We start from the raw sequence: 341,500 nt of genomic DNA, 5'->3' as shown, positions 1-341,500 counted from the left end.
TGGGAATCCCAAAACAACCAGGAGGTTGGCTTAGAAGCAGCCATCCTTTAAAGAAAGCGTAACAGCTCACTGGTCTAAATAAGGGTTCCTGCGGCGAAAATGTAACGGGGCTCAAGACGTGCACCGAAGCTTAGGGTGTGTAGCAATACACGCGGTAGCGGAGCGTTCCGTAGGCTGATGAAGCGATCTGGTAATGGGTCGTGGAGGTATCGGAAGTGCGAATGCTGACATGAGTAGCGATAAAGAGGGTGAGATGCCCTCTCGCCGAAATCCCAAGGGTTCCTGCTTAAAGCTAATCTGAGCAGGGTAAGCCGGCCCCTAAGACGAGCCCGAAGGGGGTAGTCGATGGGAACCACGTTAATATTCGTGGGCCTGGAGGTGTGTGACGGATCTCGTAAATTGTCTGACCTTATTGGATTGGTCAGGCTTTGAAGAGGTTCCAGGAAATAGCCCCTCCATTATAGACCGTACCCTAAACCGACACAGGTGGGATGGTAGAGTATACCAAGGCGCTTGAGAGAAGTCTCCTGAAGGAACTCGGCAAATTGCCTCCGTACCTTCGGAAGAAGGAGGCCCCACTTCTGGGCAACCAGTTGTGGGGGGCACAGGCCAGGGGGTAGCGACTGTTTAGCAAAAACACAGGGCTCTGCTAAGTCGGCTTCAAGACGACGTATAGGGCCTGACGCCTGCCCGGTGCCTGAAGGTTAAGTGGAGGGGTGCAAGCTCCGAAATGAAGCCCAGGTAAACGGCGGCCGTAACTATAACGGTCCTAAGGTAGCGAAATTCCTTGTCGGGTAAGTTCCGACCTGCACGAATGGCGTAACGACTTCCCCACTGTCTCCAGGAGATGCTCAGCGAAATTGAATTCTCCGTGAAGATGCGGAGTACCCGCGGTTAGACGGAAAGACCCCGTGCACCTTTACTGCAGCTTCAGAGTGGCATTAGGAAAGAACTGTGTAGCATAGGTGGGAGGCTTTGAAGCACTGGCGCCAGCCGGTGTGGAGCCATAGGTGAAATACCACCCTGTTGTTTTCTGATGTCTAACCTCGATCCATGAAACTGGATCAGGGACCCTCTGTGGCGGGTAGTTTGACTGGGGCGGTCGCCTCCTAAAGAGTAACGGAGGCGCGCGATGGTAGGCTCAGGACGGTTGGAAACCGTCTGTTAGAGTGCAATGGCATAAGCCTGCCTGACTGCGAGACTGACGAGTCGAGCAGAGACGAAAGTCGGTCATAGTGATCCGGTGGTCCCGAGTGGAAGGGCCATCGCTCAACGGATAAAAGGTACGCCGGGGATAACAGGCTGATGATTCCCAAGAGCTCATATCGACGGAATCGTTTGGCACCTCGATGTCGGCTCATCACATCCTGGGGCTGGAGCAGGTCCCAAGGGTTTGGCTGTTCGCCAATTAAAGTGGTACGTGAGCTGGGTTCAGAACGTCGTGAGACAGTTTGGTCCCTATCTGCCGTGGGCGTCGAAATTTGAGAGGAGTTGACCCTAGTACGAGAGGACCGGGTTGAACATACCTCTGGTGTACCTGTCGTGGCGCCAGCCGCGCAGCAGGGTAGCTATGTATGGACGGGATAACCGCTGAAAGCATCTAAGCGGGAAGCCTCCCTCAAGATAAGATTTCATAGAGCCGTGGAAGACCACCACGTTGATAGATCGGATGTAGAAGCGCGGTAACGCGTGGAGCTAACCGATACTAATTGCTCTATTCGCACTTAAGAGTCCCGCCATCAACGACAAGCCTGACCGGTTTGTCCGCGAAATGTGGATGATTGATCAGACAGTATTGCACGGACATCGATTGAAACCCTTTTGACCCTACGCCGGCTTCATTGCTTGGTGACCATGGCGTCAGTGACCCACCCGATCCCATCTCGAACTCGGCCGTGAAACCTGACAGCGCCGATGGTACTACCGCTTAAGCGTTGGAAGAGTAGGACGTCGCCAGGCATTGCAGCCGACGTAAGGTCGAAAAGAAACCCATTCACAAAGTTAGAGGCCGGCAGAAATGCCGGCCTTTTGCTGTTTTTGCGGTCCGGAAACGGCGCCGCGGACTGGTTGACGCGGGATGGAGCAGCCCGGTAGCTCGTCAGGCTCATAACCTGAAGGTCGTAGGTTCAAATCCTACTCCCGCAACCAACACCAAACCCGCCTTCCGAAAGGGATGGCGGGTTTTTTCGTGTCCGGCTGACGGGGGATATGGGCGCTGTCAGGCCGCTTCTGCGCGGCGCAGCTTGACGGGAACCGACTTGTACGACGGCGTTCCGCTCTTCCGGTCGTAATCGTCAAGCGCGATCAGGCCGTTCGCCTCGGGATAATAGGCCGCGACCGATCCGCGCGAGATTGCGTGCGCGAGGACGGTCTGTCCGGCAAGCACGCGTCCCGATCCCGCGACGACGTCGACGTGGTCGCCGTGCGCGAGCCCCATCGCGGCCAGATCCTCGGCATTGGCAAAGATCACGTCGCGGCGCCCGGTCACGCCGCGATAGCGGTCGTTCAGCCCATAGATCGTGGTGTTATACTGGTCGTGGCTGCGCACCGTGGTCAGCGTTAGCGGCGTATCGTCGCGGCCATCGTCTTCGTCGACTCCCGGGTGAACAAGGAAATGCGCCTTGCCGTCGGGTGTGTCCCATTCGCGGTTCGACGCGCCGACGCGCAGGCGGAACCCGCCCGGCGTGCGGATGCGCGCGTTGAAGTCATGGAAATCGGGGAACACTTCCTCGATCTTGTCGCGGATGCGGTCATAGTCGGCAATCAGCGCGTCCCAGTCGATCGCCGCCTCCGGTACCGCGGCCTTCGCGATCTCCGCGACGATCGCGGGTTCCGACAGCAAGGCGGCCGATGCCGGCGTCAGCTTGCCGTGCGAGGCGTGGACCATCGACATCGAATCCTCGACGGTCACCGACTGCGGCCCGCTCGCCTGCACGTCGCGCTCGGTCCGGCCGAGGCAGGGCAGGATGATCGTCTCGCGCGCGGTGAGCAGGCAGGTGCGGTTGAGCTTGGTGCAGATCTGGACGTTGAGGTCGAGCTTGCGGAACGCCTCGAAGCACGCCTCGGGGTCGGACATCGCGACCGCCAGATTGCCGCCGAGCCCGATGAAGCCCTTGGCATGCCCATCGCGCATCGCCGCGATCGCCTCGACCGCATTATGGCCATGCTTGCGCGGGCTTGCGATCCCGAACGCGGCATCGAGCCGCGAAAGGAATTTCTCGGTCGGAAGCTCGGTGATGCCGACGGTCCGGTCGCCCTGCACATTGCTGTGCCCGCGCAAGGGGCAGATGCCCGCACCGGGCTTGCCGATGTTGCCGCGCAGCAGCAGCAGGTTCGCAAGCTGCTGGACATTCTCGGTGCCGTGGCGGTGCTGGGTCAGCCCCATACCATAACAGACGATTACGCGTTCGGCCTGCCAATAGGTACGCGCGATCCCCTCGACCGCGGCGCGCGTCAGCCCCGACTTGCGCTCGATCGCGCGCCAGTCGGTGCCCGCTATGTCGGCCTTAAGCTCTTCATATCCAAGCGTATGTTCGGTGATGAACGCACGGTCGAGATAGCCCGCGCCGCCCGCCGCGATATCGGTTGCGTCGGCCTCGATCAGCGCCTTCATCATCCCCTTGAACAGCGCGGCGTCGCCGCCGATCCGTACCTGATGATAGGCCGAGGCGATCGGTGTCGAACTCAGCGTCGCCATCTCGACGGGTGCCTGCGGGTCCTGAAAGCGTTCGAGCCCGCGCTCGCGCATCGGATTGACGACGATGATCGGGGCGCCGCGCCGCGATACCTCGCGCAGCGTCCCGAGCATCCGCGGATGGTTCGTGCCCGGATTGTGCCCGATGCAGAAAACCGCGTCGGCGAGCTCGAAATCCTCGAGCGTTACCGTGCCCTTGCCGACCCCGATCGAGTGCGGCAGCCCGGTGCTCGTCGCCTCGTGACACATGTTCGAGCAGTCGGGAAAATTGTTCGTGCCATAGATGCGCGCGAGCAGCTGATAGAGAAAGGCCGCCTCGTTCGACGCGCGGCCCGAGGTATAGAATTCCATCGCATCGGGATCGTCGATCGCGCGCATCGCGGCGCCGATCCGCGCGAAAGCCTCGTCCCAAGCGATCGGCACGAACCGGTCGCTTTCCGCATCATAGGCAAGCGGATCGGTCAGCCGCCCGGCATCTTCCAGATCATAATCCGACCATTGCCACAGCTCGTCGACGCTGTGTTTCGCGAAGAATTGGGGATCGACGCGCTTCGGCGTCGCCTCCCACGTGACCGCCTTCGCGCCATTTTCGCAGAATTCGAACGACGAGGTATGTTTGGGATCGGGCCAGGCGCAGCCGGGACAGTCGAAGCCGTCGGGCTGGTTCATCTGGAGCAGCGCGCGCGTGTCGGGGCTCGCGCCCATCTGCTCGCGCACCGCGCGGGCGACCGCGCGCAGCGCCCCCCAGCCACCGGCGGGGCCGGGATAGGGTTTCACGCCTTGCGGTTCGTCGCTTGCCATGTCGTTTCCTCGAAATCCGGTGCCCGAGCATAGCGCAGTCGGCGCCCCCGCGTCGATCAGACTATTGGATGATTCCGAACGGATTGCTCAGGATCAGCGCCGAATCCGGGCGTGCGAGCGCGACGAGCGTCAGCCCCGCCGCGGCAGCGCGGTCGACCGCGAGACTGGTGGGCGCCGAAATGGTAACGAGCATCGGACATCCCGCACGCACGGCCTTTTCGACGAGCTCGTAGGAACAGCGCGCCGAGAGCAGGATAAATCCCTCCGCCGGATCGATCCTTTCGATCGCGAGTGCGCCGACCAATTTGTCGAGCGCATTGTGGCGGCCGACGTCTTCCTTCGCGAGGCGGATACTTCCGTCAGGGTCGCAGAAGGCGGCGGCATGAGCCGCGCCGGTTGCACGGCCGAGCGGCTGATGATCGGGTAACGCCGCCAGTGCGCGGGCGATTGCGACGCGGCTGGTCGGCCGAGGACGCGGTGCGGCGTGCAGCGGACGCAGCACCTCCTCGATCGTCTCGATCCCGCAGAGCCCGCAGCTGCTTTCGGACGCGCGGGTCCGTGCGCGCTCGATCACGCGGTCCATCCGATCCGCGGGTAAGCGGATGCGCACGACCCAGCCGCCAGCGACTGCATTGACCTGTATCCCGCCGATATCGCCCGCGGCCGTAACCAGCCCCTCGCAGATCGTGAAGCCGATGGCATAGGCCTCGAGATCGTCGGGCGTCGCCATCATCACCGCATAGCCGATACCATTATATTCGATCGCGACCGGCGCCTCGACCGGGACGGCGCGTTCGATCGCGGCATCGTCCTGACCCAGAAAGCCAATGCGCGTCGCCGGAAAGTCGCGTTCGCTCTGCATGCGACCAGCCCTAGGAGCGCGCCGCCGCGATGACAACGTGCCTCGCCACGCTTGGCTTCGCCGCCGCTTTCTGCGACGGGAGGCGATGGATTTCGACGACCAGCTTCGCCGCTATTTCGGCACCGCCGACCTCGATGCGCTCCACCCCGAGGCTTTCGCTGCGGGCACCGAGCGGATGCGCGTCGATTTCGGGCTCGAGACGAACGGTGGTCGCCGCTTCGCGCTGTGGACGCTGATGTATATCCTCGGCGTCGCGCCCGATCTCGATGTCGCGTTCAAGGATGCGGCCGAGCGCGACGCTGCGCGCGATTTCATGGATCTGTTTGACCGCGCGAACGAAAACCCGGACTAGGCCGCTTCGGGCGGGCACCACGCGCGGCAGAAATTCTCGACCGCCAGATCGACTTCCTCGCCGAGCCGACCGAGATCGGCCGTTTGGTGCATGCCGAGCAGCGCGAACTGATACACGCCCGACTGACAGAGCCCCGAGAAATGCTGCACCGCGCGCATCGGGTCGCCCATCCGGATCTCGCCGCGCACCATCTTTTCGGCGACCCATTCGGCCGCGCGCGCCTTGCCGCGCCGCGGGCCGCGATCGTAAAAAGTTTCGGCAAGGTGCGGAAAGCGATCGGCCTCGCCGACGACGAGCCGGTAGAGCGAGAGCAGCTGCGGCGACGTCAGCTTGGTCATCAGCACATTGCCGAAGTTGCGCAGCACCTCCGGCACCGGGCGATCGACGGGAAGGTCGATCGAAAGCACCTGTCCGTAATGGTGGACGATATCGTCGACGATCGCGGCGAACAGATCCTCCTTCGAGGGGAAATAGCTCCACAGCGTCGTTTTCGAGCCGCCGACCTTGCTCGCGATCGAGGACATCGTCGTGCCGGCATAGCCGTTGGCAAAAAAGGCTTCGCGCGCGGCATCGATAAAGGCTTTGCGGCGCAGTGCGGCAGCATCGTCGGCGGGCGCCGTACCAGCTGGTATCATTTCGATTGACAACTCAGTCTCCGGGGTTCATTGGCGCATGATACCAGCTAGTATCGTTGGACACCATGAAAAATAAAATTCTCCCCTCCGCCCTTGTTTTGAGCCTGCTTTCGGGCTGCGCGAGCGTGCCCGATCTCGGGCCGAAGCCCGTACCGGTCGCGGCCGAGTCGCTCGAATCGTCGGCGACCTTTGCCGACGCGAACGGCGCCTGGCCCGTCGAGGGCTGGTGGCAGAGCTTTGGCGACGCCCAGCTCGACACGCTGATTGCGGAGGGCCTCAAGGGCTCGCCCGACATCGCGACCGCCGCTGCGCGCGTGCGCGCCGCCGAGGGCATCGCGCAACAGGCAGGCGCGGCATTGCTCCCGCGTGTCGGTGCCGAGGGCAGCGTCGGCGGCACGCAGCAGAGCAAGAATCTGGGCATCCCGCCGCAGTTCGTGCCCGACGGCATTCAGGATACCGGCCATGTCGCCGCGACCTTCAGCTTCGACCTCGACCTGTGGGGCAAGAATCGTGCGGCGCTCGCTGCCGCGACCTCCGAAGCCGAGGCAGCGCGCGTCGACGAAGCGCAGGCGCGGCTGATGCTGACGACCGGCATCGCATCGGCCTATGCCGATCTTGCGGCCTATTATCAGGCGCTCGACGTCGCGAAGGACGCGGTGCGCGTCCGCAGCGCGAGCGCCGACGTGTCGGGCAAGCGTGCTGCCGCGGGAATCGAGAACCAGTCGGCGGAACGACAGGCCGAAAGCCGCGCTGCGGCAGCGCGCGGTGACGTGACCGCACTCGAGGAAGCGATCGCCACGACGCGCAACCGGCTCGCGGCGCTGGTCGGCGCGGGTCCCGACCGCGGCTTGTCGATTACGCGCCCGACGCTCGTCTCGCCCGGAATCAGCCTCCCGCCGCAGGCCGGCATCGACCTGATCGGTCGCCGTCCCGATATCGTCGCGGCGCGCCTCCGCGCCGAGGCGGCGGCGAAGCGCATCGACGTCGCGCGCGCCGATTTCTATCCGAACATCAACCTTTCGGCGCTCGTCGGCCTCCAGTCGCTCGGGCTGTCGAACCTCTTCAAGTCGGGCTCCGAGTACGGCAATGGCGGTGTCGCGATCAGCCTGCCGATCTTCGAGGGCGGGCGATTGCAGGGGCGCTATCGCGGCGCGCGCGCGGAATTCGACAGCGCGGTCGCTAATTACGACCGCACGCTCATCATGGCGCTTCGCGATGTCGCTGACATCGTCGCGAGCCGTGACGCGACCGCGCGCCAGCTCGCCGAGCGGCGCGATGCGCTGAAGGCCGCGACTGACGCGGCGCAGCTCGCGGGCCTCCGTTACCGTGCAGGTCTTTCGAACCAGCTTCCGCAGCTGGTCGCCGAAGACAGCATGACCCAGCTCGCGCGGCAGGTTTCCGACCTCGAAGCGCGCAAGCTTGTCCTCGATATCTCTCTCATCCGCGCGCTCGGCGGCGGCTACCAGACCCAGACAGGAGAATGACGATGGCCGAAGATACGGCTGCGGCGACCCCCGAAACCCCTGAAACCGACGCCGCGCAGCCCGAGAAGCGCAAGCGGCTGCTCCGCATCCTGCTGATCGCCGTGATCGTGATCGCGGCAGTCTGGGGCATCTGGTATTTCCTGACGCAGGCGGGCCGTGTGTCGACCGACAATGCCTATGTCGGTGCGGACTCGGCGACGATCACCGCGCTGATCGCGGCGCCCGTGAAAGAAGTGCGCGTCAGCGGCACGCAGGTCGTCAAGAAGGGCGATATCCTCGTCATCCTCGACGACGCCGATGCGAAGATCGCGGTCGCCGACGCCGAAGGTGCGCTGCGCCAGGCGCGTCAGCGCTACGGTCAGGCGAATGCGAACGCCGATGCCGCCCGCTCGCGTGTCTCGGCGCGCGGCGCCGACATTGCGCAGGCGCGTGCACGCCTCCGCGACGCCGACGCGACGGTCGCGAAAGCGCGCGCCGAGCTGGCGCGGCGCGAAAGCATCGCCGGAACCGGGGCCGTCTCTGCCGAAGAACTGACGACCGCGCGCACGACGCTCGCCTCGGCGACCGCCGCGCGCGATCTTGCCGCCGCAACCATCGCCTCGGCCGAAGCGACGCGCGGTTCGGCGAGCGGCGATCTCGGCGCCGCCGAAGCGCTCGTCCGCGGCACGACGATCGAGACCGCTCCCGATGTCGCAGTCGCGCAGGCGCGGCTCGACAAGGCGCTGCTCGACCTCGAACGCACGGTCATTCGCGCGCCGGTCGACGGCATCGTCACCAACAAGCAGGTGCAGGTCGGCCAGCGGATCGCCGCCGGTGCGCCGATCATGGTGATCGTCCCCGTCGCGACCGCCTATGTCGACGCGAACTTCAAGGAAAGCCAGTTCCGGCGCATCCGTATCGGCCAGCCGGTCGAGCTGACCTCCGACTATTATGGCGGCGACGTCGTCTATCGCGGCAAGGTCACCGGCATCGCCGGCGGCACCGGTGCGGCCTTCTCGCTGATCCCCGCGCAGAATGCGACGGGCAACTGGGTCAAGGTCGTCCAGCGTCTTCCGGTCCGCATCGCGCTCGATCCCCGCGATCTGAAAGAGCATCCGCTGCGCGTCGGGCTCTCGATGGAAGCGACGATCGACACGCGCGGGAAATGAACTGAAGCATGGCCAGCGCCGCTGCGACCTCCCTGCCGGCCGAACCGCAACCGCTGAGCGGCGTCAAGCTGCTCGCCGCGGCCTTTGCGCTCGCGCTCGCGAACTTCGTCGTCGTCCTCGACACGACGATCGCCAATGTGTCGGTCCCGCATATCGCGGGCGGCTTGGCCGTGTCCCCGACGCAAGGAACGTGGGTGATCACCAGCTATGCGGTCGCCGACGCGATCAGCGTGCCGCTGACAGGCTGGCTCGCCTCGCGCTTCGGGACGGTGCGCTGGTTCATCATCTCGATCATCGGCTTCGGCATCTTCTCCTTCCTGTGCGGTATCGCGCGCACGCTCGACGCGCTGATCCTGTTCCGCGTTCTGCAAGGTCTCTCGGGCGGCCCGCTCATGCCGCTGTCGCAGGTGTTGCTGCTCCGCATCTTCCCGAAGGAAAAGGCCGGCATGGGCCTCGCCATCTGGGCGATGACCACGACCACCGCGCCGATTCTCGGGCCGATTCTCGGTGGGCTGATCAGCGACAACTGGAGCTGGCCGTGGATCTTTTTCATCAACCTGCCCGTCGTCGCGATCTGTGCGTTCGGGGTCGGCAGCATGCTCGGCGCGTTCGAGACGAAGCGGATCAAGGCGCGCATCGACGTCATCGGACTGATCCTGCTCGTCCTCTCGGTCGGCGCCTTCCAGATCATGCTCGACACGGGACGCGAGCATGACTGGTTCGGATCGACGTGGATCGTCGCGCTCGCGATCATCGCCGCGATCAGCTTTGCGGCCTTCGTCATCTGGGAGCTGACCGACGCCAACCCGGTCGTCGACCTGCGCGTCTTCCGCTTCCGCGGCTTCAGTTTCGCGACCATCGCCATCTCGCTGGGCTTCGGTGCCTTCTTCTCACAGGTCGTGCTGACGCCTTTGTGGCTGCAACAGGTCGTCGGCTATACCGCGACCGAGACGGGCTATGTCGTCGCGTGGCTCGGCTGCTTCGCCGTGCTGCTGTCGCCGGTCGCCGCGGGCCTGATCGGCAAGATCGACCTTCGCATTTCGATCAGCGCGGGCATCCTGTGGATGGCGCTGATGTCGATCCTGCGCGCGAGCTGGAACGCCGATGTCGGCTATTGGACGCTCGCCATGCCGCATGTGCTGCAGGGGATCGGCATGCCCTTCTTCTTCGTCGGCCTGACCGCGCTCGCGCTGAGTTCGGTGCCCGCGCATGTCCAGACCTCGGCCGCCGGCCTGATGAGCTTCCTTCGCACGCTGAGCGGCGCAATGGGTACGGCAATTGCGACGACCGCATGGGATGACGCCAGCCGCACCTCGCGTTCCGAACTCGTATCGGCGCTCAATAACCCCGAAGGCGCGCTATCGTCGATGCAGAGCGCCGGGCTGACCGCCGAACAGGCGCGCGGCGTTCTCGACCGGCTGGTCGAAGGGCAGGCGGCGACGCTCGGCGTGCTGCACCTGTTCCTCGCGGCCGGCGTGGTATTTGTGATCGCCGCGATTTCGGTGTGGTGCGCGCCGCGCCCGAAACAGATTTCGATGGGCGGCGGGCACTAGCCCTATTTGGCGAACAATTGTCCCAGGTCGGCGAAGGCCTTGAACTCCAGCGCATTGCCCGCGGGGTCGAGGAAGAACATCGTCGACTGCTCACCCGGCTGACCCGGAAAGCGCGTGTGCGGTTCGATCACGAAATCGACGCCATGCCCCTGCAACCGCGCGGCGAGCGCCTGCCATTCGGCGGGCGGCAGCACGACCCCGAAATGCGGCACCGGAACATCATGCCCGTCCACCGGATTATGCCCCGCGACCGCTTCGCGCCGTTCGACGCGGTGCGCGACGATCTGATGACCATAGAGGTTGAAGTCGATCCAGTCCGCGGCGCTACGCCCCTCGGGACATCCCATCACAGTGCCATAGAAATGCCGCGCGGCGTCGAGGTCATCGACGGGGAAGGCGATGTGAAAGGGGGCGATGTCGGCCATGCCTCCCTTTGCCCTGGCGTCTCCGCGAAAGCCAGCCTTGGGCTTCGCGCAAGGCCGTGCTAGGGGCGCGCGCATGCTGACGATCAATGGCCTTACCGTGCGCCTCGGCGGGCGCACCATCCTCGACCGCGCAAGCGCGAGCCTGCCCGGCAAGAGCCGCGTCGGGCTGATCGGCCGCAACGGTGCGGGCAAGTCGACGCTGATGAAAGTCATGATCGGCCAGCTCGAGGCCGACGACGGCGGCGTCGAAATGCCGCGCCGCACGCGCGTCGGCTATATCGCGCAGGAAGCGCCGAGCGGTACCGCGACGCCGTTCGAGACGGTGCTCGCGGCCGATACCGAACGCGCCGATCTGCTCGCGGCGTCGGAGACCGAGCAGGATCCCGACAGGCTCGCCGACATTCACGAACGCCTGATCGCGATAGACGCCTATACCGCGCCCGCGCGCGCCGCGCGCATCCTGATCGGGCTCGGCTTCGACGAGGAGATGCAGGGCCAGCCGCTCGACAGCTATTCGGGCGGGTGGAAGATGCGCGTCGCGCTCGCGGCGCTGCTCTTCTCGAACCCCGATCTGCTGCTGCTCGACGAGCCGTCGAACCACCTCGATCTCGAAGCGACGATGTGGCTCGAAAGCTTTCTGCGCGCCTATCCGGGCCAGCTCGTCGTGATCAGCCACGAGCGCGACCTGCTCAACAATGTCGTCGACCATATCCTGCACCTCGAAGGCGGGAAGGTGACGCTCTATGCTGGCGGCTATGACGCGTTCGAGCGTCAGCGCGCCGAACGCGCGGCGCAGCTCGCCGCGGCAAAGGCCGCACAGGATGCGCAGCGCGCGAAGCTGCAGGACTATGTCGCGCGGAACAGCGCACGCGCCTCGACCGCGAAACAGGCGCAGTCGCGCGCGAAACAGCTCGCGCGGATGCAGCCGATCGCATCGATCGCGGAAGACCCGAGCCTCGTGTTCGACTTCCCGAGCCCCGGAGACGAGCTGAAGCCGCCGCTGATCACGCTCGACCTTGCGAGCGTCGGCTATGCGCCGGGCCATCCGGTGCTCTCGCGCCTCAACCTGCGCATCGATCCCGACGACCGCATCGCGCTGCTCGGCCGCAACGGCAATGGCAAGACGACGCTCGCGCGTCTGCTCGCAGCGCAATTGAAGCCCGAGGATGGCGCGATGGCCTTCGCGGGCAAGATGCGCGTCGGATATTTCACGCAGTATCAGGTCGAGGAACTCGACGGCAGCGACACGCCGCTCGGCCATATGACGCGCGTCATGACAGGCAAGACCCCCGGCGCGGTGCGCGCGCAGCTCGGGCGCTTCGGCTTCACCGGCAACAAGGCGACCACCGAAGTGGGTAAGCTGTCGGGCGGCGAACGCGCGCGGCTCGCGCTGGCGCTGATCACGCGCGAGGCGCCGCACCTGCTGATCCTCGACGAGCCGACCAACCACCTCGACGTCGACGCGCGCGAGGCGCTGGTGCAGGCGCTCAACGGCTTCGATGGCGCGGTGCTGATCGTCAGCCACGACCGCCACATGCTCGAACTGTCGGCCGACCGGCTGGTGCTCGTCGATAACGGCACCGCGCGCGATTTCGACGGCAGCATGGACGATTATGTCGCGTTCATCCTGGGCAAGTCGGCCGCGAACGACGATGCGAAGCCCGCGGTAAAGTCGAAGGACGCCAAGTCCGCGCGGCAGGAAGCCGCCAAGGCGCGCGAGGCGCAGGCGGTGCTCCGCAAGACCGCGAAGGATCATGAGGCGCGCGCCGCCAAGCTCGCGCAGCAGATCAGCGCGATCGACCGCGCGATGTTCGATCCCGCCAGCGCCGAGCCTGCGCTTGCGAAGCTGACGATGGGCGACCTGTCGCAGCGCCGCGGCAAGCTCGCGGCCGAGCTGGAAGGCGTCGAGGCGGCATGGATGGAAGCGCTTGAGGCCATCGAGACGGCGGCGGCCTGATCCCGGTAATTATGTCATCCCGGCGAAGGCCGGGATCTCACCCTATCGTTACGACTCATCGTCGAGATCCCGGCCTTCGCCGGGATGACGGCGTGGGGATGGATTGACTCTCCCGTCCCGATCCATCATAATAGTTTCAATTGAAACTATATGGGGAATGCACCATGGCCGACCTGTTCGAAAACCCGCTGGGCCTCGACGGCTTCGAGTTCGTCGAATTTTCGGCACCCGAAAAGGGCATTCTCGAACCGGTGTTTCAGGCGATGGGCTTCACCCAGATCGCGCATCATCGCTCGAAGGACGTCCAGTTGTGGCGCCAGGGCGGGATCAACCTGATCGCCAATTACGAGCCCAAATCGCCCGCGGCCTATTTCGCGGCCGAGCATGGCCCGTCGGCGTGCGGCATGGGCTGGCGCGTGCGCGATGCGGCCAAGGCCTATGCCGAGGCGGTCGAGCGCGGCGCCGAGCCGGTCGAGGTCACGCCCGGGCCGATGGAACTGCGGCTGCCCGCGATCCGCGGCATCGGCGGCTCGATCATCTATCTGATCGACCGCTACGGCGACGACCTCAGCATCTACGACATCGACTTCGTCTATGAGGAAGGCGTCGATCGCCATCCGGTGGGCGCGGGCATGCAGCTGATCGATCACCTGACGCACAATGTCTATGGCGGCCGGATGGCGCATTGGGCGGCGTTCTACGAGCGGATCGCGGGCTTCCGCGAGATCCGCTATTTCGACATCAAGGGCGAATATACCGGCCTCACCTCGAAGGCGATGACCGCCCCCGACGGCAAGATCCGCATCCCGCTCAACGAAGAGGGCGCGGGCGGCAAGGGCCAGATCGAGGAATATCTGCGCGCCTATAATGGCGAGGGCATCCAGCATATCGCCTTCAGCTGCGACGATCTCTACGCCGCGTGGGACAAGCTCAAGGCGCTCGGCAATCCCTTCGCGCCGTCGCCGCCGGCGACCTATTACGAAATGCTCGAGGAGCGGCTTCCGGGCCACGGCGAGTCGGTCGAGGGCCTCCAGTCGCGCGGCATCCTGCTCGACGGCTCGACCGAACAGGGCGATCCGCGCCTGCTGCTCCAGATTTTCGGCCAGACGGTGATCGGTCCGGTCTTCTTCGAATTCATCCAGCGCAAGAAGGATGAAGGCTTCGGCGAGGGCAATTTCACCGCGCTGTTCAAATCGATGGAAATGGACCAGATTCGCCGGGGTGCGCTGACTGTCGAGGAACCCGCCGAATGACGAGCCCGATCAAACTCGGCGGGGTTCACCACGCCGCCTATCGCTGCAAGGACGCGAAGGAAACGGTCGACTGGTACGAAGCCATGCTCGGCATGACCTATACGACCGCCTTTGCCGAGGACCATGTGCCGTCGACCGGCGAATATGATCCGTACATGCACGTCTTCCTCGATGCGGGGAACGGCAATATCCTCGCTTTCTTCGAGCTGCCGAACCAGCCCGACATGGGCCGCGACGAGAATACACCGAAGTGGGTGCAGCACCTTGCGTTCAAGGTGGGCAGCTATGACGAGCTGGTTGCGGCGAAAGAGCATCTGAACGCCAACGGCATCGACGTGCTCGGCCCGACGCATCACGGCATCTTCAAGTCGATCTATTTCTTCGACCCGAACGGCCACCGCGTCGAGCTGGCGTGCGACATCGGCACCGACGAGCAATATGCCGAATTGAAGCGCGTCGCGCCGCTGATGCTCGAAGAATGGAGCCAGACCAAGAAGGCCCCGCGCCACGCCGACTGGCTGCATCAGGCGGCGAACGAATAGTTTGATCCCCACCCGCTTGCGGGAGGGGTAGCGAGACTTGGCAGCTTGCTGCCTAGTCGCAGCGGGGCGGGTATTGTCGACGTTGCGGCCCACCCCCAACCCCTCCCGCAAGCGGGAGGGGAGAAAATGCTACTTCCGGTCGAGCCCGATACTCTCGAGCGTCGCGCCGCTGCACTTGTCGGCTTCCTTCGTCTTGCCGTCGCCCGACAGCGCGCCGATCGCGATGAAGCCGGCAACCACCGCGACCAGAAACGCGCCGGTGACCCAGATCAGATATTTGTCGATGAACGCCTTGATCGGCGCCCCGAACAGCCGGAACAAAATCCCGACGAGCATGAAGGAAAAGGCGCGGCTGGCGAGGCTTGCCCACAGGAAGGTCCAGAAATTCATGTGGATGAAGCCGGCGGTGATCGTCAGCAGCTTGAACGGGATCGGTGTCGCACCCTTGATCAGGATGATCTCGGCGCCGAATTCGCGCAGATAACAGGCGGCCGGGGGGAAGGCGTCGGTCAGCCCGAGCACCCCGAGCAGCCACAGCCCAACGCTCTCGTACAGGAAATAGCCGATCGAATAGCCGAGCATCCCGCCCGCGACCGACGCGAGCGTGCAGATGATCGCGTAGCGCACCGCCTTCTTCGGGTTCGCGAGGCACATCAGCCCCAGCAACGGGTGCGGCGGGATCGGGAAAAAGCTCGCCTCGACGAACGAGACAAGTGCCAGCCAGAACTCGGCGTGCGGATGCGCCGATTTCTCCATCGTCCAGTTGTAGAGCCGCTGGATGATCGACGGCTTGCGGACGATTTCGGTCATGCTGGTCCTTGCTGCGCGTATCGCGATGCGACGTCTATGCCGCCGGAGTAGAGCGAAGTCGAGATGGGAGAGCGGCCATCTCTTTTGTCGTCATCCCGGCGGAGGCCGGGATCCCGCCCGTGCATCAGGCCGCGAGGGTGAGATCCCGGCCTTCGCCGGGATGACGTTCAAATAGGTGATCAGTGCCGGAAGTGACGCATTCCGGTGAACACCATCGCGAGGCCCGCTTCGTTCGCCGCCGCGATCACCTCGTCGTCGCGGATCGAACCGCCCGGCTGGATTACACAGGTCGCGCCTGCCTCGACCGCCGCGAGAAGGCCGTCGGCGAAGGGGAAGAAGGCGTCGCTCGCGACCGCGCTGCCGACGGTGCGGGGCTCTGCCCAACCATGGCTTTCGGCGGCCTCGCGTGCCTTCACAGCGGCGATGCGCGCGCTGTCGCGGCGGTTCATCTGTCCCGCGCCGATGCCCGCGGTCGAGCCGCCCTTGGCATAGACGATCGCGTTCGACTTCACATGCTTGGCGACGGTCCACGCGAACAGCGCGTCGGTCAACTCCTCTTCGCTCGGTGCCCGGTCGGTGACGACCTTGAGGTCGCTAAGGCCGATCCGGCCATTGTCGCGGCTCTGCGCGAGCCAGCCGCCGGCGATCGTCTTGAGCATCAGCCCGCCGCGAGCCGGGTCGGGAAGTTCGCCGGTGAGCAGCAGGCGGAGGTTCTTCTTCTTGGCGAACACCGCGCGCGCGTCCGCATCGGCGTTGGGGGCGCAGACGACTTCGGTAAAGATGCCGCTGATCGCCTCGGCCGTCGGTCCGTCGAGCGGCCGGTTGACCGCGATGATACCGCCGAATGCCGAGACGTCGTCGCACTTCAGCGCCGCATCATAGGCTTCGGCGATCGTCGCGCCGCTCGCGACCCCGCACGGGTTGGCGTGCTTGACGATCACGCAGGTCGGGCCCGCCTCGCGGAATTCGGCGACCAGCTCGAGCGCCGCGTCGGCGTCGTTGATATTGTTGTAGCTCAGTTCCTTGCCCTGCACCTGTTCGGCTTGCGCGATCCCGCGCGCGGCTGGGCCGGCGGGCAGGTAGAGCGCGGCCTTCTGGTGCGGATTCTCGCCATAGCGCAGCTCGCTCGCGAGCTTGGCGGTGAGCGGCAGCGTGTCGGGGAACATCTTGCCCTGATCGGCGAAGGCGAACCATTGCGCGATCATGCTGTCATAGGTCGCGGTGTGCGCGAAGGCGGTCGCCGCGAGGCGCTTGCGAAGGGCGAGCGTCGTCGCGCCGCCATTGGCGTCCAGCTCTTCGATCAGCGCGGCATAATCCTCGGGCTCGGTGACGATGCCGACGAAAGCGTGGTTCTTCGCCGACGAGCGCACCATCGCGGGGCCGCCGATATCGATATTCTCGATGATCGTATCGCGGTCGGCGCCGCTCATCACCGTCTGGAGGAAGGGGTAGAGGTTGACGACGACGAGGTCGATCGCGCCGATGCCATGCTCCTCCATCGACGCGACATGCGCCGCATCGTCGCGGACCGCGAGGATGCCGCCATGGACCGTCGGGTGGAGCGTCTTGACGCGGCCGTCCATCATCTCGGGAAAGCCCGTGAGGTCGGAGACGTCGAGGACCGTGTGACCCGCCTCGCGCAGCGCCTTCGCGGTGCCACCGGTCGAGACCAGCTCGACGCCGTGGCGGACGAGCGCCGCGGCAAGCTCGGAGAGCCCCGCCTTGTCGCTGACGGACAGCAATGCGCGGCGGACGGGAATCAGGTCGGTCATGGGAAGGGCGGCCTTTGCAAGACGGGAAAGACGCCGCCCCCCTAGGCGTGTGTGTCCGCTATCGCAAGCGGCGTCGGGCCGGGACGACGCGATCCCGGCCGGGGGCGGTCGCACGCCTTGGCCTGCGACCACCCCTTGCACTTGCCGATCAGAACTTGACCCGCGCGCCGAACTTCATCGTCCACTTGTACTGCTCGAACTGCAGCAGGTTCTGGCGGGCGCCGACATTGTTGTACGCATAATATTTCGCGTTGTTGATGTTCACCCACTCGTAGAAGACCTGAACCTGCTTGGTCACGTCGTACTTGGCCGACAGGTCGAGCTGGAAGTGGTTGTCGATGATCCGGTCCTCTTCGGCGTCATCGCCCAGCTCGTCGAGATATTTCGAACGATAGGTGCCTGCGAGGCGAAGCGACACCGGGCCCTTTTCGTAACCGAGCGCGGCGTTGAAAGTATGCTTCGAAGCCGCGGGCAGGCGTATATCGCGCAGGTCGGTGATGTCGCCGTCGATCGGCACGGTGCCGGTCGCGTCGGTGTAGGTATAGTTCGCCGAAACGAGCAGCCCGTCGAGCGGCGAGGGCAGGAAACGCAGCGCCTGCTGATAGCTGAGCTCGAGCCCCCAGATCTGTGCGCTCTTGCCGTTGATCGGGATCGTCGCTTCGTCGAATGCGATGCCGTTATAGGTGCCGGGATCCTCGATCTTGGTATCGACGATGAAGTTCTTCACATCCTTGTAGAAGAACCCGGCCGACAGAGCGCCATTGCCCGGCAGATAATATTCGACCCCGGCGTCGAAATTCCACGCCTGATAGGGCTTGAGGTCCGGGTTGCCGAATTCGCCTTCGCGCTCGTCGTCGTCATTCTGTTCGATCGTGAACCGCGGGGCGAGCTTCGACAGCTTCGGGCGGACGAGGCTCTTGTACGCCGCGGCGCGCAGCACGAGGGCTTCCTGCGGAGCCCAGCGGATCGTCAGGCTGGGCAGCCAGTCGCCATAGCTGCGCTTGAACTGGTTCGGTGCGACGATGACGGTGTCCTCGTCGGCGATCGTTCCGTCGGGCAGCGTGCCGTCTTCCTCGATCGAGGTCACGGTGTTCGCGCGGATGTCGTTCTTTGTGTGCTCGTAGCGGACGCCGCCGATGACACGCAGTTTCGAGCTGTCCCAGCGGCCGAGCAGATAGCCCGCCATCACGTCCTCGCTCACCGAATAATCCTCGACCGCCGAGTCGAAGAGCGAGTCGAATTCGTTGAGCTCGAACGCGCTGCGGTTGGCGTTGAAGAAGGCGCGGACGGCCTTCTTGTCGGGAACCGGCGAGATATCGATCAGGCGATAGGTCTGCGAACCGACGACGTCGGCCAGCGTCATATCGTCATTTTCCCAATATTCGGTCGTGAGGTTGTAGCTCTTGTCGCGCCAGCGGCCCTTCGCGCCCGCCTGGATCGTGAAGCTGCCGTTGTCCATCGCGAACTCGCGGCCGATGTCGAGCTTCGCGCCCCATTCCTCGTCGCGCGAATCCGACAACGCGGTGACCTGGATGCTGTCGAGTTCATATTCCGACGGATCGACGAAATCGCCGAGCACCACATCGGCCGGACCGCTGAGATAATAGCGCGGGATGCGGGGGTTCGACGTATCGAGGCCGATCGTCAGGCCGTCATCCTCGAAGCTCTTCTCGAAATTCGCGGGGTCGATCGAGCCCTTCTCGCGCTCCGACGATTTGGCATAGCTGCCCGAATACTGGATGCGCCAGCCGTCGCTGTTGGTTTCGCCGCCGAGCACGATGCTGCGGATCCGCTGGCGTTCGAAGCGGTCCTTCAGCGAGCGCTGGACCTGCAGTTCGCCGTCCTCGTCGCTGAACTGGACGTTGTCGCCGTCGGCGGTGATCGAGCCCGCATCCTCAAGCTTCAGGCTCGTCTCGCGGCGATATTCCTGATCGTCGAACTGGCTGTAGATGCCGCGTGCATAGAGTTTGGTCGAGCTGCCGAGGCGGAAGTCGAAGTTGAGGTTCGCGCTGAAGCGCTTCCGTTCGACGTCATAGTCGCGGTAATTGACTTCCTCGGGGAAGATCAGCCCGTCATCCTCGTTCCAGCCGTCGGCTTCGACATTGTCGGTCTCGAACTTGCGCTGATAGTAGGAGACGCCGCCCGACACGCCGACATTGTCGCCAAGGCGCTGCGCGAAATCGATGCTGCCCTTCGGCGTCAGCTTCTCGGACAGATCGTTGAAACTGCCCTCGATCTTCGCGGTCAGCAGATTCTTGCGGCGTTCGAAGGCGCTCGTCGTGTTGATCTCGATCGAGGCGCCGATCGTGTCGGCGTCCATGTCGGGGGTCAGCGATTTCTTGACCTCGATCGATTCGATGCTGTCGCTCGAAATCACGTCGAGCGCGACCGAGCGGACGTCGCTTTCGGGCGCGGGCAGGCGAACGCCGTTGACCGAGGTCGCGTTGAGTTCGGGGTCGAGGCCGCGGACCGAAACGAAACGGCCTTCGCCCTGGTCGTTCAGGATGTTGACGCCGGGCAGGCGGCGCAGCGATTCGGCGACATTCTGGTCGGGAAACTGGCCGACCGCGTCACGCGTCAGCACGCTTTCGACGCCGTCGGCGGCCTTCTGGCGCGACAGCGCGCTGGTCATGTTGGCCGACTGGCCGAGGACGAGGATCGTGCCGTCGGTGCCCAGGACGACGTTGGCGGTCGCGTTGCCGCTGTCGGGGATCGTGACCGTCTGGGTGCGCGTTTCGGCGCCGACATAGGTCGTTTCGAGTGTGTAGGTCCCCGGGGCGACGTCGGGGAAGCGGAAGCTGCCGTCGCGATCCGATTCGGCGACGCGGTTCAGTTCGACGATACGCAGCTGCGCGCTCTGCAGCGCGCGCGTGTCGCTCGCGTCGGTAACGGTGCCGGTCAGGTCGCCGGCGAAGGCGGTGCCGGGAAGCGCGGCGGCGAGCGAAAGGCAGGTGCCGATCAGGATGCGCGAACGGACGGTGCGAAGCTTGGTCATTATGTCCCCCTGGAGAGTGCCGAAGGATCGTCCGCGCCTGTTGGCTGCGGGCGATTCGAGGGGGCGAGTGGCAGGAGGTTGTGACCCCCGCGTTACACCGGTGTCACACGAATGACACACGACGATAGCGTTGTCAGAAAAGTGCCGGAAAACGGAATGAAGCCGGCCGCGAAAATTTCGGGAACGGCGTCAGCCGATATGCTTGAAGATCCAGCCGATGCTCGCGCCGCCTGCCGGCGTCGTTCCGGTGACGACCAGCTGCTCGGTCGGGTGCGGCCGGCCGTCGCCGTCGACCCACAGGCTTTCCTCGATTTCGAGCGTGCCTTCGCTGGTACGGAATTGCCACAATGTCCCGCCCGAGATGCGCAGCAGCGCACCGAGTTTGTCCGCGGTGAGGCTCGCCGACATATGGCGGCCGAGATGGAAGCGCAGGGTGAATTTCTTGTCGCCCTTTCGGCGGCTGCGCGGGGCAGGCAGCAACATGTCCTCGCCGCGGAGTTCGCGGCCGTTGGGGGCGAGGATCAGGAGGCGGCGGTGGATCAGTCCGTGGCGGCGGGCATAGCCGTCGTGGCTCATCTCGACGCGGCTGCCCTGCGGCGTCTCGCGCCGGTCGAGCTCAACCTCGGTCACGCCGCGGCCGAGCGTCCCGCTGGCGAGGATCGCCGTCGAATTCGTGTCGCCGATCGTCAGCGTCGAATGCGCCGCGGTCGTGCGGAGGCCGCGCGCGAGATCGGCGGGGATCGTTGCACCCGTCAGCGCGGCGCCACCGCAATTGACGACGATGCGTTCGTCGCCGTCGCTGAGTTCGAAGGCGAGGGTCGAGGCGCATCCCGCTTCGGTCACGCGCGCGATCGGGGGCGGTGCGGCGTCGGCGAGCACCACGACCTTGTTCGCGACGAGCCGCTGATAGCCCCAGTCGCGCGCCTGCTTGAGCGGGCGCGTGCGCACGCCGCTCGCCGCGACCACCGCCTGGATATGGGCCGCCGGCGTGGCGGCGCTGCCCTGCCAGCTGCCCATGCCGCCGTCGCTGTGGACCAGACCGAGCAGGGCCGGAACGGTGCGTGCGAGCACTTCCTGCAGGAATGGCGGCACTTCCATGCGGCGCATGTCATAGACCCGCGCCAGCATCGACAGCGCCATGATGGCGTCGAGCTGGGCCTGCGGTGAGCGCGCGATATTACCGCCGTCGGCATAGAAGCTCGTCTCGATGACCTTGCGGAGGCCGGCCTCGCCGAACACCTGCCGCGGTTCGCCGCCGGGCATCAGCAGCGACGCGGCGACGATGCCGATCCACGCCACCAGCTGGCCGGTGCCCGGGCGCGTCTTGTCGGCGACGCGGTCGAGGTGGCGCGCGGCGCGCGCGAGATGGTTGAGCACCGCGGAGCGATAGACGAGATCGCTCGACGAGAGGATCAGCGGGGCGTGCGCGGCCCAGAAGAGGATACGCCAGCCGGTATTGTCGGCGCGCCATGCCGGCTCGCTCACCGCTTCGCCATGGACGCCGAGCCAGTGCCGCACGACGGCCTCGGCGATCGGGGCGCCGTCGGCACGCGTCCCGGTCGCGGCGAGATCGCGGAGCCACGCGAAGCTGTGGAGATAGTCGGCAAAGGTCGGTGCGACCTCGAGCGCGGCGAAGTCGAGGTCGCCGAGCGAAAGGCGGAGACCGCGATGGAGGAAATGCCCGGCGCGGATCGCGGTGCCCGCGCGCGCGTCGCCCGGCACCGGGTCGGTCGGCACGCCGAGCAGCTTGAGCGGAAAGCGGCCCTTCAGCCGGAACGCGTGCAGCGGGGTGCGCCAGGTCAGGCGGGTGATGTAGTTGGCGACGCGGTCGCCGAGCGACAGGCCCTTGTCGGCGGGCAGGCGGATCAGCCGCTTGCCGGGTTCGATGCTGTCATCGAGCGGCGGGGCGTCATCGCCCGGGTCGGGAATCGGACTGGACGGGGCAGAGGTCAACGGTCTCCCCTCCACCGGTCAGGCGCCGCCGCGCAGGCGCCGGATATTGTCGGCGTAGGCTCCCGGCCCGCCCTTGAAGGTCGCGGTGCCGGCGACGAGGACATCGGCGCCCGCCGCGATCGCGAGAGGGGCGGTCGTCGCGTCGATTCCGCCATCGACTTCGAGACGGATGTCGCGGCCCGACTTGTCGATCATCTTGCGCACTGCCTCGATCTTGCGAAGCTGGTTGCTGATGAAGCTCTGGCCCCCGAAACCCGGGTTGACGCTCATGATCAGGACCAGGTCGATGTCGTCGATCAGATAATCGAGCATCTTTGCCGGGGTCGCCGGATTGAGCGAGACGCCGGCCTGCTTGCCGAGCGACTTGATGTGCTGGACGCTGCGGTGGATGTGCGGCCCCGCCTCGGGATGGACGGTGATGATATCGGCGCCCGCGGCGGCGAAGGCGTCGAGGAAGTGGTCGACCGGCGAGATCATCAGATGGACGTCGAAGGGCAGCGTCGAATGCGGCCGCAGTGCCTTCACGACCATCGGTCCGATCGTCAGGTTCGGCACGAAATGGCCGTCCATCACGTCGATATGGACCCAGTCGGCGCCCGCCTCCTCGATCGCGCGCACTTCCTCGCCGAGCCGTGCGAAGTCGGCGCTGAGGATCGAGGGCGAGATACGGACGGGGGGCGCGGCGGCGGTCATGGAGACCGGCCTTAACCATCTAGAAGTTGCGGGGCAAGCGCGGGTGGGCCGCTGGTGGCGGGTGTCCGTAAATAAACTTCGGCGGGCCTATCGCCAGCGCCAGCCGCCTTCCGTTTTGGCGCGATAGATCGGCATCGGCGCAAGCCCGGCGAGCACGACGGCGATGGTGACCATCACCGGCCGGTCGTGAAGAAGTACGGCAAGGCCGGTGATCATCGCGACGTGGAGCGCAATGAAGAACCAGCCCTCCCAGACGATCGGCAGGCCGGTGCCATATCCCCGGCTTTTGGGCCGGAACCATGGGCCCTTGCGCATGACGAGATGCAGCATGTCAGCTCTCTTCCTTCTTTGGCGGCCGGCCGCGCTTCGGCGCTTCCGACTGTTTGACGCTGACGCCGCGGCGGCCCAGCGCCTCGCGAAGCAGGATTTCGATCTCGGCGTTCGCACTGCGCAATTCGGCCGCCGCCAGCCGCTCGATCGCGGCATAGAGCGCCGGATCGAGACGGAGGGCGAAGGCTTTCTTGGGCGGCGTGGGCATCGTGCGTCGGGCTCAGTAGAGCGACCCGGCGTTGACGACCGGCTGCGTGTCGCGTTCGCCGCAGAGGACGACCATCAGGTTCGACACCATCACCGCTTTCCGCTCGTCGTCGAGCTCGACGACATTCTTCTCGGACAGCTGCGTCAGCGCCATTTCGACCATCGTCACCGCACCTTCGACCAGCTTCTTGCGCGCGGCGATCACCGCTTCGGCCTGCTGGCGGCGGAGCATCGCGCCGGCGATTTCCTGTGCATAGGCCAAGTGAGTAAGCCCGCATTCGTCGACGGTGATGCCGGCAACTTCCAGCCGCTCGATCAGCGCCTTGCGCAGCTCGACCCCGACCTCGTCATGATTGCCGCGCAGCGTGATCTCCTGATGCTCGATATCGTCATAGGGATAGCGCGAGCCGATCGAGCGCACCGCGGCTTCGATCTGCGCCATCACGAATTCCTTGTAATCGTCGACGTCGAACAACGCCTGCGCTGTATCGGTGACGCGCCAGACGACCTGCGCCGCCATCTCGACCGGGTTGCCGCGGAGGTCGTTGACCTTGATCTTGTCGGAAATGACGTTGTTCGCGCGCACCGCGATCTTCTTGCGGGTGAGCCAGGGCAGGACCCAGCGCAGCCCTTCCTCGCGGTCGGTGCCCTTGTACGCGCCGAACAGCTGGATCGCCGCTGCCTCGTTCGGGTTGATCAGATAAAAGCCGCAGAGAATGATCGTGCCCGCGATTGCCGCAAGAACGACGACGATCCATTTCCATGCGACCTGCATGTCGGCGTTGGCGTTGGTGACCGCCGCCCAGGCAGCGATCGCGCCCAGCACCAGCCAGATGAAAAGCATCAGATAACCGCTCTGCGTAGCGGCGCGCGTCTCGCGGCTGCGGTTCAGCGCCGGCGTCCCACTCTCGACCATAAATCCCTCCGAATCACTCGATATAAAGATGATATCATACTTGTATCGTTTCAGGCGGCGGTCAACCGGGATTCCGGCGGGCAAAACAAAGGGGGCACGAGGCCCCCTTTGCTCCCCGGTTTTCTCTCGCGCCTATTCCGTCGGGAAACCGCGCTTCCTGAGCAGCGCCTTCACGTCGGGATCGCGGCCGCGGAAGGCGCGGTACGCTTCGGCGCGGTCGGTTTCGTTGCCCGTCATCAGCAGGATCGTGCGGAACTTGTCGGCGACGCTGCGGTCCCACGGGCCGCCGGCTTCGGTGAAGGCCGCCCAGGTGTCGGCGTCCATCGTTTCCGACCACAGATAGCTGTAATAGCCCGCCGAATAGGCATCCGAGCTGAACAGGTGGCCGAACTGCGGCAGGCGGTGGCGCATGACGATTTCCTTCGGCATGCCCATTTCGGCGAGCGTCTCGCGCTCGAACTTGTCGACGTCGGTGACCGGCACCTTGCGGTCGTGCAGCTTCATGTCGACGATCGCGCTCGACAGATATTCGACCGTGTCGAAGCCCTGGTTGAACTTGTTCGACGCGATGATCTTGTCGACCAGCGCCTGCGGGATCGGCTCGCCGGTCTTGTAGTGCGTCGCGAATTTCGACAGCACTTCGGGCGTCATCAGCCAGTTCTCGTTCACCTGGCTCGGGAACTCGACGAAGTCGCGCGGTACCCCGGCGAGCGCGGGATAATAGACGTGCTGCAACAGATAGTGGATGCCGTGCCCGAATTCGTGGAACAGGGTCGTTGCATCGTCGAGGCTGACGAGCGTCGGCTCGCCCTTCGCGCCTTCGGTGAAGTTGTTGTTGTTCGACGCCAGCACATTGCGCTCGCCGCCGAGGCCCTGCTCGCTGCGATAGGTCGTCATCCACGCGCCCGAGCGTTTCCCGTCGCGTGCGAAATTGTCGAGATAGAGGACGCCGACATTTTCGTTGGTCTTGAGATTATAGACCTCGAACGTCTTCACCTTGGGGTCGAAGACCGGGATCGTGCCGGTGATCTCGCGGAAGCCGAGGTCGTAGAGCTGCCCCGCCGACCAGAACATCGCATCGCGCAGCTTGTCGAGCTGGAGATAGGGCTTCACCTCGCTCTCATCGAGGTCGTATTTCGCCTTGCGGACCTTTTCCGCATAATAGCGATAGTCCCAGGGCTCGATCGTGATCTTGGGGCCCTTGCCCGCCTTGGCTTCCTGATCGGCAATCGCCTGCATGTCGGCGACCTCTTCCTTCGCGCGCGCGACCGCGGCCGGCCAGACCTTCATCATCAGGCCCATCGCGTTCGCGGGAGTCTTCGCCATCGTATCGGCCATGCGATAGTCGGCGTGCGTCGGGAAGCCGAGCAGCACCGCGCGATCCTGCCGCAGCTTCAGGATTTCGGCGATCGTCGCATTGGTGTCGTTCGCGTCGCCATTGTCGCCGCGGTTGACGAACGCGCGCCACACCTTCTCGCGCAGCGCGCGGTTGGTGGCGTTCTGCAGCACCGGCTGCGCCGACGAGCGGGTGTTCTTGATCGCCCACTGGCCCTTCTTGCCCTGCGCCTCTGCGGCGTCGGCGAGCGACGCGACGAAGCCCGCGGGCAGCCCGTCGAGTTCGGCCTGGTTGATCACGAAGGTATAGAGCTTCTCGTCGCCGAGCAGCTTCGACGAGAAGGTCGAGAAGAGGCTTTCGAGCTTCGAATTCAGGCCGACGAGTTTCGCCTTGTCGGCGGTCGACAGGTTCGCGCCGTCGCGCACCATCTCTTCATAGCTGCGCTCGACGATGCGGATCTGCTGCGCGTTGAGACCGCTGGTCAGGCGCTTGTCGTACACGGCCTTGTAGCGGGCGAAGAGCTTGGGCTCGAGGAACAGCTCGGTGTAGAAGGTCGTGAGCTTGGGGCTCCATTCGGCGTCGATGTCCTCGACGCGGTCGTTCGACTTGTTCGAGGTTTGCACGCCCCACAGCGCGAAGACGCGGTCCATCGTCTCGCCGGCGAGCATCATCGGGACGTGGGTGTTCTCGAACGTCGGCTCGGCGGGGTTGTCGATCACCGCCTGAACCTCGGCCTTCACCTGGGCCATGCCCTTGGTGAAGGCATCGGGGAACAGCTCGGGGTCCATCTTGTCCCACGGCGGCACCCCTTCATAGGGGCCCGTCCACGGCTGGAGCATCGGGTTCGCATCCGTCGTGGCGGCGGGGGCAGGGGCGGCGGTTTCGGTGGCGCTGGTCATCGGGCTATAACCCATCAGAAAGGCAGTCGATGCAAGCAGCATCGATGAACGGAAAAGCGGCTGCGCCTTGCGCGACATCGTCAAATCTCCCCGGGGAAACGGTTTCGGCTGAAACCATGTTGCCCCGAGCCTTAACCCGAGATGGCGCGCAGGGGCAACCCTAGGGCGCGTCGCAATATAGACGCCCCTCCTGCACCCACCAATATTGCAGCGGCAATGCAGCGGAAGACAGAAGAAACGCGATCACATAAGGGAGGCGCGCCGGCTTCCAGATCAGCGAGGCGAGTCCGACCAATAGCAACGCGACATACAGGGCATGCACCCAGCCAAAGTTTTCGAGGACCGGATCTTGTGGCGCTGTGCAGAAAATGCCGATCTCCGGCACGGCTGCCACGCTGATGGCTGCGATAAATAACTGAACGGCCAACAGGGTCGCGACAGCGGCCCGCTGGCGGGCATCGGTCATGCGCCGAACCCCGGCTGAACCAGGCCCGGCACATCGACGCGGAAGGTGAAGAGGCCGCCCGCGTGCGGTTGAGCTGCGTGCTCCCCGTCGCTCAGATTCTTGCCCGCGCTGGTGACGAAGGCCGTTTTCATGTCGGCGCCGCCCAGCGCGATCATCGACGGGCGCTGGACCGGCAGCTCGACCGTCTGCAGCAGCTCGCCCGCGGGCGAGAGCCGGACAACGCGCCAGCCATCCCACAGCGCCGACCAGTAGCAGCCCTCGGCGTCGACGGTGCCGCCGTCGGGGCGCCCGGTGCCGAACTCGAACCGGTGGAAGAGGCGCCCGTCGCCGAGCTCTCCCGTCGCGGGATCGACGTCATAGGCATTGAGCGCATGCGTGGGAGTATCGGCGTGATAGAAGGTCCGCCCGTCGGGGCTGAACGCGGCGCCGTTGCTCGTCAGCAGCCCGCCGATCATCGGCGTGAGCTCGCCGTCGGGGTCGAGCCGGAACAGCATCGCGCCGGGGTTCGCCTTGTCGGTCGTCACGCTGCCGAGCCAGAAGCGGCCGACAGCATCGACGCAGCCGTCGTTGAAGCGCTGTTCGGGGATGCCAGCGAGTGCCGCGGGTCCGAAGGGGCGCGGCGTATCGCCCCAATTGTCGATCACCGCGCAGCCGTCCTTCAGGCCCATCACCAGCCCGCCGTCGGCGCGCGGCGCGACGCAGCCGACGGGGCCGTCCAGCTGCATCGTTTCGGTCGCGCCGGTTTCGGGGTCGGTACGGTGGATGCGGTGCGCGTCGATATCGACCCAATAGAGGCGCGCCTCTGCGGCGTGCCAGCGCGGCGACTCGCCGAGCAGCGCGCCGGCATCAAGGAGCAGTTCAACCATGAAAGGATGCTAGCGCGGCATGCGGTCGGTGCCCAGCGGCTGCAAACCTATTCGTCGCGCCGCGGCCGCGCGCGGGTTTGCCGCATCTTTGCTGCCGTAGCGGCATTTCTACTTGACGTGGACGTAAACGTAAGGTCAGTTGCGATCCGAAACCTGCGCTGATGGCGCGGGGCCTGCCGCGTACCGGATCCGAAAGCCCGGACGCCCCCTGGGAAAAGGAAATATGATGTCGCTCGATAACCTCTCGCGCTCCGCCTACACCGAGGATCATGAGGCGTTCCGCGCGACGGTACGCCAGTTCCTCGAAAAGGAAGTCGCACCGAACGCCGCGCAGTGGGCCGAGGACAAGATCGTTCCCAAGTCGATCTGGCCGAAGGCGGGCGAGCTGGGCATGCTGTGCCCGACGGTTCCCGAGGAATATGGCGGGCTGGGCCTCGACTTCGGCTATAATGCGATCGTCGACGAGGAAAGCGCCTATTACGGCCGCGCGACCACCGGCTTCTCGCTCCAGTCCGACATCGTCACCAGCTATATCGTCAAATATGGCAGCGAAGAGCAGAAGAAGCACTGGCTGCCCAAGATGGTCGCGGGCGAGACGATCACCGCGATTGCGATGACCGAACCGGGTACCGGCTCGGATCTTCAGGGGATGCGCACGACCGCGAAGAAGGATGGCAATCACTATGTCATCAACGGGTCGAAGACCTTCATCACCAACGGCCAGAACGCCGACCTGATCCTCGTCTGCGTCAAGACCGATACCGAGGTCGAGCCGGCGTGGAAGGGCGTCTCGATCGTCCTCGTCGAGGCCGACCGCGAAGGCTTCCAGCGCGGCCGCAACCTCGACAAGATCGGGCAGGACGAAGCCGATACGTCGGAACTCTTCTTCAACGACGTCCGCGTGCCGATCACCAACTGCCTCGGCGAGGAGGGGCAGGGGTTCATCTATCTGATGAGCGAGCTACCCCAGGAACGCCTGTCGATCGCGGTTTCGGCGCAGGCATCGGCGCAGCGCGCCTTCGACGACACGGTCGAATATACGCGCGAGCGCAAGGCGTTCGGCAAGCCGATCCTTGACTTCCAGAACAGCCGCTTCGTGCTGGCCGACCTGAAGGCGAAGCTGCAGGTGGGCTGGGCGCATCTCGACTGGGCGCTCGCGCGCCACATGAAGAAGGAGCTGACCCCCGAAGAGGGCGCGGCGGCGAAGCTGTGGCACACCGACCTGCAGTGGGAGGTGATGGACAAGTGCCTCCAGCTCTTCGGCGGCTCGGGCTATATGAACGAATATCCGATCGCCCGCGCCTGGCGCGCGGCGCGCGTGACGCGCATCTTCGGCGGCACGAACGAAATCATGAAGGAACTGATCGGGCGCAAGCTCTGATCCTCTAGACGCAGGAAAGGAATTCTCCCCATGGCTACTGCATATATCGTCGACGCTGTCCGCACCGCGGGCGGCAAGCGCGGCGGTCGGCTCGCCGGCGTGCACCCCGTCGACCTCGGCGCCGCGGTGTTCGACGCGATCGCCGACCGCAATGATTTCGACACCAAGGCGATCGACGACGTCATCACCGGCTGCGTGTCGCAGGGCGGCCAGCAGACGATGGACGTCGGCCGCAACGCCGTGCTCGCCTCGAAGCTGCCCGACTCGATCCCCGCGGTCACGATCGACCGCCAGTGCGGCTCGTCGCAGCAGGCGATCCAGTTCGCGGCGCAGGCGGTGATGTCGGGCACGCAGGACATCGTCCTCGCCAGCGGCATCGAAAGCATGACGCGCGTGCCGATGGGCAGCGTCGCGACCCTGTTCATGAAGGAAGGCCTCGGTCATTATAAGTCCGAGCGGCTCGAGGAGAAATTCCCCGGCATCATGTTCAGCCAGTTCGCCGGCGCCGAAATGATCGTGAAGAAGCACGGCTTCAGCAAGGACGATCTCGACGCCTATGCGCTCGAAAGCCACCGCCGCGGCAAGGCCGCGACCGAAGCCGGCCACTTCAAGCGCGAAATCATCGGCGTCGAAATCGACACGCCCGAAGGGCGTCAGGTTCACCTCGTCGACGAGGGCATCCGTTTCGACGCGACGCTCGAGGGCATCGCGGGCGTCAAGCTGCTCCAGGAAGGCGGCTCGATCACAGCGGCCTCGTCGAGCCAGATCTGCGACGGCGCCTCGGCGGCGCTCGTCGTCTCGGAACAGGCGCTGAAGGATCATAACCTGACCCCGCGTGCGCGCATCCATCACATTTCGGTGACGGCGGGCGACCCGGTAATCATGCTCGAGGAACCGCTGTTCGCGACCGAACGCGCGCTCAGGAAGGCGGGCATGAAGATCGGGGATATCGACGCCTATGAAGTGAACGAGGCGTTCGCGCCCGTGCCGCTCGCCTGGCTCAAATATCTCGGCGCCGATCATGCGCGGCTCAACCAGCACGGCGGCGCGATCGCGCTCGGCCATCCGCTCGGCGCCTCGGGCACCAAGCTGATGGCGACGCTGCTCGGCGTGCTCGACGCGACGGGCGGCAAATATGGCTTGCAGACGATGTGCGAAGGCGGCGGCCAGGCCAACGTCACGATCGTCGAGCGGCTGTAACAACCGATCAATTTTTTCCGTTCGGGCTGAGCCTGTCGAAGCCCCGTTCTTCTCTTGAGGGAAAGAACGGCCCTTCGACAAGCTCAGGGCGAGCGGGCTAGGGAAAGGACTGAATAGATGAAACTCGATTCCACCGTATCCGCCGTCGTCACCGGCGGCGCCTCGGGTCTTGGCGCCGCAACCGCGCGCGCGCTGGCCGCCAAGGGCGTCAAGGTCGCGATCTTCGACCTGCAGGAAGAAAAGGGCAAAGCCCTCGCGGCCGAACTCGGCGGCGTCTTCTGCGAATGCAACGTCACCGACGACGCGTCGGTCGACGCCGCCTTCGCCAAGTCGCGCGAGGCGATCGGGCAGGAGCGCATCCTCGTGAACTGTGCGGGCACCGGCAACGCGATCAAGACCGCGAGCCGCTCGAAGGAAGACGGCAGCATCAAGCATTTCCCGCTCGATGCCTTCAACTGGATCATCCAGATCAACCTCGTCGGCACCTTCCGCTGCATCGCCAAGTCGGCGGCCGGCATGATGACGCTCGACCCGATGGAAGACGGCGAGCGCGGCGCGATCGTGAACACTGCGTCGGTCGCGGCCGAGGATGGCCAGATCGGTCAGGCCGCCTATTCGGCGTCGAAGGGCGGCGTCGTCGGCATGACCCTGCCGATCGCGCGCGACCTCGCGTCGGAGAATATCCGCGTCAACACGATCCTGCCGGGCATCTTCGACACCCCGCTGCTCGCGGGCGCGCCGCAGAATGTCCGCGATGCGCTCGGCGCCTCGGTGCTCAATCCGAAGCGCCTCGGCAACCCGGTCGAATATGCCGGTCTCGCGCTCACGATGATCGAGAACGGCTATTTCAACGGCGAGGATGTACGCCTCGACGGCGGCATCCGTATGGGTCCGCGCTGATATGCCGAAACCGGAGAGCTGGCGGCTGAACGCCGCCAGCTACCCCGTCCACCTCGACCTGCAGACGCGGTTCCAGGACATGGACATCAACGGCCACCTCAACAATGTGGCTTTCGCGGCGCTGTTCGAGAGCGGCCGCGTGCTTTTGAATCGCGAAGTCCGCCCGCTCGAGGAGCGCCCGACGAACGAGCGCACGATGGTCGCCGCGGTCGAGATCAACTATCTCGCCGAAGGCAATTTCCCCGATCCGGTGCTGATCGCGACGGGGATCGGCCGCCTCGGCACCTCGAGCTGGACGATCGTGCAGGCGATGTTCCAGAACGGCGGCTGCATCGCGACTTGCGACACCGTCGTTGTCTGCCGCACCGACGGCGAGGCGAAGCCCCTGCGGGCGGAGATGGTTGCCGAGCTGGAGACGAAGCTGGCGAAACCGCTCTGATTCTTCGGTGACCGCGTGCATTTCTGCCGGCGTGACGTCCTATTAGATGCCGTCGGTCTCGAGGCTGGCTTCCTTGCCGCATAGCCGCAATTTCGCCGGCAAATTGCGCCCGCTGAAGGTGAACCGTTCCACTGTCAGGGGCGGTGGATCGTCGCACGTAAAGGTTATGGTCGCCCCCTCGAGTCCTGTTACTACGGCCTCCGTACCGGACCCATGGCCATTGACTGCATAGCGTCCTACGAATTCCGTGCCGTTCCAAAGCAGGGCGATCAGTTGCGTGCCATGCTTGCTTTGCGGATTCACGAAGTCGAATTGGTAGATTTCGAGATAATCGGGACCGATGACAAGCTTCCCGATGTACCTGACGTCCGAATAGCGCCAGCGTTCTCCGAAATCGGAGAATATCCGCCGCGCTTGCTCCGAGATCGGGCCCGCCGACGGCATCGGCGGCGGGGCCTTGTAGTCCTCATAGCGGACGGGTGCAGGCGTGGCTGCCGGCGTGTCGGTTGCAGGATTCGCGTCACAGCTGGCGAGCACGCAGGCGCCCGCAAGCGTCCACAGGAACCTAGAGCTTCTTGTCCGCATCGGGGACGGAGCGGATCAGGTCGCGCGCGAAGCCGATCAGGCCGATCTGGCGGCGGCGCTTCAGCCGCTCGGCGCGCAGGATCGCGCGGACCTCGTCGAAGCAGCCGTCGACATTGTCGTTGATCAGCACATAGTCGTAACCGTCCCAGTGGCTGATCTCGTTCGCGGCGCGTTCCATCCGCGCGGCGATCACCTCGTCGCTGTCGGTGTTGCGGCTGCGCAGGCGGCGTTCGAGTTCCTCCATCGTCGGCGGCAGCACGAAGACGCGCACGACGTCGGGGCCGGCTTCCTGATAAAGCTGCTGCGCGCCCTGCCAGTCGATGTCGAACAGGACATCCTTGCCCGCGGCGAGCAATTCCTCCACCGGCGCGCGCGGGGTGCCGTAACGATGCCCGAAGACATGCGCCCATTCGAGGAACTCGCCGTCGGCCGCCATCTTCTTGAACGTCTCGGTATCGACGAAATGATAGTGCACCCCGTCGACCTCGCCGGGGCGGGGCGGGCGCGTCGTCGCCGAGATCGACAGCGCAATGTCGCTGTCGGCATCGAGCATCATGCGCGAGATGGTGGTCTTGCCCGCGCCCGAGGGCGAGGAGAGGACGAACAACACGCCGCGGCGGTTCAGATGGACGCTATCAGCCATGCGCGCTAATTGCGCGATGAGACGCAGGGGTCAAGGGGAAGGGCCGATGGCCGGAATTTCACGAAAGGGCTCGCTGGTCGCGGCCGCGTTGCTTGCGCTGCTTGCCGCCATCCTGTTCGCGATGGGCCGCCCGCCGATCTGCCCGTGCGGGACGGTCAGCCTGTGGCACGGCGTCGTGCAGTCGAACCAGAACAGCCAGCAGATTTCGGACTGGTACAGTTTCAGCCATGTCATCCACGGCTTCCTCTTCTTCGGCCTGTCGCGCCTGCTGCTGCGGCGGCAGCCGCTGTGGGTCGCGCTGGCGCTCGCGATCGGGATCGAGGGTGCGTGGGAAATCCTCGAAAATTCGCCGATCATCATCGACCGCTACCGCGAGGTCACGATGGCCTATGGCTACAGCGGCGATTCGATCCTCAATTCGGTCAGCGACACCGGCTTCATGATCCTCGGCTTCCTGGCGGCGAGCCGGATGCGCTGGTGGGTGACCGTCCTGATCGCGATCGCGTTCGAGCTGTTCACGCTGTGGACGATTCGCGACAATCTGACGCTCAACGTGCTGATGCTGGTCTCGCCGATCGAGGCGGTGAAGGAGTGGCAGGCGGGCGGTTAGTGGATCGCGCTGCTGCGCCCGTTGCCTTCGACGGGAATCGCCGGCGGCAGGGCGTCGCCGATGGTCTGGCCATCGGTCGGCAGCTCTGCCGTGCCGGCATAGGGATCGACCACTCCGGCGGCTGCAAGCTCTGAATCGATGGCATGCGCCTCTTCGGCTGCCTTGCGCGCTTCGGCGCGGTCGGCCCATTTCTTTGTGAGATAGGCTGCGGCCGCCGTCGCCGCGAACACGGCATAGCGCTGCGGAAACAGGCGCCGCGCCGCGAACAGGGTGCCCGCGCCGATCACCGCGCCTGCGACGGGGTGATTGCCTTTCTGGCGCCCGATAGCGCTGCCAAGGACGCCTCCAACGATCCGGCCGATCATCTTCATCTCTCCTTCCTCCCTATCAATGCGCGGACGCCTGTTGCGGTTCCGGGCCCAGCCCTTACCCGAGCATCGTGCGCGGATCGACCACGCGGTCGAAGGTTGCGCCGTCGACATAGCCCAGATCGAGCGCCGCGTCGCGCAGGGTCGATCCCGTTTCATGCGCGTGCTTCGCGATCTTGGCGGCCTTGTCGTACCCGATTTCGGGCGCGAGCGCGGTGACGAGCATCAGCGAGCGGTTCATCAGCTCGTCGATCCGCGCGCGGTTGGGTTCGATCCCGACGACGCAATGCTCGGTGAACCCCGCCATTCCGATGCTCAGCAGCTCGATCGATCGCAGCACGTTCGATCCGATCAGCGGCTTGAAGACATTGAGCTCAAGATGGCCCTGCAGCCCGCCGACGGTCGTTGCCTGATGGTTGCCGATGACTTGCGCGGCGACCATGGTCAGCATCTCGCACTGGGTCGGGTTGACCTTGCCCGGCATGATCGAGCTGCCGGGCTCGTTCGCGGGCAGGTCGAGCTCACCGAACCCCGCGCGCGGGCCGGAGCCGAGCAGGCGGATGTCGTTGGCGATCTTGGTGAGCGCGACGGCGAGCGTATTGAGCGCGCCCGAGAAGAAGACGAGCCCGTCGTTCGACGCCAGCGCCTCGAACTTGTTGCGCGCGGGTTCGAACGCGATGCCGGTCGCCTTCGACAATTCGCCAGCCATGGCGACGTCGAAGCCCGCGGGCGCGTTGAGCCCGGTGCCGACGGCAGTGCCGCCCTGTGCGAGCTTGCAGATGTTGTGCGCCAGCGCGCCCTCGATGCGCGCGCGGCACGCGATCAGCTGCGCGACATAGCCCGAAAACTCCTGCCCCAGCGTCAACGGGGTCGCGTCCTGCAAATGGGTGCGGCCGATCTTGACGATGTCGCCCCAGATTGCGGCCTTTGCGGCGAGCGCGTCGGTGAGTTCGGTCAGCGCGGGAAGCAGCCGGACCGTCGTTTCGACCGCGACCGCGACATGCAGCGCGGTCGGAAAGCTGTCGTTCGACGACTGGCCCATGTTGACATGATCGTTCGGGTGGACGGGCGATTTGCCGCCGCGCTTGCCCGCCAGTCTTTCGTTGGCGATCCCGGCGATCACCTCGTTCGCGTTCATGTTCGACTGGGTGCCGCTGCCCGTCTGCCAGATCGCGAGCGGGAACTGGTCGTCGTGTTCGCCTGCGACGACGGCGTCGGCGGCTGCGGCGATCGCGTCCGCCAGACCCGCATCGAGTCCGTGGTTCCGGTTCACCCGCGCCGCCGCGCCCTTGATCCGGGCGAGGGCGTGGACGACCGGTACCGGCATCCGCTCGTGCGGCGGGAAAGCGAAATTGTGCCGGCTGCGCTCGGTCTGCGCGCCCCAATAGGCGTCCGCCGGAACCTCGATCTCGCCGATGCTGTCGCTTTCGATCCGTGTGTTCATGCCAGCAACATCCTTGTCACCAATATCGCGCCCGTCCAGATCATCGCGACAAGGCCGAGCAATTGCCAATAGCCGCCCTCGCCGACGCGGCGGCGCAGCCATCCGGCGGCGAGCCAGACGATCACCAGTGCGGGGGTCAACACAATCAGGCTGAAGCGGAGCAGGCCGTCGGCGATCTGGCTTTGTGCATAGCCGCCCTCGAACAGTGCATAGCCCTCGACCCCCCACCAGAAGGCGCCGGTCAGGACGAGCATCCCCGCGAGGGCCCAATATTGCCAGAAACGGCTGGGGGGCCAGTTGGCACCCACTGCGCTATCTCTTCTTGCCGAAGTCCACGGTGACCACGTTCGACCCATCCTCGCTCGTCGCGTCGGGCCGATCGTTATCGGCCTCGTCGTGCGGCTCGGGCGCGGCGACCTCGTCGTCGCTGACCTGGAACTGCAGGCCGAAATCGACCGACGGATCGACGAAGGCGGTGATCGCGGCATAGGGGATCGTCAGCATCGACGGCGTCTGGTTGAACGACAGGCCGACGCTGAAATGGTCGGCCTCGACCGTCAGGTCCCAGAAGCGGTTCTGGAGCACGATCGTCATCTCGTCGGGGAATTTGGCGATCAGATGCGCCGGGATATCGACCCCGGGGGCCTGCGTCTTGAAGGTGATATAGAAATGATGATCGCCCGGCAGGCTGTCATAGCCCTCGATCTGGCTCAGCACACGGCCGACCACGGCGCGCAGGGCATCCTGCACGATTTCGTCATAGGGAATCAGGCTGTCGCGGACATCGTCACTCATGCCGCGGGGATGGACGCGGCGCGGGCGGGGGTCAAGAGGGCTCAAAGGGGGGAAAGTCGCCTTGCAACGCGAAACGTCGCTGCTATGGGCTTCGCATGCGAACCGCCACCGTCCAGCGCACGACCAAGGAAACGGATATCGCGATCACCGTCAATCTTGACGGTACGGGCGATTATTCGGTCTCCACCGGCATCGGTTTCCTCGACCATATGGTCGAGCAATTGTCGCGCCATTCGCTGATCGACATTTCCATGAACGTGAAGGGCGACCTCCACATCGACCAGCACCATACGGTCGAGGACAGCGCGCTCGCGCTCGGCGAAGCGGTGGCAAAAGCGCTTGGCGACAAGCGCGGCATCGCCCGGTACGGCGAGGCGCACGCGCCGATGGACGAGACGCTGACGCGCTGCGTGCTCGACATTTCGGGGCGGCCGCACTGCGTCTATAAATCCGGCTTCTCGCAGCCGCGGCTCGGCGAGATGGACACCGAGATGTTCCCGCACTGGTTCCACAGCTTCGCGCAGACCGCGGGCATCACGCTGCACATCGAGACGCTCTACGGCGAGAACAACCATCACATCGCCGAAAGCATGTACAAGGCGTTGGCCAGAGCGCTGCGTCAGGCGGTCGAAATCGACCCGCGCAAGGGCGACGCGATCCCCTCGACCAAGGGCGTGCTCTAGGAGCCGTCCATGAGCGTGATTGCCCTGATCGACTATGGCGCGGGCAATCTTCGCTCGGTGCATAATGCGCTCGTCGCGGCGGGCGCCGACAATGTCGCCGTCACCGCCGATCCCGATGTCGTTGCTGGGGCCGACCGCATCGTGTTGCCGGGCGTCGGGGCTTTTGCAGCCTGCATGAACGGCCTGTCGGCGATTGATGGGCTGATCGAGGCAATGGAGCGGCGCGTGCGCGGCGAGGGCGCCCCCTTCCTCGGTATTTGCGTCGGCATGCAATTGCTCGCCGATGCGGGCGAAGAGCATGGCACGCACGCGGGTCTCGGCTGGATCGGCGGCACGGTGCGGGCGTTCGATCCGGCACCGGGCCTGCGCATCCCGCACATGGGCTGGAACGACGTCGTGCCAAGCTTCGCGCATCCGGTGATCGCCGCGGGCGAGGCCTATTATCTCCACGGCTATCATTTCGCCGACGCGGTCGATGTCGCCGCGACGAGCAGCCATGGCGCGACCTTCGCCGCCGCGGTCGCGAAGGACAATATCGTCGGCGTGCAATATCACCCCGAAAAGAGCCAGGCCTATGGCCTCGCAACCCTCGAAAGGTTTTTGCAGTGGCGCCCCTGATCCTCTTCCCCGCGATCGACCTCAAGGGCGGGCAGGTGGTGCGGCTCGCCGAGGGCGATATGGCGCGCGCGACCGTCTATGGAGACGACCCGGCGGCGCAGGCGCGGCTGTTCGCCGACGCGGGCGCCTCGCACCTTCATGTCGTCGATCTCGACGGCGCCTTTGCGGGTGTGAGCGTCAATGGCGCTGCGGTCGAGAGCATCATTGCGGCATTCCCCGGCAAGGTGCAGGTCGGCGGCGGGATCCGTGACCGCGCGGGCGTCGACCGCTGGCTCGCGCTCGGCGTCGAACGCGTCATCATCGGCACCGCGGCGCTGAAGGATCCTGAGTTTGTGAAATCCGCCGCGCGCGATCTGCCCGGGCGGATCGTCGTGGGGGTCGATGCCCGCGACGGCATGGTAGCGACCGAGGGCTGGGCCGATGTCTCCGACGTCCGCGTCGAGGATCTCGCGCGCCGGTTCGAGGATGCGGGGGTCGCAGCACTGCTCTTCACCGATGTCGGTCGCGACGGGCTGCTCAAGGGCTGCAATGTCGAGGCGACCGTCGCGCTCGCGCGGGCAGTCGACATCCCGGTGATCGCGTCGGGCGGCGTGGCCGACATCGGCGACATCCACGCGCTGCGCCCGCATGTCGCGAGCGGCATCGAGGGCGTCATCACCGGCCGCGCGCTCTACGACGGCCGGCTCGATCTCGCCGAAGCGATTGCGGCAGGGGCGGCATGACCGTCCGCGTCCGCGTCATCCCCTGCCTCGACGTCGCCGACGGGCGCATCGTGAAGGGCGTGAATTTCGTCGACCTGCGCGATGCGGGCGATCCGGTCGAGGCCGCCCGCGCCTATGACGCCGCGGGCGCCGACGAGCTCTGCTTTCTCGACATCTCGGCGAGCCATCAGGGCCGCGGCACCCTGCTCGACATGGTCGGCCGCACGGCCGAAGTCTGTTTCATGCCGCTCACCGTCGGCGGCGGAGTGCGCAGCGCCGACGATGCGCGCGCGCTGCTGCTCGCGGGCGCCGACAAGGTCGCGGTGAACAGCGCCGCCGTCGCGCGGCCCGAGTTGGTCGCCGACATCGCCGACCGCTTCGGCAGCCAGTGTGCCGTTGGCAGCATCGACGCGCGCCGCGTCGAAGACGGCCGCTGGGAGATCTTTACGCACGGCGGGCGCAAACCGACGGGCATCGACGCGCTCGAACATGCGGTGCGGCTCGCCGAACTCGGCGCCGGCGAATTGCTCGTCACCTCGATGGACCGCGACGGCACGAAGGACGGCTACGACCTGACGCTCACCCGCGCGATCGCCGATGCGGTCAGCGTGCCCGTGATCGCATCGGGCGGTGTTGGTAATCTCGATCATCTCGTCGCGGGTGTTGTCGAAGGCGGCGCCAGCGCGGTCCTTGCCGCGAGCATCTTCCACTTCGGCGAGGCGACGATCGCCGAGGCGCATGCGCGGCTTGCCGCCGCCGGACTGCCCGTTCGCGCGCATTAATTCCGCCGCCGGGGTGGCCATAGGGGGAGGGGGCTGCAATAGAAGTCCCATGACCTCCAAACTCCGCCTCGCCGACCGCACCAATGACATTTTTCCGGTCCTCGGCTTCGTGGCCGCGATTGCGAGCTTCGCGATGCCGCTCAATCCATGGATGGTCGCGATCATCCTGATGGGCGCAGTCGTCGCGGCGGTGCACCATGCCGAGGTCATCGCGCACCGCGTCGGCGAACCGTTCGGCACGCTGATCCTCGCGCTCGCGGTGACGGTGATCGAGGTCGGGCTGATCCTGACGCTGATGCAGGCCGAACCCGAAAAGGCGCAGACGCTGGCGCGCGATACCGTGTTCGCGGCGGTGATGGTGATCCTCAATCTGCTGATGGGCCTCTGCCTGCTCGCGGGCAGCATCCGCCATCACGAGCAGCGCTTCCAGCGTACCGGCATCGGCGCGGCGCTGGCAACCTTGACCGTGCTGACCGTGGTTACGCTCGTGCTCCCCAATTTCACGTCGAGCGTCCCGGGGCCCTTTTATTCGGCGACCCAGCTCGGTTTCGTGGCGGCGGTATCGCTCATCCTCTACAGCACCTTTGCGCTGGTGCAGACGGTCCGCCACCGCGACTATTTCCTGCCCGAACCGGATGCCGACATCGACGGCGACGGCGAACCCGACACCCATGCCGCTCCGCCCAGCGTTCAGCGCACCGCTATCTCGGGCGTGCTGCTGCTTGCCAGCCTGTTCGCGGTGGTCCTGCTCGCCAAGAATCTCTCGCCTGTAATGGGCGCGCTGCTCGAGGATTGGGGCGCGCCGCCGGCCGTGCTCGGCGTGCTGATTGCCGCGCTGATCCTCGCCCCTGAAGGCCTCGCGGCTGTGCGCGCGGCGAAGGCCGACCGCCTGCAGACCAGCCTCAACCTTGCGCTCGGCTCGGCGCTCGCGACCATCGGTCTCACCATTCCCGCGGTCGCGATCCTGTCGATCATCACCGACCTGCCGATCAGCCTCGGCCTCGACGCCAAGTCGACCGTGCTGCTGTTCCTGTCGCTGATCGTGTCGGTGCAGACGCTCGCGAACGGCCGCACCACGGTGCTGCAGGGGGTGATCCACCTGATGCTGTTCGCGATCTACCTGTTCACGACCTTCGTGCCGTAAGTCGCCTCAGGTCTTCCGAACGAACACCGTTCCCGCCGAATAGCCCGCGCCGAACGAACAGATCAGCCCGGTATCGCCGGTCGCCATATCCTCATGGTTGAGGTGAAAGGCGATGATCGACCCCGCGCTCGACGTATTGCCATAGGTGTCGAGCACCGTCGGGCTCTCGTCCTCGCTCGCTTCATGGCCGAGCACGCGGTGCGCGATCAGGCGGTTCATGTTGGTGTTCGCCTGATGCAGCCACAGCCGGCGCATGTCCTCGCCCTGCAGGCCCAGCACCTCCATCTGCTCGACGATCAGGTTCGCGACCCACGGCACGACTTCCTTGAACACCTTGCGGCCTTCCTGGACGAAGAGCTTGTCGCTCTTGGGCCCCGAGTGGTCGATCCCGCCATGGCCGCGATTGAGAAAGCCGAAATTGTTGCGGATATTGTTGCTGAACTGGGTCTTCAGCTTGGTGCCGAGAATGTCCCAATGCCCGGCGGGTGCGATGGCCTTGTCCTCGACGAGGATCGCGGTCGCGACGTCGCCGAAGATGAAATGGCTGTCGCGGTCGCGCCAGTTGAGGTGTCCCGAACAGATTTCGGGGTTCACGACGAGCACGCTCTTCGCATGGCCGGCGCGGATATAGTCGGCAGCGGTCTGGATGCCGAAGGTCGCCGACGAGCAGGCGACATTCATGTCGAACCCGAAGCCGTCGATGCCGAGCGCATCCTGAATTTCGACCGCCATCGCCGGATACGGCCGCTGCATGTTCGACGCGGCGCAGAGTACGGCATCGACGTCCGCGGCGTCGCGGCCCGCGCGTGCGAGTGCGTCCTTCGCCGCCAGCACGCCGATCTCGGCAAGGATCGACAGCTCGTCGTTGCTCCGCTCGGCGATGCGCGGCGCCATATGTGCCGGATCGAGGATGCCCGCCTTGTCGACGACGAAGCGCGATCCGATCCCGCTCGCTTTCTCGATGAACTCGACGCTCGATTCAGCGAGTTCGGCCACTTCGCCTGCCTCGATCGCCGCTGCATTTTGGCTATTGTGCAGCGCAACATACGCGTTAAAACTGGCGACAAGTTCTTCGTTGGAGATGCGCTCGGCGGGGGTGAAAAGGCCGGTAGACGAGATGACCGGCTGCGGTGCGTGCGACATGGGTGTCCCTGCGTGTTCTGTTTGTCTGGCACGCTGATTAGGCCCGCTCGCAGCGCCGCGCAACGCCCCAACGCTCGCTGAACGATCCCCGACGCCATGGTTAACCCGCCACTAACCATTTTGGTGGCAGACTGTCTGATGCAGGCCTCCGGGGGGATGGCTCCCCGGGCGCCGTGCGGGAGCATGACCATGGCGACGCGTTCAGGACCGGCCGCAGGCGACCTGTCCATATCCGAGATCAAGGAATTTGCGGGCTTCCCTGCAGCGACCCAGCGTTATATCCGCCGCTCGCTCGACATCGGGCTCGAACGCGACGACGCGATCGCCCGCTGGTCGCGCGACATGGTCGAGGAAACCGCGATCCGCGTTCAGGCGCGTGTCTATCAGCGGCTCGTCGAGGTCCGTGCGCATATTCCCGACGACAGCGGCCTCGACGCGCTCGAACATTTCATGGCGCCGCTGATCGCGGTGTCGGCGTTCGACCTCGGGCAGGACCGGTTGCAGGGCTTTGCACCCTATCGCTTTCTCTACGAGCGCTTGCTCGGCGCGCACGCGCGGCCGTGGCTGCCGGGCGCCTTCTGCGCCGCGGCGTCGCTGCCGCACCTTCACCCCGACAAGCGCAAGGTGCTGCTCCAGTCGATCAGTGAAGCCGCCGCGACCGCGCCGGGCTGGTCGGCGCGCGAGCCGAGCTTCTATCCCGAATGGGTCGAGAAGGTCGACGAGACCAAGCCGGCAAACTGATTGTCCGTTTTGGGGTGGAGAGCGGCCGTTTCAGGAGCGAGCTGGTGTCCCCTCCCGCTTGCGGGAGGGGCAGTGAGGCTTGCCAGCTTGCTGGCTAGCCGCAGCGGGGTGGGTTGATCGCAACGTCGCTGCCCACCCCCGACCCCTCCCGCAAGCGGGAGGGGAGAAGAGCGTCCGCAAATGGTCGATTGCCGCCATCGCATCTAGATCGGGAGCGAATGGCGAAAACGGGGTGGCAAGCTGACTGACCGCCGCTGGTTCTCACCGAAGATTTGGTGATAGCTCTATCCGGGGAAGCTTACTTCCCCCGATGCCGCGTAAGCCCGAGCTTCCCCAGACCATCGGAACCGATTGCCGCATCATTTTGCCATCGATTTCTTTGAAGCCTCCCAAAACGTGAATTAGAGCTTCGTTTGGACCGTTGCAGCCGATTTCGACGCGATCCAAAACGTGGAGGGGCGCGATGGCGGCGTTGATTGCTGACCGATCATCCTTCGAAAGACGCCGCGAAAATCCTTCGATAGCAACGACAGAAACCACATAGCCCTGTCGGTCAAACTCCGCCGTTACCCGGCCTGCTTCGGGGCAGACGACGGAAACACGGTCGCTGTTTGCGATAGGGTCATAGGATGACCAATCCTCTATCGCGGTTAGTGGCGGCGGCGAGGCCGTCTGGGCCAAAACAGCTACGATGATGTGCATTAACAATGTATCAGCCTCATGCCGGAGCCATCGACAATCGTCTTATCGCGGGAAGACAAACGATACGTAACGCCCTCGTGAATGTCCGCAAGCGGTCGAAACCGGCCTTCAGGCGAACAGAGCGCGATACAGTCCGAAGGCGCTCGTTGCGGTCAGTACCACGCCGACCAGTGTCAGCATCAGCTTGACCGAGAAGCGCTTGGCCATGATCGCCCCGAGCGGGGCAGCGAGCACACCGCCGATCAGCAGGCCGAGCGTCGCGCCCGCGACATCGGCAAAGCCGAGGTTCCAGATGAAGGTCGCGGAGACCGCGAGCGTCAGGAAGAATTCGACGCTGTTCACCGTGCCGACGACCTTGCGCGGCTCGGCGCCCTGAACGAGCAGGTTCGAGGTCACGACCGGTCCCCAGCCGCCGCCGCCGGCGGCATCCAGAAATCCGCCGACCAGTCCGAGCGGAGCGATCACCGTCGGCTTCTGGATCTTGGGCGGATAGAGCAGGCCGCGGATCAGCAGCCAGACGCCGATCGCGACCAGATAGGCGAGCACAAAGGGTTTGACGATGTCGGCGTGGAGCGAGGTCAGCACATAGGCACCGAGCACGCCGCCGGTGACGCCGGGGATGAGCAGTTTCCAGAACAGCGACCATTCGATGTTGCGATGGAGCAGGTGGCTGATCCCCGACACCGCGGTCGTGAACACCTCGACGACGTGAATGCGCGCCGATGCGGTTGCGGGCGGCACGCCCATCACAGCGACCAGCAGCGTGTTGCAAATGACGCCGAACGCCATGCCGAGTGCGCCGTCGACAAGCTGGGCGGCAAAGCCGATCAGGATGAACGGCAGCAGCGACGCGATGTCGATGGACGCGATTTCGAGCATGTCTTCATCCCAAGTGATTTAATTGACAACGGGCTGCCGCCTTTTGCAGGGATTCGCTAGCCCAATTTTTCTGCGCGCGGTGAAGGGATTTGTTTCTGCGCCCAAAAGCAGGCCTATCCGGTCACATTGTCGGGCAGGAATTCGCGCACATAGTCGATGAAGGCGCGCAGCTTGGGCATCACCTGCTTGCGGCTGGGATAATAAAGGAACAGGCCGGAGGTCGCGCTGGCATAGTCGGTGAGTACGAGTTCGACCTCGCCGGTCTCAACCATCGCCTTTGCCACCGGCTCCGCGGTCATGATCATCGCGATCCCGCTGCGCATCGCGACGGTGGCGGCGATCCAGTCGTTGACGATCACCGGACCGGTCACCGCGACGTCGAAATCGCGGTTTCCCTTCTCGAAGGTCCACGGCATCAGCCCGCCCGATGCCAGCCGGAAGCGGACGCAGCGGTGGTTGCGCAGATCCTCGGGCGTTTCGGGCCGGCCGTATTTTGCGAAATAGGCGGGGGTTCCCGCCACGACGAAACGGAAGGGGCCGGTCAGCCGCACCGCGATGACGTCGGCGTCGAGCGATTCTCCCATCCGTACACCCGCGTCGAAGCCGCCGGCGCTGAGGTCCGACAGCGCGTCGTCGGCATAGATTTCCAGCTCGATCTCGGGATAGGTTTCGCAGAAGCCCGCGATGATCGGCTCGAACAAGGGCTGCACCGCACCGCGCATCAGGTTGATGCGCAGGCGTCCGGCGGGCCGGTTGCCGAGGTTGCGCGCCGCTTCATAGGCATCGGCGAGCCCCGAATAGGCGGGGGCGGCGCGCTCAAGGAACATCTCGCCTGCCTGCGTCAGCCCGACGCTGCGCGTCGTGCGCATGAACAAGGGCGCGCCGATACGCGCCTCGAGCGCTTTCACGGTCTGGCTGATCGCCGAGGGCGAGACGCCAAGGTCGCTTGCGGCGGCAGAAAAGCTGCGCCTTTCCGCGACCCGGAGGAAAGCCTCGATCCCGTCGAGAGCCCCATGGGGGATTGTTAAATCCTGCTTCAAAGCACTTGCAGATTATAGAGGATTATCTATGTGCGCAACAGCAACTAAAAAGGTTGCACAACGAAACGAAAGGAACCTCTCCCATGGCCTACCAGCTCTCCTCTTTCCGCCGCTTCCCCTCGGCTTTCGCGATCGTCGCAGCGTCGGCTCTCGCTTTCACCGGCCTGATCGCCTCGACTTCGCCGGCCTATGCGCAGGACAGCGGCGACTATCGCTGCTCGACCCTCGCCGAACAGGCTTATGTCGCCGCCAACGGCGCCGAAGCCAGCAAGCAGGCGAATGCGAAGCGCTTCGTCTCGACCGGCAAGAAGCTCTGCGAAGCCGGCAACGAACGCGCTGCCGCCAAGCAGTTCCGCGCCGCGCTCAAGCTCGCCGGCGTCGAAGAAGCCACCGACAGCCGCATGGCGTCGCGCTAATCGAATAAGCCTGAGACACCAATCTCCGGTCCGTCCTCTCCCTCTCCAGACGGACCCCACTAACTGGGGCGGTACTCATAACGAGGCCGCCCCATTTGTTTTGGGCTAAGGCGGTGGCGGAGCCGTCTCTTTCGGCCGATCGGTCACGGGAAGTCGCAGGTCGACGCGCGTCCCGCCGATCTCGGTGCTGATCACCGCATTGCCGTCCTTGACCTCGACGCTCGTCTTGTCGGCTATCGGCACCGCCGGAATGTCGGGGATGTCGAGCGGCTGGACCGGGGTGCCCGGATCTTCGGCACGGGCAGGCGGCGCCTTCGCCGGGATGCGCTTACCGCTCGCCTGCGTCATGAAGTCGCGCCAGATGCGCGCCGGCGCACCGCCGCCGGCGATGCCGTGCGGCGAATTGTCGTCGTTGCCGATCCAGATGCCGACGACCAGCCCGTTGGCATAGCCGACGAACAGCGCGTCGCGATTGTCCTGACTCGTCCCCGTCTTGCCGAAATTGGCCTGCGGCAGCCGCGCCGCGCGCCCGGTGCCGCGATTGACCGCGGCGCGCAGCATCTGCTCGATGTCGTCGTGGACGCGCGTTCCGAAATGGTCGGGACCGAAGAACAGGCTGCTGAACCAGCCTTCCTCCTCTTCCTTGAAGGCGTGCGGCACGACCGGATAGCTGTTCGCGGCGACCGCGGCATAGGCGGCGGTGAGTTCGAGCAGGGTCATGCTCGACGTGCCGAGCGCAAGGCTGGGGTCGCCGCGCGCGAGTGGCGATGTGACGCCCAGATCCCGCGCCATGCGGATCACCTTGTCGTCGCCAATCTCGCGCAGCAGCCGCACGGCGGCAACATTGCTCGACTGCGCAAAGGCATTCTCCAGCGTGATCGTGTCCGAATAGGCGCCGCCCGAATTCTTGGGCTGGTACGATCCGCTCGTGATCGGCCGGTTGTCGATCAGATCGTCGGGTTCCTTCCCGTCCCGCAGCGCCGCCAGATAGACGAACAGCTTGAAGGTCGACCCCGGCTGGCGCCGCGCCTGCGTCACGCGGTTGAAGGGCGAGGCGGCATAGTCGCGCCCGCCGACCATCGCGACGACCTCGCCGTTCGGGCGCATCGCGACGAGCGCCACCTGCGCCTTGCCGACTCCGGCGTTCGCGGTGACGCGCCGCGCGATCCCCTGCAACCGCGCGTCGAGCGTCGTGCGGATCGTCTGGCGCGAATAGCCGACGTCGCTGAGCTTGCGCGCCTCGGGGAGCGCCCAGTCGGCGAAATAGGTGCCGGTCGGCAGGTCGTTGCGGCTCCGGACATCGACGCGCGGTGGCCGCAGTTTCTTCGCCTCGGCTTCGGTCAGATAGCCGGTGATGACCATCGCGTTGACGACCAGCTTCATCCGCTTCGCCGCGAGATCTGGGTTCTTGGTCGGCGCGAGGCGCGAAGGCGCCTGTACCAGCCCCGCGAGCATCGCCGCCTGCGCCGTCGTCAGTTTCTCGGGCTGGCGCGAGAAATAATGGAGCGAGGCGGCGCGCAGGCCATAGGTGTTGTCGCCGAAATAGGCGTTCGACAGATAGCGCTCGAGAATCTCGTCCTTCGACAGCCAGGCTTCGAGCCAGAAGGCGATCAGCGCCTCGCGCGCCTTGCGGCCGAGCGTCCGTTTGGGGGTCAGGAAGGTGAATTTGGCGAGCTGCTGGGTGATCGTGCTGCCGCCCTGCGGGCGCCCGCCCGACACATTCGCCCACACGGCGCGCCCGACGCTGCGCGGGTCGACGCCCCTATGGCTGTAGAAGCGCCGGTCCTCGATCGCGAGGAAGGCGCCGGTGACATGCTTCGGCAGTTTCGCGACCTCGACCGGCTTGTCGACGATCGCGCCCATCCGCGCGATCGGGGTGCCGTCGGAGGCGAGCAGGGTGATCTCGGGCGGCGCGATCGGTTCGAGCGACTTCGACAGCGGCGCGGTGAGCGCGAGCCAGCCGACGAGCAGGATGAAGGCGATCGCGAAGATCGCAAAACCGCGCGAGGCGCGCCGCGTCCATTTGCGCCAGCGCGATTCGGGCGGTGGCGGCGCAACGGCTCCGGGAAAGCCGGGATCAGGATAGGGCGCGCCGAACCCTTCGGCGGGCGGCGGCGGGACGGGGGCGGGCTTTTTGCGGAATGGAAACATGCTCGGCGTCCCGTATTACACCAGCAACACAGCAGAAGCAAATCGCTTGCAGGCTAGCGGGCGCTCAGCGGCGGCGATAGCGGAAATACCAGACCTCGTGCCCCTGCGCGCGCGCCTTGGCTTCGTAGCGTGTTTCGGGCCAGCCGCCGGGACGGACGAGGAAATCCTGCGCGTCCTGCGCCAGCCATTCGAACTGGTGGCGATGGCGCCGCATCACCATCAGCGCGTGCTGAAGATAGACCGGGTGATCGGTGCCGAAGCGGAACTCGCCGCCGGGCTTCAGTTTCGCGGCGATCAGGTCGACCGGGCCATCGTTCATCATCCGCCGCTTCGCATGGCGCGCCTTCGGCCACGGATCGGGGTGAAGCAGATAGGCGAAGGAGAGCGCGCCGTCGGGAATGCGGCGCAGCACTTCGAGCGCGTCGCCATGATGGATGCGGACATTGCCGAGCGGCGGACGCGCGCGTCCCTTGTCGGCCAGATGCGGATCGCCGCTGACATGGACCAGCGCCTGCGCGACGCCGTTGACGAAGGGTTCCGCGCCGATGAAGCCGTGATCGGGCAGCATGTCGGCGCGCGCCGCCATATGCTCGCCGCCGCCGAAGCCGATCTCGAAATGCAGCGGCCGGTCGTAACCGAACAGCCGCGCGGCGGTGACCTCGCCCTCGGCCGGAACCGCGATCTGCGGCAGCAGATTGTCGACCAGATCCTGCTGGCCGGCGCGCAGAGGTCTGCCCTGGGCGCGGCCATAGAGGCGGTTGAGGGTGGTCGGGTCGCCCGATTTATACGCAGTCATGTCGCGCGCGTTAGCGTGCCGGGGCAGCGAGCGAAAGGGCGCTATTCCTGTTTTGCACCGCCGCTGATCCGGACATCGCGCTTTTCGCCCCATGTCGCGACGGTGCTGGTGAAGCGACCCTCGTTGACGATCGCAAGGATCCGGTCGGGGGAGGGAAGGCGATCCTGTGAGGCGAAGTTGATATCCTGCGCCGCCATATGCAGCGTGATGCCATAGCGTGGCGCCTTGTCCTTCGCGACGCCGGGAAGGCTGCCGATCGATCGCGCGACCTCGATGCCGTTACCATTGTCGCCGACCGCGAGGAGATAGGCGTCGGTCGCGGCGTTCGCGCGATACACCGCCTGATTGCCCTCGAGCTTCCGGTCGCGGCACCATTGCACCGCCACCGGTTCCTTCTTCGCCTCGCCCGCCGCGGCCGAAACCAGCGCGGCGCCGATCGCATCCTGCATCATGTCGCCCGATATATCCCTGGACTTGCCCTCGAAGACGAGCGGCGTCGCGCAGTCGGTGACCGGCGCTGCCAAGGGGCCGTTCGCGATCGTCGTGGGCCATCCGATCTCCGCCAGCGCGGAGTCCATCCATTTGCCGAGCTCTGCGGGCGGGCGCGTTTGCGACGACGCGCGAACCTTCACATACCATTCGCCGACGGGGAACAGCATCACGCCGGTGCTGCGATAGGGGCCACCCTTCGGCGTATAAATGGCTTTCAGACCCGAGGCGACCGTCTGTCCCGGGGGTACGAACGCCTGCGGCGCGACCGCGATCACCGGGTGGCCATAGGCGTCGCGGTTCTCGATCCCCCATTGCGCCTGCGCGAACCATAGCGGAACGCCGCCGTTCGTGTCGCGAAAGACATAGAAGGTCAGCGACTCGACGGCATCGCCAACCGTGAAGGACAGCCCGACGTCGAGGTCGTCTTCGGCAAAGGCCATGCCCCGCTCGCGCGGGGTGCCCGCCAGCGTCGCGGGGACCGAGATGCCGCTATGCCTGTGCGTCCAGCTCTTGCCGGGCTGCAGGGAAAGAGGTTCCTGACCTGCGGCGGCACTGCCGGCGAGCCAGAGCGCCGTGCATGCAGTGAAAACGACCTTCGTCCAGTATCTTGCCATGTACGAACCCTCCCCGATCCGGGAATGAGGCTGTCAGATCGGTGTGGCGATGGCAAGCGCTCTTCAGAGCCCGGCGAAGTCGATCGTCGCATGCCGGTCGAGCGTCCGGGAGGTGTCGGGCAGCGGGTATTTGAGCCCGGTCGCGCAGTTGAAGAGCAATGCGGTCTCGTCGGCACCGACCCAGCCCTCGGCGCGGGCCTGCCGCCATGCGGCGAGCGTTGCGCCGCCTTCGGGACAGAGAAGCAGGCCATCGCCTCGTGCCGCATCGTCGACGGCTTTTTCGATCGCCGCGTCGCTGACCGCGACCGCGCGCCCGTTCGATTCGCGTACCGCGTCGAGGATCAGGAAGTCGCCAACCGCCTGCGGGACGCGAATACCCGAAGCGATCGTCGCGGCATCTTCCCACCGCGTCGCGTGGCGATCGCCGGCCTCCCACGCGCGCACCATCGGCGCGCATCCTTCGGCCTGGACCGCGATCATCCGCGGCCGCTTCGCGCCGATCCAGCCGAACGCCTGCAATTCGGCGAAGGCCTTCCACATGCCGATCAGCCCGGTGCCGCCGCCGGTCGGATAAAAGATCACGTCGGGCAGCTCCCAGCCGAACTGTTCGGCGAGTTCCAGTCCCATCGTCTTCTTGCCCTCGATCCGGTACGGCTCCTTCAGCGTCGACAGGTCGAACCAGCCGTTCGCGGCCGCGCCCTCGCGCACCAGCTTGCCGCAATCGTCGATCAGCCCGTTGACGCGATACACGCGCGCGCCCTGCGCTGCGATCTCGCGGACGTTGATCTCGGGGGTGTCGTCGGGGCAGAAGATGATCGCTTCCATCCCCGCCTGCGCCGCATAGGCCGCGGCTGCCGCGCCGGCATTGCCGTTGGTCGGCATCGCGATGCTGGTGACGCCGAGTTCCTTCGCCATGCTGATCGCCATGACCAGCCCGCGCGCCTTGAACGATCCGGTCGGCAGCCGGCCTTCGTCCTTGACCAGCAGGCGCCCGCCCCTGCCGCCGTCCATCGCGGCGACCTTGTCGAGCGCGATCACCGGCGTGTCGATCTCGCCGAGGCTGACGATATTGTCGGTTCGGCGCACGGGCAGCAGCTCGCGCCAGCGCCACAGATCGCGCGGCCGCTGGCCGAGCGCCGCCTTGTCGATCGACGCGCCGACGCCCGCCAGGTCATAGCGCACGAGCAACGGCCGCCCGGCGTCCGACAGCCCGTGCAGCACATCTGCATCGTACCGCGCGCCGGTCAGCCCGCATTCGAGATGCGTGACGAAGGTCGGCCGCTCCGCCGTCAGATTGACGTTGAGCGGCAGGCCCCTGCTCACCCCGCGACTGCCGCCTTCAGCTTGTCGGTCAGGTCGGTGCGCTCCCACGGGAAGGCATCGCCCTCGGCGGTGCGGCCGAAGTGGCCATAGGCCGCGGTCTGCTTGTAGATCGGCTTGTTGAGGCCGAGGTGGGTGCGGATGCCCTTGGGCGTCAGGCGCACAAGCTGCGGGATCGCCTGTTCGATCGCCGCTTCGGTCACGCCTTCGGCCGCGGTGCCGTGCAGGTCGACATAGATCGACAGCGGCTCGGCGACGCCGATCGCATAGCTGAGCTGGATCGTGCAGCGGCGCGCAAGGCCCGCAGCGACGATGTTCTTGGCGAGATAGCGGGTCACATAGGCCGCCGAACGGTCGACCTTGGTCGGGTCCTTGCCGCTGAACGCGCCGCCGCCGTGCGGGCTCGCGCCACCGTAAGTGTCGACGATGATCTTGCGGCCGGTCAGGCCCGCGTCGCCGTCGGGGCCGCCGATCTCGAAACGCCCGGTGGGGTTGATGTGATAGACGGTGTTCGCGGTCAGCAGTTCGGCGGGCAGCACGTCGGCGATCACGCCGAGCACATATTTGCGCAGCTCCTGATATTTCGCTTCGTCGCCTTCGCCGCCGTGGAAGAAATAGCCCGGCGCGTGCTGGGTCGACACGACGATCGCGGTCGCCTCGACCGGACGTTCGTTGGCATAGCGCAGCGTGACCTGGCTCTTGGCGTCGGGCTCGAGGAAGGGCGCGGTGCCCGCCTTGCGGTCGGCGGCCATGCGCTCGAGGATCTTGTGGCTGTAATCGAGCGTCGCCGGCATCAGGTCGGGGGTCTCGTCCGACGCATAGCCGAACATGATGCCCTGATCGCCCGCTCCTTCGTCCTTGTCGGCGCTCTCGTCGACGCCCTGCGCGATGTGCGCCGACTGGCCGTGCAGGTTGTTCTCGAAGCGGAACTCGTTCCAGTGAAAACCCGACTGCTCATAGCCGATGTCCTTCACCGTCTTGCGGACGGTTGCCTCGATCTCGTCGAGCGCACCCGGCGCCCATTCGCCGTCCTCGAACACGCCCTTGCAGCGGATTTCGCCCGCCAGCACGACAAGCTGCGTCGTGGTCAGCGTTTCGCATGCGACGCGCGCTTCGGGATCCTTCGACAGGAACAGGTCGACGATCGAATCCGAAATCTGGTCGGCGACCTTGTCGGGGTGACCTTCGGAAACGCTTTCGGACGTGAAGAGGAAGCTGTTGCGCATGGGGGCCTTCTCGGAATCGGTAGAGGGGAATCGAATATAAAGGATGCTTTATGTGGCTGCGCTGTTAGCGCCCGCGCTGCCGAAAGGCAATGGCGGCCGCGAGCAGCAGCAGCGCGAACGCGACCGGCAGCATGTTGCCATGGCGTGCGAAAGGCGTCGGCGCGTGCGCCTTCGGAACGAAAGCGTCGATGCGCCCGGCCTCATGCATCAGCAGCGAAGCGAGAATGCGTCCGTCGGCGTCGATCACCGCGCTGATCCCGGTCGGGGTCGCGCGGATGACCGGCAGCCCTTCCTCGATCGCGCGCAGCCGTGCCTGCGCCAGATGCTGCGGCGGACCCCAGCCACCGAACCAGGCGTCGTTCGACGGGTTGAAGATGAAATCGGGGCGGTGCGCGCGGTCGACGACCTGACCCGAAAAGATGATCTCGTAACAGATCTGCAGTCCCGCCCTGCCGAAACGGCCGAGGTCGAGCGTGTGCGGCCCCGGTCCCGGCCAGAAGTCGATATCGCCGGGCGCAAGCCGCGACAGGCCGATCGCCGACAGCACCGGCCGCATCGGCAGATATTCACCGTAAGGGACGAGATGCGCCTTGTCGTAGCGCGGGCCGAGTGTGCCGTCGGCATGGACGGTCATCACCGCATTGCGCGCGCCGACGGCCTGCCCCGTCTTGTCGAGTTCGAGCTTGAGCGCGCCGAGAAGCATCACATCGTCGGGGTTCATCAGCGCTGTCAGCCGCGCGCGCGCTGCGGCGGGCGAGCGGTCGTAATAGACGAGCGGATAGCCGGTCTCGAGATAGTCGGGCACCGCCGCCTCCGGCCACAGGATCAGGCGCGGGGTGTCGGATTTCGGCTCCGTCAGCCGGGCGAGCTTTTCGAAATTGAGGTCGGCCTTGTCGCCTTCCCATTTGTCCTGCTGCCCGACATTGGGCTGAACCACGGTGACAGGCACTTTGGCGCCCACGCCGGCAAATTCGGCCATGCTCATGCTGGCCAATCCGTAAAACAGGACCGGAAAGCCGAAAAACAATATGGGCCCCAGCATCAGTGCCGAAAGAAAGGTGCCGTCCTTCAACCCGCCCCGAAAGGCGGTGAACCATCGCGGGGTCTCGCGCAAACCCCAGCCAATCCACAGCAGGGCAAGGCCCGACAGGCCATAGGTTCCTATGGTTTTCGCCGGCCATGTCAGCGAGAGGGGGACGAGAAAGACGCCCAGCGGGTTCCACGCGAAACCTGTAAACACCCAGCTCCGCAGCCATTCGGTCAAGGTCCACAGTGCTGCAAAAGCGAGCACGAACGAGAGGGGCACCCCGGTCTGGACCGGCCCGACCCGCCGTACCAGCCATGCGCCCCATGCCGCCAGTGCCGGATAGACCGCGAGATAGAGCGCCAGCAGGACGACCGCGATCCAGCCGAGCCACGCGGGCATCGCGGCCTGATAGGTGAAGGCGGTCGCGATCCAGTTGAGTCCGATCGTGAAATGACCGACCCCGAAGGCCCAGCCGATCCCGAGCGCGCGCGACCCCTTCGGGCTGCGCACAACCAGCGCCATCAGACCGGCGAAGGCGGCAAGGGTCAGCGGCCAGAGGTTGAGCGGGGCGAAGCCGGTTGCCGAAACGGCGCCGAGCAACAGGGCGACGAGCTTCGGCCAGCGGTCGGCGAAAGCGGCGATGCGGGATGAAGGCGCGGTCACGGGCGCTCTTTAGCCCCGCGTCGCATCGCCCACTAGAGCATATATTTCATCTTGATCGACTGGCGCATGTCGCCCGTCACCGCAAAGCTCGCCGACTTGAAGCTCGGCGGGCCGACGGTGATCGTCGGGTTGCGTGAAAAGCCGAAGCCTTCCTTCGGCAGGAAGATCGCAAGGTCCATCTTGTTGTTGCTGTTCTCGTCGTGGACGACCGCGATCGCATAGGTGCCGGCGGCCGGCGCGTGGATCAGGAAATCTCCCGCATCAGCGGCTTTCACCGCCATCCGCACCGACGCCTTGTCCTTGCTGCAATCGGGAAAGGCCTTGGGATTGGTGGTCAGGCAGACGAGGATCTGGCCCTTGGCGTTGCGCAGGCCGGTGATGCTGACCTCAACGGTCGGCGGCGCGCTCGCGGCGGTCAGCAGCGCGGTCAAAGCTGCCAAGCCCGATATCCGTGCCGCACGCCTTGTCCCAGAAGCGGAAATAAAGCCCATAATTCCCCCGATAGGCCGCATGATGCGCTTCGTGATGCGTCGCCGTTATCAGCCATCTCCCCGCGGGTCCATGCACCAGCGCGCGCGGAAACATCTCCCACCCCATATGATTGCCGACGCCCATGATCGTCATGATCGTCAGGACGAGGCCCAGCATCGCGACATGGATCGGGATCAGGAAGACCAGCGCGGGAATCACGACCGCGCCGGTGATCGCCTCGACCGGGTGAAAGCTCATCGCCGCCCACGCCGTCGGCGGGCGGCTCTGGTGATGCACGGCGTGCGCGATGCGGAACGGCCGCGGCCGGTGCATCCAGCGATGCGTCCAGTAAAACCATGTGTCGTGGATCAGCAGATAGGCGAAGAGGCTCACCGGCAGATACCAGAGCGGAAAAGCGTGCAGATCGGTGTAGATGCGCGTCCAGCCGCGCTCCTGCCACCCCCAGGCGACGATGCCCGCGGGCGCGCCATAGATGGCGGCACTCGCGAGACTCCAGCCGATCTCGCGCTTCATCTGCGGCTCCAGCCCGCGATAGAGGCCGGGGTGTTTGAGCCGGGTCGCGAAGGCAAAGCCGCCGCTGCTCAGCAGATAGCGGACGCCGACGATCAGCGTCATCGCAATCGCGGAGAAAATGATCGCGGCCATGCACGAAGCCATAGCGGCCCGTCGTCGGGCTCGCTAGGGCTGGGGCATGGCGGCGCCCGACAAGGACAGTTGCGACATTGCGATCGTCGGCGGCGGGCTCGTCGGCGGGCTTGCCGCGCTGGCGCTCGCGCGGCGGCGGCCCGATCTCGACGTCCGGCTGATCGAACCCGGCGCGATCGGCGGCAATCATGTGTGGTCCTTCTTCGACGATGATGTCGCGCGCGGCGATCGCTGGCTCGTCGAGCCGCTGATCCGCTATCGCTGGGACGGCTATGACGTCGCCTTTCCGAAATATCGTCGCGCGGTCCCGATGGCGTACAACAGCATCACCGGCGAGGCGCTGGCCGAGGCGGTCACGGCGGTGCTGCCCGCCGGCCGCCATATCGCCAGGTCGGCGATTCTCCTCGGCCCGCAATCGGTTGCCTTCGACGACGGCAGCCGGATCGAGGCGCGGCAGGTGATCGACGCGCGCGGCGTCGGCGACCTCGACGGGATCGACTGCGGCTGGCAGAAATTCGTCGGGCAGGCGCTGCGGATCGCCGGCGGCCACGGGCTGACGCAGCCGGTCGTGATGGACGCGACGGTCGAGCAGCTCGGCGGCTATCGCTTCGTCTATTGCCTGCCCTTCGATGCCGAAACGGTCTTCGTCGAGGACACTTATTACAGCGATGAGGCCGCGCTCGATGTCGCCGCGGTGCGCGAACGCATCGCCGCCTATGCCGCCGCGCGCGGCTGGGAGGTCGAGGCGATCGAGCGCGAGGAGACCGGCTGGCTGCCCGTCGTGATCGCGGGCGATTTCGGGGCGGTCTGGCCGAAGGAAGACGGTGCTCCGCGTATCGGAGTGCGGGCGGGGCGCTTTCACGCGACCACCGGCTATTCGCTCCCCGATGCGGTCCGGACCGCATCTTCGCTCCCCGCCTTGATCGATCGCCCGGATCTTGCGGCGATACTCCGCGATCAGGCCGCGGCGTCCTGGCGGCGCCAGCGCTTTTACCGGATGCTCGGCGCGATGCTGTTCCGCGCCGCCGAGCCCGGACAGCGCTATCGCATCTTCCAGCGCTTCTACCGCCTGTCGCCCGGCCTCATCGCGCGCTTCTATGCCGGCGCGTCGAGTGCGAAGGACAAGCTGCGCATCCTCTCGGGCAAGCCGCCGGTGCCGGTCGGCAGAGCGATCGCCGCGCTCGCGAAGCTCGACTGGCGATGAGCAGGCGCGCGATCGTCATCGGCGCGGGCTTCGGCGGGCTGGCGCTCGCGATCCGGTTGCAGTCGGCGGGGGTCGCGACGACGATCGTCGAGGCGCGCGACAAGCCCGGCGGGCGGGCCTATCATTGGCAGAAGGACGGCTTCACCTTCGACGCCGGGCCGACGGTGATCACCGACCCGCCGTGCCTGCACGAGCTCTGGGCGCTGAGCGGGCAGGATATGGCCGTCGACGTCGAACTCGTCCCGGTGATGCCCTTCTACCGCCTCGACTGGCCCGACGGTTCGACCTTCGACTATTCGAACGACGAGGCCGCGCTCCGCGCCGAAATCGCCAAGCTCAACCCCGCCGACGTCGCGGGCTACGACCGCTTCCTCGATTATTCGAAGGGCGTTTACGAGCAGGGTTATGTGAAGCTCGGCGCGGTTGCTTTCCTCGATTTCGTCTCGATGATCAAAGCGGCGCCCGCGCTGATGAAATATCAGGCGTGGCGCAGCGTCTATTCGATCGTCTCCTCCTATGTGCAGGACGAGCGGCTGCGGCAGGCACTGTCGTTCCACACGCTGCTCGTCGGCGGCAATCCGATGACCACGAGCAGCATCTACGCGCTGATCCACACGATCGAGAAAGACGGCGGCGTCTGGTTCGCGCGCGGCGGGACCAATGCGCTGGTGTCGGGCATGGTACGGCTGTTCGAGCGGCTGGGCGGCGAACTGCGCCTCGCCGATCCCGTGACCTCGATCCACACCATGGAGGATCGGGCAACCGCGGTGACGACGCAAAGCGGCTGGCACGCCGATGCCGACATGGTCGCCTGCAACAGCGACCTGATGCACAGCTACAAGGATCTGCTCGATCATCCGCGCGGGGCCAAGGTGGCGAAGAGCCTCGCACGCAAGCGCTGGTCGCCCTCGCTCTTCGTCGTCCACTTCGGCGTCAAGGGCGACTATCCCGACATCGCGCACCACAGCATCCTCTTCGGCCCGCGCTACAAGGGGCTTCTAAGTGATATCTACGGCGGCACGGTGCCGGAGGATTTCTCGCTCTACCTCCACCACCCCAGCATCACCGATCCGGGCATGGCGCCGCCGGGGCATTCGACCTTTTATGCGCTCGCCCCGGTCGCGCACCTCGGCAAGTCGCAGCCCGACTGGGACGGCGCTTTCGGCACCCGTTTCGCCGACGCGATCCTCGACGAGGTCGAGCGCCGCGTCGCGCCGGGCCTCCGCGCCAACCTCGTCACCCGCTTCCACTACACGCCGCAAGATTTCGGCCGCGACCTGTCGGCGCATCTCGGCAGCGCGTTCAGCCTTGAGCCCTTACTCTGGCAAAGCGCCTGGTTCCGTGCGCACAATCGCGACGACAAGATCGAAAATCTCTATTTCGTCGGGGCCGGTACGCATCCGGGCGCTGGCATTCCCGGCGTCGTCGGTAGCGCGAAGGCAACGGCGGCGCTGATGCTGGAAAGCGGATAGCCCCTTTACTTTCCCGTCATTCCCGCGAAGGCGGGAATCCAGCTGGACCCCCGCCTTCGCGGGGGTGACGAATATGATAGAGTGACCAGATGAAACGCCTTGCCGTCTATTGCGGGTCCGCGACCCCCGAAGATCCGATCTATATCGAAACCGCGCGCCACGTCGGCCGGACGCTCGCCCAGCGGGGCATCGGCGTCGTCTATGGCGGCGGCCGCCTCGGGCTGATGGGCGCAGTCGCCGACAGCGCGCTCGAAGCCGGCGGCGAAGTCATCGGCATCATTCCCGAAGCGCTCGTCGGCGCCGAGGTCGCGCACCGCGGCTGCACCGAACTGCACGTTGTTTCGGGTATGCACGAGCGCAAGAAGATGTTCACCGACCTCTCGGACGGCTTCCTCACCATTCCGGGCGGCGTCGGCACGATGGACGAATTGTGGGAAGCGATCAGCTGGGCGCAACTTGGCTATCACAGCAAGCCCGTCGGTCTGCTCAACGCCGCGGGCTTCTACAACGAGCTGATCGCCTTCAACCGCAAGATGGTCGAGGTCGGCTTCATCCGCCCGGCGCACGCCGGGATCATGATCGTCGACGCCGGGCTCGACGAGCTGCTCGACAAGATGGCGACCTACGAACCGCACAAGACGATCTTCGCGATGAAGGCCGAAAATCTGTAATGACGGGGGCGGGGGCCTATGACGCACATGCCCTCCACGGTTTCGCGCACGACAGCATCGCGCGCGGATCGAAAAGCTTTGCGCTCGCGAGCCAGCTGTTCGACCGGATCACCCGCGAACGCGTTTGGCTGCTCTACGCCTGGTGCCGCGCTGCCGACGACCTGACCGACGGACAGGATCATGGCGGTGTGATGAAACCCGGCCACGATCCGGCGGCGGCGGTCGCGCATATCCGCGCGCAGACCGGGCGCGCCTTTGCCGGTGAGCCCACCGGCGAACCCGCATTCGACGCGCTCGGCTTTCTGCTGACCGAGATCGCGATCCCGCGCGCCGTGATCGACGACATCGTCGCGGGCTTCGAGCTCGACGCAAAGGACTGGCGTCCGCGCAGCGAGGCCGACCTGTTGCGCTATTCCTATCATGTCGCGGGCGCCGTCGGCGTCGCGATGGCGCTCGTCATGGGGATCGACCCGAAGGACGAGACGACGCTCGACCGCGCCTCGGACCTCGGCATCGCCTTTCAGCTCTCGAACATCGCGCGCGACGTCGCCGAGGATGCCGCTGCCGACCGCTGCTATCTGCCGGTCGAATGGATGGTCGAACTCGATATCCCGCCGGGTCAGCATATGCACCCCGCCTATCGCTCGCGGCTCGCGGTGATGGCGAAATGGCTCGCCGAAATGGCCGAGGAATATGAGGCGTCGGCGCGCTGGGGCGCCCGCAAGCTGCCGCCGCGCAGCCGCTGGGCGGTCCTCGCCGCGGCCGGCATCTATGGCGACATTGCGCGCGAAGTGCGCGCGCGCGGCAATCATGCGTGGGATCATCGCGCCGGGTCGAGTCTCTTTGCCAAGCTCGGCTGGGTCGCGCGCGCGGGCTGGTCGGTCCTCCGCCGCCCGCCGCAGCGGCGGATCAGCCGCGACGGCCTCTGGACGCGGCGCCGGGTCGAAGAGGCACCCGCATGAGCGAACTCGAGTGGCTGGCCGCCGCGCTGGTCCTGACCAATGTCGCGCTCGTCGCGCTGCGCAGCGTGTGGAACTATCCCTTCGCGCTCGCGGCGGTGACGCTCTACGCCTTCGTTTTCTTCGAGGCGAAGCTGTACAGCGACATGCTGCTCCAGGGCTTTTTCTTCGTGCTCAACCTCTATGGCTGGGCGGCGTGGCTTCGCGCCCGCGACGATAGTGGGATACCCGTGGGGTGGATGACGCAGCGCGCCCGCGCGATCTGGGGTGTGGTGACAGTCATCGCGTGGGTGATCTGGAGCGCGGCGATGCACCGCTTCACCGATGCCGTCGCGCCATGGATCGACGGCGCGATCGCGATGCTCAGCATCACCGCGCAATGGCTCCTCGCGCGCCGCCGGGTCGAAAGCTGGTGGCTGTGGATTCTTGTCGATCTGATCGCGGTGCCGCTCTTCGCCTGGCGCGGGCTCTATGCGACAAGCATAGTCTATGTGCTGCTGCTCGGTCTCTCGGTCGACGGGCTGATCCAGTGGCGCCGCGCCGCCGCGGCTGGTACGGCGCCCGCATGACGCGGCACATCTGTCTCCACGGCGCCGAAAGCACCGGCAAGTCGACGCTTGCGCCGCGGCTCGCGTTCAAGCTCGGCGCGCTGGTCGTGCCCGAGTATGGGCGGACCTATTGCGAGGCGAACGGCACCGATCTCGACGAGGTCGACCTGCTCGCGATCTTCGATGGCCATATCGCTGCGACCGAGGCGGCGCTCGCGCAGGATCCCGACTGGCTCGTATCGGACACCGACCCGCTGATGACGCAGGCATGGGCGATCATGCTGCTCGGCCGCCGCCTCCCCGAAATCGATCTGTGGGACAAACCCGCCGATCTCTATCTCGTCCCCGCGATGGATTTGCCCTGGCAGGAAGACGGCACCCGCCTGTTCGGCAGCGACCTTGCGCGGCGCCAGTTCATGGACGTCGCGATCGGCGAACTCGAACGCCGCAAACTCCGCTGGGCGTGGGTCGAGGGCGACGGCAACGAGCGCCTCGACAACGCGCTCGCGGCGATTCAGGCGGCGGGGCTTATCTGAAGCGCGTTGCCGTCGGATGATCGGCTTTGGGTGGAGAGCGGCCGTTGCAGGAGCGAGCTGGTGTCCCCTCCCGCTTGCGGGAGGGGCAGTGAGGCTTGCCAGCTTGCTGGCTAGCCGCAGCGGGGTGGGTTGATCGCAACGTCGCTGCCCACCCCCGACCCCTCCCGCAAGCGGGAGGGGAGAAGAACGTACACAACCGGTCGTTTCCAAACCTTCGTCATCCCGGGCTTGACCCGGGATCCGCCTTCTTTTGCGCAACGTCGAAAGACAAGGCAGGCCCCGGATCAAGTCCGGGGTGACGGTAGAGGAGAGCCGCCAACCCATGTGATCCCCGGCGAAAGCCGGGACCCATCATGGGGTGGCGCAACTGGGCCCCGGCTTTCGCCGGGGTACACACCAGCTAGGTCCGCAATCGGTCGGAAGCCGCCCTTCACCCCGCGTAAGCATCCCTCAATTCGCGCTTCAGCACCTTGCCGATCGCGCTGCGCGGCAATTCGTCGACCACCGTGATCGCGCTCAGGCGCTGCGTCTTGCCGACCTTCGCATTGCAATCGGCGCGCACGCTCTCCGCATCGGCGCCGGGTTTCAGCACGACGAACGCGACCGGGGTCTCGCCCCATTCCTCGCTCGGCATCCCGACGACCGCTGCCTCGACGACGCGTTCGTCGGCAAGCAGGATGCCTTCGAGGTCGCTCGGAAAGATGTTGAACCCGCCCGAGATGATCATGTCCTTGGCGCGGTCCATCAGCGTCAGGAAGCCGTCCTCGTCGATCCGGCCGATATCGCCGTGGCGGTAGAAGAGATTTCCTTCGGTATCGTACCAGTGCATCGCCTTGGTCGCGTCGGGACGGTTGTTATAGCCTGTCATCATCGCCGGCGAGCGTCCGACGACTTCGCCAACCGATCCCTGCGGCAGCTCGTTGCCGTCCTCGTCGATCACCTTCGCCTCATGTCCCGGCGCGGGCTTGCCGACGGTGTGCAGCTTGTCGGGGAATTGATGCGCCTCGAGGATGAACGCCGCGCCGCCTTCGGTCATGCCATAGATTTCGACGAGACCGCCCGGCCAGCGCTTCAGGACGTCGGCCTTCAGCGTCGCCGGAAAGGGCGCCGAGGTGCAATATTTGACGACGAAGCTCGACAGGTCGAACCGCTCGAAGTCTTCGAGCGCCATGATCCGGCGATATTGCACCGGAACGAGCATCGTGTTCGTCGCGCGTTCGCGTTCGGCGAGTTCGAGGAACCCGCGCGCGTCGAATTTCTTCATCAGCACAACCTGCCCGCCCGACCCGACCGTCGGCAGAAAGCTTGCCATCGTCGTGTTCGAATAGAGCGGGGTCGACAGGACCGTCACCGCAGCGGGGCCATAGGCGGGCTTGCCGCGCTGGATATGCTGCCACCGCATCGCGTGGCTGTGGACGATGCCCTTCGGGGTCCCCGTCGTGCCCGACGAATAGATGATGTTGAAGCCGTCGAGCGGATCGATCGCGACGGGTTCGGGCTTTGCATCCGCTGGCGCCATCCACGCGTCCAGCGGCGTGCCGGCATCGCTGCCATCCATCGCAATGCGGTCGGTTGCGGTGACGTGCTGACCCTCGAGGCTGGCCGCGGCCGCAGCATCGAGGAACAGGTGCCGCGCGCCCGTATCGGCGATCATCGCAGCCATCTGTTCGCCGGTCGCGCTGTTGGTGATCAACCCCGCGACTCCTCCGGCCCGGAGCGTGGCGAGGATCGTCGCCATCTGCTCGACGCTGTTCAGTCCGGCGATCGCCGTCCTGTCGCCCTTGACGAAACCGTCGGCCTGTAACCGCGCGGCAATGCGGTCCATCGTTGCGTCCAGTTCGGACCAGCTCAGCCGCCGGACCGGGTCGGCCGCGGCTATGTCGTTGGGGCGCTCGGCCGCGAAGGCACGGACGAGATCGGGCAGGGTCGCGAAGTCGCTGTCGAGCATCTTGTCACTGGTCATGGCCACCGGGTTAGCACAGGAACTGTGTGGTGCAATGCCGACCGAAACGACAATTGCGGGCAAGCACGGGCGATGGACTGGAACGCGATGAGGCCGTCGAACTGCCGGGGGGAAAGCGAAAGGGGCCCGCTCGTTGCGGTCTATCACAGCACAGCTGCACGGGCGGAGGCGCTTGGGACCGCCGCCGTAGCGGCAGGCTATGAGATACGGATTCTGCCGCCGCCGATTGCGGGACTGCGTCCGTGGCTGGACTGCTGTTTCGATCTGGTCGCGATCAATCCCTTTAATGAATGGCAGGACCCGGTCGAATTCGTCCGGCTCATCCGGACGGTCGCGGCGCGGCGGCCACTGCTCGTCTTTTCGGATCGCGATTCGCCGGACGACCGGATGAGCGCCCTGAATGGCGGCGCCGACGATGCTGTCGGCTGGACGGACAATCTTCCCGAATTGCTCGCACGCATAACCGGCCTGCTTCGGCGAAGCCGGATTGCGGCGGGGCAGTTGGGCGAGGGCGAACTGCGCATCGACCTGATCGATCGCCGTGTCGAGCGCGCCGGACGACTGATCCGGATGCCGCTCCGCGAGTTCGACCTGCTCGCCAATCTCGCGCGCGTTCCCGGACGCCCGGTCTCGCGGGCCGCTTTGCTGAAAGCGGTATGGCGGATCGATTTCGATCCCGGCACCAATCGGGTCGAAGTGCATATGTCGCGGCTGCGCGCCAAGATCGACCGCGGCTTCGCGTGGCCGATGCTGCGCACGATGAAGGGGCTCGGCTATGCGCTCTTCTCGCACCCGGATTGACCGCGACATCGCCGATCCTGTCCGGCGATTTGACGCTTCTTGACCGCAATATTTTCATTCGTCCCGGCCTGCTTGACCGAAAGTTTCAGTTTGCTACGGGTCTTGGACATAAAGAAACCAGCAAGCCCCTTTGGAGAGATCGCCCGATGCACCCCTCGACCTATGCCGCGACCCACCCCGACAAGCCCGCAATCATCGTCGCGGAGACGGGCGAGACGATCAGCTATGCCGAGCTTGACGCCGCGTCGAACCGTGCCGCCCAGCTCTTCCGCGCGCACGGGTTGGGGCATGACGATGTCGTCGCTTTCATGCTCGAGAACACGCCGCATTATTACGGGCTGACCTGGGGCGCGCAGCGTGCCGGGCTGCGCTATGTTTGCATCTCGTCGCGGCTGACGCAGGACGAGACCGACTATATCCTCGAAAATTCGGGTGCAAAGATCCTCGTCGTGTCGGCTAGCCTTGCCCCCGCCGCGTCGCAGTTGACGACGCAGATCGAGCGCTATGCGATGGGCGGAGAAATTCCGGGCTGGCCGAAGATCGAGGATGAGCTGGCGATGATGCCTGCGGAACGCATCGCCGACGAGCGCGCGGGCGTCGACATGCTCTATTCGTCAGGGACCACGGGGCGTCCCAAGGGTGTCAGGGTTCCGCTGCCTGCCGAGCCAGCGATCGATGCGCCGAACAGTCTGGTGTTGCTGGCAAATGCGGCGTTCGGGATCAACGCCGACAGCGTCTATCTCTCCCCGGCGCCGCTCTATCACGCAGCGCCGCTACGCTGGTCGATGACCGTCCACCGCCTCGGCGGCACCGTGGTGCTGATGAAGAAGTTCGACCCCGAGGGAGCGCTGGCGGCGATCCAGCACTATCGTTGCAACTGCGCGCAGTTCGTTCCGACGCATTTCGTGCGCATGCTGAAGCTGCCCGATGCCGTCCGCGCGCAATATGACGTGACCTCGATGAAGAGCGCGATCCACGCCGCGGCGCCATGTCCGATACCGGTCAAGCAGGCGATGATCGACTGGTGGGGGCCGGTGCTGCTCGAATATTATGCCGGCTCGGAGGGCAATGGCATGACCTTCGCGACCAGTCAGGACTGGCTCGCGCACAAGGGCACCGTCGGTCGCCCGATCCTTGGTGCGTTGCACATCGTCGGCGAAGACAATGAGACCGAATTGCCGGTGGGCGAAGAGGGCGCGGTGTTCTTCGAAAGCGAAAATGTCTTTGAATATCATGATGATCCGGAAAAGACGGCGTCGAGCCGCAATGCCAGGGGCTGGTCGACCCTCGGCGATGTGGGCAAAGTTGATGAAGACGGCTTCCTCTATCTCACCGACCGCAAGAGCTTCATGATCATCTCCGGCGGCGTGAATATCTATCCGCAGGAGATCGAGAATCATCTCGTCACCCACCCCAAGGTTGCCGACGTTGCGGTCGTCGGGGGCCCGCACGAGGAAATGGGCGAAGAAGTGATCGCCGTGATCCAGCCCGCCGACATGGCCGATGCGACCGAGGCGTTCCGCGATGAGCTGATCGCCTATGCCCGCGAAAAACTTTCGGGCGTCAAGATTCCCCGTCGGATCGACTTCCTCGAAGCGCTTCCGCGCCACGACACCGGCAAGCTGTACAAGCGCCTGCTCCGCGATCAATATTGGGAGAAGGCGAAGGCTGGAGCCTGAGCGATGACCGCACGTGTCGAATTCTTCTTCGATCTGTCGAGCCCGTGGACCTGCCTTGCTTTCCACAATCTGCCGGGCGTTCTCGAACGGACGGGCACGACGGCAATCTATCGCCCGATCCTCGTCGGCGGCGTGTTCAACGCGGTCAATCCCGCTGTTTATGCCGCGCGCGAGCAGGCCGATAATCGGCGGTTGCGGCACAGCTGGAAAGTGCTGAAGGACTGGGCGCGGCTCGCGGCCGTGCCGATGAACTTTCCGTCGCAATATCACCCGGCGAAAAGCGTGCAGGCGATGCGCTTTGCAACCGCGCTCGAAGCGGATCAGGCCGCGCTCTTGAAGTTCGCGCGTGGGGCGTTCGCAAGCTATTTCGACCGACAGGAAAACCTCGACGATCCGGATGTGCTCGAAGCGGTTGCGAATGCCGAAGGACTGGATGGCGCATCGATCCGCGCCGCCGCGGGTTCCGACGAGATCAAGGCGCGGCTGCGCTCGAATACCGAGGAAGTGGTTGCGCGCGGCGGCTACGGTTCGCCGACGATCTTCGTCGACGGCACCGACATGTATTTCGGCAACGACCAACTGCCGCTCGTCGAAGCGGCGCTGAAAAGGACTCCCCGATGAAAGACCGTATCTCGATCACCATGCTGGAGGACGGCATCGCCGATGTCCGGCTGATCCGTGCCGACAAGATGAATGCGCTCGATGCCGAGATGTGGTCGGCCCTTGCCGAGGCGATCGATCAATTGAAGGCGACAGCAGGCCTGCGTGTCGTCGTCCTCTCGGGCGAGGGACACGCTTTCTGCGCCGGGCTCGACCTGTCGAGTCTCAGCGCCGAGCGCGATCCCGGCGCGAGCAGCGCCGGCGGGACGCTGTCCGACCGGACGCGCGGCCTGTCGAACAACGCCCAATATGCCGCATGGGGCTGGCGCGAACTGCCGGTGCCGGTGATCGCAGCGGTGCATGGCGTCGCGTTCGGCGCGGGCAGCCAGATCATGGCCGCCGCCGACATCCGGATCATCCATCCCGACACGCGGATCGCGATCATGGAAATGCGCTGGGGCCTTGTTCCCGACGTTGCCGGCATGGCGCTGTGGCGCACGCAGGTCGCGGACGATGTGCTGCGCGAGATGATCTATACCAACCGCGAGTTCACCGGCACGGAGGCCAAGGCTCTTGGTTTTGCGACGCATGTGTCAGATGATCCGCTCGCGCAGGCGATGGAACTGGCGCAGATGATCGCGAACAAGAACCCGCACGCGATCCGCGGGGCGAAGCGGCTCTGCAATATACTCGCCGACGCGACCGACGCCGAAATCCTTCAGGCCGAAAGTGACGAGCAGGTGAAGGTCATCCGTACCCCCAACCAGATGGAGGCCGTGATGGCGCATATGCAGAAGCGAAAGCCGGACTTCGCCGACTAGAGCAGGCTCAGGAAGCGGGCGGCGTTGTGCCATTCGGCTTCGCGCAGGGCGCGTGCCTTTTGCGCCTCGCCGTCGGCGCCCCAGCGCCGTTCCTGATACAGTTCGTCGAGGCTGACGGCTTCCCAAAGCCCGGCCGGCGTAAAGGCCTTTTCGATCAGCGCGAGGCCGGCGATGAGCGAGCCGCCGATCGTGACAAGCAAAGTGAGCGGCGCGAGCCGGAACGGGTCGTGCGACAGCACGGCCCCGCGTAAGGTCTCGACGGTCGGGCCGGGTTGATTGATCGGAAGCACACCCTCGGCCAGTGCGAATTCCACGCCGTACCGTTGCTCGGCCCAGGCGAGCAGCGGATTCCATATGGCAATCTGTTCGGCTTGCAGCGCCGGATCGCGGTCCTCGCGGTAACAGAAAAGCTCACTTTCGGCATAGGCTGCGATCGGTTCGGCGAAAGCGGCCGGGTCGGCGCCTGCGATGTCTATCGCGGCGTTGGCGATCCCGGTTAGCGGCATGCGCGCGGGATCGATGTCCTCGCCGACCGCATTCCATTCCTCCGCAATCGCCTCGGCGAGCGCTGGGCTTTCGACGACCAAGGGAGCGCGCTTGGGCGTACGGACGGGGCGGCCGTCGAGCGCGATGCCCCATCCGCCGTCCTCGCGGACGGTTTCGGCCTGCTTCCAGAAACGTTTCATAGGGACTTGGGCGATCGCCAGCGGCGCGCGAGGATTTTGGGCATGATCGCGAAGTCGAAAACGCCGGCGAGGACGACCGCGACGCCGATCCAGCGATCGGTCGGCTGCCCTGCGAGGGTGATGGCACCGCGGATCAGGACGAATCCGGCAAGAATCAGGAGCGCGCCCATCAGGCGCATCGCGGCGATGGCAAAGAAGCGCTTCTTGGCGAGGGCGTCGTCGGTCTGGGACATGGCTTGATCCTATCGGCTGCCGAGCTGGCGCATCAGGTGCGCGAGCGCACCATGGCCGCTCGCTTCGATCCCGGCGGCGACGCGCTCGCGTTCGTCGGGGACCTTGTTCTGCGAGAGTTTGAGTGTCGAGCGCCACGCGACGATCCGCATCTCGAAGCCGGTGATCGCGCCCGCCATCTTGCTGAAGAGAGCGGGGTTCATCTTGTCGCGGGTCCACGGCGGGTTGGCGCCGACGCGTCCCTCATGCTGCGCCGAAAGCGTGTCGAGCTGTGCAACCAGTTCGGCGTCGTCGAGCTTGCGGATGACGCCTTCCATCTCGATCGCGACATAGTTCCACGTCGGCACCTGGTCGGGCGCGGCATACCAGCTCGCGCTGACATAGGCGTCGGGGCCCTGCACGACGGCGAGCGCGGAGGCGCCGTCCAGATGCTTCGTCAGGCCGTTGCCGCGCGACAGGTGGAATTGCAGCGTCGTCGCATCGTCGCTCAGCACCACCGGCGCATGGGCGACGCGCGGGCCGTCGGGCGTGCCGGTGAAGATGCCTGCGAAGGCGATCTCGCGCACGAACAGCGCGGGCAGGTCGTCCTGTTTCGGGCGGAAACCGGGATCGGGGTGCATCAGCGCGGCTTCCGCGGTGCGGGCTTCGCAGGCTTGCGTGCGCCGGGCTTGGCCGAGCCGCGTTTCGGTGGTGCCTTGGCCTTCGGCTTGGGCTTGCCGACATGATCGGTCGGCTTGCTCGTCGCCGTTCGCCCGCGCCGTTCGCCGCGGCGCGCCTTGCGGATCTGCTTGCTATGCGCTTTCGCTGCGGCCTTTTCGACCGCCTTGGAAGGCGGGCCCTTGGCGACGTCGTCGATGCCGATATCGCCCAGTAGGGTGTCGAAGCCGAGCGCGTCGAGGCTCGCGGCGAAATGTTCGGGCACCTCGGCACTGATATCGATCGCGCCGCCGTCGGGATGATCGATGCGCAGCCGGCGGCTGTGCAGATGCATCTTGCGGCTGATCGTCCCGGTCAGGAATGCGCCCTTGCCGCCATATTTGCCGTCGCCGACGATCGGATGGCCGATCGCCGCCATATGGACGCGCAGCTGGTGCGTGCGCCCCGTCAGCGGCTGCAATTCGACCCACGCCGCGCTGTTCCCGGCGCGCTCGATGATCCGGTAGCGCGTCTTCGACGCCAGCCCCTTTTCGTCGACATGCATCTTCTCGCCGCCCGATCCGGGCTGCTTGGCGAGGGGCAGGTCGATCTCGCCCTGCGCGATGTCGGGAACCCCGACGATGATCGCCCAATAGGTCTTCTTCGCACTGCGGTTCGAAAAGCTCTTGGCGAAATAGGCGGCGGCGCGCGGGGTTCGTGCGATCAGCAGCGCGCCCGACGTATCCTTGTCGAGCCGGTGGACCAGCTTGGGGCGCACCGGCGCTTCATATTTCAATGCGTCGAGCAGGCCGTCGACATGCTGCTCGGTCTTGGTGCCGCCCTGCGTCGCCAGCCCCGGCAGCTTGTTGATCACCAGCGCGCTCGCATCGCGGTGGATCAGCATCGACTCGGCTAGCTCGATATCGGCCTCGGTCAGCGGGCGACCCTTGCGTGCCGGGCGCGCCGCGGTTTCGACCGGCGGCGTCGGCATGACGAGCTTCTGCCCGGTCTCGATGCGGTCCGAGACGTCGGCCTTCTTGCCGTCGAGTGTCAGTTGCCCCGACCGAGCCCAGCGCGCGAGCAGTGCGTGCGGTGTTCCCGGCCGGTGACGCTTGAACCAGCGGTCGAGGCGGATGCCGTCGTCTTCCTCGGCAATGGTTGCGCCGTCCATGCTCATGCCGGCACCTGACGCATCAACAGGAGGCCAAGCCCGCACGCGACGAGGGCGCCGATCACCGAGGCGAGGACATAGGCTGCGGCCTGTCCGGTCTGGCCGCGCTCGAACAGCAGCCAGAATTCGAGGCTGAACGAGGAGAAGGTGGTGAAACCGCCGAGCACGCCGACGCCGAAGAAGAGCCGCGCGGTATCGCTGCCGCCGCTGCCGCGCGCAAGCGTGCCGATCAGCAATCCCATCAGCAGGCTGCCGGCGATATTGATCGACAACGTCCACCACGGGAAGCCGGGACCAAGGCGTGCGAGCATGATCTGCCCGACGAGGTGCCGCGCGCCGGCGCCAAGCGCGCCGCCGATCATCACAGGAAAAAGGCCGTTCATGACGCTCGCCCTAGCCGCAAAAGGCCGCAAGGCAAAGCGGTGTCGCTCAGGCATCGGGCGAGGCAATGGTACCCGCTGGACGCTCGTGCGCGGCACGCCAGTCGGCAGGACGGGAAAAACGGCCCCGCCAGATGCCGCGCCGACCGGCCCGCGCTTCGGCTTCCTCGATCAGATATGCATCGTCCGTCGCCACGGCCCAGCCCTGTCGTACCATTTCGGCGCCGAGATCGACGCCGTCAGGGAAGGGTTGCGTCCGGCACGCGGCGAGTGTCCGTCTGTAGATATCCTTTGCCGTCAGTTCACAGTACAGCGGGCCCCGGCCGGCGATGCTTTCGAGGGCCGAGCGCGCTTCACGGCCGCATGGCCAGCGACCGCCGTCTTCGGATCCGCAATCCTGGCGATATTCGACAGCGTCGAGGCCGGTAAGTCGGATCGTGACCTGCTCGGCACCCCGCCTTACCGCCAGGCTGTCGCCGTCGATCACGTGCGTCAGCGGGGCAATGGTCGCCGGAGGCGGCATCCATGTCCATACGCCCCATGCAAGTCCCGCCAGCAACAACAGTGCAAGAAACGACCGGAAACGCCGGAGCCAGCGCGCGCGGGTGAGAGGCGAAAGTGGCATGGTATTCGCGTGCCGTTCCGCCCGCCGCTTGGCAAGGGTGAAGAAGGGGTTGACGATAAGAACAAACAGGGTCCAAAATGGACCAGACTTCCGGCGCGCCGTTCACGCCGACTCAGGAACTTCGGCGGCTTGGGTCCGAATTGGCGGCGAATGCGAACGAACAAAAGGCGAGTGTCGCCGGAACGGCTGCATAAGGACGCCGGGGTGGAGTGGGTGAGCAGGGGACGCGATATGAAACACGCGATTCAGGACCAAATTTTTCCGTCGGTACGGCCAAGCGCCGGAGCGGGCGAAATATGGAATCGGGCATCGGTTTCGTCATTGCTGTTTATAGGGTCGCCGGAGCAGGCGAGCCAACTCGATGCGATGGACGGGATCCGGCTGTCCGTCGTGACATCCGCTGTGGCAGCCGGTCACCTGCGCGCTATGCCGGTCGTCGACATCGTCTGGCTGGCGGCAGCGGAAGCTGCCGGAGCCGAAGATGTTGCGGGGATTCTCGATGCGGCTGCGGACAGGCGCTGCGGCCTGGTGTGCGAGGCTCCGCTTGCGGCGCTCGACCGACTGGCGGCTTGTGTTCCCGAGGGCATCCGGGTCGAGTGGCTCGTCGATGCCGACCCGACCGATCGGCGAATTGCGCTGGCCGCGGCAAGACGTGACCATTATCCCGCGGTTCACGAGATTACCCGCGATCCTGCTATGGAGCGGATCGACCGCCTGCAGGAAGAGGTCGCGCGGATTTCGCGCCTGCTCGGCGATCTTGCAGCGCAGCGCAGCGGGCTGCCCGGTACGCCGGTGAGCTATGGGTCTGCGGGTGAGGATTATGACGATTATGGGGGGCAGTTCCGCGCTCCGCCGCGCGATTTTTCGGCAATGCCGCGCAGTTTCGTCCCTGAAGAACGCACGATCGAGCGACAGCGCGCGAAGGCCGTACGGAAGATGCTGCGGCAGCGGCGGATGCGCGAGCAATATTTCCCCGCCGACCTGTTCGCCGACCCGGCGTGGGACATGCTGCTCGACCTTTATGCCGCGAGACTCGAACGCCAGCCGGTGTCGGTATCGAGCCTCTGCATCGCTGCGGCGGTCCCGGCAACGACTGCGCTACGCTGGATCAAGACGATGACCGATGCGGGTCTTTTTGTTCGTGAAGCCGATCCGCACGACGGTCGGCGTATCTTCATCGCGCTGGCCGAAGGAGCCTTCGACGCGGTCGCCCGCTATTTCGAGGCGCTCGACGAATAGGGCGTGCTTGCCAGCGCGGGCAGCTTGTGGCAGGGGCGCGCTTCCCTTCGGGGGCGCTTAGCTCAGTTGGTAGAGCATCTCGTTTACACCGAGAGGGTCGGCGGTTCGAGCCCGTCAGCGCCCACCATTCCCTCCCTTGTTGTATCGGCCTGACCGGCTAAGGGTCTTTCCAGTTCGGAAAGGTCGCCCCCATGAAACGCCTGCTCGCCATTCTCGCTTTCGTACTTCCCGTCCTGGCGTCGCCAGCCTTTGCGACGCCGCAGCGAGGCGACATCATTATCCGTCACGTAACGGTGATCGATGTCGAACGGGCACAGACTGTGGCCGGACAGGCCGTGGTGTTGAAAGGCGGCGACATTGTCGCGGTCGGCGTCGACGCGTCGGTCGCCAGGGACTGGAGCGCGAAGCAGACCGTCGAAGGCGAGGGGCGCTACCTGATCCCCGGGCTTTGGGACATGCACGTCCACTTCGGCGGCGGGCCTGACCTCATTGAAGAGAATAAGGCACTGCTCCCGCTCTATGTCGCGAACGGCATCACGACGATCCGCGATTGTTCGGGCGACCTTGCCGATCAGGTGCTCGCATGGCGCAGCGAGATCGCAGCGGGCAGGCTGTTCGGTCCGCGGCTGCTCACGTCGGGCGCCAAGATCGAGGGAATCGCGCCGGTCTGGAAGGGGACGATCGAGGTCGGCAGCGAAGCGGACGTCGATGCGGCGCTGGCGCGGCTGTCGGAGCGCGACAAGGTCGATTTCGTCAAAATCACCGACAATACGCTGAAGCCCGAGCTCTTCCTCTATGCGTTGCGGCAGGCGAAAGCGCTCGGGATCCGGACGTCAGGACATATTCCGATGGCGCTGACCGTCGATCAGGCGGTCGATGCGGGGATCAGTTCGATCGAGCATCTCGACTATGCCTATAATGCCGGCGCGAAGGGCGAGGCGGCGATCGCCGCCGATTTCGCTACGGGCCGCATCGACCGTGCAGAGGCGAACCGCCGGCTCGACGCCGGGTTCGATCGCGAGACGGCGATGGCGGCGTATCGGCGTTTCGCAGCGAAGGGTGTGTCCGTGACCCCGACACTCAACGGCAGCCGCATTCTCGCTTACCTCGACCGCGACGATCATTCGAAGGATGCGGGCCTCGCCTATATCGGCCCGAAGCTCCGCAAGACCTATGACTGGCGGATCGAGCGTGCGGCGAAGGCCGATGCCGCGGCGATTGCGGCGCGGCACAAGCAGATCGAGGATATCGCGACGATCCTGCCGATGCTCGCCGAGGCGGGCGTGCCGATCATGGCGGGGACCGATGCGGGTTTCCTCAACAGCTTCAACTATCCGGGTTTCGGGCTGCACGACGAGATCGAGCTGTTTACCGCGAAGGGGCTGACGCCCGCGCAGGCGCTAACCTCTGCGACGCGAGCCGGTCCGGCATGGTTTGGCTGGCTCGATCGCTATGGCGCGATCAAGCCCGGCATGGCGGCCGATCTGGTGCTGCTGACGAAGAATCCGCTCGAGGATATTGCTGCAACGCGCGCGATCGACGCGGTGGTGATGCGGGGCGCGGTCTATGACCGCGCGGCGCTCGACAAGATGCTCGCCGGTACGCGCGCGAAGGTCGCGGCGTGGAATGCCGAGGCCGCGAAGCCTCAGTGAGCGAGTGGCGTGCGGCGCGCGCGCCAGACGATGCTGATCGTGAACAGGCCGATGCCGGCCCAGACGACATTGAGCACCGCGGACGGGATCGCGCCATTATAGCCCGAGTTGATCACGAAACCCGCGGCGCCGATCACGTTCATCCATTGATAGATATAACCGCGCGCTTCGAGCTTGCCGAGCGAGAGCAGTACATAGGCGGCGAGGATCAGCACCGCGGCTGCCCAGCCGATGACTTCGATCGCGATATGCAGCGCGTCCATGTTCCGTCCTTTGGGTAGAGGGTGCGCCTAGCGCATCATCGTGCGTTCGAGCGCCTCGACCGCATCCTTCGCTTCCTTGAGGCCAAGCCCGGTTGCGTCGCGTAGCCGCTTGATCGCCTCGATCTTGCGGTTCTGGCGGATCAGTTCGCGAATGCCCTCGTCATCGATCGCGATGTCAACCGGGACGGCAGGTCTTGCGGCGATGGGCCGCGAAAAGGTTTGCGGCGGACCCGTCAGATCGCGCCCGCGGCCGCGCCGCGTCGCGAGGATCAGCCCCACGCCACAGAGGAAGCCGAGGGCGAAGAGGAGGAACCCGCTCATCGCCCTCGTTTACCTCACGCCGCGAGCTTGCGCAGCACGTAGTGCAGGATGCCGCCGTTCATATAATATTCGACCTCGTTTGCCGTATCGATGCGGCAGAGCGTGTCGAAGGCGAAGGTCGAACCGTCGGCGCGGGTGACGTTCACGGTGACCGTCTGGCGCGGCTTGAGGTCCGCAACACCGGTGATGGTGAACTGGTCGTCGCCGGTCAGGCCCAGCGTCTCGCGGCTCTGGCCTTCGAGGAACTGCAGCGGCAGCACGCCCATGCCGACGAGGTTCGAGCGGTGGATGCGCTCAAAGCTCTCGACGATCACGGCGCGGACGCCGAGCAGGTTGGTGCCCTTTGCGGCCCAGTCGCGCGACGAGCCGGTACCATATTCCTTGCCCGCGATGACGACGAGCGGCGTGCCGTCGGCCTTGTGGCGCATCGCGGCGTCGTAGATCGGCATGACCTCCGAACCGTAGCGCGACATGCCGCCTTCGATGCCGGGGACCATTTCGTTTTTGATGCGGATGTTGGCGAAGGTGCCGCGCATCATGACGTCGTGGTGGCCGCGGCGGGCGCCGTAGCTGTTGAAGTCGGCCTTGCTAACCTGATGTTCCATAAGCCATTTTCCGGCCGGCGAGTCCGCCTTGATGCTGCCGGCAGGGCTGATGTGGTCGGTCGTGATGCTGTCGCCGAGGATCGCGAGCGGCTTGGCGCCCACGATATCCGACACCGGCGCCGGGGTCATCGACATGCCCTCGAAGTACGGCGGGTTCGCCACGTACGTCGAGCCCGCACGCCACTGGTAGGTGTCCGAACCCTCGACCTCGATCTTCTGCCAATGCTCGTCGCCCTTGTAGACATGGGCGTAGCGCGCCTCGAACATGTCGCGGTCGACCGCGCCCTGAACCGTCTCGGCGACTTCCTGGTTGGTCGGCCAGATGTCCTTCAGATACACGTCGTTGCCCGACTGGTCCTGCCCGATCGGGGTGGTGGTGAAATCCTCGATCACCGTGCCCTTGAGGGCGTAGGCGACGACAAGCGGCGGCGACGCCAGGAAGTTTGCGCGCACGTCGGGCGACACGCGGCCTTCGAAGTTGCGGTTGCCCGAGATCACGGCCGCGGCGACGAGGCCATTCTCGTTGATCGCCTTCGAAATCGGTTCCGCCAGCGGGCCCGAGTTGCCGATGCAGGTGGTGCAGCCATAGCCGACGAGGTTGAAGCCGATATTGTCGAGATGCTTCTGCAGCCCGGCCTTCTCCAGATAGTCGGTGACGACCTGCGACCCCGGGGCGAGCGAGGTCTTGACCCACGGCTTGGGCTTCAGCCCGAAGGCGTCGGCCTTTTTCGCGACGAGCCCCGCGGCGACAAGCACCCCGGGGTTCGAGGTGTTGGTGCAGCTGGTGATCGCGGCGATGGTGACGTCGCCGTCGCCGATGTCGAAATCCTTGCCCTCGACCGGCACGCGCGTCTGCGCCTTTTTGTAGGTGTTGACCATGTCGGCGTTGAACACATCGTCGACATCGGGAAGCGAGACGCGGTCCTGCGGACGCTTCGGCCCCGCGAGCGACGGTACGACGGTGCCAAGGTCGAGTTCGAGTGTGTCGGTGAAGATCGGGTCCGCGGCGCCCTCGACGATCCACAGCCCCTGCGCCTTGGCATAGGCCTCGACCAGCGCGATATTCTCTTCGCTGCGGCCAGTCAGGCGCATGTAATCGAGCGTCTTGTCATCGACGCCGAAGAAGCCGCAGGTCGCGCCATATTCGGGCGCCATATTGGCGAGCGTCGCGCGGTCGGCGAGCGACAGCGACGACAGGCCGGGACCGAAATATTCGACGAAGCGGCCGACGACGCCCTTGGCGCGCAGCATCTGCGTCGCGGTGAGCACGAGGTCGGTCGCGGTGACGCCTTCCTTCAGCGCGCCGGTGAATTTGAAGCCGACGACTTCCGGGATCAGCATCGACACGGGCTGGCCGAGCATCGCGGCCTCGGCCTCGATCCCGCCGACGCCCCAGCCGAGCACGCCGAGGCCGTTGATCATCGTCGTGTGGCTGTCGGTGCCGACGCAGGTGTCGGGATAGGCGACGGTTTCACCCGACGCATCGTCGCTCGACCACACCGCCTGCGCGATATGCTCGAGGTTGACCTGGTGACAGATGCCGGTGCCCGGGGGAACCGCCTTGAAATTGTCGAGCGACTTCGATCCCCATTTCAGGAAGTCGTAACGCTCGCCGTTGCGATAATATTCGATTTCGACATTCTGCTCGAACGCCTTGGGATGGCCGAATTCGTCGACCATGACGCTGTGGTCGATGACGAGGTGGACGGGGACGAGCGGGTTGATCTTGGTCGTGTCGCCGCCGAGCTTCGCGATCGCATCGCGCATCGCGGCGAGGTCGACGACGCAGGGCACGCCGGTGAAATCCTGAAGCAGCACGCGCGCGGGGCGATACTGGATCTCGCGGTTCGAATGCGGGTCCTTCTGCCAGTCGACCAGCGCCTGCACGTCGTCGGTCGAGACGGTGAAGCCGCCATCCTCGAAGCGCAGCAGATTTTCGAGCAGCACCTTCATGCTGAAGGGCAGGCGCGACACGTCGCCGAGCTTCGCCGCGGCCTTGTCGAGCGAATAATAAGCGTAATTCCTGCCGCCGACGCTCAGCGTCGAACGGGTACCCAGCGTGTCGTTGCCCGTGGTCGTCATAGGATTGCAGTCCCCATGTTGGCGCGGCGGGGAAATGACGCCGATGCCCGTTCGGGAGAGCGGGGCAAGCGGAGTCGCACGCGCAGGTTTATGTTGGCGCCGCCTTACGCCGGGGGTGGGGAAATGCAAGGGGGTGGGGTTACATGATCCTTCTCCGTCTAGGGTTAAACTGTAACACCCCACGCAATTAGCATGCCAAACCTAAGCGCCTAGAAACACTGGCGCTCATTAAAATGCTGCCGAAAAAATCACTAAGGTTTGGCCCTTTTTCCCTAAGTCTCGCTATTTCGGACTCAGGCCCTTTAGGAAAGCCGGATTGATCGCGTAACGCAGTTCAGTGGAAATCGGTCCCCGTTCCGCCTCCAGTCGCCGAATGTCATATGCTCGATCGTATATGAAGACCGGTAACCCGGCCGCATCCAGTATTCCAAGGAATCCGTACCATAGGAGCAGTTCGATGACCTGATCCGGTGGGATGGCGAGATCTATACGGCCCAAGGTACTTAAAACATCAGCATGCTTAACGGTGGGTGGCGTTCCAATGAAAGAGTAAAATATATCGTCCGGTGTCCCTGCTATGTCGCGCATCTCATAAGCGAAATCAGATACAAGATACAAAGACATCTGACGCGCGCCCTCTTCAACGTCGTCTTCAGTTATAAATCCATGGCCTCGATTAATTGCAAATGATAGGGTTCTTTCCATAACGTCTATCAAGAAGCGCGGGCGCCGAAGGGATACCTCTATCATCTTATCTATCGATGTAAGAGTAGGAGATATCTGCCTATTTACTATGCCCCATGCGTCATCGGAACGTTCTTTCGGAACATTACTTAGCACTCTCGTCTTTATAAGGTGCTCTAGCTGCTGGGGATCTGACCAGTCGATTCTGATAACATTGTATTTACCTCGATCCGACGTGTGCTCCACTAGGCGCTCATAAACATCGCTTCTAAGGAAAATCATATGTCTAACGTCGAGCCCTTTCTTACCAAGGTCTCGACGAATCCTGCTGAGTGTTTCAATTAGATGGCGTATGGTGGCGACGTCATGCATCTCGACCTGAAGCGGAGGCCATCCTTTGTCGAGATCATCCACTAGAATGATGATCTTATCGAAGATGTCACCGAAGGATGTGATCGCTTCGCGAAGTTTGGGAATCGGATTTTCGAACATCAGGTTGGTTATTTGCTGCCTGACCTCATCTCCATTTCGCGCACCGCCCAGACCTGAAATTACTTGATCAACAGCGGTTCTCAGTCGCGAAGTAAAATCACCCGCGACTACGGCCTCGTGAAGGCCAAAATTCTCCTCAATTGATCTAATCCGCTCTTGCAAGTCAAAGTTGTTCTTTGATTTTGGGAGAACTGCCTCTCTGATTTTTAGAAGAATTTCCAATAGCATCACATAGTGCCAAAAAGATGCTATTGTATGATCAAATATTCCCACTGAAGATACGCTAAGTAAACTCTCTCTCATTTCACTTAGATTATGGCTTGCGGGGCGAAGATCGACAACACAGGACTCTTTGTCTTTAGAAAATTGGTTCAGAAGCTGGAAGTATATGGCAGATTTTCCGGAGCCCTTTCTGCCCGTTATGACAGCTCCTTCCGCTCTCAAGGCATTTGCATATTGCGCCGTTTTTATAAAATATAATTCTAGCTGCTGTGTCTCATACTCTGCAACTGGAGATCCGAGAGATATCTCAGCTATAATTCCCGCGTCGTCGTTGTTGCGAACTTTAGATATCTGTTGATTTCTTATAAGAGTGTCCGCGCATATTTGCTCAACGTGGTTGACGGTTTCTCTTCTAAACGTGGAGTTTGTGATAAAGTCTCGATAGTCTATCGGCGCAGGATTGTTCTCATATTGAATAGCGAGACAATCTATATCGAAGCCGTGGCATAAGCCAATAAGGAATGCTGCTCGCAAATTGTGTTTGTAGTTGTCGCTTATGTCCTCGCTTATTATGGGAATTATGACGCCGGAGGAAGATGATATCTCCGATATCGCTTGGGCGGCTGTCAAGCGAGGGACTTGAGTCGGATCAAATGCCCTGTACAGTACTTTTGAATTTTCGACTGTTGAAAATATTTGATTCCTGAAATCAGTTTTCATCAGGCAGTCTAATATAAACAGGGGCTGGGAGTGGTTTTTTGGAGTTTGATATCGGTTACGCCAAGAGGATGAATCCCATGCCTCAATCGAAGAAACTAGATCTTCGCCGTTTGTGTAAGTGGCCCAACCAATTGTATCCATTATCCCTAGATCATTAACTCGCCTTGATGCAGAGGAAACGGCAGAATTCAAAGTGGGAATTATGGGCTTTCCAAGTGCTGCCGCATAACCAATTTCATACAGAACGTTAAAATTATTATAAGTAATGTCCGCTATAAGTAGCTCGCATTCAGAGATATTTCGCCTTACCTCATCGTCTATTCGTAGGCCAACGATCTGCATGGCCTCCCATGAGAAAACTTCAAATTTCTCTCGGGGATAATGATCACAAAAATGGCGTATCGCGTCCCTGATATTCGGCTGGTTTCCCGGATATGCGAAAAAAGCTCGCCGAACCATCGGCCATTCTCCCGTGGATCAAGGGTCGGGTGACCCGACTGTTATTTAAGGCCTAAGGCTGGGAGCAATCAAAGTAAAGTTGCCTAGCGACGCATTCGCAAGCCTACGGGATCAGAATGGGCAAATTTGGAACGACAAAGCGGAGTGAAAATCTTCTCTTTCCTACATTATCCAAATAGGTTCAAAGTCATTCCGATTCATTCCAGGTGATTCGGGAGATGGAGCTATGGGGCGTAAGGTGGCGCGCGGTTCGCGGGGGAAATCGGGAGCGAAGGGCGGAGTGGGGGATGGTGCCCACCCCGCTGCTACTAGCGGGCAAGCCCGCAAGTCTCGCTCCCCCTCCCGCAAGCGGGAGGGGAAAGAAGCGCACTCCAATCCCTTCATGCCCGGGTTGCGCGTGCGCGCCGACGGGTGGACGGCGGCGCGGACGCGGGTGTTTCTGGCGACGCTGGGGCAAACGGGGTGCATCACCGATGCGGCGCGGATCGCGGGGGTCAGTACGACGTCGGTCAATCGATCGCGCGCGCTGTTCGCGCCGTTCGACAAGGCGTGCGGCGAGGCGATCGCGCGGGCGCTGCGCGGGCTGGAGGCGGTCGCTTATGAGCGCGCGGTTGCGGGGCGCGAGATGGTCGTCATCCGGAACGGCAAGGAGGTCGAGCGGCGGATCATGCCGTCGGATTCGATGCTGGGGCTGCTGATCAAGCGCGGCGACATGAAAGGCGGGCAGAATGTGCATCTGACGCCCGAGGAGGCCGACGCCTATGTGCTGCCCGCGGCGGTGCGCGATCGCTTCCTGTCGCGCGACGAGTTTTTCGGCGGAATGGTCTTCGACAACAAGGTAGAGGGCGCAGCCAAGGTGCAGGGCGCGACGCAGCAAGAAACCGACGCGGTGCTGCTCCGGCGCATCGCGTTCGTGAAGCGCGCGCACCGCTTGCGCTGTCCCGATCATCCGCATTGCGACGCGTGCGAGCAAAGGATGCCGTTGACCGACGCCGAACTCGACGCGGCATGGGCCGAAGAGGAGGCGCGGCGGGCGTCCTAGTGGCCGAGTGCGCCGCTGAACGCGTCGTTGATCGTCGTGAACACGCCCTCCAGCGTCAGCCCGAGCGACTGGAAGGCGATCAGGCAGGCGAGCGAGATCAGCGCCGCGAGAAGCCCGTACTCGATCGCGGTCGCGCCGCGCGTGTCGGCGGCGAAGTGGTGAATGGTCCGCATGTCGTCCCCATGATCCTGTTCCCGGTCCCGCGACGGCGATAACTGGACCGGGGCGAGGCACAGGTTGGCGAAACTGCTTAACAGGCTGATAAATTGCGCCATATCGGCGCGATTAGACTGAGGGAGCGGTGCGGGTGGCGGACCGGGGCCGCGGGCTCAGCCGAGCGCGGCCGCGGCAGGGCGAACGACTTTCGGGGTGAAGCTGCGCACGCAGTCGCGCCCCGTCCGCTTCGCGTCGTAAAGCGCCTGGTCGGCATCGTGCATCAGGCGCGAGAGGCCTTCGCCGGGGGTGCCGACGGCCAGCCCGATGCTGACGGTCGGGCAGAGCCGGTCGGGAATGCGGTTCGCGCACGCGGCACGGAGCCCGGTGCGTACCGCCTCGGCGAGCTGGCGTCCCGCCTCGACCCCTGCACCGGGGCAGAGGATCGCAAATTCCTCCCCGCCGATGCGGCCCGCGATGACCTGATCCCGCCCGACGGCGCGGACATGCGCGCCGAACGCGGCGATGATCGCGTCGCCGACCGCGTGGCCGTGGGTGTCGTTGATTCGCTTGAAATGGTCGAGGTCGGCGATCAGCAGCGCGGCGGGCTGGCCGGCGTCGTGGCAGCGGCGGAGCGCTGCGCCCGCCGCCGCTTCGAAGCCGCGGCGGTTGAGCAGGCCCGAAAGCTGGTCGTCGTCGGCTTCGCGGCGGAGCTCGGCGATCATGTCGATCGCGACCGCGACCATCAGGCTGATCGCCGCGACGATCGACACCATCGCCTGGCTGAACTGGACGGTGGTCCAGTAAACCGACTGCTGGAACCCGACATAATTGTCGAAGCCGCCGCTGAAGGTCAGGATGACGACGGGGCGGATGATCAGGTTCGCGGCCGACAGCGCGGCGACCCAGAACAGTACCTTGTCGATGAGGTGCGGCTTGTCGATCGGCGCGAGCGCATAGACGACCATCAGCGCGATAGCGCCGGCGCCGACGCTGATCGCATAGATGCGCGCGGGGATGCTGGGATCGGCGAGCAGATACCAGGTGAAGATGGCCATCGAGATGGCGGTCACGACGCTCATTGCGCGCCACGGGACCGGCAAGCCATAGCGTCTGATGATCGCGGCGGCGAAGAGCATCCCGGTCGCGAGGAAGCCGGCGTTTGCGGGCAGGCGCTGCAGCTCCATCGGCATGACGGGCGCAACATCCTGCATCAGGAAGGCAAAGGCGGTCGCGAGATAGGCGCCGGCGGCATAGGCGACATAGCGCTCGCGGCGGCGCAGCCACAGCAGGAAGAAGGCGGCGGCGAACAGCAGGCCGATGCCCGGATTGAGCAACGAGATGAAAAGCTGTCCTTGCAAAACGCTCCCTACCTCTTCTCCCCCGCCCCCAGGGTAGCCGAGTGTGGATAACGAGTTGTTACTTCGGGGGAAGTTAAGTCACGGTGACGAATGCGACGAGACGTTTGATATCGGCGCCGCCGGCGCGCGTGATCAGGCGGTGCCGCGCGTCACGAGATGCACGGGGATGCGGGTGCCGCTTCGCGTGAAGTCATCGTCCTCGAGCGCCATTGCGACCATCGCCTCGCCCGCCGCATCGAGATCGGGCTCAAGCGTCGTGAGCGCGGGATCGGCAAGGGTTCCGGCGCGGATGCCGTCGAAGCCGATGAGGGCGATATCTTCGGGCACGCGCCGGCCGGCGTCCTTCAGGCCCTGCAGAACGCCGAGCGCCAGCATGTCCGACGCGGCGAAGATCGCGTCGGTTTCGGGATGCGCGGCCAGCAGATCGGCGGCGGCGGCGACGCCCTGCGCGTGGCGGTCGGCGGCGGCAGGGGGCTCGACGATGACGGGCGCGACGCCATGCGCGGCGAGCGCGGCGGTGAAGCCGTCGCGGCGCTCGTCGAACTGGCGCTGCGGCGAGCGCTGGGGGCCGACGAAGGCGATATGCTTGCGGCCCGATGCGACGAGATGTTCGGCGGCGAGGCGGCCGCCGGTATCATTGTCGCTGCGCATCCAGTGGAAGGGATCGCCGGGGCTGCCCCAGCAGACGAAGTCGAGCCCCGATTGCTGCGCCTCGGCAAAATAATCCCATGCTGCGCGGTTGCTGGTCGTGCCGATGACGATCATCGCGTCGGCGAGACCGCTCGCGACGAAATCGGCGCGGAAATTGTCGGGGCTCTCCTGAAAGGAAACGAGCAGGTTGAAACCGCGCGCCGAGGTCGCGGCGGCGATGCTGCCTAGCAGCGCGAAATAGAAGGGATTGATCGCGCTGCGATCTTCGCCGGGGCGGCAGATGGTGACGAGCGCGAGCGTCTCGCTGCTTTTGAGGCGGAGCGACGAAGCGTGGCGGTCGACGACATAGCCGAGTTCGCGCGCGGCGGTGGAGACGCGGGCGCGGGTTTCGGCGTTGACCCCGGGGCTGTTGCGCAAGGCGCGCGAGACGGTCGATTGCGAAACGCCCGCGCGCTCGGCGACGTCGAACGATGTCGGGCGCAGCGTTTTCATGTGCAGTCCGTCTCCCCTTTCCGCCGTCTCTCGCCGCGTGGGGGAGGCTTGTCAATCGGCGAGGCCGGTCCCTTTTCCGGAACGACTGCCTAAAGGCCGTCGAGCGCGAGCAGCGCGAAGCTCGCAAGCCAGTGCTCGCCCATATAGTCGCCGGTGACGTGCGGGAGGGCGGCGGCGAGGTGGCGCTGCGCGGCGGCTTCGGCGACCGGGGCGACGGGATGGTCCGGCCCGAGCGCTGCGGCGACACTGCGCCAGCACCATGCGCGGCTGAGATTGAGGCCGTCGAGATGCGCGATCTTGCCGTCGCTGCGATCGGATACCGTGGCGGGGGTGAAGAGGGTTGCCGGCTGTTCCTCTGCGGCGCGGGGGAGGAAGGCGTCGAACCAGCCGGTGAAATCGTCGCCGAGGATGACCGCCATCAGATGCGCCTCGGTGAGCGCCGAGGAAAGGAATTCGTCGCCGCCGGGCTCCCATGCCTGGCAGTCGCGGTCTTCGGCGAACCAGCGGCGCGCACTGGCGTCGATCAGCGCGACGAGGTGGGGGTCGCGGGTTTCGGCCCAGTGCCGCGCGAGGAGGAGCGCGAAGGCGATGTTGAAATGGGTGCCGACGCGCAAGGGGTAGGTCATTTTCGGCAGGAAGGCATGGAAACGCGCGGCGAAGGCGAGGGCAAGCGGTTCGAGCGCCTCGGCCCAGGGGGCGTCGTGCTTTTCGGCTTCGGCGTGGAGCGCGAGAAGCCACGCCCAGCCATAGGGTCGCTCGAACGCGGCCGAATATGGGCGATCGAGGAAGGCGAGTTCGACGGCGACCTTTTCGGGCACGAGCATGGCGTCGGCGCGGGCGCGGATATCGGCGCTGACGGGCAGGTCGGGAAAAAGGCGCGCGAGGCGGAGAATCTGCCACCAGCCATGGACGCAGCTGTGCCAGTCGAAGCTGCCGTGGAAGATCGGGTGATGCTCGCGCGGGGGCTTCGCATCCTCGGGGCCGTTCAGGACGAGGTCCATCTTGTACGGATATTCGCGGCCGAGATGCGACAGGGTCGCGGTCGCGAAGCGGGTGGCGTGGTCGGGGGTGAGGTCGGTCATGTCAGAATGCGAAGAGCCAGATGAAGAGGATGTTGACCGCGAGCAAAGGCAGCGCGGTTCCGATCTGCGCCCGGATCACGCCATAAGGGCTTTTGAGTTCGAGCAGCGCGGCGGGGACGAGGTTGAAGTTCGCCGCCATCGGGGTCATCAGCGTGCCGCAGAATCCCGCAAGCATGCCGATCGCCGCGATGACCGCAGGGTCGCCATTGTAGTGCTTGATGAGCAGGGGCAGGCCCACCGCGGCCATCATCACCGGGAAGGCTGCGAAGGCGTTGCCCATTACCATCGTGAAGAGCGCCATGCCGAGGCCGAAGGCGAGCACGGCGCCGAACAGGCTGCCCTCGGGAATCGTGCCGCCGATGAGGCCGCCGACGACCTCGCCGACGCCCGCGAGCGCGAAGACCGCGCCGAGGCTGGCGAGCATCTGCGGCAGGATCGCCGCCCAGCCGACCGCGTCGAGCAGGCGGCGGCCTTGCTGGAGCGGGAGGGGGGCGGGGGGGCGGAGCCTCGCCATGCCGACCGCGAGCGCGATGAGCACCCCGATCGCCAGCGAGATCAGTGTTGCCTGCTTGGGATCGGCAAGACCGGGAACCCATTTGAAGACGAAGGTCCCCGCGAGTGCGACGACGGGGATGATCAGCGCGATGAGCAACAGGAAGTTGCCGTGCGTTCCGGCGCGTTCGGTCTGCAGGTCGGCCGGCACCTCGCCGCCCGGGGCGCGGCCGATCTGGCCGGTACCGGCGATCGCGACCAGGGCGAGGACGAGCAGCCCGTTGCCGAAATCGCCGAGATGGTCGCCGGCGAGCATCGAGGCCGCCATCAGCCCCCAGAAGGCGGCATTGCCGAAGCGCTTGGGGTTGCTGCGGTCCGCGAGGCCGAGCAGCGCGAAAGCAGCGAAGGTCAGTCCCGCGAGGACATAGACGAAGCCGAGCGTGATCATGCGCCAGCCTCCCGCTTCTTCATCCGCTTTTCGAGGCGTCGGAGGCGGAAGCCGTGGATCAGGAAAGCGGCGATCGCGGTCGGAATCGCCCAGAGCGAGAAGTGCAGCGGCTCGATCTGATAGCCATAGCCGTCGAGCAGGCCTTTCATTAGCAGGATCGAGCCGATCGCGAGGAAGATATCCTCGCCGAAGAAGAGGCCGACATTGTCGGTTGCGGCAGCAAAGGCTTTCACTTCCTCGCGTTGGTCTTCGGTGAGGGCGTCGTTCCTTGCTTCGGCGGCGGCTTCGGCCATCGGCGCGACGAGCGGGCGGACGGTCTGCGCATGCCCCGCGACCGAGGTGAGGCCGACCGCCGACAGCGCCTGCCGGAGCAGCAGGTAGCCGGTGAGCAGGCGTCCGAGCGTCGTGCCCTTCATGCGGTCGATCAGGCTGCGGGCGTGCTGCTGGAGGCCATAAGCCTCGAGCAGGCCAATGACGGGGAGGACGATCCAGATGATCGAGACATAGCGCGTGTCGTTGAACGCCTTGCCGAAGGCGGCGACGATCGCGGCGATATCGAGCCCTGCGGCGAGCCCGGTCGCGAGCGCCGAGGCCATGATGACGAGCAGCGGATTGAAGCGGAGCAGGAAGCCCGCGATGATGATCGCGATGCCGATCAGGACGAGCATGATCGGTACCCCTTCATTCCGTCGTCCCCGCGTGGGGTAGACCGCGCCGTCGCCAAATTATCTCTCCCCTGATTTCCCGTAACCGCCGCCGCCGGGCGTTTCGATCACGAAGGCATCGCCCGCGGCGAGGTCGGCGCTGCCGGTGGCCGCGAGGATTTCGATGCGGCCGTCTACCCGTTCGACCCAGTTGCGGCCGGGCGCGGCGTCTTCGCCGCCCGCGAGACCGCTGGGGGCAATCTGCCGCCGGTTCGCGAGGATGTTCGCGGCCATTGCTTCGCGGAAGCGGATGCGGCGGGTGGCGCCGTCGCCGCCATGCCAGCGGCCGGCGCCGCCCGAACCTTTGCGGATCGAGAATTGCTCGACGATGACGGGGAAGCGCGTTTCCATCACTTCGGGGTCGGTCATGCGGCTGTTGGTCATATGCGTCTGGATGACGCTGGTGCCGTCGAAGCCGGGGCCGGCGCCCGAGCCGCCGGCGATCGTCTCGTAATATTGATGCGCGTCGTTGCCGAAGGTGAAATTGTTCATCGTCCCCTGCGCCCCGGCCATCGCACCGAAGGCGATGAAAAGCGCGTCGGTGATGACCTGGCTCGTCTCGACATTGCCCGCGACGACCGCGGCAGGGTAGCGCGGCGAGAGCATCGAGTCTTCGGGGACGATCAGCGTGACGGGGGTGAGGCAGCCCTCGTTCATCGGGATCGGGTCGTCGAGCATCGTGCGCAGGACGTAGAGGACTGCGGCGCGGACCACGGGGGCGGGCGCGTTGAAATTGTCGGGCAAGGTTGCCGACGAGCCGGTGAAGTCGATGGTGACGTGGCGGGCCTTGCGGTCGACCTTTACTGCGACGGCGACCTTGGCGCCATTGTCCATCGCGTAGGTGAAGGTGCCGTCTTCGAGGCGCGCGATGAGCTGGCGGACCGCGGCCTCGGCTTGGCGCTGCCCATGCGCCATATAGGCCGCGACGGTGGCGGCACCGTGCGCGGCCGAGAGGTCGACGAGCGCGCTGGCGCCGCGCTGGCAGGCGGCGACCTGTGCTTTCAGGTCGGCGATGTTGAGCCCGGGGTTACGCGCGGGCCAGTCGCCGGCGGTAAGGTGCGCGTGGACGGCGGCGTCGAGGAAGTTTCCGTCGTCGACGATCAGGACATTGTCGAAGAGGATGCCCTCGTCGGCGATGCTCCGGCTGTCGGGGGGCATCGATCCGGGCGCGATGCCGCCGAGGTCGGCGTGGTGGCCGCGCGCGGCGACGAAGAAGCTCGGCGCATCGCTCTCCTCGTATTCTTTGGCCACGAACACGGGCATGATGACGGTGATGTCGGGCAGGTGGGTCCCGCCGTCGTAGGGTGCGTTGAGGGCGTAGGCGTCGCCGCGCCGGATGCCGCGGCCGTCGGCGGTGCGCTGGCGGAGGATGGTGCGGACGCTCTCGCCCATCGAACCGAGGTGGACAGGCATGTGCGGCGCGTTGGCGACGAGCCGGCCTTCGCCGTCGAAGAGCGCGCAGGAGAAATCGAGTCGCTCGCGGATGTTGATCGACGAGGCGCTGTGCTGGAGCGCGCCCCCCATTTCCTCGGCGATCGCCATGAACAGGCTGTTGAAGATTTCGAGGCGGACGGGGTCGGGGGTGGCGAAGTCGCCGGATGCAGCGGCGTGCGTCTCGACCGAGTGGGTGCGGGCCAGGAGCAGTGTGCCTTCGTGCTGGACCTCGGCACGCCAGCCGGGTTCGACGATGGTGGTCGAGAGCGGGTCGATGATGATCGCGGGGCCGGCGACGCTGGCACCCACAGCCAGTGCTTCACGCTGGTGAAGAGGGATGGTGTGCGCCGCCCCGGCAAGCCAAGCGGTAGCGCTTTCGGGGGGCGTGCCTGCCGTTGCCTCAGGCGGGGGCAGGGTTGCGGGAGCTTCGCCGCTCTCGGTCAGCTCGACACGGATGCGGTCGACGACCAGATTGGCGTGCGGGGCGTAGCCGAAGCGCTGGCGGAAGGCTGCGGCGAAGGCGGCCGCTACCTCGGCGGGCGATGCGAGCGGCAGCTCGATCGCATTGTCGCTGTCGGCCAGGCGGACGAAGAGCAGGGTTTCACGTGCGGTTTCGGCGCCGCCGGTGAGGTCGGCGCGGGCTTGTTCCGACAATTCGCTTTCAGTGGCGGCAAGCGTAGCTTCGCAATACCCGTCGAGTTTGAGCGCCAACGTTCGCTCGCGGATCGCCGAGGGTTTGGCGAGGCCCATGCCATAGGCCGAGAGCACACCCGCAAGCGGATGAAGCAGGATTTCGTCGACGCCGAGCGCATCGGCGACGAGACACACATGCTGGCCCGCGGCGCCGCCGAAGCCGGTGAGGCTGTAGCCCTGCGTCAGGTCGTGGCCGCGCGCGATGGTGATGCGCTTGATCGCGTTCGCCATCTGCTGGACCGCGATGGCGAGCAGACCCTCGGCGAGCGCTTCGGGGGTGATGTTTCCGACCTCGGCGGCCATCGCGGCGAATTTGCGCACGACGACCGCGCGGTCGAGCGGCTGGTCGCCATTCGGGCCGAAGAGCTTCGGGAAATGATCGGGCTGGATCTTGCCGAGCAGGACGTTGCAGTCGGTGACGGTGAGCGGCCCGCCGCGGCCGTAGGCGGCGGGACCGGGGTTCGCGCCGGCGCTCTCGGGGCCGACGAGCAGGCGCGCGCCGTCCCAGCGGCAGATCGAACCGCCCCCGGCAGCAACGGTGTGGATGCGGAGCATCGGGGCGCGGATGCGCGTGCCTGCGACGATCGTTTCGTTGTCGCGTTCGAGGCGGCCGGAATAGTGACTGACGTCGGTCGAGGTGCCGCCCATGTCGAAGCCGATGAGGCGGGTCTTGCCGAGCGGGGCGGCGCTGCCGACCATGCCGACGATGCCGCCCGCGGGACCCGAGAGGATCGCGTCGCGGCCGTGGAAAGCGGTGGCGGAGGCGAGACCGCCCGAGCTTTTCATGAACTGCGGGTCGACGCCGTCGCCCAATTGCGCGACGAACTGGTCGACATAGTGGCGCAGCACGGGCGAAAGATAGGCGTCGGCGAGCGTCGTGTCGCCGCGGCCCACGAGCTTGATCAGCGCGCTGACGTCGTGGCTGGTCGAGATTTGGGTGAAGCCGACGTCGGTGGCGATGTCAGCGAGGCGTTGTTCGTGATCGGGGTAGCGATAGCCGTGCATCAGCACGATCGCGATGCTGGTGAGGCCGCGGTCGCGGGCGGCTTGCAGCGAAGCGCGGGCGGCTTGCTCGTCAAGCGCGGTCAGGACGGCGCCGTCGGGTCCGATGCGCTCGGAGATCTCGGCGACCTCGGCATGCGGCGGGGGCGTGCGGTCGAGTTTGCGCGCGAAGAGTTCCGGGCGGTCCTGATAGCCGATCGTCAGCGCGTCGCCGAAGCCTGCCGTGATCGCGAGCAAGGTCGGCTCGCCCTTGCGTTCGAGGAGCGCGTTGGTCGCGACGGTACTGCCCATGCGGATCGCGAGCGGCGGCAGGTCGCCGCTGCCTGCGCCGGTGAGGTCGCGGATCGCATTGACCGCGGCGTCGCCGGGGCGGGCGGGGTCTTCACTCAGATATTTGGTGGTGACGACGGCGCCGTCGGGGCTGCGCGCGACGACGTCGGTGAAGGTGCCGCCGCGATCGATCCAGATATGCCAGCGGTCGTCAGGTGGTAGAGCCATCGTCCGGCCAGCGAATGACGATGGCGAGGCCATTGTCAACCGCGCTGCGTTCCCAGCTGCCCTTCAATTGCCGCTCGATCAGCGAGCGGATGAACTGGGTGCCAAAGCTTTCGGTGCCGATGTCGGGCGTCGCGGCGAGGCCGGTTTCGGTCCAGCGGAATTCGACATCGCCGGCGTCGATGCGCCAGCCGACGGCGAGATCGCCGCCGCGCCCCGACAGCGCGCCATATTTGATGCTGTTTGTCACCAGTTCGTGGACCGCGAGCGAGATGGCCTGCGCGCTTTCATCCTCAAGCCGGACGACCGGGCCGTCGAGTGCCGCCAGACGCTCGCCGGACCAGCCGGCGATTTCCAGCTCGCGGTGGACGATCTTGCCGAGTTCGACGGTGTCGACCGCACCGGTAACCAGCATCTGTTTGGCGTCCGAAAGCGCGCGCATGCGGCCGTCGAACCTCTTTTCGAAATCCTGCAGGTTTTCGGATTCGCGCAGGGTGATGCGGGCGAGCGCGCCGATGCGGGCAAAGGCGTTTTTCATGCGGTGCGCCATCTCTCCGATCATCAGTTCGCGGTCTTCGGCATGGCGCGCCTGTTCGGCGGCGAGTGCCTGCGCCACGCCGACGCGGCGCTGCTGGACGCGGTGGAGCTGCGTGGCGAGGATCGCGAGAGCAAGGCCGAAGAGGAAGATGGCGAAGGGGCGGCCGAGCCGTTCGAAGAAACGGCCGTAGGAGATGCGCATCGTCCATTCGCGGTCGGCGACGCGCAGCTTCTGTTCGTGCGCATCCCAGCCGACCTGCCCGTGACGATAGAGAAGCTGCGCCTTCGGGCCGTCGCCGGCGTAGACTTCGAGCCCGTCGATGCCGTTGATCTGTTCCCCGAGGACGGCCTTCATCATGTCCTGGCCGCGGAACGGAGCATAGATGAAGGCTTCGATCGGGCGTGTCCCGGGGCGCGTCGCGACGTTGGTCAGCGGCGAGGCGGGTCGGCGCGCATAGACCGGAATATAGATCAGGAAACCCTTTTGCTTGTGCGTCGTCGCCTTTTCCTGCGCGAGCGAAACGACCCCGCTCGCGGCGGGCTGGCCGGTCTGCCAGGCGCGGCGCATCGCAGCCCGCCGCGTCGGATCGCTGTACATGTCGAAGCCGAGCGCGACGTGGCGGCGCGGCGTATAGGGTTCGACGAGCGTGACCGCGAATCCGATTTTCTGGTCGGTAGCCGCGGGCCAGACCCTGATGTCCTGGCCGTAGTTCTGGCGAAGCTGTGCCTCGGGCAGTTCGGGCGCCGCCGCGGGGAAAGCCGCGGCGATGCCGATACCCTCCATGCCCGGTGTCCGCACCTGCGGCTGGAGCGACGAGAGGTAGGCGCGGATGCCGGGGCCGCTCGAGCTCGGATCCGACTGGTAGAGCGCGCGCACCCCTTCGAGGACCGCGACATGATCGCGCAGCCGCATATTGACCTGCATCGCGACGCGAGCCGCCTGATCGCCCTCTTCGGACTGGTTGTAGAGAAAGCTCGCCGCCGCTGCGACGAGCGTCGCGAGGAGGATCACAAGGCCGACGAAGCGGACAAGCAGGGCCAGCAGCCGGTCTGCCCAGGTCGAAGGGCGCATGCGTTGAATCCTGCCTGATGGCTGCCGCGGCAGCGCCCCCCTCCGGTCGCAGATGTTTCACGCCGAAGGGTTGATAGCAAGTTTATTTCGCAGCCGTTCCGGTGGTGTCGGACGGCTTGCGGCGCGCGGCCTTTAACCTATGCTATAAGACCGGAATAAAGGGAGATTGCGGGATGATCATTTACGGTTCGGTGGTGTCGCCGTTCGTGCGCAAATTGCTCGGCTATCTGGGCGAAAAAGGGATCGAATTCGAGCTGAAGGGCGTCGGAATCGGCGACCCCGATCCGGGTTTCCGCGCCGCCTCGCCGCTCGGGAAAATGCCCGCGATGGACGACGACGGCTTCCTGCTCGCCGATTCGAGCGCGATCATCCACTATCTGGAAGCGAAACACCCCGAGCCGGCCCTGATTCCGGCCGATCCGCAGGAGCGCGGACGCGTGATCTGGTGGGACGAATTCGGCGATACGGTGTTCGCCGCGTGCAGCGGAAAGATGTTCTTCAACCGCATCGTCTCGCCAAAATTCCTCGGCCGCGAAGGCGATCTGGCGGCGGCGGCGCAGGCCGAGGCCGAGGAGTTGCCAAAGCTGCTCGCCTATCTGGAAAGCGCGATTCCCGCGTCGGGCTATCTGGTCGGCGGCCGTTTCACGCTTGCCGACCTGGCGGTCGCTTCACCGCTGATGAATTTCCGCCACTGCGGCGCGTGCATCGACGCCGCGACGCACCCGAAGACCGCGGCTTGGAGCGAGGCGATCCTGTCGCGCCCGAGCCTTGCGCCGTGGGTCGAGAAGGAGGAACGGATGATGGCGAAGGTGCTGGCAGCCTAGGATCCGCTGCCGGCCGGGAGCCGTGCCAGCGTTGCGAGGAGCTGGGCCTGGCTGGTCGTCCCGGTCTTGCGGAAGATTCCTTTGAGCAGGAACCGGGCGGCGTTGAGGCTGACGGCGCGGAGCGCGGCATAATCCTGCAGCGTCTGTCCGCGCGCCAGCGCCACGGCGAGCCGCGCCTCCGCCGGCGTGAGGCCGAACCATTGCGCGACATGGTCGATCTGGACGACGGGGGTTTCGCCGACGGCGCTGCCCATCGTGACGATCAGCGAAGCGCCGAGCTCGATACCGCCCATGCGCTGTGCGGTTTGGCGTGGAAGGCGCGCCGCCAGCACCGGACATTCGCCGCCCGCATCGTTTACGGCCTGAAAGGCGAGGCTGGTCGTCGCCGGGCCGCGCACCAGATCGAGCAGCTTTTTCTGGCTCGCGGGATGGGTGAAGGTGAGCCGGTTCCCGGCGAAGCGGATGAATCCCGCCTCTTCATAGCGTGCGGAGCGGCCGTTGGCGGCAAGGATGCCGAGCTGGTCGTCGAGGCTGAAAATCGCGAAGGGCGCAGCATCCGCGGCGGCGCGAGCGGCGCCTGCAGCGAGTTCGAGCGAGGCGAGGCGGTCGCTGATCCGCAGCGCCCGCTGGATATGCGGCGCAAGGACGCGAAGCCCGCGCTTCAGCTTTTCGGTGTCGCGGTCGCCGGGGCCGGGCAGCATCAGCCCGAGCCGTTCGCCCCCGCGCCGGTCGAGTAGCACCCCGACGAGCCGGTCGATTCCGTAAGGCTTCAGGAAATTGCGGAAAAATTCGGTTTCATAGAATTCGTCGCGCGTCACGATGTCGTAACTGTCGACCACGCTGCCGTTCGCATAGCGCGAGAAGCGCCGCGACCAGGTGTTCATCCCGGCGTAGACCCCGGTGTAGATTTCCTGAAGCCCCGCCGCGAGCCCCGAGGCGGCGACGAAGCGCGCGCGGGGCGGATTATTGCTTTCCCACAGGATGAACGCCGATTCCCAGCGGAGCGGGCATAGCGCGCCGGTTATCCGCGTCAGCGTCTCGTTCCAGCGTTCGGGATGGAGCACCGATTCATAGATCTCGCCGATCAGCTCGTTCAGCACGTCCCATTCGGCGGACGCATCGGTATCGGGCGGCAGGATTGGCACAGGATCGGTCGGCACGCTTGTCCCCGGTCGGCGAGATAGGCAGCTGTGCGCCATGATAGAGGAGCAAATCGCGCCGTGCCAAGGCGTAATGCGATGAAAAAAGTGCGGATGCTACCCAATCGGGTAGCGCAATCGGATCGGCGGCGGGCCATTCGGTGTCCGCGACCCAAGCACAGGGTGACCCACCATAGTCATCCTGTTTCTCGAAGCCCGCCGGTTCTCCGACGGGCTTCTTTTTTCGCCCGGTGCGCGCTCACCCCGGTGCCGACCCCAAACCCGCCGCTATTTCGCGCTGGATGCCGATCGCGTCGAGGAAAGCCGGATCGTGGCTCACGACGAGCAACGCGCCGTCATAGGCGGCCAGCCCGGTCTCGACCGCGGTCAGCGAGTCGAGGTCGAGGTGGTTGCCCGGCTCGTCGAGGATCAGCAATTGCGGCGGCTGCGGGGCGCCGAGGACGCAGGCGAGCCCGGCGCGGAGCATCTGTCCGCCGCTGAGCGTGCCGACGATGCGGTCGGCGGCGTCGGCACGAAAGCGGAAGCGCGCGAGCGCGGCACGGCACCCGTTGTTGGTGGCGCCGGGGTTGAGCGCGAGGAAATTGGCCGCGATCGACCGCGCCGGATCGAGGAGCGAGACGCGCTGGTCGAGCAGGGCGAGGCGAACGGGGGTCCGGACCGTGCCCGACCAGGGGGCGAGCGTGCCGGCGACGAGCGCGAGCAGGGTCGACTTGCCCGAGCCGTTGGGTCCGGTGATCGCGATCCGCTCGGGCCCGGTGATCGTCAGCGACAGGTCGTCGATCACCGGATTTCCCGCAACATAGCCTGCCGTGACATGGTCGAGTTCGAGCACGGTGCGCGCGGCGGAGAGGCCGGTCGAGGGAAGCCCGACCGCGAGCGGATCGATCACCTCGATCTGGCTGCGTGCGGCTTCGAGCACGGTTTCGGCCTCGCGATGCTGGCGATCGGCGAGGCGCGTTGCGGAGGCGCGGGTTTCCTCGGCGCGGCGCTTGAGGCCGCCGATAGCGATTTTCGGCATGTCGCCGCGCGCCGCCTTGGCGCGCCCGCGCGCGTCGCGCCGGTCCTGCTTCTCGGTCGCCGCCTGCGCCTGGCGCCGGGCGTGGCCGAGACGTTTTTCGGCGCCGGCGAGTTCGGCTTCCGCGGCCGCCTGCTCGATATCCTTGCGCGCGCGCCACGCGCTCCAGCCCCCGCCGTAGCGCGCGGCGCCGAGTGAGGTGAGCTCGACGATCGCGTCCATTTCCTCCAGCAGCTCGCGGTCGTGGCTGACAACGATCGCGCCGCCGCGCCAGCCGCGGATCAGGTCGCGCACCGCGGCGCGCCCTTCGCGGTCGAGGTTGTTGGTGGGTTCGTCGAGCAGAAGGAAGTCGGGCCGTGCGAACATCGCGCCGGCGAGCGCCGCGCGCGTCCGCTGGCCGCCCGAGAGCGCCGCGAGAGCGGTGTCGGCGGGCAATGGCAGGCCGACGGCGGCGAGCGCCTCGCCGATCCGCGCCTCGAGCGTCCAGTCGGCGTCGCCGATCTCTCCGACGCTTGCTTCGCCGGCCTCGGCCCTGCGGAGCAGCGCGAGCGCGGCGCGCGCGCCGAACAGGTCGGCGATCGTCTCGTCCGGATCGACCTGCACCGTCTGGCGCAGCATCGCGATGGTGCCGTCGATCGCGATCGAGCCCGAGGCGGGCGCAAGATCGCCGGTCAGCAGGCGCAGCAGGGTCGACTTGCCGACGCCGTTGCGGCCGACGATGCCGGTGCGTTCGCGCTGGAAACCGAGGTCGAGCCGCGAGAGGACGGCGCGGCCGTCGGGCGTGGACCAGCTGATATCGGAGATTGTGATCGAGGACATGGATAGGGCTTTCCTGAAGGCAAGGCTTGCGGCGATGCGGTCAGTTGCGATCCATGATCCTGTCAGCTCCCTGAAACGGTGATGGGGCGTCCTTTAGCCGATAACCGGCCGTCTGGAAAGGCGCGTTACAGTTCGACGGTGATGCGGACCTTGTCGGAGGTCGTACCCATCGCGCGCGCGATCTGTTCGCGGCTGCGGTCGATCAGTTCGTGAATGCCCTCGGACTCGGGTTCGTCGAGCAGCTCGGCAAGCGAGACGCCGAGCAGGTCGGCGAGCGCGTCGAGGCGCGCATGCTTCGGCCGGGTGCGGCCCTTTTCCCACCCGGAGATCGAGGGGGCGCTGACGCCGAGATGGGCGGCAATGTCGAGCTGGCTGAGGCCCTTGCGAACGCGCAGACGCTGCAGCCGCGCGCCGAAATGATCGACCGGCCGCGGTGCATCGTCGCCGAGTGCGAGATGCGGCGACGCGGCGCTCTGAAGCTGTGCGGCGCTGAGCGTCGCGGAAGAGATCGGGGTATCGAACTGGCATCCGACGAGAAGGCCGCTGGTCCAGACGATCTGTGCGCCCACCGTGCCCGCGTGCGGCAGGTCGATCCGGATGCGATCGTTCGCCGCCAGATCGGCGTCGCATTCGACGAGCAGGCCGGTCTCCGAGATATTGTAGATCTGGATGGCGAGCGGCGTCCCCGCATCCGTCCGGCCCTGCACGAGAAGCGGGAGATTGCGGCGCGCGTTGCGGCGTTTGCTTTGCGCCTGCGGATCGGAAAATACGGGGTTGGCCATGGTAGCCATATGTCGGGGATACTCGGTTAAGACTTTGTTAGCGGCGAGGACGAAGGACCAGCCTATCGGGACGGCGGGGCGTCGCCGCCAGAGGCTTGCGCCCCGACGCCCCCGGCAAGCGACGGACCGGGACGGTCAGAGCCAGCCGATGCTGCGGAAGCGCCAATAGAGTGCGCCGCAAATCGCCGCCATGCCCGCGATGACGAGCGGATAGCCGAAGGTCCAGCCAAGTTCCGGCATATGCTGGAAATTCATGCCGTAGATGCCGGCGATTGCGGTCGGAACCGCGAGGATCGCAGCCCAAGCGGCAAGCTGGCGGGTGATGACGCCCTGACGCTGCTGTTCGAGGAGCGAATTGGTGTCGACCACCGACGCCGCGACCTCGCGCAGACCCTGAAGGCGAAATTCGGCGCGTTGGACATGATCCCAGATATCGCGGAAATACGGGCGCACGGCGTCGTCGATCCACGGCAGGTCGTCGGTGCCGACGAGGCGGTTGGCAACGTCCTTCATCAGGCCGACGATGCGCTGGAAGCGGATGATCTCGTGCCGCTGCGAATAGAGGTGGCGAATCTCGCTGGCATCGAGCGGGGTGTCCATCACGCTTTCCTCGACCAGCAACAGCCGGTCCTCGATCGCGTCGATCACCGGGAAATAGCCGTCGACGATGAAATCGAGGATTGCATAGAGGACATAATCGGGTCCGTGCGCGAGCTTGTGCGGTAGCGTCTCCAGCCGTGCGCGCACCTCGGTATGCGCGCGCGCCGATCCGTGGCGGACAGTCACGGCGAAGTGACGGCCGAGGAAGATCGCGGTCTCGCCGCCCTGGATCGTGTCGCCATCGAGATTGCCCGTCGCGGCGATGACGAAGAGCTGGTCGCCATAAACCTCGACCTTCGGAAGCTGCTTTGCCTTCAGCGCGTCCTCGACCGCGAGCGGATGCAGGCCGAAGCGTTTCGCGATGCCGGAAAGCTCCTCCTTCGTCGGTTCGTAAAGGCCGAGCCAGAAGAAATCGTCGTCGGCGCAATCTTCGGGAATGACGTCGCTCGGCCCGAGCTCGCGGACGAGCTTGCCCTGATGATAGTGGCGGGCGGCGACGATGGGCATGGACGGACGTTCCTTTCTGGCTGCGCCCTAAATAGGCCGCGCCGCGATGAAGGGAAGTGGCCTTCAGGACGGGACGCGCAAGCGGAAAAGTTCGGCGGGGCGGAAGGCGCCGCCCTCCTCGCGCGTTCCGGTCCCCTCGATCCAGCCCTTGTCGAGCATGCGGCGGCGGAAGGCCGGCTTGTTGAGCGCGGTGCCGAGGATCGCTTCGTGGACGTCCTGGAGCGCACGCAGGGTGAAGAGTGGCGGGAGCAGGGCGAAGGCGACGGGAGCATAGTCGAGTTTGCCGCGCAGACGTGCCGCGGCGTGATCGACGATGCCGCGGTGATCGAAGGCGAGCGGCGGCAGCGCGTCGAACGGCGCGAGCCTCAGGTCGTCGCGGCCCGCGAGCGCGGCGGCGAGCGCCTCGGCGGGCAGCAGCGCGAAATAGGCGATCGTGACGATGCGCATGCGCGGGTCGCGATCCGGCTCGCCGAAGCTGTAGAGCTGTTCGAGCCAGGCGTCGGCGACCCCCGCCTTGTCGGCGAGGATACGCTGCGCGGCGGCATCAAGGCTTTCGGCGGCTCCGACGAAGCCTCCGGGAAGTGCCCAGCCACCCTTGTGTGGCGCCTCGCTGCGGCGCTGGAGCAAAACCGCCAGCCGCCCGTCGCGCACCGTCATCAGGACAAGGTCGACGGTCACAGCGAGCGGCGGGAAGGCAGCGGGATCATAGGGTTCGGACATGGCGGTAACTTATATCTTGACTAGATATATGTCAAATACATATAAGTCCGGCAACGCCATCGAATCGGAGGGCGAGTCGCCGCGGGGGGTCCGGGGCGAAGGGTGGATCGAGGGAGTCTCGAGCGATGAACAAAGCAGATTTCGGTGTCTTTATCGGACGCTTCCAGCCACTGCATATCGGGCATGAGCATGTCATCCGGCAGGCGCTCGATCGGGTCGGACGGCTGATCGTCCTCGTCGGATCGGCGAACGTGGCACGCGATCCGCGCAACCCCTTCACCTTCGACGAGCGCGCCGCGATGCTGCGCGCCGCCTTCCGCCACGAAATGGCCGAGGAGCGGCTGATCGTCGAACCGCTCGACGATCATCTCTATTCGGACACGGCATGGGTGACCGAAGTGCAGCGGCGGGTGAACCGCATCATCCTGGATGTCGGCAACGGGCATGGCTTCGGCAGCCACGGGCTCGCCGATTTTCGCGTCGCGCTGACGGGTTATGGCAAGGATGCGTCATCCTATTATCTCCGCCTGTTTCCCGAGTGGGACAATATCCAGATCGACAGCCAGTACGGGACCTTCAGCTCGACCGACGCGCGGCGGCGCTATTTCCAGCGCATCCCCGAAGTGCCGGCGTCGATCCTGACGGCGGACGTCGCGGCGTGGCTCGACGCGTTCAAGCTGGGCGAGACGTTCCGCATCTTGCTCGAAGAGAGCGAATATCTCGCCGCCTATCCCGATCAATGGGGGAAGGGGCCGTTCGTCACCGCCGACGCGGTTGTCGTCCAGTCGGGGCATATATTGCTCGTCGAGCGCGGGCGACTGCCCGGCAAGGGGTTGCTCGCGCTGCCCGGCGGCTTCGTCGATGCGGGCGAACGCATTCGCGACGCGGCGATCCGCGAGCTGCGCGAGGAAACGGGGATCAGCGACGGCAAGGGCCAGATTCCGCCCGCGATGCTCGGCAGCTTTATCGAAGATCATCGCACGCGGGTGTTCGATGCGCCGAACCGCAGCTTGCGCGGCCGCGTCATTACGCATGCATTTCTGTTCCGGCTACCCGAGCGGCGCAAGCTGTTCGCGGTCAAAGGCGGCGACGATGCCGCGCACGCGCGCTGGTATCGGCTCGGCGACCTGAGCCCCGAGATGTTCTTCGAAGATCATTGGTCGATCATCGAAGAGATGGCCGACCTGTAACCCGCGGCGGGGGAGTCCCGCCGAACCTGAGCGAATGTGAGGAGTTCACATCATGAAAAACCTGATCCTGGCGACCGACAGCTACAAGCAGAGCCATTTTCTGCAGTACCCGCCCGAGGCGCGCATCATCAGCGCCTATGTCGAGGCGCGGCCGAACCCCTTTTCCGACGAGATCGTCTTCCTGGGGCTGCAGCCGCTGCTGGTCGACTATTTCAGCCAGCCGATCGCGGCGGCGGACATCGACGAGGCCGAGGCGATCTGCGTTGCGCACGGGGTGCCGTTCAACCGCGCGGGATGGGAGGCGATCGTCGCCGATCATGGCGGCTATCTGCCACTCGAGATCAAGGCGCTGCCCGAGGGGGCGATCGTCCCGGCCGGGGTGCCGCTGGTACAGCTCGAGAATACCGATCCGCGCATGCCCTGGCTGACGACCTTCATCGAGACGGCGATGCTGCGCGCGATCTGGTACCCGACGACGGTCGCGACGCTGAGCTGGAAGTGCAAGCAGGTGATCCGCGCCGGGCTGGAAAAGACGTCCGACGATGCCCTCGGGCAGTTGCCCTTCAAGCTGCACGACTTTGGTGCGCGCGGGGTGTCTTCCGCCGAGAGTGCGGGGCTGGGCGGGCTCGCGCATCTCGTCAATTTCCAGGGCACCGACACGATGGAGGCGCTGGTCGCGGCGCGGCGTTACTATGGTGCCGACATGGCGGGATTTTCCATTCCTGCCGCCGAGCACAGCACGATGACGAGCTGGGGGCGCGAGCGCGAGGAGGACGCCTATCGCAACATGCTCGACCGGTTCGAGGGCGAAGGGCGGATCGTCGCGGTGGTCTCCGACAGCTATGACCTCGATGCGGCGGTCGCCGATATCTGGGGGGGCAGCCTGCGCGAGAAGGTGCTTGGCCGACAGGGCACGCTGGTCGTGCGTCCCGACAGCGGCGATCCGATCGAGACGCCGCTCCGCACGGTGAAGACTTTGTGGGAGAAGTTCGGCGGCAGCGTGAACAGCAAGGGCTATCGCGTGCTCGACCCGCATGTGCGGGTGATCCAGGGTGACGGGATGACGGTCGACAGCATCGGCAAGCTGGTGGCTCGCATGGTCGAGGAAGGCTTTGCGATCGACAATATCGCATTCGGCATGGGCGGCGGGATGCTCCAGCACGTCAACCGCGACACACTGCGCTTCGCGATGAAGGCGAACGCGATGCTGGGCAGCGACGGCGTGTGGCACGACGTGTTCAAAATGCCGAGCACCGATCCCGGCAAGGCGAGCAAGGCCGGGCGGCAGGCGGTCGTGATGAAGGACGGCCGGATGGTGGCGGCAAGGCTGGACAGCGCCGCGCCGGGCGCCGACCTGCTGGTACCGGTATGGCGCAATGGCGAGCTGCTGGTGCGGCACGACTTCGACGCGGTGCGCGCGCGGTCCGAGGGGCGGCTTTGAGCGGGCGCTAAAGGACTTCGATCTCGAAGCTGGCGGCCAATATATCGCCTTCGTCCATCGACTGGCGGGCAAAATGCTGTTCGCTGTCGATCGTCAGGCTCAGATGCAGCGGATGATCGTGCGCCGTACCCAGACGGAAGCCGAGGAGGTCGGTCCGGAGGTACGAATTTGCGGTTTCCTTCTGCGCCCTCATCTGGCCTGCCTGAAGCTTGTGGATGGAAAGCGTCTTGGCCACGGATTTGGGGTCGCACGGTTTCCCGGCCCGGCTTTCGCGCCGATCCAGACATAAGACCTTATAATTCGCCCGGCCGTTCTCGAGATCGCGCAGCAGACGATCCAGCAAATATATGTACCGGCCTGCTCCGCCGTCTTCGGCATAGAATAGCCTGTCGAAATCGCGGAACTTCGAGCAGGCGGCAACACGATCCTCGTCGCTTCCTTCGGCAGGCGAACGCCACGCCGCATAATAGGTGCCGATCGCGATGTCGTCGTCCCACTGTTCGGAATCGGTCTTTGGACGGCCTTGCACGATCCATTCGGGGATCGTCACCTTGTCTACCCGGCAAATCCAGCTGCCATAGGCTTTGGGCGGGGCGTAGAAGACCATGGTGCCCGACGGATAGGTTTTCGAAGCGACAAAGCTGTCGGCAAGCCGCGCAAAAATTTGCTCGCGCGATTGGGCGGTGGGCTTTGTTGCCGGCATCGTTGCCGCCTTGTCCACCGGAGCCTCGCCTTCGGGCGACGGCGTGCAAGCCGCCGCGAGGGTCAGCGGGATCGAGATCGTCAGCACGCGCGATATCGAGTGGCGCCGGTTCGGTGGGATCATGATTGCCCAGCCTTCACTTCGCTGCGGTCGACATCGAATAGGGCCGCGCGCCCACCGCCTTGCCCCACGCCGCATTTGGCGTGGGCTGCATCGTGAAGCGGAGCGTGCCGCCCTTGCGGATTTCGGCGTCGGAAATCCAGCTTCGCGTGAGCGGTTTGCCGTTAAGCTCGACCTTGCCGACATAGCGGTTCGTGTCCGAGAGCCCGGGGGCTTCGACGGTGAAGCGCTTGCCGTCGGGCAGGGTGAGCACCGCACGGTCCACGAACGGCCGGCCGAGGACATATTGGTTCGATCCCGGCGCGACCGGATAGAAGCCGAGGCCGGTGAAGACGAGCCACGCCGACATCTGTCCGAGGTCGTCGTTGCCGGAGAGCCCGTCGGGGGCGGGCTTGTACTGACTATCGACGATCTGTTTCAGCCGCTCCTGCGTCCGCCACGGCGCGCCGGCGTAGGCGTAGAGATAGGCGACATGATGGCTCGGCTCGTTGCCGTGGATATACTGGCCGATCAGCCCCGCGATATCCTCGGCATGGCTGTAGTCGAGCTTGCTGTTGTCATAGTCGAACATCGCGTCGAGTTTGGCGATCGCCTTCGCGTCGCCGCCGAGCATTTTGAAGAGCGCGGCCTGATCCTGCGGGACGAACCACGAATATTGCCAGGCATTGCCCTCGGTATAGTCCGAGCCATAGTTGATTGCGGTCGGGTCGAACGGGGTACGGAAGCTGCCGTCGGCCTTGCGCGCGCGGAGCCAGCCGGTCTTGGCATCGAAGCTGTTGCGCCAGTAACCTGCACGCTTGGCGAAGCGCTCGGCGACGTCCTTGCGGCCGAGCTTTTCGGCCATGCGCGCGATCGTCCAGTCGTCATAGGCATATTCGACGGTCTTCGATGCGGCCTCGGGTTCGCGGTCGATCGGAACGTAGCCGAGTTTCATATAGTCGCCGAGCCCGCCATAGGGGGCGTATTCGGCGCTCGCGACCATCGCGTCGAGCGCCTCGTTGGCGTCGAAGTCGCCGACGCCCTTCATATAGGCGTCGGCGATGACCGGGACGGCGTGATAGCCGATCATCGTCCAGGTCTCACGGCCGTGAAATTGCCAGACGGGCAATATGCCGTGCGGGCTGTGCTTCCGGCTGGCGACAAGCGATTTGACGATGTCGGTGTTCGTCTGGTCGGGCTGGACGAGGGTCAGCAGCGGATGCTCGGCGCGGAAGGTGTCCCAGAGCGAAAAGGTCGAGCGGAAGGTGAAATCCTTCGCGACATGGACCTGATCGTCGGGGCCGCGGTAGCGGCCGTCGACGTCGCTCCAGACGCTCGGCGCGAGGAGGCTGTGATAGAGCGCGGTGTAGAGGTTCGTGCGCATCGGTGCGGGGGCGTCGATCTGCAGCGCGCCGAGTGCCTTGCGCCACTCGCCCTGCGTGCGCGAGCGGACCGTGTCGAAGTCGGCGCCCCCCGTTTCTTTTTCGGCGTCGTCGAGATTGGCGACGGCGCCCGCCTCGTCGACGCCCGAGAGCGCGACGCGGACCTCGAGCGGACCGCCGAGGGTGCCGAAATCGAGTCGCGCCTCGAGTGCCTTGCCGAGCTTTTCGGCGAGCGCGTCACTGCCGCGGCCGGGTCCCTGAAAGCCCTTGTACGGGATCTTCTCGTCGCGATCGAGGAAGGCGTGGCCCTTCAGCGGCGCCGAAAAGCGCATTGCGAAATAGAGCTTGCGCCCCGGCGCCCAGCCGCGCGTTTCGCGAAAGCCGGTGAGCGTGCCGTCGGGGCGGAGATGCAGCCCCGACCAGAGGATCTTGCCCGGATAGTCGTAGAGCGACGAGCGGAGGTCGAGAAGCAGATGCGCTTCCTTGCCTGCGGGGAAGGTATAGCGGTGGACGCCGGTGCGCGTGCCCGCGGTGAGTTCGGCGCGGATGCCGCTGTCGGCGAGGGTGACGGCATAATAGCCGGGGCTGGCCTTTTCGGTCGCATGGTCGAAACGCTGGCGATAGCCCGAGCCCGGCTGCTTCGGATCGCCGGGATCGAGCTTTACGTCCCCGGCCTGCGGCATGACGAGGATGTCGCCGAGGTCCGAATGGCCCGCGCCCGAGAAATGCGTGTGGCTGAACCCCTGGATCGAGGGGTCGTGATACGAATAGCCCGCAGCATGATCGTAGCAGTCGCGGATCTGGCACGTCGCGTCGGTGTCGGGCGAGAGCTGGACCATGCCGAAGGGCGCGGTCGCGCCGGGGAAGGTGTGGCCTTCGGGGCCGGTGCCGATCATCGGGTCGACGTAGCTCAATATGTCGGCCGCAGGCTGACCGGTCGCGCCGGGGATCGGGAGGGTGGCGAAGAGCAGAGCGGCGACGGCCACGGGAGTGCGTTTCATGCGCGATCTTGTGCCGCGAAGTGCGCGGACTGCCAATGCCGAATCCGGGTGTTTCGCTTTATGTGTGTTATCCGGATAAAACCCCTTGCCAAGCATGCGCTACAAATGTAGCACGCTACAAATGTAGCGCATGAGGTGATTCGGAATGTTGTCGAGCCTGCCCCCGCGAGAACGCGAAATTGTCGATGTCCTGTACGAACGCGGCGCCTCCACGGTGATCGAGATCGGCGAGGCGCTTTCCGACGAGCTGTCGGGTTCGGCGATCCGCGCGATGCTGAAGCGGCTCGAGGCGAAGGGCTTTGTGGCCCGCGAACAGTCCGAGCGCGGCTTCGTCTATGCGCCGAGCCTGTCGGACAAGGCGGCGCGCAAGTCCGCGCTGAGCCAGGTCGTGCGCGTCTTCTTCAACGGATCGCCGACGAGCGCCGCTGCCGCGCTGCTGGGCATGCAGGACGACATGAGCAACGACGAGCTGGACGAACTTGAAAAAATGATCGCGAAAGCCCGCGACGGGAGGATGCAATGATGACGACCGCCATGCTGCTGGGCCTTGCCTGGAAATCGCTGATCGTGGCCGGGCTGACGCTCGTGCTGCTCCGTCTCGCGCGCTCGCGGTCTTCGGGCGAGCGCTCGATGATCGCGCATGCCGGGCTGATCGCGCTGCTCGCGCTGCCCGCCGCGATCCTGTTCCTGCCGCAGTGGGCGCCGCTTCCCGAACATTGGTTCGGCGAAACCGGGCTCGCCGCGCATGCGTCCTCAACTGCAATGGCTTCAGGGGTGCCGGTCGTCGATCCGGGTCCCGCCGCGGCGTCAGTCCCTGCCGCGACGGAGACCGCGGGGTCGGCGCCGGCGACATTTCCCGCAATCGCCGAGTTCGCGCCCTTTCTCTATTTCATCCCGCTGGCGCTGCTGTGCGGAGTGATGCTGCTGGCGGTCGTGCGGCTGTTCGCGATGCGCGGCCGCGCCGAGGTGCTGGTCGAGGGCTCGTGGCTCTCCGCGCTGGCCGAGGCGCAGCGGCGGATGGGCTTCAAGCACGGCACCGCGCTGCTGGTGAGCAACGAACTGCGCTCGCCGATCAGCTGGGGCGTGCTGCGCCCGACGATCGTGCTGAGCCCCAAGGCGGTTGCCGCTGCGGGTGAGGCCGAAGCGATCATCGCGCACGAACTGGCGCACGTCGCGCGTCTCGACTGGGCGAAACTGCTGGGTGCCCGCATCGCCTGCGCGGTCTTCTGGTTCAATCCGCTGGTATGGATGCTCGCGCGCGAAAGCCATCAGCTGCGCGAGGAAGCCGCCGACGATGCCGTGCTGATGGCCGATATCGACGGACCCGATTATGCGACCCTGCTCGTCGGCGCGGCGCGCCACGACAATCAGGGCGCGTTGCTCGCCGCGCATGGCGTCGCGCCGGGCAAGGGCAGCCTGAAGCGCCGGATCACCCGCGTCCTCGACGGCAGCCTGAAGCGCGGCCCGGCGAGCGTGAGCTGGATGCTGATGAGCCTGGTGCTTCTGGCGGGGATTACCGCCCCGCTCGCCGCCTTCTCCGCGACCGCCGACCGCGAAGTGGCGGAAGAGGCGCGCGACGTCGCGATGGCTGCCCGCGAAACCGCGGTCGTTCATGCGCAGTCGGCGATGGCGGCAAAGGGCGATGCCGAAAAGGATGCGAAGGCGGCCGCCGCCGTCGCGGCCGCCGCGTCGCGACCGCTGAGCGCCGACGAGCTGGTCGGGATGCGCGCGGTCGGGGTCACGCCCGAATATGTCGAAAAGATGCGCGAGCATGGCGGGTCGATGGACCCCGACGACCTGATCGCCGCGAAAGCGACCGGCGTCGATCCGGCCTATATCGGGTCGATGCGCGCGATCGTTCCGGGCGCCGATCTGGGCGACCTGGTCGGGGCGAAGCAGATGGGGGTCGACGCCGCCTTTGCCCGCGACATGAAGGAGCATTTTCCCGGCGTCGATATCGACGACCTGATCGCGCTGAAGGCGATGGGCGTCGACTGCGACTTTGTGACCGACATGCGCAAGGCCGGGGTCCGCGTACGCGATCCCGACGATGCGATCGAGCTGCGCGCGACGGGCATGCACCCGCCGGGCAAGGGCGTGAAGAAAACCGCCGTGTCGCGGGACGGCGCAACGGTACGCGTCGGCCCCGGCGTGGTCGAGGCCCGCAGTGCCGACGGCCGCGTCGCGCGGATCGAGATTCCCCAGGCCCCCGCCGCCGCAAGGCCGCCGGCACCGCCGGCACCCCCCGGCACCTGACGGGCGAGCGTCCGACGCCCGGACATTCGTCCAAACCCGTCACCCGTTGATCGAACCCTGATTTTGAAATGTCGCTGCGGCGGCGAGCGATGACGCTCGTCTGGCGCACGCATGGGAGGAGTGCACCATGAAAGCCATTTATTTTGCCGCCGGCGCCGTGCTGCTGTCGGTTATCGCCTGCTCGGTCCCGAGCACCGCCGCCGACCAGCTGGTCCTGAGCGATATCGAATGGAAAGCGACGCCGGCGACCGGCAAGGGCAAGCCCCACCTGCGCGTCAGCCGCAAGCGCTCGAACAGCGACGTGTCGATCGACGGATCGCGCCGCGAACTTGCGGGCACCGAGGCGGTGCTGCGCGGTGCGACGGGCCCGGTGTCCTTCACGATCGTCCATGCATCGGGGACGCTTGCCTGTAACGGGTCGCTGAAGGGCGCTTATGACGGGGCGGGGAGCTGCCGCTTTACCGCGGATCCCGAATTCGAACGCGCGCTGGCCTCGCGCGGACTGGCACCGGAGGATCGTGACGATCTGCTCGCGATGCTGCTGGTCGATGCGACGATCGAGCTTGCCGACGGGCTGACCGCCGAGGGCGTCAAGCCGAAGGACGATGACGATCTGATTGCCGCCGCGGCGCTGAAGGTCACGCCCGCCTATGTCCGCGACCTGAAGTCCGAGGCGCTGATACTGACCGATGTCGACGATGCGATCGCGTGCAAGGCGCTCGACGTCGACGGCGCCTATGTGCGCGGGCTTGCGGCAGCGGGATACCGGAAACTCAGCGCCGATGACGTCGTCGGGATGAAGGCAATGGGCGTTTCGCCCGAATATGCGCAGGCGATCAATCGCGCGCGGGGGAGTGGTCAGTGAAATTTGTCGCAAGCCTCGCGGCGGTCGCCGCCGCGCTCTCCACCATGCCGGTCGCGGCGCAGGATACGCCGGCGCCGACCGGCGACACGCCGCCGCCCGCCGCAAGCGAGGTGCCGGCGACCGCAACCAGTACGGCCCGGCAGGTCTATACCCCCGCCGACTTCACACGCTACGCGCCGAAGAACGCCTATGACATGCTGACGCAGGTTCCGGGCTTCGCGATCCGCGACAACGAGAATCTGCGCGGGCTGGGGCAGGCGACGGGCAACGTCCTGTTCAACGGCGAACGGCCGTCGAACAAGGCCGACGACATGTACACCCAGCTGTCGCGTATCCCGGCAGAGAATGTCGAGCGGATCGAAATCGTCGATGGCGCGACGCTCGATATCCCTGGCCTGTCGGGGCAGGTGGCGAACATCGTCTATCGCGCCGACAGCTTTTCGGGACAATTTTCGTGGAAGCCGCAGTTCCGGGCGCATTACACCGATCCGCTGTTCACACGCGGCGACGTGTCGATGCGCGGGCGCGCGGGGCAGATCGAATATGAGGCGGCACTGAGCAACGACGATTCGGCGCGTAGCGGCGCAGGCGGGCCGACCCTGATCTATGACGGTACGGGCGACATCATCGAGCGCCGCCGCGATATCTGGAACACGCATTACGACACGCCGAAGCTGTCGGGGCGCATCACCTGGGATCCGCCGGGCGACACGGTCGCAAACCTGGGCGGGCAATATCAGCGCAAATACGACCGCTATTATGAGGATGGCGTGCGGATGAGCCCCGGCACGCCCGACCGCATCCGCACCGTGTACGAAAATGCCGACAGCTGGAATTACGAGGTTTCGGGCGACTATCAGTTCAAGGCCGGCCCCGGAAAGCTGAAGCTGATCGGGCTGCGCCGTTTCAGCCACGAGCCGTACAAGCAGGAGATCGTGACGACCCCGGACGGCGGTGTCGCGACCGGCGACCGCTTCCAGCAGGTCGGCGACCTCGGCGAGACGATCGCGCGCGGCGAATATCAGTGGAAGATGTTCGGCGGCGACTGGCAGCTGTCGGGCGAGGCGGCGTTCAACACGCTCGACAATGTCGCGTCGATCGCGGTCCTGGATCCCTCGGGCGCGTGGGTCGACCAGCCGTTCGAGGGCGGCACCGGCGGGGTGAGCGAGGACCGTTACGAAGGCCTCTTGAGTTTCGGGCGCAAGCTGACCGACAAGCTCAATTTCCAGATCATCGCGGGCGCCGAGCATTCGACGATCACGCAGACCGGGGTCAACGGGCTGACGCGCACCTTCTTCCGGCCGAAAGGGTCGATCTCGCTCGCCTGGACGCCGTCGGACGATTTCGACGTCTCGGTCAAGCTGCGCCGCCGCGTGCTGCAGCTTTCCTTCTATGACTTCCTTGCGCGCGCCTTCCTCAACGACGGCAACGAGAACCAGAGCAACAATGATCTGCGTCCGCAGCAGGACTGGACCTATGAGGCCGAGATCAACAAGAAGTTCGGCGCATGGGGATCGACCAAGATCAACCTCATCTATCGCGACGTCGAGGACCGCGTCGACGTGATCCCGATTGGCGAGGATGGCGAGGCGGTCGGCAATATCGCCAAGGCGAAGGCGGGGGCGATCGACTGGACCTCGACGATCAACCTCGACCCTGCGGGGCTGAAGGGTGTGAAGATCGACACGCGCGTGCTGTTCCAGAAGAGCTCGCTGCGCGATCCCTTCACCGGCGAAAAGCGCCAGTGGAGCGGATTTACCGACACGGTGATCGAGCTCAACCTGCGCCACGATATCCAGGGGAGCGACTGGGCGTGGGGGATCAATTCGAACTACGGCCACTATCAGCCGAATTACCGCCGCAACCAGAGCGACAAGGTGTGGGAAGGCCCCATCTTCGCCGACGCCTTCATCGAGAACAAGGATGTGTTCGGGCTGACCGTTCGCGCAACGCTGGGCAATTTCCTGAATGCACGCTCGAAGCGGGACCGCACGGTCTATGAGGGCATTCGCGGACAGAGCCCGATTGCCTTCGTCGAGAAGCGCAACCGGCTGATCGGACCGATCTTCGCATTATCGGTACGCGGAAAATTCTGATCGGGTCTATGGCGGGCGGATGACCGCCCGCCGGACCAAAATCTATTTCGACGGTGGCTGCCGGCCGAACCCCGGGTCGATGGAAATCGCGGTGGTCGTCGGCGGCGTCGAGACGATCGACCGTGACCTCGGCGAAGGCAGCAGCCTCGATGCCGAATGGCTGGCGCTGATCGCGGCGCTGCGGTTGGCGCGCGACCGCGGGCTGACCGATTTCGTGCTGCTCGGCGATGCTGTAGCGGTGGTGGCGCAGGCGAGCGGCAAGGCGCCGGCGCGGGGCGCGGCGGCGAAGCATGTGGCAGCGTTGCGCGAACTGGTCGGAGACGGCCCTCTACCACGCATCCGGTATATCGGGAGGGCACAGAATCTGGCCGGGATCGCGCTCGCGAAACGGCATCCGCGCTAGATTCGGCATGCGACTGCGCAATTGCCTTGGCGATCGCGCTTACATCTTGTTAGTCGGCCGACGACAAGCACGGGCGGAGCGCAAGATCGGGAATATGAGACAGCTTTATCCCCTGCCGATCCATCACAGCTGGCCGCTGTACGAACGCGAGCGCCATTTCGCGCTGGGGCAGTTGCTCGATTACTCGCTCGACGCCGAGATCGCGACCGGATCGCGCGGCGCGCACAGGATCGGCGAATGGTCGTGCGAGCTTGCCGACAACCGGCTGAGCTGGTCGAGTGAAGTCTATCATATCTTCGGCCTTCCCGACGGCGCACCGATATCGCGTGACGAGGCGGCGGGAATGTATTGCGAGGGGTCGCGGGCCGCGATGGAGAAATTGCGCGCCTATGCGATCCGGCACCGACGCGGCTTTACGCTCGATGCCGAAATCCGGCCGATGCAGGGCGAACGGCGCTGGATGCGGCTGATCGCGGAACCGGTCTGCGCGGGCGGCGCGGTCGTCAGATTGCGGGGGTTGAAGTTTCTCGTCCCCGCCGAGACTCAGCTGTAGGCGTCGATCGCCGCGAGATGCTTCGCCTTGTCGGCGTCGCTCAGGAAGGACCCCGTAAAGCTGTTGCGTGCGAGGGTGACCAGATCGGCCTTCGACAGGTCGAGCGCATCGGCGACCGCCTGATAATTGGCATTCACATAGCCGCCGAAATAGCTGGGGTCGTCGCTGTTCACCGTGGCGCGGAGACCCGCGCCCAGCATCGTCTTGAGCGGATGGTCGGCGATGTCGTCGACGACGCACAGCTTCAGGTTCGAGAGCGGACAGACGGTGAGCGTCATGCCTTCGTCGGCAAGGCGTCGCACCAGCGCGCCATCCTCAAGGCTGCGATTGCCATGGTCGATGCGGTCGACCTTCAGCAGATCGAGCGCTTCATGGACATAGGCGGGCGGGCCTTCCTCGCCGGCATGCGCGACGATCTTGAGGCCGAGCCCCTTGGCGCGCGCGAAGACGCATTCGAATTTCGACGGCGGATGGCCGACTTCGGAGGAATCGAGGCCGACGCCGTCGATGCGATCGAGGTACGGCAGCGCCGCGTCGAGGGTCGCTTCGGCGTCGGCTTCGCTGAGGTGCCGGAGGAAGCACATGATGAGCTTCGAGGTCATGCCGTAGCCGGCTTCGGCATCGTCGAGCGCGCGGGTGATTCCGTCGATCACTGTGGCGAAGACAACGCCGCGCTCGGTATGGCCCTGCGGATCGAAGAAGATTTCGATGTGCCGCACCGCGTCGGCATGCGCGCGTGCGCAATAGGCGGCGGTGAGGTCGTAGAAATCCTGCTCGCTATGGAGGACGCCCATCCCCTGATAATAGATGTCGAGGAAATCCTGCAGGTTCGAGAAGGCGTAGGCGGCGCGCACTTCCTCGACGCTGGCGAAGGGGATCGCGACGTTGTTGCGTTGGGCGAGCTCGAACATCAGTTCGGGCTCCAGCGAGCCTTCGATGTGGAGATGAAGCTCGGCCTTTGGCAGGCCGGCGATGAAGGCGGCGCGTTCGTCGCGCGAAGCGAACCCGTCAGTCATTGGGCGCTTGCTCCTCGCGCAGGATGATGGCCGCCTCGGGCTTGTGGCGGCGGATTTCCTCGATCGTCAGCCCGTCGATCTCGTGCGGGAAGATCAGCCACCGGTCGGTTTCGTGGACGAAATAATCGGGGTGCAGGTCGGTGACGTTGCGGCGCGGCTTGAACCAGACGGTCGCGATGCGGATGTCGCGCGGCATGTTGTTGCGGCAGCGCGCCCTGAGCTCGGCGATGAAGGCACGGATGCTGCGGCCGCTGTCGAAGACATCGTCGATGATGAGCAGCCGGTCCTCGGGGTTCAGCGTGTCGATGAGGTAGCCGAGCGCGAATACCCGGACATGCGGATCCTGATCGTCGATGCCTTTGTAGGAGGAGGTCCGGATCGCGATGTGGTCGCAGTGGTGGCCGTGATAGTCGAGCAGTTCCTGGACCGCGATCCCGACCGGCGCGCCTCCGCGCCAGATGCCGACGAGGTGGGTCGGTTTGAAGCCGCTATCGACGACCTGCATCCCCAGCCGCAGCGAGTCCGCGAGGAGATCATTGGCGCTGATGTAGATTTTATCGTCGCTCATGCTCCCGGATTAGTGGGCCTCTGGACATTTGTCATGCCCGACATTATGTATGGTATTGTGTATGGACATACGGGATGTGAGTCGATGACTGGCGAATTGGAAGGCCGCGAAAAATGGCTCTGGATTTATCGCACGGGGCTCCATGGGCTGTGCCCGCGCTGCGGCGAGGGCAAGATGTTCCGGCGCTGGCTGAAGGTGCAGGACCGCTGCCCGCATTGCGGGCTCGATTATGATTTCGCGGCGCCCGACGACGGTCCGGCCTTCTTCTCGCTCTGCTTCATCGCCTTTCCGCTGCTGTTCCTCGTCGTGTGGTTCGAGGTCGCGTTCAACCCGCCGTGGTGGATGCACCTGATCGTGTCGGCGCCGCTGATGGTCGTGCCGTGCCTGCTGGTGCTTCACCCGATCAAGGGCTGGCTCGTCGCGTCGCAATATGTGAACAAGGCGCAGGAAGCCGGGACCGACGCGCTGTGGGCCAAGCTGAACGCGCGCGCCAAGGGAGAGATAGCCGACGCCGATGCCTGACAGCTGGGTTCCCGATCTGACGCGCAGCCGCGGCGCCAAATATGTCGCGATCGCGGAGGCGATCGCGAGCGCGGTCGAGACCGGCGAACTGCGCAGCGGCGACCGGCTGCCGCCGCAGCGCGACCTTGCGGCGCGCCTCGGAATCGACCTGACGACGGTCACCAAGGCGTATGAGCAGGCGCGCGCGCGCGGGCTGATCGGCGCGCGCGGGCGGGCGGGAAGCTTTGTGCTGCCGCAGGATGCGATCGCTGCGGGCCCGCCGCCGCGCGATACCGGCATGAACATGCCCCCCGAGGTCGAGGGCGGAACGCTGCTTGCCACCTGGGAGCGGACCGCGAGCGCGCTGCTGCGCGCGCCCGGCGCCGGCGGGCGGTTGCACTATACGCCAGCGGGTGGGCGCGAGGCCGATCGTGCGGCGGGCGCGGCGATTTTTGGCCGGATGGGGCTGGCGAGCGACGCCGCTCAGGTAGTGGTGACGGCGGGGGCGCAGAATGCGCTGCACGCGATCGTCGGGGCGACTATGGAACACGGCGACGTCGTTGCGTGCGGGGCGCATATCTATCCGGGTTTCCGGGCGATCGCAAAGAAGGCGCGGCTGCAACTGGCGCCGATGCCGCGCGTCGAGGCCGGGGCGCTGGAAGAGCTGTGCGGCAGGCAGCGGGTGGCGGCGCTTTATGTGGTGCCGACGAACGACAATCCGACGGCCGGGACGCTGGACGAGGAGGAGCGCGCGGCTCTGGCCGGGGTCGCGCGGCGATATGGCGTGCGGATCATCGAGGATGATGCGTACGGCCAACTGCCCGAAAAGCCGCTTGCGCCGCTGTCGAGTTTTGTGCCCGAGCTCGGCTGGTATATCGCGAGCATGTCCAAGACGATCTCCCCCGCGCTGCGCGTTGCGCATGTCCGCGCGCCGTCGTTTCCGGAGGCCATGGCACTCGCGACCGAGGCGCATCATTCGGATTCCATGCCGCCGCCGCTGAATGTGGCGCTGGTGACGCGGTGGCTGGAAGATGGCAGCTACGATCGGCTGATCGCGGAAACGCGTGCCGAGGCGGTGGTACGGCTAAAGATGGCAGAGGATGTCCTGCCAGCGGAGAGTTATGCCGCCGATCCCTGCGGCTATCACCTCTGGGTGCCGCTGAAGGCGAACGTGGACGCGGGGCAAGCCGCTGCTGCTCTGCGCGCGGCCGGGTTGACGGCGATACCCGGCGGCCATTTTGCCGTGGAAGAGACCAGTGCACCAGCACTACGCGTTTCGCTCGGTGGTGCGATCGGCCGGGCTGTACTTACGGCCGGGCTGCGCGCATTGAAGGCCATGCTGGCGGAGTAAGCTGGAGGGGCGGTTTTGGGGTGGAGAGCGGACGCTCTCAATGTGCACCCCGGCGAAAGCCGGGGCCCAGTCCGCTGGTGAAATCAGGGCCCCGGCTTTCGCCGGGGTGCATGTCTCTATCGTCCGCAATCGGTCGTTAGCGGCCGATCGTCAGAATATTTGCTCCGACCTCTCGCAGGATTTGCGAACAGCTTCCAGCGCCTCGTAGAGCGCCTTGGTCTCGCCGCCCGAAACGAGGACCGACATTTTCGGGAAGCGGGTCGAGCCGTCGAGGCGAACGGTGTTGCGCCCGACGCGCTTGATCTTTCCGCCCTCGCCGATGTCGATCATATGTGCGGCGAAGCCGTTCGGGAGCAGCTTCGTCTTGAAAGCGATGTTGCAGGTCCTGACTTCGATCTCGAGGACCTTCTGGCGATCGCGGGGGCGGTCGCCCGATGCGACCGTCAATGTGCCGTTGCGGCCGAGCTCGTCGAGGATCGCGGTCGGTGCTGCGGGTGCCGTTGCCGCAAAGGCGAGGCCGAGGATCAGGCTCATTGCCTATTTCCGCGCCGCTGCGCTGGCGTCGCGGATCGCCTTGAACTCGCTGCCGTCCTTCCAGCCGGGCCATTTGCCCGAGCGCGCGAGTTCATCGCCTATCTGGTAAAAAACCTGAATGTCCTGAACCGCGCCGTCGAGGTTCCATTTGGGTCCCCATGCGTCGCACGCCTGATGGTAGCATTTGCCGGTATAGTCATCGACCCATTTCTGGCCCGCAGCCTTGCCGCCGTTCACGAGGTCCGACGCGCCGGCGATGCCCATCATCAGCAGCACGGGAACGCCGCGCTTCGCCATGCTGAAATGATCGGCGCGGTAGAAGAGGCCGCGTTCGGGGAGACTTTCGACACTGACGCTGCGGCCCTGCTTCGCGGCGAGGCGGGCGAGATCGTCTTCGAGGCTGCCCTGACCCTTGCCGACGAGGATGACGTCCTTCGCCTTGCCCGCGGTCTGCAGGATATCGAGGCCGAGGTTCGCGACGGTCTTTTCGGGCGGATAGAGCGGGTTTTGCGCATAGGCCTCCGAGCCCAGCAGCCCGCGTTCCTCGGCGGTCCAGAAGGCGAAGAGGATGCTGCGGTCGGGGGCGGAAGCGGCCTTGAAATTGCGCGCGATTTCGAAAAGGCCGGCGACGCCGAGCGCGTCGTCGTTGGCACCGGCGCGGTAGATGCGGCCCTGTTCGTCGGGCTTGCCCTCGCCATAGGCATCCCAGTGCGCGCCGTACATGACGACCTCGTCGGGGCGCTTGGTTCCGGGAATTTTGGCGAGGACATTCTGACTCTGCACGACCTCGTGCTTCACCGGGATTTCGGCTTCGAGGGTGACGCCGCGAAGATCGACGGGGCGAAAGTCGCTGCGCCGCGCCGCGACGCGGAGCTGGTTCAGGTCGAGGCCGACGTCGCCGAACAATTTGTCGGCGACATCGTGCGCGATCCAGCCCTGGAGCGCGAGGCTGGTGCGTTTTTCGGGCGGCACGACGAGGCCGTAGTTTTCGCCGCCGCCGCTCTTCACGACGTTCCAGCCGTAGCCGACGCCGTCGGTGTCGTGGACGATCAGCGCGGCGACCGCGCCGCGGCGGGCCGCTTCCTCGAACTTGTAGGTCCAGCGGCCGTAATAGGTCATCGTCTTGCCGCCGAATTTGCCCGCGACGGGCTCGTCCACCCCTGCGACGAAATCGGGGTCGTTGATCAGGAAGACCGCGACCTTGCCCTTGAGGTCGGCGCCCTTGAAATCGTCCCAGCCGCGTTCGGGGGCGCTGACGCCATAGCCGACGAAGACGAGCGGCGCGGCGGCGACCTTTGCGACGTCGTTCGGCTGGAGCGTCGAGACATAGATGTCGGTGCCCTGGACCAGCGGCTGGTAATTATGGTGGCTGGCGCGCTCGAACTGGAGCTTCACCGGCGAGCCGAGCGCGGTGTGGAGGAGCGGGACGGGCTGGGTCCAGCCGCCGTTCGTGCCCGCAGGCTCGAGCCCCAGCGCCTGCAGCCGGCCGATCAGATAGCCGATCGTGCGCTCTTCGCCGACCGTGCCGGGTGCGCGGCCCTGAAACTGGTCCGAGGCGAGGGTGCGGACGGTGTCGGTGATGTTCGCGGCGTCAATGTCCTGCGCGGCGGCGGGGGTTGCGAGGATAGCGGCGGCGAGGAGGGCGGGGCGCAAGGTCATGAAAGGCTTTCCATTGTGATTTGCGGGTGAGCCTAGCCAGCGCCGCCGGCTTTGTGAACCGCCGTGCTGTCACAGGACGGCAATCTTGCCGCCATAGCGGTCGCCTGAGCAGGAGCCTTTGCCATGGACGACAGCCTTTCCGACCTCGACCGCATCAAGGAAGAAATCGCCGACAGCTTCGACGAGGAGCTGGAGATGGAAATGGACGAAAGCCGGCTCGAGGCGCTGCTCGGCGATCTGTCGGACCATCCCGACCGCGAGGCGATCGACCGGCGCATCTATTTTCGCGAGCTGTTCCGGCTGCAGCACGAACTCGTGATCCTGCAGGATTGGGTCCAGAAACAGGGGCTGAAGGTCGCGGTGCTGTTCGAAGGGCGCGATTCCGCGGGCAAGGGCGGCGCGATCAAGCGCATCACCCAGCGGCTCAATCCGCGCGTCTGCCGCGTCGTCGCACTGCCCGCGCCGAGCGAGCGCGAGCGCAGCCAATGGTATTTCCAGCGCTATGTCCCGCACCTGCCTGCGGCGGGCGAGATCGTGCTGTTCGACCGCAGCTGGTACAATCGCGCCGGGGTCGAACGCGTGATGGGTTTCTGCACCGAGGACGAATGCGAGGAATTCTTCCGCTCGGTTCCCGAGTTCGAGCGGATGCTCGTGCGGTCGGGGATCGTTCTGCTGAAATACTGGTTTTCGATCACCGACGAGGAGCAGCAATTCCGGTTCCAGATGCGGATCCACGACCCGCTGAAGCAATGGAAGCTGTCGCCGATGGACGTCGAATCGCGGCGGCGGTGGGAGGATTATACGCGCGCGAAGGAGGACATGCTCGAGCGCACGCATATCGCCGAGGCGCCGTGGTGGCTGGTCGAGGCGGTCGACAAGAAGAAGGCGCGGCTGAACTGCATTGCGCATTTGCTGGCGCAGATTCCGTATCAGGAGGTCGAGCGGCCGGCGGTGGTGCTGCCGGCGCGGGTGCGTCACTCCGATTATGAGCGACACCCGATCCCGCCCGAAATGTATGTGCCCGAGCTGTATTAGGGTCGGCGGCGGAGCAGCAGCCAGGTCGCGACCGACGAGGTGACCGCGGCCAGCGCGGCGACGAAGGTCCCCGCCTGCGTGTGCGCGAAGGGCAGGCCGCCGGTGTTCATGCCGAAAAAGCCCGTGACGAGCGTCGCGGGCAGCAGCAGCGCGCTGATCACCGACAGGAAATAGAGATTCTGGTTGGTCCTTTGCGCCGCCTGCAGATCGAGCTCGTCGCGGAGCTGGCGAAGCTGCGCCTGTGTGCTTGCGACGTCGGTATCGAGCGCGTGGAGGCGCTGGACGTGACGTTCGGCGACGGGGGCGAACACCCCGGGCAGGTCGGGATCCTTCTCGAGCCGGACGAGCGTCGCGCGCATTCCCGAAACGAGGCGGTGAAGGCGCGCGCCGCGGCGGCGCACCGCGATAAGATCGCGGGTGGCGGGGCTCATCCTCTCGTTGAGGAATTCGTCCTCGGCGGTCTGGATATCGTGTGCGAGGCCGTGGACATGCTGGCCGAGCCCGTCGACCATGGTGCCGACGACGAGATTGAGCGCGGTCGCGCCGTCGCAGACGTCATAGCCCGCGGCGATGCGCTGGCGGATGATGTCGGCCGAGCGGATCGGATGATAGCGTCCGGTGAGCATCAGCCCCGGGGTGATGACGATATGGAGCGCGCCGATCTGCGAGGTTTCGGCGGCGTCGAAGTCGCGTTCGAAATCCTGCAGGACGAGCCCGACGATGCCGTCCTCGACCATCACCTGCTGGTGCGTTTCGCGCGCGAGCATCAGGTCGTGGATTGGCCTAGGCAGGCTGGTCGACCGTTCGAGCCAGCGTTGCGTGCGGTCGTCGGCGAGGTTGAGGTGGAGCCAGCGGAAACTCGCGTCCTCCCTGTCGTCGCATTCATCGATCAGCGTGGTGCCGTCGCCGGTTCGCGCGCAGCCCCAGACGAGCCCGGGCTGCATCACGATCGCCCCGAAATCCGGGGTGGGCGTTTCGTCCTTCGGAACCGTGGGCGTGATCCTTTAGAAGATGGCGTTGAGGATCGCGTATAGCACGCCTGCGAGCACGATCGACACCGGAAGCGTGAGTACCCAGGCCATCAGCAGGTTGCGGATCGTCGACATCTGTAGCCCCGAGCGGTTCGCGGCCATTGTGCCGGCGACGCCTGACGACAGGACGTGCGTGGTCGAGACCGGCAGGCCGAGCATGTCGGCGGCGCCGATCGTCCCCATCGCGACAAGTTCCGCCGAGGCGCCCTGCGCATAGGTGAGGTGCGACTTGCCGATCTTTTCGCCGACGGTGACGACGATGCGTTTCCAGCCGATCATCGTGCCGAGGCCGAGCGCGAAGGCGACCGCGATCTTGACCCAGGTCGGGATAAAGCGCGTCGCGCTGTCGAGCGAGGCCTTGTAGGTGGTGAGCGCCGCGGTCTCGCTTTCGGTAAAGGTCAGCGTTTTTTCCTTGCCGAGCCGCTTGATCGCCTCCGACGCGAGATACATGTCGTTGCGCATATTTTCGGTCGCGGCGGCCGGAACCTTGGCGAGCGAACCATAGCCGCTGACCTGCGTCTCGACCTGGTCGACGAGCGCGCCGAGCGCGGGAAGCGTCGTCGGCGACAGCTTCTTGTCGGCGATATAGGCGGTGACCGCGCGGCGCGCATCCTGCGGCGAGGCGACTGCCGGGTTCGGCCCGCCGCCGTGCGCCGCAAGCGCCTGTTCGGCGGCGTTCGAGTTCACGACGAACTCCTGCACATATTTCTCGGGAACCGCGCGGTTGAGCGCATAGGCGGTCGGGACGGTGCCGATCAGGATCAGCATGATCAGGCCCATACCCTTTTGCCCGTCGTTCGAGCCGTGCGCGAAGCTGACCCCGGTGCAGGTGAAGATCAGGAGCGCCCGGATCCAGAGCGGGGGAGGCGTGTCGCCCTTCGGCGCCTCATAGAGCGTCTTGTTCCTGACCAGCACCTTCATCGCGAGGAACAGCAGCGCCGCGACGGTGAAACCGAGCAGCGGCGACAGGAGGAGTGCGTAGCCGATCTCGGTCGCCTTGCCCCAGTCGACTCCGGCGGTGCCGCTCTTGCCGTGGAGCATGGCGTTGGCGACGCCCACGCCGATGATCGAACCGATCAGCGTGTGCGACGACGAGGAGGGAATGCCGAAATACCAGGTCGCGAGATTCCAGACGATCGCCGCGATGAGCAGCGCGAACACCATCGCGAAGCCGGCATTCGAGCCGACCTGCAGGATCAGTTCGACGGGAAGGAGCGAGACGATGCCGAAGGCGACCGCGCCGGTCGAAAGCAGCACGCCGAGGAAGTTGAAGAAGCCCGACCAGACGACCGCGTAATTGGCGGGCATCGAGTTGGTATAGATGACGGTCGCGACGGCGTTCGCGGTGTCGTGGAAGCCGTTCACGAACTCGAAGCCCAGCGCGATCACCAGCGCGAGGAAGAGCAGCGCGAAGGGAAGGAGCGCAGTCGCATGGACGCCGGCGGCGGCCGCGTCGGCATAGACGCTGTAGGCGACATAGCCGAGCGCGGCGATGATCGCTGCGAGGAAGCCCATATTGCCCGCTGCGCCCAGTCCCTTGTCGAGATCGGGACGTTCGAATTCGGCATCCGGGATGCTGGCGGCGTCTGCAGTCGTGGCGTTCATGTCGGTCCTTCCCGGATTCGGTACCGTTGCGCTATGCCCTGCGGATGACATTCCTGTGACGGATGAGGGAGTTGCGTATCGCCCCCTCGCCGCCGATAGAGGCGCATCACGACTCCCCGGGAAAGGACGCACGCATGGATTTTTCGCGGCTGCAGGCATCGAGCAAGATCGGCGACGAGTGGGTTTATCCGCAGCCGCCGTGCCTGAATTTCGGCTGGCTGGAGGTCGACATCGAGGCGGGGCACCGCATCTATTGGGAAGAATATGGCAATCCCGACGGCGAGCCGGTGATGTTCCTGCACGGCGGGCCGGGCGGGGCATGTGCGCCGGTGATGGCGCGCTTCTTCGATCCGAAGCGGTATCGCGTGATCCTGTTCGACCAGCGCGGGTGCGGCAAGAGCGAGCCCAATGTCGCGGCGGCGGGTCCGGCGGCGGCGCTGCGCAACAACACGACCGCCGACCTGATCGGCGATATCGTGAAGCTGCGCGAAGAGCTGGAGATCGAGGGGCGTATGCATGTCTTCGGCGGGAGCTGGGGAAGCACGCTGGCGATGGCCTATGCGATCGCGCATCCCGGCCATTGCGCGAGCCTGATCCTGCGCGGTATTTTCCTCGGCGCGGCCGAGGATTTGCTCTATCTCTATCAGGGCAATGCCGCGACATGGGACGCGGACCCCTACGGACTGACCGCGCCGGGCGCCTATATCAACTACCCCGACGAATGGGCCGAGCTGCTGGAGGTGCTGACCCCCGACGAGCGCGGCGACGTGATGAAGTCGTACAAGGCGATCTTCGATATGGTGCCCGCGACCGATGCGGAGAAGGAGAAGCAGCTCCGCGCCGCACTGACCTGGTCACTGTGGGAGGGCGTGATCTCGAACATGGTTCCCGAGACCGCCGATACGGGGAAGTTCGGCGACGCCGATTTTGCCCTCTGCTTTGCGCAGATCGAGGCGCATTATTTCGACAACGACCTGTTTATCGAGCCGGGGCATTTCTTCGACAACATCGGCGTGCTCGCGTCGATCCCTGTGCATATCGTCCACGGTCGCTTCGACGAGGTGTGCCCGCTGACGCAGGCGTCGCGGCTGGCCGCGGCGCTGCGCGGCGTGGGTGCCGAGCCCGCGACCTATGTGGTGACCAACGCCGGGCACAGCGCGATGGAGCGCGACAATGCGCTGGCGCTGACCGCGATCATGGATGGCCTTCCGCCTCTTGACTGAATAGTCAGTTTCGGCCAATTGACCATTTAGTCAATTCGGCCGGACCCTCCGGCCGGGCCGGCCGGGAGAGCGGGATGAAGGTGCGGTTCAAGCGGGTCCGGACGGTCCTGATCCTCCTGGTTGTGCTCGCAATCGGCGCCTTTGCGGCGCTGCGCGTGCCCGCGGTGCAGGACTGGCTGTTCGTTCAGGGCGTCAAGCGCGGCATGGCGGTGCACGCCGACATGATGCCCGCGGAGGGGCATCTGAAGGTGTTGCTGTGCGGCACCTCGGCGCCGCCGCCGAGCATGGTGCGCGCAAAGGCGTGCACCGTCGTGATGGCGGGCACGCATGTCTTCGTCGTCGATACCGGACCGGGATCGGCGAACCGCCTCGGCCTGTGGCGCTTTCCTTTCGAGCGCATCGAAGGGGTGATGCTGACGCATTTCCATTCGGACCATATCGGCGATCTTGGCGAGTTCCGGATGCAGGGCTGGGTCGCGGGGCGGACCGCGCCGCTGCCGCTCTATGGTCCGACCGGGGTCGAGGAACTCGCGGCGGGGGTGAACCGGACCTATGCCGCCGATGCCGCCTATCGCGCGGGCGAACATGAGCTGGACGCCGCGGCGGCCGAGCTGGTGGCGGTTCCGTTCGGGCTGGCCGACGAGGCGCAGCGCGTGAAGCATGATGCATCGGCGATCATCTATGACAAGGACGGCCTGCGCATCACCGCGTTCCAGGTGATGCATGAGCCGGTCTATCCGGCGGTGGGATACCGGTTCGATTACAAGGGGCGCTCGGTCGTGATCTCCGGCGATACCGCGGTGTCGTCCAATCTGGTGCGCGCCGCGAAAGATGCCGACCTGCTGGTCCACGAAGGGCAGAGCGAGGCGATGCGGCAGACCTTTGCCCAGGCGCTGGCCGAGGCGGGGCGGACGAAGCTTGCCAGGGTGATCGGGCAGGTCGGGAACTATCACGTCACGCCGGTGCAGGCGGCCGAGGCAGCAAATGCTGCGAAGGTGAAACTGCTGGTGTTCAACCATATGGGGCCGATCGCACCCGACAACTGGCTGCTGCGGCAGATCTTCGCGCGCGGGCTCGCCGACGCCCGCCCGGCGTCCGGGTGGACGCTGGGGTATGACGGGATGATCCTCGACCTGCCGGTGGGGTCGAAGGAAATCGCCCGGCGGCAGGCCGGCTAGGGCGCCTCTGCACCCAGCGTCGGCGACTCCAGATCCAGTTTGCTCGCCGGGATGACGACCAGATCGGGGCGCAGCGCGCGAAGCTTGTCGATGAACTTCGCCGAATCGCCGACGATGATCAGCGAGGCGTTTTCCGGCGCGACGGCTTTCGCCGCGATTGCGTTCGCGGCCTCGGGGGTCACCGCGGCGAGGCGCGCGCTATAGGTGAGCGCGTCGGCAGGCTGCAGCCCCTGCAGGATCAGTCCCGAGACGATCGTACCATAGCCGCCGCCGGTTTCGAGCTGGCGGCCGTAGGCGCCGTCGAGAAAGGCGCGGCGCTTGGCGAGCGCGTCGGCGGTGATAGGCTCGGCTCCGAGGCGCTTGAACTCGTTCAGGAAGATTTCGGCGACTTCGGTCGCGCTCTCGTTCTTCGTCTGCGCGCTCGCGACGAGCAGCGCGGTGTCGGCGCGCGCCGGCATCGAGCTGTAGGCGCCATAGCTCAGCGCGCGCTTGCTGCGCACTTCGGTGAAGAGGCGGCCGTTCGAGCCGGCGCCGAGCACCGAATTGGCGAGAAGGAGCGACGGGTAGCCGGCGTCGCTGCGGCTGACCCCGCGTACCGCGGCGAGCACTGCGGCCTGTCCTGCGCCGGGCAGGTCGACGACGATCGTGCGCGGCGGCTGGGCCGCGCCCGCGCGCGATCCGGGCAGTGCGGGCGCCGGGCCATCGGCCTTCCAGTCGGCGAACAGGCGGGCGGCAAGCGCACTGCCGGCCGCCGGGTCGATGCCGCCGGTGACGACGACCGAGATGTTTGCGGGATGCCACCAGGTGCGGCGATACGCGACGAGGTCGTCGCGGCCGATCGCGGCGAGGCTTTTCGGCGTGCCGCCGCTCTGCCCGCCATAGGGCGCCGCGCCGTAGAGGAGGGGCTGTGCGACCATCGCGGCGATCGCGCCGGGATTGTTGAGCGCGACGCGCAGGCCGTCGGTCATGCGCTTGCGTTCGATCCCGAACTCCTCTTCGGGATAGTTCGCGCCGCGGACCACGTCGGCGAGGATCGTCCCGACCGCATCGAGGTTAGCAGCGGGCGCGGTGACCGACAGGATGCTGCCGTCGGGTGTGGCGCCGGCGGTGATCGTGGCACCGAGGCTTTCGAGCGCGGCGGCGATCTGTTCGGCCGAGCGCGTCGGCGTGCCCTTTGCGGCAAGGTCGGCGGCCATGGTGGCGACCCCGGCGCGTCCCTTCGGATCGGTCGACGAGCCGCCGCCGATCACGACGCTGAGCGTCGCGAGCGGTACTGCGCCGGTCCGCACAGCGACGACGCGGATGCCGTTGTCGAGGCGGCTTTCGGCGATCTTCGGCGGGGTGACCGCGGGCGCGGCGGTCGGCGCCGGCGGCGCTTGCCGGGCCGCCTCGGCCGCCAGCTCGTTGGGGGTACCGGTCGCGGGGGGAACGGTCGGGAAAACGGGCATCGGCCGGGGGTTGGCCCAACTCTTCGGGTCGCCGTCGCCCGCCGTGTAGCGCAGCTCGACGCGTGCCTTGGGGTCGAGATATTTCTTCGCGACGCGCGCGACGTCGGCCTTTGTCACGCGCGCGATCGCATCGAGGCGCTTGTTCGCGGCGGCGGGATCGCCGGTGAGGACGAGCGCTTCGCCGAGTTCGAAGGCGCGGCCCGAGAAGGTCTCGCGTTCGGCAAGGGTCGCGGCGAGCAGTTCGGTCTTGGCCTCGGCGAGTTCGGCGTCGGAGACCGGGGCTGCGGCGATATCCGCCAGCACCGCGTCGAGCGCGGCGGCGACCTTTTCGGGATCCTGCCCGTCGCTGAGGATCGCAAAGGGGGTGATGCCGCCGGCTTCCTCGGTAAAGTCGACGCTCGCGTCGATCTCGCTCGCCATCCCGGTGCGGACCAGCGCCTTGTGCAGCCGCGAATTTTCGCCGCGCGACAGGATCGCGTTCATCACCTCGAGCGCGGGAGTGTCGGGATTGCCCGCCCCCGGCGCCTTGTAGATCGCGCCGACGACGGGCAGCGGAACATTGGGTCCGGTCGCGTTGACGCGGCGCGGCGCCATCGGCGGCTCCTTGCCCTTGATCGCCAGCGGGATGGCCTTCGCGCGCTTCGGAATCGCGCCGAAATAATTGTCGACGAGCGACTGAAGGCGTGCCTCGTCGAAATTGCCCGCGACGATCAGCGTCGCGGTGTCGGGGCCGTAAAAGGCCTCGTGAAAGGCGCGTGCATCGTCGAGCGTCGCCGCCTCGAGGTCGGCGATCGTGCCGATCACCGGGCGGCGGTGCGGCAGGACGTCGAAGGTGTTTTCGCTGAGCGCGAAGTTGAACAGCCGGCCATAGGGCGGTGCGAGCACGCGCTGGCGCAGTTCCTCCTTCACGACGTTGCGTTCGGTCTCGAACACTTCCTTGTCGACGACGGGACGCGCCATGCGCTCGGCGTGCGTCCACAGCATCGTTTCGAGATATTGCGCGGGGACCGTCTCGTAATAATTGGTGCGGTCGAAGCTGGTCGAGGCGTTGCGCACCCCGCCGACATCCTCGGTCAGGCGGTTGATCATGTTGTAGGGCATGTTCACGGTCTTGCGGCTGAGGATATGTTCGAAGAGGTGCGCGAAGCCCGAGCGCTTTTCGGGGTCGTGCTTCGATCCGACGTCGTACCAGACCGACACCATCACATTGGGCGTGGACGTGTCCTGCAACGACAGCACGCGCAGGCCGTTCTTCAGGATGCGTTCCTTGTAGGCGATCGGCGGCACCGTGGTGGCAGCGCCGGCGGGCTTTGCGGCGGTCTGGGCATTGGCCGAAACGGCCGTCGCCAGCGCGAGCGTCGCGGCGCCCAGAAAAGGAAAGACTTTCATGAAGATGCCCCTTCGAAAATTGAGCCGGCAGACCGGTCGATGGGGGAATTTTGCGCGCGGAGCCGCGATGTCAACCACTGTTCTACGAAGTGCCGACAGGGCGGGGGCGAGGGGCGGTCCGGCGGTGCGCGACCCTTCCGCGCCAGCGCACGGAAGGGTCGTGATCGTCAGGGTGCGGGCGGGGTCCAGCCCTTCCGGTATTTCCCGAACCAGGCAAGGATTGCCGAGGCCTTGGCGGCCGATTGCGAGGGACGCGCGGCGATGCCGCCGTGGCTGGCGCCGGGTACCTTGATCAGCGCGGTCGGCACGCCGCGGAGACGCAGCGCGGTGTAATATTGCTCGGACTCGCTGACGGGGGTGCGGTAATCCTCGGCACCGACAATGACGAGCGTCGGGGTCTTTACATTGCCGACGAGCGAAAGCGGGGAGCGGGACCAGAAGAGGTCGGGCTTTTCCCACGGCTCTGCGCCGAGCCAATAGGGGCCGAAGAAGCCGGGGCCGTCGGCGGTGAGCGCCTGCGTCGTCCAGTTGATCACGGGTTTCTGCGCGACCGCGGCCTTGAACCTGTCGGTCTTGCCGACGATCCAGCTGGTCAGCACGCCGCCGCCCGAGCCGCCGGTGACGAAGAGCGCATTCGGGTCGGCGACGCCGAGTTCGACCGCGCGGTCGACGATGCTGATCAGGTCGAAATAGTCGTTGCCCGGATATTGCTTGTCGATCTCGTTCGCGAAGGCCGCGCCATAGCTGGTCGACCCGCGCGGGTTCGACGAGAGGACGGCATAGCCCGCGGCGGCGTAAAGCTGGTTGTCGGTCGAGAAATGGCCGCCATAGGCCGCGAAGGGGCCGCCGTGGATTTCGAGGATCAGCGGCACGCGCTGGCCGTCGCGATAGCCGGGGGGCAGCGTCAGCCAGCCCTCGATCGTCTTGCCGTCGTGGCTCGAGGCGACGGTGATCTTGCGCACCTCGCCCAGCGATTTGACTTCGCGGAGGGACCGGTTGAGGTCGGTCAGGATGCGCGACGATCCGCCCCGGTTAAGCTGCACCTCGGCGGGGCGCGTCGCAGTGCCGCCGGTGAAGGCGATCGCGCCGGCGTCGGAGACGGTGAAGCTGCCGCCCGTATAAGGACGATCGAGCCCGCCGCCCGAGAGGCCGGTCGCGGCGGTACGCACCGCGCCGTCGAGCCCGATGCGCGCGACCTTCGTCTCGCCATGGTCGTCATACTGCGCGTAGAGCGCCTTGCCGTCGGCCGCCCACTGGATCGCATCGACGCTGTAATCCCAGTTGCCGGTCAGGCTGCGCTTGCCCGACCCGTCGCGGTTCATAACGTAGAGCTGGCTATTCTCATAGGCGCGCATCTTGTCGTCGAAGCCGAGATACGCGATCCTGCCGCCGTCGGGCGAGACGAGCGGGTTCGCGTCGGGGCCGTTGCGGTCGGTCAGCGCGGTGACCGCGCCGCTCGCGACGTCGAGGCTGTAGACCTCGCTCTCGACCGGATCCTTTTCCCAGTCGGGCTTGCGGTTCGCGGAAAAATAGAGCGTGCGGCCGTCGCGCGACCAGCTCAGCGGGCCGCCGTCATGATAGGGGCCGAAGGTCAGCTGGCGCGGCGAGCCGCCGGTCGCGGGAACGGCGAAGATCTTCTCGAACCCGGGTTCGACGATGCCTTCGCCGTCGGCCTTGTAGGCGAGCATGTCGTGGACCTCGAGCGGGTCGGCCCATTTGGCGCCTTCGGGCTTGTTCTTCGGTGCCGAACCGAAGCCGGGACCGTCGTCCTTGACGAGCATCGTGTAGGCGATCGTGCGGCCGTCGGGCGACCAGGCGAGCGAGGAAGGCGAGGTCGGCAGGCCGGTGAGGCGTACCGCCTCGCCGCCGTTCATCCAGCGCACCCATAGCTGCGGCGCGCCGCCGGCGGTCGAAACATAGGCAAGCCGCTTGCCGTCGGGCGACCAGCGCGGCGAGAAGGTGGCGCCGTCGTTGGCACCGAGCGGGGTTTCTTCGCCGGTCGCGGTGTCGATCAGCCAGATCGAACTGACGGCGCGGTCGGTCATGATGTCGTTCGACCGGTGGACATAGGCGATGCTCCGGCCGTCGGGGCTGATTTGCGGATCGGAGGCGATCGACAGGTCGAAGAGGTCGTCCCCGGTGAAGCGGCGCTCGGGAGCGGTGCGCGCGCTGCCGGCGGCGGAGGCGGAGGTGGCAGCCGCCGGTTCTGAAGCCGGGGCTTCCTGTGCGAGAACGGGCTGGGCGGCGAGGGTGAGAAGGCTCGCGCCGAGGAAGGCGAGTTTACGCATCAGTGGGTGCCCCTTTTTCCGGTGGATGGTTGAATGTGTAACCATCCGGGGCGGGGGGTCAATCGGTGGGGACGGGAAAGGGCAACTGTTGACGCGTATCAGCCGCCGCGCGTGCATTCACCGATTATGGATTCGAGCTTGGTCTCGTCATAAGCGCCATAGTCCTTGAGGGCACCTTGCGCGGCCGCCTTGGCAACGATGCACTCGCACGTCCGGCGAGGCGCGGGCATCTCGGGCTCGAATTCTGCAGCCTTTGCAACGCAGTAATCAATGCGGGCCGCCTCCGTGCTGCTCGATGCGTCGAGTGCACCTAATTCGCCACTGGCGTCCGCAGCATTCCAAATGATGAGCGGAATACCCACGATTGCGAAGATGAGAGCGAAGCCCCTTGGTGCCTGCGTGCCTGCCATGGCGCGATCATGGCAAACACAGGTAAACAAGGCGTAATCCCAATCAACCTAGCTATCGGCAATATCAGGATTTCACCATATAGGTTATTTTCTATTGACATCGTCACGCTGTTATGGCACAAGTGTCGCATCATGAAGAATTGCGATTCGGGCCGGCGCTCTTCCGATGCGGGAGGGTGATCCGGCCTTTATGCTTTTGGAGGTCGTGGGCGATGGATGACGAGATCGGGCCGCAACATAATGGGCCGGTGCAGCGGCGGAAGCCGCGCGTGAACGGATGATCGTGACCACGACGCCGCGGGTCAACGCCGCGATGCGGCGCGTGCTGGACGCGCCGGGGGTATGCGGTGCCGCGCGAGATCGACGGCAGCATCGCGGCGACGCTGAAGACGCTGTCGCCGGTCCGGAGCATCGCGACGGTCGTGCAGACGGGGACGAGCGGCTATCGCAAGCTGGTCGCGACGGGATCGATGGGTACGGGCTGGGTCGGCGAGACCGCGGCGCGGCCCGAGACCGCGACGCGCAGCTTTGCCGAAATCGTGCCGCCGACGGGTGAGCTCTATGCCAATCCGGCGGCGAGCCAGGCGATGCTCGACGATGCGATGTTCAACGTCGAGGACTGGCTGGCCGAGCAGCTCGGCCGCGAGTTCGCGATCGCCGAGGGCAGCGCGTTCGTGAACGGCAACGGCACGAACCGGCCGAAGGGGTTCCTGACCTATACGGCGACGAACGAGATCGACAGCGTGCGCGCCTTCGGGTCGCTGCAGTATCTCGCGACGGGGACCGCGGGCGCCTTTCCGGCGTCGAACCCGCAGGACAAGCTGGTCGAGCTCGTCCATTCGCTGAAGGCGCCGTACCGGCAGGGGGCGTGCTGGGTGATGAATTCGGACACGCTGAGCCGCATCCGCAAGTTCAAGACGACCGACGGCGCCTTCATCTGGCAGCCGGGGATGGTCGAGGGGCAGGCGGCAACCTTGCTCGGCTATCCGGTGGTCGAGGCCGAGGATATGCGGTGTTCGAGGAACTGGAGCTTGCGAGTTTCGGCAACCGTATCCCGTCGCTGACCTTCGAGGTGGAGGCCGACGAGGGTGGCATCGATGCGGGGCTGGTCGGCGACGACCTGCTCGGCGAGACGGGCCGATGCCGGGGGCACTGGGCCTTTGCCGGCTTTGCCGCGTCAGGCGACCGCGTTCGCGACGCGCTGGCACCGCTGTGCGAGGTCGACCGGATTCGTCTGCAGGGCGGTCCCGATGGCTGGAGGCTCTCGCCTCCCCGAACGGAAGAGGCGGTTAGGCCAGTCCCCGGAAGGCGCTGGCCGATCCGATTCCCACGGCTGCCGCGACCAGCGAGTCGGGCGCCTGATCCTCGCTGCCGTCGTGCCAGCGAAAGGTGCAGCGCTCGCTGAAACTGCCGCCCGATCCGCGAAGCAGGTTCCCGTCGGCCCAGATGCGCCGGATCGCGCGGATCGGCCGCGAAGACAGTGCAACGGCCAGCGATACCGCATAGCTGTATTCGGTCGTCGACGGGCGCCCCTTGCCGAGAGCGGGGAAGCCGAACTGCAATGGACTTCGCGCGGCGATACCGAAATCGGGCATGTCGCGATTGCGCCGGCCGGGCGTGCCTTGCAGCCGCTCGCACCGGTGCATGGCCGGATCCGGACCGACGGCGCGGGCGGCGTTGTCGTCGGCTGGATCCGGCGCAGCAGGGCCGATGCGGGCTGGCGCGACGGCGTGGACCTGCCGCTCGGCGAAAGCCGCGAGGAATGGCGTGTCGAGCTTGTTCCTCCCTCGGCGGGCGTCGGGCCGTGGGAAACCGGCGAACCTTCGCTTTCGATCGCGGCGGCGACGATCGCGGCGCTCGCGCCGGGGCATATGCTCGCCATTCGCCAGGTGGGGGATTTCGCGCTCTCTGCGCCGCTTTTCGTACCGTTGACCTGAAGGACAAACCGATGACCGATATGCTCAAGACGGCGCGTTTTGCGCTGCCGCTGCTGGCCGTGGCGCAGGCGCAGAAGGAGGTTGTGCACAACGAGGCGCTGGCCTTGCTGGATGCGCTTGTCCATGCCGCGATCGAGAATGGTCCGCTTGCCGTCCCGCCGGCATCGCCCGCCGAGGGGCAATGCTGGCTGGTGGATACCGCAGCGACGGGCGCATGGGACGGCGAGGGCGGCAAGCTCGCCGTCTGGAGCGGTGGCGGCTGGCGTTTTGCACCGCCGCGACCGGGCATGCGGGTCGTTCGTCTGTCGGACGGCGCGTGGTTGCGTTATCATGCCGGTGCGTGGGTCGCGCCGGACGCGATTGCGAGTCCGGCGGGCGGTGTCACAATCGATTCCGAGGCGCGCTCCGCGATCGCCGCGCTGATTCTGCTCCTTGAGGCGCAGGGCATTCTGATTTCAGGCTGATTTTGCCTGTCTTCGCACGGGAAGTGCGACTTTTTGGCAACAGATTGACGATTTGTTAGCTTGCACGGAACCAAAGCGACGAGTAGGACGTCTGACGAGACGTAAATCTCAATTGAAAGGGGAATCTACTATGAGGAAGCTTGCCGTCGCTATGGCGTTGGCCTCCACTGCCCTGGCGTCGCCGGCTCTGGCGCGCGACAACTCCTGGTATGTCGGAGTTGGTGGTGGCGTGATGATCGTCGAAGACATGGATCTCGACATCGGCACGGTCAACAATGCCGGTTCGCTCGATCATCGCAAGGGCTATGATGTCGAAGGCACTGTCGGTTACGATTTCGGCGGTTTCCGCGCGGAAGTCGAAGTCGGCTACAAGGAAGCCGACATCACGTCGGGGACGTTCGCGACCCCGGGCATTCCGCAGACCGCCAACGGTTCGGGCGCAGCCTTCACCGGCGCGACCCCGCTGAACGGCGACTCGAACGCCCTCAGCTTCATGGTCAACGGTCTGCTCGACTTCGGTGACGACGATGGCCTTCAGGGCTTCATCGGCGGTGGTGCCGGTGTCGCTCGCGTTTCGGTCGAGCCGGTTTTCGCCGGTGCGTTCCTGGACGATTCGGACACGGGCTTTGCCTGGCAGGCGATCGCGGGCGTTCGCGCTCCGCTGACCAAGAACTGGGACGTCGGCCTGAAGTATCGCTTCTTCAACGCCAGCAACCTCGACCTGGTCGACCAGCTTGGCCGCGACGTTTCGACGCGCTTCCGTTCGCACTCGATCCTCGGCACGCTGACCTATAACTTCGGCGGCGCCCCGGCTCCGGTCGAAACGCCTCAGCCGCCCGCCCCGCCGCCGCCGGCTCCGCCGCCGCCGACCCCGCCGGCTCCGCCGCCGGCTCCGGTTTGCGATCCGGGTCCGTACATCGTGTACTTCGACTGGGATCAGTCGAACATCACGCCGGAAGCGGCTGCGACCCTCGACAACGCGATCAGCGCCTACAACCGTGGCTGCACCGGCCAGCAGGTCTGGCTCGCCGGTCACGCTGACCGCTCGGGTTCGGCCAAGTACAACGTCGGTCTGTCGGAACGCCGCAACACTGCGGTCCGTGGCTACCTGACGGCTCGTGGCATCTCGGATGGCTCGATCTCGTCGGAAGCGTTCGGCGAAAGCCGTCCGGCTGTTGCGACCGCCGACGGCGTCCGCAACGACCAGAACCGTCGCGTGGAAATCAAGTACGGTCCGGGTTCGGGCAACTAAGATTTCCGACCCGGTTCGGGTCAGAAGACAAAGAGGGGCGGTGCCGAAAGGTGCCGCCCTTTCTTTTTGGTACGATACCGGAGCGCCCGCGGGCGCTTTTCGTTTGCCCATTCCGCAAAATGTTATACCATATCAGAACGGGTCGGGGTTCCGGCCCATGATGCGGGACGGCATCGGGAGAGATTCTGTCCCGCCAGACAGGGAGACAGACGATGCGCAGAGCCCGCAGCCGGTTTCACCAGAGCATTTTCCGCACCGACCCCAATGGCGACCCCGCGATCAACACGACGCCGCTGATCGACGTCATGCTGGTCATGCTGGTCATGTTCATCATCACGCTGCCCCCGCCGACGCACAGCGTCGACATCACCCTGCCGATCGGCGGCCACGCCGAAGTCCGTGACGAGAATCGCGTTACGATCGACACGCACGATATCATCCGCTGGAACGGCGAGGCGGTCGATCTGGCGCAGCTCGGCCAGCTGGTGAAGGTGGCCGCCGAACGGCCCGAGCAACCCACGCTGATGTTCGAGCCCGAAGCGCGGGCGCGCTACCTGCGCGTCGACGAAGCGATAGGGGCGATCCGGCGTAATGGCGGCAGCAAGCTCGCCTTTCCGGGCATCCACCAATATGGCGGATTGATCTGACCCGCCCGGCGCGCCCGCGGGCTCAGCCGGCGGGCGCGGTTCCGGGGCGGAGATACTGCATCATATAGCCGACATAATCGGCCTTCCCGAGCGGGACGCCCATGTGGCGGAGGATCGAATAGGCCGCGACCGCGTGGAAATAGAATTGGGGCTGCGCCCAGTCGCGGAGGTAGCTGTCGGCGGTCATGTCGAACGCCATGCCGTTGGGCAGGTCGAAACCGACCGCGCGGCCGCCGTCGTTGCCGAGCGTTTCGGGGGTGATGCTGCCGAGCCATTCGATCGTCTCGGCGATCTGCGCCTGTAGTCCCGCAAAGTCGGTGGCATCGTCGGTGAGCGCCGGCGCGCCGGTTGCGCCGAGGCGGGTCGGCGCCTGCACCGCTTGCATGCAGGTGAAACGCACCTGTGTCGCGAGCGGGAACATGTCGGGGGCTAGCCGCGAGGCGATGAACTGGAGCTCGCCGACGCCGTTGTCCGCGCCCCAGGCAAGCGCCCTGTCGAGCTGGCCCGAGAGCGCGCGGAGGCCGTTGATATAGGCGGGGATGCTGAGGTCGTGGAGCGTCATGGTCATAGGGGGCTTCCTTCGAAGGATGGCGATCGGGAGTGCGCTCAGGCGGCGGCGAGATTGTCCTGGAATTGCAGGCGCGCGAGGCGGGCATAGAGACCGTCGGCGGCGACGAGCGCGTCGTGACGCCCCTCCTCGACGATGCGCCCCTCGTCCATCACGATGATGCGGTCGGCAGCGCGAACGGTGGCGAGGCGGTGTGCGATGACGATCGTCGTGCGGTCGTGCATCAGCGTTTCGAGCGCGTCCTGCACGAGCTTTTCGGACTCGGCGTCGAGTGCCGAGGTCGCCTCGTCGAGCAACAGCAGCGGCGCGCGGCGGAGGAGCGCACGGGCGATCGCGACGCGCTGGCGCTGGCCACCCGAAAGGCGCGCGCCGCCTTCGCCCATGAAGGTGTCGAGCCCGTCGGGGAGCTTGCGCAGGAACTCCTCGGCGTTGGCCGCGCGGGCGGCGTCCCAGAGCTCGTCGTCGGTGGCGAGCCAGTTGCCATAGCGCAGATTGTCGCGCGCCGAGGCGGCGAAGATCACCGTTTCCTGCGGCACCATCGCGATGCGCGCGCGCAGATGCGCGGGGTCGAGTTCGGGGAGCGGCACACCGTCGAGGCGGATCTGACCGCCCTGTGGGTCGTAGAAACGCTCGGCGAGCTGGAAAAGCGTCGACTTGCCGGCGCCCGAAGGCCCCACGATGGCGACGGTCTCGCGCGGCCGGATCGCGAGGCTGAAATCATGGAGCGCGGGGGCGTCGGGGCGGGTCGGGTAGTTGAACTCGACATGGTCGAATTCGAGCGTGCCCGTCGCGGGTTCGGGCAGCGCGCGCGGACTCGCGGGCGGGGCGATGCTCGGTTCGGCGATCAGCAGTTCGTTGAGGCGTTCGGCGGCGCCAGCGGCGCGGAGCAGATCGCCATAGACTTCGGTGAGCGCGCCGAACGCGCCCGCGACGAGGCCGCCGGTGAGGACGAAGGCGGCAATGGTACCGCCGGTGATCGTTCCCGCTGCGACGCCGGCCGCACCATACCAGAGCAGGGTGGTGATCGACCCGAACAGAAGGCCGATGACGATCGCGGTCATCGTCGCGCGGAGCCGGATGCGGCGTTTCGCGGTCGCGAAATTGGCTTCGACGGCGCTGGTGAAACGGTCGGCCTCGCGCTCCTCCTGCCCGAAGGCCTGCACGATCTTCATCGCGCCCAGTTGCTCGGCCGTTGTCGCACCGATGTCGGCGACGCGATCCTGGCTGGAGCGCGAGACATTCTGGAGGCGTCGTCCGAGCAGCACGATCGGCATGATGATGACGGGGATACCGAGCAGGATGCCGCCGGTGAGTTTCGGCGACAGCGAGAAGAGATAGACGATGCCGCCGATGCCCATGACGGCGTTGCGGAGTGCGACCGAAACCGTGGTGCCGACGGTCTGCTCGATGATCGCCGTGTCCGCTGTCATGCGCGAGGCGATTTCGGACGGGCGGTTTTCCTCGAAGAAGCCGGGGGCAAGGCGGAGCAGGTTGCGCTGTACGGCCTCGCGGATATCGGCAACGGTGCGTTCGCCGAGCCAGCTCACAAAATAGAAGCGCAGCGCCGTCGCGAGTGCGAGAATGATGACGATCAGATAGAAGAAGCGGAAATGCGGGCTTACGTCCCCGCCGCCGGCGACAAAGCCGGAATCGATCATTTCCTTGAACTGGTAAGGAATCGCGAGGGTCGCGAGCGCCGCGATGCCGAGCGCTATCGCCGCGATCAGCAACTGGAGCGGATATTGGCTGGCATGATGCCAGACCATGCGCAGGCTCGACAGCTTGCGGGGCGGGGTCGGTTTATCGGATCTGGTCGCCATTTGTCATCGCCCTAGCAGCCGTCGAGGTGCTGCTCAACGGCGCAGAATGGTGGCGCGCTTCAAGGACCATGAAGCGGTACTGTGTAAAGTGGCCGGGTAAAGGGAGCGCGGGATCGCCCGCGCTCCCTTTACGTCAGCGGTTGTCGAGCTGCGCGCGCACGGCGCGCAGGCCCGCCTGTGTGATGCGATAGGGCATGCCGTTTTGCGAGGCGATGAAGCCGCGACGGCGGAGGCGCCGGAAGAGGCCAAGCCCGCCGCTTTCGAGGACGTGCCCGTCGCGGGTGAAACAGAGTGCCTCGATCAGGCGGCCGTCTTCGTCGCGCCGGTGGCGGATCATGCCGCCCTGCGCCAGCACGTGCAGCACGCGCTGTTCCGATCTGGAAATGTTCATTGGAATATTGTCCGGGATTATATGCAGCAACAGGCGCGCCGACCCGTCAGGGGGCCGGCGGCGTTTGCGTCATCCCTTTCGCCGGGATGTTAGCGGTTGCCCGCAATCTCAGACATATTCACTCCGAAGGGCGCACCTGCGCCCGTTGTCCCATAATATTGTCGATGAAATGCGCGCGCAACGATTTTGATGCATTGCACAATGACAGCGTTTCCCTAGACTGCCTCCAAAGCAGGCGCCGGCAGAGCGCCGCCCCGGACGCAAGGAACGATTGTCACATGCTGTATCACGCCTTTGAAATGCAGAAGAGCTGGCTCGCGGGGGCGAGCGCGCTGGCGACCGCGGGCGCGCAGGTGATCCAGCATCCCGCGAACCCGCTCGGCTATTTCGGCGGCAGCCCGATGTTCGCCTCGGCGCTCGAAGTCTTTGCCCACGCTGCGGCGCCGCGCGGCAAGCCGGGGTTCGAACTCTATGAGACCGTGGTCGAGGGCGAGACGGTTCGCGTGACCGAGAAGGTCGAGGCGCGCAAGCCCTTCGGCCAGCTCAAGCATTTCAGGCACAAGGCGAGCGAGGGCAAACCCAAGCTGCTGATCGTCGCGCCGATGTCGGGCCACTACGCCACGCTGCTGCGCGGAACGGTCGAGCGGATGATTCCCGATCATGATGTCTGGATCACCGACTGGCGCGACGCGCGCAACGTGCCGCTGGAGGCCGGGCGCTTCGATCTCGACGATTATATCGACTATCTGGTTTCGTGGCTCGAGCATATCGGGCCCGGTGCGCATGTGCTGGCGGTGTGCCAGCCGTCGGTTCCGAGCCTCGCGGCGGCGGCGGTGATGGCGGCCGACAAGCACAAGTGCCGGCCGAAGACGCTGACGATGATGGGCGGCCCGATCGACACGCGCAAGGCACCGACCGCGGTCAACGAGCATGCGATGACGCGGCCCTATGCCTGGTTCCAGGAAAATGTGATCGTCACCGTCCCGGCCTGGTATCCGGGCGCTGGACGCCGCGTCTATCCGGGGTTCCTGCAGCTCGCAGGCTTCATGTCGATGAACCTCGGCAATCACATGATGAGCCATTGGGCGATGTTCAAGCATCTGGTCGATGGCGACGGCGAGAGCGCCGACAAGACCAAGGAATTTTACGACGAGTATCGCGCAGTCTGCGACATGACCGCCGAATTCTATCTGCAGACGGTCGACGTCGTGTTCCAGCGCCACCTGCTGCCGAAGGGTGAGATGCTCCATCGCGGCAAGCCGGTCGATCTGACGAAGATCGAGGATATCGCGATCCTGGCGATCGAGGGCGAGCGCGACGATATCTCGGGCATCGGCCAGACCAAGGCGGCGCTGACGCTGGCCGCGTCGCTGCCGACCGAGAAGAAGAAATATTATATGGCGAAGGCCGTCGGCCATTACGGCATCTTCAACGGCCGCAAGTGGCGCGAGGATATCGCGCCGATCGTCGAGAAATGGATCCGCGCGAACGCCTAGTGCCAGGGCGAGGTCCGGACGGCCCAGTAAACGAGATAGAGCAGCCCTGCCCACAGGAACAGGATGAAGGCCATGCCGGTGCGGCTCGACGGGCGTTCGCTCGCGGCCTCGGCGGCTGCGTGGAGTTCGGCCCAGAGCGGTGTGGCAATCAGGCGGCGGACGAGGATGAGGCCCAGCGGCACGATGATGAGGTCGTCGAGCCAGCCGAGGACCGGGATGAAGTCGGGGATGAGGTCGATCGGCGACAGCGCGTAGGCCGCGACCGCGATCGCCAGAAAGCGCGCATACCATGGAACGCGCGGGTCGCGGGCGGCGAGCCATGCGGCATGCGCCTCGACCGCGAGACGGTGGCCGAGGTCGCCGATACGTTCGGAAAGGGATTTGCCCGAAAGAGGTTTGCCGGTCATCGCGATCTACACTAGCCTTCCGGCATGGCTATCCAACTGAAAAGCGCGCGCGTCGAACGCTGGCCGGTGGCGGGGCAGTTCGTCATCAGCCGCGGCGCCAAGGATCATGTCGATGTGATCGTCGCCGAGGTGGAAGCGGACGGCGCGACAGGGCGTGGTGAGGGGACGCCGGTCTATTATCTGGGCGAGGATGCGGCAGGATGCCGCGACCAGATATTGCACGCGGCATCGCACATCGCCGAGCTCGGCGCGGCAGAGGCGCGCGCGGCGATTCAGGAAATCATGGGACCGGGTGCGGCCCGCAATGCGCTCGATTGCGCCTTATGGGACCTCGAGGCCCGCCAGCGCGGGTTGAGACTCTGGCAGCTTGCGGGGTGCGACGGACCGCCGACCGCGCGGACGACCGCCTACACGATCTCGCTCGGGACGCCGGGCGGAATGGCCGAGGCGGCGGCGACCGCCGAGGCCGATGGCTATCATCTGCTCAAGATCAAGCTCACCGGCGAGGGCGACCGGCTGCGCGTCGCCGGGGTGCGCAAGGGCGCGCCCAACGCGCGGCTGATCGTCGATGCCAACGAAAGCTGGGGCCAGGTCGACATATTGGGCGAGGCCGAGGCGCTCGCCGACATGGGGGTCGAGATGATCGAACAGCCTGTGCCGGTGGGCACCGATGCGTTGCTCGACCAGCTTTATGCACCGATCCCGTTCGTCGCCGACGAAAGCTGTCACACCGCCGCCGATGTCGCGCGGATCGGTCCCTTCTACGACGGGGTGAACATCAAGCTCGACAAGGCGGGCGGACTGACCGAGGCGCTGCGCCTCGCCGATGCGGCCGATGCGGCGGGGCTGTCGATCATGGTCGGGTGCATGCTCTGCACCAGTCTGGCGATCGGGCCGGCGTTCGTGCTGGCGCAGCGCGCGAAATGGGTCGACCTTGACGGGCCGGCATTGCTCGCGCGCGACCGCGAAGGCGGGTTCGAGTTTCGCGAAGGGCGGATTGCTCCGTCGCACTGAACTGTCCAGCGAACATTACAGTAAAGTAACTTTACTATCATGATTCCGGACTATAAGTCTGCATCATGACCGATACCTCCGAACCTCGCCACCACGACATCGTCATGCCCGCGCTGTTGCGGCACGCGCGCACAACCTATGGCGGCGCGATGCGCCGGGCGCTCGACCGGGGCGGGTTCGACGATATCCCCGCCAACGGCCTCTATGTGATCGGCGGGCTCGCGCTCGGCGCCGAGGATGTGCCACTGAGCGCGTTGATCGAGGATCTGCGGATTTCCAAACAGGCCGCGGGGCAACTTGTCGATACGCTGGTCATGCGCGGTTATCTCGAGCGACAGGTCGATCCGGAAGACCGGCGGCGGCTTATCGTCCGGCTGACCGAGCGAGGGGCGCACGCGGCTGCGGTGCAGGGCAAGGCGCGCGACGCCGTCGACGCGAAGCTCGCGACACGCGTCAGCGCCGAAGACATCGCCGCGGCGCGGCGCGTGCTGTCGGCGCTGATCGATATCGCGGTCGAAGCGCGCGAGCGCGCCGCACCCTAAAGCGCCACTTCGGCGTGCTTTCCGAGCTCGCTGCCCTTCATCGTCATGCCGGTCGCCAGCTTGAACATACCCTTCAGGCTCGGCTCCGCGGTCCAGATTTCGGCGTCTTCGAGATCGAAGCGGAGCAGGACGAGCTTCGGGTCGTCCTTGCCGCGCTCGTACCAAGCCGCGATGCTGTTGTTCCAGAGCTTGTCGAGCACCGCGCGATTGTCCTCGCGGCGGAGCGTTCCCGCGATGCAGGCATAGAGATCATGGCCCTTCGACGCGAATTGCGCCATCGCCGGGCCGCCGCCCGCGAGACGGTTGTCGGTGGCGGTGAAGAACCAGAAGGCGCTGTTGGCATCCTTGTCGAGCTGCGCATTCATCGGAATATGATGCTGCCGCTCGCCGGTCAGGCCGACCATGACATAAGGGCTGGCGTCGAGCGCCTTCCAGAATTGCTTGGTGATGTCGTCGTTCATCGGTCGAGACTCCTGCGGTCCCCCCGATGAACGATAAACGCTTGTGAATGCCCGATGTTGCGCCGTTCAGCGCGGGCGCGGCTCCGAATAGCTGACGACTTCATATTCGATCCCGTCCGGGTCGAAGAAATAGAAGCGGCGGCCGGGCTCGTAGTCGCCATGGTTGAAGGGTGTAAGGCCGACCGCCTTGACGCGCATCTCGATCGTGTCGAGGTCGTCGACCTGCACCCCGACATGGTTGAGCGGCTCGCCCTTCGGATAGCGCGTGTCGACATGCTGTCCGTCGGGGCCGGTATAGAGCGCGACATAGGCCGCGTCGCTGCCGAGGTGGATCGTCCGGCCACCATCGCGCGCCGGGCCGCGCCAGCGTTCGTGCCAGCCGAAGATCGCCGACAATATGCCCGCGGTGCGGTCGGGGTCGCTGACGGTAAGGTTCACATGTTCGATGAAGGGGTGCGTCATGGTCTTGCTTTCGTGATTCGGGTTGACGCAGCGGTGTATGAAAGCTCAAGTGAGGTTTAGATCAAGCGGAAAGCGAAGGAGCTTGTGTCATGCACCGGACCGACCTGATCGCGATCGGCGAGCTTGCGGCGCGCACCGGCGTCGCGGTGTCGGCGATCCGTTTCTACGAGGCCAAGGGCCTGCTCGAAGCTCTGCGCACCGGCGGCGGCCAGCGCCGCTTTCTGCGCGCCGACATCCGCCGCGTGTCGTTCATTCTGATCGCGCAGCAAATGGGGCTGAGCCTTGAGGAGATTGCGGGCGAACTGGCGAGCCTGCCTGCCGGTCGGACGCCGAACGCCGCCGACTGGACGCGGATCAGCACCGGCCTGCGCGCGCGGATCGATGCAGAGCTCGCGGCGCTGGCGCGGACGCGCGAACTGCTTGATCAATGCATCGGCTGCGGGTGTCTGAGCCTCAAGAAATGCGGGCTGTATAATGTGGGCGACAAGGCGGCGCAGCGCGGGGCGGGGCCGCGTTACCTGCTCGGCGACCGGGCGGGGGAGATCGCGGAGGTCTAGAGCAGCCCCGCCTGCACCCGATAGAGGTGGCTGTCGGCATATTGGACGAATTTGACGAGCGCGCCGTCCTTTGCAGTCCAGACATGGCAAAAGGGCGCCGCGACCTTGTCGTCGAGGCCGCGATAATATCCGAAGGCGACCGCGCGATCGGCACCGAGCGGGAGAAGTTCGTCCGGGATGGCGCTGAAGTCGGGAATGTCGTTCGCGATCGGGCCGAAGACATTCTGTGCGACCTCGGCGAAACCATGCCAGACGCCCCCATAGGGCATGCCCAGATTCTCGTGCCATTCGATATGCTTCAGCGCGGCATCGAGCGCGGGCATGTCGGCGGCGGCGAAGGCGTCGTACACGGCGCGGGCGGCGGAAACGGCGTCGGACATCATCTCTTCCCTTCAGGAATGACTGCTACCCGACGCGGACGCTGGCACCTCCGTCGACGGGAAGCAAGACGCCGGTGATGAAGCGCGCCTCGTCGGAAGCGAGAAAGAGTGCGGCATTGGCGGTGTCCCACGCGCTGCCCATTCCGCCCTTCAGCGGCACCATCGCGGCACGCGCGGCGCGCTGCTCGTCGAGCCCGCGGCCGTCGCGCGCGGCGGTGCCCTGGATCGCCATCGGCGTGTCCATCAGTCCGGGCAGGATCGCATTGCACCGCACGCCCTTCGACGCCGAGCCCTGCGCGGTAGCGGTGGTCAGCCGGTTGAGCGCGGCCTTCGAAATCTCATAGGCGATCATGTTCGCGCCCGCGATCGAGGCGAGCGACGAGATGTTGAGGATCACGCCGCTCTCCGCCGCGCGCATCGGCGCGAGCACCGCACGGGTGAGGCGGCGGGCGCCGGTGAAGTTGATCGCGAAGACCTGATCGAAGGCGTCGTCGGTCGCCTTGTGCGACGGGCCGTCGCCGGGCGAGCCGACCCCGACATTGTTGACGAGAATGTCGATGCGGCTCCAGCGCGCGAGCGCCGCGGCGACCAGCGTCTCGATATCGGCAAGCTGCGTGATGTCGGCGGCGTGGGCGAAGGCTGAGCCGCCCGCATCGGCAATCATCGCTGCGGTATCTTCGGCGCGTTCGGCGATGCGGTCGACGCAAAACACTTCGGCGCCCTCGCGCGCAAAGGTCAGTGCGATCGCGCGGCCGTTGCCGATCGTGTCGCCGGGCTGCTGGCCCGCACCGACGACGATCGCGACCTTGCCTGCGAGCCGGCCGGACATGGCTCAGACCGCCGGCAGGCTTTCGATCTCGGGCGCGCCGGCAAGGCAGGGGCCGAGCTTCGCGCCGAGCGAGCGGAAATGATCCGACGCGCGGTGCGCGGCGATCGCAGCCTCGTCGTCGTAGCATTCGAGCACCTTGTAGACGCCGGTCTCGGCGGTACGGAACAGCTTGTAATAGCTGTTGCCGGGTTCGTTCGCGCGGACCGCGGGGGCGAGTTCGGCGAAGACGCCTTCGAATTCTGCTTCCTTGCCGGGCAGGACGCGAAGGGTGGCAATAACTCCGATGCCGCTCATATCTCTCTCCTTTGTGTCAGGCCTTGAGGTCGGGATCGACCTCCCAGCCGTCTTCGACCTGGATGCCGAAGCTGTTCAGTATCATCGAAACCTGGGTGTACTGGCCGACCGTCATGACGAGGTCCATCCGGCCCTTGTCGCCGAGCGGCGCGAGCGCGGCCCAGCTGGTGTCGGAGACGAAGTGGTTGCTCGTGAGGTCGTCGGTCGCGCGGAGCATCGCGCGGTCGATCTCGCTCCAACCGTCCGCTTCGGGGCCGGCCTTGATGCGATCGATCTCGTCTTCGCTGAGGCCGCTGTCGAGCCCGATGCGCTTGTGCTGCGTCCACTCATAGCCCGAGCGGCAGTTGTAGCCGGTGCGCAGGATGACGAGTTCGCGGTCGCGTTCGGACAAGGCGTTGCGGCGCGACAGGATATAGCTGCCCCAGCCAAGGAACGCGGTCAGCGCTTTCGGCGCGTGTGCCAGCGTGCGGAAGATGTTGAGCACCCGTCCGCCGCCGACCTTGCCGCCGTCGGTGTCGAGGAACGGCGCCAGCGCAGCGCGCTGGTCGGCATCGAGCCGGTCGAGATCGACCGGCTCGATACGCGGAGCGTTCAGACGCAAATCAGAAGACCTCGAACAGGCCCGCTGCGCCTTGGCCGCCACCGATGCACATGGTGACGACGGCATATTTCACGCCGCGGCGCTTGCCCTCGATCAGCGCGTGGCCGACGCAGCGCGCGCCGGTCATGCCGAAGGGGTGGCCGATCGAGATCGAGCCGCCGTTGACGTTGAGCAGTTCGTTCGGAATGCCGAGCTTGTCGCGGCAATAGAGGACCTGCACGGCGAAGGCTTCGTTGAGTTCCCAAAGGCCGATGTCGTCCATCTTGAGCTCGAAGCGTTCGAGAAGCTTCGGGATCGCGAAGACGGGGCCGATGCCCATTTCGTCGGGCTCCGTGCCCGCGACCGCCATGCCGACATAACGGCCGAGCGGCTGGAGACCGCGCTTCTCGGCGACCTTGGCTTCCATCACGACGCAGGCCGACGCGCCGTCGGCGAGCTGGCTGGCGTTGCCCGCGGTGATCGTGAAGCCTTCGCCCATCACCGGCTTCAGGCTGGCGAGCCCTTCGAGCGTGGTGTCGACGCGGTTGCACTCGTCCTTGGCGGCGACGACATCCTGAAAGCTGACTTCCTTCGTTTCCTTGTTCACCACCGCCATGGTCGCGGGGCAGGCGACGATTTCGTCGTCATATTTGCCCGCGGCCTGCGCGGCGGCGGTGCGCTGCTGCGACTGGAGCGAATATTCATCCTGATACTCGCGGCTGATGTTGTAGCGCTTCGCGACGACCTCGGCGGTGCCGATCATCGGCATATAGGTGTCCTTGTGCATCGCGATCAGCTCGGCGTCGGTCTCGATGAAAACCTTGCCGCTGCCGCTGACCTTCGAGATGCTTTCGATGCCGCCGGCGACTGCGATGTCCTGACGGTCGACGATGATCTGCTTCGCGGCAGTCGCGATCGTCATCAGGCCCGACGAGCACTGGCGGTCGATCGACATGCCGGGAACGGTAACGGGGAGGCCCGAGCGCAGCGCGATCAGGCGCGCGACGTTCATCGTCTGCGATCCCTGCTGCATCGCGGCGCCGAAGACGACATCGTCGATCTCGCCGCCTTCGACCCCGGCGCGCTCGACCGCGGCGCGGACCGCATGCGCGCCCAGCGTCGGGGCGAGCGTGTTGTTGAACGAGCCGCGCGCCGCCTTGGTCAGCGGGGTGCGGGCGGTGGAAACGATGACTGCGTCACGCATGGTGGAGTTCCTTTTGCTTGGTGCCGTTTTATCTTTTCGGGGGAGGTCGGCGGATATTTGCGATCAGATGAAAAACTGCGTGATCCACTCGGCGATCAGTGCGGGCTTTTCCTCGCCTTCGATCTCGACGGTGATCTCGTTGGTCTGCTGCCACTGACCGGGGCGCTTTTCGTCGAGTTCGAGCAGCTTCACATGGCTGCGCACGCGCTTGCCCGAGCGGACGGGTGCGAGGAAGCGGACTTTGTTGCCGCCATAGTTCACGCCCATCTTGATGCCCTCGATCTTCGGGCCGTCGGTTTTCGCACCGAGCATCGGGATCAACGACAAGGTCAGGAAGCCGTGGGCGATGGTGCCGCCAAACGGGGTCAGCTTCGCCTTTTCCTCGTCGATGTGGATGAACTGGTGGTCGCCGGTCGCGTCGGCGAACTTGTTGATCATGTCCTGATCGACAAGCACCCATTCGGACGTGCCGAGATGCTCACCGACCCTGGTCTGCAGTTCCTGCGGCGTAATGGTGGCCATTGGCTATCCCCTCGATCGTTGGTTCGGGGCGCGTTCTAGGCCTGTCCTGCCGCATTGCACAAGGCCCAAGCGGGCAGGCTGCGGCGCCGTAGCGTCAGCCGGGCTTCGCGGTCTTGGCAGCGCCTGCCCTGGGCTTCGGGGACTCGGCATAGGGCATGATCATCGTCCCGTCGGGCGCGGCGGTAAAGGTCGTCTGCGTCGGATAGGCGAACTGGTAGCCGGCAGCGGCCATGGCCTCGAACAGCCGGATCGCGACGTCGGTGCGCGCGGCGACAACCGCTTCGAATTCATCGGTGAAGACGTCGAAGAGCAGTTCGAAATCGAGGCTCGACGGCCCGAAGGTGACGAAGCTCGACCGGATGAACTCCTGTCCCGCCGCCTTTACCTGTTCTTCGAGCAGCGCGGGCAGATCGCGAAGCATCGCGGGCGTGGTCTGATAGATCACGCCGATCGTGAAGGTCACACGGCGGCGATGGAGATGCGCGAAATTGGTGATCTCCTTCGCGAGCAGATTGGTGTTCGAAATCACGAGCAGCTCGCCGTTGACCGAACGCAGCCGCGTGCTCTTGAGCCCGATGCGCTCGACCGTTGCAGTGCTGGTGTCGTACTTGATCGTCTCGCCGACGCGAAACGGCCGGTCGAAGATGATCGACAGCGAGGCGAAGAGGTCCGAGAAGATGCCCTGCGCCGCAAGGCCGATCGCGATGCCGCCGATACCGAGGCCGGCAATCAGCCCGGTGACGTTCACCCCCATATTGTCGAGGATGACGATGGTCGCGACCGCAAACAGCGCGACGCTGATCAGCAGGCGGATGATCCCCATCGCGTTGCTGAGCGTCTCGTTGTTCCCTTCCGCGGCGCGGCGGCCGATCAGGCCGAGGATGATCTCGCGCACCCAGATCGCGACCTGCAGCACGACCGCGACGGTGAAGACGAACTGGATGACCTGCATGATCGCGGCGGGCGGCTGCGCATAGCCCGCGACCATGCGGATCGCGACGATCGCGATGACCGCCGACTTGGTCTTGTGAATCACGCGTCCCGCGATGTGCGTCAGTGACAGATCGCCCTCGGCCGACTGCGCATGCTTCAGGGCGAAGGTGCGGATCATCGACAACAGGAAATAGATCAGGAGGCCGGCGCCGATCGCGACGCCGATCTGCAGCCAGTGGCTGTTCACCCACGCGACGCTGACATCCCAATAGTGCCGGAGGTCGGCGAGCGGATCGCTTGCCGTCGCGGTCTTCCCGGCGGCTGGTGCGACGACAGCAGTCTTGGCGGCGGTCAGAAGCGAAAAGGTCATGCGTGTCTCTTGGCGGATCAGGCGGAGCGAAGCAACGCCGCGGCACCGGGCGCGCGTTCGAGCCAGGCGAGAAAGCCGCGCTCGTAGCGCGAGAGATATCTGGTCGCCCGCGGCAGCGGCCCGGCGTCTGCGGCGAAATTTCCTCGCTCCTGCGCGGCCGCAATCATCGCCGGGTGAACATAAGCCTTGCGCGCGACCGCCGGCGTGTTGCCGAGCCGGTCGGCGACGTGCGCGAGCATCGCCTTCAGCGTCGGCGCTTCGGGTGCGCCGTGAAGAAAGGTGAACGCCTCGACGCTCGCCGACCAGGTGCGGAAATGCTTGGCGCTGAACGCGTCGCCCATCGCTTCGCGGATATAGGCATTCACGTCCCCCGACCCGACCGCGCAGAGATCGTCGCCATCCTGATACTGGAAGAGATTCTGCCCGGGCAGATCCTGCAGCCGGCGGACGAGCGTCGCCAGATTGCGATCGCTGATCGTGACATCCTTTTTCGCACCGCTTTTCGCGCGGTAGCTGAGGCGGAGCGTCCGCCCCGAGATTCTGGCGTGGCGCTGGCGCAATGTCGTCGCGCCGAAGCTCTTGTTTGCGACGGCATATTCTTCGTTGCCGACGCGGAGCGCCGCAAGATCGAGCAGCCGCACCACCGCGCCGACGATCCGTTCCTGACACAGCGTCCGCCGCGCCAGATCGTCGGCCAGCCGGGCGCGGAGCAAGGGCAGCGCATGGCCGAAGGCGGCGCAGCGGTCATATTTGTCGACCTCCTGCGCGAGGCGGAATTCGGGGTGATAGCGATATTGCTTGCGCCCGCGCGCGTCATATCCGGTGGCGAGGATATGGCCATTCGGCGCCGGGCAGAACCACGCATCCTCATAGGCGGGCGGCAGCGCGATCGCATTGAGTCGATCGATCTCGTCGCGGCCGCGAATAAGCCTGCCCCTGGCGTCGCGATACTTCCAGCCGACGCCCGAGCGCTCGCGGCTGATGCCGGGCAAGCTGTCGTCGACGTGGATCAGGCGTTCGGCAGACATGGGGCATTAGCGCCTCGCCCCCGCCGATGGTTCCCGGTCAGTGCGCGTTCGGTACGGGGTGACGCGCCGGAACCTGTGCCGGACGCGCGGTCAGCGGGCGCCATCCGGCCTCGCGTTCACGGCGGCGGACATAGGTCGACAGCCCCATTTCGAGTGCGAGCATCATGTAGATGAAGGGCTGGAACGCGATGCCGACAAAGAGCGATCCGATCATGTAGGTGACGTGGCCGTGCTGGAGCGCGGTTGCGAGCGGTGCGATCCATTGCTCCTCGGCGCGGCGGGTCTTCAGATAGCGCCGGCGCAGGCGTTCCATCTGGACGAGGCTGACACCGTGGAGCAACAGCCAGAGCGCGAGGCCGGGATAGCCCTGCTCGCCCAGCATTTCGAAATAGCTCGAATGATAGGCGCGCGAACGCTCCTCATAGACGGTCGCTTCGGACTCCTGCGGCTTGTCGGGATCATAGGTGGTGCCGCCCGCCTTTTCGACGCGGACATGGTTCTGGATATAGGCCTCGAACCCGCCGCCGAACGGATGGTCCTTCGCATATTCCCATGTCCACGCCCACACGGCGACGCGGGTCGACGCCGACTGGTCGGACTTGTGGTCGCGGATCGTTTCCATGCGTGCGGTGAAGCTCTGGGGCAGGAAGGGGATCACTGCGATCGTCAGCAACACCGCGCCCGCGACATAGAGGAAGCGGTGCTTGACCGCACGCAGCGACAGGACGGCAAGGATGACCAGACAGACCAGACCCGTACGGGCCTGGGTGCCGATCGGCAGCAGCGCGCAGGCGAAGATCAGCGCGAAGCAGAACAGCGAAACGCGCCAGTCGGGCGGAAAGATCGTGCCGTGCTTGCGATACCAGAGGATCAGCGGGATGATCGAAATGCCGACTGCCGACATGATCGAGCCTTCGTAGAGGCCGTAATTTTCGTTGAGGAGAAGTTGCAGCTGGCCGTAACCGCCGCCGCCGCCTGCGGTCTTGATGCCGCCCGCGATCGCGATCGCGCCCGCCGACAACAGCATGATCAGGATCAGCGATTCGATGCGGAGCTTGGTACGCAGCGTCAGCGGCAGGAAGATCGCCCAGACGAGCGCTTTCCATACCCAGCTCCACTTGTCCGCCGCCTCGACCGGGAAGTCGGCGTTGATCGTCGTCATCCAGCAATAGAGCAGGAGGGCGATCAGCAGGAATTGCCGCCCCGACCATCGCGTATCGCGCTTGTCGTCGACCGCGAGCCAGCCGCCGATCGCAAGTCCGAAGACGATCAGCGAGATTGGGATCGAGTTGATCAGGAAATAGCTGAGCCGCTGCGGCGCGACGATGTCGATGTAGCAGAAGCACAGGACGAACAGGAACGGCTTGCGAAAGCCGACCCCGATGAAGGCGAAGAGAAAGGCAACGAAGGCAAGGTCACGCATCGGACGGCGCGTCCTTGGCCGCGGCTTCGGCGTCGCGGTTCTGTTGCCACACCGTGCGCGGGCTGACCTCGTGGTCGAGGTCGTCACGATACAGCAGGCGCCAGAGGGCAATCGCCATCAGCACATGGGTCAGGGCAATGGAAAAATTGTCGACCATCGATATAGTTTGCCCGAAAACCCCTTATGGCCCAAGGGCCCGATGTCAGAGCCCTACGCGAGCGAGGTTGACGCCGCGTTAAGGCTTATATGTCAAAGCACTGGCCCGATGACCCGTATTCTTCACATTCTCGATCACAGCCTTCCCGCGCATAGCGGCTATACCTTTCGTACCCGCGCGCTGATGAAGGCGCAGCAGGCGAAGGGATGGGCGGTCGCGGGAGTGACCGGCGTGCGCCATCCGGTCCCCGGACCCGACGTCGAGACGGTCGACGGGCTGACCTTCTATCGCACCCCCGCGATCGCCCCCGCGCGCTCCCCGATCCGCGAGTGGCGCGAGATTGCGGCGCTTGCCGCGCGGACCGAGGCGCTGGTGGGCGAATGGCAGCCCGACCTGCTCCACGCGCATTCGCCGGTGCTCGATGGCCTCGCGGCGCTGCGCGTCGGCAAGAAGCTGGGCATTCCCGTCATCTACGAGATCCGCGCCTTCTGGGAAGATGCGGCCGTCGGCAACGGGACAGGGCGCGAGGGCGGACTGCGCTATCATCTGATCAAGCGCCTCGAAACGCACGCGGTCCGATCGGCCGACGCGGTCGCGGTGATCTGCGAGGGACTGCGTGGCGACCTGATCGCGCGCGGGATCGATCCGCAGAAGATTACCGTTTCGCCGAACGGCGTCGATCTCGACCTGTTCGGGGACCCGCCGCGGCGCGACGACCGGCTCGCGGGTGATCTGGGGCTGCATGCCGACGACGCCGTGATCGGCTTTATCGGCAGCTTCTATGATTATGAGGGCATCGACGATCTGATCGCGGCGATGCCGGCGCTCGTCGCGGCCGAACCGCGCGCGCGGCTGCTTCTTGTCGGCGGCGGGCCGATGGAGGCCGCGCTGAAGGCACAGGCGGCCGCATCGGCTGTTGCCGGTCATATCTCGTTCGTCGGCCGCGTTCCGCACGAAGAGGTCGAACGCTATTACTCGCTGATCGATATCCTTGCCTATCCGCGCAAGAAGATGCGGCTGACCGATCTCGTCACGCCGCTGAAGCCGCTGGAAGCCATGGCACAGGGCAAGCTGGTCGCCGCGTCGGACGTCGGGGGACATCGCGAGCTGATCGAGGACGGCGTCACGGGTACGCTTTTCGCGCCCGACGATCCCGCAGCGATCGCGATGGCACTGGCCGGCCTGCTCGGGGCGCGGGGAATGTGGGACGAACGACGCGCGACGGCACGTATTTTTGTCGAAAGGCATCGTAACTGGTCGTCAAACATTTTACGTTATGAACCTGTTTACCAACGGTTGCTGCGCGGCGATGCGCGCGATGCAGCCTGACGATCTGGATACGGATTTTATGGACGAGGGCAGCGAGACTATGGGGAACGGCCGCCGGGCAGCAGTGTGGAGCGTGTTGCGCCCTGCCATGCCCGCGGTAATCGGCGCTGCGGCGCTGACATTCCTCTTCGCTGCCGTCATGCCGATGGCGTGGGTCGCCGGCATCAGCTGGAACCTCTATCTCGATCGCGTCTCCGATTTCTTCCTGCCGCCCGTCGGCAATGCCGCCCGGCTGATCATGGCGCTCGGCATGGCGACGGTTGCTGCCCTGATTGCGGGCTTCGTGGCGCTGATCGTCGCGCGGCCGGGAGCCTTGGGCCTCTCCGCATTCCGGCATCGCGCGGGCCGGTCCGATGTCGGGGCTGACGACGTGCCGGTGCGCCGCCGCGCCGACCTGCACCCCGACGACCTGCCGCGCGCGCCGATCCGTGCGGGTCGCGACCTGCCCGCCGAAGGGCTGGTTCCGTCTGCCAGCGTGCTGGTCGACGAGGCATCGCATGAAGACGAGCTGGTGCTCGCCGACCTGGCTCCGGTCGAGATCGAGGAGCCCGGTACCGAACCCTGGCTGCAGCCCGCCGAACTTGCGGGGCCAGTGCTGCCGGACCCGGCCGATAATTCGCTCGGCGCGATGGTCGCCCGTTTCGAAGCCGGGCTGTCGCGTCGCCGCGTCGTCCGGGCTGCCGCGCCGGCAATCCCGATGCCCGAAGGCGTCGCGAGCGAGGGCGAGGGCGAGATCGACTTCGCGCTCGAGGCCGCGCTTGGCACGCTCCAGCGGATGAACCGTCAGGCAAACGGCTGACGCCCTGCGGTCAATCCTCGACCGTCAGTATCTCTATCCGGAAATCGCAAACATCGCCCACGCGCTCGACCGCGAGGTCTGCGACGATATGGCCGGGCAGCTGCCATTCGAGCGCCGAAAGTTGGTCCTGAAGTCCCGAAGGCATCGTGCCGCGGCAGGGAAAGATATGCCGCGCCCCGACGAAATTGGCGCTCGCCCAAGGGCGCAGAGTCGATGCGCCGACGCCGATATTGTCGGGAAGCGCTGCCGCGAGCAGGCGGGCGAGGCGATTGTGGGGGCAGCCGGGGCGGGCCGGTGCGGCGGGCGACCAGCGCATCATGCCGCGCCGCCTTCGCGAACGCGGCGGTCACCTTGCCGCGCCACGCGCCCGGCATGGAAATCGGCACGCCACAGGTTCATGAAATGCTCGACGCGGCAGATCAGCTGATGCCCGGGTTCGCGTCCGCCGCGCAGATCGCTGACGAGGCGCGGGTCGTGCACGGCAGCGCGGCCGAACACACTCGGCGGCATATGCGACTCTTTCAGGAAAGCCTCGATCCGTTGCAGCAGGCTGCGTTCCATTCCGTCCTCCTTTGCGCACCCGGATACGGGCGACTCGTCCAATAGGATATTTCCTATCTGGTTGGGGATTTCCTACTTGTCTAGGAAAATTCCTATCGCTATGGATGAAATAGGACGGACCAGCCCCCGAGGGACCAGATGACCGATTTCGACTCCGACCCGCGCGCCGCGCTCGACCGCTTGCTGGCCGAGAAGGGCATCGACTATGCGCAGCTGTCGGCGCGCATTGGGCGCAACCCGGCCTATATCCAGCAATATATCAAGCGCGGATCGCCGCGGCGGCTGGCCGAAGAGGATCGGGCGCGGATTGCGGCCTATCTGGGCGTGTCCGAATCGCTGCTCGGTGGTCCCGCGCGGCGCGTCGCGGCGACGCCCCCCGCATCGCGTGCGCAGTCGCGCGGTGCCGACATGGTGCTGGTGCCGAAGCTCGCGATCGGCGCCTCGGCAGGCGCGGGCGCGATTGCCGAAGGCGAGCCCGTCGAGGCGCAGGTCGCGTTCGATCCCAAATGGCTGCGCGACCTTGGCGCCGACCCCCGCGCGCTGAGCATCATCCGCGTCGAGGGCGATTCGATGGCGCCGACCCTGAACGACGGCGACGACATCATGGTCGATGGCGGCGATGCGGCTGCGCGGCTGCGCGACGGCATCTATGTGCTGCGGATGGACGATGTGCTGATGGTGAAGCGCATCGCGCGCGCGCCGGGGCAGGGGCGCGTGTCGGTGATCAGCGACAATCCGCACTACAGAAGCTGGGACGACCTGCCGATGGCGGCCATCCGGCTGGTCGGCCGCGTCGTCTGGACGGGACGCCGGGTGCGCTAGATCGGCTGCGCCATCACCGCTTCGATTTCATGCTCGAGCACTTCGACGCGCTCGCACTGGTCCTCGCTGCCGTTCCGGCACTTCTCGGCCGCCTTGTCGCGCTGGCGCGAGAGCTTGCCGAGCTTTTCCTCGCGCTCGCGCATCGCGCGGCCGCGGTTGCGATCGGATTCGTCCTGGCTCGTCGTTGTCCAGTCGGCGACCTGACCGACCGCCTTTACGGGCGCGGTGACGACCGACTTCACCGCACTGACGCACCCGCCGAGCAGCGGCGCGGTCAAGAGGACGAGCAACAGGACGCGCATGAAAAATCTCCCTCGGCGGCTAATCCCCATCGCATAGGCGCCGTCGCCTGAACAGCGGATTGCGATGGATCGTCCGCGCCGCGCGACCTTGTGTCACATCACTGAAACAAATGGTTAAATTGGTCTTTACCATGTGTGCGTAGGTCTCCCCGGCATCCAGGCACCCCCACGCCAAAGAGAGACCGATGAACCCTGTACCGCTTACCCTCGAGCCGGCGTCCGGCCATGCGATCGCGATCGGATCGGACGCGCGCCTTTCGGAAGTGATCGAGGCGTTTCGCGGTCATCCCGAATTGCGCCTGCTCGCCGTCCTCGACGATGGCGGCGCGCCGGTCGGGATCATCCGCGAGCAGCGCGTTCGCGAATTGCTTTTCTGTCCCTACTGGTTCTCGCTGATGCAGAATCCGACGATCGGCGGATCGATCGCTTCGATGATCGAACCCTGTCTCACCGCCGATATCGGGGAATCGACCGCGAGCCTGCTCGGCCGCGTGTCGCGCGCGAATAATCCGGACGGTTTGCTTCTGACCGATGGCGGGCGCTTCGTCGAAACGCTCGACGGCGTCCAGCTCGCGCGGCTGGCAATGATGCGCGAGGTCGAACTGGCGCGCGAGCGTGCCGACCGCGTGGCAATGGTCGACGACGCGGGGCGGCGCTTCCAGCAGGACATTGCCGCGCTGACAGCGAACCTGTCCGAGACGGCGCGCGAGGTCGAAGGCGTCGCACGCATCCTGTCCGAACGTGCCGAGCATACGGGGCGCGACGCGCTGTCGGTCGCCGGTGCGACCGCGCAGACGCTGGCGGGTCTGCAGGAACTCGGCGACCGCGGCCATGCCCTTGCGGCCAGTATGGCGCGGATCGTCGGCGACGGCACGCGCGCACGCGCGGTGCGCCATGACGCGCACCAGAAGGTCAAACAGGCCGGCGGCCGCGCCGCGGTCCTGCAGGAGGCGAGCCGGTCGATCGAGCAGATGCTCGCGCTGATTATCGACATGGCAAGCCGGACCAACATGCTCGCGCTCAATGCAGGGATCGAGGCGGCGCGCGCCGGCGATGCCGGGCGGGGCTTCGCGGTCGTGGCGGCGGAGGTCAAGTCGCTGGCGAGCCAGACGCGTACGGCGGCAACCGATATCACCCCCTTTATCGAACGGATCCGCGAGATCGTGGGGCAGGTCGCCGACGGCTTTCGCGAGGTCGAACGCGCGATCGATGCGAACAATGATTTCTCCGACACGATCGACCAGGCGGTCGACGGCCAGAGCGCGACGAGCCTGTCGATCGCAAGCTATGTCGAGCAGGCGGTATTCGCCGGACGCGAAATCGACACGCGCGTGCAGCACATCAGCCGCGGCGCATCGGCGGTCGGCGAGGGTGCGGCGGCGCTCGGCGAGCTGTCGTCCGATCTCAATCGTGCGGCGCAATCGCTGCACCAGCGCGCGCAAAGCTTTGTCCGGACGGTCGCAGCGGCCTGATTCCAAGGACTTGCGGTAAACGGCAACGCTGCTAGATTCGCCTTCGCGCCGACGGCGTCATGGCCGCCGGTGGGAGGGAGGGTCTTATGACGAATGTGCAAAAGGGCTTGGCCGAATTTATCGGCACGTTCTGGCTCGTCTTCGGCGGGTGCGGCAGCGCGGTTCTGGCCGCCGCCTTTCCCGATGTCGGTATCGGGCTGCTTGGCGTTTCGCTGGCGTTCGGTTTGACTGTCGTCACGATGGCTTATGCCATCGGCCATATTTCGGGGTGTCATCTGAACCCCGCGGTCACGGTCGGCCTGTGGGCTGGCGGACGCTTCGAGGCGCGCGATATTCCGCTTTATGTGGTGGCGCAGGTGCTGGGCGCGATCGTCGCAGCCTTCCTGCTGCTGTACGTCGCGCAGGGCAGCCCGACCTATGATCTCGCGACGAACGGGCTCGCGGCCAACGGCTTCGGCGAGCATTCGCCCGGCAAATATGACATGATCGCAGGTCTGACGATCGAGATCGTGCTGACGGCGGCGTTCCTGTGGATCATCATGGGCTCGACCGACGGCCGCGCGCCTGCCGGTTTCGCGCCGATCGCGATCGGGCTCGGGCTGACGCTGATCCACCTCATCTCGATTCCGGTGACGAACACCTCGGTCAATCCGGCCCGCAGCACCGGTCCGGCGCTGGTCGTCGGCGGCTGGGCGATCCAGCAATTGTGGCTTTTCTGGGTCGCGCCGTTGATCGGCGGGGCGCTCGGCGGATGGCTGTACAAGACCGTCGGTGCCGACGCTTTCCGGAAACCCGATATCGAGGGCGAATAAAGGGGGCGGCCGACGGAGGCCTGCCTCCGCCGGTCTATTTCAGCAGGTCGAGCGCGAAGGCGCGGACTTCGTCGGCCATGTCGGGCCGCTCGAGCGCGATCGCCAGATTGGCCTGGATATAGCCGGCCTTCGATCCGCAGTCGTAACGCGCGCCGTCGAAGGTCACGGCGTGAAAGGGCTGGTTGCCGATCATCGTCGCCATCGCGTCGGTGAGCTGGATTTCTCCCCCGGCACCCTTTTCCTGATTTTCGAGCACGCGCATGACTTCGGGCTGGAGGATATAGCGGCCCGAGATGATCAGGTTCGAGGGCGCCTCCTCGGCCTTCGGCTTTTCGACAAGGCCGGTCACCTCGGTCAGCGCGCCCTCGCTTTTGCCCGGCGCGATCACGCCATAGCTCGACACCTGCTCGTGCGGCACCTCGAGGACCGAGATCAGGTTGCCGCCGACCTTGTGATAGGCGTCGACCATCTGCTTCATGCAACCCGGCGAACCGTGCATGAACTCGTCGGGCAGGAAGATCGCGAAGGGTTCGTCGCCGACGATGTCGCGCGCGCACCATATCGCGTGACCGAGCCCCATCGGCTCCTGCTGGCGGACATAGGCGCAATTGCCGGGGCCGAGGCGGGTCGCCTCGAGGACCGAAATGTCGCGTCCGCGTTCGGACATCGTCTTTTCAAGCTCGAACGCGATGTCGAAATGATCCTCGATCGCGCCTTTGCCGCGGCCGGTGACGAAAATCATCTGTTCGATCCCCGCCTCGACCGCCTCGTCGACCGCGTACTGGATCAGCGGGCGGTCGACGACGGGCAGCATCTCCTTCGGGATCGCCTTTGTCGCAGGGAGAAAGCGCGTGCCGAGGCCGGCCACGGGAAATACGGCTTTGCGGATCGGTTTCATGCCGGGCCTTCTAGCGGGGAGGGCAGGGAGAGGAAAGGCGTGGCTGAAGAGTGCGTCAGGGCGGGGTGACGATGACGACGACGCGGCGATTGTCCTGCCGTCCCTCGGGGGTATTGTTCGGGGACAGGGGCAGGGTCTCGCCGCGGCCGACGATCTGGTCGGGCGTAAAGCGCATCCCGCCTTCCTGCAGCGGCGCAGCCACAGCCTGCGCCCGCGCCAGCGACAGCGTCTGGTTGTAGGCGGCGCTACCGGTCGAGTCGGTGTGCCCCTCGACCCTGGCTGTCGTGATGTCGACCGCCACGAGATTGCGGCCCATTGCCGCAAGGCGCGTGAGCTGGTCGGGAAGCAGGGCACTCTGGTCCGACGCGAAGAGCAGGCGTTCGTTGAGGGTCAGCTCCCATCCGGCGCTGGCTTCGACGAAACCTTCGGTCTTGAGCGCCGCGACCTGGGCGGGACTGAAACCCGTCGGGGCGGGCATGCTCTGGCACGCCGCGAGAAACGCGCCGACCAGGGTCATCAATATCAGGCGGATGGGGGGAAGCTTGGGGGTCACAGCAAATCTCCGCGGATAATCATATCTTGGGCCGGTTGACCATCTTGTCGGCATACATGGCGGCATCGGCGATCGTGAGCAGCGCCGTCGCATCGGCGCCATGGTCGGGGTAGACGGCCACGCCGACGCTGATCCGCAGGCGATACTCGCCGCCGCCGGGCAGGGTGACGGGCTGCGACACGCTGCTCTGGATGCGTGCGGCAAGCGTCTCGGGCGCGATGTCCGGATCGAGCGGGTCGATGATGACGATAAACTCGTCGCCGCCGATCCGCGCCGCGAAATCGCCCTTGCGCAGCGTTTCCTTGATCCGCGCCGACAGGGCGACGAGCAACGCGTCGCCGGCGCGGTGGCCATGGTTGTCGTTCGCCGCCTTGAAATTGTCGGCGTCGACGAAAAGCACCGCGAAGCGTTCGCCGCGCTGCTTCGCCGACTGGATGCGCAGCGCGAGCTGTTCGTCGAAAGCGGAACGGTTCGGCATCGCGGTCAGCATGTCGTGCGAGGCGCGGTGCGCGAGCAGCGCCTTTTCGCTTTCCATCGTGCCCTGCCAGCCCTGCAATTCGTCGAGCAGCGCGTTGATGTCGCCGCCCAGGCGGTCGAGTTCTGCGATGCCGAGCGGCTGTACCCGCTTGTCGAAGCGGCGATGGAGGCGCACGTCGTGCGCGACGGTCGCGATCTCGTTCAGCGGTTTGACCAGCTCATATTCGAACCGCCGGGCAAGGACGATCGTCCCCAATGCGGTCACCAGCAGGCAGCCGAGCCCGGCGAGCAGGCCGAGCCGCACATAGTCGATCAGCGTCGAGCTGTCGCCCCAGACTTCGATCCGTCCGATTACCGATCCGTTCCGCTGTACGGTCGCGGCGAAAGGCCTGGGAAAGAAGAGGCTCGTAAGCAGCGGTGCGGGGTCGCCGACCGGCGATGTCCATTCGGAAAGGGCGCGGCCACGGTCGTCGAGCACGCGAAGCCGCGCGATGCCGGGAATGCGCATCAGCGGTTCCAGCCCCTCGCGCGCCGCTTGCGGGTCGTTGAAGACGAGCGCGGGCTCGACGCCATACGCACCGAGGCGCGCGGCGAGTTCCATGTTGCGGTCGGCGTAACCGCGCAGCGTCGTGACGCCGGCGAGCAGGATCGTCGCACCCGACAGCGCGACTGCGAACAGCGTGATGCCGAAGTGGAAGCGCGACAGCAGCTTCTGCAGCGTCGTGCGCGGGGCGGTGCGTTCGCTCATCGTCCGCCTCCGTCGCTGCCGATCTTGAGGACGCGCGGATCCACGCGGAGCGTCCCGCGCCCGATGGCATCGAGATTGACCGAGAAGCTGACACTGCCGGTTCGCCCGGAAAGGCAGAACATCGCACCGAAGCTGCAGTTCGGGTCGTCGTCGGTTATCGTCAGCACCGGACGGCCACGTACCCAGGCAATCAGCCGCTGCCGATCGGCAACCGGCATCTGACCGAGGAATATGATGTCGCAATTGCCGCCGCCGGTGACGCCTGCGGCCGTCATGCGGCGGACGCTGATGGCGGGCCCGCCCGCCACGGCCGGTGCGATGCGATCGGTAAGGCGCGGGTCTCCCACGATGCACATCGTGCGCGCGGCTCCGGGCCGTTCGCCCGGCCATTTCGCGTAGCTGATGATCCCGCCGAGCACACGGTTGACGCCGCGCGTCGTCCCGTCGGCGCCGCCCTCGACGATCGTCTGGCTGGCCGACTGGATCGCCAGCTGTGGTGCCGCGAACGACGATCCCATCAGAAACAGCGAAACCAACAACGGACAGCGACCCCCAACTGCGCCTGGACGTTGATCCTGCCTCCAGACGGGCGCGTCCGCTAGTCTAAACCGCCGTCAAGTCAAGGAAAAGCGGCTATATGCCGCCATTTTGCAACAATATTGCCGCCGATCCGGTCTTTGTGTCAGAACCTAATCGGCACGCAATCGTTCGGCGAAGCCCTTGCGCAGCTTCGCGAGCTTGGGGGGGATGACAGCCATGCAATAGGGATTGCGCTGGCCTTCGCCCTCCCAATAGGATTGATGATAATCCTCGGCCGGATACCAGGTCGCCGGCGGTTCGATGGCCGTGACGATCGGGGTCGGCCAGTCGCCCTGCGCGCGTTCGATTCCCGCGCGGGCCGCGTCCCTCTGCGCATCGTCGAGGGGGAAGATCGCGCTGCGATACTGGGTGCCGATGTCGTTGCCCTGCCGGTTGAGCGTCGTCGGATCGTGCGTCGCGAAATGGACGTCGAGCAGATCGTCATAGGAAATGACGGCGGGATCGAAAGTGATGCGGATCGCCTCGGCATGGCCGGTGTCGCCGCTGCAGACCTGCTTGTAGGTCGGATTGGCGACGCTGCCGCCGATATAGCCGCTCTCGACGCTTTCGACGCCCGCGAGCGACTGAAAAACGGCCTCGGTGCACCAGAAGCAGCCGCCGGCAAAGATTGCGGTTTCACGGGTCATGGGATCATCCTCTAAAAGGGGAAGGAGCTGCCCGTCAGATAGGAAGCGGCCCCGGCTATTCCAAGGGCGGAGGATTGGCGATGAGCGGGGGTTCGAGCGGGCGTCCGGCCGCGCGGGCGGTGTCGATCGCGCGAATCTCGGCCTCGAACGAGGCGACCCGGTCCTTCCAGCGGGGATGCGTGCCCGGCTGAAACCAGGGTTTGCCCTTGCGCTGACCGAAGCGCGTCCAGAAGTGCACGGCGGCATGCGGATCGTAACCGGCGTTCGCGAGCAGCCATATGCTGAGCCGGTCGGCCTCGATCTCCGTCTGCCGGAACAGGCGCGCGCTGCGGCCGAGCTGTTTGCCGAGCCCGCGATCGACGCCCGCGGCATCGAGACGGGTGCGGTGGCGGAGGATATTGTGCGAAAGCTCATGCGCGATCGCGGCAGCCAGCTCTTCATCATTGGCGGCGAAGTCGGCGAGCCCGGCGTCGACATAGACGGCGCGGCCGTCGGCGACCGCGCCTTCGCGGCGCCGGTCCTCGACCCGAAAATCGCTCGCGCAACCGGCGACCGGCGTGACGGTCCAGCGCCTGCCGTCGCCTTCGATGCGGGCGGGCGCTGTCGGCAGCGCCGCGAACAGCATCTCGATCGCGGTGATCCTTGCGAACGGGTCGTCGCCTTCGCCGGCCGCGACGGCGCGATCGTTGATACGCGTGACGGGCGCGCCGATGCGGATGCCCGCCATTGCGGCCGGGGAGCCGGGAGCGATGGCGGCGACATAGGGCGCGTCGAGTTCGCCAACGCCATAGACGGTGTGAAGCGCGGTGCGCCCCGCGGCCGGATAGAGGCGCGGATCGCCCCAGATCCATCCGAACTGCGGCTGCTGCACCGGGCACCACGCGGCATTGGCGGTGGTCAGCCGAAAGCCGATCGTGGCGACCCGCGCCTCCTGCGCGGCGAGCGCCGCAACGGGTGAAGCGGCGTCCGCGGCGGCGAACGCCGGTCCCGATGCGGCAAGACAGAGCGCGGTCAGCGTGAAGCGGAAGGGCCAAAACATCGCGGCGACTTAACAAGCGTTGGCTGTCGCCACCATGAAATTCGGGGACGCTGCGCGGCGCCCCAGCAAGCTCTTGCCTATCGCCGGGCAAGCGCCGATAGGGCGGGCGATGACGAAAGCTTCCAATCCCCGTCCCGCCGCGCTTGCCCGCTGGCTGTGGGCGGTCGCGCTGCTGGTGATCGGCGTGGTCGCCGTCGGCGGCATTACCCGCCTGACCGAGTCGGGCCTGTCGATCACCGAGTGGAAGCCGGTGTCGGGCGTCCTGCCGCCGCTGACCGAGGCCGGATGGCAGGCCGAGTTCGAGAAGTACAAGCAGATCCCCGAATATAAGGCGATCAACCTCGGCATGACGCTCGACGGATTCAAGGCCATCTTCTTCTGGGAGTGGCTGCACCGGATCCTCGGCCGCCTCGTCGGTATGGCGCTGCTCGTGCCGCTCGCCTGGTTCGCCTGGCGACGCGCGGTGCCGAAGGGCTATGGCTGGCGGTTGTTCGCGCTCGCCGCGCTTGTGGGGCTGCAGGGCGCGATCGGGTGGTGGATGGTCGCATCGGGACTGGAATATCGCACCGATGTCAGTCACTTCCGGCTTGCGACGCACCTTCTGACGGCATTGTTCCTGCTCGCGGGGCTTGTCTGGACGGCGCGCGACCTGTCGTTGCTCGCGCGGGATCCCGCGGCAAGGCCGGCGCGGCTGACCGGAACCGCGGCGCTGGTCATCGCGATCCTGTTCGTCCAGCTGCTCCTCGGCGCGTGGGTCGCGGGGCTCAACGCCGGCTATGTCGCGAGCACTTGGCCCTTGATGAACGATCATTTCGTCCCCGAAGGCATCGACTGGTCGGGCGGGGCCTGGATGGCGATCACCAATGATCCTTTCCTGATCCACTTCCTGCATCGCTGGTGGTCGTGGATGGCGGCGCTGGCGCTGGTGCTGCTTGCGCGCACGCTCGGGCGTCGCGGGGCGCGGACCGAAGCGACGTTCCTTCTGCTGGTGGTGGCCGCGCAGATGACGCTCGGCATCCTGACCGTCGTTACCGGCGTGTCGATGTGGATCGCGGTGCTCCATCAGGTGACGGGCGCCGTTCTTGTCGCCGTCGTGGCAGCATCGCTGCACCGTCTGGGGCGCTTGCCGGCATGATCGTGGCGGCGTTGCTGCTGCTCGCGGCAGAACCCGCCGTTGCCATTCCCGCGCCCTCGACAATATTTCCCGCGCCGGTGCAGTTCGCACCGCCGCTTGGCCAGCCGATGACCTATCGCGTCACGACGCGGCGCCTTGCCCGCGACGGCTCGATGACGAATTATTCGATCGTCTATGCACTGCGGTGGGAGCGCGTCGGGCGCGGCGTGCAGCTGGTCGCAACGTTACAGCGTGTCGAATCGGATGCCCGGCCCGAGCTTGCGGGGATGGTAGCCAGGCTGCTTCAGCCGCTGGTCGGGCAGGACATGACCTATCTGGTCGCTCCCGACGGAGGCCGGATCGATCTCGTCGATCCAGAGGGGCTGTGGCAGCGCGTTCTGGGGACAACGCAGGACTTGGGCGCGGCTTCGGGGCAGGCGGAGGCGCGTCAGATGGCGGCGATCCTCGCCGGGCTTTCCGCCGCCGAACGTGACAGGCTCGCGACCTCGGACATTCGCGCCCTTGTGGCGGGGGCCAATCCGATCCCGCCCGCAGGCGAGGGCGTGACGATCGCGCAGGACGGGGGCATCAGGACGGTCATCAGGCGCGAACGGGCCGAGACGCCCGATGCGAAGCCGCTGGAGATCGAGCTCGGCTGGCGGATCGATACCGCGACGGGGCTGGTGGTCGAGGAGCGGCGCCGGAGCTGGACCGATGATGCGGCCGCCGGACGAAAGCTGGTCGAGGAACGTATTCGCGCGCTCGAACCGCTTCCCCGAAACTGAAAGGTATCATGATACCCGTCAGGAAAGCCGCCCTGCAGTTGACTTTCTGGATAAGTTTCGCCATTGGCCCGCTCCGAAGCGCCGCTTCGTCCGTTCGGGACTGGCGGCGCGGTTTGTTTCGGGGCGGCCGGCAATAAGGCCGGGGCGCTCCGGTCCATATCTGTCAAGGAGCGTGCCATGAAGGCGCTGACCAAGACGACCGCCTCGGCGAACGCCGGTACGGTCGAAAAGAAATGGGTGCTGATCGACGCCGACGGTCTCGTCGTGGGCCGCGTCGCTTCGATCATCGCCAACATCCTGCGCGGCAAGCACAAGCCGTCGTTCACCCCGCACGTCGATTGCGGTGACAATGTCATCGTCATCAACGCCGAGAAGGTGGCGTTCACCGGCAAGAAGCTGCAGGACAAGCGGTACTACAAGCACACCGGCTATGCTGGCGGCATCAAGGAAACCAGCCCCCAGAAGGTTCTGGAAGGCCGTTTCCCCGAGCGCGTGCTCGAAAAGGCCGTCGAACGCATGATCCCGCGCGGCCCGCTTGGCCGCCAGCAGATGCGCAACCTGCGCATCTTCGCGGGCACCGAACATCCGCACGAAGGGCAGAGCCCCGAAGTGATCGACGTCGCGTCGATGAACCGCAAGAACAAGGTGGGTGCATAATGGCTGACGAACAGACCATGACCGATCTCAAGGATCTCGCCGGCGCCGTCGAAGGCACCGTCGCTCCGGCAACGCCGACCGCGCCGCTGCGCGAGAAGGTCGTCGACAAGCAGGGCCGCGCCTATGCGACCGGCCGCCGCAAGGACGCCGTCGCCCGCGTGTGGGTCAAGCCCGGCACGGGCAAGATCACCGTCAACGGCCGCGACCAGGAAGTCTATTTCGCACGTCCGACGCTGCGTCTCGTCATCAACCAGCCGTTCGGCCTGACCGATCGCACGGGTCAGTATGACGTGATTGCGACCGTCAAGGGCGGCGGCCTGTCGGGCCAGGCCGGAGCGGTTCTGCACGGCATCGCACAGGCGCTGACCCGCTTCGAACCGGCGCTGCGTAGCCCGGTCAAGGCGGCTGGCTTCCTGACCCGCGACAGCCGCGCGGTCGAGCGCAAGAAGTACGGCAAGGCCAAGGCCCGCCGCAGCTTCCAGTTCTCGAAGCGCTAAGTTTCTTCCGCCGACGGGCGGAGAAAGGAAGGGCGGTCCGGCGACGGGCCGCCCTTTTTCGTGCGTATGACAGCGCTGGAATCGGCTCGTCGCAAAGGGGTTAACGACCTCTAACCATATATTGTGTAATTTTTACGTACGGTTAAGCTGCTCCCATGTCGCCGAGTCCCCGACCCGGACGAGGCGTCACCAAACTACGGGGGTAGTATATGAATAAGTTTGATTTTTCGCGGCGCATGCGCCGCGGAGGCCTAATGGCGTCGGTGTGCGTTGCGGGCCTGATGCAGGCTGCGCCTGCCTTTGCCCAAGATAGCGGCATCGCGCCGGTGACCCGCGACGACATCATCGCCAGCATCCAGCCGGAGGCGCAGAGCGGCGCCGGCTATATCACTGCCACCGATCCCGAGCCGCAAGCACGGCTTCTCCCGACCGGTCCGGGCGCCACGATCATCAAGGTCGATCCCGAACCCGAAATCCTGATCGCCAATCCGGGTACGCCGACGACGGCGCGCGATCCGAACAACATCACCGGCATCGGCCAGATGATCGTCGATGCGGGCGGCGGGTTCATCGGACTCTGCACCGCGACGCTGATCAACCCGCGCACCGTGATCTTTGCTGCGCACTGCGTGAACGACGCCGCCGCGACGAACTATGGCGCCAATTCGGGCGGACAGGCGATCGGCTTCGGTTTCGAAACCAACACCCGTGCCAATGCGCCGGGCCAGACCGACGAGCTGGTTCGCTGGCTGCTGGGCGGTGCCGGCGGCGCGGGCAAGTATCAGACGAACCTCGCGCAGTCCTTCTACAACTCGAATTGGGTCAACTATAACCCGCTCTCGCTCGAGCCTGAGGCCAACGGCTTCCTCTATGGCGACGTCGCGATGGCCTCGCTCGACACGCCGGCTGCCAATATCCCCACCTGGGCGCTGCTCTTCTCGCCGCTCGCCGACCCTGGCACGATCGGTGCCGCGGGTACCGGCTATAATGTCGGGATCGTGGGTTACGGCAACAACGGCACGGGCACCTCGGGCGCAGCGGGCAGCGATTTCCGCCGCCGCGCGGCCGAGAATATCCTTGGCGCGCTCACCGATCTCGAGACGTTCGAAGGTTTCCTGTTCGGCGGGGCGCCGAACGGGCTGCAGCAGAATCTCTATTTCCTCGACTTTGATGATCCGCGCCGCGGTCTCAGCGGCGCCAGCCCGTTCGACTTCAATGCTTTCCGCGACAATGCGCGTGCGAACCCCAATGGCGATTCGCTGGAAGGCATCACGTCGCAGGGTGACTCGGGCGGTCCGCTGATCCTGCAGAACTTCTCGAAGCAGGTCGTGATCGGCGTGCTGTCGGGGGGCTATACGCGCTTCTTCAACGGGCAACCCGCGAACGGCTATGGCACCGTGTCCTTCTATCAGCCGCTCTATCTCTATTGGGACTGGATCGCGGCGAACAACCCCTACCACTATGTCTCGGCCAAGGCAGGCAACGGGGCGTGGACCGACCCCAACCACTGGGTGACGACGCTTGACCCGTCGTACATGATCCTGTCGGGCGGGCAGCCGGTGAACGGCCTGCCGACCGTGACGGGCGAGCAAAGCACCGGCACCGACGGCGATTTCGGCCAGATCTGTTTCCAGAGCGGCGGCGTCAGCGATTGTTACGACACCGCAACGGGCGTCGAAACCGTCGAGGCACGGCCGATCGGCACCTCGGGCAACAATGCCGGAACGGCTTCGGCCGACGAGATCGCGGCGGGCACGACCGCGACGCGCGAAGCGCTGCTTCCCGGGGTGGAACCCGAGGCACAGGCTGCAGCGCAGCCGGCTCCGGCCGCGACGCTCACCAACGGTCTGCCGGGGGCGAGCAATTTCGTCCCGAATAACGCCGATCCGGTCCGCACCGCGGGTACGGCTCCGCGCTACTTCGACGTGACGCTGACCGCGAGCGGCCTTACCACCCTGTCGGGCGCGAACATCACGATCGACCGCCTGACCATCGGCACGGCGGGAGCGGGGCTGCAGATCGACTCGGGCGCTTCGCTCAGTTCGCTGATCAACGTGAACCAGCTTGCGGGCATGGTTGCGGTCAACGGCACGCTGTCGTCGGTCGGCGACTACAGCCTGATGGGCGGCGCGCTGATGGGAAGCGGCCGGGTCAACGCGCCCTTCCTGACCAGCGTCCTCGGCCAGATCGCGCCGGGTACGGGGTCGACGATCGGCACGCTGACGATCGGCGGCAACCTTGTGCTGTCGTCGGGCAGCGGCCTGTTCATCAACTTCGGTCCGAACGGAACGTCGGACGTGCTTGCGGTGGTCGCCAACGGCACGTCGACCGGCACGGCAAACCTCGGCGGCGCGGTGAATTTCACCCCGGCGGCGGGTTATGTTGTCAAGGCAGGCGACAAATATACGTTCCTGACCGCGGCGGGGGGCGTCACGGGGACATTCGCGACGCCCACCTCGATGTCGGCCATCCTGACGCCGAAGCTGACCTACACCACCAACGCGGTGTCGGTGGAGATCCAGGCCGGGCTCTACGCCAATGTCGTGTCGCCGACCTCGTCGGTCCAGAACCCCTATGCCCAGCTTCTCGACCAGTCGCGCGGCAATGCGGGACTGACGGGTATCTACAGCCTTCTCGACATGCAGAATGCGGCGACGATCCAGTCGACTCTCGAAAGCTGGGCGCCGCGTACGGAAACGCTGCGCGGTTCGCTCGGAACGACCGCGGCCGACAATATGTCGCGCTTCTATCGTGACCGCCTTGCGAGCATCGATCCCGGCGACATGGGCGGCAAGCTTGCGATGATCGGCCGCCCTGTCCAGCTCGCCGCGCTCAACATGAACGCGATGGGGATGGACCAGACGCGGACCGATGCCGGCGGCGAAGTCACCGTGCAGGAAGGCCGTCTGCCCGAGAATGTCAGCGGCTTCCTTGCCGGCGGCTATCTCGACGGTGACAGCCGTCCGATGGCGACCGCGACGCCGTTCGGCGGGCGCGACCAGTTCGACGGCTTCTACATCGCCGGCGGTCTGGAAACCGCGCTCAACGACAGCAGCGTAATCGGCCTGTCGCTGAGCTACACCGACATCGACGGCGATGCCGCGGTGGCGGGGCAGACCGCGAGCGGCAAGCTGATCCAGGGCACGCTCTATGGCAAGACGCTGCTCGGAGGCGGCATCGAGCTGGCGACGCAGGTCAGCGCGGGTTCGTTCGATTCGAAGACGACCCGGGTCGTCGGGCTCGTCGGGACGCCGTTCACGCTTACCGGCAAGGACAATTCGCTGGTGTTCACCGGCGAAGTCACGCTCGGCAAGGACTTCGATCTCGGCTCGGTCGAGCTGGGGCCGCGTGCAGGCCTGCGGGCAAGCCATATCGGCTTCTCCGACATCAAGGAGAATGGTGGCGGTCCGGCGCTGCGAATCGACCGCGACAGCTTCAACAGCGTGCAGGGCCGTCTGGGTCTGCAGCTGTCGGGCAAGTCGGGCGCGAGCTTCAAGCCCAACCTGCGTGCCGACTATGTCCATGAGTTCATGGATGCGCCGGCGTCCTTCGGTGCGACCTTCGTGGGCGGTCCCGGACCGAACGCGATCTTCGGCCTGACCGGCGGCGACAAGGACTGGTTCGAAGTCGGCGGCGGCGTCACCGTCACCACCGGCAATGTCGACCTGTCGATCGGCGCCGAAACGACGATCGGTCGCAAGGATGTGTCGTACCAGAGCTATCGCGGCACGGTGACCTTCCACTTCTGATCGCGATTACACGCATGACAGAGGGCGGCCCGGCGACGGGCCGCCCTTTTGCGTCCATTGAAGCCCCGCGCCGGGCGAGCTAGATTGGCGTCATGGTTTTCGATCTCAGACGCGCTCTCCTCAGCAAGGAGGAGAAGGATTCGGCCCGGCTGATGGACTTCGAATTCCGCCAGCGCGCGCGCAGCTTTCGTCTGATCGCCGAAGCGTTGGGCATGGACAGCGCCGTGCTGGTGCGGGAGATTGCGCTGCACGATGACCGGGCGATCCTAGACGGTCTTGCGAATGATCTGCCGAAGTCGCGCGAAGAGCTTGGCGAGCTCTATGCCAAGTGCCGCGCGCAGGCCTATCGGCAGCTCGTCGCCGAGATCGGCGACCCGACGCCGCACCGGCTGGGCTAGAGCAGGTCGAGGCTCCCGAGCGCGAGCGCCTGCCGTGCAGGGCGTTCGGCCATCACGGCGAACATCTCGTCGCCGCGTTCGGTTCGCTCGACGCTCATCGAGGCGAAGACCGCCATGAAATAGCCGCTGAGCGCGCCGACGCGATAGTCGATCCACAGGGCCTCGGGGTCGGGGTCGATGCCGCGCTGACGCAGCGCCGCAATCCAGTGATCGAAGGCGGGGCGATCGGCCGCGGCGCGCTCGAACGGGTCGGCGATGCTCGTGCCGACCAGGTAGGCGAGATCGGTCGCGCCGCTGCCGCGCCCGAGCGTCTGCCAGTCGACGAGCCAGCAGCGGTTCCCGTCGGGCGCGAAGAGAATATTGTCGATGCGCAGGTCGCCGTGGACGATCGTCCGCGCCGCGGTCTGGCGGGTGAGATAGGCGTCGAGGCGCTCGATAATCCCGGCGCCGAGGTCGAGCGCCTCGGGTTCGAGCCGCGTCGCATAACGTTCGCGAAAGCCGGCGTAGAGTTGCGGGAACATCGCGCGGATGACATCGCCATTGTCGCGGGCAAGCCAGGGCAGGGCGTCGAGCTTTGGGTCATTCCAGAGCAGCGCGTGCAGTCCCGCCGCAGCGTCGATGCAGGGAACGAGACCGGCGAGGCCGAGGCCGGCGAGCTGGTCGCCCTGCCGCGCGGGGGCGAGGTCGGAGAGAATCAGGACGAAGTCGACGTCGTCGTCCGCGATCTCGGCGTGGTGGCAGACGGGCGCCGCGACCCCGCTGCTGCCTGCAAGTTCGCGGTACCAGCTCACTTCCTTGACATAGGTGCCGGTGATCTTGGCGATCGTGCGGCTGGCTTCGTCATGGCTCGGGCATTTGGCGACGACAGTCGCGGGCGCATCGACCTCGCCCGCCCAGTCGAGCGTCAGGCGAAAGCTGTCGCACATCTGGCCGGTGCCGACCTTGCTCACGGTGAAGCCGCGGAGCGCTTCGGCATCCTGACCCAGCTTGCCGGCGAGCCAGGCGGTCGACATCGCTCCGGGCGCGGTGGGAAAGCTCAAGATGCGGGATCCATCAGGCCGGTCAGGCCGGTGGGCCCATGCGGGCCGACGAACAATTGTTCGAGCACGCCCACCCCGCGATGCGTGCTGCCGCCGTCGCTCAGTTCTGCGGTCACCAGCGCCTGGATATGCATCGCGAGCGGATTGCCCCAGCCGCGTTCGGCCTCGGCCATGCTGTCGCACGCGACGGCAAGCTCGGGGCCATGGTCAAGGCCGTGACCCCAGAGCGGATGCGTATAACCGAGCCCGCTCATCGCGAAGACGGGGCCGGTCGGAGTGAGCGTCAGCGACCTGTCGCTGCCGAGGTTGGCGGTCATCGTCGCGATACGGCGCGATCCCGGCTGCCATGCGGCGCCGAAGGTCGCGGCGTCGAAATGCTGTTCGGTCCCGCCATCGCCGACGATCACCGCGCGGCGGTTCCACGGGTTTCCGGCGCCGTCGTCGTTGCTGTGGAAGAAGAGCGAGCGGTCGCCGAAATTGCATGGGGTCCAGAGCCAGAAGAACTGGTTGAAATTGCCCTCGGGCGGCGGCTGCGGTTCGCTCGCGCCGACGGGGCGGACGCCCCAGCTGCGGTCGCGCGTTCCGGTCCAGCTTGCGTCGGCATCGACACGCTGACCATCGACCGCGAGCCAGCCCGACCAGCGCCCGTTCTGCGTCATGCGGGTATAGTCCATGAACAGGCGCGTGCCGTTGCGGCGAATGAAGCGCGGTTCCTCGATCGGGAAATGGCGGCCGATGAAGGTCAGCTCGGCGGCGAGCGGCCCGTCGTTCGGCGCGATGCGGAGCGTGACGACTTCCAGCGGCGCATCGATGCTCACCGCAATCGGACCGACCGACAGATCGAGCCGCTCGCCGCCCGATCGGCGGCTGGCGCGCAGGTTATGCTGCACGCCATCGATGATCACACAGAAGCTGGCGTCGACGATGCCGAGCTGCGGATAGAAGCCCATCGCCGCGGCAAAAAACACCGATCCGTCGGGGCTGTAGCCGTTGAAGAAATAGCGGTCATAGAAGTTGCGGTCGGTCCCCGCGAACGCAATCGGTTCGCTGGTCTGATGCAACGGATAGTCGTCGCCTTTGGTCAGCATCGCTCTCTCATCCCGTTTTTTGTTGCAACCTAACGGGATGGACGCGCGCGTCAATGCACTGGCGGATCGATCGGCGGCACCGCGCCGACGGGCGCGACCGGCTCGTCCGGTGCGCGCGGCGGCAGCGCGTCGGGCGGCACGTCATCGATCTGCATGTCCGGGGTCGGGACATGCTCGAGATTGCGGACGCGGACGTCGATCTTGCTGCCCTCGATCGTCAGCTCGTTGAAGCTTGGCGGGGTCGAACGGATGCGCTGTGACAACGTGCCTGCGCCGATCATCCGGACTGGACCGGCCGTCGTATCCTTCACAAGGTCGAAGGGATCGTGGACGTGGCCGGTGAGTACTGCCGTGACACCACGTCGCGCCAGTTCGGCAAGCGCTCGCTCGCCGCCGCGGGTCAGCGCGCGGCCTTTCGTGCCGGCCTCGACCAAAGGATGGTGCGCGGTGACGAGCGCAGCCGTGCCCGCAGGCAGGGCATCGATGGCAGCGAGCGTCTTTTCGAGCGCGCCCGGCGTCACCCAGCCCTTCGACCAGTCGAGCCGCCACTGCGCGCGCGCCGTCGTCTTCAGCGGCACGACGGCGACCCCGGCAAGATCGAGTTCGCGCTCGACGAGGCGCTCGATCCCGCGGATGCGCGCATAGGGCCGGAAGAAGCGCGCGAACGGATTGAAATAGGGAAGGTCGTGATTGCCCACCTCGACTGTCACCGGGACGTCGAGTGCGCCGATCCATTCGCACGCGGCGGCGAACTCATGGCTCCGCGCACGCATCGTCAGGTCGCCGGTGATCAGCACCGCGGCGGGGCTTTCGACGCGGATGCATTCGGCGAACCAGTCGAGCGCGCGGCGATCCTCCAGCCCGAAATGCAAATCGCTGATGTGGAAGAGGCGCATCATCATGCGGTGGCGATGAAATCGACCGCGCTCGTCCCGAGGCCGAAGCGCGCCGGCGATCCGGTTTCGGCGAGTTCGCCGTCATATTCGAGGCTGATCGGCGCATCGCTTTCGAGGATGATGGTCTCGCCCTGCGCGATCTCCTCGCTCGGCCCGTCGCGGAAGTCTCCGCCGAGCCAGGCGAGCCCGTGGCGCAGGACGTCGATCGTGCCCTCGGTAAGGATTCCGTCTGCGCGCACGCCCGCCTCGGTGGGGGTCAAGATCACTGCGGGATAGGCCTTTTCCCGTGCGGCGACGCGCACGCCCGGCGCGTTCATCATCGCCTCAAGCGCGTCGGGCGCGACGAGGCCGGCTTCGAGCAGTCCTTGCTGGCGCATCGTTTCGCGCACCTCGGCCCACTGCGTCGCGGGGCCGGCAACGATGGTGATGAACGCCTCGCCGCCCGCCGAACGGATCGTCGGGATCGGCCGGCGCGATCCCTTGCCTGCGAGGGCATCGATCAGGATGTCGGGCGCCGGCCGGTCGCCGTGGAGCGCTTTCGATAACAGGTTCAGCGTGCCGCCCGGCAATGGGAGGATTGCGCCATCCCACCCCGCGGCCGACCGCGCGGCGGCGTTGATCGTTCCGTCGCCGGTCCAGACCAGCAGCAGATCGATGTCGCGTTCGCGGAGGTCCGCCGCGTCGGGTATCTCCCCTTCGGGTAACTCGAAGGTTGCGGCGAGCGGCGTGCCGGCATCGCGGCACGCCGCCTCGATCGCCGCCCGGACGGCGGGATCGTGGCTGCCGCTCCGGACGTTGCAGAGAAGGGCGGGGCGGGCAAAGGCGCTGGTCATCGGCTGTCCTACGCATGAGCGGCGAAAAGGTGGCGCTTGTTCGCTGCCGCGCCGCCCTGTAGGGCGCGGAACCTGTGAAGGACCGCGAAGCCAAAGGACGGCGTTTGATCAAATTCCTCATCGTGGCGGTGATCCTGCTGCTGCTCTTCGGCGGCGGCGCGAAGATGGTCGTTTCGGGTGGCGCCAGGTCGCTCGATATGGCGGACAAGCTGCTCGGTTCCGACGGCGGGGCGCGGTTGCTGATCGGCGATCAGCCTTATGGCAACGGCCCGCGCCAGACGCTCGACATCTGGGTTCCCGAAAATGCGCAGGCCAGCGACAAGCTGCCGGTGATCGTCTTCTTCTATGGCGGCGGCTGGGACAGCGGCGCGCGCGAGAATTATGGCTTTGCCGGGCGTGCCCTGGCGCAAAAGGGCTTCGTCGTCGTCATTCCCGATTACCGGCTGGTTCCGAAGGCGCATTGGCCCGATTTCCTTGAGGACAGCGCGAAGGCGGTCGCTTGGACGCACCTGCATATCGGCGGCCTTGCGGGTGACCCTGATCGCATCGCGCTGATGGGGCATTCGGCGGGCGCCTATAATGCCGTGATGCTGGCGCTCGACCCGACCTGGCTGCGGGGCGCGCGGAGCGATCCGTCGATCATCCGCGGGGTCGCGGGTCTCGCCGGCCCCTATGACTTCCTGCCGATGGAAAAGGGCGGCAGCGCCGACAAGGCGATGGGCAAGGTAAAGCCGGCGGAAAGGACGCAGCCGATCGCCTATGCGCGTGGCGATGCGCCGCCGCTGTGGCTCGCGACGGGAGACGAGGATACGACGGCACGGCCACGCAACAGCCAGAATCTCGCGGCCGCGATCGAGAAAGCGGGCGGCTCGGCGGCGCTGCGCATCTATCCGGACATGGGACATACCGGCATCGTGATGGCGCTCGCCGGACCCTTCCGCTCGAAAGGGCCGGTACTCGACGAGGCGACCGATTTCCTGCGCGGGGTCACCGGACGCCGGATCGCTCGCGCCGAAGAGGCGGCGCAATGAGCATAGCGGCAATCGTCATGGCGGGTAGCCGCCCCGGCCCTGACCCGCTGCTCGACGGCACCGGGGTTTCGACGAAGGCGTTGCTGCCGATCGCGGGGCGGCCGATGCTCGCTCATGTCGTGCGTGCGCTGCGGGCTTCGCCGCGCGTCGGGCCGATTACCATATTGGCGCAGAACAGTGCCGAGCTGGCGGTCGAACCGTCATTGGCGGGAATCGCCGGTCTGCACTTCGCGGACTCGGGGCAGGGGATCAGCAGTTCGCTCGCCGCTGCACTTCCCGAAGGCGACGCGCCCATCCTCGTGACGACCGCCGACAATGTGCTGTTGACGCCGTCGATGATCGCGGAATTCCTGACCGACGCCGAAGAGAGCGACGTTGCGGTCGCGATGGTCGAGAAGGATGTGCTGCTCGCGCGCTATCCGGAATCAAAGCGCACATGGCTCAAATTCCGCGGTGGCTGGTGGTCGGGGGCGAACATGTTCCGTTTGCGCGGGCGCCGCGTGCTGCCCCTGCTCGACTTCTGGGGCCGCATCGAGCGCGACCGCAAGAAGGGGCTGAAGATCATCGCGGCGTTCGGGCCGTGGCTGCTGCTCGGCGCGCTGCTGCGCCTGTTCACGATCCAGCAGGGTATCGCGCGCGCGGGGTTGCGCTTCGGGCTGAAGGCGAAGGTGGTGTCGATGTCCGAACCCGAAGCGTGCATCGACGCCGACAAGCCCGTCGATATCGTGCTGATCGAGAAAATCTTCGCTGCGCGTCAGGCTGACGCCAGCGCCTGATCGACGGCGGCGATCGCCAGCGCCAGTTCTTCCTCATAGGGGATCGTCGCGTCGATATCGACGATCGGCGCGCCGTTGAAGGTGAGCTGCGGCACGGTTTCGACCTTGCGCGTGATCAGCGCGCGGTCGTGGTCGGGCTTGCGCGCCATCACCGTGTCGACATCGACATGCAGGCGGATCACCAGCGTCGGGACATAAGCCGCCATCTCGGCGTAGAGCGCGCGCTCTTCGGCCTGCATCGCGGCGAGGCGCGCGTTCGTGGCGCGGCCGGCGAGGATCGCGCCGTCGTGGAGGCCGGGCACCTCGATCTGCGGATAGCGGTCGGTGACGATGGTGATGCCGGCGCGGCGCGCGCCCAGCAGGCTTTCGAACTTGGCGCGGCGCTTCTTCGACTTGTTCAGCGCGTAGCGCGCGGCGAGTCCGCCCGGGATCGGCTCGCCGGGTTCGCGGAGCTTGTCGGCGATGCCGTCGAGAAAGCGATGCAGCGGCGGGCCGATGATCGGCCAGCGTCCGATACGCCGCCCCTGCTCGCCAGAGCCGAGGCCGAGATAGCCGCTCTCGGCCTTGCGCGTTTGCTGCACGTGAGCGAGCAGATCCGCCGACAGGGTCGATTTGCCCGACCCGTCGCTTCCGACGACTGCGATCAGGGGAGCGAGATCGCTCCCCATTTCGTCAGCTCAGTTCCTTGAAGAAGCCGATCATCTTCAGCCCGCCGAGGATGAAGCGGACCACGACGAGCGCGCCATAGGCATAGACCCATGTCCACTGCTGCGGCGTCAGCACGTCGAAGTTGAAGTCGAGGCGCGCGAACCAGGTCAGGAACACGGTCGTTGCGAGCAGGAACAGCTTGTTCTGTTCGCGCCAGATCATGCGCTTCCACCAGAAGGGATATTTCGGCTTCACCCAGCCGTGGAGGCGGGGGAGGAGCGCGGGAACGTCCTTCGCCCATTCGGCGTGTGCGGCACCGAACTTTTCGCGCAGGAACTCTTCCTCATAGATCGAGATGCGCTCGTAGATCAGGATCGCGAGCAGGAAGACGATCGCGCCGAAGACCCAGCTGCCCGACAGCATCGCGAGGCCGGTGAAGTTCAGGATACGGCCGACATAAAGCGGGTTGCGCACCAGGCTGTACGGGCCGGTGGTGTTGAGTTCGCTCGCCTCGGCGGCGACCTTGGCGCGACCCGAGGTGCCGAGCGCGGCCCAGCCGCTCGTGAAGACGCGGACGATCGCGCCGACGCTGGCGACGCCGAGCGACAGCCAGAACCAGGCGCAGTCGCCGAAGGCGGTCTGGAACGGACCCCAGTCCTTGCTGCACCAGGCGATCAGGACCGAGATCGCGATCGTGATGTAGATATAGGTGCCGCGAATGAAGAAGAGGCGCTTGCCGCTGCGGGCGAGTTCTTGCTGATACATAGGATTCCGCCTGTTGGCCGCACGTGCGGCGAATTACGTGGCGTCTCCTCTAACCGATTTTGCGGCCAAAATAAGACCGAAGTTATACCAGCCGCAGCTTGCGCGCGGTCTTGCCCAGAGAAGCGCGGTCGGCGTGGGGCAGGGCAAAGCGCAGCGACGACCAGATCGCGGCGACCGCAATGGCGACGATCAGCGGCAGCGCGACCGCGTCGGGCAAGCGGCTGACGAGCAGGGCAAGCGCGCCCGCGGCCAGCGTGATGAGCAAACCCCGCAGCGCGACTTTGGGGAACTGGTGGTCGAACGGGTGCAGCCGTTCGTTGGCCGCGAGCTGGACCATCGGAATGCCCGCCATCACGACGAGCCCGATCGACATCGCCAGCGTGACCCCGGTCAGCTCGTTCATATGGCCGACGATCAGCCAGCCCGAGCCGAGCGCGACGATGACGCCGAGAATCGCTGCGGTAAGCTGGTGGCGGAAGGCCGCGACGACCTGCAGCACCGGCTGCGAAATGCCGAGCACCGCTTCGAGCGCGCGCGCGAAGAGAAGGATGATCACCGCACCCTGCGCTATATGCGCCTGATGGCCGAACAGCCCGAGCAGCGACGAGCTGCCCGCGGCAAGCACCGCAGCGAGCGGGAGGGCGATCGCCGCGATCAGGCGGGTGGCATAGGCATAGATGTCGGCGACCTGCGCGCGGTCCTCGCGCTCGGCGCTCGCGGCGAGCGGCGCCATCACATAGACGAAGGCGATGCGGACGAGCTGGACGACGCTCGACAGCTTGCGTGCGATCGTGAACAACGCCGACGCGCTCGCGCCCGCGGCGCCGGGCAGCAGCAGATTGAGGATCAGCGCCGGCGCATCGCCGAACAGGCGCGCGATGATATTCGACGGCAGGATCGACAGGCCCGCCCAGAAGGTATTGCGCTCGACCTCGCTGCCGCGCCCGCCGCGCCACAGATCGGCAAAGTTGTAGTAACGGGCGAGCAACCGGACGCAGAGCGCCGCGGTGATCGCGAGCGAGCAGAGATGTGCGATGAAGAGGCCCTTGAGGCCAAGGCCGCCCGCGAAGAAGAGCCCGGCGAACACCAGCCGCATGATCTGTTCCCAGACGATCCGCAGGCGAATTTCGGCCCCGAACACCATCCGCGCGCGCATCGCCGAGGTCGCCACCTCGACGAAGGCCCACAGGGGAAGCGCCCACACGAAAATCTGGATCGCCGGCACGACCAGCGGCCTGTCCTTGTCGGCGACATTGAGAAAGGGCGCGAGGTCGCTTGCGAAGATCGCGATCAGCACTGCGACCACCAGGCATGGTCCGACACCGAAGATCATCGCGGTTCGCAGGGCCGCCGCCGCCTCTTCGTCGCTCGCCGACTGCGGCACCGTGCGTTGCATCGCGCTCGTCATGCCGAGATCGAAGATATTCTCGAGCAGGTTGATGGTCGCCCAGAGCACCGCATAGAGGCCATAGCCCGCGAGCCCGAACATCAGGACATAGAGCGGCTGTGCGACGATCTCGACCACCGCGCCGAGCCGCGCGAGCACGGTCGTGCCGAGCCCCTTCGCGACGTTGCGGCTGGTGACGGCGGGCTGGGCGGTCTCTTCGCTCATGTTTCGCGCCCCTAGCGGCTTGTCGGGCAGGCCGCCAGCGGCTTTCGCTTTTGCAGCATCAACCCCTTGTCGACTCTTTCAATCGGGTCTAGGCCGACCGCGACTGCATCAGGGGAGCCAGAGACATGGCCGAATTTCGCCTGCCCAAGAACAGCCGCCCCAAGAAGGGCGGACAGGTCCACAAGGCCGAGGGCGCGAGCAACGTCAAGAAGTTCAAGGTCTATCGTTACGACCCGGACAAGGGCGAGAACCCGCATTTCGACGCGTTCGAGATCGACACCGACAAATGCGGTCCGATGGTGCTCGACGCGCTGATCAAGATGAAGAGCGAGCAGGACAGCACGCTGACCTTCCGCCGCTCGTGCCGCGAAGGCATTTGCGGCAGCTGTTCGATGAACATGAACGGCAAGAACGGCCTCGCCTGTACCACCGCGATCGAGGATCTGAAGGGCGATATCCAGATCACCCCGCTGCCGCACATGGAAGTCATCAAGGACCTCGTCCCCGACTTCACCCATTTCTATGCGCAATATGCGTCGATCGAGCCGTGGCTGAAAACCAAGACGACGACGCCGAGCGGCAAGGAGCGGCTGCAGTCGCCCGCCGAGCGCGAAAAGCTCGACGGCCTTTACGAGTGCATCCTGTGCGCCTGCTGCTCGACGAGCTGCCCGAGCTATTGGTGGAACAGCGACAAGTTCCTCGGTCCGGCGATCCTGCTTCAAGCCTATCGCTGGCTGGCCGACAGCCGCGACGAGCTGACCGGCGAGCGCCTCGACGAGCTGGAAGATCCCTTCCGCCTCTATCGCTGCCACACGATCATGAACTGTTCGAACGCGTGCCCCAAGGGTCTGAGCCCCGCGCGCGCGATCGCCGAGATCAAGAAGATGACGGCCGAGCGGCAGGCCTGATGCGGCGCTGGCTGCCGGCGCTGCTCGCGCTGGGGCTGGCCGGCTGCGCGGCGAAACCCGCGGTTGAATTTGTTCCGCCGCCGCGCGCCTATGCGCACGGCATCGGCGGTGCGACCTTCCTGATCGGCGGCAGCTTCGCGCCCGGCCGCTCGCCCGACGGCAACAGCTTGATCCTTTATGGGCCCGAGGGCGCCTTTCTGATCGATAGCGGGCGCCACGCCGAGCATCTTGCGCTGATCCGTCAAGGGTTCAGCGGGATCGGCATGACGCCCGTCGCGATCGTCAACACGCACTGGCATCTCGACCATGTCAGCGGCAATCCGGCGCTGAAAGCCGAATTTCCGGGCATAAAAATCTATGGCACATCGGCGATCGACGGCGCGCTGAGCGGCTTCCTCGCGAAGAGCGCGGAATCGTCGCGCAAGGCGCTGGCCGACGGTGCCGTCCCCGCGAGCGCGGTCCCCGATGTCGAAGGCGATCTGGCGACGATCGCGCGCGGCGCCGAGCTGCGGCCCGATATCGTCGTCGACGAGTCCCGCGACATGACCATTGCCGGACGCCCGCTATCGTTGCGGGTCGCCCGTAATGCGGCGACCGAGCGTGACCTCTGGATCTATGACGCGGCGGAGAAACGGGCGATCGTCGGCGATCTGGTGACCGTGCCGGTCCCGTTTCTCGACACCGCCTGTCCCGAGGGCTGGTTGAAGGCACTCGACGAGGTTACCGCATCGGGCGCCGAACAAGTTGTTCCCGGCCACGGACCGATCATGCCGATCGCCGATTTCGGCACCTGGCATCGCGCCTTTTCCGACTTTGTCGCTTGCGCCCGCGGCACGGGTGCGCTTGAGGGCTGTTCGGCCGGCTGGCTCGCGGGCGCCGCGAAATGGATTGGCCCCGACACGGCGCGCGCGAAGGCGATGGCCGATTATTATGGCGAGCTGATACGCTCGAAGAAACTGGACGGATATTGCAGGGCATGAATGACGGGATCGAGGAACCGAAACGGCGCGAGAATTTCAGTGGAGAGGAACTCGCCGACGGCTGGGTCAGCTGGAACCTCAAGGATCCTAGCCGCTTCAACGCCTTCATCGAGCCGCTCTCGGTCCGCGTCGAACCGAACACACCTGATGGCCGCCCGCAGGCGCGCGTGCGCATGGTGCCCGAACGCAAGCACAGCAATCTCGGCGACAATGTCCATGGTGCGGTGACGCTCGCGCTGGTCGACATCGCGCTCTTCGCCGCGTCGCACCAGTTCGGGTCGCTCGATGCGGGGCACTCGGTGACGCTCGACCTGTCGACGCAGTTCGTCGGCGCGGGCCGCGTCGGCGAGCCTCTGGACGCCATCGTCGAGCTGGTGCGCGAGACCGGCCGCCTGATCTTTCTGCGCGGGCTTGTGGTGCAGGGCGAGGGCGACAGTCATATCGTGCTGACCTTCGCGGGAACGATCCGCAAGGCCAGCCGGAAATGACGAGCGTGCTCGCCGCCTATGATGCGCTCGTCGCGGCGGGCGAGCTCAAGCCCGATGTCGAGCAGCGTGCAGCGGCCGAGCGCCTGAACCGGCTGCAGGAGGAGCTGGAGGCCGCGCCGCCGCGCGGCAGCCTGCTGTGGCGGATCGCCGGCCGCAAGCCCGAGGCGCCGCGGGGCGTCTATCTGTGGGGCGCCGTCGGGCGCGGCAAGTCGATGCTGATGGACCTGTTCTATGACCAGCTTCACATCCAGCGGAAGCGGCGTGTCCATTTCCACGCCTTCATGCTCGACGTCCACGCCCGGATGCGCGAGGTCCGCAAGGCCGAGAGCGGCGATCCGATCCCGCAGGTTGCTGCAGCGCTCGTCGAGAATGTCCGCGGCCTCGCGTTCGACGAGATGGTGGTGAACAACAGCGCCGATGCGATGATCCTGTCGCGCCTGTTCACCGCGCTGATCGACAAGGGCGTAACGGTCGTCGCGACGTCGAACCGGCCGCCGAAGGATCTCTATAAGGACGGGCTCAATCGCGAGCATTTCCTGCCCTTTATCGCGCTGGTCGAACAAAAGCTCGACGTGATGAGCCTCAATGGCCCGACCGATTATCGCCGCGATCGTCTGGGCGACGGTGCGCGCTGGTTCGTGCCCGCCGACGATGCTGCAAGCGCGGCGCTCTCGGCCGCTTTCTTTCGTCTGACCGACTATCCGCCCGAGGATCGCGCCAATGTACCGACGCTCGATCTCGACGTCGGGGGCGGCCGGACGCTGCATGTGCCGAAGGCGCTGAAGGGCGTCGCGGTCTTCTCGTTCAAGCGGCTGTGCGGCGAAGCGCGCGGGGCGTCGGACTATCTCGCGGTCGCGCGCCATTTTCACACCGTGATCATCGTCGGCATTCCGCGCATGGGGCCCGAGAACCGCAACGAGGCGGCGCGGTTCGTGACGCTGATCGACGCGCTCTACGAATATAAGGTCAAACTGCTGGCGAGCGCGGCGGCGATGCCCGACGACCTCTATGTCGCGGGAGACGGCGCGTTCGAGTTCGAGCGGACGGCAAGCCGGTTGTCGGAAATGCAGTCGGACGATTATCTGGCGCTAGGCCATGGGCGCGACGAGGGCGCGATCGCCTAGGCGATCGCCAGGAAGACGCCGCCCAGCACCTTGCCCCAACGCGACGAGTTGATCGTGACCGCGATGAGATCGCGGACATAGCGCACCTCATGTGCCAGATGACCGACTCCCTGCTCGATCATGCGGCGAGCTGTGCGGAGCGGCTTGGGCGCTGCGACGTGAATGCGGCGCGGGCGGGCCGGAGGCGCAGGGAGCGTCACGAAACCGCCGCTTGAAACCCGTGCGTCCTCTGCGACCGCACGGCACAGCGCCTCCATTCGTGCGATGGCGAGGCGGTTCGGTACCCGGCGATCGCGGCTGAGGAGTTCGAAGCTGTGGCTGAAGGCGGAGAACTGGATAGCGCCGCTCGCTGCCGAATGGTCGAGCGCGTCGCGCATTTCCTCCTCGGACATCGCGCACAGCTGCGCCGGGCGAAAGCGGCCCACGCGGTCCATCAGGCCGCTGACGGGCACTTCGCACACGCCCTGATGATCGCGCATCCCGAGATTGCCCGCATCGAGGGAAATATCGCAACCATGCCCCAGATACGCGCCGTTGAAGCTGCTGTCGAAGCGGAAGCCGAGGGCGGCGAGCGCGCGGAGGGTATCGTCGTTGGCGCCGAAATTGCCGGCGCGAAATGCGGTCGGCCTGGGTGCGCCGGCGCCGACGAGAATGTCGCGGGCCAGCCCGATCAGCTTCTTCTGCGCCGCCAGCGGGAAGTCGCCGATGTTGCGGCCAAAGAGGCGGCCGGCCGGATTGAACGGTGCAAACGCCAGCCATTCGGTGTGGATATGCAATTGGACTTCGTGGCCGCGCGTGACGATCGGCTGGACGATCGCGTCGATGATTGCGGGGCCATAGACGAGTGCAGGCATCGGATCGACGAACCATACACCGGTCAGGCCGTGGCGTTCGAGCATGTCCATCTGGAAATGGATGCCGAAATCCCCCTCGCGGCATCGGCCGAGGATCGAGCTCTCGTAATTGGCAAGCGCATCGGCGCCGCGCTGGTAGAGCCCGGCGGAGAGTTCTGTGTCGAAGCTGATGATCGCCCGCGTCACCGGGGGCGCATAGCAGGCACGGGGATAAGGGAGGGTTAAGAAGGCGTTGCGGTCAGAAACGCAGCGTCACGTCGACCCCGGCGCTCTTCGCATCGCCCCACGGGAAGATATGGATGCGGTCGTTTGCCTTCGTCGTCACGAGATGCCCCGTCGCGGTGCCGATTGCCGCACCCACCAGCACGTCGCCGACGCGATGCTTGCGCGCCTCGACCCGGCTGAGGCCGACGAACGAGGCGACGACATAGGCGGGCAGGCCGGCTTCCCAGCCATAGCGGTTGTGCAGCGTTGCTGCCGCGGCAAAGCTGGTCGAGGTGTGGCCCGACGGGAAACTCTTGTTGTCGCTGCCGTCGGGGCGGCGCGACGGGAAGGCTTCTTTCAGTCCCTGTGTGATCAGCATCGTACCGCCGATACTGCCGCCGGCCTCGAGCACACCCTCCCAGTCGCCCTGCACGGCAGGAACGCCGAAGGCCGCGACGATCAGTGCGTTCTTCGCGACGGTGCCGGCGTCGTTCCAGCCGTCCTCGCTTGCGCCGGCAGGCGCGGCGAGGCCGAGCGACAGGGTCGCGACAAAGGCGCCCGCGGTGAATCTGAACATGCCTGTCTCCCCGAAAAGGCTCCCCCCTTTCCCGGGCTGACCACGGCATATCGCGCCCCGGCGCGCAGGCCAAGCGAATGTGGCGATCTTGTCACGAAAGCGTGCGAGGGATATGAACTGTATCAAGCAAAACCGCCTTTATCGCTATTGCGAACTATTTGCAAAAAATCCCACTTTTTCGTCCTTTTCGCAGTTGTTTCGTTAAGGGAATCGGCGTAGGGGCGACCCCAGTCTTGGGATCGACACTGCGGTTTTAGCCCGTGACCGCGCCGATCCGTGAACCACTGCCGGGCTTGCCACGAAGGGAGTGCCGCGCGCCATGGGACGCAAGAAAATCGCATTGATCGGCGCCGGAAATATCGGCGGAACGCTGGCGCTGCTCGCCGCGCAGAAGGAACTCGGCGACGTCGTCCTGTTCGACGTCGTCGAAGGCGTGCCGCAGGGCAAGGCGCTCGACCTGTCGCAGGTCGGCCCGATCGCGGGCTTCGACGCGAAGATCACCGGCTCGAACGATTACAAGGACATCGCGGGCGCCGACGTCATCATCGTCACCGCCGGTGTCGCCCGCAAGCCGGGCATGAGCCGCGATGACCTGCTCGGCATCAACCTGAAGGTCATGAAGGCCGTTGGCGAAGGCATCAAGGCCAACGCCCCCGACGCGTTCGTCATCTGCATCACCAATCCGCTCGACGCGATGGTCTGGGCGCTGCGCGAATTCTCGGGCCTGCCGCACAACAAGGTCGTCGGCATGGCCGGCGTGCTCGACTCGGCGCGCTTCAGCCACTTCATCGCCGACGAATTCGATGTGTCGGTGAAGGATGTGAACACCTTCGTGCTTGGCGGTCATGGCGACACGATGGTTCCCGTCGTCCGTTACTCGACCGTCAACGGCATCCCCGTTCCCGATCTCGTCAAGATGGGCCTGTCGTCGCAGGACAAGATCGACGCGATCGTCAAGCGCACCCGCGGCGGCGGCGGCGAGATCGTTGCGCTGCTCGGCACCGGCTCGGCTTTCTATGCGCCGGCCGCCTCGGGCATCGCGATGGCTGAAGCTTACCTCGGCGACCAGAAGCGCATCCTGCCCTGCGCCGCCTATGTCGACGGCCAGTATGGCCTCGACGGCCTCTATGTCGGCGTGCCGGTGCTGATCGGCGCTGGCGGGGTCGAGAAGATCGTCGAGATCGAACTCGATGCCGAGGACAAGGCGGGCCTGCAGGTCTCGGTCGATGCGGTCAAGGAACTGCTCGAGGCGTGCAAGAATCTGGATCCCAGCCTCGCCTGATCTTTTTTGCCACACCCGGCGCCGAGCGTCGGGTGTCGGCTCCCCCCGGGAGAATTAGAATATGTCCATCCTCATCGACAAGAATACCAAGGTCATCACGCAGGGTATGACCGGCGCGACCGGCACCTTCCACACCGAACAGGCGCTCGCCTATGGCACGCAGATGGTCGGCGGCGTGACGCCGGGCAAGGGCGGCACGACGCACATCGGCCTGCCGAACTTCAATACCGTTGAAGAGGCCAAGCATGCCACCGGCGCGACCGCGAGCTGCATCTATGTTCCGCCGCCGTTCGCCGCCGACTCGATCCTCGAGGCGATCGATGCCGAGATGGAACTGATCGTCTGCATCACCGAGGGCATTCCGGTGCTCGACATGGTGAAGGTGAAGCGCGCGCTGTCGGGCTCGAAGTCGCGCCTGATCGGCCCGAACTGCCCCGGCGTGCTGACCCCCGACGAGTGCAAGATCGGCATCATGCCCGGCAGCATCTTCAAGAAGGGCAGCGTCGGCGTCGTCTCGCGCTCGGGTACGCTCACCTATGAAGCAGTTTTCCAGACGACGAACGTCGGCCTTGGCCAGACGACCGCGGTCGGCATCGGCGGCGACCCCGTCAACGGCACCAACTTCATCGACGTTCTCGAACTCTTCCTCGCCGACGAAGCGACCAAGTCGATCATCATGATCGGCGAAATCGGCGGCGACGCCGAAGAGCAGGCCGCCCAGTTCCTGATCGACGAAGCGAAGCGCGGCCGCAAGAAGCCGATGGCCGGCTTCATCGCGGGCCGCACGGCGCCTCCGGGCCGCCGCATGGGCCACGCCGGCGCGATCGTGTCGGGCGGCAAGGGCGACGCCGAAAGCAAGATCGCGGCGATGGAAGCGGCCGGCATTGCGGTGTCGGCCAGCCCGTCGGAACTCGGCACCACGCTCGCCGAAGTACTGAAGGAACGCGTCTGAGCAGGTGGCCCGCCGGCGCCCTTTGCCGGCGGGCCTCCGCTCCCCATATAAAGCCCACCCCCTCCTCCCCGTGGAAAAGCAGATGAACCTCGAACGACAAAGCTTCGACGTCGATGAAGTCCAGGCCGGCCCCAGCTGGGCGCCGAAGAACTGGCCGCTGATCGACAGCGACGACCTGACCGCCGCGCTCGATCCGCAGCAGATGCAGGTCGCGGTGAAGGCCGCCGCCGCCAAGGCCGGCGCGCCGCTGTCGAACGCCGAGGTCGAACGCGCGGCGAACGATTCGATCCGTGCGATGATGCTGATCCGCACCTATCGCGTCCGCGGTCATCTGGCTGCGAACCTCGACCCGCTGGGGCTCAGCACGCGCGAGCTGCCTGCCGATTTGACGCCCGAGTACCACGGTTTCACCGGCGCCGATCAGGACCGTCCGGTCTGGCTCGGCGGGGCGCTCGGCCTCGAAAAGGCGACGGTGCGCGAAGTCGTGGCGATCCTGCGCGCGAACTACTGCGGCAATGTCGGCCTCGAATATATGCATATCGCCGACATCGAGGAGCGCCAGTTCCTGCAGGAACGGATGGAAGGCGCCGACAAGATCATCGAATTTTCGGTCGAGGGCAAACGCGCCATCCTGAACAAGGTGATCCAGGCCGAGGAATGGGAGAAGTTCCTCGCGCGCAAATATGTCGGGACGAAGCGCTTCGGTCTCGACGGCGGCGAATCGATGATCCCCGCTATGGAAGCCATCATCAAATATGGCGGCCAATATGGCGTGAAGGAAATCGTGTACGGCATGGCGCACCGCGGGCGCCTCAACATGCTCGCGAACGTCATGGCCAAGCCGTACAAGGTGATCTTCCACGAATTTTCGGGCGGCAGCGCCAACCCCGACGATGTCGGCGGTTCGGGCGACGTCAAATATCACCTCGGCACCTCGACCGACCGTGAGTTCGGCGGCGCATCGGTGCATATGTCGCTCGTTCCCAACCCGTCGCACCTCGAGGCGGCCGATCCGGTCGTGCTCGGAAAGGTGCGCGCGCAACAGGTCGTGCGCGACGACCTCGACAAGCATGAGCAGGTGCTGCCCGTGCTGATCCATGGCGACGCGGCGTTCGCGGGGCAGGGAATCGTCTGGGAGTGCCTCGGCTTCTCGGGCATCCGCGGTTATAACACCGGCGGCTGCATCCACTTCATCGTCAACAACCAGATCGGCTTCACGACCAGCCCGCAATATGCGCGCTCGTCGCCCTATCCGTCGGACGTCGCGAAGGGCGTGATGGCGCCGATCCTGCACGTCAACGGCGACGATCCCGAAGCGGTGACCTTTGCGTGCAAGCTCGCGATCGACTTCCGCCAGAAGTTCAAGCGCGACGTCGTGATCGACATGTGGTGCTATCGCCGCTTCGGCCATAACGAAGGCGACGAGCCTTCGTTCACGCAGCCGCTGATGTATGCGGTCATCCGCCAGCATCCGCCGGTGTCGCAGCTCTGCGCCGCGAAGCTCGAAGCCGAAGGCGTGATCGATGCCGGCTGGGCCGATGCCCGCCGCGCCGAATTCGTCGCGCAGCTCGAAGGCGATTTCGAGGCCGCGAAAAGCTATAAGCCGAACAAGGCCGACTGGTTCGCCGGCCGCTGGTCGGGGCTCCACACCCCCGCCGATGCCGAGAATGCGCGCCGCAACATCGCGACGGGCGTGTCGGACAAATTGTTCGACTCGATCGGCCGCACGCTGACGACGATCCCGGGCGATCTGGAAGTGCACAAGACGCTGCGCCGCGTGATCGACGCACGCGCCGCAATGTTCGCCGACAAGAGCGATAACGAGGTGTTCGACTGGGCAACCGCCGAAAGCCTCGCCTTCGGTACCCTGCTCAGCGAAGGCTATCAGGTGCGCCTTTCGGGCCAGGATTCGGGCCGCGGCACCTTCAGCCAGCGTCACGCGGTGTGGGTCGACCAGACCGACGAGCATAAATATGTGCCGCTGACGACCGTGCCGCACGGCCGGTTCGAGGTGCTCGACAGCCCGCTCTCCGAATATGGCGTGCTCGGCTTCGAATATGGCTATGCGATGGCCGATCCGAAGAGCCTCGTGCTCTGGGAAGCGCAGTTCGGCGATTTCGCCAACGGCGCGCAGATCATGATCGACCAGTTCATCGCCGCGGGTGAGGCCAAGTGGCTGCGCGCCAACGGCCTCGTGATGCTGCTGCCGCACGGGTATGAAGGGCAGGGGCCCGAGCACAGCTCGGCGCGTCTCGAACGCTTCCTGCAGCTGTGCGCGGGCGACAATATCCAGGTGTGCAATATTTCGACCCCGTCGAACTATTTCCACGTCCTGCGCCGCCAGATGCTGCGTCCGTTCCGCAAGCCGCTGATCATCATGACGCCGAAGTCGCTGCTCCGTCACAAGCTCGCGGTATCGCAGCGGTCGGATTTCATCGGTGACGCGCATTTCCGCCGTATCATGTCGGACCGTACCCCGCCCGCCGACGCCGACATCAAGCGTGTCGTGCTCTGCTCGGGCAAGGTCGGTTACGACCTGATGGAAGCGCGCGATGCTGCCGGCCAGACCGATACGACGGTGATCCGCATCGAGCAGATCTATCCCTTCCCGGGCGAGCCGCTCGCGGTGCGCCTGAAGCGGATGAAGAATCTCGAAGAGGTCGTCTGGGCACAGGAAGAACCACGCAACAACGGCAGCTGGTTCTTCGTCGAGCCGCTGATCGAGGAGGCGCTGAACGAAGCCGGCCACAAGGGCATGCGCCCGCGCTATGCCGGCCGCGCCGCCGCCGCCTCGCCCGCGACCGGCCTGATGAGCCGTCACCAGACCGAACAGTCGGCGCTCGTCGCCGATGCGCTGGGGCTTTCGGTTCGCGCCGAAATCCGCCGCGCCAAGAACAAAGCCTGAGCTTAAGCCCCAAGGAACTGCACCAATGAGCACCGAAGTCAAAGTCCCCACGCTCGGCGAAAGCGTCACCGAAGCCACGATCGGCGAATGGCTGAAGAAGCCCGGCGAAGCGGTCGCACTCGACGAGCCGATCGCCAGCCTCGAAACCGACAAGGTCGCGGTCGAGGTTCCCTCGCCCGTCGCGGGCGTGATGGGCCAGCAGCTCGCCGGCGTGGGAGACACGGTCAACGTCGGTGCGGTGATTGCGACGGTCGAGGCGGGCGGTTCCGCTGCTGCCGCTCCCGCGGCGACTCCCGCACCGGCGCCCGCCGCGCAGGCGGCCCCGGCAGCGCCTGCTCCGGCGACCGCGAGCGAAGATGGCGTGACCACGCTGTCGCCCGCCGTTCGCCGCCTCGTTCTCGAACATGGCGTCGACCCGACGAAGATCCAGGGCACCGGCAAGGACGGCCGTCTGACCAAGGAAGATGTGCTCGCCGCCGCCAGCGCGGCGCCTGCCGCCGACGCCGCTCCGGCGCCTGCGGCCGCCGCAGCCCCCGTTTCGAGCGGCGCGCCCGGTCGTCAGGAAGAGCGCGTCAAGATGACGCGCCTCCGCCAGACGATCGCCAAGCGCCTGAAATCGGCGCAGGACACCGCGGCGATGCTGACGACCTTCAACGACGTCGACATGTCGGCGGTGATGGCGACGCGCGACCGTTATCGCGAAAGCTTCGAGAAGAAGCACGGCGTCCGCCTCGGCTTCATGAGCTTCTTCACCAAGGCGGTCGCACTCGCCGCGCATGACATCCCCGCGGTCAACGCCCGCATCGAGGGCGACGAGATCGTCTATCACAATTATCTCGACGTCTCGGTCGCGGTCAGCGCCCCGAACGGCCTCGTCGTGCCCGTCGTGCGCAACGCCGACAGCATGAGCTTTGCCGAAATCGAGAAAGCGATCGCCGACCTCGGCAAGCGCGCCAAGGAAGGCACGCTGACGATCGACGACATGACCGGCGGCACCTTCACCATCTCGAACGGCGGCGTGTTCGGCGGTCTGATGTCGACCCCGATCATCAATCCGCCGCAGTCGGCGGTACTCGGCCTCCACCGCATCGAGGATCGCCCGGTCGTCCGCAATGGCGAGATCGTGATCCGTCCGATGATGTATCTCGCGATGAGCTATGACCACCGCCTGATCGACGGCCGCGAAGCGGTGACCTTCCTCAAGACGATCAAGGAAGCGATCGAGGATCCGACGCGTTTGCTGATCGATCTTTAAGGGTAGCAGTCCGGATGGAGCCCCCTTGGAAAGTGGACCCCGACTATTTTGCCGATGGGTCATGGGTCCTTGGCAAGGGGGACTATATCAAGGAGTGGCGCCAATGGTTTGTTGCGTTACCGGAAGGGCAGAAGGCTGACTATCGCGAGTTACATCCTCCTATCGCTCACAATGATACATTCTACGATGTGTTCGGGGTGCCGCCATATGACCCCGTTCGCGAAGCTGAAAAATATCGTGATGATGAAGGCTTTTTGACACCGCCTTGGTTGGCATTTCCGCACATCGGCCTCGGTTCCATCGGCTGGCGCATGGGTGCGGGTGAAGATTACTGGCATGTCTTCGCCGATTGGTACAACGGCTTGGATGCAGCCGGTAAGATTGCAATGCGGGACAAGTATCCCGAACCTGTTGAGGTTATAGAAGGTCGCCCATGGACTGGCTTTTATGACCGGCTGGAGAAGTACAAATGAGTGATTACGACTACGACGTCCTTGTCATCGGTGCCGGCCCCGGCGGTTATGTCGCGGCGATCCGCGCGGCGCAGCTGGGCCTGAAGACCGCTTGTGCCGAGGGGCGCGAGACGCTGGGCGGGACGTGCCTCAACGTCGGCTGCATTCCCTCGAAAGCGATGCTGCATGCATCGGAATATTTCGAGGCGGCCGCGGGCGGCGCAATGGCGAAGATGGGCATCAAGGTGAAGCCCGAGCTCGACCTGCCGACGATGCACGGCCAGCGCATCGATGCGGTGAAGGGCCTGACCGGCGGCATCGAATTCCTGTTCAAGAAGAACAAGATCGACTGGCTGAAGGGCTATGCCCAGTTCACGTCGGCCGATACCGTCGAGGTTGCGGGCAAGAGCGTCCGCGCGAAGAACATCATCGTTGCGACCGGTTCGTCGGTGACCCCGCTTCCGGGCGTCGCGGTCGATAACGACAAGCAGATCATCGTCGATTCGACCGGCGCCCTCGAGCTCGCCAAGGTACCGGATCATATGGTCGTGATCGGCGGCGGCGTGATCGGGCTCGAACTCGGCAGCGTGTGGCGCCGTCTTGGCGCGAAGGTCACCGTTGTCGAATATCTCGACCAGATCCTGCCCGGCATGGACGGCGACGTCCGCAAGGAAGCGAACAGGATCTTCAAGAAACAGGGTATGGACTTCAAGCTCAAGACCAAGGTCACCAAGGCCGAGGTCAAGGGCAAGAAGGCGGTGCTTACGCTCGAACCCGCGGCCGGCGGTGACGCCGAAACGCTCGAAGCCGACGTCGTGCTCGTGTCGATCGGTCGCCGCCCGAACACCGAGGGTCTCGGCCTCGACAAGGCGGGTCTGGCGCTGAACCAGCGCGGCCAGATCGAAACCGACCATGATTTTCGCACGAGCGTTCCGGGTATCTGGGCGATCGGCGACGTCATTCCGGGCCCGATGCTCGCACACAAGGCCGAGGACGAAGGCATTGCCTGCGCCGAGAATATCGCCGGGCTGACCGGCATCGTGAACCACGACGTCATCCCGTCGGTCGTCTACACTTGGCCCGAAATCGCCGGCGTTGGCCTGACCGAAGAGCAGGCGAAGGAACGCGGCGAGGTCAAGGTCGGCAAATTCCCGATGCTCGCGAACAGCCGCGCCAAGACCAATCACGAACCCGATGGTTTCGTGAAGGTGATCGCCGACGCCAAGAGCGACCGCGTGCTCGGTGTGTGGTGCATCGCAAGCGTCGCGGGCACGATGATCGCGCAGGCCGCGCAGGCGATGGAATTCGGCGCGACGTCCGAAGACATTGCCTACACCTGCCATGCGCACCCGACGCACAGCGAGGCGATCAAGGAAGCCGCGATGGCGGTGACCGGCAAGCCGATCCACGTCTGACGAAGCAGAACAGGGGAGAGAGACATGGCGAAGCACTGGCTCGCGGGAGCGGCTTCGCTCGCTCTCTCGCTTGTGGCGACGAGCGTACAGGCGGCGCCTGACCTGTCGGCGGCGAACACGCGGCTGACCGCGATTCTCGACAGCAATTATCCCGCGCTCGAGGCGATCTACAAGGATCTGCACCTGCATCCCGAACTCGGGATGCAGGAGGCCCGTACCGCCGGCATCCTTGCGCAGCAACTGCGCAAGGCGGGGTTCACCGTCACCGAGAAGGTCGGAGGCACCGGCGTCGTCGCCGTGCTGAAAAATGGCGAAGGTCCGACGATCCTCGTCCGCGCCGACATGGACGCGCTTCCGCTGGAAGAGAAGACCGGGCTTCCGTGGTCGAGCAAGGTGCGCGCAACCTATGAGGGCAAGGACGTGCCTGTGATGCACGCGTGCGGGCACGACACGCATGTCGCCTATCTGATCGGCGTTGCGCAGGCGCTTTCCGCGATGCGTGACAGCTGGTCGGGCACGGTCGTGCTGATCGGCCAGCCCGCCGAGGAGCCGTTGAAGGGCGCGCGTGCGATGCTCGATGACGGGTTGCTGACCCGCTTTCCGAAGCCCGACTTCGGCTTTGCGGCGCACGTTACCAACCTTCCGGCCGGGGCCGTCGCGATCAAGGCGGGGGCTTCCTCGTCGGCGTCGGACAGCTATTCGGTCACCTTCCACGGCCGCGGCGGTCATGGCTCGATGCCTGCGGCGACGATCGACCCGATCCCGATCGCGGCGCGTTTCGTCACCGATGCGCAGACGGTGATCAGCCGCGAGAAGGATCCGGCGGCGTTCGGCGTCCTGACGATCGGCGCGATCAACGCGGGCAGCGCGCCGAACATCATTCCCGACAGTGCCGAGGTGAAGGTCAACCTGCGTTCGCAGTCGCCCGAGGTCCGCGAGTTACTGCGCGGCGGCACGGCCCGCTCGGCCAAGGCGGCGGCGATGATGGGCAATGCGCCCGACCCGACGATCACCTATCTTGGCGGCACCGGCGTGCTGATGAACGACGAGGCGATGGCCGCGGCCGCCGCGAAGGCGCTGACCCCGGTCTTCGGCAAGGGTCTGCTCTTTGCTCCCGTAACTGCCCAGCCGATGTCGGGCAGCGAGGATTTCTCCGAGTTCGTTGACGCCGGGGTTCCGTCGCTCTTCTTCGGGATCGGCGGCTATGATCCCGCAAAGCTCGCCGAACTCAAGGCGAAGGGCGAGCCCGCCCCGACGAATCATTCGCCATTCTTCGCGCCGCAGGCGGAGCCCGCGATCCGCAATGCGGTGACCGCGATCGTCCTGTCGATCATCGCGGGCGTGCGTCCGGCCGCGAAGTAACGCATCGTGCCCGACGTCGACAATGCGCTGATCGTCCGCCTGCTCGATCTTGCGGGCATCGGCGTCTTTGCGTTGTCGGGTGCCCTGATGGCGGTGCGGCTGCGCCAGACCCTGATCACCGCCTGCTTCTTCGCTCTGGTTACCGGCGTCGGCGGCGGCAGTGTGCGCGACCTGCTGATCGGCGCGCCGGTCTTCTGGGTACAGGATAGTGCGATCGCTGCGGTGTGCATCGCGATCGCCTTTATCGTGTGGGTTACGCCCGAACGCTGGTGGCAGGGGCAATTGCTCGAATGGGCCGACGCGGTCGGGCTTGCCGCTTATGCCGTGTTCGGGACGGCGAAGGCGCTCGCCTGGGGCGTTCCGCCCGTCCCGGCGCTGCTGATGGGCGTGATCACCGGCTGCGTTGGCGGTACGATCCGCGACATATTGGCGGGGGTGCCGTCGATTATCGTACGGCCTGAAATCTATGTCACCGCGGCGGCGCTCGCGTCGGGTCTCTTCCTCACGCTCCTGTGGCTTGGAACGGGAACACCGGTGGCAGCGGTCGCCGGAGCGGGCGCCGGCTTTATTTTGCGCGGTGCAGCAATTCGCTGGTCATTGGCGCTGCCAGCGTATAGGGGCCCCCGCGAATCGCGGTAAACAGCGGCCTAATCGAGCCGCAACGCTCCGTTTAACATTGATCCGATAGGATCGCGGCGGGCGCGCAGGGGAGCGCGCCGTGGGGACTTGCCGAACTTTGTCGTCATTGCTGATCCTTTTCGGCGCCGGTGTCGAGGCGCCCGAGTGCGCGAGCGCGTGCGCCGACCCGGCGTCCACGGGCCGCTGGATTGTGGGCCTGTCGCTGATCATTTTCCTTTTGCCGCTTCTGGCATCGCCATCGGCGCTGCTCTTTTTTCGCTGGTTTCTGACACCGTTGACAGAGCGTAAACCACGCGCCGTGCCGCGGCGCTCGATCCTGTCGCGATTGATGGGCTGACATTCGGGTCAATAATATGGCACCTTATGTGCCATGACCGCTGCGCTCGACACTATCGCCCGCCAGGTCCGCGACCAGGCCATCACCTTGCCCGATCTGTTCGGCCGCTTCGATTTCGATCGCGCGCCCGAACGCTGGGCGCCCGATCCCGAAGCCACGACCGAATTGGGGCGGGTGCGCGGGATCGATCGCGATGCCTATCTGGACGATGCCGATCTTGTGGCGCGCATCCGCGAATATACGATGCTCGGCGACCGGACGGGCGACGCTTATGCCGCGCTGATGCCGACGATGGGCTTCCAGCGGACCGTCGCGATGCTGGTCGAGGCATGCGACAAGGGTGTCGAGGCTGTCGAGGACGCGCCGCCCGAGCTGGTCGCGCTGATCCGCGAGATGGAAGCGAGGCCCGACTGGGTCGATATGGAGCTGGTCGAGGAGGGGGCGGCCTATGAGCGGAACGCGACCGCGAACCTTGCGCCCTTCCTGATCCGCGGCGCCTTTATCGCGACTTTCCTCAACAAATATTCGGCGTTGCCGATGGCGCTCACCGGGACGCTGAGCCACGCAACAGCGGCACGGCGGGTGAAGGAGACTGCAACCTTCTTCGCGACCACGGCTTTGCCGGGCGCGCTCGATCGCTTCGGGCCGGGGTTCAAGGCGGCGGCGATGGTACGGCTGATGCACTCGATGGTGCGCGTCAATGTGCTGTCGCGGCCGGGGATGTGGGACGCCGACACCTATGGCGTGCCGATCCCGCAACTCGATCAGATGCCCGCGGGGTTGATCCCGATCTATTTCCTGTCGCAGGACGTACTCAAGAGCGGGCGCAAGAGTTTCAACCGGCTCGAGCGCGGGCGCGTCGAGCTGGCGCGCTATCGCTGCTTCCTGCTCGGGCTGCCCGAGGATCTGCTCGCCGATACGCCCGAGGAGATCGTCCGCATCTGGCGCACGCGCAGCGCGACGCTGCGCTATGAATATGATGATCCGGTCTGCGGCGGGCTACTCCGCGCGACGATGGAGGCCGAGCTGTCGAACGACCCGTCGCCCGCGGGCCGCGTCAAGCGCCGGCTTGAGCGCTCGGTGAGCCGCGTCTTTTTCGTGAAGGCCTTCCTCAACGGCGATGCCGAGCGCGCCGACAGCGTTGGCGTGCCCGTGGGCCGCCGCGATCATCTGATCTATGGCGCGACGATGCTCGCGCTGGCGGGTCGGATGGCCGCTTACCGCGTCGCTTCGCGGCTGCCGGTGCTGCGCCACCTGGCCGATCGCCGCCTCGTTAGCCGGATCAACCGCCAGCTCGCGGGCTATGGGCGCGCCGAGTTCCAGTCCGACGCCGCGCATTATCGCCCCGCAACGGCTTGACCGCGCCGCACTTCGCGGCATGTTGGTCGGCTAACGGCAGAGGATCGGAGCGGTATGACGACCGAGCAGACGACGGCGAACGGCATCAGCATCACTTATGAGGACAAGGGGCCGAAGGACGCGCCGGCGATCCTGCTGGTGATGGGACTCGGCGGACAGCTGACTTTGTGGCCCGACGAGTTCGTCGATGCGCTCGTCGCGCACGGCTTTCGCGTCATCCGCTATGACAATCGCGATGTCGGCCTGTCGACGCGCTTTGACGCGGCGGGCGTTCCCAACCTCAAATGGATGTTCGTGAAGGCGGCGCTGAAGCTGCCCGTGCGCAGTGCCTATACGCTCGCCGACATGGCGGCCGACGGCATGGCGCTGCTCGACCATCTCGGTATCCAGCGCGCGCATATCGTCGGCGCCTCGATGGGTGGGATGATCTCGCAGCATATTGCGGCGCGCTATCCCGAGCGGGTGCTGTCGCTGACGTCGGTGATGTCGACGACGGGCAATCCGCGGCTACCGCGCGCGCAAAAGGAAGCGATGCGCGTGCTCGCCAACCGGCCGATGAGCGGCGATACCGAAGCGCTGATCGCTTATTCGGTCAACGCCGCGCGGGTGATCGGCAGCCCCGATTATCCCGCCGCGGAGGATCGGTTGCAGCGCCGCGTGCGGAGCGATTTCGAACGCGGCTGGTATCCGCAGGGCGTTGCACGCCAGATGGCGGCGATCGTCGCCGATGGCGACCGGCGCGCGATGCTGAAGTCGATCAAGGCGCCGACTCTGGTGATTCACGGTGAGGCCGACCCGCTGGTTCCGATCGCGGGCGGACGCGACACCGCCGAGAATATTCCCGGCGCGCGGCTGCTGACGATCCCTGGAATGGGGCATGACCTGCCGCTCGCGCTGGTCGACACGCTCGCCGATGCGATCGCCGATCATGCGAAGGGCGTGGCGCTGGCAGCTTGATGACTTCCTTCCCGCGAGCGGGAAGGGAACTTACTTGAGTAGCAGCGCAAGCGTTCCGAGGAACCCTTTCGCCTCCCTGTCGCCCGCCCGCGGTACCGCCGGCAGATAGGCGCGGCAATCGAGGCAGCTCGCCTGCACCGAACCCGATTTCGTGAGCATCGTCAGATCCTGCACCAGCCGTCGTTCGACGAGCTGGCGGTTCATCGCCGCAATCCCGAACCAGCCGCGCGGCAGGCTTGCTTCCTGTTCCTGCTCGGCGCCGGTCCACGAAGCGAGCATCTTCGAGAATTCGCTCGGTTCTTCCTCATAATATCGGGCGTGGTACGCACCGTCGATCTTCGCCAGTTTCGCCGCCGCTGACATGGCATCGGACAGGCCGCCGAACTGGTCGACAAGGCCGATCTGCCGCGCCGTGCCGCCCGCCCAGACGCGGCCCTCGGCAATCGTGCGGATCTTCTCGATCGGCTGTTTGCGGCTCTTGGCGACAAGCCCGGTGAAACGGCCGTAAATGTCTTCGACGCTCGCCTGTGCAAGCGCGTTGAATTCGTCGTTCACGCCGCCGAACACGTCGGGCTGGCCCGACAGAGGCGTCGTCGCGATGCCGTCGGCGTTGACCCCGATCTTGGCGAGCGCCTGGTCGAAGCTCGGCAGGATGCCGAACACGCCGATCGAGCCGGTGATCGTCTCGGGCTCGGCAAAAATGCGGTCGGCAGGTGTCGAGATCCAGTAGCCGCCCGATGCTGCGACATTCGCCATTGAAACGACGACCGGCAATTTCTTCGCCTTGGCCTGCAGTAATGCCTGCCGAATCTCTTCCGACGCCAGCACCGATCCGCCGGGCGAGTCGACGCGCAGGACGACCGCCTTGGTGCTGCTGTCGGCCACGGCGTCGAGAATATGTTCGGCCACGGTCGCACCGCCGGCGCTGCCGTTCGGCGCTTCGCCGTCGACGATTTCGCCGACGACCGGAATGACGGCAATCGCCGCGCCATCGCTCTTCGGCGGATTGGCTGCGACCCAGTTTTCGAGCGGGATCGCGGCATAGTCCCACGGTCGGCTGTCGTCATAGGTGCCGCTGATTTCCGCAACGCGCGCGTTGAAAGCCATGCGGCCACCGATCTTGTCGATCAGCCCGGCGTCGAGCCCGGCCTTCGACAGGTCGTTGCCCGCGGCTTTCACCGCGCCGGCGGTGTCGGCGATAAAGGGATCGATCTTCGCCTTGGGGCGGGCCTTCTTCACTTCGGTCAGCCAGCTGTCCCACAGCGCACCGGCATAGGCCATGTCGGCCTCCTTCGCCTCGGGCGACTGGTCGCTCCGCAGGAAAGGCTCGACCGCACTCTTGAAGGTCCCGACGCGATAGATGTGCGCGGTGATGCCCAGCTTGTCCATCAGCCCCTTGTAATAGAGGCGCGATCCGCCCGGACCGGCGATCGCGACGCCGCCGATGCCGTCGGCCCAGATCTCGCTGGCGTGCGCCGCCACCTGATAGCTGTCGGTCGTGTAGGCGGTGGCAAAGGCGAGGACGGGCTTCTTGGCCGCGCGCACCTTGTCGACCGCAGCGCCGATTTCGGCGAGCGATACCTGCCCGCCGCCAAGGAAGCGGTCGAAGTCGAGCACGACCGACGTGACGCGCTTGTCGGTCGCCGCCGTCTCGAGCGCGTGAACGACGTCGCGGGTCCGGATTTCGCGGAGCTGGTCGCGGCCCGACAGGGCGGCGAACGGATCGACGTCGGACGGCTGTTCGGTGACGACGCCGTCGAAGTCGATCTGCAGCGCGCCTTCGGTCACCGGCAGCGCGGCATTGGGACGCGCGGAGAGCAGGCCGAACAGGACTGCGAAGAACAGCAGCAGGAAGATCAGCGCGAGACCGTCCTTTATCGCAACGAGCAAATTCCAGACCTTGCGCGGAAAGCTGGTACCGCCTTTCGGCTTGTCATCGCCGGGAAGCGGGCGGCGGACGGGAATGGCCCAAGGGCCGGCGGGATCGTTCTGCGGGGTCGTGGTGTCGGTCATGCGGCGAACCTAGGGATGCGCCCGGTCCTTGGCAATGCACGCTTCGACCGAAGTGGAGCCGCGGCCCACCAGCGACGTCAGAGCCAGCCTTGCTCGCGATACCACCGAACCGTCGCAGCCAGCGCTTCGCCGGTCGCGACTTCGGGTTTCCAGAGCCCGGGAGGCGGCGCTGCTCCGCCGCTCGCGACCCAGTCGGGATGCGCGATATAGCGCGCGCGGTCGGGCGTCAGTTTGGCGTTGCCGCGGCGAACCAGCTTGTCGAGCTGTCCGGCGGTCTTCAGGAGCAGCGGCGGAACCGGGATCGCCGAGACGCGGGCGCGTTCGACGGCAAGGCCGACCGCCTGCGCAAAGCTGCGGTACGACCAGCCGGCCGGTGTGCCGTCGTCGGGCTCGTATATCCGGCCGAGGCTGGTGTCCCGGTCGGCGGCGACGGCGAGCAGCAGGCGTGCGAGTTCGTCGACATAGATCGCCGACATCCGGCCCGGCGGCACCAGCGCGAGGCCGCGCTTTGCCATGCGGAACAGGTCGAGCATCTCGGTATCGCCGGGACCGAACACTGCGGGCGGGCGGATGATCGTCCAATCGAGCCCGCTTTGCTCGACGACCTTCTCTGCCTGCGCTTTCGACCAGCCATAGTTGGAAAGTCCGGGTTCGCGCGCGGCGAGCGACGAGACATGGACGAAGCGCCGTACGCCCGCGGCGCGCGCGGCTTCGACGACGTTCGCGGTCGCGGTCGCATTGCCCGCCTCGAAATCGGCGCGCGTCGGGACGTTCACGACGCCGGCGATGTGCAGGACGACATCGCTTTCCGTCGCCAGTTCGGCAAGGCTTCCGTGGTTGTCGAGCGCGCCCGATACCCACGTGACGCCTTCGCGAGCCTCCTGTACGCGGCGGGTGAGGGCGCGGACGTGCCAGCCGGCGGCAACCGCCTGCCGCAAGGTCGCGCCGCCGACGAAGCCGGTCGCGCCGGTCATCGCCAGAGTGCGGATCACAGGAGCACCATATGGTCGCGGTGCACCATCGCAGCGCGAGGAGCGTAGCCGAGTGCCGCCTCTTGCGCGTCGCGGCCGAGCCCGAGGATCGTCGCAGCGTCGGCCGCGGTATATTCGGACAGGCCGCGCGCGATGACGCGGTCGTCGGGGCCTGCAATGTCGAGGATGTCGCCGCGCGCGAAGCTGCCGCTTGTGGCGGTGACGCCCGCAGCGAGCAAGCTCGCGCCGCCGCGCAGCGCCTTTGCCGCGCCCGCATCGATCGTCAGCCGGCCTTTTGCGGTCAGACCGCCTGCGAGCCACGCCTTGCGCGCGCTCGCGCCTTTTTCGGCGACGAAGATCGTATGTCGACCCTCGGTCGAGAGCGGGCGGTCGATGTGTCCCGAGGCAATCGCCAGATGCGCGCCTGCGGCATTGGCGATACGCGCGGCCGAAATCTTCGACACCATGCCGCCCGATCCCATGCCTGACGCCGATCCGGTATCGGCCATCGCCTCGATCGCACCATCGATGCGCTCGACGTGCGCGATATGGTTTGCACCCGAGAGGGCCGGGTTCCGGTCGTAGAGCCCGTCGATGTCCGAGAGCAGGATCACCCCGCCCGCGCCGGCTGCCTGCGCGACGCGTGCCGCCAGCCGGTCATTGTCGCCGAACCGGATTTCCTCGGTCGCGACGCTGTCATTCTCGTTGATGACGGGCACGACGCCGAGGTTCAGCAGCCGGTCGAGCGTTGCCGATGCGTTGAGGTAGCGGCGGCGATGTTCGAGGTCATCGAGCGTGACGAGGATCTGGGCGGCGGTCAGTCCTTCGGCACCGAGCACTTCGGCCCAGACATGGCTGAGCGCGATCTGGCCGGTGGCGGCGGCAGCTTGTGCATCCTCAAGGCTCGCACGGCCGCCCTTCGCCAGCTTCAGCCGGCGAGCGCCGAGTGCGATGGCGCCTGACGAGACGACCGCCACCTGCTGACCTGCCCGCGTCCGTTCGGCGATATCGGCAGCGATCCCGGCAAGCCAGTCGCGCCGCACCGCGCCGTCTGGATCGACGAGCAACGCCGATCCGATCTTGACGATCAGCCGAGGGCAGGAGGCGGGTGCGAACAACATGAGAGGCGCTTAGCTGCCCCAGCGTTGACGTCAAACTCCAATCACGCCGGAACCGCGCTCAGATCGGCGACCAGTCGCTCGATGCTTCGTCGCCATCCTCGTCGTCGGCCCCCGGTTCGGGCTGGCCCACCGCTTCGAGCAGCTTGTCGAGCACCGCTTCGATCCCCGCGCCGCTCGCGCCCGACAGCGCCATTACCGGACGGCCGCTTTCGGCTTCGAGTTCGGCGGACAGCGCTGCAATCAGTTCGTCGTCGAGCGTGTCGGTCTTGTTGAGCGCGACGATCACCGGCTTGTCGATCAGGTCGGCGCCATAGGCTTCGAGCTCGTCGCGGACGATGCGATAGCTCGTCGCGACATCCTCGTCGTTCGCGTCGACCAAGTGCAGCAGCACGCGGCAGCGTTCGATGTGACCGAGGAAGCGGTCGCCGACCCCGGCGCCTTCGGCAGCGCCCTGGATCAGGCCCGGGATGTCGGCGACGACGAACTCATGTCCCTTGTGGCTCACGACCCCGAGCTGCGGGCGCAGCGTGGTGAAGGCATAGGCGCCGACCTTGGCCTGCGCATTTGTCACCGCATTGATGAAGGTCGATTTGCCGGCGTTGGGCAGGCCGACGAGGCCTGCGTCGGCGAGCAGCTTGAGCCGCAGCCACACCCAGGCTTCCTCGCCCGGCCAGCCGGGGCCGTGCTGGCGCGGCGCGCGGTTGGTCGAGGTCTTGTAGCTGGCGTTGCCGCGCCCGCCGTCGCCGCCGCGCAGGAAATGGATGCGTTCGCCCTCTTTGGTGAGGTCGGCGAGCAGGCTGCGGTCCTCGTCATCGTCGAGGATCTGCGTGCCGATCGGCACCTGGATGATCAGGTCTGGGCCGCCCGCGCCGGTACGGTCGCGGCCGGCACCGGGGGTGCCGCGCTTCGCTTTGAAATGCTGGGTGTAACGAAAGTCGATCAGCGTGTTGAGGCCGGCGACGGCTTCGAAAATGATGTCGCCGCCCTTGCCGCCATTGCCACCGTCGGGGCCGCCATATTCGACATATTTTTCGCGCCGGAACGACACGGCGCCGGGGCCGCCGTCGCCGGACTTGATGAAAATCTTTGCTTGGTCGAGGAAATGCATCGGGCGCCTTTAGTGGGAAGGCGCCGAAAAGGCCAGCTTTGCGTCAGCCGCGCCGGCCGATCCCGTGCGACAGCATCGATTCGAGCGCGATTTCGCGGGCGCGGCTGCGCGGGACGCCGAGCGCGCGCGACAGCGGGCCGCCGAACAGCGCGTCGCCGAGCGCCATCAGCACGAGCTGCATCGTCTCGTCCTCGATAGGCGCTTCGTCCTCGCTATGATCTTCGCGCAGCTCCTCGACGAGGTCGTGGATCGCCTTCAGGATCGGGTCGAGCGCATTTTCGTTGCCCGACAGGATCATCCAGCTCGCTAGCGCCCCCGCGCCGCCGGTGTCGAACGCATCGAAGGCGAGGTCGACGACTTCACGGGGATTCTGGTCGCCCGCGCGCTGGCGGAACACCGTCTCGCGGATCGTCGTGGTGATGAAGGCCGCCATTTTCTCGATCAGCGCCTGCTGCAGTCCTGCAGCGCTGCCGAAATGGTGCAGCAGATTGGCGTGCGTGCGGTCGACACGCGCGGCGACGGCTTTGAGCGTCACCGCCTGCGGGCCGCTTTCGATCAGGATTTCGCGGGCTGCCTCGAGCGCGGCGGCGCGGCTCTCCTCCGGGCTCAGCCGCTTTTTGACTGCTATTGACACCACTGTAAGTAACCTTTAACTTCTACCCCATAGGACGTCCCCACGTCCTGAACCCCTTTCCGACGGTGAGGAACATATGTCCAGCCTTTCTCCGACGCCGAATGACCTTACGATAACCCCGCGCGACGTCCGTTTCGGGCGTGACGACCGGCAGGGCCGCTGGTGGCTGAACGGCGACCCGATCGCCTCTGCGTTCCACACCGCGCTGTCGGTGACCTTCCCGAAGGGCGAGGCGATGTTCATCGAGGCGGTGAAGGCGCACCGTGAGGGTGTGCCCGACAAGCTGGCGCGCGAGATACGTGCCTTCACCCAGCAGGAAGTGATCCACAGCCGCGAGCATGTCGTCTTCAACCGCAAGGCGGCCGAGGCCGGCTACGACCTTTCGGAACTCGAAGGCGACGTCGACGAGGTGATGGGGCTGATCAAGGCGCGCCCGCCGATCGTCAACCTGATGGCGACGATCGCGCTCGAACATTACACCGCGATGATGGCGGCCGTGATGCTCAAGGACCCGAAGATGTATGCGGGGGCCGAGGAAGAGTGGGCCGCGCTGTGGAAATGGCACGCGATCGAGGAGATCGAGCACAAGGGTGTCGCCTATGACACTTGGCTGCACGCGACGAAGGACTGGAGCCGCTTCAAACGCTGGCGCGCCAAGTCGCTGATGATGCTGCTCGTCACGACGCGCTTCTGGCCGCGCCGCGTCAAGGGCATGAAGGCGCTGCTGAAGCAGGACGGCCTCACCGGCTGGCGCGTAACCGCGCGCATCTGGTGGTATCTGCTCGGCTCGCCCGGCGTGCTCCGCCGCAGCTTCCTGCCCTGGCTCGCCTATTTCATGCCGGGCTTCCACCCGTGGAATCACGACGACCGCGCGCTCATCAAGAAATATGAGAGCGACTATGCCGACGCGGTGATGCCGGCGCAGTCGTCGGCGCCCGAGTTCGCGGCGGCCGCGGCCTGATCTTCAGCTCTCGCGCGAGCGGGTCTCCGGAGCGGTTCTCTCTCCCTGTCTCCGGGGCCTGCGCGCGCGGTCAGGCCGGCACATAGTTGGCGGGCGCGGTCCGGTATCCCCAGATGCAACATGCCAGCATCGCAAGGTTTGACCCGAAATCGAGCGTCATCCAGCGGTTGAGCACCGGCACCTCGAACACGAAATAATAGTTGAACCAGAAGAAGGGCAGCAGCGCGGCGCCGTAGATCGCGAAAGTCCGCTTCGTCCATCGGCTGAAAGCGATGAACAGCGCGCCGAGGACGGCCTGCGCGCCGAAGCAGCCGACGAACAGCGCGCTGGTGGCGCTGAGATGCTGATAGTCCGGATTGATCGTCAGCCGCTCGACCATCGCGGGCGCGGCGAGGCACCAGCCGCCGAGAATCAGGAAGGGCAGGGCGAGCAGGCGCTGGGGCCAGAGCGGAGTCAGCATGGCCCCGTCTATCAGTCCGCTGCGCCTGCGCAAAGCCGACTGGACGCGCTTGCGCAACTCCCATAGCGTCGGGACGGGTCAGGGGAGATGCCATGCAGCCACGAATGTCGGCCGCCGAAATCACGCAGCTCGAACTGCAACTGGCCGGCCGCGATTCGCTGCTCGAATTCGGCTGCGGCGGCAGCACGCTCGTCGCAGCGCGGCAGGTGAAGACGATTGTCAGCGTCGACAGCGATCCCGAATGGCTGGCCAATGTCGGCACCAACCTCGCGCGTGCGGCGATCGACTTCACGCCTTTTCACGCCGACATCGGTCCGACGAAGGAGTGGGGCTACCCCGTCGATGAAAGCCGGCTGCGCGACTGGCCGCGCTATCATGTAGGGGTCTGGCGGAAGCTTGCGGGCAGCCCCGACGCGGTGCTGATCGACGGGCGCTTTCGCGTCGCGTGCCTGTTGCAGTCGCTGATCCACTGCAAACCCGACTGCATCCTGATGTTTCACGACTTCTTCGACCGTCCACATTATCACGTCGTCCTGCGCCATGTCGAAGTGCTCGCGCGCGTTGATACGCTGGCGGTGATGCGCGCCCGGCCGCAGGTCGACGGCAAAGCGCTGCTCCACGACCTGTTCGATCATTATCTGATCCCCGATTGACCCGCCGCCCTTCGCTGCGGCATGTCGGCGCCATGTTCACCGCGCCCCCGACGATCGAAACCGACCGGCTCCGCCTCCGCCCGACGCGCTTTGCCGACAAGGATGTCCATATCGCGATGTGGGCCGACGAACGCGTCACGCGCTTCATCGGCGGCGAACCACGTGCGCCCGACGTCAGCTGGGGCAAGTTTCTGAGTTCGGCGGGGCTGTGGCCGGTGATGGGCTTCGGTTACTGGGTGTTCGCCGACCGCGTAAGCGATGCGCTGATCGGCATGGGCGGCCTCAGCTATTTCTGCCGCGGCATTCCTGAACTCGAAGGCATGCCCGAGGCGGGCTGGGCGTTCGACGCCGATCATTGGGGCGCCGGCTATGCGACCGAGGCGATGACCGCCGCGCTCGGCTGGGCCGACGCGAACCTCGATGCGAAAGAGGTGCGGTGCATCATCGACCTCGGGAATGAGGCGTCAGAGCGTGTTTCGGCCAAGCTTGGGTTCCGGCGTATCGGGGAAAGCGACGCGCTGGGGCATGTCGTGGCGATCTACAGCCGTCCGAAGGGCGGTTAGGCGGCTTCGACGACCAGCACGCCGCCGTCGGCGCTGACGACGCGGACTTTGGCGCCCTCGATCGTGTCGGGTCCGCGGACCGGCCATTCGCCATCACCGACCTTGGCGCGGCCGCGGCCGTCCTCGATCGCCTTGGTCACCGTCAGCACCTCGCCCACGAGGCGGTTACCGCGCTGGTTGAGGTTGGGGTCGGTGGTGGTGATCGGGTTCGCCTTCAGCCAGCGGCGCCCGCCATAGAGCGCGACGAACGACAGCACCGCGAAGATTCCGAGCTGGAGAGGGATGCTCAGCGGCACGACCCACGCGATGACGCCGGTGACGATCGCTGCCGCGCCGATCCAGATCAGGAAGAAGCCCGGCGCGACAATCTCTGCTGCGGCTAGCAGCACGCCGAGCGACAGCCACGCCCAGTGCGGTTCCATATTGGCGATGAAGTCGGGCATATCAGGCTCCCGTCTTGCGTTCGAGCGCGTCCTTGGCGAGCTCGCCGATGCCGCCGAGCGTGCCGATCAGCTGCGTCGCCTCGACCGGGAAGAGGATCGTCTTGCTGTTCGGGCTGGTCGCGAACTGGCCGACCGCCTCGACATATTTCTGCGCGATGAAGTAGTTGATCGCCTGCGCGTTGCCGCCGGCGATCGCGTCCGACACCATCTGGGTCGCCTTCGCTTCAGCCTCGGCCTCGCGCTCGCGGGCTTCGGCGTCGCGGAAGGCGGCTTCGCGGCGGCCTTCGGCCTCGAGGATCTGGCTCTGCTTCTGGCCTTCGGCACGCAGGATTTCCGATGCCCGGCTGCCTTCGGCTTCGAGGATGTTCGCACGCTTCTCGCGCTCGGCCTTCATCTGGCGCGCCATCGCGTTCGAGATGTCGGCGGGCGGGCGGATGTCCTTGATTTCAACGCGGGTGATCTTGACGCCCCACGGCGTGGTCGCATCATCGACCACGTGCAGCAGGCGCGTGTTGATCTCGTCGCGCTTCGACAGCGTTTCGTCGAGGTCCATCGAGCCCATCACGGTGCGCAGGTTCGTCGTCGTCAGGTTCATGATCGAGAGATAGAGATCGCTGACTTCATAGGCCGCCTTTGCGGCGTCGAGCACCTGGAAGAAGACGACACCGTCGACCGCGACCATCGCATTGTCCTTGGTGATGATTTCCTGGCCCGGAATGTCGAGCACCTGCTCCATCATGTTCACCTTGCGCCCGACGCGGTCGAAAATCGGCATGATGAAGTTGAGCCCGGGCTGCGCGGTGTGCGTGTAACGGCCGAAGCGCTCGATCGTATAGGCATAGCCCTGCCGCACGGGCGTGAGCGCCCAGATCAGGAACACCAGCGCCAGAACCACCAGTGCGAGTGCGAATTCCATCGATCATCCCCTCATCGCAAAATTGCCATTTGCAAACCCGCTTCCTTATTGCGGCAATGGCGCGTCTGCGCCACAGAAAAGCGCATGACGCCAGACGACTATCCGCCCCGTTCGCTGCTCTATGTCCCGGGATCGAACGCCCGTGCGCTCGAAAAGGCGCAGGGGCTCGCCGCCGATCTGCTGATCATCGATCTGGAGGATGCAGTGCCGGAGGGTCGCAAGGTCGAGGCGCGCGAGGCGATGCGGCGCGCGGTCGAGGCGGGCTATCCCGGCAAGCGCGTCGCGGTGCGTGTCAACGCGACGGGGACGTGGGAGCAGGAGGCCGATATCACCGCCCTCTACGGTCTCGCGCTCGACGCGGTGGTGCTGCCGAAGGTCGATGCGGTTGCGGACCTCGACCCGGTCCGGGCGCTCGGCGTGCCGATCCTTGCGATGATCGAGACGCCGGTCGCCATCTACGCGGCGCGCGAGATTGCGGCCGATCCGGCGGTCGTCGGGCTGATCGCGGGGCTTAACGATCTGGCGCACGAACTCAAGCTGCCCGACGGCATGGATCGGGGCGCGATGAGCCATGCGATCCAGGCGATTGTCCTTGCGGCGCGGGCGGCAGGCGTCTGGGGCTTTGACGGCGTCTACAATGCGATCGACGATGCCGCGGGCTTTGCGTCCGAAGCCGCGGAAGGGCGCCGGCTCGGTTTCGACGGCAAGACGCTGATCCATCCGACCCAGGTCGATCCGTGCAACGCGGCCTTTGCGCCTTCCGTGCGCGAGATCGCGGTGGCCGAGGCGTTGGTCGCCGCGGCCACCGGCGGCGCGCAACGCCATGACGGGCGGATGATCGAGGACATGCATGTCGCCGCGGCCCGCGCGCTGCTGGAGCGGGCGGGGCGCTGATCCTGCCGTTCGTCGTTCGACGAACGCGCCTTGCCTGCCTGCGGCGGAAATGCCATTCGGCTCGCCCATGAAAAACACCAGATTCAGCGCCGCCATTGCGGCTGTCGCACTCGTCGCATTCACCGCTCCCGCCGCTTTCGCCGCGCCTGCCCAAGGCGATGCGCCGGTAACCGAGGCTGAGCTTGCAGGGCATATCAAGATCCTGTCGAGCGACGCCTTCGAGGGACGTGCACCCGGAACCGAAGGCGAGGACCGCACGATCGCCTATGTCGTCGGCGAATGGGCGAAGCTCGGGCTCGAACCCGTTCCCGGCAGCGCGACCCCCTGGCTGCAGGGCGTGCCGCTCGTCGAGACGCAGGCGATCAGCGGTTCGGCGAAGTTCAGGGTGAAAGGCCGCGACCTCGGTATCGGCGATGACGGGGTCCTGCTGACCGGGCGCGATGCTGCCGTATCGCTTGCAAACCTGCCGCTGGTCTTTGTTGGCTTCGGTGTCGACGGTTCGGGCAAGCTCAACGCCGATGTCCGCGGCAAGGTCGCGGTCATGCTCTATGACAATGCGCCATTCGGCGAGAAATTGCCGCGCTACCGCGAACGGCGCCAGATGCTTGGCGAAGCGGGTGCGAGCGCGGTGCTTGTGATTGCGACCGACGATGCCCTGTGGGACCAGATCGGGCACTCCGCCGGCGGCAAGACGACCCGGCTTGCCTCGGCCACGCCGGGCGCACCGGTGACAGGCTTCCTCTCGCCCGCGGCCGCCGACGCCCTGTTCAAAAAGGCCGGTCAGGATGGCGCGCGGCTTCGCGAGAGCGCACAGGCGGCCGACTACAAGGGCGCGGGGCTGCCGGTGACGGCCGATTTCTCGACCACCTCGAATGTGCGGCCGTACGAGAGCAACAACATCGTTGCAAAGCTGCCCGGCGCGAAACCCGACGGCAAGGCGGTGCTGTTCCTCGGCCATTGGGACCATCTCGGCATTTGCGCGCCCGACGATCCGACGGATCGCATCTGCAACGGGGCCGTCGACAATGCGAGCGGGATTGCAGTGCTGACCGCGGTCGCGAAGCGGCTTGCCAGCGGCGAACGATCCGACCGCGACATCTATTTCATGGCGACGACCGCCGAGGAGAAGGGCCTGCTCGGCGCGCATTATTTTGCCGCGCATCCGGTGGTTCCGCTGACTGACATCACCGTCGCGCTCAACATCGACACCATCGCAATCTCGCCGCGCGGGACGCCGGTCGCGACGATCGGCCGTGGCAAACCCGCCTATGATGCGGCTGTACGCGAAACTGCGACGAAGCTTGGTCGCAAGCTGGACGAGGATGGCGAGGCCGATGCCTTCGTCCAGCGGCAGGACGGCTGGGCACTTGGCGCGAAGGGCGTGACCTCGCTGATGGTTGGCGGCAGTTTTTCGGACATGCCACTGCTCGAGAAATTCCTCGGCAGCGACTATCATGGTCCGGGCGACGAATTCTCGGACAAGATACCGCTGGGCGGCGCGGCCGAGGACGCCGATCTGCACGTTGCGCTCGGGCGCGTGTTCGCCGACACGAAGCGCTGGTCGGGCACCGGAGAGTAGGAAAGACGCCGCCCCGAATGGGGCGGCGATATTTCGCGTCAGGCCGCCTGCCGCGCGCGCTCCGACATTTCCTGATTGAGCATCTCGGCCAGCAGGAAAGCCAGTTCGAGCGACTGGCCCGCGTTGAGGCGCGGGTCGCAATGCGTGTGATAGCGGTCGGCAAGATCCATCTGCGTCACGTCCATCGCGCCGCCGGTGCATTCGGTGACATTCTGCCCGGTCATCTCGATATGGATGCCGCCGCCATGCGTGCCTTCGGCGCGGTGGACCGCGAAGAAGCCGCGCACTTCGGCAAGGATGCGCTCGAACGGCCGCGTCTTGTAGCCGTTGTTCGTCTTGATGACGTTACCGTGCATCGGATCGCACGACCAGACGACGGGGTGGCCAGCCTCCTTCACCGCGCGAACGAGCTTCGGCAGATGCGCCTCGATCTTGTCGTGGCCGTAGCGCGTGATCAGCGTCATCCGGCCCGGCACACGGTTCGGATTGAGCGTGTCGAGCAGGCGCAGCAGCGCGTCGGGCTCGAGGCTGGGGCCGCATTTCATGCCGATCGGATTGCCGACGCCGCGCAGATATTCGACATGCGCCGAACCCTCGAAGCGCGTGCGGTCGCCGATCCACAGGAAATGGCCCGACAGGCCGTACCAGCCTCCGGTCAGGCTGTCCTGACGGGTCAGCGCCTGCTCATAGGGAAGCAGCAGCGCCTCGTGGCTGGTGTAGAAGCTGGTGCCCTTGATCTGCGGAACCGTCTCGGGCGTCACGCCGCACGCTTCCATGAAGGCGAGCGCTTCGGAAATCCGTGCTGCGGTTTCCTGATATTTCTTCGCCCACGGGCTGCGGTCCATGAAGTCGTGCGTCCACGCGTTGACCTGGTGCAGGTTCGCATAGCCGCCGCCCGCAAAGGCGCGGAGCAGGTTCAGCGTCGCTGCCGACTGGTTGTACGCCTTGACCATGCGCTGCGGGTCGGGCTCGCGGCCCACGGCCTCGAAGGCGATGTCGTTGATGATGTCGCCGCGATAGCTCGGCAGCGAGACGCCATCCACATCCTCCATGTCGGCCGAACGCGGCTTGGCAAACTGGCCAGCCATGCGGCCGAGCTTCACCACGGGCATCTTCGACGCGAAGGTCAGCACGACCGCCATCTGCAGGAGCACGCGGAAGGTATCGCGAATGTTGTTCGGGTGGAATTCCGCGAAGCTCTCGGCGCAGTCGCCGCCCTGGAGCAGGAACGCCTTGCCCTCGGCGACGCGGGCAAGATCGTTCGTCAGTTCGCGCGCTTCGCCTGCAAAAACGAGCGGCGGATAACCGGCAAGTTCCTTTTCCGCAGCGGCGAGCGCAGCGGGGTCGGAGTAGGTCGGGAGCTGTCGGGCTTCGTGCGAGCGCCAGCTGTGAGGTTGCCAGTTCTGAGTCATAACGAGGGTCTTCTACGAGTTTTCAAGGAAAAATGCGAATCGCGCGCCGCCATGGCTTGTACGGAGCCGGGGCGCAAGTCATTGAAAATTAGTTTCAAACGCAACTATTCGTTGCAATGCTTCACCTTGGGCTTCAAAAATGTTAGTTTGTTGCCGGGTCGAACAGCAAATTGCGAAGCGCCGCCAAGGCGTTCGGTAATCGGTAACGTTGTATGGCTAGTGGTCCATTTGGGGACCTCGACGCAAAAAAGAAATTCTATGGCGAATTTCGATCCGGCTTGGTTCGGCTATGGGGCGCTTCTTGTGCTGCTTGCGGCAAGCCTTGTTGCGCGCGTCGATCATGTGCGGCTGGGGCTCGCGATCGCTGCGCTGCTGGCGCTTCCGGTCGCGATCATGGGCTGGAGCGGCAGCGGGTACACGCTGCTGATCCTCGCGATCCTGCTCGTCAATCTGGGACTGATCAGCCGGCTCTGGCTCAGCAAGGCCAAAGTCAGCTTTTCGGTCGAAGAGCAGGGGCTGCGCGATCGCCATTTCGAAGGGCTTGGGCCTGTGAGTGCGCGTGCCCTGATCGATCAGGGCAACTGGATTTCGGCGAAGCGCGGAGAAGTGCTGGTGCGCGAGAACGAGGCGGCACCGTGCCTTTTCTATCTCGCCGACGGAACCGCGATGATCCGCCGCGACGGCGCCGAGGTCGGGACTCTCGGGCCCGGCGAACTGATCGGCGAGGCGACCGTGCTCGACGGCGCGCATGCGACCGGCACGGTCGTGCTCGGCAGCAATGCGCGCCTGTGGTTCATTCCGGCTGCCGCGCTGCGTGCCTGGCTCGCGACGCATCCCGACGTTGCGGGGGCGCTCCACGAAGGCTTTGCGAGGGCGCTGCGCGGAAAGCTCGCGAGCGCCAACACGCGCATTGCCGACCGGGCGCCCATCGCCTAGGTTCGCTGCCTCACATCTGTCATCAGCAGGTTCTAGTCGAGGCGCATGGCACTCACACTTTACGGCATTCCGAACTGCGACACGGTCAAGAAGGCGCGTCGCTGGCTCGACGATCACGGCGTTGCCTATCGCTTCCACGACTTTCGAAAGGACGGGCTGGAGCCGGCAAAACTGCAGGGCTGGATCGACATGCTCGGCTGGGAGAAATTGCTCAACAAGAGCGGTACGACGTTCCGTAAACTTCCCGACGCGCAGAAGGAGAGTATCGACGCGGCTTCGGCGAAGGCGCTGATGCTCGACCAGCCCGCGATGATCCGGCGTCCGGTGGTCGAGGGCGTTGGCGATCCGAGCGTCGGTTTCTCGGCCGATGACTGGCAGCAGCGCTTTGCATGATCCGCGGGCTCGCCGTTCTGCTCGCGCTGATGCTCGCGGGTTGCGGGGCTGAGCCCGTGACTGCAGCCCCCACGCTCGACGGCCAGCCGCCGATCGTCATTGCGCATCGCGGTGCATCGGGCGAGCGGCCCGAGCATACGCTGGCGAGCTACCGGCTCGCGATCGACCTCGGCGCCGATTATATCGAGCCCGACCTCGTGCTGACGAAGGACGGCGTGCTCGTTGCGCGGCACGAGAACGAGATTTCGGAAACGACCGACGTCGCCGATCATCCCGAATTCGCGTCGCGCAAGGCGACGAAGACGATCGACGGCAAGGCGGTGACCGGCTGGTTCACCGAGGATTTCACGCTCGCCGAACTCAAGACGCTGCGCGCGAAGGAGCGGCTACCGAGGCTGCGCTCGACCGACTATGACGGGAAATACGAGATCCCGACCTTCGCCGAGATCCTCGACCTGCTGGTCGAGATCAACAAGGGGCGTGCGAAACCGGTCGGCGTCTACCCCGAGACCAAGCACCCGGGTTATTTCGCTTCGATCGGTCTGCCGCACGAGGCACCCTTGCTCGCGATCCTCGAAAAATACGGCTACCGCGGTCGTAAGGCACCGGTGTTCATCCAGAGCTTCGAGGTCGCGAACCTGAAAGCCATCCGCGCAAAGAGCGATCTGCCGCTGATCCAGCTGATGGATGGCGAGGGCGGCCCTGCCGACGATCCCAAGGCGAGCTATGCCGCCATGGCGTCACCTGAGGGGCTGAAGGCGATCGCCGCCTATGCTGACGGGATCGGCCCCTACAAGGAAATGATCATCCCGCGCAGCGCGATCGGTACCCTTGGCGATCCGACCAGCCTCGTCCGCGACGCCCACGCCGCGGGACTCAAGGTCCATCCCTGGACCTTCCGCCGCGAGAATTATTTCCTGCCGCTCGCTGACAAGGGCGGGATCAATCCGGCCCGGCACGGCGATCTGGCGGCGGAGATCGACGCCTATCTGAAAACCGGGATCGATGGCCTGTTCAGCGACAACCCGCGTGAAGCAGTGCCTGCTGTGAAGAAGGGAAGCGGCAAATGACCGAACGCGCACTGGGCCGGAGCAACCTTTCGATCCGGCCTTTCATACTCGGCGGCAATGTCTTCGGCATGACCGCGGGCCGCGAGGCGAGCTTTGCCGTCCTCGATCGTTTCGTCGAGCTCGGCGGCGGCATGATCGATACCGCCGACGTCTATTCAGCATGGGTACCGGGTCACAAGGGCGGCGAGTCCGAGAATATGATGGGCGCGTGGCTGAAGGAAAGCGGCGCACGCGACCGCATATTGATCGCGACCAAGGTCGGCATGATGCCCGGCGGCCTCAGGCCCGACCGGATCCGCGAAGCCGTGCAGGGGTCGCTCGACCGGCTCGGCGTCGATACGATCGATCTTTATTTCGCGCACAAGGACGATCCCGACGTGCCGCTCGATGAGGTGCTCGGCGCATTCGGCGAGCTGGTCGACGCCGGCACCGTGCGGGCAATCGGCGCGTCGAACTATTCTGCGGAACGGCTGGCCGAGGCGCTGCGCGTCGCCGACGAAAAGCGCCTGCCGCGTTTCACCGTCGTGCAGCCCGAGCTCAACCTGCTCGACCGCACGCAATATGAGGGTCCGCTGCAGCAGCTCTGCATCGACGCAGGCTTGGGGGTCGTAACCTATTTCAGCCTCGCGTCGGGTTATCTGTCGGGCAAGTACAGGACCGTCGACGACATCGGCGGGCGTGCGCGCGGGCCGCGCGTCAAACCCTATCTCGAAGGCAGGGGGCCGGCGGTGCTCGCGGTCATGGGCCGCATCGCGGGGGAGACCGGCGCGACGCTGTCGCAGATCGCGCTGGCGTGGGTTGCGGCGCAGCCCGGCGTTACCGCGCCGATCGCCAGCGCGACGAGCGTCGAGCAACTCGACGAAATTATCGGCAGCGAGAATGTCGTGTTGACGGGCGAACAGATCGCGGCGCTGACGGCTGCAGGCGCCGAGCCGGGTGCATAGTTCGCGTCGCTGATCGTTTGGTCCCGGCACAGGCAACGGGGAGAAGCCTGTGCCGGGCCCGCGCGGCCGCGCTGTCGGATCAGTCGCCGCTCCATTGAAAGACCGCTTCGAGCGGCTTGTCGAAGACGCGTGCGATACGGAATGCGACCTCGAGTGACGGCGAATATTTACCCTGTTCGATCGCGGCGATCGTCTGCCGCGTGACTCCGACGCGATCGCCGAGATCGCCCTGCGTCATCTCGCCCGCGAGAAAGCGCAGCGTGCGGATGTCATTGCTGAAGGGAGGTTTTGCCATGGTGGCCGCTCCTCATTCGCCAAGCCGGTAGGAAGCGACCTGGCTCGCCAGGCGAACCAGTTCGGCAAGGACAACCGTGCCGAGCAGCGCGTTGAGCACTGCAGCGAGGTCCCCGACCCAATATCCCACGGCAAAGCAGCAGGTGGCACCGACGATCAGCACATAATAGGCGCGCGTTGCGGCCTTTCGCGTGATGTCGCGATCGCGCTCGTCGGCCGGCGCATTGGCGTCGCGCGGACGGTGGATCGCCAGCGCGATCGCGGCAATGGTCAGCGCCAGCGTCATGGCAATGGCGACGACGAGCAGCATCCCGCCTTGCACCGCGAGCGCGGGCGTGCCGCGAAGGCCCCATGGGAAAGCAACCGCGTACCAGCCGAAGGCCAGCGCAATCGCGCCCAAGGTCAGCCAGTCGATCTTCTCGCGAAACGTCATCTGCGAATCTCCATATGTTCGTTCTATATGACGTAATGTTAAATATTTCGAACATGAAGTCAATCAAAATATACAAGGCCGGAGTTCGACCTTTCGCTTGGCGGTGCGAGGGGCTAGACCCCGCGCCATGTCCACACTCCCGAAAACGCTCACCCTCGACACTTCGACGAGCCGCGCCAACCCGACCCCGCAGTTGATGAAGCGCCTGACCGTGCCGCGCATCCGCCAGCGCAAGGGGGGCGAGCCGCTGGTCATGCTGACCGCCTACACCGTCCGCATGGCGCAGCTGCTAGACCCGCATTGCGACATGCTGCTGGTCGGTGATTCGCTCGCGCAGGTCATCTATGGCCTGCCGCATACGGTCGGCGTGACGATGGACATGATGGCGCTGCACGGCGCGGCGGTCGTGCGGGGCAGCTATCACGCCGCGGTCATCGTCGACATGCCGTTCGGCAGCTATGAGGGCAGCCCCGAACAGGCGTTCGACAATGCCGCCCGGCTGCTCAAGGAAACCGGCGCGGCGGCGGTGAAGGTCGAGGGCGGCAAGGTGCTTGCCCCGACGATCGAATTCCTGACCCAGCGCGGCATTCCGGTCATGGGCCATGTCGGGCTGACCCCGCAGGCGGTGAACATCCTCGGCGGCTATGGCGTGCGCGGCAAGAGCGAGGAGGAGGCGCGTTCGATCGTCGAGGACGCGGTGGCGGTCGCAAAGGCCGGTGCCTTCTCGATCGTCATCGAAGGCGTGCTCGAATCGATCGCGATCGAGATCACGAGCAAGGTCGATTGTCCGACGATCGGCATCGGCGCCTCGGCGCAGTGCGACGGCCAGGTTCTCGTTACCGACGACATGCTCGGCATGTTCGAACGCGTCCCGAAATTCGTGAAGCGCTATCAGGATATGGCAAGCGTCGTGAACGGCGCGGTGCAGGACTATGCCGGGGAGGTCAGGTCCCGTTCATTCCCGACATCGGATCAGATCTACGAAGGGTGAGGAGGCCGGCGTTTCGCGCAAAGTGAATCGCTTGGCCTTTTTCGGCGCCGTCGCTAAGGAAGCGACCGGCGGGACGCCTATGTGGCCGGAGCCGGTTTGAGTTTATGGAGGTTTGATTGGCTCTGAGCCCGAACAACAATGCGGCGTTTTTGCAGGAAGTCGACGAAGCGGTTCGCAAGGACCGGATCGACAGCATTGCCAAAAACTATGGGCGCTGGATCATCGGCGGCGTCATCGCCGCGCTGATCGCCTTTGCCGGCTATCTCTATTGGGGCCATCGCCAGGAAGTTTCGCGTGGCGAGAAGGGCGAGGAACTGATCGCCGCGCTCGACCAGGTAAAGGGCAACCAGCCGCGCGCCGCGACGGCCGCGCTCAAGAAACTGGAGGGTGAGGGAAATCCCGCCTATCGCGCCATGGCGCTGATCCAGCAGTCGAACATGAAGGCGCAGACCGGCGACCTGAAGGGCGCCACCGCACTTCTCGCGCAGGTCGTGGACGACACCGGGCTTGACCAGTCACTCCGCGACATGGCGCTCGTGCGCAAGACCGCGCTCGAATTCGATACGCTGAAGCCCGATGCCGTGATCGCGCGGCTGAAACCGATCGTCGACGCGAAGGACCCGCAATCGAGCTGGTTCGCCAGCGCGGCAGAGCTGACCGCGGCCGCCTATTATCAGTCGGGCCAGTTCGACAAGGCCGGCGCGCTTTACGGCCGCATCGCAAAATTGCCGGGCGTGTCGAAGACGCTGCAGTCGCGCGCGGTCCAGATGGCAGGCATGCTCGGCGTGGATGCCGTGGTCGATCGCGCCGCAGACAGCGCCAAAGCCGACAAGACGAGCGCAGCGCCTGGCGCTGCCGGGGACCAGAAAGGCACGCCGGGGGCAGCGGCGGCCGCAAAAACTGAGGAAGCCAAATAATATGCTGAAACGGCATTATGTGATCTCTGCTGCAATCCTGCTGGCGCTGCCGCTGGCGGGCTGCGGCGCGTTCAAGGGCAAGGGCGGACCCAAGACCCCGACCGTCGGCCAGCGCGTGTCGATCCTGTCGAACGACAACAGCGTCAAGGTTGACGACGCGACCGCCGCGATTGCCGTCGTGTTGCCCGAACCGCAGGTCAACGCCGACTGGGCGCAATCGGGTGGCAACGCATCGAAGTCGATCGGCCATCCAGCGCTGGCTGCGGCGCGTTCCAAGATCTGGGAAGCCAGCGTCACGGGCAGCACCAACAAACAGCGGCTCGCCTCGTCGCCGGTTGTTGCCGGCGGAAAGTTGTTCGTCGTCGACACCGACGCCGTCGTGACTGCTTTCGACGCCAACAGCGGCTCGAAGCTGTGGAGCGTCCCGATCGGCAGCGAAGGCAAGGATTTCAAGAATTCGCTGTTCGGTGGCGGTGCCTCGGTCGACGGCACGGTCGTCTATGCGACGAGCGGCGTGGGCGACGTCGCTGCGCTCAACGTCGCCGACGGTTCGGTGCTTTGGAAGTCCAAGCCCGCGGGCCCGCTGCGCGGTGCCCCGACGGTGGCCTTCGGCGATGTCTTCGTGATCAGCCAGGACAACCAGATCTTCGCGCTCAGCGCAGCCAATGGCGCGGTGCAGTGGCAGGCGACCGCGTCGCTCGAAGCCGGCAGCATTTTCGGCGCGGGCTCGCCCGCCGCCGGCCAGGGGACGATCGTTGCCGGCTATTCGTCGGGCGAGGTCCAGGCCTATCGCTACGAAAATGGCCGCGACCTTTGGGAAGATGCGCTCGCGCGGACCTCGATGGCGCTGTCGGTATCGACGCTGTCGGACGTCGACGCAGATCCGGTGATCGACCGTGGCCGCGTCTTCGCGCTCGGTCAGGGCGGCCGTATGGCGAGCTATGAACTCGTCACGGGCCAGCGCCTCTGGGAAATCTCGATCGCGGGCATTTCGACGCCTTATGTCGTTGGCGAGTGGGTCTATGCGATGACCGACGACGGCAAGCTGCTGTGCGTTTCGCGCGCCAACGGCAAGGTTCGCTGGATCCAGCAGCTTGCGCGTTACCGCGTCGAGACCGAAAAGAAGAAGAAGGATCCGATCCGCTGGACCGGCCCGATTCTGGCCGGAGGCCGGCTGATCGCGGTCAACAGCGAAGGGCAGCTCGTCGAATTCTCGCCCGCCGACGGCTCGACGATCGCGACGACCGAATTCAAGTCGCCGCTGTCGCAGTCGCCGATCGTCGCGAACAGCACGCTTTACGTCCTCGCGGACGACGGGCGGATCACCGCCTGGCGGTAACAGGGGGAGCCGCTTTGCGCGGCTCCGAAAGTAGGAACGAAGCATGGCGCGATCCGCAACGATCGCCATTGTCGGCCGGCCCAATGTCGGCAAATCGACGCTGTTCAACCGGCTGGTCGGCAAACGCCTTGCGCTTGTCGATGACCAGCCCGGCGTGACGCGCGATCGCCGCGAGGGCGACGGCGAATTGCTCGGCCTGAAATTCACCATCGTCGATACGGCGGGTTTCGAGGATTATGATGCGGCGACTCTGCCGGGCCGGATGCGCGTGCAGACCGAAAAGGCGGTGCGCGAGGCTGATGCCGCACTGTTCATGATCGACGGTCGCGCCGGGGTGACCCCGCTCGATGAGGAAATCGCGCGCTGGTTGCGTAGCGAGGACACGCCGATCATCCTGCTCGTCAACAAGGCCGAGGGGAGACAGGGCGAGAACGGCCTGATGGAATCCTGGTCGCTCGGTTTCGACAATCCGATCGCGCTGAGCGCCGAGCATGGCGAAGGCACCGTCGACCTGTTCGACGCGCTACGTCCGATCGTCGAGGGATTCGATGCCGACGCTGCGGCCGCCGCGCCGCCGACCTTTGAGGGCGATGAGGACGAGGACGCGCCGCTCGGCCCGATGAAGCTCGCGATCGTCGGTCGCCCGAACGCCGGCAAATCGACGCTGATCAACCGGATGATCGGCGAGGACCGGCTGATCACCGGGCCCGAGGCCGGCATCACCCGCGATTCGATCCGCGTCGACTGGCAGTGGGAAAATGACGGCGAGGTCCACGAGATCCAGCTGTTCGACACCGCCGGGATGCGCAAGCGCGCGAAGGTGCAGGACAAGCTCGAGAAGCTGTCGGTCGCCGACGCCCTGCACGCGGTCGATTTTGCCGAGGTCGTCGTGCTGCTGCTCGACGCGACCAAAGGCCTCGAGGCGCAGGACCTGCGCATTGCCGACCGGGTGCTGCAGGAAGGCCGCGCGCTGATCGTCGCGCTCAACAAATGGGACGTCGCCGAAGATCCGTCGGCGCTCTATAACGGCGTTCGCACGGCGCTCGACGACGGCCTCAGCCAGGTCAAGGGCGTGCCGGTGCTCAGCATTTCGGGCGCGACGGGCAAAGGGATCGACACGCTGGTCCGCGTCGCCTTCGAACAACGCGCGATCTGGACCAACCGCGTTTCGACCGCAAAGCTAAACCGCTGGTTCGAGGGCGCGGTGGAGACCAACCCGCCGCCGGCGCCGGGCGGCAAGCGCATCAAGCTGCGCTATATCACGCAGGCGCGTACCCGCCCGCCGACCTTTGTCGTCTTCGGCAGTCGCACCGATGCCCTGCCGGGCAGCTATGAGCGCTATCTCGTGAACGGCATGCGCAAGGAACTGGGGTTCCAGGGCGTTCCGGTGCGCCTGAATTTCCGCAATTCGCGCAACCCCTATGACGAATGACGGATCGGCCCTCGTGGTCGATGCACGCGGAATGCGCTGTCCCTGGCCGGCGCTACGGCTGGCGCGTGCGATGCGCGACGCGCGCGACGTCCTGTTGCTCGCCGACGACCCGCAGGCGGCGCGCGAAATCGCGGCGCTGGCGGGCGAACATGGCTGGCAGTTGAGCGATGAATCCGCGGGAAGCTGGCGCGTCCGCCGCGATTGACCCAAAACGGGTCGGCTTTCGCGCTACAGGCGCGGCGGCGTAACCTCTTTTTTACCGACTTCAGCGCATAGAGCGCTTCGGGACCAAGGACCATTTGAACACCGAGGAACAGGGCATTGGACGAGATCCTGGTCGATTGGGATGAATTTCGCGCGACGCGCGCCCAGCTGGGTGCCGCGTTTGTCCGGATTCTGGGCTATTTTCGCGAAGACGGGACCAAGTCGGTCGCCGTCATCGAGGAAGCCATGCGCGCACGCGATGCGCGCGGCCTCGTCATGCCCGCGCACACGCTGAAGAGCGAGGCGCGCCAGTTCGGCGCCGAACGACTCGGTGCGCTTGCCGAGGATATCGAAATGTTCGCGCGTCACTGCGTCGAGGCGCAGGTCAGCCCCGAAGAATATCTGCCGCGCGTCGTGACCCTGCGCCCGCTGTTCGAGGAAACGCTCGAAGCGCTCGAGCGCGAGGCAAATCCGCTCGTCCAGCGCCGTCCGTCGAACTTCGGCCGCGCCGTCGGTTACTGAACCGGAACCGGCTTTCGCATCGGTTGGAGTTTCCGGCGCGACAGGCTGCGCCATATCCATTCCAGCGGGCCGTAGTGGAAGCGGTCGAGCCAGGGTTTCGACCAGAGCAGCATCGCCGCCCACATGCCGAAGCAGAAGAGATAGAGCGCGCTGCGCCCGACGCTGCCGAACAGACCCAGCCCATAGCCGTAAAAGATTGTCGTCATGACGATCGAGGTCGTCAGGTAATTGGTGAAGGCCATGCGCCCGGTCGCCGCGAGCCGCGCGCGAACGGCATCGCTTGCGGCGGTCCTGATCAACAGCATGATCAGCGCCGCCCAGCCGATCGTCATCGCGACGTCGAACGGTAACGATAGCGACAGCGAGGCGCCGAACGTCGACACCGCGCTGAATCCGTTATCGATCTGATACCATGCAAGACCGAGAAGCGGCGGAATCCCGATCAGAAAGCCGATCAGCGCCCATTTGCGATAGCGTGCGGCTTCCCATTCACCGGTCAGCATGCGCGATTTGAACAGCGCCATTCCGATCAGCATCAACCCCATCGTCTCCCACAGGAACATCAGCGCCTGAATGAAGGGCTCGGCCGCCTTCTCGCCCAGCTTGTCCGCAACGATCTGCCAATAGCCGCCGAGGTGCAGCGCGACGTCCCTTGCATAGCTTGCGGCGCCCGGTCCCATGTCGGCGTTCATGGTGGCCAGATTCTCGCGAACCTGCGCCATCGCCTCGGGAGGCAATTTCCCCGCCTCGGCGAGAGCGAACATCAGCCACCCCGAACCGAGGAAACCGATCGCAACGACAAAGAAGGCGACGGCCCAGGTCACCAGTGCCCTCACCGACAGGTTGCGGAACGCGAAAAGCAGCAGTCCGCACAGCGCATAGAGAAAGAGGATGTCGCCGAACCAGATGAAGTAGAAATGGACGAGGCCGAAGAGCGCGAGCCAGATCATCCGCGAATAATGCGTGCCGGCGGCGCTGCGTCCGCCCGCTTCCGCGCTCCGGATCACGAGCAAGGTGCTCGCGCCGAACAGCATCGAGAAAAGCCCGCGCATCTTCGAATCGATGAAGATGAAGTTGAAGAACCAGGTCGCAAGGTCGAGATTTCCGACCGGTCCGCCCGCTACCGGATTGACGTAGGCTGCAAAGGGCAGGGCGAAGGCGACGATATTCATCGCCAATATCCCCATCACCGCGACACCGCGGATCGCGTCGAGGCTTTCGTAGCGCGTTGCTGTGTCCTGCGTTTCCATGCCGGTTCCCCCTTCGGCCGATCACGCAGGGGTATCGCGCCGCTTGAGGGGCGTCGAGGAGTTTGTTGCAGCCGTTAAACGGTTATTGACATCTATGTCAGTAATGCTATTTCCACAGCATCAGATGATTCGCACGAGTTCGCAAAAGAGAGCCGCCATGATCCCGACCATCTTCTCCCATCCCGATCGTCAGCCCGCCAGGTTCCGCCCGTTCAAGGCGTTCGGCCACTTCCGCAAGCTGATCAAGGACAAGGAAGACACCGAACAGGTCTTCCACATCTTCGAGAATCTGCCGCGCAAGGGCTTCATGGACGATGCGCGTGCCTTCGTCGAAAGCGAAAAGGGCCGGCAGTTGATGGCGAGCGAGCCCTATCTGCCCGACCTGCTCGACGACCACAGCTGGATCGACGAGCTGCCCGAGGGCACGGTCGGCCATGCCTACGTCACGTTCATGCGCCGCGAAGGCCTGTCGGCCGCGGGGCTTGTCGCCGAAGCCGACAAGATGGGCCGCCCGAAGTTCGACGACCAGATCCAGTGGTATGCGAACCGCCTGCGCGACACGCACGACCTGTTCCACATCCTGACCGGCTATGGCCGCGACGCGCTCGGCGAACAGTGCGTGCTCGGCTTCACCTATGGCCAGACGGGCAATTACGGCAATTTCTTCATCGCCTATGCCGGCGGTTACGAGCTGAAGCGGAGCGTCAAGGGCGACGCGCCGGTGATGGGCGCGATCCGTCAGGGCCAGCGTCACGGCAAGGCGTCGAAGGCGATCATCGAGCAGGACATCCGCTCGCTTCTCGCCGAACCGCTCGACGCCGCCCGCGCGCGCCTCGGCATCGGCGAGCCGACGCTCTATCAGGAAGCGCACCGGGCCTATCGCAGCCGCGGCATCGATCCGTACAACTTCCTCGCGGCAAAGGCCGCGATGGCCTGAACGAAAAAGCCCCGGTGAAAACCGGGGCTTTTTTCTTGTCAGCGCAGCTCCTTGCGGATCATCAGTTTCAGGCCCGACCAGATCGTATCGACCGCGCAGACTTTCACATCGACCCAGCCCATCGGCAGGCAGATGGCGCGGATGACGTCCTCGGTGATGTCGGTCGGAACCTTCGAGGCCTTCTTTGGCCAGCTCACCCAGACGAAGCCTGCGGGATCGAGCTGCGTGCGGAGGCTGGTCAGCAGCCGTTCGAGTTCTGCGCGCTCGGTTGTGAAGATATGAGCGGCCTGTAATCCCGCTTCAGGTGCGGTGCGTTCGTCGAGCGCGATCTCGCCGATCTCTTCGCGCACGCTGTCCGGCATCGCGTGAAACCAGGCCGACAGGCCGTCCTTCAGCGACAGCTTTTTCGCGAGCGGGGTGCCCGAATAGCCGGCGGTCATAGCCGCGCGATCAGCGCCTGCGCCGCGGCCGGGTTGCGGACCTTGGCGCCGGCGATGAAGAAGAGGAAGACGTCGCGGTCGCCCCTGGCCCAATCCTTCGCCTGCCTTGCCCAACCATCCAGCGCCGCTTCGGTGTAGCCGGTCTCGACATCCTCCTGGCTACGCTGGAGGCGCGCATAGGTGAAGTCGGCGGTCTGTTCGTCGATGCAGGGAAATTCGTCGCTGTCGGCATAGACCACCGCCATGTTGCGCTCGCGCAGCATGTCGATGAACGCAGGATCGCGGAAGCTCTCGTGCCGCACCTCGATCGCGTGGCGGAGCTTGAGGCCGTCCTGCGTCTCGGGAAGCAGATCGAGAAAGCCTGCGAAATCGTCGCGGTCGAACTTCTTGGTCGCCATGAATTGCCAGTGGATCGGGCCGAGCCGGTCGCCGAGCCGCGTCAGCCCCTGCGTCAGGAATTTCTCGATCGACCCGGCGCCTTCGGCCAGTATCTTGCGGTTCGTGGCAAAACGCGACGCCTTGACGCTGAAACGGAAGCCGTCGGGGACAGATGCCGCCCAGTTGGCGAAGCTCTCAGGCTTCTGGCTGCCATAATAGGTGCCGTTGATCTCGATCCCGGTCAGATGCTGCCCGGCATATTCGAGCTCGCGCTTCTGAGCGAGGCCGGCGGGATAGAAAGGGCCGCGCCACGGTTCGAAGGTCCAGCCCCCGACGCCGACATGGATGCTCATACGCCTCTCACTCCCCGGACGTTGTCTTCGTCGCGTTCAGCACGCGCCGGCGCACGGCCTTTGCAAGTTCGTCCATCGTCGCGACCTGCTCGATGCCATAGCGTTCGGCGGTGATATCGACATTGCCCTTGCGCCAAAACCCCTCGGGACACAGCAGGATCAATTTGCCGCCGCGCGCGTGGAGCCCCGTTTCGAGCAGGCTGACGGGGCTTTGCGATCCGGGCGCAAAATACATCACGACGATGTCCGCGGATTCAAGCGCCGCCAGCTCCCATTCGACCTGCCGTCGAAATTCGGGCTCGCTCGCAACGGGTTTCCAGTCGGGATTCCAGTCAGGCCGGCGCGGATTGAGAAACAGGACGTCGAGGTCGGCAAGCGACTTTACCAGATCAGCCTGCCAGTCGGTCGCTCTCCCCATGTCGATACTGCCGGCCAGAAAGATACGCGGCTGGGCATGCTCCACAGGCAGCATCTGCGGCGACGTAACCATCCGGGATGCAGCGTTGGCGGGCGCGGTGACCATCAACAGGGCCAGGGCCAGCGCCGCCCGCATCATGCGAGCGCCGCGTCGGCTCCCATCAGGTTCGGGAAGAAGCCCTCATGCGCTTCGCGGAGTTCCGCGAGCGTGACCTGATGGTCGCTGTCGGGCAGTTCGAAGACGATACGGTCCTTGATCGTGCGGCCGACCGGATCGACCGGCACGTCGGCGCGGCCTGCGGCATCGAGGAAGTCGGCGAGGCAGGTGTCGCAGACGGTGACGAGATAGAGGCCCTGATCTTCGCCGAAGAAGCTTTCGGCGACGCCGAAGGGCTGTTCTTCGCTGATCAGAACGCCGATGTTCGACTTCAGCGCCATTTCGGCCAGCGCGACCGCAATGCCGCCGTCCGAGACGTCGTGGCACGCCGTGATCCAGCCCGCGTTGATCGCGCCGCGGATGAAGTCGCCGGTGCGCCGTTCGGCCTTGAGGTCGACGGGCGGCGGGGGCCCTTCTTCGCGGCCCAGAATTTCGCGTAGCCACACCGACTGGCCGAGATGGCCGGCGCGCTCGCCGACCGCCAGCACGATGTCGCCGGTGCGCTTGAAGCCGATACCGACCGCGCGGTTCAGATCCTCGATCACGCCGACGCCGCCGATCGCGGGGGTCGGCAGGATCGCGCTGCCGCCGCCGGTCGCCTTGCTCTCGTTATAGAGGCTGACGTTGCCCGAGACGATCGGATAGTCGAGCGCGCGGCACGCCTGCGCCATGCCGTCGAGGCAACCGGTGATCTGGCCCATGATTTCGGGGCGCTGCGGGTTGGCGAAGTTCAGGCAGTTGGTGATCGCGAGCGGCGTCGCGCCAACCGCGCTGATGTTGCGCCAGGTTTCGGCGACCGCCTGCTTGCCGCCCTCGACCGGGTCGGCGTAGCAATAGCGCGGAGTGCAGTCGGTCGACATCGCGAGCGCGCGGTTGGTGCCATGGATGCGAACGAGCGCGGCGTCGCCGCCGGTCTGGAGCGTGTCGGCACCGACCTGGCTGTCATATTGCTCGTAGATCCAGCGGCGGCTGGCGATGTCGGGGGTGCCCATCAGCGTCCTGAGGTCGGCGGCGACGTCCTTCGTCTCGGGGACGTTCGCCAGCTCGGGCTGCTTCGGCGTCGGGACGTGCGGGCGATCATAGAGCGGCGCATCGTCGGCGAGCGGCGCGAGCGGAATGTCGCAGACGATCTCGCCATGATGTTCGAGCACCATGCGCCCCGTATCGGTGACGGTGCCGATGACCGCGAAATCGAGTTCCCATTTGTGGAAGATCGCTTTCGCAAACTCTTCCTTGCCGGGCTTCAGGACCATGAGCATGCGTTCCTGTGATTCGGACAGCATCATTTCGTACGCCGTCATGCCGGTTTCGCGCTGCGGGACATCATCCATCTTGAGATGCAGGCCGACGCCGCCCTTCGACGCCATTTCGACCGACGAGGAGGTGAGGCCCGCGGCGCCCATGTCCTGGATCGCGACGATCGCGTCGGAGGCCATCAGTTCGAGGCACGCCTCGATCAGCAGCTTTTCGGTGAAGGGGTCGCCGACCTGTACGGTCGGGCGCTTTTCCTCGGCGTCCTCACCGAAGTCGGCCGACGCCATGGTCGCGCCATGGATGCCGTCGCGGCCGGTCTTCGAGCCGACATAGACGATCGGATTGCCGACGCCCGATGCAGCCGAATAGAAGATCTTGTCCTGCTCGGCGACGCCGACGGTCATCGCGTTGACGAGGATGTTGCCGTCATAGGCCTTGTGGAAATTGACCTCGCCGCCGACCGTCGGCACGCCGACGCAATTGCCGTAGCCGCCGATGCCGTGGACGACGCCCGAGATGAGATGCTTCATCTTCGGATGGTCGGGGCGGCCGAAACGCAACGCGTTGAGGTTCGCGACCGGACGCGCGCCCATCGTGAAGACGTCGCGCAGGATGCCGCCGACGCCGGTCGCCGCGCCCTGATAGGGTTCGATGTACGACGGGTGGTTGTGGCTCTCCATCTTGAAGATGGCGGCAAGCTTCTTGCCGTCCGGCCCTTCGCCGATGTCGATGACGCCGGCATTTTCGCCGGGGCCGCAGATCACCCACGGCGCCTCGGTCGGCAGTTTCTTCAGATGGATACGCGAGCTCTTGTAGCTGCAATGCTCGGACCACATGACCGAGAAGATGCCGAGTTCGACGAGGTTGGGCTCGCGCCCCAGCGCGTGCAGGACGCGCTCATATTCTTCCGGAGACAGGCCGTGTTCGGCGACGATCTCGGGGGTGATGACGGAGGCGGGCGCGGTTGCTGTCTGAGTCATGGCGCGCCTTTAGCGACACAGGCGCAAAACGAACAGACCCCATGGCGTATTTTGCGCCATGGGGTCTGCGGACGGAGCTGGTTCAGCGCGAGGCGAGAATGGTGACCTTCGCGAGCGGTTCGACCTCGCGGAGCGGGAAGCTCACCTGCTGCGAACCGACGGTACCGCGAACGCGGTGTTCGCCGACCCGAAGCACGAACGGTTTGCCGGTCTTTTCCTCGACGCCGCTGATGACTCGGGTGTCACCGGTCCGGGCGACAGTATAGCTGTAGATGCGCCCTTCATGTTCGAAGCGCTGTTCCTGCGCCTGCGCCGCAGCGGGAACCAGCGTGGAAAGGGCGAGGATGGGGAGGAAGAATTTCTTCATGATGCAAGTCCTTGTGGTGAGACAAAACTTGCCTTCGAGCCCCTCTCTCTTCTTGTGCAGCGCAGCATGATATGCGCTTTCGCGCAGGGCAATTGCAAAAAATCGAAACGCGATTGCGCGGATGCGAACGGATCAGGCGCTACGCGGCAAGAAAGTTAGGACCGCCCACGCCGCGGCGCCCGCGGCGACGCCGGTCGCGCATGTCCCCCATGCGATGTCGGCGACCGTGACCCTGGTCGACCAGATCTTCATCGTCGCCTGATTGGTGAGATCATAGGTCATGTAACAGAAGAAGCCGAACAGCGCGCCATAGCCCGCCGCGACAGGCCACTTGCCGGCGGACAGGGCAGGCTGAACCGCGAAAATCTGGATACCGAGAATGTAGAGCGCATAGAAGATCAACGCAGGCGCCGGGCGCCAGCCGTCCATGAGCAGTGCGCCGATCTCGGGGCGGTAGAGCTTCGGTCCGACCCGGGTCAACCAGACCGCGTCGAGTGCACCGAAGAAGATTGCCGTCGCGACATAGGCAGCAAGGGTCTGTGGGTTCACGCTGCGCGAACCGTGCGGTTGGCGCCTGCCCACGCCGCTGCCAGTGCCAGCACGGCATAGGCCGTCAACATCGTTGCAGGGATCGCGGGCGAATAGATCGGCTCCTTGGGGCCGAACCAGTCGATTGCCTGGAACAGCGCGAGCAGCACCGCGAGAATCCATAGTCGCCAGTTGCCTGACGGTGCCTGCGTGCGCCGGGCGTACCAGAAGAGCGCGCCGCCGATCAGCAGAATTTCGAGCGGCATCGCGACCGCCGGATAGTTCCACAGGCCCAGCCCCAGCTTCGGCGGTGTACCGAACAGTGTCAGGTCGGGGATATGGACGAAAAGATCGACGAACCAGTGCGAGACGACGACGAGCGCGGCACCAATCGCCGCCGGGCGGCGCCTTGTCGAGGCCCAGACGAGCAAGCCGAACGCGGCCGCCCACAGGCTCGCGCCGAGCAGGCTGTGGGTGAAGGGCATATGATAAAGGTCCATCGGGTTCATCGCGGTGATACCCGGCACGATCCGCATCGCCTCGACCCCAGGTATCAGCAGGGCCGCAAAGCCGATGTCGACAAGCTGGGCCGCGATGAACAGCGCGCCGAGCCCCGCGGCTTTCGGCCGCGCTGCGACGACGAGCGCCGGTGCGAAGTGACCGATGAACATGGGAAGAGGTTATCGTGGCGGCGGGCGACGTCAAGCTTGACCGCACTTGACCATGGGGGGGCGAAGGGGCCAAAGCAGGGCGATGACGGACACCCCCGAAAATAGCGACGCGACCCCCATTTCTTCCCTGTCGTTCGAGGCCGCGATGGGCGAGCTCGAACGCATCGTCCGGCACCTCGAAAGCGGCGACGTCAGCCTCGAGAAATCGGTCGCGCTCTACGAACGCGGCCACGCCCTGCGGCAGCATTGCGAGGCGCGTCTTGCAGCAGCGCAGGCGCGTATCGAGCAGGTCAGCCTGGGTGCGGACGGACAGGCGGCGGGAACGACTCCCTTCGGCGAGGGCTGAGGGGGCAGTGGCGATCGTCGAATCCGCATCCTTGCTCCAGGCCGCGCAGGATGACGTCGCAGCGGGAATCGACCTGCTGTTCGACCGCCTGCTCACCGTCCCCGCCGATCCGCGCAGCCGCCTGTACGAAGCGATGCGTCATGCCGCGATCGCGGGAGGAAAACGACTCCGCCCGCTGCTCGTTCGTGCGGCGGGAGACCTGTTCCACGTCGACCGCAATCTCAGCCTGCGGGTGGGCGCGGCGGTCGAGGCGATGCATGTCTATTCACTGATCCACGACGACCTGCCGTGCATGGACGACGATGACATGCGCCGCGGCAAGCCGACGGTGCACAAGGCGTTCGACGACGCGACCGCGGTTCTTGCGGGCGATTCGCTCCATGCGCTTGCCTTCGAATGGCTTTGCGATCCCGTGACGCACGCCGACCCGTTTGTCCGTGCCGAACTGTGCTGCGAGCTCGCGCGTGCGGCGGGTCCTGCCGGCATGGCCGGCGGGCAGATGATGGACCTCGCTGCGGAAACGTCCGATTTCGACTTGCCGACCGTCACCCGGCTGCAGCAGCTCAAGACCGGTGCGCTGATCGCCTTCTCGGTCGAGGCGGGCGCGATCCTCGCGCGCGTTCCGGCCGAAGGGCGCCGCCCCCTGCGCGGCTATGCGCGCGACATCGGGCTGGCCTTCCAGATCGCCGACGACATCATGGACGTCGAGGGCGACGAGGCGCTGGCGGGCAAGGCGCTCCACAAGGACGCGGCCGCAGGCAAGGCGACCTTCGTCACGCTCATGGGGCTCGAGCGCGCACGCGAACAGGCGCGGCTGCTCGTCGATCAGGCAATTGCGCATCTCGCCGGTTTCGGCGAAGAGGCGGCGCTGCTGCGCGCCATCGCACGCTATGTCGTCGAAAGGGACCATTGATGCGCATTGGGGTCTATCCCGGAACCTTCGACCCGATCACGCTCGGGCACATGGATATCATCCGCCGCGGTGCAAAGCTGGTCGACCGGCTGATCATCGGAGTCACCACGAACATCGCGAAATCGCCGCTGTTCGACGACGACGAGCGCATCGCCATGGTGAGGGCCGAGGTTGCGGATATCGAGGGTGACATTGAAGTCGTCGGCTTCAATTCCCTGCTGATGGACTTTGCCGACGCGCAGGGCGCCTCGGTGGTGGTGCGCGGGATCCGGGGGGTCACCGATTTCGAATATGAGTATCAGCTCACGGGTATGAACCGCCAGCTCAACGCCCGGGTCGAGACGGTATTTCTGATGGCCGACGTCAGCCTGCAGCCGATCGCGTCGCGGCTGGTCAAGGAAATCGCCATATTCGGGGGTGACATCCACAAATTCGTGACTCCGGCGGTCGAGAAGGCGGTCGTGTCGCGCATTGCCGAACGCGGGCTACGGCAGGGAACGGGCTGATCCCAATCATTGAGCGTTCAGCTTTTTCCCGCTAGGGCGCGCCAGACGGGGCGCAAATTGCAGTTACTTCACAAAGGCCGATCCAGCATGACATTCACTTTCCGCCCTCTGGTCCTGACGGCGATGGCGCTCGGCCTTGCGGCTTCGGCCGTCGCGCAGGAGGTTCCTCCGGCCCCCGCACCGCAGGGCAGCGAAGCGCCGCCGGCGGAAACCGCCCCGCCCGTGGAAACGCCCGCTCCCGTGCCGGCTCCCGCTCCGAAGACCGGGGAGACCGCGCCTGCTGCGGAAACGACGACCGCGGTTCCGGCGATGACGCCCGACCAGTATATCAACAACCCCGAATATATGCTCGACCTCGACCTCTCGACGGGAGGGCGCGTGGTGATCCAGCTTTATCCGAATGTCGCCCCGAACCATGTCGAGCGGCTGAAGACGCTTGCGCGCGCCGGCTTCTACAACGGGATCAAGTTCCACCGCGTGATCGACGGTTTCATGGCGCAGACGGGCGACCCGACCGCGACCGGGCAGGGCGGCTCGCAGCTTCCCGACCTCAAGGCCGAATTCAACGATACGCCGCACCTGCGCGGAACGCTGTCGATGGCGCGCGCCGAAAGTCCCGACAGCGCGAACAGCCAGTTCTTCATCATGTTCCAGCCGCGCTTCAGCCTTGACCATCGTTACACGGCCTTCGGCCGGGTGATCTCGGGCATGCAATATGTCGACGCGGTCCAGAGGGGCGAGCCGCCCGCCGTCATGTCGCGTATCGTCCAGATGTCGGTTGCGGCGGATAACAAGCCGATGCCGCCGGCCTCGGCGTTGGTTGAGGACAAGCCGGCTGCCGCGCCCGAAGTGACGGTCGACCAGCTCAACGCACCCATCAAACAGTAAGCGCGGGAACGCGCCGGCAACTTCATGCGCGTCGACGCCTTCGATTTCGAACTCCCGCCCGAGCGTATCGCGCTTCGTCCGGCGCGCCCGCGCGACGCGGCGCGGATGCTCGTCGTCCGGAAGGACGCGATGACCGATGCCGGTGTGCGCGACCTGCCGTCATGGCTGCGTGCGGGCGACTGCCTGGTTTTCAACGATACGCGCGTGATTCCGGCGCAGCTCGAGGGACGGCGCGGGGAGGCCAGGATCGGGGCGACGCTCCACAAACGCATCGACCTCCGTCGCTGGCAGGCGTTTATCCGCAACGCCAAGCGATTGCGCGTCGGGGAAACGATCGATTTCGGTTCGGACGTCACGGCGCTGGCCGAAGAACGGCTTGCCGACGGCAGTTTCATCCTCGCCTTCGGTGGTGACGAGCCCGTCGAGGTCCTGCTCGAACGCGCCGGAACGATGCCGCTTCCGCCCTATATCGCGGGGAAGCGGTCGACCGACGACGCCGACCGCAGCGACTATCAGACGATGTTCGCCGACAAGGATGGCGCGGTCGCGGCACCGACCGCGGCACTGCATTTCACCCCTGAACTGCTTGCGGCCTTGGGCGCGGCCGGGATCGCCACCGAAACGCTGACGCTCCACGTCGGGGCCGGCACTTTTCTGCCCGTAAAGGCCGACGATACCGAAGATCATGTGATGCATGCCGAATGGGGAAGCATCGATGCCGTGACCGCGGATCGTCTCAATGCCGTTCGCGCGCGGGGCGGCCGCGTGATCGCGGTGGGCACGACGAGCCTCCGTCTCCTCGAAAGCGCGGCGCAGGACGGCGATATTATCGCGCCTTTCGAAGGTGATACGGCGATCTTCATCACGCCGGGCTATCGCTTCAGGGCGATCGACGGGTTGATGACGAACTTCCATCTGCCAAGATCGACCCTGTTCATGCTGGTCAGCGCGCTGATGGGGCTGGATACGATGCAGGCGGCCTATGCCCATGCGATCGGGCACGACTATCGTTTCTACAGCTATGGCGACGCGAGCCTGTTGCTTCCCTGAATGGGACAGTTTCCCGTCAAATGATGGGAATATTTACAATATGGCAAGGCATTGCGGGCATTGCGGATCCCGGATTTAGGGGGCCAGCAAGGTTCATTGATGGACATGCCATCGCGGAACATTTCCGGGGATCAGGACGAGGGCGCGGCGGGTGAGGATTCGCGCGGCTTTTTCGGCAAGCTCGGATCGCGCATGTCGCGCCCGCGCAGCGAACCTGCGGCGGCGAACCTGCACACGCGCGATGCCCTGCTCCTGCTCCAGAATTATGAGGAAAGCGGCCGCGGCTGGTTCTGGGCGACCGACGCGAGCGGCCGGATCACCTATATCACCGATGCCGTTGCGCGGCTGATGGGGCGGACGGGCGGCGCGCTGCTCGGCACCCCGTTCACCGACCTGTTCCTCCCCGTCGACAGCCACGGCGAGCGGCAGCGGACGCTGCCCTTCCTGATGACCAAGCAATCGAAGTTCGACGAGCTGCCGCTACGCAGCGCGTTCGAGGGCGACGACCGCTGGTGGGCGATTTCGGGATCGCCGCATTTCGACAATTCGGGGAAACTTGCGGGCTGGCGCGGCAGTGGCAACGACATCACCGCTCAGCGTCGTTCGGCAGAGGATGCCTCGCGCCTCGCGCTCTACGATTCGCTGACAGGGCTTGCGAACCGCTTTCATATCTCGAAGAAACTCGACACGACGCTTGCGGCCTTCTCGCAGCAACAGCGCAGCTGTGCGATCATGTTGCTCGACCTCGATCGCTTCAAGCAGGTCAACGACACCCTGGGCCATCCTGCCGGCGATGCGCTGCTCAAGCAGGTTGCCGAGCGGCTGCTCAAGATCGTCGGCGACAAGGAAATGGTCAGCCGCCTTGGCGGAGACGAGTTCCAGATCATCCTTCCCGACCTGGAGGATCGCGGCAAGCTCGGCGACATGGCGGCCGACATTATCGCCAGCCTGTCGCAGCCCTATTCGGTGGAGGGCAGCCGATGCATTATCGGCGCTTCGGTGGGCGTCGCAATCGCACCGTTCGACGGCCAGACGAGCGACGACCTCGTCCGCAATGCCGACCTTGCGCTCTATGCGGCCAAGGGCAACGGCCGCGGCCGCTTCCGTTTCTATTCGAGCGACCTCCATCAGGCGGCCGAGGACCGGCGCGCGCTGGAGGAAGATCTGCGCGACGCGCTCGCACGTGGCGAAATGGAGCTGACCTATCAGCCGGTCGTGCACTCGAAATCGAACATGGTTACCGGGGTCGAGGCGTTGATCCGCTGGACCCACCCCGACCGCGGCCATATCTCGCCCGCGGTCTTCATCCCGATCGCCGAGGAGGCGAACCTGATCTGGCCGCTTGGCGAGTGGGTGCTGCGCAAGGCGTGCGAGGATGCGGCGCGCTGGCCGGGCGACCTGCGGGTCGCGGTGAACGTCTCGCCGATCCAGTTCGCGAACGAGGATCTGCCTAGGATTGTCGCAAGTGCGCTGGCGACCACCGGGCTGCCCGCCGACCGGCTCGAGCTGGAGATTACCGAGAGCGTCTTCCTGGGCGATTCGGCGGAAACCGCGCGCATGTTCAAGGCGCTGAAGGCGCTTGGCGTCCGCCTTGCGCTCGACGATTTCGGGACCGGCTATTCGTCGCTCGGCTATCTGCAGTCGGCGCCCTTCGACAAGATCAAGATCGACCAGAGCTTCGTCCGCGGCGCGACGGTGCCGGGATCGCGCAACGGCGCGATCATCGCAGCGATCGTCGCGCTGGCCGAGGCGCTGGAAATGGAAACCACCGCGGAAGGCATCGAATCGCTCGACCAGCTCGAACTCATCCGCAAGCTCAACGTCAGCCACGTGCAGGGCTATGTCTATAGCAAGCCCGTCGGACATGGCGAGCTGATCGAACATACCGATGCCGGGTCGTGGACGATCAAGCCTTCGGGGCCGGCGAAACAGCGCAACGACCGTTTCCAGATGTTCCGCAAGGTCGGGGCGATTCACGACAATCATCGCTACAATGTCGTCATCCGCAACCTGTCGACCACCGGCGCCTTCATCGAGGGCATATTGGACGTGCCGGTCGGCACGCGCTTCGTGATCGATTTCGGCGAGGGACAGCTGGCGACCGCGACGGTGCGCCGCTCGATGAAGCACCAGCAGGGCGTCGAGTTCGAACAGACGATGGTCAGCGACGGCAATGGCGGCCTGTGCACGCGTCATCGCGTCTCGCCCTATCTGATCGCGGCGGCGACGCAGCAGGCCGCTTCGCAGCTCGAATTGCCGTCGTTCACGACGACGAGCGACTGGAAGGCGGCCTGACGGCGGAACCCTGGCAGGGGGCCATCCGTTTCTTCTCCGACCATCAAGGACGGAGACGCAAATGGCCGAGACCGGAATTTTCGCGCGACTGAAAGCCGATCATGACCGGCATCGCGACCTGCTCGACAGGATCGACGAGACGCAGGGCGACAGCGACGATCGACGCTATCTTTTCGAGGCGTTCCGCGTCGAAGTGACCGCGCATGCGGCATCGGAGGAGATGTCGCTCTACGCGACAATGCTCGCCAATCCCGATCTTCGCGATGACGCGCAGCACAGCGTCGCCGAGCATAAGGAGATCGAGGATTTCCTGACCGAGCTTTACGAGATGGACTTTGCCTCGACCGGTTGGCTGACGCGCTTTCGCACGATGAAGGAGCGCTATCTCCACCACATCGACGAGGAGGAAGAGGAGATGTTCCCGGCGGCCGAAAAGGGCCTGTCGGACGCGAAGAAGCGTGAACTCGTCAAGATCTTCGAGAAGGAAAAGCCGAAGGAAAAAGCGAAGGCGGCCGAGGAAGAGCCGTCGAGCGAAGAGGAGCGCGCCTAGCCGCCCGGCTCGACTTTTGGCGCGCGCGCCGCCATAGGCGCGCGCCATGACCGACAGATTCGCTTTTCAGGTCGCCGCGACCGACGGCGCCGCGCGTACCGGCGTGATCCGGATGCAGCGCGGCGAAATCCGTACGCCCGCTTTCATGCCCGTCGGCACTGCCGCGACGGTGAAGGCGATGCGGCCCGCCGAGGTTCGCGCGACCGGCGCCGACATCATCCTCGGCAACACCTATCACCTGATGCTGCGCCCCGGCGCCGAGCGCATGGCGCGGCTCGGGGGGCTTCACAATTTCATGGGCTGGGACCGGCCGATCCTGACCGATAGCGGCGGCTATCAGGTGATGAGCCTGTCGGCGCTGACCAAGCAGAGCGAGGAAGGCGTGTCTTTCAAGAGCCATCTCGACGGCTCGCGGCACATGCTGACCCCCGAACGCTCGATGGAAATCCAGCGCCTGCTCGGCAGCGACATCGTCATGGCGTTCGACGAATGCCCGCCGAACGGCGTCGATGCGAAGCGTGCCGTTGCAAGCATGGAGCGCTCGATGCGCTGGGCGGCGCGCAGTCGCGCGGGGTTCGACGCGGGCGAGGAGCATGCGGCGCGTTCGGCGCTGTTCGGCATCCAGCAGGGATCGCTCGACGAGAAGCTCCGTGCCCGCTCGGCCGAAGCGCTGATGGAGATCGGTTTCGACGGCTATGCGATCGGCGGCCTGGCGGTGGGCGAGGGGCAGGAGGCGATGTTCGGCGTGCTCGACTATGCGCCGGGCCAGCTTCCCGCCGACAAGCCCCGCTATCTGATGGGGGTCGGCAAGCCCGACGATCTCGTCGGTGCGGTCGCGCGGGGGGTCGACATGTTCGATTGCGTGTTACCAACACGCTCGGGTCGCAACGGTCAGGCTTTCACCTGGGAAGGCCCGGTCAACATCCGCAATGCGAAGCATGCCGAAGATACGGGGCCGCTCGACGCCTCATGCGATTGCCCCGTCTGCACGACCTGGTCGCGCGCCTATCTTCATCACCTCGTCCGCGCGGGCGAGATGCTCGGCGCGATGCTGATGACGCAGCATAATCTGCATTTCTATCAGGCGCTGATGCAGCGGATGCGCGATGCGATTGCAGGTGGCAGCTTCGCCGCCTTCCGCAGCGACTTCGCCGCACGCTATAAAAAATGATTAGCTGAGCTTGTTGAGCAGGTCGAGCATCGACTGCGGGATCGTTTCGTCGACTGCGGAATCATAAGCGCGGCGCAGGGCGCCATTGACGTCCTGCACCTTCCTGGGGAGTGGTTTGTCGTCCTTTCCGGCCGTCTTTTCGGGCAGCGAACCGGATCTAGACGTCATTATCGTGGCATCCCTTGGACATGGGTCCTTGTGCTAACCGTGCGTAAACCAAAGCGCAATGCGCCTTTTGTTGGTTGATCGTGAAACTATTTTACCCTTGAATCGTTCCCAAGGGGTGAAATTATGCCGGGCCGCGGCAGGAATCGCGTCGTGCCATGCGTTTGTCGGCGGATTCCGGTCCGCTTCAGGAGGGTAATCTATGTCATTGGGTCAGGCGATCGCGCCGCATCTTCCCTATCTGCGCCGCTATGGCCGCGCGATTTCGGGAAGCCAGACGAGCGGCGACGGTCTCGTCGCGCAACTTCTGGAAACGCTGGTCGCCCATCCCGACGCGGTCGACACCAGCGGCGACCTTCGCGTGCAGCTCTATCGCATGGTCCATGACAATTTCGGTCTCGCAGCCGGGCAGACGCCGGGAAGCGACGAGCAGGTCGCGCCCGAGATCGCGATTGCCGACGCACGGCTGCGCCGTATTCCGTCGCTGGCACGCCAGGCGCTGCTGCTGACCGCGGTCGAGGGTTTCAATCATGAAGAGACCGGTCGCATCATCGGCCGTGACGCCGCCGAGGTCGACCGACTGATCCACGAGGCGACCGACGAGATCGACCGCCAGACCCGCGCGCGTATCCTGATCATCGAGGACGAGCCGATCATCGCGATGGACATCGAGATGATCGTTCGCGATCTCGGTCACGATGTCGTGGCGGTCGCGACGACGCACAGCGAGGCGGTCGCCGAAGCGCAGAAGCACCAGCCGGGCCTCGTCCTCGCCGACATCCAGCTCGCCGACAACAGCTCGGGGATCGAGGCGGTGCAGGAAATCCTTGGCAGCATGTCGGTGCCGGTCATCTTCATCACTGCCTTTCCCGAGCGACTGCTGACCGGCGACCGGCCCGAGCCCGCTTTCCTGCTGACCAAGCCCTATCAGCCCGCGACCTTGCGCGCGGCGATCTCGCAGGTGTTGTTCTTCGACGAGAGCACGGTCCCGGCCTGAGGCTTGCCACCCGCGCTCGCGCGGGCGATAGCAGGTCCGATGATGGTTTCGGATGTTACCGCGCGCCGGTCGGCGCTCGACCGGTTGACGGCGAACGCGCCGTTTCTCGCGCGTCTCGCCGAGCTCACTCCCGGCGATGTGGCACTTTTCCTCGAGGAAGGGACCGATGCCGCACTGGCTGCGGTCGTGCCGCCTGCGGTCGACGAAGACATCATGCGCGCGCTGCGCCAGTGGCGCGGCCGCATGGCCCTGCTGCTGGCGCTCGGCGACCTGTCGGGCGAACATGATGTTGCGACGACGACGCGGCTGCTGACCGCCTTCGCCGATCAGGCGTGCGATGCGGCGCTCGCCGCCGCCTTTGCCGAACGCGTGCCCGACGAGGCGCCGCGCGGATTATCGGTGATCGCACTCGGCAAGCTCGGCAGCCACGAACTCAACTATTCGTCGGACATCGATCCGATCCTGATCTTCGACCCCGAAACCTTGCCGCGCCGCTCGCGCGACGACCCCGATGAAGCGGCGGTGCGGATCGCCCGCCGGATGGTCGAGATTTTGTCCGCGCGCACCGGCGACGGCCATGTGCTGCGCGTCGATCTGCGTCTCCGTCCGCACCCCGAAGTGACGCCGATCGTGCTCCCGGAGAGCGCGGCGATCTCCTATTATGAATCCGAGGCGCTTGCATGGGAGCAGGCCGCCTTCATCCGCTCGCGGGCCTCGGCGGGCGACCGCGGTCTGGGGGAAAGCTTCCTTGCAGCAATCCAGCCCTTCATCTGGCGCCGCAGCCTCGATTTCCGTCAGCTCAAGGAAATCGGTGCGATGAGCGACCGCATCCGCGACCATTTCTCGCAGGGGCAGGCGTTCGGTCCCGGCTATGATCTGAAACGCGGCCGCGGCGGCATTCGCGAAATCGAGTTTTTCGCTCAGGTGCACCAGCTCATCTACGGCGGGCGCGATCCGTCGCTGCGTGTCTCTGCCACCGTCAATGCACTCGCGGCGCTTGCAAAGGCAGGACGGATCGACGGTGACGTCGCCGAACGGCTGACCGGCCATTATGCGACGCTGCGCCGGATCGAGCACCGGCTCCAGATGATCGAGGACCAGCAGACACATTGCTTGCCGACGCAGGCGGCCGCGCTCGACGCGGTGGCGCGGCTCGACGGCCTTGCGGATGGCGCGGAGTTGCTTGCCGCGCTCGAGCCAGTCACCGCCGATGTTGCCCACTGCTACGACCAGCTCGTCGTCGAGCGCGCGACGACGGCCGGCTTGCCGCGTGAGGAGAGCGAACTGGCGGGCGCGCTGACGGCTGCGGGATTCGAGCCGCCCGATGCCGCGCTCCGCACGATCGCCGAATGGCGCGGCGGGAAGCTGCGTGCATTGCGTAGTCCTGCAGCGCTCGACGCGCTCGAAACCGTCCTGCCCGAACTCATGAAGGCGATCGGCGCTGCGCCCGATCCGCAGGCGACGCTCGTCCGTTTCGACAAGCTGGTCGGGGGGCTCCCGAGCGCGATCAACTTCTTCCACCTGCTCGCTGCGCAGCCCGAACTCGCGAAGATCGCGACGCGCATCCTCTCGCTCGCGCCGACGCTCGCCGATGCGCTCGGGGCGCGGGTCGAGCTGATCGAGGGGCTGATCGACAAGCGCGCGTTCGAGGCGCCCGCGACGAAAAACGAGCTGCTGTCCGAATGGGCATCGGGGCTTTCGGGTCTCGATTATGAACGCCTGCTCGACCGCGTTCGCGACCGCGTCGGCGAGCGGCGCTTCGCCTATGGCGTCCAGCTGATCGCCGGTGCGACCGACCCGATGATGATCGCTTGCGGCTATTCCGAACTTGCGGAGGCGGCTTTGCAGGTGCTGGCTGACGCGACCGTGGCGGAATTCGTCCAAGCGCACGGGCGCATCGTCGATAGCGAACTCGTCGTGCTTGCGCTCGGGCGGCTCGGCGGCAGGGCGCTCACGCATGCGTCGGACCTCGATCTCATCTATCTCTTCACCGGCGACCATCTGGCCGAATCCGACGGAGCGCGCCCGCTCGGCGCGACGACCTATTACAACCGCCTCGCGCAGCGCGTGACGGCGGCGATGTCGGTGCCGACCGCGGCGGGCAAGCTCTACGACGTCGATACACGGCTGCGGCCGCAGGGTGCGCAGGGGCCGCTGGTCGTCTCGCTCGACAGCTTCGAGCGCTACCAGCGCGAGGAGGCGTGGACGTGGGAGCATATGGCGCTGCTCCGCGCGCGACCGGTATACGGATCGGACGGCGCGAAAGCGGCGCTTCACCGTATCATCGACGAACTGCTTGCCGCGCCGCGCGAGCCGGAGAAGCTCGCCGCGGATGCCGCCGAGATGCGCGACAAGATCGCCGCGCACAAGCCGCCGAAGGGCCCGCTCGATATTAAGGGCGGGCCGGGCGGGCTCGTCGATCTGGAGTTTGCGATGCAGGTGACGCAGCTTGCCAGCGGGCGCTGCCACGATCCGAATATCGGTTCGGCGCTCGCCTGCATGCGGATCGACGGGCTTGCCCCGGCCGAGATTTGCGACGCGCACGGTCTGCTCGGCCGGATGCTCGTAATGCTGCGGCTGACCGCGCCCGAGGGGGAGCCTGCAACGCCCGCCGCGCGCCAGCTTGTGGCGAGCGCCTGCGGTGAACCCGGCTGGCCGCAACTGCTTGCCGCGCACGACGCGGCACGGCAGGAGATCGCCGACTGGTGGGCCTCGATTCGGCCGCCGCAGCAGGAGACGAAGCCATGACGCTTTCCATCGGCGATGCCATTCCCGCGGTGAAGCCGCTCGACGCCGACGGCGCGGCGATCGATCTCGCGGCGATGAAAGGCGCACCGCTCGTCGTCTATTTCTATCCGAAAGCCGATACGCCGGGCTGCACGGTCGAGGCGCAGGACTTTACCCGGCTGGCGCCCGAATTCGCGCATCTGAGCGCGCAGGTGCTCGCGGTGTCGCGCGACGCGCCGGCAAAGCTCTGCAAGTTCCGCGACAAATATGGCCTGACCGTCCGCTTGGCCTCGGACGAGGATGGCGCGGTGTGCGAGGCCTTCGGCGCCTGGGTCGAAAAGCAGAATTACGGCCGCACCTATATGGGGGTCGAACGCTCGACCTTCCTGTTCGGCGCCGACGGAAAACTTGCGCACGAATGGCGCAAGGTGCGCGTAAAGGGTCACGCCGAGGCCGTGCTGGAGGCTGCGAAAGCCCTGTAGTGCAAACGCTGGGTGAAGCTGCACGAGCGGTCCTGCTGACGCCGGACCCGCACGACAAGCGCCGCGCGGCGCGCGCGTTCGCGCGGGCGTGGCGGCGCGGCGAACTCGAACATCGCTGCGACGTCGCGATGCCCGATCAGCCCGCTTGGCCGCCAAAGCCCGAGCTACTGTCGCCCGGCCAGATGCCGCGCCGCCGCAAGGCCGGGTCCGACCGCGGACGGATCGCGATGATCCACGCGCTTGCGCATATCGAGTTCGTTGCGATCGACCTTGCCGTCGATCTCGTCGGGCGTTTCGGCGGCGAATTCCCGCGCGCCTTCGTCGACGACTGGATCGGCGTCGCCGCCGACGAGGCGATGCATTTCGCGCTTCTCGATCGGCGATTGCGCCAGCTCGACAGCTTTTACGGCGAACTGCCCGCGCACGCGGGCCTGTGGGAGGCCGCGCAGGCGACGAGCGACGATGCCTTGGCGCGGCTAGCGATCGTTCCGATGGTTCTGGAAGCGCGGGGCCTGGACGTGACGCCCGCGACGATCGATCGCTTCCGCGCCGCCGGCGACGAGGCGACGGCGAAGATTTTATCGCGTATTTACAACGACGAAATCCGCCATGTGAGCGCAGGCACAGTCTGGTTCCGGGAAAAGTGCGATGAAATGGGATTCAACGTCGTCGAAACGTGGCAAAGCCTCGTAAAATCGCGATTTCGCGGTTCGCTGAAGCCTCCGTTCAACGACTCGGCGCGCCGTGAAGCCGGTTTAACGCAAGACTTCTACGCCGTTATTGCTTGGTAAGGTTTGGGCCGCCATCAACACTCGCGGGCAGGGAATTATCCCATCCGAGCAAACATCCGGCACCAGCGGCCCTTAAAAAAGGGCACTGGCGACAAGGACTGCGGGGTCGATACGTGCGATACGCTTCACTGGCGCAAAAGTTTCATTTTGGCCTGATTTTCTGTGCTTCGGCACTTGCCGCCATCACCGCTCCCGCGGCGCATGCGGCCAATGCAGGCAATGACGCGAGCATCGTCGTTCCCGACGAACCCGATGACGATGGCTTCAACCCCACTGCGCAGGCGCCCGGCGAAGACAGCGAGGCGCGCGCGATCTTTCAGGCATGGCGCCGTCTCGACACTGGCCTGACCGCGAATATCGGCGTTTCGGTGCCCTCGCGCCGCCCGATCGAGAAAATGTCGCTTTCGTCGTCGTACGGCATGCGCATCCACCCCGTGACCGGCAAGCTGGCGCGCCACAATGGCGTCGATATTCCTGCCCCCTACGGCACCCCCATCTATGCGACCGCCGACGGTATCGTCGGTCGCGCCCAGCGCCTCGGCGGCTACGGCAATTATGTCGAGGTCGAACATGGCAACGCCATCCAGACGCGCTACGGTCATATGTCGTCCTATGTCGTCGTTCCCGGCCAGTCGGTCAAAAAGGGCGACGTCCTCGGTTATGTCGGCTCGACGGGCCGCTCGACCGGCAACCACCTCCATTATGAAGTCCGCATCGAGGGCGCACCGGTCAATCCGATGCCCTTCTGCCAGTCGGACTCGATGTCGATGGCGGCCATCTCGGGTAACAAGAAGCTCGCAATGGGCGGTCCCGAATAACTAACTTTCCTGGGTCGGAGAGGAGGGGCGCCCTACGGTGACAAGCCGGGGCGCCCTTTTCATTTGGGACCAAGCTCCCTATCTTGCGCGCATGGCCACGCAGCTTTCCGATATCACCCTGTCGCCCGCCGCCGCGGCGCGCGTCCGCTGGATCGCCGATCGCAAGGGCGAGGCCGAGGCGGCGCTGCGCCTCGCGGTTGACGGTGGCGGTTGTTCGGGCTTCACCTATCGTTTCGGCCTGGCCGAGAGCATCGATGGCGACGACATCGTCACAGAAACCGACGGTGTAAAGCTGGTCGTCGACCCGATCAGCATCGATCTGGTCCGCGGTTGCATCGTCGATTTCGTCGACTCGCTCGGCGGATCGTCGTTCAAGGTCGAAAATCCCAACGCGGCTTCGGGCTGCGGCTGCGGGTCCAGCTTCTCGATCTGACGCCTTTCGCGGCGGCGCGCTTCCTGCCATAGCGGGGGTATGAAAGTCGCGACCTTCAACATCAACGGAATCAAGGCGCGCCTGCCGCGCCTCGTCGAATGGCTCGAAGAAACGCAGCCCGACGTCGCCTGCCTGCAGGAACTGAAGTCGAGCGACGAGACGATGCCGACGAAGGAGATCGAGGCGGCGGGCTATGGCTTTCTCTATCACGGGCAGAAGGGCTTCAACGGCGTCGCTATCCTCGCAAAGGACACGCAGCCGGTCGAAATCCAGCGCGGGCTCGAGGGCGAGCCAGAAGACGAGCAATCGCGCTATCTGGAAGCCGATGTCCATGGCGTCCGCATCGGAAGCATCTATCTGCCCAACGGCAACCCGCAGCCGGGTCCGAAATTCGATTACAAGCTGCGCTGGATGGCGCGGCTGCGCGAGCGCGCGAAGGGACTGCTGGCGTCCGAGATCCCGGCAATCCTGACCGGCGACTATAATGTCATCCCGCACGACGATGATGTCTGGGACCCGCGCGGCCCGATGGCGAACGACGCGCTGATGCAGCCCGAATCGCGCGATGCCTGGTTCCGCCTGCTCGGCGATGGCTGGACCGATGCGGTGCGCAGCCGTCATCCCGCGGGCGGGGTCTGGACCTTCTGGGACTATCAGGCGGGCGGCTGGCAGCGCGACCACGGTTTCCGCATCGACCATCTGCTGCTGAGTCCCGCGATGGCCGACCGGCTGGTCGACGCCGGCGTCGACAAGGATCACCGCGGGCGTGAGAAGGCGAGCGACCACGCACCGACCTGGGCGGTCTTTGCATGAGCCTGCTGTCCGCCACGCAGCTGGCGGACGTGCCGCTCTTCGCGGGCCTTGGCGATAGTGAGCGAATGGAACTGGCTGACGCGTTCGTGCCGCGCCACTTCGCCGACGGCGAGGCGATCCTCATCCAGAACGAGCGGGCCGAGGGGCTGTTCCTGATCGGCCAGGGGAGTGTCGATATCGGCAAACGTCTGCCCGGCGGCGGCCTTGCGCTGCTGGCGAAGGTCGGTGCGGGCGAGGTCATTGGCGACATGGCGCTCGTCGGCCGCGATCTCAAACGCTCGGCGATGGGCATCGCGCGCGGACCGGTGTCGACCTGGTATCTGCCCGCCGACCAGTTTCGTGCCGCGTTGTCGCAGCTTCGCCCGGCGTCGCTGCAATTGCAGACCGAGCTCGGAAGGCTGGTTGCCGGACGCGTCGTGGCCAAGGCAGCCGACATCGCAGGATTGCTCGCCGAAGGCCCCGACGCTTTCACGCCGCGTCCGCAACGCGCACTGGCGCCGATCATCGAGGACGCATTCACCCCTGAGCCCTTTCTCGCCAAGCTGCCTTGCTGCGCGACGATGACCGCGGCGCAGCGGCTCGCCTTCTGGAACGCCGGAGCGCGCGTCGACGCAGGCGCCGACACCGATCTCGCGCTCGTCGGCGCGGCGCCCGACAAAGTCTGGCTCGTCGTCCGCGGCGCGGTACGCAGCGCGCTGCCGCATGGCGACGGTATCTATCAGCTCACGGTGACCGGTCCCGGCCAGCTCGTCGGTATCGCCGCGATGCTGCTGGAGGTGCCGCACGACCGGCTGCTGCGCACCAGCGAGCAGGCGACGCTGCTGGCCTTCGATCGCGCGACCTTCGCGGAAATGATGGCGACAGGCGATGCGCTCAGCCGCGAGCTCGGAGCGTCGGTCAACGCCGACCTCGTCACCGCGCTCGACGCGCTCGATCAGGTCGAGGCGCGCATTCTCGCGATGCGCCGCGGCCACGCCGTCGCCGCCTAGCGCGCGAGCGGTATCACCCTGAAGCGGGGTAGATTTCCGTCCATCTCGGCATGAACCATCGCATATTCGGGGACCGGCATCCACGTCGCGCTGTTCGAGGAAAGCGGTTCGGACGCGACGATCACCGCGCGCGGCTCGTCCTCGCCGCCGACCATTTGCCACTCGCCGTCGTGCAGGCCGTAATCGCGGCCTGTCGTAAACCACATCGACAGGAAACTCATGTTCGCCTCATGCACCTGATCGGGCGACCCGGTGCGGTAATGGCCGAAGTCGAAGCAGTGGCGCAGCCCGAGTATCTGCCGTCCCGTCGTGATGAACAGGTTGCAGCTCGACGAGATGGCAATGCCATGATGCCGCCGTGCCGATTCGATCAGGTCGACGGTTTTCTGCACCGCCGCGACCAGCTCGTCGCGCGATGGCTCGACGCGCCAGTCGGCAAGCTGCGACAGCAATAGCGCATAGACCCACTCGCTGTCGGTCGACCCCGAAATCTCGGCGAGCAGTGCGGGGTCGATGTCGGCCATTAGCGTGCCCTTCATCTCGCCGATGCGATAGATGTCGCCGTTATGCGCCATCGCGACTGCGGCGCCCGGAAAGTGAAAGGGGTGGGTGTTCTGCTCGCTGACCTTGACCGTCGTCGAATAGGCGACGCCGCGGACATGCGCGATGACGCATTCGGCGCGGGTCTTGACCGCCAGCGATTTGAGATTGCCGTCGAACACCGGAAGCGAAGGCGAGCGATAGCGGTGCGGCTGTTCCGGCACGAAGCTGCTGCAGTCCCATGCCATCATCCCGAATCCCGCGAGGTTCAGCATATGCAGCATCTTCGGCATATAGGCCTGATTGACGAGGCTGGAGTCGGGCTTGAAGAGCAGGTCGTCGAGCTGCACCGGCTCGCCCAGATACATCATTGCGCGGCACATAGTCTGTCCCCACCCGCCGGTTCGGGGTCAGCCTAGACAGTGCGGGGGGCGCGTCAAGCCAGCGGCTTGTCGTAAATCTGGTACACGCGGTTGACCGTTGCGTTGATCGCCTCGGCGACGGCGTTCATCCCCTGATTGTCGTCGAGAACCCAGCCGATATCGCCTTCCTCGACCCCATAATCGCGCACGGCGTCGCGGCGGATATATTCGATCATCATGAAAGCGAGCGTGCTCGCCATGCGGCTGTTCTGCAGGCTTTTCACGACGCCCATCAACGGTACGCGCAGTCGCTTGCTCTTGGGCTTGCGCAGCCACCACAGAAGTCGCGCCCAGTTGAACGGCCACAGCGAGCCCTCCATGTCGATCAGCTTTTCGTTGATATTGGGCAACACGATCATGAAGGCGACTGCCTCGCCGTCGACCTCCGCAACGCGGATCAAGTCCTCGAAGACGATGTCCTTCAGCTTCTTGCCGACGAAGGCGATCTCGCTGTCGGTCAGCGGGACGAAGCCCCAATTGTCAGACCAGGCATCGTTGAGGATACCCATGATCAGCTTGGCCTCGGCGTCGAACTTCCTCTTGTCGACCTTGCGGATGCGAATGCGGGCATTCTTCTCGCCCGCGGCGACGATACGGTTCACCAGCGGCGGGAAGCCATCGCGGACCTCGACGCCATAGTTGAAGAGCTGCTTGACCGGTTGATACCCCTCGGCCTCGACCCATGCCCGATAGAGCGGGCTGTTGTGGCCGAGCATGATTGTCGGCGGCGTCTCGAACCCCTCGATCAGCAGGCCGGGTTCGTCCCAGATCGAAATCGACAGCGGGCCGAGCGAGCGGTGCATGCCTTGACCGCGAAGCCAGTCCTCGGCTGCTGCGAACAACGCGTGGGCGACTTCGGCGTCTTCGGCTTCGAGCAGGCCCCAATTGCCCGTACCGGGTCCCATGCCCTGTTCGGCGGGCTGTTCGAGTGCCAGCGCATCGATATGCGCCGAAATGCGTCCGACGGTGCGACCGCTGCGACGTGCAAGGAACAGCTGCGCCTTGCCATGTTCGAACCACGGATTCTTGCCGGGCGTCAGCAGATCGAAGGCCTCGCCTTTCAGCGGCGGAACCCATGCCGGATCGCCGCGATTGAGGCGGAAGGCGAGTTCGACAAACTCGCGCTTGCCGGCCTTGTCCTTGACCGGGTGAATGGTGATCGGGCCTTGGTTGTGGGCGGTCATACTGGTTTCCGGGCTGCTGATGCCTATATGTGTGGCGACGCATTAGGGCATTGCTGTGGCGCTGGCGACCCGCATTCGGCCATTTTGCTGCCACGAAATAATGGTTCTGGACCGCTTATGACGACGATCAATCCCCCTGCCGATCGGATCGCGACCCCTGCCGCGGCGATGGCGAAAACACCGAAGTCGGCGATCGCCGACGATATGGCGATGATCCGCGCGGCTTCGGAGCTGACGCGCGATCTCGTCAACCCGGACGCGCGCATCTACTGGACCGATTTTCTGGCCTCGACCCTCGTCGGCTATGCGGGCATCGCGGCGGCGATCCTCGCGCCGTCGACCGCGTGGATGCTTGTCGCCGCGCTGGTCGCGGTCGTCGCGCTGTATCGCGCGGGCAGCTTCATCCACGAACTGACGCACATCCGGAAGAATGCGCTGCCGGGTTTCCGTTTCGCGTGGAATCTTCTGGTCGGCGTGCCGATGCTGATCCCGTCGTTCATGTACGAGGGCATTCACAGCCTGCACCATAACCGCACCAAATATGGCACGGTCGAGGACCCCGAATATCTGCCGCTCGCGCTGATGAAGCCCTGGACGGTTCCGCTCTTCGTCGTTGCCGCGGCCTTCGCGCCGCTCGCGCTGGTCTTTCGCTACGCGGTGCTGACGCCGCTGTCGTTCCTGATCCCGCCGCTTCGCCGCATCGTGCGCGAGCGTTATTCGGGGATGATCATCAACCCGATGTTCCGCCGCAAGTCCCCCGAAGGCGAATTCCGCCGCCAGTGGGCGTGGCAGGAGGGCGGCGCATGGGCGTGGTCAACCCTGCTCGTCGCCGCAGGCGTCTTCGGCTGGGTTCCGCTTCGTGCGCTCGTCATCTTCGGCAGCATCGCCGCGGCGACGCTGGTGCTCAACCAGATCCGCACGCTCGTTGCGCATCTGTGGGAAAATGACGGCGAAGTTCTGACCGTGACCGGCCAGTTTCTCGACAGCGTCAACGTCCCGCCGCCGGGCCTGTTGCCCGAATTGTGGGCGCCTGTCGGCCTGCGCTATCACGCGCTGCACCATCTGCTGCCGGGCGTGCCATACCACGCGCTGCCCGAGGCGCACCGCCGTCTGAAGGACGCGCTGCCCGCGGATTCGCAATATCATGGTGCGAATTACGACAGTCTGCCGAAGCTGGTGATGAACCTTGTCGCAGGATCGGCGAAGGGCGCCGCGGCCTGATTATTCCTCGGTCCGGATCAGGATCATCTCGCCGATCAGCGCGAAGAGGATGAACGGCCCCCACGCGGCGAGGAACGGCGTGTAGGCGCCCAGATCACCCATCGCGAGTGCGAAATTGTCGGCGACGAAATAGGCGAAGCCCAGCGCCATGCCAAGGATCGCGCGGACGAACAGCTTGCCCGACCGGGCGAGTCCGAAAGCCGCAACCGCGCCGAGCAGCGGCATCAGGATCGATGACAGCGGCCCCGAAATCTTGTGCCACAGCACGCCCTTCAGCGCGTCGACCGGCCGTCCCGCGGCCTCGAGGTCGGCGATCGCCGAGGCGAGTTTGGGGAAGGGCAGTTCGTCGCCGTCGACCTGCGCCAGCGTGAACTGGTCGGGCCGCACGCCTTTCATCGCAACAACCGTGCCCAGTTGTTCGAGCGAGCCCGATCGCCGCAGGAACCGCCGCGCGTTGGTCAGTTCCCAGCCGCCCGCGACCTGCTTCGCGCTGTCGGCCTTCAGCATCGACGACAGCACGCCCTGCGTGCGCTCATAGACGGTGACGTCGCGCAGCACGATTCCGGGGCCGCTCGTCTCGACCGTGCCCGCATTGATCAGGTCGTTGCCCGCACGGACCCAGATGTTCGTGCGCACGCCGCTGTCGGGCGGGACCTTCGCATATTCGACCTTCTGCCAGGCGCTGAGCGCCGCGGTCGATCGCGTGACGATCCGCTCGTTGAAAGCAAAGCTGATCCCCGCGACGAGGAAGGAGGCCAGAAACAGCGGCGCGAGAACCTGATGCGCCGACATGCCCGACGCCTTCATTGCGATGACCTCGCTGTTCTGGTTGAGGGTCACCAGCGTCAGGATCGTCCCGAGTAGCACCGAAAAAGGCAGAAAGGTCTCGATAATCTGCGGCATGCGCATCCCGACATAGCGCCAGACCTCGCTGTCGCCGTTGCCAGCAACGGCGAGGATCTTGCCGCTTTCGCCGAGCAGGTCGAGCGTCTGGAGCACCAGCACCAGCGCGAACAGGATCGAAAAGCTGCGGATCAGGAACAGCCGGCCGACGTAGAGCGCCATGGTGCGCGAGGGGAAGAAGCTGAGCTGCTGCATCAGGCGGCTTTCGGGGTACGCTGGAAGAAGCGGAGCAGGCCGCGGAGACGCTGGCCGCCCTTCGCCGCGACGCGTTCGAGCGCGCCGATCGGCTGGCCGCCGGGGACGTGCGCGACGGTGTAGTACATCCAGATGGCCAGCGCGGCGAACAGCAGGAAGGGGACCCACAGCGCGATCAGCGGATCGATCGTCCCGCGCGCGCCCAGATCCTCGGCATATTGATTGATCTTGTGCTGGGTCACCAGCATCACGATCGACAGGAAGACGCCGAGCGAGGAGGTCGATCGCTTGGGCGGTATCGCGAGCGCGATCGCGATCAGCGGCACGAGGAACATCGACATGACCTCGACGATGCGGAAGTGGAAATTCGCCCGCGATTCGAGACGCGTCTTCAGCGATTCCTTCTGATCCTTGCCGACGACAAACAGCTCGGGAATGGTGAGCTCGCGGTCGGCGCCGCCGCGCAGGCGGAACGCCTCGATCTTCGGCAGCGGAATCGGCAGGTCGTGATTGTCGAATGTCAGGACGCGCGGCACCGCAAATTTCGGCGATTCATGGATCAGGACGCCCTGCGTCAGCCGGAGGATGATCGTGTTCGGATCGTCGGTGGCAAGAAACTGCCCGCGCGACGCGGTCGCCGATACGCGCTGCCCGTCCTTGTTGTCGCCGCGCACGAAGATACCGCGCAGCGACTTGCCGTCGTCATAGCTTTCCTCGATCCGCAGCGTCATCCGGTTGCCCAGCTTGGTGAATTCGCCGACCTTGATCGACGCACCGAGCGCGCCCGAGCGCAGTTCGAACTGCAGGCCCTCATAGGCGTAGCGCGCATAGGGCTGGATGAAGCCGACGATCGCCAGATTGAGCGCCGCAAGCGCGATCGCATACCCATAGGGGACGCGCAGCAACCGCCCGAAACTCATGCCGACGCCGCGCAGGACGTCGAGCTCGCTCGAAGTTGCAAGTCTCCGGAAAGCAAGGAGAATTCCCAGCATCAGCCCAATGGGAATGCCGAGCGAGAGATATTCGGGAATCAGGTTCGCGAGCATCCGCCACACGACGCTGACGGGGCCGCCTTCCGTGGCGACGAAATCGAAAAGGCGCAGCATCTTCTCGAGCACGAGCAGCATCGCCGAGAGGACGAGGGTGCCGAGCATCGGGAAGAAGACAAGCCGCGCGATGTAGCGGTCGATGGCGGGCAATCTATTCAATCTTTCGTCGCCCCATCACCATGATTTGGCCGCAAATGGTTCCGATATCCGATTCAAGGGCAACAGGGACCCATGTCAGCGTGGTTTGCTGGCGTGGCTATAACCACTTGGAGCTATTGCGTCATGTCGAAATTTCTGTCGACTTCGCTCTGCGTGGCTCTGCTGGCCGTCTCGGTAGCAGCGAACGCAGAGGGGCAGGTCATCTCGAACGATCTGTCCAAATGCCGGAGCGGACCGTCCACCCTGGTCCAGATCAACGGCGTCAAGGCCGGGACCGGCCGTATCCGCGTCCAGAGCTATCGTGCCAACGCGTCCGAATGGCTGGCGAAGGGCCGCTGGATCACGCGTGTCGAGGTTCCCGCCCGCGCCGGATCGATGACCGTCTGCGTGCCGCTGCCGGCTGCGGGCAGCTATGGCATCGCGGTGCGTCATGACGTCAACGGCAATGGCAAGACCGACCTGTCGGCCGATGGCGGCGGGATGTCGAACAACCCGAGCATCAACATCTTCAATCTCGGCAAGCCGAGTTACAAGAAGACGGCGTTCGAGGTCGGCAACGCGCCGCGGACGATCTCCATCTCCATGAAATATATGTAAGCGGGGATGGCGAGCGTCGCGCTTCTTTCCAATCCGCGGTCGACGGGGAACCGTGCCCTGTTGCCGCGGGTACGCGAATATTGCGCGGCGCATCCCGACATCTTCCATTACGAGGTCGAGGACGTCGCCCAGATCGGCGAGGCGATCCGCACGATCGCGATGGTCTCGCCGCGCGTCATCGCGATCAATGGCGGTGACGGCACGGTGCAGGCCGCGCTGACCGAGCTCTATTCGGGCGGTCATTTCGATGGCTCGCCGCCGCCGGTCGCGGTGTTGCCGAACGGCAAGACCAATCTGATCGCGCTCGATCTCGGTGCCGAGGGAAATCCCCTGAAAGCGCTCGAACGCGTCGTCGAACTGGTCGAGTCCGGCCATCTCGACGATCATGTCATCGAGCGCCAGCTGATCTCGCTCGACGGCGGGGATACCCGGCCGGTGCTCGGCATGTTCCTCGGGGGCGCCTATCTGGCCGACGTGATGCTCTATTGCCGGAACCGCATCTATCCGCTCGGGCTGCCGAATGGCGTGTCGCATGTGCTGGCCGCGATCCTCGGCCTGTTCGCGATCATCTTCGGCCTCGGCGGCGGGCGCCTGCCGCCCAAGCCGCAGCCGATGAAGGTCTCGCTGATCCGCCAGGGCGAGTTCAAGGGCAAATTCTCGCTGCTGATCGTGACGACGCTCGAGAAATTGCTGCTCAATATCCGTACCAGTGAAAGCCACGGCTCGAACGGCAATATGAAGCTGCTCGCCACCGAAACCAGCGTCGGTGCGCTGTTCCGGATGCTCGGCGCAACGTGGCGCGGCACGCTAGGGCAGAAGCCGCTCGAGGGCGTGCATTTTCAGCAGGGCGACGAGATCCGCATCGAGGGTGAACGCTCGAACGTCATTCTCGACGGCGAAATCTATCAGGCGAAGAACGGCAAGCCGATCATCCTGACCTCGACGCAGCCGGTGCCATTCCTGCGCCTCGCGGCCTGAGGCCGCGGCGATGTCCGATATCACGAGCCTCGTTCGCGAAGAGCTGTCCGCGCCCGTCGATCCGCGCGTCGCGGCGATGGCGGCGGCGATCGCGGCCCGATATCCGGGGAGCGCCCGCGCGGTGCTCTTTTATGGCAGCTGCCTCCGCGAGAGCGAACTCGACGGACTGATGCTCGATTTCTACCTGATCGTGTCCGACTATGGCGACGCCTATCCGAAGCGCTGGATGGCGATCGCGAACCGGCTGATTCCGCCGAACGTCTTTCCGTTCCAGCATGACGGGCTGATCGCAAAATATGCCGTGCTGAGCGAGGCCGACTTCGATCGCCTGAACGGGCCGGAGACGCGCAACGTTTCGGTGTGGGCACGTTTCGCGCAGCCTTCGCGGCTCGTCTGGGCCGTCGACGACACGGCGCGGGGTCGCGCGGTGACTGCGGTGGCGCGCGCCGCGCCGACCTTGCTTGCCGCGGCTGGACGGATCGCCGGCGAAGCGGTGCTCGACTGGTGGCGCCGTGCCTTTTCGCTGACCTATTCGGTCGAACTTCGCGCCGAACGCACGACGCGCGCGCAGTCGGTGGTCGATGCCGAACCCGATCGCTATGTGCGTTTCGGCGAGGCGGCAGCGGCTGCGATACAGGCCGAAGCATCGGGCGGCGGCTGGGCGCGCCGCCGGATCGAAGGCAAGTTGCTCAGCGTCGCGCGTCTGGCAAAGGCCAGCCTGACCTACGCCGGCGGGATCGATTATCTCGCGTGGAAGATCAACCGCCATGCGGGCACGAAGATCGAGATCAAGCCGTGGCAGCGCCGCTGGCCGCTCGTTGCTGCGCTGACGCTGGTGCCCCGCCTGATGAAAAGCGGCGCAATTCGCTAGGCATTTTCCTTGGGAAATGCGTCGAACGGGATCAGCTGGCCAGCCGCTGGCCTTCGGGCCTCGCGTCGCCGCTGCGCCGGATCGCCTGATCGAGCGCGGTCAGCGTGAAGGGTTTGCGCAGGACATCGTGATCTCCGAAAGCCGCAATCTCGCTGGCGTCTCCGGCGTAGCCGGTGACGAACAACACCGACAGTTCGGGCCAGCGCTGCTTAAGCTGTGCGACCATTTCGGGCCCGGTCAGTTCGGGCATCAGCACGTCCGAGAGGATGAGGTCGAAGCCGCCGTGGCGTTCGACCAGCGTCTCGGCCTCGAGCGGATTGGCACAGGCGACGGCCTTGTGTCCGAGCTCCTCGACCGCATCGACGGTTGCGATGAGCACGCGCTTGTCGTCCTCGACGACCAATATGCTCAGCGTATCGGCCGGCGCAGCCTCGCCGGGGTCGCCATCGGCTTCGCTTGCCGACGCGTGGTGCTGTTCGGGCTTGGCGACGGGGAGCAGCATCGCAACGCTCGTTCCTTCGCCCTCGGTCGATGAAATCTGGACCTCGCCGTCCGACTGGCGGCAGAAAGCGAAGACCTGGCTCATGCCGAGCCCCGTGCCCTGACCTGCGGGCTTGGTCGTATAGAAGGGATCGAACACGCGCTCGAGGACTTCGGGCGACATGCCGCAACCCGTATCGATAACCTGTACCGCAAGCGCCGCAGCCTGATCCTCGTCGTCGCGCAGCGTCCGGATTGTCAGCGAGCCATGGCCGTCCATCGCGTCGCGCGCGTTGACCGCGAGGTTGAGCAGGGCATTTTCGAATTGCTGCCGGTCGACCCAGCACGACAGGCCTTCGGCCTTCAGGTCGAGCGTCAGGGCGATGCGGTCGCCGATCGTCCGCTCGATCAACTCGCCGAAGCCCGCGATGCACTCGTCGACGAGCACCATTTCGGGCCGCGCGGGTTCCGAGCGTGCGAAGGCGAGCAGACGGCGGGTCAGGTCGGCGGCGCGGTTCGCGCCGTCCATCGCGTTGTTCATGTGCCGTTGCGCCTTTTCGGGCGCGCTGACGACCAGCCGCTGGGCGAGCTCGAGCCCGCCGACGACGACGGCGAGCATATTGTTGAAGTCGTGCGCGATGCCGCCGGTCAGCTGGCCGACCGCCTCCATCTTCTGTGCTTGGCGGAGTTGCGCTTCGGCGGTCTCGCGTTCGTTCATCTCGCTGCGCAGCGCATCATTGGCCCGCGCCAGCTCGACGGTCCGTTCCTCGACCGCTGCCGACAGCAGCATGGCGCGATCGGCCTCGAATAGTGTCTCGCGGCGCGCGGCGCGGCGCTCGCTTTCGGCGCGGACGAGCGAGACGGTCGCCGCGATCGCGATCACCGCCGCCGCGGCACCGAGCAGCGAGAAAAGGAGGATCGCCTGGTTCAGGCTCGCCCGGTCCGACGCGGCCAGGCGGTTGCGTTCGGCGAGGATCGTCCGCTCGTTGCGGATCAGTTCGGAAAGCAGCCGGTCGATGCGGATCAGCGCGGCGTCATGTCCTGCGGCATTATATTTGGAGATGGCGGCGACGGTCTGGCGATAATTGGCGCTGAGCGCGGCATCGCCGAGCTGGTCGCCGCGCGCCTTCAGTTCGGCGGTCAGCTTGCCGACGAGCTCGGCCTGCTTCGGGTTGTCGCGGACGTTGCGCTGAAGCAGCGTCAGATATTGCTGCGATACGCCCCACTGGTGCTGATAGACGCGCCCGTCCTCTTTCTGCAGCCCGACCGCGAAGCGCCCGAGCGCGGCTTCGGAGCGCGCGAGCGCGGCGTCGAGGCTACGTGTCTGCGAGATCACCTCGAGGCTGTGCGCCTGCCAGCCGAGCGAGCGGTCGTAATTATCGTTCGCGCGAGAGAGCAACAGGACGAGCGCGACGACGACCCCGGTCAGGATCGCCCCCAATCCGATCGTCAGCCAGAAGCGCAGCCGCTCCCGCCGCCCCTCGGCGTCATTTTCGAAATCCCTCTCGAACACGCGGAACTTGTACCGGACAAGCGTGGCGGGGCAAAGCGGGGAAGGCCGTGCAGCCCGTCCCGCGCTTCAGTTCGCCGTGAAAAGGAATCCGCTGGTCGGCGAGGTACGCCGCTTCAGCCGATGATCCCGGCGCGCTTGCCTGCGCGTTCGAAGCGGCCGAGGATCTCGTCGACCTGCTCGCTCGTGTGCTCGGCGCACAACGAGCAGCGCAGCAGCGTCATCCCGGCAGGGGTCGCGGGCGGCCGCGCGAGGTTCACATACAGCCCCTCTTCCAGCAGTGCTTCCCACATCATCGCGCCGCGTTCGAGATCGGGCATGATGACGGCGATGATCGCCGACTGCGGTTCTTCGGTGCCGAGCTGGAAACCGAGCGCGCGGAGACCTCCGTGGAGCTTTTTCGAATTTTCCCACAGATGCGCGCGCTTGTTCGACCCGTGCATCAGCTTGCGGATGCTTGTCGCGGCGGTCGCGACGACGCTCGGCGGCAGCGAGGCGGTGAACACATAGGGGCGGCAGACAAGCCGCATGATCTCGAACTTCGGATGGTTCGACACGCAGAAGCCGCCGACGGTGCCGACGCTCTTCGAAAAGGTGCCGATGACGAAATCTACATCGTCCAGCACGCCCTGCGCCTCGGCGACACCGCGGCCATGCTCGCCGATGAAGCCCATCGAATGCGCCTCATCGACCAGCACCATCGCGCCGGCTTCCTTCGAGACGCGGATCATCTCCTTCAGCGGCGCAATGTCGCCGAGCATCGAATAGACGCCCTCGAGCACGACGAGCTTGCCCGCCTCGGGGGGCAGGCGCTTCAGCCGCTTTTCGAGCGCCTCGACGTCATTGTGGCGGAAGGCGACGATCTCGGCGTCACCCATCTTGCACCCGTCATAGATCGACGCATGGCTGTCGATGTCGAGGATGACATAGTCGCCCTTGCCCGCGATCGTCGAGATGATGCCGAGGTTCGCCTGATAGCCGGTCGAGAACACCATGGCATGGTCCATGGCGTAAAATTCCTTGAGCGCGTCCTCGCACTCCTTGTGCCCCTGATAGGTGCCGTTGAGCACGCGGCTGCCCGTGGTGCCGCTGCCGAACTTGTCGAGCGCGTCCTTGCCCGCGGCGATGACATCCTCGTCGAAGGTCATGCCCATATAATTATAGGTGCCGAGCAGGATCGTCTCGCGGCCGTTGCAGATCGCGACGGTGGGCGAGACCACCTTTTCCATGACCAGGCTGAACGGATCGGTGACGCCCGTCGCGAGCAGCGTCTCGCGCTGCTGGATCAGCGGATCGAACTTGGAAAAGAGATCGGTCATGTCAGCCCTGCAGCTTTTCGACCGCGGCGACGAGCTGGCCCACGGTCTCGATCTCGGCCTGCATGTTCATGCTGATGATGATGTCGAACGTGTCCTCGACCTCGGCGACGAAATCCATGACGGTCAGGCTGTCCCATTCGAGGTCGCCGGCGAAGGTCGTCGCATCGGTCAGCTCGACGCCCTTCTTGTTGAAGGGGGCGATCAGGCCGTAAATCTGGTCGGTGAGGGCGGTGCTCATGTGGTGCGTCCCATAAAGGAATAAAGTTGCGTGCGGCATGCCGCGATGGTCCTCGCTTGGCAAGCGAATGCGGCGGGAATCGGGCAGCATCTTGCCGTTCGCGGCGCTTCATGTCATCCGTGTGACCGGGTCGCTGGAGCATTCGGGGCAGGGGATGGGACTGTATGGACAGCGAAAAGTCGAACGGGGCGGCTGAGCGGCCGGCGATTTCCTTTCCGCCGAATGCTGTACACCTCGTCCGCACCAACCAGCAGATCACGATGCAGCTGTCGCAGATGGCCGACCAGAAGGCGTCGATCCTGATGGGCGCGACCTTCGTGGTCTTTACGCTGGCCGTCGGGCAGGCGCGGGTCGGGGCGGGCGCTTTCGCAATGCCGCTGACGGTACTCGCGACCTTTTCCTTCCTGTCGGCGCTGCTCGCGATCTCGGCGGTGCTGCCGCGCGTCGGCAAGGCGCCGCCGGCGGTTTACCGGGACGGCAAGGATCACAGCAACATCCTGTTCTTCGGCCGCTTCGAGCAGATGGACGAGCAGGAGTTCATCGATGCGGTGAAGGCACGTCTCAGGACCGAGGAAGATCTTTACGAGACGATGCTACGCGACACCTACCAGAACGGCGTGATCCTCGCGCGGCGCAAATACCGGTTTCTGGCCTATGCCTACCGGCTGTTCGTCGTCGGGCTGACGCTGACCTTCCTCGCCTTCGCCTATGAAATGGCAATGGTCTGGAGCAACTGAGCCGCGGCTGTTGCCTTTTTGCCACCCCCGACGAACGAAACGTTTCGCTGCGTCTGGATCCTATTGAACCGCCCCCGGGCCGCGCCTATCCGGGCCGGCTATGCTGGAGCAGGCTGCCCCCCTGACTGCGGATCGTCCGCAGAATTTCCGCTCGGAATTCCGCGCGACGCTGGCGCTTGCCGTGCCGCTGGCGGCGGCGAACCTGCTTCAGATGATGGTCCATGCAATCGACGTCATTTTCGTCGCGCGGCTCGGTGACAGGGATCTGGCGGCCTCGTCGCTGGGAGTCTCGATCTTCGGGCTCCTGCTATGGACCGGAACCGGTCTCGTCAGCGCCGCAGCGCCGCTGATCGCCGCCGAACTCGGCCGGCGCAAGCACAGCGTTCGCGAGGTGCGCCGTACGGTGCGCATGGCGCTGTGGCTGAGTGCGCTCGTCTCGCTTCTCTTCATGGGCGTCTGTGCGCTCGGCGGGCCGATCATGCGTGCGACGGGCCAGCCCGAAGAGCTGACAACGCGCGCGGCCAGCTTTCTGCTGATCCTGATGCTCGGCATGTTCCCGATGATCGCGGCGGCGGTGCTGCGCATCTTCGTCTCGGCGCTCGGCCGCCCGGCGATCGCGACGATGATCACCTTCGGCGCGCTCTTCGTCAACGCGCTCGGCAACTGGGTACTCGTGTTCGGCCATCTCGGCATGCCCGCGCTCGGCCTCCACGGGTCGGCGATTTCCAGCGTCATCACTTCGACCCTGATCCTGCTGGCCTATGTCGTGGTCATCCAGAGCGACCGGCGCCTTCGTCGCTATCGCCTGTTCGGCAACTGGTGGCGCAGCGAATGGAGCCGTTTCTTCGAGATGCTGCGGATCGGCACGCCGATCAGCCTGACCATTCTGGCCGAAGCCGGCCTGTTCACCGGCGCGGCTTTCCTGATGGGCCGCATCGGCAAGGCGCAGCTCGCGGGACACACGATCGCGCTGCAGGTCGCGGCGCTCGCCTTCCAGATTCCGTTCGGGGTCGCGCAGGCGGCGACGATCCGCGTCGGCCTAGCCTATGGCGCAAAGGATCATCGCGGGATCGGAATGGCGGGCTATGCCTCGCTGGCGCTCGGCATCGGCTTCATGGGTTTTACCGCGCTGTTGATGTGGCTGTTCCCGTCGCTCGTCCTGTCGATCTATGTCGACGTCGATGCGGCGCGCAACGCCGCGCTCGTCGGCTTCGCGATGCAGTTTCTTGTCGTCGCTGCGGCTTTCCAGCTGTTCGACGGGGCGCAGGCCGTCGCGGCGGGCGTTCTCCGCGGCCTGCAGGACACGCGCATCCCGATGATCATCGCCGTCTGCGGTTACTGGATCGCGGGTTATGGCACCGCGATCTACCTCGGCTTCTGGACTCCGCTCGCGGGTGTCGGCGTATGGATCGGGCTCGCGGTGGGGCTCATCGTCGTTGCGGCATTGCTGCTTGCGCGCTGGCGGATGCGCGCCCGTCTCGGCCTGCTACCGGCCTGACCGAAAAGCTTCACAAGATTCTTGTAGCGCGGCGCTTGACGCCTATCTGACTCCCACCCATATGGCGCCGTGTTAGCACTCGCCCCTTGTGAGTGCTAAGAACGATATCATTTCCATCTCTGGAGGGATTTCCATGCAATTTCGTCCGCTGCACGACCGCGTGCTCGTCCGCCGTATCGAAGCCGAAGAAAAGACGGCTGGCGGCATCATCATCCCCGACACCGCCAAGGAAAAGCCGCAGGAAGGCGAAGTCGTCGCCGTCGGCAGCGGCACCAAGGCCGAAGACGGCAAGGTGACCCCGCTCGACGTCAAGTCGGGTGACCGCATCCTGTTCGGCAAATGGTCGGGCACCGAAGTCAAGGTCGACGGCGAAGAGCTGCTGATCATGAAGGAATCGGACATCCTCGGCGTTCTCGCCTGAGCCCATTCTTCCCAGTTTCATTCTATTTGAAGGAGCATCCTCATGGCTGCCAAGGACGTTAAATTTTCGCGCGACGCGCGCGAGCGCATCCTGAAGGGCGTCGACATCCTCGCCGACGCCGTCAAGGTCACCCTCGGCCCCAAGGGCCGCAACGTCGTGATCGACAAGAGCTTCGGTGCGCCCCGCATCACCAAGGACGGCGTCAGCGTCGCCAAGGAAATCGAACTCAAGGACAAGTTCGAGAACATGGGCGCACAGATGCTGCGCGAAGTCGCCTCGAAGGCGAACGACAAGGCCGGCGACGGCACCACCACCGCGACCGTTCTCGCCCAGGCGATCGTTCGCGAAGGCATGAAGTCGGTTGCCGCCGGCATGAACCCGATGGATCTGAAGCGCGGCATCGACCTCGCCGTCGGCAAGGTCGTCGCTGACCTCGCCGCACGCTCGACCCCGGTCGCCGGCACCTCGGAAATCGCGCAGGTCGGCATCATCTCGGCCAACGGCGACACCGAAGTCGGCGAAAAGATCGCCGAAGCGATGGAAAAGGTCGGCAAGGAAGGCGTGATCACCGTCGAGGAAGCCAAGGGTCTCGAGTTCGAACTTGACGTCGTCGAAGGCATGCAGTTCGACCGCGGCTACCTGAGCCCCTACTTCATCACCAACCCCGAAAAGATGACGGTCGAACTGGCTGACCCGTACATCCTGATCTTCGAAAAGAAGCTGTCGAACCTCCAGTCGATGCTTCCGATCCTCGAAGCGGTTGTGCAGTCGGGCCGTCCGCTGCTGATCATCGCCGAGGACATCGAAGGCGAAGCGCTCGCGACCCTCGTCGTGAACCGCCTGCGCGGTGGCCTGAAGGTCGCGGCCGTCAAGGCACCGGGCTTCGGCGATCGCCGCAAGGCGATGCTGCAGGACATCGCGATCCTGACCGCCGGCGAAATGATCAGCGAAGACCTGGGCATCAAGCTCGAGTCGGTTACGCTGAACATGCTGGGTCAGGCGAAGCGCGTCACGATCGACAAGGACAACACCACCATCGTCGATGGTGCTGGCGACCATGATGCGATCAAGGGCCGCGTCGAGCAGATCCGTGCGCAGATCGAAACCACGACCAGCGACTATGACCGTGAAAAGCTGCAGGAACGTCTGGCGAAGCTCGCCGGCGGTGTTGCCGTGATCAAGGTCGGCGGTGCGACCGAAGTCGAGGTGAAGGAACGCAAGGACCGCGTCGACGACGCGCTGCACGCGACCCGCGCTGCGGTCGAGGAAGGCATCGTCCCCGGCGGCGGTACGGCTCTGCTGTACGCCACCAAGGCCCTCGACGGCCTGAAGGGCGCCAACGACGACCAGACCCGCGGCATCGACATCGTCCGCAAGGCGATCGAAGCGCCGCTGCGCCAGATCGCGGCCAACGCCGGCCACGACGGTGCGGTTGTCGCCGGCAACCTGCTACGCGAAAATAACCAGGAGCAGGGCTTCAACGCCGCGACCGACGTCTATGAAAACCTGAAGGCCGCCGGCGTCATCGACCCGACCAAGGTCGTGCGCACCGCGCTTCAGGACGCCGCGTCGGTGTCGGGCCTGCTGATCACCACCGAAGCTGCCGTCAGCGAGCTGCCGGAAGACAAGCCGGCAATGCCGATGGGCGGCGGCGGCATGGGCGGCATGGGCGGCATGGACTTCTAAGTCCGTACCGTTCGGCGCTCAGCCAACGAGAAACGGGGCCGGAGGAGCAATCCTCCGGCCCTTTTCTATGCTCAACGCGCCTTCTTTTTCGCTTCCTTGATCGCGGCGCGTTCGGCGAAATAGCTCTGATATCGGGGCTGGAGGTCGCGTTCGATCTGTGCGGCGGTGATGATCCGCCCCTTCTGGCCGGCGAGTTCGGGCGGCAGGTTCGCCGTGTCGACCAGCTGAATGCGCGCCTGGGCCTCGAAACCTGAATCATAGGTCGAAGAACCGCCCCAATAGCTGACCATCGTCGTCTGCCGCGCGAAACTGCGGCTCGCGAGCACCAGAAAACCGTCCTTGCCTTCCTGGCGCGCGAGGTGCGCGGAGGCGAGAAGCAGCATTTCCTCCATCATGGCCTTGCTGCCGAAATCGGTTTCGTAACGGACGGTGCGGATGTTCCCGTCGCCTTCCTTCGACTGCGACCAGCCCGGACCGCCACCGAACCAGAGCATGCTCGGGCTCGATCCGAATTTCGGAACCAGATCGAGCGATTCGGGCTTTGGCAGCAGGGCGGCAAGCTCGCCCGGATCGACCATTCCCAGTCCGGCGAGCATCTGGCGCGTCGCCATGTCGGCGGTGGCCTTTGCCTCGCGGGCCTGACGTCCTTCGACCTGCCGCATCAGTTCGACCAGGATCGGCAGGACCAGCGGCGCCTTGTCCATCTCCTCGGCTTTTTTCTCGATGCCTTCGATCGTCAGCGCGCCCCGATCCTGCCGCAGCGCGATCAGCGTTTCGGCGAGGGCGATCGACTTTCCGGCCTCCTCGCCCTGCTTCACGCGGGCGAGATACTGGTTGACCTTCCACTCGGCCGCGCGGCGGTCGAGCGACCGCGGATCGGGACCGGCATAGTCGGTGATCGCGGCGCGGCTTTCGGCGAACAGCGCGTCGGCTTTGCTGCGGTTGCCGAGCGCAGCCGCCACATAGGCGCGCAGGCTGCCGAAAACGACTTGCCGGTCGAGTGTCTCGAATTCGTCGGGGCCGCCGATGATCGCCCAGCCGCCGCGCATCTTCGGCTCGCGAAGGCTGATCTGGTCGCCCGATTGCGCGGCATCCTCCAGCCGGCCTTCCACAAGGTCGATCAGGAACAGAACCCGCAGCATTTCGGGGTCGATCGGTATACGCGCCTCTGACAGGCGGCGCAGATTTGCCGGTCCCGGGGTGATCACATTCTCCAGCCGGTCGGCGGCTTCGACGATGCTCGATGCATAGGGACGCGCGGCGCGAACCTTGCCGAGCAGGGCGATGGCCTCGTCGGTCTTGCCGAGCTGGCGCAGTGCCTGGGCCCGCAGAAGGTCGTTGCCGACCCCGATCCCGAGCTTGAAAAAGCCGTCGTTTGCGGCGGCGCCCAGCCGGTCGGATTCGTCGAGCGCGGCGATCGCCAGCCGGTTGCCGCCCAATATCGTCAGCGACAGCGCGCGGCGCTGCAGAATCTGGGCGCGATAATAGCCGGCGGCGTCGGCCGGGGGCGCCTGGGCCAGCAGCTTGTCGCAGGCGGCGAGTATCGACTTTGCCATCCAGGACTTGAGTGCCCCGCCCTTGATGCAGGCCTGCCGGTTCTGCTCCTGTTCGCGGCGCAACTGCTTCAGTATCTTCTTGTCCAGCGTCGCCGGCGGCGGTGCCTGTACCGGTGTCGCGCCCCAGCGTGCGGTTTCATCCTCGATCGAATCGGCACGCAGGACCGACGGCGGGGCGGGCGGCGCAACGACCATCTGCACCGGCGGCGGTTGCGGCGCCGAAATGATCTTGTTCCCCGCCTCTTGCGCCCCCGCGCTGCTGGCACTTGCCAGTACCCCTGCGGCGATAAGCCGCACCCCCCGGAATTGCATGCCCCCTCCTTTACAACCTGTCGCGGCCAACTATTCAGAAACCGGGGCTGTTTTCAATCGGAGATGGGGGGCACTTGCAGACAATGTCGTTGTCGTCGCGGATTCTGCTGTTCTGGGCATTTCTACTGGCGCCGGTTCTTGCCGTCGGCGCGCCTGAGGCCCCGAGAGCTCCGGCCCCCCCGCCTGTCTATGCCCCCGCGCCGCCGCCGCCCGCCACCTATCGCACGGGCGTCGAAGCGGTTCAGCACAAGGACTATCGCGCTGCCGCACCCAAGCTGCCCGGCGAATGCGACGGCGGTGACGGTCAGGCCTGCTCCTATCTCGCGGAGCTTTACCAGAAGGGGGTTGCCGTGGCGCGCGACGCCGGTCGCGCCGACGCATTGCTCGTCCGCTCGTGCGAGCTCGGCTATATGAGGGGGTGCAACAATCTCGCCGTATTCCGCTTCGCCAGCGCCACGACCGATGCCGAAAAGGCTGCGACGACGCCGTTCCTTGAAAAGGCGTGCGAGGGCGGCGAGGGAATGGGCTGCTCGAACCTCGGCTTCCGATACGAACGGGGCATCGGCGTCGCCAGGGACGAGACGCAGGCGCGGACGCTCTACATTCGTGCGTGCGAGCAGGGTGATGCCGAGGGCTGCAACAATGCGGCGATCGCCTACGACCATCCGATCGGCGGACCGCGCGACGCGGTTGCGGCGCTGGCCGCCTATCGCCGCGCGTGCGATCTCGATCGCATCGACAGCTGCTTCTGGGCGGCGGTGGCGGTGGAAAAGGGCAGCGGAACCGCAGCCGACCTTCCGCGCGCGATGAAGGATTATTCGGCGCTTTGCGATCGCGGGCACGGCCGCTCGTGCGCGGCGCAGGGATGGGCGCTCGATCAGACGCTCGGCGGAAAGGAAAACAAGGCGCTGGCCCGCACGGCCTATGAAAAGGCATGCGAGCTGAAATATGGCGGCGGATGCAATTCGCTGGGGCTGCTGCACGAATATGGGCGCGGCGGACCCGCGAATGTCGTGATCGCGGCGCAATTCTTCGATCGCGGCTGCGAGATCGGCGATGCGAACGCGTGCGTCAACATGTCGCGCCTCTATCGCACGGGACGCGGCGTCTCGCTCGATCAGGGCACCGCCATCACCTACCTCGATCGCGCCTGCGAGCTCGGCTCGGCTGCCGCCTGCAAGCAATTGCGCCGTTGAGGCTTCGGCCATTGCCAGTTCATCGGGATGGTCGTAGCCGGGAGCGATGATGCTGTTTCTTGCCCTTGCCGCCGCCGCTGCCGATCCTGCGCCGGTCGAGCGCTGCGGCTATCGCATCGTCCAGAGCTATCCGCACGACGCGACCAGTTTTACCCAGGGCCTGTTCTGGGAGGACGGGCATCTTTACGAGGCCACCGGCCAGTATGGCCGCTCGCGCGTGGCGCGGCTCGATCTCAAGACCGGCCGCGCGCTGATCCAGACGAAGCTGCCGGCCGACCAGTTCGGCGAGGGCATCACGCGCTGGCGCGACCAGATCATCGGGGTCACCTGGCAGAATGGCGAAGGCCACAGGTGGGCGATCAAGGACCTGAAGCCGCTCGGAAATTTCAGATATGAGGGTGAGGGTTGGGGCGTCACCATGGTCGGCGACAGCCTTGTTCTCAGCGATGGATCGCCGGACCTCAAGTTCTTCGATCCCGCCACCATGACGGAGCAGAAGCGTATCACCGTACGCTTCGACGGGCGCCCGCTGGCGATGCTGAACGAGCTCGAGACGATCGACGGTCAGGTCTGGGCCAACGTCTGGATGACCGATTTCATCGTCCGCATCGACCCGGCGACCGGTGAGATTGTTTCGCTGATCGATCTGGCGGGACTCAAGGCTGATGCCGGCGCGAAAGGTACTGACAGCGTCCTCAACGGCATTGCATGGGACGCGAAGAAGAAGCGCCTGTTCGTCACCGGCAAATATTGGCCCAAACTCTACGAGATCGCGCTCGCCGACTGCCGCTAGGCCCGGAGCGCCGCCTCCATCCGGGCTGCAGCGGCGTCATAGACGCGGGCTTTCAGCCCTTCGGTGATCGCCTGCGGCGTGCGATCGGGATGGCCGCCCGCAAAGGGCGGGGCGGGGTCATACTCTATCGCAAGCTGGATCGCCTGCGCGACCGCATCGCCCTTGATCCGTGCGATCAGCGTCAGCGCGAAATCCAGCCCCGAAGTCACGCCGCCGCTGGTAACGACATTTCCGTCCTCGACGATCCGCGACGCCTCATGCGTCGCGCTGACGAGCGGGAGCAGTGGGTATAGCCCCAATGGGTCGTCGCGCGCCGGCCTTCGAGCAGTCCGGCGCGGCCGAGCAGAAAGGCGCCGGTGCACACGCTCGTGACCCACCCGGCGCCCGCGGCCTGTCGCGCGATGAAATCGATCGTTGCGGTATCGCCTAGCGCGTCGGTCACGCCATGCCCGCCGGGGACACACAGGATATCGGCCTGCGGCGCAGAAGCGAAATTATGCGTCGGCAGGATCGAAAAACCGCTGTCGGTCGTGATCGGATCGAGGCTTGCCGCCGCGCCGACAAGCACCGCGCCGGGCATCCGGCAGAGCGCTTGTGCGGGTGCCGTGAAATCGAGCTGGGTGATACCCGGGAAGAGCAGGAAAACGACTGTGGTCTGCGGAGCGGTGTCGGGCATATCGGTCATGCGGATGGTCCTTCGCTGGCGTGGATCACCCAGGCGCGCGGCTCGCATCGGTTCCGCTTCCCGATGGAACTCCATCTTCAGCGCCAGTCGCGGAACGTCACCCTTCTAGTCGCGGTGCGACCGGGTGGAAAGGCTATTTGGCGGCTTCTCCGGCCGCTGCCGCCTCGTCGGCCTTCGGTGCAGTGCCGTCGCGGCTTTCGAGCATTTCTGCCGCATCGTCGAGTGCTTTTGCCTCGCTGACGGTTACGCCGCCGGGGCCGGGCTCATTGTCGGTACGGCTGCACCCCGCGAGGATCAGGGCGAAGGCGAGAACCGGCCATATGTATCGCATCGTCCGCTCCAGCGAAAAGGGGCCCCATCCGTAAAGGATGGAGCCCCCCGATAACAGCCCGAAGGCGTGCCCGCGACTTACTTCTTGTCGTTGGCTTCGGCCTTCTTGGTTTCTTCGGCGATCTTGTCGCCAGCCTTCGAGGCAGCGTCGCCCGCAGCGGCTGCGGTGCCTTCGACGACGTTGCCGGCCTTGTCGGCGGCGCCTTCGACGGCCGCGCCGGCATCCTTGGCGGCATCGGCGGTCGCATCGGCTGCGTTGCTTGCGGCGTCGGCGGCGGCATCGCCCGCGGCGGCGGCGTCGTCAGCGGCCGATGCGGCGGTGTCGGCGGCAGCGTCCTGGGTCTTTTCCGAGCAGGCGGTAAGGCTGAAAGCCGCAGCGGCCATCGAGGCGAGAATGATCTTGCGCATGGATTTTCCTTTCGAATTCCAATGGCCGGGGGACCAGCCATCAACGCAGAGAATTAGCTGCCGATCAGGGGCTTGGCAACAAGCGAGCGGAGCGGTCCGTTCCAAAAGAAAAAGGGCCGCCGGCGCGAGCCGGCGACCCCTTTTCGTCCAGCCGAAGGCCGGAAAAGAAGCTTACTTCTTGGCTTCTTCGGCAGCAGCCTTGGCGTCCTTGGCAGCGTCGGTCGCTTCCTTGGCAGCGCCGGCAGCTTCAGCAGCCTTGTCGCCAGCAGCGGCGGTGTCGCCGGCAGCGGCAGCGGCGCCTGCGTCCTTGGCAGCGTCGCCAGCGGTCGCAGCGGCGTCGGCGGCGCCTTCGGCGGCCTGCATCGCCCCGTCAGCGGCACCTTCGGTGGTTTCGGTCGCCGGGGTTTCGGTGGTGGCGGTGTCAGCAGCCTTTTCGCCGCAAGCAGCAAGGCCCATCGTGGCGGCCAGAACGAGCGACAGAGTGATCGATTTCTTCATTTTGGGAATACCCCTCTCGGTTGAATGAGCGACCGGCACAGGGACCAAATCGCTCCCGAGAACTGCCAATCGCGCGCAGAATTACCGGTTCGCCGGAATCGGCGCAACGACCTTTTTTCGGGTAGCTGGCGCGTTTCGTCGCAATTTTGCGTCGACGAGGCAGGACGCCGCGAAATCTGCGCGTCGCCGCTGGTTGACTGCATATAAAGAAATCTTTATATCTGTATCCGTGACCGAGCTGATCGATATTTTCCGGGCGCTGGCCGACCCTACGCGGCTGCGAGTCGTTGCGCTTTTGCGCGAGATGGAGCTTGCCATCGGCGAACTCGCTGCCGTGCTCGACCAGAGCCAGCCGCGCGTGTCGCGCCATGTCCGCATTCTTGCCGAGGCGGGGATTGTCGAACGGCGGCGCGAGGGAAGCTGGGTCTTCCTGCGCATTTCAGAAAATGGCCCGGTCGGCGAGATTGTCGGGCAGGCGGAAAGCTGGCCCTATTCGGCGCGCGAGGCGCTGGTCATCGCGCACGACGCGCGCCGCCTCGCCGCAGTGCGCGAGGAGCGCGCGGCCGCCGCCGCACGTTATTTCGCCGAACATGCGGCCGAATGGGATGCGATCCGCTCGCGCCACATTGCCGAGAGCGAAGTCGAGGCGGCGATGCTGGCGATGATGCACAACCGGCGGCTCGGCCATCTGGTCGACATCGGAACCGGTACGGGCCGGATGGCGGAGATTTTCGCCCCGACCGCGCGTCGCATCACCGCGCTCGATCGCAGCCCCGAAATGCTCCGTATCGCGCGCACGAAGCTTGAGGGCCAGGCGGTACCGATCGATCTGGTGCAGGGCGATTTTCTCAGCCTGCCGCTGGCCGACGCCAGTGCCGACAGCATCGTCATCCATCAGGCACTGCATTTTGCGCACGAACCCGATCGCGTGATCGCCGAGGCTGCGCGTGTGCTGCGCGGCGGCGGTCACTTGCTGATCGTCGATTTCGCGCCGCACGAGGATGAGGAATTGCGCACGCTCGGGGCGCATGCGCGCCTCGGCTTCTCCGACGCGCAGATTCGCGGCTGGTTCGCCTCGGCCGGCCTGCTGCTTGAGACAACGCAGACGCTCGAGGGTGGCGACCTCGCGGTGAAGCTGTGGCTCGGGCGGCGGCGCAGCGACGAAGATCAGACCCCCGCGACCGAGAGCGGGCAGAATAAAAGGCTTGCCGCATGACATCGAACCTGAACTCGCTTGCCGAAGCGCGCCGCGCTGCGGCCTCGCCCCTGTTCGCAAATCTGGACGGCGATATCGGCGTCAGTTTCGAATTCTTCCCGCCGAAGACCGAGAAGATGGAGGCGCAGCTGTGGGAGACCTTCCGGACGCTTGAACCCCTCGGTCCGCGTTTCGTGTCGGTGACCTATGGTGCGGGTGGATCGACCCGCGAGCGTACCCATTCGACCGTCGCGCGCATCGCTGCCGAAAGTGCGGTCGCGCCCGCCGCGCATCTGACCTGCGTCGAGGCGTCGCGCGCCGAGATCGATGAGGTCGCGCAGGCCTATTGGGACGCCGGCGTTCGGCATATCGTCGCGCTGCGTGGCGACGTGCCCGGCGGCGAGCCCTATCGCGCGCATCCCGATGGCTATGCCAATGCGATCGAACTGGTCGCGGGGCTGAAGAGGGTCGCGCCATTCGATATTTCGGTCGCCGCCTATCCCGAAGTGCATCCCGATGCGTCGTGCGCCGAAGCCGATCTCGACAATCTGAAACGCAAGCTCGATGCCGGTGCGACGCGCGCGATCACGCAATTCTTCTTCTCGCCCGAGGCGTTCCTCCGCTTTCGCGATACGGCGGCGGCGGCGGGGATCGACGCGCCGATCATTCCGGGCATCCTGCCGGTGTCGAATGTCTCGCAGACGAAGCGGATGGCCGACATGTGCGGCACCGCGATCCCGTCGTGGATGGTGTCGCTGTTCGAGGGGCTCGACGATCTGCCGGCTGCCCGCCAGCTCGTCGCCGCGACGATCGCCGCCGAGATGAGCCGCCGTCTCTATGCCGGCGGCGTGCGCGATTTCCACTTCTATACGCTCAACCGCGCCGAGCTCAGCTATGCTATCTGTCACCTTCTGGGCCTGCGCCCGCAGGCGGCGCCCGCGACGGAGAAAGCCGCATGACCGGTGCAAGAGAAGCCCTGCAGGCGGCGGCAAGGGAGCGCATCCTGCTCACCGACGGCGGCTGGGGTACCCAGATCCAGCTCAAGAAGCTGACCGAGGCCTGCTATGCGGGCAATCTCGGCCTGTCGCACGACCAGAAGGGCAACAACGACATCCTCGCGCTGACGCGTCCCGATGTCGTTACCGCGATCGGCGAATCCTATCTGGCGGCAGGGTCGGATATCGTCTCCACCAACACCTTCAGCGCGAACCGGATCAGCCAGGCCGACTATGGTGCCGAAGCGCTCGTTGCCGACATCAACATCGAAAGCGCGCGTCTCGGCCGCGAGACTGCGGTGAAATATGAGGCGCTCGACGGCCGTCGCCGCTTCGTGGCGGGTGCGGTCGGGCCGACGAACAAGACGCTGTCGCTGTCGCCCGACGTCAACAATCCGGGTTTTCGCGAGATCGATTTCGACGAGCTGAAGGACGTCTATCTGGAGCAGGTCGTCGCGCTCGCCGAGGGCGGGGCGGATTTCATCCTGATCGAGACGATCTTCGATACACTCAATGCCAAGGCCGGGATTGCCGCGACGATCGAAGCCGAAGCAAAGGTCGGCCGCGAATTGCCGCTGATGATCTCGATGACGCTCACCGATCTCAGCGGTCGCAACCTGTCGGGGCACACGGTCGAGGCGTTCTGGTATGCGGTGCGCCATGCGAAGCCGCTGACGATCGGGCTTAACTGCTCGTTCGGCGCGGCCCAGCTCCGCCCGCATGTGAAGGTCCTGTCCGAACTCGCCGATGCGCTGGTCATGGTCTATCCGAACGCGGGCCTGCCCAACGAACTCGGGGAATATGACGAGCTGCCCGAGACGACCGCCGAGCTCGTCCGCGAATGGGCCGAGCATGGTCAGGTCAACATCCTGGGCGGCTGCTGCGGTTCGACCCCGGCGCACATCGCCGCGATGGCGAAGGCGATCGAGGGGCTTCCTGCGCGGAAAATTCCCGAGGTGGCAGTACGCACCCGGCTCGCGGGGCTTGAACCCTTCACGATGGCGGCCTGAACCGTGACCGACATTCCGACATGGACGATCCGGGAGGCCGGAACCGATGATGCTGCGGCGCTCGCGCTGATCGGTGCGGCGACCTTTCTGGAAACCTTTGCCGGCATTCTGGATGGCGATGCGATTGTCGGTCATTGCGCCGCGCAGCACAGTGAGGCCGCCTATCGTGCCCATCTGGCCGCCGGCGCGCACGCCTGGATTGCCGAAGCGCAGCCGGGAGGAGCGCCGATCGGCTTCGCCCTCGTCGGCAAGCCCGATCTTGCCGCTGCGGAGGAGGGCGATATCGAACTGAAGCGCATCTATTCGCTGTCGCGCTTTCACGGGACGGGGCTTGGCGCCGCGCTGATGGCGCAGGCGCTGGAGGCCGCGAGCGGATGCCGTCGCCTTCTGCTCGGCGTCTATGCGCGCAACGAGCGTGCGCTCGCCTTTTACCGCAAACAGGGATTCGCCGATCTCGGTACCCGCCAGTTCAATGTCGGCGGCAAGCTCTACGACGATTTCGTCCTTGCCCGCCCGCTCGCCGCCTGATGACCGGAATTTTTCGATGACCACCGCTGCCTCTTCCACCTTCGTCAACATCGGCGAGCGCACCAACGTCACCGGTTCCGCGGCGTTCAAGAAACTGATCCTTGCCGACGACTACACCGCGGCGGTCGAAGTCGCGCGCCAGCAGGTCGAGAATGGCGCGCAGGTCATCGACGTCAATATGGATGAGGGTCTGCTCGACTCCGAATATGCGATGACGACCTTCCTGAAGCTCATCGCCGCCGAGCCCGACATCGCGCGGATCCCGGTGATGATCGACAGCTCGAAATGGGACGTGATCGAGGCGGGGCTGAAATGCGTTCCCGGCAAGCCGATCGTCAATTCGATCAGCATGAAGGAAGGCGAGGAGCCGTTCCTGAACCACGCCCGCAAATGCATGGCCTATGGCGCCGCGGTTGTCGTGATGGCGTTCGACGAGGTCGGGCAGGCCGATACGAAGGAGCGCAAGGTCGAGATCTGCGAGCGCGCCTACAAGCTTCTCATGACGATCGGCTTCCCGCCGGAGGATATCATTTTCGATCCGAATATCTTCGCCGTGGCAACGGGGCTTGAGGAACATGACAATTATGCCGTCGACTTCATCGAGGCGGTGAAGGAAATCCGTGTCCGCTGCCCGCACGCGCATTTCTCGGGCGGCCTTTCGAACCTGTCGTTCGGTTTTCGCGGCAACGAGACGGTGCGCCGCGCGATGCACAGCGTCTTCCTCTATTATGCGATCCCGGCCGGGCTCGACATGGCGATCGTCAACGCCGGCCAGCTCGACGTCTACGACACGATCGACCCGGAGCTCCGCACCGCGTGCGAGGACGTCATCCTCAACCGCAAGGTCGAAGGCGAGGAACTGAGCCCCACCGAGCGCCTCATCGCGCTTGCCGAACGCTATAAGGGCACCAACGCTGCGCAGGAAAAGGCGGCCGAGGAATGGCGCGGCTGGGAGGTGCGCAAGCGGCTCGAACATGCGCTGGTCAAGGGCATCGACGCGCATATCGTCGACGATACCGAAGAGATGCGGCAACAGATGGACCGACCGATCGAGGTGATCGAAGGCCCGCTGATGGACGGAATGAACGTCGTCGGCGACCTGTTCGGATCGGGCAAGATGTTCCTGCCGCAGGTCGTGAAGTCGGCGCGCGTGATGAAAAAGGCGGTCGCGCACCTGTTGCCCTTCATCGAGGCCGCGAAGGAACCCGGCGCGAAGGGCAAGGGCAGGGTTGTGATGGCGACCGTCAAGGGCGACGTCCACGATATCGGCAAGAACATCGTGGGGGTCGTGCTCCAGTGCAACGGATTCGAGATCGTCGACCTGGGCGTGATGGTGCCGTGGAGCAAGATCCTCGAGGCGGCGAACGAGAATGATGCCGACATGATCGGCCTCTCGGGTCTGATCACGCCGTCGCTCGACGAGATGGTGACGGTGGCCGAGGAAATGCAGCGCGCGGGCATGACCATGCCGTTGCTGATCGGCGGCGCGACGACGTCGAAGGTCCACACCGCGCTGCGGATCGATCCCGCCTATCAGGGGCCGGTGCTCCATGTGCTCGACGCGAGCCGCGCGGTCGGTGTCGCGACGTCGCTGGTCAGCGACACCGGGCGCGATGCTTATGTGCAGGGTTTCAAGGACGATTATGCACACGTCCGCGACGTGCGCGCGGGCAAGGGGCAGAGCGTGCTGCTGAGCCTCGAAGAGGCGCGCGCCAACTATTACGACGCCTATCTCAGCGACAAGCCCGCACCGCCGTTGCAGCCGGGGCTGCATCGCTTCGACGACTGGTCGCTCGAGGACCTGCGCGAATGCATCGACTGGACGCCCTTCTTCCGCGCATGGGAGCTCCATGGCACTTACCCCTCGATCCTCGAGGATGATGTCGTCGGTGAAACCGCGGTGGCGCTCAAGGCGGATGCCGACGCGATGCTCGACAAGCTCATTGCCGAAAAATGGCTGACTGCCCGCGGTGTCTGCGCCTTCTGGCCCTGCGCGCGCGACGGCGACAGCGTCACGATCCATATCGCCGACGAGGAACGCCATGTGACGCTCCCCTTCCTCCGCCAGCAGATCAAGAAGAGCCGCGACCGCGCCAATATGTGCCTCGCCGACTTCATCGATCCGGCCGGCGACTGGATGGGCGGCTTTGCGGTGGGCATCCACGGCATCGAGCCCTATTCGGAGCGCTTCCGCGCCGACAAGGATGATTATTCGGACATCCTGCTGAAAGCGCTCGCCGACCGTTTTGCCGAGGCTTTTGCCGAGCGGCTGCACCAGCATGTCCGTACTGAATTATGGGGCTATGCGCCCGGCGAGCAACTGACCAACGAGGCGCTGATCAAGGAAGAATATCGCGGTATCCGTCCGGCGCCCGGCTATCCAGCGTGCCCCGATCACAGCCTGAAGCCGATCCTGTTCGACCTGCTCGCGGCGGGCGACAATGCCGGCCTGGTGTTGACCGAAAGCTTTGCGATGCTGCCGACGGCGGCGGTCAGCGGCTTCTATTTCGGCCATCCCGAAAGCCAGTATTTCGGCGTTGCGCGGATCGGGAGCGACCAGCTCGAAGATTATGCGCAACGCCGCGGGGTCGACCTCGAGACCGCGACGCGGTGGCTCCGTCCGAATCTCGATTAACCGGCCATGGCGCGCCTGTCCGATAAGGGGACAGGCGCGCGGTTAACCAGCTTCGCCAACGACTTGCGCCGCGATAACGGCTATGGTCGGGCCATGCTCAAGCTGATCCTCCGCCGGCCGTTGCTGCCGCTGCTCGCCCTTCCATTGCTTCTTGCGCCGGTGCCGCTGCCCGCGCAGACGAGCGATGCGCCCTTCAGCGTCGATGGTCGCGGCTTCGGACGGCTGCAGGATGCGGTCGACGCGATCGGCGACGGCGAGGGCACGATCCGCATCGCCCCCGGTTATCACCGCGACTGTGCGGTCCAGACGGCGGGCCGCATCGCTTTCGTCGCGGCGGAGCCCGGCCGTGCGATCTTCGACGGCGTGACCTGCGAGGGCAAGGCGGCGCTCGTGCTGCGCGGCAATGGCGCGCGCGTCGATGGCATCGTCTTCCAGAACATGCGTGTGCCCGACGGCAACGGCGCCGGCATCCGGCTCGAGAAGAGCAATCTGGAGGTCGTCAATTCGATGTTCCGGAGCAGCGAGGAAGGTATTCTCACGGCCGACGATCCCGACAGCATGTTGACGATCGACCGCTCGACCTTCTCGCGCCTCGGCCGCTGCGACCGCGGGCTCAGCTGCGCACATAGCGTTTATACCGGCCTCTATGGCCGCGTCGTCGTGACGCACACGCGTTTCGACAAGGGCACGGGCGGCCATTATCTCAAGACCCGCGCAAAGCAGGTCGAGATCAGCGATAACAGTTTCGACGATACGCAGGGCACCGCGACCAATTACATGATCGACCTGCCGTCTGGTTCGGTCGGCAGCATCACGAACAATCTGTTCGTGCAGGGCCGCGACAAGGAAAATTATTCGGCGTTCATCGCTGTCGCGGCCGAAGATCGCGGCAATCCGTCGCGCGGCCTGTCGATCAGCGGCAACCGCGCGAGCCTGCCCGCCGACACGGGGCGCAAATCCTTCTTCGTCGCCGACTGGAGCGGCGAGGCGCTGGCGATCGGCGCGAACCAGCTCGGGCCGGGCCTGCAGCGCTTCGAAAAGCGCTGAGGCCTATGCCTCGCCGCGCGTTTCGATGAGCGATGCGGCGAGGGCTTCGGCGGGGGTCTTGCCGCCCCACAGCACGAACTGGAACACCGGGTAAAAGCGCTCGCATTCGTCGATCGCGCTTTCGATCAGCGTCTCGGTGAGGTCGAGCGGCAATTGTGCGTCGCTGCCGAGCAGCATGCCGTGACGGAACAGGATCGTGCCGCTGTTCGACCAGAGTTCGAAGTGGCCGAGCCATAGTTGCTCGTTGATCATCGCCAGCGCTTCGTGTGCAACGGCGCGCTTGTCCTCGACGACGCGGATGTCGGGAAAGGCCAGCAGCTGGATCACCCCGTCGTCGGGGCGCCACACTGCGCGCAGCTCATAGGTTGTCCAGCTGCCCTGTGCGGTTGCGACGATCTCGTCCTCGCCGACCATCTCGTGCGGCCAGTCGTGCGCAGCGAAATAGGAAGCGATCATGTCGATCGGCGCCGCTTCCTGGCTATCATCATCGTCGTAGATATCGTCGCTCATGCGAGCGCCCTTAGACCGAAAGCGGCCGAGACGCGAGTCCGCGTCCCGCCGCTTTCGGGGACTGTCCTGTGCATAAACGGGCTTGCGTCAGGCCTTGGGCTTGCGTGGGGCAGGCTTTGCGGCCGGCTTGGCAGCGGGCTTCGCTGCCGCCTTGGGAGTGGCGGCGGGCTTGGCGGCCCCTTCCAACTTGTCGAGACGCGCCTTCAGCGCTTCGGCTTCGCCGCGCGCCTTCGCGGCCATTTCCTTCACCGCCTCGAATTCCTCGCGGCTGACGAAGTCCATGCGGCCGACGAATTCCTTCGCGCGCTCGCGCATCGCGGCCTCGGCCTCGCGGCCGGCGCCGGCGACGGTTCCGGCGATGCCGTTGATCATCTTGGCCAGATCGTCGAAAATCCGGTTTTCGCTTTGCATTTCATTTCCTTCCAGGGGGAGAACCCCTTGCCCTTTATCCTATCTGGGTAGTCGCGGCGGGGACGACAACCCCCTTGTTCTCCGCATCCGGATTGCGCTGGTCGATCTGGAAGTTGAGGATCGTCGCGAAACAGAGCCAGGCGATATAGGGCAGGAGCAGCCACGCGGCGGCCTTGCGGATCGGCGAAAAGGCAAAGAAGGTCGCGACCGTCACCATCAGGATGAAGATGATCAGATACAGCGCACTCGTCACCTGGTGTGCGCCGAAGAAGAGCGGCGACCAGGCGAAATTGGCGATCAGCTGGACGAAGAACAGCAGCAGTGCAAAGCCGCGCCCCTTCGCGCCGCGCGCGTGGAGCACCATCGCAAGCGACAGGCCCATGCAGATATAGAGGATCGTCCACGCGACCCCGAAAACCCATCCTGGCGGAACGATGCTTGGCAGGTCGAGCGCGGCGAACCACCGGTTGCTGTAGCCGCTGTTCGACAGCAGGCCCATCGCGGTGCCGATCAGCACGATCGACGGCACGGTGACCATCGCCCAGCGCCAATAGGACATGCGTAACTGGCCGGGCGTAGCAATCTCGGTCATGCGGATATGGTCCCTGAATCCTTGAACGCGTCTGCGATTCTGCGGTGAACAGATGTCGCGGCTGTTATTTCCGCCGTCAAGCGCTTCGCCGCATCGCAGCAATCAGGAATTCGACATTGCCTTCGGGTCCGGTGATCGGGCTTTCGACCAGATCGAGCACATCCCAGCCTTCGCCGTTCAGCCAGTCGCGAACCTCGCTGCAGACGCGTTCGTGCACCGCGGCGTCGCGCACCACGCCCCTTTTGCCGACCTCGTGCCGTTCGGCCTCGAACTGGGGTTTGATCAGCGCCACCATGCGCGCGCCGTCCTTCGCGAAGCTCATCGGCACCGGCAGCACCTTGGACAGCGCGATGAAGCTCGCATCGCAAACGATCAGATCGACCGGTTCCGGGATGTGGTTAGATGTCAGGGTGCGCGCGCTGGTCTGTTCGTGCACGATCACACGTTCGTCCTGCCGCAATTTCCAGGCAAGCTGGTTGGTGCCCGAGTCCACTGCATAGACGCGCGCGGCGCCGCGGCTCAGCAATACGTCGGTGAAGCCGCCCGTCGACGATCCGACGTCGATCGCGATCGCGCCGGTGACGTCCCAGCCGAGATGCGTCAGCGCATGATCGAGCTTGATCCCGCCGCGCGACACCCACGGATGGTCGCGGCCCTTCACGCTGACTTCGGCATCGTCCGCGATCTGCTGTCCGGCCTTGTCGATCTTGCGGTCGCCGACGAAGGCGAGTCCGGCGAGAATCAGCGCCTGCGCACGCGTCCGGCTTTCGACGAGGCCGCGGTCGACGAGCAGCTGGTCCGCGCGCTGCTTTGCCATCAGCCGCCGGCCTTGCCGGTCAGCAGGCCGGGGGTAAGGATCTGCGGCAGGATCTCGGGCTCCGCCGCGTCCGGTTTGTACCAGAGATAGAGCGGCACGCTGTTGCGGCCATGCTCGGCAAGCGTGCGCGTGATGACCGGGTCGCCGTTGGTCCAGTCGCCGACGAGCGTCAAGACGCCGGCCTTGTCGAATGCCGCCTGCACCGCTTCCCGGTTGATCGCGCCCGCTTCGTTGGCCTTGCACGACAGGCACCAGTCGGCGGTGAAATAGACGAAGACCGGCTTGCCTGACGCCCGCGCCTTCGCAAGCGCCTCCGGGGTAAAAGTATCGCCGCGCACTTCGGCCGACGCTGCGGATGGGGTGGCCGTTCCCACCTGGTAAGCAAGGGCGCCCACGGCGACCAGCGGGACCAGCAGCAACAGTTTGCCGACGTGCCCGCGGTCGGGCCCTTTCATCCAATGACGATAGAGTCCGACGAAGCCGACGCTGGCGGCGAGAGCGCTGATCAAATCGCCCCAGCGCAAGCCTTCCACCTGCTGCGTCAGCAGCCAGCCAAGCGCCACGGCCGTCAAACCCATCGGCACGGCCATCCATTTGCGGAAGGTTGCCATCCATGGCCCGGGTTTCGGCAGGCGGTTGCGAAGGCCGGGAACGAACCCGACGGCGAGGAAGGGAAGGGCAAGGCCGAGGCCGAGGCCGCCGAAGACCGGCAGCGCTGCCCACGCTGGCAGCACGAGCGTCGCGCCGAGCGCTGCGCCCAGCAAGGGCCCGCTGCACGGCGTCGCGACGAAGGCTGCAAGCGCGCCGGTCCAGAAGCCGCCCGCCGCGCCGCCCTGACTTGCGAGCTTCTGGCCGCCACCGAACGACGGCAGCTCATAGGCGCCCGCAAGGTTGAGCGTGATGGCGACGGCAAGGAGCATCAGGATGAACACGCTGACCGGGTGCTGCAGCTGGAAGGCCCAGCCGACCTGCTCGCCCGCCGCCCGCAACGCCAGCAACGCCCCGCCGAGCAGCAGCGCCGTGACGACGGCGCCCGCAGTATAGGCGAGCGCCTCGACCTTGGCGTCGCGGGCATCGCCGCCGGACCGGGCGAGGCTCAGCGCCTTCAGGCTCAGGATCGGAAAGACGCAGGGCATCAGGTTGAGGATCAGCCCGCCGAGGATCGCGCCGCCGAGCGCGGTCCAGAAAAGTGCCATATCGATCCCGCTGCCGCGCATCGCGATCGGCTCGCCCGCGGCAGGCACGGTTCCGGGGTTGAAATCGACCGTCAGCCCGCGCCCGTCACCCGACTTCACCAGTGCCGCCACCGGCCCTGCCGCGTCGCCCTTCGCGCGGGTCTCGATGACGATCCAGTCGCCGTTGCGGCTGAAGCGTTGCGGCGCGGCATAGTCGGCGACATTCTGGGTTTCGAGAAACAGGTGCGGCGCGTCGAGCGCGGTTCCTTCCGGTAGCGGAACCGCAAAGCGCAAGATTTCTCCCTTGCGTTCCCATGTCCCCGGCCGGTCGAGCGGCTGCGGCAATCTGGCGCGCCACTGGTCGAATTGGGTGCGCGAAGCGGCTCCGATTTTCCCGTCGCCGGCTTTCATGGCAACCGAAATCACGGCCTTTTCGGGCACGCACAATTTGTCGGAACAGACGAGCCACCGCGCGAGGCCGGTCAGGGTCAGGTCGGTGCCCGGCGCGATGCTCCGGTCGACCTGCACATCGGCAAGCAAGGCATAGGGATGTTCGTAGGCATGGTTCATCATGCCAAACAGGGTGAGCGCCTCGGGCACCGGATAGCGGAACGGGGCGACGGTCACGCCCTCGGGCAGATTCCATTCAACCTCGAGCCCGAAACCCGCATCGCCACCGTTCAGCCAGTAACCGTGCGAGCCCTTGTCGGGGGTCATCGTCAGCGCGACCGACGTTGTACTGCCGGGCGCGGGGGCGGGTGATTCGGCGACAAGTTTCGCCGTCATGTGCGGGGTCTGCGCGCGGGCAGGAGCCAGTGCCAGCCCAATCAGCGCCAAAAGGGCCAATATCGCGCGCAAAACTGTCATAAAAACCTGTCTAGGCAATTCCAAGATCCGCCTGCCGCCGTTCATCGTCTAAGGCTTGCCATATAGGCGGCTTTCGACGAGAGGACAGCCCGCGCTGACGACCCCCTATCGGAGATGCTGCCCCGTGACGTTCAAATATCTGACCACCGCCCTCGCCGCTGCTCTTTCGGTTGCCGGAACCGGTGCGGTTATCGCGCAGGATTCCGCTCCGCAGGCCGCTAGGGTGACGGCAGCGACACCCGCGCCGAAACTCGTCATCGCGATTTCCGTCGATCAGTTCTCGGCCGACCTCTTTGCCGAATATCGCAGCCATTTTACCGGCGGTCTTGCCCGGCTCGCGCAGGGCGTGGTTTTCCCTTCGGGCTATCAATCCCATGGCGCGACCGAAACCTGCCCCGGTCATTCGACGATCCTGACCGGCAATCACCCCGCGCACACCGGGATCATTGCCAACAACTATTTCGACCTGTCGGTCGCGCGCGAGGACAAGCGCATCTATTGCGCCGAGGACGAAACCCTGGCCGACACCAGCTCCAAGAGCGGCAAATATGCAGCTTCGGTGAATCACCTGCTGGTTGCCACGCTGGGCGACTGGATGAAGGCGGCGAATCCGAAAGCGCAGGTCGTCTCGGTCGCTGGCAAGGACCGCGCGGCGATCATGATGGGCGGGCGCAAGGCCGACGAACTGATGTGGCTGACGCCGACGGGGCTGACCAGCTTTCGCGGCGTTGAGCTGTCGCCGACGGCCCAGAAGGCGAGCGGCGTTATCGCGGCGGCCATCGCCGCGCCGCGCCTGGCGCTCACGCTGCCCTCCGACTGTGCCTCGCACGATATCGCGATCCCTATCGGCACCAAGGGTGTCACCGTCGGGACCGGTCGCTTCCAGCGCGACGGCGGCGATTTTCGCCGCTTCATGGCGTCGCCCGAAGCCGACGGTGCGGTGCTCGCCACCGGTGCCGCCCTGCGCGCCGCCCGCAAGATGGGCGAGGGCGATACGACCGATCTGCTGATTCTGGGCCTGTCGGCGACCGACTATATCGGTCACGGTACGGGTACCGAGGGTAGCGAAATGTGTATGCAGATGCTGGCGCTCGACCGCGAGCTCGGCGACTTCTTCGCGCGCCTCGACGCGACGGGGATCGACTATATGGTCATGCTGACCGCGGACCATGGCGGGCACGACATTCCCGAACGCAATCGCCAGAATGCCTGGCCTGCGGCCGAGCGGGTCGATAGCGCACTCGATCCGGACGCGATGGGCAAGGCCGTTGCCGAGAAGCTCGGTCTGCCGCAGCCGCTGCTCTATAGCGACGGGCCCTTCGGCGACATGTATCTGTCGAAGGCGCTGACGCAAGCGCAGCGCAAGGCTGCGCTTGCCGAATTTGTCGCGCGGTTCAGGGCGCATCCGCAGGTCGAGGCCGTCGTCACGGGCGAAGAGCTCGCGAATTATCCGATCTCGAAGCGCGCGCCGGATACCTGGACGCTGATGGACAAGCTCCGCGCCTCGTATAATCCGCAGCGCTCGGGCGACTTCCTCGTCGTGCTGAAGCCGCGGGTCACGCCGATCCCCGAATCGGGCATGGGCTATGTCGCGACGCACGGATCGGTGTGGGATTATGACCGGCGGGTGCCGATGCTCTTCTGGCGCAAGGGATTGAACGGATTCGAGCAACCGAATGCCGTAATGACGGTGGACATCCTGCCGACGCTCGCGTCGGTGATCGGTGTGCCGCTCGATATGAACAAGATCGACGGCCGCTGTCTCGACCTGATTTCGGGTCCCGAGAGCAGCTGCCGCTAAACAGAAAACGGGACGAAATGACGAAGAGTTTGACGAAGTTCGCCGGCCGGATGCTGCTGGTCGGTTGCGGGAATATGGCGGGCGCGATGCTCGACCGCTGGCTGGCGGCCGGGCTCGATCCCGCGAGCGTCGCGATCGTCGATCCGTTTGCGGCACCGCGCGCGGGGATTTCGCACCATGCCTCACTCGCGGAGTGGAAAGAGGCGGGTGGCAGCGCCGACTGGATCATGCTCGGCATGAAGCCGCAGCAGCTTGGCGAGGTCGCGGACGATCTCGCTTCCTCCATGGCCGGTGGCGTCCATCTGCTCTCGATTCTGGCCGGCGTATCACTCGCCGATCTGGCGCAGCGCTTCCCCGATGCCAGGGCGCAGGTGCGGATACTTCCGAATCTGGCGGCACGGATCGGCGCGGGCGTGTCGGCGGTCGCCAGCCTCGGCGACGCTGACGAGGCGGCTGTCACCTCGCTGCTGAAACCGCTCGGCACCGTTGTCGCGCTCGCCGACGATTCGACGATGGACCTGGTCACGGCCTTCACCGGCAGCGGCCCGGCCTTTGTCTTCCGCCTGATCGAATCCTATGCCGCCGCCGGCGAGCGGCTCGGCCTTGCGGCCGACGATGCGCTGAAGCTGGCGATCGCGACTTTCGGCGGCTCGACCGCACTTCTTGCCGACAGCGGCGAGAAACCGGGTACGCTGATCGCACAGGTCGCAAGCAAGGGCGGGACCACGCAGGCGGGGCTCGACGTGCTCGACAGCGATGGCCAGCTTGCCGCTCTGCTGACCAATGTCCTCCGCGCCGCGCGCGACCGCGGGCGCGAACTCGCGGACATCGCGCGCGGAGAGGGTTAGGGCTCGCCGCCCAGCCGCGCGGCCCGCGTCCGTTCGCGCGGCGTCATCAGGGCCTCGGTGACGTGCCAGAAGCCCGTCACCGCCTGCTGGCCGGCGTGGGTGTAGGCGCGGCTCATTGCATCGCGGAGCTGCGCGAATATCGCCGCCTCGACCGCCCGCCCGCCGGGGGTGAGGCGCAGTTCCTTCTGCCGCCTGTCGCGGTTTCCGGGGCGCGTGGTCAGATAGTCGCGCGCCTCGAGCTCCTTCACCACGCGGCCGAGCGATTGTTTGGTGATGCCAAGCAGCGCGAGAAGGTCCGAAATCGTGATCCCCGGCGCACGCGCGATAAAGTAGAGAGCACGATAGTGCGCGCGGCCCAGCTCGTTTTCCGAGAGCCGTGCGTCGATGGTGCGCCACAACGCGCCATGCCCGAAAAACAGATATTCGATGCCGCGACGAACCTCCTCCTCGCGCAAGAAAAGGGCAGAGGCAGCGGGTACTTGTGAAAGAAAATTTTCATCCGGCATAGTCACTACCGTTGCGCCGCGCGCCCGCTTTTGGCAAGAGGCGCGCACGTTTCAGCCCGATTCCACAGGTGTTTTTGCCATGCTCGCTCCCGCTTTCGCCCGCCTTCCGCACCCGAACCCGACGGCGGACGAGGTACGCGCGGCGGCGATCGCGGATCCGGTCTTCGGGCGCGTCTTCACCGATCATATGGTGTCGATCCGTTATTCGGAAGCGAAGGGCTGGCATGATGCGCAGGTGATGCCGCGCGGTCCGCTCTCGCTCGATCCGGCGACTGCCGTGCTCCATTATGCGCAGGAAATTTTCGAAGGGCTGAAGGCCTACCGTCTCGACGACGGGTCGATGGCGCTGTTCCGGGTCGAGGCCAATGCGGCGCGTTTCAATGCGAGCGCGCGCCGCATGGCGATGGCCGAAATTCCTGAAGAGCTGTTCATCGGCGCGGTGAAGGCGGCGGTCGAGGCTGATGCCGACTGGTTTCCGCCGGTCGCGGGTGGCGCGCTCTACCTTCGCCCCTTCATGTATGCGAGCGAGGTGTTCCTCGGCGTGAAACCTGCGTCCGAGTATCATTTTCTCGTCATCGTCTCGCCCGTCGGCAATTATTTCAAGTCGGGCGCCCCGGCGGTGTCGCTGTGGGTGTCGGAGGATTATACCCGCGCCGCGCCGGGCGGCACCGGCGCCGCCAAATGCGGCGGCAACTATGCGGCGAGCCTGATCGCGCAGCAGGAAGCGATCGCGAAGGGCCACGACCAGGTCGTTTTCCTCGACGCCGCCGAGCACCGCTGGATCGAGGAACTGGGGGGCATGAACATGTTCTTCGTCTTCGACGACGGCAGCGTCGTGACCCCGCCGCTGACCGGCACGATCCTGCCCGGCATCACCCGCGATGCGATCATCACGCTCGCCCGCGATGCCGGACTGGTCGTTCGCGAGGAGCCCTATTCGATCGACCAGTGGCAGGCCGATGCAGAGAGCGGCAAGCTGACCGAAAGCTTCGCCTGCGGCACCGCCGCGGTGGTGACTCCGGTGGGCAAGGTGACGCGCGGGGAAACGAGCTTCACGATCGGCGCGGGCGGTCCGGGGCAGGTCACGACGACGCTCAAGGACAAGCTCGTCGGCATCCAGCGCGGCCTTGCGGCCGATCCGCACGGCTGGGTCACGCGCCTCTAAGCCCTTTCTTGCAATAACCGGCGGCGCGTTCTAGAGCGCGCGTCGCACCGGCCGTTGGGGCGTAGCCAAGCGGTAAGGCAGCGGTTTTTGGTACCGCCATGCGCAGGTTCGAATCCTGCCGCCCCAGCCAGCCGGTGCGCTTCCGAAAGCTCAGGCCGATCCTTCGGCACGCCTCGTCAACAGCGCGTCCCAGCGCTGTCGTAACTCTGCCGCGCTTCCGGTTCCGAACACATAGCGGTCGGGCCGGACCAGTACGGCTTCGGCGTCATGAGCATCAAGCCAGGCGCGCAGTGCGGGCCGGAAAGGCTCAAGGCGCGGATCGTCAACCTCCCGTTCGAGCAGCAGGGCTTCCGCCGCCAGCATGTCGTCGAACCGGACGTCGCTGGTGCAGGGCTGCGCGAAATAGCTGCCGGCACCGGGGCTGCCCTTCATTATCAGGCCGTCGCTGATCGGCGGGAAGGCCGGCGGCCCCGCGGGCCCCTGGCCGGCCTTGTGCGCGGCGATCATCTGGCGGTCGCGTTCCGCGGCGGCGCCGGGGTCGGCAATGCAAACCGTGCGGCCCATCATGATTGCAAGGCCGATCGTGCCGCGCAGGTTCGGCTCGCGTTCGGGTTGATAAGTGTCGAGCAGCGCGTCGGGCGCGCCGTCGGTCAGGATCGCCGCAAGCTTCCACGCCAGATTGGCGGCATCGCGGACTCCCGAGCACAGACCCTGACCGGCAAAGGGCGGCATCTGGTGCGCGGCGTCCCCGGCCAGCAACACACGCCCCGCGCGCCAGCGTTCGGCGACACGCGCGCGAAAGGTATAGACCGCCTTCCGTTCAAAACGGACCGCCCCGTCGACGTTCCAGGGTTCCATCAACCGGGCGATCGATGCGTCGCTTGCAACCTCGTCCGGCTCTTCTCCCGGCTTGATCATGAACTCCCAGCGATGGCGTCCTTCGCCCATCAGCACGCAGGTCGTCGGGCGTGCGGGATCGCAGATCTGCAGATTGACCGACGGCAGGCGCGACGCATCCTGAACCAGCGTATCGATGACCAGCCACGGCTCCTCGAACCCCAGATCGTCGAAACCGATACCCGCCGCCTTGCGCACCGGGCTGCGCGCGCCGTCGGCGCCGACAAGATAATGCGCGCGGACCGTCCGTTCGCCTTCGGGTGTCGCGAAATGCGCCTCGATGCCCCCGTCGTCTTCGGCGAAGCCCGTCATCTCCCATTCGGAGCGCAGTTCGGCGGGGTCGGCGAGCCGCGCCCGCAACGCCGCCTCGACAGACGGCTGGTGGATCATGTTCGATGCGGGCCAGCCCCCGGATGCTATCCGGTCGGCGCCGTCGAAGCGCAGCAACACTTCGCCCGCGGCGTTCAGAAAGTCATAGCGCGTCGTACGCCGGCTGCCCGCCATGATGGTGTCGGCGGCCCCGACCTCCTGAAAGACCCGCATGATCTCGTGATCGACATGCGCCGCGCGGGGCAGGGGATAGATATCGGCATCCTTCTCGGCGACGATTGTCCGTACGCCGCGTTTCGCGAGCAGCAATGCGAGCGTAACTCCGGTCGGGCCGCCGCCGACGACCAGCACGTCGCAGTCATGCACCATCGGTCAGGCCTCCGCCGCCATCGTGCCTTCGATATGGCCGAGCCCGTCGATCTCGCAGCGGACGACGTCGCCGCTCTTCAGGAACTGCCGCGGGTCCATCGCCGCGCCGATGCCGCCGGGGGTGCCGGTGAAGATCAGGTCGCCGGGCTCCAGCGTCATCGCCGCCGACAGATGTTCGATCTGCTGCCAGAGGTCGAAGACGAGGTGCCGCGTGTTCGAATCCTGCCTTTTCTCGCCATTGACGGAACAGCGGAGACCGAGCGCGTGCGGATCGGGTATTTCGTCGGCGGTCGTGATCCACGGCCCGATCGGCGCGTGCGTGTCGAAGCTCTTGCCGAGCGACCATTGCGGCGTCGCGTGCTGCCACATGCGTTCGGTGACGTCGTTGCCGACGCAATAACCGAAGATATGGTCCGCGGCATCTGCCGCCGCGATATGTTTGCCGCGCTTGCCGATCACCGCGACCAGTTCGACCTCATAGTCGGCGGTCATCGTGTTCCTCGCGATCAGGATCGGATCGAAAGGCCCGTTGATCGAGGTCTGCGCCTTGGTGAACCAGACCTGCCGCTGCGGCGTCTCCATCTTCGACTCCGCGATATGATCGGCATAGTTGAGCCCGATCGCGAAGATCTTGCCCGGGCGGAGCACCGGCGCCAGCAGATGCACATCGGCGAGCGCGATGCCGCTGCCGCCTTGCGCTTCGAACGCGGGGCGCTGCTCGCTCCAGCGCGCGATGGCGTCGATCATCGTGCCGTCGAAACCGGCGTCGACGATGCGGCCTTCGCGGACGATGCCGACGCGCGGGCTTCCGTCCCGATCATAGGTGGCGAGTTTCATGCGGGATTTCCTTTGGGCGTGCGGCGAAAGAGCCGTTTGAAACGAAGGACAAGTGCGGTGATGAACGAGACGAGGCCGGGCGGCGGCGGCCGCTTGCCCGCGAACATCGGGTGCGGCGCGCCCCACTGGACGTCGAGCAGAGCTGCCATCGGCATGATGTTCGGCGGGTCGGCGGCGGTCAGCAGGTCGCCGTCGGTCCAGTGCTCAAGTTCGTGGCCCCACGGGTCTTTCCAGTAATCGAAGATCTGGCTGCCCATGATGTGCCGCCCGACGCCCCACGCCGCCTCGCGCTTCCTGTCCTTCAGGTGGCGGTGGCCGATCATCAGGTCGTCGAAATGGGCAACTTCGAACGCGGCGTGGAGGAAGCCCGGCTTCTGCGGCAGCTGGGCGAGGAACAATGTATGATGATCCGACGGCCGGTCGCCGCGATCGCAGCGCATGAAGGCGCCGACCGGTACGCCCTTCGCCGCCTCGACCTCGTCGGAGGTCAGGAAACCGAAGCGGTCCTTGTACCATTTCTCCGAGGTCCGGAAGTCGGACACATTCAGCACGCAGTGACCGATCCGGTGAATATGGGCAGGCCCCCGGTCGAGCCGGACGAGCGCGCGGATCCGCGGCTTTTCGGTCGCGCTGTTGCGCGGATCCCCGGGCGGCGGCGATACCGCGTCCGCCTCCGCCTGCCCCGCGATCACCTCGACCGTAAAGCCGTCGGGATCGGTGAGCCGGACGACATGGCCGCCGCCGGGGTCGCCCAGCGGCTCGACCGCAAGGCCTTCCCTCGCCGCGAGCGTCTCGAGGTCGGCGACGCTCGCCGCGCGCAGGGCAAGCCCGGCGAAGCGGGGTTCGCCGCGCTCGCTCATGTGCAGGAACGGACGTCCGTCGTTGCCACGGCCATAGAGCCGGCCGTTCTCCACGAAGCTGTCGAAACCGAAGTCCGTGAGAAACGCCTGCATGACATCCAGGTCGGGCACGTTGAAGCGGACATGCGCGATGTCCTCGACGCGTATGATGCTCATGGCGACGGTTTCTCCCGATGCCCGGACGGAGCCGAGTCGTAAATGACTATCTGGTCAACTATGCTAACTTGACTAAATGGTCAAGTTGTTCCATCGCCTCGCCATGGCATCGACCGCACCGCTCGCGCCCCGCGCCCAGCGCACCCGCACCGCCTTGCTGGCCGCAGGCCTCGACCTATTGTCGGAAAAGCCGATCGACGCGCTGTCGATCGACGAAGTCGTGCTGCGCGCGGGCGTCGCCAAAGGCAGCTTCTTCAATCATTTCGACGACAAGGCGGCCTTCGGCCAGGCGGTCGGCGCTGTCGTCCGCGAGGAGCTGGAGGCATGGATCGGGCGCGCGAATGCCGGCGTTGTCGATCCGGTCGAGCGGCTCGCAGGCGGGATGGCGACGGCGTTCCGCTTCGCGCTGGAAGAACGGACGAAGGCCATCGTGATGCTGCGCAGCCTGTCGGGGGTCACGACGCGCGCGCATCCGCTCAACCGCGGCGTCGTTGCCGATCTGGATGCGGTCGAAGCGATGGGGCTGCTCGGCCCCGAGGCGGCGCGCGGCGGGGTCCGTTACTGGATCGGACTCTGCCAGGTCGCGATGCTCAACATCATCGAACGTCCGCCCGAAGCGGGCGAGGGCAGTGTGCGGCTGCACGACATGATCGTCCTCGGCCTCTGCGGGCTGGGCATCGATGCGGCGAAAGCGCGCGAAACGGCTGCGCGCGCTTCGACGGTCTGATCGGTCTGTAACGGGAAAGGCTGGCCTTGCCAGCGGACCTTTATCCCCCGCCCGCCGCACTTGGCGGCTGCGACGGGGGAACAGGTTGTTTGTGCACGATGAGAACATTAGGGGAACAAAATGGTCCCGTCAAGCCTTTGGCCTCACTTTTCTGTGAAGCAGGGGCGTTGCGTGCTTGCCATGCCCGCTACTTGACGTAAGCGTAAAGTAGCTAGCGAAGGGAGAGTGGCATGAGCAAGGATCCGCAATATGACCTGACAGGGCGCGTGGCGCTCGTCACCGGGGCCTCCTCGGGCCTTGGCGCGGGATTTGCCAAAGCTCTTGCAGCCGCGGGTGCGAAGGTCGTGCTTGCCGCGCGCCGCGCCGACAAGCTTGCGGAGCAAGTGGCGGCGATCGAGGCGGCCGGCGGGCAAGCGGTCGCGGTCAGCATGGACGTGACCGACGAGGCCTCGACCAAGGCGGCCTATGACGCGGCGGAAGCCGCCTTCGGCACGGTCGATACTATCGTCGCCAATGCCGGCGTCGCGACCGAGAAGATGGCGATGAGCCTTGGCGTCGACGAGGTCGACTTTCTGCTCGCCGCGAATGTCCGCGGTGTTTTCCTGACCGCCACCGAGGGCGCGAGGCGGCTCGACGCTGCCGGCAGCCGCGAAAGGCAGAACGGCCGCATCGTCCTGATCGGATCGATCACGGCCGAGAAGGTCTTTCCGGCAACCTCGGTCTATGGTGCGACCAAGGCTGCGGTCCGCCACCTCGGCAAGGCGCTCGCGCGCGAATGGGCGCGGCGCGGGATCAGCGTGAACGTGATCCAGCCCGGCTATTTCGAATCCGAAATGACGGCCGAACTGTTCGACAGCGAGGTCGGCGCGCAGATGGTGAAGAGCTTCCCGCGTCAGCGGATGCGCCCGCCGAGCGATCTGCACGCGCCGCTGCTGCTGCTCTGTTCGGACGCCGCGCTGGGGATCACCGGCAGCGTGATCACCGTCGACGACGGGCAGACGCTGTGAGTGAGCTGCTGGTCGAAAGCCGCGGTGCGGTCGAGATCGCGACGCTCAACCGCCCCGAACGCCTGAATGCGCTCAGCGAAGGGCTGGTCGACGAACTCAACACCTATTTCGGCGGCCTTGCCGACCGCAAGGAGGTGCGCGTCGTCATCCTTCGCGGCGCGGGGCGCGGTTTCTGCGCCGGGCTCGATATTCAGGAGGATCGTTCGACCGACGAGACCGCGGTGTTGCGCACGCTCCGCACCCAGACGAGCATCGGCAATATCTATCGCAAGATGCGCGCCTGTCCGCAGCCGATCATCGCGCTGGGCCATGGCGCCGCAGCGGGCGGCGGGCTGTCGCTGCTGCTGGCGTCCGACGTCCGCTACGGCACGCCTTCGTTCCGTTGCAACGCCGCCTATATTCGCATCGGGCTCGGCGGTTGCGACATGGCGTCGAGCTATTTCCTCCCGCGCCTAGTCGGCGCGAGCCTCGCGTCCGAAATGATCCTGACCGGCCGCTTCGTCGGTGCCGAGCGGGCGCTGTCGGCAGGGCTGATCAGCGAGATTGTCGAGGAAGACGCGCTGCTCGACCGCGGCCTCGCGCTCGCCGACGAAATGCTCGCGACTGCGCCTTGGGGGCTGCGCCTGTCGAAGCAGGCGCTGAACCTCAATATCGACGCACAGAGCCTCGACGCCGCGATGGCGATCGAGGACCGGCAGCAGGTGATCCTGTCGGCGACCGAAGATCATAGGGAAGCTTTGGCGGCCTTCCTCGGCAAGCGCCCGCCCGAGTATCGCGAACGGTGAGCGATACGCTTCGCCTCTATGCCTTCAACACCGGCTGGTTCCAGTGCCGCCCGGGCTATTTCATCGAGGGCGAGGAGGGCGATTATCTCAAGGGGCCGGTTCCTTCCTATCTGATCGATCATCCCAAGGGCCGCGCGCTGTTCGATACCGGCATGGGCGTGCGCTACCGCCGCACGCTCGAAACCGCGCTGCCGCCCAACAAGTTCGGGCTGCAATATTTCGAGGGACAGGAGATTGCGGCGCGGCTGAAGAGCATCGAGGTCGATCCCGCGAGTATCGACTGGGTGATCAACTCGCACCTTCATATCGACCATTGCGGCGGCAATGCCAGCCTGCCCAATGCGACCATGATCGTGCAGTCGCGCGAACTTGCGGCGGCGCAGGCGACCGAAGAGGCGGGGCTGTACGAGGCGGTCGACTATGCGACGGGTCAGCCGGTGAAGGCGATCGACGGCGAGCTCGACCTGTTCGGCGACGGCAGCGTGCGGATCGTGCCCACCTATGGCCATACCCCGGGGCACCAGAGCGTCCTCGTCAAACTGCCGAACGGGCACGAAATCCTGCTCGCGGCGGACTGCTGCTATACTGAGCGCAACCTCGACCTGATGATCCTGCAAAAGGCGGTCGTCGATCGCGAAGCGGGCCTCAGGACGATGGAGTTTCTCGACCAGCGCCGCCGTGCGGGCGCGCATATCCTGTTCGGCCATGACGGCCGCCAATGGGCGAGCGTCGAAGAGGGTAAGCCGATTATCTGAAGCCCGCGACGCGTTCGGCCATATCAGGCGCGACCCCGGCGCTGTTCGCGACCTCATGCTCCAGCCCGGCATCGAGCGCGAGGTCGGCCTGTTCGCGGTAGAGCCGTTTGTAGGCGAAGACGCTATGCCGCGATTGCGCCGCGATCGCTTCGGCAAGGCGGCGCGCGGTCGCATCCAGATCGGCGTCGGCGACGCAGTGATTGGCGAGACCGATCCGCGCCGCCTCGGCGCTGCTGACCGGCAGGCCGGTGAAGCTTATCTCGCGCGCCTTCCATTCGCCGACGCGGCGCGGTAGTCGCTGGCTCATCCCCCAGATCGGCACCAGCCCGAACTTGCCGTGGGTGTCGGCGAAATTCGCGCTCTCGCCCGCGACGATGATGTCGCCCGCCAGCGCGAGTTCGAGCCCGCCGGTGAAGCAGCCGCCCTGCACCGCGACGATCAGCGGCTGCGGCAGCTCGGCGAGCTTGGTGACGATCGAGGCCTGATAGCGCGGGCGCGGCGTTTCCAGCCCGCGTTCCTTCAGGTCGTTGCCCGCGCAGAAGCTGGGGCCGTTCGCGCGCAAAATCACGGCGCCGATTGCATCGCCTGCCGCGGCGATCGCGTCGACATGCGCGTCGAGCTCGCTCCACAGCGCGAGGTTGAGCGCGTTGCGCTTGTCGGGGCGGTTGAGCGTCAACGTCGCGATGCCGCCAGCATCTTCCCGCAAAACCAGTTCACCCATCGCGCTCTCCTTTGTTTCTTCGCTGCACAGCATGGATGACCGCCGGTGCCAAGAGCGGCATTGACTCGGCCATCTTTTGACATATCAAATGCCAAAAGAATCGCAGGGGAGAGACGATGGCAGTGCGCGCGGAAGCCGGGAGGGGGCCGGGTCGTGTGGTCCGGAGCCGCAGCGCCATCATCGCCTCATTGTTCCTGCTAGCGGCGGCGCCGGCGCTGGCCCAGGCCAGTCCGGCGTCGCCGCGCCATCCCAATATCGTGATCCTGCTCGCCGACGACTGGGGGTTCAGCGACGTCGGCGCGTTCGGCGGCGAGATGGCGACGCCGAACATCGATGCGCTCGCGAAGGCCGGGGTACGCTTTTCGAACTTCCATGTCGCCGGGTCCTGCTCGCCGACGCGCGCGATGCTCCAGACGGGGACGATGAATCACCGCAACGGGCTCGGCAACATGCCCGAGACGATCCCCGATGCGCACCGCGGCAAGCCCGGATACGACACGGTGATGAACTTCCGCGTCGTGACGATCGCGCAGCTTCTGAAGGCGGCGGGGTATCGCACCTACCTGACCGGGAAATGGCATCTTGGCAGCGATGCGAAACGCCTGCCGCAGGCGCGCGGCTACGACCGCGCCTACAGCCTCGCCGACGCGGGCGCCGACAATTTCGAGCAGCGGCCGATCGAGGGCATGTACGCAACCGCGGCGTGGAGCGAGAATGGCAAGCCCGTCACGCTGCCCAAGGATTATTATTCGTCGCACTTCGTCGTGCAGAAGATGATCGACTATATCGAGGCCGACCGCGCGAGCGGAAAGCCGTTCCTCGCGTCGGTCAATTTCCTGGCCAACCATATCCCCGTGCAGGCGCCCGACAGCGACATTGCACGCTATTCGAAGATGTATCGCGACGGCTGGACCGCGCTTCGCGAAGCACGGGCAAAGCGCGCCGCGGCGCTCGGCATCGTGCCCGCCGGAACGCCGATCGTGACGATGGGAACGACGCCCGACTGGGCTAAGCTCGATGCCGAGGAGCGCGCGGCGCAGATCCGCGTGATGCAGGCTTATGGCGGGATGGCGACCGCGATGGACCGCGAAATCGGCCGCCTCGTCGCGCACCTCAAGGCGACCGGCGACTATGACAACACGATCTTCGTCTTCCTGTCGGACAACGGCCCCGAGCCGACGAATCCCTTCAACCGCACGATCAACCGGCTGTTCCTGAACAGCAAATATGACACGTCGACCGCGAACATCGGACGCCGCGGCAGTTTCAGCGCGGTCGGACCGGGCTGGGCGAGCGCGTCGGCTTCGCCGCTGTCGGGCTACAAGTTCACCGCGTCCGAAGGCGGGCTGCGATCGCCATTGATCATCGCCTGGCCGGGCAATCCGCAGGTCCGTGCGGGCACGATCAACAGCGGTCTGGCGCATGTCACCGACATCCTGCCGACGCTGACCGACCTCGCCGGCGTGGCGGGTCACGGGGACAGCTGGAACGGCCAGGCGGTCGAACCGGTCACGGGGCGCAGCCTTGTTCCGATGCTCGAAGGCGTGGAAGCGAGCGTCCACGGCGACACACCGATCGGCTATGAACTGTCAGGCAACGCCGCGCTCTTCCGCGGCGATTACAAGCTGGTGCGCAACCTCGCGCCGACCGGCGACGGCAAGTGGCGGCTCTACGATCTCAAGACCGATCCCGGCGAGACGAACGACCTGTCTGCCGCGATGCCCGACCGCTTCGCCGCGATGCAGGCCGATTATGCCGCCTATGCGAAAGCGAACGGCGTACTCGACATGCCCGCGGGCTATACCGCGGACGAGCAGATCAACCGTTATGCGTGGGAGCGTCAGGGCAAGACGCGCGCGATCAAGGCGGGGCTGATCCTCGGCGGGATATTGTTGCTGCTATCCGCGCTTGTCTGGCGCTGGGTCCGCCGGCGCCGGGCGCGCCGTGTCGATCAGGCGAAAGCCGATATGATCGGTGCCTAGTCCGCGCTCCTGGAACTGGCGCGCGGCGGGACGGTAGCGCGCGCAATAATTGGCGGCGCAAAGGAAGCTGCCGCCCTTGATGACGTTGGTTTCGGCGCCCGCCTTGCTCGTCGTCCATTCCCAGACATTGCCGATCAGATCGTACACGCCGTGATCGTCGGGGGGGAAGCAGGCGACGGGGGCGCGGCCGGTGAAGCCGTCGGTGCCGAGATCGCGGACCGGGAAGGTGCCCTGATAATAGTTGGCGCGCGGCTTGCCGTCCTTGCCGACGGGCACATTGCGGTCGGCGCCGCCGGTCGATGCGGCCAGCTCCCACTGTTCCTCGCTTGGCAGCGCCTTGCCCCGCCACTTCGCATAGGCGAGCGCGTCTTCGTAGCCGATCTGGACGACCGGATCGCGGTCGAGGCCGGCGATGTCGGTCTTGGGGCCGGCGGGATGGCGCCACTCGGCGCCGACGACCCAGCGCCACCAGTTCGGATTGCCGTCGGTCGGCGCGGTGAACACCGCCGATCCCGGGATCAGCATGTCGGGCGGCGCGCCGGGCAGCTTCGGCGGGTCTTGCTCGGCGAGGGTCTTGTACCCGGTCGCCTTCACGAACTCCGCAAATTCGGCGTTGGTAACCTCATGCGTCGCCATCCAGAAGCCTGCGACCGTCACCTCGCGCGCCGGACCCTCTTCGGGTAGATGCGCGTCGGCGCCCATGGCGAAAGTCGCGCCGGGGATCCAGACATAGTCGGTCTTTGGCATCGCCGGGCATGCGGGCGGCTTCGCGTCGGCGACCTTGTTGTCCTTGGTCTCGTCGCAGGCCGTGAGCGCCCCAAGCAGGATCAGCGCGGACAGCGCGACGGGGCGGATCATGTCTTGGTGGCCGCGACCAGCGCGTCGACCATATGCGCAACGACCGCGCTCGCATCCTCGACCGACAGCCCCTGATCCTGCCGGATCGCGCGCCAGTTCTGGAATGACAGCGCCGCGCACAGCGCCTCGACGAAATACAGGTCGCCGTTCACTTCGCCGGGAAGCAGGCGCAGCACCAGTTCGCGCTCCATCGTCACGACCTGCGCATATTGTCCCAGCAGATAGGGCGACTGGTAGCGTTTGATGTTCGCGGCGAGGCGATAGGGCAGCATCGTTTCGAACACCCGTACGCGCCGCCGCGTCAGATCGCGCAGATTGGCGCGCCAGTCGTTGTCGGGATAGGGTGCGGTGACCACGGGCCAGATCCGCTCTCCGATGATCTGCGAAATCTCGCGGTAGAGCGAATCCATATCGTCGAAATGGCGGAAGACGGTGCGGAGGCCAACGCCGGCTTCCTCGGCGACGCGCGCAGCGCTGGGCATCAGGTCGCCGCCCTCGATCAGCGCCATCATCGCCTCGACGATGCGCTTGTGGCTCGACCGGCTGCGCTCGCGCCGCCCGTCGGGACGTGCGTCCGGGCTTTCGTCGGCCATTTCCGTTCTTGCCTTCCCCGCCATGCTCCTCCGCTGGCCCAGCTTGGTGTCTGCGTCAATGGTCGCACTTAACCATCTTGCGTTTGACCGGATATAATGACACATATAGTGCCACAATATCGAAGGCAACGGCCAAACGGGGTGGGGATGGGCGTTCAGGCACTTTTGCTGATCATCGTCTGGGCGGGTGCTCTGGCATTGTGGCTCGGCTTCATGCTCTTTTACGATGGCCGGCGGCGCCCGCTGGACCCGACGGAAATCGACGCGTTTCTGGCGACGCTCGGGCCGCGCATGGCCGAGACCGGCAATGACCTCCAACGACTGCGCGCCTTTCTGGAGGCTGACGACGGACGCGAGTTCGTGATGGTCAATCTCGTCCGCACACGGGCCGGGCCAGTGACCGACCCCGCGAGCGGCGAGACGCACGAAGGGAGCGAATGGCTTCGTCGCTATTCGGATCCCTTCGTGCGGACTCTGATGCGGTGGGGCGGGCACCCGCTGTTCGTCGGGCGCAAGGTCGGTGGCTATATCGACGCGTGGAACACCGCCGCCGATCCCGGCTGGTCGCTGGTCGGGACGATGCGGTACCGCAGCCGCCGCGACCTGATCCGCATGGCGGGCGACCCGGCGTTCCGCGCCGCGCATCCGAACAAGACGCTGGGGATCGAGACGACCTTTTCGTTCCCGACGCAGCGTCAGATAGGCTTTTACGCCAGCCCGCGCGCGACCGTCGGGTTGACGCTCGCGCTGCTCGCGGCGCTCGCGCATATCATGATATTGACCTTGGGGTGGGGGACGACGGCATGAAGAAAAGATGGGTGGCGCTCGGCCTGGTCGCGCTGATCGGCGCCGGCGGTTACTGGGGTTTCCAGGAAAACAAGTATCGCATCCCCGGCATGCTTCAGGACTGGCGCGACCCGGTGCAGGACAATCGCCCGGTCGTCTGGCAGAAAGGTCCTGCGACGGCTCCCGCGGGCAGGCGGCCGCCGAACATCATCCTGATCGTCGCCGACGATCTGGGCTGGAACGATATCAGCCTGAATGGCGGCGGCGTCGCGGGCGGAATCGTCAAGACGCCGAACATCGACGCGCTCGCACAGCAAGGTCTGAACTTCACCACGGCCTATGCCGCGAACGCGACCTGTTCGCCGTCGCGCGCGGCGATGATGACCGGCCGCTATCCCACCCGCTTCGGTTTCGAATATACGGCGGTTCCGGTCCAGTTCGCCGAAAACCTGGCCCACGGCGCCGGCATCGGACCGCTGAAGACGGTGTTTCACAAGGAGCTGATCACCGACGACATTCCGGACTATCCCGACATGGGTGTCCCGGCGAGCGAGGTGACGGTCGCCGAGGCGGTGAAGGCGGCGGGCTATCATACGCTCCACATCGGCAAATGGCATCTGGGCGAGGCACCGAAGCTCCAGCCGCAGGCGCAGGGCTTCGACGAGAGCCTCGCAATTCTGGCGGGCGGCGCGATGTTCCTGCCCGAGGATGATCCGGACACGGTCAATGCCAAGCTGCCGTGGGATCCGATCGACCGCTTCATCTGGGCCAATCTGCGTCACGCCGTGACCTTCAACGGCAGCAAGCGCTTCCATCCCAAGGGCCATATGACCGACTATTTCGCCGACGAGGCGATCAAGGCGATCGACGCGAACAGGAACCGGCCCTTCTTCATGTATCTCGCCTTCAACGCACCGCACACGCCGTTGCAGGCGACGAAGGAGGATTATGCGAAACTTCCGCAGATCAAGGACCACAAGACGCGCGTCTATGGCGCGATGATCGCGCAGCTCGACCGGCGGATCGGCGACGTGATGGCAAAGCTGAAAGAGGCTGGGATCGACGACAACACGCTCGTCATCTTCACCAGCGACAATGGTGGAGCCTGGTACAACGGCATCCCGAACCTGAACGCGCCGTACCGCGGCTGGAAGGCGACCTTCTTCGAGGGCGGGATCCGTACGCCCTTCTTCATGCGCTGGCCGGGGCATATCGCGCCGGGATCGACGCGGGCCGACATGACCGGGCACATCGACATATTCTCGACCATCGCGGCTGCGGCGGGCGCAAAAGTGCCGACCGACCGCGTAGTCGACAGCGAGGATATCCTTGCGGGACCGGCGAAGCGTCAGGCGCTTTTCTGGCGTTCGGGCGACTATCGCGCGGTACGGATGGGCGACTGGAAGCTGCAGGTCACCAAACGGCCGGAAAAGGCGCGGCTCTATAATCTCGCCGCCGATCCGACCGAACGGCACGATCTTTCGGCAAGCGACCCCGCGCGTGTCGCGCAGCTTCGCGCGATGATCGAGGCGCAGAACAAGGGGATGGCAAAGCCCATCTGGCCGGGGCTGATCGAGGGGCCGGTGCGCATCGACGTGCCGCTCAATACGCCGTGGAAGGACGGGCAGGACTATATCTACTGGACGAACTGACCGCTTGTGGAACATCGCCGCCGCGCGTTAAGGGGGCGGCCATGGCAAGTGGCACCGGTTCCCAGGGCGGCGGCAATGCGCGCCCGACGATGGCGGATATCGCGAAAGAACTCGGCGTCGCGAAGATTACCGTCTCGCGCGCGCTCTCGAACCATTCGACAGTCAGGGAGAGCACGCGCAAACTGATCCGCGAGACCGCGGAGCGCATGGGCTACCGGCTCAACATCTCCGCGCGCAACCTTCGGCAACAGCGGACGCGGACGATTGCGGTCGTGATCGAAATGGCGCCGTCGCACGACCGTCTGATGAGCGAGCCCTATCCGCTCTCGCTGCTCGGCGGGATCATGCAGGAACTGACGGCGGCGGGCCAGAACATGGTGCTTACCACGATCGACCTGTTCGCCGAGCATCCACCCTCGACCGACGGCGTGATCCTGCTCGGACAGGGCGTCCATGATGACGCGGCGGCAGCGATCGAGGCGATGGGGTTGCCCTATGTGGTCTGGGGTGCGGCCCATGGACCGCCCGAACGCATCGTCGTGGGCAGCGATAACCGAGCAGGGGGCCGTCTTGCCGCAGACTATCTGCTTGGCCGCGCCAGGAAGAAGCTGCTCTTTCTCGGCGAAACGCAGCACGGCGAAGTCGAGGATCGCCTGAGCGGCTTCGAGGCCGGGCTCAAAGGCGGACATGCCGATATTGTCGACAAGATCGCCTGTGCGTTTACCGTCGCCGCGGGGCGCGACGCCGTGACGCGCCTGTTCGAGCGCGGCAAGGCGTTCGACGGTATTTTTGCGGCGAACGACGCGATCGCGATGGGCGCGATCGAGGCGGTCGAAGCGCGCGGGCTTTCGGTTCCGGGCGATGTGTCGATCGTCGGCTTTGACGATTCGCCCGGCGCTTCGATCTTTTCACCCAAGCTGACCAGCGTGCGGCAGGATTGGGCGACGGGCGGCGAATTGCTGGCGCAGAAAGTGCTCGATCTCGTCGCGGGTGCCGCCGTCGAGTCGCGCATGATGCCTGTGGATCTGGTCGTCCGCGAAAGCTGATTCAGCTGTCGTCAAATTCCCGCAAAATAGCCGTTTGGCAACGAATGGTATCGATATCTTGACATCGATACCATTTTGCAGGAGACACACCCCTCAGAGCTTGGGCCGAGCAGCCTTTGCCGTGGGTGAGGACGCAGGTGGCGATTTCCGGATATTCATCTCAGTCGATGCGGCTCGTCCGGCGCGGAGCCGATGCCACCGGTGCGGAGGCGGCGGCGCTGTTCGCGCTCGCGAACGGCCTGTGCGGCGTCGAAGGGGTGATCGACGAATGCGCCGTGGCGCCGTGCGCCTACCTGTCCGATGCGTACGTCAGTCGGCCGATCACCTATCACGAGAGCTTTCCCGGCTACGCCACCGCGACCGATACGCGGGTCGCCTGCCCGAGCCCGCTGCTGGTGCGCCTGCATATCGACGGTCAGCCGGTCGACTTCGGCACCGCCGAACCGACCTTGACCGAAAGCGTGCTCGATTTTGCCACCGGCACGCTGCAGCGCGTGTCGCGCTGGACGCTCGGGAACGGACGGACGCTCGAAATCGCCGTCGAGCGCATCGTTCCGCTTGGCGGCCATGCTTGCGTCGCGTCGCGCATCCACATCCGCCCGGTTGACTTTGCCGGCGGTTTCCAGGCCTGGCTCACCTACGGCACCGAGGTTGACGGTGTGAGCGGCGTCGAGGCCGACGACCCTCGCATCTCGGCCCGGATGCAGCCGCAATGGACGATCTCTTCTCCCCTGCCGGGCGACAACCCTTCCGTCACCCGGTTCGCGCAGGATGTCGCTCATCTCGCCTATCGCCAGCATGTCGCGTGTCCGACCGCTCAGGTCGCGGCAGTCCACGCGGGACATGTGGTGCGTGGGGAGATGGTCGCGGGCGACACCCTGACGATCGACCGGGTGGTTGCGATGGCATGTGCCCGCGGCCGCCCGGTCGACCTTGTCGCAGTCGAGGGGGCGACCACCGGTTTCGATGCTATCGCGGAAGGCCAGCGGTCGGCGGTGCAGGCGTTTTGGGGCAAGGCGGGCTTTGCGATCGACGGCGACGACGCTCTGGCCGAGGCGCTGCGTTTCGACCTGTTCCAGCTCCACCAGTCGGCGAGCCGCGACCCGAACCACAGCATCGGTGCAAAGGGCCTGACCGGTGAAGGCTATGAAGGCCATTATTTCTGGGATGCCGAAACCTTCATGCTGCCGGTGCTTGCGCTGCAGGCGCCCGAACGGGCGAAGACATTGCTCGCCTATCGCGTCGGCAAACTCGATCGCGCGCGGGCGCATGCGAAGGCACTCGGCCATAGCCGCGGCGCGCTCTATCCATGGCGGACGATCGCCGGTGACGAATGTTCGTCGCACTATCCCACGGGCTCGGCGCAATATCATATCAACGGCGACATCGCTTATGCGCTCGCGCTGTACATAGCGGCGACCGGCGACGAGGCGTTTCGTGCCGAGGCGGCTGAAATGCTGTTTGAAACCGCGCGTATGTGGATGGAGATCGGCGCGTTCGATCCGCGCCGCGGCGGCGCCTTCTGCATCCACGGCGTGACCGGACCGGACGAGTATTCTGCGCTGGTCGACAATGATTTCTATACCAATGCCATCGCGCGCCGGCATCTGGCCTATGCCGCCGATACGGCGGACTGGCTGCGCGCGCGCCACGAATTCTCTGCCCTTGCGGCCGCGATCGACCTTAAGGACGGGGAGGTTGCCGGCTGGCGCGCGGCTGCCGATGCGATGTGGTTGCCGGTCGACCCGGCGCTGGGCGTCAATCCGCAGGACGATGCTTTTCTGGGTCGCCCCGAATTGCCGGGTCTTGCAGCATCGGGCGATCGCCATGGGCCGCTGCTCATGCGCTATCACCCGATGATCCTTTTCCGCCATCAGGTCGCGAAGCAGGGCAATGTCGTCCAGGCGATGGCGATGGATCTGGTCGAGATGCCGCTGTCGCGCCAGCGTCGCAATTTCGACTATTACAGCCGCGTCACCACGCATGACTCGACGCTGTCGTCGGTGTCGTTCGCAATCGCCGCGGCGCGTCTCGGCGACGAGACGGCGGCGCTTCGCTTTATGCACGAATGCGCGTTCGTCGATCTTGAAAACCGCCATGGCAACACCTCGCACGGCCTGCATATGGCGGCGCTCGCGGGAAGCTGGCTGATCCTCGCGCAGGGGTGGGGCGGCTTGCGCCTCGATGGCGCGGCACCGGCGTTCCGGCCGCAGCTTCCCTCGGCGTGGAACGGCTACAGTTTCCGCCTGCAATGGCGGGGGAGCACGATCGAGCTTGCGGTCGACGCTGTTGGCTGCACCTATCGCCTGCTTGCCGGCGAGCCGCTCGACGTCGTCGACCATGGCCGCGCGCTGCGTATTGATGCGCAGCCTGTCATGATGCTTCGACCGTCGCGCAAGGGTGTGATCTTCGACCTCGACGGCGTGCTCACCGACACTGCTGAGGATCATTATCAGGCGTGGCAGGCGCTCGCCGACGCGCACGGTTTCGCGTTCGACCGCGAGGTCAATCACCGGCTGAAGGGGGTCGACCGCGGTAACTCCTTGCGGCTGATCCTCGAACATGCGGGTGCGGAGGTCGACGCGGAGAGGTTCGACGCCATGCTGGCGGAAAAGAACGACATCTATCGCGAACGGCTCGCCGCCTATTCGCCGGCCAACCTCTTCGCCGGCGTCAGCGAGCTGTTCGACGGGCTGCGCGCGGCAGGGCTGAAGATCGGCCTTGCCTCAGCAAGCCGGAACGCCCCCGATGTCGTGCGGCTGCTCGGTATCGCCGACGAGTTCGATTTCATCGCGGATGCAGGGGCGGTGGTGCATGCCAAGCCCGCGCCCGACATTTTTCTCGCCTGTGCCGACGGCATGGGCCTGTCCCCGGACCAGTGCATCGGTGTCGAAGATGCACGGGCCGGAATAACGGCGATCCATGCGGCGGGCATGGCAGCCATAGGCATCGGGTCAGAAGAGGCGCTGCCCGACGCCGAGTTCAACGTCCCCGCCATCGGTGCGCTCACGGTAGACCGGATCCTGTCGACAGAACGGGAAGCGGCGCCGCGCGCGGGCCTTTCAAACAGACCAGATAAAGTGGAGGAAATCTCATGTTGAACCGGACCCATCTGCTGGCGTCGATCGCGCTCATTGCGCTGCCGACGACGGCCTTTGCCCAGGAAGCGCCTCAAGCCGACGACGCCGCACCCGCGAGCGACGAGATCATCGTGACCGGCACGGCCGGCGGCGGGGTCAATCGTCAGGCCGCCGCCTTTGCGATCACCAACATCACATCGGACGCGATCGACAAGGCCGCGCCGAACAGCACCGCCGACCTGTTCAAGGTCATCCCGGGCGTGTCCGCCGAAAGTTCGGGCGGGCAGAATGGCGCGAACATCTTCGTGCGCGGCTACCCTTCGGGCGGCGACGCCGAATTCGTCACGCTGACGGTACAGGGCGTCCCCTTCTTCTCGCCTCCGACGCTGTCCTTCCTCGAAAACACCCAGCTCATCCGCATCGACGAGACGATCGACCGTGTCGAAGCCGTACGCGGCGGCACCGGCGCGCTGTTCGGCAACGGCCAGCCCGGCCTGACCGTCAACTTCGTCCAGAAGGAAGGCGGGCGCGATTTCGAAGGGCTCGTGAAGGGCAGCATCACCGACTATGGCGATATTCGCGGGGACATGCTGCTCTCCGGCCCGCTCGGCGAGAACACCAGCTTTATGGTGGGCGGCTATTATTCGAGCGGCCACGGCATCCGCAACCCCGGCTTCACCGCCGAGAAAGGCGGTCAGATCACCGGCAACATCCGCCACGATTTCGACAAGGGCTCGTTGCTCGTCTATGCGCGCTACCTTAACGATCATGGCCAGTGGCTGCTGCCCATCCCGGTGATCCGTGACGGCAACAAGGTGCGCCAGTTCGGCAATATCGATCCCGGCACCGGCGCGCTTGCCGGCCCCGAGACGCGGCTTTCGGTTCTTCCCGACGGGACGCGTACCGACCTTGCCGACGGCCGCGGCGCAAAGCTGATCAATCTTGGCACCAATTTCGATTACGAGATCGGCGACGGGTTGCAGCTGCGCTACCGCGCGAGCTACCTCAACGGCGACGCCGACACGACCGGCCTCGTTCCGGCAAGCACCGCGATGACGGCGAATGCCTATGCGGCCTCGCTCGGCAGCTCGGTCGGCAGCCTGACCTACGTCAACGGTGGACAGGCAGTATCCGGAACGCAGCAGGTTATCCGGGCAGGAACCTGGATCGTGCGCAAGCAGATCGAGGATTTCACCAACGACCTCAACGTCGAATGGGAAAGCGGCAACAACAAGTTCACGCTTGGCGGTTATTATTCGGACTTCTCGTCCAACGACCAGTGGAACCTCGGCAACGTCCATCTGCTGACCGCCGAAAACAACGGCCGGCTGTTGAACCTGACGCTTGCGAACGGACAGATCGCGACGAACAACGGCTTCACGCAAGGGTCGTTCTTCAACGTCAATGCCGCCTATGACGGCCGCGAATATGCCTTCTACGCGGTCGACGAATATCAGATCACGCCCGAACTGCGCTTCGATGCGGGCCTCCGCTACCAGAATTACCGTGCGACGGGCACGATCGAGAACAACAGCTCGGTCGACACGGACAACAATCCGAACACGCTCTATAACAACGGCACGGCGGTGCTGAACGGCACCTTCCGTAACATTGCGTACAAGAAGGGCGCATGGTCGTGGACGGCGGGCCTGAACTACGACTTCTCGTCGTCGGTCGGCGCCTATATCCGTTACAACCGCGGCAACACGAACCCCTTTTTCGACAATCTGCGCGACGGCATCTTCGTCTCGCCGCGCGTCGACAACTATGAAGGCGGGATCAAGGTCCGCACCGACCTCGTGTCGCTCTATGCCACGCTGTTCCATACTAAGTTCAGCGGTCTGGTGACGACGGTTATCCAGAATGGTGCGCCGGTCGCCGACATCGGCGGCGCGCGCAGCACGGGCATCGAATTGGAAGGCCAGCTGCGTCCGGTCGACAATTTCACCATCGCCTTCTCGGGTACCTGGCTCGATGCGAAGTATCGCAACTTCTTCGCGGGCGGCGGCACGATCGATCTCAGCGGCAACCGCGTCCAGCGGCAGCCGAAGTGGCAGTGGCGCGTGACCCCGTCGTACGACATCGAGTTCGGCGACAGCAAGGTCTCGCTCTTCTCGACCTTCAGCTACATCGGTGATCGCTTCTCCGACACCGCGAACACGCAAAGCCTGCCGCACTATTTCAAGATCGACGCGGGCGTCAGCTTCGACGTCAATCAGGCGCTGACTTTCGCGGTGACCGCGGACAATCTGACCGACAAGGTCGGGCTGACCGAGGGCGATCCGCGGACGCTCGGCCAGACCGGCGGCGAAGTCGTCAACGCGCGCCCGATCCTCGGCCGCTCGTTCCGCTTCAGCGCGGCATACAAGTTCTAAGAGGCGTGGAGAGGACCGACCTCTTTTCGTAACTCTCCTACTGGGTGGCCGCGGCCTCTTCGCGGCCACCCCTTCTTATATGTATAAGGGTTTGGGGGACGACATGGCGCGTACACGGCTGATTGCCGCACTTATCTTGACCTATGTCGCCTTCGCGATGCTGCTCAACAGCGTCGGGACGGTCATCCTCCAGTCCATTTCCAGTTTTCATGTCACCAAGCCCGAGGCGAGCACGCTCGAGGGCTTCAAGGACATCACCATCGCGATCGTGTCGTTCGTGACGGCGAGCTACCTTCCCCGCATCGGCCTCAAGAATGCGCTGATCGGCGCGCTGGTGCTGGCGGTCGCAGGCTGCCTCGTCATGCCGCTGTTTGGCAGCTTCAATGTCGCACGGCTCCATTTTGCCATGGTCGGCGCAGCGTTCGCGGTCGCCAAGGTCGTCGTCTATTCGATGATCGGGCTCGTCACCGAGTCCCCACGCAAACACGCCAGCCTGACCAGCCTGATCGAAGGCATGTTCATGGTCGGGGTGCTGTCTTCCTATTGGGTGTTCAGCGCCTTCATCGATCCCGCCGGGCTGCGCTGGCTGAACGCCTATTGGGTGCTCGGCGCGATCACCGCGCTCGCGCTTGCGCTGCTGCTGACCGCGCCGGTTGACGAACATCGCACGCACGAGGGTGAGGAAGCCGACGCCGGCGAGGGGTCCGCCTTCGCCCGGATGCTGAAGCTCGCGGCGCTGCCGCTGGTGCTGATCTTCGTCGCCTGCGCCTTCCTGTTCGTGCTGATCGAGCAGGGGATCCAGAGCTGGTTGCCGACCTTCAACAATGAGGTGCTGCACCTGCCCGCGCAGATGAGTGTGCAGGCCGCGAGCCTGTTCGCCGCCTGCCTTGCGATCGGGCGTTTCGGCGCGGGCGCGGTGATGGCGCGCTTCGACTGGTATCCCGTGCTCAACATCTGCCTTGCGGTACTCGCGGCGTTGATCGTCCTCGTGCTGCCGCTTGCTGACGGGCTGACCCCCGGCGCGATCCACAGCTGGGGGGACGCGCCGGTCGCGGCCTTCCTGTTCCCGCTGATCGGGATCGCGCTTGCGCCCGTCTATCCGACGATCATCTCGGTCATGCTGAGCGCGATGCCGAACCGGCAGCATCCGCCGCTGATGGGACTGGTCGTCGTCTTCTCGGCGCTCGGCGGAACGACGGGGTCGCTGATCACCGGCCAGCTCTTCGCGCATCTCGACGGGCAGACGGCGTTCATGCTCGCGCTGGTGCCGACCGCGATCCTCGCGGGCGGGCTGTTTCTTCTGCGGCGGCAGATCGCAAAGAATGCGGCGGTTCAGGCGGCGTCGTAGAAGATCTCGGTAGCGATCACGGCCCCTTTGATCGACGACAGACCGGCCGGGTGGTGGAGCAGAAGTGCATCGTCGGGCGCGAGATCGAACTGCTCACCGTCAACCTCGATCGCAGTGGCTTCGGGTGCAAACAGCAATAGCGCGCTGGCTAGGGTGGTTTGGGCACCGGTCCAGCGGCCGACCTTTGCGGATGTCTGCCCGCGGCGCGCCATGATATTGAGCGCCGTGCAGCTCCCGGCCACCGGACGGGCGGCTACCGGCTCGTCACCGCCGAAGAGGAGAGCGGGCGCGCCGGGCCGGATGTGCTGTTCTGCCTGATCGCCGATCGCGATGGCCAGCTCACCGCGCAGCAGCAGGAAAGCCCGGTCGACACCCGGAAAGGGCGAGAACGGGCCCGCGTCGGCGATCGTCGCGAGGCTCACGCGCCAAAGGAAGTCCGCATCGCTCGTGCCTTCCGGAAAGACGGTGATATCCCGCGTCACACCGCCGCCATTTTTACATGGCCGCGCGACGCGATCCTTTGCGGGCAGAAAGCGGACGCCCGCCATCAGAGAATGCCGGGCAGGTCCAGACCCTTCTCGCGCGCGCAGGCGATCGCGATGCCATAGCCCGCGTCGGCGTGGCGCATGACGCCGGTGCCGGGGTCGTTCCACAGCACACGCTCGAGACGCTTCGCCGCTTCGGGGGTGCCGTCGGCAACAATCACCATGCCGCTGTGCTGCGAATAGCCCATGCCGACGCCGCCGCCATGGTGCAGCGAAACCCAAGTCGCGCCCGACGCCGTGTTGAGCAGCGCGTTGAGGAGCGGCCAGTCGCTGACCGCATCCGACCCGTCGCGCATCGCCTCGGTCTCGCGGTTCGGGGAAGCGACCGAGCCTGAGTCCAGATGATCGCGGCCGATGACCACCGGCGCCTTGAGTTCGCCGCTCGCGACCATCTCGTTGAAGGCGAGGCCGAGCCGGTGGCGGTCTCCGAGCCCGACCCAGCAGATGCGCGCGGGCAGGCCCTGGAACCTGATCTTCTCGCGCGCCATGTCGAGCCAGTTGTGGAGATGCGTGTTGTCGGGCAGCAACTCCTTCACCTTGGCGTCGGTCTTGTAGATGTCCTCGGGATCGCCCGAGAGAGCGGCCCAGCGGAACGGGCCGATACCGCGGCAGAAGAGCGGGCGCACATAGGCGGGAACGAAACCGGGGAAGTCGAACGCGTTCTCGACACCTTCGTCCTTCGCCATCTGGCGGATATTGTTGCCATAGTCGGTCGTCGGCACGCCAGCCGCCTGCAGGTCGAGCATCGCCTGCACATGCACCGCCATAGACGCCTTGGCTGCCTTGGCGACCGCGGCGGGATCGCTCTCGCGCTTCGAGAACCATTGGTCGAGCGTCCAGCCAGCGGGGAGGTAGCCGTTCACGGGGTCGTGCGCCGAGGTCTGGTCGGTGAGCAGGTCGGGGCGGATGCCGCGGCGGACCATCTCGGGCAGGATTTCGGCGGCGTTGCCGAGCAGGCCGACCGATACCGGCTTTCCTTCCGCGTGAGAGGCTTCGATCATCGCGATCGCCTCGTCGATGCTGTTCGCCTGCTTGTCGAGATAACCGGTGCGCAGGCGCATTTCGATGCGGCTCGGCTGGCATTCAATCGCGAGGCAGCTCGCGCCCGCCATCACCGCTGCGAGCGGCTGCGCGCCCCCCATGCCGCCGAGGCCCGCCGTCAGCAGCCAGCGGCCTGCGAGGCTGCCGCCATAATGCTGGCGGCCCATTTCGACGAAGGTTTCGTAGGTGCCCTGAACGATGCCCTGACTGCCGATGTAGATCCAGCTTCCGGCCGTCATCTGGCCGTACATCATCAGGCCCTTCTTATCGAGCTCGTGGAAATGGTCCCAATTCGCCCATTCGGGAACGAGGTTCGAATTGGCGAGCAGGACGCGCGGCGCATTTTCGTGCGTGCGGAACACGCCGACGGGCTTGCCCGACTGGATCAGAAGTGTTTCGTCGCCTTCGAGCCGCTTCAGCGTCTCGACGATCTTGTCATAGCTTTCCCAGTCACGCGCGGCGCGGCCGATGCCGCCATAGACGACGAGTTCGTGCGGCGCCTCGGCGACATCGGGGTGGAGGTTGTTCATCAACATCCGCATCGGCGCTTCGGTGAGCCAGCTTTTCGCGCTGATCTCGGGACCGGTCGCCGGGCGGATCACGCGGCTGTTGTCGAGGCGGGTGGTCATGAATGTCCTTTCGCAAAATCGAGGGTCGCGGCGATCACCTGTTCGAGCACAGGCCGGATCGCGGGATTGGGGTCGAGGGGGGAGGGCCAGTTGGCGTGGGTGATCGTATCGGGCTCGGCCATGTAACCGCGCTGCGCGAGCTCCATCTGGATCGCGTGGATGCCATCGTCGGGGCGGCCATAGTGGCGCGTTGTCCAGCCGCCCTTGAAGCGGCCGTTAACGACATGGCTGTGGCCGCTCGCCGCGCAGATATTTGCGACGACGGTTTCGAGTTCGGGGGCCGAGGTTGCACCGCCGTTGGTGCCGATGTTGAACTGCGGCAACTCGCCGTCGAACAGGCGCGGGACGTGGCTGCGGATCGAATGCGCATCGTAGAGGACAACGCGGCCGTGCGCCGCATGCAGCCGGTCCAGCTCGGCGGCCAGCGCGTCATGATAGGGACGGTGATAGAGGTTCAATCGCTGCGTGATCGAGGCCTCGTCGGGCTGGTCGAAGCGATAGAGGGGCTCGCCGTCAAAGGTCGTCGTCGGGCATAGCTCGGTCGTCGCCTGCCCCGGATAGAGCGACGCGCCCGACGGGTCGCGGTTCATGTCGATGACGCTGCGTGAAATGTCGGTCGCGACCAGCGTCGCGCCGAGATCGACGGCGAAGGCATATAGGTCGGCGATCCACCAGTCGGTGTCGATTTGCGCATGCCAGGGCGAAACGAATTGTTCATCGAGGCCCGCCAGATCGGTGCCGCCATGCGGAAAGGCGATGACGAGCGGCGCGTCGCCGCGATCGACGCGCAGCCAGTCCATCAGCCGATGCCCGGCAGGTCGGCGGGCACCGCGCCGACGAGGCTGCCGGTGCGGATCAGTGCGGTCGCGGCCTCCATGTCGGGATGGAAATGCCGGTCGTTCTCAAGCGTCGGCACATCGGCGCGCAGATGCCGGTGCGCGGCCTCCAGCGCGTCGCTCGATTGCAGCGGCGCGTGGAAGTCGATCCCCTGGCACGCCGCGAGCAGTTCGATCCCGATCACCGCGCTGGCATTGTCAGCCATGTCGAGCAGGCGGCGCGCGCCGTGCGCAGCCATCGAGACATGATCCTCCTGATTGGCGCTGGTCGGGATCGAGTCCACGCTCGCCGGATAGGCGCGCTGCTTGTTCTCGCTGACGAGCGCGGCGGCGGTGACCTGCGGGATCATGAAGCCCGAGTTGAGGCCGGGACGGGGGGTCAGGAACGCGGGCAGCCCCGACAGCGCGGGATCGACGAGCATCGCGATGCGGCGCTCCGAAATCGAGCCGATCTCGCACAGCGCCATTGCGATCATGTCGGCAGCAAAGGCGACGGGTTCGGCATGGAAATTGCCACCCGAGAGTGCCTCGTCCGTATCCGCGAAGATCAGCGGATTGTCCGACACGCCATTCGCTTCGATGCCCAGCGTCGTTCCCGCCTGCCGCAGCAGGTCGAGCGCGGCGCCCATCACCTGCGGCTGGCAGCGCAGGCAATAGGGATCCTGCACGCGCGGATCGTCGATGGCGTGCGAGGCGCGGATCGCCGAACCCGCCATCAGGCCGCGCAGCGCATCGCCGACCTCGCGCTGGCCGGCATGCCCTCGCAGTGCGTGGATGCGTGCATCGAAGGGCGCGTCAGAGCCCTTCGCGGCCTCGGTCGAGAGCGCGCCGGTGATCAGCGCCGAGCGGAAGACGGTTTCGGCGCGGAACAGACCCGCAAGCGCGTTGGCGGTCGAGAATTGGGTGCCGTTGAGGAGGGCGAGGCCTTCCTTGGGACCAAGGTCGAGCGGGGCGAGACCTGCCTGCGCGAGCGCATCGGCGGCGGGCAGCGCCTTGCCGCCGACCTCGATTTCGCCGACGCCGATCATCGCGGCGGCCATATGCGACAGCGGCGCCAGGTCGCCGCTCGCGCCGACCGATCCCTGCGAGGGAACGACAGGGGTCAGCCCCTTGGCCAGCATCGCCTCCAACATCGCGACCGTTTCGCGCTTCACACCCGACGCGCCCATTCCGAAGCTGGCGAGCTTCAGCGCCATCATCAGGCGGACGATTTTTGCCGGCGAAGGCGCGCCGGTCCCGGCGGCATGGCTGAGGACGATATTGCGCTGGAGCGTCGACAGTTCGTCGTCGGCGATGCGGACGCTTGCGAGCTTTCCGAAGCCGGTGTTGATGCCATAGACCGGCGCCCCTTTGGCGACGATCCGCGCGACCGCGGCGGCACTCGCGTCGATCGCATCCCATGCGCCTGGATCGAGCGAGACGGGGGCGCCCTCGTAAATCGCGCGCCAGTCGGCGAGCGGGGTCGCGCCGGGGGTGATCGCTATCTTCGTCATTGTCCCATCCAGATTCGTTGGTGCAGCGGGTTGAAACCGATCCGGCCGACCAGATCGGCGGGGCGCTCGATGTCCCAGATCGCGAGGTCGCAATGCTTGCCGACCTCAAGCGTCCCGGTTTCGGCCTGCATCCCCAATGCGCGGGCGGCGTGGCGGGTGACACCGAGCAGGCATTCGTCGACGGTCAGTCCGAACTGCACCGCCGCCATGTTCATCGTGAGCAGGATCGAGGTCAGCGGCGAGGTGCCGGGGTTGCAGTCGGTCGCGAGCGCGATCGGAACGCCCGCAGCACGAAGCGCGGCGATGGGGGGCAGCTTCGTTTCACGGAGGAAATAGAAGGCGCCAGGGAGGAGCATCGCGACTGTGCCCGCATCGGCCAAGGCGGCGATGCCGTCGTCGTCGAGATATTCGAGATGATCCGCCGACAGCGCACCATGGCGCGCGGCGAGCGCGGCGCCATGCTGGTTCGACAATTGCTCGGCGTGGAGCTTGACCGGCAGACCGTGCGTCTTTGCCGCCGCGAAGACGCGCTCGGTCTGTGCGGGCGTGAAGCCGATATTCTCGCAAAAGGCATCGACGGCATCGGCAAGCCCCGCCGCTGCGATCGCCGGCATCATCGTCTCGCAGACAAGGTCGATATAGCCGTCGGCGTCGCCGGCATATTCGCCGGGCAGCGCATGCGCGCCGAGGAAGGTTGTGCGGATCGTCACCGGCCGCACCTCGCCAAGGATGCGCGCGGCGCGCAGCATCTTCGCCTCGTCGTCGGTCGACAGGCCGTACCCCGACTTGATCTCGATCGTCGTGACCCCTTCGGCGATCAGCGCGTCGAGACGGGGGAGGGCGCTCGCGACCAGCTCGGCCTCGCTCGCCGCGCGCGTCGCGTGGACGGTCGAGACGATCCCGCCGCCGGCGCGCGCGATCTCTTCATAGGAGGCGCCCTTCTGGCGCAGCTCGAACTCGGCGATGCGGTCGCCAGCGAAGACCAGATGCGTGTGCGGGTCGATCAGGCCCGGCGTAATCCAGCGGCCTTCGCAATCGATCGTCTCGGCCGCGGCGGGCGCATCGACCATCGAGCCGGCATAGGTGATCGTGCCGGCGGCCATCCCGACCGCGCCGCGCTCGATCACGCCCAGACCGGCGGCTTCCTCGCGCATCGTCGCGAGCCGTGCATTGGTCCAGAGCCTTTCGCACTTCATGCCAGCCTCTCCTGCTTGCTGACGGCGACTCAATAATGTATATACATTAATTGAAGACACGGGTCGATGTCCAGACGGGATGTGCGATGGCGCTTTGGTGCGAACAGGCATGGCTGGCGGAAGGCTGGCGGAACAACGTTCGTTTGAGCGTTGAAAATGGACGCATTTCGTCGGTCGAGATCGATGTCTCGGCTGCGCCTCGCGATGAACGCCACACGGTCCTGCTGCCCGCTTTGCCCAATCTGCACAGTCATGCGTTCCAGCGCGGCATGGCCGGGCTCGCCGAAACCGCGGGCGCGAGCGACGACAGTTTCTGGACCTGGCGCGAGGTCATGTACCGCTTTGTCGACCGCCTCGATCCCGACGGAATGGAGGCGATCGCGGCGCTCGCCTATGCCGAAATGCTTGAGAGCGGGTTCGGCCGTGTGGGCGAATTCCACTATCTGCATCACGATGTCGACGGCCGTCCCTATGGCGACGTCGCGACTATGGCGCAGGCGATCGCGGCGGCGGCCGGTGAGACCGGAATCGGGCTGACGCTGCTTCCGGTCTTCTACGCGCATTCCGGCTTCGGCGGGACCACGCCGATGCATGGCCAGCGGCGCTTCATCAACGATGTCAGCCGCTTCGCGAATCTTCTTGAGGGCGTACGCGAAGCTGTTGCGGGCCTCGATGATGCCGTCGTCGGCGTCGCCCCGCACAGCCTTCGCGCCGCGACCGCCGAAGAGCTGGTCGATGTCGCGGCGATGGCGGCGGGCGCGCCGATCCATATCCATATCGCCGAACAAGTGCCCGAGGTCGAAGCCTGTCTCGCCTGGAGCGGGAAGCGGCCGGTCGAATGGCTGTTCGATCATGCCGATGTTGGCACAGACTGGTGTCTGGTCCACGCCACGCACGTCACCGACGCCGAACGGCTGATGGTCGCTGCCAGCGGCGCGGTCGTCGGGCTCTGCCCGATCACCGAGGCGAACCTGGGCGACGGCCTCTTCCCGGCGCGCGAGTTCCTTGCCGAAGGCGGCCGCTACGGGGTCGGGTCGGATTCGAACGTCGAGATCGACGCCGCGGCTGAACTGCGTCTGCTCGAATATGGTCAGCGCCTCTTGCACCGCGGACGCAACCAGCTTGCGGGCGGTGCGGCGAAGTCGACCGGGGCGAGCCTGTATCGCGGCGCGTTCGCAGGTGGCGGGCAGGCGCTCGGGCGCTCGACGTCGGGGATCGCGATGGGAGAAGCCGCCGACCTTGTCAGTCTGAAGGGCGGCGATCCCTTCTTCGCCGGTCGCTCGGGAGACTCGCTCATCGACAGCTGGATCTTCGGCGGCGGCGCGCGCCTCGTCGATTGCGTATGGCGCGGCGGCGTCAAACGCGTCGAGGGCGGTCGCCATATCGACCGCGATGCGATCGACGCGCGCTACCGCGCCGCGATGGCGAAGCTGCTCGCATGAAGCAGAGCGGCGCCATTCACGCGCAGATCCGCCGCGATATCGAGGCGAAGATCATGGCGGGCGAGTGGAAGCCCGGCGACCGCATCCCGTACGAGCACCAGCTGATGGCGACCTATGGTTGTTCGCGGATGACCGTGAACCGGGCGCTGCGCGCGTTGATCGAGGCGGGGCTGCTCGAAAGCCGGCGGCGGGCGGGCACCATTGTCTCGCATCCGCGCGTTCAGCGCGCCGCGCTCGAAATTCCGGATATCCGCGACGAGGTGGCCGGGCTCGGCGAGGCCTATCGCCTGTATCTCGACCGCCGCGAAATCCGCGCCGCGACCGCCGAGGACCGGCGCCTGCTGCAGATCGACGAGGGCCAGGTGCTCGCGCTTGAGTGCCGCCACGACGCCGGCGGCCGGGCCTATGCGCTCGAACGCCGCCTCATCAATCTGGCGGCGGTGCCCGAGGCGGCCGACGTCGACTTCGCCGCCGAGCCGCCGGGGTCGTGGCTGCTCGCGCATGTGCCGTGGACGGAGGCCGAGCATCGCATCACCGCGTTCAATGCTGGCGCGAAGGAACTCGTCGCACTCGGCATTTCAGCGGGCGCCGCGTGTATGGCGCTCGAGCGCTGGACGTGGCGCGGCGAGGAACGGATCACCTATGCCCGGCAGGTCTATCCCGGCGACCGCTACGCCCTCGTCGCGCGCTTCCGGCCCTAGATAATATCGTCGGGGCCTCGACGAAGCGCACTGCGGCCATTACCTGCGTGGCATGAGGAATCGGGCATGAGCATCGTCGAGTATCGGGGTTTCGCGGGCGTTCGGCTCGAGGCCGAAGTGACCGGCTCGGAAAACGATCCCGCAGTGCTGCTCGTCCATGGTGCCGGGCAGGCGAGGGGCGTGTGGGCCAGCGTCGCGGCGGCGCTCGTCGGCGCCGGCCGCCGCGTGATCAGCCTCGACCTTCGCGGCCATGGCGGCAGCGAATGGCCCGAAGACGGGCGCTATGACTTCGAGGCGCTGGTCGAGGACCTGCGCGCGGTCCTCGCGCAAATGGGTTCGCGCCCCGTCGTCGTCGCCTCGACCCTCGGCGGCTGGATCGCCAGCGCGGCTCTCGAACGCGACGCGGCGGTCCTGGCATCGGGCCTCGTGCTCGTCGATTCTCCCGTCCATGTCGATCCGGCGATGACCCGGCGCGTGGGCGAGCGGTTGCGCGAGGCCGTGACCCTTGCGCCGGGGCAGGCGCGCTGGGACGCGCGGTTGTTCGATGAATTCGACAGTGCGGCGGTAGCCGCCCGGCTCGACGGGGTCGCGGCCAAGATCGCGCTGCCGACGCTCTATGTGCGCGGCGCGATGAGCGAGCTGGTCTCGCGCGCCGATGCGGCAGCCTTCGTCGGCCAGCTTCCCGACGGCGAACTCGCCGAGGTCGAGAACAGCATGATGGTGATCACCGACGACCGCGCCGATGCGCTTGGCGGCTATCTGATCGATTTCCTCGAGCGCCGCGCGCCGCGCGGCTCGCCCGAATATCGCGCCGGTTCCGACGCGCGCACCTTCCGCGACGCGCTCGGCTGTTTTGCGACCGGGGTCACGGTGGTGACCGCGATCTGCCCCGACGGAACGCCGATCGGCCTCACCGCCAACAGCTTTACTTCGGTATCGCTCGACCCGCCGCAATTGCTGGTCTGCATCGCGAACAACGCGGGGAGCGCGCCCTACCTTCGCACCGCGGATCGCTTTGCCGTCAACGTTCTCCAGATCGGCCAGCAGCCGACCTCGAACCGGTTCGCCGGCAAGGGGGAGGATCGTTTCGCCGCGACGCCGTGGGAGATCGGCGAATACGGCACGCCGGTGCTCACCGGATCTCTCAGCAGCTTCGAATGCGCGCGCGATGCCGTGCACGAGGGCGGGGATCATTTCATCCTCGTGGGCCGCGTGCTGAAGGCGATTTTCGAACCGCGCCGCGATCCCCTGCTCTATTTTCGCGGCAAGTATCGCAAACTTCACTTCGCCTGATCCTCGGGCGAGCGCGGGAATCCAACGGGCTGGCCCAAGCCGCGTGACGCACCCGAAAGCGTTGCACATGCCGGAAAAAGAGCCGGAGAGGGCGGGGTAGCCGGGGGGCGGACCGCGATCTTCGGTGCCATTTTCTATCAAGGTGCCGCCCCCGCTTATGAACTTCCTTCGCCGCTTTGCTTCCGCCAGCACGCACGACGTCGCCATCGATCTCGGCACCGTGAACACCGTCATCTATGTCCGCGGAGAAGGGATCGTTCTCAACGAACCCTCGGTGATCGCGCTCGAAACCCGCGATGGTGTCCGCCACGTCAAGGTGGTCGGCAACGACGCCAAGCTGATGATGGGCAAGACCCCCGCGAATATCGAGGCGCTGCGTCCGCTGCGCGACGGTGTCATCGCCGACATCGAGGTCGCCGAACAGATGATCAAGCATTTCATCGCCAAGGCGATCGGCGGATCGAGCGTGCTCAGGCGGCGCAGCAACGTCGTCGTCTGCGTGCCTTCGGCCGCGACGATCGTCGAAAGGCGGGCGATTCGCGATGCCGCTTCGAATGCAGGCGCCGCCGGCGTCCAGCTGATCGAGGAGCCGCTGGCCGCAGCGATCGGTGCCGGGCTGCCGGTGACCGAGCCGCGCGGCGCGATGGTCGTCGATATCGGCGGCGGGACCACCGAGGTCGCGGTACTTTCGCTAGGCGGTATCGCCTACGCCAACTCGGTCCGGGTTGGCGGCGACAAGATGGACGACATGATCGTGTCGCACATCCGGCGGAAGCATAATATGATGATCGGCGAGATGACCGCCGAACGCGTGAAACTGACCATCGGCGCGGCGGTCCCTCCCGAGGACAGCGGCCTGGTCATGGCGGTGAAAGGCCGCGATCTGGTGAGCGGTCGTCCGTCCGAGGTCAGCGTCACCGAGGCCGAAATAGCCGATGCGCTGACCGAGCCCGTGTCGCAGATCGTCAGCGCGGTGCGCGCCGCGCTCGAACAGACGGCGCCCGAACTGTCGGCCGACATTATCGACGAAGGCATCACGCTGACCGGCGGCGGCGCGCTGCTCGCCCGTATCGATCAGGCGATCGCCGCAGCGACCGGCCTGCCGGTCCGCATCGCCGACAACGCGCTGATCTGCGTCGCGATGGGCGCCGGACAGGCGTTCGAGGAACCCGTCTATCGCAACGTGCTGATGGCGGCCTGACGATCGCGGAAATATGGTGCCGGCTAGAGGGCTCGAACCCCTGACCCCCTGATTACAAATCAGGTGCTCTACCAACTGAGCTAAGCCGGCGCTGGCGCTGGCGCTCCTTTGCGTCAAATGATGCCGAAGGTCCAGCCTTCCGTTCGCGCGAGTTCGTCCGACAGCAGGGCGGGACTCCATGGCGCACGGTCCTCCGCGACCGCGCGCAGCCAGGCTGCGGTCAGGAGCGCGTCGCTCGCATGATCGCTGATCGGGCCGCGAACGCCAACGGGAGGCGATCCCAGCGCAGCGAGGGCCTCATCGAGCGCCGCTCCGTCGCGGATTTTGCTGCGTCCCGGCATCCCGCCTGCCGCCCGCGCGGCGAGGCTGGTGTAGATCTCGACGAGCAGCGGACCCGACGCGGGCACCGGATCGAGCGGCCAGAGCGGGATACGGCCGCGCAACCGGTGGAGCAGGCGCATTCCGGCAAGGCTCGCCTTGCCGACCTGTGCGGCGCCGACGAGATTGAAGTTGCTGACGCTCGCGGCTTGCCTGGTCGCGCGCTGATGCTGTTCGACCACGCGCAGCCGTCCTGCGCCGGGCTCGAACAGGTCGCCGACGTCGCCGCGTGCGTGACGAAAATGCCGCCGCGCTTGGGCGTGCGCCAGAAAGCCGCCGACCTCGTAATGCGGATCGGCAGCGGTCAGGCGTTCGACGAGCGCCCACAGTGCGGGCAGCCCCGCCGGGCTTTCATTCCATTCGGGGAAATAGGCGCCCCAATCGGCAAAGGCGAAGGCGGCGGAAAAGTCGAAGCCGATCAGCATGTCCGTGCCTGCCGCGGCAACCTCTTCCAGCCACGCCAGTATCTCGCCGCGCGACCAGATGTGGCCTGGCCGGACCAGCCCGGGCGCCCCGGAACCGCTTGCGACTGCGAGCGCGATCCCCCGCTGGCGTTCGCCGCGGGCGCCCGACCAGTCGAGCGCGGCAAAATGGGTGAAACGGCGCATCGCCGCGCTCTAGCCCATCCAACTCATCTTGCACAAAGCCCCATTGCGTCCCACATGCGCCCCATGCTGATCGAAACCGAATCGACGCCCAATCCCGCGACGCTCAAATTCCTGCCCGGCCGGGCGGTGATGGAGACGGGAACCCGCGATTTTGCGAGCCCCGAAGAGGCCGAGGCCTCGCCGCTCGCGACCGCACTTTTCACGCTGGGCGACGTCACCGGCGTTTTCTTCGGCCGCGACTTCGTCTCGGTGACGATCGCGCCGGGCGCCGAATGGGCCGATGCGAAGCCCGATGTGCTCGGCATCGTGATGGATCATTTTCTTGCCGACATGCCGCTGTTCAATGCGGCGAGTGCTGCCGGCATCTCGGTCCCCGGCGAGGACGAAGGCTTTGCCGACGATCCCGCCGATGCCGACATCATCGACCAGATCAAGGAACTGATCGAGACGCGGGTGCGTCCCGCGGTCGCGAACGACGGCGGTGACATCGTCTATCGCGGTTTCGACAAGGGCAATGTGTATCTGAAGATGCAGGGCGCGTGCGCCGGCTGCCCGTCCTCGACGGCGACGCTCAAGAATGGCATCGAATCGCTGCTCAAACATTATGTACCCGAAGTGACGGCCGTTCACGCCGTCTGATCCCAGTCCAACAGGAGAATGCCGATGAGCGAGCCGCTTTCCGACAGCGCCCTCGACCAGCTCTTTCGTACCGCGCGCACGTACAACGGCTATCTCGACAAGCCGGTGACCGAGGCGCAGCTCCATGCGATCTGGGATCTGGTGAAATATGGCCCGACCAGCGCGAACAGCCTGCCGGCGCGGATCGTCTGGTGCGTGTCGGACGAAGCGAAGCAGAAGCTCGCCGCGCTGGCGATGCCCGCGAATGGCGAGAAGATCCTGTCGGCACCGGTGACCGCGATCGTGGGCATGGACACCGAGTTCTTCGAACATCTGCCCGAACTCTTCCCGCACGCCGATGCGCGCAGCTGGTTCAAGGGCAATGACGCGCTCGCGCACGCGACCGCCTTCCGCAATTCGAGCCTGCAGGGCGCCTATTTCATCCTCGCGGCGCGCGCGCTCGGGCTCGACACCGGGCCGATGTCGGGGTTCGGCAATGACGCGGTCGATCAGGCCTTTTTCGCGGACCAGCCGACGGTGAAGAGCAACTTCATCTCGACGCTCGGCTATGGCGACCCGGCGACGATCTTCGAACGCAGCCCGCGTCCGGGCTTCGAACGCTTCAACCGCATTGTCTGAAGGACGAACGCTCGTCGTCGATAGCGCCAGCGAGGCCTGCTCGGTCGCGCTGATCGAGGACGGGCGTGTCGTCGATTTCCGCCATGAAATTCTCGGCCGCGGCCACGCCGAGCGGCTCGTTCCGCTGATTGCCGAACTGGCCGATGGCGGGCGCGCCGCGTCGATCGCCGTCGGTTGCGGTCCGGGCAGTTTTGCCGGCGTCCGCATCGGGGTTGCGGCGGCGCGTGCGCTTGCGCTCGGCTGGGGCGTTCCCGTCCAGGGGTTCTCGACGCTCGCGCTCGTTGCGGCGGCGGCGGCCGATCAGATCGTCCCGGCGGGCGGCGCGCTGGTCGTCATGGAGGGCGGTCACGGGCAATGGTTCGTGCAGCCATTTGACGCAAACCTGTCACCGCAGGCCGATCTGCGCTCGCTGCTCCCCGAGGAGGCGGTGCTGACGGATACGGCGCTCGTCGTCGGTAATCGCGCCGAGGCCTTTATTGCGCGGCGCGGATCGGGCACAGCGGTGCTGATGCTGCCCGACGCGCGCGCCTTTCCCTCGCTTCCCACCGCGGCGATGTTCGCCGACCCGAGTCCGATCTATGGGCGCGCGCCCGACGCGAAGCCGATGGCGCTGCCGTGACCGCGACCGTCCATCTCGCGACCGCGCGCATCGCCGATATTTCGGCGGTGATGCGCGTCATGGATGCCGCGTTCGACCCCGCCTATGGCGAGGCGTGGAGCACCGCGCAGCTGCTGACGCTCTTCGCGCTGCCTTCGGCGCGCGTCTGCCTTGCCTGGGACGGCGACGAGCCCTGCGGTTTTTCCGCTGCGCGAATGGCGGGGCCTGAAAGCGAGTTGCTGCTCCTCGGTGTGGATCCGGCAGCGCGCGGGCGCGGGGTCGGCGCCGCGCTGATGGCCGACTGGCAGGCATGGGCGAAGTCCGAAGGTGCCGAAGACTATTTTCTCGAAATGCGTGCCGACAATGATGCCGTACATCTCTATCGCAGTACGGGCTTTTCAGAATGCGGCCGACGTTCTGCCTATTATCGCGGCGCCGATGGTGTGGTTCGCGATGCGATTACCATGCGCAGGTCGTCGAATATTACCGAAAAGTAAGAAGCCAATTGCAGGATGCGCGGGTAAAGCGGTTGCGGAAATGCATCCAAAATGGCATGAACTGCCTTGGATCGCAGCAATTCCTGATATTTAAGCCCATGCCGCCCGTCGATAAAAACAAGGAATAACATCCCCATGGCCGACCAGTCCGACACCAATGAAATGCTCGTTACGTTGACCGCCGATATTGTCGCGGCGCATGTCAGCAATAACAGCGTCGCAATTTCCGACCTCGCGATCCTGATCAACAATGTTCATGCCGCGTTGTCGAACCTCGGCGAAAAGCAGGTGGTCGAGGAAAAGCCCGTTCCCGCGGTGTCGATTCGCGCCTCGGTCAAGCCCGACCACATCGTCTGCCTCGAGGATGGCAAGAAGCTGAAGATGCTGCGCCGCCACCTGATGACGCATTACGGCATGACCCCCGACGACTATCGCGCGAAATGGGGCCTGCCCGCCGACTATCCGATGGTTGCACCCAATTATGCCGAAAGGCGCCGCGCGCTGGCGAAGGAAATCGGCCTCGGCACAAAGGGACGCGGCGGCGGCCGCAAGCGGCGGAAAGTCTGAGTTTTCCGCTTGGCCGGAACGACGAGGGGCGGTGCCGCAAGGTGCCGCCCTTGTCCTATCGGCGGGCCGTGCCTATACAGTCCGCAACCATAAAGATCCGACTGCATCTCTGCAGGAAAGGCCCGCATGTCCGGTACCATCGACCTCGAAGCACTCTGCCACGAAAAGGGGCTGCGCATTACCGAGCAGCGCCGCATCATCGCGCGCGTGATCTCCGATTCCGAGGATCATCCCGATGTCGAAACGCTCTATGAGCGCGCGTCGAAGATCGACAGCGGCATCTCGATCGCGACCGTCTATCGCACCGTCCGCCTGTTCGAAGAGGCGGGGATTCTCGACCGTCACGATTTCGGTGACGGCCGTTCGCGTTACGAGGCGGCGCCCGAGGCGCATCACGATCATCTGATCGACGTCGAAACGGGCAAGGTGATCGAGTTCGTCGATCCCGAACTCGAGGCGTTGCAGAAGGTCATCGCCGAGCGACTGGGCTTCCGCCTCGTCGACCATCGTATGGAGCTTTATGGCGTCCGGCTCGACCGCAAAGACTGACGCCATTGCTGTCCGTGCCGCAATCGCGGCGGGACATCCGGCACCGATTTCGCTGAGGGGGAAAGCGCGCATCCTGTGGCGGGTGCTGCTGCTTTTGCTCGCGCTTCTGATCCTCGTGCCGCTCCACTATCTCTATCGCATCTTTCGCTACGGATCGCCGTTTCCGAAGCTGTTCCTGTTCCTCGCGGCGTGGATCGTCGGCGCGCGTGTGACGAAGCACGGCACGCCGCTGCGCCGCGACGTCTTCTTTATCTCGAACCATGTCAGCTGGGTCGACATCCTCTCGCTCGCCGGCGCGAGCGGCACGGCGTTCGTCGCGAAGGCCGAACTCGGCGAGGTGCCGGTGATCGGCTGGCTCTGCCGCCTCAACCGCACCGTCTTCGTCAGCCGCGAGGATCGCGGCGGGGTCGCCGATCAGATCAACCGCCTGCGCGAAGCGCTCGCCGACAACTGGTCGGTGACGGTCTTTCCCGAAGGAACGACGACCGACGGCCAGTCTCTGCTGCCGTTCAAAACCTCGATGATGCAGGTTCTCGAACCGCCGCCCCCTGCGGTGCTCGTCCAGCCGGTGATGCTCGATTATGGCCCGATCGCCGAATGGATCGGCTGGATCGGGGTCGAGCAGGGCCTCGACAATGCCAAGCGCATCCTCGCGCGGCCCGGGACGTTCCGGTTGCACATCCATTTCCTCGAGCCCTTTCATCCGCGGGATTTTCCGGGACGCAAGGCGATCACCGCCGAGGCGCGGCGCCGGATCGAGGACGCGCTGGTCGCGTCGCTCGGCAAGCCGCTGCGCCCGTTCCCGCACAATGTCGCGCCGGTGCGCTACGAAGCGGAACAGCCTGCCGCATGACGGGCCGAATCCCCTTCATTTCCGCCGCTCCATCCTCTATCGGGGCTGCATGACCGCTACCCCTCCCGCGAAGACTTTCCACGTCAAATCCTTCGGCTGCCAGATGAACGTCTATGACGGCGAGCGCATGGCCGAGGTACTGGGCGCTGAAGGCTATGTGCCCGCGGCTGAGGGCGCCGAGGCAGACCTCGTGGTGCTCAACACCTGCCACATCCGCGAAAAAGCGGCCGAGAAGGTCTATTCGGACATCGGCCGGCTCAAGCGCGAGGACGGCAGCACGCCGACGATCGCGGTTGCCGGCTGCGTCGCGCAGGCCGAGGGCGCCGAGATCGCACGCCGGGCGCCGAGCGTCGATGTCGTCGTCGGCCCGCAGGCCTATCACCGTCTGCCCGAGCTGATCGCACGCGCCGAACGGGGCGAGAAGGCGATCGACCTCGACATGCCGCTCGAAAGCAAATTCGGCGCGCTGCCGAAACGCGCGGGCGGCCAGCGCCCGACCGCTTTCCTGACGGTGCAGGAAGGCTGCGACAAATTCTGCACCTATTGCGTCGTGCCCTACACGCGCGGCGCCGAGATCAGCCGGCCATTCGCCGACCTGATCGCCGAGGCGCGCGCGCTCGTCGCGGGCGGCGTCCGCGAGATCACCTTGCTCGGCCAGAACGTCAACGCGTGGGATGGCGAGGACGAGAAGGGCCGCGCGATCGGCCTCGACGGCCTCATCCGCGAACTCGCGCGCGAGGACGGCCTCGAACGCATCCGTTACACCACCAGCCATCCGAACGACATGACCGACGGGCTGATCGCCGCGCATGGCGAGATCGAGAAGCTGATGCCTTTCCTCCATTTGCCGGTGCAGGCGGGCAGCGACCGCATCCTCGCGGCGATGAACCGCAGCCATTCGGTCGACAGCTACCTCAAGGTCATCGAGCGGGTCCGCGCCGCGCGTCCCGACATTGCGATCTCGGGCGACTTCATCGTCGGCTTCCCCGGTGAGACCGAAGGAGATTTCGAGGCGACGCTCGATATCGTTCGCGCGACCAATTATGCGATGGCGTACAGCTTCAAATATTCGCGCCGTCCCGGCACACCTGCCGCGACGATGGGCGATCAGATCGGCGAAGCCGTAATGAACGACCGGCTCCAGCGGTTGCAGGCGCTGCTCAACGAACAGCAGCAGGCGTTCAACCAGGCGACCGTCGGCCGCACGACGCGCCTGCTCCTTGAACGCAAGGGCAAGCACGACGGCCAGCTGATCGGCAAGTCGCCCTGGCTCCAGTCGGTGCATGTCACCGCGCCGGGGCTGACGATCGGCGATATGGTCGACGTCGAAATCACTTCGGCAGGTCCGAACAGTCTGGGCGCTATTTTGCGCCAATTGCAGGAGGCTTGATGTCCAAACGCCCGCTCGCAGCATCCCCCGCCGAACCCGGCGACCGCGTCCGATTGACTGCGGAATATGAGCGAACGCAGTTATTGGGCATCCTCTTCGGCGAGTTCGACCGCAACCTCGTCGCGATCGAAAACCGCCTCGGCGTCTATATCTCGGCGCGCGGCAACCGCGTGCAGATCGAGGGCGAGGCCGAAGCCGCCGCGCGGGCGCGTGATGTCCTTACCGACCTCTACAATCGCATCGAACAGGGGCAGGAGGTCGACAGCGGCATGGTTGACGGTGTGATCGCAATGTCGGCGCAGCCGACGCTCGACGGCATCATCCGCCACGACGCCAACGAAGCGCCGCCGGTGATGATCCGCACGCGCAAGAAGACGATCGTTCCCCGCGCGCCGTCGCAGGTTCCTTACATGCAGGCGCTCGCCCGCGACGACGTGATTTTCGCGCTCGGTCCGGCGGGCACCGGCAAGACCTATCTCGCGGTCGCTCAAGCGGTCGCGCAGCTCATCACCGGCAGCGTCCAGCGCCTGATCCTGTCGCGCCCCGCGGTCGAGGCAGGCGAGAAGCTCGGCTTCCTGCCCGGCGACATGAAGGAAAAGGTCGATCCCTATCTGCGCCCGCTCTACGACGCGCTTCACGACTGCCTGCCCGCCGAGCAGGTCGAGCGCCGCATCGCGTCGGGCGAGATCGAGATCGCGCCGCTGGCTTTCATGCGCGGGCGGACGCTTGCCGATGCCTTCATCATCCTCGACGAAGCGCAGAATACCACGATCCCGCAGATGAAGATGTTCCTGACCCGCTTCGGCATGAACAGCCGTATGGTCATCTGCGGCGACCCCAAGCAGGTCGACTTGCCGGTGCCCGCGACTTCGGGCCTTGCCGATGCGGTCGCGCGGCTCGAAGGGCTGGAGGGCATCAACGTCAGCCGCTTCACCAGCGCCGACGTCGTCCGCCACCCGATCGTCGGACGGATCGTCGAAGCCTATGAGGGGCCGGGCTCCTAGCGCAGGAACAGCGGCGCTTTTGGGGTAGGAAGCGGACGCTTCCTCCTTGACCGTCACCCCGGCGAAGGCCGGGGTCTCACCCTTTCGAGATGACGCACCGGCGAGATCCCGGCCTTCGCCGGGATGACGATGAAGTTGGGGCAAACCTCATGTGATCCCCGGCGAAAGCCGGGCCCAGTACGCTGGTGAAATCATGGGCCCCGGCTTTCGCCGGGGTGCACATCTCTATCGTCCGCAATCGGTTGATACCGGACTTTCGTCATCCCGGGCTTGACCCGGGATCCGCCTTCCTTTTGCGCAACGTCGAAAGACAAGGCGGACCCCGGGTCAAGTCCGGGGTGACGATGGAGAGAAGTCCTTCCCCACAAGTGGGGAGGATTTATGTCCGCAACCGGTCGCGGCCTGTCTTTCCGACCTTGCTTTCGCTTCCGGCTGGTGGTCGCGCGCCCGGTCATAGGCTGCTATTTACGAGAACGATTCGCAATAGCATATTGACCCCCGGTATTCGGCCCCCTAGAGCGCGGCTATTGCGAATCAATCGCAATCAAGCAGGGGAAGAAAATTGATTATCCGATATTCGTCGTCCGCCACCCGCCTCGCTGCGGGCAGCGCACTGGGCCTTGCGCTCGCTGCCATCGCGCAGCCGGCGTTCGCGCAGGACAATGACGGCGACTATTGGGCTGCCCGCAAGAACCAGATCGTCGTGACCGCGACGCGGATCGCGACCAATGCGGAGGATCTGCCGGTGACCGTCACCGTCAAGACCGACGAGCAGATCGCCGACGAACTGGTCACCGACATCCGCGATCTCATCCGCTTCGAACCCGGCGTCAGCGTCCAGCGCCAGCCCGCACGCTTCGGCGCCGCGCTCGGCGCGACCGGCCGTGCGGGCAATGACAGCTTCAACATCCGCGGTATCGGCGGCAACCGTGTGCTGATCCAGGTCGACGGCATTCGCGTGCCCGACGGCTTCAGCTTCGGTGCGCAGGCTTCGGGTCGCGGCGATTATGTCGACCTTGGCCTGATCAAGTCGGTGGAAATCCTGCGCGGTCCTTCGTCGGCGCTCTACGGCAGCGACGGCCTTGCGGGTGCGGTCAGCTTCATCACATCCGACCCTGCGGACTTCCTCGAAGAGGGGAAGAATGTCGGTGGCCTCGTCCGCGGTGCGTTCAGCAGCGCAGATAACGAGTTCAGCGAAACTGCGATCCTCGCCGGGCGCAGCGGCGACTGGTCGGCGATGGCGGCCTATACGCGCCGCGACTGGCAGGAGCTCGACAACAAGGGCACCAATCCCGGAATCGTCTTTCCGGTCGGCACCGCCGGGACTTCGGGTCTCGTCCCCGGCACCGGCCCGCAGCGTACCCTGCCCAACCCGCAGGACGGCCGGTCGAACGCGGCGCTCGCACGCATCGTCTATGATCCCGCGAACGGCCACAAGCTTCGGCTGACCGGCGAATATCTGGGCACCAACCTCTACACCAACGGCCTGACCGGCGTCACCGCGACCCGCAATGCGGCCGGGACGATCACGTCCAGCGTCGACCGCCTCGAAGGCTTCGACAGCGGCGAACGCAAGCGCGTCTCGCTCGACTGGAGCTGGGAAGGCGAGGGCACGATCGATTTCGCGCGTGTCGCGGCGTACTGGCAGGACGGCGAAGACCGCCAGTACACCGAAGAGGACCGCACACCCGCGGTCGACCGCACCCGTCTCAACACCTTCGAGAACCGCGTGATCGGTGCCGCCGCCGACGCCCGCGCCGACTTCGCGACCGGATCGATCAATCACCGCCTCGTCTTCGGCGGCGACATCAGCCAGACGCGCCAGCAGGGGCTGCGCGACGGTACCGTGCCGCCGGCGGGCGAAGTCTTCCCGACGCGCGCTTTCCCCAGCACCGATTTCACCCGCGCCGGGCTGTTCATCGGCGACGAAATCTCGATCGCCGACGGCCGCCTGCTCCTTTATCCGGCGCTGCGCTTCGACTGGTACAAGCTGTCGCCGAAGAACGACCCGCTGCTGCCGACCTTCGCCGGTGCCGGCCAGGACGGCTCGCGCGTCTCGCCCAAGTTCGGCGCGGTGTTCAAGATCACCGACGAGGTCCGCCTGTTCGCCAACTATGCGACCGGCTTCAAGGCGCCCGAACCGGGCGAGGTGAACCAGTTCTTCGAAAATCTCGCCTTCGGCTACACCTCGCGCCCGAACCCCGACCTTGGCCCCGAGCGGAGCGAAAGCTTCGAGGGCGGCCTGCGCTTCTCCAGCAACGCGGTCAGCCTCGACCTCACCGCCTTCTCGGCGCGCTACAAGGACTTCATCAGCCAGGAAGTGGTGAGCGGCAGCTTCACCCCCGCCGACCCGGCTGTCTATCAATTCGTCAATCTCGATCGTGTTCGCGTCAAGGGCGCGGAAGCACGGTTCGAGGGGCGGGCGTCCTCCGGCCTCTATGCGACGCTCGCCCTATCCTATGCCAAGGGCGATATCATCGAGCCCGGCGGCGCCCGCGCGCCGCTCTCGACGATCGATCCGCTCAAGCTCGTCGCCGGCGTCGGCTATCGGGCCTCGGACGGTCGCTTCGGCGGTCAGCTGATCATGACGCATAGCGCGCGCAAGGAAGCATCGCGGACGACGGGCGTCTGCACCCCGTCGTGCTTCCGCCCCGACGCCTTCACGATCCTCGATGCGACCGCCTATTTCCGGATCGTCGACGGGCTGACGCTGCGCGGCGGCGTCTTCAACATCCTCGACAAGAAATATGCTTGGTGGAGCGACGTCCGCGGCCTCGCGTCCACCTCGACGGTCACCGACGCCTATACCCAGCCCGGCCGCAACGCGAGCGTGTCGCTGAGCTATCGCTTCTAAAACGAAAAGAAGGACTGCACCGATGAAAAAGACCTGTCGCTCGATAGCCGCTGGCCTGTTGCTGCTCTCGGCCGCGCTGCCCATCGCCGCTTTCGCGCATCCGCCGATCGCCAGGGAAGAGGCGGCCGCCAATTTCGAGGCCGACCGCGCCGACATCCTTGCGATGGCGGGCAACTATCGCGTCAGCTTCAACATGCAGGAATCGACGCGCTGGGATCCCGACTATGTCGCGCTCGAGCCGAAGCGCTCGGGCGGCAACGAAGTCGTCCGCGTGATCGAGGACACTGGCCGCAAGATCGTGCTCCAGCACATGCTCGTCATCACCGACGAGGACGGCAAGAGCATGATCATCAAGCATTGGCGTCAGGACTGGGAATATGAGCCCGCGAAGGTGCTCGTCTATTCGGACCGCAACACCTGGACCTGGGAAGACGTCCCCGAAAAGATGCGCACCGGCCGCTGGTCGCAGACGGTGTATCAGGTCGACGACAGCCCGCGCTACGGCGGCTGGGGACAGTTCGAGACGCAGGCGGGGCTTCGCCGCTGGCGTTCGAACTGGACATGGCGTCCGCTCGCGCGCCGCGATGCGGTGCGGAAACCCGTTTACGACCGCTATTACTCGATCAACCGCCACCAGCCCTCGCCCGACGGCTGGGTCCACTGGCAGGACAATACCAAGATGGGGATCAAGGACAGCAAGCTCGTCCCGATCGTCCAGGAATATGTCCTCAACACCTATATCAAATACGACCAGTATGACGTGAAGGCGGCCGACGACTACTGGGCCGCGACCAAGGATTATTGGGCGGCCGTTCGCGCCGAATGGGACCGTGTCGCCGCGACCAAGGGCGGCATCGCAATTCAGGAAGAGGCCGAGACCGGCACCGTGATCAGCGGCCGCCTGCTTGATATGGCGAACGAGATTCAGGACAAGAAACTGACGACCGACAAGGCGATCGCCGAAGCGAAGAAGCTGATCGAGGCGAACACCAAAAAGATCTGAAGACCTTCACCATGTGAAGCCCGCAACTGGGGGCGGCCCGCAAGGACCGCCCCCTATTTTATGCGTCGCCGGCTCTGGCGTGGTTCAGCAGATTGTCGCGCAGCCGGGCGATATCCTGCTGCACCTTCACGAAATCGGCACCAAGCCCGGTCGCGTCGAACAGCGCGGCGCCGGGATCCTGCTCAACGAGTGCACGGCCCGCAGGAAGCAGGTTCAGTCGCACTTGGCGTTCGTCGGCTGGATCGCGCTGGCGTTTCAGATAACCGAGCGATTCCAGCTTCTTCAGGATCGGCGTCAGCGTGTTCGATTCAAGGAACAGTTTCTCGCCGAGCGCGCTCACCGTCACATCGTCCTCGTCGGCGAGCGCGACCAGTGTGATATATTGGGTGTAGGTCAGCCCCAGCTTGTCGAGCAAAGGCTTATACGCGCGCCCGAAGGCGAGGTTCGCGGAATAGACGGCGAAGCAGATGAACTGCGACAGATTGCGGTCGCTCGGGACGGCCTTGGGGGAGGGGGACATGGGCATCTCCATTCGGATTTGCCCTTATATAGATCGCGTGCGATTAAATCGCAATATCTGCCGATGGCGGCGTTCGGTCTTCATTGTGCATGCGGATGGACCTCTTCGAACACCGGCTCGGGGTTCTTGCCGCGGCACGCCTCATAGTCGGCCGGATCGAGGTGTCGAAAACGGGTCGGCCAGCCGGGAAGGCAGTTTATCTCGGTCGTGTCCTGTCCCCTAGTGATCGCAAGCGACATCGAATGGGCGCGGGCTTCCCCGATCAGGCAGTTCAGGCGAGCCTCGGGTGTGGTGTCGATGCGGACGAATGACGATCCGACATGGTCGGGTATCATGCTGTCGACCGTGAACGCGTCGATGCCGCAGCTCCGGATCAGCCTCACGCTCGTCGGCCCGTCTTCGGCCCTGATTTGCGCGCCGGATGTCTCGTCGAAATTATCGTCGGCGATCCGCAGATAAAGCGGCTCTTCGCGACCGGAGAACCGGATTTCGGCGACGGCCATGCCAAGAAGGGCAAGAACGGCGCCAAGCAGGGCGCCCCAAAGAAGATGTCGCCGCCCGCGCGCCGCTCCTGCATCGGACACCGGAATGCCCTATTTCGCCCGTGCCCCGTCGACGCTCCAGATGCCTGCGCCGCGCGTCGCGACGAACAGGAAGAGGAAGCAGTACAGCACGATCGTCTCGCCGCCGTTGGCGATCGGGAAGGGCCCCTGGCTGCCATGCGCGACCCAGTAACCGACCGCGGCCATGCCGCTCGCGAGGAATGCCGCGGGGCGCGTGAACAGCCCGATGACGATCAGGCCGCCGGCGACCAGCTCGATCACCCCTGCCGCCTGCAGCATCGGGTTGAGCGGCATCGGAAATTGCACCGGGAAGTTGAAGAATTTCTGCACGCCATGCGCGAGGAACAGCAGGCCCGCGACGATGCGGAGCAGCGCATAGGCCTGTTCGGTAAAACCATCGAGAAATTTCATGGATCATCCCCCTCTTGTCGAAGACGGGGCGATGCTAGTGCAGCTTCGCGAGGGCGAAAAGCGCATTATCCGAAACGATGGGTTTCCAGTGACTTGTCTTGAGAGCAGGCAAAAAAAATCATACCCCGCGAAACTTTTTCGCCGCCCATGTCACACGCGCCGGTCCTGTTTCGTCATGTCAGTACAACCCCATGAAGGAGATGTGACATGACCAAGGTAACCGACCCCTACGCCGCCGCCCCGACGCTGATGAAGCAGTGGATGGCCGCCAGCATGGCCGCCGAGAAGAGCCTCGACAAGACGCTCGTCGAGCTGGTGAAGATCCGTTCGTCGATCCTCAACGGCTGCGCCAACTGCATCAACATGCACACCGTCGACGCCCGCGCGCATGGCGAGACCGAACAGCGCATCTACCTGCTCGCCGCCTGGCATGAAGCCCCGGTCTATACCGACCGCGAACGCGCCGCGCTGGCGTGGACCGACGCCTTGACCAAGCTGTCCGAAGGGCACACACAGAAGGCCGCGAAGGAAGCGCTCGAAGCGCATTTCACGCCGGAGGAACAGGTGAACCTGACGGTGATGATCAACGTCATCAATGGCTGGAACCGCATCGCGGTCGGCTTCGACCTCTGGTACGAGGGCGGCGTGCTGGTGAAGGCCGCCTGATGACCCCCGAGGGCATCCGCAACGAAATGGGTGCGGCGGACGCGGCGGCGAGTTTCGACCCGCTCCGCCCGCTGCTCACCCGCGTCGCCTATCGCATGCTCGGCTCGGTCGCCGATGCCGAGGATGTGGTGCAGGATGCCTTCATCCGCTGGCTCGGCACCGACCGCGATGCGGTGCGCGAGCCTGCGGCTTTCCTGCGCCGCACCGTGACGCGGCTCTGCCTCGACCAGATCAAGTCGGCGCGAAATCAGCGCGAGACTTATGTCGGCCCCTGGCTTCCCGACCCGCTGGTCGAGGAGGAGGAAGAGGACGACGTCACCCTGCCGCTGATGCTGGCGCTCGAACGGCTCTCCCCGCTCGAACGCGCGGCCTTCCTGCTCCACGACGTCTTCGGCGTCGAATTCGACGAGGTCGCGAAGACGATAGACCGCGATCCCGCCGCGACGCGCCAGCTCGCCGCACGCGCCCGCACCCACGTCCGCGACGCGCGACCGCGCTACAAGATGGAAAAGGAACGCGGGCTCGAAATCGCGAATGCCTTCTTCGCGGCCTCGCGCAGCGGCGACATGGGCGCACTCGGTGCGATGCTCGCGGCCGATGTCGGCATGTGGGCCGACGGCGGCGGCAAGCGGCCGGCGGCAATGGGCGTGGTGACGGGGCACGATATCGTGCTGAAGCTGCACCGCAGCCTCGCCGTCCTGTTCGGCAAATATGGGTCGACGCTGCTCCACACCGGCACGATCAACGGTCTGCCGGGCTTCGTCACCCGCGAGGCCGATGGCGAGTTCCAGACAACCGCTTTCGAGATCGAAGACGGGAAGATCACCGCCATCTATGTGATGCGCAACCCCGACAAGCTGAAGCATATGCACTGATCGGTCAGGCGCGCTCCGCCAATATGTCGTAGTGCCGCCCGATGCCGTGCCGCGTGAAGCGTGCGAAGCCGGCATCCCGCAGCCGCACCTCGATCGCATCGGCATCGGTCCAGCGCGCATCGACCTCATAGAAGATCGCCGCGATCCGGTCGCGATGCGCGGATGCCATCAGTGCTTCGACGACGGTCTCCTCATGTCCCTCGACGTCGATCTTGACGATCAGCGGTTCGGCGCCTTCGAGCAGCGTATCGACCCCTGTTATCCCGAGGATACGGATTTCCTCGCCGCCTTGTGCAGCCGCTTCGCGCAGGCTCGCGACCCCGCTATGCGCCCCGTCGGTCGCGATCCGCGCCATCCCCGAATGCAGCGATACCGCCGCGTGCACCGGCCGGATCGTCGCGCCCGCGCCGTTGAGCGCAATATTGTCGCGCAGCAGGGCAAAGGTCGCCGCGACCGGCTCGAACGCCACCGCCGACACGCAATGGCGGTTACGAGCCGCAAGCAGGCTATAGAGGCCCTGATTGGCGCCGATGTCGACAAAGGTAAAAGGTCGCTCCTGCACCGCGATATAGTTCGACAGCGCGCGGCCGTATGTGGCGTAGCGGCAATATTGGAAGGTCCGGTCGCGCCAGTTAGCGCGCATCCTGACGCCATAGCGCGACGTCACGACCGGCTCCGATCGCGCCAATGGCAGCGCGGTCAGCAGATGCACCCACGCCTTGTGCAGCGTCTTCCTGACGCCATAGTCGAGAAGGCTCGCAAGCGGAGAAGCGGCCGCGATGCTCACTGGCGCGCCATATAGTCGAGGATCGCCTCGGCCGCGCGCTCGGACGAGGGGCGTTCCTGCAGGTCGAAGCTATAGTTGAACAGGCTTTCCTGCCGCTCGCGCATCGCAGGCGTCAGGCGCGGAACCTCGGCGAGTGCGGCATCGAGCTGGTCGAGGTCATCCAGTACATGTCCTGCGCGCCAGTGCGCGAAATAGGGGTTGCCCTGCCAGGTATGGCCGCGCGGATTGAGGAAGAAGCACGGCCGGGGCCGGCGAATGAACTCGTAAACCTGGCTGCTCGCATCGCCGATGTAGATGTCGGCGGCGTCGGTATAGGTCATGTCGAGCGAGGCGGGGCTGCCGGTGTCGATCAGCATATGGTCCTGCTCATAGTCGCCGGGCTGCGGGCCGTGGTTCCAGCCGACCGCGAAGGGCGAGAGCGAGGCGGTGATCCGCTTTTTGAACAGCATCACATGCGGCGCGAAGATCAGATTGTACCGGTCGCTCTTCGCGAACCAGTCGAGAATCTGCGGCCCCATCCGGTACCAGGACGACAGGGCGGGCGAGGGGTGCGGGTTGTAGAGGACCGTGGGCTTGTCCTTCGGGAAGAGTCGCGGATGCTTCGGCGGGGCGATGTCGAACTTCGGATAGCCGACGATCGCATGCCCGTCGTCTTTCAACAGGTCGGCTTCGGCCAGCCGGTCGCGGATCTTCTCGCCCGACAGGAGGACGAGGTCGAACTTGCCGCTCGCCTTGTCGAACCCGATCGCCCGATCGCCCGCACCGTGGCGCGTGTGGACGAGCTTCAGCGATTTCAGTCCGAAAAGCGACTTCAGCATCAGCGACGTCTTTTCGGGTACGACGAGCGCATCGAGCGCCCTGAAGCGGTCGAGGTTGCGGTGGAGCGTTGAGATGATGTCGGCGGGGATCGACCGCCCGCTCGCCCGGTTTGCGGCGCGAGCCAGCCTTGACGGCGGGTGCAGGCGAACGATCTGGGGTGCGGGGCCGGGCGTCGCGGCCGCCATCCGCCGGACCTCGCCCTCGCAACCTTCGGAGACGAGGACGCTGACCTTTGCATTGGTCCCGCGGCGCAGCAGTGCGAGCGCCACCGGCAACGCATGCGCGACCTGATGCCCGCCGTGGTGGTTGAAGAGGAAGCCGATGTGCATTGCGCTCACCGCCGCCAGTCCAGAACCGGCCAGCCACGGGCGGTGGCGAGCGATCGCATCCTTGGCGACGGATTGACGGCGATCGCCTCGTCGGCAAGCTCGAACATCGGCAGGTCGGACGCATGGTCCGAATAGAAACGGATATGCGCCGTATCGCGCATGATGCCCGACCGGGCCAGGAACGCCTCGACGAGCGCACGCTTGTCGGCGCCATAGCAATTGGCCGACATGATCTCCGGCGTCAGATGACCGTCCCGCCAGCTTGACGCCGTCGCGACGACGTCGCCGATGCCCAGCCGCCTGGCCAGCGCTGCGGTATAGAAATGCGGCGCCGCGGTCGCGAGGATGATCCGTCGCCCGGCCTTGCGCTCTGCGTCGATCAGAGCGACGCCCTCGGCATAGAGCCCTCGCGAAACCAGATGCCGCGCGAAACGGTCGGCGAGCCGCGCTGCCTCGCGTTCGGGCAGCGCACTGCCCAGAGCGGCCCAGTGCATCGCCTGCTTCATGCGGCACCGCGGAATCAGCTTCAGCGCATAGAGCAGCGCAACGGGTAGCAGCAGCGGGAGAAGGAGCAGGCGCCACGGCGCGCGGCTGCGCATCGCGAACCACAGGAAGGGGGTGTAGGTCGGCAGGACGGTAAGGGTGCGATCGAGATCGAAGACCGACAGCATCTCCTTTTGCGGCCGGGGGGCGGAGGAAGCCGCATCCGTCGTCTGCCTCTGTACCTGTGCCATCGCCTGCTCCTTCGCGAACGGCAGTGGCAGCGCGGCCTGACGCCTCGATGGGGCATTCATTTGATTTTCGACATGTTCGCCCCGCGGCTGGCGATTTTGCCGGTCAACCGGTAACGGGAGAGCGATGCAGATATTGGTGATTGAGGATGATGCCCGCGTGGCGGAGCATATCGGCAAGGGGCTGAAGGCCGCCGGGCATCTCGTCACCGTCGAGGGCGATGGCCGGCAGGGTCTGCTTCGCGCTGCCTCCGAAACCTTCGACCTGATTGTCGTCGACCGCATGCTGCCGAATGTCGACGGGCTGACGATCGTCCAGACGATCCGCGCCACCGGCGACACGACGCCGGTGCTGTTCCTGAGCGCTCTTGGCGAGGTCGACGAGCGTGTCGCGGGGCTGCGCGCCGGCGGAGACGACTATCTGACCAAGCCTTTCGCGATGTCGGAGCTGCTCGCCCGCATCGACGTGCTCGGCCGTCGCGGCCCCGCGATCGTCGCCGAGACGAAGCTGAGCGTGGGCGATCTCGATATCGACCTCCTCGGCCAGCAGGTCCGGCGGCAGGGGCGCGCGATCGACCTGACCGCGCGGGAATTCCGTATCCTTGCCTATCTCGCGCGCAACGAGGGGCGCGTTGTCACGCGCTCGATGCTGCTCGAACATGTCTGGGACTATCATTTCGATCCGCAGACGAACATCATCGACCAGCATGTCAGCCGCCTGCGGCAAAAGGTCGATCGCGGCCACGATGGTCCACTGATCCACACGGTACGCGGCACCGGCTATGTCATGCGGGCGGGCGCTTGACCGTGCGGGCGCGTCGCGGCCCCTGGCGCAGCCTGACCGTGCGGTTGGGACTGGTCTATGTCGCCCTGTTCCTGACCTCGACTGCGGCGATGTTCGGCGCCGCCTATTGGTTCGGGGTCCATCAACCGATGGTGAAGGAGGCCTCCGCCGTCCAGCGCGAGGCGGGCAGTCTTGCGGCCGTCGACCGCGCCGGCGGCCGCGACGCCCTGCTGCGCGCGCTTCGGCTTCGCGAGAAGAGCGGGCCGAGACGGGCGTTTCACGCGCTGCTGCTGTCCGATGGCAGGGTCTTGACCGCCAATCTTCCGAGCTGGCCCAGGGCGACAATCGCCGACTGGCAGCTGCTCGATGCGGACATTTCCTTTCTCGGGACCGAGCAGGATTATACCGCGCTGTCGGTCGAACGCCGCCTCGACGACGGCGCCCGGCTGATCGTCGGGCGCGATGTCGAGGATATCGACGACCGCGACGAGATTTTCTCCGTCGCCGCGGCCTGGCTGATCCTGATCGCCGCCGCGCTGGCGATTGGTGGAAGTGTCGCGATGGGCCGCGCGGTCGGCCGGCGGATCGATGCGGTGACGCAGACCGCGCGGCGCGTGATGGCGGGCAGCCTGACCGAGCGCATCCCCTTGCGCGGCACCGGTGACGATTTCGACGAACTCGCGGGCACGCTCAACCAGATGCTCGGCCGGATCGAGGAAGCGGTCGACGCGGTCCGCCGTGTGTCGGACAATGTCGCGCACGAACTGCGCACGCCGCTGGCGCGGCTCCACGCGGACCTCGACGATCTCCGGATGACGGCCGACGAGAGCGAACGCCAGCGCCTCGCCGATCAGGCGCTGGCCGAGGCCGGGCGCCTGCAATCGATCTTCGATGCCCTGCTGCGCATCGCGCGGATTGAGAGCGGGCGGCACCATGCGGGCTTCCGCCGGGTCGACCTATCGACACTACTCGCCGACGCCGTCGAGTTTCACCTGCCCGATGCCGAAGCGCGCGGGCAACGTATCGAAAGCCGCATCGCCCCCGGCCTGATGCTCGAAGCCGACCCCGACCTGCTGTTCCAGGCGATATCCAATCTGCTCGACAACGCCGTGAAATATGGGAGCGATGCGGGCGCGGTGACGGTCAGCGCCGCACGAATGGCAACGGGTGTTGTGGTGGAAATATCCGACGCCGGCCCCGGCATCCCGCCCGCCTATCGCGAAAAGGTCACCGAGCGCTTCTTTCGCTTGCCCGACACTGCGGGCGAACCGGGGAGCGGGCTGGGCCTGTCGCTGGTGAGCGCAATCGTCGCGCTCCACCGGGGCAGGCTCCGGATCGACGATGCGGCTCCCGGAACACGGGTAAGGCTCGAGCTCCCCTGACCGGGACAATTTTTCGCTGTCCTACGTTGCGGCAGGGCGATAGCGTCGAAGCCATGATACCTCTTGTCCGGATTCCACAGCCCGAAAAGCGATTTCCGAATGAAGTTGCGCAGTTTTCTGCGCTTTTTTGTTTGCAGGCTTCTTCATGCTGAGCGTGGAAACCCACGAAGCCTCGCCCTGGCCCGACGCACTTGACTGGGAAGCGCGCGGTGCGGAAGCCGCCGCTGCGGCGCTTGCGCTGACGCCTTTCGCCTCGCTCGCCGATGCCGCACCGCTGGTCGAGATCGCGATCCGTCTGACCGACGACGCCGAAGTCCATGCGCTCAATCGCGACTTTCGCGGCAAGGACAAGCCGACCAACGTGCTGTCCTTTCCGCAGGTGCAGGCGGACCTGCTCGAAACGATGGCCAACAGCGATGACGGCGAAATCCTGCTCGGCGATATCGTGCTGGCGCGCGAAACCTGCGCGCGCGAGGCCGGGGAAAAGGGGATTTCGCTGGAGGATCACGCGACCCATCTGATCGTCCACGGTACGCTCCACCTTGTCGGCTATGACCATATGGATGACGTCAGCGCCGCTACGATGGAGGGGCTGGAGGTGAAAGCGCTTGCATCGCTGGGCCTCGCCAATCCATATGACCATCAGGATTAACAGGGAAACACGTACCATCATGCCCGACGACCAGGGGTCTTCGAACCGATCGGAAGAGGACAGTAGATCCGGTCTCTGGACCGGCCTCAAGCATATGTTGTTCGGCGGCGAGAAAGAGCCGTCGCTCCGCGAACAGATCGAAGACGTCATCGACGAGGCCGAGGAAGAGGGCGACGACCGCCGCGGCAGCAGCATCGTCGGCGACCTCTCCCCGATCGAGCGCAAGATGCTCCGCAACCTCCTGCACTTCGGCGAGCAGACCGTCGACGATGTCGCCGTTCCCCGCGGAGAGATCATTGCCATTTCCGAAAGCGCGAGCTTCGACGAGGTCGTCGCGATCTTCGTGGACGCCGGACACAGCCGCCTGCCGGTCTATCGCGAGACGCTCGACGAGGTCGTCGGGATGATCCACGTCAAGGACGTCTTTGCGGTGCTGGCGACGAAGAAGGCCCCGCCGCCGCTGATCGACCTGATCCGCCAGCCGCTCTATGTCCCCCAGTCGATGGACGTGCTCGACCTGCTTGCCGACATGCGCGCGCAGCGGACGCACCTCGCCATCGTGATCGACGAATATTCGGGGACCGAAGGCCTCGTCACGATCGAGGATCTGGTCGAGGAAATCGTCGGCGAGATCGAGGACGAGCATGACGACGAGCCGACCGCACTCTTCACGCCGGGCGAGAATGGCTGCTGGGAAGCCGACGCCCGCGCCGAGCTCGACGATATCGGCGAAGCGATCGACCCGCGGCTGGGCGATGTGGAGGAAGATGTCGACACGCTGGGCGGCCTCGCCGCGGTGCTCGCCGGGCATGTTCCCGAGGTGGGCGAGATACTTCACCACCCGAGCGGCTGGCGTATCGAGGTGACCGAGGCGGACGAACGCCGCGTCCACCACCTTCGCCTGCACCCGCCTGTCGAGATCGATCCGGAGGCGCCGCCGGGCCGCGAGGAATTCTGACGCGATTGCCTTTGGCGGGCTAAAGGACTAGGCGACGCCGGATGGAAGTTTCGGACCTTCGCATCGCCCTGTTCAGCGGCAACTACAACATGACGACCGACGGCGCCAACAAGGCGCTGAACCGGCTCGTCGGCTTTCTGCTCGCGCATGGTGCCGCGGTGCGGGTCTATTCGCCGACGGTCGCCAATCCCGATTTCGAACCGACCGGCGATCTGGTCAGCGTGCCGTCGATGGCGATCCCGAACCGTCCCGAATATCGCATTCCGCTGCATTTCTCGTCGCGGGTGCGCGAGGATATCACGGCGTTCGCGCCGAACATCCTCCACATCTCCAGCCCCGACCGCGTGTCGCGGCAGGCAGCGGCATGGGCGCGTCGACGCAAGTTGCCGGTCGCCTGTTCCGTCCACACGCGTTTCGAGACCTATTTTCGCTATTACAACCTGTCGTTCCTCGAACCGATCGTCGTCGCATGGCTCAGAAAGCTCTACCGGAAATGCGACGCGCTGATCGCTCCGTCGGAGAGCTTCGCGCAGGTTCTCCGCCAGCAACGGATGAATTACGACATCGGCATCTGGACCCGCGGGGTCGAGCGTGACGTGTTCAACCCGGGCCGGCGCGATATGAGCTGGCGTCAGTCGTGGGGCATCGCCGACGATGTACCCGTCATCGCGTTCCTCGGCCGGCTCGTGATGGAAAAGGGCCTCGACGTTTTCGCCGATGCGATCGACCAGCTCCAGCGGCGGAAGGTGCCGCATCAGGTGATGGTGATCGGCGAGGGCCCTGCGGGCGAGTGGTTCGAATCGCGTTTGCCGCAGGCCAAGTTCGTCGGCTTCCAGGGCGGAGAAAACCTCGCGCGGGCGCTGGCTTCGTGTGACATTTTTTTCAATCCGTCGGTGACCGAAACCTTCGGAAATGTGACGCTGGAAGCGATGGCCTGCGGGCTTCCGGTGGTCGCCGCGCGTGCGACGGGCAGCGCGAGCATCGTCAAGCACGGCCAGACCGGATATCTCGTCGCGCCGGGTGCGATCAGCCTGTTTGCCGACGACCTCGAACTCTATTGCCGCGATCCCGAACTGCGCGCGAGGCATGGCGCAGCGGCGCTGACCGAAAGCGGGGCGTACCAGTGGGACGCGATCAACCAGTCGGTGGCCGATACCTATCTGCGGCTGATCCGTCAGAAACAGCGGCGCGGGGTCTGATCCGGTGGGGGATCTGTTCGGCGCAGACGATCCCGTACAACCCGATGTAGCGACGGGCCCGGTCCCGCTTGCCGAAAAGCTGCGGCCGAAAGTCCTTGCCGAGGTCGTCGGGCAGGAGCATCTGACCGGCCCCGAGGGCGCGATCGGCCGGATGGTCGCCGCAGGACAGTTGTCGTCGATCATCCTCTGGGGTCCGCCCGGCACAGGCAAGACGACGATTGCCCGCTTGCTCGCCGAGGCGGTGGGAATGCGCTTCGCTCCCCTGTCGGCCGTCTTCTCGGGCGTTGCCGACCTCAAGAAGGCGTTTGCCGACGCCGAGAAGATGGCCGCGGCGGGGAAGCGTACCCTCTTGTTCGTCGACGAGATCCATCGCTTCAATCGTGCGCAACAGGATGGCTTCCTGCCCTTCGTCGAGCGCGGCACCGTCGTACTGGTCGGCGCAACGACCGAGAACCCCAGCTTCGCGCTCAACGCCGCGCTGCTCAGCCGGGCGCAGGTGCTCGTCCTCAATCGTCTCGGAGAAGCCGCGCTGGGAACGTTGATCGAGCGGGCGGAGGCCGAGCTCGGGCAGCGGCTGCCGGTGACCGACGATGCGCGCGCTGCACTGATCGCGAGCGCCGACGGCGACGGGCGCTTTCTGCTCAACCAGGTCGAGACGCTGTTTTCGGTGACGATCGCCGAGCCGCTCGACCCGGCCGAGCTTGCGCAATTCCTGCACCGCCGGATGCCCGTCTATGACAAGGATCGCGACGGCCATTACAATCTGATCTCGGCGCTCCACAAGGCGATGCGCGGGTCGGACCCGCAGGCGTCGCTCTACTGGCTGGCGCGGATGCTCGTCGCGGGCGAGGAGCCGCTTTATGTCCTCCGACGCATTACGCGTTTCGCGAGTGAAGATATCGGGCTCGCCGACCCGCAGGCACTGGTGCAATGTCTGGCCGCGAAGGACGCCTATCAGTTCCTCGGCTCGCCCGAGGGCGAACTCGCGATCGTGCAGGCGTGCCTCTATTGCGCGACTGCGCCCAAATCGAACGCCGCCTATATGGCGCAAAAGGCCGCATGGGCCGCTGCGCGCGAGACGGGCAGCCTCGCGCCACCCGCAAACATCCTGAATGCCCCGACCAAGTTGATGAAGGATCTGGGGTACGGTGCGGGCTACAGCTACGATCATGACGCGCCCGAGGGTTTTTCGGGTGATAATTACTGGCCCGACGAGATGGCCCCCGCCGAACTTTATCGCCCGGTCGACCGCGGCTTCGAGAAGCGCATTGCCGAGCGTATGGCCTGGTGGGACGAGCGGCGCGGGAAGGGGAGCGAATAGCATGTCTGCGCCGCGTCTCGACAGTTGGGACGATGTCGTCGCCTTCGCCTGCGCGCTGCCCGATGTCGAAATGGCGCCTTTCTATGGCACGCCCTGTCCGAAGGTGAACGGCAAGGCCTTCGTGTCGCCGGGGCGCGAGGCCGGCAGCTTTCACGTCATGAGCCCGCACGAAGAAAAGGACGTCCTGCTTGAAACTGACCCCGACACTTTCTGGCAGACGCCGCATTATGAGGGCTGGCCCGGCCTGCTCGTCCGCTTCGGATCGGACGACCCCGAACGCGTCGCCGACGTCATCCGCCGTGCCTGGTGGGACCGGGCGAAGAAGCCGCAGCGCGCTGGCTTCGGCGAGCGGCCCTGAGATGTTGCAGCGCCTGATCCTCGGCCTTGCGCTCGCGGCCGTAGCAGTCCCGACGCACGCCGCCGATCCCAATGCCGAGATCAATCGCGCGTGGGCTGCGGGCTATCGTGCCGCCTTCACCTGCTCGGCGCTCTGGAACGGCGCGGGCAAGCCGCTCGAGGCGATCGAGCGCGACGAACTGACCGGCATCTATCCCGAGATCGAGGCCGACGTCCGCGCGCTCAAGGCCGATATCGACGACAAGGCGAAGATCGTCAGCGTCAAATATCGCGACGACATGCCGCCGCGTATCGCGATGTGGGATCGCGGCGAAGGCTGTGTCACGCTGCCGATCGGGACGAAGCCCGGCCATATCGACGGCTTCCTCAATCATGGCCCCCCGATGCTCGACGACCGGCCGTGGCCGCTCGGTGACAAGGATGCGATTCCCCCGAGACCGCGCGCTTTGACGGCGTTCGAGGGCGCGACGATCAATATGGAGAGCTTCGGTGGCCGGACGAGCTCGCTGCTCATCGTGAAGAACGGCAGGATCGCGGTCGAACGCTATTGGAGCGGGCACGACATCCACACCTCGCAGCGTACCTTTTCGGTGGCGAAGTCGATGGCCGCGACGCTGATCGGCAATGCGGCATATAATGGCTGGATCGATGTGAAGGCGCCGGCGATGATCGTCGAATGGCAGGTGTTCGACGATCCCCGCGGCGCGATCACCACCGAGCAGCTGATGCGCATGGCGAGCGGCCTGACGAGCGACAGTGCGGGCAACCGGAGCGATGCCATCTATATGGGCGGCGCGCTCGTCCGGCCGTGGACGGTGCAGTGGCCGCTGATCAACCCTCCGGGCACGCGCTATCGCTACGCGAACAACGATACGATGCTTGCGGTGCTGTCGCTAAAGGCCGCGTTGCAGCAGGCACAGCGCAAGGCGAACGAAAAATCGGCAGCCTTCCGCTTCGACAAGCTGCTCAATCCCAACGCCTTCTTCGACCGGCTGGGCATGACGCGCACCATCGCCGAGCACGACCGAAACGGCGACTATATCCTGTCGAGCCAGGTCTGGACAACGGCGCGCGACCTTGCGCGGCTGGGCCTGCTCTACCAGAACGACGGGATGTGGGAGGGCCAGCGTCTGCTGCCCGAGGACTGGCGGCGCTTCGTCACGACGCCGAGCGGGCCGCAGCCCGACGGCGCCTTCGGCTATGGCGCCGGCTTCTGGCTGTTGAACAAGTCACCGGGGATTCCCGCCGACGCCTTCGGGGCCTTCGGCAATCGCGGACAGTATCTGATCATCATCCCGTCGCGCCAGCTCGTGATCGTGCGACAGGGCTATGACGACGACAAGCAAAGGCTGGATATCGCGAAGCTTGTCGCCGCCATCGTCGCGGCGGATGGGAAGCGGCGTTAGTCCATCCCGGGATAACGGTTGAACGCCGGCATCTCGTCCAGCTTTTCCATCCAGCCGATCCGTTCGGCGATCTGGATCTGTGCGCCCGCGGGGATCAGGTCGGGGTCGTCGAGTGTGCCCGTCTGGACGTCGATCGGGCCGGGGAAGATCGCTTCGTTGGTATAGAAGAGACCGGTGCCGCAATCGCCGCAGAAATGGCGGCGGCCATGTTCGGACGATGAATAGATTTTGGGCGTGCCGGTCATGTCGAGATCGGCCTGGCCGACCAGCGCCCAGCCGACCATCGGCGCGCCGGCGTGGCGACGGCAGTCGGTGCAGTGGCAAAGCGCATGATGCTCGACCGCGGTCGGCATCGAATAGCGGATCGCGCCGCAATGGCACTGGCCGTTCGCGCGGGTGGGGGACTCGCTCATCATTCTCTCCTCATCTTGTACGAAGAGAACATATCATAAACATTGAGGGCGAAGCAATTACCCCGAAGGTCAATTCTCGAAATCGCCGAGATCGACCTGATGCGCCTTTGCCCAGTCGAGATATTGCCCGCGCGGATTGGCGGCGGGCTGCGACAGGATCGTCCCGATCTCGCTACGCAGCTTGCCGAGGTCGAGCGAGCGGATCATCGCCTTGACCGGGCCGACGCCCGCAGGTGTGATCGACAGCCGTTCGATCCCGACGCCGAGCAGCGCCATCGCTTCGAGCGGGCGCCCGCCCATCTCGCCGCAGACGCCGAGCGCGACCTTCGATCCCGCGACCGTCTTCACGACGCGCGCGAGGTAGCGCATCACCGTCGGCGACAGCCAGTCGTAGCGCTCGGCGAGCCGCGGATGCGCGCGGTCGGCGGCGAAGAGGAACTGCGTCAGGTCGTTGGTGCCGATCGACAGGAAGTCGAGGTGCGGCAGCATCAGGTCGAGCGTTTCGAGCAGGCCCGGCACTTCGAGCATCGCGCCGTAACGGATCGCGACGGGCAGCTTCTTGTTGTGGCTCGCGAGCCAGGCGCGCTGCTTTACGAACAGCTCGCGCGCAGCCTCATATTCCCAGGGCTCGGACACCATCGGGAACATCACATTGAGGGTCCGTCCCGCTGCGGCTTCCATCAGCGCGCGCGCCTGAACCTTCAGCAGGCCTTCGCGCTCGAGCGCGAGACGCAGCGCACGCCACCCCATCGCCGGATTTTCCTCCAGCGCGGTGTCGGTGTTCATATAGGGCAGCGCCTTGTCGCCGCCGATGTCCACGGTACGGAAGATCACCGGCCGGTCGCCCGCCGCGTCGAGCACGTCGCGATAGAGCCGCTGCTGGCGTTCGCGCGCGGGCAGCGTCGCCGAGACGAGGAACTGGAACTCGGTACGGAACAGTCCGATCCCGCGCGCCCCGGTGAGGTCGAGCGCGGCGATGTCTTCACGCAGTCCCGCGTTGATCATCAGCTCGATCGGCACGCCGTCTTTCGTCACAGCCGGAAGGTCGCGCAGCGCGGCAAGGTTCGCACGGCGCTTCTGCGAGATTTCGAGCTTGGCGTCGAACGCATCCTGCACGGCTTGCGTCGGGCGGACCTGCACCGTTCCGGCACCGGCGTCGAGCAACAGCAGGTCGCCCTCGCGGATCGAGGTGCGCACATCGCTGACGCGGCCGATGACCGGCACCCCCATGGCGCGCGCGACGATGATGACGTGCGCGGTGAGCGATCCTTCTTCCAGCACCACGCCCTTCAGGCGGCGGCGGTCGTACTCGAGCAGCTCGGCGGGGCCGAGGTTGCGCGCGATCAGGATCGAATCCTGGCGGAGGCCGACCTGCGCCGCGGTGCCCATCTGCCCCGATACGATGCGGATCAGCCGGTTCGACAGATCCTCGAGGTCGTGCATGCGGTCTCGCAGCAGCGGATCGTCGATCTGGCGCATCCGCATCCGGGTGCGTTGCTGGACGCGCTCGATCGCCGCCTCGGCAGTGAGGCCGCTGTCGATCGCCTCGTTGATCCGGCGCGACCAACCCTCGTCATAGGCGAACATCTTGTAGGTCTCGATGACCTCTTCATGCTCGCCGCCGACGCCGAATTCGGCCTGGCTCGCCATGCGGTCGATCTGTTCGCGCATCTTGTCGAAGGCGGCGTAGACGCGGTGGCGTTCGGCCTCGATGTCATCGGCGACGGTATGCTCGATCGTGATGCGCGGCTGATGCCAGACCGCGACCCCGGCGCCCATGCCGTCGACGAGCTTCTGCCCGGTCAGCCGCTGTGCCGACTGATCGGCATTGGCGGCGTCGGTGCGTGCTGCCGTGTCGACGAGATCGGCGTTCGCGATCAGTTCGGAGAGGACCATCGCGACCGTCTGCAACGTCTCGATCTCGATCTCTTCGTAGCGGCGCGGATCGGCGTGCTGGACGCAGAGGACGCCGACGGCGCGCTCGCGGCGAATGATCGGGACGCCGGCGAAACTGTGGAACAGCTCCTCGCCCGTCTCGGGGCGATAGGAGAAGTCGGGGTGTGCCGCGGCCTCGTCGAGGTTCAGCGTTTCGATCTGTTCGGCGATCGTGCCGACAAGGCCTTCGCCGAGGCCGAGGCGGGTGACGTGGACGGCCTCCTGCTTCAGTCCGCGGGTCGCGTAGAGTTCGAGAGCGCCCTCGCGCAGCAGATAGATCGAGCAGACCTCGCTATCGAGGCATTCGCCGATGATTCCGACGACCTGGTTGAGCTTGCTTTGCGCATTGGTGCGCGCCGCCATCACCTCGTGGAGCCGGGTCAGGATCGTCCGCGCCGACTGGGCGGCGCTCGAGGGCGGAGGCGGGGCGTTTGTCATGTCGCATCCGTGCTAACAGATGCGGTGCCCCGCCGCCAAGGGCGCGCGCGAAATTTCCTGTCCGGCCTAGCCGTTCGGATTCGACGCCGGCGATGCAGCGGGCGTCGTCGCCCCATAGGTGGCCGCGGGCGCTGCAGGTGCGGTCATGATCGCAGGCGGCGGTGCATATTTCGCATCCCACGAGGCCGCATCGAGCTGATATCTCGCATAGGCCTCATAGAAATCGAGGAAGGGCTGGTCGAGAGCGGCGAGATGGCCCGGCGCTTGAGCGATGACCTGTGCGGCCGGTGTCGAAGAGACGAGCTGTGCGACCTCGTTGGCGCGCGCGCAGAAGGCGCGCTGTGCCGGCGGCTGGGCGAAATAGTTGAAAAGCTGGGTTGAGAGGCGGTCGCGCTCCTTGATCCCGTTCGTCTTGTTCGCCTTGCCAAGGTCGGCGATCACGGTCTTCTCGGTCGACTTGATCGCCTTCGCGTGCGCCTTGATGATATTGTTGTACGCCGACACCAGCGTCGCCTCTTCGGTTCCCCGGCAGCCGATCGCCGCGACGTTCAGCCCGATCTTGAGCTGCCAGAAAGCGCGGTCGCCGGAGATGCCGCTGTTTGCGGTGACGAAATGGCCGTCGATGCCGCGGCCCGGCAGGATCTGGGTCAGCGACGCGTTGCCGGGGGGCAGCGGGCGCGGGGGGATCACGATTGCCACGGGCGGCGGGGCGGGCGGCGGAGGCGGCGGGGCAACCGGTTTGGGCGCACAGGCGGCGACGCTCGCCAGCAAGCCGGCTACGATGATCTTACGCGACACATTCATGATCTTCTCCCCAACCGCGAAACTATGCGGTCTCAACCCCGGGCGTGCAACGCGGCTTCGGCCTGTTGCACCAAAGTTGCGATGATATCGGCAACGCTCTCTTCGGAGGTTACCATGCCGACAGATTGCCCTGCCATTAACGAGCCGCCGTCGACGTCGCCGTCGATGACCGCGCGGCGGAGCGCGCCCGCCCAATAATGCTCGATCTGAAGCTGCGCCTCCATCATGTCGACCGCGCCCTCATCGAGCAGGTTCGCGACTTCGCGCTGCTTCGCGGTGAAGGATTCGGTGCCGTTGTTCTTGAGCGCGCGCACCGGGATGACCGGCAGGCGCGGGTCGATCTGGACGCTGGCGACGGCGTCGCGCGCCGACGCGCGGATGAAGGCCTTTTTGAAGTTCGGATGCGCGATGCTCTCGGTCGCGCAGACGAAGCGCGTGCCGAGCTGGACGCCCGACGCACCCATCTCGAGATAGCCCGCGATCGCCTCGCCGCGGCCGATACCGCCGGCGACGAAGATCGGTACCTCTTCGGCAAGGCTCGGCAGGATTTCCTGGGCGAGGACGCTTGTCGACACGGGACCGATATGGCCGCCGGCTTCCATGCCCTCGATGACGAGCGCATCGACGCCCGAGCGAACGAGTTTCTTGGCAAGCGCCAGCGTCGGCGCGAAGCAGATGACCTTGGCGCCCGACGCCTTGATCGCCTCGAGGCTGCCCTTCGGCGGCAGGCCGCCCGCAAGGACGACATGGCCGATGCCATGCTTCGCGCAGACGTCGATCAGGTCGAACAGCTGCGGATGCATCGTGATCAGGTTGACCCCAAAATTGCGCGTGGCGAGCGCCTTCGTCGCGGCGATTTCGGCATCGAGAAGCTCGGGCGTCATTGCGCCGCAGGCGATCACGCCAAAGCCTCCGGCGTTGCTGATCGCGCTTACCAGATTGCGCTCCGAGACCCAGCTCATCGCGCCGCAGAGAATGGCATAGTCGCTGCCGAGAAGTTCGGTCCCGCGGGCCATCAGATCGTTAATTTTGCTCATTGGCTGCGCCTTTGCCAGCCTTGGCGCGCGGGCGCAATCACTTCGGCGACGAAGCGCATCGGCTGGTCGCGGGGCTGAATCCGTTCGGCGCAGCAACTTCACCTTTGGGCGCAGAAAGCAAATTTAGGGATTGTCTACTAAAACACTTGGGATACGGTTGCGGCCGACTCAGAAGATGGGAAGGGCACAAGATGAGCGCAATCAAAGAACAGCCAAAGGGTGAAGGCGGCGAACCGTCGCGTGCTGTCCAGACCGTGCTCGACGCGCTGGAAAAGCTGAAATTCGGCGCGATCCAGCTCACCGTCCACGAGGGACGGCTGGTGCAGGTCGATGTGACCGAACGGCACCGCTACCCCAACTGAATTTCACAGCTCCCGAAAGGGGATTGTCCCCTTACTGCCGCAGACCGGACCGCCGGATGTGGCAATTTTCGTGCAACTTCAAAGCAACAGGAAAATTGTCATGACCGCGAAATACCCCTCCGCTCGCCGCCGCGTCCCGGCATCGGCGCTTACGCTATCCCTGCTCTTGGCGCTCGGCGCCGCGCCTGCCTTTGCCGAGGAAACGGCAGCCGGCGATGCCGCGGCGACCTCGACCGGCACTGCCGATGCGTCCGATCAGGTCGACGACGATGTCAGCCGGGGCGACGTGATCATCGTTACCGCCCGCCGTCGTCAGGAAACCGCGCAGGAAGTGCCCGTGGCGATCTCGGTGATCCGCGGCGATTCGATCGAGGCGACGGGCAATTTCAACGTCGTGAAGCTGCAGCAGCTCGCCCCGACCTTGCAGGTCTATACGTCGAACCCGCGCAATACTTCGGTCAACATCCGCGGTCTCGGCGTGCCCTTTGGTCTCACCAGCGACGGCTTTGAGCAGGGCGTCGGCATCTATGTCGACGACGTCTATAACTCGCGCGTCGCCGCTGCGACCTTCGACTTCCTCGACGTCGACCAGGTCGAGGTGCTGCGCGGGCCGCAGGGCACGCTCTATGGCAAGAACACCACCGCGGGCGCGATCAACATCACGACGAACCAGCCGACCTTCGATTTCGAGGGCCGCGCCGAAGTGACGGTCGGCAATCTCAATTATCGGCAGGCGAAGGCCGCGGTTTCGGGCCCGCTGTCGGACAAGGTCGCCGCGCGTATCGCGATCGCCACGACCAGCCGCCGCGGCACGTTGTTCAACACCCGGACCGACCGCTGGATCAACGAGCAGGACAATCTGGGCCTGCGCGGCCAGTTGCTGTTCGAGCCCAACGACGATCTCTCGATCACGCTCGCGGGTGACTACAGCCGCCAGAATCCGGAATGCTGCGGCACCGCTTTCGTTCGCGTCGGCACGACGCAGCGCGCTCTCAACCGTCAGTATGACGCGATCATCGCGCGGCTGCAGGCAGCCAACCCGAACTACAATTACATCGTGCCGAGCCGGAACATCTATGATCGCCTGACCGACATCGATGCCAGCCTGAGCGCCGGCAACAAGATCGGCGGCGCGTCGCTGCGTGTGAAATGGGACGTCGGTCCGGGGACTTTCACCTCGATCACCGCATGGCGCTTCTGGGACTGGCAGCCCGAGAACGACCGCGACTTCACCGGCGCATCGGTCGTGGCCAAGTCGCAGAACCCGTCGCAGCAGGATCAGTACAGCCAGGAGTTCCGTTACAATTACGAAGGCGACAAGCTCGATTTCGTCGTCGGCCTGTTCGGCTTCAAGCAACGCATCGACACGCAGGGCACCGAGCAGCAGGGAATCGACGCGACGCGCTACAGCCTCGCGCCGTCGACCGATCCGAACAATGTCTATAACCGTCCCGAAGTGCTGAACGGCCTGACCGCGACCAATACGCAATATCTGAAGTCGGACAGCGCGGCGCTCTATGGCCAGCTCAGCTACAAGCTGACGCCGGAGCTGACGATCCAGCCAGGTATCCGCATCAATTACGACAAGAAGGAAGGCTTTTATCAGCGCGTCGTGACGACGGGCACCGGTCAGCTGATCACGAGCTGCAGCACCGCGGCGCAGCAGGGCAATGCCGTGCTCACTGCGCAGTGTGGGGTCTATCAGCCGCAGCTCACGACGCCGTCGGTCAGCGACTGGAATTTCAGCTATGATCTGAACGTGAACTACAAGCTCGCGCCGGATGTCCTTGCCTATGCGACCTACGCAAAGAGCTTCAAGACGGTCGGCATCAACCAGAACGGCCTGCCGCTCGACACCAACAACCAGCCTGTGCTCAGCGCGAGCACGGTGAAGCCGGAATCGGTCAATCACTTCGAGGTGGGGCTCAAGACCCAGTTCTTCAATCGCCTCGCGACTTTCAACCTCACGGCGTTCCGCACCGAGATCAAGAATTTCCAGGCGACGGTGAACGGCGGTCAGTTCGGCACGGTGCGCGGCTATCTGGCCAATGCGGAGAGGGTCGTTTCGCAGGGCATCGAAGCCGACTTCAAGATCCGCGCCAGCGACCGTTTCACCGCCTATGCCAACGGCGCTTATACCGACGCCAAGTACAAGAAGTTCACCAGCGCGCCGTGCCCGCCCGAACTGTCGGGCGGTACCTTCGTCACCGGCACACAGACACCCAGCGCGCCGGGCGTTCCGGGGCTCAGCCCGCGCCAGTGCGACATTTCGGGCCAGCGCTTGCCCGGCGTGTCGAAGTGGGCCTTCTCGTACGGCGCCGAGACCAACGTGCCGGTCACGCTGTTCGCGAAGGAAGGGCAGGTCTATCTGGGCGTCGACGGCAACTACCGTTCGCACTGGAATTCGAACGCTTCGCCGTCGATCTATACCGATGTGAAGGGCTATGCGCTGACCAACTTCCGCGTTGGCTTCCGCGGCGACGGCATCGATGTGTTCGGATGGGTCCGCAATGCGTTCGACGTCAACTATATCGAACTGCTGCAGGTCGCGCCGGGCAATGTCGGCCTGATCGCCGGCACCCCCGGTGATCCGCGCACTTGGGGCGGGACGATCAAGGTCAGCTTCTGACCCGTTCGCGGCGGACGAAAGAAAAGGGCCGCTCCCGCGAGGGAGCGGCCCTTTCTCATGCAGCCTGTATCAGCGCTGCTGCGGGTTCTTGTTGCGATCCTGATCGGAGCGCTGACCACCCTGCTGGCGGTCGTTGCCGCCCTGCTGTTGCTGCTGGCGGCGTTGCTCTTCGTCGCGATCAGCCTGGGTGTTCTTCTGGTTCTGTTGGTCGGGGGTGTTGGCCACTTTCCATCTCCTTTTGCCGCGCCATGCCATCATGCCGCGACCCTTCAGCAACCCTTGCAGGATCAAGATGTTGCGCCGTCTCGCCGGAGCGTGGCGAAGCCGCGACGGGCGGCTCGTCGCACCTTTCGCTCCCGGTGCCGTTGATCGCTTCGTTCGATGACTGAATTCAGCTTATTCGTTTAGGTCGATGGGAAGGTGCGGCGTAACCTGCCTCCGTCAGAACGAAAGGATGACGCCATCGACTCGACGCTAGCCTGCGCCGACCGTCCCTTGCGGCCCCTCCGCCGCCGCTGCGTCATGCGCCCGTCATCCTGCCGCATCACGATCACAAAACATCCAGAAAGAGGAGAGACTGCATGAACGACCAGACCCCCATCGGCGGCGGCTGCCCGGTGCATCAGCCCGGCGGCGTCCGCGGCCTGCTCGGCAGGACCAACAAGGATTGGTGGCCCGAGATGCTGGCGACCGAAATCCTCAATCCCAACGGGTCGTCGAACCCGCTGGGTGACGATTTCGACTATGCCGCGGCGTTCAAGTCGCTCGATTACCAGGCGCTGAAGGACGACCTGACCGCGCTGATGACCGACAGCCAGCCGTGGTGGCCGGCGGATTATGGCCATTACGGGCCCTTCTTCATCCGCATGGCATGGCACGCCGCGGGCACCTATCGCACCGCCGACGGCCGCGGCGGCGCTAACAGCGGGCAGCAGCGCTTCGCGCCGCTCGACAGCTGGCCCGACAACGGCAACCTCGACAAGGCGCGCCGCCTGTTGTGGCCGATCAAGCAGAAATACGGCAACAAGATCAGCTGGGCCGACCTGTTCATCCTGACCGGCAATGTCGCAATCGAAAGCATGGGCGGGCCGGTTTTCGGCTTCGGCGGCGGCCGCGCCGACGTGTTCGAGCCCGAGCGCGACATCTATTGGGGCAGCGAGGACAAGTGGGTCAACGAAGGCGTGCAGACCCGCATCGATCCCGACAAGGGACTCGACGCGATCGAAGGGCCGCTGGCCGCGATCCAGATGGGCCTGATCTACGTCAATCCGGAAGGCCCGGGCGGCAATCCCGACCCGCTGCTGTCGGCGCGCGACATCAAGGAAACCTTCCACCGCATGGCGATGAACCATGAGGAAACCGTCGCCCTGACCGCGGGCGGCCACACCTTCGGCAAGGCGCATGGCAATGGCGACGCCTCGCTGCTCGGCGCGGCGCCGTCGGGCGGCGATCTGGCGGCGCAGGGCTTCGGCTGGGTCAGCAGCCACGAGAGCGGCGGCATCGGCGAACATGCCGTGACCAGCGGCATCGAAGGGGCGTGGGTCAACACGCCGACGGAATGGTCGGAGAATTATTTCCGCCTGCTGCTCGACTATGAGTATGAGCTGGTCCGCTCGCCGGCGGGTGCGCAGCAGTGGCAGCCGATCAACCAGAAGCCGGAGGATATGGCCCCGGCCGCGTGGGATCCGTCCATCAAGGTTCCGACGATGATGACGACCGCCGACATGGCGCTGAAGGTCGATCCCGAGTTCCGCAAGATCAGCGAGAAGTTCCGCAATGACCATGAGGCGTTCAAGGACGCCTTCGCGCGCGCCTGGTTCAAGCTGTGCCACCGCGATATGGGACCGAAGATCCGCTACCTCGGCCCAGAGGTTCCCGCCGAGGACCTGATCTGGCAGGATCCGGTTCCGGCCGGCACCATTCCGTCGGA

Annotated in this window: 336 protein-coding genes, 4 tRNA genes, 2 rRNA genes, 2 pseudogenes and 1 riboswitch (2 of these 345 only partly in view); of the genes and pseudogenes, 178 read left to right on the top strand and 166 right to left on the bottom strand. The window is 65.6% G+C overall.

Features of this window, described 5'->3' with window-relative positions:
- The 3 genes from L7H23_RS08375 to L7H23_RS08365 form a co-directional block, all read left to right on the top strand.
- A 23S ribosomal RNA gene (locus L7H23_RS08375) occupies positions 1–1,728 on the top strand; it begins 1,063 nt to the left of the window's first position.
- A gap of 116 nt (positions 1,729–1,844) precedes the next feature.
- Positions 1,845–1,959: ribosomal RNA gene (rrf, locus tag L7H23_RS08370) — 5S ribosomal RNA — on the top strand.
- 112 nt (positions 1,960–2,071) lie between these two features.
- Positions 2,072–2,148 (top strand) — tRNA-Met (locus L7H23_RS08365).
- A 70-nt stretch (positions 2,149–2,218) separates the two neighbouring features.
- Here L7H23_RS08365 and L7H23_RS08360 read toward each other — a convergent pair.
- Both L7H23_RS08360 and fdhD read right to left on the bottom strand, forming a co-directional pair.
- Positions 2,219–4,495, bottom strand: a complete 2,277-nt coding sequence (locus L7H23_RS08360; RefSeq protein ID WP_237838882.1) for an FdhF/YdeP family oxidoreductase — start codon at positions 4,493–4,495, stop codon at positions 2,219–2,221.
- 61 nt (positions 4,496–4,556) lie between these two features.
- The gene (gene fdhD / locus L7H23_RS08355; protein WP_237838881.1) at positions 4,557–5,357 is read right to left on the bottom strand and encodes a formate dehydrogenase accessory sulfurtransferase FdhD; all 801 of its coding nucleotides are present in this window, start codon (positions 5,355–5,357) and stop codon (positions 4,557–4,559) included.
- A gap of 85 nt (positions 5,358–5,442) precedes the next feature.
- Here fdhD and L7H23_RS08350 point away from each other — a divergent pair, with 85 nt between their 5' ends.
- Complete coding sequence (locus L7H23_RS08350; RefSeq protein ID WP_237838880.1) at positions 5,443–5,709, top strand: hypothetical protein; 267 nt, start codon at positions 5,443–5,445, stop codon at positions 5,707–5,709.
- On the opposite strand, the gene L7H23_RS08345 is transcribed toward L7H23_RS08350, so the two are convergent.
- Positions 5,706–6,344, bottom strand: coding sequence for a TetR/AcrR family transcriptional regulator (locus L7H23_RS08345; RefSeq protein WP_237838879.1), 639 nt, complete (start codon positions 6,342–6,344; stop codon positions 5,706–5,708). The genes L7H23_RS08350 and L7H23_RS08345 overlap by 4 nt on opposite strands.
- Positions 6,345–6,409: 65 nt before the next feature.
- Here L7H23_RS08345 and L7H23_RS08340 point away from each other — a divergent pair, with 65 nt between their 5' ends.
- From L7H23_RS08340 to L7H23_RS08330, 3 genes are read left to right on the top strand one after another with little or no spacing between them, the layout of a single operon-like run.
- Positions 6,410–7,828, top strand: coding sequence for an efflux transporter outer membrane subunit (locus L7H23_RS08340; protein ID WP_237838878.1), 1,419 nt, complete (start codon positions 6,410–6,412; stop codon positions 7,826–7,828).
- A gap of 2 nt (positions 7,829–7,830) precedes the next feature.
- On the top strand, positions 7,831–8,976 hold the full coding sequence (locus L7H23_RS08335; RefSeq protein ID WP_237838877.1) for an HlyD family efflux transporter periplasmic adaptor subunit: 1,146 nt from the start codon (positions 7,831–7,833) through the stop codon (positions 8,974–8,976).
- A gap of 8 nt (positions 8,977–8,984) precedes the next feature.
- Positions 8,985–10,529, top strand: coding sequence for a DHA2 family efflux MFS transporter permease subunit (locus L7H23_RS08330; RefSeq protein WP_237838876.1), 1,545 nt, complete (start codon positions 8,985–8,987; stop codon positions 10,527–10,529).
- 2 nt (positions 10,530–10,531) lie between these two features.
- Here L7H23_RS08330 and L7H23_RS08325 read toward each other — a convergent pair whose 3' ends face one another.
- Positions 10,532–10,954, bottom strand: a complete 423-nt coding sequence (locus tag L7H23_RS08325) for a VOC family protein (RefSeq protein ID WP_237838875.1) — start codon at positions 10,952–10,954, stop codon at positions 10,532–10,534.
- A gap of 73 nt (positions 10,955–11,027) precedes the next feature.
- Between L7H23_RS08325 and L7H23_RS08320 the strand changes: the two genes are divergently transcribed.
- From L7H23_RS08320 to L7H23_RS08310, 3 genes are all read left to right on the top strand, one after another.
- A complete protein-coding gene (locus L7H23_RS08320) occupies positions 11,028–12,911 on the top strand; it encodes an ABC-F family ATP-binding cassette domain-containing protein (RefSeq protein WP_237838874.1) in 1,884 nt (627 codons plus the stop codon).
- 164 nt (positions 12,912–13,075) lie between these two features.
- Complete coding sequence (hppD, locus tag L7H23_RS08315; RefSeq protein ID WP_237838873.1) at positions 13,076–14,164, top strand: 4-hydroxyphenylpyruvate dioxygenase; 1,089 nt, start codon at positions 13,076–13,078, stop codon at positions 14,162–14,164.
- Entirely contained in the window at positions 14,161–14,706 is a 546-nt protein-coding gene (locus L7H23_RS08310; protein WP_237838872.1) for a VOC family protein, read from the top strand. The genes hppD and L7H23_RS08310 overlap by 4 nt, the downstream gene beginning before the upstream one ends.
- Before the next feature lie 129 nt (positions 14,707–14,835).
- On the opposite strand, the gene L7H23_RS08305 is transcribed toward L7H23_RS08310, so the two are convergent.
- The 11 genes from L7H23_RS08305 to L7H23_RS08255 all read right to left on the bottom strand — a co-directional run bounded on the left by L7H23_RS08305 (position 14,836) and on the right by L7H23_RS08255 (position 27,949).
- On the bottom strand, positions 14,836–15,489 hold the full coding sequence (locus tag L7H23_RS08305; RefSeq protein ID WP_237839167.1) for a YqaA family protein: 654 nt from the start codon (positions 15,487–15,489) through the stop codon (positions 14,836–14,838).
- Positions 15,490–15,695: 206 nt separating this feature from the next.
- On the bottom strand, positions 15,696–17,288 hold the full coding sequence (purH, locus tag L7H23_RS08300) for a bifunctional phosphoribosylaminoimidazolecarboxamide formyltransferase/IMP cyclohydrolase (protein WP_237838871.1): 1,593 nt from the start codon (positions 17,286–17,288) through the stop codon (positions 15,696–15,698).
- Between the two features lie 148 nt (positions 17,289–17,436).
- Complete coding sequence (locus tag L7H23_RS08295) at positions 17,437–20,283, bottom strand: TonB-dependent receptor (RefSeq protein ID WP_237838870.1); 2,847 nt, start codon at positions 20,281–20,283, stop codon at positions 17,437–17,439.
- 189 nt (positions 20,284–20,472) lie between these two features.
- Positions 20,473–22,236 carry a heparinase II/III family protein gene (locus L7H23_RS08290; RefSeq protein WP_237838869.1) on the bottom strand — a complete coding sequence of 588 codons (1,764 nt, stop codon included), beginning with the start codon at positions 22,234–22,236 and terminating at the stop codon, positions 20,473–20,475.
- 18 nt (positions 22,237–22,254) lie between these two features.
- Entirely contained in the window at positions 22,255–22,929 is a 675-nt protein-coding gene (gene rpe, locus L7H23_RS08285; protein ID WP_237838868.1) for a ribulose-phosphate 3-epimerase, read from the bottom strand.
- Positions 22,930–23,016: 87 nt separating this feature from the next.
- Positions 23,017–23,259, bottom strand: coding sequence for a hypothetical protein (locus L7H23_RS08280; protein WP_237838867.1), 243 nt, complete (start codon positions 23,257–23,259; stop codon positions 23,017–23,019).
- Position 23,260: 1 nt separating this feature from the next.
- Positions 23,261–23,467 (bottom strand): toxin-antitoxin system HicB family antitoxin, encoded by a 207-nt coding sequence (locus tag L7H23_RS08275; RefSeq protein WP_237838866.1) that lies wholly within the window; start codon positions 23,465–23,467, stop codon positions 23,261–23,263.
- A gap of 12 nt (positions 23,468–23,479) precedes the next feature.
- On the bottom strand, positions 23,480–24,382 hold the full coding sequence (locus L7H23_RS08270) for an SPFH domain-containing protein (protein ID WP_237838865.1): 903 nt from the start codon (positions 24,380–24,382) through the stop codon (positions 23,480–23,482).
- A 132-nt stretch (positions 24,383–24,514) separates the two neighbouring features.
- Positions 24,515–26,695, bottom strand: a complete 2,181-nt coding sequence (locus tag L7H23_RS08265; protein WP_237838864.1) for a M3 family metallopeptidase — start codon at positions 26,693–26,695, stop codon at positions 24,515–24,517.
- Positions 26,696–26,777: 82 nt separating this feature from the next.
- Positions 26,778–27,083, bottom strand: coding sequence for a hypothetical protein (locus L7H23_RS08260; protein WP_237838863.1), 306 nt, complete (start codon positions 27,081–27,083; stop codon positions 26,778–26,780).
- Positions 27,080–27,949 (bottom strand): SMP-30/gluconolactonase/LRE family protein, encoded by an 870-nt coding sequence (locus L7H23_RS08255; RefSeq protein WP_237838862.1) that lies wholly within the window; start codon positions 27,947–27,949, stop codon positions 27,080–27,082. The genes L7H23_RS08260 and L7H23_RS08255 overlap by 4 nt, the downstream gene beginning before the upstream one ends.
- A gap of 226 nt (positions 27,950–28,175) precedes the next feature.
- Between L7H23_RS08255 and L7H23_RS08250 the strand changes: the two genes are divergently transcribed.
- From L7H23_RS08250 to L7H23_RS08235, 4 genes are all read left to right on the top strand, one after another.
- The gene (locus L7H23_RS08250; protein WP_237839165.1) at positions 28,176–29,330 is read left to right on the top strand and encodes an acyl-CoA dehydrogenase family protein; all 1,155 of its coding nucleotides are present in this window, start codon (positions 28,176–28,178) and stop codon (positions 29,328–29,330) included.
- 30 nt (positions 29,331–29,360) lie between these two features.
- Positions 29,361–30,530, top strand: a complete 1,170-nt coding sequence (locus L7H23_RS08245; RefSeq protein ID WP_237838861.1) for an acetyl-CoA C-acetyltransferase — start codon at positions 29,361–29,363, stop codon at positions 30,528–30,530.
- Positions 30,531–30,647: 117 nt separating this feature from the next.
- Positions 30,648–31,430: an SDR family NAD(P)-dependent oxidoreductase gene (locus L7H23_RS08240; RefSeq protein WP_237838860.1), complete on the top strand. Its 783-nt coding sequence runs from the start codon at positions 30,648–30,650 to the stop codon at positions 31,428–31,430.
- Position 31,431: 1 nt separating this feature from the next.
- On the top strand, positions 31,432–31,869 hold the full coding sequence (locus tag L7H23_RS08235; protein ID WP_237838859.1) for an acyl-CoA thioesterase: 438 nt from the start codon (positions 31,432–31,434) through the stop codon (positions 31,867–31,869).
- Positions 31,870–31,911: 42 nt separating this feature from the next.
- Here L7H23_RS08235 and L7H23_RS08230 read toward each other — a convergent pair whose 3' ends face one another.
- Together L7H23_RS08230 and gmk are read right to left on the bottom strand one after the other, a co-directional pair.
- Entirely contained in the window at positions 31,912–32,406 is a 495-nt protein-coding gene (locus L7H23_RS08230) for a hypothetical protein (RefSeq protein WP_237838858.1), read from the bottom strand.
- Positions 32,407–32,434: 28 nt separating this feature from the next.
- Positions 32,435–33,097 carry a guanylate kinase gene (gene gmk / locus L7H23_RS08225; protein WP_237838857.1) on the bottom strand — a complete coding sequence of 221 codons (663 nt, stop codon included), beginning with the start codon at positions 33,095–33,097 and terminating at the stop codon, positions 32,435–32,437.
- Positions 33,098–33,143: 46 nt separating this feature from the next.
- On the opposite strand from gmk, the gene L7H23_RS08220 reads away from it, so the two are divergent.
- Positions 33,144–33,707: a DUF2585 domain-containing protein gene (locus L7H23_RS08220; RefSeq protein WP_237838856.1), complete on the top strand. Its 564-nt coding sequence runs from the start codon at positions 33,144–33,146 to the stop codon at positions 33,705–33,707.
- Here L7H23_RS08220 and L7H23_RS08215 read toward each other — a convergent pair.
- The 4 genes from L7H23_RS08215 to L7H23_RS08200 are packed head-to-tail and all read right to left on the bottom strand — an operon-like array spanning position 33,704 to position 36,314.
- On the bottom strand, positions 33,704–34,078 hold the full coding sequence (locus L7H23_RS08215) for a hypothetical protein (RefSeq protein ID WP_237838855.1): 375 nt from the start codon (positions 34,076–34,078) through the stop codon (positions 33,704–33,706). The genes L7H23_RS08220 and L7H23_RS08215 overlap by 4 nt on opposite strands.
- A 55-nt stretch (positions 34,079–34,133) precedes the next feature.
- On the bottom strand, positions 34,134–35,519 hold the full coding sequence (gene fumC, locus L7H23_RS08210) for a class II fumarate hydratase (protein WP_237838854.1): 1,386 nt from the start codon (positions 35,517–35,519) through the stop codon (positions 34,134–34,136).
- A complete protein-coding gene (locus L7H23_RS08205) occupies positions 35,516–35,827 on the bottom strand; it encodes a hypothetical protein (RefSeq protein WP_237838853.1) in 312 nt (103 codons plus the stop codon). The genes fumC and L7H23_RS08205 overlap by 4 nt, the downstream gene beginning before the upstream one ends.
- A 4-nt stretch (positions 35,828–35,831) precedes the next feature.
- The gene (locus L7H23_RS08200; RefSeq protein ID WP_237838852.1) at positions 35,832–36,314 is read right to left on the bottom strand and encodes a ClpXP protease specificity-enhancing factor SspB; all 483 of its coding nucleotides are present in this window, start codon (positions 36,312–36,314) and stop codon (positions 35,832–35,834) included.
- Between the two features lie 95 nt (positions 36,315–36,409).
- On the opposite strand from L7H23_RS08200, the gene hisB reads away from it, so the two are divergent.
- From hisB to L7H23_RS08175, 5 genes are read left to right on the top strand one after another with little or no spacing between them, the layout of a single operon-like run.
- Complete coding sequence (hisB, locus tag L7H23_RS08195) at positions 36,410–36,997, top strand: imidazoleglycerol-phosphate dehydratase HisB (protein ID WP_237838851.1); 588 nt, start codon at positions 36,410–36,412, stop codon at positions 36,995–36,997.
- Between the two features lie 9 nt (positions 36,998–37,006).
- Complete coding sequence (hisH, locus tag L7H23_RS08190; protein WP_237838850.1) at positions 37,007–37,615, top strand: imidazole glycerol phosphate synthase subunit HisH; 609 nt, start codon at positions 37,007–37,009, stop codon at positions 37,613–37,615.
- Entirely contained in the window at positions 37,603–38,337 is a 735-nt protein-coding gene (gene hisA / locus L7H23_RS08185; RefSeq protein ID WP_237838849.1) for a 1-(5-phosphoribosyl)-5-[(5-phosphoribosylamino)methylideneamino]imidazole-4-carboxamide isomerase, read from the top strand. Before hisH ends, hisA begins: the two co-directional genes overlap by 13 nt.
- Positions 38,334–39,098, top strand: a complete 765-nt coding sequence (hisF, locus tag L7H23_RS08180) for an imidazole glycerol phosphate synthase subunit HisF (RefSeq protein ID WP_237838848.1) — start codon at positions 38,334–38,336, stop codon at positions 39,096–39,098. The genes hisA and hisF overlap by 4 nt, the downstream gene beginning before the upstream one ends.
- 49 nt (positions 39,099–39,147) lie before the next feature.
- The gene (locus tag L7H23_RS08175; protein ID WP_237838847.1) at positions 39,148–40,242 is read left to right on the top strand and encodes an ionic transporter y4hA; all 1,095 of its coding nucleotides are present in this window, start codon (positions 39,148–39,150) and stop codon (positions 40,240–40,242) included.
- A 6-nt stretch (positions 40,243–40,248) separates the two neighbouring features.
- On the opposite strand, the gene L7H23_RS08170 is transcribed toward L7H23_RS08175, so the two are convergent.
- Positions 40,249–41,385 (bottom strand): beta-ketoacyl-ACP synthase III, encoded by a 1,137-nt coding sequence (locus L7H23_RS08170; RefSeq protein ID WP_237838846.1) that lies wholly within the window; start codon positions 41,383–41,385, stop codon positions 40,249–40,251.
- 189 nt (positions 41,386–41,574) lie between these two features.
- Here L7H23_RS08170 and L7H23_RS08165 point away from each other — a divergent pair, with 189 nt between their 5' ends.
- A complete protein-coding gene (locus tag L7H23_RS08165; protein WP_237838845.1) occupies positions 41,575–42,126 on the top strand; it encodes a hypothetical protein in 552 nt (183 codons plus the stop codon).
- Between the two features lie 261 nt (positions 42,127–42,387).
- Here the strand turns inward: L7H23_RS08165 and L7H23_RS08160 are convergent, their stop codons facing one another.
- The 3 genes from L7H23_RS08160 to L7H23_RS08150 all read right to left on the bottom strand — a co-directional run bounded on the left by L7H23_RS08160 (position 42,388) and on the right by L7H23_RS08150 (position 44,747).
- Positions 42,388–42,828, bottom strand: a complete 441-nt coding sequence (locus L7H23_RS08160; protein WP_237838844.1) for a hypothetical protein — start codon at positions 42,826–42,828, stop codon at positions 42,388–42,390.
- Between the two features lie 108 nt (positions 42,829–42,936).
- The gene (locus tag L7H23_RS08155; RefSeq protein WP_237838843.1) at positions 42,937–43,707 is read right to left on the bottom strand and encodes a sulfite exporter TauE/SafE family protein; all 771 of its coding nucleotides are present in this window, start codon (positions 43,705–43,707) and stop codon (positions 42,937–42,939) included.
- Positions 43,708–43,820: 113 nt separating this feature from the next.
- Complete coding sequence (locus L7H23_RS08150; RefSeq protein WP_237838842.1) at positions 43,821–44,747, bottom strand: LysR family transcriptional regulator; 927 nt, start codon at positions 44,745–44,747, stop codon at positions 43,821–43,823.
- Positions 44,748–44,830: 83 nt separating this feature from the next.
- Here L7H23_RS08150 and L7H23_RS08145 point away from each other — a divergent pair, with 83 nt between their 5' ends.
- Positions 44,831–45,163 carry a hypothetical protein gene (locus L7H23_RS08145; protein WP_237838841.1) on the top strand — a complete coding sequence of 111 codons (333 nt, stop codon included), beginning with the start codon at positions 44,831–44,833 and terminating at the stop codon, positions 45,161–45,163.
- 105 nt (positions 45,164–45,268) lie between these two features.
- On the opposite strand, the gene L7H23_RS08140 is transcribed toward L7H23_RS08145, so the two are convergent.
- The 8 genes from L7H23_RS08140 to L7H23_RS08105 form a co-directional block, all read right to left on the bottom strand.
- The gene (locus L7H23_RS08140; RefSeq protein WP_237838840.1) at positions 45,269–47,314 is read right to left on the bottom strand and encodes a transglycosylase domain-containing protein; all 2,046 of its coding nucleotides are present in this window, start codon (positions 47,312–47,314) and stop codon (positions 45,269–45,271) included.
- Positions 47,315–47,378: 64 nt separating this feature from the next.
- The gene (locus L7H23_RS08135; RefSeq protein WP_237838839.1) at positions 47,379–48,110 is read right to left on the bottom strand and encodes a tRNA (guanine(46)-N(7))-methyltransferase TrmB; all 732 of its coding nucleotides are present in this window, start codon (positions 48,108–48,110) and stop codon (positions 47,379–47,381) included.
- 41 nt (positions 48,111–48,151) lie between these two features.
- The gene (locus L7H23_RS08130) at positions 48,152–49,216 is read right to left on the bottom strand and encodes a hypothetical protein (RefSeq protein WP_237838838.1); all 1,065 of its coding nucleotides are present in this window, start codon (positions 49,214–49,216) and stop codon (positions 48,152–48,154) included.
- A 63-nt stretch (positions 49,217–49,279) separates the two neighbouring features.
- The gene (locus tag L7H23_RS08125) at positions 49,280–50,527 is read right to left on the bottom strand and encodes a threonine synthase (protein WP_237839164.1); all 1,248 of its coding nucleotides are present in this window, start codon (positions 50,525–50,527) and stop codon (positions 49,280–49,282) included.
- Between the two features lie 8 nt (positions 50,528–50,535).
- A complete protein-coding gene (gene metK, locus L7H23_RS08120) occupies positions 50,536–51,762 on the bottom strand; it encodes a methionine adenosyltransferase (protein WP_237838837.1) in 1,227 nt (408 codons plus the stop codon).
- Positions 51,763–51,826: 64 nt separating this feature from the next.
- A complete protein-coding gene (gene lnt / locus L7H23_RS08115) occupies positions 51,827–53,452 on the bottom strand; it encodes an apolipoprotein N-acyltransferase (protein WP_237838836.1) in 1,626 nt (541 codons plus the stop codon).
- Between the two features lie 32 nt (positions 53,453–53,484).
- A complete protein-coding gene (locus tag L7H23_RS08110) occupies positions 53,485–53,892 on the bottom strand; it encodes a DUF2141 domain-containing protein (protein ID WP_237838835.1) in 408 nt (135 codons plus the stop codon).
- Entirely contained in the window at positions 53,840–54,589 is a 750-nt protein-coding gene (locus L7H23_RS08105; protein ID WP_237838834.1) for a sterol desaturase family protein, read from the bottom strand. The genes L7H23_RS08110 and L7H23_RS08105 overlap by 53 nt, the downstream gene beginning before the upstream one ends.
- A 46-nt stretch (positions 54,590–54,635) precedes the next feature.
- Here L7H23_RS08105 and crtY point away from each other — a divergent pair, with 46 nt between their 5' ends.
- From crtY to L7H23_RS08075, 6 genes are all read left to right on the top strand, one after another.
- Positions 54,636–55,793 (top strand): lycopene beta-cyclase CrtY, encoded by a 1,158-nt coding sequence (gene crtY / locus L7H23_RS08100; protein ID WP_237838833.1) that lies wholly within the window; start codon positions 54,636–54,638, stop codon positions 55,791–55,793.
- Positions 55,790–57,265 (top strand): phytoene desaturase, encoded by a 1,476-nt coding sequence (locus L7H23_RS08095; RefSeq protein ID WP_237838832.1) that lies wholly within the window; start codon positions 55,790–55,792, stop codon positions 57,263–57,265. Before crtY ends, L7H23_RS08095 begins: the two co-directional genes overlap by 4 nt.
- Positions 57,266–57,354: 89 nt before the next feature.
- Positions 57,355–57,936: a TIGR00730 family Rossman fold protein gene (locus L7H23_RS08090; protein ID WP_237838831.1), complete on the top strand. Its 582-nt coding sequence runs from the start codon at positions 57,355–57,357 to the stop codon at positions 57,934–57,936.
- Positions 57,936–58,898, top strand: coding sequence for a phytoene/squalene synthase family protein (locus L7H23_RS08085; protein WP_237838830.1), 963 nt, complete (start codon positions 57,936–57,938; stop codon positions 58,896–58,898). Before L7H23_RS08090 ends, L7H23_RS08085 begins: the two co-directional genes overlap by 1 nt.
- The gene (gene pnuC, locus L7H23_RS08080; RefSeq protein WP_237838829.1) at positions 58,895–59,464 is read left to right on the top strand and encodes a nicotinamide riboside transporter PnuC; all 570 of its coding nucleotides are present in this window, start codon (positions 58,895–58,897) and stop codon (positions 59,462–59,464) included. Before L7H23_RS08085 ends, pnuC begins: the two co-directional genes overlap by 4 nt.
- On the top strand, positions 59,461–59,979 hold the full coding sequence (locus L7H23_RS08075; protein ID WP_237838828.1) for an AAA family ATPase: 519 nt from the start codon (positions 59,461–59,463) through the stop codon (positions 59,977–59,979). Before pnuC ends, L7H23_RS08075 begins: the two co-directional genes overlap by 4 nt.
- 430 nt (positions 59,980–60,409) lie before the next feature.
- On the opposite strand, the gene L7H23_RS08070 is transcribed toward L7H23_RS08075, so the two are convergent.
- Positions 60,410–61,942, bottom strand: coding sequence for a class I adenylate-forming enzyme family protein (locus L7H23_RS08070; protein WP_237838827.1), 1,533 nt, complete (start codon positions 61,940–61,942; stop codon positions 60,410–60,412).
- 72 nt (positions 61,943–62,014) lie between these two features.
- On the opposite strand from L7H23_RS08070, the gene L7H23_RS08065 reads away from it, so the two are divergent.
- From L7H23_RS08065 to L7H23_RS08050, 4 genes are all read left to right on the top strand, one after another.
- Positions 62,015–62,743 carry a response regulator transcription factor gene (locus L7H23_RS08065; protein WP_237838826.1) on the top strand — a complete coding sequence of 243 codons (729 nt, stop codon included), beginning with the start codon at positions 62,015–62,017 and terminating at the stop codon, positions 62,741–62,743.
- Positions 62,744–62,889: 146 nt separating this feature from the next.
- Positions 62,890–64,422: an acyl-CoA synthetase gene (locus tag L7H23_RS08060; RefSeq protein ID WP_237838825.1), complete on the top strand. Its 1,533-nt coding sequence runs from the start codon at positions 62,890–62,892 to the stop codon at positions 64,420–64,422.
- Positions 64,423–64,425: 3 nt separating this feature from the next.
- Entirely contained in the window at positions 64,426–65,043 is a 618-nt protein-coding gene (locus L7H23_RS08055) for a 2-hydroxychromene-2-carboxylate isomerase (RefSeq protein WP_237838824.1), read from the top strand.
- The gene (locus tag L7H23_RS08050; protein WP_237838823.1) at positions 65,040–65,843 is read left to right on the top strand and encodes a crotonase/enoyl-CoA hydratase family protein; all 804 of its coding nucleotides are present in this window, start codon (positions 65,040–65,042) and stop codon (positions 65,841–65,843) included. The genes L7H23_RS08055 and L7H23_RS08050 overlap by 4 nt, the downstream gene beginning before the upstream one ends.
- On the opposite strand, the gene L7H23_RS08045 is transcribed toward L7H23_RS08050, so the two are convergent.
- From L7H23_RS08045 to L7H23_RS08020, 6 genes are read right to left on the bottom strand one after another with little or no spacing between them, the layout of a single operon-like run.
- Positions 65,840–66,529: an ATP12 family protein gene (locus tag L7H23_RS08045; RefSeq protein ID WP_237838822.1), complete on the bottom strand. Its 690-nt coding sequence runs from the start codon at positions 66,527–66,529 to the stop codon at positions 65,840–65,842. The two genes, L7H23_RS08050 and L7H23_RS08045, sit on opposite strands and share 4 nt — an antisense overlap.
- Positions 66,526–66,762: a hypothetical protein gene (locus L7H23_RS08040; RefSeq protein ID WP_237838821.1), complete on the bottom strand. Its 237-nt coding sequence runs from the start codon at positions 66,760–66,762 to the stop codon at positions 66,526–66,528. Before L7H23_RS08040 ends, L7H23_RS08045 begins: the two co-directional genes overlap by 4 nt.
- A gap of 9 nt (positions 66,763–66,771) precedes the next feature.
- Complete coding sequence (locus L7H23_RS08035) at positions 66,772–67,380, bottom strand: FMN-binding negative transcriptional regulator (RefSeq protein WP_237838820.1); 609 nt, start codon at positions 67,378–67,380, stop codon at positions 66,772–66,774.
- Entirely contained in the window at positions 67,380–68,573 is a 1,194-nt protein-coding gene (locus L7H23_RS08030) for an RluA family pseudouridine synthase (protein WP_237838819.1), read from the bottom strand. Before L7H23_RS08030 ends, L7H23_RS08035 begins: the two co-directional genes overlap by 1 nt.
- Complete coding sequence (crcB, locus tag L7H23_RS08025; RefSeq protein WP_237838818.1) at positions 68,570–68,950, bottom strand: fluoride efflux transporter CrcB; 381 nt, start codon at positions 68,948–68,950, stop codon at positions 68,570–68,572. The genes L7H23_RS08030 and crcB overlap by 4 nt, the downstream gene beginning before the upstream one ends.
- A 46-nt stretch (positions 68,951–68,996) precedes the next feature.
- Entirely contained in the window at positions 68,997–69,572 is a 576-nt protein-coding gene (locus tag L7H23_RS08020) for a thermonuclease family protein (RefSeq protein WP_237838817.1), read from the bottom strand.
- Between the two features lie 366 nt (positions 69,573–69,938).
- Between L7H23_RS08020 and L7H23_RS08015 the strand changes: the two genes are divergently transcribed.
- The 3 genes from L7H23_RS08015 (at position 69,939) to L7H23_RS08005 (ending at position 72,463) form a co-directional block, all read left to right on the top strand.
- Positions 69,939–70,811, top strand: a complete 873-nt coding sequence (locus L7H23_RS08015) for a MarR family winged helix-turn-helix transcriptional regulator (RefSeq protein WP_237838816.1) — start codon at positions 69,939–69,941, stop codon at positions 70,809–70,811.
- A 51-nt stretch (positions 70,812–70,862) separates the two neighbouring features.
- Positions 70,863–70,938, top strand: a tRNA-Val gene (locus L7H23_RS08010).
- Positions 70,939–71,002: 64 nt separating this feature from the next.
- Complete coding sequence (locus L7H23_RS08005; RefSeq protein WP_237838815.1) at positions 71,003–72,463, top strand: amidohydrolase family protein; 1,461 nt, start codon at positions 71,003–71,005, stop codon at positions 72,461–72,463.
- Here the strand turns inward: L7H23_RS08005 and L7H23_RS08000 are convergent.
- The 4 genes from L7H23_RS08000 to L7H23_RS07985 all read right to left on the bottom strand — a co-directional run bounded on the left by L7H23_RS08000 (position 72,457) and on the right by L7H23_RS07985 (position 78,194).
- Positions 72,457–72,726 (bottom strand): hypothetical protein, encoded by a 270-nt coding sequence (locus tag L7H23_RS08000; protein ID WP_237838814.1) that lies wholly within the window; start codon positions 72,724–72,726, stop codon positions 72,457–72,459. The genes L7H23_RS08005 and L7H23_RS08000 overlap by 7 nt on opposite strands.
- A gap of 27 nt (positions 72,727–72,753) precedes the next feature.
- Entirely contained in the window at positions 72,754–73,047 is a 294-nt protein-coding gene (locus L7H23_RS07995; RefSeq protein ID WP_237838813.1) for a ribosomal protein L7/L12, read from the bottom strand.
- Positions 73,048–73,061: 14 nt separating this feature from the next.
- Entirely contained in the window at positions 73,062–75,734 is a 2,673-nt protein-coding gene (gene acnA / locus L7H23_RS07990; protein ID WP_237838812.1) for an aconitate hydratase AcnA, read from the bottom strand.
- Positions 75,735–76,016: 282 nt separating this feature from the next.
- The gene (locus L7H23_RS07985) at positions 76,017–78,194 is read right to left on the bottom strand and encodes a hypothetical protein (RefSeq protein ID WP_237838811.1); all 2,178 of its coding nucleotides are present in this window, start codon (positions 78,192–78,194) and stop codon (positions 76,017–76,019) included.
- Between the two features lie 499 nt (positions 78,195–78,693).
- Between L7H23_RS07985 and L7H23_RS07980 the strand changes: the two genes are divergently transcribed.
- Positions 78,694–79,353 carry a hypothetical protein gene (locus L7H23_RS07980; RefSeq protein WP_237838810.1) on the top strand — a complete coding sequence of 220 codons (660 nt, stop codon included), beginning with the start codon at positions 78,694–78,696 and terminating at the stop codon, positions 79,351–79,353.
- On the opposite strand, the gene L7H23_RS07975 is transcribed toward L7H23_RS07980, so the two are convergent.
- The 8 genes from L7H23_RS07975 to L7H23_RS07940 form a co-directional block, all read right to left on the bottom strand.
- The gene (locus L7H23_RS07975; protein ID WP_237838809.1) at positions 79,350–79,526 is read right to left on the bottom strand and encodes a Flp family type IVb pilin; all 177 of its coding nucleotides are present in this window, start codon (positions 79,524–79,526) and stop codon (positions 79,350–79,352) included. The genes L7H23_RS07980 and L7H23_RS07975 overlap by 4 nt on opposite strands.
- A gap of 156 nt (positions 79,527–79,682) precedes the next feature.
- Complete coding sequence (locus L7H23_RS18530; RefSeq protein WP_275671235.1) at positions 79,683–80,867, bottom strand: diguanylate cyclase; 1,185 nt, start codon at positions 80,865–80,867, stop codon at positions 79,683–79,685.
- A gap of 132 nt (positions 80,868–80,999) precedes the next feature.
- On the bottom strand, positions 81,000–82,010 hold the full coding sequence (locus L7H23_RS07965; protein ID WP_237838808.1) for a LacI family DNA-binding transcriptional regulator: 1,011 nt from the start codon (positions 82,008–82,010) through the stop codon (positions 81,000–81,002).
- A gap of 89 nt (positions 82,011–82,099) precedes the next feature.
- The gene (locus L7H23_RS07960; protein WP_237838807.1) at positions 82,100–83,092 is read right to left on the bottom strand and encodes a DUF2891 domain-containing protein; all 993 of its coding nucleotides are present in this window, start codon (positions 83,090–83,092) and stop codon (positions 82,100–82,102) included.
- Position 83,093: 1 nt separating this feature from the next.
- Positions 83,094–84,032, bottom strand: a complete 939-nt coding sequence (locus L7H23_RS07955; protein WP_237838806.1) for a DUF979 domain-containing protein — start codon at positions 84,030–84,032, stop codon at positions 83,094–83,096.
- Positions 84,029–84,700, bottom strand: a complete 672-nt coding sequence (locus L7H23_RS07950) for a DUF969 domain-containing protein (protein WP_237838805.1) — start codon at positions 84,698–84,700, stop codon at positions 84,029–84,031. Before L7H23_RS07950 ends, L7H23_RS07955 begins: the two co-directional genes overlap by 4 nt.
- A 57-nt stretch (positions 84,701–84,757) precedes the next feature.
- The gene (locus L7H23_RS07945; RefSeq protein WP_237838804.1) at positions 84,758–88,363 is read right to left on the bottom strand and encodes a hydantoinase B/oxoprolinase family protein; all 3,606 of its coding nucleotides are present in this window, start codon (positions 88,361–88,363) and stop codon (positions 84,758–84,760) included.
- Positions 88,347–89,969 (bottom strand): CHASE domain-containing protein, encoded by a 1,623-nt coding sequence (locus L7H23_RS07940; RefSeq protein WP_237838803.1) that lies wholly within the window; start codon positions 89,967–89,969, stop codon positions 88,347–88,349. Before L7H23_RS07940 ends, L7H23_RS07945 begins: the two co-directional genes overlap by 17 nt.
- A gap of 173 nt (positions 89,970–90,142) precedes the next feature.
- On the opposite strand from L7H23_RS07940, the gene L7H23_RS07935 reads away from it, so the two are divergent.
- Entirely contained in the window at positions 90,143–90,793 is a 651-nt protein-coding gene (locus tag L7H23_RS07935) for a glutathione S-transferase family protein (RefSeq protein ID WP_237838802.1), read from the top strand.
- Here L7H23_RS07935 and L7H23_RS07930 read toward each other — a convergent pair.
- The 5 genes from L7H23_RS07930 to L7H23_RS07910 all read right to left on the bottom strand — a co-directional run bounded on the left by L7H23_RS07930 (position 90,790) and on the right by L7H23_RS07910 (position 96,396).
- Positions 90,790–91,953 carry a hypothetical protein gene (locus L7H23_RS07930; RefSeq protein WP_237838801.1) on the bottom strand — a complete coding sequence of 388 codons (1,164 nt, stop codon included), beginning with the start codon at positions 91,951–91,953 and terminating at the stop codon, positions 90,790–90,792. The genes L7H23_RS07935 and L7H23_RS07930 overlap by 4 nt on opposite strands.
- Before the next feature lie 238 nt (positions 91,954–92,191).
- Positions 92,192–93,787, bottom strand: coding sequence for an ABC-F family ATP-binding cassette domain-containing protein (locus L7H23_RS07925; protein ID WP_237838800.1), 1,596 nt, complete (start codon positions 93,785–93,787; stop codon positions 92,192–92,194).
- A 125-nt stretch (positions 93,788–93,912) separates the two neighbouring features.
- Positions 93,913–94,569, bottom strand: coding sequence for a helix-turn-helix domain-containing protein (locus L7H23_RS07920; RefSeq protein WP_237838799.1), 657 nt, complete (start codon positions 94,567–94,569; stop codon positions 93,913–93,915).
- A gap of 135 nt (positions 94,570–94,704) precedes the next feature.
- The gene (gene corA / locus L7H23_RS07915) at positions 94,705–95,676 is read right to left on the bottom strand and encodes a magnesium/cobalt transporter CorA (RefSeq protein WP_237838798.1); all 972 of its coding nucleotides are present in this window, start codon (positions 95,674–95,676) and stop codon (positions 94,705–94,707) included.
- Between the two features lie 63 nt (positions 95,677–95,739).
- On the bottom strand, positions 95,740–96,396 hold the full coding sequence (locus tag L7H23_RS07910) for an NUDIX domain-containing protein (protein WP_237838797.1): 657 nt from the start codon (positions 96,394–96,396) through the stop codon (positions 95,740–95,742).
- 125 nt (positions 96,397–96,521) lie between these two features.
- Here L7H23_RS07910 and L7H23_RS07905 point away from each other — a divergent pair, with 125 nt between their 5' ends.
- On the top strand, positions 96,522–97,586 hold the full coding sequence (locus L7H23_RS07905; protein WP_237838796.1) for a bifunctional nicotinamide-nucleotide adenylyltransferase/Nudix hydroxylase: 1,065 nt from the start codon (positions 96,522–96,524) through the stop codon (positions 97,584–97,586).
- 52 nt (positions 97,587–97,638) lie between these two features.
- Complete coding sequence (locus L7H23_RS07900) at positions 97,639–99,027, top strand: nicotinate phosphoribosyltransferase (RefSeq protein ID WP_237838795.1); 1,389 nt, start codon at positions 97,639–97,641, stop codon at positions 99,025–99,027.
- A gap of 7 nt (positions 99,028–99,034) precedes the next feature.
- Here L7H23_RS07900 and L7H23_RS07895 read toward each other — a convergent pair whose 3' ends face one another.
- Together L7H23_RS07895 and L7H23_RS07890 are read right to left on the bottom strand one after the other, a co-directional pair.
- Positions 99,035–99,853, bottom strand: coding sequence for a hypothetical protein (locus L7H23_RS07895; RefSeq protein WP_237838794.1), 819 nt, complete (start codon positions 99,851–99,853; stop codon positions 99,035–99,037).
- A 13-nt stretch (positions 99,854–99,866) separates the two neighbouring features.
- A complete protein-coding gene (locus L7H23_RS07890; RefSeq protein ID WP_237838793.1) occupies positions 99,867–102,212 on the bottom strand; it encodes a GH92 family glycosyl hydrolase in 2,346 nt (781 codons plus the stop codon).
- 145 nt (positions 102,213–102,357) lie between these two features.
- On the opposite strand from L7H23_RS07890, the gene L7H23_RS07885 reads away from it, so the two are divergent.
- The 6 genes from L7H23_RS07885 (at position 102,358) to L7H23_RS07860 (ending at position 108,385) form a co-directional block, all read left to right on the top strand.
- Positions 102,358–102,735, top strand: a complete 378-nt coding sequence (locus tag L7H23_RS07885) for a BlaI/MecI/CopY family transcriptional regulator (protein ID WP_237838792.1) — start codon at positions 102,358–102,360, stop codon at positions 102,733–102,735.
- Entirely contained in the window at positions 102,732–104,468 is a 1,737-nt protein-coding gene (locus tag L7H23_RS07880) for a M56 family metallopeptidase (RefSeq protein WP_237838791.1), read from the top strand. Before L7H23_RS07885 ends, L7H23_RS07880 begins: the two co-directional genes overlap by 4 nt.
- Before the next feature lie 127 nt (positions 104,469–104,595).
- Positions 104,596–105,333 carry a hypothetical protein gene (locus L7H23_RS07875; RefSeq protein WP_237838790.1) on the top strand — a complete coding sequence of 246 codons (738 nt, stop codon included), beginning with the start codon at positions 104,596–104,598 and terminating at the stop codon, positions 105,331–105,333.
- Positions 105,330–107,429, top strand: a complete 2,100-nt coding sequence (locus L7H23_RS07870) for a TonB-dependent receptor plug domain-containing protein (RefSeq protein WP_237838789.1) — start codon at positions 105,330–105,332, stop codon at positions 107,427–107,429. The genes L7H23_RS07875 and L7H23_RS07870 overlap by 4 nt, the downstream gene beginning before the upstream one ends.
- Before the next feature lie 19 nt (positions 107,430–107,448).
- Entirely contained in the window at positions 107,449–107,832 is a 384-nt protein-coding gene (locus L7H23_RS07865; protein ID WP_237838788.1) for a reverse transcriptase-like protein, read from the top strand.
- Positions 107,833–107,926: 94 nt separating this feature from the next.
- Positions 107,927–108,385, top strand: coding sequence for a hypothetical protein (locus tag L7H23_RS07860; protein ID WP_237838787.1), 459 nt, complete (start codon positions 107,927–107,929; stop codon positions 108,383–108,385).
- Here the strand turns inward: L7H23_RS07860 and L7H23_RS07855 are convergent.
- Positions 108,376–109,401, bottom strand: coding sequence for an adenosine deaminase (locus L7H23_RS07855; protein WP_237838786.1), 1,026 nt, complete (start codon positions 109,399–109,401; stop codon positions 108,376–108,378). The two genes, L7H23_RS07860 and L7H23_RS07855, sit on opposite strands and share 10 nt — an antisense overlap.
- Positions 109,394–109,969, bottom strand: coding sequence for a phosphoribosyltransferase family protein (locus tag L7H23_RS07850; protein ID WP_237838785.1), 576 nt, complete (start codon positions 109,967–109,969; stop codon positions 109,394–109,396). Before L7H23_RS07850 ends, L7H23_RS07855 begins: the two co-directional genes overlap by 8 nt.
- A gap of 84 nt (positions 109,970–110,053) precedes the next feature.
- On the opposite strand from L7H23_RS07850, the gene L7H23_RS07845 reads away from it, so the two are divergent.
- Entirely contained in the window at positions 110,054–110,491 is a 438-nt protein-coding gene (locus L7H23_RS07845; RefSeq protein ID WP_237838784.1) for a DUF983 domain-containing protein, read from the top strand.
- Complete coding sequence (locus L7H23_RS07840) at positions 110,484–111,821, top strand: PLP-dependent aminotransferase family protein (RefSeq protein ID WP_237838783.1); 1,338 nt, start codon at positions 110,484–110,486, stop codon at positions 111,819–111,821. Before L7H23_RS07845 ends, L7H23_RS07840 begins: the two co-directional genes overlap by 8 nt.
- A 150-nt stretch (positions 111,822–111,971) precedes the next feature.
- Here the strand turns inward: L7H23_RS07840 and L7H23_RS07835 are convergent, their stop codons facing one another.
- Positions 111,972–112,355 (bottom strand): hypothetical protein, encoded by a 384-nt coding sequence (locus tag L7H23_RS07835; RefSeq protein WP_237838782.1) that lies wholly within the window; start codon positions 112,353–112,355, stop codon positions 111,972–111,974.
- A 3-nt stretch (positions 112,356–112,358) separates the two neighbouring features.
- Entirely contained in the window at positions 112,359–114,014 is a 1,656-nt protein-coding gene (locus L7H23_RS07830; protein WP_237838781.1) for a M20/M25/M40 family metallo-hydrolase, read from the bottom strand.
- 123 nt (positions 114,015–114,137) lie between these two features.
- Here L7H23_RS07830 and ppk2 point away from each other — a divergent pair, with 123 nt between their 5' ends.
- Positions 114,138–115,049 carry a polyphosphate kinase 2 gene (ppk2, locus tag L7H23_RS07825; RefSeq protein WP_237838780.1) on the top strand — a complete coding sequence of 304 codons (912 nt, stop codon included), beginning with the start codon at positions 114,138–114,140 and terminating at the stop codon, positions 115,047–115,049.
- On the opposite strand, the gene L7H23_RS07820 is transcribed toward ppk2, so the two are convergent.
- Together L7H23_RS07820 and L7H23_RS07815 are read right to left on the bottom strand one after the other, a co-directional pair.
- A complete protein-coding gene (locus tag L7H23_RS07820; RefSeq protein ID WP_237839162.1) occupies positions 115,046–115,993 on the bottom strand; it encodes a CorA family divalent cation transporter in 948 nt (315 codons plus the stop codon). The two genes, ppk2 and L7H23_RS07820, sit on opposite strands and share 4 nt — an antisense overlap.
- Positions 115,994–116,053: 60 nt before the next feature.
- Positions 116,054–117,685: an inorganic phosphate transporter gene (locus L7H23_RS07815; RefSeq protein ID WP_237838779.1), complete on the bottom strand. Its 1,632-nt coding sequence runs from the start codon at positions 117,683–117,685 to the stop codon at positions 116,054–116,056.
- Between the two features lie 134 nt (positions 117,686–117,819).
- On the opposite strand from L7H23_RS07815, the gene pip reads away from it, so the two are divergent.
- Positions 117,820–118,908: a prolyl aminopeptidase gene (gene pip, locus L7H23_RS07810; RefSeq protein WP_237838778.1), complete on the top strand. Its 1,089-nt coding sequence runs from the start codon at positions 117,820–117,822 to the stop codon at positions 118,906–118,908.
- Between the two features lie 74 nt (positions 118,909–118,982).
- The gene (locus L7H23_RS07805) at positions 118,983–120,086 is read left to right on the top strand and encodes an MBL fold metallo-hydrolase (protein ID WP_237838777.1); all 1,104 of its coding nucleotides are present in this window, start codon (positions 118,983–118,985) and stop codon (positions 120,084–120,086) included.
- Here L7H23_RS07805 and L7H23_RS07800 read toward each other — a convergent pair.
- The 3 genes from L7H23_RS07800 to L7H23_RS07790 all read right to left on the bottom strand — a co-directional run bounded on the left by L7H23_RS07800 (position 120,083) and on the right by L7H23_RS07790 (position 125,621).
- Positions 120,083–122,923: a pitrilysin family protein gene (locus L7H23_RS07800; RefSeq protein ID WP_237838776.1), complete on the bottom strand. Its 2,841-nt coding sequence runs from the start codon at positions 122,921–122,923 to the stop codon at positions 120,083–120,085. The genes L7H23_RS07805 and L7H23_RS07800 overlap by 4 nt on opposite strands.
- Positions 122,924–123,090: 167 nt before the next feature.
- Positions 123,091–125,211 (bottom strand): S9 family peptidase, encoded by a 2,121-nt coding sequence (locus L7H23_RS07795; RefSeq protein WP_237838775.1) that lies wholly within the window; start codon positions 125,209–125,211, stop codon positions 123,091–123,093.
- Positions 125,212–125,309: 98 nt separating this feature from the next.
- Positions 125,310–125,621 carry a hypothetical protein gene (locus tag L7H23_RS07790; RefSeq protein ID WP_237838774.1) on the bottom strand — a complete coding sequence of 104 codons (312 nt, stop codon included), beginning with the start codon at positions 125,619–125,621 and terminating at the stop codon, positions 125,310–125,312.
- A 338-nt stretch (positions 125,622–125,959) separates the two neighbouring features.
- Between L7H23_RS07790 and L7H23_RS07785 the strand changes: the two are divergent.
- Positions 125,960–126,631: pseudogene (locus L7H23_RS07785) on the top strand (phage major capsid protein); the annotation flags it as partial.
- Between the two features lie 282 nt (positions 126,632–126,913).
- On the opposite strand, the pseudogene L7H23_RS07780 reads toward L7H23_RS07785, so the two are convergent.
- A pseudogene (locus tag L7H23_RS07780) lies at positions 126,914–127,159 on the bottom strand (hypothetical protein); the annotation flags it as partial.
- An 84-nt stretch (positions 127,160–127,243) separates the two neighbouring features.
- Here L7H23_RS07780 and L7H23_RS07775 point away from each other — a divergent pair.
- From L7H23_RS07775 to L7H23_RS07760, 4 genes are all read left to right on the top strand, one after another.
- Complete coding sequence (locus L7H23_RS07775) at positions 127,244–127,558, top strand: hypothetical protein (RefSeq protein ID WP_237838773.1); 315 nt, start codon at positions 127,244–127,246, stop codon at positions 127,556–127,558.
- A gap of 11 nt (positions 127,559–127,569) precedes the next feature.
- Complete coding sequence (locus L7H23_RS07770) at positions 127,570–128,022, top strand: DUF2793 domain-containing protein (protein ID WP_237838772.1); 453 nt, start codon at positions 127,570–127,572, stop codon at positions 128,020–128,022.
- 130 nt (positions 128,023–128,152) lie between these two features.
- Positions 128,153–129,274 (top strand): OmpA family protein, encoded by a 1,122-nt coding sequence (locus L7H23_RS07765; protein ID WP_237838771.1) that lies wholly within the window; start codon positions 128,153–128,155, stop codon positions 129,272–129,274.
- A gap of 212 nt (positions 129,275–129,486) precedes the next feature.
- Positions 129,487–129,921, top strand: a complete 435-nt coding sequence (locus L7H23_RS07760) for a biopolymer transporter ExbD (protein ID WP_237838770.1) — start codon at positions 129,487–129,489, stop codon at positions 129,919–129,921.
- Positions 129,922–129,943: 22 nt separating this feature from the next.
- Here the strand turns inward: L7H23_RS07760 and L7H23_RS07755 are convergent, their stop codons facing one another.
- The 3 genes from L7H23_RS07755 to L7H23_RS07745 all read right to left on the bottom strand — a co-directional run bounded on the left by L7H23_RS07755 (position 129,944) and on the right by L7H23_RS07745 (position 132,700).
- Entirely contained in the window at positions 129,944–130,489 is a 546-nt protein-coding gene (locus L7H23_RS07755) for a DUF1993 domain-containing protein (protein ID WP_237838769.1), read from the bottom strand.
- A gap of 38 nt (positions 130,490–130,527) precedes the next feature.
- A complete protein-coding gene (locus L7H23_RS07750) occupies positions 130,528–132,309 on the bottom strand; it encodes an ABC transporter transmembrane domain-containing protein (protein WP_237838768.1) in 1,782 nt (593 codons plus the stop codon).
- 133 nt (positions 132,310–132,442) lie between these two features.
- Positions 132,443–132,700, bottom strand: a complete 258-nt coding sequence (locus L7H23_RS07745; protein ID WP_237838767.1) for a YjhX family toxin — start codon at positions 132,698–132,700, stop codon at positions 132,443–132,445.
- Between the two features lie 278 nt (positions 132,701–132,978).
- On the opposite strand from L7H23_RS07745, the gene phaZ reads away from it, so the two are divergent.
- Positions 132,979–134,196 carry a polyhydroxyalkanoate depolymerase gene (gene phaZ, locus L7H23_RS07740; RefSeq protein ID WP_237838766.1) on the top strand — a complete coding sequence of 406 codons (1,218 nt, stop codon included), beginning with the start codon at positions 132,979–132,981 and terminating at the stop codon, positions 134,194–134,196.
- Here phaZ and L7H23_RS07735 read toward each other — a convergent pair.
- Entirely contained in the window at positions 134,193–134,603 is a 411-nt protein-coding gene (locus L7H23_RS07735) for a YkvA family protein (RefSeq protein WP_237838765.1), read from the bottom strand. The genes phaZ and L7H23_RS07735 overlap by 4 nt on opposite strands.
- A gap of 24 nt (positions 134,604–134,627) precedes the next feature.
- Between L7H23_RS07735 and L7H23_RS07730 the strand changes: the two genes are divergently transcribed.
- Positions 134,628–135,617, top strand: a complete 990-nt coding sequence (locus tag L7H23_RS07730; protein ID WP_237838764.1) for a dipeptide epimerase — start codon at positions 134,628–134,630, stop codon at positions 135,615–135,617.
- Between the two features lie 65 nt (positions 135,618–135,682).
- Positions 135,683–136,159, top strand: coding sequence for a MarR family transcriptional regulator (locus L7H23_RS07725; RefSeq protein WP_237838763.1), 477 nt, complete (start codon positions 135,683–135,685; stop codon positions 136,157–136,159).
- Here L7H23_RS07725 and L7H23_RS07720 read toward each other — a convergent pair.
- Together L7H23_RS07720 and L7H23_RS07715 are read right to left on the bottom strand one after the other, a co-directional pair.
- Positions 136,156–136,620, bottom strand: a complete 465-nt coding sequence (locus L7H23_RS07720) for a pyridoxamine 5'-phosphate oxidase family protein (protein WP_237838762.1) — start codon at positions 136,618–136,620, stop codon at positions 136,156–136,158. The genes L7H23_RS07725 and L7H23_RS07720 overlap by 4 nt on opposite strands.
- 66 nt (positions 136,621–136,686) lie before the next feature.
- Positions 136,687–137,082: a VOC family protein gene (locus tag L7H23_RS07715; RefSeq protein WP_237838761.1), complete on the bottom strand. Its 396-nt coding sequence runs from the start codon at positions 137,080–137,082 to the stop codon at positions 136,687–136,689.
- Positions 137,083–137,171: 89 nt separating this feature from the next.
- Here L7H23_RS07715 and soxR point away from each other — a divergent pair, with 89 nt between their 5' ends.
- Positions 137,172–137,639 carry a redox-sensitive transcriptional activator SoxR gene (soxR, locus tag L7H23_RS07710; protein ID WP_237838760.1) on the top strand — a complete coding sequence of 156 codons (468 nt, stop codon included), beginning with the start codon at positions 137,172–137,174 and terminating at the stop codon, positions 137,637–137,639.
- On the opposite strand, the gene L7H23_RS07705 is transcribed toward soxR, so the two are convergent.
- The 10 genes from L7H23_RS07705 to L7H23_RS07660 form a co-directional block, all read right to left on the bottom strand.
- Positions 137,636–138,022 (bottom strand): hypothetical protein, encoded by a 387-nt coding sequence (locus L7H23_RS07705; RefSeq protein WP_237838759.1) that lies wholly within the window; start codon positions 138,020–138,022, stop codon positions 137,636–137,638. The two genes, soxR and L7H23_RS07705, sit on opposite strands and share 4 nt — an antisense overlap.
- A gap of 22 nt (positions 138,023–138,044) precedes the next feature.
- Positions 138,045–138,848: an SDR family oxidoreductase gene (locus L7H23_RS07700; RefSeq protein WP_237838758.1), complete on the bottom strand. Its 804-nt coding sequence runs from the start codon at positions 138,846–138,848 to the stop codon at positions 138,045–138,047.
- Between the two features lie 3 nt (positions 138,849–138,851).
- On the bottom strand, positions 138,852–139,142 hold the full coding sequence (locus L7H23_RS07695) for a putative quinol monooxygenase (protein ID WP_237838757.1): 291 nt from the start codon (positions 139,140–139,142) through the stop codon (positions 138,852–138,854).
- 16 nt (positions 139,143–139,158) lie between these two features.
- The gene (locus tag L7H23_RS07690) at positions 139,159–139,743 is read right to left on the bottom strand and encodes a carboxymuconolactone decarboxylase family protein (RefSeq protein ID WP_237838756.1); all 585 of its coding nucleotides are present in this window, start codon (positions 139,741–139,743) and stop codon (positions 139,159–139,161) included.
- Position 139,744: 1 nt separating this feature from the next.
- Positions 139,745–140,926, bottom strand: coding sequence for an acetyl-CoA C-acyltransferase (locus L7H23_RS07685; RefSeq protein ID WP_237838755.1), 1,182 nt, complete (start codon positions 140,924–140,926; stop codon positions 139,745–139,747).
- Positions 140,927–140,989: 63 nt separating this feature from the next.
- Positions 140,990–141,448 carry a MaoC family dehydratase gene (locus L7H23_RS07680; RefSeq protein WP_237838754.1) on the bottom strand — a complete coding sequence of 153 codons (459 nt, stop codon included), beginning with the start codon at positions 141,446–141,448 and terminating at the stop codon, positions 140,990–140,992.
- Positions 141,449–141,542: 94 nt separating this feature from the next.
- Entirely contained in the window at positions 141,543–142,751 is a 1,209-nt protein-coding gene (locus L7H23_RS07675; protein ID WP_237838753.1) for a mechanosensitive ion channel domain-containing protein, read from the bottom strand.
- Between the two features lie 17 nt (positions 142,752–142,768).
- Positions 142,769–143,779 (bottom strand): DNA topoisomerase IB, encoded by a 1,011-nt coding sequence (locus tag L7H23_RS07670; RefSeq protein WP_237838752.1) that lies wholly within the window; start codon positions 143,777–143,779, stop codon positions 142,769–142,771.
- Positions 143,780–143,816: 37 nt separating this feature from the next.
- The gene (locus tag L7H23_RS07665) at positions 143,817–145,202 is read right to left on the bottom strand and encodes a putative O-glycosylation ligase, exosortase A system-associated (protein ID WP_237838751.1); all 1,386 of its coding nucleotides are present in this window, start codon (positions 145,200–145,202) and stop codon (positions 143,817–143,819) included.
- A complete protein-coding gene (locus L7H23_RS07660; protein WP_237838750.1) occupies positions 145,195–145,359 on the bottom strand; it encodes a hypothetical protein in 165 nt (54 codons plus the stop codon). The genes L7H23_RS07665 and L7H23_RS07660 overlap by 8 nt, the downstream gene beginning before the upstream one ends.
- A 108-nt stretch (positions 145,360–145,467) precedes the next feature.
- Here L7H23_RS07660 and L7H23_RS07655 point away from each other — a divergent pair, with 108 nt between their 5' ends.
- Complete coding sequence (locus L7H23_RS07655; protein WP_237838749.1) at positions 145,468–146,688, top strand: TIGR04063 family PEP-CTERM/XrtA system glycosyltransferase; 1,221 nt, start codon at positions 145,468–145,470, stop codon at positions 146,686–146,688.
- The gene (locus L7H23_RS07650; RefSeq protein WP_237838748.1) at positions 146,636–147,487 is read left to right on the top strand and encodes a hypothetical protein; all 852 of its coding nucleotides are present in this window, start codon (positions 146,636–146,638) and stop codon (positions 147,485–147,487) included. Before L7H23_RS07655 ends, L7H23_RS07650 begins: the two co-directional genes overlap by 53 nt.
- Before the next feature lie 10 nt (positions 147,488–147,497).
- Here L7H23_RS07650 and L7H23_RS07645 read toward each other — a convergent pair whose 3' ends face one another.
- The gene (locus L7H23_RS07645; protein ID WP_237838747.1) at positions 147,498–147,806 is read right to left on the bottom strand and encodes a hypothetical protein; all 309 of its coding nucleotides are present in this window, start codon (positions 147,804–147,806) and stop codon (positions 147,498–147,500) included.
- On the bottom strand, positions 147,803–148,048 hold the full coding sequence (locus tag L7H23_RS07640) for a hypothetical protein (RefSeq protein WP_237838746.1): 246 nt from the start codon (positions 148,046–148,048) through the stop codon (positions 147,803–147,805). Before L7H23_RS07640 ends, L7H23_RS07645 begins: the two co-directional genes overlap by 4 nt.
- Positions 148,049–148,186: 138 nt before the next feature.
- Between L7H23_RS07640 and L7H23_RS07635 the strand changes: the two genes are divergently transcribed.
- Positions 148,187–148,870, top strand: a complete 684-nt coding sequence (locus tag L7H23_RS07635; RefSeq protein WP_237838745.1) for a S24 family peptidase — start codon at positions 148,187–148,189, stop codon at positions 148,868–148,870.
- Here the strand turns inward: L7H23_RS07635 and L7H23_RS07630 are convergent.
- The gene (locus L7H23_RS07630) at positions 148,867–149,172 is read right to left on the bottom strand and encodes a hypothetical protein (protein ID WP_237838744.1); all 306 of its coding nucleotides are present in this window, start codon (positions 149,170–149,172) and stop codon (positions 148,867–148,869) included. The two genes, L7H23_RS07635 and L7H23_RS07630, sit on opposite strands and share 4 nt — an antisense overlap.
- A gap of 185 nt (positions 149,173–149,357) precedes the next feature.
- Between L7H23_RS07630 and L7H23_RS07625 the strand changes: the two genes are divergently transcribed.
- Positions 149,358–150,644: a methyl-accepting chemotaxis protein gene (locus L7H23_RS07625; protein WP_237838743.1), complete on the top strand. Its 1,287-nt coding sequence runs from the start codon at positions 149,358–149,360 to the stop codon at positions 150,642–150,644.
- Between the two features lie 86 nt (positions 150,645–150,730).
- Entirely contained in the window at positions 150,731–151,456 is a 726-nt protein-coding gene (aqpZ, locus tag L7H23_RS07620) for an aquaporin Z (RefSeq protein WP_237838742.1), read from the top strand.
- A 34-nt stretch (positions 151,457–151,490) separates the two neighbouring features.
- On the opposite strand, the gene galU is transcribed toward aqpZ, so the two are convergent.
- The 6 genes from galU to L7H23_RS07590 all read right to left on the bottom strand — a co-directional run bounded on the left by galU (position 151,491) and on the right by L7H23_RS07590 (position 156,397).
- Positions 151,491–152,354: a UTP--glucose-1-phosphate uridylyltransferase GalU gene (gene galU, locus L7H23_RS07615; protein WP_237838741.1), complete on the bottom strand. Its 864-nt coding sequence runs from the start codon at positions 152,352–152,354 to the stop codon at positions 151,491–151,493.
- Between the two features lie 55 nt (positions 152,355–152,409).
- On the bottom strand, positions 152,410–152,871 hold the full coding sequence (locus L7H23_RS07610; RefSeq protein ID WP_237838740.1) for an OmpA family protein: 462 nt from the start codon (positions 152,869–152,871) through the stop codon (positions 152,410–152,412).
- 55 nt (positions 152,872–152,926) lie between these two features.
- Complete coding sequence (locus L7H23_RS07605; RefSeq protein ID WP_237838739.1) at positions 152,927–154,132, bottom strand: diguanylate cyclase; 1,206 nt, start codon at positions 154,130–154,132, stop codon at positions 152,927–152,929.
- The gene (locus tag L7H23_RS07600; protein ID WP_237838738.1) at positions 154,129–154,650 is read right to left on the bottom strand and encodes a YfiR family protein; all 522 of its coding nucleotides are present in this window, start codon (positions 154,648–154,650) and stop codon (positions 154,129–154,131) included. Before L7H23_RS07600 ends, L7H23_RS07605 begins: the two co-directional genes overlap by 4 nt.
- 171 nt (positions 154,651–154,821) lie before the next feature.
- Positions 154,822–155,358 (bottom strand): peptide-methionine (S)-S-oxide reductase MsrA, encoded by a 537-nt coding sequence (gene msrA / locus L7H23_RS07595; RefSeq protein WP_237838737.1) that lies wholly within the window; start codon positions 155,356–155,358, stop codon positions 154,822–154,824.
- Positions 155,359–155,413: 55 nt separating this feature from the next.
- Positions 155,414–156,397 carry a M48 family metallopeptidase gene (locus L7H23_RS07590; protein ID WP_237838736.1) on the bottom strand — a complete coding sequence of 328 codons (984 nt, stop codon included), beginning with the start codon at positions 156,395–156,397 and terminating at the stop codon, positions 155,414–155,416.
- 109 nt (positions 156,398–156,506) lie between these two features.
- Here L7H23_RS07590 and L7H23_RS07585 point away from each other — a divergent pair, with 109 nt between their 5' ends.
- From L7H23_RS07585 to L7H23_RS07560, 6 genes are all read left to right on the top strand, one after another.
- Complete coding sequence (locus L7H23_RS07585) at positions 156,507–157,532, top strand: COX15/CtaA family protein (protein WP_237838735.1); 1,026 nt, start codon at positions 156,507–156,509, stop codon at positions 157,530–157,532.
- Complete coding sequence (locus L7H23_RS07580) at positions 157,529–158,296, top strand: hypothetical protein (RefSeq protein WP_237838734.1); 768 nt, start codon at positions 157,529–157,531, stop codon at positions 158,294–158,296. The genes L7H23_RS07585 and L7H23_RS07580 overlap by 4 nt, the downstream gene beginning before the upstream one ends.
- Before the next feature lie 177 nt (positions 158,297–158,473).
- Positions 158,474–158,953 (top strand): 50S ribosomal protein L13, encoded by a 480-nt coding sequence (rplM, locus tag L7H23_RS07575; protein WP_058455565.1) that lies wholly within the window; start codon positions 158,474–158,476, stop codon positions 158,951–158,953.
- A complete protein-coding gene (gene rpsI / locus L7H23_RS07570; RefSeq protein ID WP_237838733.1) occupies positions 158,953–159,450 on the top strand; it encodes a 30S ribosomal protein S9 in 498 nt (165 codons plus the stop codon). The genes rplM and rpsI overlap by 1 nt, the downstream gene beginning before the upstream one ends.
- Positions 159,451–159,704: 254 nt before the next feature.
- Positions 159,705–163,199, top strand: a complete 3,495-nt coding sequence (locus L7H23_RS07565; RefSeq protein ID WP_237838732.1) for an autotransporter domain-containing protein — start codon at positions 159,705–159,707, stop codon at positions 163,197–163,199.
- Positions 163,200–163,291: 92 nt separating this feature from the next.
- Positions 163,292–163,597, top strand: coding sequence for a hypothetical protein (locus L7H23_RS07560; RefSeq protein WP_237838731.1), 306 nt, complete (start codon positions 163,292–163,294; stop codon positions 163,595–163,597).
- Here the strand turns inward: L7H23_RS07560 and L7H23_RS07555 are convergent.
- The 4 genes from L7H23_RS07555 to L7H23_RS07540 are packed head-to-tail and all read right to left on the bottom strand — an operon-like array spanning position 163,594 to position 167,454.
- Complete coding sequence (locus L7H23_RS07555) at positions 163,594–164,637, bottom strand: ecdysteroid 22-kinase family protein (protein WP_237838730.1); 1,044 nt, start codon at positions 164,635–164,637, stop codon at positions 163,594–163,596. The two genes, L7H23_RS07560 and L7H23_RS07555, sit on opposite strands and share 4 nt — an antisense overlap.
- A complete protein-coding gene (locus tag L7H23_RS07550; protein ID WP_237838729.1) occupies positions 164,634–165,725 on the bottom strand; it encodes a hypothetical protein in 1,092 nt (363 codons plus the stop codon). The genes L7H23_RS07555 and L7H23_RS07550 overlap by 4 nt, the downstream gene beginning before the upstream one ends.
- Positions 165,726–165,775: 50 nt before the next feature.
- Entirely contained in the window at positions 165,776–166,624 is an 849-nt protein-coding gene (locus tag L7H23_RS07545) for a metallophosphoesterase (protein WP_237839161.1), read from the bottom strand.
- Positions 166,624–167,454, bottom strand: coding sequence for a diacylglycerol kinase family protein (locus L7H23_RS07540; RefSeq protein ID WP_237838728.1), 831 nt, complete (start codon positions 167,452–167,454; stop codon positions 166,624–166,626). Before L7H23_RS07540 ends, L7H23_RS07545 begins: the two co-directional genes overlap by 1 nt.
- Positions 167,455–167,558: 104 nt before the next feature.
- On the opposite strand from L7H23_RS07540, the gene L7H23_RS07535 reads away from it, so the two are divergent.
- Positions 167,559–168,485, top strand: a complete 927-nt coding sequence (locus L7H23_RS07535; RefSeq protein ID WP_237838727.1) for an alpha/beta hydrolase — start codon at positions 167,559–167,561, stop codon at positions 168,483–168,485.
- Positions 168,482–169,261, top strand: a complete 780-nt coding sequence (locus L7H23_RS07530) for a nucleotidyltransferase family protein (protein WP_237838726.1) — start codon at positions 168,482–168,484, stop codon at positions 169,259–169,261. The genes L7H23_RS07535 and L7H23_RS07530 overlap by 4 nt, the downstream gene beginning before the upstream one ends.
- Here the strand turns inward: L7H23_RS07530 and L7H23_RS07525 are convergent.
- The 3 genes from L7H23_RS07525 to L7H23_RS07515 form a co-directional block, all read right to left on the bottom strand.
- The gene (locus L7H23_RS07525; RefSeq protein WP_237838725.1) at positions 169,240–169,929 is read right to left on the bottom strand and encodes a nucleoside triphosphate hydrolase; all 690 of its coding nucleotides are present in this window, start codon (positions 169,927–169,929) and stop codon (positions 169,240–169,242) included. The genes L7H23_RS07530 and L7H23_RS07525 overlap by 22 nt on opposite strands.
- Before the next feature lie 4 nt (positions 169,930–169,933).
- Positions 169,934–170,674: an isoprenylcysteine carboxylmethyltransferase family protein gene (locus L7H23_RS07520; protein ID WP_237838724.1), complete on the bottom strand. Its 741-nt coding sequence runs from the start codon at positions 170,672–170,674 to the stop codon at positions 169,934–169,936.
- Positions 170,675–170,756: 82 nt separating this feature from the next.
- Positions 170,757–172,286, bottom strand: coding sequence for an oligosaccharide flippase family protein (locus tag L7H23_RS07515; RefSeq protein WP_237838723.1), 1,530 nt, complete (start codon positions 172,284–172,286; stop codon positions 170,757–170,759).
- Between the two features lie 125 nt (positions 172,287–172,411).
- On the opposite strand from L7H23_RS07515, the gene L7H23_RS07510 reads away from it, so the two are divergent.
- Genes L7H23_RS07510 through zapE form a run of 4 tightly spaced genes read left to right on the top strand, consistent with a single transcriptional unit; the run spans position 172,412 to position 175,786 of the window.
- Positions 172,412–173,194: a succinate dehydrogenase iron-sulfur subunit gene (locus tag L7H23_RS07510; RefSeq protein ID WP_237838722.1), complete on the top strand. Its 783-nt coding sequence runs from the start codon at positions 172,412–172,414 to the stop codon at positions 173,192–173,194.
- Positions 173,194–174,174, top strand: coding sequence for an MBL fold metallo-hydrolase (locus tag L7H23_RS07505; protein ID WP_237838721.1), 981 nt, complete (start codon positions 173,194–173,196; stop codon positions 174,172–174,174). Before L7H23_RS07510 ends, L7H23_RS07505 begins: the two co-directional genes overlap by 1 nt.
- Positions 174,171–174,662 carry a PaaI family thioesterase gene (locus tag L7H23_RS07500; protein WP_237838720.1) on the top strand — a complete coding sequence of 164 codons (492 nt, stop codon included), beginning with the start codon at positions 174,171–174,173 and terminating at the stop codon, positions 174,660–174,662. The genes L7H23_RS07505 and L7H23_RS07500 overlap by 4 nt, the downstream gene beginning before the upstream one ends.
- Positions 174,659–175,786, top strand: coding sequence for a cell division protein ZapE (gene zapE, locus L7H23_RS07495; RefSeq protein ID WP_237838719.1), 1,128 nt, complete (start codon positions 174,659–174,661; stop codon positions 175,784–175,786). The genes L7H23_RS07500 and zapE overlap by 4 nt, the downstream gene beginning before the upstream one ends.
- On the opposite strand, the gene L7H23_RS07490 is transcribed toward zapE, so the two are convergent.
- Both L7H23_RS07490 and L7H23_RS07485 read right to left on the bottom strand, forming a co-directional pair.
- Positions 175,783–176,826 (bottom strand): hypothetical protein, encoded by a 1,044-nt coding sequence (locus tag L7H23_RS07490; protein ID WP_237838718.1) that lies wholly within the window; start codon positions 176,824–176,826, stop codon positions 175,783–175,785. The two genes, zapE and L7H23_RS07490, sit on opposite strands and share 4 nt — an antisense overlap.
- Before the next feature lie 52 nt (positions 176,827–176,878).
- The gene (locus L7H23_RS07485) at positions 176,879–177,421 is read right to left on the bottom strand and encodes a phosphatase PAP2 family protein (protein ID WP_237838717.1); all 543 of its coding nucleotides are present in this window, start codon (positions 177,419–177,421) and stop codon (positions 176,879–176,881) included.
- Between the two features lie 319 nt (positions 177,422–177,740).
- Here L7H23_RS07485 and mdh point away from each other — a divergent pair, with 319 nt between their 5' ends.
- The 11 genes from mdh to L7H23_RS07430 all read left to right on the top strand — a co-directional run bounded on the left by mdh (position 177,741) and on the right by L7H23_RS07430 (position 190,336).
- Complete coding sequence (mdh, locus tag L7H23_RS07480; protein ID WP_237838716.1) at positions 177,741–178,703, top strand: malate dehydrogenase; 963 nt, start codon at positions 177,741–177,743, stop codon at positions 178,701–178,703.
- Positions 178,704–178,764: 61 nt separating this feature from the next.
- Positions 178,765–179,655: a succinate--CoA ligase subunit alpha gene (sucD, locus tag L7H23_RS07475; protein WP_237838715.1), complete on the top strand. Its 891-nt coding sequence runs from the start codon at positions 178,765–178,767 to the stop codon at positions 179,653–179,655.
- Positions 179,656–179,737: 82 nt separating this feature from the next.
- Complete coding sequence (locus tag L7H23_RS07470; protein ID WP_237838714.1) at positions 179,738–182,560, top strand: 2-oxoglutarate dehydrogenase E1 component; 2,823 nt, start codon at positions 179,738–179,740, stop codon at positions 182,558–182,560.
- 25 nt (positions 182,561–182,585) lie between these two features.
- A complete protein-coding gene (gene odhB, locus L7H23_RS07465) occupies positions 182,586–183,815 on the top strand; it encodes a 2-oxoglutarate dehydrogenase complex dihydrolipoyllysine-residue succinyltransferase (RefSeq protein WP_237838713.1) in 1,230 nt (409 codons plus the stop codon).
- A gap of 32 nt (positions 183,816–183,847) precedes the next feature.
- Positions 183,848–184,288 carry a hypothetical protein gene (locus L7H23_RS07460; RefSeq protein WP_237838712.1) on the top strand — a complete coding sequence of 147 codons (441 nt, stop codon included), beginning with the start codon at positions 183,848–183,850 and terminating at the stop codon, positions 184,286–184,288.
- Positions 184,285–185,682 (top strand): dihydrolipoyl dehydrogenase, encoded by a 1,398-nt coding sequence (lpdA, locus tag L7H23_RS07455; protein ID WP_237838711.1) that lies wholly within the window; start codon positions 184,285–184,287, stop codon positions 185,680–185,682. The genes L7H23_RS07460 and lpdA overlap by 4 nt, the downstream gene beginning before the upstream one ends.
- A 24-nt stretch (positions 185,683–185,706) precedes the next feature.
- Positions 185,707–187,044, top strand: a complete 1,338-nt coding sequence (locus L7H23_RS07450; RefSeq protein ID WP_237838710.1) for an amidohydrolase — start codon at positions 185,707–185,709, stop codon at positions 187,042–187,044.
- Positions 187,045–187,050: 6 nt separating this feature from the next.
- On the top strand, positions 187,051–187,683 hold the full coding sequence (locus tag L7H23_RS07445) for a trimeric intracellular cation channel family protein (protein WP_275671232.1): 633 nt from the start codon (positions 187,051–187,053) through the stop codon (positions 187,681–187,683).
- Positions 187,684–187,789: 106 nt separating this feature from the next.
- A complete protein-coding gene (locus tag L7H23_RS07440; RefSeq protein WP_237838709.1) occupies positions 187,790–188,020 on the top strand; it encodes a hypothetical protein in 231 nt (76 codons plus the stop codon).
- Positions 188,021–188,053: 33 nt separating this feature from the next.
- Entirely contained in the window at positions 188,054–189,379 is a 1,326-nt protein-coding gene (locus L7H23_RS07435) for an oxygenase MpaB family protein (protein ID WP_237838708.1), read from the top strand.
- A 54-nt stretch (positions 189,380–189,433) separates the two neighbouring features.
- Positions 189,434–190,336, top strand: coding sequence for an alpha/beta fold hydrolase (locus tag L7H23_RS07430; RefSeq protein WP_237838707.1), 903 nt, complete (start codon positions 189,434–189,436; stop codon positions 190,334–190,336).
- Positions 190,337–190,366: 30 nt separating this feature from the next.
- On the opposite strand, the gene sppA is transcribed toward L7H23_RS07430, so the two are convergent.
- From sppA to L7H23_RS07405, 5 genes are all read right to left on the bottom strand, one after another.
- Entirely contained in the window at positions 190,367–192,349 is a 1,983-nt protein-coding gene (gene sppA / locus L7H23_RS07425; RefSeq protein ID WP_237838706.1) for a signal peptide peptidase SppA, read from the bottom strand.
- A gap of 77 nt (positions 192,350–192,426) precedes the next feature.
- Entirely contained in the window at positions 192,427–193,323 is an 897-nt protein-coding gene (locus tag L7H23_RS07420; protein WP_237839157.1) for an NAD(P)H-binding protein, read from the bottom strand.
- Positions 193,324–193,337: 14 nt separating this feature from the next.
- The gene (proB, locus tag L7H23_RS07415; protein ID WP_237838705.1) at positions 193,338–194,441 is read right to left on the bottom strand and encodes a glutamate 5-kinase; all 1,104 of its coding nucleotides are present in this window, start codon (positions 194,439–194,441) and stop codon (positions 193,338–193,340) included.
- Between the two features lie 58 nt (positions 194,442–194,499).
- Positions 194,500–195,549, bottom strand: a complete 1,050-nt coding sequence (obgE, locus tag L7H23_RS07410) for a GTPase ObgE (RefSeq protein WP_237838704.1) — start codon at positions 195,547–195,549, stop codon at positions 194,500–194,502.
- Positions 195,550–195,592: 43 nt separating this feature from the next.
- Positions 195,593–196,177, bottom strand: coding sequence for a TetR family transcriptional regulator (locus tag L7H23_RS07405; RefSeq protein WP_237839155.1), 585 nt, complete (start codon positions 196,175–196,177; stop codon positions 195,593–195,595).
- An 82-nt stretch (positions 196,178–196,259) separates the two neighbouring features.
- Between L7H23_RS07405 and L7H23_RS07400 the strand changes: the two genes are divergently transcribed.
- Entirely contained in the window at positions 196,260–197,144 is an 885-nt protein-coding gene (locus L7H23_RS07400; RefSeq protein ID WP_237838703.1) for a metal-dependent hydrolase, read from the top strand.
- A gap of 70 nt (positions 197,145–197,214) precedes the next feature.
- Here the strand turns inward: L7H23_RS07400 and L7H23_RS07395 are convergent, their stop codons facing one another.
- The gene (locus L7H23_RS07395; protein WP_237838702.1) at positions 197,215–197,604 is read right to left on the bottom strand and encodes a hypothetical protein; all 390 of its coding nucleotides are present in this window, start codon (positions 197,602–197,604) and stop codon (positions 197,215–197,217) included.
- A gap of 92 nt (positions 197,605–197,696) precedes the next feature.
- On the opposite strand from L7H23_RS07395, the gene L7H23_RS07390 reads away from it, so the two are divergent.
- The gene (locus tag L7H23_RS07390) at positions 197,697–198,257 is read left to right on the top strand and encodes a hypothetical protein (protein ID WP_237838701.1); all 561 of its coding nucleotides are present in this window, start codon (positions 197,697–197,699) and stop codon (positions 198,255–198,257) included.
- Positions 198,258–198,289: 32 nt separating this feature from the next.
- Complete coding sequence (locus L7H23_RS07385) at positions 198,290–198,820, top strand: GNAT family N-acetyltransferase (protein ID WP_237838700.1); 531 nt, start codon at positions 198,290–198,292, stop codon at positions 198,818–198,820.
- Here the strand turns inward: L7H23_RS07385 and L7H23_RS07380 are convergent.
- Together L7H23_RS07380 and L7H23_RS07375 are read right to left on the bottom strand one after the other, a co-directional pair.
- On the bottom strand, positions 198,817–199,263 hold the full coding sequence (locus L7H23_RS07380) for an NfeD family protein (protein ID WP_237838699.1): 447 nt from the start codon (positions 199,261–199,263) through the stop codon (positions 198,817–198,819). The two genes, L7H23_RS07385 and L7H23_RS07380, sit on opposite strands and share 4 nt — an antisense overlap.
- Before the next feature lies 1 nt (position 199,264).
- A complete protein-coding gene (locus L7H23_RS07375; RefSeq protein WP_237838698.1) occupies positions 199,265–200,179 on the bottom strand; it encodes an SPFH domain-containing protein in 915 nt (304 codons plus the stop codon).
- 84 nt (positions 200,180–200,263) lie between these two features.
- On the opposite strand from L7H23_RS07375, the gene L7H23_RS07370 reads away from it, so the two are divergent.
- Entirely contained in the window at positions 200,264–201,073 is an 810-nt protein-coding gene (locus L7H23_RS07370; protein WP_237838697.1) for a CoA ester lyase, read from the top strand.
- 67 nt (positions 201,074–201,140) lie between these two features.
- The gene (locus tag L7H23_RS07365; protein ID WP_237838696.1) at positions 201,141–202,652 is read left to right on the top strand and encodes a M28 family peptidase; all 1,512 of its coding nucleotides are present in this window, start codon (positions 201,141–201,143) and stop codon (positions 202,650–202,652) included.
- Between the two features lie 38 nt (positions 202,653–202,690).
- Here L7H23_RS07365 and L7H23_RS07360 read toward each other — a convergent pair whose 3' ends face one another.
- Entirely contained in the window at positions 202,691–204,064 is a 1,374-nt protein-coding gene (locus L7H23_RS07360; protein WP_237838695.1) for a 3-deoxy-7-phosphoheptulonate synthase class II, read from the bottom strand.
- 258 nt (positions 204,065–204,322) lie between these two features.
- Between L7H23_RS07360 and L7H23_RS07355 the strand changes: the two genes are divergently transcribed.
- From L7H23_RS07355 to L7H23_RS07340, 4 genes are read left to right on the top strand one after another with little or no spacing between them, the layout of a single operon-like run.
- Positions 204,323–205,000, top strand: coding sequence for a cyclic nucleotide-binding domain-containing protein (locus L7H23_RS07355; protein ID WP_237838694.1), 678 nt, complete (start codon positions 204,323–204,325; stop codon positions 204,998–205,000).
- A 45-nt stretch (positions 205,001–205,045) separates the two neighbouring features.
- Positions 205,046–205,393, top strand: a complete 348-nt coding sequence (locus L7H23_RS07350) for an ArsC family reductase (RefSeq protein ID WP_237838693.1) — start codon at positions 205,046–205,048, stop codon at positions 205,391–205,393.
- A 29-nt stretch (positions 205,394–205,422) separates the two neighbouring features.
- Complete coding sequence (locus tag L7H23_RS07345; protein ID WP_237839153.1) at positions 205,423–206,463, top strand: glycerophosphodiester phosphodiesterase; 1,041 nt, start codon at positions 205,423–205,425, stop codon at positions 206,461–206,463.
- A complete protein-coding gene (locus L7H23_RS07340) occupies positions 206,460–207,407 on the top strand; it encodes an aldo/keto reductase (RefSeq protein WP_237838692.1) in 948 nt (315 codons plus the stop codon). The genes L7H23_RS07345 and L7H23_RS07340 overlap by 4 nt, the downstream gene beginning before the upstream one ends.
- Before the next feature lie 79 nt (positions 207,408–207,486).
- Here the strand turns inward: L7H23_RS07340 and L7H23_RS07335 are convergent, their stop codons facing one another.
- Positions 207,487–207,702: a helix-turn-helix transcriptional regulator gene (locus L7H23_RS07335; protein WP_237838691.1), complete on the bottom strand. Its 216-nt coding sequence runs from the start codon at positions 207,700–207,702 to the stop codon at positions 207,487–207,489.
- Positions 207,703–207,714: 12 nt separating this feature from the next.
- Entirely contained in the window at positions 207,715–208,134 is a 420-nt protein-coding gene (locus L7H23_RS07330) for a hypothetical protein (protein ID WP_237838690.1), read from the bottom strand.
- Between the two features lie 127 nt (positions 208,135–208,261).
- On the opposite strand from L7H23_RS07330, the gene panB reads away from it, so the two are divergent.
- The 6 genes from panB (at position 208,262) to L7H23_RS07300 (ending at position 213,539) form a co-directional block, all read left to right on the top strand.
- Positions 208,262–209,125 carry a 3-methyl-2-oxobutanoate hydroxymethyltransferase gene (gene panB / locus L7H23_RS07325; protein WP_237838689.1) on the top strand — a complete coding sequence of 288 codons (864 nt, stop codon included), beginning with the start codon at positions 208,262–208,264 and terminating at the stop codon, positions 209,123–209,125.
- A gap of 116 nt (positions 209,126–209,241) precedes the next feature.
- Positions 209,242–210,042, top strand: coding sequence for a tetratricopeptide repeat protein (locus tag L7H23_RS07320; RefSeq protein ID WP_237838688.1), 801 nt, complete (start codon positions 209,242–209,244; stop codon positions 210,040–210,042).
- Between the two features lies 1 nt (position 210,043).
- The gene (locus L7H23_RS07315; RefSeq protein ID WP_237838687.1) at positions 210,044–211,381 is read left to right on the top strand and encodes a PQQ-binding-like beta-propeller repeat protein; all 1,338 of its coding nucleotides are present in this window, start codon (positions 210,044–210,046) and stop codon (positions 211,379–211,381) included.
- 43 nt (positions 211,382–211,424) lie between these two features.
- On the top strand, positions 211,425–212,813 hold the full coding sequence (gene der, locus L7H23_RS07310; protein WP_237838686.1) for a ribosome biogenesis GTPase Der: 1,389 nt from the start codon (positions 211,425–211,427) through the stop codon (positions 212,811–212,813).
- Positions 212,803–213,018, top strand: coding sequence for a sulfurtransferase TusA family protein (locus tag L7H23_RS07305; protein ID WP_237838685.1), 216 nt, complete (start codon positions 212,803–212,805; stop codon positions 213,016–213,018). The genes der and L7H23_RS07305 overlap by 11 nt, the downstream gene beginning before the upstream one ends.
- A 116-nt stretch (positions 213,019–213,134) precedes the next feature.
- Complete coding sequence (locus tag L7H23_RS07300; RefSeq protein WP_237838684.1) at positions 213,135–213,539, top strand: Hpt domain-containing protein; 405 nt, start codon at positions 213,135–213,137, stop codon at positions 213,537–213,539.
- Here the strand turns inward: L7H23_RS07300 and L7H23_RS07295 are convergent.
- Positions 213,533–214,789 (bottom strand): DUF418 domain-containing protein, encoded by a 1,257-nt coding sequence (locus L7H23_RS07295; protein WP_237838683.1) that lies wholly within the window; start codon positions 214,787–214,789, stop codon positions 213,533–213,535. The two genes, L7H23_RS07300 and L7H23_RS07295, sit on opposite strands and share 7 nt — an antisense overlap.
- Before the next feature lie 157 nt (positions 214,790–214,946).
- Between L7H23_RS07295 and L7H23_RS07290 the strand changes: the two genes are divergently transcribed.
- Complete coding sequence (locus L7H23_RS07290) at positions 214,947–215,726, top strand: ubiquinone biosynthesis protein COQ4 (protein WP_237838682.1); 780 nt, start codon at positions 214,947–214,949, stop codon at positions 215,724–215,726.
- Positions 215,727–215,764: 38 nt separating this feature from the next.
- Here the strand turns inward: L7H23_RS07290 and L7H23_RS07285 are convergent, their stop codons facing one another.
- The 7 genes from L7H23_RS07285 to L7H23_RS07255 form a co-directional block, all read right to left on the bottom strand.
- A complete protein-coding gene (locus L7H23_RS07285) occupies positions 215,765–216,166 on the bottom strand; it encodes a DUF3052 domain-containing protein (protein ID WP_237838681.1) in 402 nt (133 codons plus the stop codon).
- A complete protein-coding gene (locus tag L7H23_RS07280) occupies positions 216,163–216,897 on the bottom strand; it encodes a DUF72 domain-containing protein (RefSeq protein WP_237838680.1) in 735 nt (244 codons plus the stop codon). Before L7H23_RS07280 ends, L7H23_RS07285 begins: the two co-directional genes overlap by 4 nt.
- Positions 216,898–216,904: 7 nt before the next feature.
- The gene (locus L7H23_RS07275) at positions 216,905–217,453 is read right to left on the bottom strand and encodes a nucleoside 2-deoxyribosyltransferase domain-containing protein (protein WP_237838679.1); all 549 of its coding nucleotides are present in this window, start codon (positions 217,451–217,453) and stop codon (positions 216,905–216,907) included.
- The gene (gene purL, locus L7H23_RS07270; RefSeq protein WP_237838678.1) at positions 217,450–219,705 is read right to left on the bottom strand and encodes a phosphoribosylformylglycinamidine synthase subunit PurL; all 2,256 of its coding nucleotides are present in this window, start codon (positions 219,703–219,705) and stop codon (positions 217,450–217,452) included. Before purL ends, L7H23_RS07275 begins: the two co-directional genes overlap by 4 nt.
- A gap of 82 nt (positions 219,706–219,787) precedes the next feature.
- Positions 219,788–220,072, bottom strand: a complete 285-nt coding sequence (locus L7H23_RS07265; RefSeq protein WP_237838677.1) for a hypothetical protein — start codon at positions 220,070–220,072, stop codon at positions 219,788–219,790.
- A 132-nt stretch (positions 220,073–220,204) separates the two neighbouring features.
- The gene (locus tag L7H23_RS07260) at positions 220,205–220,621 is read right to left on the bottom strand and encodes a DUF2177 family protein (protein ID WP_237838676.1); all 417 of its coding nucleotides are present in this window, start codon (positions 220,619–220,621) and stop codon (positions 220,205–220,207) included.
- Positions 220,618–221,271, bottom strand: a complete 654-nt coding sequence (locus L7H23_RS07255; protein ID WP_237838675.1) for a hypothetical protein — start codon at positions 221,269–221,271, stop codon at positions 220,618–220,620. Before L7H23_RS07255 ends, L7H23_RS07260 begins: the two co-directional genes overlap by 4 nt.
- An 82-nt stretch (positions 221,272–221,353) precedes the next feature.
- Between L7H23_RS07255 and L7H23_RS07250 the strand changes: the two genes are divergently transcribed.
- From L7H23_RS07250 to tgt, 8 genes are all read left to right on the top strand, one after another.
- Positions 221,354–221,617, top strand: a complete 264-nt coding sequence (locus tag L7H23_RS07250) for an exodeoxyribonuclease VII small subunit (RefSeq protein WP_237838674.1) — start codon at positions 221,354–221,356, stop codon at positions 221,615–221,617.
- Between the two features lie 7 nt (positions 221,618–221,624).
- Positions 221,625–222,530, top strand: coding sequence for a polyprenyl synthetase family protein (locus L7H23_RS07245; RefSeq protein WP_237838673.1), 906 nt, complete (start codon positions 221,625–221,627; stop codon positions 222,528–222,530).
- A complete protein-coding gene (gene coaD, locus L7H23_RS07240) occupies positions 222,530–223,036 on the top strand; it encodes a pantetheine-phosphate adenylyltransferase (RefSeq protein WP_237838672.1) in 507 nt (168 codons plus the stop codon). Before L7H23_RS07245 ends, coaD begins: the two co-directional genes overlap by 1 nt.
- An 87-nt stretch (positions 223,037–223,123) precedes the next feature.
- Entirely contained in the window at positions 223,124–223,924 is an 801-nt protein-coding gene (locus L7H23_RS07235) for a peptidylprolyl isomerase (RefSeq protein ID WP_237838671.1), read from the top strand.
- A gap of 24 nt (positions 223,925–223,948) precedes the next feature.
- Positions 223,949–224,974 carry a tRNA preQ1(34) S-adenosylmethionine ribosyltransferase-isomerase QueA gene (queA, locus tag L7H23_RS07230; protein ID WP_237838670.1) on the top strand — a complete coding sequence of 342 codons (1,026 nt, stop codon included), beginning with the start codon at positions 223,949–223,951 and terminating at the stop codon, positions 224,972–224,974.
- Positions 224,975–225,073: 99 nt separating this feature from the next.
- A complete protein-coding gene (locus tag L7H23_RS07225) occupies positions 225,074–227,269 on the top strand; it encodes an EAL domain-containing protein (RefSeq protein ID WP_237838669.1) in 2,196 nt (731 codons plus the stop codon).
- Positions 227,270–227,330: 61 nt separating this feature from the next.
- On the top strand, positions 227,331–227,819 hold the full coding sequence (locus L7H23_RS07220) for a hemerythrin domain-containing protein (RefSeq protein ID WP_237838668.1): 489 nt from the start codon (positions 227,331–227,333) through the stop codon (positions 227,817–227,819).
- A 46-nt stretch (positions 227,820–227,865) separates the two neighbouring features.
- A complete protein-coding gene (gene tgt, locus L7H23_RS07215; RefSeq protein ID WP_237838667.1) occupies positions 227,866–228,990 on the top strand; it encodes a tRNA guanosine(34) transglycosylase Tgt in 1,125 nt (374 codons plus the stop codon).
- On the opposite strand, the gene L7H23_RS07210 is transcribed toward tgt, so the two are convergent.
- Positions 228,991–229,158, bottom strand: coding sequence for a NepR family anti-sigma factor (locus tag L7H23_RS07210; protein WP_237838666.1), 168 nt, complete (start codon positions 229,156–229,158; stop codon positions 228,991–228,993).
- 199 nt (positions 229,159–229,357) lie between these two features.
- Here L7H23_RS07210 and L7H23_RS07205 point away from each other — a divergent pair, with 199 nt between their 5' ends.
- The 8 genes from L7H23_RS07205 to L7H23_RS07170 all read left to right on the top strand — a co-directional run bounded on the left by L7H23_RS07205 (position 229,358) and on the right by L7H23_RS07170 (position 237,205).
- The gene (locus L7H23_RS07205) at positions 229,358–230,152 is read left to right on the top strand and encodes a response regulator (protein ID WP_237838665.1); all 795 of its coding nucleotides are present in this window, start codon (positions 229,358–229,360) and stop codon (positions 230,150–230,152) included.
- Between the two features lie 39 nt (positions 230,153–230,191).
- Positions 230,192–232,900 carry a bifunctional [glutamine synthetase] adenylyltransferase/[glutamine synthetase]-adenylyl-L-tyrosine phosphorylase gene (locus L7H23_RS07200; protein ID WP_237838664.1) on the top strand — a complete coding sequence of 903 codons (2,709 nt, stop codon included), beginning with the start codon at positions 230,192–230,194 and terminating at the stop codon, positions 232,898–232,900.
- Positions 232,897–233,361: a peroxiredoxin gene (locus tag L7H23_RS07195; RefSeq protein WP_237838663.1), complete on the top strand. Its 465-nt coding sequence runs from the start codon at positions 232,897–232,899 to the stop codon at positions 233,359–233,361. The genes L7H23_RS07200 and L7H23_RS07195 overlap by 4 nt, the downstream gene beginning before the upstream one ends.
- Positions 233,361–234,152, top strand: coding sequence for a ferritin-like domain-containing protein (locus tag L7H23_RS07190; RefSeq protein WP_237838662.1), 792 nt, complete (start codon positions 233,361–233,363; stop codon positions 234,150–234,152). The genes L7H23_RS07195 and L7H23_RS07190 overlap by 1 nt, the downstream gene beginning before the upstream one ends.
- Before the next feature lie 113 nt (positions 234,153–234,265).
- Complete coding sequence (locus tag L7H23_RS07185; protein WP_237838661.1) at positions 234,266–234,970, top strand: M23 family metallopeptidase; 705 nt, start codon at positions 234,266–234,268, stop codon at positions 234,968–234,970.
- Between the two features lie 91 nt (positions 234,971–235,061).
- Entirely contained in the window at positions 235,062–235,403 is a 342-nt protein-coding gene (gene erpA / locus L7H23_RS07180) for an iron-sulfur cluster insertion protein ErpA (protein ID WP_237838660.1), read from the top strand.
- A 39-nt stretch (positions 235,404–235,442) separates the two neighbouring features.
- Positions 235,443–236,216: an exodeoxyribonuclease III gene (xth, locus tag L7H23_RS07175; protein ID WP_237838659.1), complete on the top strand. Its 774-nt coding sequence runs from the start codon at positions 235,443–235,445 to the stop codon at positions 236,214–236,216.
- Positions 236,213–237,205, top strand: a complete 993-nt coding sequence (locus tag L7H23_RS07170; RefSeq protein ID WP_237838658.1) for a cyclic nucleotide-binding domain-containing protein — start codon at positions 236,213–236,215, stop codon at positions 237,203–237,205. Before xth ends, L7H23_RS07170 begins: the two co-directional genes overlap by 4 nt.
- Here the strand turns inward: L7H23_RS07170 and L7H23_RS07165 are convergent.
- Together L7H23_RS07165 and L7H23_RS07160 are read right to left on the bottom strand one after the other, a co-directional pair.
- Positions 237,202–238,116 carry a class II glutamine amidotransferase gene (locus L7H23_RS07165; RefSeq protein ID WP_237838657.1) on the bottom strand — a complete coding sequence of 305 codons (915 nt, stop codon included), beginning with the start codon at positions 238,114–238,116 and terminating at the stop codon, positions 237,202–237,204. The two genes, L7H23_RS07170 and L7H23_RS07165, sit on opposite strands and share 4 nt — an antisense overlap.
- A 65-nt stretch (positions 238,117–238,181) precedes the next feature.
- Positions 238,182–239,351, bottom strand: coding sequence for an N-acetyltransferase (locus L7H23_RS07160; protein ID WP_237838656.1), 1,170 nt, complete (start codon positions 239,349–239,351; stop codon positions 238,182–238,184).
- A gap of 117 nt (positions 239,352–239,468) precedes the next feature.
- Between L7H23_RS07160 and L7H23_RS07155 the strand changes: the two genes are divergently transcribed.
- The gene (locus L7H23_RS07155) at positions 239,469–240,572 is read left to right on the top strand and encodes a fatty acid desaturase (RefSeq protein WP_237838655.1); all 1,104 of its coding nucleotides are present in this window, start codon (positions 239,469–239,471) and stop codon (positions 240,570–240,572) included.
- On the opposite strand, the gene lptG is transcribed toward L7H23_RS07155, so the two are convergent.
- Together lptG and lptF are read right to left on the bottom strand one after the other, a co-directional pair.
- Positions 240,573–241,670 (bottom strand): LPS export ABC transporter permease LptG, encoded by a 1,098-nt coding sequence (gene lptG, locus L7H23_RS07150; RefSeq protein WP_237838654.1) that lies wholly within the window; start codon positions 241,668–241,670, stop codon positions 240,573–240,575.
- The gene (gene lptF / locus L7H23_RS07145) at positions 241,670–242,878 is read right to left on the bottom strand and encodes an LPS export ABC transporter permease LptF (RefSeq protein ID WP_275671231.1); all 1,209 of its coding nucleotides are present in this window, start codon (positions 242,876–242,878) and stop codon (positions 241,670–241,672) included. The genes lptG and lptF overlap by 1 nt, the downstream gene beginning before the upstream one ends.
- A 123-nt stretch (positions 242,879–243,001) precedes the next feature.
- Here lptF and L7H23_RS07140 point away from each other — a divergent pair, with 123 nt between their 5' ends.
- From L7H23_RS07140 to L7H23_RS07130, 3 genes are read left to right on the top strand one after another with little or no spacing between them, the layout of a single operon-like run.
- Positions 243,002–243,475, top strand: a complete 474-nt coding sequence (locus L7H23_RS07140; RefSeq protein ID WP_237838653.1) for a DUF2141 domain-containing protein — start codon at positions 243,002–243,004, stop codon at positions 243,473–243,475.
- Between the two features lie 6 nt (positions 243,476–243,481).
- Positions 243,482–244,453 carry a diacylglycerol kinase family protein gene (locus L7H23_RS07135; RefSeq protein ID WP_237838652.1) on the top strand — a complete coding sequence of 324 codons (972 nt, stop codon included), beginning with the start codon at positions 243,482–243,484 and terminating at the stop codon, positions 244,451–244,453.
- A 10-nt stretch (positions 244,454–244,463) separates the two neighbouring features.
- Complete coding sequence (locus L7H23_RS07130) at positions 244,464–245,324, top strand: hypothetical protein (protein WP_237838651.1); 861 nt, start codon at positions 244,464–244,466, stop codon at positions 245,322–245,324.
- 31 nt (positions 245,325–245,355) lie between these two features.
- Here L7H23_RS07130 and L7H23_RS07125 read toward each other — a convergent pair whose 3' ends face one another.
- The 3 genes from L7H23_RS07125 to L7H23_RS07115 all read right to left on the bottom strand — a co-directional run bounded on the left by L7H23_RS07125 (position 245,356) and on the right by L7H23_RS07115 (position 248,871).
- Positions 245,356–247,317 carry an ATP-binding protein gene (locus L7H23_RS07125; protein ID WP_237838650.1) on the bottom strand — a complete coding sequence of 654 codons (1,962 nt, stop codon included), beginning with the start codon at positions 247,315–247,317 and terminating at the stop codon, positions 245,356–245,358.
- A 113-nt stretch (positions 247,318–247,430) separates the two neighbouring features.
- Positions 247,431–248,633 (bottom strand): aminotransferase class I/II-fold pyridoxal phosphate-dependent enzyme, encoded by a 1,203-nt coding sequence (locus L7H23_RS07120; protein WP_237838649.1) that lies wholly within the window; start codon positions 248,631–248,633, stop codon positions 247,431–247,433.
- Between the two features lies 1 nt (position 248,634).
- On the bottom strand, positions 248,635–248,871 hold the full coding sequence (locus L7H23_RS07115; RefSeq protein ID WP_039571860.1) for an acyl carrier protein: 237 nt from the start codon (positions 248,869–248,871) through the stop codon (positions 248,635–248,637).
- 164 nt (positions 248,872–249,035) lie between these two features.
- Here L7H23_RS07115 and L7H23_RS07110 point away from each other — a divergent pair, with 164 nt between their 5' ends.
- The 4 genes from L7H23_RS07110 to groL all read left to right on the top strand — a co-directional run bounded on the left by L7H23_RS07110 (position 249,036) and on the right by groL (position 253,213).
- Complete coding sequence (locus tag L7H23_RS07110; protein ID WP_237838648.1) at positions 249,036–249,608, top strand: Pycsar system effector family protein; 573 nt, start codon at positions 249,036–249,038, stop codon at positions 249,606–249,608.
- Between the two features lie 100 nt (positions 249,609–249,708).
- On the top strand, positions 249,709–251,106 hold the full coding sequence (locus L7H23_RS07105) for an MATE family efflux transporter (RefSeq protein ID WP_237838647.1): 1,398 nt from the start codon (positions 249,709–249,711) through the stop codon (positions 251,104–251,106).
- Between the two features lie 133 nt (positions 251,107–251,239).
- Positions 251,240–251,527 (top strand): co-chaperone GroES, encoded by a 288-nt coding sequence (groES, locus tag L7H23_RS07100; protein WP_237838646.1) that lies wholly within the window; start codon positions 251,240–251,242, stop codon positions 251,525–251,527.
- 42 nt (positions 251,528–251,569) lie between these two features.
- Positions 251,570–253,213, top strand: coding sequence for a chaperonin GroEL (gene groL / locus L7H23_RS07095; protein ID WP_237838645.1), 1,644 nt, complete (start codon positions 251,570–251,572; stop codon positions 253,211–253,213).
- Positions 253,214–253,284: 71 nt separating this feature from the next.
- Here groL and L7H23_RS07090 read toward each other — a convergent pair whose 3' ends face one another.
- A complete protein-coding gene (locus L7H23_RS07090; protein ID WP_237838644.1) occupies positions 253,285–255,081 on the bottom strand; it encodes a hypothetical protein in 1,797 nt (598 codons plus the stop codon).
- An 89-nt stretch (positions 255,082–255,170) separates the two neighbouring features.
- Here L7H23_RS07090 and L7H23_RS07085 point away from each other — a divergent pair, with 89 nt between their 5' ends.
- Positions 255,171–256,277, top strand: a complete 1,107-nt coding sequence (locus tag L7H23_RS07085) for a tetratricopeptide repeat protein (protein WP_237838643.1) — start codon at positions 255,171–255,173, stop codon at positions 256,275–256,277.
- Between the two features lie 46 nt (positions 256,278–256,323).
- The gene (locus L7H23_RS07080) at positions 256,324–257,070 is read left to right on the top strand and encodes a glutaminyl-peptide cyclotransferase (protein WP_237838642.1); all 747 of its coding nucleotides are present in this window, start codon (positions 256,324–256,326) and stop codon (positions 257,068–257,070) included.
- Here the strand turns inward: L7H23_RS07080 and L7H23_RS07075 are convergent.
- The 5 genes from L7H23_RS07075 to L7H23_RS07055 form a co-directional block, all read right to left on the bottom strand.
- Complete coding sequence (locus tag L7H23_RS07075; RefSeq protein WP_237838641.1) at positions 257,067–257,279, bottom strand: hypothetical protein; 213 nt, start codon at positions 257,277–257,279, stop codon at positions 257,067–257,069. The genes L7H23_RS07080 and L7H23_RS07075 overlap by 4 nt on opposite strands.
- On the bottom strand, positions 257,276–257,755 hold the full coding sequence (locus tag L7H23_RS07070; RefSeq protein ID WP_237838640.1) for a DJ-1/PfpI family protein: 480 nt from the start codon (positions 257,753–257,755) through the stop codon (positions 257,276–257,278). The genes L7H23_RS07075 and L7H23_RS07070 overlap by 4 nt, the downstream gene beginning before the upstream one ends.
- 20 nt (positions 257,756–257,775) lie before the next feature.
- A riboswitch (ZMP/ZTP riboswitch) is annotated at positions 257,776–257,856 on the bottom strand.
- 32 nt (positions 257,857–257,888) lie between these two features.
- Positions 257,889–258,086, bottom strand: coding sequence for a hypothetical protein (locus tag L7H23_RS07065; RefSeq protein ID WP_237838639.1), 198 nt, complete (start codon positions 258,084–258,086; stop codon positions 257,889–257,891).
- A 77-nt stretch (positions 258,087–258,163) separates the two neighbouring features.
- Positions 258,164–258,493, bottom strand: coding sequence for an entericidin EcnAB (locus L7H23_RS07060; RefSeq protein ID WP_237838638.1), 330 nt, complete (start codon positions 258,491–258,493; stop codon positions 258,164–258,166).
- Between the two features lie 171 nt (positions 258,494–258,664).
- Positions 258,665–258,991: a hypothetical protein gene (locus L7H23_RS07055; protein ID WP_237838637.1), complete on the bottom strand. Its 327-nt coding sequence runs from the start codon at positions 258,989–258,991 to the stop codon at positions 258,665–258,667.
- Positions 258,992–259,220: 229 nt separating this feature from the next.
- Here L7H23_RS07055 and L7H23_RS07050 point away from each other — a divergent pair, with 229 nt between their 5' ends.
- From L7H23_RS07050 to L7H23_RS07025, 6 genes are all read left to right on the top strand, one after another.
- Positions 259,221–260,207, top strand: a complete 987-nt coding sequence (locus L7H23_RS07050) for a metalloregulator ArsR/SmtB family transcription factor (RefSeq protein WP_237838636.1) — start codon at positions 259,221–259,223, stop codon at positions 260,205–260,207.
- Positions 260,204–261,145 carry a methylenetetrahydrofolate reductase gene (gene metF, locus L7H23_RS07045; protein WP_237838635.1) on the top strand — a complete coding sequence of 314 codons (942 nt, stop codon included), beginning with the start codon at positions 260,204–260,206 and terminating at the stop codon, positions 261,143–261,145. The genes L7H23_RS07050 and metF overlap by 4 nt, the downstream gene beginning before the upstream one ends.
- Positions 261,142–262,191, top strand: a complete 1,050-nt coding sequence (locus tag L7H23_RS07040; RefSeq protein ID WP_237838634.1) for a homocysteine S-methyltransferase family protein — start codon at positions 261,142–261,144, stop codon at positions 262,189–262,191. Before metF ends, L7H23_RS07040 begins: the two co-directional genes overlap by 4 nt.
- 3 nt (positions 262,192–262,194) lie before the next feature.
- Positions 262,195–262,719 carry a GNAT family N-acetyltransferase gene (locus L7H23_RS07035; protein WP_237838633.1) on the top strand — a complete coding sequence of 175 codons (525 nt, stop codon included), beginning with the start codon at positions 262,195–262,197 and terminating at the stop codon, positions 262,717–262,719.
- A 16-nt stretch (positions 262,720–262,735) separates the two neighbouring features.
- Positions 262,736–265,354, top strand: coding sequence for a methionine synthase (metH, locus tag L7H23_RS07030; protein WP_237838632.1), 2,619 nt, complete (start codon positions 262,736–262,738; stop codon positions 265,352–265,354).
- 93 nt (positions 265,355–265,447) lie between these two features.
- Positions 265,448–266,401, top strand: coding sequence for a right-handed parallel beta-helix repeat-containing protein (locus L7H23_RS07025; RefSeq protein WP_237838631.1), 954 nt, complete (start codon positions 265,448–265,450; stop codon positions 266,399–266,401).
- A gap of 3 nt (positions 266,402–266,404) precedes the next feature.
- Here L7H23_RS07025 and L7H23_RS07020 read toward each other — a convergent pair whose 3' ends face one another.
- From L7H23_RS07020 to L7H23_RS07000, 5 genes are all read right to left on the bottom strand, one after another.
- A complete protein-coding gene (locus L7H23_RS07020; RefSeq protein ID WP_237838630.1) occupies positions 266,405–266,911 on the bottom strand; it encodes a YbjN domain-containing protein in 507 nt (168 codons plus the stop codon).
- An 87-nt stretch (positions 266,912–266,998) separates the two neighbouring features.
- Complete coding sequence (locus L7H23_RS07015; protein WP_237838629.1) at positions 266,999–267,322, bottom strand: accessory factor UbiK family protein; 324 nt, start codon at positions 267,320–267,322, stop codon at positions 266,999–267,001.
- Positions 267,323–267,356: 34 nt separating this feature from the next.
- Complete coding sequence (locus L7H23_RS07010; RefSeq protein ID WP_237838628.1) at positions 267,357–267,914, bottom strand: TspO/MBR family protein; 558 nt, start codon at positions 267,912–267,914, stop codon at positions 267,357–267,359.
- A gap of 76 nt (positions 267,915–267,990) precedes the next feature.
- Positions 267,991–268,731 carry a TlyA family RNA methyltransferase gene (locus tag L7H23_RS07005; protein ID WP_237838627.1) on the bottom strand — a complete coding sequence of 247 codons (741 nt, stop codon included), beginning with the start codon at positions 268,729–268,731 and terminating at the stop codon, positions 267,991–267,993.
- Positions 268,731–270,773 (bottom strand): thioredoxin family protein, encoded by a 2,043-nt coding sequence (locus L7H23_RS07000; protein WP_237838626.1) that lies wholly within the window; start codon positions 270,771–270,773, stop codon positions 268,731–268,733. Before L7H23_RS07000 ends, L7H23_RS07005 begins: the two co-directional genes overlap by 1 nt.
- Before the next feature lie 139 nt (positions 270,774–270,912).
- Between L7H23_RS07000 and L7H23_RS06995 the strand changes: the two genes are divergently transcribed.
- Both L7H23_RS06995 and proC read left to right on the top strand, forming a co-directional pair.
- Positions 270,913–272,574, top strand: coding sequence for an alkaline phosphatase family protein (locus L7H23_RS06995; RefSeq protein ID WP_237839149.1), 1,662 nt, complete (start codon positions 270,913–270,915; stop codon positions 272,572–272,574).
- A gap of 17 nt (positions 272,575–272,591) precedes the next feature.
- Complete coding sequence (gene proC / locus L7H23_RS06990; RefSeq protein ID WP_237838625.1) at positions 272,592–273,422, top strand: pyrroline-5-carboxylate reductase; 831 nt, start codon at positions 272,592–272,594, stop codon at positions 273,420–273,422.
- On the opposite strand, the gene L7H23_RS06985 is transcribed toward proC, so the two are convergent.
- Positions 273,419–273,928, bottom strand: a complete 510-nt coding sequence (locus L7H23_RS06985) for a MarR family transcriptional regulator (protein ID WP_237838624.1) — start codon at positions 273,926–273,928, stop codon at positions 273,419–273,421. The two genes, proC and L7H23_RS06985, sit on opposite strands and share 4 nt — an antisense overlap.
- Before the next feature lie 79 nt (positions 273,929–274,007).
- Here L7H23_RS06985 and L7H23_RS06980 point away from each other — a divergent pair, with 79 nt between their 5' ends.
- Both L7H23_RS06980 and L7H23_RS06975 read left to right on the top strand, forming a co-directional pair.
- Positions 274,008–275,093: a branched-chain amino acid aminotransferase gene (locus tag L7H23_RS06980; RefSeq protein WP_237838623.1), complete on the top strand. Its 1,086-nt coding sequence runs from the start codon at positions 274,008–274,010 to the stop codon at positions 275,091–275,093.
- 55 nt (positions 275,094–275,148) lie between these two features.
- Positions 275,149–275,223, top strand: a tRNA-Gln gene (locus tag L7H23_RS06975).
- Between the two features lie 20 nt (positions 275,224–275,243).
- On the opposite strand, the gene L7H23_RS06970 is transcribed toward L7H23_RS06975, so the two are convergent.
- From L7H23_RS06970 to L7H23_RS06960, 3 genes are read right to left on the bottom strand one after another with little or no spacing between them, the layout of a single operon-like run.
- Positions 275,244–276,689: a bifunctional 3-(3-hydroxy-phenyl)propionate/3-hydroxycinnamic acid hydroxylase gene (locus L7H23_RS06970; RefSeq protein ID WP_237838622.1), complete on the bottom strand. Its 1,446-nt coding sequence runs from the start codon at positions 276,687–276,689 to the stop codon at positions 275,244–275,246.
- A gap of 3 nt (positions 276,690–276,692) precedes the next feature.
- On the bottom strand, positions 276,693–277,526 hold the full coding sequence (locus L7H23_RS06965; RefSeq protein ID WP_237838621.1) for a fumarylacetoacetate hydrolase family protein: 834 nt from the start codon (positions 277,524–277,526) through the stop codon (positions 276,693–276,695).
- The gene (locus tag L7H23_RS06960; RefSeq protein ID WP_237838620.1) at positions 277,523–278,542 is read right to left on the bottom strand and encodes a VOC family protein; all 1,020 of its coding nucleotides are present in this window, start codon (positions 278,540–278,542) and stop codon (positions 277,523–277,525) included. The genes L7H23_RS06965 and L7H23_RS06960 overlap by 4 nt, the downstream gene beginning before the upstream one ends.
- A gap of 76 nt (positions 278,543–278,618) precedes the next feature.
- Between L7H23_RS06960 and L7H23_RS06955 the strand changes: the two genes are divergently transcribed.
- The 4 genes from L7H23_RS06955 to L7H23_RS06940 all read left to right on the top strand — a co-directional run bounded on the left by L7H23_RS06955 (position 278,619) and on the right by L7H23_RS06940 (position 281,816).
- Positions 278,619–279,269 (top strand): TetR/AcrR family transcriptional regulator, encoded by a 651-nt coding sequence (locus L7H23_RS06955; RefSeq protein ID WP_237838619.1) that lies wholly within the window; start codon positions 278,619–278,621, stop codon positions 279,267–279,269.
- A 230-nt stretch (positions 279,270–279,499) separates the two neighbouring features.
- Positions 279,500–280,276, top strand: coding sequence for an SDR family NAD(P)-dependent oxidoreductase (locus tag L7H23_RS06950; protein WP_237838618.1), 777 nt, complete (start codon positions 279,500–279,502; stop codon positions 280,274–280,276).
- Complete coding sequence (locus L7H23_RS06945; protein WP_237838617.1) at positions 280,273–281,061, top strand: enoyl-CoA hydratase-related protein; 789 nt, start codon at positions 280,273–280,275, stop codon at positions 281,059–281,061. The genes L7H23_RS06950 and L7H23_RS06945 overlap by 4 nt, the downstream gene beginning before the upstream one ends.
- Positions 281,058–281,816, top strand: a complete 759-nt coding sequence (locus L7H23_RS06940; protein ID WP_237838616.1) for an N-acyl homoserine lactonase family protein — start codon at positions 281,058–281,060, stop codon at positions 281,814–281,816. Before L7H23_RS06945 ends, L7H23_RS06940 begins: the two co-directional genes overlap by 4 nt.
- Here L7H23_RS06940 and L7H23_RS06935 read toward each other — a convergent pair.
- Positions 281,809–282,537, bottom strand: coding sequence for an enoyl-CoA hydratase-related protein (locus L7H23_RS06935; protein WP_237838615.1), 729 nt, complete (start codon positions 282,535–282,537; stop codon positions 281,809–281,811). The genes L7H23_RS06940 and L7H23_RS06935 overlap by 8 nt on opposite strands.
- 116 nt (positions 282,538–282,653) lie before the next feature.
- Between L7H23_RS06935 and L7H23_RS06930 the strand changes: the two genes are divergently transcribed.
- The gene (locus L7H23_RS06930) at positions 282,654–284,519 is read left to right on the top strand and encodes an arylsulfatase (protein ID WP_237838614.1); all 1,866 of its coding nucleotides are present in this window, start codon (positions 282,654–282,656) and stop codon (positions 284,517–284,519) included.
- Here the strand turns inward: L7H23_RS06930 and L7H23_RS06925 are convergent.
- Together L7H23_RS06925 and L7H23_RS06920 are read right to left on the bottom strand one after the other, a co-directional pair.
- Positions 284,436–285,377: a formylglycine-generating enzyme family protein gene (locus L7H23_RS06925; protein ID WP_237838613.1), complete on the bottom strand. Its 942-nt coding sequence runs from the start codon at positions 285,375–285,377 to the stop codon at positions 284,436–284,438. The two genes, L7H23_RS06930 and L7H23_RS06925, sit on opposite strands and share 84 nt — an antisense overlap.
- Complete coding sequence (locus L7H23_RS06920; RefSeq protein ID WP_237838612.1) at positions 285,374–285,970, bottom strand: TetR/AcrR family transcriptional regulator; 597 nt, start codon at positions 285,968–285,970, stop codon at positions 285,374–285,376. Before L7H23_RS06920 ends, L7H23_RS06925 begins: the two co-directional genes overlap by 4 nt.
- 147 nt (positions 285,971–286,117) lie before the next feature.
- Here L7H23_RS06920 and L7H23_RS06915 point away from each other — a divergent pair, with 147 nt between their 5' ends.
- The 6 genes from L7H23_RS06915 to L7H23_RS06890 all read left to right on the top strand — a co-directional run bounded on the left by L7H23_RS06915 (position 286,118) and on the right by L7H23_RS06890 (position 296,257).
- Entirely contained in the window at positions 286,118–286,777 is a 660-nt protein-coding gene (locus L7H23_RS06915; protein WP_237838611.1) for a hypothetical protein, read from the top strand.
- Positions 286,774–288,408, top strand: coding sequence for a sulfatase-like hydrolase/transferase (locus tag L7H23_RS06910; protein WP_237838610.1), 1,635 nt, complete (start codon positions 286,774–286,776; stop codon positions 288,406–288,408). Before L7H23_RS06915 ends, L7H23_RS06910 begins: the two co-directional genes overlap by 4 nt.
- A 41-nt stretch (positions 288,409–288,449) precedes the next feature.
- Positions 288,450–289,454 carry a LacI family DNA-binding transcriptional regulator gene (locus L7H23_RS06905; protein WP_237838609.1) on the top strand — a complete coding sequence of 335 codons (1,005 nt, stop codon included), beginning with the start codon at positions 288,450–288,452 and terminating at the stop codon, positions 289,452–289,454.
- 167 nt (positions 289,455–289,621) lie between these two features.
- On the top strand, positions 289,622–292,555 hold the full coding sequence (gene pgmB / locus L7H23_RS06900; RefSeq protein WP_237838608.1) for a beta-phosphoglucomutase: 2,934 nt from the start codon (positions 289,622–289,624) through the stop codon (positions 292,553–292,555).
- Positions 292,549–294,909 carry a TonB-dependent receptor gene (locus L7H23_RS06895; RefSeq protein WP_237838607.1) on the top strand — a complete coding sequence of 787 codons (2,361 nt, stop codon included), beginning with the start codon at positions 292,549–292,551 and terminating at the stop codon, positions 294,907–294,909. Before pgmB ends, L7H23_RS06895 begins: the two co-directional genes overlap by 7 nt.
- Positions 294,910–295,012: 103 nt before the next feature.
- Positions 295,013–296,257 (top strand): MFS transporter, encoded by a 1,245-nt coding sequence (locus L7H23_RS06890; RefSeq protein WP_237838606.1) that lies wholly within the window; start codon positions 295,013–295,015, stop codon positions 296,255–296,257.
- Here the strand turns inward: L7H23_RS06890 and L7H23_RS06885 are convergent.
- Genes L7H23_RS06885 through hutI form a run of 5 tightly spaced genes read right to left on the bottom strand, consistent with a single transcriptional unit; the run spans position 296,242 to position 301,997 of the window.
- A complete protein-coding gene (locus tag L7H23_RS06885; protein ID WP_237838605.1) occupies positions 296,242–296,805 on the bottom strand; it encodes a HutD family protein in 564 nt (187 codons plus the stop codon). The genes L7H23_RS06890 and L7H23_RS06885 overlap by 16 nt on opposite strands.
- The gene (gene hutU / locus L7H23_RS06880; RefSeq protein WP_237838604.1) at positions 296,805–298,472 is read right to left on the bottom strand and encodes a urocanate hydratase; all 1,668 of its coding nucleotides are present in this window, start codon (positions 298,470–298,472) and stop codon (positions 296,805–296,807) included. Before hutU ends, L7H23_RS06885 begins: the two co-directional genes overlap by 1 nt.
- Positions 298,469–299,272: an N-formylglutamate deformylase gene (gene hutG, locus L7H23_RS06875; protein WP_237838603.1), complete on the bottom strand. Its 804-nt coding sequence runs from the start codon at positions 299,270–299,272 to the stop codon at positions 298,469–298,471. Before hutG ends, hutU begins: the two co-directional genes overlap by 4 nt.
- Positions 299,272–300,801 carry a histidine ammonia-lyase gene (hutH, locus tag L7H23_RS06870; RefSeq protein ID WP_237838602.1) on the bottom strand — a complete coding sequence of 510 codons (1,530 nt, stop codon included), beginning with the start codon at positions 300,799–300,801 and terminating at the stop codon, positions 299,272–299,274. The genes hutG and hutH overlap by 1 nt, the downstream gene beginning before the upstream one ends.
- Positions 300,798–301,997, bottom strand: coding sequence for an imidazolonepropionase (gene hutI / locus L7H23_RS06865; protein ID WP_237838601.1), 1,200 nt, complete (start codon positions 301,995–301,997; stop codon positions 300,798–300,800). The genes hutH and hutI overlap by 4 nt, the downstream gene beginning before the upstream one ends.
- Before the next feature lie 86 nt (positions 301,998–302,083).
- Here hutI and L7H23_RS06860 point away from each other — a divergent pair, with 86 nt between their 5' ends.
- From L7H23_RS06860 to L7H23_RS06845, 4 genes are all read left to right on the top strand, one after another.
- A complete protein-coding gene (locus tag L7H23_RS06860; RefSeq protein ID WP_237839147.1) occupies positions 302,084–303,439 on the top strand; it encodes a formimidoylglutamate deiminase in 1,356 nt (451 codons plus the stop codon).
- The gene (hutC, locus tag L7H23_RS06855; RefSeq protein WP_237838600.1) at positions 303,436–304,140 is read left to right on the top strand and encodes a histidine utilization repressor; all 705 of its coding nucleotides are present in this window, start codon (positions 303,436–303,438) and stop codon (positions 304,138–304,140) included. Before L7H23_RS06860 ends, hutC begins: the two co-directional genes overlap by 4 nt.
- A 66-nt stretch (positions 304,141–304,206) precedes the next feature.
- A complete protein-coding gene (locus L7H23_RS06850) occupies positions 304,207–305,433 on the top strand; it encodes an alpha/beta fold hydrolase (protein WP_237838599.1) in 1,227 nt (408 codons plus the stop codon).
- A 157-nt stretch (positions 305,434–305,590) separates the two neighbouring features.
- Positions 305,591–306,634 carry a rod shape-determining protein gene (locus tag L7H23_RS06845; RefSeq protein ID WP_237838598.1) on the top strand — a complete coding sequence of 348 codons (1,044 nt, stop codon included), beginning with the start codon at positions 305,591–305,593 and terminating at the stop codon, positions 306,632–306,634.
- A 14-nt stretch (positions 306,635–306,648) separates the two neighbouring features.
- Here the strand turns inward: L7H23_RS06845 and L7H23_RS06840 are convergent.
- Positions 306,649–306,724, bottom strand: a tRNA-Thr gene (locus L7H23_RS06840).
- A 23-nt stretch (positions 306,725–306,747) separates the two neighbouring features.
- The gene (locus L7H23_RS06835) at positions 306,748–307,620 is read right to left on the bottom strand and encodes a hypothetical protein (protein WP_237838597.1); all 873 of its coding nucleotides are present in this window, start codon (positions 307,618–307,620) and stop codon (positions 306,748–306,750) included.
- A gap of 63 nt (positions 307,621–307,683) precedes the next feature.
- On the opposite strand from L7H23_RS06835, the gene L7H23_RS06830 reads away from it, so the two are divergent.
- From L7H23_RS06830 to L7H23_RS06780, 11 genes are all read left to right on the top strand, one after another.
- Positions 307,684–308,259 carry a NifU family protein gene (locus L7H23_RS06830; RefSeq protein WP_237838596.1) on the top strand — a complete coding sequence of 192 codons (576 nt, stop codon included), beginning with the start codon at positions 307,684–307,686 and terminating at the stop codon, positions 308,257–308,259.
- A gap of 24 nt (positions 308,260–308,283) precedes the next feature.
- Positions 308,284–308,877 (top strand): malonic semialdehyde reductase, encoded by a 594-nt coding sequence (locus L7H23_RS06825; protein WP_237838595.1) that lies wholly within the window; start codon positions 308,284–308,286, stop codon positions 308,875–308,877.
- Positions 308,870–309,496: a tRNA (adenosine(37)-N6)-threonylcarbamoyltransferase complex dimerization subunit type 1 TsaB gene (tsaB, locus tag L7H23_RS06820; protein ID WP_237838594.1), complete on the top strand. Its 627-nt coding sequence runs from the start codon at positions 308,870–308,872 to the stop codon at positions 309,494–309,496. Before L7H23_RS06825 ends, tsaB begins: the two co-directional genes overlap by 8 nt.
- On the top strand, positions 309,493–309,972 hold the full coding sequence (locus L7H23_RS06815; protein WP_237838593.1) for a GNAT family N-acetyltransferase: 480 nt from the start codon (positions 309,493–309,495) through the stop codon (positions 309,970–309,972). Before tsaB ends, L7H23_RS06815 begins: the two co-directional genes overlap by 4 nt.
- Positions 309,973–310,107: 135 nt before the next feature.
- The gene (locus L7H23_RS06810) at positions 310,108–310,539 is read left to right on the top strand and encodes a MucR family transcriptional regulator (RefSeq protein ID WP_237838592.1); all 432 of its coding nucleotides are present in this window, start codon (positions 310,108–310,110) and stop codon (positions 310,537–310,539) included.
- Positions 310,540–310,665: 126 nt separating this feature from the next.
- Positions 310,666–311,088, top strand: a complete 423-nt coding sequence (locus L7H23_RS06805) for a Fur family transcriptional regulator (protein ID WP_237838591.1) — start codon at positions 310,666–310,668, stop codon at positions 311,086–311,088.
- Positions 311,060–311,941: a lysophospholipid acyltransferase family protein gene (locus tag L7H23_RS06800; protein ID WP_237838590.1), complete on the top strand. Its 882-nt coding sequence runs from the start codon at positions 311,060–311,062 to the stop codon at positions 311,939–311,941. Before L7H23_RS06805 ends, L7H23_RS06800 begins: the two co-directional genes overlap by 29 nt.
- 49 nt (positions 311,942–311,990) lie before the next feature.
- A complete protein-coding gene (miaB, locus tag L7H23_RS06795; RefSeq protein WP_275671230.1) occupies positions 311,991–313,331 on the top strand; it encodes a tRNA (N6-isopentenyl adenosine(37)-C2)-methylthiotransferase MiaB in 1,341 nt (446 codons plus the stop codon).
- Positions 313,331–314,335: a PhoH family protein gene (locus L7H23_RS06790; RefSeq protein ID WP_237838589.1), complete on the top strand. Its 1,005-nt coding sequence runs from the start codon at positions 313,331–313,333 to the stop codon at positions 314,333–314,335. Before miaB ends, L7H23_RS06790 begins: the two co-directional genes overlap by 1 nt.
- A 562-nt stretch (positions 314,336–314,897) precedes the next feature.
- A complete protein-coding gene (locus tag L7H23_RS06785) occupies positions 314,898–317,189 on the top strand; it encodes a TonB-dependent hemoglobin/transferrin/lactoferrin family receptor (protein WP_237838588.1) in 2,292 nt (763 codons plus the stop codon).
- A 22-nt stretch (positions 317,190–317,211) separates the two neighbouring features.
- Positions 317,212–318,192 carry a DUF6607 family protein gene (locus L7H23_RS06780; RefSeq protein WP_237838587.1) on the top strand — a complete coding sequence of 327 codons (981 nt, stop codon included), beginning with the start codon at positions 317,212–317,214 and terminating at the stop codon, positions 318,190–318,192.
- A gap of 58 nt (positions 318,193–318,250) precedes the next feature.
- On the opposite strand, the gene L7H23_RS06775 is transcribed toward L7H23_RS06780, so the two are convergent.
- The 3 genes from L7H23_RS06775 to L7H23_RS06765 form a co-directional block, all read right to left on the bottom strand.
- Entirely contained in the window at positions 318,251–318,712 is a 462-nt protein-coding gene (locus tag L7H23_RS06775) for a MarR family transcriptional regulator (RefSeq protein WP_237838586.1), read from the bottom strand.
- Positions 318,713–318,792: 80 nt separating this feature from the next.
- Positions 318,793–319,215 (bottom strand): hypothetical protein, encoded by a 423-nt coding sequence (locus tag L7H23_RS06770; RefSeq protein ID WP_237838585.1) that lies wholly within the window; start codon positions 319,213–319,215, stop codon positions 318,793–318,795.
- Between the two features lie 90 nt (positions 319,216–319,305).
- Positions 319,306–319,686: a DoxX family protein gene (locus L7H23_RS06765; RefSeq protein ID WP_237838584.1), complete on the bottom strand. Its 381-nt coding sequence runs from the start codon at positions 319,684–319,686 to the stop codon at positions 319,306–319,308.
- A gap of 207 nt (positions 319,687–319,893) precedes the next feature.
- On the opposite strand from L7H23_RS06765, the gene L7H23_RS06760 reads away from it, so the two are divergent.
- Both L7H23_RS06760 and L7H23_RS06755 read left to right on the top strand, forming a co-directional pair.
- On the top strand, positions 319,894–320,352 hold the full coding sequence (locus tag L7H23_RS06760) for a carboxymuconolactone decarboxylase family protein (RefSeq protein ID WP_237838583.1): 459 nt from the start codon (positions 319,894–319,896) through the stop codon (positions 320,350–320,352).
- Positions 320,352–321,227, top strand: coding sequence for a sigma-70 family RNA polymerase sigma factor (locus tag L7H23_RS06755; RefSeq protein ID WP_237838582.1), 876 nt, complete (start codon positions 320,352–320,354; stop codon positions 321,225–321,227). Before L7H23_RS06760 ends, L7H23_RS06755 begins: the two co-directional genes overlap by 1 nt.
- A gap of 4 nt (positions 321,228–321,231) precedes the next feature.
- Here L7H23_RS06755 and L7H23_RS06750 read toward each other — a convergent pair whose 3' ends face one another.
- Genes L7H23_RS06750 through L7H23_RS06740 form a run of 3 tightly spaced genes read right to left on the bottom strand, consistent with a single transcriptional unit; the run spans position 321,232 to position 323,896 of the window.
- Positions 321,232–322,014 carry an FkbM family methyltransferase gene (locus L7H23_RS06750; protein ID WP_237838581.1) on the bottom strand — a complete coding sequence of 261 codons (783 nt, stop codon included), beginning with the start codon at positions 322,012–322,014 and terminating at the stop codon, positions 321,232–321,234.
- Complete coding sequence (locus tag L7H23_RS06745) at positions 322,011–323,162, bottom strand: hypothetical protein (RefSeq protein ID WP_237839143.1); 1,152 nt, start codon at positions 323,160–323,162, stop codon at positions 322,011–322,013. The genes L7H23_RS06750 and L7H23_RS06745 overlap by 4 nt, the downstream gene beginning before the upstream one ends.
- A 5-nt stretch (positions 323,163–323,167) precedes the next feature.
- On the bottom strand, positions 323,168–323,896 hold the full coding sequence (locus tag L7H23_RS06740; RefSeq protein ID WP_237838580.1) for an HAD-IB family hydrolase: 729 nt from the start codon (positions 323,894–323,896) through the stop codon (positions 323,168–323,170).
- A gap of 124 nt (positions 323,897–324,020) precedes the next feature.
- Between L7H23_RS06740 and L7H23_RS06735 the strand changes: the two genes are divergently transcribed.
- From L7H23_RS06735 to L7H23_RS06700, 8 genes are all read left to right on the top strand, one after another.
- Positions 324,021–324,698 (top strand): response regulator transcription factor, encoded by a 678-nt coding sequence (locus L7H23_RS06735; protein WP_237838579.1) that lies wholly within the window; start codon positions 324,021–324,023, stop codon positions 324,696–324,698.
- A gap of 2 nt (positions 324,699–324,700) precedes the next feature.
- Positions 324,701–326,059 (top strand): HAMP domain-containing sensor histidine kinase, encoded by a 1,359-nt coding sequence (locus L7H23_RS06730; RefSeq protein WP_237838578.1) that lies wholly within the window; start codon positions 324,701–324,703, stop codon positions 326,057–326,059.
- A 145-nt stretch (positions 326,060–326,204) separates the two neighbouring features.
- Entirely contained in the window at positions 326,205–326,711 is a 507-nt protein-coding gene (ybeY, locus tag L7H23_RS06725; protein WP_237838577.1) for an rRNA maturation RNase YbeY, read from the top strand.
- A 19-nt stretch (positions 326,712–326,730) separates the two neighbouring features.
- On the top strand, positions 326,731–327,669 hold the full coding sequence (locus tag L7H23_RS06720) for a hemolysin family protein (RefSeq protein ID WP_237838576.1): 939 nt from the start codon (positions 326,731–326,733) through the stop codon (positions 327,667–327,669).
- Between the two features lie 41 nt (positions 327,670–327,710).
- Positions 327,711–328,868 carry a glycosyltransferase family 1 protein gene (locus tag L7H23_RS06715; RefSeq protein ID WP_237838575.1) on the top strand — a complete coding sequence of 386 codons (1,158 nt, stop codon included), beginning with the start codon at positions 327,711–327,713 and terminating at the stop codon, positions 328,866–328,868.
- Between the two features lie 4 nt (positions 328,869–328,872).
- Entirely contained in the window at positions 328,873–330,189 is a 1,317-nt protein-coding gene (locus L7H23_RS06710) for a replication-associated recombination protein A (protein ID WP_237838574.1), read from the top strand.
- 1 nt (position 330,190) lies between these two features.
- Positions 330,191–330,547, top strand: coding sequence for an MmcQ/YjbR family DNA-binding protein (locus L7H23_RS06705; RefSeq protein WP_237838573.1), 357 nt, complete (start codon positions 330,191–330,193; stop codon positions 330,545–330,547).
- A gap of 1 nt (position 330,548) precedes the next feature.
- Positions 330,549–331,952 (top strand): serine hydrolase, encoded by a 1,404-nt coding sequence (locus tag L7H23_RS06700; RefSeq protein WP_237838572.1) that lies wholly within the window; start codon positions 330,549–330,551, stop codon positions 331,950–331,952.
- On the opposite strand, the gene L7H23_RS06695 is transcribed toward L7H23_RS06700, so the two are convergent.
- The 4 genes from L7H23_RS06695 to L7H23_RS06680 all read right to left on the bottom strand — a co-directional run bounded on the left by L7H23_RS06695 (position 331,949) and on the right by L7H23_RS06680 (position 336,579).
- Positions 331,949–332,365, bottom strand: a complete 417-nt coding sequence (locus tag L7H23_RS06695) for a GFA family protein (protein WP_237839142.1) — start codon at positions 332,363–332,365, stop codon at positions 331,949–331,951. The genes L7H23_RS06700 and L7H23_RS06695 overlap by 4 nt on opposite strands.
- Before the next feature lie 69 nt (positions 332,366–332,434).
- The gene (ptsP, locus tag L7H23_RS06690; protein WP_237838571.1) at positions 332,435–334,738 is read right to left on the bottom strand and encodes a phosphoenolpyruvate--protein phosphotransferase; all 2,304 of its coding nucleotides are present in this window, start codon (positions 334,736–334,738) and stop codon (positions 332,435–332,437) included.
- A 66-nt stretch (positions 334,739–334,804) separates the two neighbouring features.
- Positions 334,805–335,542, bottom strand: a complete 738-nt coding sequence (locus tag L7H23_RS06685; protein WP_237838570.1) for a hypothetical protein — start codon at positions 335,540–335,542, stop codon at positions 334,805–334,807.
- A gap of 32 nt (positions 335,543–335,574) precedes the next feature.
- The gene (locus tag L7H23_RS06680; RefSeq protein WP_237838569.1) at positions 335,575–336,579 is read right to left on the bottom strand and encodes a nitronate monooxygenase; all 1,005 of its coding nucleotides are present in this window, start codon (positions 336,577–336,579) and stop codon (positions 335,575–335,577) included.
- 191 nt (positions 336,580–336,770) lie between these two features.
- On the opposite strand from L7H23_RS06680, the gene L7H23_RS06675 reads away from it, so the two are divergent.
- Both L7H23_RS06675 and L7H23_RS06670 read left to right on the top strand, forming a co-directional pair.
- Entirely contained in the window at positions 336,771–336,941 is a 171-nt protein-coding gene (locus L7H23_RS06675) for a YezD family protein (protein WP_237838568.1), read from the top strand.
- Between the two features lie 100 nt (positions 336,942–337,041).
- Entirely contained in the window at positions 337,042–339,570 is a 2,529-nt protein-coding gene (locus L7H23_RS06670) for a TonB-dependent receptor (protein WP_237838567.1), read from the top strand.
- A gap of 69 nt (positions 339,571–339,639) precedes the next feature.
- On the opposite strand, the gene L7H23_RS06665 is transcribed toward L7H23_RS06670, so the two are convergent.
- A complete protein-coding gene (locus L7H23_RS06665; protein WP_237838566.1) occupies positions 339,640–339,795 on the bottom strand; it encodes a hypothetical protein in 156 nt (51 codons plus the stop codon).
- 356 nt (positions 339,796–340,151) lie between these two features.
- Here L7H23_RS06665 and katG point away from each other — a divergent pair, with 356 nt between their 5' ends.
- Positions 340,152–341,500: the 5' portion of a catalase/peroxidase HPI gene (gene katG / locus L7H23_RS06660; RefSeq protein WP_237838565.1), read on the top strand. It continues 841 nt past the right edge of the window; only the first 1,349 of its 2,190 coding nucleotides appear in the window; the start codon lies at positions 340,152–340,154; its stop codon lies beyond the right edge, outside the window.

The sequence above is a fragment of the Sphingopyxis sp. BSN-002 genome, assembly GCF_022024275.1.
GTDB lineage: Bacteria > Pseudomonadota > Alphaproteobacteria > Sphingomonadales > Sphingomonadaceae > Sphingopyxis.
The sequence above is the reverse complement of the archived record's forward strand: the minus strand, read 5'-3'. Positions and strand labels throughout refer to the sequence as shown.

Bases quoted from the DNA above. Each gene is read 5' to 3' on its own strand.
- L7H23_RS08135 (WP_237838839.1), bottom strand. From the start codon at position 48,110: ATGACTGCGTATAAATCGGGCGACCCGACCACCCTCAACCGCCTCTAT.
- proC (WP_237838625.1), top strand. From the start codon at position 272,592: ATGACGAAGAGTTTGACGAAGTTCGCCGGCCGGATGCTGCTGGTCGGT.
- L7H23_RS06775 (WP_237838586.1), bottom strand. From the start codon at position 318,712: ATGTCCCCCTCCCCCAAGGCCGTCCCGAGCGACCGCAATCTGTCGCAG.
- pnuC (WP_237838829.1), top strand. From the start codon at position 58,895: ATGAGCGAACTCGAGTGGCTGGCCGCCGCGCTGGTCCTGACCAATGTC.
- crtY (WP_237838833.1), top strand. From the start codon at position 54,636: ATGGCGGCGCCCGACAAGGACAGTTGCGACATTGCGATCGTCGGCGGC.
- L7H23_RS08085 (WP_237838830.1), top strand. From the start codon at position 57,936: ATGACGGGGGCGGGGGCCTATGACGCACATGCCCTCCACGGTTTCGCG.
- L7H23_RS08040 (WP_237838821.1), bottom strand. From the start codon at position 66,762: ATGTCCCAGACCGACGACGCCCTCGCCAAGAAGCGCTTCTTTGCCATC.
- L7H23_RS07295 (WP_237838683.1), bottom strand. From the start codon at position 214,789: ATGGAAACGCAGGACACAGCAACGCGCTACGAAAGCCTCGACGCGATC.
- L7H23_RS07910 (WP_237838797.1), bottom strand. From the start codon at position 96,396: ATGTCCGAACCCTATGATCCCGCTGCCTTCCCGCCGCTCGCTGTGACC.
- L7H23_RS07005 (WP_237838627.1), bottom strand. From the start codon at position 268,731: ATGGCAAAGCAGCGCGCGGACCAGCTGCTCGTCGACCGCGGCCTCGTC.
- L7H23_RS08270 (WP_237838865.1), bottom strand. From the start codon at position 24,382: ATGGTCGAGAGTGGGACGCCGGCGCTGAACCGCAGCCGCGAGACGCGC.
- L7H23_RS07650 (WP_237838748.1), top strand. From the start codon at position 146,636: ATGAACCTGTTTACCAACGGTTGCTGCGCGGCGATGCGCGCGATGCAG.
- erpA (WP_237838660.1), top strand. From the start codon at position 235,062: ATGGCCACGCAGCTTTCCGATATCACCCTGTCGCCCGCCGCCGCGGCG.
- L7H23_RS06980 (WP_237838623.1), top strand. From the start codon at position 274,008: ATGCTCGCTCCCGCTTTCGCCCGCCTTCCGCACCCGAACCCGACGGCG.
- L7H23_RS07485 (WP_237838717.1), bottom strand. From the start codon at position 177,421: ATGTTCAGATTCACCGCGGGCGCCTTTGTCGCGACCCTGTCGCTCGGC.
- L7H23_RS08175 (WP_237838847.1), top strand. From the start codon at position 39,148: ATGACCTCCAAACTCCGCCTCGCCGACCGCACCAATGACATTTTTCCG.
- L7H23_RS08345 (WP_237838879.1), bottom strand. From the start codon at position 6,344: ATGATACCAGCTGGTACGGCGCCCGCCGACGATGCTGCCGCACTGCGC.
- L7H23_RS07220 (WP_237838668.1), top strand. From the start codon at position 227,331: ATGGCCGAGACCGGAATTTTCGCGCGACTGAAAGCCGATCATGACCGG.
- L7H23_RS07820 (WP_237839162.1), bottom strand. From the start codon at position 115,993: ATGCAGCCCGGGCTCGTCTGGGGCTGCGCGCGAACCGGCGACGGCACC.
- L7H23_RS07025 (WP_237838631.1), top strand. From the start codon at position 265,448: ATGCTCAAGCTGATCCTCCGCCGGCCGTTGCTGCCGCTGCTCGCCCTT.
- L7H23_RS07120 (WP_237838649.1), bottom strand. From the start codon at position 248,633: ATGACCGATCTCTTTTCCAAGTTCGATCCGCTGATCCAGCAGCGCGAG.
- L7H23_RS07855 (WP_237838786.1), bottom strand. From the start codon at position 109,401: ATGACTGACGGGTTCGCTTCGCGCGACGAACGCGCCGCCTTCATCGCC.
- L7H23_RS07355 (WP_237838694.1), top strand. From the start codon at position 204,323: ATGGCGAATTTCGATCCGGCTTGGTTCGGCTATGGGGCGCTTCTTGTG.
- L7H23_RS07380 (WP_237838699.1), bottom strand. From the start codon at position 199,263: ATGCCCGACTTCATCGCCAATATGGAACCGCACTGGGCGTGGCTGTCG.
- L7H23_RS07745 (WP_237838767.1), bottom strand. From the start codon at position 132,700: ATGAACATTTCCAGATCGGAACAGCGCGTGCTGCACGTGCTGGCGCAG.
- L7H23_RS08000 (WP_237838814.1), bottom strand. From the start codon at position 72,726: ATGGACGCGCTGCATATCGCGATCGAAGTCATCGGCTGGGCAGCCGCG.
- L7H23_RS07265 (WP_237838677.1), bottom strand. From the start codon at position 220,072: ATGAAGAAATTCTTCCTCCCCATCCTCGCCCTTTCCACGCTGGTTCCC.
- L7H23_RS06770 (WP_237838585.1), bottom strand. From the start codon at position 319,215: ATGGCCGTCGCCGAAATCCGGTTCTCCGGTCGCGAAGAGCCGCTTTAT.
- L7H23_RS07675 (WP_237838753.1), bottom strand. From the start codon at position 142,751: ATGACCTTTTCGCTTCTGACCGCCGCCAAGACTGCTGTCGTCGCACCA.
- L7H23_RS07580 (WP_237838734.1), top strand. From the start codon at position 157,529: ATGATCGTGGCGGCGTTGCTGCTGCTCGCGGCAGAACCCGCCGTTGCC.
- L7H23_RS08165 (WP_237838845.1), top strand. From the start codon at position 41,575: ATGGCGACGCGTTCAGGACCGGCCGCAGGCGACCTGTCCATATCCGAG.
- L7H23_RS07715 (WP_237838761.1), bottom strand. From the start codon at position 137,082: ATGACGCACCCCTTCATCGAACATGTGAACCTTACCGTCAGCGACCCC.
- L7H23_RS07995 (WP_237838813.1), bottom strand. From the start codon at position 73,047: ATGAGCGGGTTCCTCCTCTTCGCCCTCGGCTTCCTCTGTGGCGTGGGG.
- acnA (WP_237838812.1), bottom strand. From the start codon at position 75,734: ATGACGACCACGGGCAACGACACGCTGGGTACCCGTTCGACGCTGAGC.
- L7H23_RS08095 (WP_237838832.1), top strand. From the start codon at position 55,790: ATGAGCAGGCGCGCGATCGTCATCGGCGCGGGCTTCGGCGGGCTGGCG.
- hisH (WP_237838850.1), top strand. From the start codon at position 37,007: ATGAGCGTGATTGCCCTGATCGACTATGGCGCGGGCAATCTTCGCTCG.
- hutG (WP_237838603.1), bottom strand. From the start codon at position 299,272: ATGGACTGGCTGCGCGTCGATCGCGGCGACGCGCCGCTCGTCATCGCC.
- L7H23_RS08060 (WP_237838825.1), top strand. From the start codon at position 62,890: ATGCACCCCTCGACCTATGCCGCGACCCACCCCGACAAGCCCGCAATC.
- L7H23_RS08030 (WP_237838819.1), bottom strand. From the start codon at position 68,573: ATGAGCATGGACGGCGCAACCATTGCCGAGGAAGACGACGGCATCCGC.
- L7H23_RS08220 (WP_237838856.1), top strand. From the start codon at position 33,144: ATGGCCGGAATTTCACGAAAGGGCTCGCTGGTCGCGGCCGCGTTGCTT.
- L7H23_RS07070 (WP_237838640.1), bottom strand. From the start codon at position 257,755: ATGACCGATATGCCCGACACCGCTCCGCAGACCACAGTCGTTTTCCTG.
- L7H23_RS07255 (WP_237838675.1), bottom strand. From the start codon at position 221,271: ATGTTCATCGGTCACTTCGCACCGGCGCTCGTCGTCGCAGCGCGGCCG.
- L7H23_RS07165 (WP_237838657.1), bottom strand. From the start codon at position 238,116: ATGATGTATCTGGGCGAGCCGGTGCAGCTCGACGACCTGCTCTTCAAG.
- L7H23_RS06920 (WP_237838612.1), bottom strand. From the start codon at position 285,970: ATGGCCGACGAAAGCCCGGACGCACGTCCCGACGGGCGGCGCGAGCGC.
- L7H23_RS08075 (WP_237838828.1), top strand. From the start codon at position 59,461: ATGACGCGGCACATCTGTCTCCACGGCGCCGAAAGCACCGGCAAGTCG.
- L7H23_RS07760 (WP_237838770.1), top strand. From the start codon at position 129,487: ATGCGCAGAGCCCGCAGCCGGTTTCACCAGAGCATTTTCCGCACCGAC.
- fdhD (WP_237838881.1), bottom strand. From the start codon at position 5,357: ATGCAGAGCGAACGCGACTTTCCGGCGACGCGCATTGGCTTTCTGGGT.
- groES (WP_237838646.1), top strand. From the start codon at position 251,240: ATGCAATTTCGTCCGCTGCACGACCGCGTGCTCGTCCGCCGTATCGAA.
- L7H23_RS08215 (WP_237838855.1), bottom strand. From the start codon at position 34,078: ATGAAGATGATCGGCCGGATCGTTGGAGGCGTCCTTGGCAGCGCTATC.
- L7H23_RS06800 (WP_237838590.1), top strand. From the start codon at position 311,060: ATGGCGTCCGGCTCGACCGCAAAGACTGACGCCATTGCTGTCCGTGCC.
- L7H23_RS07140 (WP_237838653.1), top strand. From the start codon at position 243,002: ATGTCGAAATTTCTGTCGACTTCGCTCTGCGTGGCTCTGCTGGCCGTC.
- hisB (WP_237838851.1), top strand. From the start codon at position 36,410: ATGCGAACCGCCACCGTCCAGCGCACGACCAAGGAAACGGATATCGCG.
- L7H23_RS07470 (WP_237838714.1), top strand. From the start codon at position 179,738: ATGAACCTCGAACGACAAAGCTTCGACGTCGATGAAGTCCAGGCCGGC.
- L7H23_RS06700 (WP_237838572.1), top strand. From the start codon at position 330,549: ATGTTGCAGCGCCTGATCCTCGGCCTTGCGCTCGCGGCCGTAGCAGTC.
- L7H23_RS08065 (WP_237838826.1), top strand. From the start codon at position 62,015: ATGGACTGGAACGCGATGAGGCCGTCGAACTGCCGGGGGGAAAGCGAA.
- L7H23_RS07800 (WP_237838776.1), bottom strand. From the start codon at position 122,923: ATGAAAGTCTTTCCTTTTCTGGGCGCCGCGACGCTCGCGCTGGCGACG.
- L7H23_RS08325 (WP_237838875.1), bottom strand. From the start codon at position 10,954: ATGGCCGACATCGCCCCCTTTCACATCGCCTTCCCCGTCGATGACCTC.
- fumC (WP_237838854.1), bottom strand. From the start codon at position 35,519: ATGAACACACGGATCGAAAGCGACAGCATCGGCGAGATCGAGGTTCCG.
- L7H23_RS06885 (WP_237838605.1), bottom strand. From the start codon at position 296,805: ATGGCGGGCGTCCGCTTTCTGCCCGCAAAGGATCGCGTCGCGCGGCCA.
- L7H23_RS06950 (WP_237838618.1), top strand. From the start codon at position 279,500: ATGAGCAAGGATCCGCAATATGACCTGACAGGGCGCGTGGCGCTCGTC.
- L7H23_RS06845 (WP_237838598.1), top strand. From the start codon at position 305,591: ATGAACTTCCTTCGCCGCTTTGCTTCCGCCAGCACGCACGACGTCGCC.
- aqpZ (WP_237838742.1), top strand. From the start codon at position 150,731: ATGACGAATGTGCAAAAGGGCTTGGCCGAATTTATCGGCACGTTCTGG.
- L7H23_RS07135 (WP_237838652.1), top strand. From the start codon at position 243,482: ATGGCGAGCGTCGCGCTTCTTTCCAATCCGCGGTCGACGGGGAACCGT.
- L7H23_RS06830 (WP_237838596.1), top strand. From the start codon at position 307,684: ATGCTGATCGAAACCGAATCGACGCCCAATCCCGCGACGCTCAAATTC.
- L7H23_RS07500 (WP_237838720.1), top strand. From the start codon at position 174,171: ATGAATGACGGGATCGAGGAACCGAAACGGCGCGAGAATTTCAGTGGA.
- L7H23_RS07330 (WP_237838690.1), bottom strand. From the start codon at position 208,134: ATGACGTTTCGCGAGAAGATCGACTGGCTGACCTTGGGCGCGATTGCG.
- mdh (WP_237838716.1), top strand. From the start codon at position 177,741: ATGGGACGCAAGAAAATCGCATTGATCGGCGCCGGAAATATCGGCGGA.
- hutH (WP_237838602.1), bottom strand. From the start codon at position 300,801: ATGACGAAGATAGCGATCACCCCCGGCGCGACCCCGCTCGCCGACTGG.
- L7H23_RS07790 (WP_237838774.1), bottom strand. From the start codon at position 125,621: ATGGCAGGCACGCAGGCACCAAGGGGCTTCGCTCTCATCTTCGCAATC.
- L7H23_RS06860 (WP_237839147.1), top strand. From the start codon at position 302,084: ATGGCGCTTTGGTGCGAACAGGCATGGCTGGCGGAAGGCTGGCGGAAC.
- L7H23_RS07420 (WP_237839157.1), bottom strand. From the start codon at position 193,323: ATGACCGGCGCGACCGGCTTCGTCGGCGGCGCGACCTTGCGGCAGGCG.
- L7H23_RS08105 (WP_237838834.1), bottom strand. From the start codon at position 54,589: ATGGCCGCGATCATTTTCTCCGCGATTGCGATGACGCTGATCGTCGGC.
- hutC (WP_237838600.1), top strand. From the start codon at position 303,436: ATGAAGCAGAGCGGCGCCATTCACGCGCAGATCCGCCGCGATATCGAG.
- L7H23_RS07625 (WP_237838743.1), top strand. From the start codon at position 149,358: ATGAACCCTGTACCGCTTACCCTCGAGCCGGCGTCCGGCCATGCGATC.
- L7H23_RS07515 (WP_237838723.1), bottom strand. From the start codon at position 172,286: ATGAGCGAAGAGACCGCCCAGCCCGCCGTCACCAGCCGCAACGTCGCG.
- L7H23_RS07840 (WP_237838783.1), top strand. From the start codon at position 110,484: ATGCCTGACAGCTGGGTTCCCGATCTGACGCGCAGCCGCGGCGCCAAA.
- L7H23_RS07565 (WP_237838732.1), top strand. From the start codon at position 159,705: ATGGCGTCGGTGTGCGTTGCGGGCCTGATGCAGGCTGCGCCTGCCTTT.
- metF (WP_237838635.1), top strand. From the start codon at position 260,204: ATGACATCGAACCTGAACTCGCTTGCCGAAGCGCGCCGCGCTGCGGCC.
- L7H23_RS06985 (WP_237838624.1), bottom strand. From the start codon at position 273,928: ATGCCGGATGAAAATTTTCTTTCACAAGTACCCGCTGCCTCTGCCCTT.
- L7H23_RS07845 (WP_237838784.1), top strand. From the start codon at position 110,054: ATGACTGGCGAATTGGAAGGCCGCGAAAAATGGCTCTGGATTTATCGC.
- L7H23_RS07510 (WP_237838722.1), top strand. From the start codon at position 172,412: ATGGCCGAATTTCGCCTGCCCAAGAACAGCCGCCCCAAGAAGGGCGGA.
- L7H23_RS06670 (WP_237838567.1), top strand. From the start codon at position 337,042: ATGACCGCGAAATACCCCTCCGCTCGCCGCCGCGTCCCGGCATCGGCG.
- L7H23_RS07065 (WP_237838639.1), bottom strand. From the start codon at position 258,086: ATGCGATACATATGGCCGGTTCTCGCCTTCGCCCTGATCCTCGCGGGG.
- L7H23_RS07750 (WP_237838768.1), bottom strand. From the start codon at position 132,309: ATGGCGACCAGATCCGATAAACCGACCCCGCCCCGCAAGCTGTCGAGC.
- L7H23_RS07110 (WP_237838648.1), top strand. From the start codon at position 249,036: ATGGACAGCGAAAAGTCGAACGGGGCGGCTGAGCGGCCGGCGATTTCC.
- L7H23_RS08250 (WP_237839165.1), top strand. From the start codon at position 28,176: ATGTCGCTCGATAACCTCTCGCGCTCCGCCTACACCGAGGATCATGAG.
- L7H23_RS08320 (WP_237838874.1), top strand. From the start codon at position 11,028: ATGCTGACGATCAATGGCCTTACCGTGCGCCTCGGCGGGCGCACCATC.
- L7H23_RS06760 (WP_237838583.1), top strand. From the start codon at position 319,894: ATGACCAAGGTAACCGACCCCTACGCCGCCGCCCCGACGCTGATGAAG.
- L7H23_RS08140 (WP_237838840.1), bottom strand. From the start codon at position 47,314: ATGTTTCCATTCCGCAAAAAGCCCGCCCCCGTCCCGCCGCCGCCCGCC.
- L7H23_RS07700 (WP_237838758.1), bottom strand. From the start codon at position 138,848: ATGTCCGGCCGGCTCGCAGGCAAGGTCGCGATCGTCGTCGGTGCGGGC.
- L7H23_RS08020 (WP_237838817.1), bottom strand. From the start codon at position 69,572: ATGCCACTTTCGCCTCTCACCCGCGCGCGCTGGCTCCGGCGTTTCCGG.
- L7H23_RS08260 (WP_237838863.1), bottom strand. From the start codon at position 27,083: ATGACCGATGCCCGCCAGCGGGCCGCTGTCGCGACCCTGTTGGCCGTT.
- L7H23_RS07850 (WP_237838785.1), bottom strand. From the start codon at position 109,969: ATGAGCGACGATAAAATCTACATCAGCGCCAATGATCTCCTCGCGGAC.
- L7H23_RS07365 (WP_237838696.1), top strand. From the start codon at position 201,141: ATGAAAAACACCAGATTCAGCGCCGCCATTGCGGCTGTCGCACTCGTC.
- L7H23_RS07335 (WP_237838691.1), bottom strand. From the start codon at position 207,702: ATGGCAAAACCTCCCTTCAGCAATGACATCCGCACGCTGCGCTTTCTC.
- tgt (WP_237838667.1), top strand. From the start codon at position 227,866: ATGACCGACAGATTCGCTTTTCAGGTCGCCGCGACCGACGGCGCCGCG.
- miaB (WP_275671230.1), top strand. From the start codon at position 311,991: ATGACCGCTACCCCTCCCGCGAAGACTTTCCACGTCAAATCCTTCGGC.
- zapE (WP_237838719.1), top strand. From the start codon at position 174,659: ATGACGAGCGTGCTCGCCGCCTATGATGCGCTCGTCGCGGCGGGCGAG.
- L7H23_RS07235 (WP_237838671.1), top strand. From the start codon at position 223,124: ATGACATTCACTTTCCGCCCTCTGGTCCTGACGGCGATGGCGCTCGGC.
- L7H23_RS08050 (WP_237838823.1), top strand. From the start codon at position 65,040: ATGAAAGACCGTATCTCGATCACCATGCTGGAGGACGGCATCGCCGAT.
- L7H23_RS07600 (WP_237838738.1), bottom strand. From the start codon at position 154,650: ATGGGATCGTCGTTCGCGGCACCACAGCTGGCGATCCAGTCGGCCAGC.
- L7H23_RS07130 (WP_237838651.1), top strand. From the start codon at position 244,464: ATGTCCGATATCACGAGCCTCGTTCGCGAAGAGCTGTCCGCGCCCGTC.
- L7H23_RS06930 (WP_237838614.1), top strand. From the start codon at position 282,654: ATGGCAGTGCGCGCGGAAGCCGGGAGGGGGCCGGGTCGTGTGGTCCGG.
- L7H23_RS08200 (WP_237838852.1), bottom strand. From the start codon at position 36,314: ATGAGTGACGATGTCCGCGACAGCCTGATTCCCTATGACGAAATCGTG.
- L7H23_RS07940 (WP_237838803.1), bottom strand. From the start codon at position 89,969: ATGCGCCCTTCGACCTGGGCAGACCGGCTGCTGGCCCTGCTTGTCCGC.
- L7H23_RS07450 (WP_237838710.1), top strand. From the start codon at position 185,707: ATGGCGAAGCACTGGCTCGCGGGAGCGGCTTCGCTCGCTCTCTCGCTT.
- L7H23_RS08235 (WP_237838859.1), top strand. From the start codon at position 31,432: ATGCCGAAACCGGAGAGCTGGCGGCTGAACGCCGCCAGCTACCCCGTC.
- L7H23_RS07210 (WP_237838666.1), bottom strand. From the start codon at position 229,158: ATGACGTCTAGATCCGGTTCGCTGCCCGAAAAGACGGCCGGAAAGGAC.
- queA (WP_237838670.1), top strand. From the start codon at position 223,949: ATGCGCGTCGACGCCTTCGATTTCGAACTCCCGCCCGAGCGTATCGCG.
- hutU (WP_237838604.1), bottom strand. From the start codon at position 298,472: ATGACCACCCGCCTCGACAACAGCCGCGTGATCCGCCCGGCGACCGGT.
- L7H23_RS07590 (WP_237838736.1), bottom strand. From the start codon at position 156,397: ATGTTTTGGCCCTTCCGCTTCACGCTGACCGCGCTCTGTCTTGCCGCA.
- L7H23_RS08130 (WP_237838838.1), bottom strand. From the start codon at position 49,216: ATGGCAAGATACTGGACGAAGGTCGTTTTCACTGCATGCACGGCGCTC.
- L7H23_RS07770 (WP_237838772.1), top strand. From the start codon at position 127,570: ATGACCGATATGCTCAAGACGGCGCGTTTTGCGCTGCCGCTGCTGGCC.
- L7H23_RS06905 (WP_237838609.1), top strand. From the start codon at position 288,450: ATGGCAAGTGGCACCGGTTCCCAGGGCGGCGGCAATGCGCGCCCGACG.
- L7H23_RS07695 (WP_237838757.1), bottom strand. From the start codon at position 139,142: ATGAGCGGCATCGGAGTTATTGCCACCCTTCGCGTCCTGCCCGGCAAG.
- gmk (WP_237838857.1), bottom strand. From the start codon at position 33,097: ATGGCTGATAGCGTCCATCTGAACCGCCGCGGCGTGTTGTTCGTCCTC.
- L7H23_RS07875 (WP_237838790.1), top strand. From the start codon at position 104,596: ATGAAAGCCATTTATTTTGCCGCCGGCGCCGTGCTGCTGTCGGTTATC.
- L7H23_RS07540 (WP_237838728.1), bottom strand. From the start codon at position 167,454: ATGACCAGCGCCTTTGCCCGCCCCGCCCTTCTCTGCAACGTCCGGAGC.
- L7H23_RS07200 (WP_237838664.1), top strand. From the start codon at position 230,192: ATGATGGTTTCGGATGTTACCGCGCGCCGGTCGGCGCTCGACCGGTTG.
- pip (WP_237838778.1), top strand. From the start codon at position 117,820: ATGGATTTTTCGCGGCTGCAGGCATCGAGCAAGATCGGCGACGAGTGG.
- L7H23_RS06965 (WP_237838621.1), bottom strand. From the start codon at position 277,526: ATGAAACTCGCCACCTATGATCGGGACGGAAGCCCGCGCGTCGGCATC.
- L7H23_RS08055 (WP_237838824.1), top strand. From the start codon at position 64,426: ATGACCGCACGTGTCGAATTCTTCTTCGATCTGTCGAGCCCGTGGACC.
- L7H23_RS07955 (WP_237838806.1), bottom strand. From the start codon at position 84,032: ATGATCACGCTCGGCTTCGTCTATGTCCTCGCGGGACTGACCTTCGCT.
- L7H23_RS07925 (WP_237838800.1), bottom strand. From the start codon at position 93,787: ATGTCCTCGATCACAATCTCCGATATCAGCTGGTCCACGCCCGACGGC.
- L7H23_RS07835 (WP_237838782.1), bottom strand. From the start codon at position 112,355: ATGAGCCTGATCCTCGGCCTCGCCTTTGCGGCAACGGCACCCGCAGCA.
- L7H23_RS08070 (WP_237838827.1), bottom strand. From the start codon at position 61,942: ATGACCAGTGACAAGATGCTCGACAGCGACTTCGCGACCCTGCCCGAT.
- L7H23_RS08295 (WP_237838870.1), bottom strand. From the start codon at position 20,283: ATGACCAAGCTTCGCACCGTCCGTTCGCGCATCCTGATCGGCACCTGC.
- purH (WP_237838871.1), bottom strand. From the start codon at position 17,288: ATGACCGACCTGATTCCCGTCCGCCGCGCATTGCTGTCCGTCAGCGAC.
- L7H23_RS07060 (WP_237838638.1), bottom strand. From the start codon at position 258,493: ATGCGCAAGATCATTCTCGCCTCGATGGCCGCTGCGGCTTTCAGCCTT.
- L7H23_RS06835 (WP_237838597.1), bottom strand. From the start codon at position 307,620: ATGCGCCGTTTCACCCATTTTGCCGCGCTCGACTGGTCGGGCGCCCGC.
- L7H23_RS07385 (WP_237838700.1), top strand. From the start codon at position 198,290: ATGTTCACCGCGCCCCCGACGATCGAAACCGACCGGCTCCGCCTCCGC.
- L7H23_RS08160 (WP_237838844.1), bottom strand. From the start codon at position 42,828: ATGCACATCATCGTAGCTGTTTTGGCCCAGACGGCCTCGCCGCCGCCA.
- obgE (WP_237838704.1), bottom strand. From the start codon at position 195,549: ATGCATTTCCTCGACCAAGCAAAGATTTTCATCAAGTCCGGCGACGGC.
- L7H23_RS08310 (WP_237838872.1), top strand. From the start codon at position 14,161: ATGACGAGCCCGATCAAACTCGGCGGGGTTCACCACGCCGCCTATCGC.
- L7H23_RS07920 (WP_237838799.1), bottom strand. From the start codon at position 94,569: ATGGCCAACCCCGTATTTTCCGATCCGCAGGCGCAAAGCAAACGCCGC.
- corA (WP_237838798.1), bottom strand. From the start codon at position 95,676: ATGCCCATCGTCGCCGCCCGCCACTATCATCAGGGCAAGCTCGTCCGC.
- L7H23_RS06960 (WP_237838620.1), bottom strand. From the start codon at position 278,542: ATGAGCATCATACGCGTCGAGGACATCGCGCATGTCCGCTTCAACGTG.
- L7H23_RS06675 (WP_237838568.1), top strand. From the start codon at position 336,771: ATGAGCGCAATCAAAGAACAGCCAAAGGGTGAAGGCGGCGAACCGTCG.
- L7H23_RS07360 (WP_237838695.1), bottom strand. From the start codon at position 204,064: ATGACTCAGAACTGGCAACCTCACAGCTGGCGCTCGCACGAAGCCCGA.
- L7H23_RS07950 (WP_237838805.1), bottom strand. From the start codon at position 84,700: ATGCTCGTCCTGATCGGCATCGCGATCATCATCGCGGGCTTCCTGCTC.
- L7H23_RS07020 (WP_237838630.1), bottom strand. From the start codon at position 266,911: ATGAGCGACGATATCTACGACGATGATGATAGCCAGGAAGCGGCGCCG.
- L7H23_RS08240 (WP_237838860.1), top strand. From the start codon at position 30,648: ATGAAACTCGATTCCACCGTATCCGCCGTCGTCACCGGCGGCGCCTCG.
- L7H23_RS07960 (WP_237838807.1), bottom strand. From the start codon at position 83,092: ATGACCGACCTCACCCCCGACCACGCCACCCGCTTCGCGACCGCGACC.
- L7H23_RS07640 (WP_237838746.1), bottom strand. From the start codon at position 148,048: ATGGAACGCAGCCTGCTGCAACGGATCGAGGCTTTCCTGAAAGAGTCG.
- L7H23_RS07725 (WP_237838763.1), top strand. From the start codon at position 135,683: ATGACCGATACCTCCGAACCTCGCCACCACGACATCGTCATGCCCGCG.
- L7H23_RS07090 (WP_237838644.1), bottom strand. From the start codon at position 255,081: ATGCAATTCCGGGGGGTGCGGCTTATCGCCGCAGGGGTACTGGCAAGT.
- L7H23_RS06810 (WP_237838592.1), top strand. From the start codon at position 310,108: ATGGCCGACCAGTCCGACACCAATGAAATGCTCGTTACGTTGACCGCC.
- L7H23_RS06910 (WP_237838610.1), top strand. From the start codon at position 286,774: ATGAAGAAAAGATGGGTGGCGCTCGGCCTGGTCGCGCTGATCGGCGCC.
- L7H23_RS07115 (WP_039571860.1), bottom strand. From the start codon at position 248,871: ATGAGCACCGCCCTCACCGACCAGATTTACGGCCTGATCGCCCCCTTC.
- L7H23_RS07665 (WP_237838751.1), bottom strand. From the start codon at position 145,202: ATGCGTGACCTTGCCTTCGTTGCCTTTCTCTTCGCCTTCATCGGGGTC.
- L7H23_RS07550 (WP_237838729.1), bottom strand. From the start codon at position 165,725: ATGCTGACCAAAGGCGACGACTATCCGTTGCATCAGACCAGCGAACCG.
- L7H23_RS07965 (WP_237838808.1), bottom strand. From the start codon at position 82,010: ATGAAAACGCTGCGCCCGACATCGTTCGACGTCGCCGAGCGCGCGGGC.
- L7H23_RS07155 (WP_237838655.1), top strand. From the start codon at position 239,469: ATGACGACGATCAATCCCCCTGCCGATCGGATCGCGACCCCTGCCGCG.
- L7H23_RS06765 (WP_237838584.1), bottom strand. From the start codon at position 319,686: ATGAAATTTCTCGATGGTTTTACCGAACAGGCCTATGCGCTGCTCCGC.
- phaZ (WP_237838766.1), top strand. From the start codon at position 132,979: ATGCTGTATCACGCCTTTGAAATGCAGAAGAGCTGGCTCGCGGGGGCG.
- L7H23_RS08280 (WP_237838867.1), bottom strand. From the start codon at position 23,259: ATGCTGCATCTCGTCATGCGCAAGGGCCCATGGTTCCGGCCCAAAAGC.
- hisF (WP_237838848.1), top strand. From the start codon at position 38,334: ATGACCGTCCGCGTCCGCGTCATCCCCTGCCTCGACGTCGCCGACGGG.
- L7H23_RS07055 (WP_237838637.1), bottom strand. From the start codon at position 258,991: ATGAAGAAATCGATCACTCTGTCGCTCGTTCTGGCCGCCACGATGGGC.
- L7H23_RS06695 (WP_237839142.1), bottom strand. From the start codon at position 332,365: ATGAGCGAGTCCCCCACCCGCGCGAACGGCCAGTGCCATTGCGGCGCG.
- der (WP_237838686.1), top strand. From the start codon at position 211,425: ATGGCGCGATCCGCAACGATCGCCATTGTCGGCCGGCCCAATGTCGGC.
- L7H23_RS07280 (WP_237838680.1), bottom strand. From the start codon at position 216,897: ATGAGCATCCATGTCGGCGTCGGGGGCTGGACCTTCGAACCGTGGCGC.
- lpdA (WP_237838711.1), top strand. From the start codon at position 184,285: ATGAGTGATTACGACTACGACGTCCTTGTCATCGGTGCCGGCCCCGGC.
- L7H23_RS06685 (WP_237838570.1), bottom strand. From the start codon at position 335,542: ATGAATGTGTCGCGTAAGATCATCGTAGCCGGCTTGCTGGCGAGCGTC.
- msrA (WP_237838737.1), bottom strand. From the start codon at position 155,358: ATGACCCGTGAAACCGCAATCTTTGCCGGCGGCTGCTTCTGGTGCACC.
- L7H23_RS06735 (WP_237838579.1), top strand. From the start codon at position 324,021: ATGCAGATATTGGTGATTGAGGATGATGCCCGCGTGGCGGAGCATATC.
- L7H23_RS06740 (WP_237838580.1), bottom strand. From the start codon at position 323,896: ATGGCACAGGTACAGAGGCAGACGACGGATGCGGCTTCCTCCGCCCCC.
- pgmB (WP_237838608.1), top strand. From the start codon at position 289,622: ATGCGGCTCGTCCGGCGCGGAGCCGATGCCACCGGTGCGGAGGCGGCG.
- L7H23_RS07730 (WP_237838764.1), top strand. From the start codon at position 134,628: ATGGCTATCCAACTGAAAAGCGCGCGCGTCGAACGCTGGCCGGTGGCG.
- L7H23_RS06825 (WP_237838595.1), top strand. From the start codon at position 308,284: ATGAGCGAGCCGCTTTCCGACAGCGCCCTCGACCAGCTCTTTCGTACC.
- L7H23_RS07980 (WP_237838810.1), top strand. From the start codon at position 78,694: ATGCCCGGGTTGCGCGTGCGCGCCGACGGGTGGACGGCGGCGCGGACG.
- L7H23_RS07275 (WP_237838679.1), bottom strand. From the start codon at position 217,453: ATGATGCGGGCGGCGCTGGCCCTGGCCCTGTTGATGGTCACCGCGCCC.
- L7H23_RS08255 (WP_237838862.1), bottom strand. From the start codon at position 27,949: ATGGTTGAACTGCTCCTTGATGCCGGCGCGCTGCTCGGCGAGTCGCCG.
- groL (WP_237838645.1), top strand. From the start codon at position 251,570: ATGGCTGCCAAGGACGTTAAATTTTCGCGCGACGCGCGCGAGCGCATC.
- L7H23_RS07975 (WP_237838809.1), bottom strand. From the start codon at position 79,526: ATGCGGACCATTCACCACTTCGCCGCCGACACGCGCGGCGCGACCGCG.
- L7H23_RS07635 (WP_237838745.1), top strand. From the start codon at position 148,187: ATGACCGATTTCGACTCCGACCCGCGCGCCGCGCTCGACCGCTTGCTG.
- L7H23_RS07350 (WP_237838693.1), top strand. From the start codon at position 205,046: ATGGCACTCACACTTTACGGCATTCCGAACTGCGACACGGTCAAGAAG.
- L7H23_RS07815 (WP_237838779.1), bottom strand. From the start codon at position 117,685: ATGAACGCCACGACTGCAGACGCCGCCAGCATCCCGGATGCCGAATTC.
- L7H23_RS07765 (WP_237838771.1), top strand. From the start codon at position 128,153: ATGAGGAAGCTTGCCGTCGCTATGGCGTTGGCCTCCACTGCCCTGGCG.
- L7H23_RS07860 (WP_237838787.1), top strand. From the start codon at position 107,927: ATGAGACAGCTTTATCCCCTGCCGATCCATCACAGCTGGCCGCTGTAC.
- L7H23_RS07705 (WP_237838759.1), bottom strand. From the start codon at position 138,022: ATGATGTCCGACGCCGTTTCCGCCGCCCGCGCCGTGTACGACGCCTTC.
- L7H23_RS07305 (WP_237838685.1), top strand. From the start codon at position 212,803: ATGACGAATGACGGATCGGCCCTCGTGGTCGATGCACGCGGAATGCGC.
- L7H23_RS07610 (WP_237838740.1), bottom strand. From the start codon at position 152,871: ATGACCCTGGTCGGCGCGTTTCTCGCGGCGTGCCAGAGCATGCCCGCC.
- L7H23_RS06745 (WP_237839143.1), bottom strand. From the start codon at position 323,162: ATGCACATCGGCTTCCTCTTCAACCACCACGGCGGGCATCAGGTCGCG.
- rpsI (WP_237838733.1), top strand. From the start codon at position 158,953: ATGGCTGACGAACAGACCATGACCGATCTCAAGGATCTCGCCGGCGCC.
- L7H23_RS08170 (WP_237838846.1), bottom strand. From the start codon at position 41,385: ATGTCGCACGCACCGCAGCCGGTCATCTCGTCTACCGGCCTTTTCACC.
- sucD (WP_237838715.1), top strand. From the start codon at position 178,765: ATGTCCATCCTCATCGACAAGAATACCAAGGTCATCACGCAGGGTATG.
- L7H23_RS06895 (WP_237838607.1), top strand. From the start codon at position 292,549: ATGTTGAACCGGACCCATCTGCTGGCGTCGATCGCGCTCATTGCGCTG.
- L7H23_RS08245 (WP_237838861.1), top strand. From the start codon at position 29,361: ATGGCTACTGCATATATCGTCGACGCTGTCCGCACCGCGGGCGGCAAG.
- L7H23_RS07010 (WP_237838628.1), bottom strand. From the start codon at position 267,914: ATGACCGAGATTGCTACGCCCGGCCAGTTACGCATGTCCTATTGGCGC.
- L7H23_RS06925 (WP_237838613.1), bottom strand. From the start codon at position 285,377: ATGATCCGCCCCGTCGCGCTGTCCGCGCTGATCCTGCTTGGGGCGCTC.
- L7H23_RS08265 (WP_237838864.1), bottom strand. From the start codon at position 26,695: ATGTCGCGCAAGGCGCAGCCGCTTTTCCGTTCATCGATGCTGCTTGCA.
- L7H23_RS07905 (WP_237838796.1), top strand. From the start codon at position 96,522: ATGAACAAAGCAGATTTCGGTGTCTTTATCGGACGCTTCCAGCCACTG.
- L7H23_RS07655 (WP_237838749.1), top strand. From the start codon at position 145,468: ATGACCCGTATTCTTCACATTCTCGATCACAGCCTTCCCGCGCATAGC.
- L7H23_RS07680 (WP_237838754.1), bottom strand. From the start codon at position 141,448: ATGGCCACCATTACGCCGCAGGAACTGCAGACCAGGGTCGGTGAGCAT.
- galU (WP_237838741.1), bottom strand. From the start codon at position 152,354: ATGAAACCGATCCGCAAAGCCGTATTTCCCGTGGCCGGCCTCGGCACG.
- lptG (WP_237838654.1), bottom strand. From the start codon at position 241,670: ATGCAGCAGCTCAGCTTCTTCCCCTCGCGCACCATGGCGCTCTACGTC.
- L7H23_RS07370 (WP_237838697.1), top strand. From the start codon at position 200,264: ATGACGCCAGACGACTATCCGCCCCGTTCGCTGCTCTATGTCCCGGGA.
- ppk2 (WP_237838780.1), top strand. From the start codon at position 114,138: ATGGACGACAGCCTTTCCGACCTCGACCGCATCAAGGAAGAAATCGCC.
- L7H23_RS08350 (WP_237838880.1), top strand. From the start codon at position 5,443: ATGGATTTCGACGACCAGCTTCGCCGCTATTTCGGCACCGCCGACCTC.
- L7H23_RS08005 (WP_237838815.1), top strand. From the start codon at position 71,003: ATGAAACGCCTGCTCGCCATTCTCGCTTTCGTACTTCCCGTCCTGGCG.
- L7H23_RS06915 (WP_237838611.1), top strand. From the start codon at position 286,118: ATGGGCGTTCAGGCACTTTTGCTGATCATCGTCTGGGCGGGTGCTCTG.
- L7H23_RS07290 (WP_237838682.1), top strand. From the start codon at position 214,947: ATGATCCCGACCATCTTCTCCCATCCCGATCGTCAGCCCGCCAGGTTC.
- L7H23_RS06755 (WP_237838582.1), top strand. From the start codon at position 320,352: ATGACCCCCGAGGGCATCCGCAACGAAATGGGTGCGGCGGACGCGGCG.
- soxR (WP_237838760.1), top strand. From the start codon at position 137,172: ATGCACCGGACCGACCTGATCGCGATCGGCGAGCTTGCGGCGCGCACC.
- panB (WP_237838689.1), top strand. From the start codon at position 208,262: ATGTCCACACTCCCGAAAACGCTCACCCTCGACACTTCGACGAGCCGC.
- L7H23_RS07285 (WP_237838681.1), bottom strand. From the start codon at position 216,166: ATGACCGCCGGCTATTCGGGCACCCCGCTCGCGAAAAAGCTGTCGCTG.
- L7H23_RS07520 (WP_237838724.1), bottom strand. From the start codon at position 170,674: ATGTATCAGCAAGAACTCGCCCGCAGCGGCAAGCGCCTCTTCTTCATT.
- L7H23_RS07890 (WP_237838793.1), bottom strand. From the start codon at position 102,212: ATGAAACGCACTCCCGTGGCCGTCGCCGCTCTGCTCTTCGCCACCCTC.
- L7H23_RS07830 (WP_237838781.1), bottom strand. From the start codon at position 114,014: ATGACCTTGCGCCCCGCCCTCCTCGCCGCCGCTATCCTCGCAACCCCC.
- L7H23_RS07225 (WP_237838669.1), top strand. From the start codon at position 225,074: ATGGACATGCCATCGCGGAACATTTCCGGGGATCAGGACGAGGGCGCG.
- coaD (WP_237838672.1), top strand. From the start codon at position 222,530: ATGCGCATTGGGGTCTATCCCGGAACCTTCGACCCGATCACGCTCGGG.
- odhB (WP_237838713.1), top strand. From the start codon at position 182,586: ATGAGCACCGAAGTCAAAGTCCCCACGCTCGGCGAAAGCGTCACCGAA.
- L7H23_RS06890 (WP_237838606.1), top strand. From the start codon at position 295,013: ATGGCGCGTACACGGCTGATTGCCGCACTTATCTTGACCTATGTCGCC.
- L7H23_RS06780 (WP_237838587.1), top strand. From the start codon at position 317,212: ATGAAAAAGACCTGTCGCTCGATAGCCGCTGGCCTGTTGCTGCTCTCG.
- L7H23_RS07345 (WP_237839153.1), top strand. From the start codon at position 205,423: ATGCTCGCGGGTTGCGGGGCTGAGCCCGTGACTGCAGCCCCCACGCTC.
- L7H23_RS06850 (WP_237838599.1), top strand. From the start codon at position 304,207: ATGAGCATCGTCGAGTATCGGGGTTTCGCGGGCGTTCGGCTCGAGGCC.
- ybeY (WP_237838577.1), top strand. From the start codon at position 326,205: ATGCTGAGCGTGGAAACCCACGAAGCCTCGCCCTGGCCCGACGCACTT.
- L7H23_RS08090 (WP_237838831.1), top strand. From the start codon at position 57,355: ATGAAACGCCTTGCCGTCTATTGCGGGTCCGCGACCCCCGAAGATCCG.
- L7H23_RS07435 (WP_237838708.1), top strand. From the start codon at position 188,054: ATGACCGCTGCGCTCGACACTATCGCCCGCCAGGTCCGCGACCAGGCC.
- L7H23_RS07000 (WP_237838626.1), bottom strand. From the start codon at position 270,773: ATGACAGTTTTGCGCGCGATATTGGCCCTTTTGGCGCTGATTGGGCTG.
- hutI (WP_237838601.1), bottom strand. From the start codon at position 301,997: ATGAAGTGCGAAAGGCTCTGGACCAATGCACGGCTCGCGACGATGCGC.
- L7H23_RS06805 (WP_237838591.1), top strand. From the start codon at position 310,666: ATGTCCGGTACCATCGACCTCGAAGCACTCTGCCACGAAAAGGGGCTG.
- L7H23_RS07945 (WP_237838804.1), bottom strand. From the start codon at position 88,363: ATGGCTCTACCACCTGACGACCGCTGGCATATCTGGATCGATCGCGGC.
- L7H23_RS08330 (WP_237838876.1), top strand. From the start codon at position 8,985: ATGGCCAGCGCCGCTGCGACCTCCCTGCCGGCCGAACCGCAACCGCTG.
- L7H23_RS07390 (WP_237838701.1), top strand. From the start codon at position 197,697: ATGCAGCCACGAATGTCGGCCGCCGAAATCACGCAGCTCGAACTGCAA.
- L7H23_RS06935 (WP_237838615.1), bottom strand. From the start codon at position 282,537: ATGGGTGAACTGGTTTTGCGGGAAGATGCTGGCGGCATCGCGACGTTG.
- L7H23_RS08275 (WP_237838866.1), bottom strand. From the start codon at position 23,467: ATGCCCACGCCGCCCAAGAAAGCCTTCGCCCTCCGTCTCGATCCGGCG.
- proB (WP_237838705.1), bottom strand. From the start codon at position 194,441: ATGTTGTTCGCACCCGCCTCCTGCCCTCGGCTGATCGTCAAGATCGGA.
- L7H23_RS06970 (WP_237838622.1), bottom strand. From the start codon at position 276,689: ATGGTGCATGACTGCGACGTGCTGGTCGTCGGCGGCGGCCCGACCGGA.
- L7H23_RS08045 (WP_237838822.1), bottom strand. From the start codon at position 66,529: ATGAAACGTTTCTGGAAGCAGGCCGAAACCGTCCGCGAGGACGGCGGA.
- L7H23_RS07585 (WP_237838735.1), top strand. From the start codon at position 156,507: ATGACGAAAGCTTCCAATCCCCGTCCCGCCGCGCTTGCCCGCTGGCTG.
- L7H23_RS08340 (WP_237838878.1), top strand. From the start codon at position 6,410: ATGAAAAATAAAATTCTCCCCTCCGCCCTTGTTTTGAGCCTGCTTTCG.
- L7H23_RS07645 (WP_237838747.1), bottom strand. From the start codon at position 147,806: ATGATGCGCTGGTCGCCCGCCGCACCGGCCCGCCCCGGCTGCCCCCAC.
- xth (WP_237838659.1), top strand. From the start codon at position 235,443: ATGAAAGTCGCGACCTTCAACATCAACGGAATCAAGGCGCGCCTGCCG.
- L7H23_RS07505 (WP_237838721.1), top strand. From the start codon at position 173,194: ATGCGGCGCTGGCTGCCGGCGCTGCTCGCGCTGGGGCTGGCCGGCTGC.
- L7H23_RS07250 (WP_237838674.1), top strand. From the start codon at position 221,354: ATGACGGACACCCCCGAAAATAGCGACGCGACCCCCATTTCTTCCCTG.
- L7H23_RS07805 (WP_237838777.1), top strand. From the start codon at position 118,983: ATGAAGGTGCGGTTCAAGCGGGTCCGGACGGTCCTGATCCTCCTGGTT.
- L7H23_RS08335 (WP_237838877.1), top strand. From the start codon at position 7,831: ATGGCCGAAGATACGGCTGCGGCGACCCCCGAAACCCCTGAAACCGAC.
- L7H23_RS07755 (WP_237838769.1), bottom strand. From the start codon at position 130,489: ATGACCATGACGCTCCACGACCTCAGCATCCCCGCCTATATCAACGGC.
- L7H23_RS07900 (WP_237838795.1), top strand. From the start codon at position 97,639: ATGAAAAACCTGATCCTGGCGACCGACAGCTACAAGCAGAGCCATTTT.
- L7H23_RS07735 (WP_237838765.1), bottom strand. From the start codon at position 134,603: ATGACCGGCAAACCTCTTTCGGGCAAATCCCTTTCCGAACGTATCGGC.
- ptsP (WP_237838571.1), bottom strand. From the start codon at position 334,738: ATGACAAACGCCCCGCCTCCGCCCTCGAGCGCCGCCCAGTCGGCGCGG.
- L7H23_RS07985 (WP_237838811.1), bottom strand. From the start codon at position 78,194: ATGCAGATCGTTGGCCTACGAATAGACGATGAGGTAAGGCGAAATATC.
- metK (WP_237838837.1), bottom strand. From the start codon at position 51,762: ATGCGCAACAGCTTCCTCTTCACGTCCGAAAGCGTTTCCGAAGGTCAC.
- L7H23_RS06705 (WP_237838573.1), top strand. From the start codon at position 330,191: ATGTCTGCGCCGCGTCTCGACAGTTGGGACGATGTCGTCGCCTTCGCC.
- L7H23_RS07430 (WP_237838707.1), top strand. From the start codon at position 189,434: ATGACGACCGAGCAGACGACGGCGAACGGCATCAGCATCACTTATGAG.
- L7H23_RS06955 (WP_237838619.1), top strand. From the start codon at position 278,619: ATGGTCAAGTTGTTCCATCGCCTCGCCATGGCATCGACCGCACCGCTC.
- L7H23_RS08035 (WP_237838820.1), bottom strand. From the start codon at position 67,380: ATGCACCCCGATCCCGGTTTCCGCCCGAAACAGGACGACCTGCCCGCG.
- L7H23_RS07720 (WP_237838762.1), bottom strand. From the start codon at position 136,620: ATGAACGACGACATCACCAAGCAATTCTGGAAGGCGCTCGACGCCAGC.
- L7H23_RS06720 (WP_237838576.1), top strand. From the start codon at position 326,731: ATGCCCGACGACCAGGGGTCTTCGAACCGATCGGAAGAGGACAGTAGA.
- L7H23_RS07160 (WP_237838656.1), bottom strand. From the start codon at position 239,351: ATGACCGCCCACAACCAAGGCCCGATCACCATTCACCCGGTCAAGGAC.
- rplM (WP_058455565.1), top strand. From the start codon at position 158,474: ATGAAGGCGCTGACCAAGACGACCGCCTCGGCGAACGCCGGTACGGTC.
- crcB (WP_237838818.1), bottom strand. From the start codon at position 68,950: ATGAACGGCCTTTTTCCTGTGATGATCGGCGGCGCGCTTGGCGCCGGC.
- L7H23_RS08155 (WP_237838843.1), bottom strand. From the start codon at position 43,707: ATGCTCGAAATCGCGTCCATCGACATCGCGTCGCTGCTGCCGTTCATC.
- L7H23_RS07170 (WP_237838658.1), top strand. From the start codon at position 236,213: ATGAGCCTGCTGTCCGCCACGCAGCTGGCGGACGTGCCGCTCTTCGCG.
- L7H23_RS07040 (WP_237838634.1), top strand. From the start codon at position 261,142: ATGACCGGTGCAAGAGAAGCCCTGCAGGCGGCGGCAAGGGAGCGCATC.
- L7H23_RS08145 (WP_237838841.1), top strand. From the start codon at position 44,831: ATGGCCTACCAGCTCTCCTCTTTCCGCCGCTTCCCCTCGGCTTTCGCG.
- sppA (WP_237838706.1), bottom strand. From the start codon at position 192,349: ATGACCGACACCACGACCCCGCAGAACGATCCCGCCGGCCCTTGGGCC.
- L7H23_RS07205 (WP_237838665.1), top strand. From the start codon at position 229,358: ATGTCATTGGGTCAGGCGATCGCGCCGCATCTTCCCTATCTGCGCCGC.
- L7H23_RS07340 (WP_237838692.1), top strand. From the start codon at position 206,460: ATGACCGAACGCGCACTGGGCCGGAGCAACCTTTCGATCCGGCCTTTC.
- L7H23_RS06680 (WP_237838569.1), bottom strand. From the start codon at position 336,579: ATGAGCAAAATTAACGATCTGATGGCCCGCGGGACCGAACTTCTCGGC.
- L7H23_RS07670 (WP_237838752.1), bottom strand. From the start codon at position 143,779: ATGTCTGCCGAACGCCTGATCCACGTCGACGACAGCTTGCCCGGCATC.
- metH (WP_237838632.1), top strand. From the start codon at position 262,736: ATGACCACCGCTGCCTCTTCCACCTTCGTCAACATCGGCGAGCGCACC.
- L7H23_RS07400 (WP_237838703.1), top strand. From the start codon at position 196,260: ATGTCCAGCCTTTCTCCGACGCCGAATGACCTTACGATAACCCCGCGC.
- L7H23_RS07935 (WP_237838802.1), top strand. From the start codon at position 90,143: ATGATCATTTACGGTTCGGTGGTGTCGCCGTTCGTGCGCAAATTGCTC.
- L7H23_RS07660 (WP_237838750.1), bottom strand. From the start codon at position 145,359: ATGGTCGACAATTTTTCCATTGCCCTGACCCATGTGCTGATGGCGATT.
- L7H23_RS07015 (WP_237838629.1), bottom strand. From the start codon at position 267,322: ATGCAAAGCGAAAACCGGATTTTCGACGATCTGGCCAAGATGATCAAC.
- L7H23_RS06715 (WP_237838575.1), top strand. From the start codon at position 327,711: ATGGAAGTTTCGGACCTTCGCATCGCCCTGTTCAGCGGCAACTACAAC.
- L7H23_RS08360 (WP_237838882.1), bottom strand. From the start codon at position 4,495: ATGGCAAGCGACGAACCGCAAGGCGTGAAACCCTATCCCGGCCCCGCC.
- L7H23_RS08015 (WP_237838816.1), top strand. From the start codon at position 69,939: ATGGACGGGATCCGGCTGTCCGTCGTGACATCCGCTGTGGCAGCCGGT.
- purL (WP_237838678.1), bottom strand. From the start codon at position 219,705: ATGACTCAGACAGCAACCGCGCCCGCCTCCGTCATCACCCCCGAGATC.
- L7H23_RS07685 (WP_237838755.1), bottom strand. From the start codon at position 140,926: ATGCGTGACGCAGTCATCGTTTCCACCGCCCGCACCCCGCTGACCAAG.
- L7H23_RS07880 (WP_237838791.1), top strand. From the start codon at position 102,732: ATGATGACGACCGCCATGCTGCTGGGCCTTGCCTGGAAATCGCTGATC.
- L7H23_RS07885 (WP_237838792.1), top strand. From the start codon at position 102,358: ATGTTGTCGAGCCTGCCCCCGCGAGAACGCGAAATTGTCGATGTCCTG.
- L7H23_RS06790 (WP_237838589.1), top strand. From the start codon at position 313,331: ATGTCCAAACGCCCGCTCGCAGCATCCCCCGCCGAACCCGGCGACCGC.
- L7H23_RS07375 (WP_237838698.1), bottom strand. From the start codon at position 200,179: ATGGAATTCGCACTCGCACTGGTGGTTCTGGCGCTGGTGTTCCTGATC.
- L7H23_RS07560 (WP_237838731.1), top strand. From the start codon at position 163,292: ATGGTTTTCGATCTCAGACGCGCTCTCCTCAGCAAGGAGGAGAAGGAT.
- L7H23_RS07630 (WP_237838744.1), bottom strand. From the start codon at position 149,172: ATGCGCGTCCTGTTGCTCGTCCTCTTGACCGCGCCGCTGCTCGGCGGG.
- L7H23_RS07795 (WP_237838775.1), bottom strand. From the start codon at position 125,211: ATGCGTAAACTCGCCTTCCTCGGCGCGAGCCTTCTCACCCTCGCCGCC.
- L7H23_RS07080 (WP_237838642.1), top strand. From the start codon at position 256,324: ATGATGCTGTTTCTTGCCCTTGCCGCCGCCGCTGCCGATCCTGCGCCG.
- L7H23_RS07105 (WP_237838647.1), top strand. From the start codon at position 249,709: ATGCTGGAGCAGGCTGCCCCCCTGACTGCGGATCGTCCGCAGAATTTC.
- L7H23_RS07315 (WP_237838687.1), top strand. From the start codon at position 210,044: ATGCTGAAACGGCATTATGTGATCTCTGCTGCAATCCTGCTGGCGCTG.
- L7H23_RS07195 (WP_237838663.1), top strand. From the start codon at position 232,897: ATGACGCTTTCCATCGGCGATGCCATTCCCGCGGTGAAGCCGCTCGAC.
- rpe (WP_237838868.1), bottom strand. From the start codon at position 22,929: ATGACCGCCGCCGCGCCCCCCGTCCGTATCTCGCCCTCGATCCTCAGC.
- L7H23_RS07545 (WP_237839161.1), bottom strand. From the start codon at position 166,624: ATGATGCGCCTCTTCCACATCAGCGATTTGCATTTCGGGCTGGAGGAT.
- hppD (WP_237838873.1), top strand. From the start codon at position 13,076: ATGGCCGACCTGTTCGAAAACCCGCTGGGCCTCGACGGCTTCGAGTTC.
- L7H23_RS07895 (WP_237838794.1), bottom strand. From the start codon at position 99,853: ATGATCCCACCGAACCGGCGCCACTCGATATCGCGCGTGCTGACGATC.
- L7H23_RS07530 (WP_237838726.1), top strand. From the start codon at position 168,482: ATGAGCATAGCGGCAATCGTCATGGCGGGTAGCCGCCCCGGCCCTGAC.
- L7H23_RS07605 (WP_237838739.1), bottom strand. From the start codon at position 154,132: ATGAGCGAACGCACCGCCCCGCGCACGACGCTGCAGAAGCTGCTGTCG.
- L7H23_RS07865 (WP_237838788.1), top strand. From the start codon at position 107,449: ATGACCGCCCGCCGGACCAAAATCTATTTCGACGGTGGCTGCCGGCCG.
- L7H23_RS07525 (WP_237838725.1), bottom strand. From the start codon at position 169,929: ATGGGGAGCGATCTCGCTCCCCTGATCGCAGTCGTCGGAAGCGACGGG.
- L7H23_RS07395 (WP_237838702.1), bottom strand. From the start codon at position 197,604: ATGCTGACTCCGCTCTGGCCCCAGCGCCTGCTCGCCCTGCCCTTCCTG.